General features: G+C 70.9%; 410 protein-coding genes, 1 tRNA gene, 4 pseudogenes and 2 riboswitches (2 of these 417 cut by a window edge). Of the genes and pseudogenes, 189 read left to right on the top strand and 226 right to left on the bottom strand.

What is annotated here, in order from left to right; translation table 11 throughout:
- The 3 genes in view from dapD to OG758_RS35155 are tightly spaced (at most 54 nt apart) and all read right to left on the bottom strand, a layout consistent with a single transcriptional unit that may run on beyond the window.
- Window positions 1-899, bottom strand: partial view of a 2,3,4,5-tetrahydropyridine-2,6-dicarboxylate N-succinyltransferase gene (gene dapD / locus OG758_RS35165; protein WP_326713595.1) — the 5' portion only. Its footprint begins 103 nt before the window's first position; 899 of the gene's 1,002 nt are visible here — the first part of the coding sequence; it begins with the start codon at window positions 897-899; its stop codon lies off the left edge, out of view.
- A gap of 54 nt (window positions 900-953) precedes the next feature.
- A complete protein-coding gene (locus OG758_RS35160; RefSeq protein WP_326713594.1) occupies window positions 954-1,559 on the bottom strand; it encodes a TetR/AcrR family transcriptional regulator in 606 nt (201 codons plus the stop codon).
- Complete coding sequence (locus tag OG758_RS35155) at window positions 1,559-1,879, bottom strand: DMT family transporter (protein ID WP_116502752.1); 321 nt, start codon at window positions 1,877-1,879, stop codon at window positions 1,559-1,561. Before OG758_RS35155 ends, OG758_RS35160 begins: the two co-directional genes overlap by 1 nt.
- A 112-nt stretch (window positions 1,880-1,991) precedes the next feature.
- Here OG758_RS35155 and OG758_RS35150 point away from each other — a divergent pair, with 112 nt between their 5' ends.
- A complete protein-coding gene (locus OG758_RS35150) occupies window positions 1,992-3,071 on the top strand; it encodes a DUF7847 domain-containing protein (RefSeq protein ID WP_326713593.1) in 1,080 nt (359 codons plus the stop codon).
- A gap of 76 nt (window positions 3,072-3,147) precedes the next feature.
- On the opposite strand, the gene OG758_RS35145 is transcribed toward OG758_RS35150, so the two are convergent.
- From OG758_RS35145 to OG758_RS35105, 9 genes are all read right to left on the bottom strand, one after another.
- Window positions 3,148-4,542 (bottom strand): hypothetical protein, encoded by a 1,395-nt coding sequence (locus tag OG758_RS35145; RefSeq protein WP_326713592.1) that lies wholly within the window; start codon window positions 4,540-4,542, stop codon window positions 3,148-3,150.
- A gap of 159 nt (window positions 4,543-4,701) precedes the next feature.
- Complete coding sequence (locus OG758_RS35140; RefSeq protein ID WP_100592412.1) at window positions 4,702-5,034, bottom strand: metal-sulfur cluster assembly factor; 333 nt, start codon at window positions 5,032-5,034, stop codon at window positions 4,702-4,704.
- The gene (sufU, locus tag OG758_RS35135; RefSeq protein ID WP_100592411.1) at window positions 5,031-5,492 is read right to left on the bottom strand and encodes a Fe-S cluster assembly sulfur transfer protein SufU; all 462 of its coding nucleotides are present in this window, start codon (window positions 5,490-5,492) and stop codon (window positions 5,031-5,033) included. The genes OG758_RS35140 and sufU overlap by 4 nt, the downstream gene beginning before the upstream one ends.
- A 16-nt stretch (window positions 5,493-5,508) precedes the next feature.
- Window positions 5,509-6,765, bottom strand: coding sequence for a cysteine desulfurase (locus OG758_RS35130; RefSeq protein WP_100592410.1), 1,257 nt, complete (start codon window positions 6,763-6,765; stop codon window positions 5,509-5,511).
- Window positions 6,762-7,526: a Fe-S cluster assembly ATPase SufC gene (gene sufC, locus OG758_RS35125; RefSeq protein ID WP_100592409.1), complete on the bottom strand. Its 765-nt coding sequence runs from the start codon at window positions 7,524-7,526 to the stop codon at window positions 6,762-6,764. Before sufC ends, OG758_RS35130 begins: the two co-directional genes overlap by 4 nt.
- A 7-nt stretch (window positions 7,527-7,533) precedes the next feature.
- A complete protein-coding gene (locus tag OG758_RS35120) occupies window positions 7,534-7,866 on the bottom strand; it encodes a non-heme iron oxygenase ferredoxin subunit (protein ID WP_326713591.1) in 333 nt (110 codons plus the stop codon).
- A complete protein-coding gene (gene sufD / locus OG758_RS35115; RefSeq protein ID WP_326713590.1) occupies window positions 7,866-9,047 on the bottom strand; it encodes a Fe-S cluster assembly protein SufD in 1,182 nt (393 codons plus the stop codon). The genes OG758_RS35120 and sufD overlap by 1 nt, the downstream gene beginning before the upstream one ends.
- A gap of 60 nt (window positions 9,048-9,107) precedes the next feature.
- Entirely contained in the window at window positions 9,108-10,532 is a 1,425-nt protein-coding gene (sufB, locus tag OG758_RS35110) for a Fe-S cluster assembly protein SufB (RefSeq protein WP_266565605.1), read from the bottom strand.
- Complete coding sequence (locus OG758_RS35105) at window positions 10,529-11,290, bottom strand: helix-turn-helix transcriptional regulator (protein ID WP_326713589.1); 762 nt, start codon at window positions 11,288-11,290, stop codon at window positions 10,529-10,531. The genes sufB and OG758_RS35105 overlap by 4 nt, the downstream gene beginning before the upstream one ends.
- 160 nt (window positions 11,291-11,450) lie before the next feature.
- Here OG758_RS35105 and OG758_RS35100 point away from each other — a divergent pair.
- From OG758_RS35100 to OG758_RS35085, 4 genes and pseudogenes are all read left to right on the top strand, one after another.
- Window positions 11,451-11,681 (top strand): annotated as a pseudogene (locus tag OG758_RS35100) (AAC(3) family N-acetyltransferase); the annotation flags it as partial.
- Between the two features lie 190 nt (window positions 11,682-11,871).
- Window positions 11,872-12,795, top strand: coding sequence for an ABC transporter ATP-binding protein (locus tag OG758_RS35095; protein WP_326713588.1), 924 nt, complete (start codon window positions 11,872-11,874; stop codon window positions 12,793-12,795).
- Window positions 12,796-12,821: 26 nt separating this feature from the next.
- The gene (locus OG758_RS35090) at window positions 12,822-13,589 is read left to right on the top strand and encodes an ABC transporter permease (protein ID WP_326713587.1); all 768 of its coding nucleotides are present in this window, start codon (window positions 12,822-12,824) and stop codon (window positions 13,587-13,589) included.
- An 84-nt stretch (window positions 13,590-13,673) separates the two neighbouring features.
- A complete protein-coding gene (locus OG758_RS35085) occupies window positions 13,674-14,678 on the top strand; it encodes a COX15/CtaA family protein (RefSeq protein ID WP_326713586.1) in 1,005 nt (334 codons plus the stop codon).
- A 22-nt stretch (window positions 14,679-14,700) separates the two neighbouring features.
- Here the strand turns inward: OG758_RS35085 and OG758_RS35080 are convergent, their stop codons facing one another.
- The 3 genes from OG758_RS35080 to OG758_RS35070 all read right to left on the bottom strand — a co-directional run bounded on the left by OG758_RS35080 (window position 14,701) and on the right by OG758_RS35070 (window position 17,323).
- On the bottom strand, window positions 14,701-15,831 hold the full coding sequence (locus OG758_RS35080; protein ID WP_326713585.1) for an amidohydrolase family protein: 1,131 nt from the start codon (window positions 15,829-15,831) through the stop codon (window positions 14,701-14,703).
- 95 nt (window positions 15,832-15,926) lie between these two features.
- The gene (locus OG758_RS35075; protein WP_266565591.1) at window positions 15,927-16,274 is read right to left on the bottom strand and encodes a hypothetical protein; all 348 of its coding nucleotides are present in this window, start codon (window positions 16,272-16,274) and stop codon (window positions 15,927-15,929) included.
- A gap of 95 nt (window positions 16,275-16,369) precedes the next feature.
- Entirely contained in the window at window positions 16,370-17,323 is a 954-nt protein-coding gene (locus tag OG758_RS35070) for a heme o synthase (protein WP_326713584.1), read from the bottom strand.
- Window positions 17,324-17,635: 312 nt separating this feature from the next.
- Here OG758_RS35070 and tkt point away from each other — a divergent pair, with 312 nt between their 5' ends.
- Genes tkt through pgl form a run of 5 tightly spaced genes read left to right on the top strand, consistent with a single transcriptional unit; the run spans window position 17,636 to window position 24,259 of the window.
- Window positions 17,636-19,723 carry a transketolase gene (gene tkt, locus OG758_RS35065; protein WP_326713583.1) on the top strand — a complete coding sequence of 696 codons (2,088 nt, stop codon included), beginning with the start codon at window positions 17,636-17,638 and terminating at the stop codon, window positions 19,721-19,723.
- Window positions 19,724-19,757: 34 nt separating this feature from the next.
- Window positions 19,758-20,876 carry a transaldolase gene (tal, locus tag OG758_RS35060; protein ID WP_326713582.1) on the top strand — a complete coding sequence of 373 codons (1,119 nt, stop codon included), beginning with the start codon at window positions 19,758-19,760 and terminating at the stop codon, window positions 20,874-20,876.
- A 4-nt stretch (window positions 20,877-20,880) separates the two neighbouring features.
- Window positions 20,881-22,413 (top strand): glucose-6-phosphate dehydrogenase, encoded by a 1,533-nt coding sequence (gene zwf, locus OG758_RS35055; RefSeq protein ID WP_326713581.1) that lies wholly within the window; start codon window positions 20,881-20,883, stop codon window positions 22,411-22,413.
- A complete protein-coding gene (gene opcA, locus OG758_RS35050) occupies window positions 22,410-23,480 on the top strand; it encodes a glucose-6-phosphate dehydrogenase assembly protein OpcA (RefSeq protein ID WP_326713580.1) in 1,071 nt (356 codons plus the stop codon). Before zwf ends, opcA begins: the two co-directional genes overlap by 4 nt.
- A complete protein-coding gene (gene pgl, locus OG758_RS35045) occupies window positions 23,480-24,259 on the top strand; it encodes a 6-phosphogluconolactonase (protein WP_326713579.1) in 780 nt (259 codons plus the stop codon). Before opcA ends, pgl begins: the two co-directional genes overlap by 1 nt.
- A 64-nt stretch (window positions 24,260-24,323) precedes the next feature.
- Here the strand turns inward: pgl and OG758_RS49145 are convergent, their stop codons facing one another.
- The 12 genes from OG758_RS49145 to uvrC form a co-directional block, all read right to left on the bottom strand.
- Window positions 24,324-24,803: a DUF2087 domain-containing protein gene (locus OG758_RS49145; RefSeq protein ID WP_442810371.1), complete on the bottom strand. Its 480-nt coding sequence runs from the start codon at window positions 24,801-24,803 to the stop codon at window positions 24,324-24,326.
- Between the two features lie 87 nt (window positions 24,804-24,890).
- Window positions 24,891-26,543: a glucose-6-phosphate isomerase gene (gene pgi, locus OG758_RS35035; protein WP_326713578.1), complete on the bottom strand. Its 1,653-nt coding sequence runs from the start codon at window positions 26,541-26,543 to the stop codon at window positions 24,891-24,893.
- 156 nt (window positions 26,544-26,699) lie between these two features.
- Window positions 26,700-27,035 (bottom strand): RNA polymerase-binding protein RbpA, encoded by a 336-nt coding sequence (locus tag OG758_RS35030; protein WP_003976875.1) that lies wholly within the window; start codon window positions 27,033-27,035, stop codon window positions 26,700-26,702.
- A gap of 204 nt (window positions 27,036-27,239) precedes the next feature.
- The gene (gene secG / locus OG758_RS35025; RefSeq protein WP_100592391.1) at window positions 27,240-27,470 is read right to left on the bottom strand and encodes a preprotein translocase subunit SecG; all 231 of its coding nucleotides are present in this window, start codon (window positions 27,468-27,470) and stop codon (window positions 27,240-27,242) included.
- Window positions 27,471-27,691: 221 nt separating this feature from the next.
- A complete protein-coding gene (gene tpiA / locus OG758_RS35020) occupies window positions 27,692-28,468 on the bottom strand; it encodes a triose-phosphate isomerase (RefSeq protein WP_326713577.1) in 777 nt (258 codons plus the stop codon).
- 5 nt (window positions 28,469-28,473) lie between these two features.
- Window positions 28,474-29,685, bottom strand: a complete 1,212-nt coding sequence (locus OG758_RS35015; protein WP_326713576.1) for a phosphoglycerate kinase — start codon at window positions 29,683-29,685, stop codon at window positions 28,474-28,476.
- Between the two features lie 107 nt (window positions 29,686-29,792).
- On the bottom strand, window positions 29,793-30,803 hold the full coding sequence (gap, locus tag OG758_RS35010) for a type I glyceraldehyde-3-phosphate dehydrogenase (protein WP_266565571.1): 1,011 nt from the start codon (window positions 30,801-30,803) through the stop codon (window positions 29,793-29,795).
- 236 nt (window positions 30,804-31,039) lie between these two features.
- Window positions 31,040-34,000 (bottom strand): M14 family metallopeptidase, encoded by a 2,961-nt coding sequence (locus OG758_RS35005; RefSeq protein WP_326713575.1) that lies wholly within the window; start codon window positions 33,998-34,000, stop codon window positions 31,040-31,042.
- 243 nt (window positions 34,001-34,243) lie between these two features.
- Window positions 34,244-35,233 (bottom strand): DNA-binding protein WhiA, encoded by a 990-nt coding sequence (gene whiA / locus OG758_RS35000; protein ID WP_116502730.1) that lies wholly within the window; start codon window positions 35,231-35,233, stop codon window positions 34,244-34,246.
- Window positions 35,224-36,261, bottom strand: a complete 1,038-nt coding sequence (locus OG758_RS34995) for a gluconeogenesis factor YvcK family protein (protein WP_266565566.1) — start codon at window positions 36,259-36,261, stop codon at window positions 35,224-35,226. Before OG758_RS34995 ends, whiA begins: the two co-directional genes overlap by 10 nt.
- The gene (gene rapZ, locus OG758_RS34990) at window positions 36,258-37,253 is read right to left on the bottom strand and encodes an RNase adapter RapZ (protein WP_326713574.1); all 996 of its coding nucleotides are present in this window, start codon (window positions 37,251-37,253) and stop codon (window positions 36,258-36,260) included. Before rapZ ends, OG758_RS34995 begins: the two co-directional genes overlap by 4 nt.
- Window positions 37,250-39,289, bottom strand: a complete 2,040-nt coding sequence (gene uvrC / locus OG758_RS34985; protein WP_326713573.1) for an excinuclease ABC subunit UvrC — start codon at window positions 39,287-39,289, stop codon at window positions 37,250-37,252. Before uvrC ends, rapZ begins: the two co-directional genes overlap by 4 nt.
- Before the next feature lie 198 nt (window positions 39,290-39,487).
- Here uvrC and OG758_RS34980 point away from each other — a divergent pair, with 198 nt between their 5' ends.
- Window positions 39,488-40,438, top strand: coding sequence for a hypothetical protein (locus OG758_RS34980; RefSeq protein ID WP_326713572.1), 951 nt, complete (start codon window positions 39,488-39,490; stop codon window positions 40,436-40,438).
- A 35-nt stretch (window positions 40,439-40,473) separates the two neighbouring features.
- On the opposite strand, the gene OG758_RS34975 is transcribed toward OG758_RS34980, so the two are convergent.
- Entirely contained in the window at window positions 40,474-40,899 is a 426-nt protein-coding gene (locus tag OG758_RS34975; protein ID WP_326713571.1) for a Rieske (2Fe-2S) protein, read from the bottom strand.
- Between the two features lie 309 nt (window positions 40,900-41,208).
- On the opposite strand from OG758_RS34975, the gene OG758_RS34970 reads away from it, so the two are divergent.
- Together OG758_RS34970 and OG758_RS34965 are read left to right on the top strand one after the other, a co-directional pair.
- Window positions 41,209-41,490, top strand: coding sequence for a hypothetical protein (locus OG758_RS34970; protein WP_326713570.1), 282 nt, complete (start codon window positions 41,209-41,211; stop codon window positions 41,488-41,490).
- Between the two features lie 84 nt (window positions 41,491-41,574).
- Window positions 41,575-42,501: a carbohydrate kinase family protein gene (locus tag OG758_RS34965; RefSeq protein ID WP_326713569.1), complete on the top strand. Its 927-nt coding sequence runs from the start codon at window positions 41,575-41,577 to the stop codon at window positions 42,499-42,501.
- Window positions 42,502-42,989: 488 nt separating this feature from the next.
- On the opposite strand, the gene uvrA is transcribed toward OG758_RS34965, so the two are convergent.
- Window positions 42,990-46,055, bottom strand: coding sequence for an excinuclease ABC subunit UvrA (gene uvrA, locus OG758_RS34960; protein ID WP_326713568.1), 3,066 nt, complete (start codon window positions 46,053-46,055; stop codon window positions 42,990-42,992).
- Between the two features lie 221 nt (window positions 46,056-46,276).
- Here uvrA and OG758_RS34955 point away from each other — a divergent pair, with 221 nt between their 5' ends.
- Window positions 46,277-46,966, top strand: coding sequence for a maleylpyruvate isomerase family mycothiol-dependent enzyme (locus OG758_RS34955; RefSeq protein WP_326713567.1), 690 nt, complete (start codon window positions 46,277-46,279; stop codon window positions 46,964-46,966).
- Between the two features lie 9 nt (window positions 46,967-46,975).
- The gene (locus OG758_RS34950; RefSeq protein ID WP_326713566.1) at window positions 46,976-47,632 is read left to right on the top strand and encodes an MBL fold metallo-hydrolase; all 657 of its coding nucleotides are present in this window, start codon (window positions 46,976-46,978) and stop codon (window positions 47,630-47,632) included.
- Window positions 47,633-47,689: 57 nt separating this feature from the next.
- On the opposite strand, the gene aroQ is transcribed toward OG758_RS34950, so the two are convergent.
- The 7 genes from aroQ to OG758_RS34915 all read right to left on the bottom strand — a co-directional run bounded on the left by aroQ (window position 47,690) and on the right by OG758_RS34915 (window position 56,625).
- Complete coding sequence (gene aroQ, locus OG758_RS34945) at window positions 47,690-48,163, bottom strand: type II 3-dehydroquinate dehydratase (RefSeq protein WP_326713565.1); 474 nt, start codon at window positions 48,161-48,163, stop codon at window positions 47,690-47,692.
- 85 nt (window positions 48,164-48,248) lie between these two features.
- Entirely contained in the window at window positions 48,249-49,349 is a 1,101-nt protein-coding gene (locus tag OG758_RS34940) for a calcium:proton antiporter (RefSeq protein ID WP_326713564.1), read from the bottom strand.
- Window positions 49,350-49,544: 195 nt separating this feature from the next.
- The gene (locus tag OG758_RS34935) at window positions 49,545-50,561 is read right to left on the bottom strand and encodes a TerC family protein (protein WP_326713563.1); all 1,017 of its coding nucleotides are present in this window, start codon (window positions 50,559-50,561) and stop codon (window positions 49,545-49,547) included.
- Window positions 50,562-50,804: 243 nt separating this feature from the next.
- Window positions 50,805-52,799: a TerD family protein gene (locus tag OG758_RS34930; RefSeq protein WP_326713562.1), complete on the bottom strand. Its 1,995-nt coding sequence runs from the start codon at window positions 52,797-52,799 to the stop codon at window positions 50,805-50,807.
- A 48-nt stretch (window positions 52,800-52,847) separates the two neighbouring features.
- Entirely contained in the window at window positions 52,848-53,450 is a 603-nt protein-coding gene (locus OG758_RS34925) for a TerD family protein (RefSeq protein WP_227294093.1), read from the bottom strand.
- Window positions 53,451-53,630: 180 nt separating this feature from the next.
- Window positions 53,631-55,778, bottom strand: a complete 2,148-nt coding sequence (gene uvrB / locus OG758_RS34920) for an excinuclease ABC subunit UvrB (RefSeq protein WP_326713561.1) — start codon at window positions 55,776-55,778, stop codon at window positions 53,631-53,633.
- Between the two features lie 40 nt (window positions 55,779-55,818).
- Window positions 55,819-56,625 (bottom strand): MHYT domain-containing protein, encoded by an 807-nt coding sequence (locus tag OG758_RS34915; protein WP_326713560.1) that lies wholly within the window; start codon window positions 56,623-56,625, stop codon window positions 55,819-55,821.
- Between the two features lie 285 nt (window positions 56,626-56,910).
- On the opposite strand from OG758_RS34915, the gene OG758_RS34910 reads away from it, so the two are divergent.
- The 3 genes from OG758_RS34910 to OG758_RS34900 all read left to right on the top strand — a co-directional run bounded on the left by OG758_RS34910 (window position 56,911) and on the right by OG758_RS34900 (window position 59,903).
- Window positions 56,911-57,786, top strand: coding sequence for a glycerophosphodiester phosphodiesterase (locus OG758_RS34910; RefSeq protein WP_382060461.1), 876 nt, complete (start codon window positions 56,911-56,913; stop codon window positions 57,784-57,786).
- Window positions 57,787-57,862: 76 nt separating this feature from the next.
- A complete protein-coding gene (locus tag OG758_RS34905) occupies window positions 57,863-58,462 on the top strand; it encodes a methylated-DNA--[protein]-cysteine S-methyltransferase (protein ID WP_326713559.1) in 600 nt (199 codons plus the stop codon).
- A gap of 220 nt (window positions 58,463-58,682) precedes the next feature.
- Window positions 58,683-59,903: an MFS transporter gene (locus OG758_RS34900; RefSeq protein WP_326716138.1), complete on the top strand. Its 1,221-nt coding sequence runs from the start codon at window positions 58,683-58,685 to the stop codon at window positions 59,901-59,903.
- Between the two features lie 48 nt (window positions 59,904-59,951).
- Here the strand turns inward: OG758_RS34900 and OG758_RS34895 are convergent, their stop codons facing one another.
- Complete coding sequence (locus tag OG758_RS34895; RefSeq protein WP_266565533.1) at window positions 59,952-60,317, bottom strand: cupin domain-containing protein; 366 nt, start codon at window positions 60,315-60,317, stop codon at window positions 59,952-59,954.
- Window positions 60,318-60,467: 150 nt separating this feature from the next.
- Here OG758_RS34895 and OG758_RS34890 point away from each other — a divergent pair, with 150 nt between their 5' ends.
- The gene (locus OG758_RS34890; protein WP_266565531.1) at window positions 60,468-60,767 is read left to right on the top strand and encodes a GlsB/YeaQ/YmgE family stress response membrane protein; all 300 of its coding nucleotides are present in this window, start codon (window positions 60,468-60,470) and stop codon (window positions 60,765-60,767) included.
- Between the two features lie 45 nt (window positions 60,768-60,812).
- Here OG758_RS34890 and OG758_RS34885 read toward each other — a convergent pair whose 3' ends face one another.
- Entirely contained in the window at window positions 60,813-61,247 is a 435-nt protein-coding gene (locus tag OG758_RS34885) for a VOC family protein (protein ID WP_326716137.1), read from the bottom strand.
- A gap of 141 nt (window positions 61,248-61,388) precedes the next feature.
- On the opposite strand from OG758_RS34885, the gene OG758_RS34880 reads away from it, so the two are divergent.
- Window positions 61,389-62,294: a pseudouridine-5'-phosphate glycosidase gene (locus tag OG758_RS34880; protein ID WP_326713558.1), complete on the top strand. Its 906-nt coding sequence runs from the start codon at window positions 61,389-61,391 to the stop codon at window positions 62,292-62,294.
- Window positions 62,291-63,286 carry a carbohydrate kinase family protein gene (locus OG758_RS34875; RefSeq protein ID WP_326713557.1) on the top strand — a complete coding sequence of 332 codons (996 nt, stop codon included), beginning with the start codon at window positions 62,291-62,293 and terminating at the stop codon, window positions 63,284-63,286. The genes OG758_RS34880 and OG758_RS34875 overlap by 4 nt, the downstream gene beginning before the upstream one ends.
- Here OG758_RS34875 and OG758_RS34870 read toward each other — a convergent pair.
- Window positions 63,283-64,080 carry a methyltransferase domain-containing protein gene (locus tag OG758_RS34870; RefSeq protein WP_326713556.1) on the bottom strand — a complete coding sequence of 266 codons (798 nt, stop codon included), beginning with the start codon at window positions 64,078-64,080 and terminating at the stop codon, window positions 63,283-63,285. The two genes, OG758_RS34875 and OG758_RS34870, sit on opposite strands and share 4 nt — an antisense overlap.
- 165 nt (window positions 64,081-64,245) lie before the next feature.
- Between OG758_RS34870 and OG758_RS34865 the strand changes: the two genes are divergently transcribed.
- On the top strand, window positions 64,246-65,391 hold the full coding sequence (locus OG758_RS34865; RefSeq protein WP_326713555.1) for a magnesium and cobalt transport protein CorA: 1,146 nt from the start codon (window positions 64,246-64,248) through the stop codon (window positions 65,389-65,391).
- Window positions 65,392-65,576: 185 nt separating this feature from the next.
- Here the strand turns inward: OG758_RS34865 and OG758_RS34860 are convergent, their stop codons facing one another.
- Both OG758_RS34860 and OG758_RS34855 read right to left on the bottom strand, forming a co-directional pair.
- Entirely contained in the window at window positions 65,577-65,996 is a 420-nt protein-coding gene (locus tag OG758_RS34860) for a CBS domain-containing protein (RefSeq protein WP_326713554.1), read from the bottom strand.
- 129 nt (window positions 65,997-66,125) lie between these two features.
- Entirely contained in the window at window positions 66,126-66,776 is a 651-nt protein-coding gene (locus OG758_RS34855; RefSeq protein ID WP_326713553.1) for a uridine kinase, read from the bottom strand.
- 83 nt (window positions 66,777-66,859) lie between these two features.
- On the opposite strand from OG758_RS34855, the gene OG758_RS34850 reads away from it, so the two are divergent.
- From OG758_RS34850 to OG758_RS34840, 3 genes are all read left to right on the top strand, one after another.
- On the top strand, window positions 66,860-67,582 hold the full coding sequence (locus OG758_RS34850; protein ID WP_326713552.1) for a DUF2293 domain-containing protein: 723 nt from the start codon (window positions 66,860-66,862) through the stop codon (window positions 67,580-67,582).
- Window positions 67,583-67,679: 97 nt separating this feature from the next.
- Complete coding sequence (locus tag OG758_RS34845) at window positions 67,680-68,159, top strand: anthrone oxygenase family protein (protein WP_326713551.1); 480 nt, start codon at window positions 67,680-67,682, stop codon at window positions 68,157-68,159.
- Between the two features lie 93 nt (window positions 68,160-68,252).
- Window positions 68,253-69,743 carry a glutamate synthase subunit beta gene (locus tag OG758_RS34840; RefSeq protein ID WP_326713550.1) on the top strand — a complete coding sequence of 497 codons (1,491 nt, stop codon included), beginning with the start codon at window positions 68,253-68,255 and terminating at the stop codon, window positions 69,741-69,743.
- A gap of 21 nt (window positions 69,744-69,764) precedes the next feature.
- Here OG758_RS34840 and OG758_RS34835 read toward each other — a convergent pair whose 3' ends face one another.
- A complete protein-coding gene (locus tag OG758_RS34835; protein WP_382060465.1) occupies window positions 69,765-70,271 on the bottom strand; it encodes a carboxymuconolactone decarboxylase family protein in 507 nt (168 codons plus the stop codon).
- Window positions 70,272-70,312: 41 nt separating this feature from the next.
- Between OG758_RS34835 and pdxR the strand changes: the two genes are divergently transcribed.
- On the top strand, window positions 70,313-71,734 hold the full coding sequence (gene pdxR / locus OG758_RS34830; RefSeq protein ID WP_326713548.1) for a MocR-like pyridoxine biosynthesis transcription factor PdxR: 1,422 nt from the start codon (window positions 70,313-70,315) through the stop codon (window positions 71,732-71,734).
- Between the two features lie 64 nt (window positions 71,735-71,798).
- Here the strand turns inward: pdxR and OG758_RS34825 are convergent, their stop codons facing one another.
- Both OG758_RS34825 and OG758_RS34820 read right to left on the bottom strand, forming a co-directional pair.
- The gene (locus tag OG758_RS34825) at window positions 71,799-72,071 is read right to left on the bottom strand and encodes a DUF397 domain-containing protein (protein WP_227294109.1); all 273 of its coding nucleotides are present in this window, start codon (window positions 72,069-72,071) and stop codon (window positions 71,799-71,801) included.
- Entirely contained in the window at window positions 72,072-72,941 is an 870-nt protein-coding gene (locus tag OG758_RS34820) for a helix-turn-helix domain-containing protein (protein WP_326713547.1), read from the bottom strand. It lies immediately after the preceding gene.
- A 249-nt stretch (window positions 72,942-73,190) separates the two neighbouring features.
- Between OG758_RS34820 and OG758_RS34815 the strand changes: the two genes are divergently transcribed.
- The gene (locus OG758_RS34815) at window positions 73,191-73,931 is read left to right on the top strand and encodes an ATP-binding protein (RefSeq protein ID WP_442810370.1); all 741 of its coding nucleotides are present in this window, start codon (window positions 73,191-73,193) and stop codon (window positions 73,929-73,931) included.
- Complete coding sequence (locus tag OG758_RS34810; protein WP_326713545.1) at window positions 73,919-74,371, top strand: hypothetical protein; 453 nt, start codon at window positions 73,919-73,921, stop codon at window positions 74,369-74,371. The genes OG758_RS34815 and OG758_RS34810 overlap by 13 nt, the downstream gene beginning before the upstream one ends.
- A gap of 18 nt (window positions 74,372-74,389) precedes the next feature.
- Here OG758_RS34810 and OG758_RS34805 read toward each other — a convergent pair whose 3' ends face one another.
- Together OG758_RS34805 and OG758_RS34800 are read right to left on the bottom strand one after the other, a co-directional pair.
- On the bottom strand, window positions 74,390-74,569 hold the full coding sequence (locus OG758_RS34805; RefSeq protein WP_326713544.1) for a hypothetical protein: 180 nt from the start codon (window positions 74,567-74,569) through the stop codon (window positions 74,390-74,392).
- A gap of 193 nt (window positions 74,570-74,762) precedes the next feature.
- Entirely contained in the window at window positions 74,763-75,446 is a 684-nt protein-coding gene (locus OG758_RS34800) for a DUF899 domain-containing protein (RefSeq protein ID WP_326713543.1), read from the bottom strand.
- A 212-nt stretch (window positions 75,447-75,658) separates the two neighbouring features.
- On the opposite strand from OG758_RS34800, the gene OG758_RS34795 reads away from it, so the two are divergent.
- Window positions 75,659-76,492 carry a S1 family peptidase gene (locus tag OG758_RS34795; RefSeq protein WP_326713542.1) on the top strand — a complete coding sequence of 278 codons (834 nt, stop codon included), beginning with the start codon at window positions 75,659-75,661 and terminating at the stop codon, window positions 76,490-76,492.
- A gap of 9 nt (window positions 76,493-76,501) precedes the next feature.
- On the opposite strand, the gene OG758_RS34790 is transcribed toward OG758_RS34795, so the two are convergent.
- Window positions 76,502-78,367, bottom strand: a complete 1,866-nt coding sequence (locus OG758_RS34790; protein ID WP_326713541.1) for an FUSC family protein — start codon at window positions 78,365-78,367, stop codon at window positions 76,502-76,504.
- Between the two features lie 205 nt (window positions 78,368-78,572).
- On the opposite strand from OG758_RS34790, the gene OG758_RS34785 reads away from it, so the two are divergent.
- Complete coding sequence (locus tag OG758_RS34785; protein WP_326713540.1) at window positions 78,573-79,202, top strand: 2'-5' RNA ligase family protein; 630 nt, start codon at window positions 78,573-78,575, stop codon at window positions 79,200-79,202.
- On the opposite strand, the gene OG758_RS34780 is transcribed toward OG758_RS34785, so the two are convergent.
- Window positions 79,157-79,939 (bottom strand): nucleotidyltransferase family protein, encoded by a 783-nt coding sequence (locus tag OG758_RS34780; RefSeq protein WP_326713539.1) that lies wholly within the window; start codon window positions 79,937-79,939, stop codon window positions 79,157-79,159. The genes OG758_RS34785 and OG758_RS34780 overlap by 46 nt on opposite strands.
- Before the next feature lie 251 nt (window positions 79,940-80,190).
- Between OG758_RS34780 and OG758_RS34775 the strand changes: the two genes are divergently transcribed.
- A complete protein-coding gene (locus OG758_RS34775) occupies window positions 80,191-80,550 on the top strand; it encodes a (2Fe-2S) ferredoxin domain-containing protein (protein WP_326713538.1) in 360 nt (119 codons plus the stop codon).
- Here OG758_RS34775 and OG758_RS34770 read toward each other — a convergent pair.
- Entirely contained in the window at window positions 80,504-80,761 is a 258-nt protein-coding gene (locus tag OG758_RS34770; RefSeq protein WP_326713537.1) for a hypothetical protein, read from the bottom strand. The genes OG758_RS34775 and OG758_RS34770 overlap by 47 nt on opposite strands.
- Window positions 80,762-80,894: 133 nt before the next feature.
- Between OG758_RS34770 and OG758_RS34765 the strand changes: the two genes are divergently transcribed.
- Window positions 80,895-81,461 carry an RNA-binding S4 domain-containing protein gene (locus OG758_RS34765; protein ID WP_326713536.1) on the top strand — a complete coding sequence of 189 codons (567 nt, stop codon included), beginning with the start codon at window positions 80,895-80,897 and terminating at the stop codon, window positions 81,459-81,461.
- A gap of 38 nt (window positions 81,462-81,499) precedes the next feature.
- Here OG758_RS34765 and OG758_RS34760 read toward each other — a convergent pair whose 3' ends face one another.
- The 3 genes from OG758_RS34760 to OG758_RS34750 all read right to left on the bottom strand — a co-directional run bounded on the left by OG758_RS34760 (window position 81,500) and on the right by OG758_RS34750 (window position 83,677).
- On the bottom strand, window positions 81,500-81,952 hold the full coding sequence (locus OG758_RS34760; protein WP_326713535.1) for a DoxX family protein: 453 nt from the start codon (window positions 81,950-81,952) through the stop codon (window positions 81,500-81,502).
- A gap of 97 nt (window positions 81,953-82,049) precedes the next feature.
- Window positions 82,050-82,727: a class I SAM-dependent methyltransferase gene (locus OG758_RS34755; protein WP_326713534.1), complete on the bottom strand. Its 678-nt coding sequence runs from the start codon at window positions 82,725-82,727 to the stop codon at window positions 82,050-82,052.
- 8 nt (window positions 82,728-82,735) lie between these two features.
- Complete coding sequence (locus OG758_RS34750) at window positions 82,736-83,677, bottom strand: acyltransferase domain-containing protein (RefSeq protein WP_326716136.1); 942 nt, start codon at window positions 83,675-83,677, stop codon at window positions 82,736-82,738.
- A gap of 248 nt (window positions 83,678-83,925) precedes the next feature.
- Here OG758_RS34750 and OG758_RS34745 point away from each other — a divergent pair, with 248 nt between their 5' ends.
- Window positions 83,926-84,213: a DUF6343 family protein gene (locus OG758_RS34745; RefSeq protein WP_326713533.1), complete on the top strand. Its 288-nt coding sequence runs from the start codon at window positions 83,926-83,928 to the stop codon at window positions 84,211-84,213.
- A 45-nt stretch (window positions 84,214-84,258) separates the two neighbouring features.
- Here OG758_RS34745 and OG758_RS34740 read toward each other — a convergent pair whose 3' ends face one another.
- The 4 genes from OG758_RS34740 to OG758_RS34725 all read right to left on the bottom strand — a co-directional run bounded on the left by OG758_RS34740 (window position 84,259) and on the right by OG758_RS34725 (window position 86,709).
- Window positions 84,259-84,627 (bottom strand): tetratricopeptide repeat protein, encoded by a 369-nt coding sequence (locus OG758_RS34740; protein WP_326713532.1) that lies wholly within the window; start codon window positions 84,625-84,627, stop codon window positions 84,259-84,261.
- Window positions 84,628-84,729: 102 nt separating this feature from the next.
- Complete coding sequence (locus OG758_RS34735) at window positions 84,730-85,113, bottom strand: DUF3592 domain-containing protein (RefSeq protein WP_326713531.1); 384 nt, start codon at window positions 85,111-85,113, stop codon at window positions 84,730-84,732.
- A gap of 13 nt (window positions 85,114-85,126) precedes the next feature.
- Window positions 85,127-85,729, bottom strand: coding sequence for a dephospho-CoA kinase (gene coaE / locus OG758_RS34730; RefSeq protein ID WP_326713530.1), 603 nt, complete (start codon window positions 85,727-85,729; stop codon window positions 85,127-85,129).
- 41 nt (window positions 85,730-85,770) lie between these two features.
- Window positions 85,771-86,709: a PAC2 family protein gene (locus OG758_RS34725; RefSeq protein ID WP_326713529.1), complete on the bottom strand. Its 939-nt coding sequence runs from the start codon at window positions 86,707-86,709 to the stop codon at window positions 85,771-85,773.
- A 186-nt stretch (window positions 86,710-86,895) separates the two neighbouring features.
- Between OG758_RS34725 and OG758_RS34720 the strand changes: the two are divergent.
- Window positions 86,896-87,258: pseudogene (locus OG758_RS34720) on the top strand (right-handed parallel beta-helix repeat-containing protein); the annotation flags it as partial.
- Window positions 87,259-87,350: 92 nt separating this feature from the next.
- Here OG758_RS34720 and rpsA read toward each other — a convergent pair.
- A complete protein-coding gene (gene rpsA, locus OG758_RS34715) occupies window positions 87,351-88,856 on the bottom strand; it encodes a 30S ribosomal protein S1 (RefSeq protein ID WP_326713528.1) in 1,506 nt (501 codons plus the stop codon).
- 143 nt (window positions 88,857-88,999) lie between these two features.
- Here rpsA and OG758_RS34710 point away from each other — a divergent pair, with 143 nt between their 5' ends.
- Together OG758_RS34710 and hrpB are read left to right on the top strand one after the other, a co-directional pair.
- Window positions 89,000-90,022 carry a class I SAM-dependent methyltransferase gene (locus tag OG758_RS34710; protein ID WP_382060474.1) on the top strand — a complete coding sequence of 341 codons (1,023 nt, stop codon included), beginning with the start codon at window positions 89,000-89,002 and terminating at the stop codon, window positions 90,020-90,022.
- Between the two features lie 67 nt (window positions 90,023-90,089).
- Window positions 90,090-92,612: an ATP-dependent helicase HrpB gene (gene hrpB, locus OG758_RS34705; protein WP_326713526.1), complete on the top strand. Its 2,523-nt coding sequence runs from the start codon at window positions 90,090-90,092 to the stop codon at window positions 92,610-92,612.
- Here the strand turns inward: hrpB and OG758_RS34700 are convergent.
- From OG758_RS34700 to OG758_RS34690, 3 genes are all read right to left on the bottom strand, one after another.
- Complete coding sequence (locus tag OG758_RS34700; protein WP_326713525.1) at window positions 92,602-93,603, bottom strand: DUF3068 domain-containing protein; 1,002 nt, start codon at window positions 93,601-93,603, stop codon at window positions 92,602-92,604. The two genes, hrpB and OG758_RS34700, sit on opposite strands and share 11 nt — an antisense overlap.
- Before the next feature lie 21 nt (window positions 93,604-93,624).
- Entirely contained in the window at window positions 93,625-93,759 is a 135-nt protein-coding gene (locus OG758_RS34695) for an SPW_0924 family protein (protein WP_107489191.1), read from the bottom strand.
- Window positions 93,760-93,930: 171 nt separating this feature from the next.
- A complete protein-coding gene (locus OG758_RS34690; protein ID WP_326713524.1) occupies window positions 93,931-95,640 on the bottom strand; it encodes a lytic transglycosylase domain-containing protein in 1,710 nt (569 codons plus the stop codon).
- A 215-nt stretch (window positions 95,641-95,855) separates the two neighbouring features.
- Here OG758_RS34690 and OG758_RS34685 point away from each other — a divergent pair, with 215 nt between their 5' ends.
- Window positions 95,856-96,731, top strand: a complete 876-nt coding sequence (locus OG758_RS34685) for a DUF4184 family protein (RefSeq protein WP_326713523.1) — start codon at window positions 95,856-95,858, stop codon at window positions 96,729-96,731.
- A 104-nt stretch (window positions 96,732-96,835) separates the two neighbouring features.
- Here OG758_RS34685 and polA read toward each other — a convergent pair whose 3' ends face one another.
- Entirely contained in the window at window positions 96,836-99,562 is a 2,727-nt protein-coding gene (polA, locus tag OG758_RS34680) for a DNA polymerase I (protein ID WP_326713522.1), read from the bottom strand.
- A gap of 123 nt (window positions 99,563-99,685) precedes the next feature.
- On the opposite strand from polA, the gene OG758_RS34675 reads away from it, so the two are divergent.
- The 8 genes from OG758_RS34675 to OG758_RS34640 all read left to right on the top strand — a co-directional run bounded on the left by OG758_RS34675 (window position 99,686) and on the right by OG758_RS34640 (window position 109,733).
- Complete coding sequence (locus OG758_RS34675; protein ID WP_326713521.1) at window positions 99,686-101,992, top strand: FdhF/YdeP family oxidoreductase; 2,307 nt, start codon at window positions 99,686-99,688, stop codon at window positions 101,990-101,992.
- Between the two features lie 79 nt (window positions 101,993-102,071).
- Window positions 102,072-102,533, top strand: coding sequence for a PaaI family thioesterase (locus OG758_RS34670; protein WP_266669429.1), 462 nt, complete (start codon window positions 102,072-102,074; stop codon window positions 102,531-102,533).
- A 547-nt stretch (window positions 102,534-103,080) separates the two neighbouring features.
- Complete coding sequence (locus tag OG758_RS34665; protein WP_326713520.1) at window positions 103,081-103,638, top strand: hypothetical protein; 558 nt, start codon at window positions 103,081-103,083, stop codon at window positions 103,636-103,638.
- 422 nt (window positions 103,639-104,060) lie between these two features.
- Window positions 104,061-105,257: a branched-chain amino acid ABC transporter substrate-binding protein gene (locus tag OG758_RS34660; RefSeq protein WP_326713519.1), complete on the top strand. Its 1,197-nt coding sequence runs from the start codon at window positions 104,061-104,063 to the stop codon at window positions 105,255-105,257.
- Between the two features lie 192 nt (window positions 105,258-105,449).
- Window positions 105,450-106,382, top strand: a complete 933-nt coding sequence (locus tag OG758_RS34655; RefSeq protein WP_326713518.1) for a branched-chain amino acid ABC transporter permease — start codon at window positions 105,450-105,452, stop codon at window positions 106,380-106,382.
- 5 nt (window positions 106,383-106,387) lie between these two features.
- Window positions 106,388-108,160 (top strand): branched-chain amino acid ABC transporter permease, encoded by a 1,773-nt coding sequence (locus OG758_RS34650; protein WP_326716135.1) that lies wholly within the window; start codon window positions 106,388-106,390, stop codon window positions 108,158-108,160.
- A gap of 5 nt (window positions 108,161-108,165) precedes the next feature.
- The gene (locus OG758_RS34645; protein WP_326713517.1) at window positions 108,166-109,020 is read left to right on the top strand and encodes an ABC transporter ATP-binding protein; all 855 of its coding nucleotides are present in this window, start codon (window positions 108,166-108,168) and stop codon (window positions 109,018-109,020) included.
- Complete coding sequence (locus OG758_RS34640) at window positions 109,017-109,733, top strand: ABC transporter ATP-binding protein (RefSeq protein ID WP_326713516.1); 717 nt, start codon at window positions 109,017-109,019, stop codon at window positions 109,731-109,733. Before OG758_RS34645 ends, OG758_RS34640 begins: the two co-directional genes overlap by 4 nt.
- A gap of 80 nt (window positions 109,734-109,813) precedes the next feature.
- On the opposite strand, the gene OG758_RS34635 is transcribed toward OG758_RS34640, so the two are convergent.
- Window positions 109,814-110,470: an ANTAR domain-containing response regulator gene (locus OG758_RS34635; RefSeq protein ID WP_326713515.1), complete on the bottom strand. Its 657-nt coding sequence runs from the start codon at window positions 110,468-110,470 to the stop codon at window positions 109,814-109,816.
- A gap of 101 nt (window positions 110,471-110,571) precedes the next feature.
- Between OG758_RS34635 and OG758_RS34630 the strand changes: the two genes are divergently transcribed.
- A tRNA-Leu gene (locus OG758_RS34630) sits at window positions 110,572-110,644 on the top strand.
- A gap of 106 nt (window positions 110,645-110,750) precedes the next feature.
- A pseudogene (locus OG758_RS34625) lies at window positions 110,751-111,530 on the top strand (helix-turn-helix domain-containing protein).
- Window positions 111,531-111,538: 8 nt separating this feature from the next.
- On the opposite strand, the gene pyk reads toward OG758_RS34625, so the two are convergent.
- Both pyk and OG758_RS34615 read right to left on the bottom strand, forming a co-directional pair.
- Window positions 111,539-112,975, bottom strand: coding sequence for a pyruvate kinase (gene pyk / locus OG758_RS34620; RefSeq protein ID WP_326713514.1), 1,437 nt, complete (start codon window positions 112,973-112,975; stop codon window positions 111,539-111,541).
- A 152-nt stretch (window positions 112,976-113,127) separates the two neighbouring features.
- The gene (locus tag OG758_RS34615) at window positions 113,128-113,847 is read right to left on the bottom strand and encodes an SIMPL domain-containing protein (protein ID WP_326713513.1); all 720 of its coding nucleotides are present in this window, start codon (window positions 113,845-113,847) and stop codon (window positions 113,128-113,130) included.
- 132 nt (window positions 113,848-113,979) lie between these two features.
- On the opposite strand from OG758_RS34615, the gene OG758_RS34610 reads away from it, so the two are divergent.
- Complete coding sequence (locus tag OG758_RS34610; protein ID WP_326713512.1) at window positions 113,980-115,779, top strand: bifunctional metallophosphatase/5'-nucleotidase; 1,800 nt, start codon at window positions 113,980-113,982, stop codon at window positions 115,777-115,779.
- Window positions 115,780-115,796: 17 nt separating this feature from the next.
- On the opposite strand, the gene OG758_RS34605 is transcribed toward OG758_RS34610, so the two are convergent.
- From OG758_RS34605 to OG758_RS34585, 5 genes are all read right to left on the bottom strand, one after another.
- Window positions 115,797-117,233 carry a lysine N(6)-hydroxylase/L-ornithine N(5)-oxygenase family protein gene (locus OG758_RS34605; protein ID WP_326713511.1) on the bottom strand — a complete coding sequence of 479 codons (1,437 nt, stop codon included), beginning with the start codon at window positions 117,231-117,233 and terminating at the stop codon, window positions 115,797-115,799.
- On the bottom strand, window positions 117,230-118,642 hold the full coding sequence (locus tag OG758_RS34600; protein WP_326713510.1) for a pyridoxal phosphate-dependent decarboxylase family protein: 1,413 nt from the start codon (window positions 118,640-118,642) through the stop codon (window positions 117,230-117,232). The genes OG758_RS34605 and OG758_RS34600 overlap by 4 nt, the downstream gene beginning before the upstream one ends.
- Window positions 118,643-118,817: 175 nt before the next feature.
- Window positions 118,818-121,322 carry an aminopeptidase N gene (gene pepN / locus OG758_RS34595; RefSeq protein ID WP_326713509.1) on the bottom strand — a complete coding sequence of 835 codons (2,505 nt, stop codon included), beginning with the start codon at window positions 121,320-121,322 and terminating at the stop codon, window positions 118,818-118,820.
- A gap of 78 nt (window positions 121,323-121,400) precedes the next feature.
- On the bottom strand, window positions 121,401-121,745 hold the full coding sequence (locus OG758_RS34590) for a chorismate mutase (RefSeq protein ID WP_266565431.1): 345 nt from the start codon (window positions 121,743-121,745) through the stop codon (window positions 121,401-121,403).
- Between the two features lie 11 nt (window positions 121,746-121,756).
- The gene (locus tag OG758_RS34585; protein ID WP_326713508.1) at window positions 121,757-122,668 is read right to left on the bottom strand and encodes a helix-turn-helix domain-containing protein; all 912 of its coding nucleotides are present in this window, start codon (window positions 122,666-122,668) and stop codon (window positions 121,757-121,759) included.
- Between the two features lie 202 nt (window positions 122,669-122,870).
- Between OG758_RS34585 and OG758_RS34580 the strand changes: the two genes are divergently transcribed.
- The 3 genes from OG758_RS34580 to OG758_RS34570 all read left to right on the top strand — a co-directional run bounded on the left by OG758_RS34580 (window position 122,871) and on the right by OG758_RS34570 (window position 127,323).
- On the top strand, window positions 122,871-124,616 hold the full coding sequence (locus OG758_RS34580) for a glycoside hydrolase family 35 protein (RefSeq protein WP_326716134.1): 1,746 nt from the start codon (window positions 122,871-122,873) through the stop codon (window positions 124,614-124,616).
- 286 nt (window positions 124,617-124,902) lie between these two features.
- On the top strand, window positions 124,903-125,796 hold the full coding sequence (locus OG758_RS34575; RefSeq protein WP_326713507.1) for a hypothetical protein: 894 nt from the start codon (window positions 124,903-124,905) through the stop codon (window positions 125,794-125,796).
- Window positions 125,797-125,844: 48 nt separating this feature from the next.
- Window positions 125,845-127,323: an ankyrin repeat domain-containing protein gene (locus tag OG758_RS34570; protein ID WP_326713506.1), complete on the top strand. Its 1,479-nt coding sequence runs from the start codon at window positions 125,845-125,847 to the stop codon at window positions 127,321-127,323.
- On the opposite strand, the gene OG758_RS34565 is transcribed toward OG758_RS34570, so the two are convergent.
- From OG758_RS34565 to hsaA, 5 genes are read right to left on the bottom strand one after another with little or no spacing between them, the layout of a single operon-like run.
- Window positions 127,283-128,950 (bottom strand): FAD-dependent oxidoreductase, encoded by a 1,668-nt coding sequence (locus OG758_RS34565; RefSeq protein WP_326713505.1) that lies wholly within the window; start codon window positions 128,948-128,950, stop codon window positions 127,283-127,285. The two genes, OG758_RS34570 and OG758_RS34565, sit on opposite strands and share 41 nt — an antisense overlap.
- Entirely contained in the window at window positions 128,947-129,435 is a 489-nt protein-coding gene (locus tag OG758_RS34560) for a flavin reductase family protein (protein WP_326713504.1), read from the bottom strand. The genes OG758_RS34565 and OG758_RS34560 overlap by 4 nt, the downstream gene beginning before the upstream one ends.
- Window positions 129,423-130,319 carry a VOC family protein gene (locus OG758_RS34555; RefSeq protein WP_326713503.1) on the bottom strand — a complete coding sequence of 299 codons (897 nt, stop codon included), beginning with the start codon at window positions 130,317-130,319 and terminating at the stop codon, window positions 129,423-129,425. Before OG758_RS34555 ends, OG758_RS34560 begins: the two co-directional genes overlap by 13 nt.
- Window positions 130,320-130,374: 55 nt before the next feature.
- On the bottom strand, window positions 130,375-131,256 hold the full coding sequence (gene hsaD, locus OG758_RS34550) for a 4,5:9,10-diseco-3-hydroxy-5,9,17-trioxoandrosta-1(10),2-diene-4-oate hydrolase (protein ID WP_326713502.1): 882 nt from the start codon (window positions 131,254-131,256) through the stop codon (window positions 130,375-130,377).
- Window positions 131,253-132,437, bottom strand: coding sequence for a 3-hydroxy-9,10-secoandrosta-1,3,5(10)-triene-9,17-dione monooxygenase oxygenase subunit (gene hsaA / locus OG758_RS34545; RefSeq protein ID WP_326713501.1), 1,185 nt, complete (start codon window positions 132,435-132,437; stop codon window positions 131,253-131,255). The genes hsaD and hsaA overlap by 4 nt, the downstream gene beginning before the upstream one ends.
- 214 nt (window positions 132,438-132,651) lie before the next feature.
- Here hsaA and OG758_RS34540 point away from each other — a divergent pair, with 214 nt between their 5' ends.
- Together OG758_RS34540 and OG758_RS34535 are read left to right on the top strand one after the other, a co-directional pair.
- Window positions 132,652-133,359, top strand: a complete 708-nt coding sequence (locus OG758_RS34540; protein ID WP_326713500.1) for an HAD family hydrolase — start codon at window positions 132,652-132,654, stop codon at window positions 133,357-133,359.
- A gap of 201 nt (window positions 133,360-133,560) precedes the next feature.
- Window positions 133,561-134,430 carry an IclR family transcriptional regulator gene (locus tag OG758_RS34535; protein WP_326713499.1) on the top strand — a complete coding sequence of 290 codons (870 nt, stop codon included), beginning with the start codon at window positions 133,561-133,563 and terminating at the stop codon, window positions 134,428-134,430.
- 81 nt (window positions 134,431-134,511) lie between these two features.
- Here OG758_RS34535 and OG758_RS34530 read toward each other — a convergent pair whose 3' ends face one another.
- From OG758_RS34530 to OG758_RS34495, 8 genes are all read right to left on the bottom strand, one after another.
- On the bottom strand, window positions 134,512-135,516 hold the full coding sequence (locus OG758_RS34530; protein WP_326713498.1) for a ferredoxin--NADP reductase: 1,005 nt from the start codon (window positions 135,514-135,516) through the stop codon (window positions 134,512-134,514).
- Window positions 135,509-135,736, bottom strand: coding sequence for a hypothetical protein (locus tag OG758_RS34525; protein ID WP_326713497.1), 228 nt, complete (start codon window positions 135,734-135,736; stop codon window positions 135,509-135,511). The genes OG758_RS34530 and OG758_RS34525 overlap by 8 nt, the downstream gene beginning before the upstream one ends.
- Window positions 135,736-136,869, bottom strand: coding sequence for a Rieske 2Fe-2S domain-containing protein (locus OG758_RS34520; protein ID WP_326713496.1), 1,134 nt, complete (start codon window positions 136,867-136,869; stop codon window positions 135,736-135,738). Before OG758_RS34520 ends, OG758_RS34525 begins: the two co-directional genes overlap by 1 nt.
- Before the next feature lie 17 nt (window positions 136,870-136,886).
- Complete coding sequence (gene dmpG / locus OG758_RS34515; RefSeq protein WP_326713495.1) at window positions 136,887-137,912, bottom strand: 4-hydroxy-2-oxovalerate aldolase; 1,026 nt, start codon at window positions 137,910-137,912, stop codon at window positions 136,887-136,889.
- Window positions 137,909-138,808, bottom strand: a complete 900-nt coding sequence (locus tag OG758_RS34510; RefSeq protein WP_326713494.1) for an acetaldehyde dehydrogenase (acetylating) — start codon at window positions 138,806-138,808, stop codon at window positions 137,909-137,911. Before OG758_RS34510 ends, dmpG begins: the two co-directional genes overlap by 4 nt.
- Before the next feature lie 34 nt (window positions 138,809-138,842).
- Complete coding sequence (locus OG758_RS34505) at window positions 138,843-139,625, bottom strand: 2-keto-4-pentenoate hydratase (protein ID WP_326713493.1); 783 nt, start codon at window positions 139,623-139,625, stop codon at window positions 138,843-138,845.
- Between the two features lie 192 nt (window positions 139,626-139,817).
- Entirely contained in the window at window positions 139,818-140,771 is a 954-nt protein-coding gene (locus OG758_RS34500) for an SDR family oxidoreductase (RefSeq protein WP_326713492.1), read from the bottom strand.
- Between the two features lies 1 nt (window position 140,772).
- The gene (locus OG758_RS34495) at window positions 140,773-141,528 is read right to left on the bottom strand and encodes an SDR family oxidoreductase (RefSeq protein WP_326713491.1); all 756 of its coding nucleotides are present in this window, start codon (window positions 141,526-141,528) and stop codon (window positions 140,773-140,775) included.
- 88 nt (window positions 141,529-141,616) lie between these two features.
- Here OG758_RS34495 and OG758_RS34490 point away from each other — a divergent pair, with 88 nt between their 5' ends.
- From OG758_RS34490 to OG758_RS34470, 5 genes and pseudogenes are all read left to right on the top strand, one after another.
- Window positions 141,617-142,420, top strand: a complete 804-nt coding sequence (locus OG758_RS34490; RefSeq protein WP_326713490.1) for an enoyl-CoA hydratase family protein — start codon at window positions 141,617-141,619, stop codon at window positions 142,418-142,420.
- A pseudogene (locus tag OG758_RS34485) lies at window positions 142,417-143,262 on the top strand (CoA transferase subunit A); the annotation flags it as partial. The gene OG758_RS34490 and the pseudogene OG758_RS34485, both read left to right, overlap by 4 nt.
- 87 nt (window positions 143,263-143,349) lie before the next feature.
- A complete protein-coding gene (locus tag OG758_RS34480) occupies window positions 143,350-144,090 on the top strand; it encodes a CoA-transferase subunit beta (protein WP_326716133.1) in 741 nt (246 codons plus the stop codon).
- Window positions 144,087-145,151, top strand: coding sequence for an NAD(P)H-dependent flavin oxidoreductase (locus OG758_RS34475; RefSeq protein WP_326713489.1), 1,065 nt, complete (start codon window positions 144,087-144,089; stop codon window positions 145,149-145,151). The genes OG758_RS34480 and OG758_RS34475 overlap by 4 nt, the downstream gene beginning before the upstream one ends.
- Window positions 145,152-145,178: 27 nt before the next feature.
- Complete coding sequence (locus OG758_RS34470) at window positions 145,179-146,090, top strand: tyrosine-protein phosphatase (RefSeq protein WP_326713488.1); 912 nt, start codon at window positions 145,179-145,181, stop codon at window positions 146,088-146,090.
- 76 nt (window positions 146,091-146,166) lie between these two features.
- On the opposite strand, the gene OG758_RS34465 is transcribed toward OG758_RS34470, so the two are convergent.
- The 6 genes from OG758_RS34465 to OG758_RS34440 form a co-directional block, all read right to left on the bottom strand.
- A complete protein-coding gene (locus tag OG758_RS34465; protein WP_326713487.1) occupies window positions 146,167-147,867 on the bottom strand; it encodes a DEAD/DEAH box helicase in 1,701 nt (566 codons plus the stop codon).
- 154 nt (window positions 147,868-148,021) lie between these two features.
- On the bottom strand, window positions 148,022-148,225 hold the full coding sequence (locus tag OG758_RS34460; protein ID WP_042152846.1) for a cold-shock protein: 204 nt from the start codon (window positions 148,223-148,225) through the stop codon (window positions 148,022-148,024).
- Between the two features lie 199 nt (window positions 148,226-148,424).
- Entirely contained in the window at window positions 148,425-149,582 is a 1,158-nt protein-coding gene (locus tag OG758_RS34455) for an acetyl-CoA C-acetyltransferase (RefSeq protein ID WP_326713486.1), read from the bottom strand.
- Between the two features lie 13 nt (window positions 149,583-149,595).
- The gene (locus OG758_RS34450) at window positions 149,596-150,216 is read right to left on the bottom strand and encodes a TetR/AcrR family transcriptional regulator (RefSeq protein WP_116502637.1); all 621 of its coding nucleotides are present in this window, start codon (window positions 150,214-150,216) and stop codon (window positions 149,596-149,598) included.
- A gap of 36 nt (window positions 150,217-150,252) precedes the next feature.
- Complete coding sequence (locus OG758_RS34445; protein WP_326713485.1) at window positions 150,253-151,038, bottom strand: SDR family oxidoreductase; 786 nt, start codon at window positions 151,036-151,038, stop codon at window positions 150,253-150,255.
- Window positions 151,035-152,177 (bottom strand): acyl-CoA dehydrogenase family protein, encoded by a 1,143-nt coding sequence (locus OG758_RS34440; protein ID WP_326713484.1) that lies wholly within the window; start codon window positions 152,175-152,177, stop codon window positions 151,035-151,037. Before OG758_RS34440 ends, OG758_RS34445 begins: the two co-directional genes overlap by 4 nt.
- 47 nt (window positions 152,178-152,224) lie before the next feature.
- On the opposite strand from OG758_RS34440, the gene OG758_RS34435 reads away from it, so the two are divergent.
- The 3 genes from OG758_RS34435 to OG758_RS34425 are packed head-to-tail and all read left to right on the top strand — an operon-like array spanning window position 152,225 to window position 155,222.
- Window positions 152,225-153,118, top strand: a complete 894-nt coding sequence (locus OG758_RS34435; protein ID WP_326713483.1) for an enoyl-CoA hydratase — start codon at window positions 152,225-152,227, stop codon at window positions 153,116-153,118.
- Window positions 153,118-154,260, top strand: a complete 1,143-nt coding sequence (locus OG758_RS34430; protein ID WP_326713482.1) for an acyl-CoA dehydrogenase family protein — start codon at window positions 153,118-153,120, stop codon at window positions 154,258-154,260. Before OG758_RS34435 ends, OG758_RS34430 begins: the two co-directional genes overlap by 1 nt.
- Window positions 154,260-155,222, top strand: coding sequence for an acyl-CoA dehydrogenase family protein (locus OG758_RS34425; protein ID WP_326713481.1), 963 nt, complete (start codon window positions 154,260-154,262; stop codon window positions 155,220-155,222). Before OG758_RS34430 ends, OG758_RS34425 begins: the two co-directional genes overlap by 1 nt.
- Window positions 155,223-155,919: 697 nt before the next feature.
- Here OG758_RS34425 and OG758_RS34420 read toward each other — a convergent pair.
- The 3 genes from OG758_RS34420 to OG758_RS34410 are packed head-to-tail and all read right to left on the bottom strand — an operon-like array spanning window position 155,920 to window position 159,147.
- On the bottom strand, window positions 155,920-156,486 hold the full coding sequence (locus OG758_RS34420) for a HutD/Ves family protein (RefSeq protein ID WP_326713480.1): 567 nt from the start codon (window positions 156,484-156,486) through the stop codon (window positions 155,920-155,922).
- A gap of 43 nt (window positions 156,487-156,529) precedes the next feature.
- Window positions 156,530-157,567: an acyl-CoA dehydrogenase family protein gene (locus OG758_RS34415; RefSeq protein ID WP_326713479.1), complete on the bottom strand. Its 1,038-nt coding sequence runs from the start codon at window positions 157,565-157,567 to the stop codon at window positions 156,530-156,532.
- A complete protein-coding gene (locus OG758_RS34410; protein WP_326713478.1) occupies window positions 157,564-159,147 on the bottom strand; it encodes a FadD3 family acyl-CoA ligase in 1,584 nt (527 codons plus the stop codon). Before OG758_RS34410 ends, OG758_RS34415 begins: the two co-directional genes overlap by 4 nt.
- 109 nt (window positions 159,148-159,256) lie before the next feature.
- Between OG758_RS34410 and OG758_RS34405 the strand changes: the two genes are divergently transcribed.
- The gene (locus OG758_RS34405; RefSeq protein ID WP_326713477.1) at window positions 159,257-159,808 is read left to right on the top strand and encodes a flavin reductase family protein; all 552 of its coding nucleotides are present in this window, start codon (window positions 159,257-159,259) and stop codon (window positions 159,806-159,808) included.
- On the opposite strand, the gene OG758_RS34400 is transcribed toward OG758_RS34405, so the two are convergent.
- Window positions 159,733-160,338 (bottom strand): helix-turn-helix transcriptional regulator, encoded by a 606-nt coding sequence (locus tag OG758_RS34400; RefSeq protein ID WP_266565347.1) that lies wholly within the window; start codon window positions 160,336-160,338, stop codon window positions 159,733-159,735. The genes OG758_RS34405 and OG758_RS34400 overlap by 76 nt on opposite strands.
- An 88-nt stretch (window positions 160,339-160,426) precedes the next feature.
- Between OG758_RS34400 and OG758_RS34395 the strand changes: the two genes are divergently transcribed.
- The 5 genes from OG758_RS34395 (at window position 160,427) to OG758_RS34375 (ending at window position 165,174) form a co-directional block, all read left to right on the top strand.
- Window positions 160,427-161,560 (top strand): LLM class flavin-dependent oxidoreductase, encoded by a 1,134-nt coding sequence (locus tag OG758_RS34395; RefSeq protein WP_326713476.1) that lies wholly within the window; start codon window positions 160,427-160,429, stop codon window positions 161,558-161,560.
- Window positions 161,557-162,285 carry a glucose 1-dehydrogenase gene (locus OG758_RS34390; protein ID WP_326713475.1) on the top strand — a complete coding sequence of 243 codons (729 nt, stop codon included), beginning with the start codon at window positions 161,557-161,559 and terminating at the stop codon, window positions 162,283-162,285. Before OG758_RS34395 ends, OG758_RS34390 begins: the two co-directional genes overlap by 4 nt.
- Entirely contained in the window at window positions 162,282-163,232 is a 951-nt protein-coding gene (locus OG758_RS34385; protein ID WP_326713474.1) for an alpha/beta hydrolase, read from the top strand. Before OG758_RS34390 ends, OG758_RS34385 begins: the two co-directional genes overlap by 4 nt.
- Window positions 163,233-163,305: 73 nt before the next feature.
- Window positions 163,306-164,220 carry a rhomboid family intramembrane serine protease gene (locus OG758_RS34380; protein ID WP_326713473.1) on the top strand — a complete coding sequence of 305 codons (915 nt, stop codon included), beginning with the start codon at window positions 163,306-163,308 and terminating at the stop codon, window positions 164,218-164,220.
- Window positions 164,221-164,268: 48 nt separating this feature from the next.
- Window positions 164,269-165,174, top strand: a complete 906-nt coding sequence (locus OG758_RS34375) for a chitosanase (protein ID WP_326713472.1) — start codon at window positions 164,269-164,271, stop codon at window positions 165,172-165,174.
- Window positions 165,175-165,723: 549 nt separating this feature from the next.
- Here OG758_RS34375 and OG758_RS34370 read toward each other — a convergent pair.
- The 3 genes from OG758_RS34370 to OG758_RS34360 form a co-directional block, all read right to left on the bottom strand.
- Window positions 165,724-167,184, bottom strand: a complete 1,461-nt coding sequence (locus OG758_RS34370; protein WP_326713471.1) for a glutamate synthase subunit beta — start codon at window positions 167,182-167,184, stop codon at window positions 165,724-165,726.
- A complete protein-coding gene (gltB, locus tag OG758_RS34365) occupies window positions 167,177-171,778 on the bottom strand; it encodes a glutamate synthase large subunit (protein ID WP_326713470.1) in 4,602 nt (1,533 codons plus the stop codon). The genes OG758_RS34370 and gltB overlap by 8 nt, the downstream gene beginning before the upstream one ends.
- Before the next feature lie 347 nt (window positions 171,779-172,125).
- Window positions 172,126-172,857, bottom strand: a complete 732-nt coding sequence (locus OG758_RS34360) for a VIT1/CCC1 transporter family protein (protein WP_326713469.1) — start codon at window positions 172,855-172,857, stop codon at window positions 172,126-172,128.
- 273 nt (window positions 172,858-173,130) lie between these two features.
- On the opposite strand from OG758_RS34360, the gene OG758_RS34355 reads away from it, so the two are divergent.
- The 7 genes from OG758_RS34355 to OG758_RS34325 all read left to right on the top strand — a co-directional run bounded on the left by OG758_RS34355 (window position 173,131) and on the right by OG758_RS34325 (window position 181,739).
- Window positions 173,131-174,171: a LacI family DNA-binding transcriptional regulator gene (locus tag OG758_RS34355; RefSeq protein WP_326713468.1), complete on the top strand. Its 1,041-nt coding sequence runs from the start codon at window positions 173,131-173,133 to the stop codon at window positions 174,169-174,171.
- A gap of 34 nt (window positions 174,172-174,205) precedes the next feature.
- Window positions 174,206-175,315, top strand: a complete 1,110-nt coding sequence (locus tag OG758_RS34350) for an ADP-ribosylglycohydrolase family protein (protein ID WP_326713467.1) — start codon at window positions 174,206-174,208, stop codon at window positions 175,313-175,315.
- A gap of 401 nt (window positions 175,316-175,716) precedes the next feature.
- Window positions 175,717-176,916 (top strand): ADP-ribosylglycohydrolase family protein, encoded by a 1,200-nt coding sequence (locus OG758_RS34345; protein ID WP_326713466.1) that lies wholly within the window; start codon window positions 175,717-175,719, stop codon window positions 176,914-176,916.
- Window positions 176,916-178,139 carry an ADP-ribosylglycohydrolase family protein gene (locus OG758_RS34340; RefSeq protein ID WP_326713465.1) on the top strand — a complete coding sequence of 408 codons (1,224 nt, stop codon included), beginning with the start codon at window positions 176,916-176,918 and terminating at the stop codon, window positions 178,137-178,139. The genes OG758_RS34345 and OG758_RS34340 overlap by 1 nt, the downstream gene beginning before the upstream one ends.
- Entirely contained in the window at window positions 178,139-179,641 is a 1,503-nt protein-coding gene (locus OG758_RS34335) for an ADP-ribosylglycohydrolase family protein (protein WP_326713464.1), read from the top strand. Before OG758_RS34340 ends, OG758_RS34335 begins: the two co-directional genes overlap by 1 nt.
- The gene (locus OG758_RS34330) at window positions 179,638-180,906 is read left to right on the top strand and encodes a CaiB/BaiF CoA transferase family protein (RefSeq protein WP_326713463.1); all 1,269 of its coding nucleotides are present in this window, start codon (window positions 179,638-179,640) and stop codon (window positions 180,904-180,906) included. Before OG758_RS34335 ends, OG758_RS34330 begins: the two co-directional genes overlap by 4 nt.
- Window positions 180,903-181,739, top strand: coding sequence for an HpcH/HpaI aldolase/citrate lyase family protein (locus tag OG758_RS34325; protein WP_326713462.1), 837 nt, complete (start codon window positions 180,903-180,905; stop codon window positions 181,737-181,739). Before OG758_RS34330 ends, OG758_RS34325 begins: the two co-directional genes overlap by 4 nt.
- Before the next feature lie 74 nt (window positions 181,740-181,813).
- Here the strand turns inward: OG758_RS34325 and lgt are convergent, their stop codons facing one another.
- The 11 genes from lgt to hisI all read right to left on the bottom strand — a co-directional run bounded on the left by lgt (window position 181,814) and on the right by hisI (window position 190,651).
- Window positions 181,814-182,818 carry a prolipoprotein diacylglyceryl transferase gene (lgt, locus tag OG758_RS34320; protein ID WP_326713461.1) on the bottom strand — a complete coding sequence of 335 codons (1,005 nt, stop codon included), beginning with the start codon at window positions 182,816-182,818 and terminating at the stop codon, window positions 181,814-181,816.
- A 90-nt stretch (window positions 182,819-182,908) separates the two neighbouring features.
- Window positions 182,909-183,688 (bottom strand): DsbA family protein, encoded by a 780-nt coding sequence (locus OG758_RS34315; RefSeq protein ID WP_326713460.1) that lies wholly within the window; start codon window positions 183,686-183,688, stop codon window positions 182,909-182,911.
- A gap of 93 nt (window positions 183,689-183,781) precedes the next feature.
- Window positions 183,782-184,597: a tryptophan synthase subunit alpha gene (gene trpA, locus OG758_RS34310; protein WP_227294199.1), complete on the bottom strand. Its 816-nt coding sequence runs from the start codon at window positions 184,595-184,597 to the stop codon at window positions 183,782-183,784.
- Complete coding sequence (trpB, locus tag OG758_RS34305; RefSeq protein WP_266565310.1) at window positions 184,594-185,880, bottom strand: tryptophan synthase subunit beta; 1,287 nt, start codon at window positions 185,878-185,880, stop codon at window positions 184,594-184,596. The genes trpA and trpB overlap by 4 nt, the downstream gene beginning before the upstream one ends.
- A 105-nt stretch (window positions 185,881-185,985) precedes the next feature.
- Complete coding sequence (gene trpM, locus OG758_RS49140) at window positions 185,986-186,132, bottom strand: tryptophan biosynthesis modulator TrpM (protein WP_368080809.1); 147 nt, start codon at window positions 186,130-186,132, stop codon at window positions 185,986-185,988.
- 8 nt (window positions 186,133-186,140) lie between these two features.
- Entirely contained in the window at window positions 186,141-186,950 is an 810-nt protein-coding gene (gene trpC, locus OG758_RS34300) for an indole-3-glycerol phosphate synthase TrpC (RefSeq protein ID WP_266565308.1), read from the bottom strand.
- Between the two features lie 145 nt (window positions 186,951-187,095).
- Complete coding sequence (locus tag OG758_RS34295; protein WP_326713459.1) at window positions 187,096-187,542, bottom strand: DUF2752 domain-containing protein; 447 nt, start codon at window positions 187,540-187,542, stop codon at window positions 187,096-187,098.
- Between the two features lie 114 nt (window positions 187,543-187,656).
- A complete protein-coding gene (locus OG758_RS34290) occupies window positions 187,657-187,899 on the bottom strand; it encodes an HGxxPAAW family protein (RefSeq protein ID WP_326713458.1) in 243 nt (80 codons plus the stop codon).
- 141 nt (window positions 187,900-188,040) lie between these two features.
- Window positions 188,041-188,697, bottom strand: a complete 657-nt coding sequence (locus OG758_RS34285; RefSeq protein WP_116502609.1) for a TIGR02234 family membrane protein — start codon at window positions 188,695-188,697, stop codon at window positions 188,041-188,043.
- 22 nt (window positions 188,698-188,719) lie between these two features.
- The gene (locus OG758_RS34280) at window positions 188,720-190,201 is read right to left on the bottom strand and encodes an anthranilate synthase component I (protein WP_326713457.1); all 1,482 of its coding nucleotides are present in this window, start codon (window positions 190,199-190,201) and stop codon (window positions 188,720-188,722) included.
- Between the two features lie 75 nt (window positions 190,202-190,276).
- Window positions 190,277-190,651 (bottom strand): phosphoribosyl-AMP cyclohydrolase, encoded by a 375-nt coding sequence (gene hisI / locus OG758_RS34275; protein WP_100592257.1) that lies wholly within the window; start codon window positions 190,649-190,651, stop codon window positions 190,277-190,279.
- Window positions 190,652-190,734: 83 nt separating this feature from the next.
- On the opposite strand from hisI, the gene OG758_RS34270 reads away from it, so the two are divergent.
- Window positions 190,735-191,370, top strand: coding sequence for a TIGR03085 family metal-binding protein (locus OG758_RS34270; RefSeq protein WP_326713456.1), 636 nt, complete (start codon window positions 190,735-190,737; stop codon window positions 191,368-191,370).
- A gap of 7 nt (window positions 191,371-191,377) precedes the next feature.
- On the opposite strand, the gene OG758_RS34265 is transcribed toward OG758_RS34270, so the two are convergent.
- From OG758_RS34265 to hisD, 10 genes are all read right to left on the bottom strand, one after another.
- On the bottom strand, window positions 191,378-192,625 hold the full coding sequence (locus tag OG758_RS34265) for an MFS transporter (protein WP_326713455.1): 1,248 nt from the start codon (window positions 192,623-192,625) through the stop codon (window positions 191,378-191,380).
- A 14-nt stretch (window positions 192,626-192,639) separates the two neighbouring features.
- Window positions 192,640-193,227 (bottom strand): ArsR/SmtB family transcription factor, encoded by a 588-nt coding sequence (locus tag OG758_RS34260; RefSeq protein WP_326713454.1) that lies wholly within the window; start codon window positions 193,225-193,227, stop codon window positions 192,640-192,642.
- A gap of 125 nt (window positions 193,228-193,352) precedes the next feature.
- On the bottom strand, window positions 193,353-194,108 hold the full coding sequence (gene hisF, locus OG758_RS34255; protein ID WP_100592253.1) for an imidazole glycerol phosphate synthase subunit HisF: 756 nt from the start codon (window positions 194,106-194,108) through the stop codon (window positions 193,353-193,355).
- On the bottom strand, window positions 194,105-194,506 hold the full coding sequence (locus OG758_RS34250) for a RidA family protein (protein ID WP_326713453.1): 402 nt from the start codon (window positions 194,504-194,506) through the stop codon (window positions 194,105-194,107). The genes hisF and OG758_RS34250 overlap by 4 nt, the downstream gene beginning before the upstream one ends.
- The gene (gene priA, locus OG758_RS34245; RefSeq protein WP_326713452.1) at window positions 194,503-195,231 is read right to left on the bottom strand and encodes a bifunctional 1-(5-phosphoribosyl)-5-((5-phosphoribosylamino)methylideneamino)imidazole-4-carboxamide isomerase/phosphoribosylanthranilate isomerase PriA; all 729 of its coding nucleotides are present in this window, start codon (window positions 195,229-195,231) and stop codon (window positions 194,503-194,505) included. Before priA ends, OG758_RS34250 begins: the two co-directional genes overlap by 4 nt.
- Window positions 195,231-195,893, bottom strand: a complete 663-nt coding sequence (gene hisH, locus OG758_RS34240; protein ID WP_326713451.1) for an imidazole glycerol phosphate synthase subunit HisH — start codon at window positions 195,891-195,893, stop codon at window positions 195,231-195,233. Before hisH ends, priA begins: the two co-directional genes overlap by 1 nt.
- A 20-nt stretch (window positions 195,894-195,913) precedes the next feature.
- Complete coding sequence (locus OG758_RS34235; protein WP_326713450.1) at window positions 195,914-196,078, bottom strand: hypothetical protein; 165 nt, start codon at window positions 196,076-196,078, stop codon at window positions 195,914-195,916.
- A 4-nt stretch (window positions 196,079-196,082) separates the two neighbouring features.
- Entirely contained in the window at window positions 196,083-196,676 is a 594-nt protein-coding gene (gene hisB / locus OG758_RS34230; RefSeq protein WP_100592249.1) for an imidazoleglycerol-phosphate dehydratase HisB, read from the bottom strand.
- The gene (locus OG758_RS34225; protein WP_326713449.1) at window positions 196,673-197,806 is read right to left on the bottom strand and encodes a histidinol-phosphate transaminase; all 1,134 of its coding nucleotides are present in this window, start codon (window positions 197,804-197,806) and stop codon (window positions 196,673-196,675) included. The genes hisB and OG758_RS34225 overlap by 4 nt, the downstream gene beginning before the upstream one ends.
- Window positions 197,785-199,104, bottom strand: coding sequence for a histidinol dehydrogenase (hisD, locus tag OG758_RS34220; RefSeq protein WP_326713448.1), 1,320 nt, complete (start codon window positions 199,102-199,104; stop codon window positions 197,785-197,787). Before hisD ends, OG758_RS34225 begins: the two co-directional genes overlap by 22 nt.
- A gap of 235 nt (window positions 199,105-199,339) precedes the next feature.
- Here hisD and OG758_RS34215 point away from each other — a divergent pair, with 235 nt between their 5' ends.
- From OG758_RS34215 to ybaK, 4 genes are all read left to right on the top strand, one after another.
- A complete protein-coding gene (locus tag OG758_RS34215; RefSeq protein ID WP_326713447.1) occupies window positions 199,340-200,914 on the top strand; it encodes an oxidoreductase in 1,575 nt (524 codons plus the stop codon).
- A gap of 142 nt (window positions 200,915-201,056) precedes the next feature.
- Window positions 201,057-202,052, top strand: a complete 996-nt coding sequence (locus OG758_RS34210; protein WP_326716132.1) for a hypothetical protein — start codon at window positions 201,057-201,059, stop codon at window positions 202,050-202,052.
- A gap of 11 nt (window positions 202,053-202,063) precedes the next feature.
- Window positions 202,064-202,846 (top strand): LON peptidase substrate-binding domain-containing protein, encoded by a 783-nt coding sequence (locus tag OG758_RS34205; protein ID WP_326713446.1) that lies wholly within the window; start codon window positions 202,064-202,066, stop codon window positions 202,844-202,846.
- 36 nt (window positions 202,847-202,882) lie between these two features.
- Entirely contained in the window at window positions 202,883-203,383 is a 501-nt protein-coding gene (gene ybaK, locus OG758_RS34200) for a Cys-tRNA(Pro) deacylase (protein WP_326716131.1), read from the top strand.
- Window positions 203,384-203,529: 146 nt separating this feature from the next.
- Here the strand turns inward: ybaK and OG758_RS34195 are convergent, their stop codons facing one another.
- The 4 genes from OG758_RS34195 to OG758_RS34180 all read right to left on the bottom strand — a co-directional run bounded on the left by OG758_RS34195 (window position 203,530) and on the right by OG758_RS34180 (window position 207,860).
- Window positions 203,530-204,180, bottom strand: a complete 651-nt coding sequence (locus OG758_RS34195; protein WP_442810369.1) for an AAA family ATPase — start codon at window positions 204,178-204,180, stop codon at window positions 203,530-203,532.
- Window positions 204,181-204,214: 34 nt separating this feature from the next.
- The gene (locus OG758_RS34190) at window positions 204,215-205,048 is read right to left on the bottom strand and encodes an ABC transporter permease (RefSeq protein ID WP_326713444.1); all 834 of its coding nucleotides are present in this window, start codon (window positions 205,046-205,048) and stop codon (window positions 204,215-204,217) included.
- Between the two features lie 51 nt (window positions 205,049-205,099).
- Entirely contained in the window at window positions 205,100-206,122 is a 1,023-nt protein-coding gene (locus OG758_RS34185) for an ABC transporter ATP-binding protein (protein WP_206301911.1), read from the bottom strand.
- Between the two features lie 415 nt (window positions 206,123-206,537).
- On the bottom strand, window positions 206,538-207,860 hold the full coding sequence (locus tag OG758_RS34180) for an NYN domain-containing protein (RefSeq protein ID WP_326713443.1): 1,323 nt from the start codon (window positions 207,858-207,860) through the stop codon (window positions 206,538-206,540).
- A gap of 307 nt (window positions 207,861-208,167) precedes the next feature.
- Between OG758_RS34180 and OG758_RS34175 the strand changes: the two genes are divergently transcribed.
- On the top strand, window positions 208,168-208,347 hold the full coding sequence (locus OG758_RS34175) for a hypothetical protein (protein ID WP_326713442.1): 180 nt from the start codon (window positions 208,168-208,170) through the stop codon (window positions 208,345-208,347).
- A gap of 115 nt (window positions 208,348-208,462) precedes the next feature.
- Here OG758_RS34175 and dnaE read toward each other — a convergent pair whose 3' ends face one another.
- On the bottom strand, window positions 208,463-212,002 hold the full coding sequence (dnaE, locus tag OG758_RS34170; protein WP_326713441.1) for a DNA polymerase III subunit alpha: 3,540 nt from the start codon (window positions 212,000-212,002) through the stop codon (window positions 208,463-208,465).
- A 225-nt stretch (window positions 212,003-212,227) separates the two neighbouring features.
- On the opposite strand from dnaE, the gene OG758_RS34165 reads away from it, so the two are divergent.
- The 5 genes from OG758_RS34165 (at window position 212,228) to OG758_RS34145 (ending at window position 218,318) form a co-directional block, all read left to right on the top strand.
- Window positions 212,228-213,553, top strand: coding sequence for a DUF2252 domain-containing protein (locus OG758_RS34165; RefSeq protein ID WP_326713440.1), 1,326 nt, complete (start codon window positions 212,228-212,230; stop codon window positions 213,551-213,553).
- A gap of 64 nt (window positions 213,554-213,617) precedes the next feature.
- Window positions 213,618-214,325 (top strand): hypothetical protein, encoded by a 708-nt coding sequence (locus OG758_RS34160; protein WP_326713439.1) that lies wholly within the window; start codon window positions 213,618-213,620, stop codon window positions 214,323-214,325.
- A gap of 61 nt (window positions 214,326-214,386) precedes the next feature.
- Window positions 214,387-215,196, top strand: a complete 810-nt coding sequence (locus OG758_RS34155; protein ID WP_326713438.1) for a thioredoxin domain-containing protein — start codon at window positions 214,387-214,389, stop codon at window positions 215,194-215,196.
- 108 nt (window positions 215,197-215,304) lie between these two features.
- Window positions 215,305-217,002 carry an alkaline phosphatase D family protein gene (locus tag OG758_RS34150; protein WP_442810368.1) on the top strand — a complete coding sequence of 566 codons (1,698 nt, stop codon included), beginning with the start codon at window positions 215,305-215,307 and terminating at the stop codon, window positions 217,000-217,002.
- Between the two features lie 317 nt (window positions 217,003-217,319).
- A complete protein-coding gene (locus OG758_RS34145) occupies window positions 217,320-218,318 on the top strand; it encodes a zinc metalloprotease (protein ID WP_326713437.1) in 999 nt (332 codons plus the stop codon).
- 16 nt (window positions 218,319-218,334) lie between these two features.
- Here the strand turns inward: OG758_RS34145 and OG758_RS34140 are convergent, their stop codons facing one another.
- The 6 genes from OG758_RS34140 to OG758_RS34115 all read right to left on the bottom strand — a co-directional run bounded on the left by OG758_RS34140 (window position 218,335) and on the right by OG758_RS34115 (window position 223,988).
- Window positions 218,335-218,904 carry a dienelactone hydrolase family protein gene (locus OG758_RS34140; protein WP_326713436.1) on the bottom strand — a complete coding sequence of 190 codons (570 nt, stop codon included), beginning with the start codon at window positions 218,902-218,904 and terminating at the stop codon, window positions 218,335-218,337.
- Between the two features lie 52 nt (window positions 218,905-218,956).
- Window positions 218,957-220,543, bottom strand: a complete 1,587-nt coding sequence (locus OG758_RS34135) for a Na+/H+ antiporter (protein ID WP_326713435.1) — start codon at window positions 220,541-220,543, stop codon at window positions 218,957-218,959.
- Window positions 220,544-220,816: 273 nt separating this feature from the next.
- Window positions 220,817-221,320: a GNAT family N-acetyltransferase gene (locus tag OG758_RS34130; protein ID WP_326713434.1), complete on the bottom strand. Its 504-nt coding sequence runs from the start codon at window positions 221,318-221,320 to the stop codon at window positions 220,817-220,819.
- Window positions 221,317-222,258: an RluA family pseudouridine synthase gene (locus tag OG758_RS34125; protein WP_326713433.1), complete on the bottom strand. Its 942-nt coding sequence runs from the start codon at window positions 222,256-222,258 to the stop codon at window positions 221,317-221,319. The genes OG758_RS34130 and OG758_RS34125 overlap by 4 nt, the downstream gene beginning before the upstream one ends.
- A 62-nt stretch (window positions 222,259-222,320) precedes the next feature.
- Window positions 222,321-222,902: a signal peptidase II gene (gene lspA, locus OG758_RS34120; RefSeq protein ID WP_326713432.1), complete on the bottom strand. Its 582-nt coding sequence runs from the start codon at window positions 222,900-222,902 to the stop codon at window positions 222,321-222,323.
- Between the two features lie 102 nt (window positions 222,903-223,004).
- Window positions 223,005-223,988: a TraR/DksA family transcriptional regulator gene (locus tag OG758_RS34115; RefSeq protein ID WP_326713431.1), complete on the bottom strand. Its 984-nt coding sequence runs from the start codon at window positions 223,986-223,988 to the stop codon at window positions 223,005-223,007.
- Window positions 223,989-224,332: 344 nt separating this feature from the next.
- Here OG758_RS34115 and OG758_RS34110 point away from each other — a divergent pair, with 344 nt between their 5' ends.
- Both OG758_RS34110 and ileS read left to right on the top strand, forming a co-directional pair.
- Window positions 224,333-224,524 (top strand): DUF1059 domain-containing protein, encoded by a 192-nt coding sequence (locus OG758_RS34110; protein WP_326713430.1) that lies wholly within the window; start codon window positions 224,333-224,335, stop codon window positions 224,522-224,524.
- Window positions 224,525-224,906: 382 nt separating this feature from the next.
- Window positions 224,907-228,035, top strand: coding sequence for an isoleucine--tRNA ligase (gene ileS, locus OG758_RS34105; RefSeq protein ID WP_326713429.1), 3,129 nt, complete (start codon window positions 224,907-224,909; stop codon window positions 228,033-228,035).
- Between the two features lie 267 nt (window positions 228,036-228,302).
- Here the strand turns inward: ileS and OG758_RS34100 are convergent, their stop codons facing one another.
- The 16 genes from OG758_RS34100 to rsmH form a co-directional block, all read right to left on the bottom strand.
- Window positions 228,303-229,493, bottom strand: a complete 1,191-nt coding sequence (locus OG758_RS34100; protein ID WP_326713428.1) for a DivIVA domain-containing protein — start codon at window positions 229,491-229,493, stop codon at window positions 228,303-228,305.
- Window positions 229,494-229,539: 46 nt separating this feature from the next.
- A complete protein-coding gene (locus OG758_RS34095) occupies window positions 229,540-229,824 on the bottom strand; it encodes a YggT family protein (RefSeq protein ID WP_326713427.1) in 285 nt (94 codons plus the stop codon).
- Window positions 229,825-229,899: 75 nt separating this feature from the next.
- Entirely contained in the window at window positions 229,900-230,538 is a 639-nt protein-coding gene (locus OG758_RS34090; protein WP_116502586.1) for a cell division protein SepF, read from the bottom strand.
- Between the two features lie 127 nt (window positions 230,539-230,665).
- Window positions 230,666-231,385, bottom strand: coding sequence for a YggS family pyridoxal phosphate-dependent enzyme (locus OG758_RS34085; RefSeq protein ID WP_326713426.1), 720 nt, complete (start codon window positions 231,383-231,385; stop codon window positions 230,666-230,668).
- A gap of 6 nt (window positions 231,386-231,391) precedes the next feature.
- Window positions 231,392-232,123 (bottom strand): peptidoglycan editing factor PgeF, encoded by a 732-nt coding sequence (pgeF, locus tag OG758_RS34080; RefSeq protein ID WP_326713425.1) that lies wholly within the window; start codon window positions 232,121-232,123, stop codon window positions 231,392-231,394.
- 36 nt (window positions 232,124-232,159) lie between these two features.
- On the bottom strand, window positions 232,160-233,371 hold the full coding sequence (gene ftsZ, locus OG758_RS34075; protein ID WP_326713424.1) for a cell division protein FtsZ: 1,212 nt from the start codon (window positions 233,369-233,371) through the stop codon (window positions 232,160-232,162).
- Window positions 233,372-233,656: 285 nt separating this feature from the next.
- A complete protein-coding gene (locus tag OG758_RS34070) occupies window positions 233,657-234,499 on the bottom strand; it encodes a cell division protein FtsQ/DivIB (RefSeq protein ID WP_326713423.1) in 843 nt (280 codons plus the stop codon).
- Window positions 234,500-234,634: 135 nt separating this feature from the next.
- Window positions 234,635-235,729: an undecaprenyldiphospho-muramoylpentapeptide beta-N-acetylglucosaminyltransferase gene (gene murG, locus OG758_RS34065; RefSeq protein WP_266565226.1), complete on the bottom strand. Its 1,095-nt coding sequence runs from the start codon at window positions 235,727-235,729 to the stop codon at window positions 234,635-234,637.
- 6 nt (window positions 235,730-235,735) lie between these two features.
- On the bottom strand, window positions 235,736-237,049 hold the full coding sequence (gene ftsW, locus OG758_RS34060) for a putative lipid II flippase FtsW (RefSeq protein WP_326713422.1): 1,314 nt from the start codon (window positions 237,047-237,049) through the stop codon (window positions 235,736-235,738).
- 87 nt (window positions 237,050-237,136) lie between these two features.
- Window positions 237,137-238,585, bottom strand: coding sequence for a UDP-N-acetylmuramoyl-L-alanine--D-glutamate ligase (gene murD / locus OG758_RS34055; RefSeq protein WP_326713421.1), 1,449 nt, complete (start codon window positions 238,583-238,585; stop codon window positions 237,137-237,139).
- Window positions 238,567-239,640 carry a phospho-N-acetylmuramoyl-pentapeptide-transferase gene (gene mraY, locus OG758_RS34050; RefSeq protein WP_266565220.1) on the bottom strand — a complete coding sequence of 358 codons (1,074 nt, stop codon included), beginning with the start codon at window positions 239,638-239,640 and terminating at the stop codon, window positions 238,567-238,569. The genes murD and mraY overlap by 19 nt, the downstream gene beginning before the upstream one ends.
- Window positions 239,637-241,049 (bottom strand): UDP-N-acetylmuramoyl-tripeptide--D-alanyl-D-alanine ligase, encoded by a 1,413-nt coding sequence (locus OG758_RS34045; protein ID WP_326713420.1) that lies wholly within the window; start codon window positions 241,047-241,049, stop codon window positions 239,637-239,639. The genes mraY and OG758_RS34045 overlap by 4 nt, the downstream gene beginning before the upstream one ends.
- 4 nt (window positions 241,050-241,053) lie before the next feature.
- Entirely contained in the window at window positions 241,054-242,718 is a 1,665-nt protein-coding gene (locus OG758_RS34040; protein WP_326713419.1) for a UDP-N-acetylmuramoyl-L-alanyl-D-glutamate--2,6-diaminopimelate ligase, read from the bottom strand.
- Between the two features lie 31 nt (window positions 242,719-242,749).
- Window positions 242,750-244,729: a peptidoglycan D,D-transpeptidase FtsI family protein gene (locus OG758_RS34035; protein ID WP_326713418.1), complete on the bottom strand. Its 1,980-nt coding sequence runs from the start codon at window positions 244,727-244,729 to the stop codon at window positions 242,750-242,752.
- A gap of 4 nt (window positions 244,730-244,733) precedes the next feature.
- A complete protein-coding gene (locus tag OG758_RS34030; protein WP_326713417.1) occupies window positions 244,734-245,258 on the bottom strand; it encodes a hypothetical protein in 525 nt (174 codons plus the stop codon).
- A 25-nt stretch (window positions 245,259-245,283) separates the two neighbouring features.
- Window positions 245,284-246,243 (bottom strand): 16S rRNA (cytosine(1402)-N(4))-methyltransferase RsmH, encoded by a 960-nt coding sequence (rsmH, locus tag OG758_RS34025; RefSeq protein WP_326713416.1) that lies wholly within the window; start codon window positions 246,241-246,243, stop codon window positions 245,284-245,286.
- A 254-nt stretch (window positions 246,244-246,497) separates the two neighbouring features.
- Here rsmH and OG758_RS34020 point away from each other — a divergent pair, with 254 nt between their 5' ends.
- The 4 genes from OG758_RS34020 (at window position 246,498) to OG758_RS34005 (ending at window position 252,148) form a co-directional block, all read left to right on the top strand.
- Window positions 246,498-247,109 (top strand): beta-class carbonic anhydrase, encoded by a 612-nt coding sequence (locus OG758_RS34020; RefSeq protein ID WP_266565209.1) that lies wholly within the window; start codon window positions 246,498-246,500, stop codon window positions 247,107-247,109.
- A 218-nt stretch (window positions 247,110-247,327) separates the two neighbouring features.
- Window positions 247,328-248,347, top strand: coding sequence for an AAA family ATPase (locus OG758_RS34015; protein WP_116502571.1), 1,020 nt, complete (start codon window positions 247,328-247,330; stop codon window positions 248,345-248,347).
- Window positions 248,347-249,696: a DUF58 domain-containing protein gene (locus OG758_RS34010; RefSeq protein ID WP_326713415.1), complete on the top strand. Its 1,350-nt coding sequence runs from the start codon at window positions 248,347-248,349 to the stop codon at window positions 249,694-249,696. Before OG758_RS34015 ends, OG758_RS34010 begins: the two co-directional genes overlap by 1 nt.
- Window positions 249,697-249,730: 34 nt before the next feature.
- On the top strand, window positions 249,731-252,148 hold the full coding sequence (locus tag OG758_RS34005) for a transglutaminase TgpA family protein (RefSeq protein ID WP_326713414.1): 2,418 nt from the start codon (window positions 249,731-249,733) through the stop codon (window positions 252,146-252,148).
- A 201-nt stretch (window positions 252,149-252,349) separates the two neighbouring features.
- On the opposite strand, the gene OG758_RS34000 is transcribed toward OG758_RS34005, so the two are convergent.
- The 3 genes from OG758_RS34000 to OG758_RS33990 form a co-directional block, all read right to left on the bottom strand.
- Window positions 252,350-252,769, bottom strand: coding sequence for a DUF3040 domain-containing protein (locus OG758_RS34000; RefSeq protein ID WP_266565201.1), 420 nt, complete (start codon window positions 252,767-252,769; stop codon window positions 252,350-252,352).
- A gap of 274 nt (window positions 252,770-253,043) precedes the next feature.
- Window positions 253,044-253,814: a class I SAM-dependent methyltransferase gene (locus OG758_RS33995; RefSeq protein ID WP_326713413.1), complete on the bottom strand. Its 771-nt coding sequence runs from the start codon at window positions 253,812-253,814 to the stop codon at window positions 253,044-253,046.
- Between the two features lie 128 nt (window positions 253,815-253,942).
- On the bottom strand, window positions 253,943-254,497 hold the full coding sequence (locus OG758_RS33990) for an SAV_6107 family HEPN domain-containing protein (protein WP_326713412.1): 555 nt from the start codon (window positions 254,495-254,497) through the stop codon (window positions 253,943-253,945).
- Between the two features lie 159 nt (window positions 254,498-254,656).
- On the opposite strand from OG758_RS33990, the gene OG758_RS33985 reads away from it, so the two are divergent.
- The 5 genes from OG758_RS33985 to OG758_RS33965 all read left to right on the top strand — a co-directional run bounded on the left by OG758_RS33985 (window position 254,657) and on the right by OG758_RS33965 (window position 260,754).
- Window positions 254,657-255,493, top strand: coding sequence for an ATP-binding cassette domain-containing protein (locus OG758_RS33985; protein WP_326713411.1), 837 nt, complete (start codon window positions 254,657-254,659; stop codon window positions 255,491-255,493).
- Window positions 255,465-257,549 (top strand): YhgE/Pip domain-containing protein, encoded by a 2,085-nt coding sequence (locus OG758_RS33980; RefSeq protein WP_326713410.1) that lies wholly within the window; start codon window positions 255,465-255,467, stop codon window positions 257,547-257,549. The genes OG758_RS33985 and OG758_RS33980 overlap by 29 nt, the downstream gene beginning before the upstream one ends.
- 35 nt (window positions 257,550-257,584) lie before the next feature.
- Window positions 257,585-258,193, top strand: coding sequence for a TetR/AcrR family transcriptional regulator (locus OG758_RS33975; RefSeq protein ID WP_100592205.1), 609 nt, complete (start codon window positions 257,585-257,587; stop codon window positions 258,191-258,193).
- A 386-nt stretch (window positions 258,194-258,579) separates the two neighbouring features.
- Window positions 258,580-259,194: a DUF4126 domain-containing protein gene (locus OG758_RS33970; RefSeq protein ID WP_326713409.1), complete on the top strand. Its 615-nt coding sequence runs from the start codon at window positions 258,580-258,582 to the stop codon at window positions 259,192-259,194.
- Between the two features lie 60 nt (window positions 259,195-259,254).
- A complete protein-coding gene (locus tag OG758_RS33965) occupies window positions 259,255-260,754 on the top strand; it encodes a phytoene desaturase family protein (protein WP_326713408.1) in 1,500 nt (499 codons plus the stop codon).
- 19 nt (window positions 260,755-260,773) lie between these two features.
- Here OG758_RS33965 and OG758_RS33960 read toward each other — a convergent pair whose 3' ends face one another.
- The 6 genes from OG758_RS33960 to OG758_RS33935 all read right to left on the bottom strand — a co-directional run bounded on the left by OG758_RS33960 (window position 260,774) and on the right by OG758_RS33935 (window position 265,535).
- Window positions 260,774-261,619 (bottom strand): hypothetical protein, encoded by an 846-nt coding sequence (locus OG758_RS33960; protein ID WP_326713407.1) that lies wholly within the window; start codon window positions 261,617-261,619, stop codon window positions 260,774-260,776.
- A gap of 47 nt (window positions 261,620-261,666) precedes the next feature.
- Window positions 261,667-262,587, bottom strand: coding sequence for a methylenetetrahydrofolate reductase [NAD(P)H] (gene metF, locus OG758_RS33955; RefSeq protein WP_266565183.1), 921 nt, complete (start codon window positions 262,585-262,587; stop codon window positions 261,667-261,669).
- Window positions 262,588-262,673: 86 nt separating this feature from the next.
- Entirely contained in the window at window positions 262,674-263,321 is a 648-nt protein-coding gene (gene thiE, locus OG758_RS33950) for a thiamine phosphate synthase (RefSeq protein WP_326716129.1), read from the bottom strand.
- Between the two features lie 78 nt (window positions 263,322-263,399).
- A complete protein-coding gene (locus tag OG758_RS33945; protein ID WP_116502558.1) occupies window positions 263,400-263,765 on the bottom strand; it encodes an Rv2175c family DNA-binding protein in 366 nt (121 codons plus the stop codon).
- Window positions 263,766-263,838: 73 nt separating this feature from the next.
- Window positions 263,839-265,074, bottom strand: coding sequence for an NAD(P)/FAD-dependent oxidoreductase (locus tag OG758_RS33940; RefSeq protein ID WP_442810367.1), 1,236 nt, complete (start codon window positions 265,072-265,074; stop codon window positions 263,839-263,841).
- Between the two features lie 116 nt (window positions 265,075-265,190).
- Window positions 265,191-265,535 (bottom strand): hypothetical protein, encoded by a 345-nt coding sequence (locus OG758_RS33935; RefSeq protein ID WP_266565179.1) that lies wholly within the window; start codon window positions 265,533-265,535, stop codon window positions 265,191-265,193.
- Between the two features lie 52 nt (window positions 265,536-265,587).
- Window positions 265,588-265,701, top strand: a riboswitch (TPP riboswitch).
- On the opposite strand from OG758_RS33935, the gene thiO reads away from it, so the two are divergent.
- From thiO to OG758_RS33905, 6 genes are all read left to right on the top strand, one after another.
- Entirely contained in the window at window positions 265,699-266,883 is a 1,185-nt protein-coding gene (gene thiO / locus OG758_RS33930; protein WP_326713406.1) for a glycine oxidase ThiO, read from the top strand. (Overlaps the previous riboswitch by 3 nt.)
- Entirely contained in the window at window positions 266,880-267,095 is a 216-nt protein-coding gene (gene thiS, locus OG758_RS33925; protein ID WP_326713405.1) for a sulfur carrier protein ThiS, read from the top strand. Before thiO ends, thiS begins: the two co-directional genes overlap by 4 nt.
- A 4-nt stretch (window positions 267,096-267,099) precedes the next feature.
- On the top strand, window positions 267,100-267,894 hold the full coding sequence (locus tag OG758_RS33920) for a thiazole synthase (RefSeq protein WP_116502554.1): 795 nt from the start codon (window positions 267,100-267,102) through the stop codon (window positions 267,892-267,894).
- 94 nt (window positions 267,895-267,988) lie between these two features.
- Window positions 267,989-269,935 carry a Stk1 family PASTA domain-containing Ser/Thr kinase gene (gene pknB, locus OG758_RS33915; protein ID WP_326713404.1) on the top strand — a complete coding sequence of 649 codons (1,947 nt, stop codon included), beginning with the start codon at window positions 267,989-267,991 and terminating at the stop codon, window positions 269,933-269,935.
- 34 nt (window positions 269,936-269,969) lie between these two features.
- Window positions 269,970-270,845 carry a deoxyribonuclease IV gene (locus OG758_RS33910; RefSeq protein WP_326713403.1) on the top strand — a complete coding sequence of 292 codons (876 nt, stop codon included), beginning with the start codon at window positions 269,970-269,972 and terminating at the stop codon, window positions 270,843-270,845.
- Window positions 270,846-270,934: 89 nt separating this feature from the next.
- A complete protein-coding gene (locus OG758_RS33905) occupies window positions 270,935-271,501 on the top strand; it encodes a DUF4396 domain-containing protein (RefSeq protein ID WP_326713402.1) in 567 nt (188 codons plus the stop codon).
- Window positions 271,502-271,532: 31 nt separating this feature from the next.
- On the opposite strand, the gene OG758_RS33900 is transcribed toward OG758_RS33905, so the two are convergent.
- Window positions 271,533-272,165, bottom strand: a complete 633-nt coding sequence (locus OG758_RS33900) for a sulfite oxidase-like oxidoreductase (protein WP_227294259.1) — start codon at window positions 272,163-272,165, stop codon at window positions 271,533-271,535.
- Window positions 272,166-272,330: 165 nt separating this feature from the next.
- Between OG758_RS33900 and bfr the strand changes: the two genes are divergently transcribed.
- The gene (gene bfr / locus OG758_RS33895; protein ID WP_116502549.1) at window positions 272,331-272,810 is read left to right on the top strand and encodes a bacterioferritin; all 480 of its coding nucleotides are present in this window, start codon (window positions 272,331-272,333) and stop codon (window positions 272,808-272,810) included.
- A gap of 25 nt (window positions 272,811-272,835) precedes the next feature.
- Here the strand turns inward: bfr and OG758_RS33890 are convergent, their stop codons facing one another.
- Both OG758_RS33890 and OG758_RS33885 read right to left on the bottom strand, forming a co-directional pair.
- Complete coding sequence (locus OG758_RS33890) at window positions 272,836-273,090, bottom strand: (2Fe-2S)-binding protein (RefSeq protein ID WP_326713401.1); 255 nt, start codon at window positions 273,088-273,090, stop codon at window positions 272,836-272,838.
- 143 nt (window positions 273,091-273,233) lie between these two features.
- Window positions 273,234-274,586: a class II 3-deoxy-7-phosphoheptulonate synthase gene (locus tag OG758_RS33885; RefSeq protein WP_266565162.1), complete on the bottom strand. Its 1,353-nt coding sequence runs from the start codon at window positions 274,584-274,586 to the stop codon at window positions 273,234-273,236.
- Between the two features lie 70 nt (window positions 274,587-274,656).
- Here OG758_RS33885 and OG758_RS49135 point away from each other — a divergent pair, with 70 nt between their 5' ends.
- Together OG758_RS49135 and OG758_RS33880 are read left to right on the top strand one after the other, a co-directional pair.
- A complete protein-coding gene (locus OG758_RS49135) occupies window positions 274,657-274,743 on the top strand; it encodes a trp operon leader peptide (RefSeq protein WP_366123194.1) in 87 nt (28 codons plus the stop codon).
- Window positions 274,744-274,848: 105 nt separating this feature from the next.
- Entirely contained in the window at window positions 274,849-276,762 is a 1,914-nt protein-coding gene (locus OG758_RS33880) for an anthranilate synthase family protein (RefSeq protein WP_326713400.1), read from the top strand.
- On the opposite strand, the gene OG758_RS33875 is transcribed toward OG758_RS33880, so the two are convergent.
- From OG758_RS33875 to OG758_RS33855, 5 genes are all read right to left on the bottom strand, one after another.
- A complete protein-coding gene (locus tag OG758_RS33875; RefSeq protein ID WP_326713399.1) occupies window positions 276,708-277,712 on the bottom strand; it encodes a 2-hydroxyacid dehydrogenase in 1,005 nt (334 codons plus the stop codon). The two genes, OG758_RS33880 and OG758_RS33875, sit on opposite strands and share 55 nt — an antisense overlap.
- Before the next feature lie 133 nt (window positions 277,713-277,845).
- Window positions 277,846-278,874, bottom strand: a complete 1,029-nt coding sequence (locus OG758_RS33870) for a 6-phosphofructokinase (RefSeq protein ID WP_326713398.1) — start codon at window positions 278,872-278,874, stop codon at window positions 277,846-277,848.
- 150 nt (window positions 278,875-279,024) lie between these two features.
- Window positions 279,025-279,720, bottom strand: a complete 696-nt coding sequence (locus OG758_RS33865; protein WP_326713397.1) for a response regulator transcription factor — start codon at window positions 279,718-279,720, stop codon at window positions 279,025-279,027.
- Window positions 279,717-280,946 carry a MacS family sensor histidine kinase gene (macS, locus tag OG758_RS33860; protein ID WP_326713396.1) on the bottom strand — a complete coding sequence of 410 codons (1,230 nt, stop codon included), beginning with the start codon at window positions 280,944-280,946 and terminating at the stop codon, window positions 279,717-279,719. Before macS ends, OG758_RS33865 begins: the two co-directional genes overlap by 4 nt.
- Window positions 280,947-281,003: 57 nt before the next feature.
- Window positions 281,004-281,783, bottom strand: coding sequence for a lysophospholipid acyltransferase family protein (locus OG758_RS33855; RefSeq protein ID WP_326716127.1), 780 nt, complete (start codon window positions 281,781-281,783; stop codon window positions 281,004-281,006).
- A gap of 166 nt (window positions 281,784-281,949) precedes the next feature.
- Between OG758_RS33855 and OG758_RS33850 the strand changes: the two genes are divergently transcribed.
- Window positions 281,950-282,729: an alpha/beta hydrolase gene (locus OG758_RS33850; RefSeq protein ID WP_326713395.1), complete on the top strand. Its 780-nt coding sequence runs from the start codon at window positions 281,950-281,952 to the stop codon at window positions 282,727-282,729.
- Window positions 282,722-283,417 (top strand): hypothetical protein, encoded by a 696-nt coding sequence (locus tag OG758_RS33845; RefSeq protein WP_382060576.1) that lies wholly within the window; start codon window positions 282,722-282,724, stop codon window positions 283,415-283,417. Before OG758_RS33850 ends, OG758_RS33845 begins: the two co-directional genes overlap by 8 nt.
- Window positions 283,418-283,423: 6 nt before the next feature.
- On the opposite strand, the gene OG758_RS33840 is transcribed toward OG758_RS33845, so the two are convergent.
- From OG758_RS33840 to OG758_RS33815, 6 genes are all read right to left on the bottom strand, one after another.
- Window positions 283,424-284,182, bottom strand: a complete 759-nt coding sequence (locus OG758_RS33840) for an endonuclease/exonuclease/phosphatase family protein (RefSeq protein WP_326713394.1) — start codon at window positions 284,180-284,182, stop codon at window positions 283,424-283,426.
- Between the two features lie 75 nt (window positions 284,183-284,257).
- The gene (locus tag OG758_RS33835) at window positions 284,258-285,211 is read right to left on the bottom strand and encodes an ROK family glucokinase (RefSeq protein WP_326713393.1); all 954 of its coding nucleotides are present in this window, start codon (window positions 285,209-285,211) and stop codon (window positions 284,258-284,260) included.
- Between the two features lie 53 nt (window positions 285,212-285,264).
- Window positions 285,265-285,750, bottom strand: coding sequence for a DUF5304 domain-containing protein (locus tag OG758_RS33830; RefSeq protein WP_326713392.1), 486 nt, complete (start codon window positions 285,748-285,750; stop codon window positions 285,265-285,267).
- 89 nt (window positions 285,751-285,839) lie between these two features.
- Window positions 285,840-287,006: an ArsA family ATPase gene (locus OG758_RS33825; RefSeq protein WP_326713391.1), complete on the bottom strand. Its 1,167-nt coding sequence runs from the start codon at window positions 287,004-287,006 to the stop codon at window positions 285,840-285,842.
- A gap of 85 nt (window positions 287,007-287,091) precedes the next feature.
- On the bottom strand, window positions 287,092-287,526 hold the full coding sequence (locus OG758_RS33820; RefSeq protein WP_266565140.1) for an SRPBCC family protein: 435 nt from the start codon (window positions 287,524-287,526) through the stop codon (window positions 287,092-287,094).
- Window positions 287,527-287,606: 80 nt separating this feature from the next.
- Entirely contained in the window at window positions 287,607-288,368 is a 762-nt protein-coding gene (locus tag OG758_RS33815) for a metallophosphoesterase family protein (protein ID WP_227294271.1), read from the bottom strand.
- Window positions 288,369-288,677: 309 nt separating this feature from the next.
- Here OG758_RS33815 and OG758_RS33810 point away from each other — a divergent pair, with 309 nt between their 5' ends.
- Window positions 288,678-290,474 (top strand): AMP-dependent synthetase/ligase, encoded by a 1,797-nt coding sequence (locus tag OG758_RS33810; protein WP_326713390.1) that lies wholly within the window; start codon window positions 288,678-288,680, stop codon window positions 290,472-290,474.
- Window positions 290,475-290,562: 88 nt separating this feature from the next.
- Here OG758_RS33810 and OG758_RS33805 read toward each other — a convergent pair whose 3' ends face one another.
- Window positions 290,563-291,705: a glycosyltransferase family 4 protein gene (locus tag OG758_RS33805; RefSeq protein WP_326713389.1), complete on the bottom strand. Its 1,143-nt coding sequence runs from the start codon at window positions 291,703-291,705 to the stop codon at window positions 290,563-290,565.
- A 78-nt stretch (window positions 291,706-291,783) separates the two neighbouring features.
- Between OG758_RS33805 and OG758_RS33800 the strand changes: the two genes are divergently transcribed.
- Window positions 291,784-293,022 carry a glycosyltransferase 87 family protein gene (locus OG758_RS33800; RefSeq protein WP_326713388.1) on the top strand — a complete coding sequence of 413 codons (1,239 nt, stop codon included), beginning with the start codon at window positions 291,784-291,786 and terminating at the stop codon, window positions 293,020-293,022.
- A 13-nt stretch (window positions 293,023-293,035) separates the two neighbouring features.
- On the opposite strand, the gene OG758_RS33795 is transcribed toward OG758_RS33800, so the two are convergent.
- The 5 genes from OG758_RS33795 to OG758_RS33775 all read right to left on the bottom strand — a co-directional run bounded on the left by OG758_RS33795 (window position 293,036) and on the right by OG758_RS33775 (window position 298,542).
- Window positions 293,036-294,244, bottom strand: a complete 1,209-nt coding sequence (locus OG758_RS33795) for a hypothetical protein (RefSeq protein ID WP_326713387.1) — start codon at window positions 294,242-294,244, stop codon at window positions 293,036-293,038.
- A gap of 51 nt (window positions 294,245-294,295) precedes the next feature.
- Window positions 294,296-295,345: a C40 family peptidase gene (locus tag OG758_RS33790; RefSeq protein WP_326713386.1), complete on the bottom strand. Its 1,050-nt coding sequence runs from the start codon at window positions 295,343-295,345 to the stop codon at window positions 294,296-294,298.
- Window positions 295,346-295,561: 216 nt separating this feature from the next.
- Entirely contained in the window at window positions 295,562-296,593 is a 1,032-nt protein-coding gene (locus OG758_RS33785) for a C40 family peptidase (protein ID WP_326713385.1), read from the bottom strand.
- Between the two features lie 316 nt (window positions 296,594-296,909).
- Window positions 296,910-298,259, bottom strand: coding sequence for an NYN domain-containing protein (locus OG758_RS33780; protein WP_326713384.1), 1,350 nt, complete (start codon window positions 298,257-298,259; stop codon window positions 296,910-296,912).
- Window positions 298,260-298,302: 43 nt separating this feature from the next.
- Window positions 298,303-298,542 (bottom strand): hypothetical protein, encoded by a 240-nt coding sequence (locus tag OG758_RS33775; RefSeq protein WP_100592168.1) that lies wholly within the window; start codon window positions 298,540-298,542, stop codon window positions 298,303-298,305.
- 156 nt (window positions 298,543-298,698) lie between these two features.
- On the opposite strand from OG758_RS33775, the gene OG758_RS33770 reads away from it, so the two are divergent.
- Both OG758_RS33770 and OG758_RS33765 read left to right on the top strand, forming a co-directional pair.
- Complete coding sequence (locus OG758_RS33770) at window positions 298,699-299,448, top strand: rhomboid family intramembrane serine protease (RefSeq protein WP_326713383.1); 750 nt, start codon at window positions 298,699-298,701, stop codon at window positions 299,446-299,448.
- A gap of 45 nt (window positions 299,449-299,493) precedes the next feature.
- Window positions 299,494-299,775, top strand: a complete 282-nt coding sequence (locus OG758_RS33765) for an Lrp/AsnC family transcriptional regulator (RefSeq protein ID WP_100592167.1) — start codon at window positions 299,494-299,496, stop codon at window positions 299,773-299,775.
- Between the two features lie 69 nt (window positions 299,776-299,844).
- On the opposite strand, the gene OG758_RS33760 is transcribed toward OG758_RS33765, so the two are convergent.
- The 6 genes from OG758_RS33760 to ctaE form a co-directional block, all read right to left on the bottom strand.
- Window positions 299,845-301,206, bottom strand: a complete 1,362-nt coding sequence (locus OG758_RS33760) for an aminotransferase class V-fold PLP-dependent enzyme (RefSeq protein ID WP_326713382.1) — start codon at window positions 301,204-301,206, stop codon at window positions 299,845-299,847.
- Window positions 301,207-301,371: 165 nt separating this feature from the next.
- Window positions 301,372-301,488, bottom strand: a riboswitch (SAM riboswitch).
- 113 nt (window positions 301,489-301,601) lie between these two features.
- The gene (gene trpD, locus OG758_RS33755; protein ID WP_326713381.1) at window positions 301,602-302,666 is read right to left on the bottom strand and encodes an anthranilate phosphoribosyltransferase; all 1,065 of its coding nucleotides are present in this window, start codon (window positions 302,664-302,666) and stop codon (window positions 301,602-301,604) included.
- 162 nt (window positions 302,667-302,828) lie between these two features.
- A complete protein-coding gene (gene qcrB, locus OG758_RS33750; protein ID WP_326713380.1) occupies window positions 302,829-304,466 on the bottom strand; it encodes a cytochrome bc1 complex cytochrome b subunit in 1,638 nt (545 codons plus the stop codon).
- A complete protein-coding gene (qcrA, locus tag OG758_RS33745; RefSeq protein WP_326713379.1) occupies window positions 304,463-305,521 on the bottom strand; it encodes a cytochrome bc1 complex Rieske iron-sulfur subunit in 1,059 nt (352 codons plus the stop codon). The genes qcrB and qcrA overlap by 4 nt, the downstream gene beginning before the upstream one ends.
- Entirely contained in the window at window positions 305,518-306,327 is an 810-nt protein-coding gene (gene qcrC / locus OG758_RS33740; RefSeq protein ID WP_326713378.1) for a cytochrome bc1 complex diheme cytochrome c subunit, read from the bottom strand. Before qcrC ends, qcrA begins: the two co-directional genes overlap by 4 nt.
- Before the next feature lie 74 nt (window positions 306,328-306,401).
- Window positions 306,402-307,022 (bottom strand): aa3-type cytochrome oxidase subunit III, encoded by a 621-nt coding sequence (ctaE, locus tag OG758_RS33735; RefSeq protein ID WP_326713377.1) that lies wholly within the window; start codon window positions 307,020-307,022, stop codon window positions 306,402-306,404.
- Between the two features lie 187 nt (window positions 307,023-307,209).
- On the opposite strand from ctaE, the gene OG758_RS33730 reads away from it, so the two are divergent.
- Window positions 307,210-307,611, top strand: a complete 402-nt coding sequence (locus OG758_RS33730) for a hypothetical protein (RefSeq protein ID WP_266565108.1) — start codon at window positions 307,210-307,212, stop codon at window positions 307,609-307,611.
- Window positions 307,612-307,691: 80 nt separating this feature from the next.
- Here the strand turns inward: OG758_RS33730 and OG758_RS33725 are convergent, their stop codons facing one another.
- The 4 genes from OG758_RS33725 to ctaC all read right to left on the bottom strand — a co-directional run bounded on the left by OG758_RS33725 (window position 307,692) and on the right by ctaC (window position 312,172).
- Window positions 307,692-308,951, bottom strand: a complete 1,260-nt coding sequence (locus OG758_RS33725) for a L,D-transpeptidase (protein WP_326713376.1) — start codon at window positions 308,949-308,951, stop codon at window positions 307,692-307,694.
- A gap of 133 nt (window positions 308,952-309,084) precedes the next feature.
- A complete protein-coding gene (locus tag OG758_RS33720) occupies window positions 309,085-309,483 on the bottom strand; it encodes a cytochrome c oxidase subunit 4 (RefSeq protein WP_326713375.1) in 399 nt (132 codons plus the stop codon).
- Complete coding sequence (gene ctaD / locus OG758_RS33715) at window positions 309,480-311,216, bottom strand: aa3-type cytochrome oxidase subunit I (protein ID WP_116502518.1); 1,737 nt, start codon at window positions 311,214-311,216, stop codon at window positions 309,480-309,482. Before ctaD ends, OG758_RS33720 begins: the two co-directional genes overlap by 4 nt.
- On the bottom strand, window positions 311,213-312,172 hold the full coding sequence (ctaC, locus tag OG758_RS33710) for an aa3-type cytochrome oxidase subunit II (protein ID WP_227294288.1): 960 nt from the start codon (window positions 312,170-312,172) through the stop codon (window positions 311,213-311,215). The genes ctaD and ctaC overlap by 4 nt, the downstream gene beginning before the upstream one ends.
- A 338-nt stretch (window positions 312,173-312,510) precedes the next feature.
- On the opposite strand from ctaC, the gene OG758_RS33705 reads away from it, so the two are divergent.
- The gene (locus tag OG758_RS33705; RefSeq protein WP_326713374.1) at window positions 312,511-313,899 is read left to right on the top strand and encodes a cysteine desulfurase/sulfurtransferase TusA family protein; all 1,389 of its coding nucleotides are present in this window, start codon (window positions 312,511-312,513) and stop codon (window positions 313,897-313,899) included.
- Window positions 313,900-313,904: 5 nt separating this feature from the next.
- On the opposite strand, the gene OG758_RS33700 is transcribed toward OG758_RS33705, so the two are convergent.
- A complete protein-coding gene (locus OG758_RS33700) occupies window positions 313,905-314,879 on the bottom strand; it encodes a carbohydrate kinase family protein (RefSeq protein ID WP_326713373.1) in 975 nt (324 codons plus the stop codon).
- Window positions 314,880-315,012: 133 nt separating this feature from the next.
- Here OG758_RS33700 and OG758_RS33695 point away from each other — a divergent pair, with 133 nt between their 5' ends.
- Both OG758_RS33695 and OG758_RS33690 read left to right on the top strand, forming a co-directional pair.
- On the top strand, window positions 315,013-315,225 hold the full coding sequence (locus tag OG758_RS33695; RefSeq protein WP_326713372.1) for a hypothetical protein: 213 nt from the start codon (window positions 315,013-315,015) through the stop codon (window positions 315,223-315,225).
- A 129-nt stretch (window positions 315,226-315,354) separates the two neighbouring features.
- The gene (locus tag OG758_RS33690; protein WP_326713371.1) at window positions 315,355-316,836 is read left to right on the top strand and encodes a hypothetical protein; all 1,482 of its coding nucleotides are present in this window, start codon (window positions 315,355-315,357) and stop codon (window positions 316,834-316,836) included.
- Between the two features lie 86 nt (window positions 316,837-316,922).
- On the opposite strand, the gene OG758_RS33685 is transcribed toward OG758_RS33690, so the two are convergent.
- A complete protein-coding gene (locus OG758_RS33685) occupies window positions 316,923-317,279 on the bottom strand; it encodes an iron-sulfur cluster assembly accessory protein (protein WP_100592151.1) in 357 nt (118 codons plus the stop codon).
- 279 nt (window positions 317,280-317,558) lie between these two features.
- Between OG758_RS33685 and nadA the strand changes: the two genes are divergently transcribed.
- Complete coding sequence (gene nadA, locus OG758_RS33680; RefSeq protein ID WP_326713370.1) at window positions 317,559-318,749, top strand: quinolinate synthase NadA; 1,191 nt, start codon at window positions 317,559-317,561, stop codon at window positions 318,747-318,749.
- A 92-nt stretch (window positions 318,750-318,841) separates the two neighbouring features.
- Here nadA and OG758_RS33675 read toward each other — a convergent pair whose 3' ends face one another.
- The 5 genes from OG758_RS33675 to OG758_RS33655 all read right to left on the bottom strand — a co-directional run bounded on the left by OG758_RS33675 (window position 318,842) and on the right by OG758_RS33655 (window position 325,298).
- Window positions 318,842-321,997 (bottom strand): efflux RND transporter permease subunit, encoded by a 3,156-nt coding sequence (locus tag OG758_RS33675; protein ID WP_326713369.1) that lies wholly within the window; start codon window positions 321,995-321,997, stop codon window positions 318,842-318,844.
- A gap of 187 nt (window positions 321,998-322,184) precedes the next feature.
- The gene (locus OG758_RS33670; RefSeq protein WP_266669756.1) at window positions 322,185-322,883 is read right to left on the bottom strand and encodes a response regulator; all 699 of its coding nucleotides are present in this window, start codon (window positions 322,881-322,883) and stop codon (window positions 322,185-322,187) included.
- Complete coding sequence (locus OG758_RS33665) at window positions 322,880-324,112, bottom strand: sensor histidine kinase (protein WP_442810366.1); 1,233 nt, start codon at window positions 324,110-324,112, stop codon at window positions 322,880-322,882. The genes OG758_RS33670 and OG758_RS33665 overlap by 4 nt, the downstream gene beginning before the upstream one ends.
- 88 nt (window positions 324,113-324,200) lie before the next feature.
- Window positions 324,201-324,479: a PspA-associated protein PspAA gene (gene pspAA, locus OG758_RS33660; protein WP_326713368.1), complete on the bottom strand. Its 279-nt coding sequence runs from the start codon at window positions 324,477-324,479 to the stop codon at window positions 324,201-324,203.
- 21 nt (window positions 324,480-324,500) lie between these two features.
- On the bottom strand, window positions 324,501-325,298 hold the full coding sequence (locus OG758_RS33655; protein ID WP_326713367.1) for a PspA/IM30 family protein: 798 nt from the start codon (window positions 325,296-325,298) through the stop codon (window positions 324,501-324,503).
- Between the two features lie 272 nt (window positions 325,299-325,570).
- On the opposite strand from OG758_RS33655, the gene OG758_RS33650 reads away from it, so the two are divergent.
- The 3 genes from OG758_RS33650 to OG758_RS33640 all read left to right on the top strand — a co-directional run bounded on the left by OG758_RS33650 (window position 325,571) and on the right by OG758_RS33640 (window position 328,206).
- Window positions 325,571-326,197, top strand: coding sequence for a DUF3043 domain-containing protein (locus tag OG758_RS33650; RefSeq protein ID WP_326713366.1), 627 nt, complete (start codon window positions 325,571-325,573; stop codon window positions 326,195-326,197).
- 83 nt (window positions 326,198-326,280) lie between these two features.
- Window positions 326,281-326,988: a class I SAM-dependent methyltransferase gene (locus OG758_RS33645; RefSeq protein ID WP_326713365.1), complete on the top strand. Its 708-nt coding sequence runs from the start codon at window positions 326,281-326,283 to the stop codon at window positions 326,986-326,988.
- Window positions 326,989-327,183: 195 nt separating this feature from the next.
- Window positions 327,184-328,206: a S1C family serine protease gene (locus OG758_RS33640; protein ID WP_326716124.1), complete on the top strand. Its 1,023-nt coding sequence runs from the start codon at window positions 327,184-327,186 to the stop codon at window positions 328,204-328,206.
- Between the two features lie 90 nt (window positions 328,207-328,296).
- On the opposite strand, the gene OG758_RS33635 is transcribed toward OG758_RS33640, so the two are convergent.
- The gene (locus OG758_RS33635; protein WP_100592141.1) at window positions 328,297-328,515 is read right to left on the bottom strand and encodes a hypothetical protein; all 219 of its coding nucleotides are present in this window, start codon (window positions 328,513-328,515) and stop codon (window positions 328,297-328,299) included.
- A 100-nt stretch (window positions 328,516-328,615) separates the two neighbouring features.
- Between OG758_RS33635 and OG758_RS33630 the strand changes: the two genes are divergently transcribed.
- Window positions 328,616-329,815 (top strand): bifunctional adenosylcobinamide kinase/adenosylcobinamide-phosphate guanylyltransferase, encoded by a 1,200-nt coding sequence (locus OG758_RS33630; protein WP_326713364.1) that lies wholly within the window; start codon window positions 328,616-328,618, stop codon window positions 329,813-329,815.
- 15 nt (window positions 329,816-329,830) lie between these two features.
- Here OG758_RS33630 and OG758_RS33625 read toward each other — a convergent pair whose 3' ends face one another.
- Complete coding sequence (locus OG758_RS33625) at window positions 329,831-330,940, bottom strand: class I SAM-dependent methyltransferase (protein WP_326713363.1); 1,110 nt, start codon at window positions 330,938-330,940, stop codon at window positions 329,831-329,833.
- Between the two features lie 183 nt (window positions 330,941-331,123).
- Between OG758_RS33625 and cobT the strand changes: the two genes are divergently transcribed.
- From cobT to OG758_RS33610, 3 genes are all read left to right on the top strand, one after another.
- Window positions 331,124-332,227, top strand: coding sequence for a nicotinate-nucleotide--dimethylbenzimidazole phosphoribosyltransferase (gene cobT / locus OG758_RS33620; RefSeq protein WP_326713362.1), 1,104 nt, complete (start codon window positions 331,124-331,126; stop codon window positions 332,225-332,227).
- Between the two features lie 122 nt (window positions 332,228-332,349).
- Window positions 332,350-334,125 carry a phosphatidylglycerol lysyltransferase domain-containing protein gene (locus OG758_RS33615; RefSeq protein ID WP_326713361.1) on the top strand — a complete coding sequence of 592 codons (1,776 nt, stop codon included), beginning with the start codon at window positions 332,350-332,352 and terminating at the stop codon, window positions 334,123-334,125.
- A complete protein-coding gene (locus tag OG758_RS33610) occupies window positions 334,122-334,823 on the top strand; it encodes a hypothetical protein (protein ID WP_326713360.1) in 702 nt (233 codons plus the stop codon). Before OG758_RS33615 ends, OG758_RS33610 begins: the two co-directional genes overlap by 4 nt.
- Here OG758_RS33610 and OG758_RS33605 read toward each other — a convergent pair.
- Window positions 334,772-335,527: a hypothetical protein gene (locus tag OG758_RS33605; RefSeq protein WP_326713359.1), complete on the bottom strand. Its 756-nt coding sequence runs from the start codon at window positions 335,525-335,527 to the stop codon at window positions 334,772-334,774. The genes OG758_RS33610 and OG758_RS33605 overlap by 52 nt on opposite strands.
- 67 nt (window positions 335,528-335,594) lie before the next feature.
- On the opposite strand from OG758_RS33605, the gene OG758_RS33600 reads away from it, so the two are divergent.
- The 9 genes from OG758_RS33600 (at window position 335,595) to OG758_RS33560 (ending at window position 347,810) form a co-directional block, all read left to right on the top strand.
- Window positions 335,595-336,377 (top strand): adenosylcobinamide-GDP ribazoletransferase, encoded by a 783-nt coding sequence (locus tag OG758_RS33600; protein ID WP_326713358.1) that lies wholly within the window; start codon window positions 335,595-335,597, stop codon window positions 336,375-336,377.
- Between the two features lie 126 nt (window positions 336,378-336,503).
- The gene (locus OG758_RS33595) at window positions 336,504-338,036 is read left to right on the top strand and encodes a leucyl aminopeptidase (RefSeq protein ID WP_326713357.1); all 1,533 of its coding nucleotides are present in this window, start codon (window positions 336,504-336,506) and stop codon (window positions 338,034-338,036) included.
- Window positions 338,037-338,319: 283 nt separating this feature from the next.
- A complete protein-coding gene (gene lpdA / locus OG758_RS33590; protein ID WP_266565057.1) occupies window positions 338,320-339,708 on the top strand; it encodes a dihydrolipoyl dehydrogenase in 1,389 nt (462 codons plus the stop codon).
- 132 nt (window positions 339,709-339,840) lie between these two features.
- A complete protein-coding gene (sucB, locus tag OG758_RS33585; RefSeq protein WP_326713356.1) occupies window positions 339,841-341,595 on the top strand; it encodes a 2-oxoglutarate dehydrogenase, E2 component, dihydrolipoamide succinyltransferase in 1,755 nt (584 codons plus the stop codon).
- 115 nt (window positions 341,596-341,710) lie between these two features.
- The gene (locus OG758_RS33580; protein ID WP_100592131.1) at window positions 341,711-342,334 is read left to right on the top strand and encodes a GntR family transcriptional regulator; all 624 of its coding nucleotides are present in this window, start codon (window positions 341,711-341,713) and stop codon (window positions 342,332-342,334) included.
- 283 nt (window positions 342,335-342,617) lie between these two features.
- Window positions 342,618-345,317 carry a pyruvate dehydrogenase (acetyl-transferring), homodimeric type gene (gene aceE / locus OG758_RS33575; RefSeq protein WP_326713355.1) on the top strand — a complete coding sequence of 900 codons (2,700 nt, stop codon included), beginning with the start codon at window positions 342,618-342,620 and terminating at the stop codon, window positions 345,315-345,317.
- 100 nt (window positions 345,318-345,417) lie between these two features.
- A complete protein-coding gene (locus OG758_RS33570) occupies window positions 345,418-346,191 on the top strand; it encodes a VOC family protein (protein WP_326713354.1) in 774 nt (257 codons plus the stop codon).
- Between the two features lie 19 nt (window positions 346,192-346,210).
- Window positions 346,211-347,188, top strand: a complete 978-nt coding sequence (locus OG758_RS33565) for a helix-turn-helix transcriptional regulator (protein ID WP_326713353.1) — start codon at window positions 346,211-346,213, stop codon at window positions 347,186-347,188.
- 103 nt (window positions 347,189-347,291) lie between these two features.
- Window positions 347,292-347,810 carry a DUF4240 domain-containing protein gene (locus OG758_RS33560; protein WP_326716123.1) on the top strand — a complete coding sequence of 173 codons (519 nt, stop codon included), beginning with the start codon at window positions 347,292-347,294 and terminating at the stop codon, window positions 347,808-347,810.
- 12 nt (window positions 347,811-347,822) lie between these two features.
- On the opposite strand, the gene OG758_RS33555 is transcribed toward OG758_RS33560, so the two are convergent.
- Window positions 347,823-348,746, bottom strand: coding sequence for a TIGR01777 family oxidoreductase (locus tag OG758_RS33555; RefSeq protein WP_326713352.1), 924 nt, complete (start codon window positions 348,744-348,746; stop codon window positions 347,823-347,825).
- Between the two features lie 63 nt (window positions 348,747-348,809).
- Here OG758_RS33555 and OG758_RS33550 point away from each other — a divergent pair, with 63 nt between their 5' ends.
- The gene (locus OG758_RS33550) at window positions 348,810-349,298 is read left to right on the top strand and encodes a GNAT family N-acetyltransferase (protein WP_326713351.1); all 489 of its coding nucleotides are present in this window, start codon (window positions 348,810-348,812) and stop codon (window positions 349,296-349,298) included.
- A gap of 88 nt (window positions 349,299-349,386) precedes the next feature.
- Entirely contained in the window at window positions 349,387-350,493 is a 1,107-nt protein-coding gene (locus tag OG758_RS33545) for a PP2C family protein-serine/threonine phosphatase (RefSeq protein ID WP_326713350.1), read from the top strand.
- Between the two features lie 3 nt (window positions 350,494-350,496).
- Here the strand turns inward: OG758_RS33545 and OG758_RS33540 are convergent, their stop codons facing one another.
- A complete protein-coding gene (locus OG758_RS33540; protein WP_266565035.1) occupies window positions 350,497-351,168 on the bottom strand; it encodes a TetR/AcrR family transcriptional regulator in 672 nt (223 codons plus the stop codon).
- Window positions 351,169-351,305: 137 nt separating this feature from the next.
- Between OG758_RS33540 and OG758_RS33535 the strand changes: the two genes are divergently transcribed.
- From OG758_RS33535 to OG758_RS33520, 4 genes are all read left to right on the top strand, one after another.
- Window positions 351,306-352,109 (top strand): SDR family NAD(P)-dependent oxidoreductase, encoded by an 804-nt coding sequence (locus tag OG758_RS33535; protein ID WP_326713349.1) that lies wholly within the window; start codon window positions 351,306-351,308, stop codon window positions 352,107-352,109.
- A gap of 103 nt (window positions 352,110-352,212) precedes the next feature.
- Window positions 352,213-353,022: a peptidoglycan recognition protein family protein gene (locus tag OG758_RS33530; protein WP_326713348.1), complete on the top strand. Its 810-nt coding sequence runs from the start codon at window positions 352,213-352,215 to the stop codon at window positions 353,020-353,022.
- Between the two features lie 242 nt (window positions 353,023-353,264).
- A complete protein-coding gene (locus tag OG758_RS33525; protein WP_326713347.1) occupies window positions 353,265-354,611 on the top strand; it encodes an NAD(P)/FAD-dependent oxidoreductase in 1,347 nt (448 codons plus the stop codon).
- A 232-nt stretch (window positions 354,612-354,843) separates the two neighbouring features.
- Complete coding sequence (locus OG758_RS33520; RefSeq protein WP_326713346.1) at window positions 354,844-357,015, top strand: family 20 glycosylhydrolase; 2,172 nt, start codon at window positions 354,844-354,846, stop codon at window positions 357,013-357,015.
- Window positions 357,016-357,042: 27 nt separating this feature from the next.
- Here the strand turns inward: OG758_RS33520 and OG758_RS33515 are convergent, their stop codons facing one another.
- Window positions 357,043-358,524 (bottom strand): regulator, encoded by a 1,482-nt coding sequence (locus OG758_RS33515; protein WP_326713345.1) that lies wholly within the window; start codon window positions 358,522-358,524, stop codon window positions 357,043-357,045.
- 210 nt (window positions 358,525-358,734) lie between these two features.
- On the opposite strand from OG758_RS33515, the gene lipB reads away from it, so the two are divergent.
- The 4 genes from lipB to OG758_RS33495 all read left to right on the top strand — a co-directional run bounded on the left by lipB (window position 358,735) and on the right by OG758_RS33495 (window position 361,833).
- Complete coding sequence (gene lipB / locus OG758_RS33510; RefSeq protein ID WP_326713344.1) at window positions 358,735-359,565, top strand: lipoyl(octanoyl) transferase LipB; 831 nt, start codon at window positions 358,735-358,737, stop codon at window positions 359,563-359,565.
- A 106-nt stretch (window positions 359,566-359,671) separates the two neighbouring features.
- Complete coding sequence (locus OG758_RS33505; RefSeq protein ID WP_116502481.1) at window positions 359,672-360,637, top strand: lipoyl synthase; 966 nt, start codon at window positions 359,672-359,674, stop codon at window positions 360,635-360,637.
- A 257-nt stretch (window positions 360,638-360,894) separates the two neighbouring features.
- Entirely contained in the window at window positions 360,895-361,098 is a 204-nt protein-coding gene (locus OG758_RS33500) for an SCO2195 family GlnR-regulated protein (RefSeq protein WP_326713343.1), read from the top strand.
- Between the two features lie 30 nt (window positions 361,099-361,128).
- Window positions 361,129-361,833: a DUF4191 domain-containing protein gene (locus OG758_RS33495; RefSeq protein WP_326713342.1), complete on the top strand. Its 705-nt coding sequence runs from the start codon at window positions 361,129-361,131 to the stop codon at window positions 361,831-361,833.
- Between the two features lie 100 nt (window positions 361,834-361,933).
- Here OG758_RS33495 and OG758_RS33490 read toward each other — a convergent pair whose 3' ends face one another.
- Complete coding sequence (locus OG758_RS33490) at window positions 361,934-362,404, bottom strand: RDD family protein (protein ID WP_326713341.1); 471 nt, start codon at window positions 362,402-362,404, stop codon at window positions 361,934-361,936.
- A gap of 188 nt (window positions 362,405-362,592) precedes the next feature.
- Between OG758_RS33490 and glnA the strand changes: the two genes are divergently transcribed.
- Together glnA and OG758_RS33480 are read left to right on the top strand one after the other, a co-directional pair.
- On the top strand, window positions 362,593-364,002 hold the full coding sequence (glnA, locus tag OG758_RS33485; protein ID WP_326713340.1) for a type I glutamate--ammonia ligase: 1,410 nt from the start codon (window positions 362,593-362,595) through the stop codon (window positions 364,000-364,002).
- 145 nt (window positions 364,003-364,147) lie between these two features.
- On the top strand, window positions 364,148-364,672 hold the full coding sequence (locus tag OG758_RS33480; RefSeq protein WP_326713339.1) for a DUF1269 domain-containing protein: 525 nt from the start codon (window positions 364,148-364,150) through the stop codon (window positions 364,670-364,672).
- 61 nt (window positions 364,673-364,733) lie between these two features.
- On the opposite strand, the gene OG758_RS33475 is transcribed toward OG758_RS33480, so the two are convergent.
- Both OG758_RS33475 and OG758_RS33470 read right to left on the bottom strand, forming a co-directional pair.
- Entirely contained in the window at window positions 364,734-366,074 is a 1,341-nt protein-coding gene (locus OG758_RS33475) for a DUF2252 domain-containing protein (RefSeq protein ID WP_326713338.1), read from the bottom strand.
- A gap of 37 nt (window positions 366,075-366,111) precedes the next feature.
- Window positions 366,112-366,597 (bottom strand): hypothetical protein, encoded by a 486-nt coding sequence (locus OG758_RS33470; protein WP_326713337.1) that lies wholly within the window; start codon window positions 366,595-366,597, stop codon window positions 366,112-366,114.
- Window positions 366,598-366,743: 146 nt separating this feature from the next.
- Here OG758_RS33470 and OG758_RS33465 point away from each other — a divergent pair, with 146 nt between their 5' ends.
- On the top strand, window positions 366,744-367,940 hold the full coding sequence (locus OG758_RS33465; RefSeq protein ID WP_326713336.1) for a winged helix DNA-binding domain-containing protein: 1,197 nt from the start codon (window positions 366,744-366,746) through the stop codon (window positions 367,938-367,940).
- Window positions 367,941-367,999: 59 nt separating this feature from the next.
- Here the strand turns inward: OG758_RS33465 and OG758_RS33460 are convergent, their stop codons facing one another.
- A complete protein-coding gene (locus OG758_RS33460) occupies window positions 368,000-368,278 on the bottom strand; it encodes a hypothetical protein (protein WP_376001435.1) in 279 nt (92 codons plus the stop codon).
- 133 nt (window positions 368,279-368,411) lie between these two features.
- On the opposite strand from OG758_RS33460, the gene OG758_RS33455 reads away from it, so the two are divergent.
- The 9 genes from OG758_RS33455 to OG758_RS33420 all read left to right on the top strand — a co-directional run bounded on the left by OG758_RS33455 (window position 368,412) and on the right by OG758_RS33420 (window position 376,635).
- The gene (locus tag OG758_RS33455; RefSeq protein WP_326713335.1) at window positions 368,412-368,774 is read left to right on the top strand and encodes an arsenate reductase family protein; all 363 of its coding nucleotides are present in this window, start codon (window positions 368,412-368,414) and stop codon (window positions 368,772-368,774) included.
- Between the two features lie 144 nt (window positions 368,775-368,918).
- Window positions 368,919-369,632: a hypothetical protein gene (locus OG758_RS33450; RefSeq protein WP_326713334.1), complete on the top strand. Its 714-nt coding sequence runs from the start codon at window positions 368,919-368,921 to the stop codon at window positions 369,630-369,632.
- Between the two features lie 226 nt (window positions 369,633-369,858).
- Window positions 369,859-370,890 (top strand): glutamine synthetase, encoded by a 1,032-nt coding sequence (gene glnII / locus OG758_RS33445; protein WP_326713333.1) that lies wholly within the window; start codon window positions 369,859-369,861, stop codon window positions 370,888-370,890.
- A gap of 55 nt (window positions 370,891-370,945) precedes the next feature.
- Entirely contained in the window at window positions 370,946-371,170 is a 225-nt protein-coding gene (locus OG758_RS49130; RefSeq protein WP_372563506.1) for a hypothetical protein, read from the top strand.
- A gap of 107 nt (window positions 371,171-371,277) precedes the next feature.
- Window positions 371,278-371,880 (top strand): winged helix-turn-helix domain-containing protein, encoded by a 603-nt coding sequence (locus tag OG758_RS33440; RefSeq protein ID WP_326713332.1) that lies wholly within the window; start codon window positions 371,278-371,280, stop codon window positions 371,878-371,880.
- Between the two features lie 123 nt (window positions 371,881-372,003).
- A complete protein-coding gene (locus OG758_RS33435) occupies window positions 372,004-373,002 on the top strand; it encodes an NAD-dependent epimerase/dehydratase family protein (RefSeq protein ID WP_326713331.1) in 999 nt (332 codons plus the stop codon).
- 142 nt (window positions 373,003-373,144) lie between these two features.
- Window positions 373,145-374,434, top strand: a complete 1,290-nt coding sequence (locus tag OG758_RS33430) for a sensor histidine kinase (RefSeq protein ID WP_326716121.1) — start codon at window positions 373,145-373,147, stop codon at window positions 374,432-374,434.
- The gene (locus OG758_RS33425; protein ID WP_326713330.1) at window positions 374,419-375,069 is read left to right on the top strand and encodes a response regulator transcription factor; all 651 of its coding nucleotides are present in this window, start codon (window positions 374,419-374,421) and stop codon (window positions 375,067-375,069) included. The genes OG758_RS33430 and OG758_RS33425 overlap by 16 nt, the downstream gene beginning before the upstream one ends.
- Window positions 375,070-375,135: 66 nt before the next feature.
- Window positions 375,136-376,635: a DUF1996 domain-containing protein gene (locus OG758_RS33420; RefSeq protein ID WP_326713329.1), complete on the top strand. Its 1,500-nt coding sequence runs from the start codon at window positions 375,136-375,138 to the stop codon at window positions 376,633-376,635.
- A gap of 30 nt (window positions 376,636-376,665) precedes the next feature.
- Here OG758_RS33420 and OG758_RS33415 read toward each other — a convergent pair whose 3' ends face one another.
- Window positions 376,666-377,127, bottom strand: a complete 462-nt coding sequence (locus OG758_RS33415) for a hypothetical protein (protein ID WP_326713328.1) — start codon at window positions 377,125-377,127, stop codon at window positions 376,666-376,668.
- 114 nt (window positions 377,128-377,241) lie between these two features.
- Between OG758_RS33415 and OG758_RS33410 the strand changes: the two genes are divergently transcribed.
- The 8 genes from OG758_RS33410 (at window position 377,242) to OG758_RS33375 (ending at window position 387,163) form a co-directional block, all read left to right on the top strand.
- The gene (locus tag OG758_RS33410) at window positions 377,242-380,343 is read left to right on the top strand and encodes an alpha-N-acetylglucosaminidase (protein ID WP_326713327.1); all 3,102 of its coding nucleotides are present in this window, start codon (window positions 377,242-377,244) and stop codon (window positions 380,341-380,343) included.
- 76 nt (window positions 380,344-380,419) lie between these two features.
- Window positions 380,420-381,220, top strand: a complete 801-nt coding sequence (locus OG758_RS33405) for a tyrosine-protein phosphatase (RefSeq protein ID WP_326713326.1) — start codon at window positions 380,420-380,422, stop codon at window positions 381,218-381,220.
- Between the two features lie 77 nt (window positions 381,221-381,297).
- Window positions 381,298-381,810, top strand: a complete 513-nt coding sequence (locus OG758_RS33400) for a tetratricopeptide repeat protein (protein ID WP_326713325.1) — start codon at window positions 381,298-381,300, stop codon at window positions 381,808-381,810.
- A 37-nt stretch (window positions 381,811-381,847) separates the two neighbouring features.
- Complete coding sequence (locus OG758_RS33395) at window positions 381,848-383,779, top strand: hypothetical protein (protein WP_326713324.1); 1,932 nt, start codon at window positions 381,848-381,850, stop codon at window positions 383,777-383,779.
- A 97-nt stretch (window positions 383,780-383,876) separates the two neighbouring features.
- Window positions 383,877-384,794, top strand: coding sequence for a metal-dependent hydrolase (locus tag OG758_RS33390; protein WP_326713323.1), 918 nt, complete (start codon window positions 383,877-383,879; stop codon window positions 384,792-384,794).
- A gap of 2 nt (window positions 384,795-384,796) precedes the next feature.
- Window positions 384,797-385,873: a PDR/VanB family oxidoreductase gene (locus tag OG758_RS33385; RefSeq protein ID WP_326713322.1), complete on the top strand. Its 1,077-nt coding sequence runs from the start codon at window positions 384,797-384,799 to the stop codon at window positions 385,871-385,873.
- A 56-nt stretch (window positions 385,874-385,929) separates the two neighbouring features.
- Window positions 385,930-386,640: a TetR/AcrR family transcriptional regulator gene (locus OG758_RS33380; protein ID WP_326713321.1), complete on the top strand. Its 711-nt coding sequence runs from the start codon at window positions 385,930-385,932 to the stop codon at window positions 386,638-386,640.
- Window positions 386,641-386,644: 4 nt separating this feature from the next.
- Window positions 386,645-387,163, top strand: a complete 519-nt coding sequence (locus OG758_RS33375) for a GNAT family N-acetyltransferase (protein ID WP_326713320.1) — start codon at window positions 386,645-386,647, stop codon at window positions 387,161-387,163.
- Between the two features lie 64 nt (window positions 387,164-387,227).
- Here the strand turns inward: OG758_RS33375 and pulA are convergent, their stop codons facing one another.
- The 6 genes from pulA to OG758_RS33345 form a co-directional block, all read right to left on the bottom strand.
- Entirely contained in the window at window positions 387,228-392,552 is a 5,325-nt protein-coding gene (pulA, locus tag OG758_RS33370; protein ID WP_326713319.1) for a pullulanase-type alpha-1,6-glucosidase, read from the bottom strand.
- Window positions 392,553-392,685: 133 nt separating this feature from the next.
- The gene (locus tag OG758_RS33365; protein WP_326713318.1) at window positions 392,686-394,068 is read right to left on the bottom strand and encodes an alpha-amylase; all 1,383 of its coding nucleotides are present in this window, start codon (window positions 394,066-394,068) and stop codon (window positions 392,686-392,688) included.
- 110 nt (window positions 394,069-394,178) lie between these two features.
- A complete protein-coding gene (locus tag OG758_RS33360) occupies window positions 394,179-395,882 on the bottom strand; it encodes a glycoside hydrolase family 13 protein (protein ID WP_326713317.1) in 1,704 nt (567 codons plus the stop codon).
- 59 nt (window positions 395,883-395,941) lie between these two features.
- Window positions 395,942-396,853, bottom strand: a complete 912-nt coding sequence (locus OG758_RS33355) for a sugar ABC transporter permease (protein WP_326713316.1) — start codon at window positions 396,851-396,853, stop codon at window positions 395,942-395,944.
- Between the two features lie 19 nt (window positions 396,854-396,872).
- Window positions 396,873-397,871: a carbohydrate ABC transporter permease gene (locus tag OG758_RS33350; protein WP_326713315.1), complete on the bottom strand. Its 999-nt coding sequence runs from the start codon at window positions 397,869-397,871 to the stop codon at window positions 396,873-396,875.
- A 105-nt stretch (window positions 397,872-397,976) separates the two neighbouring features.
- Window positions 397,977-399,251, bottom strand: coding sequence for an extracellular solute-binding protein (locus OG758_RS33345; protein WP_326713314.1), 1,275 nt, complete (start codon window positions 399,249-399,251; stop codon window positions 397,977-397,979).
- Window positions 399,252-399,686: 435 nt separating this feature from the next.
- On the opposite strand from OG758_RS33345, the gene OG758_RS33340 reads away from it, so the two are divergent.
- Both OG758_RS33340 and OG758_RS33335 read left to right on the top strand, forming a co-directional pair.
- Complete coding sequence (locus OG758_RS33340) at window positions 399,687-400,724, top strand: LacI family DNA-binding transcriptional regulator (RefSeq protein ID WP_326713313.1); 1,038 nt, start codon at window positions 399,687-399,689, stop codon at window positions 400,722-400,724.
- Between the two features lie 93 nt (window positions 400,725-400,817).
- Window positions 400,818-401,681 carry a phosphatase PAP2 family protein gene (locus tag OG758_RS33335; protein WP_326713312.1) on the top strand — a complete coding sequence of 288 codons (864 nt, stop codon included), beginning with the start codon at window positions 400,818-400,820 and terminating at the stop codon, window positions 401,679-401,681.
- On the opposite strand, the gene OG758_RS33330 is transcribed toward OG758_RS33335, so the two are convergent.
- Both OG758_RS33330 and OG758_RS33325 read right to left on the bottom strand, forming a co-directional pair.
- Window positions 401,662-403,239 (bottom strand): amidohydrolase, encoded by a 1,578-nt coding sequence (locus tag OG758_RS33330; RefSeq protein ID WP_326713311.1) that lies wholly within the window; start codon window positions 403,237-403,239, stop codon window positions 401,662-401,664. The genes OG758_RS33335 and OG758_RS33330 overlap by 20 nt on opposite strands.
- A gap of 54 nt (window positions 403,240-403,293) precedes the next feature.
- Window positions 403,294-404,763, bottom strand: a complete 1,470-nt coding sequence (locus OG758_RS33325; protein ID WP_326713310.1) for an APC family permease — start codon at window positions 404,761-404,763, stop codon at window positions 403,294-403,296.
- Between the two features lie 147 nt (window positions 404,764-404,910).
- Between OG758_RS33325 and OG758_RS33320 the strand changes: the two genes are divergently transcribed.
- Window positions 404,911-405,519 carry a TetR/AcrR family transcriptional regulator gene (locus OG758_RS33320; protein ID WP_326713309.1) on the top strand — a complete coding sequence of 203 codons (609 nt, stop codon included), beginning with the start codon at window positions 404,911-404,913 and terminating at the stop codon, window positions 405,517-405,519.
- A gap of 10 nt (window positions 405,520-405,529) precedes the next feature.
- Here the strand turns inward: OG758_RS33320 and OG758_RS33315 are convergent, their stop codons facing one another.
- The gene (locus OG758_RS33315) at window positions 405,530-408,523 is read right to left on the bottom strand and encodes a bifunctional [glutamine synthetase] adenylyltransferase/[glutamine synthetase]-adenylyl-L-tyrosine phosphorylase (RefSeq protein WP_326713308.1); all 2,994 of its coding nucleotides are present in this window, start codon (window positions 408,521-408,523) and stop codon (window positions 405,530-405,532) included.
- A 199-nt stretch (window positions 408,524-408,722) separates the two neighbouring features.
- Between OG758_RS33315 and OG758_RS33310 the strand changes: the two genes are divergently transcribed.
- The 5 genes from OG758_RS33310 to OG758_RS33290 all read left to right on the top strand — a co-directional run bounded on the left by OG758_RS33310 (window position 408,723) and on the right by OG758_RS33290 (window position 413,000).
- A complete protein-coding gene (locus tag OG758_RS33310; protein ID WP_326713307.1) occupies window positions 408,723-409,154 on the top strand; it encodes a VOC family protein in 432 nt (143 codons plus the stop codon).
- A gap of 100 nt (window positions 409,155-409,254) precedes the next feature.
- A complete protein-coding gene (locus OG758_RS33305) occupies window positions 409,255-410,142 on the top strand; it encodes an alkaline phosphatase family protein (protein WP_326713306.1) in 888 nt (295 codons plus the stop codon).
- A gap of 1 nt (window position 410,143) precedes the next feature.
- Window positions 410,144-411,472: an MFS transporter gene (locus tag OG758_RS33300; protein WP_326713305.1), complete on the top strand. Its 1,329-nt coding sequence runs from the start codon at window positions 410,144-410,146 to the stop codon at window positions 411,470-411,472.
- Entirely contained in the window at window positions 411,469-412,500 is a 1,032-nt protein-coding gene (locus tag OG758_RS33295) for a TolB family protein (protein WP_326713304.1), read from the top strand. The genes OG758_RS33300 and OG758_RS33295 overlap by 4 nt, the downstream gene beginning before the upstream one ends.
- A gap of 65 nt (window positions 412,501-412,565) precedes the next feature.
- A complete protein-coding gene (locus OG758_RS33290; RefSeq protein WP_326716120.1) occupies window positions 412,566-413,000 on the top strand; it encodes a VOC family protein in 435 nt (144 codons plus the stop codon).
- A 6-nt stretch (window positions 413,001-413,006) separates the two neighbouring features.
- Here OG758_RS33290 and OG758_RS33285 read toward each other — a convergent pair whose 3' ends face one another.
- From OG758_RS33285 to OG758_RS33265, 5 genes are all read right to left on the bottom strand, one after another.
- Complete coding sequence (locus OG758_RS33285; protein ID WP_100592578.1) at window positions 413,007-413,198, bottom strand: hypothetical protein; 192 nt, start codon at window positions 413,196-413,198, stop codon at window positions 413,007-413,009.
- Between the two features lie 65 nt (window positions 413,199-413,263).
- The gene (locus OG758_RS33280) at window positions 413,264-413,512 is read right to left on the bottom strand and encodes a hypothetical protein (RefSeq protein ID WP_116502412.1); all 249 of its coding nucleotides are present in this window, start codon (window positions 413,510-413,512) and stop codon (window positions 413,264-413,266) included.
- Window positions 413,513-413,645: 133 nt separating this feature from the next.
- Window positions 413,646-415,145 carry a glycosyltransferase family 39 protein gene (locus OG758_RS33275; protein WP_326713303.1) on the bottom strand — a complete coding sequence of 500 codons (1,500 nt, stop codon included), beginning with the start codon at window positions 415,143-415,145 and terminating at the stop codon, window positions 413,646-413,648.
- A 470-nt stretch (window positions 415,146-415,615) separates the two neighbouring features.
- Window positions 415,616-416,626 (bottom strand): YncE family protein, encoded by a 1,011-nt coding sequence (locus tag OG758_RS33270; RefSeq protein WP_326713302.1) that lies wholly within the window; start codon window positions 416,624-416,626, stop codon window positions 415,616-415,618.
- A 627-nt stretch (window positions 416,627-417,253) separates the two neighbouring features.
- Window positions 417,254-418,615, bottom strand: a complete 1,362-nt coding sequence (locus OG758_RS33265; RefSeq protein WP_116503685.1) for a glutamine synthetase family protein — start codon at window positions 418,613-418,615, stop codon at window positions 417,254-417,256.
- 320 nt (window positions 418,616-418,935) lie between these two features.
- Here OG758_RS33265 and OG758_RS33260 point away from each other — a divergent pair, with 320 nt between their 5' ends.
- The 3 genes from OG758_RS33260 (at window position 418,936) to OG758_RS33250 (ending at window position 422,376) form a co-directional block, all read left to right on the top strand.
- Window positions 418,936-419,601, top strand: a complete 666-nt coding sequence (locus tag OG758_RS33260; RefSeq protein ID WP_326713301.1) for a DUF3105 domain-containing protein — start codon at window positions 418,936-418,938, stop codon at window positions 419,599-419,601.
- The gene (locus OG758_RS33255; protein ID WP_266564932.1) at window positions 419,598-420,215 is read left to right on the top strand and encodes a DUF305 domain-containing protein; all 618 of its coding nucleotides are present in this window, start codon (window positions 419,598-419,600) and stop codon (window positions 420,213-420,215) included. The genes OG758_RS33260 and OG758_RS33255 overlap by 4 nt, the downstream gene beginning before the upstream one ends.
- Before the next feature lie 214 nt (window positions 420,216-420,429).
- On the top strand, window positions 420,430-422,376 hold the full coding sequence (locus tag OG758_RS33250) for a S53 family peptidase (protein ID WP_326713300.1): 1,947 nt from the start codon (window positions 420,430-420,432) through the stop codon (window positions 422,374-422,376).
- Window positions 422,377-422,447: 71 nt separating this feature from the next.
- Here the strand turns inward: OG758_RS33250 and OG758_RS33245 are convergent, their stop codons facing one another.
- Window positions 422,448-424,445: a carbohydrate binding domain-containing protein gene (locus OG758_RS33245; protein ID WP_326713299.1), complete on the bottom strand. Its 1,998-nt coding sequence runs from the start codon at window positions 424,443-424,445 to the stop codon at window positions 422,448-422,450.
- 154 nt (window positions 424,446-424,599) lie between these two features.
- Window positions 424,600-425,574, bottom strand: coding sequence for a hydroxyacid dehydrogenase (locus tag OG758_RS33240; protein WP_326716119.1), 975 nt, complete (start codon window positions 425,572-425,574; stop codon window positions 424,600-424,602).
- A 345-nt stretch (window positions 425,575-425,919) separates the two neighbouring features.
- Between OG758_RS33240 and OG758_RS33235 the strand changes: the two genes are divergently transcribed.
- From OG758_RS33235 to OG758_RS33215, 5 genes are all read left to right on the top strand, one after another.
- Window positions 425,920-426,774: an ABC transporter permease gene (locus tag OG758_RS33235; protein ID WP_326716118.1), complete on the top strand. Its 855-nt coding sequence runs from the start codon at window positions 425,920-425,922 to the stop codon at window positions 426,772-426,774.
- Window positions 426,771-427,679, top strand: a complete 909-nt coding sequence (locus OG758_RS33230) for a carbohydrate ABC transporter permease (protein ID WP_326713298.1) — start codon at window positions 426,771-426,773, stop codon at window positions 427,677-427,679. Before OG758_RS33235 ends, OG758_RS33230 begins: the two co-directional genes overlap by 4 nt.
- A 50-nt stretch (window positions 427,680-427,729) precedes the next feature.
- Window positions 427,730-429,367: a sugar ABC transporter substrate-binding protein gene (locus OG758_RS33225; RefSeq protein ID WP_326713297.1), complete on the top strand. Its 1,638-nt coding sequence runs from the start codon at window positions 427,730-427,732 to the stop codon at window positions 429,365-429,367.
- Between the two features lie 73 nt (window positions 429,368-429,440).
- Complete coding sequence (locus OG758_RS33220) at window positions 429,441-430,487, top strand: LacI family DNA-binding transcriptional regulator (protein WP_326713296.1); 1,047 nt, start codon at window positions 429,441-429,443, stop codon at window positions 430,485-430,487.
- A gap of 358 nt (window positions 430,488-430,845) precedes the next feature.
- On the top strand, window positions 430,846-432,603 hold the full coding sequence (locus OG758_RS33215; protein WP_326713295.1) for an NAD+ synthase: 1,758 nt from the start codon (window positions 430,846-430,848) through the stop codon (window positions 432,601-432,603).
- Window positions 432,604-432,700: 97 nt separating this feature from the next.
- On the opposite strand, the gene OG758_RS33210 is transcribed toward OG758_RS33215, so the two are convergent.
- The 4 genes from OG758_RS33210 to OG758_RS33195 all read right to left on the bottom strand — a co-directional run bounded on the left by OG758_RS33210 (window position 432,701) and on the right by OG758_RS33195 (window position 437,592).
- Window positions 432,701-433,957: an MFS transporter gene (locus OG758_RS33210; protein ID WP_326713294.1), complete on the bottom strand. Its 1,257-nt coding sequence runs from the start codon at window positions 433,955-433,957 to the stop codon at window positions 432,701-432,703.
- A gap of 150 nt (window positions 433,958-434,107) precedes the next feature.
- Window positions 434,108-435,136 carry an endonuclease/exonuclease/phosphatase family protein gene (locus OG758_RS33205; RefSeq protein WP_326713293.1) on the bottom strand — a complete coding sequence of 343 codons (1,029 nt, stop codon included), beginning with the start codon at window positions 435,134-435,136 and terminating at the stop codon, window positions 434,108-434,110.
- Between the two features lie 176 nt (window positions 435,137-435,312).
- On the bottom strand, window positions 435,313-435,915 hold the full coding sequence (locus OG758_RS33200) for a TetR/AcrR family transcriptional regulator (protein WP_323136354.1): 603 nt from the start codon (window positions 435,913-435,915) through the stop codon (window positions 435,313-435,315).
- Window positions 435,916-435,999: 84 nt separating this feature from the next.
- Complete coding sequence (locus tag OG758_RS33195) at window positions 436,000-437,592, bottom strand: MFS transporter (protein ID WP_326713292.1); 1,593 nt, start codon at window positions 437,590-437,592, stop codon at window positions 436,000-436,002.
- Between the two features lie 206 nt (window positions 437,593-437,798).
- On the opposite strand from OG758_RS33195, the gene panB reads away from it, so the two are divergent.
- From panB to OG758_RS33180, 3 genes are all read left to right on the top strand, one after another.
- Window positions 437,799-438,665, top strand: a complete 867-nt coding sequence (gene panB, locus OG758_RS33190; protein ID WP_266564919.1) for a 3-methyl-2-oxobutanoate hydroxymethyltransferase — start codon at window positions 437,799-437,801, stop codon at window positions 438,663-438,665.
- A gap of 180 nt (window positions 438,666-438,845) precedes the next feature.
- Window positions 438,846-439,886, top strand: a complete 1,041-nt coding sequence (locus tag OG758_RS33185; protein WP_326713291.1) for an ATP-binding cassette domain-containing protein — start codon at window positions 438,846-438,848, stop codon at window positions 439,884-439,886.
- On the top strand, window positions 439,883-440,707 hold the full coding sequence (locus tag OG758_RS33180; protein ID WP_326713290.1) for an ABC transporter permease: 825 nt from the start codon (window positions 439,883-439,885) through the stop codon (window positions 440,705-440,707). Before OG758_RS33185 ends, OG758_RS33180 begins: the two co-directional genes overlap by 4 nt.
- Before the next feature lie 20 nt (window positions 440,708-440,727).
- Here the strand turns inward: OG758_RS33180 and OG758_RS33175 are convergent, their stop codons facing one another.
- Window positions 440,728-444,084 carry an AfsR/SARP family transcriptional regulator gene (locus OG758_RS33175; protein ID WP_326713289.1) on the bottom strand — a complete coding sequence of 1,119 codons (3,357 nt, stop codon included), beginning with the start codon at window positions 444,082-444,084 and terminating at the stop codon, window positions 440,728-440,730.
- A 248-nt stretch (window positions 444,085-444,332) separates the two neighbouring features.
- Between OG758_RS33175 and OG758_RS33170 the strand changes: the two genes are divergently transcribed.
- Window positions 444,333-445,133, top strand: a complete 801-nt coding sequence (locus OG758_RS33170) for a site-2 protease family protein (protein ID WP_326713288.1) — start codon at window positions 444,333-444,335, stop codon at window positions 445,131-445,133.
- Here the strand turns inward: OG758_RS33170 and OG758_RS33165 are convergent.
- The 3 genes from OG758_RS33165 to OG758_RS33155 form a co-directional block, all read right to left on the bottom strand.
- Window positions 445,123-445,320, bottom strand: a complete 198-nt coding sequence (locus OG758_RS33165; protein WP_326713287.1) for a hypothetical protein — start codon at window positions 445,318-445,320, stop codon at window positions 445,123-445,125. The two genes, OG758_RS33170 and OG758_RS33165, sit on opposite strands and share 11 nt — an antisense overlap.
- A 110-nt stretch (window positions 445,321-445,430) precedes the next feature.
- Window positions 445,431-446,135, bottom strand: a complete 705-nt coding sequence (npdG, locus tag OG758_RS33160) for an NADPH-dependent F420 reductase (protein ID WP_326713286.1) — start codon at window positions 446,133-446,135, stop codon at window positions 445,431-445,433.
- A gap of 9 nt (window positions 446,136-446,144) precedes the next feature.
- Window positions 446,145-447,227 (bottom strand): sialidase family protein, encoded by a 1,083-nt coding sequence (locus OG758_RS33155; RefSeq protein ID WP_326716117.1) that lies wholly within the window; start codon window positions 447,225-447,227, stop codon window positions 446,145-446,147.
- A gap of 82 nt (window positions 447,228-447,309) precedes the next feature.
- Between OG758_RS33155 and OG758_RS33150 the strand changes: the two genes are divergently transcribed.
- On the top strand, window positions 447,310-447,912 hold the full coding sequence (locus OG758_RS33150) for a hypothetical protein (RefSeq protein ID WP_326713285.1): 603 nt from the start codon (window positions 447,310-447,312) through the stop codon (window positions 447,910-447,912).
- Between the two features lie 772 nt (window positions 447,913-448,684).
- Here OG758_RS33150 and OG758_RS33145 read toward each other — a convergent pair.
- The gene (locus OG758_RS33145) at window positions 448,685-448,918 is read right to left on the bottom strand and encodes a hypothetical protein (RefSeq protein WP_326713284.1); all 234 of its coding nucleotides are present in this window, start codon (window positions 448,916-448,918) and stop codon (window positions 448,685-448,687) included.
- Window positions 448,919-448,976: 58 nt separating this feature from the next.
- Here OG758_RS33145 and map point away from each other — a divergent pair, with 58 nt between their 5' ends.
- Complete coding sequence (gene map / locus OG758_RS33140) at window positions 448,977-449,834, top strand: type I methionyl aminopeptidase (protein ID WP_326713283.1); 858 nt, start codon at window positions 448,977-448,979, stop codon at window positions 449,832-449,834.
- A gap of 145 nt (window positions 449,835-449,979) precedes the next feature.
- A complete protein-coding gene (locus OG758_RS33135; RefSeq protein ID WP_326713282.1) occupies window positions 449,980-450,630 on the top strand; it encodes a biliverdin-producing heme oxygenase in 651 nt (216 codons plus the stop codon).
- On the opposite strand, the gene OG758_RS33130 is transcribed toward OG758_RS33135, so the two are convergent.
- On the bottom strand, window positions 450,631-451,272 hold the full coding sequence (locus OG758_RS33130) for a PhzF family phenazine biosynthesis protein (RefSeq protein ID WP_326713281.1): 642 nt from the start codon (window positions 451,270-451,272) through the stop codon (window positions 450,631-450,633).
- A gap of 205 nt (window positions 451,273-451,477) precedes the next feature.
- On the opposite strand from OG758_RS33130, the gene efeO reads away from it, so the two are divergent.
- The 4 genes from efeO to OG758_RS33110 form a co-directional block, all read left to right on the top strand.
- The gene (efeO, locus tag OG758_RS33125; RefSeq protein ID WP_326713280.1) at window positions 451,478-452,632 is read left to right on the top strand and encodes an iron uptake system protein EfeO; all 1,155 of its coding nucleotides are present in this window, start codon (window positions 451,478-451,480) and stop codon (window positions 452,630-452,632) included.
- A gap of 29 nt (window positions 452,633-452,661) precedes the next feature.
- The gene (gene efeB / locus OG758_RS33120; protein ID WP_326713279.1) at window positions 452,662-453,945 is read left to right on the top strand and encodes an iron uptake transporter deferrochelatase/peroxidase subunit; all 1,284 of its coding nucleotides are present in this window, start codon (window positions 452,662-452,664) and stop codon (window positions 453,943-453,945) included.
- Window positions 453,946-453,952: 7 nt separating this feature from the next.
- Entirely contained in the window at window positions 453,953-454,810 is an 858-nt protein-coding gene (efeU, locus tag OG758_RS33115) for an iron uptake transporter permease EfeU (protein WP_326713278.1), read from the top strand.
- Window positions 454,811-454,879: 69 nt separating this feature from the next.
- Window positions 454,880-455,283 carry the beginning of a hypothetical protein gene (locus OG758_RS33110; protein WP_326713277.1) on the top strand. Its footprint extends 583 nt past the window's final position, so 404 of the gene's 987 nt are visible here — the first part of the coding sequence; its start codon is at window positions 454,880-454,882; its stop codon lies off the right edge, out of view.

Below are 455,283 nucleotides of genomic sequence, written 5' to 3'. Positions count from 1 at the left end.
GAAGCGCCGGACAGGTCACGGGCCTTGACGATCTCGCCGTCGGGCATCGTGACGCGCGTACCGGCGGTGACGTAGAGACCGGCCTCGACGACGCACTCGTCGCCCAGGGCGATGCCGACGCCCGCCTCCGCGCCGACGAGGCAGCGCTCGCCGATCGTGATGCGGACGTTGCCGCCGCCGGAGAGCGTGCCCATGGTGGAGGCGCCGCCGCCGATGTCGGAGCCGTTGCCGACGACGACACCGGCGGAGATGCGGCCCTCGACCATCGACGTGCCGAGCGTGCCGGCGTTGAAGTTGACGAAGCCCTCGTGCATGACGGTGGTGCCCTCGGCGAGGTGCGCGCCGAGGCGGACGCGGTCGGCGTCGGCGATGCGGACGCCCTTCGGCGCGACGTAGTCCGTCATGCGGGGGAACTTGTCGATGGACGTCACGGCGAGGTGCAGGCCCTCGGCGCGGGCGTTGAGGCGGACCTTCTCGACGTCGTCGACGGCGACCGGGCCGAGCGAGGTCCAGGCGACGTTGGCGAGGAGGCCGAAGACGCCGTCCAGGTTCTGCCCGTGCGGCTTGACCAGCCGGTGGGACAGCAGGTGGAGGCGCAGGTAGGCGTCGTGCGCGTCGAGCGGCTTGTCGTCGAGCGAGGCGATGACCGTGCGCACGGCGACGGTCTCCACACCGCGGCGGGCGTCGGAGCCGATGGCATTCGCGGCGCCCTCGCCGAGCAGTTCGGCGGCGCGCTCGGCGGAGAGCCGCTCGGTGCCGGCCGGCCCGGGCTCGTCCTGGAGGGACGGGGCGGGGAACCAGGTGTCGAGGACGGTGCCGTCGGCGGTGAGCGTGGCGAGGCCTGCGGCGACGGCGCCGGTGGTGCGCTGAGCGGTGGTGCTGGCGGGAGAGTCAGACATGGGTGAAACCTAACCGGAGGTGCGCCGCGGGGGCGAACCGGTACGGCCGGTGTCTCAGGTGCCGGGCGCGCCGCCTTCGCCCGGCCGGTCGGCCGCGGCACCCTCCGCCCGGCCACCCGCGGCTCCGTCGATGACCCGCGCGAGCACGTCGCGCGCGTACTCCTCCTCGTAGACGGCGTCCGTGAGCAGCACCTGGAGGCAGATTCCGTCCATCAGGGCGACCAGCGCGCGGGCCGTGACCGGGTCCGTGTGACGCGCGAGTTCTTCGGCGACGTCCTCGCCCCACTCGGCGGCGACCGGCCGCAGCGCGGGCCTGCGCAGGGCGGCGAGATACAGCTCGTACTCGAGCTCGACGCCGGTGCGCTCACCGGCGAGCCACTCGCCGAGGACCGCGGCGAGCACGGCCGCGAGCCGGGCGCGCGGCGCCTCGAAGACGGCGCTGCCGGCCAGGGCTTTCGCGAACCCCTCATTGGCCTGGCGCAGCGTGGCGACCAGCAGTTCGTCGAGGGTCTTGAAGTGGTACGTCGTCGAGCCGAGCGGCACATCGGCCGCGGCGGCGACGCTGCGGTGGCTGAGCCCGCCGATGCCCTTCTCGCCCACCACGCGGATCGCGGCGTCGATGATGCGCTGCCGCCGTTCGGGGTCGTAGCGCCGCGCCATCAGTGGGCGCCGCCCAGGTTGAGCAGCACCACGCCGCCGATGACCAGGGCGATGCCCGCGAGCCGGGCCGCGGTCATCGCCTCGCCGAGGAAGAGCATGCCTATCCCGGCGATGACGGCCGTGCCGACGCCGGCCCAGATCGCGTACGCGGTCCCGACCTGCACGGTCTTCAGTGTCTGGGCGAGCAGCGCGAACGCGATCAGATAGCCGGAGACGGTGATCAGGGAGGGCCAGAGCCTGCTGAATCCCTCGCTGTATTTCATGGCGGTGGTGGCGGCCACTTCCGCCGCGATGGCGCCGGAGAGCAGTACGTATCCCATGTGTACGAGGGTACGCAACGTTGTGTACGCGCGTACATAGTGCGGTCGGGCTATCGTGTCGCGATCACTGTGGGGGGCCACAGGGACGAACTACTCCCGGGAGTGCGGCGAGATGACGGACATGTGGGGACAGGGGCCGGGTCAGGGACCCGGATACGGACCGGGCGGCTACGGCTGGGGCGGTGCGTGGACCCCGCCGCCGCCCCCGCCGCAGCCGGGCGTCATCCCGCTCGCCCCGCTCGGCGCCGACCGGATACTCGGCGGCGCCTTCACCACGATGCGCCGCTACGCGAAGCCGCTGTTCGGCACCGTCCTCATCGTCTACGTGGTGCTCGCCGCGCTCATGGCGGGCGCGCTGGCACTCGCCTACGCGGCCGTCTCCGACGACGTGCGGGCGCTCCTGGACCGGCACACCGAGTTCGAGTGGAGCCACGCGCGGCCGGTGTTCACCGCGTTCGGCGTGGTGTGGGCCGTCGGCATGCTGACACTCACGGTCGGCACGGCGTTCATCCAGTCCGCGTGCACCGTGGTGCTGCGCGAGGCGGTGCTGGGCCGTCCCGCGCGCTTCGGGGCGGTGTGGCGGCGCGCCTGGTCCCGCACCCCTTCGGTGCTCGGCGTGGGCCTCCTGATGGGCCTGATCGCGCTGATCCCGGCGGGCCTGGCCGTGGCGCTCTTCGTGTCGATCTTCATCATGCTCATCACACAGTCGGTCGCGCCGGTCGGCATGCTGTTCCTGCTCCTGGCGGTGACCGCGCCGCTCGTGGTCTGGGTCTACACCCTGTTCCTGTTCGGTCCGGCGGCCGCCACGCTCGAGGAGGCGGGACCGATCCAGGCGCTGCGCCGCTCGGCGCGCCTGGTGCGGGGCGCCTGGTGGCGCACGTTCGGCATCTCGCTGCTGGCCGGCGCGATCATGATGGTGGTGTCGCTCGCGGTGCGGGTGCCGCTCCAGGTCGCGATGCCCGACGCGACTCCGCAGGCGTACCAGCCGGGTCAGAGCGCGTCCGACGTGTTCGAGGCGATGCTGCCGAAGCTGGGCTTCGTCATGGCCCTGTCCATGATTTGCAACCTGCTTGTACAGCTGGTGAGTTCGGTGTTCCTGCCACTGGTCACCGCGCTGCTCTACATCGACCAGCGCATCCGCAGGGAGGGTCTCGCCCACACGCTGGAGCTCGCGTCCCGGTCGGACGCCTAGCCTCGGGCGGCTGAGGACCCTTGTCCTCGGGGTAGGGCGAGCACGGCCCACGTGCCGTCCTCGCCCTGCCCACGGACTAGTTGGTGACGCCGAACCAGGCGGCCCTGGACTTCTTCCACTCCGGGTGCGTGAGGTCCTTGGCCTCGGTGCCGTCGCCGTAGAGGTCGGCGGAGCCGTTGTCGGTCAGGAGCTGCGCGCGGGCGCCGGACTGGCTCAGGTCGGGCACGCTCACCACGGCCTCCCAGCCGCCGGGGTCGCTGGTCGGCAGGTCCATCCGCTTGACCGGAGCGTGTCCGGCCACGCCGTCCCACTGGTACAGGGCGTACGGGTCGGAGTTGTCGTCGGCGGCCCAGCTGCCGGCCACGATCAGGTACTGGTTCGCGGCGTTCTTGCGGATGTCGCGCACGGAGAGCCCGCCCAGGTCCAGCTCGATGGGCGTCCCGAACACGGGCTTCGTGCCGCTCGCCACGACCTTGTCGAAGTTGGTGACGGGCACGATGAGCGCCCGGCCCCCGTCCTTCGGCGGCACGAGCGGCGCGCGGAACCCGATGTACGCGGTACTGGTCGACCCGGGCGCGAATTCGAGGCCCTCGACGTTGAACCCGTCGACCTGCTTGGGCACCTGCCCGTCCTCGGTGCCGGCGGCGAACCCGTAGCGGTCCCCGTTCGCCTCGTCCCAGGCGACCAGGTCGTCCCGCAGCTTCTTGTACGCCTTGCCGTACGACAGCTGCGTCGAGGCCCCGCTGCCGCTCACGGTGGTCGTGAAGACCGTGTTCCGGGGCGACTTGTACTCGCCGTCCTTGTTGTTGCCGAGGGAGCCGATCCAGTAGACGGTGTCGCCGACGCGCGTGGCGCCCTCGATGTCGACCTCCTTGGACACCCCGAGCTGCCCGCTGAAGTCCCAGGTCTTCACGGGCGCGCCGGAGACCGAACCGTTGTACAGGCGCAGGACGTTGGACTCGTCGTCGGCGACCAGGACGTAGCCGCCGCCCGCGTCGACGGCTGCGGACGCGTCACTGGAACCGGTGAGATAGCGGGTGTCGGGGCCCTGTTGCACGGCGGCCGAGGCGGCGTAGTGGAGCGTCTTGGTGGCGGTCTTGCCGTCCACGCCGGTCACCTTGAGGGTGAGGTCGGTGTAGCCCCGGCCCTGCGCGGCGACGGACACCTGCCGGGTGGCCCCCGACCCGGTGACGGTGACGTTCCCCGTCCCGGCGACGGACGACTTGGTGCTCGCGGACGCGGCCACGGTCAGCGCCGACGCGTCGGCACCGCTCTGGCCGACGGTCACGGTCACGACCGGGTCGCCCGTGGCGCCGACCGCCCCTGAGACGTACTCGGCGGAGAGCGCGATCGTCGGAGTCCCGTAACTCGCGGCGCCCGCCGGACTGTTGAGGCCCGCGAGGGCCAGCGTGAGCACTCCGCCCGTGACGGCGACGGCTCTGCGGCGGAACGGGGAAAGGGAGTGCTGCATGAGGGCCTCTCATCGGGGCGGGTGTCGAGGAGAACCTTCGGCCACCCGGGCCAACTACGGGCGTACGCCCCGCGTCCTGGGGGCGAACAGCACACAGCACGGCCCCCCGTGCCGGGAGCACAGGGGGCCGTACAGGTATGGCAGACCGGGGAGGACCGATCAGACGTTGAAGCCGAGCGCGCGCAGCTGCTCGCGGCCCTCGTCGGTGATCTTGTCCGGGCCCCACGGCGGCATCCAGACCCAGTTGATCCGGAGCTCGTTCACGATGCCGTCGGTGGCCGACTTCGCCTGGTCCTCGATGACGTCGGTCAGCGGGCAGGCCGCGGACGTCAGCGTCATGTCGATCGTGGCGATGTTCGCGTCGTCGATGTGGATGCCGTAAATCAGGCCGAGGTTGACGACGTCGATGCCCAGCTCCGGGTCGACGACGTCGTAGAGGGCCTCGCGGACCTCTTCCTCGGACGCCGGCTTGGTGGTCACAGTCTCGCTCATGCCGTCTTCCTCTCCGCGCCGTCCAGCGCCTGGGCCGTCGCGTCCTTCCACGCCATCCAGCTCAGGAGGGCGCACTTCACACGGGCCGGGTACTTGGAGACACCGGCGAACGCGACCGCGTCCTCCAGCACCTCCTCCATCGCGTCGTCGGGCTCGATCCTGCCCCGCGACTGCATCAGCTCCAGGAAGGTCTCCTGGATCTTCTGTGCCTCGGCCAGGTCCTTGCCGACGAGCAGCTCGTTCAGAACAGAGGCCGAAGCCTGGCTGATCGAGCAGCCCTGGCCCTCGTACGAGACGTCACTGATCGTCGAGCCGTCGTACTTCACGCGCAGCGTGATCTCGTCGCCGCACGTCGGATTGACGTGGTGCACCTCGGCGTCGCCATCGCGCAGACCGCGCCCGTGCGGGTGCTTGTAGTGGTCCAGGATGACGTCCTGGTACATCGAATCCAGCTTCACGTTCCCAGCCAGCCCCTCAGCCGAAGAAGTTCCGTACGTGCTCCAGGCCGTCGATCAGCGCGTCGATCTCGCCGGGCGTGGAGTACAGATAGAACGACGCTCGCGTGGTCGCAGGAATTCCGTAGCGCAGGCAGACGGGGCGGGCGCAGTGGTGACCCACACGGACCGCGATGCCTTCCTCGTCCAGGACCTGGCCCACGTCGTGCGGGTGGATGTCACCGAGCGTGAACGAGATCGCGGCGCCGCGGTCCTCGGCCGTGGTGGGACCGATGATCCGCAGGTCCGGGACCTCGAGCAGCCGCTTCACCGCGTACTCGGTGATCGCGTGCTCATGCTGGGCGATCTTGTCCATGCCGATCGAGGTCAGATAGTCCACGGCCGCGCCGAGGCCGACGGCCTGGGCGATCGGGGGCGTACCCGCCTCGAACTTGTGCGGCGCCGGCGCGTACGTCGACGAGTGCATGGAGACGGTCTCGATCATCTCGCCACCGCCCAGGAAGGGCGGCAGGTCCTCGAGGAGCTCCTGGCGTCCCCACAGGACGCCGATGCCCGTCGGGCCGCACATCTTGTGGCCGGTGAAGGCCACGAAGTCGGCCTGCAGCGCCTGCACGTCGAGCACCATGTGCGGCGCGGCCTGGGACGCGTCGATGAGGACGAGGGCGCCGACCTCCTGGGCGCGGCGCACTATGGCCTCGACCGGGTTGAGGGTGCCCAGGATGTTCGAGACGAGGACGAACGAGACGATCTTCGTCTTCTCGGTGATGATCTCGTCGATGTTGGAGAGGTCGAGGCGGCCGTCGTCGGTCAGCCCGAACCACCGCAGCTTCGCGCCGGTGCGCTGCGAGAGCAGCTGCCACGGCACGATGTTGGAGTGGTGCTCCATCTCCGTGATGACGATCTCGGTCTCGTGGTCCACGCGGTAGGGCTCGTCGGCCCAGCCCAGCATGTTCGCCACGAGGTTGAGCGACTCGGAGGCGTTCTTGGTGAAGATGACCTCGTCGCGGCTCGGCGCGTTGATGAAGGCCGCGACCTTGTCACGCGCACCTTCGTACAGCGCCGTGGCCTCCTCGGCGAGCACGTGCACGCCCCGGTGGACGTTGGCGTTGTGCTGTTCGTAGTACTCACTGAGCGTGTCGATGACCTGGCGCGGCGTCTGCGAGGTCGCCGCGTTGTCCAGGTACACGAGCTTCTTGCCGTCGTGAAGTACCCGGTCGAGGATCGGGAAGTCCTTGCGGATCGCCTCGGTGTCGAGGAGGCCCGGCAGCTGTGTCACGCGGATGCGCCGCCCTTCGTGTATGCCTCGTAGCCCTCGGCCTCGAGCTTGTCGGCGAGCTCGGGGCCGCCGGACTCGACGATCCTGCCCTGCGAGAAGACGTGGACGAAGTCCGGCTTGATGTAGCGCAGGATGCGCGTGTAGTGCGTGATCAGCAGGGTGCCGACCTCGCCGGTCTCGCGGACGCGGTTGACGCCCTCGGAGACCTGGCGCAGCGCGTCGACGTCGAGGCCGGAGTCGGTCTCGTCGAGGATCGCGATCTTCGGCTTGAGGAGCTCCATCTGGAGGATCTCGTGGCGCTTCTTCTCACCGCCGGAGAAGCCCTCGTTCACGTTGCGCTCGGCGAAGGCAGGGTCCATCTGGAGCTGCTCCATCGCGGTCTTGACCTCCTTGACCCACGTGCGCAGCTTGGGGGCCTCGCCGCGGATCGCGGTGGCCGAGGTGCGCAGGAAGTTGGAGACCGAGACGCCGGGGACCTCGACCGGGTACTGCATGGCGAGGAACATGCCGGCGCGGGCGCGCTCGTCGACGGACATCTCGAGGACGTCCTCGCCGTCGAGGGTGACGGTGCCCTGGGTGATCGTGTACTTGGGGTGACCCGCGATGGAGTAGGCGAGGGTCGACTTGCCGGAGCCGTTCGGGCCCATGATGGCGTGCGTCTCGCCCTGCTTCACGGTCAGGTCGACGCCCTTGAGGATCTCCTTGGTGGAGTTGTCGGCCTCGACGGTGACGTGCAGGTCCTTGATTTCAAGCGTTGCCATGGGTGCCTCAGGACTCCTGGAAGAGGGAGACGAGCACGTCGTCCCCTTCGATCTTTACGGGGTAAACGGGGACGGGGCGCGTCGCGGGAAGGCCGGACGGCTTGCCGGTGCGGAGGTCGAACGCGGAGCCGTGCAGCCAGCACTCGATCTGGCAGTCCTCCACCTCGCCCTCGGAGAGCGACACGTTCGCGTGCGAGCAGATGTCGTTGATCGCGAACACCTCGCCCTCGGTGTAGACGACCGAGACCGGCGTGCCGTCGAGTTCCACCCGCTTCGGGGTGTCCTCCTCCAGCTCGCTCAATCCGCAGGCCCGAGTGAACCGGGCACGGTCGAAGGCCATCAGACGGAAGCCTCCAGCTCGGCCTCGATCTTGGCGAGCAGGCGCTCCTGGACGTCCGGCAGACCGATCTGCTGGACGAGCTCGGCGAAGAAGCCCCGGACGACGAGACGACGGGCGTCGTCGGCCGGGATACCGCGCGAACGCAGGTAGAAGAGCTGCTCGTCGTCGAAGCGGCCGGTCGCCGAGGCGTGACCGGCGCCGACGATCTCGCCGGTCTCGATCTCCAGGTTCGGGACCGAGTCCACGCGGGCGCCGTCGGTCAGAACCAGGTTGCGGTTCATCTCGTACGTGTCGGTGCCCTCGGCGGTGGCCTCGATGAGGACGTCACCGATCCAGACCGCGTGGGCGTCCTGGCCCTGGAGCGCGCCCTTGTAGACGACGTTCGACTTGCAGTGCGCGGCGTCGTGGTCGACGAGGAGGCGGTGCTCCTGGTGCTGGCCCCGGTCGGTGAAGTACAGGCCGAGGAGCTCGGCCTCGCCGCCGGTGCCCGCGTAGTTGACGCGCGGGTGCAGGCGGACGAGGTCACCGCCGAAGGTGACGACGACGGACTTGAAAGAGGCGTCGCGGCCGACGAGCGCGTTGTGCTGCGCGACGTGGACGGCCTTCTCGTCCCAGTCCTGGACGGAGACGACGGTCAGCTTGGCGCCGTCGCCCAGGATGTAGTCGACGTTGGCTGCGAGCACCGCGTCACCGGTGTGGTCGATGACCACGACGGCCTCGGCGAACGCGCCGAGCTCGATGACCTGGTGCGCGAAGGCGGTGCCGCCCTCGCCGTGCACGGCGATGCGGATGGGCTCGGTGAGCACCGTCTCCTTGGGGACGGACACGACCGAGGCCTTCTCGAAGGACGAGAACGCCTGGGCGGCGACCCGGTCCACCGGCTTGCCGGCCTTGCCGACGCGGGCGTCGTCGCGCCCGACGGTCTCCTGGGTGACGCCCGCGGGGGCGGTCACCTCGACGCGCAGGCCGCCCTGGGCGACCGCCGTCCCGTCGTGCAGGCCGCGCAGCCGCTCGAGCGGCGTGAACCGCCACTCCTCCTCACGGCCGTGCGGGACGGGGAAGTCCGCGACGTCGAAGGACGGGGGCGCGCTCATGCGCGTGGCGACGGTCGACTCTGCGGCCACCGCGATCGAGCCGGCGGTCGTGGACCCCGCCGCCGGGATGTTCTGAGCCTCAGCCATGGCTGTCGTAGTGCTCTCTTTCTCAGTTCAAGACGTGTGCTGACGGACGGGCTTGCGGCGTTAGCCGACGGCGCCTTCCATCTGCAGCTCGATCAGCCGGTTGAGCTCGAGGGCGTACTCCATCGGCAGCTCCTTCGCGATCGGCTCGACGAAGCCGCGCACGATCATCGCCATCGCCTCGAACTCCGTCATACCGCGGCTCATCAGGTAGAAGAGCTGGTCGTCGGAGACCTTGGAGACCGTCGCCTCGTGGCCCATGGACACGTCGTCCTCGCGGACGTCGACGTACGGGTACGTGTCGGAGCGGGAGATCGTGTCGACGAGCAGCGCGTCGCACAGCACGTTCGACTTGGAGCCGGCGGCACCCTCACCGATCTCGACCAGACCGCGGTACGAGGTACGGCCGCCGCCACGGGCCACCGACTTCGACACGATGTTGGAGGAGGTGTTGGGCGCCATGTGGACCATCTTGGACCCGGCGTCCTGGTGCTGCCCCTCGCCCGCGAAGGCGATGGACAGGGTCTCGCCCTTGGCGTGCTCGCCCATCAGGTAGACGGCCGGGTACTTCATGGTGACCTTGGAGCCGATGTTGCCGTCGATCCACTCCATGGTCGCGCCCTCGTACGCCACGGCGCGCTTGGTGACCAGGTTGTAGACGTTGTTCGACCAGTTCTGGATGGTCGTGTAACGGCAGCGGGCGCCCTTCTTCACGATGATCTCGACCACCGCGGAGTGCAGGGAGTCCGACTGGTAGATCGGCGCCGTACAGCCCTCGACGTAGTGGACGTAGGCGTCCTCGTCGACGATGATCAGCGTCCGCTCGAACTGGCCCATGTTCTCCGTGTTGATACGGAAGTAGGCCTGGAGCGGGATCTCGACGTGCACGCCCTTGGGGACGTAGATGAAGGATCCGCCGGACCACACGGCCGTGTTCAGCGACGCGAACTTGTTGTCGCCGACCGGGATGACCGTGCCGAAGTACTCCTTGAAGAGCTCCGGGTGCTCCTTCAGGGCCGTGTCGGTGTCCAGGAAGATGACACCCTGCTCCTCCAGGTCCTCACGGATCTGGTGGTAGACGACCTCGGACTCGTACTGGGCCGCGACACCGGCGACGAGGCGCTGCTTCTCCGCCTCGGGGATGCCGAGCTTGTCGTACGTGTTCTTGATGTCCTCGGGCAGGTCCTCCCAGGACTGGGCCTGCTTCTCGGTGGACCGCACGAAGTACTTGATGTTGTCGAAGTCGATGCCCGACAGGTCCGAGCCCCAGTTCGGCATGGGCTTCTTGCCGAAGAGGCGCAGGCCCTTGAGGCGCAGCTTGGTCATCCACTCCGGCTCGGACTTCTTGGCCGAGATGTCGCGGACGACGTCCTCGTTGATGCCGCGCTTGGCAGAGGCACCGGCGGCGTCGGAGTCGGCCCAGCCGTATTCGTACTTGCCCAGACCCTCGAGCTCGGGGTGGGCAGTCTCCTCGATGGGGAGCGTCATGCGGGGTTCCTCCCGGCGGTGCTTGCAGATGCGTTTGTGTCGTTTTTTGGGGCGGTGGTCTTGGGTGCGATCTTCGGAATGAAGGTCGTACACACCCCGTCGCCGTGAGCGATGGTGGCCAGCCGCTGCACATGTGTGCCGAGGAGCTGGGAGAAGATCTCGGTCTCCGCCTCGCACAGCTGCGGGAACTGCTCGGCGACGTGTGCGACCGGGCAGTGGTGCTGACACAGCTGCTCGCCGACCGGTGCGCTTCGCGCCGTAGCAGCGTACCCGTCGGCGCTCAGGGCCTTGGCGAGGGCTTCCGTACGCTCCTCGGGGTCGGCGGACTCGACGGCCGTCCGGTACGCCCCGGCCTGCTCGGCGATCCTGGCGCGGGCGAAGGCGATGACGGCTTCCTCCCCGCCCTCGCGCTGCGCGATCCAGCGCAGGGCGTCGGCGGCCAGCTTGTCGTACGACTGGTCGAAGGCGTCCCGGCCGCAGTCCGTCAGGGCGAACACCTTGGCGGGACGGCCGCGCGTACGGGCTCCGTAGATCTTCTGTTCACGTGCTTCGACGACCTCGTCGGCGGCCAGCGCGTCCAGGTGGCGGCGAACGGCGGCCTGGGTGAGACCGAGGCGTCCGGCCAGATCGGCGACGGTGGACGGGCCGTGGTCCAGGATGGAGCGGGCGACCCGGTTGCGCGTCGAGCGCTCACCGGTCGCGATCTCCTCCTGCGGGGCTCCCAAGGGAGCCTCCCGAGCCTCGCCAACGTATTTCACAACGCCATTGTTGCGTAATTCCTCAAGGCCTGACAAGCGGGGTCCGGAACGATCTCCGGTGCGCTGCATCACTTAGGCATACCTAAGATGACCTGCGGAAACGATCTCTGATCGATCAATCCGGGGGCTCCGCCGCGCTCCTGCGGGGGGACTGCGAGTCATGCCCGCACCCCCTCCCACCGGCCCACTTGTCACACGAAGCACCCTCATCGCCGACCTGCGCGCACCCGGCGTCCGGCCCGGCGGGACCCTCCTCCCGCACTCCTCCCTCAGCGCGCTCGGCGGGGTCTGCGGAGGCGCCGTTTTCGTGGTGCAGGGACTGCTCCACACGCTCCGTCCGGACGGGAAACTCACCGTCCCCACGCACACCGGCGGCAATTCCGACCCCGCCCAGACACTCGGCGCGGCGCTCGAACGCGACGGCGGGGTCGTACTAGGCCGGGTGGGCGCGGCCGACGCCCTGCTCTTCCCGGTGGCCGACGCGGTCGCGTACGCCCAGGGGTGGCCGGCGAGGCACCGGTCCTGAACACCATGGGCCCCGCCCGCCGGGGACGCGCGGCGCGTCCCTAGACTTGGCGCTCATGCGAAGCGAGCCCGTCGTCCGGATCCAGAGTCTGGTCAAGCGGTACGGAACCAAGACCGCGGTCGACGGCCTCGATCTGGAGGCCTCGGCCGGCATCACCGCCGTCCTCGGCCCCAACGGCGCCGGAAAGACCACCACGATCGAGACATGCGAGGGCTACCGCCGGCCCGACGCGGGAACGGTCCGGGTCCTCGGCCTCGACCCCGTCGCCCAGTCCGGCGAGCTGCGCCCCCGCCTCGGCGTGATGCTGCAGTCCGGCGGCGTCTACTCCGGCGCCCGCGCGGACGAGATGCTGCGCCATGTGGCGAAGCTCCACGCGCGCCCCCTGGACGTGGACGCCCTCATCGAGCGCCTCGGCCTCGGCAGCTGCGGCCGCACCACCTACCGCAGGCTCTCCGGCGGTCAGCAGCAGCGCCTCGCGCTCGCCATGGCCGTCGTCGGCCGCCCCGAGCTCGTCTTCCTGGACGAGCCGACCGCCGGCCTCGACCCGCAGGCACGCCGCGCGACCTGGGACCTCGTACGGGATCTGCGGTCCGACGGCGTCTCCGTCATCCTCACCACGCACCACATGGACGAGGCGGAGGAACTCTCCGACGACGTCGCGATCATCGACGCGGGCCGGGTCATCGCGCAGGGCTCCCCGGAACAGCTGTGCCGCGGCGGCGCGGAGAACACGCTCCGCTTCATCGGCCGCCCCGGCCTCGACGTGGCCTCCCTCCTCAAGGCCCTGCCCGCCGACTCCGCCGCGGCCGAGCTCACCCCGGGCTCGTACCGGGTGAGCGGCAAGATCGACCCGCAGCTCCTGGCGACGGTCACCTCCTGGTGCGCCCAGCACGGTGTGATGCCGGACCGGATCTCCGTCGAGCGCCACACCCTCGAAGACGTATTCCTGGAACTGACCGGACGGGAGCTGCGCGGATGAGCACGGCCCAGCAAGGAACCACGCGGATGAGCGCCGGCACGTACGCACCGAGCCCGGGGGCCGCCCCGCTCTCCCGCATGATCGCGGCGCAGGCGGCACTCGAGACGAAGATGCTGCTGCGCAACGGTGAGCAGCTGCTGCTGACCGTCATCATCCCCACCCTGCTGCTCGTCCTGTTCAGCGCGGTCGACATCGTCGACACGGGCGACGGGAAGGCCGTGGACTTCCTGGCCCCGGGCATCCTCGCGCTCGCCGTGATGTCGACCGCGTTCACCGGCCAGGCCATCGCGACGGGCTTCGAGCGCCGTTACGGCGTGCTCAAGCTGCTCGCGTCCTCGCCGCTGCCGCGCTGGGCCCTGATGACCGCGAAGACGCTGTCCGTGCTGGTCACCGAGGTCCTCCAGGTGGTCCTCGTGACGGTGATCGCCTTCGCGCTCGGCTGGTCCCCGCACGGCAACCCGCTCGCGGTACTGCTCCTGCTCGTCCTCGGCACGGCCGCGTTCTCCGGGCTCGGTCTGCTGATGGCGGGCACGCTGAAGGCGGAGGCGACACTGGCCGCCGCGAACCTGGTGTTCCTGCTCCTGCTCGTCGGCGGCGGCGTCATCGTGCCGCTCGACAAGTTCCCGGACGCGGCCCAGTCCGTCCTCGGCCTGCTGCCCATCTCGGCGCTCTCCGACGGGCTGCGGGACGTCCTCCAGCACGGCGCGTCCATGCCGTGGGGCGACCTCGGGATCCTCGCCGTCTGGGCGGTCGTCGGCCTGGGCGCCGCGGGGCGCTTCTTCCGCTGGGAGTAGGCGCCCGCGCGGCGCGGCGTGCGCGGCGTCACAATCGTCCCGGATCGGCCCCCTCGTGAAGGCATGCACAAGCGGCGTCCTACGATGGGCTCCGTGCCAAACGTGACCCCGGCCGACGCCGCCCAAGCCGTGCGCAACCCGCTCGCCTTCATCGCCGAACGCTGGACCCCCGCTCAGCGGACGGTCCGGCGCGCCGCGCTCTCCGCCGTCGTCATGACGGTGGTCATCGTGGTCACCGGCGGCGCGGTGCGCCTGACCGGCTCGGGCCTCGGCTGCCCGACGTGGCCCAAGTGCACCGACCAGTCCCTCACCGCGACGAGCGAGATGGGCTTCCACGGAGCCATCGAGTTCGGCAACCGCATGCTGACGTACGTCCTGTGCGCCGCGGTCGGCTGGGCGATCATCGCCGCCCGTTCGCAGAAGCCGTGGCGGCGCGGCCTGACCCGGCTCGGCTGGACCCAGTTCTGGCTCGTCATGGGCAACGCCGTCCTCGGCGGCATCGTCGTCCTCGTCGGCCTCAACCCATACACGGTCTCGGCCCACTTCCTGCTGTCCACCGCGCTGATCGCGGTCGCCACGGTGATGTGGCAGCGCACCCGTGAGGGTGACGCCGAGCCGCGTCCTCTCGTCGGCACGGCGGTACGGCAGCTCGTCTGGATCCTGACGGCGGCCACGGTGGCGCTGATCATGGTCGGCACGGTGGTGACGGGCTCGGGCCCGCACGCCGGCGACTCCAGCGACGTGTCGCGCATGCCGCTCGACTGGGAGACCATCAGCAAGGCGCACGCGGTCCTGGCCTGGATCGTGGTGACGCTGACGTTCGCCCTGTGGTTCGTCCTCAAGGCGGTCGACGCCCCCAAGGGCCCCCTGCACCGCACCCGCGACCTGTTCCTCGTGCTGCTCGCGCAGGGCGTCATCGGCTACGTCCAGTACTTCACCGACCTGCCCGAGGTCCTCGTCGGCCTGCACATGCTGGGCTCTGCCCTGGTGTGGATCGCGGTCCTGCGGGTCCTGCTGTCGCTGCGGGAGCGCCCGCTGGGCACGGCGGAGGTCCCGGCCCAGGCGGACCCGGCCCTCTCCAGCGTCTGAACCGAACAGCCCGTGGCCCGGGTCAGCCGCCCCGCGCGGCGCCCGTGCCGCTGAGGCCGTAGACCCGGTCGGCCGTCACCGAGCCGATCATCCCGGCGACCCGCTGCGCGTCCGCAAGGGACCACGCGCCGTCCGCGACCCAGCCGCCGAGCACCCGCCCGAGCGCCTCGCGGAACAGCCGCGCCCCCACCACATGCAGCTCCGGCAGGCCGTGCGCGCCGCTGGAGAACAGCAGCTTGCCGAACGGGGCGAGTTCGAGGATCTCCGCGAGTACGGCCGCCGCGCGCGCCCCGGTACGGGCGAGCGCCGGGCCGAGGTCCGCGTACACGTGCGGGAAGATCCCGGCGAGGTGCGCCGCGTGCCGGTGGTACGGGTAGCCGTGCAGCAGGATCAGGTCCGTGCCGAGTCCCGCCGTGGCGCGGGCGAAGTCGGTGAGCAGGACCGGGTCGGTGCGGTCGAGGCGCAGGCCGGGTTCGCCGAGGCCCGCGTGGAGTTGCAGCGGCCGGCCCGAGGCCACCGCGATCCACAGGAGGTGGCGCAGGAGCACGGGGTCGGTGAGGGGTCCGCCGACGCGGCGGGCGGCGAGCCAGCGCCCCGCGGCTCCGCGTACTTCGCCCGGTCCCGGCGGCTGTGGCGCGAGCGCGAGGCCGTGCCGTACGCCCGCGACCGAGGTGAACGCGACGGCGTTCGCGGCGGCGCCGTGCACGGACTCGGCGAGGTTGGCGAGGAACGACTCGACGGTGCCCGAGGTGTCGGCGACCTGCTCGGCGAGGAGCTCGAGGCGGACGATCTCGTGCGCGTCCGCGTCGCCGGCCGAGGCCATCTCGCGCGGCCCGGTGAGGTCGCCCGGCAGTCCCGTGTCGACCAGGTACGTGGTGATGCCGCTGCCCCGCAGCAGTCTGCGGCCCGACTCCAAGACGCCCAGTTCGCGGCGGCGCGCGAGGTAGCGGGCGGGCGGGCAGTGCGGTTCGAGGCCGAGAAGCGGCGGACACCAGCGACGTACGGCGAAGCCGGTCTGGGTGTCGAAGAAGGTGGTGCCGGGGGCGGGCGGGCGATCGCCCCGGCCGAGATGGGCCTCGAACGTGCCGAGGCCGAGTTCCGTGCGGAGTACCCCGTGGCAGTACTGGTCCACGAGGGATGGCGTATCGATCATCCGGGCTCCCGTAGATGGACCGTGCTTCTACGGTCCTAACGGGTGAAACCTGCGTCAGGTGTTGGTCTCGTACACCTGACGCATTGGACGGCCGGCTACTTGTTGCTCGGGCCGCCGACCTGGATGCCCGCCATGCGGGTCCACTCGTACGGTCCGGTCTTCACCTTGGCGGCCATTTCGCCGTCGAAGTCCTCGCGGACGGTGATGCCGGCCTTCTCGACGGCCTTGCGGGCGATGGCATCGGAAGGTGCCACGAGGTTGCCCCAGCCGCCGTCCTCGCCGACGAGCGCGATGCGCGTGCCGCGCTCCCCGAGGTACGCGAGCTGCCCCTCGGCGCCGCCGTGCTGCTTGGCGAACGTCCCGATCTCCCGGGCGAGCCGGGCGGCCCTGCGCTCGTCCTTCGCCGCCTGCTTCGGGTCGTCAACCGCTTGAGTGTCTGCCATGAACAGGATGCTACTGAGAGGTAGATCAACTGGCGACGGGCGGGGGGCGTGGCCTTGGCCACTCCCCCCGCCCGTCGGAAAGGTTCCTGGGTGGGTCAGCGCAGGAAGGGGTCCACCGCGACCGCCACGAAGAGGATCGAGACGTAGGTGATCGACCAGTGGAACAGGCGCATCTCCTTGAGCTTCGCGCCCGCCACCTCGGCCTTGGCGCGGTTCTGCAGCCCGTGCGCCTCCCACAGCCAGAACCCGCCGGCGAGGAGGGCGACCGCTGTGTAGAACCAGCCGGTGTAGCCGAGCGGCGTCAGGAGCAGGGAGACGGCGACCATCACCCAGCTGTAGATGACGATCTGCTTCGCGACCACCTTGTTGGAGGCGATGACGGGCAGCATCGGCACGCCGACGCGCGCGTAGTCGTCCTTGACCTTCATGGACAGCGGCCAGTAGTGCGGCGGCGTCCAGAAGAACATGACGAGGAAGAGGATGACCGGGGCCCACGACATCGAGTTCGTGACCGCGGACCAGCCGATGAGGACCGGCAGGCAGCCGGCGATGCCGCCCCAGACGATGTTCTGCGAGGTGCGGCGCTTCAGGATCATCGTGTAGACGACCACATAGAAGAGGAGCGCGCCGAGCGAGAGCCAGGCGGACAGCCAGTTGACGGTCAGCCCGAACAGCAGCGTGGAGATGACCGCGAGGGCGATGCCGAAGGCCAGACACTCCCGGGGGCTGACCATTCCCGTGACCAGTGGACGCTGCGACGTGCGCTCCATGAGCGCGTCGATGTCACGGTCGATGTACATGTTCAGCGCGTTGGCGCCGCCCGCGGAGAGGTAGCCGCCGAGGCAGGTGAGGAACACCAGTTTCAGGTCGGGCACACCCTGCTGCGCGAGGAACATGACCGGAACCGTGGTGATCAGCAGCAGTTCGATGATCCGTGGCTTGGTCAGCGCCACGAATGCCTTGACTCGGGCCCCGAACGGCCGTTGGCTCGGGCTGATGCTCGTCCCGAGTTGCCCCGCTGGACGGGATTCGACGGCCGTCACGCACACCCCTGACAGAGACTCCCAGCAAGCCCCCGGATGTGAAGTCCCGGTAAAGGCTCGCGCGTACCACGCCACTGTAGACGTTGCCTATACCTGGCTCTTCGTGGGGGTCGGTTCGTGTTTCGGAGCACCCCAGATGAGCGGTCGCGCATTCACTTGTCGGGCGGCGCGGATGCCCGTCAGGAGGCGGATTCCGGCACGGCCCCGCAGTCTGGATTGAGTCGAAAAAATGCGCGTACTCGCAGGGGTAGGCTCGACAACAGCCGGTGAGCCCATCATCACCGGCATTCGACATGTGGAGAGGAGCCCTGACCCAGGGTGAGCACCAAGCCGACCACCACAGACCTCCAGTGGACCGAGTTGGACCAGCGGGCCGTTGACACCGCTCGTGTCCTGGCCGCGGACGCCGTACAGAAGGTCGGTAACGGCCATCCGGGTACGGCGATGAGCCTGGCACCGGCCGCGTACACCCTCTTTCAGAAGGTGATGCGGCACGACCCGGCGGACGCCGACTGGGTCGGGCGCGACCGGTTCGTGCTGTCCGCGGGACACTCGTCCCTGACCCTTTACATCCAGCTGTACCTGGCCGGTTTCGGTCTGCAGCTCGATGACCTGAAGGCGTTCCGCACCTGGGGCAGCAAGACCCCGGGTCACCCGGAGTACGGGCACACGACGGGCGTCGAGACGACGACCGGGCCGCTCGGCCAGGGTGTCGCCAACGCCGTGGGCATGGCGATGGCCGCCCGCTTCGAGCGCGGACTGTTCGACCCGGAGGCGGCCGCCGGCACCTCCCCGTTCGACCACCACATCTTCGCGATCGCCGGCGACGGCTGCCTCCAGGAGGGCATCTCCTCGGAGGCGTCCTCGATGGCCGGTCACCAGAAGCTCGGCAATCTCGTCCTGCTGTGGGACGACAACCACATCTCGATCGAGGGTGACACGGAGACCGCGGTCTCCGAGGACACCATGAAGCGGTACGAGGCCTACGGCTGGCACGTGCAGCGCGTGGAGCCGAAGGAGAACGGCGACCTCGACCCCGAGGCCCTGTTCGCCGCGATCGAGGCCGCGAAGGCCGAGACGGGGCGTCCGTCCTTCATCGCGATGCGCTCGATCATCGCCTGGCCCGCGCCGAACGCGCAGAACACCGAGGCCGCGCACGGCTCGGCGCTCGGCGACGACGAGGTCGCGGCCACCAAGCGTGTGCTCGGCTTCGACCCGGAGAAGTCGTTCGAGGTCGCCGACGAGGTCATCGCGCACACGCGTGAGGCCCTGGACCGCGGTCGCGAGGCGAAGGCCGAGTGGGAGAAGTCGTTCGCCGCCTGGCGCACGGCCAACCCGCAGCGCGCCGCCGAGTACGACCGCATCGAGGCGACCGACCTGCCCGAGGGCTGGGAGTCGCACCTGCCGACCTTCGAGACCGGCAAGGGTGTCGCCACCCGCGCCGCGTCCGGCAAGGTCCTCCAGGCGCTCGGCCCGGTCATCCCCGAGCTGTGGGGCGGCTCCGCCGACCTCGCGGGCTCGAACAACACGACGATCGACAAGACGTCGTCGTTCCTGCCGGCGGACAACCCGCTGCCGGAGGCCGACCCGTACGGCCGCACGATCCACTTCGGCATCCGCGAGCACTCGATGGCCGCCGAGATGAACGGCATCGCGCTGCACGGCAACACCCGTATCTACGGCGGCACCTTCCTGGTGTTCTCCGACTACATGCGCAACTCGGTCCGTCTGTCGGCCCTGATGCACCTGCCGGTCACGTACGTGTGGACGCACGACTCGATCGGCCTGGGCGAGGACGGTCCGACGCACCAGCCGGTCGAGCACCTGGCGGCGCTGCGCGCGATCCCCGGTCTGAACGTCGTCCGCCCCGCGGACGCCAACGAGACCGTGATCGCCTGGCGCGAGATCCTCAAGCGGTACACGAAGGTGTTCGGCAAGGGCGCTCCGCACGGCCTCGTGCTGACCCGTCAGGGCGTGCCGACGTACGAGGCGAACGAGGACGCGGCCAAGGGTGGTTACGTCCTGCTCGACGCCGAGGGCGGCGGGCCGCAGGTGATCCTCATCGGTACCGGTTCCGAGGTGCAGCTCGCCGTCGAGGCGCGTGAGCAGCTTCAGGCCGCGGGGATCCCGACGCGGGTCGTGTCCATGCCGTCGGTGGAGTGGTTCGACGAGCAGGACCAGGAGTACAAGGACTCGGTCCTGCCGCCGTCGGTCAAGGCGCGCGTCGCGGTCGAGGCCGGTATCGGCCTGACGTGGCACCGCTTCGTCGGTGACGCCGGACGGATTGTTTCGCTTGAGCACTTCGGTGCTTCCGCCGACGGCAAGGTCCTCTTCCGGGAGTTCGGCTTCACTGGCGACGCCGTGGCCGCGGCCGCCCGGGAATCCCTCGCCGCAACCCAGCGCTGACGCTCATATACGACACGTAGGAGATGCATTTTCCATGACAGACGCACTGAAGCGCCTCTCCGAAGAGGGCGTCGCGATCTGGCTGGACGACCTGTCGCGCAAGCGGATCACCTCCGGCAACCTTGCCGAGCTGATCGACCAGCAGCACATCGTGGGCGTCACGACCAACCCGTCGATCTTCCAGAAGGCGATCTCGCACGGTGACGGTTACGAGCAGCAGCTCGCCGACCTCGCCACCCGCAAGGTCACCGTCGACGAGGCCATCCGCATGATCACGACGGCGGACGTCCGTGACGCCGCCGACATCCTGCGTCCGGTGTTCGACGCGACCGACGGCCAGGACGGCCGCGTGTCGATCGAGGTCGACCCGCGCCTGGCCCACAACACGGCGGCCACCGTCGCCGAGGCCAAGCAGCTGGCCTGGCTGGTGGACCGCCCCAACACGCTCATCAAGATCCCGGCGACGAAGGCGGGCCTGCCCGCGATCACCGAGGTCATCGGCAGGGGCATCAGCGTGAACGTGACGCTGATCTTCTCGCTGGAGCGCTACCGCGAGGTCATGGACGCGTACCTGGCGGGTCTGGAGAAGGCGAAGGCCGCGGGCCTGGACCTCTCCAAGATCTACTCGGTGGCGTCCTTCTTCGTGTCCCGTGTGGACTCGGAGATCGACAAGCGCCTGGACGCCCTCGGTACCGACGAGGCCAAGGCGCTCAAGGGCAAGGCCGCGCTGGCCAACGCCCGTCTCGCCTACGAGGCGTACGAGGAGGTCTTCTCCTCCGACCGCTGGGCCGCGCTCGACAAGGCGCAGGCCAACAAGCAGCGCCCCCTGTGGGCGTCGACCGGCGTGAAGGACCCGGCGTACAAGGACACCCTGTACGTCGTGGACCTGGTCGCGCCCGGCACCGTCAACACCATGCCGGAGGCCACGCTCGACGCGACCGCCGACCACGGTGAGATCACCGGCAACACGATCGCCGGGACGTACGACCAGTCCCGCACGGAGATCGCGGCTGTCGAGAAGCTCGGCATCTCGTACGACGACGTCGTGCAGGTGCTCGAGGACGAGGGCGTCGACAAGTTCGAGGCGTCCTGGAACGACCTGCTCAAGTCGACCGAGGCGGAGCTCCAGCGCCTCGCCCCTTCGGAGGGCTGAGATCTTGACCCCAGTTCATGGAGCGAACCCGCTCCGTGACGCCGCAGACCGACGGCTCCCGCGTATCGCGGGGCCGTCGGGCCTGGTCATCTTCGGTGTCACGGGCGATTTGTCCCGTAAAAAGCTGATGCCCGCCGTTTATGACCTCGCCAACCGGGGTCTGCTTCCACCGGGCTTCTCACTGATCGGCTTCGCCCGACGCGAATGGGAGGACGAGGACTTCGCGCAGGAGGTGCACGACGCGGTCAAGGAACACGCGCGTACGCCGTTCCGCGAGGAGGTCTGGCAGCAGCTCGTCCAGGGCATGCGCTTCGTCCAGGGCAACTTCGACGACGACGACGCCTTCGAGCGCCTGAAGTCGACGATGCAGGAGCTCGACAAGGCACAGGGGACGGGCGGCAACTTCGCCTTCTATCTCTCCGTGCCCCCCAAGTTCTTCCCGCAGGTCGTGCAGCAGCTGAAGAAGCACGGCCTCGCCGACGCGCCCGAGGGTTCGTGGCGCCGCGCGGTCATCGAGAAGCCGTTCGGCCACGACCTCGAGTCGGCCAAGGAACTGAACGCGATCGTGCACGAGGTGTTCGCCCCGGACCAGGTGTTCCGGATCGACCACTACCTCGGCAAGGAGACCGTCCAGAACATCCTGGCCCTGCGCTTCGCCAACACCCTCTTCGAGCCGATCTGGAACCGGTCGTACGTCGACCACGTGCAGATCACGATGGCCGAGGACATCGGCATCGGCGGCCGCGCCGGCTACTACGACGGCATCGGCGCCGCCCGCGACGTCATCCAGAACCACCTCCTCCAGCTCATGGCCCTCACCGCCATGGAGGAACCCGCCTCCTTCGACGCGGACGCGCTCGTCGCCGAGAAGGCCAAGGTGCTCGGCGCGGTCCGGCTGCCCAAGGAGCTCGGCGACCACACAGTCCGCGGCCAGTACGCGGCCGGGTGGCAGGGCGGCGAGAAGGCCGTCGGCTACCTCCAGGAAGACGGCATCGACCCCAAGTCGAAGACCGACACCTACGCGGCGATCAAGCTGGGGGTCGACAACCGCCGCTGGGCGGGCGTCCCCTTCTATCTGCGCACCGGCAAGCGCCTCGGCCGCCGCGTCACCGAGATCGCCGTCGTCTTCCAGCGCGCGCCCCACTCCCCCTTCGACCACACGGCGACGGAGGAGCTCGGCCAGAACGCGATCGTCATCCGCGTCCAGCCGGACGAGGGCATCACGGTCCGCTTCGGCTCCAAGGTGCCCGGCACCTCCATGGAGATCCGGGACGTGTCGATGGACTTCGCGTACGGCGAGTCGTTCACGGAGTCGAGCCCGGAGGCGTACGAGCGGCTGATCCTGGACGTCCTGCTCGGCGACTCGAACCTCTTCCCGCGCACGGAGGAGGTCGAGCTGTCCTGGAACATCCTCGACCCGATCGAGAAGTACTGGGACAAGCACGGCAAGCCGGCCCAGTACCCGTCCGGCACGTGGGGGCCCGCCGAGGCGGACGAGATGCTCGCACGAGACGGACGGAGCTGGCGCCGGCCATGAAGATCGACCTCACGGACACCACGTCCAGCAAGATCAACAAGGCGCTCGTGCAGGGCCGCCGCTCCATCGGCACCCCCGCCGTCGGCATGGTGCTCACCCTCGTCATCGTGACCGACGAGGAGAACGCCTACGACGCGCTGAAGGCCGCCAACGAGGCGTCCCGCGAGCACCCTTCGCGGACCCTCGTGGTCATCAAGCGCGTCTCCCGTTCGCCGCGCGACCGCACGACGTCGAGGCTCGACGCCGAGGTGCGGGTCGGCGTGGAGGCGGGGACCGGTGAGACGGTCGTCCTGCGGCTGTACGGCGAGGTCATCAACCACGCCCAGTCGGTCGTCCTGCCGCTGCTCCTGCCGGACGCCCCGGTCGTGGCCTGGTGGCCGGTGAACGCGCCACTCGACCCGGCCAAGGACCCGCTGGGCGCGCTCGCCCAGCGCCGCGTGACGGACACGTACGCGGCGGAGCAGCCCAACGACGAGCTGGAGGCCCGCGCCGGCGCCTACACGCCCGGTGACACGGACCTGTCGTGGACCCGGATCACGCCGTGGCGCTCCATGCTCGCCGCCGCTCTCGACCAGGTGACCTGCAAGGTCAACTCGGTTGAGGTGGAGGGCGAGGAGTTCAACCCGAGCTGCGAGCTGCTCGCCATGTGGCTCGCGGGCCGGCTCGACGTGCCGGTCAAGCGGTCGGTGTCGTCGGGCCCCGGCCTGACGGCCGTGCGTATGCAGACGGACTGCGGGGCCATCGTGCTCGACCGCCCGGACGGTTCGCTGGCCACACTGTCGATCCAGGGCCAGCCGGACCGCGCGGTGGCCCTCAAGCGCCGCGAGACGTCCGAGCTGATCGCGGAGGAGCTGCGCCGTCTCGACCCGGACGACACGTACGCGGCCGCGCTGAAGTTCGGCGTGGACCGGCTCGGCGACCGGGCGACGGCGACGGGCGGGCAGGATCCCGCGGCCGACACGGCCGCACCGGCCACCGCTCCCGCTCCCGCGAAGAAGGCGGCGGCCAAGAAGGCGCCCGCCAAGTCCGCCGCCAAGAAGTCCGCTTCGAAGGCGGCCGCCAAGTGATGAGCACGGCACCCCAGTTGGTGGTGCACCGCGACAAGGAGCTGATGGCGCAGGCCGCCGCGGCCCGGCTCATCACGAAGATCGTGGACGCCCAGGCCGCCCGCGGCTACGCATCCATCGTCCTGACGGGCGGGCGCAACGGCAACGGACTCCTGGCCGCCCTCTCGGCCGCTCCCGCCCGGGACGCGGTCGACTGGACGCGCCTCGACCTGTGGTGGGGCGACGAGCGGTTCCTGCCGGACGGCGACCCCGAGCGGAACTACACGCAGGCGCGCAAGGCGCTCCTCGACTCCGTGCCGCTGAACCCGGACCGGGTGCACCCGATGCCGGCTTCGGACGGCCCGTACGAGGTGGACGCCGCCGCGCAGGTGTACGCCGCCGAACTGGCCGCCGCGGCGGGGCCGGAGGACCACGGTCCGGTCCCGACGTTCGACGTCCTGATGCTGGGGGTCGGCCCGGACACGCATGTCGCGTCACTCTTCCCCGAGCTGCCGGCGGTCCGGGAGACCGAGCGCACCGTCGTCGGTGTGCACGGTGCGCCCAAGCCGCCGCCCACCCGCATCTCGCTCACGCTCCCGGCGATCCGGGCCGCGCGCGAGGTGTGGCTGCTCGCGGCGGGCGAGGACAAGGCGGAGGCCGCGGCGATCGCGCTGTCCGGCGCGGGTGAGATCCAGGCGCCGGCCGCGGGCGCGTACGGCCGCTCGCGCACGCTGTGGCTGCTCGACTCGGCGGCGGCCTCGCAGCTTCCGCCCGAGCTGTATCCGCCGCACGTCGCCTGAGGATTGCCGCGCGAGACGACACGAACGCAGGGGCCCCGCACCGTAGTTGGTTGGTGCGGGGCCCCTACGCGTGCGCCCTGCGATAGCTGCTGCCGTCGCGCTCCCGTACGAGCAGCCCGTCGTTCACGCAGTACCTGCGCAGCGCCGAGGTGTCCTCGTGGACGGTGCGGAACGCGTCGTTGACCTCACCCTCGGTGTAGGTGCGCTCGGTGTCGAAAAGCGTGTCCGTGAGGTGGACGAGGAGTTCGTGGCGCACGGTGGCGCGGACCGGGATCGAGGTGAGGCGGCCGCGGGCGAAGAACCCCGTGAGGCGGCGCGGCACGGCGGGATGGATCTCCGCCGGGCGCTCGCGGCGGAACACGGAGGGGTCCGCCCGCAGCGTTCCGTCCGGCCGTCGCTCGACGAGCCCGATGGAGACGAGTCGTCCCAGGTGCTTGCGGACGGCCGGGGAGTCCTCGTCGCGCGGCTCCAGCTCGTCCAGCACGATCCGCGCGTAGAGCTTCAGTCGTTCGGGGTCGGCGAGCGCGGACATGAGCTGGTCCATGGGGTCCTCCCGGCAGGTGACGCGACCGGAGCAGTGTCACCCGCCGGAGGCGGCGGCGCACCCCAATTAGATGCGCCGCTCAGGCACTCAACGGCCCCGCAGCTCGCGGTACTTGGCCACCAGCGCCTTGGTGGACGGGTCGAGGCCCGGCACGTCGGCGCCCTCGGTGAGGGCGGGCTCGACGCGCTTGGCGAGGACCTTGCCGAGTTCGACGCCCCACTGATCGAAGGAGTCGATGTTCCAGACGGCGCCCTGGACGAACACCTTGTGCTCGTAGAGGGCGATGAGCTGGCCGAGGACGAACGGCGTGAGCCGCTTCGCGAGGATCGTCGTCGTCGGGTGGTTTCCCTGGAACGTCTTGTGCGGCACGAGTTCCTCGGGCACGCCCTCGGCGCGGACCTCGGCCGGGGTCTTGCCGAAGGCGAGGGCCTGCGTCTGCGCGAAGAAGTTGGCCATCAACAGGTCGTGCTGTGCGACGAGTCCCGGCAGCAGGTCCGCCACGGGCTCGGCGAACCCGATGAAGTCCGCCGGGATCAACTTCGTTCCCTGGTGGATCAGTTGGTAGTAGGCGTGCTGCCCGTTGGTGCCGGGGGTGCCCCAGACCACGGGCCCCGTCTGCCAGTCGACCTCCGTGCCGTCCCGCGTGACGGACTTGCCGTTCGACTCCATGTCGAGCTGTTGGAGGTACGCCGTGAACTTGGACAGGTAGTGCGAGTACGGGAGCACCGCGTGCGACTGCGCGTCGTGGAAGTTGCCGTACCAGATGCCCAACAGGCCCATCAGAAGAGGGACGTTGGACTCGGCGGGGGCGGTGCGGAAGTGCTCGTCGACGAGGTGGAACCCGTCGAGCATCTCGCGGAACGCGTCCGGGCCGATCGCGATCATCAGCGAGAGACCGATGGCCGAGTCGTACGAGTAGCGCCCGCCGACCCAGTCCCAGAACTCGAACATGTTGGCCGTGTCGATGCCGAAGTCGGACACCTTCTCGGCATTCGTCGACAGGGCCACGAAGTGCTTGGCCACGGCATCCTGGCCGGCCCTCAGTCCGGTGAGGAGCCAATTGCGCGCGGAGGTCGCGTTGGTGATCGTCTCGATCGTCGTGAACGTCTTCGAGGCGATGACGAACAGCGTCTCGGCCGGGTCGAGATCACGCACGGCCTCGTGCAGGTCCGCACCGTCCACGTTCGACACGAAACGGACCGTCAGGTCCCGGTCGGTGAAGGAACGAAGCACCTCGTACGCCATCGCGGGACCGAGATCGGAGCCGCCGATACCGATGTTCACGACGTTCTTGATCCGCTTGCCGGTGTGGCCCGTCCACTCCCCCGAACGGACCCTGCCCGCGAAGACGGCCATCTTGTCCAGCACGGCATGCACCTGCGGGACGACATCGACACCGTCGACCTCGACCACCGCACCACGCGGGGCCCGCAGCGCCGTGTGCAGCACGGCCCGGTCCTCCGTCGCGTTGATCTTCTCGCCACGGAACATGGCGTCCCGCAGCCCGAACACATCGGTCGCGGCGGCGAGCTCGCGCAGCAGGCGCAGCGTCTCGTCCGTGATCAGGTGCTTGGAGTAGTCGACGTGCAGGTCGCCGACCTGGAGCGCGTAGTCGGAGCCGCGCGCCGGATCGGCGGCGAACAGCTCACGCAGCTGCACGTCTCCGAGTTCTTCCCGGTGCTTGGCGAGCGCCGTCCACTCGGGCATCTGATTGAGCCTGGTACGGCTTTCTGCGTTCATCTCGGACTTCAGCCTTCTCTCGTACCTGAGTACGTACCTTGCCCCGCTGCTTGACCAACCTAATTGATCAGGGCCCGGTATACGGCATCTGTCCGGACCGCTACGGCCGAACGAGTCCGGCCGGACACTTGGGTGTGTCCGGCCGGTGCTCAAGTCCTAGATCTCGCCCCGCAGTTTGGCGAGCGCCTCCGCGAGGATCGCCTCGCCGTCCGCGTCACTGCGCCGCTCGCGCACATACGCGAGGTGCGTCTTGTAGGGCTCGGTGCGCGGCGGGTCCGGCGGGTTGTCCCGGTCCTGCCCGGCAGGGAAGCCGCAGCGCGGACAGTCCCAAGTCTCCGGCACCTGCGCGTCGGAGGCGAAGCTCGGCTGCGTCTCGTGCCCGTTGGAGCACCAGAAGGAGATGCGCAGACGCGGCGCGGACTCGCCGCGCTCGGCCTCGCCCATCGGCCCCGCCCCGACCCGACTTCCTCGGATCGCGTTGCCACTTGCCACGGTCGTAACTCCCTGCGTGATGGTGCCGCGGAGCTTGTCGGCGTCTCACTCCGCCGCGGGCGCCTCAGTCTACGTAAGGCCCAACGCGCGTCCAGTGATTGGAGTTACATCCCCGCCCCTAGACGCAAGCCCCATGATAGGCCGCGCCGGAGGGCGCGTACCGAACATGGGGCCTTATGTGCGCGATGTGCAGGTGCGACGACGTCAGTTGTTGACCTTCATGAGCAGGCCGAGCACGACAATGCACGCGAACCACAGCAGACCGAGCACGATGGTGATGCGGTCCAGGTTGCGCTCGGCGACCGACGAGCCGCCGACGGACGACTGCATGCCGCCACCGAACATGTCGGAGAGACCGCCACCCTTTCCCTTGTGCATCAGCACAAGGAGCATCAGCAGCAGGCTGAAGACGATCAGGGCGATCGAGAACCCCATAACCACGGCTGGTCCCTACTTCCTGGCAATTCTCTCGGACTGAACTGATACGTACTGCGATGTATCCGTACTGCGACTTATACGTGCTGCGGGGGCCCGGTGGAAAGCCACCCGGCCCCCGCAAGGGTACGACGTAACGCCGCTACCGCATACTCACGGCCTGTTCGTTCGCCTCCGGGGCGCTCCGTGCCGGTGTCGAGAGGCCGACGCGCCCCCGCGGCTCACTGGTCGCGGAACCGGATGATCTTGACGAACTCCTCGGCGTCGAGCGCCGCGCCGCCGACGAGGGCGCCGTCGACGTCGGGCTTCGACATGATCTCCGCGACGTTCCCGGACTTCACCGAGCCGCCGTACTGGATGCGGACCTTGTCGGCCAGCTCCTGGGAGTACAGCTCGGCGAGCTTGCCGCGGATCGCCCCGCAGACCTCCTGGGCGTCGTCGGCGCCGCAGACCTTGCCGGTGCCGATCGCCCAGACCGGCTCGTACGCGATCACGACGGTCTCGGCCTGCTCGGCCGGGATGTCCTTGAGACCGCCCTCGACCTGCGACAGCGTGTGCGCGACGTGGTTGCCCGCCTCGCGGACGTGGAGCTCCTCGCCGACGCACAGGATCGGGGTCAGGCCGTGCTTGAAAGCGGCCTTCACCTTGGCGTTGCAGACCTCGTCGGTCTCGTCGTGGTACTGCCGGCGCTCGGAGTGGCCGACCGCCACGTACGTGCACTTGAGCTTGGCGAGCATCGGGCCCGAGATCTCACCGGTGTAGGCACCGGAGTCATGGGCCGAGATGTCCTGGGCGCCGTACTTGATCTTGAGCTTGTCGCCGTCGACCAGGGTCTGTACGGAGCGCAGGTCGGTGAAGGGCGGCAGGACCGCGACCTCGACGGCGTCGTAGTCCTTGTCGGCCAGCGCGAAGGCGAGCTTCTGGACGTGGGCGATGGCCTCGAGGTGGTTGAGGTTCATCTTCCAGTTGCCCGCCATCAGCGGCGTGCGGGTGGTCATTGAGGTCAGTCCTCCAGTGCGGCAAGGCCGGGGAGCGTCTTGCCCTCAAGGTATTCGAGGGAGGCGCCGCCGCCGGTCGAGATGTGGCCGAATGCATTCTCGTCGAAGCCAAGGAGCCGGACGGCCGCGGCGGAGTCGCCACCGCCGACGACCGTGAAGGCCGGGGAGTCGAGGAGCGCCTGGGCGACCGACTTGGTGCCCTCGGCGTAGTCGGGGTGCTCGAAGACGCCCATCGGGCCGTTCCAGAAGACGGTCCCGGCGTCGGCGAGCTTCGATGCGTACAGCTTGCGGGTCTCCGGACCGATGTCGAGACCCTCCTGGTCGGCCGGGATGGCGTCCGCGGCGACGGTGGTGGGGTTGGCCGGGGCCTTGGTCTTGAGATCGGGGAAGTCCGGCGAGACCAGGACGTCCACGGGGAGCACCAGCTCGACGCCGTTGTCCTCGGCGCGCTTGATGTACTCCTTGACGGCCGGGATCTGGTCCTCCTGGAGGAGGGAGATGCCGACCTCGTGGCCCTGGGCCTTGAGGAAGGTGTAGGCCATGCCGCCGCCGATGAGCAGGCGGTCGGCCTTGCCGAGCAGCTGGTCGATGACGGCGAGCTTGTCGGAGACCTTGGCCCCGCCGAGCGCGACCACGTAGGGGCGCTTGACCTCGTCGGTGAGCTTCTTCAGGACGCCGACCTCGGTGGCGATGAGGTAGCCGGCGTAGTGCGGCAGGCGGGCCGGCAGGTCGTACACGGAGGCGTGCTTGCGGTGCACCGCGCCGAAGCCGTCGCCCACGTAGACATCGGCCAGCGCGGCCAGCCGGTCGGCGAACTCGCCGCGCTCGGTGTCGTCCTTCGACGTCTCACCGGCGTTGAAGCGGAGGTTCTCGATGACGGCGACCTGGCCGGGCTCCAGACCGTCCACCGCGTCGTGGGCGGCGGGGCCGACGGTGTCCTGGGCGAACGCGACCGGCTTGCCGAGGAGCTCGGCGAGGCGCTCGGCGGCCGGCAGCAGCGAGAACGCCGGGTCCGGTGCTCCCTTGGGGCGGCCCAGGTGGGAGGCGACGATCACCTTGGCGCCTCCGTCGGCCAGGGCCTTGACGGTGGGCAGGACGGCGCGGATGCGGCCGTCGTCGGTGATCTTGCCGTCGGCGAGAGGCACGTTGAGGTCGGCGCGGACGAAGACCCGCTTGCCCTCGACCCCTTCGGCGAGAAGTTCGTCGATCGTCTTCATGGCTGGACTCCTGGACTTCTTGGGTGGGCTGACGCACAACAGGGCCCGGACGGCGCGGCGTTGCGCGGTCCGGACCCTGTGCTCACATCGAGATGCCGGCTCTGGATTTAGAGCTGGCCGCCGACGAAGACCGTGAGGTCGACGAGACGGTTGGAGTAGCCCCACTCGTTGTCGTACCAGCCGAGGATCTTCACCGAGTTACCTTCCTGAACCATGGTCAGGGAGGAGTCGAACGTGCAGGACGCCGGGTCGCCGACGATGTCGGAGGAGACGATCGGGTCCTCGGTGTAGGACAGGTAGCCCTTGAGGTCGCCGTCCTCGGAGGCCTTCTTGAACGCGGCGTTGACCTCGTCCTTGGTGGTCTCGCGCGCCAGGGTGACGACCAGGTCGGTGGCGGAGCCGGTCGGGACCGGGACGCGCATCGCGATGCCGTCGAGCTTGCCCTTGAGCTGCGGGAGGACCAGGGCGGTCGCCTTGGCGGCACCGGTGGTGGTCGGAATGATGTTCTCGGCGGCGGCACGGGCGCGGCGCAGGTCCGAGTGCGGGAAGTCCAGGATGCGCTGGTCGTTCGTGTACGCGTGGACCGTGGTCATCAGGCCCTTGACGATGCCGAAGTTCTCGTCGAGAACCTTGGCCATCGGCGCCACACAGTTCGTGGTGCAGGACGCGTTCGAGATGACGTGGTCCGTCGCCGGGTTGTACTGGTCCTGGTTGACGCCCATCACGATGGTGATGTCCTCGTCCTTGGCCGGAGCCGAGATGAGGACCTTCTTGGCGCCGCCGGCGATGTGCTTCTCGGCGTCGGCCTTCTTCGTGAAGATGCCGGTCGACTCGATGACGATGTCGACGCCCAGCTCGCCCCACGGGATGTCGGCGGGGTTGCGCTCGGAAAGGACCTTGATGGTGTGGCCGTCGACGGTGATCGTGTCGGCGGTGTGCGTCACCTCGGCCTTGAGGCGGCCGAGGATGGTGTCGTACTTCAGAAGGTGTGCGGTGGTCGCGGTGTCACCGAGGTCGTTGACAGCCACGATCTCGATGTCTGCACCCTGCTCAAGCAGCGCGCGGAAGTAGTTACGCCCGATGCGGCCAAAGCCGTTGATGCCTACGCGGATCGTCACGAACCGATCTCCTCGTTGGTACGCCGGTTTTAGACGCCGGCGAGTTGTATGGGATGTCCCCGACCGCCTCCGACCCTACCTCTCCGAAGCCCTCCGAGTGACATTGAGTGGACCCTTGTGCGGCCCGGCGGCCCGTACCGCCCAGTAGGGGTACGGACCGCCGGGATTCCCGCTCATCTGGCGCTTTTCGCGAAAAGTGAGCGGGGTATTTTGTCCGGTTTTCGGCTTGGTGGTTTTCAGCTCTTCAGGGAGGCCAGTGCCTTCCCCACGAGCACGCTCCGCTCGGCCGCCGTGGCGACGTGTTCGAGACCGAATCCGAGGAGCACGGTGTCCTTGGTGCTGACGGCTCCGTAGGTCTTGAACAGTTCACCCGCACGGGCCCAGTTCTTGGTGACGACGGGGCTGCCCGGGGGCGGGCCCGCGACCGTCCAGGCGCCGAACGACGACTCGAAGCCCTCGGTCTCCTTCGCGGCGCCGCCGATGACGACGGACGCGTTGTCGGCGAGGACGCCGTGGCCGCCGCTGCCGGGGTCGGTGATGTAGCTGAGCGAGACCTCGACCGTCTTGCCCGCGTAGGCGCTCAGGTCGAAGGTGACCGGCTTCCAGCCGTCCGAGGCGCCCGTGAAGCTGTTCCAGGAGCCGGAGGTGCCGGTGGCCGTGCAGCCCGCACTGCCGGGCGTCAGATAGCGCTTGAGCGCCGGGTGCTCCTTGATCAGGAATCCGGCCTCGCACTCGGCGGGGACGGCGTTCGTGGTGGCGCCGCCGGCCTCGGGCAGCGTCGTCCAGTCCTCGGCGCCCGCCGTGTGCGCCTCCAGCACCGCGTGGTCGTAGCCGGGTTCGGTGTCCCACAGGAGCTGGAACTTCAGGGACGGCTTGTCGGCGGCGGAGACCCCGGTGAGATCGATGGTGCGGGTCAGGCGCTGCCAGCCGTCGTCCGTGTGCACGGCGGCGGCCATGGAGCTGCCCTCGAACGGGCTGTACGGGTTGGGGGTGCCCGCGTACGCACCGGCGCCCGCGCTCGTGAACTGCGGGTAGTCGGCCTTGGACAGCACGTCGGAGGTGGCCTGGTAGGTCGCGGCGATGTTCAGCGGGTTGCCGGGAGCGTCGCCGAGGCCCGCGGCCGCGCCGGTGAGCACGCCGGATCCGGCGAACTTCGTGGCGCCGGGTGTCGACGTACGTGAGTACGCGCCCAAGTAGTACTGACTGAAGTCGTTCGTGGTCGTGTCGCCGATGGCGACGGAGCCGCCCGCCTGCTCACCGGCCTCGATCAGCTTGCCGCCCTCGTTGAGGTAGTCGCGCAGGGCGAGTTGGGTGGTGAGGCCGGGACGGTCGGCGCCCGTGTAGTGGACGACGGTCCTGAAGTGGTCGAGCACCGCGAGTGCGTCCGGGGCGCCCTGGGTGGCGACGTTCCACACGAGCGGGGTGCGGCCGTTCGCCTTCAGCGCGTCCACGTAGGCCTTGGTCTGCTGGCCTGTGGCGTCGTTCTCGGCGACGACGAGGGTGTCGGCCCCGGGCCGCTCGGCCACGGTGTACGTGAAGTGCTCGCTGGAGGTGCGCTTCCCGGACTTGCCGCGTCCGGTGAACCAGACCTCGACCTTGTCGCCCGGGTCCGCGCCCTCGATCCTCGCGCGGTACGCGTCGAAGTGGAGGTTGTCGTCGCCGCCGTAGGTCTCGCCGCCCTTCCAGGCGTGCAGGTCCTCGTCGTGCGTACGGCCGCCGTCCACACGGTAGTTGAGCTCCTTGTCGCGCACCGACTTGCGGACGGTCACCGAGACCTCCTGGTCGGCGCCGCGCGCGTACGAGGTGCTGAAGGCGGCCGGGGTGAAGTCGGGGGCGTCGAGGCCGACCGAGGAGGACGGCCGATCCGGGTGCGCCGCGGTCTCGGCCACGGAGAGCGCGAACGGGATGTTCTTGGCGAACTCCTGCTGGATCAGCTTCTCGTCGTCCGGGAAGGTGAAGACCGACTCGCAGTCCTCGGGGCGCCACTGGTCGTCCGGGTCCACGGCCGACGCGGTCTGGCACTCGCTCATCTCCGGGGTGAACATCCCGGTGCCGTTGACGTTGCCCGCGTGCCCGTCCGCCTCGCCGTTGGTGGTGTACAGCTCGGAGGAGACCTGCGGGTGGTAGCCGGGGATCGCGGAGTTCTCGGGGGTCCCGGCGAGCGCCTTGTAGAGCACGTCGTCCGGCGTCGGCGTGGCCACCTGCCAGCCCACTCCGTAGAGCAGCAGCTCGGCCGCGGAGTGGTAGTTGATGGCGTACCGGAAGCCGATGCGCTTCTCGAAGGCGTCGAGGGCCTTCGTCTCGGGTTCGGAGCCGGGGCTCGCGCCGCGGTAGGTCTCGCTGGCGGGGCTCGGGGACGAACCCTCGTCGTCGTAGCCCCACTTGTAGGCGAAGTTGCGGTTGAGGTCGACGCCGTCGCCCGTGGTGATCGCGCCGTCGCCGTTCACGTCCCGCATGTTCTTGCGCCACTGGCGGTCGCCGTCGGGGTTGAACGTCCAGTCGTACCCGTCGGGGTTCGCCGACAGGACGAACCACATCTCCGTGGAGTCGACGATCTTCTTGATGCGCTTGTCCTTGGAGTAGTTGTCCAAGTAGTAGTGCATCAGGCGGCGGGTCATCTCGGGGGTGATCCACTCGCGGGCGTGCTGGTTGGACATGTAGAGCACGGACGGCTTCGAGCCGTCCCTGGTCGTACGGGCGCCCTTGGTGAGCTTGACCGCCAGGATGTCCTTGCCCTGGAGCGTCTTGCCGATGGAGACGACCTTGGTGAGGCCGGGGTGGGCCTGGCCCGTCCGGACGATCTCCTCCTGGAGATTGCCCTTGCCGCTGTAGGGGCGGAACACACCGTCGCCCGCGGCCGCCACACGGGCTCGCGCCTTGGCGGAGAGCGTGTGCTCGGTGAGTTCGACGCCCTTCTTCTCCAGCTGCTTCGCCTGCTTGTCGGTGAGGTAGACCTCGACCTCGGCCTTCCCCTTCTCGGGGGCCTGTTCCCCGAGTTCGTGCCCGTCCTGCCCGGCCGCGAGGAGCAGGGGTACCTGCTCCTTCGTGACCTCGGCGCGGAACACCTTGACCGGATCGGCGTCCGTCCGGTGTGCACCGCCGCTCTGCGCCTGGGCGACGGGCGTCAGTCCCGCGCCTCCCAGTCCGCCCAGAATGAGTGCCGTGGTGGCGAGGATCGATCTCGCTCTTCGTCTCATGAGCCCCCCTTGCAGTTGTGTACCGCAGAAGCAGGTGAGTACCGCAGAAGCTGTGGTGTCCCGCAGAAGTCGCGGTGTACCGCAGAAGCGAACAGACGCCAGACTCATGACAGTTCATGGTCAAGTCAAGGGTGCGTCAAAGAGGTCTCGTCAGACCCCGCGTGGTCCCCATGCGCAGCGAAAACGCCGGTGCCCGTGCCCCGGCGGGGCACCGGCACCGGCGTGAGTCATTCCGCTCCGGGGTCAGCCGGCGAGATTGTCGGCCATCTCCTCGGTGATGTTCGACTCCGTGCCCGGGATGCCCATGTCCTGGGCCCGCTTGTCGGCCATCGCGAGCAGCCGGCGGATGCGGCCCGCGACGGCGTCCTTCGTCAGCGGCGGGTCGGCGAGCGCGCCCAGCTCCTCCAGGGAGGCCTGCTTGTGCTCCATGCGCAGCCGCCCGGCGGCCGCGAGGTGCTCCGGCACCTCGTCGGCGAGGATCTCCAGGGCGCGCTGCACGCGGGCCCCGGCGGCGACGGCGGCGCGCGCCGAGCGGCGCAGGTTCGCGTCGTCGAAGTTGGCCAGGCGGTTGGCGGTGGCGCGGACCTCGCGCCGCATCCGCCGCTCCTCCCAGGCGAGCACCGACTCGTGCGCCCCCATGCGGGTGAGCAGGGCGCCGATGGCGTCCCCGTCCCGTACGACGACCCGGTCCACCCCGCGTACCTCACGGGCCTTGCCCGCGATCTGGAGCCGGCGTGCGGCGCCGACCAGGGCGAGCGCGGCCTCCGGGCCGGGGCAGGTCACCTCCAGGGAGGAGGAGCGGCCGGGCTCGGTGAGCGAGCCGTGCGCCAGGAACGCACCGCGCCAGGCCGCCTCGGCGTCGCAGGTGGCCCCCGAGACCACCTGCGGCGGGAGACCCCGGATCGGGCGGCCGCGGCCGTCGACAAGACCGGTCTGGCGGGCCAGCTGGTCACCGCCGGCCACGACCCGTACGACGAAGCGCGAGCCCCGGCGCAACCCGCCGGGCGCCATCACGATCAGTTCCGAGCTGTGCCCGAAGATCTCGAGGATGTCCCGCTTCAGCCGTCGTGCCGCCATCGCGGTGTCCAGCTCCGCCTCGATCACGATGCGGCCGCTCACCAGGTGGAGCCCGCCCGCGAAGCGCAGGATGGCCGAGACCTCTGCCTTTCTGCAGCAGGTCCGGGTGACGGGAAGCCGGGAGATCTCGTCCTTCACCGCTGCCGTCATCGCCATGGGCCGATCCTTCCATGCATCCGAAAAATACGGTCGTACGCGGCGGCCAACAGCTCCGGATCGTGCCTCGGAGTCCCGTCGGGCCTGGCCACAGGCGCCAGCTCGACCGCAGCGCCGAAGCCCTCCTTGGCGGCGTCGGTCAGGGACTCGCGATCAGGCACGGCGGCCTCGTCGGCCAGCACCACGTCCAGGGCGAGTTTAGGGGCGTGTCGTCCCAAAACCTCCAAATGACGCTGCGGTGAGAACCCCTCGGTTTCTCCGGGCTGCGGCGCGAGGTTCAGCGAGAGGACCCTGCGGGCCTTCGTCACCGTCAGCGCGTCGAGCAGCTCGGGGACCAGCAGATGCGGGATGACGGAGGAGAACCAGGAGCCGGGGCCGAGCACCACCCAGTCGGCGTCGAGCACCGCGGCGACCGCCTCGGGGACGGCCGGCGGGTCGTGCGGCACGAGGTGCACGGACTGCACCTCGCCCGGCGTGAGGGCCACCGTGGCCTGGCCGCGCACCGTGTCGACGTCGTCGGGGCGGGCCGGGTCATGCCCCTTGACCAGGGCCTGGAGCTCCAGCGGGACCGCGGACATGGGCAGGACGCGCCCCTGCGCGCCGAGCAGCTTGCCGACCAGGTCGAGGGCCTGCACATGGTCCCCGAGCTGCTCCCACAGGGCGACGATCAGCAGATTGCCGACGGCGTGCTCGTGAAGGTCGCCCTGGGACTGGAAGCGGTGCTGGATGACGCGGGCCCAGGTCTGGCCCCAGTCGTCGTCGCCGCACAGGGCCGCGAGGGCCTTGCGCAGGTCGCCGGGCGGCAGGACGCCCAGCTCGTCACGGAGCCGGCCGCTGGAGCCGCCGTCGTCGGCGACGGTCACCACGGCGGTGAGATCGCCGGTGATGCGCCGCAGGGCCGCCAGGGACGCGGACAGGCCCATGCCGCCGCCGAGGGCGACGACCTTGGGCTGGGCGCCGCGCCGGCGGCCCGTGGGAGGAGTGACCCGGCGGAGCCTGCTGCCGAGCCGGAGTGTGCGACCGGTCATTCGCGGCCCATGTCCCGGTGGACGACCACGGTCTCCACGCCCTCCGCCGCGATGCGCGCGGCGAGCTTCTCCGACATGGCCACCGAGCGGTGCTTGCCGCCGGTGCAGCCGACCGCGATCGTCACGTACCGCTTGCCCTCGCGGCGGTACCCGGCCGCGATGAGCTGGAGCAGCTCGGTGTAGCGGTCGAGGAACTCCTTGGCTCCGGGCTGACCGAAGACGTAGCTCGCCACCTCTTCGTTCAGGCCGGTGAAGGGGCGCAGCTCGGGGACCCAGTGCGGGTTCGGCAGGAAGCGCATGTCGACGACCAGGTCGGCGTCGACGGGCAGGCCGTACTTGAAGCCGAACGACATGACCGTGGCCCGCAGCTCGGGCTCCTCGTCACCGGCGAACTGGGCGTCCATCTTGGCCCGCAGTTCGTGCACGTTCAGGCTGGAGGTGTCGATGACCAGGTCGGCGTCGCCGCGCAGCTCGCGCAGGAGCTCGCGCTCGGCCGCGATGCCGTCGACGATGCGGCCGTCACCCTGGAGGGGGTGCGGGCGGCGCACCGACTCGAAGCGGCGCACCAGGGCCTCGTCGGAGGACTCCAGGAACACGATGCGCCGGGTGACCTGGCGGGACTCCAGGTCGGCGAGGGACTGGTGGAGGTCGTCGAAGAACCGGCGGCCGCGTACGTCGACGACGACGGCGATCCGGGCGACGTTCCCCTGGGAGCGGGCGCCGAGCTCCACCATCGTGGGGATCAGCGCGGGCGGCAGGTTGTCGACGACGAACCAGCCGAGGTCCTCCAGACACTTGGCGGCCGTGGAACGCCCGGCGCCGGACATCCCGGAGATGATCACCAGTTCGGGGATGGCCGCGTCGGACGCCCCGGCGGTCTCGCTCGTCGTACCCGTACTCACCTGTGCTCCGTCTGTCTCCGCAACCTGGCCTGCCCGGTCATCGGGGGCCGGCTGTGGTGCTGCCTGTTCGCCCTGCTCGTTCTCGTTCATGGCTCCTGCCCCCGTCGTCCTTCCGAGGTGGCCGCGGCCGTGGCCGCGGGGTCCTCGTCTTCAATGATCTCTCCTGTGGCCGTGTTCACGGCCGGTGCGGCGGGTTCCGCGCGTGCGAAGGCCGCCACGATCGTCTCTGCCGTCTTGAGACCTATGCCGGGAACCTCGCAGATCTGATCGATTGTGGCCGATCGCAGGCGCTTCACCGAACCGAAGTGCTTGATCAGGGCCTGCTTGCGCGTGTCCCCGAGGCCGGGCACCTCGTCGAGCGGCCCGGCCTTGAAGCGCTTGGCCCGCTTGGTGCGCTGGTACGTGATCGCGAAGCGGTGCGCCTCGTCACGTACGCGCTGCAGAAGGTAGAGCCCTTCGCTGGTGCGCGGCAGGATCACCGGGTCGTCCTCGTCGGGCACCCAGACCTCTTCGAGGCGCTTGGCCAGGCCGCACACCACGATGTCGTCGATGCCCAGCTCGTCGAGCGCCCGCTTGGCCGCAGCCACCTGCGGCTGCCCGCCGTCGACCACGACCAGCTGGGGCGGGTACGCGAACCGCTTGGGGCGGCCGTCGTCCTCGGTGAGACGGGACTCGATCGGGCCGTCCTCGTCCGCCGGCTCGGCATCGGACCACTCCCCCGACTTCTCCTGCGCCGCCAGGTAGCGCTTGAAGCGGCGCGTGATCACCTCGTGCATGGAGCGGACGTCGTCCTGCCCCTCGAAGCCCTTGATCTGGAAGCGCCGGTACTCGCTCTTCCTGGCCAGGCCGTCCTCGAAGACGACCATGGAGGCCACGACGTCGTCGCCCTGGAGGTGGGAGATGTCGTAGCACTCGATGCGCAGCGGGGCACTGTCCAGCTCGAGAGCCGCGGCGATCTCCTCGAGGGCGCGCGAGCGCGTGGTGAGGTCGGAGGCGCGCCTGGTCTTGTGGAGCGCGAGCGCCTGCTGCGCGTTCCTGTGGACCGTCTCCATGAGCGCCTTCTTGTCGCCGCGCTGCGGGATCCTCAGCGACACGTTCGACCCGCGGCGCGTGGTGAGCCATTCCTGTACGGGTTCCAGAGGGTCGGGCAGCGCGGGCACGAGGACCTCCTTGGGCACGGCGTCCCCGCGCTCCTCGCCGTACAGCTGCTGGAGCGCATGCTCGACGAGGTCACCGCTGGTGACCGCCTCGACCTTGTCCGTGACCCAGCCGCGCTGGCCGCGCACGCGCCCGCCCCGCACATGGAAGATCTGCACGGCGGCCTCCAGCTCGTCCTCGGCGAGGGCGATCAGGTCGGCGTCCGTGGCGTCGGCAAGGACGACGGCGCTCTTCTCCATCGCCTTGCGCAGGGCCTCTATGTCGTCACGCAGGCGCGCGGCGCGCTCGTACTCCATCTCCTCGGCGGCGTCCGTCATGTCCTTCTCGAGACGGCGGATGTACGTGCCGGTACGGCCGGTCATGAAGTCGCAGAAGTCCTCGGCCAGTTCGTGATGCTCCTCGGGCGAGACGCGGCCTACGCACGGGGCCGAACACTTGCCGATGTAGCCGAGGAGGCAGGGGCGGCCGGTGCGGGCGGCGTTCTTGAAGACGCCGGCGGAGCAGGTGCGGACCGGGAAGACGCGCAGCAGCAGGTCGACGGTGTCGCGGATGGCCCAGGCGTGCCCATAGGGACCGAAGTAGCGCACGCCCTTCTTCTTCTGGCCGCGCATGACCTGCACGCGCGGGAACTCCTCGTTCATCGTCACCGCGAGGTACGGATAGCTCTTGTCGTCGCGGTACTTGACGTTGAACCGGGGGTCGTACTCCTTGATCCAGGAGTACTCCAGCTGGAGTGCCTCGACCTCCGTGGACACCACGGTCCACTCCACGGACGCGGCCGTGGTGACCATCGTGCGGGTGCGGGGATGCAGGTGCGCCAGGTCCTGGAAGTAGTTGGCCAGGCGCTGGCGCAGGCTTTTCGCCTTCCCGACGTAGATCACCCGGCGGTGCTCGTCGCGGAATCTGTACACCCCTGGGGAGTCCGGGATCTGTCCCGGCTGGGGGCGGTAGCTGGAGGGGTCGGCCATGTCAGACACCCTACTTGCGGCCACCGACAGTGAGGTTGCCCACGCGTTTCCCGGAGCGCTCCCGCCGCCCGCCTGACCAGACGGTTGCGCATCGAGTCTTGTCCGGTGCAGATCAACACGCTTCAATGCCGGATGAATTGGGGCCGCACACGCCCCGGCCGGACGGACGTTGTGAGGATGCACGGGGGAGGGCCCTGGATGTCGTACGGCACACAGCACGCGGACACCGGCGCGCCCGCACTGGAGACGGCCCTGCGGGCGGGGCCCTTCCATGTCGCCCTGCGGGCCGCGATCACCGCGCGCGGGCTGCCGCTGCACCGCGTGCAGCACCATCTGACCCGCCACGGTGTCACGGTCGGCGTCACCAGTCTGAGCTACTGGCAGCAGGGGGCCAGGCGCCCGCAGCGCACCGAGTCCCTACGTGCCGTGCGCGCGCTGGAGGAGATCCTGGACCTGCCCGACGAGTCCCTGATCCGGCTCCTCGCCAAGGACGAGGAACACGCGGCCCGCCAACGCCCCTCGACCCGCTCCTACCGCTCGCTCGTCGAGGCCTCGGGCGTCCTCGAACAGTTCCTCGCCGAGCTCGGTTCGTCCCCGGACGGCGGCCTGCACACGGTCGGCCATCACGAGCGGGTGCGGATCGGGGCGCGACGCGAACTCCTCGGCCTCGACTCCCAGCACATCGTGCGCGCCCACCAGGACGGCGTGGACCGCTACGTGGCCGTCCACCACGGAGACCCTGGATGCAGCACGGATCACGTCTCGGTGCGCGCCCTGGAGAACTGCCGCACGGGGCGGGTGCGGCGGCACCGGGGAACGGGCGTCGTCGTGGCGGAGCTCCTCTTCGACACGCGGCTGCGGGCGGGCGACACGTTCCTCTTCCGCTACGGCTTCGAGGACGGCACGGCGGGCACCTCGTCGGAGTACCTGCGCGGCTTCGGCTTCGCGGGCGGGCAGTACGCGCTCCAGGTCAGGTTCACCGAGGGCGTCCTGCCCGTGCGCTGTCACCGCTTCACCCAGCACTCGGCGGCGGCTCCGCGCGGCGGCCGCCAGGACCTGCCGCTCAGCGCGAGCCACCGCGCGGTCCACGTGGTGGAGCCACAGGTGCGGGCCGGGATCCTGGGGATCGGCTGGGACTGGGAGGGCTGATCGACGGGGTGGGGCCGATCGGGGTCCAGGTCCGGTCAGGCCGCCGGGCCCGCGACGATCTTGCCGTTCTTCACCTCGACCGGCACCTTCGCCAGCGGCCGGGTCGCCGGGTCGTGCAGCACCTTTCCGTTCGTGGCGTCGAACTTGCTGCCGTGGCAGGAGCACGTGAGCTCCGTGCCCTCCAGCATGCTGATGGGGCACCCCGCGTGCGTGCAGATGGTGCTGAACGCGGTGTAGTCGTCGGCCGACGGACGGCTGACCACCACGTTCTCGTCCTGGTACAGCTTGACGCCGCCCACGGGCACCTCGTCGGCCTTGCCGAGGTCGACCGGTGCCTTCGGCGCCGACTCCGCGCGGCCCCCCGACCCGCCCGGCGAGCAGGCGGCGATCCCGAGCCCCGCGGTCCCGGCGAGGGCGGCACCCCGCAGCACGGTTCGGCGGGCGGGCGACGTGCCGGGCATGGGGACTCCAGGGGTCGGTCGGGGCGGGGCGCGATGGGCCACTGCACGCCAAGGCGCACATCGGTGACAGATCCGACGATACCGGTGAGGTGGATGGCGCCTCGTGGGACCCCGGCGCCGGCCACACCCGTACGCTTCTGGGCCGCCCTTCTCCCGCACCATGGCCCTCCTGTTTCCGCGCATCCTGGCCGCCCTTCTTCTTCACGATCCCGGCCGTCCTTGTTCCGCGGGCCATCCTGGACGTCCCCGCTTCTGCGGCATCCTGCACGGACGTCAGACGTCATCCGCCGCCCCGGGAGAGAACATCGCGTGAACCGTCCCACCGCCCGCGACGTGGCCGAACTGGCCGGCGTCTCACGTGCCGCCGTTTCCTTCGTCTTCAGCGGCCGGACACAGGGCTCCCCGTTGGCCGGCATCGGCTACGACAGCGTCGGCTTCGCGCCCACCTATCTGCTCATGGCGGCGACGGTCGCCGCGTTCACCGCCGTCTCCGTGGCCACGCTGCGTCCCGACGCGAAGGGTCTGCCCGAGTCGGTCCCGGACGTGCCCGCTTCCGGCCGGGGCACTGTGCCCGAGCCCGCGAGCCTCTAGCCTGTGCCTCGCCCCTGCACCTCCGATCCATCGCACGGCCGCACTCCCGCACCGCTCCACAGTTCAGCCCGAAAGGAACCACCCGTGATAGTCGTCGCCGGAGAGGCCCTGATCGACCTCGTGCCGCAGGGCGGGGCCGCCGATGACGGCGGCGACCTGCCCGTGCTCGCGCCCCGGCTCGGCGGCGGCCCCTTCAACACCGCGGTGGCCGTCGGCCGGCTCGGGTCCCCCGTGGCCTTCTGCTCACGGGTCTCCCGCGACGCGTTCGGCGAGGCGCTGCTCGGCGGGCTCACGCGGGCAGGCGTGGACGTGTCGTACGTCCAGCGGGGCGACGAACCGACGACGCTTGCCCTCGCGTCGATCGCCGCGGACGGCTCGGCCGGTTACTCGTTCTACGTCGAGGGCACGGCCGACCGGCTCTTCTCGGTGCCCGACCGGCTTCCGCCGGGCACGCGAGCGGTGTCGTTCGGCACGTGCTCGCTGGTCCTGGAGCCGGGTGCGAGCGCGTACGAGGAGCTGATGCGGTCGGCCTCGGGCCAGGGCGTGTTCACCGCGCTCGACCCGAACATCCGGGCCGGCCTCATCCCCGACCCGGACGCGTACCGGGCGCGTTTCAAGAGCTGGCTCCCCTCGACCGGCCTGCTCAAGCTGTCCGAGGAGGACGCGCAGTGGCTGGGCGGCACCCCGCAGGAGTGGCTTGCCTCGGGTCCCGTGGCCGTCGTGATCACGCGGGGAGGCGACGGCCTGACGGTCTTCACGCGGGGCGGCGCGCGATACGACGTACCGGGTGAGCGCGTCGACCTCGTCGACACGATCGGCGCGGGCGACACCGTGAACGCGGCGCTGCTGCACGGTCTGGCCACGTGGGACGCGCTGTCCGTGGAGGCGGTGGCGGGCCTCGCCGAGGACGCGTGGCACCGGCTGCTGCGGTTCGCCGCACGCGCCGCCGCGGTCACCTGCTCGCGGGCCGGCGCCGAGCCCCCGTACGCGTCCGAACTCCCGCCGCTGTAACGGCCGTTCACCTGCCCCGGTCAGCCGTGCCCGCTCCGCCGATCACCCGTTGACCACGAGGCGCTGACCGTCGGCCTCGGGCATGGCCGGCGTCTCGTACGCCAGGCGGAGTGTGCCGGCCTCGGGGTGCGCGACGACGTCCACGCCGGGGCAGGGAGGGGACGGCGGCGAGCCGGTCGGCGACGGGCGCCCCCGCGGTGACGGTCAGTTCGTCGACGAGCGCGGCGACGCGCGGGTCGTGGATCGATGCCCCGTGCCGAGGCGGGAGACCTGCTCGTGGGCCACGCGGTCCCGTTCGGGGTACGCGGTGCGGGCGCGCGTACCGCTCGTAGCCGTCGGCGTACGCGATGACGTCGCCGATCCAGTTGACCAGGACCGCCGGGTGGGTTCGAGGCGGTCGAGGAGGGCTCGCGATGAACGCCCGGCGCCCCACGGGGAGTTCCCGTGGGGCGCCGGGCGTTTTTCGTGCGGTCGCGGACCGTCCGCGCTCAGTCCTGGCGGGCCCGCGTGGACTTGGTCGCGGTCTTCTTCGCGGCCGGCTTCTTCGCCGCGGCCTTCGTGGCCGACCTCCCGGCCGCCGTGGTGCTGGCCGTGGCAACCTTCTTCGCCGGGGCCTTAGCCGTCGCCGAGACGGTCTTCTTCGCGGCTGTGGCCTTCTTCACCGCCACCGTCTTCTTCGTACGCGCCGCGGGCACCGTCGCGTCGCTGAACCGGTCGGCGCCGAGGATGTCGCGCAGGAACTTGCCGGTGTGGCTGGACGGTTCGCCCGCGACCTCTTCGGGGGTGCCCTCGGCGACGACGAGGCCACCGCCGTTACCGCCCTCGGGGCCCATGTCGACGACCCAGTCGGCGGTCTTGATGACGTCGAGGTTGTGCTCGATGACGATCACCGAGTTCCCCTTGTCGACAAGGCCCGACAGGACGGTGATGAGCTTGCTGATGTCCTCGAAGTGCAAACCGGTGGTCGGCTCGTCGAGGACGTAGACGGTGCGTCCCGTGGACCGCTTCTGCAGCTCGCTCGCCAGCTTCACGCGCTGGGCCTCGCCTCCGGAGAGGGTCGGCGCGGACTGGCCGAGCCGGACGTAACCGAGACCGACGTCGTTCAGCGTGCGCAGGTGGCGGGCGATGCCCGGGACCGCCTCGAAGAAGCCGAGTGCCTCCTCGATGGGCATGTCCAGGACCTCGGCGATGGACTTGCCCTTGTAGTGGACGTCCAGCGTCTCGCGGTTGTAGCGCGCTCCGTGGCAGACCTCGCACGGGACGTAGACGTCCGGCAGGAAGTTCATCTCGATCTTGATCGTGCCGTCGCCGGAGCAGTTCTCGCAGCGGCCGCCCTTGACGTTGAAGGAGAAACGTCCCGGCAGGTAGCCCCGGACCTTCGCCTCGGTGGTCTCGGCGAACAGCTTGCGGACGTGGTCGAAGACTCCGGTGTACGTCGCCGGGTTCGAGCGCGGCGTGCGGCCGATCGGCGACTGGTCGACGTGCACGACCTTGTCGACGAGGTCGTCGCCCTCCACGCGCGTGTGCCGACCGGGAACGTTCCGCGCCCCGTTCAGCTCGCGGGCGAGGTGCGTGTACAGGATGTCGTTGACCAGGGTCGACTTGCCGGAACCGGAGACACCGGTGACGGCGGTCAGGACGCCGAGGGGGAACGACACGTCGATGTCGCGCAGGTTGTTCTCACGGGCGCCGTGCACGGTCAGCCTGCGCGTCGGGTCCACGGGGCGCCGGATGTCCGGCAGCGGGATGGACCTCTTGCCCGACAGGTACTGGCCGGTCATCGACTCGGCGTTGGCGAGCAGCTCCTTCAAGGGGCCGCTGTGGACGACCTTGCCGCCGTGCTCACCCGCGCCGGGGCCGATGTCGACGACCCAGTCGGCGACCTTGATGGTGTCCTCGTCGTGCTCGACGACGATGAGCGTGTTGCCCATGTCGCGCAGCCGTACGAGGGTCTCGATCAGGCGGTGGTTGTCGCGCTGGTGCAGGCCGATCGAGGGCTCGTCCAGGACGTAGAGCACGCCGACGAGGCCGGAGCCGATCTGCGTGGCGAGGCGGATGCGCTGGGCCTCGCCACCGGAGAGGGTGCCGGCCGCGCGGTTGAGCGAGAGGTAGTCGAGGCCGACGTCGACGAGGAACCGCAGCCGCTCGTTGACCTCCTTGAGGACTCGCTCGGCGATCTTCTTGTCGCGCGCGTTGAGCTTCAGCTCGCCCAGGAAGTCCGCGCAGTCACTGATGGACATCGCGGAGACCTCGGCGATCGACTTCTCCATCACCGTGACGGCGAGGACGATCGGCTTGAGGCGCGTGCCCTCACAGGTGGGGCAGGGCACCTCGCGCATGTAGCCCTCGAAGCGCTCGCGGCTGGAGTCGCTCTCGGCCTCGCTGTGGCGCCGCTTGACGAACGGGACGGCGCCTTCGAAGGGGGTCGTGTAGACCCGCTCGCGGCCGTACCGGTTGCGGTAGCGGACCTCGATCTGCGTCTTGTGGCCGTGCAGGAGGGCCTTCTTGGCGCGCTGCGGCAGGCCCGCGAAGGGGATGTCGGTCCGGAATCCCAACGCGTCCGCGAGGGCGCCGATGAGGCGTCCGAAGTAGTCCTTGGTGTGCCCGTGCGACCAGGGGTGGATGGCGCCCTCGTCGAGGGACTTGTCCTCGTCCGGGATGATCAGCTCGGGGTCGACCTCCATGCGTGTGCCGATGCCGGTGCAGTCCGGGCAGGCGCCGAAGGGCGAGTTGAAGGAGAAGGAGCGGGGCTCCAGCTCTTCGAAGGACAGGTCGTCGTACGGGCAGTACAGGTGCTCCGAGTACATGCGCTCGCGCTCGGGGTCGTCCTCGGGGAGGTCGACGAAGTCGAGCACGACCATGCCGCCGGAGAGGCCGAGCGCGGTCTCCACGGAGTCGGTCAGGCGGCGCTTGGCGGATTCCTTCACCGTGAGGCGGTCGACGACCACCTCGATGGTGTGCTTCTCCTGCTTCTTCAGGGTGGGTGGTTCCGACAGCTGGATCGTCTGCCCGTCGACCCGGGCGCGGCTGTACCCCTTGGTCTGAAGGTCGGCGAAGAGGTCGACGAACTCGCCCTTGCGCTCGCGCACGAGCGGCGAGAGCACCTGGAAGCGGCTGCCCTCGGGCAGGTCGAGGACCTTGTCGACGATGGCCTGCGGCGACTGGCGCGAGATGGGACGGCCGCACTCGGGACAGTGCGGCTTGCCGATGCGCGCGAAGAGCAGGCGCAGGTAGTCGTAGACCTCGGTGATGGTGCCGACCGTGGAGCGCGGGTTGCGCGAGGTCGACTTCTGGTCGATCGAGACGGCCGGGGAGAGGCCCTCGATGAAGTCGACGTCCGGCTTGTCCATCTGGCCGAGGAACTGACGTGCGTACGAGGAGAGCGACTCGACGTACCGCCGCTGCCCCTCGGCGAAGATCGTGTCGAAGGCGAGCGACGACTTGCCGGACCCCGACAGACCCGTGAAGACGATGAGCGAGTCGCGCGGAAGGTCGAGCGAGACGTTACGGAGATTGTGCTCGCGCGCGCCACGGACGATGAGACGGTCGGCCACGCCGGTCCGCACCTTTCTTGAGAGAAGCAACAGGGGCGGGGCCCCTGTCTTTCGAGACTAGGGGGGCCACCGTCAGCGATGGACTGTTTTCCATGGTTGGTAACAAACCCGGACCACCAAGAATGCCCGATGCCGCTCAGGAGCTTATAGCACGTACATTCGATTCCGGGTCTCGGTCGGCCGCCTTCACCCGATCGAGTGGCGGCGCTATCGTCTGCGTCATGAGCGATCATGTGCGCGACCTGGCCTCTGTACGTGAAGCGACCGACCGGCTCCTCACCGCTGTCGGCACGCTGGACAACGCGGCTGTGGCCGAGTCGTCACGGCTTCCCGGCTGGACCAGGGGCCACATCCTCGCCCACCTCGCCCGTAACGCGGACGCACTCGCGAACGTGCTCGCGGGCCGGCCCATGTACCCGAGCGCCGGGGCGCGCGACGCGGACATCGAGCGGGACGCGCCGCGCGACCTGCGCGAGCAGCTCGAGGACCTGCGGACCAGCGCCGCCGGATTCGAGGCCCGGGCCGAGGTCCCGGCCGACTGGGCGCGCACGGTCGAGCTGCGCAACGGCGTCAAGGACTCCGCCTCCCGGATCCCCTTCCGGCGCTGGGGCGAGGTCGACCTGCACCACGTCGACCTCGGGATCGGGTACGACCTGGAGGATCTGCCGGCGGAGTTCGTCGAGCGGGAGATCGACTTCCTCGCCGAGCGCTTCGCGGGGCACCCGGACATGCCGTCGACCGGCCTCAAGTCGGACGGCGGCCGGGTGTGGACGACGGGCGGCGGCGCCGGGACGGGTCCGGTCGGTGTCGCGGGCCCCGCCCCGGAGCTGCTCGGCTGGCTCTCCGGGCGGCGCGACGGTTCCGGGCTCACCGTCGAAGGCGGACGGCTGCCTGTCGTACCCCCGCTATAGGCTGAGTCCATGACGTACAGCGGAGCGGTGAAGGTCGGCGGCCCGGCGGATGTGCACGAGCTGCAGAACCTGATGATCTCCAAGGTCGCGGTCGGCGCGATGAACAACAACGCGTATCTGCTGCGCTGCCGTGCCACCGGCGAGCAGCTCCTCATCGACGCGGCCGCCGACGCGGAGACGCTGCTGACCCTGATCGGGGACGACGGCATCGCGTCCGTCGTCACGACGCATCAGCACGGGGACCATTGGCAGGCGCTCGCCCGGATCGTGGAGGTCACGGGCCCGCGTACGTACGCGGGCCGTTACGACGCGGAGGGCATCCCCGTCCCCACGGACGTGCTCGTCGAGGACGGGGACACGATCACCGTGGGTCGGGTCTCGCTGACCGCCCGGCACCTGGTCGGCCACACGCCCGGCTCGATCGCCCTCATCTACGACGACCCGCACGGCCACCCCCATGTCTTCACCGGGGACTGCCTGTTCCCGGGCGGCGTGGGGAACACGTGGAAGGACCCGAAGGCCTTCGGGAGTCTCATCGACGACGTCGAGTCGAAGATCTTCGGCCGGCTCCCCGACGAGACGTGGGTCTACCCCGGGCACGGGAACGACACGACGCTCGGCGCCGAGCGGCCGCATCTGCCGGAGTGGCGCGAGCGCGGCTGGTGAGTCAACGCCCGGCCGCGCCGGGCGTGTTCACTCCGCGGCCATGAGGGTCCGGCGGTACTAGACCGTGGCCACGCCGGGCTCGGCCAGGGCCGCCACCCGCTCCACCGCGAACGCGTATCCCTGGACCCCGCATCCGGCGATCACGCCGTCGGCCCTGAGGGACACGTAGGAGTGGTGCCTGAACTCCTCGCGCTGGTGGATGTTGGAGATGTGGACCTCGACTACGGGCAGGCCGTCACAGGCTTTGAGGGCGTCCAGGATCGCCACCGACGTATGCGAGTAGGCGGCCGGGTTGATCACGATGCCCACGTGGTTCTGGCGTGCCTCGTGGATCCAGTCCACCAGCTCACCCTCGTGGTTGGACTGCCGGAAGTCGACGCTCCCGCCGTGCACGGCCGCGGCCTTGGCGCACAGGGCCTCGACATCCGCGAGGGTGTCGGACCCGTAGATCTCCGGCTGCCGGCGGCCGAGGAGGTTCAGGTTCGGACCGTTCAGGACCATGATCGGGGCGTTGGCGAGGGTGCGGGGCACAGGGGACCTCCGTGCGTCGGGCGGCTGCTCCCCCTCGGTCTATCACGAGGCGTCACGGCGCTGCCCGGCCGTATCACCGTGATCGTCATGGCGTGACGGCCAGCTCCACGTACGCGGCGAACACCACGAGGTGGACTCCGCCCTGGAGCGGGGTGGCGCGGCCGGGGACGACGGTCAGCGTGCTCACCAGCATCGTCAGGACCAGCAGCACCATCTGCGTGGCACCGAGCCCGAGGACGAGGGGCCCCGACAGCCAGAACGACGCGATGGCGACGGCCGGGATGGTCAGTCCGATGCTGGCCATCGCGGAGCCGAGCGCGAGGTTGAGGCTCGTCTGGACGCGGTCACGGCGGGCCGCGCGCAGGGCCGCGATCGTCTCGGGCAGCAGGACGAGCAGCGCGATGATCACGCCGACGACGGAATGCGGCATCCCGGCTGCTTCGACGCCCGACTCGATCGTCGGGGACACGCCTTTGGCGAGGCCGACGACGGCGACGAGGGCGAGTCCGAGGAAACCGAGGCTGATCAGGGCGGTGCGGGTGGTGGGCGCGTCCGCGTGGTCGTCGCCGTCGATGACGTTGCCCTGCTTGGTGATCGGCAGGAAGTAGTCGCGGTGCCGCACTGTCTGGGTCGCCACGAAGATCCCGTACAGGACGAGCGCGGCGGAGGCCGCGAAGATCAGCTGCGACGTGGAGAACTCCGGGCCCGGCTTGCTCGTGGTGAACGTCGGCAGGACCAGGCAGAGCGTGGCCAGGGTGGCGACCGTGGCGAGCGCGCCGCCGGTGCCCTCGGACTGGAAGACGGCTACGCGGTGCCGGAACGCGGCGGCGAGCAGACTCAGTCCGACGATGCCGTTGCAGGTGATCATGACGGCGGCGAAGACGGTGTCGCGGGCGAGCGTGGCGCCCTTCTCACCGCCGTCGACCATGAGGGTGACGATCAGCGCCACTTCGATGACGGTGACGGCGACGGCGAGTACGAGAGAGCCGAAGGGTTCGCCGACGCGGTGGGCCACCACCTCGGCGTGGTGGACAGCCGCGAGCACGGACGCGGCGAGCACGACGGAGACGACGGCCACGACGGCGCCCGGCAGCGAGCGGCCCCAGGTGAACACCAGCAGGACGACCGCAAGGACGGGGACGACGGCCGTCCATTGCGTGACCAGTCTCCGAAGCCCAGCGATCATGCCTCGATGGTGCACCGACGGTGCGGGGGCCGCGACTTCGGGACGGGCACGTGTGCGTAGGGCCGAACGGGAGCGCGTGTGCGTGGAGCCGAACGGGAGAAGGAGCGCGCGGCCGGCGGCCGTGCGCTCCTTCTCTGTGCCGGGCTCAGAGCCGGGTCTTATGCCGGGCTCTCGCCGGGCTCTGTGCCGGACGGGTCAGGCCTTGATGCTGTCCTTGCGCGCGCCGTCGGTCGCGTCACCGTCCTGGTCGCCGTCGTCCCCGCCGTCGAGGGCCTGCTTCTGCGCCTGCTTCTTGGAGGCGATGAGGCTGGCGATGGTGGTGATCGCCAGGACACCGCAGATGACGGCCAGGGAGACCGGGATGGAGATCTCCGGCACGTGCACCCCGGACTCGTGCAGCGCGTGCAGGACGAGCTTCACACCGATGAAGCCGAGGATCACCGACAGGCCGTAGCTGAGGTAGACCAGCTTCCTGAGGAGTCCGCCGATGAGGAAGTACAGCTGGCGCAGACCCATCAGCGCGAACGCGTTGGCCGTGAAGACGATGTACGGGTCCTGGGTCAGGCCGAAGATCGCCGGGATCGAGTCCATCGCGAACAGCACGTCGGTCGTGCCGATCGCGAGCATGACGACCATGAGCGGCGTCAGGATCCGCTTGCCGTTGACCCGGATGAACAGCTTCGTGCCGTGATACCGGTCGGCGACGCCGAACTTCTTCTCGATGGACTTGAGGAGGCGGTTCTCCTCGAACTCGTCTTCCTCGTCGTCCGACATCGCTTCCTGGATGAGCTTCCAGGCGGTGTAGATGAGGAACGCGCCGAAGATGTAGAAGACCCACGAGAAGTTGGCGATGACGGCGGCACCGGCCGCGATGAAAATGGCGCGCAGCACCAGGGCGATCAGCACACCGAACAGCAGGACGCGCTGCTGGAGCTGGGACGGCACCGAGAACTTCGCCATGATCAGGATGAAGACGAAGAGGTTGTCGACGCTCAGCGACTTCTCGGTGATGAAGCCGGCGAAGAACTCACCCGAAGCCTGTGAGTTCCCCCAGATCAGCAGACCGACCCCGAAGAGGGCGGCCAGCACGATCCAGACGACCGTCCAGATTCCGGCTTCCTTGATCGATACGTCGTGGGGCTTGCGCCCGATGAAGAAGTCGACCGCGATCAGGGCGACCAGACCAAGAATGGTCAGCACCCAAAGGGTCATCGATACGTCCACTGCGCCTCCGGCGTCGTACGGCTACTGATCAGCGTCGTCGCTGCCGGAGGTCTCTTCCACCCGGGCGGCCTCAGCTCGCCTCGGGCCGGCGCCCCGGGACCGGTGTCGGTCCGTATTGACGGGAACGCCGCGTTCGGGAGTACTCCCCTCCGCTCGTCGGAGCCTACGGGAAACACCCATGAAACGTAAAGGGTTCGGTAAAGATAAGTTCAAAAGCAGTGCTCGGGGGAGTCAGATGCCCTGCTCTCGTCGCGCTCTGGCGACCTCTTCGAGGACCTGCTCCAGGATCCGGCTGCCGGGCGGGACATTCGGCGGCTCGTACGTCCACGCATGCCCCACCCACGGGTCGGCGAGGTGGTCGTCGGGCACCGGAGTGAGCCTGAGCAGCGCCCGCCAGAGCGGGTCGAGGACCGGTCCGTACTCGGCGGCGTCCTCGCGGTCGGCGACCATCAGGAGGTGGACGCCGACGGCCGGGCCCTCGTCGGCGAGGTAGCGCAGCCGGGTCACCGCGCGGTCGTCGAAGCCGTGCGGGAAGTCGTTGACGATCAGCAGCTGCTCGGCGGTATCCAGGTCGGGCGGCAGCGCGTCGGCCGCTCCACCGCGGACCGCCATCTGTACGAGGTCCACGCGCTGGGTGAGCCGGGCGAGCACCTCGGAGACGCCGGACATCCCGGCGGCCGGCGGCGCGACGAGTACTCCGGCCCGCACGAGCGGGGCGAGCGTCCCCGCGGCCGATCCGGCCGGGTCGATCACATGCACGGCGAACTCGCCCGCCGGGTAGACCGCGAGGAGCCGCGCGGCGAGCTCGACGGCACTCCGCATGGCGCGGCGGCGCAACTCGTCGGACTCGGTGAGCGCGTCCGCCCCGGAGCGGCCGCTGTCGATCCACATGCCGCGCTCCAGGGGCAGCCGCACGAGCATCGGGATGCGCAGGCCCACGCTGCGGGACTCGGGCAGCTGGAGGTCGCCCAGGCGCAGGGCCATCGGGATCTCCATGGGGCTGCGGTACGCGTGCCAGACCGGGTTGTCCCAGCCCGCGTAGGCCGGGGGCAGGGCGGGCTCGACGACGGCGGACTCCGCGGCCAGCTGGGCGAGGTCACGGTCGAGGGCCTCCCTCGCCCGGTCGACGAGCTGTCCGTGCTTGGCCCGGGCGGCCTCGCGCGCGGCGTCCCCCTGGCCGCCGATCCGGCTGCGCGGGTCGGACAGGGCCTTGTCGAGCTCCTGCTCCATACGGGAGTCCGCGAAGTCGACGGCGCTGCGGTACGCGGCGACGCAGCGGGCCAGGTCCTCGAACATGCCCCACACCTGGTTGTAGAGCCGCTCGTCCATGGACCAGCCGGTCGCGTCACCGGCGACAGGGACGGCCGGCTGCCCCGGCTCTCCGGGGGGCGCGGTGGGCGCGGGGGCGGGCGGTGCGGGGGCCTGCCTGCCGGGGTGCGTGTAGTTGACGGGGCCGGTCTGTCCTGAGGGACGGGCCGGCTGGGGCTCGTGCGCCGGCCGGGGGTCCGGGGACGGCTGAGGTTCGGCGGGTGGCGGGGGCTGGGTGGAGCGGGGCGGACCGGCGGACGGGTGCGTGCCCGGCGATGAGGCATGGGAGGCCGCGCCCGTCGCGTCCGCCATGGTGCTCGCCCCGGAGGCCGCCGTCCGGGACGGAGGCGGCGCCACCGTACGCGCGAGCCCTCGCGCCACCGCTTCGCCGATCTCGCCCGCGAGGGCCCTCGCGTCGGGAAGCCCCTGGTCGGTCAGGAGTGCGCCGAGTCCGCCCGCGTACCCCTGACCCACCGCGCGGACCTTCCACGCGCCCTGGCGGCGGTACAGCTCCAGGGCTACGACGGCGGACTCGGCGTCGAGGTCGGTGATGGTGTAGCTGGCGACCGCGGAGCCGTCGAGCCCGGTGACGGCGACGAAGGGGGCCGCGACGGCGCCGAAGCGGTCGGGGTCGCCGGGCCCGGTGGGCAGCGCGAGCAGCACGCTGACGCGGTGGGCGGCCTCGGGCACGGCGTCCAGATCGACGGCGAGACGGTGGTCGGCCGCCGCCTGCCGGGGGACCTCGAGCCCCGGCAGCGCCGGGGCGCCGGGGTGTGCGACCCAGTCGCGGCCGTGCACCCTGCCCTCGTCGTCGCTGAGCGTCGCGCCCGCCACGACCGGCGCCCCCGCCGACACGCGGATCTCCAGACGGGTCTGGGTGAGGGGGTGGTTCTGCCCCCGGACCAGCTCGGCCGTCATCGCCTTCTCCCCCTCGTCCCGTCCCTCTGTTCCTGTGTTCCCGCTACCTCACAGGCCCGGCAGGATCGCCGGCATGAGGTCCTGGAACGTGCGGCCGTTGGCCGGCGAGCCCAGTGCGGTCATCTGCCAGCCGGCGCCCGCGCGGTGCACCTTCGCCATGATCTGGGCGGTGTACTGGCCGCCGCCGTCGAGCGTGTAGCGGGCCAGCTCCTGGCCGTTGGTCTCGTCGACCAGGCGGCAGAACGCGTTCTGCACCTCCTGGAAGGTCTGGCCGGTGAAGGAGTTCACCGTGAAGACGATCTGGTCGATGTGGACCGGGACGCGCTGGAGGTCGACGAGGATCGCCTCGTCGTCGCCGCCCTGGCCGGCGCCGCCGACCAGGTTGTCACCGGTGTGGCGCACGGAGCCGTCGTCGCTGACGAGGTGGCGGAAGAAGACGACGTCCACCGGCTGCTTGTCCGCGAACAGGACCGCCGAGGCGTCGAGGTCGATCTCCCGCGTGCGGGACCCGAAGAGGCCGCGGCGGGGGGCGGCCTGCCAGCCGAGCCCCATCCGGACGGCCGTCAGGGTGCCCCCGTCCTGCTTCTGCAGGCTGATCGCCTGGCCCTTGCTCAGGTTGACACCAGGACCCTTGGAAAAGTTGGCCGTCACGCGTCCGTCCCCTCTCGAACTGTGCTCTCAACCGCCCGTCCGGGCGGTTGAGGGAAAACCCTACGCAGGGCCACTGACAACGCCGCACACAGGAAAGGACTTTGTGTCGGTGTTGCAACACACCGTGCGGCATGCCGAATCCGTCCGGCATGCCGTGGGGCGTGCGGTGCGCGGGGGGCGTCAGGCCAGCCCGGCCTCCTTCATCTGGCGCAGCTCCTTCTTCATCTCCGACACCTCGTCACGCAGCCGCGCGGCGATCTCGAACTGGAGATCCGCGGCGGCCGCCCGCATACGGTCGGTCAACTCCTCGATCTGCTCGGCGAGTTCGGCTGCGGGACGGTCGGTGGGGACCGTCTGTGCCGCCTTGCCCTTCGTGGCCTTGCCGCCGGTCTTCTTGGCGCCCGCCTTGGCGAGCGCGGGCACGGGCGCCTTGGCACCCTTGCCGTCCTTCGCGCCCTTGCGGTACCCGGAGCCGAGGAGTTCCTCGGTGTCGACGTCCTCGCGCGCGATGGACGCGACGATGTCGTTGATCTTCTTGCGGAGCGGCTGAGGGTCGATCCCCTTTTCCCTGTTGTACGCGATCTGCTTCTCCCGGCGCCGATTGGTCTCGTCAATGGCCTTCTCCATCGCCGGGGTGATCTTGTCCGCGTACATATGGACCTGGCCCGACACGTTGCGCGCGGCGCGGCCGATGGTCTGGATCAGGGAGGTGCCGGAGCGCAGGAAGCCCTCCTTGTCGGCGTCGAGGATCGCCACCAGGGAGACCTCGGGCAGGTCGAGGCCCTCACGGAGCAGGTTGATGCCGACGAGGACGTCGTACTCACCCGCGCGCAGTTCGCGCAGCAGCTCGACGCGACGCAGCGTGTCGACGTCGCTGTGCAGGTAGCGCACCTGGATGCCGAGCTCCAGGAAGTACTCGGTGAGGTCCTCGGCCATCTTCTTGGTGAGCGTGGTGACGAGGACACGCTCGTCCTTCTCGGTGCGCTTGCGGATCTCGTGCACCAGGTCGTCGATCTGGCCCTCGGTGGGCTTGACCACGACCTCGGGGTCGATGAGGCCCGTGGGGCGGATGATCTGTTCCACGAAGCCGTCGCCCCGCGCGAGCTCGTACTTGCCCGGGGTGGCCGACAGGTACACGGTCTGGCCGATGCGCTCCTGGAACTCCTCCCACTTGAGGGGGCGGTTGTCCAGGGCGGACGGGAGCCGGAAGCCGTGGTCGACGAGGGTGCGCTTACGGGAGGCGTCGCCCTCGTACATGGCGCCGATCTGCGGCACGGTGACATGCGACTCGTCGATGACGAGGAGGAAGTCGTCCGGGAAGTAGTCGAGCAGCGTGTTCGGCGGGGAGCCGGGCGACCGGCCGTCGAAGTGCATCGAGTAGTTCTCCACGCCGGAGCAGGAGCCGATCTGACGGAGCATCTCGAGGTCGTACGTGGTGCGCATGCGCAGCCGCTGGGCCTCGAGCATCTTGCCCTGCTTCTCCAGCTCCGCGAGGCGCTCCCCGAGCTCCTTCTCGATGTCGTTCGCCGCGCGCTCCAGGCGCTCGGGGCCCGCAACGTAGTGCGTGGCCGGGAAGACGTACAGCGACTCGTCGTCGCTGATGACCTCGCCGGTGAGGGGGTGGAGGGTGGAGAGGGACTCGATCTCGTCGCCGAACATCTCGATGCGGACGGCGAGCTCCTCGTAGACCGGGAAGATCTCGATGGTGTCGCCGCGGACGCGGAACGTGCCGCGGCTGAAGGCCACGTCGTTGCGCGTGTACTGGATGTCGACGAAGCGGCGCAGCAGATCGTCCCGGTCGATCTCGTCGCCGACCTTGAGCGACACCATGCGGTCGACGTACTCCTGCGGCGTGCCCAGGCCGTAGATGCACGACACGGAGGCGACCACGACGACGTCCCGCCGGGTGATCAGCGAGTTCGTCGCGGAGTGGCGCAGGCGCTCCACCTCCTCGTTGATCGAGGAGTCCTTCTCGATGTAGGTGTCCGACTGCGGGACGTACGCCTCGGGCTGGTAGTAGTCGTAGTACGAGACGAAGTACTCGACCGCGTTGTTCGGCAGCAGCTCGCGGAACTCGTTGGCCAGCTGGGCGGCCAGCGTCTTGTTCGGCGCCATCACGAGGGTGGGGCGCTGAAGCTTCTCGATCATCCACGCGGTGGTGGCGGACTTACCTGTTCCGGTCGCACCGAGGAGGACGACATCCTTCTCACCTGCGGTGATGCGCCGCTCCAGGTCGGCGATGGCTGCCGGCTGGTCGCCGCTTGGCTGGTAGGGACTGACGACCTCGAAAGGCGCCACCGTGCGTTCGATCTTGGATACGGGCCGCATGGAATCCACCGTACGACCCCGCACTGACAACGGGGCCGGATCAGCCCGCCCGTCGCAGCGGGCGCACGGTCCGGCCCGCCCTGCTCGCGGCCTCGACGACGTCCCGCCGGTCGGGCCTGCCCGTCATCATCATCGGGTCGAACACCACCACGACGCCGGCCAGGAGCAGGAAGCACAGGGGGCCGATCATCAGGGGCGCGAGGAGTTCGGCGGGGGTGTCACCGGCAGGGGTGCCGCCGCTTCCGTGCGCGTGGACGCTGAGGGCGGCCATTCCGGTGTAGTGCATGCCGGTCACCGCGAGACCCATGACAAGGCTCGCGCCGACGCTCCAGATGAACCCCCTGACCTGGACCGCGGCCCAGAGCGCGGTGGTGGCGGCGGCCATGGCGATCACTACGGAGACGCCGACGGTGAAGGTGTTGTACTGAAGCGTCCCGTGTAGGCGCATACCGGCCATGCCGAGGTAGTGCATCGACGCGACGCCCAGACCGGTGACCGTGCCGCCGGTGAACAGGGCCGTTCCCGTCGCACCCCGGTAGCCGACGATGAAGATCCCGACTCCGACCATGACGATGGCGACGCCCAGGCTCGCGAACGTCGTCAGTTTGTCGTAGTGGATCGGGGTGCCCTGCACGCGGAAGCCCATCATCGCGATGAAGTGCATCGTCCAGATCCCGGACCCGATCGCCGCCGAGCCGAGCGCGAGCCAGCCGGGCCGCCAGGACTGGGTGACGAGCAGTGACCTTGTGGTGCAGCGCAGACCCAGCGCCCCGCCGAGGCAGGCCATGAAGAACGCCACCAGCGGCGTGACCAGTCCATAGCTGAATCCGTCGACCGTGCCCTGCATCCGCCGCAGCCCTTCCGCCCTGATGTTCCTGATGTTTCTGATGTTCCTGATGCGTTCCGTTTGCACCCCTGGCAGCGGCTGCCGGAGCGACCGCGATTGGACCAGAGATTAAGGCTCCCGCAGGAACGTCTGACCGATTTTCCGGCAAAGCCTCACGACACCCGCCCGCGGGGTGCACGTCCTCCCACCACTCCGTTCAGTGTGTGGCCATCCTTCACGTGTCTTCCGTTGGCAACCGACTGTCACCGTCGTCTCAGCCTTGACCCCTCGACGCGAGGAGTACACGTGTCCGCACGCGCAGCCACCGCGATCGCCACCCTGGTGGGATTCGTCGGCGTCCTGGTCCTCCCAACCGCCTCCGATGCGGCCCCGCGGAACAACGCGCCCGTGGTCGTCGCACACCGCGGCGCCTCCGGGTACGCACCCGAGAACACCCTGCAAGCCATCGACAACGCAGACAAGCTCGGCTTCGACTGGGTCGAGAACGATGTGCAGCGCACCAAGGACGGCCGGCTCGTCGTCATCCACGACACGAATCTGGCACGCACCACGAACGTGGAGCAGGTGTTCCCCGGCCGCGCTCCGTACAACGTCCGCGACTTCACCGCCGCGGAGATCGCCAAGCTCGACGCCGGCCGCTGGAAGGGCGCCAAGTTCAAGGGTTCCCGTGTCCCGACCCTCACCCAGTACCTGGACCGGGTCGACCACAACCACCAGAAGCTCCTCATGGAGGTCAAGAACCCGGAACTCTACCCGGGCATCGAGACGGACATCCTGCGCGTGCTCGGCAAGGAGGGCTGGCTCAACCGCGATCACATCAGGAACCGCCTGGTGATCCAGAGCTTCAGCGCCAACAGCGTACGGACCGTGCACGCGCTCCGCCCCGACATCACGACGGGCTTCCTCGGTACTCCCGCCGTGAGCGACCTGCCCCGGTACGCCCGGTTCGCCGACCGGATCCACCCCAGCTACGGCACGATCTCGCAGCGGTACGTCGCCTCGGCGCACGCCTTCAAGGGCCCGCACGGCAAGCGCCTCCAGCTCTTCACCTGGACCGTGAACGACGCGGCGACCGCGCGGCGCATGGCCGGTCTCGGCGTGGACGGCATCATCAGCAACTTCCCGGATGTCGTGCGCAAGGCGGTGGGCGGCGGCCAGTAGCCGACGGCGGGCCGGGGGAGGCGAGGCCGGCGGACGGCGCGGGCCGTTGTCAGTGGCTCCCCGTACGGTGGTCGGCATGAACGCCACTGGGCAGAAATCCGCTGGGGACAGCGCCGCCGGGAGCAGGGCCGGGGACGGGGCCGGGCTCACGGTCGTCTGGGCCGTCGTCGACACGGACATCGGCCCGCTGCTCCTCGCCGCGACGGACGCCGGCCTGGTGAATGTCGTCTTCCACGCCTCCCCCGCCGTGCGGGATCGGGCGGTCGAGCGGCTCGGTTCCCGCCTCGGGACCGATCCGGTGGAGGCCCCGGACTCGCCGCTCCTGGCCGAGCCCATACGTCAGCTGAAGGCCTACTTCGCCGGTGAGCGGCGCGACTTCGAGCTGCCGCTCGACTGGTCGCTGATCTCCGGGTTCAACCGGCAGGTCCTTCGCGAGCTGGCGTCCGGCGTCCCGTTCGGCACGGTCGTCGGTTACGGCGATCTGGCGGGCCGCGTCGGGCAGCCGCGGGCGGCGCAGGCGGTGGGCGTGGCCATGGGGGCCAATCCGCTGCCGGTCGTGGTGCCGTGCCACCGCGTCGTGGAGAGCGACGGCGGCATCGGCGGATTCGGCGGCGGCCTGGAGACGAAGCGGCAGCTGCTCGCGCTGGAAGGGGTCCTTCCGCAGCCGCTGTTCTGAGACACGGGAGCCGCTGTTCCCGAGCCGCTGTTCCGAGGCACAGGAGCGGCTGTTCCGAAGCGCGGGAACCACCGTTTTGAGCCCCAGGCGCCGGGCCGGCACCGGGCCGCGCGGGGATGCCCGGTGTTCGCGGGTGGGTGTCGGCTGGCACACTGCGCCGGTGCTCATACCCGATTCCACCGCACGCCGCCGGCCTTCCGTCCCCGTGACGCCCGAGGACATGGCCGGGCTGCGCCGCCGTGTCACCGCCGTGCTCGTCGCGAGCCAGATACTCGGCGGCCTCGGTGTCGCCACCGGCATCGCGCTCGCCGCCGTGCTCGCCAAGCAGGTCAGCGGGGACGAGGCGCTGTCCGGGCTCGCACCGACCGCGACGGTCGCCGGGACCGCCCTGCTGTCCGTTCCGCTCGCCGCCCTGATGACGGCGCGGGGGCGGCGGCCCGGGCTCGTCCTCGCGTATCTGATCGGCGCGTTGGGAGCCGGGGTCGTCGTGCTGGCCGCCGCGGTGGGGAGCTTCCCGCTGCTGCTCGTCGGCATGGCCGGGTTCGGCGCCGCCTCGTCGGCCAATCTCCAAGCGCGGTTCGCGGCCGCCGATCTGGCCGAGCCGCAGCGCCGGGCGCGGGCGATCTCGAACGTCGTGTGGGCCACCACGATCGGCGCGGTGCTCGGGCCCAACATCGCGGCGCCCGCGGGCCGCAGCGTCGCCGGGCTCGGCATCCCCGCGGCGGCGGGGCCCTTCCTATGGGCGGCCGGGGTCTTCCTCGTCTCGGCCGTCATGGTGCAGGTCCTGCTGCGTCCCGACCCGCTCCTGACCGCCCGCGCCCTGGCTCCCGAGGAGGAGAAGTCGGCCGGAGCGCGGTCGATCAGGGCCGGGTTCGCCGCAGTCGCCGCGTCGCCGCGGGCCCGGCTCGCCCTCGTGACCGTCGCCGTCTCGCACACCGCGATGGTGTCGATCATGTCGATGACGCCGGTCGACCTCGGTCGTCACGGCGCGAGCATCGACCTCATCGGCCTGGTCATCAGCGGACACATCGCGGGCATGTACGCGTTCTCGCCGGTGATGGGACGGCTGTCGGACCGACTCGGGCGGCTCTCCGTGATCGGCCTCGCCGTGGGTCTGCTCGCCTGTGCGGCGCTGCTCGCGGGCACGGCGGGCGGCAACCACGGGCAGACCGCCGCGGGCCTGTTCGTCCTGGGGCTCGGCTGGTCCGCAGGCCTCGTCTCCGGTTCGGCCCTGCTGACCGACTCGGTGCCGCAGGCCGCGCGGGCCGCCGCACAGGGCCTGTCCGACCTGACCATGAACACGGCGGCCGGCGTCGGCGGCGCGGCAGCGGGCCTGGTCGTCGCGACGGCGAGCTACGCCTGGCTCAACCTGGCCGCGGCCTGCCTCCTGCTGCCGCTCGCCGCGCTCACCCTCTTCAGCAGGCGGCCGGCGATCAGATGACCAGGGCGGCGTGCCCCCGGCCGGTGACCGCGGCCGACAGGACGCCGGTCAGGGCAGCGTGATGTGGTACGCCTTCCGCAGGGTCTCGTGCACGGTCCACGTCGTACGGTCGCCCTCGCGCAGGACCGCCGCGTCGCCGGGGCCCACCTCCAGAGTCTGCCCGCCCTCGACCTCGACCGTGGCGCGGCCGGAGACGACCACGAACAGCTCGTTCGCCTCGGTGTCCGTGACCACGCCCGGCGTGATCTGCCAGATGCCCCGCAGCTGCTTGCCGTCGGCGGACTCCCAGAGCACCTTGCCCGTGACGACGGGGTCGCCCGAGACGATCTGCTCCGGATCGAGGGGCTCCGGTTCGAGTGCAACGTCCGGGATGTGTACGGCAAAAGAAGCAGTGGTCTGATCGTTCGTGGTCATGAACGGTCACTCTAGGCAGCGCGGACCCCTCTGTTCACTGGACGACCCGTACGTCGGTCGCGGCCCGGACTGGACGGCTCGTCAAGGGGAAGGGACCTGGAGACAACGTCCCGGGCGCCGCGTGCCCGGGTTCTAGGGAGTCGTGGAGACATGGAGATTTCCGGCGTCATCAGCGCGATCGTGATCGGCATCGTCATCGGCGTCCTGGGCCGGCTCGCCCTGCCGGGCCGTCAGCGCATCGGCATCCTGGCGACGGTCGTCGTCGGCATCGTGGCCGCGCTGCTCGGCTCGGCCATCGCCGCGGGCATCGGTGTCGCGGACACCAAGGGGATCGACTGGGTGGAGTGGCTGATCCAGATCGGTCTGGCCGCCCTGGGTGTGGCACTGCTCGACCGTGGCCGGACGGGCGGCCGGTCGCGGCGCCGCTCATGGGGCCGCGCACACCGCTGAACACCAACCGCCGTACAAGCAGGGCCCCATACCAGGCATCGGGCTTCAGCCCTCTTCGTAATAGCGCGCTTCGAAGACGTTTCCGTCGGGGTCGCGGAAGTAGAAGCTGCGGACGGCCGGGCCGCGGGCGCCGTACGAATGGCGGCCGTGGTCCGAGACCGGCACCTCGCGCTCCTCGAGACGGGCACGCAGGCTGTCGTAGCCGCGTTCGGTGAGGGCGATGCACACATGGTTGACCGGATGACCGGCGCTCTTGCCGCCGCCCGGCACCATGTTCATACGGGGCGCCATCGTCAGCGGCGCGAGGTCGAGGATGGTCTCCTCGTTGACCCGCACCGAGGGGAACGAAACCGCGCCCTCCTTGAACTCGGCGACCCTGAGAGGTTCGAGGCCGACCGCCTGCTCGTAGAAGTGCGCCGCGGCCACCGGGTCGCTGACCCAGAGGACGACATGGTCGAGGCGTGCCGTGTTGTCCGTCATGCGCTCAGAGTTGTCCGTCATGCGCTCAGGCTGCTCGGCCTGCCGTCCCGCCGCAAGTGTTCACCGTCATGCCGCGGGGGTTTGGGCGTGCGCGCCGCTCGCCATGGATGAGGGGAGACCCGACAGGCAGGAGGCAGGCGCGTGGTGCTGGTGTCCGATGAGGTGCGGGAAGCGGTGGCCGCGGGCCGGCCGGTCGTTGCCCTGGAGTCGACGATCATCGCGCACGGGCTGCCGCGCCCGCGCAATCTGCGGGTGGCGCTCGAACTCGAAGAGCTGGTGCGCGCCGAGGGCGCGGTGCCCGCGACGATCGCCGTTCTGGACGGACGGCCCCATGTCGGCCTGGACAAGGGCCAGGTGGAGCGGGTCGCGACGGAGAACGGCATCCGCAAGCTGAGCCACCGTGATCTGCCGCTCGCCGTGGCGACGGGGGCGAGCGGAGCCACGACCGTGTCGGCGACAGCGCTGCTCGCGGCACGCGCAGGGGTACGGGTGTTCGCGACGGGTGGGCTCGGCGGCGTGCACCGGCGGTGGACCGAGACGCAGGACGAGTCGGCAGACCTCGGGCTGCTCGCGCGGACGCGGATCACCGTGGTGTGCGCGGGCGTCAAGTCGATCCTGGACGTACCGGCGACCCTTCAGCGGCTGGAGACCCTGGGTGTGTCGGTGGCCGGGTACGGGACCGGCCGCTTCCCGGGCTTCTACCTCTCCGACTCGGGCCATCCGGTCGACTGGACGCTGGGCGATCCGGCCGAGGTGGCCGGGGTGATGCGGGCTCAGGACGCGCTGGGCGGGCCCGAGGCCGCGCTGATCGTGGCGAATCCGGTGCCCGAGGCGGAGCAGCTCGATCCCGCGCTCCACGCGGGCGTGCTCGACGATGCGCTGCGGGCGTGCGACGCGGAGGCCATCACGGGGCAGGCGGTCACGCCGTTCCTCCTTGACTACCTGGTTCGGCACACGGACGGCGCCTCGCTGGAGGCCAACCTCGCGGCGGTACGCGGCAACGTACGGCTCGCGGCGCGCATCGCGGCGGCCTGGACGCGGCCGTGAGCGGAACCCTCCTGGTCGTCGGGGACGTCATCACGGACATCGTGGCCCGGCACGACGCCCCGCTCGCGGCGGGCACGGACACGGCGGCGGAGATCCGTACGCTGCCGGGTGGCGCGGGGGCGAACGTGGCGTGCTGGGCGGCCTACTCGAGCTGTTCTGACGTGGCCCTGCTCGGGCGGGTCGGCGCCGACTCGGTGGCCTGGCACGAGGAGGCGCTCACGCGCGCGGGGGTGCGTCCCCTGCTCGCCGTCGACCCCGAGGCGGCGACCGGCACGGTGATCTCACTGGTCGACACGGGCGCCGGCGCCGAGCGGACGTTCCTCACGGACAGCGGGGCCTCGCTGCGCCTCTCCCCCGCCGACTGGTCCGCGGACCTGCTGGACGGGGTCGCGTGGCTGCATCTGTCCGGGTATCTGTTCTTCTCCGCCGAGGGGCGCGCTCTGGTCGCGGCGGCGCTGCGCTCGGCATGCGCGCGTGGGGTGCCGGTGAGTGTCGATCCCGCGTCGGCCGGCTTCCTCACAGAGCTGGGACCCGACCGGTTCCTGGCGCTCGCGGAGGGCGTGGAGATCCTGCTGCCCAGCCGGGACGAGGCGGAGCTGCTGAGCGGCGCCGGGGGCGCGGAGGACGCGGCGGCGAAGCTCAGCGGACGGTTCCCGCTGGTCGTCGTCACGTCGGGGGTCGCGGGAGCGGTGGTGGCGCAGGGCGGGGCGGTACGCGCGCGCGTGCCGTCGGTGTCGGCGGTGGCGCGGGACTCCACCGGGGCGGGCGACGCATTCACCGGCGCGTTCCTCGCCGCACGGCTGCGGGGCGCGGGGCCACCGGAGGCGGCGACGGAGGGGTGCCGCGCGGGGGCGCTGGCGGTGGCGCGGGTGGGCGGCCGACCTCCGCCGCGCCGAGAGCGACCCGGCCCCGCAACCCCCGCGGGAGAAGACCCGGACCCGTCCTCTGAGAGCGACCGGGCCCATGACCCCCGCCAAGGGCAGAAGTCTTAGGCCCGCTTCCGTCCCCACGCCGAGATCAGCGGTGCCGTCGCCAGGTCCATCGTGCCGGTCGCGACGTCGGCCAGGTGGTGGTCGATCTCCTCGTCCGTGGCGTGCCCCGCGCGGACCAGGGATTCGCGAATCTGCTGGAACGTGGCCGTCTCCAGGGCCCCGCACGCCTCGGACGCCAGCGGGAAGTACGCGTCGGCCTCCACCTGCTGCAGGCCGGCCTCCCGCAGCAGCCTCGGCAGCCTGCGGCCGTACGACAGGTCGGCGCCGCGCTCCGCGAGCAGCTCGCGGAAGCCGCGGCGCAGCCGGTTCGCCAGCTCCTCGGCGGGGCCGTGCTCGTCGGGGCAGGCCAGCGGCTGGAGTGCGGGGTCGGCGTCCTCGACGAGCAGCCGTCCGCCGGGCCGCAGCGCGCGCAGCATGGACTCCAACGCCCGCTCCCTGTCGGGCACATGGACCAGGACGAGCCGGGCGTGAACCAGGTCGAATCCCTCGGTGGGCGGCTCGTCGGCGGCCACGTCGTGACGGCGGACCTCGACGGGGGAACGGGCGGCGGACGTCTGCCACGTGGTGTCGATGTCGGTCGCGAGAACCTTCCCGGTGGGGCCGACCTTCTTGGCGAGCCAGGAGACCACGGAGGTGCCGCCCGCGCCGACCTCCCAGCAGCGCCAGCCGGGGCCGATGCCGAGCCGTTCGATGTGCCGGAACGTCGTGGGGTCGAAGAGGGTCGAGAAGGCGTCGAAGCGCCGGCCCGCCTCTTGCTGCCGGTTGTCCAGGAGATAGCCCTCGTCTCGCGTCATGCCGCGATCATCCCAGTTGTCCGGCCCGGTCCCGGGAAGCGGTTCCGCGCGTTCCGAAGGGGAGCGTTCCGTTCCCCCAGGGGCCGTGGGCGTTGTCGCCGTGAGCTGGCAGACTGGCCCGCCGAGTCACCGAAACACGACGTCAAGCCGCGCGAGGAGCCCCACATGTCGATGGCAGGCAACCTGCGGAAGGTCGGAGATCTCCGGAAGGTGTCCGACCTGCGCAAGGTCGGAGGCCTGAGAAGAGTGGCGCGCCTGGCGCGGCGGCACCCCCGCGTCGACCTCAGCCACCCCTCCCGCTCGCCGCTGGGTTCGGCGGTCGTCAAGTGCGTGACGTACCGGGACGGGGTCCGCGAGCAGGCCGGGCGCGATCTGGTGGACGCGGTCGACCGGGTCCGCAAGTCCGACGACGGCTTCGTCTGGCTGGGGCTGCACGAGCCGACGGAGATGGAGTTCGCGGACATCGCCGAGCTGTTCGACCTGCACCCGCTGGCCGTCGAGGACGCGGTGCACGCGCACCAGCGGCCGAAGGTCGAGCGGTACGGCCAGACGCTGTTCGCCGTGTTCAAGACCGTCTGTTACGTGGAGCACGCGGAGCTGACCGCGACCAGCGAGGTCGTCGACACCGGCGAGATCATGGTGTTCGTCGGCCGGGACTTCGTGATCACCGTGCGGCACGGGAGGCACGGCTCGCTCGGACCGGTGCGCGAGAGCCTGGAGGCGGACCCGGGGCAGCTCGCCAAGGGCCCGGCCGCCGTGCTGCACGCGATCGCCGACCACGTGGTGGACGACTATCTCACCGTGATCGACGCCGTCCAGTCGGACATCGACCAGGTCGAGGCGGATGTGTTCACCGAGGACGGGGCGCGCGCCGACCCGGGCCGGATCTACCAGCTCAAGCGTGAGCTGCTCGAGCTGAAGCGGGCCGTGGTGCCGCTCGCCCGGCCGATAGAGGAGCTCGCGGGCCGCCCCTTCCAGGTGGTGGCGCCGGAGATACAGGCGTACTTCCGGGACGTCTCCGACCATCTGCTGAGGGCCGCCGAACAGATAGCGGCCTTCGACGAGCTGCTGAACTCGATCCTTCAGGCCCATCTCGCGCAGGTGACGGTCTCTCAGAACGAGGACATGCGCAAGATCACGGCCTGGGCCGCGGTCGTGGCCGTGCCGACGATGGGCTGCGGCGTGTACGGAATGAACTTCGACCACATGCCGGAGTTGCACTGGCAGTTCGGGTACCCGCTGTTCCTGGGCGTGATCGCGAGCATCTGTTTCGTCCTGCACCGCGCCTTCCGGCGCAACGGGTGGCTCTGAGCCCGCAGGACGGACGGCGGGCCGTTCCACGTGGCGGCAGGCCGTACCTACGTAGTGGCAGACCGTATTACGTGATAGCAGGCCGTACCTATGTGGTGGCAGACCGTACTACGTGGTGCCGGGCCGTACTGCGTGGTGGCGGGCCGCTCCTAGGGAAGCGGCCCGCCGGATCGTGCCCTCCAGGGTCAGCTCCTGGCGTAGACGCTCTCGACCCAGGCCGACATCTGGTCGTCGGACAGGTGCGCCGCGAGGTCGGCCTCGCTGATCATGCCGACGAGGCGCTTGTCCTCTATGACGGGGAGCCGGCGGATCTGGTGGCCCTTCATCTCCTGGAGGACCTCGTCGACGTCGGCGCCCGAGTCGATCCAGCGGGGCGTCCCCTGCGCGAGGTCACCCGCGGTGATCTTGGAGGGGTCGTGGCCCATCGCCACGCAGCCGACCACGATGTCGCGGTCCGTGAGAATCCCGCAGAGGCGTTCGTTCTCGTCGCTGATGGGCAGCGCGCCCACGTTCAGCTGCCGCATGAGCTGCGCCGCGCGGTCCAGGGTCTCGTGAGCGGGGATCCACTGCGCACCGCGGTGCATGATGTCTCCGGCGGTGGTCATGGGGTACCTCCCGGTGCCGGTGGCCGGCGCAGCACGGTCGCGCCGCAGGTCCCGGCGCCCTTCATTCTTCCCGCCCCGCCTTGGGCCCGCACCTGGGAGCGGACCCGCACCGACATGTGAGCGCGCCCGTCACGCGGGCAGCCCGCCCCAGGCCGGATGCCGGGGGTCGTCGGCCCGAACGACCACGTCCGCCGTGCCGGCCGGGTCCGTCTCGCTCTCGTAGCGCTCGAAGGCCGGCAGCGTCCACTGCTCGTCCTCGGGCGTACGCCTTCGCAGCGCGCCCGGCGACAGCTTCAGGTGCACGGTCAGGTCGAAGGGGAACCAGTGCCCCATGAGCAGCGGGCCGTGCAGCAACAGGACGCCGCCGGGCGGCAGTTCGACATAGGTGCTGCGTGTCGCGCGGTCGGCCGCCGGGTCCCACAGGTCCGGCAGGACGCGTCCCGTGCCGCCGGGTTCGAGCGGCCCGAAGACCTCGCGCCACAGCGCGGCCGTGTCGAACCAGCCGCTGTAGTACGCCTCCACGTCCTCGCGCCCGTACTCGAAGCGCAACGAGGCGGGCCGCAGGAATCCGCCCGTGTCCACGGCGAGCGAGGGGCGTCCGCGCACCCGCAGCGCCTCCCCGACCAGTGCGGCGAGGTCACCGGGCCGGGCGGCCGGCGGGCCGTCGACGGCGACACGGGGCCACGGACTCCCGTCGCCCGGCTTCAGTTCGAGCAGCCGCTCGGCGAGGGCGTCGCCGAGCCGTTCCCAGGTGATCGCTTCGAGTCGCACGCGCCTCATGATGCCTCGTAACCCGGACAGGATCCGAGGGGACCCGTACCCCTGCGACGCGTTCTCGCCCGCACGCGGGGAATGAACCGCGTATGACCGCCAAGGCCCGGCCCGACCGGGCTGCTCACCGCCGGACTCCCCCGCCGCACACCGGGCTCGGCGGGCCGGTCGTCGTGCAGCCGCTCAAGCGCCGGCAGTGCGCGGAGTGCCGCCGGGAACCGCTGGACCTGCTGACCCTGGAGGACGGGGCGCCGCGGTGCCTCGACTGCGCCGACCTCGGGCATCTCGTGTATCTGCCGCGCGGCGACTGGGCGCTCACCCGCCGTGCCGGGGAAGGCAGTTCGCTGTCGGCGGTGGTCGTGCGCTTCCATCGGCGGCGCGGCCGTTACGAACGCCAGGGCGTCCTCGTGGAGGAGGAGGCGCTGGCCCGCGCCGAGGAGCGGTGCCTTGCGGACGCGGACGCGCGGGCCAGGCGCCGGGCACGGGACGCGGCGCGCAGGGCGGCGCAGGACGCGACGTTCACGGCCGCGTTCGCGCGGGAGATCCTGCGGCTCTTCCCCGGCTGCCCGCCGGACCGGGCGGAGGCGATCGCGGCCCACGCGTCACTGCGCGGCAGCGGCCGGGTGGGGCGCAGCGCGGCGGGCCGCGCCCTGTCGCAGGCCGCGGTGACGGCGGCGGTGCGGGCGGCGGTGCGGCACACGGAGACCGCGTACGACGCGTTGCTGATGAGCGGAGTCCGGCGGGGCGAGGCCAGGCGGAGAATCGAGGTACCGGTGGAGGCCGTTCTGGCTGCGTGGCGCGCGCGGGAATCGTGAGAAGGGTGTACGCCGCACGGTGGCGGCCGTCCCCTCCGTGCGGCAGGATCTCGACCGGACCGCGACGCCAACGGCATCGCCGGCAGGGGGAGTTGTGATGATCGAGGGACCGTACTTCGTGCTCACCGTCCTGGGCGCGCTCGCCTGCGGGGTGACGGCGGGCGTCTTCATCGCGTTCTCGACCTTCGTGATGAGGGGGCTCGCGGCGCTGCCGCCCGCGCAGGGCATCGCGGCGATGCAGGCGATCAACGTGGCCGCGGTCGGTCCGGCGTTCATGGTGGTGTTCCTGGGAGCCGCCGCGCTGTGCGTGGTGCTCGCCGTCGTGACCTTCGTGCTCTGGCCGGAGCAGGGCACCGTGGAGCTGCTGCTCGGCAGCGCGCTCCAGCTCGTCGGCGCGTTCGGCGTGACCGTCGCCGCGAACATCCCGCGCAACGACGCGCTCGCCAAGCTCGACCCCGAGGCGCCGGACAGCGCGGGACCGTGGCGTACGTACGTGTCCGAGTGGCTGATGTGGAACCACGTCAGGGGTGGTGCGTCACTGGCCGCATCGGTCTCGTTCATCCTCGCCCTGACCTGAGCCTTCGCGTCCTGCCGCACCCCTGCCGGCGCCCCTGCGCACCGGGGGAAACGGACGTATTGTGGCGAGAAGGACACGGCAAGGGAGACGGCCATGGCCGACCCCAAGGGCTTCCTCACCACCCCCCGGCAGGACTGGCCACGCCGCCCTGTCCAGGAGCGGGTCCATGACTGGGCCGAGGTGTACGTCCCCGGGGCGCTCCTTCCGATCATCGAGGCGCAGGCCGACCGCTGCATGGACTGCGGTGTCCCCTTCTGTCACGAGGCGTGTCCGCTCGGGAACCTGATCCCGGAGTGGAACGAACTCGTGTCGCGGGACGACTGGCGGGCGGCGAGCGACCGGCTGCACGCCACGAACAACTTTCCCGAGTTCACCGGGCGCCTGTGCCCCGCCCCGTGCGAGGCGGGCTGTGTCCTGGCGATCAACCAGCCGGCCGTGACCATCAAGAACGTGGAGGTCGCCATCGCCGACCGCGCCTGGCAGGACGGTCTCGCCCCGCCCAAGCCGCCCGACCGGCTGTCCGGCGCCACGGTCGCCGTGGTCGGCTCGGGCCCGGCGGGGCTCGCGGCCGCCCAGCAGCTCACCCGCGCGGGGCACACGGTCGCGGTCTTCGAGCGGGACGACCGGCCGGGCGGCCTGATGCGCTACGGCATCCCCGCTTTCAAGATGGAGAAGCGCCATCTGGACCGCAGGCTGGCGCAGTTGAGGGACGAGGGGGTGCGTTTTCGTACGTCGACGGAGGTCGGTCGCGACATCGGCGCGGCCGAGCTGCGGTCGCGCTACGACGCGGTGGTCCTCGCGGTCGGCGCCACGGCCTGGCGCGAACTGGACGTTCCGGGGCGGGAGTTGGCCGGGATCGTGCAGGCGATGGAGTATCTGCCGCTGGCCAACCGCGTGTGCGAGGGCGACATCGAAGCCTCCCCCCTGTCGGCCGCGGGCAAGCACGTCGTGATCGTCGGCGGCGGCGACACCGGCGCCGACTGCCTGGGCACGGCGGTGCGCGAGGGCGCCGCGTCCGTCACGCAGCTGGACATCTACGGGCAGCCGTGCGCCGAGCGCGACGAGCTGGCCGAGCCCTGGCCGACGTATCCGAAGATCTACCGGCTGTCCGCCGCCCACGAGGAGGCCGGCGAGCTGCGGACCGCGCCCGCTGCGGACGCCGACGCGCGCCTGTTCGCGGCATCCACGCTGCGTTTCGAGGGGGACGAGTGGGGCCGGGTGAGGGCGCTGCATCTCGTCGAGGTCGACGAGGCGCGGCGACCCCGGGAGGGCACGTCCCGGGAGCTGCCCGCCGATCTGGTGCTGCTCGCGCTCGGCTTCTCGGGGCCCGAGCGCGGCGCCGGCGGCCCGGTCGGTCAGCTCGGTCTGGCCGTGGAGGACCGCGGCACGCTCGCCCGCGACGCGCGGTTCACGACCTCGGTGCCCGGCGTGTTCGCGGCCGGGGACGCGGCCCGCGGCCAGTCGCTCATCGTGTGGGCGATCGCCGAGGGCCGCTCGGCCGCGGCCGCGGTCGACCACTGGCTGACCGGCTCGACGCGGCTGCCCGCGCCGATCGGGCCGTACGACCGTCCGATGATGGCCTGAGCGCCGGCCGGCGCTCGTCGTTCACTTGCGCTCGTCGGTGCCCGCGACCTTGCCGGTCGACAGGGCGATCCGGTTCCAGGTGTTGATCGTGAGGATCAGGGACAGGACGTGCGCCAGCTCCTGCTCGTCGAACTGGGCCGCGGCCTCCGCGTAGACGTCGTCGGATACGCCGCCGTCGGCGACGAGCGTGACGGCCTCGGTGAGTGCGAGTGCCGCGCACTCCCGAGCGCTGAAGAAGTGCCGGGCCTCGCGCCACACGGCCACCATGTGCAGCCGGTCCTCGCTCTCGCCGGCCTTGCGCGCGTCGTTGGTGTGCATGTGGAGGCAGTACGCGCAGCGGTTGAGGTGCGAGGCGCGGATCTGGATCAGCTCGACCAGGGCCGGGTCGAGGCCCTCGCGGGCGGCGGCGTCGAAGCCGATCAGGGAGCGGAAGACCTTCGGCGCGGCCTTCGCGAAGTCGATGCGGCCGGCCGAGTGGGCGTGGGAGCGGGTGTTCGTCGTGGTGATCGTGTTCGTCGTCATGACCATGAATCTACGGGCCGGATAGACCTCTTGTAGGGTGCATTCTCATGGCAGATTCTTGGGTCAATTCCGCTGAGCGCATCGGCGCCGACCTGCATCTGGACCTGTCCGGTGCGGGCAGTCGCAGGGCCGCGCTCATGGGGGCGCTGCGTGACGCCGTGCGCTCGGGGCGGCTCGCTCCGGGCACCCGGCTGCCGCCCTACCGTTCGCTCGCCGCCGACCTGGGCATCGCCCGCAACACGGTCGCCGACGCGTACGCGGAGCTCGTCGCCGAGGGCTGGCTGACCGCGCGCCAGGGCTCGGGAACGCGCGTCGCCGAGCGGGCGGGGCCGCCCGCTCCCGGCCGCATCCCGAAGAAGGGACCGGCCCGCACGCACGGGCCACGCCACGACCTCCGCCAGGGCACACCCGACGCGTCGTCCTTCCCGCGCGCGGAGTGGGCGGCCGCGTACCGGCGTGCGCTGCGGGCCGCGCCGAACGAGGCGTTCGGGCCGGGCGATCCGCAGGGCCGCGTCGAGCTGCGTGAGGCGCTCACGGAGTATCTGGCCCGCGCGCGCGGGGTACGGACGGAGCCGGACCGCATCGTGATCTGCTCCGGCTTCGCGCACGCCCTGCGGCTTCTGTTCGACGGCCGGGTGCTGCGCGGACCGCTCGCCGTGGAGTCGTACGGACTCGGCTTCCACCGCGCGATCCTGACGGCCGCCGGCGTACGGACGTTGCCCCTGACGCTCGACGAACACGGCGCGCGCGTCGGGGAGTTGACGGCCGCAGCGAGCCGCGCCAGGGTCGCGCTGCTCACACCCGCGCACCAGTTCCCCACGGGCGGCCCACTGCACGCCGAGCGGCGTACGGCGGCCGTCGACTGGGCACGCGCGCGTGGCGGGCTGATCGTGGAGGACGACTACGACGGCGAGTTCCGCTACGACCGCAGGCCCGTCGGCGCGGTACAGGGCCTCGACCCCGAACGGGTGGCCTATGTCGGCTCGGTCAGCAAGAGCCTGTCGCCGGCGCTGCGGCTCGGCTGGATGGTGCTCCCGCAGGGGCTGGTGGGAGATGCCGTCGCGGCGAAGGGCGAGCGGGAGGCGTGGGCGAGCGTGCCGGACCAGCTGGCGCTCGCGGACTTCCTGCTCTCGGGGGCCTACGACCGGCATGTGCGGCGGATGCGGCAGCGCTACCGGGGGCGGCGGGACCGCCTGGTGGAGGCGCTCGCCGAGCGGGCGCCCGGGGTGGCGGTCACCGGGATCGCGGCGGGGCTGCACGCGGTGCTGCGGCTGCCTCCGGAGACCGAGCGCTCCGTGGTCAAGGCCGCCGCGTGGGGCGGTGTCGCCCTCGACGGCCTCGCCGAGTTCCGCCACCCGGAGGCGACGATGCCGCACGCGGACGGCCTGGTGGTGGGCTACTCGACGCCGTCGGACCACGCCTACGGCGCCGCGCTGGACGCCCTGTGCGGGGTGCTGCCACCGGACTGAGACCCCGGCAGCGGCTGGCGGGTCCGTCGGAAGGGCAGGTCCACGGCTCGCGCGCCCCGTCCGCTCACGAGAGCAGGAAGTCCGCCGCCCCGGCCTTCGCGCCCTCGATGAACGCGGTGATCTCGCCCGGGGTGTAGATCAGGGCGGGGCCGTCCGGGTCGGCCGACTGGCGCATCGCGACCCGGCCGTCGGCCAGCTTCATCGCTTCCACGCAGTTGCCCCCGTTGCCGCCGCTCCAGGGCTTGTGCCAGCCCTCGGTGCCGAGGTCGCGGGCGGGCATCCCGTTGTAGATGACCTTCCCGTCGACACCTCGTATGCGGGCCTTGATCCGATCCATTCACAGCTCCTTGCGGAGATCCCGGAGGATGTCCTTTGTGCGATGTGCCGTCGCGGCATGCGCCGCCATGCGGTCCATGACCTCGAGGTGGGTGGCCACCTCGGGGCGCGCGTCGAGGTAGACCGCGCCGGTCAGGTACTCGCTGTAGACCATGTCCGGCAGTTCTGACATGGCAAATCGGAACAACACGAAGGGGCCGTACGTGCCGGGGTGCGGGCCGGCGGCGAACTCGGCGATCTGCAGTGTCACGTTGGCCAGCTCCGTGGCCTCCAGGAGCCGGTCGATCTGACCGCGCATCACGTCGGGGCCGCCGACCGGGCGCCGCAGCGCGGTCTCGTCCATGACCATCCACAGGCGCGGGGCGTCCTCGCGGGTGATCAGCTCCTGGCGCTGCATCCGGAGCGCGACATGCCGCTCGACGACGTCGGGGTCCTCGGCGAGGGCGCGGCCGACGGCTCCGGAGCGCAGCACTCCACGCGCGTAGTCCTCGGTCTGCAGGAGCCCGGGAACGAAGTGGGGCTCGTACGACCGGATGAGGCTGGCGGCGCCCTCCAGGCTCACGTACATCGAGAACCAGCCGGGCAGGATGTCGTGGAACCGCTGCCACCAGCCGGGCTTGTTGGCCTCTTCGGCGAGCATGACGAAGGCGTCCGCCTCTTCGTCGGTGACGCCGTAGGACTTCAGGAGGAGCTGGAGGTACGGGATCTTCAGGCCGACCTCGGCCATCTCCATGCGGCGGACCGTGGCGGGGGCGACGCGCAGGACCTTCGCGGCCTCCTCGCGCTTGAGCCCGGCGCGTTCGCGCAGGTCCTGGAGGCGCCGGCCGAGGACGACCTGGCCAACGGTCGGAGCGGACCGCGGTTCGCTCACGCCCCCTACCTCCCAGTCGTCCCTGTGATCCTGTTGCGGTCGCGCGTGTGGTCGCGCTCCCAGAGGGAAGCCGGACCGCCCCGACGCCCGGTCAATCCGGGCAACTTCCCTGAAATCATTGGCATTTTCGCCATGCCGGGCGCCGTACGGCACACCGCCGTCAGCAGTGTGCCATGGCTCGACGCGCGAGCACACTGCACTCTGCACTTTTCAGAGTGGCTCTTGCCAAGTGTTCACGACGGGGAGATAGTGGCAAGCGTGATTCCGTCCGTGCCGTTAGGAACAGAAGTCGGCGAAGCTACGCTCGGTGACCAACCCGATGCGCGCTCCGGTGCCGCGTCCGTGCGTCGCAGCAGCTTCGAACTGGCTCCCCACCCGGGTTCTGCCGCCCAGGCCCGGAAGCTGACGCGCGCCCACCTCAGCGGCTGGGCAGTGTGCGATGACACCTGCGACGCGGCCGCCCTGGTGATCTCCGAACTGGTCACGAACGCGATCGTCCACACCGCGAGCAGCCGCATAGTGTGCGAGCTCCACGACGGTGACGACCGGGTCCGGATAGCTGTGCGTGACGAGGGCTGGGCCCCGGGCGAGCCGCATCCCGCCCGCCGTGTCGCGCCGGAGGAGGAGCACGGGCGTGGCCTGCTGCTCGTGGCGGCGGTGAGCACCGCGTGGGGCGCGCAGGAGACCGGCCCCGGACTTCTCGTGTGGGCCGAGCTCGCACGCGACGCGGACAGCGCGGAGGACGCGGACGCCACCCAAGGACACTCCTCCGTAGCGGGACCCCATGGGATTCCCAGGCCGCACCACAGCGGTGAACCGCACACCGGCGGAGCACCTCACTCCCCCGACATAGGACCGGGCACCGAATCGGGCCCCGCCTTCGACACACAGCAGTTCGAGTCAGAGTTCGAGACGGGGTGCGGCACCGGCTTCGGCCCGGCCGCCGGCCCCGGTACGGGGACGGGGGCGGGAGCCGGATGGGTGTGGTGACGACGCGCACGATGGATCTCGACTCGCTGGTCCGGTTCTCCCGGCAGCGGCAGATCCTGCGGACCGTCCCGCTCAGACTCACCGTCCCCGACGGCATGACCGCCCCGCTCGGCTGCGACGCCGTCGCGGTCCCCGAGGCCTGCGGGCGCGCCATGGTCGCGCGGCTGCCGCGCATGGGGTGCGTGTACGCCGACGGTGACCGCTGGTGGTGGATCGTCCCCTCGGACTCGGACGTCGCCCTGGAGTGGCCGGCCCCGGCCAGATACACGACCGGCGCGCTGGTGCCGGACGCGCGGCGCGCGCCCGGACTCATCCACCGGCCCGACGGCAGCGTCCCGTACACCCCGCCGATCCCGCTCTATCTCGCGCTGTGCCGGGTCACCGGCACGACGCCCGCCTGGTCCCGCTCGATCGGCGCGGGCGCGGCCGACGCCGCCTGAACCGCACGCTCCACCGGATCAGCCCGCGACAGCCTCCACGCGCGGCACGATCACCAGGAAGGCGTCCGTCGCGAGATCCATGACGACCTCCGCGGGCTGACCCTCCTGACGCCGGTCGCGCGCGAACTCCTCGGCCGGCCATGATCCGCGCGGTCCCCCCGCGGGAAAGCGTTCAAGTACCACTCGTCCGTCGATCATCGTGCACCCCTGCCCCCGTCGTCGTACGTGCGCTGTCGCGCGTTCTTACGGAGAAGAACGCCCGTGAGGCGCCCGAGGGCTCGCAACGTGACGACAATGACACCGAGTTGAGACGCGCGGCGCCGCTGCGGCGGACCGGAGGACCGCCTCGGCAGTCCGGCTTGCCGCCGCGTCAGTCCGGATAGTCGTCACGTCAGTCCGGATAGTCGTCGTGACAGCGGAAGCCCGCGCCGCCCGCCGGGGCCCCGAGCGCCGACGCCCGCCCCGCCGGCTCCTCCCACTCCTCCTGCCGGCCGAGCGCGGTCAGGTCGAGCAGGCTCGTGACGGAGCCGATGCCGTCGAGGCCCCGGCCCGTCGTGGAGTACGTGTGGTAGACGCGGTCGCCGTCACGCAGGAAACAGCTGAGGCCGGGCAGGTCGTGGGGCTCCTCGTCCGCCACGAAGCCGAAGTCCTGGTTGAAGTCGCTCGTGGCCGACGAGTACCAGGGCACCGTCCAGCCCATGCGGGCCTTGAACGGCAGGAGTTTGGTGAACGGGGCGCGCGACACGGCCGCGAACTCCGTGCCCCTGGCGCGCAGATGGGAGAGGTGTCCGATCTGGTCGAGGAACGCGGAGCAGTTGGGGCAGCCCGCGTCCTGGTCCGGGCCGAACATGAAGTGGTAGACGATGAGCTGGGAGCGGCCCTCGAACAGGTCGAGGAGCTCCGCCTTGCCGTCGGGTCCCTCGAACACGTACAGCTTCTCGATCTCCACCATGGGCAGTTCGCGGCGCTGCGCGTTGAGCGCGTCGCGGGCGCGGGTCGCCGCCTTTTCCCTGGCGAGCAGTTCTTGGCGCGCGCCGAGCCACTCATCGCGGGTGACGACGTCCGGCAGCCCCATGGGTCCTCCTCGGGTCGGTACTCCTCAGGTGATTGACCGGAGGTCTTCGCGGAACTCATCGCTCGGCGGCGGAAAACTTTCGCAGTTCTTCCGGGGGATCCGTTGTGTTCGCTGAGCATGCACTGTTGTCCGCTGACGCCGACACCACCACAATGCACATGTCAAAACCGGTAGTTGTCGGTTTCAGCAATCAACGGGAGAGGACCCCCCACATGAACAAGCCTCTCGTCGGTGCGGTGTTCGGCCTGCTCCTCATAGGAGCAACAGCCGCGCCCGCCACGGCAGTCGGAGCCCAGCACCAGGCCAAGGCCAAGGCGGTCGGCTTCGCCGGGACGGTGGCGCTCAGCAACTGCTCCGGGTCGGTCGTTCGCGTGCCGGACTCACAGCCCACGGACCCGGCCCTGGTCATGTCCAACGGGCACTGCCTCGAGAGCGGTTTCCCCGGCCCGGGCGAGGTCGTCGTCGACCAGCCGTCGTCCCGCACCTTCAGCCTGCTCAACTCCGCGGGCAGCAAGGTCGCGACGCTGCGCGCGAACAAGATCGCGTACGGCACGATGACGGACACGGACGTCTCGCTCTACCAACTCACCAGCACCTACGAGCAGATCGAGAGCTCGTACGGCATCAAGGCCCTCGAACTGTCGGCCTCGCACCCCACGGCGGGCACGGCCATCACGGTCGTCTCCGGCTACTGGAAGAAGACCTACAGCTGCAACATCGACGGCTTCGCGTACCGCCTCAAGGAGGGCGAGTGGACCTGGAAGGACTCGGTCCGCTACACCTCGACGTGCAACACGATCGGCGGCACCTCGGGTTCCCCCGTCGTCGACCAGGCGTCCGGCAAGGTCGTCGCGGTCAACAACACGGGCAACGAGGACGGCGCCCGCTGCACGGACAACAACCCGTGCGAGGTCGACGAGAACGGCACCGTCACGGTCCGCAAGGGCATCAACTACGCGCAGGAGACGTACGGGATCGTGCCGTGCGTCGGGATCGGCAACAAGATCGACCTGAGCGCGGCGGGCTGTGAGCTGCCGAAGCCGTAACTCCTCCGCCTAGGCGATGAGTTCCGCGAGCAGCGCGTCGATCCGTTCGGCGTGCTGCTCCGGGACACGGCCCGTGTCGTCGAGGTGCACGGCGCAGGACGTGGTCGTGTCGACGAGGGCTTCGAGGGTGACGGCTACGTCCTCCGTACCGGCCGTGTGCCGGGCGAGCGGGGGAAGTTCGGCGGCGGCGAGGTCGATCGCGGTGCGCGCCTCGGCGAGCGCGCGGTACGCCTCGCGGCGCAGCGTCCACCGTCCGGCGCGGTCGTCGGACCCGCTGAGCACATGGAGAACGTAGGCCTGCGCGGCCTCGTCGGCGGTGGTCAGGCGCATACGGACGGCACCGCCGCCACGGCCCGGCACAGGCAGCGGCAGGTGGCCCACGCAGAGCACGATCGCGCACGCGAGCAGCGTTTCCCCGATCCGGGCCGGGGCCATCTGCGGTTCTCCGCCCACCATCACGAGGGACAGCACGAAGACGGTCACGACGGCAGTCTGGGCGGCGAAGTGCCGTGTGCCCACGGGAATCAGCGCGCCGCCGAGCACCACGAGCGCGACGGGCCCCGCGGGGCCGGGCAGCAGCGCAGCGAGCCCCGCGAAGAGCGCCGCTCCGAACACCGTCCCGAACGCCCGGCACAGCACGCGCGAGGCGAGCGGCCCGAGGTCCGGCTTGACGAGGAAGACGGCGGTCGCGGGCAGCCAGTACCAGTGGGCGTTGTGGAGGAGCTGGGCGACGGCGGCCCCGGCCCCGAAGCAGAGCGCCACCCGGATCCCGTACTCGCGCCCGGCGGGGCCGACGACTCTGCGCAGGGCGGTGACGGGGGTGCGGGGGCGGGTGTGCAGCGGCTGGAGCCCGGCTTCACGCGGCTGGTCGTCGAGGCCGGTGGCACTCACGGTGACAGGGAGCGGGGCGATACGGGTCCGGCCACGTACGGGTCCGTCGAAGGCCACGGCCGCGTGCAGCAGTGCCTCGTCCAGCGCGCGCAGGGCCGCGTCGGAGCGGGCGGGTGCGGGCAGCGGGCCGCACGGCTGCGCGGTGCGGACGGCGTCGGCGAGGCGCCACAGGCCCTCCGACGCGCGGGCCGGGAGAGGGCTTCCCGCCCAGGCGAGGGCGGTGGCCGCCTCGCCGAGCGGCAGGGCGGCGGCGTACTGCGCATGGAGGCGGCGCTCTTCACGGGAGCCCGCGAACCGGCGCAGACGCGGTCCGGACAGGGCGTCCTGCGCGTGATCGAGCGCGGCGGTCAGGGCAGCGCGTTGTGCGGTGGCCCGGGGTGAGCCCGCCGCGTCGACGAGCCCGGCGACGGCCGCGTACACCTGGGCGACGGCGGCGCGTTCGCCGTCGAAACGGTACGCACCCGCCGCACTCGGCGACGGCAGCACGCTCCGCAGCACGAGGAGCCAGCCCGCGCCCGCGAGGAACAGCAGGGCCCGCTGCCAGCCGGCCTCCGGCAGCGGCATGCCCGCACCGATCGCGACGGCGACGAGGAGTTGCGTTCCGCAGGCGGACGCGATCGGCCCGACGGCACTGAGGGCGCCGCCCGCGAACCCGAGCAGCGCGAACACGCCGACCAGCGCGGCGGAACCGGCATGCGCGCCGACCCACGTACCGAGGGCGAGTCCGGCCGCACCGACCAGGGCAGGGACCCCGATCCGGGGCACCGCGGCGCGACGGCTGCCGGGCCGGTCGTTGATTCCCGCGAACATGGCGCCGAGCGCGGCGAGCACCCCGGCGGAGGGACGGCCCGCGAGCAGGGCCGCGACGAGGAGTGGCCCTGCGGCGAGTGCGCCGCGCACGACGGCGCTCCACGGGACGGGGCCGCGCTGGGCGCGCAACGCGTGGCCGAGCCAGGGCGGAAGGGGGCGGAGGGTGGTGCGCACGGTGCTCCTGTCGGCGGGTCCGGGGCGGGGGTGTGCCGCGGGACGACGTCGGCCTGGGCTGATGCGTCAACGGTAGGTGGCGTATTTGGAGGGAAAGGTACGAGCGCGTTTCCACGATGTGACGATGTGCGGGACTTCGTGCGGGACTCCTCGGAACGGGCCCGCCGCGGGTCACCCGGGCGGCGCCATGGCAGGATTGCGCGCCGTGAGCAGCGAGGACGGCTGGCCGGACGTGCCCGGCGACACGGCCCTGACGATTCGGGTCCCGGAGGCGGACGCCTTCGTGCGGGCGCCGTTCCCGGCCCACGTCACGGTGCTGTACCCCTTTCTCCCCGCCGCGCGGATCACGCCGGAGGTCCACGCCGAGCTGTCGGCACTGTTCGCGGACCGGGACCCGTTCGACCTGACGTTCGCGGAGTTCCGCCGCTACCCGGGTGTCCTCTATCTCCCGCCCGCACCCGAGGACCCCGTCCACGCCCTCACGAAGTCGCTACGGGAACGCTGGCCGGAGGCGGTCCCCTACCGGGGCGTGTTCGGGCCGGAGGGTCTGGACCCCCACCTCACGCTCGCGAACGACGAGGGACCCGAGACGTACGAGGCGGCGTACGACGCGCTGGAGCGGGAACTGCGCCCCATGCTGCCGGTGACTGCGCGCGTCGGGTCGGTGCGCCTGATCGTGACGGACGGGCGGGTATGGGAGGACAGGGCGGTGTACGAGCTGGGGCGCTCACCCGCGCAGCCCGCACCCCTGATTCCGCCCGCCCGGCCTGCACGGCCGGCTTCGCCCGCTCAGCTCCTGCGCGCGGAGTCGACGGCGCTCTCCAGGAGGAGCTGAGTCCGGTCGACCACGTCGGCCAGGTCGGCCGACGACCCCGCCAGTACGCTGTGGATGCCCAGCAGGCCCGCGCGCTCCAGGAGCCGCTTCTCGTTGGTGACCCAGGCGCCGCGAGCGGCGAGTACGGCGTGGGCGGCCGACATCGCGGCCACGGCGACCGCTCCGTGCACCTCGGCCCTGCCGCCCTGGGGCGCGTTGTTGGCCTTGGCGTACTGGAGCGTGCCCAGGGCGCGTCCCCACCACATCTCGGGGGCCGTCTTGCGCAGGGCCTCGGGATAGCGGTCGGGGCGGGGCACCGTACCGCGCAGCACTTGGTTGACGGCGAGCTCGGCGACGACGAGGTAGGTCGGGATCCCGGCCAGATGGAACATCAGGGGCTCCCAGCGGACGCGCCCCCGTTCAGCCTCGGTCAACTCCCCTTCCACCACGTCGAGATCACGGTAGTGGACGTCGACGCGCCGTCCGTCGACGGTCAGCCAGGCCCCGCCGTTGAAGACCCCGCCACCCCACCCACCGATCTCGGAGACCTCCCCCTCCCACCCGACGCCCCGCAGGTCGTCCGGCTGGAAATCGCCCCGGTAGTAGATCGCGAAGTCCCAGTCGCTGTCGGGTCGTTGAGTGCCCTGGGCCCGAGATCCGCCGAGCGCTACGGCCCGCACACCTGGTAGCGCGGCGAGCCGGTCGGCGACGTGGTCGGGGAAGACGCGGTCGGTCATGATTTCGTGCGCGGCGGGCATGGAGCCACGCTATCGACGGTGCGCGAGGACAGGCGACTCCATTACGGGGCGCCCGGGGCCCGTACTTGGGGGCGGACGCGTACATGACGGAGAATCGCTCCGTACGTAACGCGTCTGTGCCCGCCCGGACAAGGAGTTCTGTGCCCGCCCTACCCGCCCGACCCACCCGTTCCGTGATCAGTGCCGCCCTCCCCCGAGCTCTCGACTCCGCTCGAGCAGCGAGGTACCCCCATCGCCCCTGCACTCTCGTGGTGTGCAGGGGCTGCTGCTGCGGCAGCACGGCGAAGTACCCCGGCTATGACCACGCGTGGCAGTTGGAGCGGCTGCGGGCCGCGGCCGCCGCGTCCGGCGGGGCGGTCTCGGTGCGGGTGACGGACTGTCTGGGCCCGTGCGACCAGGCGAACGTCATGGTGGTGCAGCCGTCGGGCGAAGGCCGGCGACGGGGCGGACGCCCCGTATGGGTGGGCTGGTCGATGGGCGACGACGCGACGGACGAGATCCTGCGCTGGGCCGAGGCGGGCGGCCCCGGGATCGCCGCGGCCCCGGCCGCCCTGGAGCTCCAGTTCATCGAGACCCCCGGCGAACGGACCCGCCGCCGCACGCGCCGCTGACAGCCGAAGGCCCGAAAGAACGCGCATCCGTCACGTCCACGCCGCCCACGAACCCGCAGATCAGCCCGACCAGCAGGTCGTGCGCCTCCCGCACGGGTTCGGCCGGGAAGCCGGGGAAGGCGATGGACGGGATGGCGGCGAGCCGCTCCAGATCGGCGCGGAGTCCGTCCATCAGGCCGTCGACTTCGGCTTGCAGGTCCCTGACGCCCAAGCGTCCGTACCCCTCGCTGTCCGGTGACTGCCCTTGAAATGTATGTGGCATTTTGTCCGGCTTATTCGCCGGGGTGGCGGGTGGCGTCCGGGCGCCTCGCCGGATCAGGGCAATCCGGGACTAAGGTCGAGGCATGGCTTCGGATACTGCTTCGGACACCGCCTCGGATCCCGGTTCGGGTACTGGTTCGGCTTCCGGTTCGGGTACTGGTTCGGCTTCCGGTTCGGATACGGCTTCGAACGCGGCGGCTGCGGCGCGGGCGGCCGGTCCCGGCGCCGGTGAGAGCGTGCGGATCGACAGCTGGATCTGGTCCGTGCGGCTGGCCAAGACGCGCTCGGCGGGCGCGACGGCGTGCCGGGGCGGGCATGTGAAGGTCAACGGTGAGCGAGTGAAGGCCGCCTACAACGTGCGCGTGGGCGACGAGGTGCGGGTACGGCAGGCAGGCGGGCACGAGCGGGTCGTGATCGTGAAGCGCTTGATCCGCAAGCGCGTGGGCGCCCCTGTGGCCGTCGAGTGTTACGTGGACAACAGCCCGCCGCCCCCGCCTCGTGCCGCCGTCGCCCCCGTGGCCGTCCGCGACCGCGGCGCGGGCCGCCCGACGAAGCGCGACCGCAGGGACATGGACCGGCTGCGCGCGACATTCGGCGCGGGCCCCGTACCCCCGGCGCAGGATCACGCGGACGGACGCGAAAAAGACTGACCCCGTACGTCGACGGGGTCAGCCTCCGGCCGCGCGGGTCACGCCCGGCGCTTGACGAGGCGGACCAGATCCGCGTTGCTCCTGCGCCGTGTCCACGCGAGAAGCGCCAACGGGACGATCAGGATGAGCGGCGTCGCCGCGTTCTCCCCGTCGAAGTAGGACATCTGCACGACGAACGCTCCGGCCATCAGCGCGCTCAGCGCGATCGGGGCGACCCCGGAGAGCACCGGCACCAACAGGGCGATCCCTCCGGCCAGTTCGAGAACGCCGATGATGTACATCGCCGCACTCCCCCACCCGATCGTGTCGAACGCCTCGACGGCCGAGGGGTGCGCGATCAGCTTGGGCAGGGCGCTCGCGACGCCGTAGAACAGCGCGAGCAGCACCGTGAGCGTGCGCAGCGCGATGCGGGCGGCGCGGGCCCTGCCGGCGGCCGGGGTGACGGAGGCGGCGGAAGCGGCGGTCGTGACGGGGGCCGTGGTCTCGGACATGCGGTGCTCCTCGGTGAGTCGGCGCCGGGCCTTGCTGTCCGGCTGTCACAGAGGTAGACGGCGGCACCCCAGGCAACTCATCGGTCGCCCGGCACCTTTATGCAGGCACCGCCCGCACCCACACCTGGTCGTCCGTGAGGTACCGGTCGACCTTCAGCCCGGCCTGGGCGAGCGCCTCTTCGAACTGCTCCCGTGTCAGGGGCCGCGCCAGGAACGTGTGCGTCCAGGCCGCGTCGGGGAACTCGTACTCCGCACGCACCGAGTTCACCCCGTCCCCGACGGGCTCCGCGGACACGATGCGGACCGTGAAGCCGCTCGGGTCCACGCGCTCGCGCGGCAGGTTCGTGTGGTAGTCCGGGCCCTCGCGCTGGATCAGTACGCAGCCCCCGTCCGCGACATGGCGACGGCACGTGTCGAGCATCCCCCGCCGCACCGCCACGTCCCCGGTGTGCACGAGGAACGACGCGAGCAGCACCACGTCGAACGTCCCGCCCGCGTCCAGCGCCTCGACCGGCGAGCAGATCGTCCGCGCGCCGCGCACGCGCTCCAGCATCTCGGCGGACTCGTCCACGGCTGTGACCGTGAAGCCGCGCTCGATGAGGGGGTGCGTCATCCGGCCGACGCCACTGCCCAGTTCGAGGATGCTCGCTCCCGCGGGCACGGCCGTGGCGATGATGTCGGGTTCTTCCCTTACGGGCAGGCGCGCGTACAGATCGACCGCGCAGCCGTCCGGCGTGATGGCGCCGGGTCCCGTCCCTCCGTATCCCTCACGCATCTCAAGGCTCATGCCCCTTCAACGAGCCGTCCCTGGGCGGCAGTTCCCGACCACGGCAACAGGAACCAGCCATGCCCTCCGTACCAGTGCCCGCCGCGCCGCAGATGGTCGCCGACGGCCCGCTCGACGCTCGTGCGGCGCGGCAGGTCCTCGACGGGGAGGGCGGGGTCACCGAAGACGAACCCGACGGGGACTCCGTCGTCCGGCTCGGTGTCCCACGCAGTGCGGAACCGCTCCTGGAAGCGCACCAGGTTGGAGTCCTTCGGCAGATGTTCCTTCAGCTGGGGGTCGAGGAGCCAGGAGTGACACACGGCGATCTCGTAGCGCTCCTCGGGATAGTGCCGTGCGAAGAACTCCCCTGCCAGGGCCAGGGACCGGTCACACGCCCGCGGGGACAGCGGACCCCGGAAATCCGGGATATGGAGGCTGACGCAAGGGTCGCCCGTCGTCAACGGCAGACCGGCCGCGGCGACACCGTCGCCCGAGCGCCCGCCGAGCAGGGCCCGCTGGTACTGGAGCCGGCCGAGTTGGTAGAGCTCCCCATGGAAGTGCAGGCCGAGCCAGGCGACCGCGTGGATGCCGCAACTGCCGTACCGCCTGCGGTGGACGGCCATGTGTCGTCCGAGGTCGGCGAGGGTGCGCCGCGAGACGTCGTCGGGCACGCCGAGACCGCGGTGGTACGCGCGCGTGGCGGGCAGCGCGGCGACGTAGACGTACACGGAGAAGCAGCGTTCGAGGAGGTCGCCGCCGTCGGGCGGGGACGGGAAGTGGGGACTTCCGCCGACGGTGCCCATGTCCCGGGTGACGGCGCCCACGGCCCGCTCCAGGAGATCGCGCACTCCGGGATCGTCGGCCACCCGGGGGCGCAGCGCGACGAGTTCGTTGATGTCCTCGTGGGCGACCCCGAGGTCGAGGAGGACCTCGGGCAGGTCCTCCGCGTCGGGGATCACCGCCTCCGCCCGCCCCCGTCCGTCGAGCGCCTCCGCCCACCCTGCGAGCCGCTCGCCGCTCTTCCGCCCGTCCAGCACGCGTCCTCCCCTCCGCCGGCCGAACGCCGGCGGCCGCACTCCACCGACCGGAAACCACCTCACCATTTCAGGGAACGGTGCGCCGCGCGAGAGGCCTGACGCACCCGACACCTCCGCCCGTGAAGAGGCACCCTTGAGGGGGTACCTCTTCACGGGCGGAGGTGGTGACGATGCGCACGGGCAGTGAACCGGCGACCGCGCGCAGTGCCCTGCGCGCCCGCCTGTGGCTCAGCATCTGGGGTCTGGCCTGGTCGATCTTCGGCACGGTCGCGTTCATCCTCACGGACCGCCCGTGGTGGGCGCTCGCCTGCGGGGTGCTGTGGCTGATCGTGACCGTCGACCTGTTCGTGATCACCCGCCACATCCGGCAGGGCCCGCACTACCAGCCGGGCCCCGACGTACCGCCCTATGATCCCCCGCACGTACCGCCCTACCATCCCCCACACGACAAGCCCTAGACCGCCCTGGAACACCCCAGGGGCCTCACCCTACGGAGCGTCGCCTTACGGAGCGTCGTCGAAAGCGGCCGCGGCCACGTAGTCCGGCTGCGGATCGAGCGCCGCGGCGAGCCGGAAGTGGCGCCTCGCCTGGTCCGGCCGCGCCGCACGCTGATAGGTGCGGGCGAGCGCGAAGTGCGCGAACGCGTTGTCCGGCTCACGCTCCAGGACGATGGTGAACTCGAGCTCGGCCGCGCGCAGTTGGGCCGCGGCGAAGAACGCGCGGGCGCGCAGCAGCCGCGCCGCCGTGTTCTCGGGGTGGGCAGCGATGACCGGATCGAGCAGTTTCACCGCACCTCGCGGGTCACGCGCCGCGAGCAGGTGCTCAGCGGCGCGGAAGTCGATGACGTGCGTCTCCGGGTTGGAGTGGGGCACAGCGGTCTCCCTCCTTCGTCATCCACGTCAACGGCGTGGACTGTCAGCCCTATTCCTCCCCCGTAACACCCTGACGTACGTACGTCCGACCGAGCCGAACGCTCAGCGCCCGGTCACCGCGAGTACCCCGCCGAGCACGGCCAGCGCCACGCCCGCGGCCACGAACACCCAGTCGAGGACGGGCCGCTCGCCGCCGATGAGCACGGTCTCGCGCGGGTCGTCGACGTCGTACGCGATACCGACCAGGCCGCCCGGGCGCAGCGGCAGCCGCCGGGTGGGCGGCGCGGGGGACGGCACCTCGACGACGCGGCCGTCGTGCGTCTCGAACTGCAGCAGGGGCCGCTCGGAACCCGCCTGCGGAGGTTTCACGAGTGCCTGGGTGACGCGTCCGGCCTCGCTGATCCGCCGGGTCCGCCGCAGCCCGTACGCCCCGGCGAGGATCGCCACCAGGCCGCCGAGAAAGGTGAACGCCGCCAGTACGACCACGCCCGTCCCCCTTCTAAGCCGCGGCCGCCCGCTGCGCGAGGTCCGCCCAGACGGCGCCGACCCGCCGGTGCAGCTCGTCGAGCGGTACGTCGTTGTCGATCACGATGTCGGCGATCTCCAGGCGCTTGTCGCGGGTGGCCTGGGCGGCCATGCGGGCGCGGGCGTCCTCCTCGCTCATGCCGCGCAGGCGGACGAGGCGGTCGAGCTGGGTCTCGGGGCTCGCGTCGACGACGACCACGACGTCGTACAGCGGCGCCAGAGCGTTCTCGGCGAGCAGCGGTACGTCGTGCACGACGACGGAGTCACCTGTGGCGGCGGCTTCGAGTTCGGCGGAGCGGGCGCCGACGAGCGGGTGCACGATCGCGTTGAGGACGGCGAGGCGGTCCGCGTCGGCGAAGACGATCGCGCCGAGCGCCGGCCGGTCCAGCGAGCCGTCCGGCGCGAGCACATCGCTCCCGAACGCCTCGACGACCGCGGCGAGTCCGGGAGTTCCGGGCTCCACGACCTCCCGCGCGATGCGGTCCGCGTCGATCAGTACGGCCCCGTGCTCCACGAGCAGCCGGGACACCTCACTCTTGCCGGCGCCGATTCCGCCGGTCAGACCCACCTTCAGCATGCGGGCAGCTTAGGCGAGGGCCCCATCGCTGACCACAGCCCCTATGCGTCGCCCTCGCGTTCGGCCAGGAACTTCTCGAACTCGAGACCGATCTCGTCGGCTGACGGGATGTCGGTCGGTTCGGCCAGCATGTTCCCGCGGCTCTCGGCACCCGACGCCGCGTCGTACTGGTGCTCAAGTCCCTGGACGAGCGAGACGAGTTCCTCGTCGCCCTCCTGGATCTGCCGGTCGATCTCCGTCTGCGTGCGGTGCGCCTCCGTGCGCAGCCCGTGCGCCACCGAGGGCAGCACCAGGCCGGTCGCCGCCGTGATGGCTTCGAGGACGGTCAACGCGGCGTCCGGGTACGGCGAGCGCGCGATGTAGTGCGGGACGTGCGCGGCGACACCGAGTACGTCCTGTCCGGCCTCCATCAGGCGGTACTCCACGAGGGACTCCGCGCTGCCGGGGACCTGCGCCTCGTCAAAGGGGCTGCGGTGGCCGGGGACGAGATCGGTCCGGTTGCCGTGCGGCGTGAGGCCGACGGGCCTCGTGTGCGGGACGCCCATCGGAATTCCGTGGAAGTTGACCGCGAGGCGCACGCCCAGCCGCTCGACGATCTCCTTCACGGCGGCCGCGAATCGCTCCCACTCGACGTCGGGCTCGGGGCCCGAGAGCAGCAGGAAGGGCGCACCCGTGGCGTCCTGGACGAGCCGCACCTCAAGGGCGGGCACGTCGTAGTCCGTCCAGCGGTCGCGCCGGAAGGTGAGCAGCGGGCGGCGGGCCCGGTAGTCGACGAGCCGGTCGTGGTCGAACCGCGCCACGACCTGGTGGGGCAGCGAGTCGAGGACCCGGTCCACGATCTGGTCGCCGGTCTCACCCGCGTCGATGTATCCGTCGAAGTGGTAGAGCATGACCAGTCCGGCCGACTCCTGGGCGAGCGCCATGTCCACCACGGCCAGGCCCTTCGGCTCCCATGCGTACAAACCCTGCGGATCAAGCACTGTGACCGCTCCTCCTCGTGTTCCTCACCCAGAACGCCTGTTGGGGCGCGGGCATTCCCTCTCCGCGCCCCTCCCGGGCGGCTTCTGACGACCGAGGGCGCCCCCTGGTACAGACCTTGACGCAGTCATGCCATTTTTCCGCGTTCGCATGTGCACCCAGAGTTCACGTACAAGAACCACCTTTGCGGCGAGAACGTCGGCATCAAGGAGGGCGCGACGGGCACGCGGATCGTCGGCAACACGTTCGACGGCAGCGGCCTGACCGGGGCCAACTTCGACGGCTCCTGGGTCGACGTGAAGGGCAATGACGTCCTGGTCGAGAACAACGAGGGCAGCGCCACCACGAACAACGGCTACGAGAGCCACACCCAGCAGTCCGGCTGGGGCTGCGGCACGGTCTTCCGCTCCAACACGTCGGATCCGCGTGGCGCGACCGGCGACAAGCAACTGGCGATCAACGTGACGAACGCCGGCGGAAGCTGCGGGACGACGGTGTACGCGAGCAACACGGTGACAGGCGGCAAGGGCCTGACGAACGTACCGGTCACCGAGCAGGAAACGTCGGCGGACACAGAGAAGCGGGCCCGCACCCCAAGGGTGCGAGCCCGCTCAACTACTTACCGAACCCCGGAGGGTTCAGATCAGCTCTGACCACCGGCCAGCTTCTCACGGAGCGCGGCGAGCGCCTCGTCCGAAGCAAGCGCGCCGGAGTTGTCGTCCGACTCCGAGGAGTACGAACCGCCGCCGCCACCGGACGCAGCCGGGGCGCCGGCCGGAGCGGCAGCACCCTCGGCCTCGGCCTGGGCGTCGGCCTCGCGGGACTTGATGACCTGAGCCTGGTGCTGCTCGAAGCGCTGCTGCGCCTCGGCGTACTGGTTCTCCCACACCTCGCGCTGGCTCTCGAAGCCCTCGAGCCAGTCGTTGGTCTCGGGGTCGAAGCCCTCGGGGTAGATGTAGTTGCCCTGGTCGTCGTAAGACGCGGCCATGCCGTACAGGGTCGGGTCGAACTCGACCGTCGACGGGTCGGCACCGAAGGCCTCGTTGGCCTGCTTCAGCGAGAGGCTGATGCGGCGACGCTCGAGGTCGATGTCGATGACCTTGACGAAGATCTCGTCGTTGACCTGGACGACCTGCTCCGGGATCTCCACGTGGCGCTCGGCCAGCTCGGAGATGTGGACCAGACCCTCGATGCCCTCGTCCACGCGGACGAACGCACCGAACGGAACCAGCTTCGTGACCTTGCCGGGGACGACCTGGCCGATCTGGTGCGTACGGGCGAACTGCTGCCACGGGTCTTCCTGCGTCGCCTTCAGCGACAGGGAGACACGCTCGCGGTCCATGTCGACGTCGAGAACCTCGACGGTGACTTCCTGGCCGACCTCGACAACCTCGGACGGGTGGTCGATGTGCTTCCAGGACAGCTCGGAGACGTGCACGAGACCGTCGACGCCACCCAGGTCCACGAAGGCACCGAAGTTGACGATCGAGGAAACGACGCCGGAGCGGACCTGACCCTTCTGGAGGGTCGTGAGGAACGTCTGGCGGACCTCGGACTGGGTCTGCTCGAGCCAGGCACGGCGGGACAGGACCACGTTGTTGCGGTTCTTGTCCAGCTCGATGATCTTGGCCTCGAGCTCCTTGCCCACGTAGGGCTGGAGGTCGCGGACGCGGCGCATCTCGACGAGGGAGGCCGGCAGGAAGCCACGGAGGCCGATGTCGAGGATGAGTCCACCCTTGACGACCTCGATGACGGTACCGGTGACGATGCCGTCTTCTTCCTTGATCTTCTCGATCGTGCCCCAGGCGCGCTCGTACTGCGCACGCTTCTTGGACAGGATGAGACGGCCTTCCTTGTCCTCCTTCTGGAGAACCAGGGCCTCGATCTCGTCGCCGACCTTGACGACCTCGTTCGGGTCGACATCGTGCTTGATCGAGAGCTCGCGGCTCGGGATCACGCCTTCGGTCTTGTAACCGATGTCGAGGAGAACCTCGTCCCGGTCTACCTTGACGATGACGCCATCGACGATGTCACCGTCGTTGAAGTACTTGATCGTCTCGTCGATCGCGGCGAGGAATGCTTCCTCGTCACCGATGTCGTTGACCGCAACCTGCGGAGTGGTGGCGGTGGTCTCGGTGCTGCTCGTCATGTGGGTAAGGGCTCCGGTACGGACATTGAAGTCGTAGGTACTGCTACGCCGGGAGCCCGTGATCGCACTGCAGAAGGCCGGACAGTTCAGGAAGCGCCACTCCCGAAGGGAGCGCCTCGATAACCGAGGGGACATACATACAGATGCGAGCGCAGCCTGCTATGTCTGAGGAGCGCAGGCTCGCAGCGCAACTTGTAGCATACGGGGGCAGCCGGACAGGGTCAATGCGCGAACACGCACACCCGGGGCGAACTTCGCATACCCGGCACAAAACCTGTCGCACGAGGCCACATGGGCCGCCAGGCACTCTGCCGCGACGGGTTGAACGGAAGAGTACGACTAGGGAGCCCATCATCCAAGAGCCTGAACCGTTCGAGCCCGAAGCCACCCGGCGCGACGCCGACGTCACGGAGAGTTCCCGTGCCAATCGTGGCTGGTGGGACCGGAACGCGGACGACTACCAGGTCGAGCACGGCACCTTCCTCGGGGACGACCGTTTCGTATGGGGGCCCGAGGGCCTCGACGAGGTGGAGGCCGAGTTGCTCGGCCCGCCGGAGGACCTGAAGGACAAGGTGATTCTGGAGATCGGCTCGGGCGCGGCGCAGTGCTCGCGCTGGCTCGCCGCGCAGGGCGCGCACCCCGTCGCCCTCGACCTCTCCCACCGGCAGCTCCAGCACGCCCTGCGTATCGACGGCGGCGCGGTGCCGCTGGTGGAGGCGGACGCGGGCGCGCTGCCCTTCGCGGACGGCTCCTTCGACCTCGCCTGCTCGGCGTACGGCGCGCTCCCCTTCGTCGCCGATCCCGTGCGGGTGCTCCGGGACGTGCACCGGGTGCTGCGGCCCGGCGGCCGGTTCGTGTTCTCGGTGACGCATCCGATCCGCTGGGCGTTCCCGGACGAGCCGGGTCCGGAGGGCCTGTCCGTAGCGGCCTCCTACTTCGACCGCACCCCTTACGTGGAGCAGGACGACGAGGGACGCGCCGTATATGTGGAGCACCACAGGACGGTCGGTGACCGGGTGCGTGACATCGTGGCCGGCGGTTTCCGCCTGGTGGACCTCGTCGAGCCGCAGTGGCCCGCGTGGAACACGCAGGAGTGGGGCGGCTGGTCCCCGCTGCGCGGAAACCTGATCCCGGGCACGGCGATCTTCGTCTGCGAGCGAAGCTAGACGGGACTCCCCCGGCCGAAGTCCCCCACCCTCCGGTCGGGGGTGCACCCGGGGAGAGACTGAGCATGTGATCCGTAACGACGCTCTGGACCTGCCTGTACGCAGTGCGCTGCCCGGCCTGCGCGATGCCCTCGACGGGCCCGCGGCGCCGGGCAGCGCCGTTCTCGTGGCGCCACCGGGGACCGGCAAGACGACCTTGGTGCCGCTGGTGCTCGCCGGGCTCGTCGGTGACGGGCCCGCGCGGCGGGTCGTCGTCGCCGAGCCGCGGCGGATCGCGGCGCGGGCCGCGGCACGGCGGATGGCGTGGCTGCTGGGCGAGAAGGCCGGCGAGAGCGTCGGCTACACGGTGCGCGGGGAGCGGGTGATGGGGCGCCACGCGCGCGTGGAGGTCGTCACGACGGGTGTGCTCCTGCAACGGCTCCAGCGAGACCAGGAGCTGGCCGGTGTGGATGTCGTGATGCTCGACGAGGTCCATGAGCGGCATCTGGACGCGGACACCGTAGCGGCGTTTCTGTGCGACGTGCGCGACGCGCTGCGGCCCGAGCTTCGGCTGGTGGCGGCGTCGGCGACGACGGACGCGCAGGGATGGGCGCGGCTCCTCGGCGGGGCGCCCGTGGTCGAGGCCGAGGGAATCTCGTATCCCGTGGAGACGGCGTGGGCGCCGCCCGCGCGTCCGGTGCGGCCTCCGCACGGGATGCGGGTGGACCCGGCGTTGCTCACGCACGTGGCGTCGGTGGTGCGGCGCGCGCTGCGAGAACAGGGCGGGGATGTGCTGTGTTTCCTGCCGGGGGTCGGTGAGATCGCGCGCGTGGCCGGGCAGTTGGGCGGACTGGGTGACGTGGACGTGCTTCAGGTCCACGGGCGGGCGCCTGCCGCGGTGCAGGACGCGGTGCTCTCGGCGGGCGCGCGGCGGCGGGTGGTGCTCGCTACGTCCGTCGCCGAATCGTCGCTGACGGTGCCGGGTGTGCGGGTCGTCGTGGATTCGGGCCTCGCGCGGGAGCCTCGGGTGGACCACGCGCGCGGGCTGAGCGCCCTGACGACCGTACGGGCCTCGCAGGCGGCGGGGCGGCAGCGGGCGGGGCGTGCCGGGCGTGAGGCTCCCGGGGTGGTGTACCGGTGCTGGACGGAGGCGGAGGACGTGCGGCTGGCGCGGTTCCCGGCGCCGGAGATCAAGGTGGCGGACCTGACGGCGTTCGCGTTGCAGGCGGCGTGCTGGGGCGATCCGGACGCCTCGGGCCTCGCGCTCCTGGACGCTCCGCCGGCCGGGGCGATGGCGGCGGCCCGGTCCGTCCTGACGGCGATCGGGGCGGTCGAGCCGGACTCGGGCCGGGCCACGGAGCGCGGCGCCCGCCTCGCGGGACTCGGCCTGCATCCGCGCCTGGCCCGCGCCCTCCTGGACGCGACCCCTGTGGTGGGTGCGCGCCGCGCGGCCGAGGTGGTCGCCCTCCTGAGCGAGGAGCCGCCCCGCGACTACGGCGACGACCTGGCCGCCGCGTGGCGCACCGCGCGCCGGGGCGCCGACGCGTACGCCGCGCGCTGGAAGACGGAGGTGCGGCGGCTCACGGGGGCGGCCGCCGGGCAGACCCCGGCGCGCGAGGACGCTCCCGGAGGCCTGTCCGAGGACCGGGTCGCCGGAATCGTCGCCGCGCTCGCCTTTCCGGAGCGGGTGGGGCGTGGGGGCGACGGCGAGTATCTGATGGTGTCCGGGACGCGGGCCGCGCTCGCGGACGGGTCACGGCTGCGGGGCGCGCCGTGGATCGCCGTCGCGGTCGCCGACCGGCCCGTGGGCGCCGGGCACGCGCGCGTGCGGCTCGCCGCGGTCGTGGACGAGGAGGTCGCGCTGCGGGCCGCCGCTCCGCTGCGCACCGAGGGGGACGAAGTGGCGTGGGCCGACGGGGCGTTGGTGGCGCGGCACGTCGAGCGCCTCGGCGCGGTGGAGCTCGCCGTGCGCCCCTTGAAGGAGGCCGCCCCCGCTCTCGTACGGGAGGCGCTGAAGGAGGGGCTGCGGCGGGAGGGGTTCGGGCTGCTGCGGTGGTCACGGGAGGCCGGGGAGCTGCGGGAGCGGCTCGCGTTCCTGCACCGCACGCTGGGCGCGCCCTGGCCCGACGTGTCGGACGACGCGCTGCACGCGCGCGTGGACGAGTGGCTGGAGCCGGAGCTCGGCAAGGCGCGGCGCCGGTCCGATCTGGGCCGGATCGACGCGGGGCAGGCGCTGCGGCGGCTGCTTCCGTGGGCGAGCGGTGACGCGGCCCGCCTCGACAAGCTCGCCCCGGAGCGGCTGGAGGTGCCGAGCGGGTCCAGGATCCGGATCGACTACGCGAACCCCGAACAGCCCGTGCTGGCCGTGAAGTTGCAGGAGATGTTCGGGCTGCACGAGTCGCCGCGTGTGGCCGGTGTGCCGGTCCTGGTGCATCTGTTGTCACCCGCGGGGCGGCCCGCGGCCGTGACCGCGGATCTCGCCTCCTTCTGGCGCGAGGGCTACCGGGCGGTGCGCGCCGAGCTGCGCGGCCGGTACCCGAAGCATCCGTGGCCCGAGGATCCGGCGGGCGCGATCCCGACGCGGCACACGAGCGCGCGGCTCAGGCGCTGACGGGTTCCGGCTCGTACTCCGGGGCGGCCTCGGGCTCGCCCGGACGGCGGCTGCGGGCCTCGAGCCACAGGGAGAGCGCGAGCAGGAGCAGGCCGAGGATCAGGAAGCCCCACGGCAGGGTCGAGGTGAGCAGGACGACCAGGACGCGGTTGGCCTTGACGAGGTCGACCGTCGACCTGATGTAGTCCTCGCGCATCTTCACGTGCCCGGCGAAGACCGTCACCTTGTCTCGGCCGCCCAGGAGCGTGCCGCCGCGGAGTTCGTTGTGCTGGATCTCCTCGCCGTAGACGGGAGCTCCGGTGACCGGTTCGACCCAGAACTTGCGGACCGTGGTGTACCAGCGGGTGGTGCCGGTCTTGGCGACGGACTCCGGTGTGATGCCCTTGACCGGCATCGTCTTGGGGAGGGGGACCTTCATCCACGGGATGGTCTGTTCGAAGTAGTAGACCTTCAGACCGCGGAACGTCTGGGTTCCCTTGTAGTGGATGGGCCGGGTGACGCGGGCCTGGGCGTCGTAGTACTCGTAGTCCCGCTTCTCGGTGAGGAAGGGCCACTTGAACTCGATGCCGTCGCGCCTGACCTTGTCGCCGTCGACGGTCTCGGCGTACTTGCCCGTGGGGTGGACGGGTGCCTGGCTGTGGGCGTCGAAGACGTAGCGCTCGGGGACCTGGGAGACCATCTTGCCGTCGGGTCCGACGATGTAGGAGAGGGAGTCCCAGACGACGACGTCGCGGCCCGCGCTCTTCTCGACCTGCTCGGAGGCCTCCACGTTGCCCTTGAGCGTCTGGACGACGGTGACCTTGGGGACCTTCTTCGACTGCATCGAGCCGTAGTCGAGGAGGGTCGGGTTCTTGGCCTCCAGGACGGCGTTCTGGTACTGGCCGGCCGGGATCTTCGCGAGGCGCGGGAACGCGTACCAGCGCATCAGCGGGGACATCGCCGTGCAGAACACGGCGAGGGCGAGCAGGATCAGGCTGGCCTTGCGGCGCATCGCGGCGGCCTCCTCGGCGGGTCAGGGGTGCTTGGGGACGGTGGTCAGCAGCGGTTTGGGCGAGGTCTCGCCGGGCGGTGAGCCGATCGCCGAGATCGTGATGACGAGGGCGAGCGCCACGGCTAGACCGGTCGCGGCGGCGATCAGGGCACGCATGCAGCCTCCCGGCGGATCACCGATCTGGAATCTGATAGGGCGTCAGGGCTGGGGCACCGTAGCAACGCGGGGCCGAGATGAGAACACGTTGCACAACAGCGCCGCCCCCTCGGCCGGTGAACGGCGAGGGGGCGGCGCGGGCGTGCTGATACGGCTTGCGCCGTACGGGAGTTACGTCGCCGAGGGCGAGGCGGACGGGGTTGCCGTGGCGCCGGCCGCGGTGACCTTCAGTTCGATGGTGAGGGTCGCGCCGCCGGTGGTGTCGATGCGGAGCAGGAACGTGCCCGTGGCGTCGTCCGCGTAGATCCTCGGCAGCTGGAGGCGGCCGTCGCCGTCGGTCTTGAGGCCCTTGAGGGTGCGGATCGCCTTGCCGTCCGCGTCCTTGAAGTAGGGGCCCTTGTCGTTCTCGGTCGCGTCGTCCTTGGACTTGATCAGCGTGGCCGTGGTGGCGACCCCGTCGGCGGCGTCACCCTTGTACGTGGCCCTGACCTGGACCGGGTCGGCGAACTGGCCGCCGGCCTCGCAGGTCAGTTCCGTGTCGCCGGTCCTGGTGAGGGCGTCGGCCTGGCGCGCGGAGACGGTCGCCGTGTAGTCGAGGCCGGGCAGCTTCCGGTCGACGACAGTGGCGCGGACGGTGAACTCGCCGGTGTCCTCGCCCGCCCGCAGCGGCGGTGCGGTGGCCTTGCCGGTGCTGTCGGTGACGACGGTGACGCTCTTGAACCCGCCGCTGAAGGCCAGGTCCGTGTCGCCGACGACGGTGAGCTTCACCTTGACCGTACCGACGCCCTTGCCCGCGGCGTTCTCCGTGCGGACGGCGACCGGTTCGGCGAAGGCGTCACCGGCGGTCGCGTTGAGCGTGCCCGTACCGGCGTCCTCGATGTGCGCGACCGTCTCGGCGGGCGTGGGCGGTGTGGGGCTCGTGGAGCCTCCGCCGCCCGGCTTCGACGGGTCTGTGCCCGGGGAGCCGCCGGGCTTGGACGGCTTGGGCGGCTTGGAGGCGCCCGGGGACGGGCTGGTCGTGCCCGGGCTGCTCGGCGAGGGGCTGGGACTGCCGTCGCTGCGGCCGCCGGGCTGGACACCGGTGCCGTCCGGGACCTCGTGGGTGCCCTTGCGGTAGTACTCGAGCCACGTCAGGACCGTGTTGAGGTACTCCTGCGAGTGGTTGTAGCTCAGGATCGCCGCGTGCAGGCCGCCGCTCTGGGACAGGTCGCGGTCGCCGCGGCACAGGTAGTGGCCGGCGGCGAGGGCGGCGTCGTAGATGTTGTTGGGGTCCTTCTTGCCGTCGCCGTTGCCGTCGCGGCCGGACCACTCCCAGGTCGACGGGATGAACTGCATGGGGCCGACGGCCCGGTCGTGCGTCGTGTCGCCGTCGTAGGCGCCGTTGTCCGTGTCGGTGATCCTCGCGAAGCCGTTGCCGTTGAGGACCGGGCCGAGGATCGGCTTGAGCGTCGTGCCGTTCGCGTCGACGTTGCCGCCGCGGGCCTGGCCCGACTCGACCTTGCCGATCGCGGCGAGGAGCTGCCAGGGGAGGTTGCAGCCCGGCTTGGTCGCGGCGAGCTCCGCCTCGGCCTTCTTGTACGCGTCGAGGACGGTGGCGGGGATACCGGCCTCGTGCGCGCCGGCACCCGTCCCGCTCGGGCTGCCGGGACCCGTACTGGGCGGCGCGGTGGGGCTGTTGAGGGGCGGCAGATCGGTGTAGTACGGGGAGTTGCCGGTCGCCGAGTCACCGGGCGAGGGCGTCGCGTCGGCGGTGGACTGTCTGCCGTTATGCGTGTCGGTGAGGCCGGGCGCCTGGGACGCGGAGAGTGCCGCCACGGCGGCAGCCGCCACAGCGGTCGTCATCGCGGACCTGCGCAACCGCTTTCCGAATAGCGCCGCCATACCGTGAGCCCCTCCGATTGCCGACCGTTTACGGGTCAGTCCGCGCTCCCCGGCGTGGAGTGACCCAGGCGACACTACGACAACTTCCGGCGCCCAGGCACCCGTTCGTGCCCGATTTTTGCCGGTTGGCCATGTACGCGTTACCGCGGTCGCCACGGGCCATACTGAGCGGCACCGCGTACGCACCGCATCAGGAACCCTCCGAGGGGGACCACTTGCCGTTCACGATCAGCCATGCCGCGGCCGTGCTGCCGGCCGTCCGCCGCGACGGCACCGGGCGCGGCGCGCTCGTGCCCTCGCTGCTGGTGGCGGGCTCGTTCGCGCCCGACGTGACGTACTTCGCGGCGAGTGCGGTGCCGGGGGCGATGGAGTTCGGGGACTTCACCCACTCGTTCCCGGGTGTCTTCACGATCGACGTGGCCGTCGCCGCGGTACTGGTCGGCCTGTGGCGCCTGCTGCGGGAACCGGTGATCGCGCTGCTGCCGGGACGGGTGCGGGGGCGGGTCCTCGTGGTGGCGCGGGGTGCGGGCACCGGGCGTCCGGCCGGCGCCTTCGCGTGGGAGCGGCGGCCGATGGCCGCGGTGTGGTGGTGGTACGTGTCCGCCGTCCTGGGCGCGACGACGCACGTGGTGTGGGACGCGTTCACGCATCTCGACCGGTGGGGCATGCGCGTCTTCCCGGTCCTCGGCGAGAAGATCGCCGGCTCCCCTGTCTACTGGTACGCGCAGTACGGGGGTTCGGCGGTCGCGCTCGTCGTGATCGCGCTCTTCGTGGTGTCGGCGGTGCGCCGTGTCCCGTCGGCGGCCGCCGACGACGCCCGCGCCGCGCTGCCTCGTCTCTCCGCGAGTGAGCGGTGGGTGGCGGCTCTAGTGATCGGCGGGTGCGTGGCGGTGGCCGCAGGGGTGCGGACGGTGCGCTGGTGGACGTACTGGGGCGCTGTCGCCAAGCCGTGGGAGATCATCCCGACCCTGTGCTTCGGCGGGGGCGCGGGCCTCGTACTCGGTCTGGTCGTGTACGCGCTTCTCGTGCGGGGGCGTCGAGGTCCGGCCCGTCGCGGGGTGGCGCCGGCGCCGGTGAAACAACAACGGTGACACGACAACGGTGCACGCGGTAAGGGGCGGAGCCCATTGGCTCCGCCCCTTACCTGCAACTACGGCTTACCTGAACAACGGCCCGAACTACGGCCCGCCGCAGGCTAGTGCGCCGCGGACTCCCAGTCCGGACCCACGCCCACCGACACGTCCAGCGGGGCCCGCAGTTGCACGGCCCCTGCCATCTCGCGTCGGACCAGCTCCTCCGCCGCCGCGGCCTCGCCCGGGGCGATCTCCAGGACGATTTCGTCGTGGACCTGGAGCAGCAGCCGGGACTTGAGCTTCGCGTCCTTGAGCGCCTTGTCCACGTTCAGCATGGCGATCTTGACGATGTCGGCGGCCGTGCCCTGGATGGGCGCGTTGAGCGCCATGCGCTCGGCCATCTCACGGCGCTGGCGGTTGTCGCTGTTGAGGTCCGGCAGATACCGGCGGCGGCCGAGCATCGTCTCGGTGTAGCCCGTGGCGCGGGCCTCGTCGACGACGCGGCGCAGATAGTCGCGCACGCCGCCGAACCGCTCGAAGTACGTGTCCATGAGGACCCGCGCCTCGCCCGGCTCGATGTTCAGCTGCCCGGACAGGCCGAACGCGGACAGGCCGTAGGCCAGCCCGTACGACATCGCCTTGATCTTGCGGCGCATCTCCGCGTCGACGGCGGGCCGCTCGACGCCGAAGACCTGCGCGCCGACCGTGGTGTGCAGGTCCTCGCCGGAGGTGAACGCCTCGAGAAGGCCCTCGTCCTCGGAGAGGTGCGCCATGACGCGCAGCTCGATCTGGCTGTAGTCCGCGGTCATGAGCGACTCGAAGCCCTCGCCGACGACGAAGCCGCGGCGGATGGCGCGGCCCTCGTCGGTGCGGACCGGGATGTTCTGCAGGTTCGGGTCGGTCGAGGAGAGCCGGCCCGTCGCGGCGACCGTCTGGTTGAACGTCGTGTGGATGCGGCCGTCCGCGGCGATCGTCTTGATGAGGCCCTCGACGGTGACGCGCAGCTTGGCCTGCTCGCGGTGGCGCAGCATGATCACGGGGAGTTCGTGGTCGGTCTGCGTGGCGAGCCAGGCGAGCGCGTCCGCGTCCGTCGTGTACCCGGTCTTCGTCTTCTTCGTCTTGGGCAGGTCGAGCTCGCCGAAGAAGACTTCCTGGAGCTGCTTGGGCGAGCCGAGGTTGAACTCGTGGCCCACGGAGGCGTGCGCCTCCTTCACGGCCTGCTGGACGGCGCCCGCGAACATCTGCTCCATGGCCTCCAGGTGGGCGCGGTCGGCGGCGATGCCGTGCCGCTCCATGCGCGCGAGGAGCGTGGACGTGGGCAGCTCGACGTCCTTGAGGAGATCGGCCGCGCCGACTTCCCGGAGCTTCCCACCGAAGGCCTCGCCGAGGTCGAGGATCGCGCGGGCGTGCACCATGAGCGCGTCGGCCTCGGCCTGGTCGTCGTCCTCCGTACCGAAGGCGAGCTGTCCGTCGGCCGCCGCCGGGGCGAGCTCACGGCCCAGGTACTCCAGGGTCAGCGCGTCGAGCGCGAAGGAGCGGCGGCCGGGCTTGACCAGGTACGCGGCGAGCGCCGTGTCCATGGTGACGCCGTCCACGGTCCAGCCGTGCTCGGCCAAGACCCGCATGACGTTCTTCGCGTTGTGCAGGACCTTGGGCTTCCCGGGGTCGGCGAGCCATGCCGCGAACGCGTTCTCGTCGGCCTCGTCGAGCTGGGTGGGATCGAACCAGGCGGCGGCTCCCCCGGCGCCGGCGAGCGCCACCTCGGTGACGGATCCCGCACCGAGCGCCCAGGTGTCGACCGTGGCGAGGCCCAGGGCGGCGTCGCCGTGCTCGGCGAGCCACGGGGCCACCTCGCCCGCGCCGAGCACCGAGCCGTCGACGTCGACGCCGGGCTCGGCGGGCGTCTGCTCGGCCTCCTCGGCGCCCGGGTCGACGGCGAGGAGCCGCTCGCGCAGCGACGGGTTACGGATCTCCAGGGTGTCCAGGACCATCGCGACGGCCGTGCGGTCGTACGCGGCGCGCTCCAGGTCTTCGACCGTCTTGGGGAGCTCGACGTCGCGCACCATCTCGGTGAGCCGGCGGTTCAGCTTGACGGCTTCGATGTGGTCACGGAAATTCTGCCCGGCCTTGCCCTTGACCTCTTCGGCGCGCTCCACGAGCTCGGCGAACGAACCGAACTGGTTGATCCACTTCGCGGCGGTCTTCTCGCCGACGCCGGGGATGCCCGGCAGATTGTCCGACGGGTCGCCGCGCAGGGCCGCGAAGTCGGGGTACTGGGCCGGCGTGAGCCCGTACTTCTCCTCGACCTTCTTCGGCGTGAACCGCGTCAGCTCGGAGACGCCCTTCGTCGGGTAGAGCACCGTGACGTGGTCGCTGACGAGCTGGAAGGAGTCCCGGTCGCCGGTGACGACCAGGACGTCGAACCCGGCGGCCTCGGCCTGGGTGGCGAGCGTGGCGATGATGTCGTCCGCCTCGAACCCGTCGACCGCGAAGCGCGGGGTGTGCATCGCGTCGAGGAGCTCACCGATCAGCTCGACCTGCCCCTTGAACTCGTCCGGGGTCTTCGAACGATTCGCCTTGTACTCCGTGAACTCCTCCGAGCGCCACGTCTTGCGCGAGACGTCGAACGCCACCGCGAAGTGCGTGGGCGCCTCGTCGCGCAGCGTGTTCGCCAGCATCGAGGCGAAGCCGTAGATCGCGTTCGTCGGCTGTCCGGTCGCGGTCGTGAAGTTCTCCGCGGGCAGCGCGAAGAACGCGCGGTACGCCAGCGAATGCCCGTCCATGAGCATCAGCCGCGGCCGGCTGCCTGAGGTCTTCTTCTCGGTCTTCTTCGCTGCTGTCTCTGCCACGCCCCCGATCCTGCCACGCCCCACTGACAGTCCGGTCCGTCGCGGGCCTCCGGCGAGGGCTGTCAGGCGTGCGTGCGAGGATCGGCGACGTACCTCACACGTGTGCTCGAAGGGGAACAGACGATGGCAACGAAGCCGCCCACGGGAGATCCGGTCCAGGACGCGCCGCAGGTGGACGCGCCGCTGCGCGCCGCCGCCGGACTGCCCGCCGTCGCCCATTCCCTCAAGATCGCCCAGCAGCAGATGGGCGTGCGCCGCACCGCGCTCACCCTTCTCCGCGTCAATCAGAAAGACGGCTTCGACTGCCCGGGCTGCGCCTGGCCCGAGCCCGACCACCGGCACAAGGCGGAGTTCTGCGAGAACGGCGCGAAGGCGGTCGCCGAGGAGGCCACCCTGCGCCGGGTCACGCCCGACTTCTTCGCCGCGCACCCGGTCGCCGACCTCGCGACCCGCTCCGGGTACTGGCTGGGCCAGCAGGGACGCCTCACGCACCCCATGTATCTGGCGGACGGCGCCGAGCGCTACGAGCCGGTGTCCTGGGAGCGCGCCTTCGACATCATCGCCGAGGAGCTGACCGCCCTGGCCTCCCCCGACGAGGCCGTGTTCTACACCTCGGGCCGCACGAGCAACGAGGCGGCGTTCCTCTACCAGCTGTTCGCCCGCGAGTTCGGCACGAACAACCTGCCCGACTGTTCGAACATGTGCCATGAGTCGTCCGGTTCCGCGCTCACGGAGACCATCGGAATCGGCAAGGGCAGCGTCTCCCTGGAGGACCTCTACAAGTCCGACCTGATCATCGTGGCCGGGCAGAACCCGGGCACGAACCACCCGCGCATGCTCTCGGCCCTGGAGAAGGCGAAGGCGAACGGCGCGAGGATCATCACGATCAACCCGCTGCCCGAGGCCGGACTCGAACGCTTCAAGAATCCGCAGACCCCGCAGGGCATGTTCAAGGGCGCCACCCTGACCGACCTGTTCCTCCAGATCCGCCTCGGCGGGGACCAGGCCCTCTTCCGCCTCCTGAACAAGCTGATCCTGGAGACGGAGGGCGCCGTCGACGACGCCTTCATAGAGGAGCACACGCACGGCTACGAGGAGTTCACCGAGGCCGCCCGCGCCGCCGACTGGCACGCGACGCTGACGGCGACGGGCCTGGAGCGCGCCGAGATCGAGGAAGCCCTCGCCCTGGTGCTCGCCTCCGAGCGCACCGTCGTGTGCTGGGCGATGGGTCTCACCCAGCACAAGCACTCGGTGCCCACGATCCGTGAGGTCGTCAACTTCCTGCTCCTGCGCGGGAACATCGGCCGCCCCGGCGCGGGCGTGTGCCCGGTGCGCGGCCACTCCAACGTGCAGGGCGACCGCACCATGGGAGTCTTCGAACGCCCCGCGCCCGCCTTCCTGGACGCCCTGGAGAAGGAGTTCGGCTTCACACCGCCCCGCGAGCACGGCTTCGACGTCGTACGGGCCATCGAGGCACTGCGCGACGGCGAGGCGAAGGTGTTCTTCGCGATGGGCGGCAACTTCGTGGCGGCCTCCCCCGACACCCACGTCACCGAGGCCGCGATGCGCCGCGCCGCCCTGACGGTGCACGTGTCGACGAAGCTCAACCGCTCCCACGCGGTCACCGGCGCGCGCGCCCTGATCCTGCCGACTCTCGGCCGCACCGAGCGGGACCTCCAGGTCGGCCCGAACGGGAAGAGCACAGAGCAGTTCGTGACGGTCGAGGACTCCATGAGCATGGTCCACGCCTCACGCGGTCGCCTCGCGCCCGCGAGCAAGCACCTCCTGTCGGAGCCGGCGATCGTGGCCCGCCTCGCGCGCCGCGTCCTGGGCGAGGCCTCACGCACGCCCTGGGAGGAGTTCGAGCAGGACTACTCGACGGTCCGCGACCGCATCGCGACAGTCATCCCGGGTTTCGAGGACTTCAACGCGCGCGTGACTGATTCTGCTGGTCGCCCTGGCGGCTTCACCCTGCCGCACGGCCCGCGCGACGAGCGGCGCTTCCCCACCACCACCGGCAAGGCGAACTTCACGGCCGCGCCCGTCGAGTACCCGAAGCTCCCCGAGGGCCGGCTGCTGCTGCAGACCCTGCGCTCGCACGACCAGTACAACACCACGATCTACGGCCTCGACGACCGCTACCGCGGCATCAGGAACGGCCGCCGGGTCGTCCTCGTGAGCCCTCACGACGCCCAGGACCTGGGCCTCGCGGACGGCTCCTACGTCGACCTGGTCAGCGAGTGGACGGACGGTGTGGAGCGCCGCGCCCCCGGCTTCCGCGTCGTCCACTACCCGACGGCCCGGGGCTGCGCGGCCGCGTACTACCCGGAGACCAACGTCCTGATCCCGCTGGACGCCACCGCTGACACCAGCAACACCCCCACCAGCAAGTCCGTCGTCGTCCGCCTGGAACAATCGGCGACCGACTGAGCGTTTGCTCAGGCAGCCGACCAGGTCGAACAGCACCCACGGCACGAAAACCGACAGACGACGAACGGAGCCGGGCACCATGGGCGAGCACAGCAGCGTGAAGTTCCCGCAAGAGATCATCGACGAGTACGCGGCGCTCGGCGTCGACCTGCCCGCCCTGTTCTCCGCAGGGGACCTCGGAACCCGCATGGGCGTCCAGATCAAGGAAGCGTCCCCCGAGCGCGTCGTCGGCACCATGCCCGTCGAGGGCAACACCCAGCCCTACGGCCTCCTGCACGGCGGCGCCTCCGCGGTCCTCGCCGAGACCCTCGGCTCCGTCGGCTCGATGCTTCACGGCGGCAGCTCCAAGATCGCCGTCGGCGTCGACCTGAACTGCACGCACCACCGCGGCGCCCGCTCCGGCCTCGTCACCGGCGTCGCCACCCCCGTACACCGCGGCCGCTCCACGGCCACGTACGAGATCGTGATCACCGACGAGCAGGACCGGCGGGTCTGCTCGGCCCGCCTGACCTGCCTCCTCAAGGACATGCCCAAGAGCTGAGGCCCCTCTCGTCCGCCGCAGGGCTCGCCCGTCACCGGGCCGGCCCACGACAGGCCGATCCGCTACAGGGCTCGTCCGTGACATGATTGGTCCGGTCCTGACCGGGCCGGTCCGTCACAGGGCGCCACAACGGTCACGAGGCTTCACGCCGCTGTTCCCGGCGCGGACGGGCCACCGCCGCCGCGCCGGGCAGCGCAGGCGTCACCCACGGGACGAAAGCGGAGCAGCTCGGCACACGGCCGCCGCCGACGCGAGTTCGGCCCAGGCCCGACAAGCCTCACCACCCCACCGGACGCCACAGCGCGGACGTTCACCAAGACACGGCCCCCAATCAACTGCCCGATGAAGAACAACAGTTGATCCTCTCGCCGCCCACACTGGCGGACCCTCACCCTCCGCACTGGCGTGGAGCATGACCGGCATCGGCCCCGTCGAACGCGGTCCCCTTCGGCGACGGCGCCCCGCACACCCCCACCCACACCCCCGCCCACGCCCACGCCGACATCCCATGGGGCAGCTCCCCCAACTCTCTACACCCTTAGGAGCGTTGGGCCGCGCTTCCGTCACGCCTGCGCCGCACCCTCAAGCCCTACGTGTCGCCGCGGCCGTCGCGGGCGCCTACGCGTACACCGCCCTCACCACCACCCCGGCGAGGCCCGCCCCCACCCTCCGGCCCTCTCAGGCCACCTTCCGGCACTACGAGGGAAGCGGCCTGCCGGTCCCGCAGCACCCGCACACCGCCACCTTCCGCTTCACCATCTCCGTACGCGACCTCCACTCTGTGACCACCCGTCAAGTTCGAGCCGGACTACCGGGATTGAGTGCGCACGTCATCCCCGCGCTGCCACTGACAGTGAAGGGCGGCATCCCGAAACCCCCCACTGTGCGCATCTCCGTACACAAGTGCGCCGCCCTGCCGCCCGGCTTCACCCTGCCGCCCCTCGACCTCGGCCTCCGGAACCGTCAGGCACAGCAGCAGCGCAGCCACCGCTTCCGCGGCGCCCACCCCCGCACCCCCGCCGCCTGCCCGCACGACGCCTGCGGACCACGCAGAGGGCACTCCGGACCGCCCCGCGGACCTCGAACCGATCTCACACGGAAGTAACACTCGGTTACCTCTGCCGCAACAGAGCAATGCGGAGCGCGAGCCACCGCCCCCCGAAGGGCCCGGCATCCGCCTCCCCGGCGGCACACTCCCGCCCGTAAGGACCAAGATCACCCCAAGTTCCTTAGCGGAACAGCATGTTCTTCACATGTGAACATCTGCAGCCCACACCCAAAAGTCCCAATCGCCCCCACTGCACCCGCCGACGAGCACCGCGTCATAACAAGAGCGTCACATCCTTCCCTCCTCAGCTCCCCACCCCACCCACCTGCGCTTATAGTCACGGCCAGTCACCGCGCCGCCGGGCGCGTCTGCTGCACGGCCCTGTACCACCCCAGTACGGCCCGGCGAGACACACGGCCCCAACCACGGGAGCCGCGCCAGGGAGAGGATTGATCGTGCGACACCGTTCCTTGCTCATCATGACCAGCGTGCTCACCACCGGAGCACTCACGCTCACCGCCTGCGGATCGCGCGACGACAACAAGGGCAGCGACAGCAGCAAGAAGGCCACCGTCATCATCGGCGTCGACGCCCCACTGACCGGCCAGAACTCGGCCACCGGTCTCGGCATCCAGGGCGGCGTGCAGATCGCCGTGAACGACGCCAACAAGAACAACACCGTTCCCGGTGTGACCTTCAAGGTCCAGGCGCTCGACGACAAGGCGATCCCGGCCCAGGGCCAGTCCAACGCCACCCAGCTCGTCCAGAACGACAAGGTCCTCGGCGTCGTCGGCCCGCTGAACTCCGGTGTCGCCACCCAGATGCAGCAGGTCTTCGCCACCGCCAACCTGGTCGAGGTCTCCCCGTCCAACACGGCCCCCGAGCTCACCCAGGGCAAGAACTGGCAGACCTCCAAGTCCCGCCCGTTCAAGACCTACTTCCGCACCGCCACCACCGACGCCCTGCAGGGCGGCTTCGCGGCCGACTACGCCTACAACACGCTGAAGAAGCGCAAGGTGTTCGTGGTCGACGACAAGCAGACCTACGGCGCCGGCCTCGCCAAGCTCTTCAAGGCCGGCTTCACCAAGGCCGGCGGCAAGGTCACGGGCCAGGACCACGTCAACACCGGCGACACGGACTTCTCCGCCCTCGTCACCAAGATCAAGAACTCCAAGGCCGACCTCGTCTACTACGGCGGCCAGTACGACGAGTCCGAGAAGCTCACCAAGCAGCTCAAGGACGGCGGAGCCAAGGTCCCGCTGTTCGGCGGTGACGGCATGTTCAGCGACACCTACATCCAGACCGCCGGCAAGACCTCCGAAGGCGACCTCGCCACCTCGGTCGGCCAGCCCGTCGACTCCCTGCCCTCCGCCGCCGACTTCATCAAGAAGTACAAGGCCTCGGGCCTCAAGGGCGACTACGGCACGTACGGCGGCTACTCCTACGACGCCGCCACCGCCATCATCAAGGCGATCGGCAACGTCGTGAAGGACGGCAAGGTCCCCTCCGACGCCCGCTCCAAGATCGTCGGCGAGGTCCAGAAGACCAAGTTCGACGGCATCGCCGGACCCGTCTCCTTCGACGAGTACGGCGACACCACCAACAAGCAGCTCACCGTCTACCAGGTCGTCGACGGCAAGTGGAAGGCCGTCAAGAGCGGCACGTTCAACGGCTGATCCGAACCACCCCGGGCCACCAGGCGGTTCGGTCACCGAGGGCCGCGGCCCGACCGAACCGCCGACCCGGTCGAAACCACCGGGACAGGCCCTCAGCACCACCTCAGGGCCGCGCGGCCATGACCACCCGTCACCGCGCGGCCCGCTTCATACGCCCTGCTCAACCTCTCCCCACCACATGGAGGCCATGCGGTGAACACCCTGCCGCAGCAGCTGGCCAACGGGCTGTTCCTCGGCTCGATGTACGGGCTGATCGCCATCGGCTACACGATGGTGTACGGCATCGTCCAGCTCATCAACTTCGCCCATGGCGAGATCTTCATGACCGGCGGCTTCGGCGCACTCACGGTCTACCTCTACGTTCTGCCCAACGGCACATCCATGTGGATAGCCCTCCCCGCGATGCTGATAGGCGGCGGAATCGTCTCCGTCCTCATCGCAGTCGGGGCCGAACGCTTCGCCTACCGACCACTGCGCGGAGCACCACGCCTCGCCCCGCTCATCACCGCCATCGGTCTGTCGCTCGCCCTCCAGCAGGTCGTCTTCAACTGGTACCCGAACGCCAAGAACGACCTCAAGTTCCCCCAACTGCCCTTCGGACCCGTCCACATCGGCTCCGTCAGCATCCAGAGCGGCAGCGTCTTCGTCATCATCGCCGCCCCCCTCTGCATGGCGGCCCTCGCCCTGTTCGTCAGCCTCTCCCGCACCGGCCGCGCCATGCAGGCCACCGCGCAGGACCCTGACACCGCGCAGCTCATGGGCATCGACACCAACCGCATCATCGTCATCGCCTTCGCCATCGGCGGCTTCTTCGCCGCCGTCGCGGCCGTCTCCTACGGACTGCGCTACGGCACCGTCAAGTACGACATGGGCTTCCAGATGGGCCTCAAGGCCTTCACCGCGGCCGTCCTCGGCGGCATCGGCAACATCTACGGCGCCATGATCGGCGGCCTCGTCCTCGGCCTCGCCGAGACCATGGCCACCAGCTACATCGACGGCATCCCCGGCATGCAGCAGCTCGGTGGCGGCGGCTGGTCCGCAGTCTGGGCCTTCGTACTCCTCATCCTCGTACTGCTGTTCAGGCCACAAGGCCTCATCGGCGAACGCGTCGCGGACAGGGCGTGAGCACCATGGCAACCACCGACACCACCACCCCCCCGCGCGGCCTCGTCGCGCTCCCCGCGACCGCCGCACGCGCCCTCCTCGCCATCGGCGCCGTCGCCACCATCGCCAGCACCTTCATGTCCTGGACCTACACGTCCGACTTCCCCGGGGACCTCACCTACTACGGCTCCCCGGCCGGACTCCAGATCCTCGACCTCGTCGCCGGCGTCCTGACGCTGCTGTTCGCGCTCACCCTCTTCGGTGTCCGCGGCCTCGGCTGGCTCAACCCGGCGACGGCCATCCAGCCCGTCCTCCTCGCAGCCGCGTCCGCGTTCGCCGTCAGCTGGTTCAGCGCCCTCGCCATCGCCATCGACCTCAAGGGCCTCGTCGCCCTCGACCCCGGCGCCTACATCGCCGCCGTCGGCTCCGCCATCGCCCTGGTCGGCGCCCTCGCGCTCCCCAAGCCCGGTGACACCTTCAAGGACTACGTCACCAAGCCCGACAACATCCCCCCGGCCGCGAAACTCCCCGCCTGGGGCCAACGCCTCGTCATCACCGCCGCCACCGCCCTCGCACTGATCGTCTTCGCCTACGGCGTCGGAGTCGACCCCGACGCCAGCGAAACGTTCCTGGGCTACATCCTCCTGGTCGTCCTCGGCACCTGGTCCCTGTTCACCGCAGGACTCTTCGACCGCTTCGCCCAGCTCAACGCCGGCCACAAGGGATTCGCCACCTCCATGGCCTTCCTCGCGGCAGCGCTCTTCCCCTTCGTCGAGAACAACGAGCACAACTCCAACCTCGGCGTGAACATCCTCGTCGTCGCCACCGTCGCCCTCGGCCTCAACATCGTCGTCGGCCTCACCGGACTCCTCGACCTCGGATACGTCGCCTTCCTCGGCGTCGGCGCCTACGCGGCCGCCCTCGTCTCCGGCTCCGAGTTCTCCCGCTTCGCCGGCGTCCAGTTCCCCTTCTGGGCCGCCATGCTCACCGGCATGCTCGCGTCACTGGTCTTCGGCGTCCTCATCGGCGCCCCCACCCTGCGCCTGCGCGGCGACTACCTCGCCATCGTGACCCTGGGCTTCGGAGAGATCTTCCGCATCACCGTCAACAACCTCGACGGCACCTCCGGCCCCAACCTCACCAACGGCCCCAACGGCATCTCCATGATCCCGGACCTCAACATCTTCGGGTTCGACTTCGGAAGCAACCACGACATCGGCGGATTCTCCCTCGGCCGCTTCGCGAACTACTTCCTGCTGATGCTGCTCATCACCGCGATCGTCGTCCTCGTCTTCACCCGCGCCGCGGACTCCCGCATCGGCCGCTCCTGGATCGCCATCCGCGAGGACGAGACCGCCGCCACCGCCATGGGCATCAACGGCTTCCGCGTCAAGCTCATCGCCTTCGCACTCGGCGCCTCCCTCGCCGGCCTCGCCGGCACCGTCAGCGCCCACGTCGGCTACAGCGTCAACCCGGCCCCGTACCAGTTCGCCGGCTCCGTGCCCCCGAACTCCGCGTTCCTCCTCGCCGCCGTAGTCCTCGGCGGCATGGGCACCGTCAACGGACCCATCCTCGGCGCCACCCTGCTCTACATGCTCCCCGAGAAGCTCAGCTTCCTGAAGGAGTACCAACTCCTCGCCTTCGGCGTCGCACTCGTCCTCCTCATGCGGTTCCGCCCCGAAGGCATCATCGCCAACCGCCGCCGCCAACTCGAGTTCCACGAGAGCGACGACACCGTCCACATCCCCGAACAAGGCCTGCCCGACTCCACCGTCGGCGTCACCAAGGCAGGGGCGTAACCACCATGACCACCACCACAGCCCTCAGCCCCGTCCTCGAAGCCACCGGCGTCACCATGCGCTTCGGCGGCCTCACCGCCGTACGCAACGTCGACCTCACCGTCAACGCCGGAGAGATCGTCGGCCTCATCGGCCCCAACGGCGCGGGCAAGACCACCTTCTTCAACTGCCTCACCGGCCTCTACGTCCCCACCGAGGGCAAAGTCGCCTACAAAGGCACCGTGCTGCCCCCCAAGCCACACCTCGTCACCAACGCCGGCATCGCCCGCACCTTCCAGAACATCCGGCTCTTCGCCAACATGACCGTCCTGGAAAACGTCCTCGTCGGCCGCCACACCCGCACCAAGGAAGGCCTCTGGTCCGCCATCCTCCGCGGCCCCGGCTTCCGCAAGGCAGAAGCAGCCTCCCGCGAACGCGCCATGGAACTGCTGGAGTTCATCGGCCTCGCCCACAAGGCCGACCACCTCTCCCGCAACCTCCCCTACGGCGAACAGCGCAAGCTCGAAATCGCCCGCGCCATGGCCAGCGAGCCCGGCCTGCTCCTCCTCGACGAGCCCACCGCCGGCATGAACCCGCAGGAGACCCGCGCCACCGAAGACCTCGTCTTCGCCATCCGCGACCGCGGCATCGCCGTCCTCGTCATCGAGCACGACATGCGCTTCATCTTCAACCTCAGCGACCGCGTCGCCTGCCTCGTCCAGGGCGAAAAGCTCGTCGAAGGCACCTCCGAAGTCGTCCAGGGCGACGAACGCGTCATCGCCGCCTACCTCGGCGAACCCTTCGAAGGCGCCCCCGAAGACACCGCCGCAGCCGCAGTCGAAGCCGCGGAAGCACACGCCACGGAAGGAGACGACCAGTGAGCGCACTCCTCGAAGTAGAAGACCTCAAGGTCGCCTACGGCAAGATCGAAGCCGTCAAGGGAATCTCCTTCAGCGTCCAACAAGGCGAAGTAGTCACCCTCATCGGCACCAACGGCGCCGGCAAAACCACCACCCTGCGCACCCTGTCCGGGCTCCTCAAGCCCCTCAGCGGCAAAATCACCTTCGACGGGAAACCCCTCACCGGCGTCCCCGCACACAAGATCGTCGCCATGGGCCTCGCCCACTCCCCCGAAGGCCGACGCATCTTCCCCCGGCTCTCCATCGCAGAAAACCTCCAGCTCGGAGCGTTCCTCCGCTCCGACAAGGCAGGTATCGAGAAGGACATCCAGCGCGCCTACGACCTCTTCCCCATCCTCGGCGAACGCCGAAAGCAAGCCGCGGGAACCCTCTCCGGCGGCGAACAGCAAATGCTCGCCATGGGCCGCGCCCTCATGTCCCAGCCCAAACTGCTCATGCTCGACGAACCCTCCATGGGCCTCTCCCCGATCATGATGCAGAAGATCATGGCCACGATCGTGGAACTCAAGTCCCAGGGCACGACCATCCTCCTGGTCGAGCAGAACGCCCAGGCCGCACTCTCCCTCGCGGACCACGGCCACGTCATGGAGGTCGGCTCAGTCGTCCTCTCCGGCACGGGCCAGGACCTCCTCCACGACGAATCCGTCCGCAAGGCCTACCTCGGCGAGGACTGAGCCCGTACGCAGTCATGGCTGAGGCCCGTACCCCACTCGGGGCACGGGCCTCAGCCACATCTCGTTCGTGTACGGAGAACTCAGCCCTTCGCGGCCTTCTTCTCCTCGGCGTCCTGAATAACCGCCTCAGCGACCTGCTGCATCGAAAGACGACGATCCATCGACGTCTTCTGAATCCACCGGAACGCCGCCGGCTCCGACAGGCCGTACTCCGTCTGCAACACCGACTTCGCCCGGTCCACCAGCTTCCGCGTCTCCAGCCGCAGAGTAAGGTCCGCGACCTCGTTCTCCAGCGTCTTCAGCTCCTGGAACCGCGACACCGCCATCTCGATCGCAGGAACGACATCACTCTTGCTGAACGGCTTCACCAGATACGCCATCGCACCCGCGTCCCGCGCCCGCTCCACCAGATCGCGCTGCGAGAACGCCGTCAGCATCAGCACCGGAGCGATCGACTCCTCCGCGATCTTCTCCGCCGCCGAGATGCCGTCCATCTTCGGCATCTTCACATCCAGGATCACCAGATCCGGCTTGTGCTCACGAGCCAGCTCGACCGCCTGCTCGCCGTCACCGGCCTCACCGACGACGGAGTAGCCCTCTTCCTCGAGCATCTCTTTGAGGTCGAGGCGGATCAGAGCCTCGTCCTCGGCGATGACGACACGGGTCGTCAGCGGCGGGACGTGCGACTTGTCGTCGTCGGGCGCGTCTACGGGCTGGGGCGACTCGGGGGCGGTCACGTTAGCTCCTAGTTCAGGGCACGGGTACTGCTCCCAAGAGCGTACCTAGCTGCGGTAAGGTGGTGGCACAGCGGGTGACCGCTGACCTTCGTTTCGAAGGGGCCCCGGTAGCCCAGCGGTAGAGGCCATGGATTCAAAACCCATACAGCGTCGGTTCGAATCCGACTCGGGGCACTTTTCCTTGGATTACAAGGTTGCCAAATAAAGCGGATGTACACGTTCTCGTGAACATCCGCTTTTTGCTGCGTGTCGGCACACTGGTTCATCGCACGGTGTCCACATGGATCAGCACAGTCCTTCGATTCGCGCACAGGCGGTCGCACTGATGCGTCAAGGCATTCCCAATCGCACTGTTGCAGAACAGCTCAACATTCCGCGAGGAACAGTCGGCTAGTGGCGCAGCGAAGACCGCAAAGCGCGCGGTGTGGTCTATGTTCAGCCGACAGACTGCCCGGTGTGCATCTCACGTGCCTTCGACGAGGCCGCCTACGCATACCTGCTCGGCCTCTACCTCGGTGACGGCCACATCATTTCGAAGCCCAAGCAGCATCACTTGTCGATCTTCTGCAATGCGCTACAGGTGGGCCTGATCGCAGCGGCGGAAGCTGCCATGCGCAGCGTCATGCCGCTGCCAAGCGTCAGCCGTCGCGAGAAGGCTGGCTGTACCGAGGTCAAGTCCTACACCAGACACTGGATCTGTATGTTCCCCCAACACGGCCCCGGCAAGAAGCACGACCGGAGGATCGCCCTCGAGCCCTGGCAGCAGAAGATCGTCGATGCCCATCCGTGGGAGTTCGTCCGGGGTCTGGTCCACTCCGACGGTTGTCGGATCACGAATTGGACGACGCGTCTCGTCGGCGGTGAGCGCAAGCGCTACGAGTACCCCCGGTACTTCTTCACCAACGTCTCCGACGACATCAGGCAGCTCTTCACGGACACGCTCGACAGACTCGGCATCCAGTGGACGCACTGCACCCGCCACGGAAACCCTTACAACATCTCGGTCGCCCGCAAAGCATGCGTAACCCTCATGGACATCCACGTAGGCCCCAAATACTGACCTCGCGCCTACTTGGGCGAGTCGTCCTCGCCGATGTGGTGGACGCGGACCAGGTTGGTGGAGCCGGAGACTCCGGGCGGGGAGCCGGCCGTGATGACGACGATGTCGCCCTTGCGGCAGCGGCCGTACTGGAGGAGGAGTTCGTCGACCTGGTCGACCATCGCGTCGGTGGAGTCGACGTGGGGGCCGAGGAAGGTCTCCACGCCCCAGGTGAGATTGAGCTGGGAGCGGGTGGACGGGGTCGGGGTGAAGGCCAGGAGCGGGATGGGTGAGCGGTAGCGGGAGAGGCGGCGGACCGTGTCGCCGGACTGGGTGAAGGCCACCAGGAACTTCGCGCCGAGGAAGTCGCCCATTTCGGCTGCGGCGCGGGCGACGGCTCCGCCTTGGGTGCGGGGTTTGTTGCGTTCGGTGAGGGGCGGGAGCCCCATGGCGAGGATGTCTTCCTCGGCCGCTTCGATGATGCGGCCCATGGTGCGGACCGTTTCGACGGGGTATTTGCCGACGCTGGTCTCGCCGGAGAGCATGACGGCGTCGGTGCCGTCGATGACGGCGTTGGCGACGTCGCTGGCCTCGGCGCGGGTGGGGCGCGAGTTGTCGATCATCGAGTCGAGCATCTGGGTCGCGACGATGACCGGCTTGGCGTTGCGTTTGGCGAGCTTGATGGCGCGCTTTTGGACGATGGGGACTTGTTCGAGCGGCATTTCGACGCCGAGGTCGCCGCGGGCGACCATGATTCCGTCGAAGGCGGCGACGATGTCGTCGATGTTGTCGACGGCCTGGGGCTTTTCGACTTTGGCGATGACGGGGAGGCGGCGGTCTTCCTCTTCCATGATGCGGTGGACGTCTTCGATGTCGCGTCCGCTGCGGACGAAGGAGAGGGCGATGACGTCGGCGCCGGTGCGCAGGGCCCAGCGGAGGTCTTCCTGGTCCTTGTCGCTGAGTGCGGGGACGGAGACGGCTACGCCGGGGAGGTTGAGGCCTTTGTGGTCGGAGACCATGCCGCCTTCGATGACGGTGGTGTGGACGCGGGGGCCGTCGACGCCGGTGACTTCGAGGGTGACTTTTCCGTCGTCGACGAGGATGCGTTCGCCGGTGGTGACGTCGGTGGCGAGGCCGTCGTAGGTGGTTCCGCAGGTGTGGCGGTCGCCTTGGATGTCGGGTTCGACGGTGATGGTGAATTCGTCGCCGCGTTCAAGGAGTACGGGGCCTTCGCTGAAGCGTCCGAGTCTGATCTTCGGGCCTTGAAGGTCGGCGAGGATTCCGACGCTGCGGCCGGTTTCGTCGGAGGCCTTTCGGACGTGGTGGTAGCGCTCCTCGTGTTCGGCGTAGGTGCCGTGGCTGAGGTTGAAGCGGGCTACGTCCATTCCGGCTTCGACGAGTGCCTTGATCTGCTCGTACGAGTCGGTGGCTGGGCCCAGGGTGCAGACGATCTTTGCTCGGCGCATGGTTCGAGCCTAGGGCTTACCGGTGGGTAGGGAATTGGTTGTGCGTGACTACCCAACCACCTTTGGATGAAGGGCTATTGACAAGTGTTGAATTGTGCATGGAGGTGCTCCGATGAGCATGCATTTCGGTGCCGTCGTTCGGGGCGGGGCTTTTACAGCTCGGGCGGGTGCATGGTGAATCGGGCGTTGACGTTGGCGTAGACGGTTTGGCGCTGGGGTTCGAGGTCGAGGGGTGCGGGGGTGTCGTCGGGGGCGCCGGAGTAGGCGGCCATGCGCATGTGGGGGGCGCCGGGGACGGGTCCGTAGCGGTCGGGGTCCTCGGCTCCGGTGTCGGCGAGTTCGATGAGGGCGGCGAGGCGGGTGCCGAGGGCTTCGGCGTATTCGCGGGCTCGTTGGACTGCTTCGCGGACTGCTTGTTGGCGGGCGGTGCGGTGGACGGGTGAGTCGGGGCGCAGGGACCACCAGGGGCCGTCGATGCGGGTGAGGTCCTGGTCGGCGAGGCGGGTGGTGAGTTCGCCGAGTGCGGTGAAGTCGGTGAGTTCGGCGGTGATGAGGACGCGGCCGTGGTAGGCGCGGATGCGTTCGGTGCGGCCGTGGCGGGTGAGTTCGGGGGTGATGGAGAAGGCGCCGGTCTCGAGTTTTTCGATGGCTTCTCCGTAGCTTTTGATGAGGTCGAGGGTGGCGGTGTTGCGGCGGGTGAGGTCGGTGAGGGCTTCGCGGCGGTCGGTGCCGCGGGCGCTGACGGTGATGCCGATGCGGGCGAGGTCGGGGTCGGTTTCGATGCGGGCTTCGCCGCGGACGGCGATGCGGGGGGCTTGGGGGGTGCCGTAGGGGGTGGGTTGTCCGTCGGGGGTCGTTTCGCCGGGGGTCATGGGGTCACTTTGGCAGCAGCGCATCGGACAGTCATCGGATTGAAACCTCGTGGGTCTGTTGCGTGTTGGGTTGAGGGGACAGAATCTACGCGCGTTGCAACTGTCGATGAGTGGTGCCGGAGGGGATCTGAGATGCCGTTGAATCGCCGGAAGTTTCTGGGCAAGTCCGCTGCTACGGGGGCGGCCGTGGCGTTGACCGGCGCGGTGTCGGCGCCGGCCGCGCAGGCGCGTGGGGGGCGGCCGAAGGGGCACAAGCGGTACTCGTTCACCGTGATGGGGACGACGGACCTGCATGGTCATGTCTTCAACTGGGACTACTACAAGGACGCCGATTACACGGACACGGCGGGCAACGCGCAGGGGCTGTCGCGGATCTCGACGCTGGTGAAGCAGGTGCGCGAGGAGAAGGGCCGTGGCAACACGCTCCTGATCGACGCGGGTGACACGATCCAGGGCACGCCGCTGACGTACTACTACGCGCGCGTGGAGCCGATCACCGCGGCGGACGGTCCGGTGCATCCGATGGCGCAGGCGATGAACGCGATCGGTTATGACGCGGCGGCGCTCGGCAATCACGAGTTCAACTACGGCATCGACACGCTGCGCAAGTTCGAGTCGCAGTTGAAGTTCCCGCTGCTCGGTGCGAACGCCGTGGACGCGAAGACGGAGAAGCCGGCGTTCAGGCCGTACGTCATCAAGAAGTTGCGTACGCCGCACGGCAAGGACGTGAAGGTGGCGATCCTGGGGCTGACGAATCCGGGGATCGCGATCTGGGACAAGGCGTATGTGCAGGGCGTGTTGAAGTTCCCCGGCATCGAGGAGCAGGCCGCGCTGTGGGTGCCGAAGCTGCGCTCGATGGGTGCGGACGTGGTGATCGTGTCGGCGCACACGGGCGCTTCGGGCACGTCGTCGTGGGGCGATCAGCTGCCGTACGTGGAGAACGCGGCGGCGAATGTGGCGAGGACCGTGCCGGGGATCGACGCGATTCTCGTCGGGCACGCGCATGTGGAGATCGAGCAGCAGCTGGTGACGAACGAGGAGACCGGGAAGTCGGTCGTTCTGTCGGAGCCGCTGTGTTACGCGGAGCGGTTGGCGCTCTTCGACTTCGAGTTGGAGTGGGAGAGGGGCTGCTGGACGGTGGCGTCGGTGTCGTCGAAGCTGCTGAACTCGAATGCGGTGGCGGACGACCCGAAGATCACGAAGTTGCTCGAGGACGAACACGCGCTGGTCGTGAAGTATGTGAACCAGGTCGTGGGTCAGGCGACGACGACGCTGACGACGGTGGACGCGCGGTACAAGGACGCGCCGATCATCGATCTGATCAACAAGGTGCAGGCAGATGTGGTGACGGAGGCCCTGAAGTCGACGGAGTACGCGTCGCTGCCGGTCCTTTCGCAGGCTTCGCCGTTCTCGCGTACGTCGTCGATTCCGGCGGGCGAGGTGACGATCCGGGATCTGTCGGGTCTGTACGTGTACGACAACACGCTGGTCGCGAAGCTGATGACGGGTGCGCAGGTGCGGGCGTACCTGGAGTTCTCGGCGGAGTATTTCGTGCAGACGGCGGCGGGCGCGGTCGTGGACGTGGACAAGCTGACGAACGCGAACAACCGTCCGGACTACAACTACGACTATGTGTCGGGGCTTTCGTACGACATCGACATCGCGCAGGCGGCGGGTTCGCGGATCAAGAACCTGACGTATCAGGGTGCGGCGCTGGACGACGCGCAGAAGTTCGTGTTCGCGGTGAACAACTACCGGGCGAACGGTGGTGGGGCGTTCCCGCATGTGGCGTCGGCGCAGGAGCTGTGGTCGGAGTCGACGGAGATCCGTACGCGGATCGCCGAGTGGGTGACCGCGAAGGGCACCCTGGACCCGGCGGAGTTCGCTTCGGTGGACTGGCGGCTGACGCGGGACGGTACGCCTGTGTTCTAGGGCCTCTCGTTCGGACCCTAGTTCTTGAGCTCGATGAGATGAGATGTGCCGCGTTCTCCGGACTGGGTCCGGGGGGCGCGGTTTTCGTTTTGGGTGAGGCCGAAGGTGGTGAAGGCGGTGCGCTGCGGGAGGGGGTAGGGGTCTTTGCCCGTGAGGGTGTTGAGGATGGTGGCGCTGCGCCAGGCGGCGAGGCCGAGGTCGGGGGCGCCGACTCCGTGACTGTGGCGTTCGGCGTTCTGTACGTAGATGTTGCTGCCGGTGTCGGTGACGGTGGGGTCGAGGACGAGGCGGAACTGTTCGTCGATGCGGGGGCGTTCGGCGTTGTCGCGGCGGAGGTGGGGGGCCAGGCCGGTGAGGATCTGGTCGAGGGGGCGTTCGCGGTAGCCGGTGGCGAGGACGACGGCGTCGGTGGTGAGGCGGGAGCGGGTGTTCTGCCGGCGGTGTTCGAGGTGGAGTTCGACTTTGGCGGTGGCGACGCGGCCGGCGGTGCGGACGAAGACGCCGGGGGTGAGGGTGGCGTCGGGCCAGCCGCCGTGGAGGGTGCGCTGGTAGAGCTCGTCGTGGATGGCGGCGATGGTTTCGGCGTCGATGCCTTTGTGGAGCTGCCATTGGGCGGGGACGAGTCCGTCGCGTACGTCTTCGGGGAGGTGGTGGAAGTAGCGGGTGTAGTCGGGGGTGAAGTGTTCGAGGCCGAGCTTGGAGTACTCCATGGGGGCGAAGGCTTCGCTGCGGGCGAGCCAGTGGAGTTTTTCGCGGCCCTGGGGGCGGTTCTTGAGGAGGTCGAGGAAGATTTCGGCGCCGGACTGGCCTGATCCGATGACGGTGATGTGGTCGGCGGCGAGGAGTTCGGTGCGGTGGGTGAGGTAGTCGGCGGAGTGGATGACGGGGACGGTGGGGGCTTCGGCGAGGGGGCGCAGCGGTTCGGGGATGTAGGGGGCGGTGCCGACGCCGAGTACGACGTTCCTGGTGTAGGTGCGGCCGAGTGCTTCGGCTTCGCCTTCGGTGTCGAGTTGGGTGAAGTCGACTTCGAAGAGGCGGCGTTCGGGGTTCCAGCGGACGGCGTCGACCTGGTGGCCGAAGTGGAGTCCGGGGAGGTTTTCGCTGACCCAGCGGCAGTAGGCGTCGTATTCGGCGCGCTGGATGTGGAAGCGCTCGGCGAAGTAGAAGGGGAAGAGGCGTTCGCGGCTTTTGAGGTAGTTGAGGAAGGTCCAGTGGCTTGCGGGGTCGGCGAGGGTGACGAGGTCGGCCAGGAAGGGGACTTGGAGGGTGGCGCCGTCGATGAGGAGGCCGGGGTGCCAGTGGAAGGCGGGGCGTTGTTCGTAGAAGGCGGTGTCGAGTTCGGTGAGGGGGTGCGCGAGGGCGGCGAGGGAGAGGTTGAAGGGGCCGATGCCGATGCCGACGAGGTCGCGGGGCGCTTCGGGGTGCGGGGGCCTGGGGGTGGGGGCGGTGGTCATCGGGTTGTGTTTCCTTCCACCAGTTTCAGCAGCTGGGCCAGGTCGCCCGGCTGGGTGTGCGGGTTGAGCAGGGTGGCTTTGAGCCAGAGCCTGCCGTCCATGCGGGCGCGGCCGAGTACGGCGCGGCCTTGGGTGAGGAGGGTGCGGCGGATGTGGGCGATGCGCTCGTCGGGTGCGCCGCGGGGGCGGAAGAGGACGGTGCTGAGGGTGGGGGTGTCGTAGAGGTCGAAGCCGGGGTGGGCGTGAAGGGTGGCTGCGAACTCCTGGGCCTGGTCGCAGACTTGGTCGACGAGGGCGCCGAGTCCGGTGCGGCCGAGGGCTTTGAGGGTGACGGCGATTTTGAGGATGTCGGGGCGTCGGGTGGTGCGCAGGGAGCGGCCGAGGAGGTCGGGCAGACCGGCTTCGGTGTCGTCGTCGGCGTTGAGGTAGTCGGCGTGGTGGGTGAGGGGGGTGAGGTCGGCGGGGTTGCGTACGGCCAGGAGGCCGGCGGCGACGGGTTGCCAGCCGAGTTTGTGGAGGTCGAGGGTGACGGTGGCGGCGCGGTCGAGGCCGGTGAGCTGGGTGCGGCGGGTGGGGCTGAAGAGGAGCCCGGCGCCGTAGGAGGCGTCGATGTGGAGGCGGGCGCCGTGGTGTTCGCAGATGTCGGCGATCTCCGGGAGGGGGTCGATGAGGCCCGCGTCGGTGGTTCCGGCGGTGGCGGCGACGAGTTTGGGTCCGGGCAGGTCGGTGAGGGCTTCGTCGAGCGCTGCGGGGTCGAGGGTCCCGGTGGGGGCGGGCACGGTGACAGGGTCGGGGAGGCCGAGGAGCCAGGCGGCGCGGGGCAGGGAGTGGTGGGCGCCTGCGCCGGTGATGAGCTGGAGGGGGCCCTCTGAGGCGTGGCTTTCGCGGGCGAGGAGGAGGGCGAGCTGGTTGGCTTCGGTGCCGCCGGTGGTGACCAGTGCCTGCGGGTGGCCGGGCCGACCTGACTGACCGGGGTGGCCTGTGTCGCCGTAGACCTCGTGGGCGAGTGCGTCGGTGACGAGGGTTTCGAGGGCGGACGCGGCGGGGGCCTGGTCCCAGGAGTCCATGGACGGGTTGAGGGCGGACGCGGCAAGGTCGGCGGCGGCCGCGAGGGCGAGGGGTGGGCAGTGGAGGTGGGCGGCGCACAAGGGGTCGGCGGGGTCGGCGGCGCCTTCGGCGAGGGCCTGTACGAGGGTGCGCAGCGCGGCGTCGGGGCCGGTGCCGTGGTGGGGCAGGGGGTCGCCAATGACGTCGCGCAGGCGGGTGGTGACGGTGTGGGGGCCGCCGGCGGGGAGGGGGCCGCCGCGGGCGATGGCTCCGTCGTGGAGTGCGTCGAGGACGGTGTCGAGCAACGGCCGCAGGGCTTCGGGGCCTTGGGGGCCTCCGGCGAGGGGCGGCGGGTTGCTCATGGCGGTGTCCTTCGGGTGTGCGGGTGGGGCCTCCAGCCTGTCTGCGGTGGCGGTGGCGTGCCCGGTGATCACAACGATCGGAACCCGAAAGTGGTACTGCCGTACGGGGATTGGGTGGGGGCGGGTGGTTGGTGGTACGGGGCCCGGTGCGGTCGGACCCCGTACCTTCGGGCCCCTAGGACGCGGCGGTGGCCGTCCTGATCTTCAAGGCGCGGGCGAGGTCGTCGAGTTGGTCGGCGAGTCGGCGGCGCAGGGCGGGGATGGGGTCGTCGTCCTCGATGCAGCTTTCGCCGAGGGTGAGGGTGTGGGTGTCGATGGCGTGGGCGGGGAAGGCGTGGCGTCCTGCGGCGTCGGCGATGGCGGGGCCGCGGCGGTGGGCGACGGCCACGGCGTCGGGGAAGTAGCGGGCGACGTAGGGGCGCAGGAGGTCGTTCTGTTCGGGCTGCCAGAAGCCCTGGGCGGTGGCGTTGAAGAGGTAGTTGGAGAGTTCGTCGGTGGTGAACATCGCGTCCCAGGCGGCGCGTTTGGCCTCGGGGTCGGGCAGGGCGGCGCGGCAGAGGGCGGCGCCCTGCCGGCCGGTGGCGCTGGGGTCCTGGGTGAGTTCGGCCTCGATGACCGCGTCGTCGACGGCGCCGAGTACGCAGAGGCGGCCGAGGATGCGCCAGCGCAGTTCGGGGTCGAGTTCGGGGCCGCCGGGGACGCTGCCGCTGTCGTACCAGTCACGGATGGTGTCGGCGTGGGCGGCGCTGTCGATGAGGGTGCGCACGGCGGTGAGGCGCAGGCCCGGGTTGCTGCCGTCCTCGGTGCGGCGGATGAGGTCGGTGCAGAGGTCGGTGAGCAGGGCGAGGGCGTCGGGGCGTTCGGTGGGGGTGGTGTAGCGGTCGGCGATCTGGGTGCGGGCGAAGGCGAGGACGCCCTGGACGTTGGCGAGTTCGCGTTCGCCGGGGAGGTGGGCGCGGGCGGCTTCGAGGTAGGTGAGGGGTTCGAGTTCGCCGTCGCGGACCATGTCGCGCAGGCAGTTCCACAGGACGGCGCGGGTGAGGGGGTCGGGGACGCGCGAGAGGGCGCGCAGGGCGGTTTCCTCCGAGTGGGGGTCGAGGCGGATCTTGGCGTAGGTGAGGTCCTGGTCGTTGGGGACGACGAGGGCGGGGCGGGGGCCGGGGAGGCTGTGTTCGCCGTCGGCGGGGGCGGCCGGGATGTCGAGGTCGGTCAGTTCGCGGCGGACGAGGGTGGCGCCGTCGATGAGGTCGCGGTCGTAGACGCCGACGGTGACGCGGTGGGGGCGGCTGCCGTCGCGGGTGAGGGTGAGTGCCGTCTGTCCGGGGTGTTCGGTGACGGTGGCGGTGAGGGTGTCGACGCCAGTGGTGCGCAGCCAGGTGTCGGCCCAGGCGTGGACGTCGCGGTCGGTGTGGTGGGCGAGGGAGGCGATGAAGTCGGCGAGGGTGGCGTTGGCGAACTTGTGGCGCCGGAAGTGGGTGTTGATGCCGGCGAGGAAGTCCTTCTCGCCGAGCCAGGCGACGAGTTGGCGCAGTGCGGAGGCGCCCTTGGCGTAGGAGATGCCGTCGAAGTTGAGCAGGGCGGACGCGGTGTCGGGGACGGCGTCGGGGGCGACGGGGTGGGTGGAGGGGCGCTGGTCGGCGTCGTATCCCCAGGCCTTGCGGGCCACGCCGAAGTCGACCCAGGTGCCGGTGAAGCGGGTTGCTTCGGTGAGGGTCTGGTAGCCCATGTACTCGGCGAAGGACTCGTTGAGCCAGATGTCGTCCCACCATTGGAGGGTGACGAGGTCGCCGAACCACATGTGGGCCATTTCGTGGGCGATGACCATGGCGCGGGTCTGGCGTTCGGTGTCGGTGACGGCGGAGCGGTGGATGAACTCGTCGCGGAAGGTGACGAGTCCGGGGTTCTCCATGGCGCCGGCGTTGAATTCGGGGACGAACGCCTGGTCGTAGGAGTCGAAGGGGTAGGGCTCCTCGAACTTCTCGTGGTAGCGGTCGTAGCAGGCGCGGGTGATGTCGAGGATCTCTTCGGCGTCTGCGTCGAGGTAGGGGGCCAGGGAGCGGCGGCAGTGGATGCCGAAGGGCAGTCCGCGGTGTTCGGTGCGCACGGAGTGCCAGGGGCCCGCGGCGACGGCGACGAGGTAGGTGGAGAGGAGGGGGGTGGTGGCCGCCCGCCATTTTCCGTCGCCGAGGTGTTCGGTGACGCCGTTGGCGAGGACGGTCCAGCCGTCGGGGGCGGTGACGGTGAGGTCGAAGACGGCCTTGAGGTCGGGCTGGTCGAAGGCGGCGAAGACGCGCTGGACGTCATCCATGAAGACCTGCGTGTACGTGTACGTCTCGCCGTCGGTGGGGTCGGTGAAGCGGTGCATGCCTTCGCCGGTGTGCGAGTAGGCCATGGCGGCCTCGACGCGCAGTTCGTGGGGGCCGGGGGTGAGGCCGGTGAGGGGGAGCCGGTTGTCGTCGAGTGCGGCGGGGTCCAGGGGGTGTCCGTCGAGGGTGACGGATCGCAGGTCGGCGGGCCTGACCTCGACGAAGGTGTCTCCGCCCGTGCGGGTGGTGAAGCCGATGACGGTGGTGGAGTCGAAGGTGTCGGCTCCGCGGGTGAGATCGAGGTCGATCGTGTACCGCTGGACGTCGATGAGCTGGGCTCGGGTCTGCGCTTCGTCGCGCGTCAGTACGGACATGGGGACATGCTGCCTGATGGGCGCGGGACGGGACAGAGGCCGCCCGCCGCGCCGGGTGGTGGGGCTGTGGGCCCGGTATCAGGTGGTGGCTGTCCTCGTGACGCCGGCCTCGTCGGCGATCTGTTCGTGGTGGCGGATCACTTCGCTGATGATGAAGTTGAGGAGCTTCTCGGCGAAGGCGGGGTCGAGTTTGGCGCTCTCGGCGAGCTGGCGCAGGCGGGTGATCTGGTTGGCTTCGCGGGCGGGGTCGGCCGGGGGCAGGGCGTGTTCGGCCTTGAGGTGGCCGACCTGCTGGGTGCATTTGAAGCGTTCGGCGAGCATGTGGACGACGGCGGCGTCGATGTTGTCGATGCTGTCGCGCAGGCGGGCGAGTTCGGCGCGGACGGCGGGGTCCACGGCGTCGCGGGCGTTGCTGTTGGTCATGGGAGGAAACCCTACGTGGCGCGGGGGCGCTCGGCCGTGGTGCCCGGGGAGCGCAGCATCGGGGGGTCGTCGGGGTCGGGGACGGTGTTCGACCAGCCGCCGGGCACGGTGCGGCCCTGTTGTTCGCGGAAGCGGACGGGTGCGGTGCCGACGCGGCGGGTGAACAGGCGGGAGAAGTAGGCGGGGTCGTCGTAGCCGACGCGGCGGGCGACGGCGGCGACGGGGAGTTCGGTGGCGGCGAGGAGTTCCTTGGCGCGGCCGAGGCGGATGCCGAGGAGGTAGTCCTTGGGACTGCAGCCCGCGCCGCGGCGGACGGCGGTGCGCAGTTCGGCGGGGGTCATGCCGTGGCGGGCGGCGTGTTCGGCGACGGACAGGGGCTGGAAGGCGTCGCGGGCGAGGGACTGGAGGACGGGGTCGCCGTCGGGGGCCATGTCGGCGCGGGCGCGGCGCAGGGCGACGAGGAGTTCGTGGACGGCGGCGGCGGTCTCGACCTCGAGGAGGGGGTTGCCGCGGCGGGCGGCGCGGGCGATGCGGCCGACGGCGGTGCGGGCGTGGGCGGCGTCGGAGAGGGGGACGACGGGGCGCTCGGGTTCTATGTAGCCGAGTTCGGTGTAGGTGGTGGTGGTGGGGCCGGTGAAGTCGACGAAGCATTCGTCCCAGCCGGTGTCGGGGTCGGGTCCGTAGTGGTGGGGGATGCCGGGGGTGACCCAGATGAGGGCGGGTGCGGTGACGGTGGTGCGGCGGCCGTCGGGGGCCTGGTACCAGCCGCGTCCGGCGGTGATGACGACGGCGACGTGGTGGTCGAGGGTGCGGGGGCCGACGGTGGGCAGGGCGCCGTACTGGAGGCCGACGCCGAGGCAGACGAGGCCGAGGCGGTGGTGGGCCGGGCTGGGGGTGAAATACCGCATCCAGGTGTGGTACATCCGCTTGTGTCCCTTCCTGGGCGGGGTTGGTGCCGGTGGTGCGCGCGTTGCGTCCAAACAGGGCTGATCTTTGTCCATGGACCCTGCCGCCCGCCAGAGGTGATCGTGGCGGGCAGTAAGAGCCTGTCCTTGCACTGCGTGCCAGACGCCCCGCGCCCGCCCGGAGTGCAGGGACAGGCTCTCGGTGAACGAGAGGGACATGATGGCCGGGTTCAGAGTGGGCGAGGACGACTTCGAGGTCGACGGGCGGCCGGTGCGGCTCCTGTCGGGGGCGCTGCACTACTTCCGGGTGCACGAGGAGCAGTGGGGGCATCGTCTCGCGATGCTGCGGGCGATGGGCCTGAACTGTGTGGAGACGTACGTCCCGTGGAATCTGCACGAGCCGCGCCCCGGCGAGCTGCGTGACGTGGGGGCTCTGGGCCGGTTCCTGGACGCGGTGCGCGAGGCGGGGCTGTGGGCGATCGTGCGTCCGGGGCCCTATATCTGCGCCGAGTGGGAGAACGGCGGGCTGCCGCACTGGCTGACGGGTCCGCTGGGCTCGCGGGTGCGGACCAGGGACGGGGAGTTCCTGGCGGCGGTGGACCGCTGGTTCGCGGCGCTGCTCCCCCAGGTCGTGGAGCGGCAGTACGACCGGGGCGGTCCGGTGATCATGGTGCAGGTGGAGAACGAGTACGGCTCGTACGGCTCGGACCAGGTGTATCTGGCCCATCTCGCGGACGGGCTGCGCGGGCTCGGGGTGACTGCGGCGCTGTTCACGTCGGACGGTCCGGACGACCACATGCTGACGGGCGGCTCGGTGCCGGGTGTCCTCGCGACGGCGAATTTCGGGTCGAACGCGCGGAAGGGTTTCGAGACGCTGCGCCGGCACCGGCCCAAGGGTCCGCTGATGTGCATGGAGTTCTGGTGCGGCTGGTTCGACCACTGGGGTGCGGACCATGTCGTGCGGGACGCCGAGGACGCGGCGGCGGCATTGCGGGAGATCCTGGAGTGCGGGGCGTCGGTCAATCTGTACATGGCGCACGGCGGGACGAGTTTCGGGGGCTGGGCGGGGGCGAACCGGGCGGGGCAGTTGCACGAGGGGCGGCTCCTGCCCGATGTGACGTCGTACGACTACGACGCGCCGGTCGACGAGCACGGGCGGCCGACGGAGAAGTTCTGGCGCTTCCGTGAGGTGTTCGCCGAGTACGCGGACGGGCCGCTGCCGGACGTCCCCGTACAGCCGGCGGCGCTGGCCGGCGCGGTCACGGCGGAGCTGACGTCGTACGTGCCGCTGGACGCGGTCCTGGACGGGCTCGGTTCGGCGGAGGGCGAGTACGCGGTGCCGCCGACCTTCGAGGAGCTCGATGTGGACCGGGGTCTGGTCCGCTACGGCGTGGACGTGCCGGGGCCGCGCAGGGCGTATCCGCTGCGGGCGGCGGGGCTGCGGGACCGTGCCGTGGTGTACGTGGACGGGGTGCGGGCCGGGGTGCTCACGGAGGACGAACCGGTCCTTGCGGAGCCTGTCGCGGGGCCCGCCCGTGTCGAGCTGTGGGTGGAGTCCCTCGGCCGCGTCAACTACGGGCCGCGCACGGGTGAGTCGAAGGGCGTCACGGGCGGGGTGCTGCACGAGCGGCAGTATCTGCACGGGGTGCGGGCGCGGGCGCTGCGCCTGGACGCGTTCGACGACGCGGACGCGGTGCGGGGCCTTGCGCCGGTGGCCGGATCCGCGGGGGCCGCGGGCCTGTACCGCGGCGCGTTCGAGGTGAGCGGCGCGGGGGACGCGGAGCTCGAACTGCCGGGCTGGACGCGGGGGTTCGTGTGGGTGAACGGCTTCAACCTGGGCCGTTACTGGTCGGTGGGGCCACAGCACTCGCTGTACGTTCCGGGTCCCGTGCTGCGTGAGGGCCGTAACGAGGTGTGGGTGCTGGAGACGGAGGCGGCGGGTGAGCCGCGTGTGACGTTGTCGTAGGCGCCCGCCGGGCAGACGTACAGGGCCGGTTCCGGATCACGGAACCGGCCCCTCTTTACACGCGACGGGGTGCGGGCCGCTCTCCGTGGGAGCCGGCGGGCACAGTCCTCGCTGCGCTCATGGTGGGGCGCAGTGATCACGATGCTGCGGGCGGGGCCGGTGGGCCCATGGACAAAGGGGGGAGAGGTCTTGGACTAATCGCGCCCGGTGGGCCTGTCGGATCCCGCCGTACAGTGGAGTTCCGGTGTCCGGGCGGTGGTGCCCGGCGGCCCCAGGGGGTGCGGGCGTGGCGAACGGCGGACCGGTGGAGCACGGCTTTCCGCATCTGGAGACGGTGCGGGCGGCGGTGACCGCGCTGTACAAGAGGCTCTCGTACGACACAGTGCACGCGTTCGAGACGAGCGTCGCCCCGGTCGACGTGGCGTTCTGCGATCAGGACGATCTGTATCTGGGGGCGCAGCGGGTGGCGCGTGAGCTGGTGCGGCACTACCGGCTGCCGGAGGCGCGGATGATCGTCAGTTTCCGCGAGATGACGCATGCGGCGAGTGTCGAGCTGGCGGCGGGTCCGGAGTACTTCATCGAGCTGAACGACCGGTTCCGTACGCACCGGCGGGACATCGGGGCCGCTCTCGCCCACGAGGTCATGCACGTCTATCTGCACCGGCTCGGTCTCGCGTTCCCGGGGACGCGGGACAACGAGATCCTCACGGACACGGCCACCACCTATCTGGGGGCGGGCTGGCTGCTGCTCGACGCGTACCGGGAGGACGCGGCGTCGTCGCAGAAGCTCGGCTATCTCACGCCGGAGGAGTTCGGCTACGTGCTGGCCAAGCGGTCGCTCGCGTTCGGTGAGGCGCCGGAGACGTGGTTCACCAGTGCGCAGGCCTACACCGCGTACACGAAGGGGCTGGCGCGGGCGCGGGCCGACGAGCAGCGGCCGCCGCTGACGGCGGCCGGGTGGGCGGGGCGGCGTCGGTACGCGAAGGACCGGCGTGAGGCGCGGGAGAGCGGGGTGGGCGCGGTGGCGCCGGGCGGTGCGTACGCGTTCTCGACGGAGGGGTCCGCGCTGCGGGTGACGTTTCCGTGTCCGACGTGCCATCAGCGGATCAGGGTGCCGGTGCGGGGCCGGGTGCGGGCGCGGTGCGCACTGTGTCACACCGTGATGGACTGCGACACATAGCCTCAAAACGCTTTGCTTTCACCCCGGGTGAGAGGCGATGGTCGACCTATGGACGAAGAGCAGAAGGCAGGCGCGAGTGGCCTGTTCGACGCGGTGTACGGCGGTGACGAGGATGCGGTGGTGCGGGCCCTGCGCGCGGGCGCCGCGGCGGACGAGCCGGACGACGAGGGCCGGACGGCGCTCTATCTGGCGTCGGTGAGCGACGAGCCGGGCATCGTACGGCTGCTGTTGTCGGCCGGGGCGGACCCCGACCGGCTGAGCAGTGGCACGGATCTGCCGTTGTGCGGGGCGGCGTGCGGCGGGCACACGGAGGTCGTGCGGGCGCTGCTCGCGGCGGACGCGCGGGTCGATCTGCGCGAGGAGTTCGGGTTCACGGCGATGGCGTGGGCCCTCCAGCGCGGGCACGAGCGGGTGGTGCGGGCGCTGCTCGACGGCGGCGCGGATCCGCAGCTGCCGGGTCCCGGTGGCGGTCTTCCGCTGGTCGCGGCGGCCCGGCGCGGGTCCACGGGGTGTGTGCGTGCGCTGCTCGAACACGGCGCACAGGGGCGGACCGAGGCGCTTGCGGAGGCGCTGGCCTGGTGCGGGGTGGATGTGGCGGCGGCGCTGCGTACGGGACTTGGGCAGCCCGGGAGCGAGGCGGTGACGCAGCGGTTCGTGGAGGACGGCGGGGTGACCGTGGTCGTGGAGCTGCTCGACGAGGAGGGGCGGCCGCGGTCGGGCAACGACATGCAGACGGGGCATGCGGCGATCGCCACGCTCCTGGAGGGGGACCTTGGTGTCGTCACACCGGCCGCCGAGCTGGCGGAGCGTGCGCTGCGCCGCGGTGACCCGGACGACGACGACTGGACCGAGGCGGTGGCCGTGCTCCGGGCGCGTGGCGACGAGGAGACGTTCCTCGCTGCGGCCGCGTGGTGTGCGAGCGGTGAGGCGCCGCGGCGGGCCTTCGGGGCGGATGTGCTGGGGCAGTTGGGGCCGCGGGGCCGGTACACGGCCAGGTCGCTCCCGGTGCTGCGTGCCCTGGCCCGCACGGTCCGCGACACCGCCGGTCCGCGTTCGGCCGTCGTCGCGCTCGGCCATCTCGGGGATCCGGTGGCGCTGCCGGAGATCCTGCTGCACGCGCGGCATCCGGAGCCGCGGGTGCGCCGCGCGGTGGCGCTCGCCCTGACGGGTCTGGTGCCGGCCGGTCACGGCGAGGGCGTCGCGGCGCTGGTCGCGCTGACCCGCGACGCGGACGGCGATGTGCGCAACTGGGCCGCGGCGGCGCTCGCCGCGGCCCCTGCGGACACGGCTCAGGTGCGCGACGCGCTGGCCGCGCTCCTCGAAGACCCGGTCCCGGACGCCGCGGCGGAGGCGGCCCGCGGCCTGGCACTGCGCCACGATCCGCGGGCCGTCGAGGCGCTCGCGCGGATCCTCGCCTGCCAGGCGCCCGGCGGGTACGCGCACGACACGGCGCGGGACGCGGTCCGCCATGTCCCCGACGCGCGGGTCAGGGCCCGTCTGGAGTGGACGGTCCCGCGATGTCGTTGACGGCTGCCCAGCTGAACGCCATGGCGGGCCCGATCGTGGCGCCGGGCCCTGGGTACGTCTCCCCCATGACGGCCGCCGAGCAGTTCCCGGAGGCGTAGAGCCCGGCGACGGATGTGCCGTCCTCGCGCAGGACGCGGGCGTCCGCGTCCGTGACAAGGCCGCCCTTGGTGCCGATGTCGCCGGGGTGGACGGGGACGGCGTAGAAGGGGCCCTTGTCGAGGGGGGCGAGGTTGGGGTTCTGGAGGGTCGGGTCGCCGTAGTAGCGGTCGTAGACGCTGTCGCCGCGTGCGAAGTCCTCGTCCTTTCCGGTGGCGGCGAAGCCGTTGAACCTCCTTATGGTGGACGGGAGTTGGGGTGCCCTGATGATCCGGGCCAGCTCCTCCACGGTGGCGGCCTCCTTCAGGAAGCCGCTTTCGCGCCACCGCTTCGGGAAGGCCTGGCCGGGGAAGAGGCCCGCGAAGATGTAGCGGGCCTTGGAGCGGGCGTCGAGGATCAGCCAGGACGGGACGGTCGTCGCGTCGGGGCGGTCGGCGGCGTACATGCGGTCCACGAACTCGTGGTACGGCGCCGCCTCGTTGGCGTACCTCTCCCCCGCCTCGTTCACGATCACCATGCCGGGGATGCCCCGGTCGGCGACGAGGAAGAACGGCTTCTCGCCCGGCGGGCACAGGGAGGGAGCGCCCCACACCTTGTCGAGGAGGTCGGTGGCGGCGCCGAGTTCCTCGCCCAGGCGCAGGGCGTCGCCGACCTGCCCCTCGGAGGAGTGGGTCCACGCGGTGGACGTCGGCTGCGGCAGGTACTTGTCGCGCAGGGCCTGGTCGTGGGAGAAGCCGCCGGAGGCGAGGACGACGCCGCCGCGGGCCCGTACGACGTGTTCGGTCCCGTCGCGCAGGACGCGGACGCCGGTGACGCGGCCGCCCTCCACGACGAGGCCCGTGAGCGGCGCCGACAGCCACAGGTCGCCGCCGAGCCGCTCCAGGGAGAGCCGCATCCTGGCGATGAGCGCCTCACCGAGCGAGAGCAGCTTGCGCCCGCGCAGCGCCGCGCCCACGGCCCGCGCCCCCACCCGCAGCGACCTGCGCCGGCCGGCCCAGGTGCGGGCGACCATGTTGAGGAAGCGGAAGTCGTACGACGTCATGGTCAGCCCGTACGTGGGCAGCCCCGCCCGGCGCAGGTCCCGGGCGAGCGGGCCGAGTTCCTTGAGGTCGACGACGCACGGCTCGGCCGAGCGGCCCTGCGCCATGCCGCCGAGCGCCTCCGGGAAGTAGTCGGAGTAGCCGGGCGTGTACATGAAGCGGACGGCGGTGCGGTCGTGGAACTCGCGCACCATGCGCGGCCCGTGCCGCAGATAGGCGTCCTTGCGGTCGCCCGGCACGCGGTCGCCGACGGTAGCGTCGAGGTAGGCGCGGGCCTTCTCGTACGTGTCGCCGAGGCCGGCCGCGTCGAGGTGGAAGTTGCCCGGTACCCAGATCGCGCCGCCGGACAGGGCGGTGGAGCCGCCGTAGTGGTCGGTCTTCTCGACGATCAGGGCGGTCAGGCCGCGCAGGCGGGCGGTGATCGCGGCGGCGAAGCCGGCGGCGCCGGACCCGACGACCACCACGTCGTAGCCGATCTCGGCGTCACTCATGCGAACTCCCCGGTGGCGTAGGCGCTGCGGAAGTAGAGAAGGGGTCTGCCGCCGTCGCGTGCGGTCAGGCCGAGGACGCGGGCGGTGACGATCCAGTGGTCACCGGCCTCGTGGACGGCGTACAGCTCGCAGTCGACGGTGGCGAGGGCGCCGGCCACGCGGACCGCGCCGCCCGGGGCCGGCTCCCACTGCACGTCGCGGAACTTGTCGGGGCCGCTGCGGCCGACGGCGGCGCACACGGCTCGCTGGTCGTCGGCGAGGATCGAGACGCCGAACCGGCCCGCGCGCCGCACCTTGGGCCAGCTCGTCGACGACTTGGCGACGCACAGCAGCACGAGCGGCGGTTCGAGGGAGAGCGAGGCGAAGGACTGGCAGGCGAGGCCCACCGGTTCGCCCGTGTCCTCGTCGAGGGCGGCGACGACCGTGACGCCGGACGCGAAGTGGCCGAGGACGTCGCGGAACGCCTCCGGGCTCAGCCGTTCCACCGGTGGCCCCAGAAGCTGTCGGAGGTGATCGCCTTCGTCACCCAGGTCTCTTTGTCGACGATGAGACCGTCCCAGCCGTACTCGACCTGGAAGCCACCCGGGGCCTGTGCGTAGAACGACACCATGTGGTCGTTGGAGTGCCGGCCGAGGGTGGAGGCGATCGGGATGCCCGCCGCGTTCATGCGGTCCAGGCAGAAGCCGACGTCGTCGAGGCGCTCCAGCTCGACCATGAAGTGCACGATGCCGGGAGGCAGTTCACCGGGGTACAGGCCGAGGCTGTGGTGGCGGGCGTTGGGGCTGAGGAAGTTCATCCAGTAGAAGTCCTGGCCCGGCTTCCCCGTGGGCACGGCGACGGGCGGCAGCTTCATGCGGTCGCGGAGCTGGAAGCCGAGGAGGTTCTCGTAGAAGTCGAGGGTGGCTTCCATGTCGGGGGCCGGCATGACGACGTGGCCGAGGCCGAGGTGGTCGCCGGTGACGAAGCGGTTGCCGTAGGGCGCGGCGAGCGGCGTGTGGTCCTGGGCCTGGCCCCAGTAGATCTCCAGGGGGTTGCCGGCCGGGTCCTCGCAGTGGATGAGGCCCTGTACGCGGCGGTCGGCGAGGGTGGCGTCGTCGGCGTGCTTGACGGCTACTCCGGCCGCTTCGAGTTCGGCGGCGGCCTCGGCGAGCGCTCGCGCGTTCGCGACCTCGAAGCCGGCGGACAGAAGGCGGTCGTGTTCGCCCGCCACGAAGGACAGGCGGCGGATCCGGTCGTCGATCCGGGCGTGCAGGACGGTGTCCGTCGAGTCGGCGCCCTCGGTCATCCCGAGGATGTCGATGACGTAGGTGCGCCACTCGGCGAGCTTCGCGGTCTCGATGCGGAGGAAGCCCAGAGAGCGGATGTCCATGGCTGCGGGCCTTTCGGTGGCTGATGGCTGATGGCTGATGACCAGTGGCTGGTGACTAGTGACCGAAGAAGTCGATGGCGAGGCGGTTGAACTCGTCGAACCGCTCGGTCTGCGCCCAGTGGCCGCAGTGCGGGAAGACGTGCAGGCGCGCGTCCGGAATGGTCTTGAGGGCGACCAGGGCGCCGTCGAGCGGGTTGACGCGGTCCTCGCGGCCCCAGGTGAGGAGCGTGGGAGCGGTGATGCGGTGGGCCTCGCGCCACAGCATCGTGTCGGCGGGCCACTTGGCGAAGGACGCGGTCATGCGGTCGTTGCCGAGCTTGGCCTCGGGGTCGACGGCCTGCGCGTAACGCTCCTCGACGAACGCGTCGGTGACGATCGAGGCGTCGTACGCGAGGGTGGTCAGGAAGTCGCGCATCATGGCGCGGGTCGGCTCGCCCGAGCCGTTGAACGCGAAGAGCTTCTTGATGCCTTCGGTCGGGTCGGGCGCGAACAGGTTGACGGAGATGCCGCCCGGACCCATCAGGAGGAGCTTGCCGACCTTGTCCGGGTGGTCGAGGGCCATCCGGGTCGCCGTCCCGCCACCCAGGGAGTTGCCGACGAAGTGCGCCCGAGGGATGGCCAGTTCGTCCATGAGGGCGGCGACGGCGTCTGCGGCGTAGGAGAAGAAGTCCTTGGTGAGCTCGGGCTTGTCGGAAGCGCCGTAGCAGGGCTGGTCGATCAGGAGGGTACGGAAGTGCCTCGCGAACACGGGCAGGTTGCGGCCGAAGTTGGACCAGCCGGAGGCGCCGGGGCCACCGCCGTGCAGCATGATCACGACAGGGGCGTCCGGGGCGCCGGGGCCCGCCTCGTGGTAGTGGAGGGTCAGGCCGGCGGCTTTGACGGTCCGCGAAGTCCCCTCGTGCGTAAGGGAGTTCACCGTATCGGTAGAGGTGCTCACAGCATCGTGTCCTGGATGTCGAGGCCGAGGGCGCTCTGGCCGGAGAGGAGGAGGGCGCGCTCGGGGTCGTTGGCGGCGTGGCCGCGGCCGGTGTGGACGTCGCGCCAGGCGCGCTGCACCGGGTTGGGGCCGGTGCGCATGGCGCCGCCGCCCGCGTTCTCCATGAGCAGGTCGACGGCGGCGACGGCGCGCTCGGTGGCGAGGACCTGGTCGCGGCGGGCGCGGGCGCGCAGCGGCATGGGGAGTTCCTCGCCGCGCTCCGCGCAGGCGTACAACTCGGCGATGTTGCGCTGGAGCTGAAGGCCCGCGGCGTCGATGTCGGAGGCGGCCCGGGCGATGCGGACCTGTGCGAAGGGGTCCTCCGCGACCTGCTCGCCGTAGGACACGCGGAAGCGCTTGCGGGTGGCCTCGATGTACGCGTCGAGTGCGCCCTCGGCGATGCCGACGACGGGGGTGGAGATGGTGGTGGTGAAGACGGCGGCGTACGGGAGGCGGTAGAGCGGCTCCGGGTTGACCGCGTGGCCCGGCACGTTCAGGGCCGTGACGGGGCCGAAGCTGAGGGCGCGGTGCTCGGGCACGAACACGTCGTCGCACACGACGTTGTTGGAGCCGGTGCCGCGCAGGCCGACGGTGTCCCACACGTCGTCGATGCGGTACTCCGCGCGCGGCACGAGGAACGTCCGCATGTCGACGGGCCGGGCGTCCGCGTCCATGACGAGGCCGCCGAGCAGCGCCCAGTCCGCGTGGTCGCAGCCGGAGGAGAAGCTCCAGGAGCCGCTGATGCGGAAGCCGCCGTCGACGGGTGTGACCTTGCCGGTCGGGGCGTACGAGGAGCAGATCCGGGTCGACGGGTCGGCGCCCCACACCTCTTCCTGGGCACGCGGGTCGTAGAGCGCGACGTGCCAGGGGTGGACGCCGACGACGGACGCGACCCAGCCGGTGGAGCCGCAGGCTCGGGCGATCTCGCGGACGGCGGCGTAGAAGACGGCCGGGTCGGCGGCGAATCCGCCGTAGGCCCGGGGCTGGAGGAGCCGGAAGAAGCCGGTCTGCTCCAGGTCCTTGATCGACGTGTCGGGCACCTTGCGCAGCGCCTCCGCCTCGGCGGCGCGTTCGCGCAGCGCCGGCGCGAGGGCGCGGACCGCTTCGAGTACGGCGGCTGCGGTGGCCGGGGATTCGCTCATGCGGGGGCCCTCTCCTGGGTGCGGGTTCGAGTGGCTGGACCGTACGCCCGCCTCCCGCGGGCCGAGAACGGGTGGTTCCCGCTGAGCGGGAACCTCGGCGGGTTCCCTGGCTGTCGCGCGTGAGCTGCGTGGAGGGCGTGCGCCGTTCACCGGCCTGTCATGCGGGGCGACCGTAATGAGAGGGTCGGCCTGTCCCTTCGGCTTCTGGAGCACTGTGAACACCCCTCGCGCCCACGCCGGCGCGCCCACCCGCGCGCTGCCCGTCGAACCCTCCGCCCTCCAGGCGGTGCTCTTCGACATGGACGGCACGCTCGTCGACACCGAGGACATGTGGCTCGAGGTCGTCGAGGCCGTGTCCGAGCGGCACGGCCGCCCCCTGGACGAGGAGGGCCGCGCCGCGGCGCTCGGACGCTCGGTCGGGGACACGGCGGACCTGCTGCACGAGTCCCTGGGTGCGCCCCGCGCGGACCTCGCGGACGAACTGGGCCGGGGCTTCACCGCCCGGATCGCCGAGGGCGCGCCGCCACGGCCGGGCGCCCTCGGGCTGCTCGCCGCACTGCGCGCGGCCGGGGTCCCGACAGCCCTGGTGTCGGCGTCGCCGCGCGCGGTGGTGCGCCGGATCGCCGGGTCCCTCGACGGGCACGTCTTCGACGCGGTGTACGGGGCCGAGGACACGCCGCGCACCAAGCCGGCGCCGGACCCGTATCTCGCGGCGGCCGCGGCGCTCGGCGTGGAGCCCGAGCGGTGCGTCGCGGTGGAGGACACCCCGACGGGAGTGGCGTCGGCGGAGGCGGCGGGGTGCGCGGTCCTCGTGGTCCCGTCGGTGCGGCCGATCGCTGCGGCCCCGGGCCGCACGGTCGTCGCCGATCTCACGGGCGCGGATGTGGGGCTGCTGCGGTCCCTCGTGGCGGGGGCGGCGTGACGACCACAGGCGTGCGGCAGCGGGCGGCGTGACGACGACAGGCGTGCCGAAGCGATCGACGTGACGGCGGAAGGTATGCCGAACCGAAATACATAGCTCCCGGCTCTTCCCCTGGGTCGAGGGCGCATGGCAAGGTCGGCGCGAGGTCGTCAACGCGCCCGCAATGTCGCGGATGCGCCCTGTTGTCCTGGGGGTTCAGCCATGCCCGAGCAGACCGGGATCGTCGGGGGCGCCGCGCCCTCGCTCCTGGAGAAGGCCGCGAAGGTGCTCGGCGCCTTCGACGGCGCACAGCCGCGCCTCTCCCTCACGGAGGTGATCCGGCGCTCCGGGATCCCCCGGTCCTCCGCCCACCGCATCCTCGACCAGCTGGTACGGCTCGGCTGGCTCGACCGGGAGGGCCGGGACTACCGGATGGGCATGGGGATGCTCGAACTGGGCGCGCTCGCCGCCCACCACAACCGGCTGCGCCGGACGGCGCTCCCCCGGCTGCACGCGCTGCACGAGTCGACCGGGCACCTGGTGCACCTGTACGTCCTCGACGGCGCCGAAGTGGTCTGCCTCGAACGGATCGGCGGTCTGCACGACACGTCGGTGCCCTCCCGCGTCGGGGGCCGCATGCCCGCGTACTGCACGGCCGCCGGCAAGGCGGTCCTCGCGTTCAGCGACCCGGCCACCGTCGAGGGCGTCCTCGCGCACGGGCTGCGCCCCCGCACGCCACGCACCCTCACGCATCCGACCGCTCTGCGCTCCGCGCTCGCCGCGGCCCGCGACCGGGGTGTCGCCTTCGACCACGAGGAGAGCCACCGCGACGTCGTCTGCGTCGCGGCCCCGCTGCGCGGCGCGGGCCGGGCCGTCGCCGCGATCTCCCTGTCCGGCAAGGGTCTGACGGCCCAGCGCGACCTGGAACGCCTCGCGCCCGCCGTGCTCGCCTGCGCCCGCACGGTCTGGCGCGACCTGTACGGGCCCGGCCGCGCGACCCGCTCGGCGCCGCCGCCGAGCTGCGCGCCGGGCGTCTCCGAGCAGGCGATGGACAACATGATGGGGTGGCTGCGGACGAGTGAGTGGATGTAGCGGGCGGGGCTGCTCCCGAGGACCCCGGCCCGCCTCATCCGCACGGGCCGGGCGCCTCAGAACAGTCCCGGCCCGCGGGCCTCAGGAGTACGTGACCCCCACCGCGTCCGACACCGGCAGCGCCTGGCAGGCGAGGACGTACCCCTCGTCGAGGTCCCGCCGGTCGAGGATCTCGTTGCGCGCCATCGTGACCTCCCCCTTGGTGACCCGGCAGCAGCACGCGCTGCACGCTCCCTCACGGCACGAGAAGGGGGCGTCGACGCCGGCGGCGAGCAGGGCGTCGAGCATCGGCGTCCCGGCCGGCCACGCCACTTCCCGCTCCTGGCCGTCGAGTTCCACGTGAAGCCGGTGGTCGTCGGCGTCCGGCTCGGCCCCGTCCCGGCGCCCGGCCCGGTCCTCCCGCTCGGCGAACACGTCGTCGCCGAGCGAGAAGTACCGTTCTCTGCGCACGGACCGGCCGCCCACCGCCCGTAGCGCCTGCTCGGCCGCGTCCATCAGAGGCGCGGGCCCGCACAGATAGGCGTCGCGCCCCGCGTACGGGGCGAGGGGTGCGCGCAGGGCGGCGGCCGTGGGCAGGCCCTGGAGGGTTTCCAGCCAGTGCACGACGGTGAGCCGGCCCGCGAACTCGACTCCCAGGAGCCGGAGTTCCTCGCGGAAGATGACCGACTGCTCGTCGCGGTTCGCATACAGGAGGGCGACCCGGCCGCGGCCCGCGGCGAGCGCCGACTTGGCGATGGAGACGACGGGTGTGATGCCGCTGCCGCCCGCCACGAGCAGCACGTCCCCGTCGAGGTCAGGTGGCGTGAACGTCCCCGCGGGCGGCAGGACCTCCAGCTCGTCGCCAGGTGCGACGCTCTCGCAGATCCAGCCCGACCCGACTCCCCCGGCGACTCTCTTCACGGTGACCTTCATGGGCTCACCGGTGTGCGGGGAGCTGGCCAGCGAGTAGCAGCGGGCCCCGCCACCGGGCAGCCGTACGGTCATGAACTGACCGGGCTCGTACGGGAGTTGTGCGCCCAGGACGAGGGAGACCGCGTCGGCCGTCTCCCGTATCACCTCGGCGACCCGGACCCTCACGCTAGGCATCCGCGACCGCCAGGAGCCCGCTCGCGACCGCCACGTCGATGCTCGCCCGCAGCGGCGCGCAGCCCCGTACCCGCGCGCTCAGTTCACCGGCCGCGACGCGCTCCGCGATGATCGGGCAGACCGCGGCCGCCTCCTCGGTCCACTGAATCTGTGTGTGGGCGGCGCTGAACTTCTCGCACAGGACCTGGTTTCCGCAGACCCCGCACTGCACGGGCCGCATCAGTCGGCCTCCCGCCGGGCGAGGTTCTCCTCGACCTCCGCGCGCCAGGCGGCGGTCGCACGCTCGGTGTCGATCTCGAACTCGAAACGCCGCACCATCTCGTCCTTGACGTCGCCGGCGTCCACATAGAACTGCTCGTACCAGCGGCGCAGTTGGTAGACGGGGCCGTCCTCCTCGGTGAGGAGCGGGTTGTCGATGCGGGTCTTGTTCCGCCAGATCTCAACGTCCTGCTCGAAGCCGACCGCGAGGCCCTCGGAGGTGAGCCGGGCGGCGTCGGCCGCCTGCTCGTCACTCATGCCGGGCAGCTTCCTGACGATCGCGCCGTACATGAGCATGAAGCTGTTCTCGTCGATCGGGTAATGGCAGTTGATGAGGACGGACTCCATCTCGACACCGTCCCCGACATCGCTCCACAGCTTGTCGATCATGTACGAGGGGCCGAAGTACGAGGCGTCGGAGCGCAGGCCGCCGCCGGTGGACAGCGTGCCGAGCTCGACGTCACCGCGCGGTGTGGACTCCATGTACTGGGTGGCGACATGGCCGTCGAAGATGTTCTTGAAGTAGTTCGGGAACGCGTAGTGGACGTAGAAGAAGTGCGCCATGTCGACGACGTTGTCCACGATCTCGCGGCAGTTGGAGTTCTCGACGCGCAGCGCGCTCCAGGACCAGTCGGACCACTCGGGGCTGCCGACGCCCTCGATCTGCGGGATGGTGACACCGGGCGGGGGCTCGTTGCCCTCGGGGTCGTGCCACACGTAGAGCTGCCCGTTGCGTTCGAGGGTGGTCCAGGCGCGGGTCCTTGCGCGCGGCGGGACGCGGCGCGCGTACGGGATGCCGGCGCAGCGCCCGTCGCCCGCCCAGCGCCAGTCGTGGAACGGGCAGGCGACGGCGTCGCCCTTGACGGTGCCGTGGGCGAGATTGCCGCCCATGTGGGGGCAGTACGCGTTCAGGACGTGCAGGTCGTTGTCGTCCTCCCCCCGGAAGACGACGAGCTTCGTGCCGAACGCCTCGACCTCGTGCGGGGCGCCGTCGCGGAAGGCCGCGGCCAGGCCCAGGCAGTGCCAGCCGCGGGCGTAGCGGGCCGGCGGCGCGGCGGCCTCGATGACTCGGACCTCTTGCTGCTGTGCGGTCATGTCGCGTGTCCTGCCCTTCAGTCGCGTGCCGCGAGTTCGACGGCTATGTCGATGAGCTGGTCCTCCTGACCGCCGACGAGGCGGCGTTCCCCGGCGCGCAGCAGGATCTCGGCACCGGAGACGCCGTAGCGCTCCGCCTGCCGGTAGGCGTGCTTGAGGAAGCTGGAGTAGACGCCGGCGTGCCCCATCAGGAGGGACATCCGGTCGAGCAGGCACTCGTCGTCCATGACGGGCCGCACGACGTCCTCGGCCGCGTCGATGATCTTCAGTACGTCGATGCCGGTGCGCAGGCCCATCTTGTGGCAGACCGCGGCGAACGCCTCGACGGGCGTGTTGCCCGCGCCCGCGCCGAGCCGCCGCGTCGAACCGTCGATCTGCAGCGCTCCGGCGCGCACGGCGGCCACGGAATTGCCGACGCCCAGGCCGAGGTTCTCGTGGCCGTGGAAGCCGACCTGCGCGTCGTCGCCCAGTTCGGCGACGAGCGCGGACACCCGGTCGGTGACGTCGTCCATCACCAGGGCGCCGGCCGAGTCGACGACGTACACGCACTGGCAGCCGGCGTCGGCCATGATCCTGGCCTGGGCGGCGAGCAGCTCCGGCGTCGTGGAGTGCGCCATCATCAGGAATCCGACGGTCTCCAGGCCCATCTCCCGTGCCAGGCCGAAGTGCTGGACGGAGATGTCGGCCTCCGTGCAGTGCGTCGCGATGCGGCACACGCTCGCGCCGTTCGCGTGCGCGGCCCTGATGTCGTCCTTCACGCCGAGGCCCGGCAGCATCAGGAACGCGATGAGCGCCTGCCGCGCCGTGTCGACGGCGGCCTTGATGAGCTCCTGCTCGGGAGTCTTCGAGAACCCGTAGTTGAAGGACGAGCCGCCCAGGCCGTCGCCGTGCGTGACCTCGATGACGGGGACGCCCGCGCCGTCGAGGGCGCCGACGATGCGGCGTACGTCGTCGGCGGTGAACTGGTGCCCCTTCGCGTGCGAACCGTCGCGCAGCGAGGAGTCGGTGACGCGGATGTCCAGCGTCTCGGAGTACGGCTTCACTTGCGGATCCCCTTCGCGAGCTCCTCGCCGACCTTCGTCGCGGCGGCGGTCATGATGTCGAGGTTTCCTGCGTACGGCGGCAGGAAGTCGCCCGCGCCCTCCACCTCCAGGAAGATCGCGACGCGCGCCATCCCGCCGTTCAGGGGTGTCGGGTCGTCGAACTGCGGTTCCGTGCGCAGCCGGTAGCCGGGTACGTATGTCGCGACGCTCTCGGCGATCTCCTTCACGGAGAGGGTGATCGCGTCCCGGTCGGCGTCCTCGGGGATGGCGCAGAAGACGGTGTCGCGCATGATGACGGGTGGCTCGGCCGGGTTGAGGATGATGATCGCCTTGCCGCGCGCGGCGCCGCCGATCTCCTCGATGCCGCGGGACGTCGTCCGGGTGAACTCGTCGATGTTCGCGCGGGTGCCGGGCCCCGCGGACACCGAGGCGACGGAGGCGACGATCTCCGCGTACGCGACGGGCACGACGCGTGAGACCGCGTACACCATGGGGATGGTGGCCTGGCCGCCGCAGGTGATCATGTTGATGTTGGGCGCGTCGAGATGCGCGGTGAGGTTCGCGGGCGGGACCACGGCGGGGCCGACGGCGGCCGGGGTCAGGTCGATGGCCCTGATGCCGAGTTCGGCGTAGCGCGGGGCGTTGGCGCGGTGGACGTAGGCGCTCGTCGCCTCGAAGACGAGGTCGGGCAGCTCGTCCTGGGCGAGCAGGGGCTCGACGCCCTCGTGGCTCGCCTCGACCCCCAGCTTCCGCGCCCGCGCGAGGCCCGCGCTGTCGGGGTCCACGCCGATCATCCAGCGCGGTTCGATGTACGGGGAGCGGTGGAGCTTGTGGAGGAGGTCGGTGCCGATGTTCCCGGAGCCGACGATGGCGGCGGTGGCTTTCTTCGCGGTCATACGTACCTCAGCAGAGTCAGCGGACCCGTCGGGGTCATCGGAACGAGAGCGATACGGTGCCGAGTCCGGTGAACTCGGCGGTGTAGGTGCGGCCCGCCTCGACGTCGACGGCGCGGGTGCAGGAGCCGGGCAGGATGACGTGCCCCTTGCGCAGGGGCACGCCGAAGCGGGCGACGGTGCGGGCCAGCCAGGCGACGGAGACCGCGGGATCGCCGAGGACTGCGTCACCGCGGCCCTGCGCGATCTCCTCGCCGTCGCGGGTGAGCCGGGCCTCGACGGCCTTCAGGTCGAGGTCGCGCGGGTCACGGCCCGCGCCGATGACGTAACCGGCGGACGAGGCGTTGTCGGCGATCGTGTCGGCGATGGTGATGCGCCAGTCGGCGATCCGGCTGTCGATCAACTCCATTGCGGGCACGACGCGTTCGGTCGCGGCGAGGACGTCGGCCGGGGTGCAGCCCTCACCCGGCAGGTCGTCGCCGAGTACGAATCCGATCTCGACCTCGACGCGGGGCGCGCAGTAGCGGACGGTGTCCACGGGCTGGTCCTCGCGCAACTCCATGTCGTCGAGGAGATGACCGTAGTCGGGCTCGTCGACGCCCATCATGCGCTGCATCACCGGCGACGAGAGGCCCACCTTGTGCCCGGTGACCTGGGCACCCAGGGCGGTCCTGTGCCGGATGTTGATCAGCTGGATCTCGTACGCGTCCTCGGTGCCGATGCCCTCGAACGCGCCGGCCAGGGGCGCCACGGGACTGCGGCCGAGCTCGGCGCGACGCAAGCGCGCGGCGGCCTCCTGCCGACTCCGGACGTCAAGCATCTCGGCTCCTTGGGGTGACGGTCTGACCCGCGGTGCGGTGCACCGCGGTGGGCCAGACGGTAGGTCGGAGCCGGGACGTGGAGGGAGTCCGGATTCCCGCTCAGCGGGAAGGTGACGGGGGTGACGGGGCCGAGCGGGAAGGTGACCGGGCGGTCCGTAGGGGCAGCCGGGTTCACGCCCCTACGGGGGCCGTCACCCGCTCCCGTACACCGCCCCCGGCACCTCCGCCCTGCCGAGGAGTTCCCTCGCCGCCTCTCCCGCCTCGGCCGGGGTCCAGCGCGCCGCCTTGTCGGCGGTGGGGCCCGGGCGCCAGCCCTCCATGACCGTGATGCGGCCGGCCTCCGCCTCGAAGACGCGGCCGGTCACGCCGTCGCTCGCGGCGGAGCCGAGCCACACCACCACCGGCGACACGTTCTCCGGGGCCATCGCGTCGAAGCCGTCCTCGGGGGCGGCCATGGTGTCGGCGAACGTGCGCTCCGTCATGCGGGTGCGGGCCGCCGGCGCGACCGCGTTCACCTGCACCCCGTACCGCCCCATCTCCGCCGCGGCGACCAGGGTCAGGCCCACGATGCCGGCCTTCGCCGCGCTGTAGTTGCCCTGACCCACCGAGCCGAGCAGACCCGCCCCCGACGACGTGTTCACTACCCGGGCCGAGGGTGTCCTGCCTGCCTTCGCCTCCGCGCGCCAGTGCGCCGCCGCGTGCTTCAAGGGCAGGAAGTGGCCCTTGAGATGCACGCGCATGACCGCGTCCCAGTCGTCCTCGTCGAGGTTGACCAGCATCCGGTCGCGCAGGAAGCCCGCGTTGTTGACCAGCGTGTCCAGGCGTCCGAACGTGTCGAGGGCCGTGGCGACGAGGGACGCGGCGCCGTCCGTGGTCGCGATGTCCCCCCCGTGGGCGACCGCCTCGCCGCCGAGGGCCCGTATCTCCTCCACCACTTGGGCCGCCGGACTCTCCGGCGCCGGGGCCCCGTCCAGGCCCACGCCCAGGTCGTTGACCACGACCCGCGCACCCTCGGCGGCGAACGCCAGCGCGTGCGCGCGCCCCAGTCCGCGCCCGGCCCCCGTCACGATGACGACGCGCCCCGCGCACAGCCCAGAACCCGTACCGGTATCCGCAGCCACAACCGCTCCCTTGTCGTTCGTCATGTCACGCCTCCTTGTTGACAGTTGCCGCGTCCAGGAACACCGGACGCTCCCCGCCTCCGTGCACCAGGAGGCTCGCCCCCGTGATGTACGACGCGGCGTCCGAGGCGAGGAACACCGCCGCGTCCCCGATCTCCGACGGCTCTGCGAGGCGTCCGATCGGCACCGTGCGCCCCACCGCCGCCACGCCTTCCTCGTCCCCGTAGTGCAGATGGGACAGCTCGGTGCGCACCATCCCGAGGACCAGCGTGTTCACCCGTATCTCGGGCGCCCACTCCACCGCCATCGAGCGCGCCAGGTTCTCCAGACCCGCCTTGGCCGCCCCGTACGCCGCCGTGCCCGGCGAGGGTCTCGCGCCGCTCACGCTCCCGATCATCACGACGGAGCCTCGCGTGCGCCGCAGTTGCTCGCGCGCGGCCAGCGACGCGGTCATCGGCGCCGTGAGATTGAGCTCGACCACGCGCGCGTGCCGCTCCGCGTCGGACTCCCCGAGCAGCCGGTACGGCGTACCTCCCGCGTTGTTCACCAGCACGTCCACCCGGTCGAGGCCCGCGAAGAAGCGCCGTACGGCCGGACCGTCCCGCAGGTCGACGGGTATGAACTCACAGCCGGGCAACGGCTCTTCGGGCGGCCTGCGCGCGCACACCACCACGTCCGCCCCCGCCCGCACGAACGCCGCCGCGATCCCGGCCCCCACACCCCGGGTGCCCCCGGTGACGACCGCGACCTTCCCCCTCAGGGGCCTTGAGCTCAGATCCATGCCATCCACCCCAGGTCCATTCCGCTCGTCCCCATCGCCTGCTACCTTCCTACCAAACAAACGTTAGGTGGAAAGGTAGCTGAACGCCATGGGTGTCTCCACCTCCTCACCCGAAAAGGGGATCGCCGTCGTCACGGTGGACTTCCCTCCGGTCAACGCGCTGCCGGTGCGGGGCTGGTACGACCTGGCCGACGCCCTGCGCGCGGCGGGCCGCGACCCGGACGTGCGCTGTGTCGTCCTCGCCTCCGAGGGCCGGGGGTTCAACGCGGGCGTCGACATCAAGGAGATGCAGCGCGACACGGCGTCCGGCGGCCACGGCGCCCTCATCGGCGCGAACCGCGGCTGCTACGAGGCCTTCGCGGCCGTGTACGAGTGCGAGGTGCCGGTCGTCGCCGCGGTCAACGGCTTCTGCCTGGGCGGCGGCATCGGCCTCGTGGGAAACGCGGACGCGATCGTCGCCTCGGACGACGCCACGTTCGGCCTCCCCGAGCTCGACCGCGGAGCGCTCGGCGCCGCGACCCATCTCGCCAGACTCGTTCCGCAGCACCTGATGCGCGCCCTCTACTACACCTCGCGCACGGCGACGGCGCGGGAGCTGCACGCGCACGGTTCCGTCTGGAAGGTCGTGCCACGCGCCGAACTCCGGGCCGCTGCACTGGACCTGGCCCGCGAGATCGCCCGCAAGGACGGCTCGCTCATCCGCCTCGCCAAGGCCGCGATCAACGGCATCGACCCCGTCGACGTACGCCGGAGCTACCGCTTCGAGCAGGGCTTCACCTTCGAGGCGAACCTCAGCGGCGTCGCGGACCGCGTCCGCGACACGTTCGGCACGGACACAGACACAGGCACGGACACGGACGCGGACACGGCAACCAAGGGGGAAGCCAAATGACGGACAAGACCATGACGCCCGAGGACGTCGTCGCCCGCCTCCGCAGCGGCATGACCATCGGCATCGGCGGCTGGGGCTCGCGCCGCAAGCCCATGGCCCTCGTACGGGCCCTGCTGCGCAGCGATGTCACGGACCTGACCGTCGTCGCGTACGGCGGCCCGGACGTCGGCCTGCTCGCCGCCGCCGGGAAGATCCGCAAGCTGGTCACCGCCTTCGTGACCCTCGACTCGATCCCGCTCGAACCGCACTTCCGCGAGGCCCGCCAGCGCGGCGCGTTCGAGCTGACGGAGGTCGACGAGGCGATGTTCATGTGGGGCCTGCACGCCGCGGCGAACCGGCTCCCCTTCATCCCGGTGCGGGCCGGCATCGGCTCGGACGTCATGCGCGTCAACCCCGGTCTCAGGACGGTCGGTTCGCCGTACGAGGACGGGGAGACCCTGGTCGCGATGCCGGCGCTGCGGATGGACGCGGCGCTCGTCCACATGAACCGCGCGGACCGGCACGGCAACGGCCAGTACCTGGGCCCCGACCCGTACTTCGACGACCTGTTCTGCGAGGCGGCCGACGCGGCGTACATGTCCTGCGAGGAGCTGGTGGAGGGATTCGGCGACGTCGGGGACGCCGTTCCGCAGACCCTCCTCGTCAAGCGGCACGCGGTCACCGGCGTGGTCGAGACGCCGAACGGCGCGCACTTCACGTCGTGCGCCCCCGACTACGGCCGGGACGAGGCCTTCCAGAAGCTGTACGCGACCACGCCCTGGCCCGAGTTCGCCGAGCGCTTCCTGCCCGCGCGCGGCGACGAGAAGAGCTACCAGGAAGCCGTCCGCAGCTGGCACGCGGAGCGGGAGGAGCACGCGGGGCCGGCCACAAGCGCGGCCACGCACACACCTGCACCCGCACCGGCGACGGCAACCACGTCAGGAACGAGCATCACCCCCACCCGCGCCGAATACTGCGTGATCGCCTGCGCCGACGCCTGGCGCGACAGCGGCGAGATCCTGGCCAGTCCGATGGGACTGATCCCGTCCGTCGGCGCCCGCCTCGCCAAGCGCACGTTCTCCCCCGATCTGCTCCTCACCGACGGCGAGGCGATGACCGTGGGTCTCGGCGGGGAGCCGGAGGGCTGGCTTCCGTACCGTCAGCACCTCACCATGGTCACCGGCGGCAGGCGTCACGTGATGATGGGCGCGAGCCAGATCGACCGGCACGGCAACCAGAACATCTCGTGCATCGGCGACTGGGACCGCCCCGACCGCCAGCTCCTCGGCGTACGCGGGGCGCCCGTGAACACCCTCAACAATCCGGTGAGTTACTGGGTCCCGAAGCACTCCGCGCGCGTGTTCGTCGAGAAGGTCGACATGATCAGCGGGGTCGGGTACGACAGCGCCGCCGCGGCGGGACCGTCGGCGACGCGCTACCACCGCATCCCGCGCGTCGTGTCGAACCTCGGCGTCTTCGACTTCGAGACGCCGGACCGCTCGATGCGGCTCGCGTCCGTGCACCCCGGGGTCACCATCGACGAGGTGATCGCGGCGACGGGCTTCCCGCTGGCCCTGCCGGACGGGGGCGAGGTGCCGCAGACACGCGAGCCCACTCCTGAGGAGCTGCGGCTGATCCGCGAGGTCATCGACCCGAAGGGCCTGCGCGACCGCGAGGTCAGGCCCGTATGAGCGACGCGACCCTCGAGACGGCGTTCACCAAGCTGGTCGGTGTCCGCCACCCGCTCGTGCAGACCGGCATGGGCTGGGTCGCGGGCCCCCGCCTCGTGTCGGCGTCGGCGAACGCCGGGGCGCTCGGCATCCTCGCCTCCGCCACCATGACCCTCGACCAGCTCAGGTCGGCGGTGCGCGAGGTGAAGTCCCGTACGGACGAACCCTTCGGGGTCAATCTGCGCGCGGACGCCGGTGACGCGCGGGACCGGGTGCGGGTGATCATCGACGAGGGGGTGCGGGTCGCCTCGTTCGCGCTCGCGCCGTCCCGTGACCTGATCGCCGAGCTGAAGGACGCGGGCGTCGTCGTCATCCCGTCCATCGGTGCCCGGCGGCACGCGGAGAAGGTCGCCGCGTGGGGCGCGGACGCCGTCATCGTGCAGGGCGGCGAGGGCGGCGGGCACACGGGGGACGTCGCGACGACGGTGCTGCTGCCGCAGGTCGTGGACGCCGTGGACATCCCCGTGATCGGCGCGGGCGGGTTCCACGACGGGCGCGGCCTGGTCGCCGCCCTCGCGTACGGGGCGGCCGGCGTCGCCATGGGCACCCGTTTCCTGCTCACCTCCGACTCGACCGTCCCGGACGCGGTGAAGGCGAGATATCTGGCGGCCACGGTCAAGGACGTCACGGTGACGACCGCCGTGGACGGTCTGCCGCACCGCATGCTGCGGACGGATCTCGTCGACTCGCTGGAGCGGGCGGGGCGTACACGCTCGCTCGTGCAGGCCGTGCGGCGGGCCGCCGGGTTCAGGAAGCTGTCGGGCCTGAGCTGGCCGCAGATGGTCCGCGACGGACTGGCGATGAAACACGGCAAGGAACTGTCGTGGAGCCAGGTCCTGCTCGCCGCGAACACCCCCATGCTCCTCAAGGCGTCCATGGTCGAGGGCCGCACCGACCTCGGCGTCATGGCATCGGGCCAGGTCGCGGGGGTGATCGAGGACCTCCCGAGCTGCGAGGAGCTCGTCGCCCGCGTGATGTCGGAGGCCCGGCACGTGCTCGGCACCCTGCCTACCCCAGGGTGATCCCGCTTCCCGCAAGGGAGTTCAGCGATGCCACGCACCGTTTCGAGACGCGCCCTCGTCGGCGCCGCGCTCACCACCCTGACGGCCGCGGCCGTCGCGCCCGGTGCCGCCGCGGCCGGACGGCGTCCGCACCAGAACCCGCCGATCCGGCACATCCCGCTCCAGGGCGCGGTCAACGTCCGCGACGTGGGCGGCTACCGGACTCTCGGCGGCGGTCGCGTCCGCCACGGACTCGTCTACCGCTCCGACGCCCTGGCCAAGCTCACCGACACCGACGTCACCACGCTCGCGGGCCTCGGTCTGTGCCGCGTGGTCGACTACCGGGTGCCGGTGGAGATCCAGTACGACGGCGCGGACTGCCTCCCCGCCGGGCTCACCGCGGAGTCGCGGCCCGTCTCCGACAACGGCCTGTATGCGCAGATGATGGCCGCGATCGGTTCCAAGGACCCGGCGCGGCAGGAGGAGATGCTCGGCGGCGGCCGGGCGGCCGCGTTCATGCGGAGTGTGTATCCGCGGTTCGTGTCGGACGCGGACAACCGCGCGCGGTTCGCGGCCACCCTGCGCGACGCCGCGTACGGCACCGGGGGCCGGGGCGCGCTCCTGTACCACTGCACATCCGGGAAGGACCGCACGGGCTGGACGACGTACGTGCTCCTGCTGCTGCTCGGCGTCCCCGAACGGACCGCCGTGGACGACTACTTGGCGTCGAACGCGTTCCGTGCCGCGTACGACGCGAAGGTGCGCGACGGGCTGAAGCAGTCCGGCATGATGCTCGACCCGGACCTGCTGATCCCGCTCCAGGAGGTCCGCACGGAGTATCTGTCGGCGGCCGTCGACCAGGCGCGGGCGGACTACGGCAGCCTGGGCCGGTACGTCTCGCGGGGGCTCGGCCTCGACGGGCACACGGTCACGGCCCTGCGTCACCGGCTCCTCGACTGACGCGAACGCGAAGCGGGGCGGTGGGGCGAGGCTGTTCACCTCGTCCCACCGCCCCGCCGTTCAGCTGGAGTACCGGTTACGCGGCCGCGCCGCGCCCGGCGTCACGCGGACCGCGTCGCGCCCGGCCGCCGCGCCCGCCGGCGCTCTGACCTGCGCCACCCTGCCCGGGACCGCCCTGGCCACGGCCACCCTGGCCCCGGCCACCGGCGCCCTGGGGTCGGCCGCCCTGGACGGCCTGGCCGCGCCCTCCGCCCTGACCGCCGCCGTCGCCGCGCCCGGCCTGCGCGCGCCCGCCCTGGGTACGCCCTGCCTGGCCGGCGCCCTGGCCGCGTCCGCTGCCGCCACGGCTGCGCCGCGGCTTGCGGGCACCGGAGGCCGCCGGAGCGGTCGGCTCCGGGACCTCGATGACAGCGGGGACGCCGGAGGGCTCGCGCGCGCCGGTGATGCGGACGAGCTCTTCGTCGGTGGACTTGACCTGGGTGGTCTGCGGGCGGATGCCCGCGTCCCGCATGAGGCGCGTGACGTCGCGCTTCTGCTCGGGCAGGACCAGCGTGACGACGCTGCCGGACTCACCGGCGCGGGCGGTGCGGCCACCGCGGTGCAGGTAGTCCTTGTGCTCGGTCGGCGGGTCGACGTTCACGACGAGGCCGAGGTCGTCGACGTGTATGCCGCGGGCGGCGACGTTCGTGGCGACGAGGGCCGTGACCCGGCCGTCCTTGAACTGCTCCAGGGTGCGGTTGCGCTGCGGCTGCGAGCGTCCGCCGTGCAGCGGCGCCGCGAGGACACCGCTGGCGAGGAGCCGCTTGGCGAGCCGGTCGGCGGACCGCTTGGTGTCGACGAAGAGGATCACGCGGCCTTCGCGGGCGGCGATGCGCGCGGTGACGGCCTTCTTGTCGGTCTCGTCGAGCACGTGGAGGACGTGGTGCTCCATCGTGGTGACGGCGCCCGCCGACGGGTCCACGGAGTGGACGACCGGGTCGGTGAGGAACTGCCGGACGAGCCGGTCGACGTTCCGGTCGAGCGTCGCCGAGAACAGCATGGTCTGGCCGCCCGGGGCGACCTGCTTGAGGAGCGCCGTGACCTGCGGCATGAAGCCCATGTCGGCCATCTGGTCGGCCTCGTCGAGGACGGTGATCCGCACCTCGGACAGGTCGCAGTCGCCGCGCTCGATGAGGTCCTTGAGGCGGCCGGGCGTCGCCACGACGACGTCCGCGCCGCGGCGCAGGGAGGACGCCTGACGGGAGATCGACATGCCGCCGACGACGGTGGTCAGGCGGAGCCTGACGGCGCCCGCGTACGGCGTGAGGGCGTCGGTGACCTGCTGGGCGAGCTCGCGGGTCGGTACGAGGACGAGGGCCAGCGGCATGCGCGGCTCCGCCTTGAGGCCGGCGGTGCGGGCGAGCATCGGCAGGCCGAACGCGAGGGTCTTGCCGGAGCCGGTGCGGCCGCGGCCGAGGAGGTCGCGTCCCGCGAGGGAGTTGGGGAGAGTGGCGCCCTGAATGGGGAACGGCTCGGTGACGCCCTGCTCGGTGAGCGTCTTCAGAAGGCCGGCCGGCATGTCGAGCTCGGCGAACGTCGCGGCCGCGGGGAGCGCGGGCGTCGTGTTCTCCGGCATCGTGAATTCCTGCGGCGGCGTGGGCCTGCGCTCGGGAACGCGGCCCTTTCCGCCGGACCTTCCGCCCCGGGAATTCCTTCCGGCGTTTCCGGCGCCCGCGCTCACTGAAGCGGATGCGGACCGGTTGCGGGTCGGGCGGGGCGGACGTGCGGGGTTAGCCATGCGGGCATGCCTTCCTGGGCCTGGGCGGCCGGGAGCCGGTGGCCATCGACGCGTCTGCGGGCCGCCGGCCTGGGGACAGCACGGGCCGGGGCCCGCACCTTCGCGGTGCGGACCCCGGCCGTGGGGTGCGTGATCCTTGGGATCAAGCGGTGTTTCAGGCGGGGAGGATGTTCTCCGCCTGGGGGCCCTTCTGGCCCTGCGTGACGTCGAACGTCACCTTCTGGCCCTCCTGGAGCTCACGGAAGCCCTGGGTGGCGATGTTCGAGTAGTGGGCGAAGACGTCGGCGCCGCCGCCGTCCTGCTCAATGAAGCCGAAGCCCTTTTCCGAGTTGAACCACTTCACGGTTCCGGTGGCCATAACAATCTCCTTTACTGGGGCGGTACGGAAATCCGAGTCCTTCGAATCTCCAGTCGCACCATTGAGCCCCATCCGGAGTTGGCCCGGAGGACCGGCCGGAAAACAATAATGCGCCTGAGGAACATTCCCGTCAGGCGCACATAAAGTCTATGGGTACCAAAACTGCAACGTCGTCGACCTTAGCACGACCCTCACGGGACTAGAGACGCTCGATGATCGTGACGTTCGCCTGGCCACCTCCCTCGCACATCGTCTGCAGTCCGTAGCGTCCGCCCGTGCGCTCCAGCTCGTGCAGCAGCGTCGTCATCAGTTTCACGCCCGTCGCGCCGAGGGGGTGCCCGAGGGCGATCGCTCCCCCGTTCACGTTCACCCTCTCCGGGTCCGTGCCCGTCTCCTTGAGCCAGGCGAGGACCACGGGGGCGAAGGCCTCGTTGATCTCGACGAGGTCGATGTCGTCCATGGACAGGCCGGTCTTCTTCAGCGCGTACGCCGTCGCGGGGATCGGCGCGGAGAGCATGCGGATGGGGTCCTCGCCGCGTACGGAGAGGTGGTGGACGCGGGCGCGCGGGGTGAGGCCGTGCTCGCGTACGGCGCGCTCCGAGGCGAGGAGCATCGCGGCGGCTCCGTCGGAGACCTGCGAGGAGCAGGCCGCGGTGATCGTGCCGCCCTCGACGACGGGCTTGAGGCCCGCCATCTTCTCCAGGGTGGTGTCGCGGCGGGGGCCCTCGTCCACGGTGACGTCTCCGTAGGCGGTGGTCTCGCGGGCGAAGCGGCCCTCGTCGATGGCCCGGATCGCCCGCTCGTGGGAGCGCAGGGCCCACTCCTCCTGGTCACGGCGGGTGATGCCCCACTTGCGGGCGATGAGCTCGGCGCCGTGGAACTGGTTCACCGGCTGGTCGCCGTAGCGGGCGCGCCAGCCCTCACTGCCCGCGTACGGGCCGTCCGTCAGGCCGAGGGGCTCGGCGGCCTGACGGGAGGCGTAGGCGATGGGGATCTGCGTCATGTTCTGGGTGCCGCCGGCGACGACGAGGTCCTGGGTGCCGGACAGGACGCCCTGCGCCGCGAAGTGCACGGCCTGCTGTGACGAACCGCACTGGCGGTCGATGGTCACGCCGGGGACCTCCTCCGGGAGGCCGGCGGCGAGCCAGGCCGTCCGCGCGATGTCACCGGCCTGCGGGCCCACCGTGTCGAGGCAGCCGAAGACGACGTCCTCGACGGCGGCGGGGTCGATCCCGGAGCGGGCGACGAGCTCCTTGAGGACGTGCGCCCCGAGGTCGGCGGGGTGGGCGGCGGCGAGGCCTCCCTTGCGCCGTCCGACGGGGGTGCGGACCGCTTCGACTATGTAGGCCTCGGCCATGACGGGTTTCCCTTCAGGGTTGGGTGACGCGTACGGCGATGCCGTCCAGGACCATCGAGAGGTACTGGCGGGCGATCTCCTCGGGGCTGTGCTGTCCGCCGGGGCGGTACCAGGACGCGGCGACCCAGACGGTGTCGCGGACGAACCGGTAGGTGAGCCGGATGTCGAGGTCGGCGCGGAACACCTCGGCGGCGACGCCGCGCTCCAGGGTGGAGAGCCACGCCTTCTCGAACTTGCGCTGGGAGGCCGCGAGGAACTCGAAGCGCTCCTGGACGGCGAGGTGCTTGGACTCCTTCTGGTAGATGGCGACGGCGGCGCGGTGCCGGTCGATCTCGCGGAAGGACTCGGTGACGAGGGCCTCCAGGGTTTCCCTGGGGCCGAGCCGGGAGTCGAGGACGGAGTCGTATCCGTGCCACAGCTCGTCGAGGAAGGTCCGCAGGATCTCTTCGAGCATCGACTCCTTGGAGTCGAAGTGGTAGTAGAGGCTGCCCGCGAGCATGCCCGCGTGGTCGGCGATCTTGCGGACGGTGGTGGCGTTGTACCCCTGGGCGGCGAAGACCTCGGCCGCGGTGTCGAGGAGTTCGCGGCGGCGCTCGGGCGAGGCGGTCACCTGGGGCTTCTTCTTGGTAGGCACGGGTCCATTGTCGTCCTCGCCGGCGCGGCGGCGGCGCTACGCATGCCGGCTGCTGACGGAGACGACCTCGCCCGTCATGTACGAGGAGTAGCCGGACGCCAGGAACACGATCACGTTGGCGATCTCCCAGGGCTCGGCGTACCGGCCGAAGGCCTCCTTCTCGGTGAGTTCGGCGAGGAGTTCGGCGGAGGTGACCTTCACGAGGTGGGGGTGCATGGCGAGGCTGGGCGAGACCGCGTTGACCCGGACTCCGTACGCGGCGGCCTCGATCGCGGCGCACCGGGTGAGGGCCATGACGCCCGCCTTGGCGGCGGCGTAGTGGGCCTGTCCGGCCTGGGCGCGCCAGCCGACGACGGACGCGTTGTTCACGACGACGCCGTGGCGGCCGGTGTCACGGAAGGCGCGCAGGGCGGCCCTGGTGCACCGGAACGTGCCGTTCAGGGTGACATCGAGGACGCGGGACCACTGGTCGTCCGTCATGTCGACGAGGTCCGAAGTGCCGCCGAGACCGGCGTTGTTGACCACGATGTCGAGGCCGCCGTGCGCCTCGGCGGCCAGCGCGAACAGGGCCGCGACCTGTTCCTCGTCGGTGACGTCGCAGGGCAGTGAGGCGACGTTCGCCGCGCCGAACTCGTCGGCGAGCGCCTGTTCGCTCTCCTTGAGCCTGCGGGCGTGCGCGTCACTGATGAGGACGCGGGCACCCTCTTCGAGGAACTTGCGTGCCGTCGCGCCGCCGATCCCGGCTCCGGCGGCCGCGGTGATGACGGCCGTGCGGCCCTTCAGCAGGCCGTGACCGGGCACGTACTCGGGCTTCGCGCTCATACCCGCGCCTCCTTGGGCAGGCCGAGCAGGCGCTCGGCGACGATGTTCTTCTGGATCTCATCGGATCCGGCGTAGATGGTGTCGGCGCGGGAGAAGAGGAACAGCCGCTGCCAGTCGTCGAGTTCGTAGGGTTCACCGGCGGCGATCGTGGACGCGGCGCCGCACACGTCCATGGCGAGCTCACCGAGACCGCGGTGCCAGGCAGCCCAGTGGAGCTTGCCGACGGAGGGGTCGACGCCGCGCCGGGCGGAGGCCGCCATGGCCTCCAGGTCGATCCAGGCCTGGACGAGGCGGTCGCGGATCAGGGGGTCGGAGATCGCGCCGTTCTTCCTGGCCAGCTCCGCGAGTGCGTCCCATTCACGGCGGAATCCGACCTGCTGGCCGAGGGTGGAGACGCCACGCTCGAAGCCGAGGGTGGCCATCGCGATCCGCCAGCCGTCGCCGGGCTCGCCGACGACGTGGGACGCGTCGGTGCGGGCGCCGTCGAAGAACACCTCGTTGAACTCGCTGGTGCCGGTGAGCTGCACGATGGGCCGCACCTCGACGCCCGACCGGTCCAGGGGCACGAGGAGATAGGACAGGCCCGCGTGCCGCCGCGAGCCGGGTTCGGTGCGGGCGACGACGAAGCACCACTGCGCATCATGGGCGAGCGAGGTCCAGATCTTCTGACCGTCGACGACCCACTGCGAACCGTCGGGCGACAGGGCGCCTCTCGTGCGGACGTTCGCCAGGTCGGAGCCCGCGTCCGGCTCGCTGTAGCCCTGGCACCACAGCTCCTCGACGGCGACGATCGGCGGCAGGAAGCGCTGCTTCTGCTCCTCCGTACCGAAGGCGATGAGCGTCGGTCCGAGGAGCTGCTCCCCGATGTGGTTGACCCGGGCGGGCGCGTCCGCGAGCGCGTACTCCTCGTGGAACGCGATCTGCTCGTCGAGACTCGCGCCGCGACCGCCGTGCTCGACGGGCCAGCCGACGCAGGTCCACCCGTGCGCCGCCATGTGCCGCTCCCAGGCGAGCCGTCCTTCGAACGCCTCGTGCTCACGGCCCGGCCCGCCACGGCCCCTCAACTCGGCGAACTCCCCTACGAGATGGTCCGCGAGCCAGGCCCGGATCTCGGCGCGAAACTCCTCGACGCTGCTCATGGACGTACGTTAACCTACCAAACACTTGTTAGGGAAGGAAGTTTCCGATGCCCGCAGCCCACGACAGCCCCGAGCGCGTCGCGCAGGACGGCCCCGAGCCCGCCCCGACCGAGCCCGTCCTGTACGAGCGCCGCGGCCCGGTCGCGTACGTGACGATGAACCGTCCGCGGTACCGCAACGCGCAGAACTCGGCGATGACCTACGCCCTGGACGCCGCCTTCTACCGCGCGGCCGACGACCCCGACGTCAAGGTCGTCGTCCTGGCCGGCGCGGGTGACCACTTCTCCGCGGGGCACGACATCGGCACCCCGGAGCGGGACGCGCATCTGCCCTTCGAGCGGCGGGCCGGGCTCTGGTGGGACCACTCGGACAAGCAGGGCGCCGAGTCGCGGTTCGCACGCGAGTCGGAGGTGTATCTCGGCATGTGCCGGCGCTGGCGCGAGCTGCCGAAGCCGGTGATCGCCTCGGTCCACGGGGCGTGCGTCGCGGGCGGACTGATGCTCGCGTGGGTCTGCGACCTGATCGTGGCCGCCGACGACGCGTTCTTCGCGGATCCCGTCGTGCGCATGGGGATCCCCGGCGTCGAGTACTTCGCGCACCCCTGGGTGATGCCGCCGCGCGTCGCCAAGGAGTTCCTGTTCACCGGCGACCGGATGAGCGCCCGCCGGGCCTACGAGGTGGGGATGGTCAACCGCGTCGTACCGCGCGGCGAACTGGCCGCGACGACGGACGAGCTGGCGCTGCGCGTCGCCGAGATGCCGCGGCTCGGGCTCGCCCTCACCAAGCGGGCGGTGAACCAGGCGGAGGACCTTCAGGGCCTGCACGCGGGCATGGACTCCGTGTTCGGCCTGCACCATCTCGCCCACGCGCACAACGCGGAGACGGCGAAGGACTCCCTCGGCGGCATGGACGTACGCGCGATGAAGGAGGCGAACGCCTGATGGACCTCGACTTCACGCCCGCCGAGGACGCGTTCCGCGCCGAGGCACGCGAGTGGCTTGCCGCACATGTCCCGGGTGAGCCGCTGCCGTCCCTGGAGACCGAGGAGGGGTTCGCCGCGCACCGCACCTGGGAGGCCGAGCTCCACGCCGGCCGCTGGTCGGTGGTGTCCTGGCCCGAGGAGTACGGGGGACGGGGCGCCGACATCTTCACGTGGCTGCTCTTCGAGGAGGAGTACTACGCCACGGGCGCCCCGGGCCGTGTTTCGCAGAACGGCATCAACCTGCTCGCGCCGACCCTCTTCGACCACGGCACCCCCGAGCAGCGGGCCCGGGTGCTGCCGTCCATGGCGAGCGGCGAGACGATCTGGGCCCAGGCCTGGTCCGAGCCCGAGGCCGGTTCCGACCTGGCGTCCCTCAAGTCCAAGGCCGTGCGCACCGAGGGGGGCTGGCTGCTCTCCGGGCAGAAGACCTGGTCGTCGCGGGCCGCGTTCGCCGACCGGGCCTTCGGGATCTTCCGTACGGACCTGGACGCGCCCAAGCCCCATCAGGGCCTGACCTACCTGATGTTCGACCTGCGCGCGCCCGGGGTGACCGTGCGGCCCATCGGGCGGCTCGACGGCAAGCCCGCGTTCGCCGAGCTGTTCCTCGACCGTGTCTTCGTGCCCGACGCGGACGTCATCGGTGAGCCTGGCAACGGATGGCGGATCGCGATGTCCACCACGGGGAACGAGCGGGGGCTCACGCTGCGCTCCCCCGGGCGCTTCCTCGCTTCCGCCGACCGGCTCGTGCGGCTGTGGCGCGAGTGCGGGGAGGACGCGGGCACTCGCGATCGCGTCGCCGATGCGGTGATCGGGGCGCGTGCGTACCAGTTGTTCACGTACGCCAACGCGTCGCGGTTCGCGGCCGGCCAGACGATCGGCGCCGAGTCCAGTCTGAACAAGGTGTTCTGGTCGGAGTACGACATCGCTCTGCATGAGACCGCGCTCGATCTCCTCGGCGCGGGCGGGGAGTTGGCCGACGACGGAGGGTGGGGCGAGGGGTACGTCTTCTCGCTTGCCGGGCCCATTTATGCGGGGACCAACGAGATCCAGCGCGACATCATCGCCGAGCGGCTGCTCGGCCTGCCGAAGGGACGGCGCTGATGAGGTTCCTCCTCGACGCGGAGCAGGCCGAGTTCGGGCGCACGCTCGATCGGCTTCTGGGCGCCGCGGATACGCCCACTGTGATCCGGGCCTGGTCGTCCGGCGACCATGGGCCCGGGCGGGCTTTGTGGGAGCGGCTCGGCGGGACGGGGGTCTTCGCGCTCGGCGTTCCGGAGACGTTCGACGGGGCCGGGTTCCTACCGGTCGAACTGGCCCTCTCCTATGTGGAGTTGGGGCGGCACGGGGTGCCTGGGCCTGTGGTGGAGACTGCTGCCGTTGCGCGACTGTTGGGTTGTCTGCCTGAGGTCGCCAAGGAATGGCTCCCCCAGATCGCCTCCGGGGACGCGGTCGTTTCCTTGGGTGTGGACTCCTCGTACGTCCTTGACGCGGATTCCGCCGACGCCGTCTTCGTCGTCAGCGGTGACGAGCTACGGCTCGTCTCCGGCGGCCACGGGCCCCTGCTGCCGTCCGCCGATCCTGCGCGCCGGCTCTACGCGCCTGCGGACGGCGGGACGCTGCTCGCGCGCGGGCCGGACGTGCGGGACGCGGCGGCGCGGGCCGTGGACCTGGCCTCGCTCCTCACCGCCGCGCAGTCGCTCGGCGTGGGGCTCTCCCTGCTGCACCGGACCGTCGAATACGTCACACAGCGCACCCAGTTCGGCGTCCCCATCGGCTCATTCCAGGCCGTGAAGCACCGGCTCGCGGACGCGCTCACGGGGCTGGAGTTCGCGCGGCCGCTGGTGTTCGGGGCGGCGCTCTCGCTTGCGCCCGGGGACATCGCGGCGGCGAAGGTCGCTACGGGCGAGGCGTCTTACGCGGCGGCGCGGGCTGCGCTCCAGCTCCATGGGGCGATCGGGTACACGCAGGAACTGGACCTGTCGCTGTGGCTGCGCAAGGCTCGACCGCTGCGGGACGCTTGGGGGACGCCTGCGGCTTGCCGGGCTCGGGTGCTGGGGGGCTGACGCGCTCCGGTGCCGGGTTCGGCCGTGGTTCGGTGCGCCTCGCGGCCTCGGTCGTGGGGCGTCTCGCCGTTTGGGGCTGCTGCGTCTCGGCGTTCGGGAGTGCGGCACCGTTCTTGGTGCGTCTCGCCGTTTGGCGGTTCGGCGCCACTCTTGGTGCGTCTCGCCGCTGAGGGGTGCGGGGACGCGGCGGGATGTACGTGCTCGCCGTTCTATGGGTTCTGGGCACCAGAGGGTTGCGTCCCGAGCGCTCCCTGGGGTGGCTCCGCGCGCACATCCCGCCACGTCCCCTCCCGTCGGGGGCGGCTCCCGGCCGGTGGGGGTCTGGGATTTTCCTGTCGCGGTGGCCGTCCCGTACGCCGGGTGTGACCAAGTGGCCCCGCGCGCGCATCCCGCCACGTCCCCTCCCGTCCGGGGCGGCTCCCGGCCGGTCGGGGTCTGGGATTTTCCTGTCCCGGTGGCCGTCCCGTACGCCGGGTGTGACCAAGTGGCCCCGCGCGCGCATCCCGCCACGTCCCCTCCCGTCCGGGGCGGCTCCCGGCCGGTCGGGGTCTGGGATTTTCCTGTCCCGGTGGCCGTCCCGTACGCCGGGTGTGACCAAGTGGCCCCGCGCGCGCATCCCGCCACGTCCCCTCCCGTCCGGGGCGGCTCCCGGCCGGTCGGGGTCTGGGGTTCATGTCGCGGCTTCTCGTATGCCGGGTCAGGGGAACGTGACTACGGCGGTGCGCCCTCTGGCGTGCAGGGCTGCCGTACCGGTGGGGGAGTCCATCAGCGCTGCGTCGTACTGGTCGAGCGTCACGTCGGCGATGTCGGCGCCCTGTTCGTCGAGGGCTACCACCAGGGCCTTGCCGGTAATGGTGAGGCGGCCTCGGACCACTGCCACCGACGGGGGCGCGCCCGCTCCCCTGCGCCACATGACGTTGAAGTTCACCACCGGGCCGTCGATGAGGTGGCAGTCGGTCGGGACGTCTCCGCGGAAGTCCTGTGGCACGTAGCGCTCGTCCACGGTTCTGTGTTCGCCGCCGAGCGTCAGTTCCATCCCGGCGCCCTCGACCATCGTCAGGGTCCGGTCGACTTCGGGGAACGCCGAGAACGGGCCGTCGCCCTCGACGTCCGCGAGGCTCACCCGCCACACGAAGTCGTCCGTCCCCGCGTCCGGTGGCGACGCCGCGATGTTGCGGGTGACCCCGCCGCCGTTCTTCCAGGGCGCAGCCGTCCGTTCCGCCGCGGGCAGCAGCCGTACGCCGTTGTCAGTGATCCCGGGCATTGGGCGGCTCCGATGGTGCTGTCGTGTGGCGGGCGTGCCGAGGCTACGCCACTGGGGTCAGGTCCAGCCTGTCGGCGAGCCGTCGGCGGTGTGCCGACGGGGCGCCGAAAAGATGGCCGCCCGAGTGAGCCCGCTTCAGGTGGCGGTGGGCCTCGTGTTCCCAGGTGATGCCTATACCTCCGTGCAGCTGGATCATCTCGCCGGCCACGTGCTCGTATGCCTGGGAACAGGCGGCTTTTGCCGCTGCCGCCAGGTGGGGTGCGGCGTTGGAGTGCGCGGCCGCCAGTGCCAGTGAGCGTGCCGCCTCCAGTTGGACGTGCAGGTCGGCTATCCGGTGTTTGACCGCCTGGAACGAGCCGATGGGCCGCCCGAACTGCACTCGGTCCTTGGCGTACTGGATGGTGTCCGCGAGTGCCCGGGTCGCGGCGCCGGTCTGTTCGGCCGCCAGCGCTGTGCAGGCGAGGTCCCGTACTCGGGACAGGACACGTTCGCCGTCGGCTGCGAGGATCTTGGCCGGGGACCCGTCGAAGGTGACTCGGGCCTGGGGGCGGGTCTGGTCCATGGTGGGCACGGGCGTGAACTCGGCTTCGGGGAAATCGACTTGGAACAGTCCGAGCCCGCCTTCGCCTCGGGCCAGGACCAGCAGGGTGTCCGGGCGTCCCGGGCCCGTCAGGACGTGCTGCTTCACTCCGGTCAGCCGGCCCGCCCGGACCCGGGCGTTCATCGCCTCCGGCTCCCAGCTTCCGTCCTCCGCCCAGGCCAGCGCTCCCACCGCGGTGCCGTCGGCGAGCTCGGGGAGCAGCTCCGCGCAGGCCCGCGCGTTGCCGGACGCGAGCAGCGCCTGTGTGGTCAGGACGGTGGAGGCCAGGTACGGGACCGGGCTGAGTGCCCGGCCCAGCTCCTCCATGACCACGTACGTCTCCACCGTGCCGCCGCCGTACCCCCCGTACTCCTCCGGCACCCCGAGGCCCGCCGCGCCGACCGCCTCGGTGAGCGGGCCCCACGCGGCCGCACCCTCGTGCCGGGTCAGCACCGCCCGTACGGCCGAGCGCAGTTCGTCCTGTTCCCTGGTGAAATTCATCCCCGGTCTCCTCTTGCCTTGCTGCGCAGCGCGCCTTTCAGGAGCTTGCCGCCCGCGTTGCGCGGCAGCTCGCGGACGGTCACGAAGCGGCGCGGCACCTTGAAGTTGGCCAGGCGCTCGCGCGTCCATGCGGTGAGCTGCTGTGCGTCCACGGGTCCGGATACGACGATGAACGCGACACCTACCTCGCCCAGCCGTTCGTCCGGGGCGCCGACCACGGCCGCGTCGACTATCAGTTCGTGGCCCAGGAGGGTGTTCTCGACCTCGGCCGGGTATGCGTTGAACCCGCCCACGACGTACATGTCCTTGAGCCGGTCCGTGATGGTGAGGAAGCCGCGGTCGTCGAGCGTGCCGATGTCGCCCGTGCGGAGCCAACCGTCCTGGCGGAGTGCCTCACGGGTTGCTGTTTCGTCGTCCAGGTAGCCGCGCATCACGTGGTAGCCGCGCACCTGTACCTCGCCCGGTTCACCGGCGGGCAGTTCGCCACCCAGCGGTGAGGCGATCCGGATCTCGGTGCCGGGCAGCGCGCGGCCCACCGTGTGCGCGACCGTCCACGCGTCGGCGTCGGTGGGGCAGACGGAGACGACGCCGCCCGACTCGGTGAGTCCGTACGCCGTGAACACGTCGGGGGCGCCGAGTTCCGTGCGGATCAGTTCGACCAGTTCGGTCGGGACGGCGGCGGCGCCGGTTCCGGCGAGCCGCAGCGCTGCGAGGTCCGCTTCGCTCCGGTGGGGGTGGTGGATCAGGCCGTGGAACACCGTCGGCGGGCCCATCAGGCAGGAGACGCGTTCGGCGGCGATGCGCTCCAGGACGCGGTCGGCGTCGTAGACCTCCTCGGGCAGCATCGTGACGCCGCGCAGCAGGCAGGCGATGATGCCCGCCTTGTAGCCGAAGGTGTGGAAGAACGGGTTCAGCAGGAGGTAGCGGTCGCCGGTTCTCAGGGTGACCTGGTGCGACCACTCCTCGTAGAGGCGGACCGTCTGTCCGTGGGTCGTCATCACACCCTTGGGGCGGCCCGTGGTGCCGGAGGTGTAGAGGATGTCGCTGAGGTCGTCGGGGCCCACGGCGGCGGCGCGGGCCAGGCGTTCGGTGTCGGTGACTCCTTCGCCCGCCTTCAGGTACGTCTCCCATGCGAGAGCGTCGTCGTGTGCGTCGCCGCGGAGGACGACCACGGAGCGCAGGGCGCCGAGGTCCTCGCCGCTCGCGCGGAGTGTGTGGACGTAGTCGGTGCCGAGGAAGCCGCGTTCCGTGAAGAGGAGTTCGGCGCCGCTGCGGCGGATGATGTCGGCGGCCTCGGCCGCCTTGTAGCGCGTGTTGACCGGGACGAGGACCGCCCCGGCGCCGACCGCGCCCAGTGCGGCGAGGATCCACTGACGGCTGTTGGCGGCCCAGATCGCGACGCGGGTGCCGGGGCGTATGCCGTGCGCGACGGCGGCGCGCGAGGCCGCGGCGATCTCGTCGCGCAGCCGGCTGAAGCTCCAGCGGACCTCGCCGTCGGCGAGCGCCTCCCGGTCGCCGAACGCGGCGGCGGCGTATTCGGGGAGCTGGGCGAGCGTACGCGGTGGGGTGGTGCTGGTCACGAACCCTCCCTGTGATCAGGGGTACTTGACGTGCGAGCGTGGCCGGTATCCAATCACAGGTGTTTCGGTTAGGCATATACCTAGTAGGCACATTCCTTGGAGGCCTCGCATGCCGATCCCCACCCACCCGGCCACCTCGGCCGAGGACCTGAAGTCCGCCCTCGCCGGTTTCTGTACGGGCGTCGCGGTCATCACCGCACTCGACGGAGACGGCCGGCCCGCAGGCATGGCCGTGCAGTCGTTCTCGTCGGTCTCGCTCGACCCGCCCCTGGTCTGCTTCTGCCCGGCGCACACCTCGACGACCTGGCCGCGGATCAGGGCGGCGGGCCGGTTCGCCGTCAACGTCCTCGCCGAGGACCAGAGCGAGCTGTGCCGGCGCTTCGCGGTGACGGGCGGCGACAAGTTCGCCGGCACGCCCTCGCGGCCGGGCGGCAACGGCGCGCCTCTGCTCGACGGGGCGCTCGCCACGATCGAGTGCGAACTCGCCGACGTGCTCGACGGCGGCGACCACGCCATCGCGCTCGGCCGGGTCACCTCACTGACCACGCACCGCGAGGCGGGGCCGCTGCTCTACTTCCGGCGCGCCTACGGGCGCTTGCCGCGCTCCAGCTCCTCGATGTCCGCGAGCATGGCGTCGGCGAGGTCGCGCTCGGACGCGTAGTACCGCTCGGCCCACTTGAGCGTGAGCGTGGGGTACGTCCAGGCCTCGTTGGCCTTCGCGCCCTCCACGTCCTCCTCCGCGCGCACCCGCATCGTCTCGGCGAACTCCCGGTGGCGCGCGAGCACTTCACGCATCTGCTCGCCTTCGAGCAGGTGCCCGAGCCAGAGCCGCAGCATGGGCCCGTGCTTGAGGACGGGCGGGTCGACGGGCGCCTCGCGCGCCCAGGTCCGCACGGCCTCCATGCCCTCGTCGGTGATCCGGTAGACCCGCTTGTCGCGGGTGCCGGTCTCCTGCGCGACCATCCGCGAGGTCGCGTAACCGGCCTTCTCCAGGCGCTTGAGCTCGCTGTAGATCTGGCTGAACGACGGGCTCCAGTAGAAGAAGCGCAGGGACCAGTCGGACCACTTCTTCAGGTCGTAGCCGGACAGCTCCTCACCGAAGGAGAGCAGTCCGAGCACCGCCCAGCTGGTCGCCGGGAGTGCGGGGCGCTCCGCGCCGGCCGCGTCGTCTACCGCCTTCTTCTTCACCACGCACGCAGTCTACGTAGCCCCTTCCCTCGCGATGCGTATGCCTGCTAGAAGTATTCCTATTAGAAACACATCACTCGGGAGGATCCCCGTGAAGTTCTCCATGATCTTCGAGGCTCAGCTCGCCGACCCGACGCCAGAGAACGAGCGCCAGGTCCTCAAGGACTGCGTCGAACAGGCCGTGTTCGCCGAGGAGATGGGCTTCGACCGCATCTGGGCGGTCGAGCACCACTCCCTCACCCAGTACGCGCACATGAGCGCGTCCGAGATCTTCCTGACCTGGGTCGCGGCCAGGACGTCCCGGATCCGCATCGGGCACGGCGTCGTCACGATGCCCTTCGGCTACCAGCACCCCGTCCGCGTCGCCGAGCGGGCCGCCATGCTCGACTCGCTGACCGGCGGCCGCGTCGACATCGGCGCGGGTCGCGGCGCGACGAAGCAGGAGATGCGGATGTACGGGGTCCGCCCCGAGGACACGTATCCGCAGATGGAGGAGGCCCTGCGGATCTTCTCCTCGGCCTGGCGCGAGGAGCAGTTCGAGTGGCACGGCTCGATCGACATCGGGCCCGGCGCGATCCTGCCCCGCCCGGTGCAGAACCCGCACCCGCCGCTCTTCATGGCCTGCTCCAAGCACGACACGCTCAAGCTCGCGGCCGAACTCGGCATCGGGGCCCTGGTGATGGGCTTCGCCGGCGCCGACGACGTCCGCACGATGCGGAAGGTCTACGACGAGGCCATCGCGACCCGCACCGGCGAACGCTTCGTGTCCACCGAGGTCAACGACCACCTCTCGGCGCTCTGCCCGACGATCGTCCTCGACGACGCCGACCTCGCCCTGCGCCTCGGCACGCGCGGCCAGCGCTTCTTCGCCGAGTCGATCGCGCACTGGTACGGGAACGCGCCCGCGCCCACTTCCTACGCGGAGTCCGAGGACACGGCCGACCACGTGGCCGCGATGGCCAGGGACCGCGAGGAACTCGTCGCCAAGCTGCACGAGGCGAACATCCCGGCACGCCCGGTCGACACCGGCACCTACAACGCCGAACACGCCTACGGCTCCGCGGACACCGCGATCTCGTACGTCGAGCAGCTGCGCGAGATCGGCGTGGACGAGGTGATGTGCCTGATCCAGATGGGCACGGTCCCGCAGGAGGCGTGCATGGAGACCATCCGCCAGTGGGGCGAGAAGGTCATCCCGCGCTTCCGGGCGCTGGAGGCGAAGTGACGGTCTCACTGGACGGCAAGGTCGTTGTCATCACGGGCGCGGGGCGCGGGCAGGGCGCGGCGGAGGCCGCTCTCGCCGCGGCGGCCGGCGCGCGGGTCGTGGTCACGGACGTGCGGGAGGAGGAGGGCACCGAGGTCGCCAAGTCGCTCGGCGAGCAAGGGCTGTTCGTGCGGCACGACGTGTCGGACCCGGACAGCTGGGGCGAGGTCGTCGATGCCACGCTCGGCGCCTTCGGACGCATCGACGCGCTGGTCAACAACGCGGCACTGTGGCGCACCGCCCCGGTCGAACGGGAGAACCTGGAGAACTTCGAGCAGCTGATCCGGGTCAATCTCCTCGGCCCGTTCCTCGGCATCCAGGCCGTGGTGCCCGCGATGAGGGAGGCGGGTGGCGGATCGGTCGTCAACGTCTCGTCGACGGCGGGTCTCATAGGCATCCCCGGCCACGCCGCGTACGGCTCCACGAAGTTCGGCCTTCGCGGCCTGACCCGGTCCTCGGCGCTCGACCTGGCGGGGTACGGGATCCGCGTCAACTCGGTGCACCCGGGCGCCATCGACACGCCGATGATTTCCGGGGTGTCCGGCAAGGACTGGTCGCATCTGCCGCTGGGCCGGATGGGCCGCCCCGAGGAGGTCGGTGAGCTGGTCCTGTTCCTGGCGTCGGACGCCTCCTCGTACATCACCGGCACGGAGTTCACGGTGGACGGGGGGTCGACGGCGGGATGACGGCGCACGACCCCCTCACCCCGCAGGCGCGCACCCTGTGCGACGCCATGTCGGCCACGTTCCCCGACCCGGCCGACGGCCCCCTCGAAGCGGACGCCCTGCGGGCCGCCGCGCGGGCGGGGCTCGGGAAGCCGGCCGTGCCGATGCGGTCGGTGACCGAGCGCCGGGTGTCCGCGCCGGATCTCGACGCCCCCGTCCCCGTACGGATCTACGAACCCGGGTCCGACGGCCCGCGCCCGCTCGTGGTGTTCCTGCACGGCGGCGGGTGGGTGCTCTGCGATCTCGACACGCACGACGGGCTCTGCCGCCGACTCGCCGCGCTGTCCGGTGCGTCGGTGGTCTCCGTCGACTACCGGCGGGCCCCCGAACACCCCTTCCCGGCCGCCTCCCACGACGCGTACGCCGTGGCGCGGTGGGCCGCCGCGCACGCGCGGGAACTGGGGTGCGACCCGGACCGGCTGTTCGTCGCCGGGGACTCCAGCGGCGGGAACCTGGCCGCCGCCGTCGCGCAGCGGGCCCAGGGCGATCCAGAGGGGCCGGCGATCGCGGGCCAGTTGCTGCTGTACCCGGTGCTCGACCACCGGCTCGGCGGCGAGTCCCCGGTGGCGTTCGAACGGGGGTTCTTCCACACGACGGCTCATATGCGCTGGTACTGGGAGCAGTACCTCGGCGCCGGCGGCGATCCCGTCGCCGCCTCGCCCGGGCTCGCACCCGACCTCGACGGGCTGCCACCCGCCCTCGTGCTCCTCGCGGACTGCGACCCGCTGCGCGACGAGGGTCTCGCCTACGCGCGGCGGCTCACGCGGGCCGGGGTGCCTGCGGAGGTGGCGCTGTATCCGGGGGTGTTCCACGGGTTCCTGGGCGCGGCCGGGTTCCTGCCCGAGGCGGACCTGGCGCTCGCCCGGGCCGCCGCCTGGCTGACCCACACCCCGGGCACCGGCGCCTGACGGCGTTCGCTATTTTGTTCGCCGCCGTCCCCACCGGCTCTGTCCCCCTCCCCGAACCTCAGAGGAGCCGGCCGTGGAAGCCGAGTCCCAGCCCGCCACGACCCCCGCGGTCACCACCTGCTACCGCCATCCCAAGGTGGAGACCTACGTCGGCTGCACCCGCTGTGAGCGGCCCATCTGCCCCGACTGCATGCGGTCGGCGGCCGTCGGCCACCACTGCCCCGACTGCGTGAAGGAGGGCGTCCGCTCGGTCCGCCAGGCCCGCACGGTCTTCGGCGGACGGGTCTCGGCCGTCCCGCTCGTCACGTACGTCCTGATGGGCCTGAACATCGTGACCTACCTCGCCGAGATGGTGCGCCCGGCCGTCGTGGACCGGTTCGGGATGCTGGGCGCGGGGCTCGTCGGCCCTGACGGCGGGCATTACGTGTACCAGGACGGGTTCCCGGCCGACTTCCACGCGGAGGGGGTGGTGGCGGGCGAGTGGTACCGGATGATCACCGGCGCGTTCCTCCACATGCCGGCCACCGAGGGCGTCTTCGGGATCCTGCACATCCTGTTCAACATGTACTCGCTGTGGAACCTCGGCCGCGTCGTCGAGACGCAGCTAGGCCGCGTCCGCTACCTCGCCGTCTATCTCCTGTCCGCGTTCGGCGGCTCCGTGCTCGTCTACCTGATCGCCCCTGGCACCCTCACGGTCGGCGCGTCGGGTGCGATCTTCGGGCTCGGCGCCGCGTACTACGTGATGGCGCGGCGCCTGGGCGCGGACATGAGCGGCGTCAACCGGTTCATGGCGTACTTCCTGCTGTGGATGCTGATCTCGGCCGGATTCGCCTCCTGGCAGGGCCACTTGGGCGGCCTGCTCACGGGCGGCGCGGCGACCCTCGCCCTCGCGTACGCGCCCCGCGCCCGCCGCACCCTGGTACAGGGCTCTGCGTGCGCGGGGTTGTTCGTACTCCTTATGGCGCTGACGTTCCTCAAGCAGCCGTAGAACGGGCGAACACCGGAGCCGGTGCCTCCGCCACGTAATCTGAGCCGCATGAAACGCGCAGGCTGCATACTCCTGGCCGTGGCTCCGGTCGCCACGGTCGCGGTGTTCCTCTTCACCCCCGGGCACGACGACGGCAAGGGCGGCTCGCACGGCTCGTCCACGTCGCGCCGGTCCACCGAGGACGCCGCGGCTGCCAAGGCCGCAGCGGAGAAGCAGGCCGACGACGATGCCATCGCCGACCTGCCGCCCGGCCTCGCCGCTCCCGCGAAGAAGGACCTCGCCCAGCAGATCGTGGCCAGCGCGGAGAACTCCACGCTCGACTGGCGCGGCCAGTACGGCTACATCGAGGACATCAAGGACGGGCAGGGCTACACGGCCGGGATCATCGGCTTCTGCACCGGCACGCACGACCTGCTCACCCTCGTCGAGCGGTACACGAAGGCCCACCCGGACAACGGCCTCGCCCGCTATCTGCCCGCCCTGCGCAAGGTCGACGGCACGGACTCCCACGAGGGCCTCGACCCCGGCTTCACCGCCGCGTGGAAGAAGGAGGCGTCCGACCCCGCCTTCCGCGCCGCCCAGAACTCCGAGCGCGACCGCGTCTACTTCGACCCGGCCGTCCGGCTCGCCAAGCTCGACGGCCTGGGCGCGCTCGGCCAGTTCATCTACTACGACGCGATGGTCCTGCACGGCCCCGGCACCGGCCCGAGCGGCTTCTACGGCCTGCGCGAGAAGGCCATGCGGGAGGCGGACACCCCGGCGCAGGGCGGCAAGGAGAAGGCGTACCTCGACATCTTCCTCGACGTGCGCCGCGCCGCGATGAAGGCGAAGAAGCCGGACCGGGACACGACCCGCATCGACACGGCCCAGCGCCAGTTCCTCTACGACGGCAACCTGACCCTGAAGACACCGCTGGTGTGGAAGGTGTACGGGGAGACGTACCGGGTGCCGTAACCGCGCCGAAGGGGTGGGCCCACGGCGCCCAGCGCATATGGCGCCCACTCAAGTCCTGGTTCCACATGCCCCTCACGGGCACCACCTGCGCAGGTGTCACTCCCACCAACTACCCTCGAACGTGCGTATGGGTTAGGCACGCACTGGCGACCGCACCACGGGGGAAGGCAGACGGGGATGGGTCACACGATTCCGGGCTGGCTGGACGAGGTCCTGGATCTCATCGGCATCAACTTCCCGAACGTGGACGAGGACGACTACCGCGAAATGGCCGACGCCATGCGGGAGTTCGCGTAGAAGTTCGAGGGCCACGGCGGCGACGCGCACAAGGCGTTCAGCCGTCTCCTGACCATCGCCGTGTGCCCCCGCGACCCCCACCATCCGCTCCGGCTCGTCACTCAGTGAGTGACCGGCGCGGCCGGGGGTGGACGCACCGCGACGCCCGCCCAGGCGTCCGGTCGGGGACAGGTCGGGCGAGCGTCGCGCTCAGTTCCGTACGCCGTTGTACGGGACGTCTTTTGAGGGGCCGTCAGGCCGCCGTCGCGTCGGTCAGACGGTCAGGGAGCGGTCCGTCGGGCGGATCGGCGCCGGCAGTTCGCTGGCTCCGGTCAGGAAGCGGTCGACCCCGCGGGCGGCCGAGCGGCCCTCCGCGATGGCCCACACGATGAGTGACTGGCCGCGGCCCGCGTCACCGGCGACGAAGACGCCGGGGACATTGGTCTGGAACTCGTCGTCGCGCGCCACGTTGCCGCGCGCGTCGAGGTCCAGGGCGAACTGGGAGACGAGGCCGTTGTCCTGGTCCGTGCCCGTGAAGCCCATCGCGAGCGTGACCAGCTGGGCGGGGATCCTGCGCTCCGTGCCCGGCTTCTGCGTCAGCTTGCCGTCGATGAACTCCACCTCGACGAGGTGCAGGTACTGGACGTTGCCGTCCTCGTCGCCCTCGAAGTGGGTGGTCGAGACGGAGTAGACCCGCTCGCCGCCCTCCTCGTGCGCGGACGTCACCTTGTAGAGCATGGGGAACGTCGGCCAGGGCTGGCCGGCGTTCCGGTCCTCGCCCGGACGCGGCATGATCTCCAGCTGCGTGACCGAGGCCGCGCCCTGGCGGTGGGCGGTGCCCACGCAGTCCGCGCCGGTGTCGCCGCCGCCGATGACGACGACGTGCTTGCCCTCGGCGGAGACGGGCGTGGTGACGTAGTCGCCCTCCTGGACCTTGTTGGCCAGGGGCAGGTACTCCATCGCCTGGTAGACGCCCTTGAGTTCACGCCCCGGGACCGGCAGGTCGCGGGCGGTCGTGGCACCGGCGGCGATGACCACGGCGTCGTAGCGCTTGCGCAGCTTCGCGGCGTCTATGTCGCGGCCGATCTCCACGCCCGTACGGAACTTGGTGCCCTCCGCGCGCATCTGCTCGATGCGGCGGTTGATGTGGCGCTTCTCCATCTTGAACTCGGGGATGCCGTAGCGGAGCAGGCCGCCGATGCGGTCGGCGCGCTCGTAGACGGCGACCGTGTGACCGGCCCGCGTCAGCTGCTGGGCGGCGGCGAGGCCCGCCGGGCCCGAGCCGATGACGGCGACGGTCTTGCCGGAGAGGCGCTCCGGGGCCTGGGGCGCGACGTCGCCGCGGTCCCACGCCTGGTCGATGATCGAGACCTCGACGTTCTTGATGGTGACGGCCGGCTGGTTGATGCCGAGCACGCACGCCGACTCACAGGGCGCCGGGCACAGGCGGCCGGTGAACTCCGGGAAGTTGTTGGTGGCGTGCAGCCGCTCCTGCGCCGCCGACCAGTCCTCGCGGTACGCGTAGTCGTTCCACTCGGGGATCAGGTTCCCGAGCGGGCAGCCGTTGTGGCAGAACGGGATGCCGCAGTCCATGCAGCGGCCGGCCTGCTTGCTGATGATGGGGAGCAGGGAGCCGGGAACGTAGACCTCGTTCCAGTCCCGCACGCGCTCGCCGACCGGACGGGTCTTGGCGACCTCGCGGCCATGGTTGAGAAAGCCCTTGGGATCAGCCATTGGTCGCCGCCTCCATCATCTTCTCGGTGGTCTCGGACTCGGAGAGTCCGGCTCGCTCGGCGGCGTCCTTGGCGGCGAGCACTGCCTTGTACGTGCTGGGGATGATCTTGCTGAAGCGGTCCACCGCCACCGTCCACTCCGCGAGGAGCTTCTCGGCGACCGTCGAGCCGGTCTCCTCGGCGTGGCGGCGCACGACGTCGTGCAGCCACTGCTTGTCGGTGTCGTCCAGGGCCTCGACTGCCGTCTGGGACGAGGCATTCACGTTGTCGAGGTCCAGGTCGACGACGTACGCGATGCCGCCGGACATGCCGGCCGCGAAGTTGCGTCCGGTCTCGCCGAGGACGACCGCGCGGCCACCGGTCATGTACTCGCAGCCGTGGTCGCCCACGCCCTCCGAGACGACCGTCGCGCCCGAGTTGCGGACGCAGAAGCGCTCGCCGGTGCGGCCGCGCAGGAACAGCTCGCCGCCCGTGGCGCCGTACGCGATCGTGTTGCCCGCGATCGTCGAGTACTCGGCGAGGTGGTCGGCGCCGCGGTCCGGGCGGACCACGATGCGGCCGCCGGACAGGCCCTTGCCGACGTAGTCGTTGGCGTCGCCCTCCAGGCGCAGGGTCACACCGCGCGGCACGAAAGCGCCGAACGACTGGCCCGCGGAGCCGGTGAAGGTGATGTCGATGGTGTCGTCGGGCAGGCCCGCGCCACCGAACTTCTTCGTCACCTCGTGGCCGAGCATGGTGCCGACCGTGCGGTTGATGTTGCGGATCGCGACCTGGGCGCGGACCGGCTGGGCGTCGGCCTGCGCGTTCGCGGCGAGCGCGTCGGCGGCCAGCTTGATCAGCTCGTTGTCCAGGGCCTTCTCCAGGCCGTGGTCCTGAGTGATCACCTGGTGGCGCACGGCGCCCTCGGGCAGCTCGGGGACGTAGAAGAGGGGCTCGAGGTCGAGGCCCTGGGCCTTCCAGTGGTCCACGGCCCGCTCGGTGTCGAGGAGTTCGGCGTGGCCGACGGCCTCCTCGATGGTGCGGAAACCGAGCTCGGCGAGGATCTCGCGGACCTCTTCGGCGATGAACTCGAAGAAGTTCACGACGAATTCGGCCTTGCCGGAGAACCGCTCGCGCAGGACGGGGTTCTGCGTGGCGATGCCGACCGGGCAGGTGTCCAGGTGGCAGACGCGCATCATGACGCAGCCGGAGACGACGAGCGGCGCGGTCGCGAAACCGAACTCCTCGGCGCCGAGCAGCGCGGCGATGACGACGTCGCGGCCGGTCTTGAGCTGGCCGTCGGTCTGGACGACGATGCGGTCGCGCAGGCCGTTGAGCAGCAGGGTCTGCTGGGTCTCGGCGAGACCGAGCTCCCAGGGACCGCCGGCGTGCTTGAGGGAGGTGAGCGGCGAGGCGCCCGTACCGCCGTCGTGGCCGGAGATGAGCACCACGTCGGCGTGCGCCTTGGAGACACCCGCGGCGACCGTGCCGACGCCGACCTCGGAGACCAGCTTCACGTGAATCCGCGCCTGCGGGTTCGCGTTCTTCAGGTCGTGGATCAGCTGCGCCAGGTCCTCGATGGAGTAGATGTCGTGGTGCGGCGGCGGCGAGATGAGCCCGACGCCCGGCGTCGAGTGACGCGTCTTGGCGACCCACGGGTAGACCTTGTGGCCGGGCAGCTGGCCGCCCTCGCCGGGCTTGGCGCCCTGCGCCATCTTGATCTGGATGTCGTCCGCGTTGACCAGGTACTCGCTCGTGACACCGAAGCGGCCGGAGGCGACCTGCTTGATGCTGGAGCGGCGCGCCGGGTCGTACAGCCGGTCCGCGTCCTCGCCGCCCTCACCGGTGTTGGACTTGGCGCCCAGCTGGTTCATGGCGATGGCGAGGGTCTCGTGCGCCTCCTTGGAGATGGAGCCGTACGACATGGCGCCCGTGGAGAACCGCTTGACGATCTCACTGACCGGCTCGACCTCGTCGATGGAGATCGCTTCGCGGCCGCTCCTGAAGCCGAAGAGGCCGCGCAGCGTCATCAGACGCTCCGACTGCTCGTTCACGCGGCCCGTGTACTTCTTGAAGATGTCGTAGCGGCGGCCCCGCGTCGCGTGCTGGAGGCGGAAGACCGTCTCCGGGTCGAACAGGTGCGGCTCGCCCTCGCGGCGCCACTGGTACTCGCCGCCGATGTCGAGGGCGCGGTGCGCGGGCGCGATGCCGCTCGCCGGGTACGCCTTCGCGTGGCGGGCGGCGACCTCCTTGGCGATGACGTCGAGACCGGCGCCGCCGATCTTCGTCGCCGTGCCGTTGAAGTACTTCTCGACGAAGGCCTCGTCGAGGCCGACGGCCTCGAAGACCTGGGCGCCGCGGTAGGAGGCGACGGTCGAGATGCCCATCTTGGACATGACCTTGAGGACGCCCTTGCCGAGCGCGTAGATCAGGTTGCGGATGGCCTGCTCGGCCCCACCCTCGTCGGCCTGCAGGAACGTGCCGGCGCGGACCAGGTCCTCGACGGACTCCATCGCCAGGTACGGGTTGACGGCCGCGGCGCCGAAGCCGATGAGGAGGGCCACGTGGTGGACCTCGCGCACGTCGCCCGCCTCGACGAGCAGGCCCACCTCGGTGCGCTGCTTCGTGCGGATGAGGTGGTGGTGGACGGCCGCGGTGAGCAGCAGCGACGGGATCGGCGCGTGCTCGGCGTCGGAGTGCCGGTCGGAGAGCACGATCAGGCGGGCGCCGGCCTCTATGGCGGCGTCGGCCTCGGCGCAGATCTCCTCGATGCGGGCGGCGAGCGCGTCGCCGCCGCCGGAGACCCGGTACAGGCCGGACAGGGTCGCGGCCTTCATGCCGGGCATGTCGCCGTCGGCGTTGATGTGGATGAGCTTGGCCAGCTCGTCGTTGTCGATCACCGGGAAGGGCAGGGTGACCGAACGGCAGGAGGCCGCGCTCGGCTCGAGCAGGTTGCCCTGCGGGCCGAGGGTGGAGCGCAGCGAGGTGACGAGCTCCTCGCGGATGGCGTCCAGCGGCGGGTTCGTGACCTGCGCGAACAGCTGGGTGAAGTAGTCGAAGATCAGCCGCGGGCGGGCGGAGAGCGCCGCGATCGGCGAGTCCGTGCCCATGGAGCCGAGCGGCTCGCCGCCGGTCTTGGCCATCGGCGTGAGGATGACGCGCAGCTCTTCCTCGGTGTAGCCGAAGGTCTGCTGGCGGCGGGTGACCGAGGCGTGGGTGTGGACGATGTGCTCGCGCTCGGGGAGGTCCTCGAGCTCGATCTCGCCGGCCTCGAGCCATTCGGCGTACGGCTTGTCGGCGGCCAGGCCGGCCTTGATCTCGTCGTCCTCGATGATGCGGTGCTCGACGGTGTCGACGAGGAACATCTTGCCGGGCTGGAGGCGGCCCTTGCGGACGACCTTCGCGGGGTCGATGTCGAGGACGCCGACCTCGGAGCCGAGGACGACGAGGCCCTCGTCGGTGACCCAGTAACGGCCGGGGCGCAGACCGTTGCGGTCGAGAACGGCGCCCACCTGCGTACCGTCGGTGAAGGTCACGCACGCCGGGCCGTCCCAGGGCTCCATCATCGCGGAGTGGAACTGGTAGAAGGCGCGGCGGTCGGCCGCCATGGAGGCGTGGTTCTCCCAGGCCTCCGGGATCATCATCAGGACGCTGTGCGGCAGGGAGCGGCCGCCGAGGTGCAGCAGTTCGAGCACCTCGTCGAAGGACGCGGAGTCCGAGGCGTCGGGCGTACAGACGGGGAAGATCCGCGACAGGTCCTCGGCGCCGAACAGGTCGGAGGCGAGCTGCGACTCGCGCGCCTTCATCCAGTTCCGGTTGCCCTTGACCGTGTTGATCTCGCCGTTGTGCGCGACGAAGCGGTACGGGTGCGCGAGCGGCCAGCTCGGGAAGGTGTTCGTGGAGAACCGCGAGTGGACGAGCGCGATCGCAGATGCGAATCGGCGGTCCGACAGGTCGGGGAAGAAGGGCTCGAGCTGGCCGGTGGTCAGCATGCCCTTGTAGACGATGGTGCGGGCGGAGAGCGACGGGAAGTACACGCCGGCCTCGCGCTCGGCGCGCTTGCGCAGGACGAAGGCCTTGCGGTCGAGCGCGATGTCCTTCGCAGTGCCGTCGGCGTCCGAGACGAAGATCTGGCGGAAGGCCGGCATCGTCGAGCGGGCGGTGGCGCCGAGGAGCTGCGGAGCGACCGGCACCTCGCGCCAGCCGAGGACGGTGAGGCCCTCCGCGGCGGCGATCGTCTCGATCTGTGAGACGGCGGCGGCGTTGTCGGCCTCGTCGACGGGCAGGAAGGCAATGCCGACCGCGTACGCGCCGGCGTCGGGCAGATCGAAGGAGACCGCGGCACGCAGGAAGGCGTCCGGGACCTGGGACAGGATGCCCGCTCCGTCACCCGAGTCGGGCTCGGAACCGGTGGCACCTCGGTGCTCCAGGTTGCGCAGAACCGTGAGCGCCTGTTCGACCAGCGCGTGGCTCGCCTCGCCGGTGAGGGTGGCCACGAAGCCGACGCCACAGGCGTCGTGCTCGTTGCGGGGGTCGTACATGCCCTGGGCGGCAGGGCGAGCATCCATGAACGGCTGGTTCATGGAGTGCTGGGACGGCTGGCGCGGCGTGCGCATCGGCTCTCCCGTCGTCGATTTTCGTGGCATATGACATCTGCCGAGGGACGACGTTGGCCCTCTGCTGGGGGTGCAAATTTCGTACAAGTTACATGATGGATCGGTTCTCGGGAACCGGACACTACGTTCCAGCATGCGGACACCGCGGTGGCGGTGGCGGTGCCGCTCCCGGTGACGGAACGGCGGCGTAATGGGGGACCTTCACGGGCAGATCGATGTCCGCGGGTCCATGAGCGAGGCGGGCGTCTTTGCCCGCAGCGCTTACGGCTCATGCCCCGCCGTAAAGCAATCGAAACCGCCGAGTAACGGCTACTTATACAGAGATCCGTATAGCCATCACTGGGGCGTCATCCTACGGCTGTACCGAACAGGTTGCCCAGGAGATACGTCACACCCGCCGCGGCACCACCGAGAGCCAGCTGGCGTACCCCGCTGAACCACCAGGACCGCGCCGTCACCTTGGCCACGATCGCCCCACAGGCGAAGAGACCGACGAGGGCGAGCAGGACCGCGGGCCACAGGGCGCTCGCACCGAGCAGATAGGGCAGCAGCGGAAGCAGGGCGCCGAGCGCGAAGGACCCGAAGGAGGAGACGGCGGCGACGGTCGGCGACGGCAGGTCGCCGGGGTCGATACCCAGCTCCTCGCGCGCGTGGATCTCGAGGGCCTGCTCGGGGTCCTTCGACAGCTGGCGCGCGACTTCCCGGGCGAGGTCGGGCTCCACGCCACGCGACATGTAGAGGTCGGCGAGCTCCCGCTCCTCGTCCGCCGGGTGCTTCCTCAACTCCCGTCGCTCGACGTCAAGTTCGGCCTCGACCAGCTCGCGCTGGGAGGCGACGGAGGTGTACTCGCCGGCGGCCATGGAGAAGGCGCCGGCGGCAAGGCCGGAGAGCCCGGTGATGATGATCGTCTGCTGCGACACGGCGCCGCCCGCGACACCGGTCATCAGGGCCAGGTTCGAGACGAGTCCGTCCATCGCGCCGAACACCGCGGGGCGCAGCCAGCCACCGTTGACATCGCGGTGCGTGTGGTTGTCGCGGTGCGCGTCATGCAGCGTCGCCTCGGTCTCGATGATGGCCATTTCGCCCAGTGCTCCTCTCGTACGGAGCCCATGCCGCGCAGCGTTCCCGCGGGCCCGGACTCCCCCCTCAACAGAGTCGAAAGTACGCACGGATTCGGCCCCCCGCCAGCAAGGAAGGCCGTACTTACCAGGGCTTTCGACCGCTTTGCCCACCCACTCGAACGGCCCTCACCGTCACCCGAGAGATGGATCACATGATCTGAGCGTTGACGGACGGGGGAAACATCGCCGCAACACCTGTAAACGTTTCCAACTGCGGTGAGGAGCGATCCCATGTCTCCGGTGCCGGGCGGCGGCCAGCCGACGATCGTGTCGATCGCGCGGCAGGCCGGGGTCTCCATCGCCTCGGTCTCCCGTGTCCTCAACGGCCTGGGCGCGCGGCGGGAGACCGTCGAGCGGGTGGAGCGCGCCGCGTCGGAACTCGGCTACGTACCCAACGCCGTGGCCCGCTCCCTCAAGGACGGCAGGACCCGGCAGCTCACCTTCGCGCTGCCCGACATCGGCAACCCGGCCTACGTGGCGATGGTCCGCGCCGTCCAGGGCGTCACCAAAACGGCGGGCTACCGCCTGCTCCTGCACTCCACGGACGCGGTCGTCGACGACGAACTCGCCGTCCTGCGCAGCCTCGGCGACCGCACCAGCGACGGCCTGATCATCTGCCCCATCCGCATCACCGACGACCACATCGACGCGCTGACCTGCGCGGCGGGCCCCGTCGTGGTCATGGGATCCCTGCCGTCCGGGGTGCCCGTGGACAGTGTCCGCGCCGACTCGGTGACGGGCGCGGCCCTCGCCGTACGCCATCTGCACGACACCGGCTGCCGCCGCATCGGGTTCATCAACGGCCCCTCCGACACGGTCCCCGGCCGCAACCGCGAGGAGGGCTACCGCGCGGCTCTCGCCGAGTGCGGACTCGCGTACGACGACGCGCTGGTCGTCGAGACCGGCTTCGGCATCGAGGCGGGCGCCCGGGCCGCCGGAGAACTGCTCGGCCGGCGCCCCGACGCCGTGTTCTGCGCCAACGACCAGCTGGCGCTCGGCGCGGCCCGCGCACTGCACGCGCGGGGCCTGCGCATACCGCAGGACGTGGCGGTCGCGGGGATGGACGACAGCGTGCTCGCCCGATCCGTGTGGCCCCCGCTGACCAGCGTCGACCTGGGCTCGACAGAACGCGGGCGGCGCGCGGCCGAACTCCTGGTGGAACGCCTGGACGGAACGGCCCCGATCCCCCGCGGCACCACGGCCACGGCCCCACCGCGCCTGGTGGTCCGCGCATCCACAGCACTGCCGACCGAGAACACGAGGTCCACATGAGTGCCCACCGCACCTCGCAGAGCCCGAACACGCCATGAGCGTCAGCCTCGACCCCGACCCGTCGCCGGGCTCGGAAGGTCCCCGAAGGCTCGGCACGGTCCCGCACCGCCAGCCGCCGGCCGCGATCTCCCTGCGGGACCGTGCCCGGGGAGCCCTGCTCGGCCTCGCGGTGGGCGACGCGCTCGGCGCGCCCGCCGAGAACATGAAGCCGTCGCAGATCCGCGAACGATGGGGCCGTATCGAAGGGTTCGTCTCGCCGGACCCGGCGGGCACGGACGACACCGAGTACGCGATCTTCTCGGGCCTGCTGCTCGCGGACCACGGTTCGGCGCTCACCGTGGGACATGTCGAGGCGGCCTGGCACACATGGATCGCCGACCGCGACGAGGGCCCGTTCCGGGGCGCGGGCTTCAGCGAGAGAGGAACCCTGGAAAACCTGCGCCGGGGCCTTGCGGCGCCCATCTCGGCGCAGCACCGACATGCGTGGAGCGACGGACTCGCCATGCGGGCGGCCCCGTTCGGGGTGTACGCGGCGGGCCGCCCGGCGGAGGCGGCACGTCTCGTGGCGGTGGACGGCTCGGTGTCGCACGACGGGGAGGGCATCCTCGGGGGCCGGGCGGTGGCGGCCGGGGTCGCGGCGGCGATGGTGAGCCACAACCCGGACACGGTGGTCCAGGCAGCGCTGTCCGCGATCCCCGAGGACTCCTGGACGGCACGCTCGCTGCACCGCGCGGTGGCGGCGGCCCGCAGCGCCCGCCGCGATCCCGACGGCACCCAGCTCTCCATGGAACGAGAGGTACGCCGGGCCGTGGTGATCGGCGGCTACCCCTGGCCGGATCTGGCCCCCGAGGCGGTGGGCCTTGCCTTCGGCGCGTTCGCCGCGGCCCGGGGCGATTTCAGGGAGTCGGTCCTGATGGCGGTGAACATGGGCCGCGACGCGGACACGACGGCCGCGGTGGCGGGTGCCCTGGCCGGCGCACTACGCGGCGAACGGACGATCCCCGCCGACTGGGCGACGACGATCGGCCCGGTCCGAGGCAGCTGCCTCCCGTCAATGACGGGACGTCACATCCTGGACATCGCCAACACCTTGACCCCCAAACCACCGCTCACGCCCGCCCCCTCAGCGGGGGCCACACCGTGACTCCCACCCCCCAACACGCCCACCCCCAATACCTCCCCCGCAGCCCACACAGAGCGGCCAACCCACCACCCCGCACCCACCCACCCACGTACACGGCCCGACGGACCCCGGCCCGACGGACCCCGGCCCCAAACCAGCCGCACCCGCGACCGAACGGAAGGGGCCGGGCCGGTATGCCCACCCGGAGCCGACACGCTGCCGCACCCGCGACCGAACCGAAGGGGCCGGGCCGGTATGTCCGCCCGGAGCCGGCACACACAACTGACGCGCACGAAATGCAACGCCGAACCATCCAAGCGAGGACGGACATACCGGCCCGGCCCCGCACCCACAACGGTCGCGAGCCACAAGCCGAAAACAGGCCCGCACCCGCCAGCCCGCCCCGGAGAGGCCCGCACAACATGACGCCCCCCACGGTCACACCCGAAACGAAACCCCGCGCCACAGCACCCCCCACCACCCCCCGCCGGATCGAGGGCCTCCTGCTCGGCATCGCCGCAGGCGACGCCGCGGGCTGGCCCTCAGGCCGACACCGCGCGGCCCGCCTCCCCGACTGGACCCGCCGCCTGACCCGAGAACTGGACACGTTCGCGGAGCAGAACGCGACGACGACGCTCCCCGTGCCGATCGCGCTCAACCAGCCCCCGGAACCCCTGCGCCTGGGCCCGTCGGACGACGCGGAATGGGCGGCGTTCACGGCGGCCTCGGTCCTGAACGCCACCAAGGCGAGAGCCCAGAGCACGGACCTCCCCCTGGACAGTCAGGTACGCAAGGCACTCACGCTCGCCTGGAACACCCTCGCCGCCGAGGTGGCCGAGGCAACGGCCCGCGCGGACGAGATCGAGTCGGCGCGCATGCCGATGCGGGCACGCATCTCCGTAAGAGCGGGCCTGGGCAACCTGGCGGCGGGCCTGAGCCCCCCGGCCACAGGACACGACAACCCGCACTACTTCGACGACGCGGCCTGCGTACGCGCGGCCGTACTGGCCGTGGTCCACCCGGGCGACCCCGAACCCGCCGCGGAGCTGGCGGAGTTCGACGCCCGGTACACCCAGGACGGCGACGGAGTGCACGGCGCCAGAGCCATGGCGGCGGCCGTGGCGACAGCACTGGGCGGCGCCCCGGTGGACGCCTGCGTGGACGCCGCGCTGGCCCAGCTCCCCGAGGGAACCGAGATCCGCCGCAACGCGCTGCACGCGGTGGACCTGGCGCGAAGGGCGGCCGAGGCCCGCCCCGGCCTGCCGGGAAACGCGTTCGCGCTGGTCCCGGTTCTGGAGCACGAGATCGTCGACCACGTCTACAGCTACGGCATCGCAGCGGCGGAAACGGTCCCGGTGGCCCTGGCCGTGGCGACCGCGGCCGGCGGCGACGTGACGGAGGCGGTACCCACGGCGGCGTGCCTCTCGCGGGTGGCGGACTCGGCCCCGGCACTGGCGGGCGCGCTGACCGGAGCGATCGGCGGAGCCGACACGCTCCCGGCGAGCTGGCGGGACGCCTGCCGCAGGCTCGCGGGCTGCGCACTGCCGCGCCTGGCAGGAACGGACCTCGTGGACATCGCAGCAGACCTGACCAGGGCAGCAACCACACCGAAAGGCGCCTGATGACCACCCCCACAACGGCCAACCCCGCACCCACCCCGAAGCGAACCCCACCCCCGAACTCGACCCCCGCCCCCCGTTCCCTGGAGGACCGCACCACCGGAGCCCTCCTGGGCGCCGCGGTGGGCGACGCGCTGGGCGGACCGGTGGAGGGCTGGACTCCGGAGGCGATCGCGGTGCGCCACGGCGGCCGGGTCCGCGGCATCGTGGAGCCGTTCCACAAGGACGACTGGCGTACGGCGCGCCCCATCGCCCCGTACCACAAGGGCGACGGTCACGTCACCGACGACACCTTGATGACGCACGCGCTGATCAGGGTCTACGAGAACGTACGGGACCACCTGGACGCGTACGCGGTCGCAGACCACCTCGTCCCCGACCTGATCACCAACACCCGCTGGATCCCGGAGCTGGAGGCGGAGGCACTCCCCCTCCAGCGGATCTTCCTGGCCGAGAAGTGGATCGTGGCGCGCATCCACTACGGCCATGTGGACCCGCGCGAGGCGGGCGTGGGCAACATCGTCAACTGCGGCGCGGCGATGTACATGGCTCCGGTCGGAGCGGTGAACGCGGGCAACCCCGGCAGGGCGTACGAGGAGGCGCTGGACGTCGCGGGCGCGCACCAGTCGTCGTACGGCAGGGAGGCGGCCGGCGTCTTCGCGGCCGCGGTCGCCGCGGCGTTCAGGCCGGATGCGACGCCGGAGTCGGTGGTCGAGGAGGCGCTGGCTCTCGCGAAGGACGGCACGAGGTCGGCGATCGAGGCGGTATGCGAAGTGGCGCGTGACCACACGGACTTCGAGGACGCGCTGGGACCGCTGCGGGAGGCGGTCACGCCGTTCGACACGGTCGGTCCGGAGTACCGCAAGCCGTCGCTCGGGGCGCGCCGCCCGTCCCGGCTGCACGCGATCGAGGAGCTGCCGATCGCGCTCGGGATGCTCCTGGTCGGCCAAGGCGACTTCCGGCAGACGGTCCTCGGTTCCGTCAACTACGGCCGCGACTGCGACTCGATCGCGACGATGAGCGGCGCGATCGTAGGTGCGCTGTACGGGGAGTCGGCGGTGCCGCAGGAGTGGAGCGGGGAGGTGGCCCGCGCGAGCAGACTCGACCTGCACACACCGGCGGCCTCACTGGCCCGGGTCGCGCGCGAGGTCTTCGCCAAGGACCTGACCCGCCGCCGGTCCCACGAGGCGGCGTTCGCGGAACTCACCGCGACCGCGGGGTCGTGATGCTGCGCCTCACCTGGGTCCAGCCCGAGGACCTGCTCGGCCACGAGCTGCGCCAGGCGGCGCAGGACGGCCGGGACGCGAGCGGGGTGGAGCGCCGCTGGCGCGAGGCGGGCGGCCTCCCGCCCCCCGAGCGCGCGGGAGCGTCACCGCCACCCCAGGACCCGAGGCTACGAGCACTGGCCAACACGCTCCTGGACGAACTGGCCTCAACACAGAGCCCCCTGAGGGCACTTGAACCGACCTCCCTCCCGGAAATCAAGCGGCTCACCCCCCGACCAGCCCGTCCGGCGCGTGAGGACAGGGAACGCGGGGGCCTGGGGGCGGCGCCCGCAGAGACCACCGGGACGAAGAGCCTGCACGCATCGTGGCTGGGCAGAGCGGTCGGCTGCCTCCTGGGCAAACCCGTGGAGAAACTCCCCCTGCACGGCATCCGGGCCATCGCGAAGTCCACGTCCAACTGGCCCCTGAGCACCTGGTTCACGCACCGGAACCTCCCGCAGGACGTGGCGGAGCGCTACCCCTGGAACCGCCGCTCCCGCTCCACCTCCCTCGCCGAGAACATCGACGGCATGCCGGAGGACGACGACCTCAACTACCCGCTCCTCGGCCTGCTCCTGCTCCGGCGCCACGGCGCCGCTTTCACCACGGCGGACGTGGCCCAGCTGTGGCTCGACGAGTTGCCGGCGGGCCGCACGTTCACCGCGGAGCGCATCGCATACCGCAATCTCCTGGACGGCATCGAGCCCCCGCACACGGCCGTGCATCACAACCCGTTCCGGGAGTGGATCGGCGCCCAGATCCGGGCGGACGTCTTCGGCTGGACGAACCCCGGCGACCCTGCCCGGGCGGCCGAACTGGCCCACGCGGACGCGACGTTGACGCACACGGCGAACGGCGTCTACGGAGAGATGTTCGTAGCGGCGGCCATCGCCCACGCAGCACCAACCGCCACCACGGCAACCCACGCAGCAGCACCAACCGCCACCACGCCCCACACCGCGACACCACCCCGCGCCACCCCCACCGTCCACGCCGCCCCCACTCCACCCACCATCCACACCACCCTCAACGCCGGCCTCTCCGTGATCCCACCCGGCTCGCGCTACGCCCAGGCCATCCGCTTCGGCATCGAGACGGCCCGCGCCGAACCCACCGGCACCCCGGCCGGCTTCGCGTGCGTGGTCGACACGCTCCACGCCCGCTACGCCCACGACCACCACTGGGTGCACGTCCTGCCCAACGCGGCGCTCCTCGCCGCCGCGCTCACCCACGCCGACGGTGACTTCACGGGGTCCATCTGCCGTGCGGTGTCGGGTGGCTGGGACACCGACTCGAACGGCGCGACGGCCGGTTCGATCGCCGGCCTCCTCGCCGGCTCCCCCGACGCGATCGACGACCGCTGGACCACCCCGCTCAAGAACCGTCTGGCGACCTCGGTCGCCGACTTCGACGGGATCGGCTTCGACGAACTGGCCAGGCTCACTCAGGAGGCCCGCACATGAATTCCGATCACGACCAGCACACCGCCACCCCCACGCCCGACACACCCACACCCACACCGAACGCCCCCACCTCCCAACACCCCGCCCCCCTGCAGGGCCTGCGCGTCCTCGACCTGGCCACCCTCTTCGCCGGCCCGCTCGCCGCGACCATGCTGGGCGACTTCGGCGCCGACGTGATCAAGGTCGAGCATCCCCGTAAACCGGACCCGTCCCGAGGCCACGGCCCGTCGAAGGACGGCGTCGGCCTGTGGTGGAAGCTCCTCGGCCGCAACAAGCGGAACATCACGCTCGATCTCTCCACACCGGGCGGGCGCGAGATCCTCCTCAAGCTGGTCGCGGACGCGGACGTACTGATCGAGAACTTCCGTCCCGGCACCCTGGAGAAGTGGAACCTCGGCTGGGAGGAGCTGAACGCCGCCAACCCGCGCCTGGTACTCACCCGCGTCACCGCCTTCGGCCAGTTCGGGCCGTACTCGCGGCGCCCCGGATTCGGCACGCTCGCCGAGGCGATGAGCGGCTTCGCGGCGCTCACGGGCGAGCCCGATGGCCCCCCGACACTCCCGCCCTTCGGCCTCGCGGACTCGATCGCCGCCCTCTCCACGTCGTACGCGGTGATGGCCGCGCTCCAGGGCCGCGAGCGGACGGGGCGGGGCCAGGTCGTCGACATGGCGATCATCGAGCCGATGCTGACGGTCCTGGGCCCGCAGCCCATCTGGTACGACCAGCTCGGCTACGTACAGCCGCGCACCGGGAACCGGTCCACGAACAACGCCCCGCGCAACACCTACCGCACGAGCGACGACAAGTGGGTGGCGGTCTCCACGTCCGCCCAGTCGATCGCCGAGCGCGTGATGCGCCTGGTCGGCCGCCCCGAGCTGATCGACGAGCCGTGGTTCGAGACGGGGTCGGGCCGCGCGGGCCACGCCGACGAACTCGACGCCGCGGTCGGCTCCTGGATCGCGCGGCACTCGCGGGACGACGTCCTCGCGGCCTTCGAGAAGGCGGAGGCCGCCATCGCCCCCGTGTTCGACATCCGCGACGTGATGGAGGACGAGCAGTACCAGGCGCTCGGCTCGATCACCGAGGTGCCCGACCCCGAGCTGGGCACGGTCAGGATGCAGAACGTGCTGTTCCGCCTCTCCGAGACCCCCGGCGCGATCAAGTGGGCCGGCCGCCCCCACGGCGCCGACACGGACGAGATCCTCACGGGCCTCGGTCTTTCCCCCTCGGAGATCACCACCCTCCGCGAAGCGGGCGCGCTGTGACCGCCCAGTCCTACGAGACGTTCCTGACCTGGCTCTATGCCCCGGGCGACCGGCCGGAGGTCGTGGTGAAGGCACTCGACTCGGGCGCCGACGTGGTCCTGATCGACCTGGAGGACGCGGTCGCACCCGACCGCAAGACGTACGCCCTCGACGCGACCGCCGAGCTGCTCGCCGAGAAGCACCCGGTGCCGGTGCATGTGAGGGTCAACGCGCTGGACCCGCCGCGCGCCGAGTCCGAGGTCAGACGGCTCACCCCGCTCCCGGGCCTCGGCGCCCTGCGCCTCCCCAAGGTCCACGGCCCCGCCGACCTGGACCGTGTCTCGGACTGGTCGGTCGAGGTGCCGCCCCTGTACGCCCTCCTGGAGTCGGCGCTCGGCGTCGAGCACGCGTACGAGATCGCGCGGCATCCCGGCGTACGGGGCATCGCGCTGGGCGAGGCGGATCTGCGGGCGGAGCTCGGCGTGACGAACGGCGAGGGTCTGGCGTGGCCACGCGGGCGGGCGATCGTCGCCGCGCGCGCCGCGGCGCTGCCCCCGCCGCCACAGTCCGTCTACCCGGACGTCCGCGACACGGTGGGCCTGGCCCGCTCCTGTTCGCACGGCCGGGCACTCGGCTTCTTCGGCCGCATGGCGATCCACCCCCGCCAGCTCCCCGTCATCGAGGCCGCGTTCCTGCCGACGGCGGCGGAGGTCGACGCGGCGACGGAGGTCGTCGGCGCCGCCGCCACGGAGGCGGGGGCCCTGGCACTGCCCGACGGCCGCTTCGTCGACGCGGCGATCGTGTCGGACGCGCGCCGGGTCCTTGCGCTGGCGTCACGCCGTCGCGGGGGCTGACCGGGACAGCGCGACGGGGGCGCCGGATCGAATCGATCCGGCGCCCCCGTCGACGTATGGGTGGTGAGGCTCAGCTAGCTCTTTCCGGCCTTCGTGGCCCCTGCCTCACCGTTGGCCTCGTCCTTACCGGCGGCCTCGTCCTCGGCCGCCTCGGTGGACTCGGCATCGTCACGTGCTGCCTCGTCCTCCGCCTTGACCTCAGCCTCGTCCCGGGGAACGGCGTCGTCTCCCTCGGCCTTGGCCGTGTCCGTGTCCTCGTCACCGGCGCCCGGCTCCACGATCGCTTCGCGGCCGGGGCGGATCTTCGCCGAGATCACGATGTAGATCACCGCGAGCAGGAAGACGCCCATCGCGGTCCAGTCGTTGAGCCGCAGGCCGAGGATGTGGTGGGCGTCGTCGACGCGCATGTACTCGATCCAGAAGCGGCCCACGCAGTACGCGGCGACGTAGAGCGCGAAGGCCCGCCCGTGGCCGAGCCTGAAACGGCGGTCCGCCCAGATCACGAGCAGCGCGACGCCGATGCACCACAGGGACTCGTACAGGAAGGTCGGGTGGTACGTGCCCGGCACGCGCCCGTCCGCCGACGACGTGATCTTCAGGGCCCACGGCAGGTCGGTGGGTTTGCCGTACAGCTCCTGGTTGAACCAGTTGCCCCAGCGGCCGATGGCCTGGGCGATGGCGATGGCCGGCGCGATGGCGTCGGCGTAGGCGGGGAGCGGGATGCCGCGCCTGCGGCATCCGATCCACGCGCCCACCGCGCCGAGCGCGATGGCGCCCCAGATCCCGAGGCCGCCCTCCCAGATCTTGAAGGCGTCCACCCAGTCACGGCCCTCGCTGAAGTACAGCTCGTAGTCCGTGATCACGTGGTAGAGCCGGCCGCCGACGAGGCCGAACGGCACGGCCCAGACCGCGATGTCGGCAACGGTGCCGGATCGCCCGCCGCGGGCGATCCAGCGCTTGTTGCCGAGCCAGACGGCCACGAAGACGCCGATGATGATGCAGAACGCGTAGGCCCGCAGCGGAATGGGTCCGAGATGGACCACTCCGTGAGCCGGGCTGGGGATGAAGGCAAGAGTCATGGCAATGTCGACGCTACCGTGCCGGGCCGTGGCGGCGGCAACCAGCCCGGCTACGGGTCCATAACGAGACCCTCGCGTCTGCGTCCGCTCCTACGACTTGTCGGCCGCCTGCACCATCTGCTTCAGCTTCGCGGGGGTCAGCGGATTGGCCTGGTCACCGAACACGTTCTTCCCGTTCAGGAGCACCGTCGGCGTGCCCTGGAAGCCGCCGTCCTGGAACGCCTGGTTCGACTTCTTGACCCAGCTGTCGTGGCTGCCGCCGTCGACACACTTCCTGAAGTCCGGCGTCACGAGGCCGCCGACCTTGCCGGCCAGCTCGATCAGCTTGCCGTTGTCGGCGAAGGCGTCGTCGGTCTCCGGGGGCTGGTTCTCGTAGAGGACGTCGTGGAACGGGGTGAACTTCCCGGCGTTCTGGGCACACGCCGCCGCGTTCGCCGCGCGCAGGGAGCCGCTGCCGCCCATGTTCTTGTCGATGAGCGTGGCCAGGTGGTACTCGACCTTGAGCTGTCCGGAGTCGGTCAGCTCGTGGATCGTCGTGCGGTAGGCGTCCTCGAAGGCCTTGCACGCGGGGCAGCGGAAGTCCTCCCACACCGTGAGTGTCGACTTCGCACTGTCCTTGCCGACCGGGATCGCGAGGCTGTCCTTGCCGACCGCACCCTGCGGGGCGACGACGGCGCCCGAGGCGTCACTCTTGTCGTCACCGGAATTCGCCGCGATCACACCGATCACGGCGGCCAGCGCGAGGACGCCCACGACGGCGCCCCCCACGATCACGCCCCTGCGGCGCCTGTCCTTGGCTCTCTGCTTCTCGCGCTCCTCCGCCAGCCGGTCACGGGCGGTGCGCTTTCCCTCACGGTTCTTCTCGCTCACACCCGCCAAACGAACCGGGGAGGCACGAGCGTGCCTCCCCGGTCCCAGGTCCACCCATACGGGTTACAACGCGATGGGTGACGACGTCATGGGTCACGCCTTGACGCGCACCCCGTCCGCGAGGTCCGCCGCGAGAGCCCGCACGGCGGCGAGGCCGGCGGCCTCGTCGTCCGCGTCGAGCATCAGCTTCACGAACGCCGAGCCGACGATGACCCCGTCGGCGAACCCGGCGACCTCGGCCGCCTGCTTCGCGTTCGAGACGCCGAGGCCGACGCAGACCGGCAGGTCGGTGGTGGCCTTGGTGCGGCGCACGAGGTCCTGGGCCTGATTGCCGACGGACTCGCGGGTGCCGGTGACGCCCATCAGGGAGGCGGCGTACACGAAGCCGGAGCCCGCGGCGGTGATCGTCGCGAGGCGCTCGTCCTTGCTGCTCGGGGCGACGACGAAGACGGTCCCGAGGCCGTGCTTGTCCGCGTGCTCCCTCCAGGTCGCCGACTCCTGGACGGGCAGGTCGGGCAGGATGCAGCCCGCGCCGCCCGCCTCCGCGAGCTCGGCGGTGAACCGCTCGATGCCGTAGCGGTCGATGGGGTTCCAGTACGTCATGACGAGGACCGGCTTGCCGGTCGCCGCGTGGGCCTCACGGACCGTGCGCATGACGTCGGCGATCCGGACGCCGCCGCGCAGCGCGATGTCGTCCGCGGTCTGGATGACGGGGCCGTCGAGGACGGGGTCGCTGTGCGGCAGCCCGACCTCCACGACGTCGGCGCCGCCGTCGAAGACGGCCTTGATCGCCTCGATGCCGCCGTCCACGGTCGGGAACCCGGCCGGGAGGTAGGCGATGAGGGCGGAGCGGCCCTCGGCACGCGCGGCGGCGAGGGTGTCGTTCAACAGCTGGATGTTGCCGCTCACTTGGCGTCTCCCTGGATCTCCGCGCCGGTCCCGGCCGCGTCCGCCGCGACGGCGGCGTCGGTGTCGTACAGGCCGAAGTAGCGGGCGGCCGTGTCCATGTCCTTGTCGCCGCGCCCGGACAGGTTGACGATCATCAGCCCGTCCTTGCCGAGCTCCTTGCCGACCTCGATGGCTCCGGCGAGGGCGTGGGCGCTCTCGATGGCCGGGATGATGCCCTCGGTGCGCGACAGCAGGCGCAGGGCCTGCATGGCGGCGTCGTCGGTGACCGCACGGTACTCGCCGCGGCCGCTGTCCTTGAGGAAGGCGTGCTCGGGGCCGATGCCCGGGTAGTCGAGGCCCGCCGAGATCGAGTACGGCTCGGTGATCTGGCCCTCGTCGTCCTGGAGGACGTACGACCGTGAGCCGTGCAGGATGCCGGGCTCGCCCGCGGTCAGCGTCGCGGCGTGCTCGCCGGTCTCGAGGCCGTGGCCGGCCGGCTCACAGCCGATGAGGCGCACGCCGGCGTCGGGGATGAAGGCGTGGAAGAGGCCGATGGCGTTCGAGCCGCCGCCGACGCAGGCCACGGCCGCGTCGGGCAGGCGTCCGGCGCGCTCCAGGATCTGGCGGCGGGCCTCGACGCCGATGACGCGGTGGAAGTCGCGGACCATCGCCGGGAAGGGGTGGGGTCCCGCGACGGTCCCGAAGAGGTAGTGCGTGCGGTCGACGTTGGCGACCCAGTCGCGGAACGCCTCGTTGATGGCGTCCTTGAGGGTGCGGCTGCCGGACTTCACGGCGACGACCTCGGCGCCGAGCATCCGCATGCGCGCCACGTTGAGCGCCTGGCGCTCGGTGTCGATCTCGCCCATGTAGATGGTGCACTCGAGGCCGAAGAGGGCGCAGGCGGTGGCGGTGGCCACGCCGTGCTGGCCGGCGCCGGTCTCGGCGATGACGCGGGTCTTGCCCATGCGCTTGGTGAGGAGCGCCTGGCCGAGCACATTGTTGATCTTGTGCGAGCCGGTGTGGTTGAGGTCCTCGCGCTTGAGGAACATCCGGACGCCACCGGCGTGCTCGGCGAACCGGGGCACCTCGGTGAGGGAGCTGGGCCGTCCCGTGTAGTTGACGAGCAGGTCGTCGAGCTCGGCGGCGAAGGCCGGGTCGTTCTTGGCCTTGTCGTACTCGACGGCGACCTCGTCGACGGCGGCGACGAGCGCCTCCGGGATGAACTTGCCGCCGAAGGCGCCGAAGTACCCCTCGCTGGTGGGGACCTGACCCTCGGGGTCGGGAATGAAGAAGTTACTGGGCATGCGAAACCTCATGGTGTGAGCGGTGTGGACACGACGCGCCGTGGGGGCAGGGTTACATGCCGGCAGCGGGCCGCATGTGGCCGCCCGCGCCGTTCCCCGCGCCCCTTATGGGGCGCAGCACCATCGCATCCCGTTGACCTGACCCGGCTCGTCACCGATGACGTAACGCACCCGGCGCCCGTGCACACGCCGCGCCGGCGCCCGGCAGCCGCGGGGGCGGCAGCCGGGTGCGAGGCGGGCGGCGATGGCCATCGGGGAGGTCAGCTCCTGCCGTGGCGCAGGGCGGGGTGGGCGCCCGCGGCGACCAGGTCGGAGACCGCGGTGCGCGGGTCGCGGCCGGTCACCAGGGACTCGCCCACGAGGACGGCGTCGGCACCCGCGTTGGCGTACGCGATGAGGTCGTGCGGGCCTCGCACACCCGACTCGGCGATCTTGACGATGTGGTCGGGGATCTCCGGGGCGACCTGCTGGAACGTGTCGCGGTCGACCTTGAGCGTCTTGAGGTTGCGCGCGTTCACGCCGATGATGCGGGCGCCCGCGTCCACGGCGCGCTCGACCTCGTCCTCGTCGTGCACCTCGACGATCGGCGTGAGCCCGATGGACTCCGCGCGCTCGATGAGTGACTCGAGGGCGGGCTGGTCCAGGGCGGCCACGATCAGCAGCGCGAGGTCGGCGCCGTACGCCCTGGCCTCCCACAGCTGGTACGAGGTGACGATGAAGTCCTTGCGCAGGATCGGGATGTCGACCTTGGCGCGCACGGCCTCCAGGTCGGCGAGCGAACCGCCGAACCGGCGCTGCTCGGTCAGTACGGAGATGACGGCGGCGCCGCCCGCCTCGTAGTCGGCGGCGAGGGCGGCCGGGTCGGCGATCGCGGCGAGCGCGCCCTTGGACGGGCTGGAACGCTTGACCTCGCAGATCACCTTGACGCCGTCGCCACGCAGGGCGGCCACCCCGTCCTTGGCGGCGCGTGCCTTGGCCGCGCGCTCCTTGAGCTCGTCGAGGCTGACGTGCGCCTGCCGCTCCGCGAGGTCGGCACGGACTCCGTCGATGATCTCGTCGAGCACACTCACGCGAGCGGCCCCCTTCCTGACGGTGGAGCGGTGGAAGCTGATTGCCCGAAGAGCAATCCACTGGTCACAGCGATGATATCCGGAGGAGGGCGAAGGCTCCGCATCCGGTTGACGCCGGTCCCACTACCTGGACAAATACTGTTGATCAAGGATGGAGCCAGCCACCTGCAGGCAGGTTCCGGACAACCGCGAAGACAAGGACCACGGCGCCCACGGCCCACAGGTGGGGGCGTCCGAGATCGATCCGTACGGGCAGTCCCCGTGCCACCCGTACGGCCCATACGACCCACAGGACGGCGAAGAGGGCGTAACCCGCCACGGCGAGCGCGTTGTCCCCCAGAGCGGCCGTGAGGTCGCCGTGGACGAGCGCGTGGGCGCTGCGCAGACCGCCGCAGCCGGGGCAGTAGATCCCCGTGTAGTGGAGCAGCGGGCAGGCGGGGTAGTGGCCCGGCTCGTTCGGGTCGACGGACCCGACGTACGCGAAGCCCACACCGACCGCGGCGAGGACACCGGCGGGGACGGCCAGCCGCCGCAGCGAACCGGCGGCGCCGCTGGTCAGGGTGGCCGCGGAAGTGTCCGTTTCGGCGTTCACCCGTGAATTGTGCAACGGGCCCGCCGGGTCCGCCCGTCGGCGCGCAGCGCGCGGAAAGCGTGAGAGGCGGCCCGGCACCTGGTGCCGGGCCGCCTCTCACGACGTGGGTGAGGCTCAGGCCTCCGCGGCGACGACCTCGGGCGAGACGGCCGGCAGCGACTGCGGCTTCGGCTTGCCGAGACCCGCGGCGCTCATGGCGCCGCCGACGACCGCGGCGATGGCGAGCAGGGCCATGCCCGCCCAGAAGCCGACGGGGTCGCCCATCACCATGAAGGCGCCCGCGACGCAGAAACCGATGAAGGCGATGATGACACCGGTCCAGGCGGCCGGGGTGTGTCCGTGGCTGCTGTCCGCCATGGTTGCTCCTCGTTGCTCAATGCGTGGCTGATGCGTGGCCCCGTGCCCCGCGCGTGGCACCGCGCTGGGGTGGTGAGCCGGACGCTCTTCCTCATTGTCCCGCACTCGCGGGCATGGGCGGCACTCGGGGTCCGGGCCCCGCTATGCCTCGTGTGTGGGGTCCTCGCCCCGGTCGAGGGCCTTCCACAGCTCCTCGGGGCGCTCCGGGTCGACGGGCCGGGCCGCCTTGCGGGGCCGCGGGGTGCCGTCACGCTCGTAGCGGCCGCCCATCGACGGCCAGGAGCGGCCGTAGCGCAGGGCGAGCAGGCCGGCCAGGAGGATGAGGGCGCCGCCCGCGGCACCGACGTACGGCCATACGGTGTGGCCGAGGGAGCCGATGGTGGCGGCGGTGTTGCCGGAGACCTCGGCGGCCTTCTCGTCGAGGGCCGCGCTGTCGCCGGCGCCGAGGACGGCGGCGACGACGGCGCCCGCGCCGCTGAGCGCGAGGAGCCCGGCGACGAGCGTGCGCCCGGCGCGGCGGACCGCGAAGACGGCGACGAGGGCCGCGAGCCCCACTATGGCGAGGGCCGCGGGCACTCCGGTGACGTCACTGCCCTTGGCGGCGAGCGGAAAGCTGCCGCCGGGCACGGTCGCGGACCCGGAGGCCCACTCCTGCCGCGAGGAGAGCAGGGCCACCGCCGCGCCGACGGCGCCGAACAGGAGCGCGGCGGCGAGGCTGCGGCGGCCGTTGCGCGCGGCGGCCGTCTCCGGGGAGGCGGTCCCGGCTTCGGTTCGGGGGGATGGCACTGCGGAAGTCACCTCACCACTATCCCCCACGTCGTCAGGCGTCGTGCATCCGGTTGGCCGTGTGCACGGCGCGCAGCACCGCCGCCGCCTTGTTGCGGCACTCGGTGTCTTCGGCGACGGGATCGGAGTCGGCGACGATACCCGCTCCGGCCTGCACATATGCGGTGTTGTCGCGCAGGAGCGCGGTGCGGATGGCGATGGCCGTGTCGGAGTCCCCGGCGAAGTCGAGATATCCGACACATCCGCCGTACAGACCGCGCCGGGAGGGTTCGAGCTCGTCGATGATCTGCATCGCGCGCGGCTTGGGCGCGCCCGAGAGGGTGCCCGCGGGGAAGCAGGCGGTGAGGACGTCGAAGGCGGTGGTGCCCGGGGCGACCCGGCCGGTGACGGTCGACACGATGTGCATGACGTGCGAGTAGCGCTCGACGGACATGAAGTCGACGACCTCGACGGAGCCCGGTTCGCAGACGCGGCCGAGGTCGTTGCGGCCGAGGTCGACGAGCATCAGGTGCTCGGCGCGCTCCTTGGGGTCGGCGAGGAGCTCGTCGGCGAGCGCCTGGTCCTCCTGGGGGGTGTCGCCGCGATGCCTGGTCCCGGCGATGGGGTGCACCATGGCGCGCCCGTCCTCGACCTTGACGAGGGCCTCCGGCGACGAGCCGACCACGTCGAACCCGTCGAAGCGGAACAGGTACATGTACGGCGACGGGTTGGTGGCGCGCAGGACCCGGTAGACGTCGAGCGCGCTGGCCGTGCACGGCGTCTCGAAGCGCTGCGAGGGCACGACCTGGAAGGCCTCGCCCGCCCGGATGCGCTCCTTGATGTCCTCGACGGCCTCCTGGTAGTCCGTGCCGCCCCACAGAGCGGTGAACTCCGGCAGCTCGGAGGGCGGGAGCGCGGCGGGGGCCTGGACGACGGGCCGGGAGAGGTCGGCCTCCATCGCGTCGAGGCGGGCCACGGCGTCCGCGTAGGCCTCGTCGACGCCGGTGTCGAGGTCGTTGTGGTTGATCGCGTTGGCGATCAGCAGGACCGAGCCGTCCCAGTGGTCGAGGACGGCGAGGTCACTGGTGAGCAGCATCGTCAGCTCGGGGAGCTTCAGGTCGTCGCGCTCCCCGGGGCCGATCTTCTCCAGGCGGCGCACGATGTCGTAGCCGAGGTAGCCGACCATGCCGCCGGTGAACGGGGGCAGGCCCTCGTAGCGGGGGGTGTGGAGGGTCTCGACGGTGGCGCGCAACGCGGCGAGCGGGTCGCCGTGGGTGGGGACGCCCACGGGCGGGGTGCCGAGCCAGTGCGCCTCGCCGTCGCGGGTGGTGAGGGTGCCGGCCGAGCGGACGCCGACGAAGGAGTAGCGGGACCACGAGCGGCCGTTCTCCGCGGATTCCAGGAGGAACGTGCCGGGGCGTTCACCGGCCAGCTTGCGGTACAGACCGACGGGGGTGTCGCCGTCCGCGAGGAGCTTGCGGCTGACGGGGATCACTCGGCGGTCGGTCGCGAGCTTGCGGAAGGTCTCGAGATCCATAGGAAGAGCTTAGGGCGTGTCCGGACAGGTCCGGTGCGCCGCCCGGTCCGTGGAACGGGCGACGCGGCGGTGGTCTCAGGCGCCGGTGCCGGTCACCGTCAGCTCGCCCGCGTCGAAGCAGGTGCGGTCGCCGGTGTGGCAGGCCGCGCCGACCTGGTCGACCTTCACCAGGAGGGTGTCCGCGTCGCAGTCGAGGGCGACCGATTTCACGTGCTGGAAGTGACCGGAGGTGTCGCCCTTGACCCAGTACTCCTGGCGGCTGCGGGACCAGTACGTGCAGCGGCCCGTCGTCAGCGTGCGGTGCAGCGCCTCGTCGTCCATCCAGCCGAGCATGAGCACCTCGCCGGTGTCGTACTGCTGGGCGATCGCGGGGACCAGGCCGTCGGCGCTGCGCTTGAGGCGGGCGGCGACGGCGGGGTCGAGGCTGCTGGGCGGGGGCGTGCTGGTCATGGGGACCATTGTGCCGCGCCCCGCGTGCCCTTTCTGGCGGGCGTCCACTGGGCGGACCGGTCGGGCGGTCGTAGGCTGGCCGTATGTCGACCCATGCGAAGCGTGAACGACTCCTCCTCGCCGACCTGTTGGAGGCGGCGGGCCCCGACGCCCCGACCCTGTGCGAGGGCTGGAACGCCCGTGATCTCGCGGCCCATGTGGTGGTGCGCGAGCGCCGCGCGGACGCCGCGGGCGGGATCCTGATCAAGCAGCTGGCGCAGCGTCTGGAGCGCGTGCAGGCCGAATTCGCCGAGAAGCCCTACGGCGAGCTGATCCAGCTGATCAGGACGGGTCCGCCGCGCTTCTCGCCGTTCTCCCTCAAGCAGATCGACGAGGCGTCGAACGCGGTCGAGTTCTACGTCCACACGGAGGACGTTCGCCGCGCGCAGCCGGACTGGACGCCGCGCGAGCTCGATGCGGTCTTCGCGGACGTGCTGTGGTCGCGCCTCGAGCGGATGGCCCGCGTGGTCGGCCGCAAGTCGCCGGTCGGCCTGGTCCTGCGCCGCCCGGACGGCCGGACGGTGGTGGCGCACAAGGGCGCGCCGGTGGTGACGGTGACCGGTGAGCCCGCCGAGCTGCTGATGTTCGCGTTCGGCCGGCAGGACGCGGCGCGGGTGGAGACGGAAGGCGAGAAGGACGCGATCGGGAAGCTGCACGAGGCGAAGCAGCTCGGGATCTGATGCGGGTTCAGGCCGGGAGTTCGGCGCGGCGCAGCGGCGTGCGGCACAGGCCGTAGACGCCGGCGAGGGCGCAGATCGCGGCGCTGGCCACGAAGACGGGTCCGGTGCCCCACACACCGACGGCCGCGCCGGTCAGCGGCATGGTGAGCGGGACGAGGCCGAGGCTGGACAGGCTCGTGACGGCGGTGACCCGGCCGATGTAGGCCGGGTCCGCGTGGGTCTGCGTGAGCGCTCCGCACAGGGCGCCGCTGAGACCGGCGAGCAGCCCGATGACCAGCGCGACGGCGACCGCGGCGGCGAGGTGCGGTACGAAGGCGAGCGCGCCGATGGCGACGGAGCCGCCTCCCATGGCCGCGGCGAGAACGAGACCCGCGCGCGGCACCCGGCCGCGGACGGCGAGGAGCAGCGAGGCCGCGCCCGCGCCGACGCCGAACCCGGCGAGCACCGAGCCCATCCCTGAGGCGCCCCAGCCGCGCTGGTCGGCGAGGAGGGTCAGGCCGACGTTCAGGGGGCCGACGAAGCCGAGGTCGCTGAGGGCGATGACGACGACCAGCGGGGCGAGGACGCTGTGGCGGCGGATGTAGCGCAGGCCGTCCGCGAGTGCGTTCCTCGCCGGGGCGCCGCTCTTGCCGTTGTCGTCGGGCAGGTCCCGGATGCGCAGGGACATCAGGAGCGGCAGCGAGATCGCGAACAGCAGTCCGGCCGCGCCGAACGCCGCCGCGGGGCCGCCGAGTGCGACGCCGAGACCGCCCAGGGGCGCACCCACGACGTTGGCGAGGCGGACCGCGAGTCCGCGCATGCCCTGGACCCGGGCGAGCTGGTCGCGTCCGGTGACGCGGGCGGGCAGCGCGCCGACGGCCGGCAGGAAGAGGGCGTCGACGATGCCGAAGACCAGGCCGAGGAAGGTGAGCGGCCACAGGCCCGGTCGGGTCGCGAGGAAGAGCCCGGCGACGCCGAGGACCGCGGCGCTGCGCACGGCGTCGCCGGCTATGACGATGCGGCGCGGCCCGAGCCGGTCGGCGATCACTCCCCCGCCGAGCATCAGCAGGGCCCGGGGTGCCGCGCTCACCGCCATGACGAGCCCGGCCTGCGAGGGGCTGCCCGACTGGACGGCCGCCCAGGACAGGGCGACGTAGTAGATGTTGTCGCCGATCATCGAGGCGCCGTAGGCGCCGAGCCAGCGCAGCACGTTGCCGTCGCGGTGGGCGGGCTTCTCGGGGGCGGGGGTGCCGGTGCGGGGCGCGGTCACGGTCATGGGAGGTGGTCCTCTCAGGCGCGGAACGGGAAGCCGTACATGTGCAGCGCGACGCTCTCGCGCCCTTCGGTGTCACCCGCGGCCTGTGCGGCGCGGCCCTGCTCGTCGTACTTCCTGATGACGGCGAGCAACTCGCCTGTCAGCTCGGTCAGTTCGGCCGCCGTCAGAGGCATCAGGGCTTCGGAGTCCGAGGACGCGGCGCGCCACTCGGGGGCCCAGGTGGAGCGCTCGTCGAGGTAGCGGCGGTAGAGCTCGCTGCGCTGTTCGTAGAAGAGCCGGGTGGCCGCCTGGTGCGCCGCGGCCTTCTCGGGGGCGTCGCCGAAGTCCGCCTCGTGGATGCTGACGCCGTCGGACGCGGGCTGCCACCAGCGCTCGCGGCCGTCCCGCTGCGTCCCGGGCGCCTCTTCGATGAGCCCGGCGTCCGCGAGCTTGCGCAGGTGGTAGCTGACCAGCGAGACAGCCCCGTCGACCTGCTCGGCCAGCTGCGACGCGGTCGCGGTGCGGGCGACGACCAGGGCGCGGTACAGCTGCGAGCGCAGCGGGTGGGCGAGCGCCTTGAGGGTGCCGAGGTCCGTGATGCGGCGGGTCTGTTCGTCGGTCATGGCATGACCCTAGATACGAAAGAAATATTGCGCAACATAAATTGCGCAACTGATCCTGCGCATCGGGCAGAGAAAAGGCCCCGGCCACCCTGAGGGCGACCGGGGCCGAGCGTGCGCTCCCGGCGTCAGCGGACGGGGTGACCCGCCTCGCGCAGCGTCTCCTTGACCTCGCCGATCCGCAGATCGCCGAAGTGGAAGACGGACGCGGCGAGCACCGCGTCGGCACCCGCCGCGATCGCGGGCGGGAAGTGCTCCAGGCGTCCCGCGCCGCCGGACGCGATCACCGGCACCGTGACGTGCTTGCGGACGGCCGCGATCATCTCGATGTCGTAGCCGTCCTTCGTGCCGTCGGCGTCCATCGAGTTGAGCAGGATCTCGCCCGCGCCGAGCTCGGCGGCCTCGTGCGCCCACTCGACGGCGTCGATCCCGGCGGACTTGCGGCCACCGTGCGTCGTCACCTCGAACGTGCCGGACGGCGTGCGGCGCGCGTCGACCGACAGGACGAGCACCTGGCGGCCGAACCGCTCGGCGATCTCGCGGATCAGCTCGGGGCGGGCGATGGCGGCCGTGTTCACGCCCACCTTGTCCGCGCCGGCCCGCAGCAGCTTGTCCACGTCGTCCGCCGTGCGGACGCCGCCGCCGACGGTGAGCGGGATGAAGACCTGTTCGGCGGTGCGGCGCACCACGTCGTAGGTCGTCTCGCGGTTGCCGGAGGACGCCGTGATGTCGAGGAACGTCAGCTCGTCGGCGCCCTCGGCGTCGTACACCTTCGCCATCTCGACGGGGTCGCCCGCGTCGCGCAGGTTCTGGAAGTTGACGCCCTTGACGACCCGGCCGTTGTCCACGTCCAGGCAGGGGATGACCCGTACGGCCAGCGTCATGACGGTGTGTCTCCTCGGTACGCCTCCACCTCGACCTCGACGACCAGGCTCGGGTCGATGAAGCCGGAGACGATGATCATGGATGCGGCGGGGCGGACGGCGTCGAACAGCTCCTTGTGGGCCCGGCCCACGTCGTCCACATCCCGCGCATGGGTGATGTACATACGGGTGCGCACCACATGCTCGCTCCCGAGCCCCAGGGTCTTGAGAGCGTCGAACGCGGCCTGGAACGCGTTGAGCGTCTGCTCGTACGGCGTTCCCGCGTCGATGACGCCGTTGACGACGGACGTACAACCGGACACCAGGACAAGGCCGTTGGGCAGTTCGACCGCGCGCGAGTAGCCCACGGCCTCCTCCCACGGCCCGTCCGAGCCGATCCTGCGTACGTCGTCGCTCATGACGCCACCGCGGCGAGGGCCTCTTCCAGTGTGAAGGCCTTCGCGTACAGCGCCTTGCCGACGATCGAGCCCTCGACGCCCAGCGGGACGAGCTCGGAGATGGCGCGCAGGTCGTCGAGCGACGAGACGCCGCCGGAGGCGACGACGGGCCGGTCGGTCACGGCGCACACGTTGCGCAGGAGCTCCAGGTTCGGGCCCTGCAGCGTGCCGTCCTTGGCGATGTCGGTGACGACGTAGCGGGCGCAGCCCTCGGAGTCGAGGCGCGCGAGCGTCTCGTAGAGGTCGCCGCCGTCGCGGGTCCAGCCGCGGCCGCGCAGCGTGGTGCCGCGCACGTCGAGGCCCACCGCGATCTGGTCGCCGTGCTCGGCGATGACCTTGGCGACCCACTCGGGGGTCTCCAGGGCGGCGGTGCCGAGGTTGACGCGGGTACAGCCGGTGGCGAGCGCGGCGGCGAGCGTGTCGTCGTCGCGGATGCCGCCGGACAGCTCCACCTTGATGTCCATGGCCCGCGCGACCTCGGCGATCAGGGCGCGGTTGTCGCCCGTGCCGAACGCGGCGTCCAGGTCCACGAGGTGCAGCCACTCGGCGCCGGAGCGCTGCCACGCAAGGGCGGCCTCGAGCGGGGAACCGTAGGAGGTCTCGGTGCCGGACTCGCCGTGCACGAGACGTACGGCCTGGCCGTCGCGGACGTCGACGGCGGGGAGGAGTTCGAGCGTGCGGGACATCAGAGGGTTCCGATCCAATTCGTGAGGAGCTGGGCGCCGGCGTCGCCGGACTTCTCGGGGTGGAACTGCGTCGCCCACAGTGCGCCGTTCTCGACGGCGGCGATGAACGGCTCGCCGTGCGTGGACCAGGTGACCTTCGGCGGGCGCATGTGGACGTTGCCGACCTCGAAGTCCCACTGCTGCACGGCGTAGGAGTGCACGAAGTAGAAGCGGGCGTCGCTGTCGAGACCGGCGAAGAGCTCGGAGTCCTGCGGCGGGCGGACCGTGTTCCAGCCCATGTGCGGGACGATCTCGGCCTTGAGGGGCTCCACCGTGCCCGGCCACTCGTCGAGGCCCTCGGCCTCGACGCCGTGCTCGATGCCGCGCGCGAAGAGGATCTGCATGCCGACGCAGATGCCCATCACGGGGCGGCCGCCGGCCAGGCGGCGGTCGATGATCCAGTCGCCTCGCGCTTCCTTGAGGCCCTTCATGCAGGCGGCGAAGGCGCCGACGCCGGGGACGAGGAGACCGTCGGCGTTGAGTGCGGTGTCGAAGTCGCGGGTGATCTCGACGTCCGCGCCCGCGCGGGCCAGGGCACGCTCGGCGGACCGGACGTTGCCGAACCCGTAGTCGAAGACGACGACCTTCTTGCCGGCTGTGCCGGCGGGCTTGGCTGAAGTCATGGCTGGCTGCTCCCTGCCCCTCAGTTCCAGTAGTCGAGCCGCAGGACACCGGCGACCAGACACATGGCCGCGGCGACGGAGAGCAGCGCGATCAGGCTCTTGGGCAAGCCCTGCTTGACGAAGGAGATCACGCCGCCGATCAGGAAGAGACCGACGAGGATGAGAATGGTGTTGAGGCCGTTCATGGCTTTACAGGGCGCCCTTCGTGGACGGAAGGATGCCCGCGGCACGCGGGTCGCGCTCGGACGCGTACCGCAGCGCGCGGGCCAGCGCCTTGAACTGGCACTCCACGATGTGGTGCGCGTTGCGCCCGTACGGGACGTGGACGTGCAGCGCGATCTGGGCCTGTGCGACGAACGACTCCAGGATGTGCCGGGTCATCGTCGTGTCGTAGGAGCCGATCATGGGGGCCATGTTCTCGGGCTCGGTGTGCACCAGGTAGGGGCGGCCGGAGAGGTCGACCGTGACCTGGGCGAGCGACTCGTCCAGCGGGACGGTGCAGTTGCCGAAGCGGTAGATGCCGACCTTGTCGCCGAGCGCCTGCTTGAAGGCGGCGCCGAGCGCGAGGGCGGTGTCCTCGATGGTGTGGTGCGTGTCGATGTGCAGGTCGCCCTCGGTCTTGACCGTGAGGTCGAAGAGGCCGTGGCGGCCGAGCTGGTCGAGCATGTGGTCGTAGAAGCCCACGCCCGTGGAGACTTCGACCTTGCCGGTGCCGTCGAGGTCGATCTCGACGAGGACCGAGGTCTCCTTGGTGGTGCGCTCCACCCTGCCTACGCGACTCATGCGTTCCGCTCCTTCTTGATTGCGCGTACCGCATCGAGGAACGCGTCGTTCTCGTCCGGGGTGCCCGTGGAGACCCGCAGCCACCCGGGTACGTTGTTGTCCCGGACCAGGACGCCCCGGTCGAGGATCTTCTGCCACACCGCGTGCGCGGCGCCTTCGCCTTCGAAGCGGCCGAACTGCACGAAGTTGGCGTCCGAGTCGGTCACTTCGTAGCCGGCCGCCCGCAACTCGGTCACCAGGCGGTCGCGTTCGTCCTTCAGCTGCTCGACGTAACCGAGGAGCGTGTCGGTGTGCTCCAGGGCGGCGAGGGCCGTGGCCTGGGTGACGGCCGACAGGTGGTACGGCAGGCGCACCAGCTGGACCGCGTCGACGACGGCGGGGGCGGCGGCCATGTAGCCGAGGCGCAGGCCCGCCGCGCCGAACGCCTTCGACATCGTGCGCGAGATGACGAGGTTCGGCCGGCCTTCGAGCAGCGGGAGAAGGGACTTCCCGTGGCTGAACTCGATGTAGGCCTCGTCGACGACGACCATGGACGGCTTGGCGGCCTGCGCGGCCTCGTACAGGGCGAGGACCGTCTCGGGCGGGACCGCGCTGCCCGTGGGGTTGTTGGGCGTCGTGATGAAGACGACGTCCGGGCGGTTCTCGGCGATGGCCTTCACGGACGCTTCCACGTCGATGGTGAAGTCCGCGCTGCGCGGTCCGGAGATCCAGCCGGTGCCGGTGCCGCGCGCGATGAGGGCGTGCATCGAGTACGAGGGCTCGAAGCCGATGGCGCTGCGGCCGGGGCCGCCGAAGGTCTGCAGGAGCTGCTGGATGACCTCGTTCGAGCCGTTGGCGGCCCAGACGTTCTCGATGCCGACGTGGTGGCCGCCGGTGCGCGTGAGATAGCCGGCGAGCTCGGTGCGCAGCTGGACCGCGTCCCGGTCGGGGTAGCGGTTGAGGTCGCGGGCGGCCTCGCGTACGCGCTCCGCGATCCGCTCGACGAGCGGATCGGGCAGCGGGTAGGGGTTCTCGTTCGTGTTCAGGCGTACGGGTACGTCGAGCTGGGGGGCACCGTACGGGGACTTGCCGCGCAGCTCGTCCCGCACGGGCAGATCGTCGATACCGGTCACTGGCCGGGAACCTTCCATTCGAACCTTGCCTTGATCGCCGCGCCGTGCGCGGGCAGGTCCTCCGCCTCGGCGAGCGTGACCACGTGGTGGGCGACATCGGCGAGGGCGTCGCGCGTGTAGTCGACGATGTGGATGCCGCGCAGGAAGGACTGGACGGACAGACCGGACGAGTGGCAGGCGCAGCCGCCGGTGGGCAGCACGTGGTTGGAGCCCGCGGCGTAGTCGCCGAGGGAGACCGGCGCCCAGGGGCCGACGAAGATCGCGCCGGCGTTCTTCACGCGCTGGGCGACCGCGGCGGCGTCGGCGGTCTGGATCTCCAGGTGCTCGGCGCCGTACGCGTCGACGACGCGCAGGCCCTCGTCGACCCCGTCGACCAGGACGATCGCGGACTGCCTGCCGCGAAGGGCGGGGACGATCCGGTCGTCGATGTGCTTGGTGGCCGCGACCTGCGGCTCCAGCTCCTTCTCGACGGCGTCCGCGAGCTCCGCCGAGTCGGTGACGAGGACGGCGGCGGCGAGCGGGTCGTGCTCGGCCTGGCTGATCAGGTCGGACGCGACGTGCGCCGGGTCGGCGGTGGCGTCCGCGAGGACCGCGATCTCGGTCGGGCCCGCCTCGGCGTCGATGCCGATGAGGCCGGTGAAGTAGCGCTTGGCCGCGGCGACCCAGATGTTTCCGGGGCCCGTGACCATGTTCGCCGGGGCGCAGGACTCGGTGCCGTACGCGAACATCGCGACGGCCGTGGCGCCGCCCGCGGCGTACACCTCGTCGACGCCGAGCAGCGCGCACGCGGCCAGGATCGTCGGGTGCGGAAGGCCACCGAACTCGGCCTGGGCCGGCGAGGCGAGGGCGATCGACTCGACCCCGGCCTCCTGCGCGGGCACCACGTTCATGATCACGGAGGACGGGTAGACCGAGCGGCCGCCCGGCGCGTACAGGCCGACGCGCTCGACGGGCACCCACTTCTCGGTGACCGAGCCGCCGGGGACGACCTGCGTGGTGTGGGTGGTGCGGCGCTGCTCGCGGTGGACGATGCGGGCCCGGCGGATCGACTCCTCCAGGGCCGCGCGGACGGCGGGGTCCAGCTGCTCCAGGGCGTCCTGGAGGGCCTTGGCGGGAACCCGTACGGATTCCAGCTTCACCCCGTCGAACTGCTCCGCGTAGTCGATCAGTGCCGCGTCGCCACGATGATGCACGGCCTCGCAGATCGGGCGCACCTTTTCGAGGGCGGCCTGAACGTCGAAGTCGGCTCGGGGCAGCAGGTCGCGCAGTGCGGGGCCCTCGGGGAGGGCGTCGCCGCGCAGATCGATTCGGGCCATCGGCAGAAATTGCAGCACGTGCTCAATTCTCGCAGACGCCACATCAGCGCCCGACGTCCGTATCAATGGCTGATACGGATCTTCGTGCAAGACCGGACGAAGACCTTCACCAGTAGCGTTCAGGCCGTCACTCAGCGGGCATGAACAGTTGTACTAAACCCACGAGTAGCGGAGCCGAACCGGGACGTGCGGGGCTCCGTGAGGATCCGGGGGCTTACGGGGAGGAAGACAAGTCGTGGTCGACGGTACGGGCATCGGTGACCCGCCGGACGGTCTCACGGGTACCGAGATCGGCATGTGGCAGGCCTTCCGCAACGGCAGTGTCTACGACCTGAGCTCGGGCGATCCGGACGTGGACGACCCGCACGGCGGACAGGCCTGGGGGCCCGGCCGCAGTGTGCGGGCGCGGATCGTGGCCTGGCTGCTGCTCGACGGGCCGCCCGCGCTGTCCGGGCGTGTCGCGTCACTCAAGCTCAAGGGCGTACAGATCACCGACGCGCTCGACGTCTCGGGCGGCGGCGTCGTGCCGTACGTCGAGCTGACGCGGTGCCGCTTCGAGAAGGAGATCCTGGTTCCCGAGGCCCGGTTCACCACCCTGCGCCTGGTCGACTGCTCGATCCCGCGCCTGGAGGCCGCCCGCGTCCACACGGAGGGCGATCTGCATCTGCCGCGCTGCCGCTTCCACAGCGGTGTACGCCTCACCGACGCGCACATCGGCACGGACCTGCTGCTCAACCAGGCCGTCGTGTACCGCGACCGGCGCGGCAAGTCGATCATGGCGGACGGCATGTCCGTCGGACAGGACCTCCAGGCCGAGATGCTGGAGACGCACGGGGAGCTCAGCCTGCGCGGTGCCCAGATCGGCGTCTCGCTCAGCCTGCGCGGCAGCCGGCTCTCCAACGCGTACGGGAGCCGCGCGCTCAACGCGCCGCAGCTCACGGTCGAGCGCTCCCTCTACCTGACCCCCGCCGGCGTCGGCAATCCGCTCCAGACCAGCGGCACGACACCGGCCCGCGGCACCCGTGTGCAGCGCTTCGAGTGCCAGGGCGGGGTGCGGCTCGACGACGGCCGGTTCGGCGACGCCGTCGACCTCGACCAGGCGCGCTTCCACCTGGAGAACGACCAGGAGGTGTCGCTGCGCCGCATCCAGACGCCCGAGCTGCGCTTCCTGTGCGAGCGGCCGCAGCGCGGGCGGATCGTCCTGTCCGGCGCGAAGGTCGTCAACCTGATCGACAGGGCGGCGAGCTGGCCGGGCCCCGGCGGTCTGCGCGTGGGCGGCTTCACGTACGAGAACCTCATCCCCTCCGGCCCGTTCCCGCTGTCGCGGCGCCTCGAGTGGCTGTCGGCCGCGACGCCGGAGTACAGCCCGGAGCCGTACGAGAAGCTCGCGACCGTGCTGCGCAACAGCGGCGAGGACGCCGACGCGCGGGAGGTGCTGCTCGCCAAGCAGCGCCGCCGCCGCGAGACGCTGCCGCCGGCCGCGAAGATCTGGGGGTACATCCAGGACTGGACGGTCGCCTACGGGTACCGGCCCGGGCGGGCCGCGGTGTGGATGGCCGTGCTGTGGGCGGCGAGCACGCTGGCCTTCTCCCACGCGTCACATCCGGCCATCAAACCGGGTGAGGCACCGCACTGGAGTCCGGCCCTGTTCTCGCTCGATCTCATCCTGCCGGTCATCGACCTGGGGCAGGACGGCTACTGGCAGCTCCAGGGCGGCTGGCAGTGGGCCGCGACCGTGCTGATCCTGCTCGGCTGGATCCTCGCCACGACGGTCGCCGCGGGTGCCACCCGGCTGCTCCGCAGAAACTGACCGGGCACCCTCGCATTTTTTGCCGGACCACGGGCAACCATGGGCTCATTTCAGCCGTCATCCCAGCGCAACCATCAACCGAGCGACGGGGAGCGGGGTCCACACCTTGGCACTGCTGCGCGCCCTCATCCGCACCGCGCGGATGGTCCGCCACACCTCGGGTCTCGCGGCCGGGCTGCCCGCCGACGACGACGTCCTCCTGGACGTCCCCGACGAACGCCTCGCGCCCGCGCTCGTCGCCGCGGGCCGGGGCGAGTACGAGGCGGCCGCCAAGCTGCTCGCCGCCACCCGCGAGGCCGGCGAGTGGGAGAACCGGGACCGCTACGTCACCCGGCTCGCCGCCTTCGCCAGATCCCGCGGCGAATGGTTCGACGACTGGCGCTTCGCGGCGCCCCACGACCCGGACGCCCTCCTCGTCAAGGCCGAGCTCGAGGTCGCGCGCGGCTGGGAGTCCCCGGCCCGCGCCGAGCTGCTGCGCGAGGTGACGCCGCTGATCACCGCCGCCGCCGAGGGCGACCCCGGTGACCCGGTGCCCTGGCGGGTCGCCCTCGACCACGCGCGCGGCACGAACGCCTCGCACACCGTCTTCGAGAGGCTCTGGGCCGAGGCCATAAGGCGCTCCCCGCACCACTACGGCTGCCATGTGTCGGCGCTCCAGTACCTGTCGGCCGCCTGGTACGGCTCGCATCGCGAGTGCTTCGACTTCGCCGAGCGCGCGGCCCAGGACGCCCTGCCGGGGTCCCTGGTGCAGGCGCTGCCGGTGCGGGCCGCGTTCGCGTACCTGACGAGCGAGGAGGGGCCGGGACCGGCCGCGAAGGTGCCCCGCGAGCGCCTGGACGAGGCCGCCGACCTGGCGATCGCCCTGTCTCACGAGTACGCCGCCGACGACCCCTGGCCCGCCGAGGTCCGCAACCTCCTCACGTACGTCCTGGTCCGCCTGGAACGCTGGTCCGACGCCCTGGAACAACTGCGTCTGACCGGCCCGTACGCGTCGTCGTTCCCCTGGGACCGGATCTCGGACGACCCGCTCGGGCAGTTCCTGGAACTGCGTGACGGCGTACGGATCGAGGTGGCCGCGGCCCGGCCGCTCGGCGATCGCGGGACCGGTCGCGGATCCCTCGCCTCCGGCTCCCATTAGGCTTGACCGTCGTGACCACCGTCCGGCTTCCGCTCTTTCCGCTCAACTCGGTGCTGTTCCCGGGACTCGTGCTCCCGCTGAACGTGTTCGAGGAGCGCTATCGCGCCATGATGCGCGACCTGCTGAAGACCTCCTCCGGGGGTTCCGAGGCCTCCGGCGACCCCGCCGACTCCGACGAGCCGCGCCGGTTCGCCGTCGTGGCGATCCGCGACGGCCACGAGGTCGCGCCCAGCGCCCCCGGCATGCCGGACCAGGCGGCGAAGACCGCCGCCGAGGCGGGCCCCGCGGCCGGCTTCGGCGACGACCCGATCAAGGCCCTGCACGGCGTGGGCTGCATCGCTGACGCCGCGACGATCCGGGAGCGCGCCGACGGCAGCTTCGAGGTGCTCGCCACCGGCACGACCCGCGTGAAGATCCACTCGGTCGACGCGTCGGGCGCCTATCTGACCGCCGAGGTCGAGGAGCTGCCCGAGGAGTCCGGCGACGAGGCGGGCGCCCTCGCCGAAGGGGTACTGCGCGCCTTCCGCTCCTACCAGAAGCGGCTCGCGGGCGCCCGTGAACGCTCCCTGGCGACGGGCGCCGACCTGCCGGACGACCCGTCCGTCGTGTCGTACCTGGTGGCCGCGGCCGCCGTCCTCGACGTGCCGACCAAGCAGCGCCTCCTCCAGGCCCCGGACACGGCGTCGCGCCTGCGCGACGAGCTGAAACTCCTTCGCGCCGAGACGGCGATCATCCGTAATCTGCCGTCCTTGCCGGCCGGCGACCTGACCCGGCAGGCGACCAGCCTCAACTGACGCGGCCGGTCCCGACTGACGTAAGGCATGAGGACGTTGGCGAAGAAGTCCAAGAAGCAGCAATCCGGGGGGACGCCCGCGACCGTGGCGCTCAGCGCCGCGGGTACGCCCTTCACGACGCACGCGTACGAGCACGACCCCGCCCATCCCTCGTACGGGGACGAGGCGGCGGAGGCGATGGGCGTCTCCCCCGACCGGGTGTTCAAGACGCTCGTCGCCGACGTGGACGGCGAGCTGACCGTCGCCGTCGTGCCGGTGGCGGGCCAGCTCGACCTGAAGGCCCTGGCGACGGCCGTCGGCGGCAAGCGGGCCGCGATGGCCGATCCGGCGGCGGCGGAGCGCACCACGGGCTATGTACGGGGCGGCATCTCCCCGCTGGGCCAGCGCAAGAAGCTGCGTACGGTCCTGGACGACTCGGCGCGGGCGCACGACACGATCTGCGTCTCGGCGGGCCGCCGCGGCCTGGAGGTGGAGCTGGCCCCCACGGACCTGGCGACGCTCACGTCAGCGGTGCTGGCCCCCATCGGCCGCACCTGACCCCGACCGGAATCGCCGCCACCTCTCGACGCACGACATGTCCTCGGCTAAGTACCGAGGACATGTCGAAGAGGACGCGCAAGCGGAAGTGGCGGATCAGGAAGCACAAGGCCAATCACGGGCGCAGGCCCGCCTGAGCGCCGCCCTCAGGGCGCCGGAGGGGCGTCCTGCGGGTAGTGGGTATCGAAGTACGGGTCGGGATCGCGGGGCCCGAACAGGCCGGTCAGGCCGAGGTGGACGATCATCGCGGCGAGCGGCCAGGCGAGGAGCGCGCCCTTCGCCTTGAGTTCGAGCGGCGCGTCGAACGTGACGCCCTTGCCGACCTCCTTGGCGTGGGCCGCCACGTCCTGCGTGGGGCCGAGCCAGATCCCGAACCGCCAGGCGAGGAGCCCGCCGAGAAGTCCGCCGACGGCCAGGGCGACGACGAGCGGTACGCCGCCGCGCTTGCGCCACAGGAACACGGCGACGGCGCTGACGACGCCGAACGCGAGGCCCAGCAGCGTGAACGTTCCGTCGACGCCGACGGCCTGCTCACCCTCGGTGTCCTTGAGGTAGACGGCCTGGGCGTCCGCGATGAGCGGCACCTGCGGCGCGAGCCACATCCACAGCGCGCCCAGAAGCAGCCCGCACACGGCCAGCGCGACCGTGACGACGGTGGCCTCCCGCAACTCGGTCCTCATCCCTGGCCCGTCCTCCTGGTGCTCGTGAGCGTGAGACGGCACAGCACCCGCGGGCCCGGAGGCCTGCCAGGGGTCGTGCTGGGGTTGCTGGGGTCGCGGCGTCAGCGGTGCGGTCACACTGCCATCGTGCCAGGCCTCTGCGACACGCGCGTCACCGGACGGCTGCCCGGCGGTACGCCCAGGTGGCGAGGGCCAGCGAGGCGACGCCGACACCCGCGCAGACCCCCAGATCGAGGAGCACGACGCCCCAGTCCGGATGCGCCCCGAAGGTGCGGGCGAAGGCTTCGACGCCGTACGTCGACGGCAGTAGATCGCGCGCGTACTGGATGATGTCCGGCATGCGGTCGGCCGGCAGGACGCCGAGCAGGAGTGCCGCGGACATGCCCAACTGGCCGAGAAGTGTGGCCAGTTCGGGCCGCGGGGCGAGCAGCCCGAGCGCGGCGCCGAGCCCGGAGAGCGCGGCACCGGCGAGCGGGATGACGGCGGCGAGTACCCACAGGTGCGCGAGCGGAAGCTGGAACATCACACAGCCGACGACGGCGGTGACCACGGTCCCGGGCACGGTGAAGGAGGCGTACGCGCCGGCGGCGCCCAGCACCACGGCGGCGGGCGGCACAGGCAGCGTCGCGTAGTGATCGAGCCCGCCGGCGGCCCGCAGCTGTCCGAAATACTGCGCGAGCAGATTAAGAGCGACAAAAGCGACAACCAGAACACTCGCCCCGGCGACAACAGCCTGCGCCTCCCGGCCGCCGTCCACCACGCCCCGCATCAGAATCATGATGCCGACGGACTGGAAGGTGGCGACGAAGAGCAGAGGGATCCTGGCGACGCGCGCCCGCGAGAGCTGCGCGCGGTACACGGCAGCGAGCGACGGCAGCAGCCGGGCCCTCGGGGCGAGCTCGCCGACGGCGTCACCCTCGGCGCTCAGCCCGCTCGCGCCCGCCCGGGCGCCGCCCTGAAGGACTTCAGCGGGTACGACACTCACGGTGCGCGACTCCTGTCGTGACTGTTCCGTCGGGTACGGGGGCCGCCGCGTTCACGACTTCACCAACCCCTTGGCCTCGCCGCCGAGCGCCAGGTACACATCTTCCAGGCTCGGCGTGGTCAGGGAGAAATCGTCCAGTGCGGCGAACGCGGGGCCGCCCGTGACGGCGGCGACGGCGGCCCGCGCCTCGTCCGGGCCGAGCCGCAGCGACCAGCGGCGCCCCGACTCGACGGCGGAGGCGCGCAGCGCGGCGACGGCGGGCACGTCCAGGGGCGCCCGCTCCCGCCACACGAGCTCGACGCGCACCTCGCCGGCGACCTTCTCCTTCAGGCCGGCCGGGGTGTCGCAGGCGATCACGCGCCCGCGGTCGAGCACGGCGACGCGATCGAGCACGGTCTCGGCCTCGATGACGTTATGGGTGACCAGCACAACGGTGGCGCCGCTCTCGGCCCGCCGCCGGTCGACAGCGGCCCAGACGGCACGACGGGCGACAGGATCCATCCCCGTGGTCGGCTCATCAAGCACCAACAACGGCCGCTCCCCCACGAGAGCAGCAGCGAAGCAGGCAAGCCGCCGCTGCCCACCGGAAAGCTTCTTCAGGGGCCGCGACGCAATCGCCCCGAGCCCCAGTTCCTCCACCACGGCGTCCCGCTCGGCCCGGGCCGTACGCAGATCGAGTCCCCGCAGCCGCCCGGTGGTCTCGGCGGCGAGCGACACGGTCAACTCGTCCAGAGCGCTCGACTCCTGCCCCAGATACGCCAGAATCCGCGAGGCCCGCTCCGGATAGCGCACGATGTCGTGCCCAAGAATCCCGACGCTCCCGCTGTCGGGCCGCATCAGCCCGGTCAGCTGCCGTACGAGGGTGGACTTGCCGGCGCCGTTGGGCCCGAGCAGCCCGAAGATCTCCCCGCGCCGGATCTCGAGGGACACCCCGTCGGTGGCCCGGATCGCAGCGCTCCCGGGCGCTCCGCGACGCCCGCGGGTGGCGGGATACGTCCGCACGAGATCCCGCACGACGCACACCACATCCCCCCGTCGCCCTCTGGGGGCCGCCTGTGCCGTGCGCGTACTCACGAAGGACGAGAGTACGGGGTCGAACCCTCCGGACGACGCCCGGGTAGGGACATGCCACCGAAAACGGGCCGCGCCCCACCCACGCACACGAGCCGAGGCCCCCACCCCCGAACCAGCCGCACCCGAAACCGAACCGAAGGGGCCGAGCCGGTATGCCCACCCGCAGCCGACACGCCGCCGCACCCGCGACCGAACCGAAGGGGCCGGGCCGGTATGTCCGCCCGGAGCCGGCACACACAACTGACGCGCATGAAATGCAACGCCGAACCATCCAAGCGAGGACGGACATACCGGCCCGGCCCCGCACCCACAACGGTCGCGAGCCACAACCAAAAACCAGCCCGCACTCGCCAAGGGGCACCCGGCAAGACCACCACCCCGAGCAAGACCACCACCCGGAGCGAGACCGCCCCCCCTACTCCGCGGTCACCCGCTCCGCAGCGCTACGCACATCGACCTCGCGCCAGAACCCGGCCCGAATCGCATACCGATCGTGCTCGTCGATCTGATCGTCCTTGTGGGCGAGCAGCCCGAACCGCGCGGCATACCGCAGCAGCTCCCCGTCGATACGATGCGGCACCCGCGGATACATGGTGGACAGCTTCTGCAGCTGAACCTGGTCCCCCAGCCGCTCCATCCACCGCCGGGCGAACACCTGCCCCACCTCGAAGGGGTCACCCCCGACGGTGGTGATGTCCTCCTCGCGGTCGGCCCACCGCTGCTCCGCGGTGGTCAGCTGGGCCAGCGTCGGCAGGGACGCCGCGTCCGCCGACTCCCCCACGACCCCGGGCCGCTCCACCCACCCCTTGTCGGACGACCACCGCAGGGTGGCGTTGGCGGGGTGCTGCCCGGGATGAACCTGAGGATGCACCCCAAGCCCAGGAGCGGCGCCGGGCCCGCGCAGGGCGGCAAGGTCCTTGGGCGTGGGGACCCCCCTCCCCGCGCCACCCCGCTCGTCCTCGGTCCCCCCACCGTCACCCTCGCGCGCGGCCACCCCATGATCGACACCGTTACCGACCGGGGCACCCCCCTGCACGGGGCCGCCGGGGGCGCCACCGCCCCCCGGCACATCGGAGAGATCCGCGGAGTGCCCCGCCGCGGAGGCGAGCGCCGACTCAGGGAGCGGCGCGGACAGAATCGCCGCGATCTCCGGCCGCGGGGCGGGCTGCGGCGCACAGATCCCGCCGACTTCCTTGGCCCGCACTGCCTTGGTGATCCAGGCCCGGTCGAGCACGCGCCGCTCATCCGCCTCGGCGACGAGGTCCTCGGACTGGTTGTAGTCGCCGTCGGCGGCCTGCACGGCCCACAGGTGCACGGCGACTCCGTGCTCCTTCGCGGCCATCATGCCGGGGAGCAGATCGCCGTCGCCGGTGACGAGCACGATGTCGGAGCAGGCGCGGTTACGGGCGAGTTCGGTCAGCTCGGCGTGCATCGCCGCGTCGACCCCCTTCTGCGCCCAGCGCCCGTCGCTACGGGTGAGCGCACCGAGCCGCACGGTCACACGGGGCATCACGCGGAGCCGGCGGTGCTCGGGCTGGGGCACCCTGTCCGGCGCCCCGTCGAACCAGTAGATCCGCAGAAGTGGCCGCTCGGTGTCGGATTCGGCGCGCTCACGCAGCCCTTGGACGAGGGCGACATGATCGACGGTGATCCGGGACCGGGACGGCTCCCCCGCGAGGAGACTCGCGGCGGCCCCGAGCAGGTAACCGGCGTCCACCAGGACGATGCAACGGTCCACGCGATCCACCCTCTTTCGCTGAATTACCGGCGTCCGGAGGTCCCACGGTGTCGACGATCGCGGGTTCGCCTCGGGTTTCCTTCGAGTCTGCCCGACCACACGGGGGTTAACGGCCCGAACTCGATCTTCGGCGTGGCGGATCGGACGAATTCCCGAAGCGGCCCGCTCACAGAACTCCCGTCGCGCTCCGAACAACACTCTGACAGCGCTTATTACGCACGGTAATTCTCTGAAATGCGTGCCTCGTCAGCATATGTGAATCTGAATCCGGCCCTGGCCCCTAGACCCCCCGCAGGAGGCAGTCACCATGGCCAAGAACAAGAACCGCAAGCAGGGCGACCAGCGCAGCCGCGCCTCCGCCTCCGAGCAGGCTTCCGAGCAGGCCAAGTCGTCCGGTATGGAAGCGCAGTCGGAGATGCAGTCGCAGGCTCAGGGCACGCCCGCGGATGTTGCCCGTAAGCACCAGCGCCGCTTCGGCCACAACTGACGCCTTCCGTAAGGCAAGTGGCCCTTTGGTCACACAGTGAGGGGCGCTCCCGGAGGAATCCGGGAGCGCCCCTCACTCACGTAATGACCAGAGCCTCAGGGCCTCTCGGCCCGCGTCAGCCCGCCAGGCAGGACGGCCCGAGCAGCACCTTCAGATCGCCGAAGAGCGCGGGGTCGGGCTGCACGCGGTGCCGGTCGAGCCGCAGCACCGTTGTCTTACGGGCGCCTTGGAGCTTGATCCGCACCTCGCTGTTGCCCTTGTGGTGGCTGAGGATCTCACCGAGCCTGCTGACCATCGGCGGGGTCACCTTCACCGTGGGGATGGTGATCGTCACGGGCGCGTTGGTCCCGGCGTTCGAGAGGTCGGGGACCATGAGTTCCATCGCGACGAGGCGCGGCACGTCCTCGCGCTTGTCGAGGCGGCCCTTGACGAACACGACGGCGTCCTCGACGAGTTGGGTCGACACCAGCTGATACGTCGCCGGGAAGAACATGCACTCGATGGAGCCGGCCAGATCCTCGACGGTCGCGATGGCCCAGGCGTTGCCCTGCTTGGTCATCTTGCGCTGGAGGCCCGAGATGATGCCACCGATGGTGACGATCGAGCCGTCCGAGTAGTCGCCGCCGGTGAGCTGCCCGATGCCGGCGTCGGCCTTGTCGGACAGCACGTGTTCGAGGCCGAACAGCGGGTGGTCGGAGACGTAGAGACCGAGCATCTCGCGCTCCTGGGCGAGGAGATAGGTCTTCTCCCACTCGTCCTCGGAGAATTCGACGTCGAGCCCGAAGCCCGGCTCGCTGCTGTCCTCCTCGCCCATGCCGCCGAAGAGGTCGAACTGGCCCTCGGCCTCCTTGCGCTTGACCTGGACGACGTTGTCGATCATCGGCTCGTACTGTGCGGTGAGGCCCTTGCGGGTGTGCCCCATCGTGTCGAACGCGCCTGCCTTGATCAGCGATTCCGTGGTGCGCTTGTTGCAGGCGGCGGCCTCGACCTTGTCGAGGTAGTCGGGGAAGGAGGCGTACTTCCCCTTCGCCTTGCGGCTGCGGATGATCGACTCGACCACGTTCGTACCGACGTTACGGACGGCGGAGAGGCCGAAGAGAATCACGTCGTCGCCCTGGGCGGCGAAGTTGTGTTCCGACTCGTTCACATTCGGCGGGAGGACCTTGATGCCCATGCGCCGGCATTCGTTCAGATAGACCGCGGACTTGTCCTTGTCGTCCTTCACCGACGTGAGCAGCGCGGCCATGTACTCGGCCGGATAGTTCGCCTTGAGGTAGGCGGTCCAGTAGGTGACGAGGCCGTACGCGGAGGAGTGCGCCTTGTTGAACGCGTATCCGGCGAAGGGCACCAGGACGTCCCACAGGGCCTGGATCGCCGCGTCGGAGAAGCCCTTCTTCTTGGCTCCTCCCTGGAAGAGGACGAAGTTCTTCTCCAGTTCCTCGGGCTTCTTCTTGCCCATCACGCGGCGCAGGATGTCGGCCTCGCCGAGCGAGTAGCCGGCGATGATCTGGGCGGCCTTCTGCACCTGCTCCTGGTACACGATGAGGCCGTAGGTGAGACCCAGGGTCTCCTTCAGCGGCTCTTCGAGCTCAGGATGGATCGGGGTGATCTCCTGGCGCCCGTTCTTGCGCTCCGCGTAGTTCGTGTGCGAGTTCATTCCCATCGGGCCCGGCCGGTACAGGGCCGAGACGGCGGAAATGTCCTCGAAGTTGTCGGGCTGCATCTGGCGCAGCAGCGAACGCATCGGGCCGCCGTCGAACTGGAACACGCCGAGCGTGTCGCCGCGGCAGAGCATCTCGTACGTCTTGGGGTCGTCCAGCGGCAGGGAGAGCATCTCCAGGTCGACGCCCTTGTTGGCCTTCACCATCTTGACGGCGTCGTCCATGATCGTGAGGTTGCGCAGGCCGAGGAAGTCCATCTTCAGCAGGCCGAGCGACTCGCACTGCGGGTAGTCCCACTGCGTGATGGTCACGCCGTCCGAGTGCCGGACCCAGATGGGGGCGTGGTCGACGATGGGCTCGCTGGACATGATGACGCCGGCGGCGTGCACGCCCATCTGCCGGACCAGGCCCTCGACGCCCTTGGCGGTGTCGATGACCTTCTTGACGTCCGGCTCGTTCTCGTACATCCCCCGGATCTCGCCCGCCTCGCTGTAGCGCGGGTGGGCGGGGTCGGTGATGCCCGACAGGTCGATGCCCTTGCCGAGGACGTCGGCGGGCATCGCCTTGGTGAGGCGGTCGCCCATCGCGTACGGGTAGCCGAGGACGCGCGCGGAGTCCTTGATCGCGTTCTTGGCCTTGATCTTTCCGTAGGTGCCGATCATGGCGACCTTGTCGGCGCCGTACTTCTCGGTCACGTACCTGATCACTTCGACGCGCCTGCGCTCGTCGAAGTCGATGTCGACATCGGGCATGGAGACGCGCTCGGGGTTCAGGAACCGCTCGAAGATCAGGCCGTGCGTGATCGGGTCGAGGTCGGTGATGCCCATGGCGTACGCGACGATCGAACCGGCCGCGGAGCCTCGGCCGGGGCCGACCGCGATGCCGTTGTTCTTCGCCCACATGATGAAGTCGGCGACGACCAGGAAGTACCCCGGGAACCCCATCTGGATGATGATGTCCATCTCGTACTCGGCCTGCTTCTGCCGGTCCTCGGGGACGCCGCCCGGGTAGCGGCGCCCCATGCCGACCCGGACCTCCTCCTGGAACCAGGTGACCTCGGTGAAGCCCTCCGGGATGTCGAACTTCGGCATGAGGTCGCGCTTCTCGAACATGCCCGTGGTGTCGATCTGCTCGGCGACCAGGAGCGTGTTGGCGCAGCCCTCCTGCCAGGCGTCCGAGGAGTCGACGGCGTACATCTCGTCGGTCGTCTTGAGGTAGTAGCCCGTGCCGTCGAAGCGGAAGCGGTCCGGGTCCGAGAGGTTCTTGCCGGTCTGGATGCACAGCAGGGCGTCGTGCGCGGTCGCCTCGTGCGCGTACGTGTAGTGCGAGTCGTTCGTCACCAGGGGCGGGATGCCGAGCTTCTTGCCGACCCGCAGCAGGTCGTCGCGTACCCGGCGCTCGATGTCGATGCCGTGGTCCATCAGCTCCAGGAAGTACCGGTCCTTGCCGAAGATGTCCTGGTACTCCGCTGCCGCCTTGACCGCCTCGTCGAACTGGCCGAGGCGCAGGCGCGTCTGGAGCTCACCGGAAGGGCAGCCGGTCGAGGCGATGAGCCCTTCCGACCACTGGGAGATCGTCTCCTTGTCCATGCGCGGCCACTTCTGCAGCCAGCCCTCGGCGTACGCGTCCGAGGACAGCTTGAAGAGGTTGTGCAGGCCCGTGCTGTTCGACGCCCAGATCGTCTTGTGGGTGTAACCACCCGAACCGGACACGTCGTCCCGCTTCTGGTGCGGCTGGCCCCACTGGACCTTGCGCTTGTTGCGCCGGGACTCGGGGGCGACGTACGCCTCGATCCCGATGATCGGGACGACCCCGGACTTCTTCGCCGTGTGGAAGAAGTCGTACGCCCCGTGGAGGTTGCCGTGGTCGGACATGGCGATGTGCGTCATGCCCATTTCATTGCAGGCGTTGAACATGTCCTTGAGCCGCGCGGCACCGTCCAGCAGCGAGTACTGGGTGTGGACGTGCAGGTGCGTGAACGGCGGCTTTGACACGACTTCGGCCTCCAACGGAAAACGGAAAGATACGGACCGGCGACAGGCTGCGGGCAGTCGGGCGGACAGCTTGAAAGTCTACGGGTGGCCACTGACAACCGTCGGGCACTCGGGGGTACGGTCGGGCGTTGGACAGAGCAGGACAGCTGTCCCCCATGGCACGATCCACGGTCACCATCCGCCGTCACCCCCGACGGCACAGCCCGCACCAGGAGGCACCCCGCGATGTCGGTCCCGCAGCCCACCGCTGAGCAGCGCGGCGAGCAGATCCTCACCGTCTTCGACACCGCGTTCGGCGAGCTCCTGGCCGCCGACCCGGCGGCGTTCCGGGTCAAGTTCCGGAAGATGGCCTCGTCCGCGTTCGCGTTCTACCGCGGCACGGCGTGCCTGTTCTACGCGGACCTGGAGCGCGAGCGGCACGGCGGCCCGTACCTGGACGACCGCACGGGCCGGGTGTGGATCCACGGCGATCTGCACGCGGAGAACTTCGGCACGTACATGGACTCCACCGGCCGCCTGATCTTCAATGTGAACGACTTCGACGAGGCGTACGTCGGCCCCTTCACCTGGGACCTCAAGCGCTTCGCCGCCTCCGTGGCGCTGATCGGCTACTCCAAGGCGCTCGGTGACGAGCAGATCACCGAGCTGGTGCGCACGTACGCGGGCGCGTACCGCGAGCGGATCCACGCGCTCGCGACGGGCGCCAAGAGCGACGAGGTGCCGCCCTTCACCCTGGACACCGCCGAGGGCCCGCTCCTGGACGCGCTGCGCGACGCCCGCTCCCTGACCCGCTTCGGACTGCTCGACTCGATGACGGAGATCCGTGACTTCGAGCGCCGCTTCGCGCCCGGCGGCGGCTCCATCGAGCTCGACGCGGCCACGCGCTACAAGGTCCTCGCGGCCTTCGACGGATACCTGGAGACGCTCCCCGAGTCGTCCCTGACCCGTCCGGACTCGTACCGCGTGAAGGACGTCGTGGGGAGGCGCGGCATCGGCATCGGCTCCGCGGGCCTGCCCTCGTACAACATCCTTCTGGAGGGCAACAGCGACGCCCTGGAGAACGATGTCGTGATCTACCTCAAGCAGGCGCAGACCCCGGCCGTGTCGCGGCACATCACGGACGCGGCGATCCGGGACTACTTCGAGCACGAGGGCCACCGCACGGTCATCTCGCAGCGCGCTCTCCAGGCGCACGCGGACCCGTGGCTCGGGTGGACCGAGCTGGACGGCTCGGGGCAGCTGGTCGCCGAGGTCTCGCCGTACGCGGTGGACCTCGACTGGTCGGACATCGACGACCTGGAGGAGATCGCCGCCGTCGTCGCCGACCTCGGCCGGGCCACGGCGACGATGCACGCGGCGGCCGACGACCTGTCCGGGCAGTCCCTGGTGCCGTTCTCCACGGAGCGGGCCATCGACGCGGTGATCGCGGCGGACGAGGACGGCTTCGCGGGTCTGCTGGTCGACTTCGCGCACGGCTACGGGGCACGCGCGCGTGCGGACCACCAGATCTTCGTGGACCTCTTCCGCAACGGCCGGATCCCGGGCCTGTAGGCCACAGGAGCCGACAACGCTCCGTAACGCACAGCGACCCTTTAGGGGTCCCTTACAGGAACGCATGGCACACTCCTCCGCGATGGACGACATATCCGGGACCCAGCTCAGAGCCGTGCGCGCGGCGCTCTTCACGGCGCTCGTCGTGACGCTCTCCGCCGCGTCGCACGTTCTGCTGTCCCGGGTCCCTCTGCCGGTGGTGACGGTGGCGGCCACGGCCTTCGCCGTCTTCGTCCTCGCGTACGCGCTGGCGGGGCGTGAGCGGAGCTTCGGCCGGATCGCGGCCCTGCTCGTGCCGCTGGAGCTGGCCGCCGACACGGTGTTCACCACGGGACAGCACGTCTGTTACGGCGCGGCGGGCGGGCCCGTCACCGGGCCGCTGCGCGCGGTCGGCCTCGACGTCCTGTGCGGCGGCAGCGTCGGCACGCCGCTGGCCCGCATGACCGGTGGCAACTCCGACAAGGCGGCCGCGCTCCTCGCGCACACCGATCCGGCCGCCGCCTGGCTGCTCCTCGGCGCGCATGTCGCCGTCGGCCTCCTCGCCGCCGCCTGGCTGCGCCGCGGCGAGCAGGCGCTGGCCCAGATGCTGCGCGCGGTCGCCGGGTTCACCTTCCGGCCGCTGCTGATCGCCTTCGCCGCGGTGCGGGCCCACCTGGAGCCCGTACGCCGCCTGCCGCGGCGCCCCTCGCGCCGGGTGCGGGCCACGCGTACGCAGCTGTGGGCGCACTCCGTGGGACGGCGCGGACCGCCGTGCGTGGCTCTGGCCGCCTGAGGCCACGAGCCCAGCACAGCAGTCCCCCGAAGACTTCGCAGAACCCACACGGAGAACGATCATGAGCCAGAGGAACAGCCAGGCCGCGAAGACTGCCGCCCGAGAGCGGCTGCGCGTCGAGCGCGAGCGGCAGGCCAAGAAGGACAAGGCGAAGCGGCAGGTGAAGGTCGCCGGTGCCATCGTCGCCGTCCTGGCGATCGCCGGCGGCATCGGCTTCGCCGTGATGCAGGCCAACAAGCCCAGCTACTGGGAGGCCGCGAAGGACGACAAGCTGGTCGCGCCCGCGAACACGTCGGGCAAGAACGGGACCACGGTCGTCATCGGCAAGGACACCGCGAAGAAGACCCTCGCGATGTACGAGGACCCGCGCTGCCCGATCTGCGCCACCTTCGAGCAGACCGTCGGCTCGAACGTCGACAAGGACGTCGCGGCCGGCAAGTACAAGATCCAGTACATCGGCGCGACGTTCATCGACAACAGCGACAACGGCGAGGGCTCCAAGAACGCCCTCAGCGCCCTGGGTGCCGCGCTGAACGTCAGCCCGGAGGCGTTCCTCGAGTACAAGACCGCCCTGTACTCGAAGGCGAACCACCCCGAGGAGACGGACGACAAGTTCAAGAAGGACGCCTACCTGATCAAGGTGGCGAACACCGTCGACGCCCTCAAGAACAACAAGGCGTTCCAGAAGGACGTCCAGGACGGCACCTACGACAAGTGGGCGCTGACCATGTCGAAGAAGTTCGACGACAGCGACGTCAAGGGCACGCCGACCCTCAAGATGGACGGCAAGACCCTCACCGGGCCCGACGGGAACGCCCCGATGAACGTGGCCGACTACACGACCGCGATCGACAAGGCCCTCAAGGCCTGACGGCCCTGCCGGCTGATCGCTCTGCCGGCTGACGCGCCGTCGAAGTGTGGGCGAACTCTTCGGAGTTCGCCCACACTCTGCTTTTACTGGTCAGTAATGTGATCGCTCGTGACCAGTCGACTCAACATAGACAGACCTCTCGGCACCGCAGCCGGGACACCCGATTCCCTTGCCCCGCGCCGCCGTTCGGTCGTGAAGGCCGCCGCCGCCACGGCCGGCGCCGCAGCCCTCGCCCCGCTCGCCACCGCGCACGCCGCGCACGCGGCCGACGGGCCCGCCTTCCTGCACGGCGTCGCGTCGGGCGACCCGCTGCCCGACGGCGTCCTCCTGTGGACGCGCGTGACGCCCACTCCCGATGCCGTGCCCGGCTCCGGAAAGGGCCCCGACACGGACGTCCGCTGGGAGGTCGCCCAGGACAAGGACTTCCGCCAGGTCGTCGCCCACGGCACCACCACGGCCCGGGCGTCCGCCGACCACACCGTCAAGGCCGACGTAAGGGGCCTGCTCCCTGCGAGCGTCTATTACTTCCGCTTCTCCGTAGAAGGCACGCAGAGCGCCGTCTCCCCCGTGGGCCGCACGCGCACGGCGCCCGCGCTCGACGCGCAGGCCACCGGCGTCCGTTTCGGAGTGGTCTCGTGCTCCAACTGGGAGGCCGGCTACTTCTCGGCGTACCGCCATCTCGCCGCCCGCACGGACCTGGACGCGGTGCTCCATCTCGGCGACTACATCTACGAGTACAAGACCGGCGAGTACCCCGAGGCCAAGTACGTCGTACGGCAGCACGAGCCGCGGCACGAGATCCTCACGCTCGCCGACTACCGCGTGCGCCACGGCCTGCACAAGACCGACGCCGACGTGACGGCCGTGCACGCCGCGCACCCGCTGATCGCCATCTGGGACGACCACGAGTTCGCCAACGACGCCTGGTCGGGCGGCGCCGAGAACCACACGCCTGCCACCGAGGGCGACTGGGCGGCGCGTCAGCAGGCCGCCAAGCAGGCCTACTTCGAGTGGATGCCGGTGCGCCCGTCCACCGCGGGCACGGTCTACCGCCGCCTGCGCTTCGGCAGGCTGGCCGATCTGCACCTGCTCGACCTGCGCTCGTTCCGCTCGCAGCAGTCGACCATCGGCAACGGCGATGTGGACTCACCCGAGCGCTCCATCACCGGCCGCGCCCAGCTCGACTGGCTGAAGGCGGGCCTCGCCGCGTCCGACGCCTCGTGGAAGCTCGTCGGCACCTCGGTGATGATCTCGCCGGTCGCCTTCGGCTCGCTGCCGGCCCATCTGCTGGAGCCGCTCGCCGAGTTGCTCGGCCTGCCGACCGGCGGCCTCGCGATCAACGTCGACCAGTGGGACGGCTACACGCACGACCGCAAGGAGCTGATCGGGCACCTGCGGGACAAGTCGATCCGCAACACGGTCTTCCTCACCGGCGACATCCACATGGCCTGGGCGAACGACGTGCCGGTGACGGCCGGAACGTATCCGCTCTCCCCGTCCGCGGCCACGGAGTTCGTCGTCACGTCGGTGACCTCCGACAACCTCGACGACATCCTGCACGTGGCTCCGAACACCATCTCGACGGTGGCGGAGGGTGCCATCAAGGCGGCCAACCGCCATGTGAAGTGGCTGGACATGGACGCACACGGCTACGGCGTCCTCGACGTCACCGCCGAGCGCTCGCAGATGGACTACTACGTCGTCTCCGACCGCAGGGATCCGGCCGCGACGACCTCCTGGGCCCGCTCCTACCGCACGCTCAGCGGCACGCAGAAGGTCGAGCGGGTGAACGCGCCGGTGCTCTGACCCGGACATCGGGCGACTGGCGAGGGGCCAATTCCGGCCACTCGTCGGCGCGTTAAGAACAGATCACAGCACTACGGCGGGTGGTGCTGTCCGCGGATCGAATGCGGACACACCGCCCGTCGCGGTAACCGCTCCCGTTACGTACGGATCTCAAACTCCGGACGCCGCACGAAAATTTCTTCCCGTTGCCCCGAATTGCCGGAGGAAGAGCGGTAGTTGATTGGGCCAGAACATCGCTCTTCAAGGGATGACATGGCCACGTAATCTCCCCGCGGCGGCGAGGAAGTTCCTCCCCCACCCGTCCGCGAGGAGTCCGCATGACCACGCTTGCCCGAATATCTCCGCTGATGCGCCGTCGGCTGATCGGCACCGCGCTGGTGGCCGGAACCCTGGCCATCGCCCCGCTGTCCGCCCCGTCGGGCAGCGCCGCGACCGCCAAGGCGTCGGCCTCCGCGCAGAAGTGCGCCGACAGCGGCAACGCCGTGGCACGCGAGAAGAAGCCCACCGGCGCCGACCACGCGCAGGAGCCGAACGAGGTCAGCGCGGCCAAGGCCAAGTCCATGGACGCGGACATGCAGCGCAGACTCGACCGGATGCGCGCCGACGGCACACTCTCCAGAGGCCTCGCCGCCGCGTCGACCACGATCCCGGTCTACGTCCACGTCATCCACGACGGCGCGACCGGCAACCTCACGTCGACCGACATCGCCAAGCAGATCGACGTCCTCAACGCGGCCTACAGCGGCCAGGGCACCGGCAACAACGACTCGGGCTTCACCTTCACGCTGGCCGGCACCGACTACACGGACAACGCCGCCTGGTACAACGGCATCACGCCGGGCTCCGCCGCCGAGAAGTCCATGAAGTCCACGCTCCGCAAGGGCGGCGCGGGCGCCCTCAACTTCTACACGGCCAACCTCGGCCAGGACCTGCTCGGCTGGGCGACGTTCCCGTCCTCGTACAAGTCGAATCCGTCCGACGACGGCGTGGTCGTCCTGGACACCTCGCTGCCGGGCGGCTCGGCCACCAACTACAACCAGGGCGACACGGGCACCCACGAGATCGGCCACTGGATGGGGCTGTACCACACGTTCCAGGGCGGCTGTAACGGCAACGGTGACTACGTCTCCGACACCCCGGCCGAGAAGAGCGCCGCGTTCGAGTGCCCGACCGGGCGCGACACCTGCACCAACAAGACGGGTGTCGACCCGATCCACAACTTCATGGACTACACGTACGACTCCTGCATGTACCAGTTCACCGCGGGCCAGGTGCAGCGGATGAAGGACAGCTGGACGGCGTACCGCGCGGGCTAGCGGACCGCGATACGGCCTAGAGCGAATCGAGGAAGCCGAGCGCCACCCGCCACGTGGCCTCGGCCGCCTCCGCGTCGTAGTCCGGCAGTTCGGGGTCGGTGTAGAGGTGGCCGGCGCCCGGGTAGCGGTAGACCTCCACGTCGGCGCCTGTCCGGCCCATCTGGAGGTACCAGGCGCTCAGCCAGTCGTCGGTCTCGAACGGGTCGGGCTCGGCGACGTGCAGCTGGACGGGCAGTTCGTCCACGGAGGCGTTCTCGGCGATGTCCGAGGTGCCGTGCAGGAGCAGCAGGCCGCGTGCCTTTTCGTCGCCGAGGGCCAGCGTCTGCGCGATCGAGGCGCCGAGGGAGAAGCCGGCGTAGACGAGCCCGCGCTCGGAGTAAGGGGCGGCGGCGAGGATGGCGCGCTTGAGCAGCTCGTCCTTGCCGATCTCCTCGTTGAAGGCCATGCCGTCCTCGACGGTGTCGAAGGTGCGGCCCTCGAAGAGGTCCGGGGTCCACACCTCGTGTCCGGCGGCCCGCAGCCGGTCGGCCGCGTCACGGACGGCGGGACGCAGGCCGTACGTCGAGTGGAAAAGCATGATGTTCATGTGGCCCATGGTGCCATCCGGGGGCGCTCGTGACCGTCAGCGGCCGCGCTCCTCAGCGCAGGCTGCGCACGTCGAGGTGGCTCAGTACGCGGTCCACGATCTCGGGGTCGGCGCCCGGCTCGCTGCGCGCCGCGAGCACCTCGTGGCGGGCGGCGGAGAGCATCTCGTTCTGGATGCGGCGCACGCGCTTGATCCTTGCGACGCGCTTGGCATGCGCCTCCTTGCGTTCCTCGCTGCCCAGTTCGGGATCGATGCGCAGTCCGATGTCGTAGGCCCTGCGCGCCATCTGGTCGGAGAGGTCGTCGGGCAGTTCCTCGACCTCCTCGATCTCCTTCAGCCGCCGCTTGGCGGCCCTGGCCGCGCGCAGCGCGAGCTGCTGCTCGAACTCCTTCTCGGCCTCGGCGTCCGCCTTGACCCCCAGCTTCTTCACCAGCCAGGGCAGGCTCAGCCCCTGGAGCACGAGGGTGCCCATGATGACGCCGAACGCGATGAAGACGATCTCGTCGCGGTCGGGGAACGGTGAGTTGTCGTCCATGGTGAACGGGATGGCGAGGGCCAGGGCGACGGAGGCGACCCCGCGCATTCCCGCCCACCACATGATCACCGTCTCGCGCCAGGAGATCGGGATGTCCTCGTCGAGGTCCCGCCGCACATGCAGACGCCGCGTCAGCCAGGTCGCCGGAAGCAGCCACAGCAGGCGTACGAAAACGACGACCGCCACGACGGTGCCGGCCCAGCCGAGCATCTCGCCCCAGCGGCCGGCCGCGGTCCTGATCGCGTTGTGCAGTTCGAGGCCGATGAGACCGAAGGCGACGCCGGTGACGAGTGTGTCGACGATGTCCCAGAAAGCGCGGCCGGTCAGCCGGGTCATGACGTCGTCCGCGTCGAAGGCGTACTCGGCGAGGAACAGCGCCGTCACGAGTACGGCGAGCACGCCGGAGCCGTGCAGTTCCTCGGCCAGCACGTACGAGGCGTACGGCATCAGGAGCGTCAGGCCGATCTGGAGCGTGGAGTCGTCGAGGAAGTCCATCAGCTTGTTGGCGGTCCAGCCGATCACGAGCCCGACGACGAGCGCGACGACGGCGGACAGGAGGAGCGAGACGACGGCCTCCGGCCAGGAGAAGCTGCCGCTCACCACCGCGGCGATGGCCACGTGGTAGAGCACGATCGCGGTCACGTCGTTGAACAGGCCCTCGCCCTCCAGGGTCGACACCAGGCGGCGGGGCAGGCCGAGTTGGCCGGCCACGGCGGTCGCGGCGACGGGGTCGGGCGGCGCGACGAGGGCGCCGAGCACGACGGCCGCGGCGATCGGGAGGCCCGGCACGATGGCGCTGGCGACGAACGCGACGGCAGCCGTGGTGACGAAGACCAGGGCCACGGCGAGCAGGAAGATCGGTCTCTTGTTCGCCGCGAACTGACGCCATGAGGTGCGCTTCACGGCCGCGTAGAGCAGGGGCGGCAGCAGGATCGGGAGGATCAGGCCGGGCGGGACCTCGACGTTCGGCACGACCGGGAGGAGCGCCAGACTGATGCCGAGCAGTGTCATCAGGACGGGGGCGGGCAGCCCGAGCCGGTCTCCGAGTGGCACGCTCAGCACGGCCCCGAGCAAGAGCACGAACAGCAGGGCCAACTGATCCACGGTGCGCACCCCGGCGAGTAGCGGCGGTCAAGCCATCGGACGATCAAGTCCCCAGCGTGCCACGCACATCGCTCTGTGGTGATTTGTGGCGCGGGTCGGCGCCGTGGAGACGCTGGTCCGCCCCGCTCGCGAGTCGGCCAGTCGAGACCGGCCGCGCTCCGCGCCCGGCCCTGGGGAGTCGACGCGATGGGGGTCCCCTGCTCGAGCGAAGCCGAGAGCTTGGGGGAGTACACACCAGACCCCGCGAGCCCAGCATGAGCCGAACGAAAGGCCCTAGACCTGCGGCTGACCCAGCGCCTTCCGCATCGCCCGGTGCGGAATCCCCGCGTCGGGGAACTCCGGCCCGTACACGGCATAGCCGAGGCGGTCGTAGAACCCCAGCGCATGAGTCTGCGCGTGCAGGTCCACGGCGACGAGCCCACGCTCCGCCGCGGCGTCCTCGATGGCCCGCACGAGAGCCGCGCCCACGCCGAGCCCGCGCGCGGCCTTCGCCACCGCGAGCCGCCCGAGCGCACCGACCCCGGCGTCCCCGCCGTTCTTCGCCACGGCGGCGGCGCCGGTCAGCAACCGCCCGGTGCCGAGCGGCTCACCGTCGGCGCGCAGCGCCAGCACGTGCACCGTGCCGGCCTCGCCGTCGTGCTCGTCGTACTCGAGCTCCTGAGGAACCCGCTGCTCGACGACGAAGACCTCCTGGCGCACCGCGAAGCAGGCCTTGCGGTCGGCCTCGCTGTCGGCGACCCGCACCACGTACGAGGAGGAGGGCTGCGGCACGGTCACGAGCTCTCCGCCCGGACGCGGTCGAGGGCCGTCTGCAGGTCCTCGGGGTACTCGCTGGAGAACTCCACCCACTCGCCGTCGGCCGGGTGCTCGAAGCCGAGCCGCACGGCGTGCAGCCACTGGCGGGTGAGGCCGAGCCGCTTGGCGAGCGTCGGGTCGGCGCCGTACGTCAGGTCACCGACGCAGGGGTGCCGGTGGGCCGACATGTGCACGCGGATCTGGTGCGTACGCCCCGTCTCCAGCTTGATGTCGAGGAGGCTGGCGGAGCGGAACGCCTCGATGAGGTCGTAGTGCGTGACGGAGGGCTTGCCCTCGGCGGTCACGGCCCACTTGTAGTCGTGGTTCGGGTGGCGCCCGATGGGGGCGTCGATCGTGCCGCTCATCGGGTCCGGGTGCCCCTGGACCAGCGAGTGGTAGCGCTTGTCGACGACGCGCTCCTTGAACTGCCGCTTCAGCGTCGTGTACGCGCGCTCCGACTTGGCGACGACCATGAGGCCGGAGGTGCCGACGTCGAGCCGGTGGACGATGCCCTGGCGCTCGGCGGCGCCGGACGTGGAGATCCGGTACCCGGCTGCGGCGAGGCCGCCGATCACGGTCGTCCCGGTCCAGCCGGGGCTGGGGTGCGCGGCGACGCCCACCGGCTTCATGATCACGACAATGTCGTCGTCGTCATGGACGATCTCCATGCCCTCGACGGGCTCGGCGACGATCTGCACCGGGGCGGGCGCCTGCGGCATCTCCACCTCGAGCCAGGCCCCGCCGTGCACGCGCTCGGACTTGCCGACCACAGAGCCGTCGACCGCGACCTTCCCCGCCGCGGCGAGCTCGGCGGCCTTGGTGCGGGAGAAGCCGAACATGCGGGAGATGGCGGCGTCTACGCGCTCGCCCTCCAGGCCGTCGGGCACGGGCAGGGTTCGGATCTCGGGAAACGTGCTCACCCATTGAGTATGCAGGAGCCCGCCGACACTCCGGACCGCGCGAGGGGAAAGCCCCTGGCCCCTCAGTCCTTGTGGACGGTTCCGTCCGGATCGAGCCCCCGGAACGAGAGGAGCACGATCAGGATGCCGCCGCACACGATCGCCGAGTCGGCGAGGTTGAACACGGCGAAGTCCTTCGGCGCGATGAAGTCGACCACGGCCCCTTCGAAGACGCCGGGCGAACGGAAGATCCGGTCGGTGAGATTGCCGAGCGCCCCGCCGAGCAGCAGCCCCAGGGCGATCGCCCAGGGCAGGCTGTAGAGCTTGCGGGCGAGCCGGGCGATCACGACGATCACGGCAGCGGCGATCACGGTGAAGATGATCGTGAACGCCTGACCGATGCCGAACGCGGCGCCCGCGTTCCTGATCGCCTCGAGCCGCAGCCAGTCACCGAGGAGCTCGATCGGCTCGTGGTGCTCCAGCCTCGCGACCACGATCATCTTGCTGACCAGGTCGAGGGCGTACGCGAGGGCGGCCACCGCGAACAGCACGGCGATCTTCCGCTTGCCCTTGGGCCGCTCCTGGGCCTCCCCGCCGTTGTCCGGCCCGTCTGCCCCCGCATCCGGGGTGTCCGGAGTACCGATGACGCGCTCCGCCTCTGCCACGTGAGTCCCTCAACCTAGGTACCTGACTGAGGACGAGAGTACGGCACACACGTACGCCCTCAGCAGCCCAGGAGCGACTCCATGACGCCGCGCGCAGCGGGGTCAGGAACGGCGCTCCTGCTTCTGCTTGCACTCGACGCACAGGGTCGCCCGCGGGAAGGCCTGCATCCGCGCCTTGCCGATGGGGTTCCCGCAGTTCTCGCAGATCCCGTACGTCCCCGCGTCGAGCCGCTCCAGGGCGCGCTCGGTCTGCTGGAGCATCTCCCTGGCGTTCGCGGCCAGCGACAGCTCGTGCTCCCGCGTGATGTTCTTCGTGCCGGTGTCCGCCTCGTCGTCGCCGGCGCCGTCCCCGGAGTCCCGCATGAGCCCGACGAGGGCCTTCTCCGACGACTCGATCTCGCTGTTCAGGCGCAGCGCCTCGCTCTGGAGCTCCGCCCGCGCCTCCTCGACCTCCGCCGGGGTCCAGGGGTCCTCGCCCGGCCGTACCGCGAGCTCGCCCGGCTTCACGGCCGCGATCCTCGCCTTCGGCACCGCGCGGGGCTTCTTCGCCGTGGCCGTGCCAGGGGTCTTCTTCGCAACCACAGTCGTGGCTCCCGTCGTCTCCGCGGCCGACGCCGCGCCATCGGCCGCGGACGCGACCGCCTTCTTCTCCGCGGTCTTGTGGCCGGTGGCCTTCTTGACCGCGCTCTTCCTGGCGCCCGTTCTCCCGGCCGCGCCCTTCTCGGCGGCGACACTCTCCGCTTCCGCGGAGGCCTGCGTGGACGTCGTACTCGTGGCGGCCTTCGCAGCCTTCCTCGACTTGGCGGTCTTGGTGTTGTTGGTGGCCTTGATGCTCTTGGTGGCCTTGGGTACGGGCTCGGCGGCCGTCTTCGCGGCCTTCGCCGTCTTCCTGGCGGCCGCGGTCCTCGTACCCGCACTCTTCGTAGTGGCCTTCGTGGCCGCCGTGCTCTTCTTGGCGGCCGGCTCCGTCGCGGTGCTCTTCTTCCCGGCGGCCGGCTTCTTCGCGGCCGGAGCCGCCTCGGCCGCCGCCGTCGCGGGCACCGCCTCCTCGGCCGCGGCCTTCACTCCGGCGGATGCCTCACGCACCCCCGCCGGACTCTTTTTCGCCACCATGGCCGCGGCCCCTTCACATTTTGTGATCTTGCTCGCGAATCGTGCTGGGACGATAAATCGACTTCTGACCCGCGGCAACGGGGCACACCGCCCGATGCACCCGCCCCGCACGTCCCGCGCGGCAGACTTGCAAGCGTTGTGCCCAGCTCCCCGCCGGGTAATCCGCCGAGGCCCCGGCCCGAGGATCCGCCGCGCCCCATGTCGCCATTCGGGTCAGCCCACGCGGCCGTGACCAGCCCGGCGAAAGCCCCTGACGAGCCCACCTCGCAGGACTCCGGAGGAATAAACTGAGGCAGAAGCGGAGAAGGTGCATCATCATGCGCAAAGTAGTCGACTGTCGTGACATGCCGAGCGAGACGAACTGCACGCTCGCCATCACGGGCGAGGAGGACGAGGTGGTCCGCGCCGCGGCCGAGCACGCCGTGTCCGTCCACGGTCACACCGACACCCCCGAGCTGCGGAACATGATCCGCGGCGGACTCAAGGACGAAACCCCTCAGCACGTCTGACACCTGCGGCCCCCGGTCCTCCGTCGCCCGCCCGGAAACCGGTCGGCCGCGCGCGCCCGGGCCCCGTACACTGGGCGGAGCGAGAAGCGTGGATGGGGCCGAGTAGCGGCGTACGCAGCCATGAGCGACCCGGGGACGGTGGAAGCCCGGGGGCGAGCGCGACGCGAAGATCACCCCGGAGCCGCCGGAAGAAAGCCCCGCTCGCGGGGCGAGTAGAACCGGCATCGCGACCCCAATGAGGGGGCTCACCGGAGCAGTCAGCGCCCCGGAGGGCCAAGGAGGGTGGTACCGCGGGAGCACGCCGCACACGGCGTACGTCACAGACGAAGCTCTCGTCCCTCCGACGGAGACGGAAGAAACAGTGTCCGCCGGAGGAAGATCGATGACGTACCGCCAGGTGCCCGCCCAGGTCGACCTGCCCGCCCTCGAGCACGCCGTGCTCGACTTCTGGCGCGAGCAGAAGATCTTTGCCAAGAGCTTGGAACAGTCCGAGGGACGCCCCGAGTGGGTGTTCTACGAGGGCCCGCCCACGGCCAACGGCATGCCGGGCGCCCACCACATCGAGGCCCGCGTCTTCAAGGACGTCTTCCCGCGCTTTCGCACCATGCGCGGCTACCACGTGGCCCGCAAGGCCGGCTGGGACTGCCACGGTCTGCCCGTGGAGCTGGCTGTCGAGACGGAGCTCGGCTTCAGCGGCAAGAAGGACATCGAGGCGTTCGGCATCGCCGAGTTCAACGCCATGTGCCGCGAGTCCGTGACCCGGCACACCGACGCCTTCACCGACCTGACGACCCGCATGGGTTACTGGGTCGACCTCGACGACGCGTACCGCACCATGGACCCCGAGTACATCGAGTCCGTCTGGTGGTCGCTCAAGGAGATCTTCAACAAGGGCCTGCTGACCCAGGACCACCGCGTCGCCCCCTGGTGCCCCCGCTGCGGCACCGGGCTCTCGGACCACGAGCTGGCGCAGGGCTACGAGACGGTCGTCGACCCCTCCGTCTACGTCCGTTTCCCACTCACCTCCGGTCCGCTGGCCGGCGAGGCCTCGCTCCTCGTCTGGACGACGACCCCCTGGACGCTCGTCTCGAACACGGCGGTCGCCGCGCACCCCGAGGTCCGTTACGTCGTCGCGACGGACGGCAACGAGAAGGTCGTCGTCGCCGAGCCCCTCGTCGAGAAGGCGCTCGGCGAGGGCTGGGAGAAGACCGGCGAGTCCTTCACCGGCGCCGAAATGGAGCGCTGGAAGTACCAACGTCCGTTCGAGCTCGTGGAGTTCCCGGCCGAGGCCCACTACGTGGTCAACGCCGACTACGTCACGACGGAGGACGGCACCGGTCTCGTCCACCAGTCCCCCGCGTTCGGCGAGGACGACCTCAAGGTCTGCAAGGCGTACGGCCTGCCGGTGGTGAACCCGGTCCGTCCCGACGGCACCTTCGAGGAGGACGTCCCGCTCGTGGGCGGTGTCTTCTTCAAGAAGGCGGACGAAAAGCTCACCGAGGACCTCAAGGACCGCGGCCTGCTCTTCCTGCACGTCCCGTACGAGCACAGCTACCCGCACTGCTGGCGCTGCCACACGGCGCTGCTCTACTACGCGCAGCCGTCCTGGTACATCCGCACCACGGAGATCAAGGACCGCCTCCTCCAGGAGAACGAGAAGACCAACTGGTTCCCTTCGAGCGTGAAGCACGGCCGCTTCGGCGACTGGCTGAACAACAACATCGACTGGGCTCTCTCCCGCAGCCGCTACTGGGGCACCCCGCTCCCGCTGTGGCGCTGTGAGGACGACCACCTCACCTGCGTCGGCTCGCTGGCCGAGCTCGGCGAACTGACCGGCACGGACCTGGCGAACCTCGACCCGCACCGCCCGTTCATCGACGAGGTCACCTTCGCGTGCCCCCAGTGCGAGAAGACGGCCACGCGCGTGCCCGAGGTCATCGACGCCTGGTACGACTCGGGTTCGATGCCGTTCGCGCAGTGGGGCTACCCGTACAAGAACAAGGAGCTCTTCGAGAGCCGGTACCCGGCGCAGTTCATCTCGGAGGCCATCGACCAGACCCGCGGTTGGTTCTACACCCTCATGGCGGTCGGCACGCTCGTCTTCGACAAGTCGTCCTACGAGAACGTCGTGTGCCTCGGCCACATCCTCGCCGAGGACGGCCGCAAGATGTCCAAGCACCTGGGGAACACCCTCCAGCCGATCCCGTTGATGGACCAGCACGGCGCGGACGCGGTGCGCTGGTTCATGGCCGCCGGCGGCTCCCCGTGGTCCGCGCGCCGCGTCGGCCACGGCACGATCCAGGAAGTGGTCCGCAAGACCCTCCTGACGTACTGGAACACGGTCGCCTTCCAGGCCCTGTACGCCCGTACGTCGGACTGGTCGCCCAGCGAGGCCGACCCGGCCCCCGCCGACCGCACCCTGCTCGACCGCTGGCTGCTCTCCGAACTGCACGCGCTCACCGACCAGGTGACGCAGTCCCTGGAGGCGTACGACACCCAGCGCGCCGGCAAGCTGCTCTCCTCGTTCGTCGACGACCTGTCGAACTGGTACGTGCGCCGCTCGCGCCGCCGCTTCTGGCAGGGCGACAAGGCGGCCCTGCGCACTCTGCACGAGGTGATCGAGACGGTCACGCGTCTGATGGCGCCGCTGACCCCGTTCATCACGGAGCGGGTCTGGCAGGACCTGGTGGTTCCCGTCACGCCGGGCGCCCCCGAGTCGGTCCACCTGTCCACCTGGCCGGAGGCGGACCTCTCCGCCGTCGACCCGGACCTGTCGCGGCAGATGGTCCTCGTCCGGCGCCTCGTCGAGCTGGGCCGCGCCACGCGCGCGGAGTCGGGCGTCAAGACGCGTCAGCCACTGTCCCGCGCGCTGGTCGCGGCCGCGGGCTTCGAGACGCTCAACCCGGAACTGCACGCGCAGATCACCGAGGAACTCAACGTCTCCTCGCTGGCGTCGCTCTCCGAGGTCGGCGGCTCCCTGGTCGACACGACCGCCAAGGCGAACTTCCGCGCCCTGGGCAAGCGGTTCGGCAAGGGCGTCCAGGCGGTCGCGAAGGCGGTCGCCGAGGCGGACGCCGCCGCGCTCTCGCTCGGCCTGCGCGAAGGCACGGCGTCGGTCGAGGTGGACGGCGAGACGATCACGCTGGCGCCCGACGAGGTCATCATCACGGAGACTCCGCGCGAGGGCTGGTCCGTCGCCTCGGACTCCGGCGCGACGGTCGCGCTCGACCTGGAGATCACGGAAGAGCTGCGTCAGGCGGGCCTGGCCCGTGACGCGATCCGCCTGATCCAGGAGGCCCGTAAGAACAGCGGACTGGACGTCGCGGACCGGATCGCCCTGCGGTGGACGTCCACGGAGCCCGCGGTCGTCACGGCCCTGTCCGAGCACGCCACGCTGATCGCGGACGAGGTACTCGCCACGGACTTCGCCCAGGGCGAGGCCGACGGCACCTACGGCGAGACGTTCACGGACGAGCCTCTCGCCCTCGCGTTCCGCCTCCGCAAGGCGTAACCCACAACCGAAGGCCCGGTCCCGCCAAAGATCTTGGCGGGACCGGGCCTTCGGCGTTTCGTACTCACGCACAGATGAACGTTTCTGCACCGCCGCCCAAGCAGCATCCGCGCCTGGCCACAGCGGTGTCCGCACCTGGCCCACAGTGGTATCCGCCTCTGACCCACGGCGACTTCTGCACCCCGACCACGGCAAAGGGCCGGGCCCCCGGAAATCCGGGGGCCCGGCCCTTGAACGCTGCCGACGCCTAAGGCGTGGTCACGCCCGTCAGTTGTCGTCCTCGTCGATGAGGAAACCGCGCATCGGCGACGGAGCCTGCTGCATCGGCGCGGGACCCTGGGGCCGCACCGGCGCCATCGGCTGGGTCATCGCGGGCGACATCTGCTGCTGGCCGCCGTAGGACGGACCGGCCTGAGGCTGGTTGCCGCCCATGGTCTGGTTGCCACCGTAGGACGGGGCACCCGCACCGGCCGACGCCATGGAAGGCGCGGGCGACGGCGGCAGCGACGCGGTCGCCGGCGTCCGCGGGGGAGCCAGCGAGTCGTCGGCCTGGGTCTCCAGCTGACGCAGCTGCGACTCGAGGTAGGACTTCAGACGCGTGCGGTACTCGCGCTCGAATCCACGCAGGTCCTCGACCTTGCGCTCCAGCGTGGCGCGGGCGGACTCGAGGGAGCCCATCGCGACGCGGTGCTTCTCCTGCGCGTCCCGCTCCAGGGCGTCGGCCTTGGCACGGGCGTCACGCTCGAGCCCCTCGGCGCGGCTGCGGGCCTCGCCGACGATCTTGTTGGCCTCGGAACGGGCCTCCGCGATCGCCTGGTCGGCCGTCTGCTGCGCAAGGGAGAGGACACGAGCGGCGCTGTCGCCACCAGGGCCCTGACCGGGCTGCGGCATCTGCGGACCGTGACCGCCCATGGGGCCACCCATGGGACCGCCCATCGGGCCGCCCATCTGCTGCTGCATCTGGCCCTGGCCCATCGGACCCTGACCGAGCTGGTTCTGGCCCGGGTGACCCTGGCCCATCGGACCCTGGCCCATCGGACCCTGACCCATCGGGCCGGGACCCTGCGGACCAGGACCCTGCGGACCATGTCCACCGGGGCCTGCGGGCAGCTGCGGCGCACCGCTGGGCAGCTGGGGCGGGCCGCCCATGGGGCCACCCATCTGCTGCTGCGGCTGCACCGGCTGCGGACCCGATATTGCGGCGGGCACCGGCGCACCGGGACCACGCTGGTCCTGCGGTTCCGGAGGCTTGCGCATCCCGCCCTGCTGCTGGTTCTGCGCAGCGGCGCGGGTGGCTGCGGCGAGCTTCGCGCGCAGGTCCTCGTTCTCTCGGAGAAGGCGAGTCAGTTCGCCTTCGACCTCATCGAGGAAGGCATCGACCTCGTCCTCGTCATAGCCTTCTCGGAGGCGGACGGTCGTGAACTGCTTGTTCCGCACGTCCTCGGGGGTCAACGGCATCTCTTCACCTCAACGTAGTCGTCGGCATTCGGCAAGACCGTATCGTTCACAGCCGGCTCACGACGGAGATCAGGATGTAGACGATGATCATCAGTACGAAGAAGGACAGGTCGAGCGCCACGCCCCCGAGACGCAGCGGCGGAATGAACCGCCGCAGAAGCTTGAGCGGTGGATCAGTGACAGTGTAGGTGGCCTCAAGTAGCACCACCATCGCCTTGCCGGGTTGCCACGAGCGGGCGAACTGGAAGACGTAGTCCATGACCAGCCGGAAGATCAGCACGATGAGGAAACACATCAGCGCGATGTAGACAACATCCAAAACCACGCTCATGTCCGCGGTTCCCTCTCCCCTGTGTCTCGTGCCTCGTGGCTAGTTGCTGCACCGGCACTTCACCGGTGCTGCGTCTCAGCTCTGGTTGAAGAACCCGCCCTCTGCGATGCGGGCCTTGTCCTCTGCCGTGACATCGACGTTAGCAGGCGACAACAGGAACACCTTCTGCGTCACCCGCTCAATGCTGCCGTGCAGACCGAAGACGAGACCGGCGGCAAAGTCGACAAGTCGCTTCGCATCGGTGTCGTCCATCTCCGTCAGATTCATGATCACCGGAGTGCCCTCACGGAAGTGTTCCCCGATGGTACGGGCCTCGTTGTACGTCCGGGGGTGCAGCGTCGTGATGCGGTAGGGCTCCCGCTCGGACACAACCTTGGGCATGATCACCGGTGCGTTCTTCTCCAGGCTCTGGCGTTCAGGTGTGATGGATGCCACGGGGGCGATTCGCGCCGGACGTCCGGATTCCGCGGGCAGCGGAACCGGTTCGCGCTGGGCGGGAGGCTGCACCACTCGTACCGATTCGTCCCGTTGGGACTGATGTGGCTGATGAGTGTTGTGCGACTGATGCGACGATTCGTGGCGCCTGCGGTCCCGCTCGGGTTCGGGGTCCAGCTCAGGCTCGAAGTCGTCGTCGGGGTCGAACCCCCGGCCGTCGTACCCATCGTCCTCCACGAGGCCGAGGTAGACCGCCATCTTGCGCATCGCGCCGGCCATTGCTCTGAGTCCTCCGCTCTGTGGTGGATCGGCTGACGTCAACCAAAGTGCCTGCGATCCACGCGATCTCCCCGCCCATCAGCGAGAATGACCATATTTTCTGCTGTGGTCCGACTTCTTGGCGACGTTACCCGAGCCTGGGTCGGACTCCGAGTACCGCCGTACCGACGCGCACATGTGTCGCTCCGGCCGCCACGGCCTGTTCGAGGTCCGCACTCATCCCTGCTGACACCATGTTCGCAGCCGGATGAGCCCGGCGCAGGTCAGTCGACAAATCCATCAGCCGCTCGAACGCCGCCTGTTGGCGGTCCGCGTACGGACCGGTGAGCGGTGCGACCGTCATGAGACCGTCGAGGCGCAAACCGGGAGAGTCCGCCACAATTGCGGCCAACTCCTCAATTCCGCCCGGCCCTACGCCGCCGCGCTCACCCCGCCCGTTCTCCCCGGCGTCGAGCGCGACCTGGATCAGGCAGCCGAGTTCACGCTCCGCGCGCACGGCCGCCGACGACAGTGACGTGACGAGCTTCGACCGGTCGACGGACTGCACGACGTCGGCGTAACCGACCACGGAGCGAACCTTGTTGGTCTGCAGCTGCCCGACAAAGTGCCACCGGAGCGGCAGATCCGCACATTCCGCAGCCTTGGGTGCCGCGTCCTGGTCGCGGTTCTCGGCGACATCGCGCACACCGAGTTCCGACAAGATCCGCACATCGCTCGCGGGGTACGTCTTGGTGACCACGATCAGGGTCACTTCCTCGCGCTCACGGCCTGCGGCGGCGCACGCCGAAGCGATGCGTTCCTCCACCTGTGCCAGATTTGCTGCGAGTTGAGCCTTACGGTCCGTCATGTCCCATCAGTCCAGCCAGACATAGCCAGCGAGCCGACCGGTGGTGCGGTCGCGGCGGTACGAGAAGTGGTCGTGCGACTCCAGGGTGCACACCGGCGACTGCTGCCGGTCACGCACCCCGAGCCGCTCCAACTGGGCATGCACTCCGGCGGTCACATCGACGGCAGGGGTGCCCCAGCTGGTTTCGGCGTACGCCGCGGGTTCCACGGCGGCCACCTCGGCGCGCATCCCGTCCGGGACTTCGTAGCACTTCCCGCAGACGGCCGGGCCGGTGCGGGCCACGATGCGGGCGGCTTCGGCGCCGAGCCCCACCATCGCCTCGACCGCTGCGGGGACGACTCCGGCGACCATGCCGGGGCGTCCGGCGTGAGCGGCGGCGGCGACTCCCGCGACGGGATCGGCGAGCAGGACCGGTGTGCAGTCCGCGGTGAGCACCGCGAGAGCGAGTCCGCGCCGTGCGGTGACGATCGCGTCGACGGACGGGATGTCGGCGGCCGGACCCCAGGGTCCGTCGACCACTGCGACGTCCGGGCCGTGCACCTGGTTCATCCAGACCACGTGCGCCGGGTCGAGGCCGAGCGACTGTGCCGCGCTGCTGCGGTTGGCGTGGACGGCGGCCGGGTCGTCACCGACCGCGCCGCCGAGGTTGAGCTCCTCGTACGGAGCGGCGCTCACCCCGCCCCACCGGTTGGTGAAGGCGAAGTGGGCGCCGCTCACGTGGTCGCGCTGTCCTATCACTTCAGGAGGTCACTTCTGCAGGTGCACTTGTGCCGGTCACTTCAGGAAGTCCGGCACGTCCAGCTCTTCGGCCTGGCTGTCCTGGTAGGGGCGGGCCGGCGGAACCTGCGGCGGGGCGACCGGGGCGGACTGCATCTCGTTCGCCGGGGTCGCCTCGACGGGCTCCGGAACCTTCGGTTCGTCGCGCGGGGTGACGCTGCCGAGGCTGCCGAAGGACGGGCGGGCCTCGGTGGCTCGCGGCGCCGGCTCCTCGCGCTTGGCGGACGCGCCGCCGATCACGTTGTCCCGCTTGGACGGCGGCTGTCCGCCGTCGAAACCGGCCGCGATGACGGTGACCCGCACCTCGTCACCCAGGGCGTCGTCGATGACGGCACCGAAGATGATGTTGGCCTCGGGGTGCGCGGCCTCACTGACCAGCTGCGCCGCCTCGTTGATCTCGAAGAGACCGAGGTCGGAGCCGCCGGAGATGGAGAGCAGCACGCCGCGTGCGCCGTCGATGGAGGCCTCGAGGAGCGGCGAGGAGATCGCCATCTCCGCGGCGGCCACCGCGCGGTCGTCGCCGCGGGCCGAGCCGATGCCCATGAGGGCCGAACCGGCCTCGGACATGACCGACTTGACGTCGGCGAAGTCGAGGTTGATCAGGCCGGGCGTGGTGATCAGGTCGGTGATGCCCTGGACACCGGACAGGAGGACCTGGTCGGCCGACTTGAAGGCGTCGAGGACGGAGACCTGCCGGTCCGAGATGGACAGGAGACGGTCGTTGGGGATGACGATGAGGGTGTCGACCTCTTCGCGGAGCTCGGCGATGCCGTCCTCCGCCTGGTTCGCGCGGCGCCGGCCCTCGAAGGTGAACGGCCGGGTGACCACACCGATCGTCAGGGCGCCCAGCGAGCGTGCGATGTTGGCGACGACAGGTGCGCCGCCAGTGCCGGTGCCACCGCCTTCGCCGGCGGTGACGAAGACCATGTCGGCCCCCTTGAGGACCTCCTCGATCTCCTCGCGGTGATCCTCGGCCGCCTTGCGTCCGACGGCCGGATTGGCTCCGGCGCCGAGTCCGCGGGTGAGTTCACGGCCGACGTCGAGCTTGACGTCCGCGTCGCTCATCAACAGGGCTTGCGCGTCGGTGTTGATGGCGATGAACTCGACGCCCTTGAGACCGACCTCGATCATCCGGTTGATGGCATTGACACCACCGCCGCCGACACCGATGACTTTGATGACTGCGAGGTAGTTCTGCGGTGCTGCCACGTCGAAGGCCTCTCGCCTCGAGTTACGTGTCGCCGCCTCGCATTGGTACGTTGCGACGACTGATGCCGAATTGGGGCGGCCCGGACTACTTGTCTGCCGACCCGAACCCTAACGCTGAAGTTTAGGGTTACCAGTGTGTCTGTTCCCTGGACTCTTCCGAACAGGACACTAAGTCGACAAGTGGCGCACGTTCAACGAACACGCCGAACCTCCCGTTTTTCTTTTCACCCTATGTGATCAGGCGTAGCAGTGCCCAACCAGGGTGCTGGCCTGCGCTGATGTGCGTCAACTCCCCGATGACGCAGGGGCAGTGGGGACACTTACGTCGAAGTGCCGCGCCTTCGGGGCGGCTTTCATGAGGGCGGTGAGGGTGGTCGCCTTGGTGTCGCCCTTCTCACCACTTCCCCATGCGACGGTGCGCCCACCGCTCAGCTCCAGGGACACATCGTCGTACGAACGGACCTTGACCGCACGGGTGTCACGGGCCACGGCCGGGGGCAGATCGCCCGCGACGCGAACCGCCTCACGCACCAGACTGTCGGGGCCGAAGCGCCGAAGGCTTGCGGCGGCGCCCGCCTGATCCGGCGTCAATTCCAGTCGGGGAACGCCACGGGGAGCCTTCTGCACAGTCGCGAAACGGACACCCTTGGCGTCAATTTCGACGAACTTGCCCACGTTGGAACCACCTTCGCGATTTTCGCCGTTTTTACCGTTTGCGCCGTTTTCGACAATCAGGACCGGCTCGCGTTCGGTCACTTTCAATCCGATTCCGTGCGGCCAGGAACGCACGACCTCGACCGAGTCGATCCTGGGCAATTTCCGGCGAAGACGGTCCTCAATGTCGCCCGTGTCGACGGAAATCAGCGGGGCGCCGACCGGAACGGCGGCGGCCGCGCGCACTTGAGCGGGCGTCAGAACTCCGGTCCCCGAGGTCGTGACGCGCTCCACCCTCAGCCACTGAGAGCCGTACAGGATCCAGATGGTGGCGGCGCCGAGCAGGAGCGCGACGCCGGTCACGATCAGGACGCGCGGGCGCGGCAGGCGCGGGCGACCGCCACGCGGAGGCCGGGGCGGGCCGGACTTCGGCTTGTGCCGCTCACCGCGGTCTGCGGTCGTCGGTCCGGCCACGCGCACTCCCTGTCCTGGCTCGGTTCACCTCGGGGGCGTGCCGGTGCCGATGGCCCGAGCGCGCTCAGCCCTTCGGACCTCCGCGCGCTCGACCTCTCGACACCGGAACGCCCCTTCGCCTCACTCGCCGGTGTGTTATTGGCGGTGGCGTGAGGCGATCGCCTCACGCACCATGCCGACGAGCAGCTCGTCGGCGTCCCGGCGGCCGAACTCGGAGGCGGCGCGGGACATCTCGTACAGCCGGTGCGGGTCGCCGAGCACGGGCAGGACGTTGCCCATGATCCACTCAGGCGTCAGCTCCGCGTCGTCGACCAGCAGTCCGCCGCCGGCCTTGACCACCGGCTGGGCGTTGAGCCGCTGTTCACCGTTGCCGATGGGCAGCGGGACGTAGGCGGCGGGGAGCCCGACGGCGGAGAGTTCGGCGACGGTCATCGCGCCCGCGCGGCAGAGCATCATGTCGGCCGCGGCGTACGCGAGGTCCATCCGGTCTACGTACGGTACCGGGATGTACGGGGGCATCCCCGGCATCTGCTGGACGTGCGGCAGTTCGTTCTTGGGGCCGACGACGTGCAGGATCTGGATGCCGGACTGCTGGAGCAGCGGAGCGACCCGCTGGACGACCTCGTTGAGGCGGCGCGCGCCCTGGGAACCGCCGGAGACGAGCAGCGTCGGAAGGTTCGGGTCGAGGCCGAAGGCGGCGCGCGCCTCGGGCCGTACGCGCGCCCGGTCGAGCGTGGCGATGGTGCGGCGCAGCGGGATGCCCACGTAACGGGCGCCGCGCAGCTTGCTGTCGGGCGTGGAGACCGCGACGCCCGCGGCGTAGCGCGAACCGATCTTGTTGGCGAGTCCGGGGCGGGCGTTGGCCTCGTGGACGACGATCGGCACACCGAGGCGCTTGGCCGCGAGGTAGCCGGGCAGGGCGACATAGCCGCCGAAGCCGACGACGCAGTCCGCCTTGGTGCGCTCCAGGATCTGCTCGGCCGCCTTGATGGTGCCGCGCAGCCGGCCCGGGACGGTGATCAGTTCAGGGGTTGGCTTGCGCGGCAGCGGTACGGCGGGGATCAGCGCGAGTTCGTATCCGCGCTCGGGTACGAGCCGCGTCTCGAGCCCCTTCTCCGTACCGAGGGCCGTGATGCCCACGGTCGGGTCCTGCCTGCGCAGGGCGTCCGCGAGGGCGAGCGCGGGCTCGATGTGGCCGGCGGTCCCCCCGCCGGCGAGTACGACATGCACCGAAATTCACCGCTCTCCGGACGTACGCGCCGTGGCGCGCCGTCGCATCGTGTTCCATCTCATCCGAGGCTGCCGCATGGCCAGGGCCGCCCGCGCCGCGGGCTCGTCCCGCGCGAACGCGATCAGGAGTCCTACGGCGAACATGGTCGGCAGCAACGCTGACCCCCCGTACGAGAACAGCGGGAGCGGGACACCGGCGATCGGCAGGAGACCGAGCACCGCACCGAGGTTGACCACGGCCTGGGCCGTGATCCAGGTGGTCACGCCACCCGCGGCGTACCTCACGAAGGGGTCCTCCGTGCGTCCGGCCACGCGGATACCCGCATAGCCTAGAGCCGCGTACAGGGCGAGCACCGACAGCGTCCCCGCAAGGCCCAGTTCCTCACCGGTGACAGCGAAGATGAAGTCGGTGTGCGCTTCGGGGAGTTGGCCCCATTTTTCCACACTCGCCCCGAGTCCGGATCCGAAGAATCCGCCCGAGGCGAGGGCGTAGATGCCGTGCAGTCCCTGCCAGCAGATGTCGTCGGGGCCCGCGTCGGTGGAGCCGAGGCAGGACAGGCGTGCCATGCGGTTGGGGCTGGTCTTGATGAGGAAGGCGCCGATGGCGGCCGCGACGGAGAGCACGCCGACGAACAGGCGGGTGGGCGCCCCGGCCAGCCAGAGCAGTCCGAAGAGGATGGCGGTGAGCAGGATCGCCGTGCCCATGTCGCCGCCGAGCATGATCAGTCCGAGCAGCAGGAAGGCCACCGGGACGAGCGGCACCAGCATGTGTTTCCACTGGGACAGCAGCCGCTTGTCGTGCTTGCGTGCCATGAGGTCGGCGCCCCACAGGACGAGGGCCAGTTTCCCGAACTCGCTGGGCTGGAGCATGAAGGGGCCGCCCAGCGAGATCCAGTTCTGGTTGCCCCCGATGGAGACTCCTATCCCCGGCACCTGCACGAGGACCATCAGGAAGACACTGCCGGCGAGCAGCGGGTAGGCCAGCGCGCGGTGCAGCTTCACCGGCATCCGCATGGCCGCGAACAGGAGGGCCGCGCCGATCGCCGCCGCGAGGAACTGCTTGCGGAAGTAGTACGAACTGGGCAGCCCGTTCTGCAGCGCCGTGATCATCGAGGCCGAGTAGACCATCACCAGGCCGAGCACGGTGATCAGGAGGCTGGAGCCGAGGATGAGGTAGTACGCGGTGAGAGGGCGGTCCCAGGCGCGGCGGGCCTGGGTGTAGAGGCGTCGTACGGGGCTGACGCGGGCCGCCCTGGCCGGTTTCTTCGGGGGACGCGCCGCCGGGGGCCGCCGGGCCGCCCGCGCGCTGCTGCCGGGCATCAGAGCACCCCACCGCTGTACGACGATGACGCTGCCACGATCCCCTCCCGAGGGTGCCCGGCGTCACCGGGCACCCGAAGGCCCCCGTCAGACGCTCGTGGAGCCGAGTTCGCGGACCGCTTCCGCGAACGCGTCGCCACGCTTGTTGTAGTTGGTGAACATGTCCATCGACGCACAGGCCGGGGCCATCAGCACGGTGTCCCCCGGCCGGGCGAGCCGCGCGGCCTCCCGGACCGCCTGCGACATCGCACCAGTGTCGGTCCGGTCGAGGTCGACCACCGGGACTTCAGGGGCGTGTCGCGCGAGGGCTTCCCGGATCAGCGCGCGGTCCTGGCCGAACAGGACGACCCCGCGAAGTCGCTTCGCCGACTTGGTGACGAGCTCGTCGAAGGACGCGCCCTTGGCGAGCCCGCCGGCGATCCACACGATCGACTCGTAGGCGGCCAAGGAGGCTTCCGCGGCATGGGTGTTGGTCGCCTTGGAGTCGTCGACGTACGCGACTGCGTCGACGTCGGCGACGTGCGCGATGCGGTGCGCGTCGGGTGTGAAGGCGCGCAGTCCGTCGCGCACGGCGGCGGGCTCGACGCCGAAGGCGCGCCCGAGGGCGGCGGCCGCGAGGGCGTTGGCGATGTTGTGCGGGGCGGGCGGGTTGACGTCCGCGACCTCGGCGAGCTCCTGGGCGTTCTTGTGCCGGTTGTCGACGAAGGCCCGGTCGACCAGGATGCCGTCCACGACGCCCAGTTGGGAGGGGCCGGGCGCGCCGAGGGTGAAGCCGATCGCGCGGCAGCCCTCCTCGACGTCGGCCTCACGGACCAGGTCCTCGGTCGACGGCTTGTCGGTGGCATCGACGTTGTAGACGCAGGCGACCTGATTGCCTTCGTAGATACGGCCCTTGTCGGCGGCGTACGCCTCCATGGAGCCGTGCCAGTCGAGGTGGTCGGGCGCGAGGTTGAGGACCGCCGCGGAGTGGGCGCGCAGCGAGGGCGCCCAGTGCAGCTGGTACGAGGAGAGCTCGACGGCGAACACGTCGTACGCGTCGTCGCCTTCGAGTACGACGTCGATGATCGGCGTACCGATGTTGCCGACGGCCGCCGTGCGCAGGCCCGCCGCCTCCAGGATCGACGCGAGCATCTGCGTGGTGGTGGTCTTGCCGTTGGTGCCCGTGATGGCGAGCCAGGGGGCGGCGCCGGGGCCGCGCAGGCGCCAGGCGATCTCCACGTCCCCGACGACGTCCACGCCCGCCTCGGCCGCCGCCGCGAAGAGCGGGGACGAGGGCTTCCAGCCCGGTGACGTGACGACGAGTTCGGTGCCGTCGGGGAGCGTCTCGGCATCCCCGAGCTGGGCCGCGACGCCTAGCTGCGCGAGCTCGGCCGCCCTGGCGCGGTGCGTCTCGCTGTCGCCGCCGTCCACGACCGTGACCGACGCGCCGAAGCCGGCCAGGGCGCGGGCGGCGCTGATGCCGCTCACGCCGAGACCGGCGACGGTGACTCGCTTGTTCTGCCAGTCGGACGCAGTGGTCACTTGTCGGCTGCCCATCCCGCGTAGAAGAGGCCGAGGCCGACGATCACGCACATGCCCTGGATGATCCAGAAGCGGACCACCACAAGGACTTCGGACCAGCCCTTGAGTTCGAAGTGGTGTTGCAGTGGCGCCATGCGGAAGACGCGCTTGCCGGTGAGCCGGAAGGAGCCGACCTGGATGACCACGGACATGGTGATCAGGACGAACAGGCCGCCGAGCAGGGCGAGCAGGAACTCCGTGCGGGAGCAGATGGCCAGACCCGCGAGGGCGCCGCCGAGCGCGAGGGAGCCGGTGTCACCCATGAAGATCTTCGCGGGCGAGGTGTTCCACCACAGGAAGCCGAAGCAGGCACCCATCAGGGCCGATGCGACGACCGCCAGGTCGAGTGGGTCTCTGACCTCGAAACAGGCGGCGGGGTTGGTGAGGGTCTGCGCGTTGGCGCAGGACTCCTGGAACTGCCAGACACCGATGAAGGTGTACGCGCCGAAGACCATCACGGAGGCGCCGGTGGCGAGGCCGTCGAGGCCGTCCGTGAGGTTCACGCCGTTCGACATCGCGAGGATCATGAACAGCGCCCAGACCACGAACAGGACCGGGCCGATCGTCCAGCCGAAGTCCTGCACGAAGGAGAGCTTCGTGGAGGCCGGGGTGTTGCCGCGGTTGTCGGCGAACTGGAGCGAGAGCACCGCGAAGGCGATACCGACGGTCAGCTGTCCGGCCATCTTCGCCTTGGCCCGCAGGCCGAGCGAGCGGCGCTTGACGATCTTGATGTAGTCGTCGAGGAAGCCGACCAGGCCCATACCGCCCATCAGGCCGAGCACCAGCAGGCCCGACAGGGTCGGCGCCGCACCGGTGATGACCTTGCTCATGAAGTACGCGATGAACGTCGCCAGGATGAAGGCGATACCACCCATCGTCGGAGTACCGCGCTTGGCGTGGTGCTCGCGCGGGCCGTCGTCACGGATGTACTGGCCATAGCCCTTGCGCGCAAGGAGCTTGATCAGCAGGGGCGTCCCGATCAGGGTCAGGAAGAGCCCGATCACACCCGCGAAGAGGATCTGCTTCATCATCGGGCAGCAACCTCGCCCACGTTGTCGCCGTCGACGGCGAGCAGCGCCTGCGCGACGCTCTCCAGGCCCACCGACCTGGAGGCCTTCACGAGCACGACGTCACCCGGGCGCAGCTCGCTGCGCAACAGGTCGACAGCCGCCTGTGCGTCGGACACGTGCACCGACTCCTCACCCCACGAACCCTCGTTATAGGCGCCCAGTTGCAGCCAGGACGCTTCCCTGCCCCCGACTGCCACGAGCTTGCTGACGTTGAGCCGGACGGCAAGCCGTCCGACCGCGTCGTGCTCGGCCAGCGCCTCGTCCCCGAGCTCGGCCATATGACCGAGCACCGCCCATGTACGGCGCCCTCTGCCCATCGCTACGAGCGCTCGCAGAGCGGCTCGCATGGACTCGGGGTTCGCGTTGTAGGCGTCGTTGACGACCGTCACGCCGTCCGGGCGCTCGGTGACCTCCATACGCCAGCGGGACAGTGTGCCCGCCTCGGAGAGCGCGAGGGCGATCTCCTCCACGGACATGCCAAGGTCATGGGCGACGGCGGCCGCGGCGAGCGCGTTCGACACGTGGTGCTCACCGTACAGGCGCAAGGTCACGTCGCTGCACCCGGAGGGTGTGCGAAGGCTGAAGGAAGGCTGTCCGTTCTCCGTGAGCCGGACATTCTCGGCGCGCACGTCGGCGTCGGCGGCCTCTCCGAAGAGCAGCACCCTCGCCTTCGTGCGGGAGGCCATGGCGCGGACGAGGGGGTCGTCGGCGTTGAGGATCGCGGTGCCGTCGGCCGGCAGGCTCTCGACCAGCTCGCCCTTGGCCTCGGCGATCTGCTCGCGGCCGCCGAACTCGCCGATGTGCGCGGTGCCGACGTTGAGGACGACGCCGATCCTCGGCGGGGTCAGGCCGGTGAGGTACCGGATGTGGCCCTTGCCGCGCGCGCCCATCTCCAGGACGAGGTAGCGGGTGTCGTCGGTGGCGCTCAGCGCGGTCAGCGGCAGGCCGATCTCGTTGTTGAACGAGCCCGGTGTGAAGACCGTGGGCGCCTTGCGGCGCAGGACCTGGGCGATCAGGTCCTTGGTACTGGTCTTGCCGGCGGAGCCGGTGAGCGCGACGAGGGTGGCGCCGAGCCGTTCGACGACGGTGCGCGCCAGCGCGCCGAGGGCGGCCTGCACATCGTCGACAACGATGGCGGGCACCCCGACCGGGCGCGAGGCGAGTACGGCGGCGGCTCCGGCGTCCACCACGGCGGCCGCGTAGTCGTGGCCGTCGACGCGCTCGCCGGCGAAGGCGGCGAACAGGCTGCCGTCCGTGACCTTCCGGGAGTCGATGACGACCGGTCCGGTCACCCGGACCGACGGATCCGGTATGTCGTACGTCTGCCCGCCGACGGCTGTAGCGATCTCGGCGAGGGAGAGGGCGATCACAACTTCATCCCTGGGTTTGCTGGATAGCTTCGCGAAGCACCAGGCGGTCGTCGAAGGGACGCACCACCCCGGCGATGTCCTGGCCCTGCTCGTGGCCCTTGCCCGCGACGAGGACGGTGTCGCCCGGCTGCGCGCGGGCGACCACGGCGGCGATGGCCGCCGCCCTGTCCTCGAAGACCTGGACCTCGGCGCGCTCGTGAGCAGGCACCTCGGCGGCGCCCGCGAGCATCGTGGCGAGGATCGCGAGGGGGTCCTCGGAGCGGGGGTTGTCCGATGTCAGTACGGCGGTGTCGGCGAGCCGGGCGGCGGCGGCGCCCATCGGCATCCGCTTGGTGGTGTCACGGTCGCCGCCGCAGCCGAGCACGATGTGGAGCTTGTTCTCGGTCACCTTGCGCAGCGCGCGCAGCACGGACTCGACGGCGTCGGTCTTGTGCGCGTAGTCGACGACGGCGAGGTAGGGCTGGCCCGCGTCGACGCGCTCCAGGCGGCCGGGGACGCCCGGCACGGCGGCGACGCCGTCCGCGGCCTGCTGCGGGTCGATGCCCGCGACGGCGAGCGCGACGATCGCGGCGAGCGCGTTGGCCACGTTGAACGGCCCGGCCAGCGGGGACTTGGCGGTGATCCGCTCGCCCTTGGGGCCGACGGCCACGAAGGTGGAGTCGAACGGGCCGACCTCGACGTCCTCGGCGCGCCAGTCGGCGTCCGGGTGGCCCTCCGCGGAGAAGGTCACGACGGGCACTTCGGACTCGTCGATGAGCCGACGGCCGTACTCGTCGTCGTAGTTCACGACGCCCTGTTTGCTGCGTGCGCGTGTGAACAGCTGCGCCTTGGCCCGGAAGTAGTCCTCCATGTCGGAGTGGAACTCCATGTGCTCCGGGCTGAGGTTGTTGAAGACCGCCACGTCGAAGACGCAGCCGTCGACCCGGCCGAGCACGAGGGCGTGGCTGGAGACCTCCATCGCGACCGCGTCCACACCGCGCTCGCGCATCACCGCGAACAGCGCCTGGAGGTCGGTGGCTTCGGGGGTGGTGCGCTCCGACTTGATGCGCTCGTCGCCGATGCGCATCTCGACGGTGCCGATGAGTCCGGTGCTGTGCATCGTGCGCAGCCCGCCCTCGATGAGGTAGGCCGTCGTGGTCTTGCCGGACGTGCCCGTGATGCCGATCTGGAGCAGATCGCGGCCGGGGTGGCCGTAGATCGTGGCCGCCAGCTCTCCCATCCGGCCGCGCGGGTTCTCCACGACGAGGGCCGGCAGACCGGCCGCCGCGACGCGTTCGGCGCCCGACGGGTCGGTGAGGGCGGCGACGGCGCCGAGGCTCGCGGCCTGGGCGGCGAAGTCGGCGCCGTGGAAGCGGGCGCCGGGCAGGGCCGCGTAGATGTCACCGGGGCGCACGGCGCGCGAGTCGTGCGTGATGCCGGTGCTCCCCGTCGACGCCGAGGGCTCTTCGGGCGCGAGGACGCCCAGCTGATCTGCGAGATCGGCAAGTCGTGTCGCGGTGACCTGCACCGGTCGCGGCGGTCCCGGATATGTCACGGGAACGTCCTTCTGGGTGTTCTGGGACTGATCAGCGTGTGGCACGGCGGTGAGCGTACCGGGCTCACCCCCCATGGAGCGAAGCGAGGGGCGTGGCGCGGGCTGGTTCCCGGGGTCCGGGGTGATCGTTGTCACGGGCTGTACCTGGTCACTCTCGGGGCTCGGATCAGGGCTGGTAGCTGACGGGCAGCCGGGCGGGCTCGGCGCCGGTGGGCGGCACCTGGAGCGTCTTGAGGGCGAACTCCATGACCTGCTTGAAGATGGGGCCGCAGATCTGGCCGCCGAAGTAGCTGCCCTTGGTGGCGTTCTGGATCGCGCAGTAGACGGTGACGCGGGGCTTGTCGGCGGGGGCGAAACCGGCGAACGACGACGTGTACCCCTTATACCTGCCGGTGGCCGGATCGACTCGGTTGGCGGTGCCGGTCTTGCCGGCGACGCGGTAGCCGGGGATGCGCGCCTTGGCGCCGGTGCCCTCCTCGTCGTCCACGACGGACTCGAGCATCTGCGCGACCGTCTTGGCCGTCTTCGCGCTGACGACCCGGTTCTGCTGGGGCTTTGGGGCCGGGGTGAACCTGCCGTCGGGTCCCTTGGTGCCGCGTACGAGGGTGGGCTCCACGCGTACGCCGCCGTTGGCGATGGTCGAGTAGACGGAGGCGGCCTGCATCGCGTTGATGGAGAAACCCTGGCCGAAAGGGATCGTGTACTGCTGCGAGGTCGACCACTTGTCGGCGGGGGCCAGGATGCCCGGGGTCTCGCCCGGGAAGTCGAGCCCGGTGGGGCGGCCGATGCCGAACTTGCGCAGGTACGACGAGAGCACCTGGTTGGCCTGGGGCTGGGTCTTGCCGAGCTGGCCCGCCGCCAGGATGGTGCCGATGTTGCTGGACTTGGCGAGCACGCCGTTCAGCGTGAGATGCCAGGTGGGGTGGTCGATGTCGTCCTGGAAGAGCCGGTCGCCGCGGTGCAGCCGGTTGGGCACCGTGACATGCGTGTCGGGGGTGGCCGCGTTCTCCTCCAGGACGGCGGCCATCGACATGACCTTCGCGGTGGAGCCGGGCTCGTACGCGTCCTGGAGCGCGGCGTTGCCCATGGCGGTGGAGTTGGCCTGCGAGAGGTCGTTGGGGTCGAAGCCGGGCGCGTTGGCCATCGCCAGGACCTCGCCGGTCCTGGTGTCCTGCACCATCACGTAGCCGCGGTCCGCCCCGGACTTCTTCACCTGGTCGGTGATGGCCTTCTGCGCGGCCCACTGGATGTCGCGGTCGATGGTGAGCTCGATCTCCGAACCGGGCACGGCGGGCTGCTCGTTGCTGCCGGCCGTGGGCACCTGACGGCCGCCGGACTGGGCGTACTTGATCTCGCCGGGCTTGCCCGCCAGATCCTTGTTCAGCTGCTGCTCGATACCGCCGCCGCCCTTGCCGTCGGCGTTGACCCAGCCCAGTATCCCGGCGGCCAGATCGCCGTTCGGGTACACGCGCTTGCTGCTGGGGTCGGCGAAGACTCCGGCGATGACGCTCGCCGACTTCTCCCGGTCCGCCTTCTCGGAGAGCGCGCTCTTGAGGTCCTTGATCTGCTTCCAGACCTGGGGGGTCTGGCGGCGGGCCAGCAGGACGTAGCGCGTCCTGGGGGTCCGCAGCTTCTTCGCGACCACGTCGGCGTCCACGCCGAGGATCGGGGCGAGGAGCGCCGCGGCCTGCTCGGGCGCGTCCCGCGGCACCACCGGGGCCGTGGAGTTCTTGGCGGCCGTGGTGTCCGCCGCCCGGAACATCGTGGGGTCGGCCGTGATGTCGTACGCGTCCACGCTGGTGGCGAGCGCGACCCCGCTGCGGTCCGTGATCCCGCCGCGCTCGGCCGCGAGGACGTGCTCGACGTACCGGTGCTGTTCGGCCTTGGCCGCGTACGCGCTGGCGTCGACGGCCTGCACCTGGAGCAGGCGTACGACGAAGGCGATGAGAACGAGGGTGAGGCCGAGGCTGACCATGCGCAGCCGGGGGCGCGGGCTGCCGAGTCGCAGGGCGGCGGGCGCCTTGACGGGGGCGGGACGCGGGCGCCTGGCGCCGGGGTTCGGGCGCCGGGAGGCGGCGGGGCGGCCGTTCCTCGCGGGCCTCGCGGGGGCTGGGACCCGGCGTCGCGGGGGCTCCCTGTCGGTCATTCCGTCACCTGCCGGAGGTCGAGGGCGCGGGTTTCACCTGCGAGGACGTGGGATTCGGGGTGGCCTTGGGGGTCGCGGACGGGGTCGGCGAGGGGCTCGGAGTCGGGCCCGCGATCTGGGGCGGGGGCGGCGCGGGCCGCCACAGTGTGGAGGGGGCGGCGGCCGCGCCGGGGACGCCGCGCACCGTGCCGTCGGGGTTGAGGAAGGCCGGGTCGCCGCCGGGGACCATGCCGAGCTCGCGGGCGCGGCGCTGCAGGGCGTCGGGGGCCGCGTAGGCGTCGACGTCGCGCTGGAGCGCCTGCTCGTCGTCGGTGAGGTCGGTCGTCTGCTTCTTGAGGTCGTTCAGCCTGAACGACCCTTCGTTGAGAGCCGAGTTCAGCATCAGGAGCGTGATCAGCCCGCCGCCGAGCAGCAGCACGACGAGGAGCACGAACGGTGTGCGGGCCGCCCGGCCGGCGCCCGCGGATCCCGAGGGCAGCAGCCGCGCGAGCCGCGCGGCCCTCCCCCGCAGTTCGCGCCTGGGACTCATCGACCCCTCCTCGCGCGCCCGGAACTCACCCGGCGACCTCCTCGCGGATGCGCTGCGCACCCCGCAGCCGCGCCGGGGCCGCCCGGCGGTTCTCGGCGACCTCTTCCTCGGTGGGGAGTTCGGCGCCGCGCGTGAGCAGCTTGAGCCGTGGCTGGTAGCGCTCGGGGACGACCGGGAGTCCGGGCGGCGCGGTCGTCGCGGCGCCGGCCGCGAACACCTGCTTCACGAGCCGGTCCTCGAGCGAGTGGTACGACAGGACGGCGATACGCCCCCCGACGGCAAGCGTCTGCACGGCGGCCGGAATGGCCCGCTCCAGGACGCTGAGCTCGCCGTTCACCTCGATGCGCAGGGCTTGGAAGGTGCGCTTGGCGGGGTTGCCGCCGGTGCGCTTGGCGGCCTGCGGCAGCGCGTCACGGATCAGCTCCACGAGCCGGGCACTGTTGCTGAACGGCTCCTTCTCGCGCTCACGCACGACCGCCGAGACGATCCGCTTGGCCTGCTTCTCCTCGCCGTACGCGCGCAGGATCCGCACCAGTTCGCCCGGGGGGTATGTGTTGAGGACCTCGGCGGCGCTCATTCCGGTCGTCTGGTCCATACGCATGTCGAGCGGCGCGTCCTGCGCGTAGGCGAAGCCACGGTCGGCCTCGTCGAGCTGCATGGAGGAGACGCCCAGGTCGAAGAGGACGCCCTGCACGCGCGGGATGCCGAGCCGGTCGAGGACCTCGGGAAGCTCGTCGTAGACGGCGTGCACGAGGGTGGCGCGGTCCCCGAACGGGGCGAGGCGCTCACCGGAGAGGCGCAGGGCCTCCTTGTCGCGGTCGAGACCGACGAGGCGGCAGGAGGGGAACGTGGAGAGAAGGGCTTCGCTGTGTCCGCCGAGGCCGAGCGTGCAGTCGACGACCACCGCACCCGGCTCGGCGAGGGCCGGGGCCAACAGGTCCAGGCAGCGCTGGAGCATCACCGGGACATGTCGGGTCTGGCTCAAGGGGCCCTCTCAGTTCCGGCGCGGCGCCCACGCACCGCCGGGGTGCCCGTCGCGCACGTGGTGAAGAGTCCGGTGAAGTGCCGGGATCTTCGGTGTTTCCTGGGGTTTCCGCGTCACTTTAGTCCACGGTGTCGCCCGGTCAATCAACCGGCCTGCGCGTCGCGCGCCGCCTCTTCGCGATGCCACCGATCAGGAGAAATCACCCGTACGGGCGAGCCGAAGCGCCCCTGTGGGTTACCTCACAACAAGCCCCGATGGCGTTCTTTGTCCGCTCTCACAGCGGGCTTGTCCCAGGAGTGACCATTACCGTCATAGCTATGACGACTTCCGCATCCCTCCCTGCTGAGTCCGAAAGCGCCATACCTGCCGACGGCACCGTGACCGACCGCCTCGTCGAGGCGAACCAGCGCTACGCCGAGGCCTTCACCGACCCAGGTATGGACGCCCGTCCCGTTCTGCAGGTGGCTGTGGTGGCCTGCATGGACGCGCGGCTCGACCTGCACGCCGCCCTGGGCCTCGAGCTGGGCGACTGCCACACCATCCGCAACGCCGGCGGCGTCGTCACCGACGACGTCATCCGCTCGCTGACCATCAGCCAGCGGGCGCTCGGCACCCGCAGCGTGGTGCTGATCCACCACTCGGGCTGCGGCCTGGAAGGCCTCTCCGAGGACTTCCGGCACGACCTGGAGATGGAGGTCGGCCAGCGCCCGACCTGGGCCGTCGAGGGGTTCCGCGATGTCGACCAGGACGTGCGCCAGTCCATCCAGAAGGTGCGCACCTCGCCCTTCCTGCTGCACACCGACGACGTACGCGGCTTTGTCTTCGACGTGAAGTCGGGCCGGCTGCGGGAGATCCGGCCCAACTGAGCCACGGACTCGACCACGCTCTCAAAAGGTCGTAAGCCCCGACATATCGCTGCCAGTTATCCACAGTCGAGTGACACGAACCGGTAACGGCAACAAGAATGCGGTGAGGCACCTCGCGCGAGAAGACGGAACTGCTCGCGCGTGGTGTCCGTGTTTCGGGGTGGGCCGGGCCGCAGCATCGAGCGTCGGCCCGGAAAGTACGGGCCGAGGAGGGCCGGGTGACGACCTATGACGATCGAGCGAGCCTCACTGATCTGACCACCACTGTGGAGCGAGTCCGCAGGTCGGTGGAGGGTGTGATCGAGGGCAAGCCGGAGGTCGTACGGCTTTCGCTGACGGTGCTCCTGGCCGAGGGGCACCTGCTCATCGAGGATGTACCGGGCGTAGGCAAGACCATGCTGGCGAAGGCGCTCGCCAAGTCCATCGACTGCTCGGTGCGTCGCATCCAGTTCACGCCCGACCTGCTGCCGTCGGACATCACCGGTGTCTCCATCTGGGACCAGCAGCGCCGGGACTTCGAGTTCAAGCCGGGCGCGATCTTCGCGCAGATCGTGATCGGCGACGAGATCAACCGCGCGTCCCCGAAGACGCAGTCGGCGCTCCTGGAGTCCATGGAGGAACGCCAGGTCACCATCGACGGGCAGACGTACGAGCTGCCCAGCCCCTTCATGGTGGTGGCCACGCAGAACCCGGTCGAGATGGAGGGCACGTACCCGCTGCCAGAGGCGCAGCGCGACCGCTTCATGGCCCGGGTGTCGATCGGCTACCCGAGCCCGGAGGCCGAGCTGCAGATGCTCGACATCCACGGCGGGGCCTCCCCTCTGGACGACCTCCAGCCGGTGGCGCACGCGCACGACATCGTGAAGCTCGTCGACGCCGTCCGCTCGGTCCACGTGGCCGACTCGGTGCGGCGGTACGCGGTCGACCTGGTCGCCGCCACGCGCAGCCACCCCGACCTGAGACTCGGCGCCTCGCCGCGCGCGACGCTGCATCTGCTGCGGGCGGCGAAGGCATCCGCGGCGCTGAGCGGGCGTGAGTACGCGCTGCCCGACGACGTGCAGGCGCTCGCCGTGCAGGTCCTCGCGCACCGCCTGCTGCCCACGGCGCAGGCCCAGTTGAACCGGCGTACGTCCGAGCAGGTGGTCCTGGAGATCCTCCAGCACACGTCGGTCCCGGCCGCCTCCGGCCACGGGTCCCCGATGTACGGCCAGCAGCCGCCCGGCGCCCGGAGGCTGTGATGGCCGAGGGGGGAGGCTTCGGGGGTGACGACGACAAGGGCGGCCTTCGGGTCGCGCTCTCGGGGCTGACCACCCGTGGACGTTCGTTCCTGGCCGCCGGGGTGGCGGCGGCGATCTGCGCGTACGCCCTGGGACAGAGCGATCTGCTCCGGGTCGGGCTGCTGCTCGCCGTGCTGCCGCTGGTCTGCGCGTTCGTGCTCTACCGCACGCGCTACCGGGTCGCGGGCAGCCGGCGGCTGTCCCCCGCGCGCGTGCCCGCGGGCAGCGAGGCCCGCGTCCATCTCCGCATGGACAACGTCTCGCGGCTGCCCACGGGCCTGCTGATGCTCCAGGACCGGGTGCCGTACGTGCTCGGGCCGCGCCCCCGCTTCGTCCTGGACCGGGTGGAGGCGGGCGGCCGCCGCGAGGTGTCGTACCGCGTGCGCTCGGACCTGCGGGGCCGCTATCCGCTCGGCCCGCTCCAGCTGCGCCTGACGGACCCGTTCGGCCTGTGCGAGCTGTCCCGGTCCTTCTCCACGTACGACACCCTCACGGTCGTCCCGCGCGTGGAGCCACTGCCCGCGGTGCGGCTGACCGGCGAGGCCAAGGGGTACGGCGACGGGCGGAACCGCTCGCTGGCCCTGGCCGGCGAGGACGACGTGATCCCGCGCGGGTACCGCTACGGGGACGACCTGCGCCGTGTGCACTGGCGCTCCACCGCGCGCTACGGCGAGCTGATGGTGCGCCGCGAGGAGCAGCCGCAGCGGGCCCGCTGCACGGTGCTCCTCGACACCCGGCGCCTCGCCTTCCAGGGCGCGGGCCCCGACTCGGCCTTCGAGTGGGCGGTGTCGGGCACGGCGTCGACGCTGTTCCACATGCTCGAACGGGGCTTCTCCGTACGTCTGTTGACCGATACGGGCAATTCGGTGCCGGGCGAGGGGTCCGACGGGTTCGCCGGCGCCAGCCAGGAGTCGGCGGACGCGGCCGGACTGATGATGGACACGCTCGCCGTCGTCGACCACTCGGACGGCTCGGGGCTCGCGCGCGCGTACGACGTGCTGCGCGGGGGGAACGAGGGGCTGCTGGTGGCCTTCTTCGGCGATCTCGACGAGGAGCAGACCGCGGTCGCCGCCAGCATGCGGCAGCGCAGCGGCGGCGCCGTCGCCTTCGTGCTCGACAGCGAGACCTGGACGCGCGGCGCCCCGTCGGAGCGCTGCGAGGAGCGGCTGCGGATGCTGCGCGAGGCGGGCTGGTCGGCCCTCGCGGTCCCGCCCGGCACCTCCCTGACCGACCTGTGGCGCGACGCCGACCGGCACCGGGCGTCCACCGGCGCGGAGAACGGACCGGCGGTGACGGGGTGGGGTTCTTGATCATGTGTGATGTCACCGGGGGAAAGGCGCGGTCATGAGCGGAGGCGCTCGGCTGACGCTGTGTGCGACGGCGGCCACTTTCATGGCGGCGTGTGCCCTGCTGCCGCTGGTCGATCTGGCGACCTGGATCTTCCAGGCCGCGTTCCTGCTGGTCGTCCAGGCCGGGGTGGGGGCGCTGACCCGGCGCGTGCCTCTCGCGCGGCCGCTCACGGTGGCCGTGCAAGCGCTCGTGACGCTGATGCTGCTCACCCTGCTGTTCGCGAACACGCAGGCGATCGGCGGGGTGCTGCCGGGCCCGGAGGCGTTCCGTCACTTCGGGGAGCTGCTCCAGGCGGGCGGCGACGACGTGGGTCGGTTCGCGATCCCCGCGCCGCTGTCCGACGGGATCCGGCTGATGCTGGTGGGTGGCGTCCTGGTGATCGGCCTCGCGGTGGACGCGCTCGCGGTGACGTTCCGCAGCGCGGCGCCCGCCGGGCTGCCGCTGCTCGCCCTGTACTCGGTCGCCGCGGGCCTCTCCCACGGCTCCGCCGACTGGCTGTGGTTCCTGCTCGCCGCCGGCGGCTATCTGATGCTGCTCCTCGCCGAGGGACGGGACCGGCTCTCGCAGTGGGGGCGCGTCTTCGGCGGTACGGCCCGCTCACCGGGCCGCGCGGGCGGCGCGGCCGAGAGCACGGCCGATGCCGTGGCCCCGATCCGCACGGGCCGCCGCATCGGCGCGCTCGCGCTCGGCATCGCCCTGGTGGTGCCGCTCGCCCTGCCCGCGCTCGAGGGCGGCCTGCTCGGCCCGACGGGTACGGGCGCGGGCGTGGGCTCCGGGGGCGGCGGCACCATCTCCGCCGTGAACCCCCTGGTCTCCCTCCAGAACAGCCTGAACCAGCCCGAGGACCGGGAGGTGATGTCGTACCGCACGAACTCGAAGGACACCCAGGACCTCTATCTGCGGATCGTCTCCCTCGACGAGTTCGACGGGACGACCTGGCGGCCCGCCAAGCGCAGCATCAGCGACGTGCCCTCGACGTTCCCGAGCCCCCGCGGCCTCGGCGCGGACGTCCGCAGGACGGAGATCCGCACGAACATCGCGGCGGCCGGCTGGTACGCCCAGGACTGGCTGCCGCTCCCCTACCCGGCGACGAAGGTCGACATCTCGGGGCGCTGGCGGTACGAGCCGGTGGGCCGGACCCTCGTCGGCGACCACAACCAGACCACGCGCGGCAAGAAGTACGGCGTCGAGAGCCTGATCGTCCAGCCGACGGCGGAGCAGCTGGCGAACGCTCCCGAGGCGCCGAGCGAGCTGCGGCGGGAGTTCACCAAGGTGCCGTCGTCACTGCCGGCGATCGTCGAGAAGACGGCGCTGCGGGTCACCGAGGGCGCGGCGAACAACTACCAGCGGGCCGTGAAACTCCAGGACTACTTCGCCGTGAGCGGTGGCTTCACGTACAACACGGAGGTCCAGGCCGGCAGCGGCTCCTCGGCCATCGCCCGTTTCCTGAAGGACAAGGAGGGCTTCTGCGTCCACTTCTCCTTCTCGATGGCCGCGATGGCCAGGACGCTGGGGATCCCGGCGCGGGTGGCGGTGGGCTTCACGCCGGGCTCTCCGCAGGCGGACGGCCGGATGTCGGTCGGCCTGCGGGACGCGCACGCGTGGCCGGAGCTGTACTTCGAGGGCGTGGGCTGGACGCGCTTCGAGCCGACGCCGAACCGCGGCACGGCTCCCGATTACACCCGTGACGACACCCCGGCGGGCAACCCGAGCAACCCGGCGGCGCCCAGCGAGGCCGCCTCGTCCCAGCCGTCCGCCGGTCAGCCTTCCGCGTCGGACAACTGCCCGGCGGCCGAGCGAAAGCTGGAAGGCTGCTCGAACACGGCGCCCGCGGTGATCGGCGCGTCCGGCGGCGACGGCCCGCCCTTCGGCACGATCGCCCTCGTCGCGCTGGGCGTGGTGCTGGTGGTGCTCGTGCCGCTGCTGCCGATGCTGTGGCGGCGGCGGGTACGGGCCGTGCGGCTCGGCTCGTCCGGCCGCACGGACGGGGACGCGGCGGCCCGCACCCTCGCGGCGTGGCTGGAAGTGACCGATACGGCGTGGGACCACGGCATCGCACCGGACGATTCACAGACGCCGCGGAAGGCGGCGGCGCGGATCGTCCGCGTCGGAGAGCTCGATCAGGTGGCTGCGGACTCCGTGCATCGGGTGGCGGCCGCGGTGGAGCAGGTGCTCTACGCGCCGAGGCCGCAGCCGACTGCGGGTCTCGGGGACGACGTGCGCCGCCTTGAGCAGGGCCTGCACGCCAAGGCGAGCCGCTCGGCCCGGCTGCGGGCGACGCTCGCACCGCGCTCGGCCGTTCGAGTGGCGTGGAGCCTTTCGCAGCGCTGGGCGGAGCTCGGCTCCCGCTGGACGACCCGGAAGTCGACGCTTCTGCGGCGGGCGCGGCGGCCTTCCGGCCAGGAGGGCTGACAGGCGGGGGTGCGGGGCGGCGCCCCTCGCGCGCAAGCGGCCACGCCGACGCGCGGACAAGCCGGCCCGCGGATTTGCCGGCACGCCCATGCGCCGGCCCGCGGATACGCCTGAGGGGTGACCACCCGTGAGTGGTCACCCCTCAGCTACATCTGTTCCCTGAAGGACTCTGATCCCGTGAGGACCTCGTCCGGCAGGGGCTCAGCGGCCGCCCTGGCCGCCCTGTTCGTCTCGGCGCCGCTGCCAGCGCTTCTCGATCCGGTCCATCATCGACCGGTGCTTCTTGCCCTGTCGGCGTGCGGCCGGCGGCGCTCCTGGCGCTGCTCCGGCAGCCGGCTGTTCACCGGGCTTGGGCGCTTTGCGCCATGCGGTCATGGCAAGGACCGCGCAGCCCAGCATGACGAGGAACCCCACCACGCTGATCCAGATCTGCTTTGCGACCATTCCGGCCATGAGGAGCGCGATACCCACCAGGAATCCGGCGACTGCCTGGTAGACCCGACGTCGGGTGTACGTACGCAGCCCGCTTCCCTCAAGCGCTGTCGCGAACTTGGGATCTTCGGCGTACAGCGCTCGCTCCATCTGCTCGAGCATTCGCTGCTCGTGCTCCGAGAGCGGCACGGAGTCCTCCTCATCGTGCAGTCGCCGGGGCGACCGGGGGTCCCCTTCAGGATAGGCAGGGAATCGCCCCCGTGAAACCCGCCCCTCTACGCCAACTTCGCCAACCAGGACCACCACGCGGCTCCGGCTCACTGAGGCGTTAATGCCCCGGCGGCCGTCCCGTCATGCCGGACCGTCTCCCTCGATCATACGGCGCCCGGCGTGGAAGCGGGGGGCCTGTGGCGTACTCCATCCGCCGCTGCGCCCCTGATCAGCGGCGCGTCACCGGGGGCACTCACACCTCCGGGGTCCCCTGCTTCTCGCCGAGGACGTGCAGCTGCGTGGCGACGGAGTGGAAGGCGGGCAGCTCGGCGGCTGCGGCCTCCAGCTTGAGGAGCTCCTGGAGGGCGCTCGGTTCGGTGTCCACGAGGACGCCCGGCACGAGGTCGGCGAAGATCCGTACGCCGTGCACCGCGCCGACCTCGACGCCCGCGGATCCGACGAGCTGGGTGAGCTGCTCGGCGCTGAAGCGGCGCGGCACGGGGTCGCCGTCGCCCCAGCGGCCCGCCGGGTCGCCGAGGGCCTGCCTGGCCTCCTTGAAGTGCCCGGCGAGCGCGCGTGCGAGCACGGCGCCGCCGAGTCCCGCGGCGAGCAGGCTGAGGACGCCGGAGGAGCGCAGGGCGCCCACCGCGTTGCGTACGCCCTCGGCGGGGTCGTCGACGTACTCCAGGACGCCGTGGCACAGGACCGCGTCGTATCCGTCGCGCTCGACCACGTCGAAGAGACCGGAGACGTCGCCCTGCACCCCGCGCACGCGGTCGGCCACGCCGGCCTCGGCCGCGCGGCGCTCGAGCGCGAAGAGCGCGTTCGGGCTGGGGTCGACGACGGTGACGCGGTGGCCGAGGCCTGCCACGGGCACCGCGAAGTTACCGCTGCCGCCTCCGGTGTCGAGCACGTCGAGCGACTCGCGCCCCGTGGCCTTGACGCGACGGTCGAGGGCGTCCTTGAGAACGTCCCAGACCACGGCGGTACGGAGAGAAGCGCGGGGGCGCATCGGGTCCGACACGACAGGTGACTCCTCGGCGCGGCTCCGGCTCATGGGCTGCGGAGCGATGGGGGTTCCTCCCCCACCGGCACGGCGATGGGTGGAGGGTTCGGGCGCCTCCACCCTATTGCCTCGTGAGAGCTGTCCGGTCACCCCACGTCGGGCACCTCCCGGCCTGCCGCCGGGGCCTCGTCCTGCGCCCTGGGCCGGGGCAGTGAGGGCTGGAGCAGCAGCATCCTCTCGACGAGACGCAGGAACATCGCGACGTCGCGGAGCAGGTCGTCCGCGTCGCGGGTGCCGGCCGCCCCCTGGATGCCCGCTTCGGCGCGCGCCCTGCGGGTGGCGCCGGAGGCGAACAGGGCGCTCCACTCGGTCAGTTCGGGTGCGATCTCGGGGAGCACTTCCCAGGCGCTCCGTATCCGGGCACGGCGTCGTGGCGTGGTTTCGGGGCGGCCGCGGGCGGCGAGTACGGCGGCCGCGGTGCGCAGGGCGGCGAGGTGGGCCGTGGCGTACCGCTCGTTGGGTGTCTCGAGGAGGGCCGCTTCGTCGAGTCCCGTGCGCGCCTGGGCGAGCAGGTCGAGTGCGGCGGGAGGGGCTGTCGCCCGGCGGAGTACGGGGTGGACGTCGGCGGCGGGTCCGGTCAGCGAGGGTGCAGGGCCAGTGGCGCGGGGCCGGCGTGCGGCTGCTGCTGAATGTCCAGCCATGACGAACCTCCTGTCGTCTGTGTGACGGCTCAGTGGCCGTATGTGCCCATCGTGGAGTACGCCACTGACAATCGGCCCTGACCTGCGCCTTTGCTTCGAGCGACAGTTCGGGCTAGCTTTTGCACTGACCAGTCAGTTCAACAAATGGGGGGCCTGACCATGGACGGTCCGAACGCGGTCGCCGTAAGCGCCGAGGGGTTCGGGCTCAAGGGCCCGCGCGGCTGGGCGTTCCGCGGGGTGGACATCGACGCGGAGCCCGGGGCGCTCGTCGCCGTCGAGGGGCCGTCCGGGTCGGGCCGCACCTGCCTGCTGCTCGCCCTCACCGGACGCATGCGACCCACCGAGGGCACCGCGTCCGCCGGCCCCTTCCGGCTGCCGAAGCAGTTGTCCGCCGTCCGCCGTATCAGCGCTCTCGCCCATGTGCCCGGGGTCACCGACCTCGATCCCGCGCTGACGGTCGAGGAGCATCTGCGCGAACGGGCGCTGCTCCAGCGGCGGTTCGACGGTTCCCTGCGGGCGCTACTGCGGCCCCGGGCCGAGCGGGCGGCCGCATCGCGGCTGCGGATCGACACCGCGCTGGCCGCCGCGGGCCTCGACCGGGAGTCCCTGCCGAAGGGCACTCGTACCGCCGTGCGCGACCTGGAGCGGATCGAGGCACTCCGGCTGTCCGTGGCCCTCGCGCTGATCGGGCGGCCGCGGCTGCTCGGCATCGACGACACCGACCTGAAGCTCTCGGACTCCGAACGGGCCGAGGTCTGGGACCTGTTGAGGTCCGTCGCCGCGTCCGGCACGACGGTCGTGGCGGTGTGCAGCGAGGCGCCGAAGGACGCGGTCGTCGTATCGACGGCCCCCGCCGAGAAGGCCGCGAACACCGAGAACGGCGAGAACACGGCGAACGCCGAACACACTGCGAAGGCCGGGAAGGCCGCGCAGGACGAGACCGACAAGAACAAGAAGGAGACGGCGGATGCGCTCGCCGAAGCTGGCCGCGCTTGAGCTCAGGCGCTTCGGCAGGGGGAAGCTGCCGCGCGCCGCGCTCGCCGCGCTCCTGTTGCTGCCCCTGCTGTACGGCGCCCTGTACCTGTGGTCTTTCTGGGACCCGTACGGGCGTCTCGACAAGATTCCCGTCGCGCTCGTCAACGACGACAAGGGGGCGCGGGCCGCGGGTCAGAAGATCGTGGCGGGCGACGACATCACCGAGGGGCTGCACGACAGCAAGACCTTCGAGTGGCACGAGGTGAGTGCGGCGCAGGCCCGCAAGGGCGTCGAGGACGGGACGTACTACCTGTCGCTGACGATGCCCGCGGACTTCAGCGAGCGCATCGCGTCCAGTTCCGGGGACACCCCGGAGACCGGCGCCCTTCAGGTGCGGACGAACGACGCCAACAACTACATCGTCGGGCAGATCTCGCGGACGGTGTTCTCCGAGGTGCGTTCGGCGGCGTCCACCAACGCGTCGCGCTCCTTCCTCGACCGGATCTTCATCTCCTTCTCCGACATCCACGACGCGACGAAGAAGGCCGCGAAGGGGGCCGACCAGCTCAAGGGCGGTATCGGCAAGGCGAAGAAGGGGTCCAAGGACCTGGCGGACGGTCTCGAGGACGCCAAGAAGGGCAGCGGTGACCTGGCCGGCGGGATCAAGAAGCTGAACAAGGGCGCGGGGGATCTGGAGTCCGGCTCGAAGCAGGTCTCCGACGGCACCCAGCTCCTCGCCGACAAGGTCAACGGCGTCGCCGGGCAGGTGCGGCCGTTCCTGAAGGACAACAAGAAGGCGATCGGCGACACCGCCCGGCTCGTCGCCGACTCCGCGAAGGGCATCCGGCACAACCTCGACGTCCTGGTGAAGACGGCGCCGACGGCCGCCAAGGGCGCGCACGCGGGATCCGACGTCCTGGACGGGGTCTACAAGACGCGCTGCGAGACGCTGCCGCTGCCCGACCCGGCCTGCCCCGACCTCAAGAAGGCCAAGGTGGCCGCGGCCGACGTGGCGAAGGTCGCCGACGACCTGAACGTCCTGATCGAGGACGACCACGGCGACCTGGACACCCTCGACCGCCATCTCGCCACGCTCCAGCGGCAGTCCGAGGCGCTGGCCAAGCACGCCCCGACGCTCGACCAGGACGTGGCCACCGCCGTCTCGAAGATCAACGCGCTCAACAAGGGAGCGGGGCAGGTCGCCGAGGGCGCCAAGCAGCTGCACACCGGGCTCGGCACGGCGAAGACGGGCTCGGCGGACCTCGACACGGGCGTCGGCAAGCTGAAGACGGGCGCGAGCGATCTCAACGGCGGCATGTTCCAGCTGGCCGACGGCTCCGGAGAGCTGGCCGGCGGGCTGCACGACGGGGTGAAGCAGATCCCCGACTACGACAAGAAGGACCGCGACCGGCGCACCGGTGTCATGTCCGACCCGGTCCAGCTCGCCTCTCAGTCCCTGCACAAGGCGCCCAACTACGGCACCGGATTCGCCCCGTACTTCATCCCGCTGTCCCTGTGGGTCGGCGCGATGGTGGCCTACATGCTGATCCAGCCGCTCAACCGGCGCGCACTCGCCGCGGGCGCCTCCGCCTGGCGGATCGCGCTGGCCGGCTGGCTGCCCGTGGCCGTGCTCGGGGTGCTCCAGGTGGCCGCCCTGATGTCGGTGCTGCACTGGGCGCTGGGGCTCCAGATGGTCAGGGCGGCCGGAACGGTCGGATTCCTGTTCCTCGTCACGGCGTGCTTCGCCGCGATCGTGCAGTGGCTGAACGCCCGCTTCGGAGCGGCGGGGCGGATCCTCGTACTCGCCTTCCTGATGCTCCAGTTGACGTCGGCGGGCGGCACGTATCCCGTGCAGACGAGCCCCGGATTCTTCAACGCGATCCACCCCTTCCTGCCGATGACCTACGTCGTCGAGGCGCTGCGGAGACTGATCTCCGGCGGTGGCCTCGGACCCGTGTGGCAGGCGTGTGCCGTGCTCGCCGCGTTCACGGCCGGCGCGCTGGCCCTGACCGCCCTCAGCGCCCGCAGCAAGCAGGTGTGGACACTCGACCGGCTGCACCCCGAACTGAGCCTGTGAGCGCGCCCACACCGCCGCCTGTGAGAATCAGGGGCATGGAAAGCAGCACACGGCGCCAGGCCACCCGGCAGAAGCTGTACGAGGCCGCGGTCACGCTCATCGCGGAGCAGGGGTTCTCGGCCACCACGGTCGACGAGATCGCCGAGCGCGCCGGGGTCGCGAAAGGCACGGTCTACTACAACTTCGCCAGCAAGTCGGTCCTCTTCGAGGAGCTGCTCCGGCACGGGGTCGGGCTTCTCACCGCCTCCCTGCGGGAGGCGTCGGAGAAGACGGCCGCGAGCGGCGGCAGCAAGATCGACGCCCTCGACGCGATGATCCGGGCCGGCCTCGTCTTCATCGACCGCTATCCGGCCTTCACCCAGCTGTACGTGGCCGAGCTGTGGCGCACGAACCGCGCCTGGCAGTCCACGCTCGCGGTGGTCCGGCAGGAGGCCGTCGCCGTCGTGGAGGACGTGCTGCGGGACGCGGTCGAGGGCGGTGAGCTGAGCGAGGAGATCGACATCCCCCTGACGGCGGCCGCGCTGGTCGGCATGGTCCTCGTGGCCGCCCTCGACTGGCAGGCCTTCCAGCCGGAGCGCTCCCTGGACGACGTCCACGCGGCGCTGTCACGGCTGCTCCAGGGGCGCGTGACCGGCGGCCGCTGACCGTCCCCGGACGCAATGCCGCTGACCGTCCCCGGAGGCAAAGCGGAGACAACAGAGCGCCGGTCCGGCGTGGCCCGAACTCTCAGGCCTCACCGGACCGGCGCGTCCCCCGTGTCCCCGTGCTCCCCCGCGGGCCCGCCGGTCGTGCGGGCCCCCGTGCCTCGCCCCCGCCGTGGCGGGAGGAGCGGCCAAGGGGGCGAAGCGCTGTTCCGCCGCCCCGTGTCGGCGGTACCGGCGCCGCGCCCCCTTCCGTGTCTCCTACTCTCCCGTCTGCGCAGGTCGGACCCCATCCGCGCAGCTACTCATCTCACGCACTAGGTACGGATACTCAGGCGTGGGCGCTCAGGCCCAGGACGCGGACTTCGCGACTGGTTACGATCTCGTCCGTGTCCGTACTCCCCCTGGTCTTCACCAGCGGCTGGGCGAGCGGGATCAACGCGTACGCGGTGGTTCTCCTCCTCGGCATCTTCGGCGCGACCGGGCTGAGCGACGAAGTCCCCGAGTCGCTCCAGCGCACCGACGTGCTCATCGCCGCCGGGGTGCTGTTCCTGTGCGAGGCCGTCGCCGACAAGATCCCCTACGTGGACTCGCTCTGGGACACCGCACACACGGTGATCCGGCCGGTGTCGGGCGCCGTCGTCGGCGCTCTGCTCGCGGGCCAGAGCGGGTCGCTGTCCGACCTGGCCGCGGGCGCGGTCGGCGGGTCGACGGCGCTGGCCAGCCACGCCGTGAAGGCCGGGACCCGGATGGCGATCAACACCTCGCCCGAGCCGTTCAGCAACATCGCGGTGAGCTCGGCCGAGGACCTCGGGGTCGCCGGAATCATCACGTTCGCCATATTCCATCCTGAAGCGGCCGCGATCATCGCCGCCGTCCTGCTCTTCCTCGGGCTGCTCATGCTGTACTTCCTGATCTCGCGGATCCGGCGCTTCCTGCGGCGCCGGGCGCAGCGGCGCGAGGAGAGACGCATCGCCCACCGGACCGGGGCGCCGCCGGGCTGATCCGGCCCCGCGGCCGGGCTGTCGGCGGGGGTGTCGGTGGGGGCGGATAAAGTCGCCGTCATGGCACGGATTGCGGTGATCGGCGCCGGGATGGGCGCGATGGCGGCCGCTGCCCGGCTGGCCGTGGCAGGCCACCGGGTGGCGGTGTACGAGCGCGCGTCGACATACGGCGGGGCGCTCGGCGGCTTCGCCCGGGACGGCTTCTCGTTCGACACGGGCCCGGGGCTGCTCCAACTGCCCGCGGTCTACCGGGACTTGTTCATCAAGACGGGCAAGCAACCGCTGGAGGACGCGGTCGGGCTGACCCAGGTGGAGCCCGCCGTGCGGCATGTCTTCGAGGACGGCACGGCGGTGGACCTGCCGAACGCGCGCCGCGCGGGCATCGCCGACGCCCTGGACGCGGCGCTCGGCGAGGGCTCGGGCGCGCACTGGTCGGCGTTCATGAACCGGGCGCGTGAGGCCTGGGACCGCACCCGGCGCCCGCTCCTCGAAGAGCCCCTGTGGCCGAACTGGCGGATCCTCGCGGACCGCGAGCCGTACCCCGCGGTGGTCCGCCGCAGGATGCTGCGCAAGGACCTGTCGGCGACGACGCTCTGCGAGGTCGCCGCTCTCGAGCTGGGCGGGGACCCGCGGCTCGTCGCGGTCCTGGAGCAGTACGCGCTCGCGTCCGGCCTCGATCCGCGTACGGCCCCGGCGAGCGCGGCCGTGCTGCCGTACATGGAACAGACCTTCGGCACCTGGGCGGTGCGCGGCGGGATGCGGGAGCTGGCTCGGGTCGTGTACGAGCGCTGCCTTCAGCGGAAGGTCGCGTTCGAGTTCGACGCGCCGGTGGCGCGGATCGTGGAGAAGGACGGCCGGGCGGCGGGCGTGGAGCTGGCCGAAGGCCGGGTCGTGGAGGCCGACTTCGTGGTCGCCGGCGTGGCGCCCGGCGTCCTCGACGAGCTGCTGCCGGGGCGGGCGCTCAGGGCCGAGGACTCGGTGGCGCCGCAGTCGGCGCTGCCGAGCAGGCTGACGGTGTTCCTGGCGCTGCGCGGCGCGCGTCCCGGCGACGCCCCGCACCGGACGGTCGTGCACGCCGCGGACCGGGAAGCCGAGCTGGCCTCACTGTTCGACGGAGGCACGGCGGTGGCGGAGCGGCCCACGGTCACGGTGCTTCGTCCCGACGACGCCTCGGTGGTGCCGGACGCGGACCATGAGGCGGTGACCCTGGTGGTCACGGTGGCGCGCGGCGCGCGCGTGACGGACGCGGACGTGGAGCGGGTCATGGACGCAGCCGGGCAGGCGGTCCCAGGGCTGGGCGACCGTCTGCTGTGGCACGAGGTCCGCACCCCGTCGGATGTCGCCGACGCGACGGGCGCGGACGGCGGTTCGGTGCCCGCACCGGCCCTGGCCGCGGCCTCCGGCCGGCTCCTGCACCCATCGAACAGCACGCTCGTTCCGGGCCTGTTCGCCGTCGGCGGCTGGTCACACCCCGGCGGCGGGCTGCCGCACGCGGGGATGTCCGGCGCGCTGGCGGCCGGGCTGATCGTGGAGGGCCCGGACTTCCGCGGCTCGCAGTGACGGACGGCGCCCGCCGGGTTCAGTAGCGGTACTGCTGCTGGTCGTTGTAGCCGGAGCCGCCGTCGTAACCGCCCTGGCCGTTCTGCTCGTACGGATAGGGCTGCTCCGGGGGCAGTTCGCCGCCGTACTGCTGGTGCTGGTCGTCGCCGGTGCGCTGCTGGGGCACCCAGACCCCGCCGGGCGGCGTCTCCATGCCGTAGCCGCCCGCCGCGTACGGGTCGCCGTACTGCTGTCCCGTGCCGTACGCGTCGTCGTACTGGGGCTGCGCCGGGTAGGTCTGCGTCCCGATGTACGGGTCGGAGTAGGCGGCGTACTGCTGCTGGCCGTTGTCGTAGCCGTACTGCTGCTGGTCGTAGCCCGCGTACGCGTCGTAGGCGTAGCCCTGCGCGGCGGAGTCCGTCTGTGCGGCTGCCGGGGTGTAGACGCCGTACTGGCCGGTGTCGTCGGGCATCGGCTGCGGCGCGTAGACCGACGTCACCTCGGCCGCGGACTCGGGTTCCGGGGCGCCGGAGGTGTCCGGGACGTCGGACTCGTACTCCAGATCGGAGACCTCGAGGGTCGGGTCCTGGTGGACGGGCTCCTTGATCTTGCGCCGCTTGCTCGCGCCGGGGTTCCCGCCGAGCGCCCAGCCCGTGGAGAATCCCCTGCGGAACGACAGCGTCACGTACGTCTGGCCGACGGCGAACGTGATGGCGCCGATCCCGATGACGATCACCGACGGGATCAGCACACCGAGGACGACGCCCACGAACCCGACGAAGGCGAGCAGCCGGTAGCGCAGCCGCGCCTTGTACTGGAGCAGTACCTCACCGAGCAGCCACAACGCGACGATTCCGAACGCGATGTAGAGGACCGTCCAGCCCATGTACGCCCCTCTCGTACGGCCGCCGCCCCTGGTGGAATACGGCCGGGTCAGGCCCGCTGGTCGTGCAGGCCCAGATTCTCGTAGATCTCCAGTGTCGCCGTGGAGTTGTTGAGCGTGATGAAGTGCAGACCCGGAACGCCCTCGTCCAGCAGCTTCGCGCAGAACTCCGTCGCGAACTCGATGCCAATGGAGCGTACAGCCGCCGGATCGTCTTTGGCTGTGAGGATGCGCTCTTTCAGGGCGGGCGGGAACGTGGCGTTGCTGAGCTGCGGCAGCCGCTCCAGCATGCGCACGCTCGTGACCGGCATGATCTCCGGGATGACGGGGGTGTCGCAACCCGCCGCCGCGACCCGGTCGCGCAACCGCAGATACTCCTCCGGGTAGAAGAACATCTGGGTGATCGCGTAGTCCGCGCCCGCCCGGCACTTGTCCACGAAGTGGCGCACGTCGGAGTCCCAGTCCTCGGAGCGCGGGTGCATCGCGGGGAAGGCCGCGACGCCGACGCAGAAGTCGCCCGACTCCTTGATGAGCCGGACCAGTTCGGCGGCGTAGGTCAGACCCTCGGGGTGTGCGACCCAGTCGGCCATGGGGTCGCCGGGCGGGTCTCCGCGCACGGCGAGGATGTTCCTGATGCCGGCGTCCGCGTACTGGCCGATGATGTTGCGCAGCTCGGCCACGGAGTGGTCGACGGCCGTGAGGTGGGCGACCGGGGTCAGGGTCGTGTCGCCGACGATCTGCTCCGTCTCGCGGACCGTGCCGGCGCGGGTGGAACCGCCGGCCCCATACGTCACGGAGACGAAGTCGGGCGCGACGGCCTCGACCCGGCGCAGCGCGTTCCAGAGGTTCCGCTCACCCTTCGGGGTCTTCGGCGCCGAGAACTCGAACGAGAAGGTCGTCTTGCCGGTCGCGAGCATGTCGCGCACGGTGCGTGCGCGATCAGTCCTGGTGGAAGCGGTGCCAAGGGCCATATGGGCAGGTTAGCCACGAGAGCGCCCTGTCCCTAATCCCCGTCCACCCTGCGGACACACGTCTTGACGGAGCGCGTCCGGGGAGGTCAGGCCGTACGCAGCCGCTTCGCAAAGTCGGCCGCCACCGCGCCCGGGTCGTCCGCCTCGGTGATGGCACGGACGACGACGACGCGGCGGGCGCCCGCTTCGAGCACCTCGTCCAGGTTCCCCGCGTCGATGCCGCCGATCGCGAACCAGGGGCGGTCCGTGCCGAGCGAGGCGGTGTAACGCACCAGGTCGAGGCCGGGTGCGTACCGGCCGGGCTTGGTGGGGGTCGGCCAGCAGGGGCCGGTGCAGAAGTAGTCCACGCCGTCCTGGACGGCGGCCGCGGCGGCCTCCGTGTCGGCGTGCGTGGAGCGGCCGATCAGGACGTCCTCACCGAGGACGGCGCGGGCGGCGGCGACCGGCAGGTCGCCCTGGCCCAGGTGCAGGACGTCGGCGCCGGCGGCGTGGGCGACGTCCGCACGGTCGTTGACCGCGAACAGCTTGCCGTGGCGGGCGGCGGCGTCGGCGAGGACGGCCAGGTGCTCCAGCTCCTCGCCCGCCTCCATGCCCTTGTCGCGCAGCTGCACGATGTCCACGCCGTTCGCCAGGACGGCGTCGAGGAACTCGGGGAGGTCGCCCTGGCGCTTGCGGGCGTCCGTGCACAGGTACAGCCGGGCGTCGGCGAGCTGGGCGCGCTGCGTGGCGGCCATGGCCATGGGTGAGTCCCCCCGTGGTCGGTGGCGCGCGGGCCGCGGTGAGCGCGGCCCGCACGCCGGACGGTTGTCAGGTCAGACGGCGAGCGCCTGGGCGCGGCGCTTCACCTCCGTGCCGCGATTCTCGCTCAGCGCCTGCGCGGGGGTGCCCGGCAGGGTCGGGTCGGGGGTGAAGAGCCACTCGAGCATCTCTTCGTCGTTGAAGCCGTCGTCCCTGAGCAGGGTCAGCGTCCCGGTGAGGCCCTTGACGACCTTGTCGCCGTCGATGAAGGCGGCGGGCACGTGCAGCGCCCTGTTCTCACCACGGCGTACGGCGATCACCTGGCCTTCCTTCACCAGCTGCCGCACACGCGTCACCTCCACGCCGAACTGCTCGGCGATGTCGGGGAGGGTGAGCCACTCGGGGACGAGAGCATCGATCTTTGCGTCAATCTCGGTCACAGGACAAGCGTGCCATCCCGGACTGACAGTGGGAAACGCGGCCGCGCAAAAGGCCCTCACCCGCACGGGGCGTTCACACGACGGCGGCCTTCAGGGGACGGGCCGGGTCGCTGATGACCTGCGGGTCCAGCGGGACGCCCGACTCGATGAGCTTGCGCCCCTGCGCCAGGTCACGCGGGCGGCCCACGGCGAGGACGCCGACGAGACGGCTCTCGCGCAGCCAGCACACGCTCCAGGACGCGCCCTGCGGGTCACCGCGCCACACGGTGCTGTCGGCGGCCGCGTGGTGTCCGGCGTACTGCACGAAGCGGCCGAACTGCTCCGACCAGAAGTACGGCACGGGGTCGTACGTCGCCGGGCTCTCGCCGATGATGTTGGCGGCGACCGTACGGGGGCCCTGGAGCGCGTTGTCCCAGTGGTGGACCATCAGGCGCTCGCCGTACCGGCCCGAAGGGAAGGACGAGCAGTCACCGACTGCGTACACATCGGGTTCTGAGGTGCGCAGGCGGTCGTCCGCCACGACCTCGCGGTGGGCGCCGAGCGTGATGCCGGAGCCGGTGAGCCAGCCCGTGGCGGGGCGGGCCCCGATGCCGACGACCACGGCTCCGGCGGGCACCCGGGTGCCGTCGTCGAGGAGGACGGCACCGGGTTCGACGTGCTCCACGCGCGCGTGGGTGCGCAGTTTTGCCCCGGCGTCCGCGTACCAGGCGGACATGGGGGCGGCGACCTCCTCGGGCAGCGCCCCGGCGAGCGGTCGCTCGGCCGCCTCGACGACGGTGACCGCGCATCCGGCCTCGCGGGCCGCGGTGGCGAACTCGGCGCCGATCCAGCCAGCGCCGACGACGACGATGTCGCGCTGCGCGGCGAGGACGGGGCGCAGGCGTTCGGCGTCGTCGAGCGTGCGCAGCAGATGGACACCCGGGATGTCCTCCGTGCCGGGCAGCCTGATGGGTTCGGCGCCGGTCGCGAGGACGAGGACGTCGTAGGGGGCGGGTCCGGTGGCGGTGTCGAGGGTGTGCTCGGCGGGGCGTACGCCGGTGACCTCGCGGCCCAGTTCGAGCGTGATGTCGAGTGATTCGAAGTCGACGTCGAAGGCGGACCCCTCGGCCTTGCCGAGCAGGACGGCCTTGGACAGCGGGGGCCGGTCGTACGGCTGGTGGGGTTCGGCGCCGATCAGCGTGACGGCGCCGGTGAAGCCCTGTTCGCGCAGGGCCACGGCGGTCTGGACCCCCGCCATCCCGGCGCCGACGATGACGACGTGCCGCCCTGCCTGGGGCACCGGTGCCTGGTTCTCGGTCTGCTCGCTCACCGGATCACCATATGCACCTGACGTTCAGTCAGTCAGCGGGCAGCGTCACTCCGGTCCCGTGACGTCTTCCACACCGGCCGCGGGTTTGACCGCCGGGACCGCCCGCGCCCGCGCCGTCAGGCGCCGGGGACCTCTTCGACGACGCTCGTCCCGCTGCCCGCCTGCGACTCCCACTCCCACGTCTCGTCCAGCCGCACCCGCCCGTCGGGAAGGTCCACGACGAGCGAGACACAGTGCCCGGAAGAGGTCGTCGCGTCCGTCTTCAGCTGTACGTACCTGAAGTCGATCCGGTCGCCCTCACGGGTGCCCACGAGGTGGCCGCGCACCACGTCCCCGCCCGCGTACTCGGCCCAGATCCGGCCGTCCTCCTCGTGGTACGTGAACCGCGTCCGCGTACCCACCTGACCTGGAGCCTGGTCGGCGACCGGGGCGAGGACGAGTCCGTCGAGCGAGCGGGCCATGCGGGCGGGCTCCCTTACTGAGGGTCGCGGGGACGGTTTAGGGTGGCCACCGTAAAGCACTCGCGGGAGCCCGGGCGTACCGGGCTGAGAGGGAGGCTGGGACGGCCTCCGACCGTACGAACCTGATCCGGGTCATGCCGGCGAAGGGAGGGGCTGGACGCCCATGTCGCGTACTATAGAAGGCTCCGACGTCCTGGTCGTGGGCGGCGGGATCATCGGTCTCGTCACCGCGTGGCGGGCCGCGCAGCACGGGCTGCGCACCGCGGTCGTGGACCCCGAACCGGGCGGCGGGGCCGCTCAGGTGGCGGCCGGGATGCTCGCCGCTGTCACCGAACTGCACTACGGAGAGACCGAACAGACCCTCCTCGGCCTCAACGTGGAGTCCGCGCGCCGCTATCCGGCGTTCGCGGCCGAGCTCTCCGAGGCCACCGGGCTCGACCTCGGCTACCGCGCGTGCGGCACCCTCGCCGTCGCGCTCGACTCGGACGACCGCGCGCACCTTCGGGAACTGCACGCCCTCCAGCACAAGTCGGGCCTGGACTCGGAGTGGCTGTCGGGCCGTGAGTGCCGGCGCCTCGAACCGATGCTGGCCCCGTCCGTGCGGGGCGGCCTGCGCGTCGACGGTGACCACCAGATCGACCCGAGACGCCTCGCGAAGGCCCTTGTCGCGGCCTGCGAGCTGGCCGGGGTGCGGTTCCACCGGCAGTGGGCCGAGCGGCTGACAGTCGTCCGCGAGGGCGCGCGCGGCGTGGTCCTCGCCGATGGCACCGGGCTCGACGCGGACCAGGTCGTCCTCGCCGGCGGCAGCCTCAGCGGCAGGCTCGCCGGGGTCCCGGACGACGTGCTGCCGCCGGTGCGCCCGGTGAAGGGGCAGGTGCTGCGCCTGACCGTGCCGAAGGTGTACGCGCCGTTCCTGAGTCGCACCGTGCGCGCCGTCGTGCGCGGCGGCAACCTCTACTTGGTGCCCCGGGTCAACGGCGAGCTCGTCGTCGGGGCCACCAGTGAGGAGCTCGGCTGGGACACGACGGTCACCGCGGGCGGCGTCTACGAGCTGCTGCGCGACGCCCACGAGCTGGTGCCCGGCATCACGGAGCTGCCGCTCACGGAGACCCGCGCGGGCCTGCGCCCCTGCTCCCCCGACAACGCCCCGATCCTCGGCCCGACCGCACTGCCGGGCCTGCTGCTCGCCACCGGCCATCACCGCAACGGCGTGCTGCTCACGCCGGTCACCGGCGACTCCATGGCCCACGTGCTCGCCACCGGCGAACTCCCCGAAGTGGCCCGCCCCTTCACCCCGCGGCGCTTCGGCGCCGTCCCCGCACCCGTCTCTGTGGAGCAGTCCGTATGACCGTGTCCGTCACCCACGTATCCGTGAACGGCGAGGGCCGCCAGGTCGCCTCGGGCACCACGCTCGACGTCCTCGTCTCTGCACTGACCAGAGCGCCGTCCGGTGTCGCCGCCGCACTCAACGAAACCGTCGTTCCGCGCACCCAGTGGGCCGTCACCGCACTCACGGACGGGGACCGCGTCGAGGTCCTCACCGCGGTCCAGGGAGGCTGAACCCATGGCTGACGACTCCTTGGTCATCGGCGGTACGTCCTTCTCGTCCCGGCTGATCATGGGCACGGGCGGGGCGCCCAGCCTCGACGTCCTGGAACGCTCCCTCGTCGCGTCCGGCACGGAGCTGACGACCGTCGCGATGCGGCGCGTGGACGCGAGCGTGCAGGGCTCCGTGCTCTCCGTCCTGGAGAAGCTGGGGATCCAGGTGCTGCCGAACACGGCGGGCTGTTTCACCGCCGGTGAGGCCGTCCTGACCGCCCGCCTCGCGCGCGAGGCGCTCGGCACGGACCTGGTCAAGCTGGAGGTCATCGCGGACGAGCGCACCCTGCTGCCCGACCCGATCGAGCTCCTGGACGCGGCGGAGATCCTCGTCGACGACGGCTTCACCGTGCTGCCGTACACGAACGACGACCCGGTGCTCGCGCGGAAGCTGGAGGACGTGGGCTGTGCCGCGGTCATGCCGCTCGGCTCCCCCATCGGCTCCGGGCTCGGCATCCGCAACCCGCACAACTTCCAGCTGATCACCGAGCACGCGCGCGTGCCGGTCATCCTGGACGCGGGCGCCGGGACGGCGTCCGACGCGGCGCTGGCGATGGAGCTGGGGTGCGCCGGTGTGATGCTCGCCTCAGCGGTCACCCGCGCACAGGAGCCGACCCTGATGGCGGAGGGCATGCGGCACGCGGTCGAGGCGGGGCGGCTGGCGTTCCGGGCGGGCCGTATCCCCCGCAGGCACTTCGCCGAGGCCTCGTCGCCGGTGTCCGGGATGGCCAGGCTCGACCCGGAGCGGCCCGCGTTCTGAGGGCCGTACAGCACGGTTACAGCTCTGCTGCAGTACGGCCGCCTGCGGACGACTGCGGAGCCGGGTGTCGGCGGCTGCTCGTAGACTCGCCTGCGTGGACACGACCCTTCAGGACCCTCTCGTCGGGCAGGTGCTCGACGGCCGGTACCGCGTCGACGCACGCATCGCGGTCGGCGGGATGGCCACGGTCTACAGGGCCGTGGACACCCGCCTCGACCGCGTGCTCGCGCTCAAGGTGATGCACCCGGCCCTCGCCGCCGACGTCTCGTTCGTCGAGCGCTTCATCCGCGAGGCCAAGTCGGTCGCCCGGCTCTCCCACCCGAATGTGGTCGGGGTCTTCGACCAGGGCGCGGACGGCCAGTACGTATATCTGGCGATGGAGTACGTCGCGGGCTGCACCCTGCGGGACGTCCTGAGGGACCGCGGGGCACTGCGGCCGCGTGCCGCGCTCGACATCCTGGAGCCGGTCCTCGCCGCGCTCGGCGCCGCGCACCGCGCGGGGTTCGTGCACCGCGACATGAAGCCGGAGAACGTCCTCATAGGGGACGACGGCCGCGTGAAGGTGGCGGACTTCGGCCTCGTACGGGCCGTGGACACCATCACGAACACGACGGGCGCCGTCCTCGGAACCGTCTCCTACCTCGCCCCCGAGCAGATCGAGTCGGGCACCGCGGACCCCCGCGTCGACGTGTACGCGTGCGGGGTGGTGCTCTACGAGATGCTCACGGGCTCCAAGCCGCACTCGGGCGACTCCCCCGCCCAGGTCCTCTACCAGCACCTGAACGAGGACGTGCCGCCTCCGTCGGCGTCCGTTCCCGGCCTGCCCCCGGAGCTGGACGAGCTCGTCGCCTCGGCGACCGCGCGCACGCCCGACCTCAGGCCGTACGACGCGGTGGCGCTGCTCGCCCAGGCCAGGGCGGCCAGGGCCGCTCTCACGGACGCGCAGCTCGACACGGTGCCGCCGGCCGCACGCCCCGAGGACCTCGGGGACCGTGACATCTCCGACGACCGTACGAGCGTGATCCCGCGGGCGCTGCGGACCAGGGACGTACAGCTCCCGCTGCCCGCCGACGACCAGGACCCGCAGGCGGAGCTCAACCGCACGAGCCGCTTCGAGACGCCGCCCCCGCCGCCCGCCCCTTCCCGGAGGCGTCGTCCGCGGCGCGGTGCGCTCGCGGCCGTCGCGGCCGTGCTGCTCGCCCTCGGCCTCGGCGCGGGCGTCTGGTACATCAACTCGGGCCAGTTCACGAAGGTCCCGCCGCTGCTCGCCAAGACGCAGACGCAGGCCAAGGAGCGTCTGGACCAGGCCGGTCTCGACCTCGGGCACGTCAAGCGCTCGTACAGCGACACCGTGAAGCGCGGCACCGTGATCGCCAGCGACCCCGAGGTGGGCGCCCGCATCCGGGACAACGGCGCGGTGGATCTGACGGTGTCCCTGGGCCCGGAGACCGTGAAGGTCCCCGACCTCCAGGGCACGCCCCTCGGGAAGGCCGAGCGCCGGCTGAAGGACGCGGGCCTGGAGTCCGGCATGGTCACCAAGGAGTTCGACGAGAACGTTCCCAAGGGGGCGGTGATCGCCACGGACCCGGAGTCCGGCACCACACGCAAGACCGGCTCGGCCATCGCGCTCGTGGTCAGCAGGGGCGGCCCGGTGGACGTCCCGGACGTGACGGGCGAATCCGAGGAGGACGCCATCGCCGACCTGCAGGACGTGGGCCTGAAGGCCGAGATCGACACGGTGCGGGCGTACTCGGACGAGGACAAGGGCAGCGTCGCCCGGCAGTCCCCCGTGGAGGGCAAGCGGCTCGGCGAGGGGGACACGGTCACCCTGACGATCTCCAAGGGCCCGGTCATGGTCGAGGTCCCCGACGTCGTGGGCATGAGCGTCGACGACGCCCACCAGAAGCTCGAGGCCCTCGGCTTCGCTGTCGAGAACGACCGCGGTCTGCTCGGAATTTTCGGCGACACCGTGAAGAAGCAGTCCGTCAAGGGCGGCGACAAGGCCCCGAAGGGGTCGACGGTCACCATCCAGATCCGCTGACGGGACGGCCACGCGCGCGTGCCACCCTTGACGAGTGAGCAGCACCGACACCGCATCCCGTAACCCGGTCGGCGGCCATGTCCCCGTCGCCGGCGGCCTGGCCTCCGTAGGGCTTTCGTACGCGCGCGAGCTCGGCGCCGAGACCGTCCAGGTCTTCGTCGCCAACCCGCGCGGCTGGGCGACGCCGCCCGGCAATCCGAAACAGGACGAGGCGTTCCGCGCGGCCTGCGCCGCCGAGGACATCCCGGCGTACGTCCACGCGCCCTACCTGATCAACTTCGGCTCGCACACCGAGGCGACCGTGGAGAAGTCCGTGGAGTCGCTGCGGCACTCGCTGCGCCGGGCCCGGGAGATAGGCGCGCTCGGCGTCGTCGTGCACACGGGTTCGGCGACCGGCGGCCGTGGGCGTGAGGTGGCGCTCGCGCAGGTACGTGAGCGGATGCTGCCGCTCCTCGACGAGCTGACCCATGACGACGACCCGTACCTCCTCCTGGAGTCGACGGCGGGCCAGGGCTCTTCGCTGTGCTCGCGGACCTGGGACTTCGGGCCGTACTTCGACGCGCTGGACGCGCATCCGAAGCTGGGTGTCTGCCTGGACACGTGCCACATCTTCGCGGCGGGCCACGACCTGACGGGCCTCGCCGGCATGAACCAGACCCTGGACCTGCTGGTGGACACCGTGGGCGAGGGCCGCCTCAAGCTGATCCACGCCAACGACTCCAAGGACGTCGCCGGGGCGCACAAGGACCGCCACGAGAACATCGGCTCCGGCCACATCGGCGCCGAGCCGTTCCGCGCGCTGATGGCCCACCCGGCGACCGAGAACGTGCCGCTGATCATCGAGACGCCCGGCGGCAAGGTGGGCCACGCGACGGACGTGGCCCGTCTGAAGGAGCTGCGGAAGGGCTAGGAGGGCTGGGAGATCACTTGAGGAATACCCCCAGGGGGTATACGGTTCCTGTCGGCGACAGGAACCGCTCTCTGACGTTGGGGGAACTCATGCAGCACGAGACGCACGCCGAACACGCGCACCACGACCAGCACACCCAGCACACCCAGCACACAGATCACGAACAGCACGAACAGCACGAGCACTCCGGGCACACCCACGCCGGGCACGGCCTCGGCAAGGTCAGCTGGTCCATGGCCGCGCAGGCGACGCTCCACTGCCTCACGGGATGCGCCATCGGCGAGGTCCTCGGCATGGTGATCGGCACGGCGTTCGGCTGGGGCAACATGCCGACGATGATCCTGGCGATCGCGCTCGCGTTCTTCTTCGGCTACTCGCTCACGCTGCGCAGTGTCCTGAAGGCCGGCGTCGGCTTCAGGACCGCGCTCCGGGTCGCGCTCGCCGCGGACACCCTGTCCATCGCCGTCATGGAGCTGATCGACAACGGCGTGATCGCGCTGTGGCCGAGCGCGATGGACGCCCATCTGTCGGACGGCCTGTTCTGGGCCGCGCTCGCGGTCTCACTGGCCATCGCCTTCGTGGTGACCACGCCGGTCAACAAGTGGATGATCGGCCGCGGCAAGGGCCACGCGGTGGTCCACCAGTACCACCACTGACGGCCTGCACTCGGCACAGGAGAGCCAGGACTCAGAGCTCGGGGCCGTCCCCGGGCTCTTCCTGGTACGAGTAGCGCTGCTCCCGCCAGGGGTCGCCGACGTTGTGATAGCCGCGCTCCTCCCAGAAGCCGCGGCGGTCGGCCGTCATGTACTCGATGCCGCGGACCCACTTCGGGCCCTTCCAGGCGTACAGATGGGGCACGACGAGGCGGAGCGGGAAGCCGTGTTCCGCGGTGAGGAGTTCACCGTCCTTGTGGGTGGCGAAGATCGTGCGGTCGGCGGCGAAGTCCTCGAGGCGGAGATTCGCGCTGAAGCCGTACTCGGCCCAGACCATCACATGGGTGACGGCGGGCGCGGGCGGCGCCAGCTCGAGAATCGTCGCGGCGGGCACGCCGCCCCACTCCGCGCCGAGCATGCTGAACTTCGTGACGCAGTGCAGATCGGCCACGACCGTGCCGTACGGCAGGGCGGAGAACTCCTCGTGGGTCCAGCAGCGCTTGTCCCCGTCGGCGGTGGCGCCGAAGACCCTGAACTCCCAGCGTTCGGGGCGGAACTTGGGAACCGGGCCGTAGTGGGTGACCGGCCAGCCACGCTGGAGACGCTGTCCCGGTGGAAGCTCCGACTGCACTGCTCCCCCAGACTCGCGACCCACCGGCTGACCCATGCCTCCATCCTGACAGACCCCAGGCAGTGGCCGTGACCAGCGAGAGCCCGGCCACCTCCGAAAAGGGCAACTCCTACTAAGCGTGCACTTACTGGACGGTTTTCGGTGCCGATGCGAGGATGCGCGAAAATCTGCCGAGTCCACCACGTGGAAGGAGCCTCTGCGATGCAGGGCGACCCCGAGGTCATCGAATTCCTCAACGAGCAGCTCACGGGCGAGCTGACGGCCATCAACCAGTACTGGCTCCACTACCGGATCCAGGACAACAACGGTTGGACCAAGCTCGCGAAGTACACCCGCGCAGAGTCCATCGACGAGATGAAGCACGCGGACCGGCTGACCGAACGGATTCTCTTCCTCGACGCCCTGCCGAACTACCAGCGGCTCTTCCACGTACGGGTCGGACAGACCGTCACGGAGATGTTCCAGGCCGACCGTCAGGTCGAGGTCGAGGCGATCGACCGCCTCAAGCGCGGTATCGACGTCATGCGGGCCAAGGGCGATGTGACGTCGGCGCGGATCTTCGAGGACATCCTGGAGGACGAGGAGCACCACATCGACTACCTCGACACCCAGCTGGAGCTGATCGAGAGTCTCGGAGAGGCGCTGTACCTGGCCCAGCAGATCGAGCAGCCGGACAGCTAGCCGCCGCACGTACCCAGGCGGAGCCTCAGGCGGCGTCCGAAAGGTCCACGAGGGCTCTCGGGTCGGACGTAAGGACGGGCCTTCCCTGCTCGACCAGCTCGCGGCGCGAGCAGCTCCCACGGCCGAGCAGCGCCTGAATGCGCCGTACGCACGAGCCGCAGTCGGTGCCGGCCTTGCAGGCCGACGCTATCTGGCGGGGGGTGCACGCACCGCCGTCCGCGTGCTTCTTGACCTGGTCCTCGGTCACACCGAAGCAGTTGCAGACGTACACGCGGTTCACCTCCCAGCGATCAGGACCGGTTCCTTGCTCCCGCCCCAATGAACGGTGAGGCTAACCTAACCTTACCCGCCGGGCGGGGAGCACAAAAGTGCCGTGGGGCGCGGATCGATGTGATCCGCGCCCCACGGCGATGTACTGCAGGATCACTGGTCGCGGTACATCTCCGCCACCAGGAACGCCAGGTCGAGAGACTGGCTGCGGTTCAGGCGGGGGTCGCAGGCCGTCTCGTAGCGCTGGTGCAGATCGTCGACGAAGATCTCGTCGCCGCCGCCCACGCACTCGGTGACGTCGTCACCGGTGAGCTCGACGTGGATGCCGCCCGGGTGGGTGCCGAGGCCCTTGTGGACCTCGAAGAAGCCCTTGACCTCGTCGAGCACGTCGTCGAAGCGGCGGGTCTTGTGGCCCGAGGCCGCCTCGTAGGTGTTGCCGTGCATCGGGTCGGTGATCCATGCGACGGTCGCGCCGGAGGCGGTGACCTTCTCGACCAGCTCCGGGAGCTTGTCGCGGACCTTGTCGGCGCCCATGCGGACGATGAAGGTCAGGCGGCCGGGCTCGCGGTCGGGGTCGAGGCGCTCGATGTACTGCAGCGCGTCCTCGGCCGTCGTCGTCGGGCCGAGCTTGATGCCGATCGGGTTGCGGATCTTCGAGGCGAACTCGATGTGCGCGCCGTCGAGCTGACGGGTGCGCTCACCGATCCACACCATGTGGCCCGACACGTCGTACAGGTTGCCCGTACGCGAGTCCACGCGGGTCAGCGCCGACTCGTAGTCGAGGAGCAGCGCCTCGTGGGAGGCGTAGAACTCGACCGTCTGGAACTCGGCCGGGTCGGTGCCGCAGGCACGCATGAAGTTCAGCGCGTTGTCGATCTCGCGGGCGAGCTGCTCGTAGCGCTGGCCGGACGGGGACGACTTCACGAAGTCCTGGTTCCAGGCGTGCACCTGGCGCAGGTCGGCGTAGCCGCCGGTGGTGAAGGCGCGCACCAGGTTGAGCGTGGAGGCGGACGCGTTGTACATCCGCTTCAGGCGCTCGGGGTCCGGGATGCGGGCCTTCTCGTTGAAAGCGAAGCCGTTGACCGAGTCGCCGCGGTACGTCGGCAGGGTCACGCCGTCGCGGGTCTCGGTGCCCTTGGAGCGCGGCTTGGAGTACTGCCCCGCGATACGGCCCACCTTCACGACGGGCACGGAGGCCGCGTACGTGAGGACGGCGCCCATCTGGAGCAGCGTCTTGAGCTTGTTGCGGATGTGGTCGGCCGACACGGCGTCGAAGGCCTCGGCGCAGTCGCCGCCCTGGAGGAGGAACGCCTCTCCCTTGGCGACGGCAGCCAGTCGGGCGCGCAGCTGGTCGCACTCGCCCGCGAAGACGAGTGGCGGATACGACTCGAGCTCCGCGATCACATCGCGCAGAGCCTCGGCATCGGGGTACTCGGGCTGCTGCGCCGCGGGCAGGTCTCGCCAGGTGTTGCCAGCGCTTGCGCTGGTCTTAGCGTTCACGGTCACATCCTCAACATTACGGGGTCGGGTGAGCGGTTCAGCCGACCGCTCACCCTTTGAGACGCGTCGTCCACAGATGAGCTGCCCATCGGGTAGGGTGCCGCTCATGTTCGCGCACACGACCCGTAACTGGTGGTGGACCGCTCACCCAGCGGCCCACTGACTGCGCGTACAGCGAAGCGAAGGCCGCCCGAGGGCGGCCTTCAGTGTTTTCCGGGACCTGGCCGTTCCTCTCCGCAACCGGAGTCCGGAAGAGGAATCACACGCCATGGATCTGTCCGAGCTGCTGCACGACGACCGTCCCTTCGCCCTGTTGCGCCGCCGCGCACCCGGCCACGACCACGACATCGTGGAACTCCTGGTCGGCCCCGTGAACACCTACGAGCGACTCGCCGACATCCCGGAGGGCCTCGCCCTCGTGCCGTTCCGGCAGATCAGGGAGCGCGGCTTCGACGTCCGCGACGACGGCACCCCGCTCGCGGTGCTGACCCCCGACCAGACGTACGAGCTGCCGCTGGCCGACGTCCTTGCGCAGCTGCCGGCCCATGACGTCCGCGTGTCGGACGGGGGCTTCGACGTGGACGACGCCGCGTACGCGGACATCGTGGAGCGGGTCCTGCGCGAGGAGATCGGACAGGGCGAGGGCGCGAACTTCGTGATCCGGCGGACGTACGAAGGCGCGATCCGCGGGTTCGGTCGGGCGGACGCGCTCGCGCTGTTCCGGCGGCTGCTCGCCGGGGAGCGGGGCGCGTACTGGACGTTCGTCGTGCACACCGGCGAGAGGACACTGGTCGGGGCGAGCCCTGAGGTGCATGTGCGGATGTCCGGCGGCACGGTCGTCATGAACCCGATCAGCGGCACGTACCGCTACCCGGCCGAGGGCCCGACGCCCGAGCACCTGCTGGATTTCCTCGCCGACGGCAAGGAGATCGAGGAGCTGTCGATGGTCGTCGACGAGGAGCTCAAGATGATGTGCACCGTCGGCGACATGGGCGGGGTCGTGATCGGCCCGCGCCTGAAGGAGATGGCCCATCTCGCGCACACGGAGTACGAGTTGCGGGGCCGGTCCTCGCTGGATGTGCGCGAGGTGCTGAAAGAGACCATGTTCGCGGCGACTGTCACGGGCTCGCCGGTGCAGAACGCCTGCCGGGTGATCGAGCGGCACGAAGTGGGTGGGCGCGGCTATTACGCGGGCGCGCTCGCTCTGGTCGGGCGGGACGCGGGCGGGGCGCAGACCCTGGACTCCCCGATCCTGATCCGTACGGCCGACATCGACGCGGGCGGGAAGCTGCGGGTGCCGGTCGGGGCGACCCTGGTGCGCGGCTCCGACCCGGCGAGCGAGGTCCAGGAGACGCACGCGAAGGCTGCCGGGGTGCTGGCCGCGCTGGGGGTGCGGCCCGGGCGGCCGCGCGGCGAGGGCGTGCGGCCCGCGCTCGCCGACGATCCGCGGGTGCAGGCGGCGCTCGACGGGCGGCGGGCGGCGCTGGCGCCGTTCTGGCTGCGGATGCAGGACAAGGCGGCGGCCCTGGAGGGGCACGCGCTCGTGGTGGACGCCGAGGACACGTTCACGGCGATGCTGGCGCATCTGCTGCGGTCGTCGGGCCTCACGGTCTCCGTGCGGCGTTACGACGAGCCGGGGCTGCGGGACGCCGTGCTCGCCCACGAGGGCCCCGTCGTCCTGGGCCCGGGGCCTGGCAACCCCTCCGACGAGACGGACCCCAAGATGCGTTTCCTGCGCGCGCTGACCGCCGAGGTGCTGCGTGATCACCGGCACGGCGTGCTCGGCGTGTGCCTCGGCCATGAGCTGATCGCGGCCGAGCTGGGGCTTGAGATCGTCCGCAAGGAGGTGCCGTACCAGGGCGCGCAGACGGACGTCGATCTGTTCGGGCGGGCCGAGACCGTCGGCTTCTACAACAGCTTCGTGGCGCGCTGCGACGACGACGCGGCGAGGGAGCTGGCCGCGCACGGCGTCGAGGTGAGCCGGGACGCGGCGAGCGGCGAGGTGCACGCGCTGCGCGGGCCGGGTCGTGCCGGAGGCGCGCCGAAAAATGCAGTGGCGGGGGTGCAGTTCCACCCGGAGTCGGTGCTGTCGCTGCGCGGGGCGGACGTCGTGCGGGAGCTGCTGGGTCAGGTCTTGGGCGCGGAGGGCACGAGGACGTTCTCGGAGCGCCGGCCCGCCTGATAGTCGAGGACGTTGGCCACCGTGGTCTCGATGATCTGGCTCACCGCGTCCACGGTGTAGTACGCCTGGTGGGACGTGACCAGGACGTTCGGGAAGGTGACGAGGCGGGCCAGGGTGTCGTCCTCGACGACGTCGAGCGACTTGTCGAGGAAGAAGAGCCCGGCCTCGGCCTCGTACACGTCGAGGCCGACGCCCGTGAAGCGGCCCTCGCGCAGCTCGGAGACGAGCGCCTTGGTGTCGATGAGGCCGCCGCGGCTGGAGTTCACCAGGATCGCGTCGTCCTTCATGGTGCGCAGGGCGGCGCTGCCGACGATGTGCTCGGTGGCGGGGAGCAGGGGTACGTGCAGGCTGATCAGGTCGGCCTCGGTGAAGAGGCGCTCCTTGTCGACGTATTTCATGCCGAGTTCGACGCAGGCCGGGTTCTCGACGATGTCCCAGCCGAGGAGCTTCATGCCGAAGCCGTGGGCGATCCGGGTGAACGCCTCGCCGATCTTGCCGGTGCCGAGGACGCCTACGGTGCGGCCGCGCAGGTCGCGGCCCATCAGCCCGTCGAGCCTGAAGTCGAAGTCGCGGGTGCGGTTGGAGGCGCGGACGATGCGGCGGTTGACGGCCGTCGCGAGGGTCCAGGCGAACTCGGCCACGGCGTACGGCGAGTAGTACGAGACGCGGGCGACGGTCAGGCCGAGCCGCTCGGCGACCTCGAGGTCGATGTTGTTGAAGCCCGTGGAGCGCTGGGCGATCAGGTGCGTGCCGCCGGCGGCGAGGGTCTGCAGGACGCGGTTGTTCAGGGTGGCGTTGACGCTGGTGGAGATGATCTCGTAGCCGGCCGCGATGGGGGCCGTGTCCTCGTTGAGGAAGACGTCCAGGCAGCGGACCTCGTGATGGCCCGCGAACGCCTTCTCCATGAGGGGCTTCTCGTCGGACTGCACGCCGAATGCGAGGATCTCCACGACTGCTCCCATTTTTCCGTATCGCGTCGTGTGTGCCGGTTATGGCGAATATACGGGCCGGGCAACCCCGTGACACCCGGGGGTGGGAGGACCTCGCCTCGCCCCACCCCCGACGTCGCCCCGGCCTCGCGCCTCAGCCGAAGAAGACCCCGACCTCCTCGTACAGCGCGGGATCGACCGTCTTCAGCCGGGCGGTCGCCTCGGCGATCGGCACCCGGACGATGTCCGTGCCGCGCAGCGCGACCATCTTCCCGAAGTCACGGTCGCGCACGGCCTCGATGGCGTGCAGCCCGAAGCGGGTGGCGAGCCAGCGGTCGAAGGCACTGGGGGTGCCGCCGCGCTGGATGTGGCCGAGGACCGTGGTCCTGGCCTCCTTGCCGGTGCGCCGCTCGACCTCCTTGGCCAGCCATTCGCCGACTCCGGAGAGCCGGACGTGCCCGAAGGAGTCGAGCGTCCCGTCCTTGAGGACCATCTGCCCGTCCTTGGGCATGGCGCCCTCGGCGATGACGACGATCGGGGCGTACGAGGCCTTGAAACGGGAGGTGACCCAGGCGCAGACCTGGTCGACGTCGAAGCGCTGCTCGGGGATGAGGATGACGTTGGCCCCGCCCGCGAGGCCCGAGTGGAGCGCGATCCAGCCCGCGTGGCGGCCCATGACCTCGCAGACGAGGACCCGCATATGGGACTCGGCGGTGGTGTGCAGCCGGTCGATGGCCTCGGTCGCGATGCCGACGGCGGTGTCGAAGCCGAAGGTGTAGTCGGTGGCGGACAGGTCGTTGTCGATGGTCTTCGGCACGCCGACGACGGGCACGCCGTACTCGTCGGTGAGCCGGGCGGCGACGCCGAGGGTGTCCTCGCCGCCGATCGCGACGAGCGCCCCGACCTCCTCCTTGGCGAGGGTCTCCTTGATGCGGCGGATGCCGTTCTCGACCTTGAGGGGGTTGGTGCGCGAGGAGCCGAGGATGGTGCCGCCACGGGGCAGGATGCCGCGCACGGCCGGGATGTCGAGCTGTACGGTGTCGCCTTCGAGCGGCCCGCGCCAGCCGTCCCGGAAGCCGACGAAGTCATAGCCGTACTCCTGCACGCCCTTGCGGACGATGCCCCGGATGACGGCGTTGAGCCCGGGGCAGTCGCCGCCTCCGGTCAGTACTCCGACCCGCATGGAAATGTCCCTTCGCCACAGCACTGTGAGCTGACACGGGTCACGCTAATAGTGATCCATGTCACTTCGGCAGCACGCGAAGGGTGAATTCCGTTGAAGAGTGTGGGAGTTGACCTTTGTGTGGTGATCGTTCAGGCGGCGCGGGGCCGGTCACGCGTCGTCGAGGCCGCGCTCGATGGCGTACCGGACGAGCTCCACGCGGTTGTGCAGCTGGAGCTTGCCCAGGGTGTTCTGCACGTGGTTCTGCACGGTGCGGTGCGAGATGACGAGCCGCTCGGCGATCTGCTTGTAGCTCAGGCCCTTGGCGACCAGGCGCAGGACCTCGGTCTCGCGCTCGGTGAGCTGCGGAGCCTTGGGCTCGCCGGCGCCCGCGGCGGGCGCGGGTTCGGAGGCCAGGCGCCGGTACTCGCCGAGGACGAGGCCCGCGAGCCCCGGGGTGAAGACGGGGTCGCCGGCCGCCGTACGGCGCACCGCGTCGGTCAGGTCCTCGGTCGACGCCGACTTGAGCAGGTAACCGGTGGCGCCGGACTTCACCGCCTCCAGGACGTCGGCGTGCTCCCCGCTCGCCGACAGGACCAGGACGCGCAGGGCGGGGTCGGCGCCGACGAGCTCCTTGCAGACCTGCACACCGGGCTTCTTCGGCAGGTTCAGGTCGAGTACGAGGACGTCGGGCGCGGCGGCGCCGGCCCGGCGCACCGCCTGCTCGCCGTCGCCCGCGGTGGCCACCACGTCGAAACCCGCCTCGGCGAGGTCCCTCGCGACGGCGTCGCGCCACATCGGGTGGTCGTCGACCACCATGACCCTGATCGCGCCTGCGGCGGCGCCCTCCCGCTGCTGCTCGGTCATCTTCCCGATCCCGCCTTCCCCCGTGAAATCTTCGGAACTCTCAGTTCGACCTCGGTGCCCTGTCCCGGCACCGAGATCAGCTCGGCCGTGCCGCCGATGTCCCGCAGCCGGCCGCGGATGGACTGGGAGACACCGAGCCGCCCCTCCCCCTCGGCCTGCGCGAGACGTCCTTCCGGGATGCCGGGTCCGTCGTCCCGCACCGTCACGATCACGGCGTCGGGCTCGTCCTCGACGAGGATCCAGGACCGGGCGTCCGCCCCCGCGTGCCTGCGCACATTGTCCAGGGCCGCGCTGACAGCCGCCGCCAGCTCCTTCGCCGCGACCGGCGGCAGGAACACCGGGGCGCCCGGCTCGGCGAAGCTCACCCGCGCCCCGGCGTGCGGCGCGAGCAGCGACCTCAGATCGCAGGGCGTCGACGTGCCGGGGAGGTCGTCCGGTTCTTCCACGGCGCGCACGAGCGCGCCCTGCGAGGCGTCCTCGGAGGCACGCGAGGCGGGCACGAGACCGCCGGCGACCAGGGTGCGCAGGGCGACCTCCTGCTCGCCGGCCATCCTGCCGAGCTCGGCGGCCTCGCCGCCCAGCGCGGTGCCGCGGCGCTGCACCATGGCGAGGACCTGCAGCACGCCGTCGTGGATGTCGCGGGCGAGCCGCTCCCGCTCACGGGTGGCCGCCTCGATCTCCAGGGCCCGGGCGAGGGTGCGCTCGGAGGCGCGGGCCACCTCGACGACGTAGCCGATGGCGATCGACGCGATGCACACGAGCAGGACGTTGTGGAGGGTGTCGCGGCTGAAGGCGCCGCGCTGCACCACGTTCGCGACGCCGACGAGCAGCGAGGCGAACGCGGCCCACCGCCAGCCGCCCTTGACCGCGTACGCGAGGACCGCGCCGGCCGTCCAGATCGACGGCAGGGTCGGGCCGCCGGCCACGATCCGGCTGTGCTCGACGGCGACCGGCGTGAGCAGGATGCCGGCGAGCGCGACGATCAGGTCGGCGGTGAGGAAGCGCTTGGTGCAGCTCGCGGCGTTCGCGACACGCGGCAGCGTGGCCAGGGTCCACACGACCAGGACCACGAAATAGCCGATCGCCACCCAGGGGCGGTCGAACCTGTCCTGTGCGGTGACGAACAGGCCGATCGCGTACAGCATCGTCAGCAGCCGGTACGCCGTCAGCGCGCGCCACAGCGGCTGCTCGACGGACATCCTCGTCACGCGTTCGCGCCTGGCCACGCACCCACCCCCCGAACTGCGGCTCCCGGAACGTCCGCTCCCCGAACGACGACGCGGCTAGGAGGCCGGCCGTTCCACGCCGCCGCCCTTGTTCTCCTTGGCTTCCTTCTCGGCCATGGCCTCCCTCTCCGCCTTGGCTTCCTTCTCCGCCTTGGCCTCGGCCTTCGCCGCGTCCGCGATCTGCCGCTTGGCGGCGGTCGCGTACATGTCGACGTACTCCTGGCCGGAGAGCTTCATGATTTCGTACATGACCTCGTCGGTCAGGGCCCGCAGCACGAACCGGTCGTGCTCCATGCCCTGGTAGCGGCCGAAGTCGAGGGGCTTGCCGATGCGGATGCCGGGGCGCATCAGCTTGGGCATGACCTTGCCGGGGGGCTGGATCTTCTCGGTGTCGATCATCGCGACCGGGAGGACGGGCGCGCCGGTGGCGAGCGCCACGCGCGCGAGGCCGCCGGGCTTGCCGCGGTACAGGCGGCCGTCGGGCGAGCGCGTGCCCTCCGGGTAGATGCCGAAGAGCTCGCCGCGCTCCAGGACCTCTATGCCGCTCTTGATGGCGGCCTCGCCCGCGCCGCGCGAACCGGAGCGGTCCACGGGGAGCTGTCCGACGCCCTTGAAGAACGCGGCCGTGAGCTTGCCCTTCAACCCGGGCGTCGTGAAGTACTCGGCCTTCGCGATGAAGGTGACCTTGCGGTCGAGCACCGCCGGCAGGAAGAAGGAGTCCGAGAAGGACAGGTGATTGCTGGCCAGGATGGCGGGACCCTCGGCGGGAATGTTCTCGAGGCCCTCCACCCAGGGCCTGAAGCCGAGCTTCAGCGGCCCTCCGATGGCCACCTTCATTGCGCCGTAGATCAACCCACTGCCTTCCTTCGTCTGTGGATCAGACCTTAACCCGCGCCGCAGCTCCGAGGCCCGACGACCCTGGTCGGTGTCAGCACGGTCGCGTACGGTGAAGTACGCCCCGCAGTCCTGGGCGATCCCCTCTCTCATGAACAGGAGACCGAAGGTGCCGGTCATTCCTGGAGCCGAGCCGTACCGCCACGAGGGCGGAGAGGTCGGCGTCCTCCTCTGTCACGGTTTCACCGGTTCCCCGCAGTCGCTGCGCCCCTGGGCGGAGTACCTCGCCGAGCGCGGGCTCACGGTCTCGCTCCCCCTGCTGCCCGGTCACGGCACGCGCTGGGAGGACATGCAGGTCACCGGCTGGCAGGACTGGTACGCGGAGGTGGACCGCGCCCTGCGCGAGCTGCTGGACCGGTGCTCCCAGGTCTTCGTCTTCGGCCTGTCGATGGGCGCCGCCCTCGCGCTGCGGCTCGCGGCGAAGCACGGGGACGAGGTGGCGGGCCTGGTCCTGGTGAACCCGGGGAACAAGGTGCACGGCCTCGCCGCGCGCGCCCTCCCGGTGGCCCGGCATCTCGTGCCCTCGACGAAGGGGATCGCCAGCGACATCGCGAAGGAGGGCTCGTCGGAGATCGGGTACGACCGGGTGCCGCTGCACGCCGCGCACTCCCTGCGGAACTTCTTCCGCATCGTCGACCGTGAACTGCCGCAGGTGACACAGCCGTTGGTGGTCCTGCACAGCACCCAGGACCATGTGGTGCCGCCCGTCGACTCGGCCCGCGTCCTCAGCAGGATCTCGTCCACGGACGTCGAGGAGATCCTGCTGGAACAGAGCTACCACGTCGCGACGTTGGACCATGACGCGGGCCGGATCTTCGACGAGAGCTATGCGTTCATCGGCCGGCTCGCCCCCAGTATCGGTAAGGAAGGGACGGCCACCGGTGGCTGAGCAGGACCGACGTGAGCCCTCCGGCGACGAGAGCCGCGAGCCGGAGGACGCGTCCGCCGAGCCGGCGGCGTCGGGCACGGCGCTGCCCGGTCCGGCGCAGCTCGGCAAGGACCAGCAGCCCGGCGCAGACGCAGCCGCCGGGGACGGCGGCGAGCCCGTGGACGAGGACGCCGCCTGGGCCGCCATCGTCGCCGGGTACGGCCAGGAGCCGGCGGACCCGCCGGGCGCCAGGCCGTTCAGGTCGATCGAGGACCTGGCCCTGCCCGACCTGGATACGGACGGCTCCGAGACGAACGGTTCGGGGACGAACAGCTCGGAACCGGGCGCCGGCAAGACCGACAAGCCCGCGGCGCCGCTCGGCTCCTCGATCTCCTTCGCACCCGGCGTCGGCGGCCCCCGCGACTACTCGCCGTCCGATCCGTCGGACAGCGACGCCGACGACGAGGACCACTTCGTGCCCCCGGAGCCCCCGCCGCTGCCCGAAGCAGACGTCACCGCCAAGTTCGCCTGGCTCGCCGTGATCGGCGGCCCGGTCCTGATGCTGCTGGCCGTGCTGCTCGGCTGGCAGATGACGTGGTGGCTCACGACCGTCTGCGTCGGTGGCTTCCTCGGCGGCTTCGGCACGCTCGTGATGCGCATGCAGGGCGACGATGACGACGACGATCCGGGGCGCGGCGCGGTCGTCTGACCCGCGTCAGTCCAGGGCGGCGGGAACCCTGAGGGCGGCCAGGACCGGCAGATGGTCCGTGGCCGCCCTCAGGTCGTCCTCGCTCACCCCCGGCATGCCCACCGGGACCCCGCAGCCGAGGACCTCGACGCCCGGTGTCGCGAGGATCGCGTCGATGCGCTGATGCGGGTCGGCCGGTGTCGAGGTGTACTCGCCGAGCCACGGCTTCGTGGCCCAGGCGTCCTGGAGAGCCTCGGCGAGGCGCCGGAACGTGCGGCCGCCGGGGCGTTCGTTGAGGTCACCGCCCGCGACGGCGTGCTCGACGCCGAGCGAGGCGAGCCGGTCGAGGAGCATCCCGCCCTGCGCGTACCGCTCGTCCTTCTGCAGGCTCAGATGGCAGCTCAGTACGCCGATCCTGGCGCCTCCGAAGCGGACGACGGCGGTCGCGAAGCCGCGCCGGTGCAGTCCGGGGGTGAGGGGGAGCAGGACGTCCTCGGTGCGTTCGACGGTGGCGCGCAGGGAGCAGAGCAGCGCCGGGCCGGCCGCGCTCGCGCCGCCCGAGAGGATCACCAGGTCCGAGGCGGCCGCGAGCCGGGCGAGCTTCTTGCGCCAGCGGAAGAAGCGGGGCGCCTCCTGGATCAGGACCAGGTCGGGGGCACAGGCCGCGATGACGCGGGCGAGCGCGGAGGTGTCGTCACGCATCGAGCGGATGTTGTAGCTGAGCACCCGGACGACGGCCGAACCGTCGGGTTCGGTGCGGGAGTTGGGGAGTGATCCGGTGACCATGACGATCAAGATACGACGAACGCCCGCCGTTTCTCCGGGGAAACGACGGGCGTTCGGTGGCTGAAGCAGCCGGTGTCACATGACCGGGTCGGGCTCCCGCGCCAGGTCCGCCGCCCCGACCATGCCCGCCTTGTTGCCGAGCTGGGCCGCGATGACGTCCGCCACGGGGCGCCAGTTGCCGCCGACCAGCCAGCGCTTGTAGGACTTGCGGATCGGGTCGAGGACGAGCTCGCCCTCGTCCGAGAGTCCGCCGCCGACGATGAACGCGGACGGGTCGAACAGCGAGGCCAGGTCGGCGAGGCCCGCGCCGGCCCAGCGGGCCAGCTCGCGGTACGAGTCGACAGCCACGGCGTCACCCTGGCGGGCGGCCATGGAGATGTGCTTGCCCTCGATGCCGTCCGGGGTGCCGTCGCCCAGGGAGAGCAGGAACTCCGCGTTCTCCGGGGTCGCGTTGGCGCGCTGCTTGGCGTAACGGACGAGCGCGCGGCCGGAGGCGTACTGCTCCCAGCAGCCCTGGCTGCCGCAGCCGCACAGCAGGCCGTCCGGGACCATCCGGATGTGGCCGAACTCGGCGGCCACGCCGAAGTGGCCGCGGCGCAGCTTGTTGCCGATGATGATGCCGCCGCCGAGGCCGGTGCCGAGCGTGATGCAGATGACGTTCCGGTGGCCCTTGCCCGCGCCGAACTTGTATTCGCCCCAGGCGGCCGCGTTCGCGTCGTTCTCGACGACGACCGGCAGGCCGACCCGCTTCTCGACCTCTTCCTTCAGCGGTTCCTGGCGCCAGTCGATATTGGGCGCGAAGTAGACCGTGGAGCGCTGGCGGTTGACGTATCCGGCGGCGCCGATGCCCACGCCGACGATCTCGTGTCCTGCCCGTGCGCCCTCGACGGCCGAGGCGATCGCGTCAACGATGGCCTCGGACGTGCTGGGAGTCGGCACCTTGAACGTCGAGAGGATGTTGCCTTCCTCGTCGACCACGCCGGCCGCGATCTTTGTGCCGCCGATGTCGACGCCGATGGTGAGTCCCATGAATCCCTCAGTTCGGTCGAGCCCCGCTACGGCCCACCGTACCCGAGCGGCTCTCAGTCGAGGTCGATGTGTTCACCTTTTGAAGGCCCCTCGGGGCCCTCGTCACGGGGGTCCGTGCCGTCCGCGGCGGCCTGTCCGGCCTGGGCGCCCGACGAGCGCTGGGTCCAGCGCTGCTCCTGGCGCTCGACGGCGGAGCGGTAGGCGGCGAGCAGCTCGTTGCCCGCGGCCGCGAGGTGGTCGAAGACCTCGGGGTTGCGCTCGACGACCGGCTCGACGGCCGCCTTCGCCTGCTTGACGACCTGGCTGACGACCTGCTGCGCGGTGCCCTGCGCGACCGCGCCGAGAAGGGGCGTCTGGAGCCCCGACAGCTTCTCGGCGACGGCGTCGACGAGCTTGCGCAGCTCCTCGGCGGCCGAGCCGGGCGGGGGCCCGTGCTCGGCCCGGCGGCGGGCCTTCTCCTCCGCGAGGTCCTCGGCGCACGCCTTCTCCCAGGCGTCGGCGTCGGCCTCGGGTGCGGGCTGCTCGGTGGCGTCGCTCATGGCGGCTGACTCCTGCGAGAACGTATATGGGTGGGTGCGTACCAGGAGGGGTGCGTAGCTTCGACGTTACCCGAACGGCGGTAGTCCGTTCACCGTCCCCGCGGCCACAGGCCGGGGTCGGGGGTGAACCTGATGCGCAGGACGCCGTCGCGCAGGCCGGCGCCGGCGACGGTGCAGCGGCGCAGCGCCGACGGCAGGGAGACGATGCGGCGGAGCGGTCCGGCGGTGACGACGAGTTCGTCGCCGCGCCGCACCAGTCCGAGGTCCTCGCGGACGGTGCCGGGCAGCGGCAGGTGCCACACGAGGACGCCCTCGTCGGCGATGCGGTCCTCGACGGGCCAGGCGGTCGCGGCCGGCGCGGTCGGGACCGGCGGTGCGCCGAGCGCGGCCAGGTCGTCGGCGCCGCGCGGGTCACGGCCCAGGTGGGGCAGCTCATGCACGTCGTACGTGCCCTGCCAGACGGCGACGACCTTGCGCTGGCGGGCGGCGGCGTCGGTGAGCCAGGGGTCGGTGGAGCCGTCGGGGAGCACACGTGAGGCGAGCAGCCCGTCGGCGCGCAGGCCGTGCAGGGCGAGGGCGGTGGTCGTGGTGAGCAGGGCGTCGGCCGCGGCGGGCGTGGGTTCGGCGACGAGGCGCACGGTCGTGTGCGGGTCCTCGATGACGGCCTGGGCGGCGGCGAGTTCGGCGTCCCAGCGGTCCGCCGTCTCGTACAGCCACTCCGCGGGCATGGGAACGCCGGCGAGGCGGCCGAGGAGGGGGCGCAGGGCGCGGGCGGCCTGGCGTTCCGGGGGGAGGAGGCGGCGCAGGTAGCGGCGCAGCTGTTCCGGCAGGGCGAGCAGGGCGAGGGCCTGCGGCGCCGGGGGAAGGTCGACGACGACGAGGTCGTGGGGACCGTGGGCGCTGTCGCGCAGGGCGCGGAGCAGGGCGAGCTCGTGGCTGCCGGGCAGCGGGGTGAGTTCCTCGGCGTCGAGGCGGGTGGCGCCCAGGAGGTCGAGGGCGGACGCGGCCTTTTCCTGGAGGCCGGTGAGGTCCTCGCGGAAGCGGTCCGCCGGGGCGAGACGTATCGCGGTGAGACCGGGTTCGACGGACGTCGGCGCCGCGCCCGTAGGGGTGGCGAGGGCGGCGCCGAGGGTGTCCGTGGGGTCCGCCGAGAGCACGAGGGTGCGGGCTCCGCGGCGGGCGGCGGTGAGGGCCGTGGCCGCGGCGGCGGTGGTCCGGCCGGAGCCGCCGGGGCCGGTTACCAGAACGGTGCGCATGGGGTGTGAGGCTACCTGGGGCGCAGGTGACCCCCGGCAGGCCGCCGGACGGAGACAGCGGGCCGCCCGACGGGGCCGCCGGAGGCTACTTCGTCTCCACGCGCTTCTTCAGGCCGGCGAGGGCGCGGTCGATGATGACCTTCTCGGCCTTGCGCTTGATCATGCCGAGCATGGGGATCTTGACGTCGACCGTGAGGCGGTAGGTGACCTCGGTGCCCGTGCCGGACGACTTGAGGAGGTACGTGCCGTCGAGGGAGCGCAGCATCTGGGACTTGACCAGGGTCCAGGAGACCTCGTTGTCCCCGGTCCAGGTGTAGGCCAGAGTCTGGTCGTCCTTGATCGCTCCGGCGTCCATGACGAGTCGCACCTGCTCGGCGCGGCCCGCGCCGTCCGTGGCGAGGACCTCGGCCTCCTTCACCTCTCCCGTCCAGTCGGGGTAGCGGGCGAAGTCGGCGATCACCCCCATGACATCGGCCGGTGCCGCCTCGATCGTGATGCTCGAGCTGGTGTGTTCCGCCATCGCGGTGGCTCCTCCAGATGCGGTCCGCTGAGGGGTGGTGTGTATCGCGTGAAGGCTACCGCGCACCGGCGGCGGCGCTGTCACCACTCCAGGGCCCAGGGCCTGCCCGAACCCGCGAAGTGGCCGACATTGACGCACTCCGTCGCCCCGATCCGCATGCGCCGGGCGAGCGGCTGGTGGACGTGGCCGAACAGGGAGTACCGGGGACGGGTACGCCGGATCGCCTCCAGGAGGGCGCGGCTGCCGCGCTCGAAGCGGCGCGCGACGGTGTCGTAGACGAGTTCGGGGACGTCCGGCGGGATGTGGGTGCACAGCACGTCGACCTCCCCGACGGCCTCGATCTTGGCGGCGTACTCCTCGTCGCTGATCTCGTACGGGGTGCGCATGGCGCTGCGCAGTCCGCCGCCGACGAAGCCGAAGACGAGGCCGCCGATCTCGACGCGCTCGCCGTCGAGGACGGTGGTGCCGGGTCCGGCGTACTCGGACCACAGGTGCGGGATGTCGACGTTGCCGTAGGTGGCGTACGTCGGTGTGGGGAACGCCGCGAAGAGCTCGGCGTACTGCTTGCGCACCGCCGTCTCGATGGCCGTCCCGCGATCGATCCCGGCCCACAGCCCGGCGCCGAACGTACGTGCCTCCTCGAAGCGGCGGGCGGTACGCAGCTCGACGATGCGGTGCGCGTTCTCCACACCGAACAGGTCCGGGAAGATGCCACGCGAATGATCGGCGTAGTCGAGGAAGAGCACCAGGTCACCGAGGCAGACGAGGGCGTCCGCCCCGTCCCCCGCCCGGGCGAGGTCTGTGGAGTTTCCGTGCACATCGCTGACCACATGTACGCGCATGCGATCACCCTAGAACTGTGTGGGAATCGTGGGTAGAGGGGGCCGGACCTGCGGTTACTTCCTATTCGCCGATTCGGTGGACTAGGGTCGGCGGAGCAGTTACACGGCGTGTGACGCAGCGAACATCTGGCCTGGACCCCCTACCGGAACAGCAGTACCGGTGGGTAACGTCCGGGCAGTCCAGTAGTGCTCAGCATTTCAACCACTGGGGCTACCACTGCTTCAGCAGCTGAGCACCTGCCCGATCTTGGACCGCATCGTCGACTCACACAATGCCGTGGCGCCGGTGCCCTATGAGGAGCAGCAGTCTTGCGCGAGTTCAGCCTTCCGGCCCTGTACGAGGTCCCCGCGGACGGCAATCTGACCGACATCGTCCGCAGAAACGCCGCGCAGCACCCCGACGTCGCCGTCATCGCCCGCAAGGTGAACGGCACCTGGCAGGACGTCACGGCCACCACCTTCCTCGCGGAGGTGCGGTCCGCCGCCAAGGGCCTGATCGCCTCCGGCGTGCAGCCGGGCGACCGGGTCGGCCTGATGTCCCGTACCCGTTACGAGTGGACGCTCCTCGACTTCGCGATCTGGAGCGCCGGCGCGATCACCGTCCCCGTGTACGAGACCAGCTCCGCCGAGCAGATCCAGTGGATCCTCGGCGACTCCGGCGCCGTGGCCTGCGTGGTCGAGAGCGCCGCGCACGAGGCCACCGTCGAGTCCGTGCGCGACGGGCTCCCCGGCCTCACCCACGTCTGGCAGATCGACGCCGGCGGTGTCCAGGAGCTGGACCGTGCGGGTGCCGACGTCTCCGACGTGACCGTCGACGAGCGCAGCGCGGTCGCGAAGGCCGACGACCCGGCGACGATCGTCTACACCTCGGGCACCACGGGCCGCCCCAAGGGCTGTGTCCTCACGCACCGCAGCTTCTTCGCCGAGTGCGGGAACGTGGTCGAGCGCCTCAAGCCCCTCTTCCGTACGGGCGAGTGCTCGGTGCTGCTCTTCCTGCCCGTCGCGCACGTCTTCGGCCGCCTGGTCGAGGTCGCCTCGCTGATGGCCCCGATCAAGCTGGGCCACGCCCCCGACATCAAGCACCTCACCGATGAACTGGCCGCGTTCCGGCCGACGTTGATCCTGGGTGTGCCGCGCGTCTTCGAGAAGGTCTACAACTCGGCGCGCGCCAAGGCGCAGGCCGACGGCAAGGGCAAGATCTTCGACAAGGCGGCCGACACGGCCATCGAGTACAGCCGCGCCCTGGACACCCCCAAGGGCCCGTCCATCGGTCTGAAGCTGAAGTACAAGACGTTCGACAAGCTCGTCTACTCCAAGCTGCGCGCCGTCCTCGGCGGCCGCGGCGAGTACGCGATCTCCGGCGGCGCCCCGCTCGGCGAGCGCCTCGGCCACTTCTTCCGCGGCATCGGCTTCACGGTCCTCGAGGGCTACGGCCTGACCGAGTCCTGCGCCGCCACCGCCTTCAACCCGTGGGACCGGCAGAAGATCGGCACGGTCGGCCAGCCGCTGCCGGGTTCCGTCGTCCGGATCGCCGACGACGGCGAGGTCCTGCTGCACGGCGAGCACCTGTTCTCGGGCTACTGGAACAACGAGGCCGCGACCGGGGAGGCGCTGGCCGACGGCTGGTTCCACACCGGCGACATCGGCACGCTCGACGAGGACGGCTACCTCCGGATCACCGGCCGCAAGAAGGAGATCATCGTGACGGCGGGCGGCAAGAACGTCGCCCCGGCCGTCATCGAGGACCGCATCCGTGCGCACGCCCTGGTCGCCGAGTGCATGGTCGTCGGCGACGGGCGCCCCTTCGTCGGCGCACTCGTCACGGTCGACGACGAGTTCCTCGGCCGCTGGGCCGCCGAACACGGCAAGCCGGCCGGCTCGACCGCGGTGTCCCTCCGGGACGACGCGGATCTCCTCGCGGCGATCCAGACGGCCGTGGACGACGGCAACGCGGCGGTCTCCAAGGCGGAGTCGGTGCGCAAGTTCCGCATCCTGCCGACCCAGTTCACGGAGGAGTCGGGTCACCTGACGCCGTCCCTGAAGCTGAAGCGGAACGTGGTGGCGAAGGACTACGCCGACGAGATCGAAGCGATCTACCGGGGCTGAGGCCCCTGCGGGGGCTCCGCCTCCGCGTCCCTTGTCCTCGAACGCCGGACGGGCTGGATGGATCATCCAGCCCGTCCGGCGTTCGGCGTTACAACAGCCCACGCAGCCGCTCAGCCAGCAGATCCCACCGCCAGCGCTCCTCGACCCACTCGCGCCCCCGCTCCCCCATGCGACGCCGCAACTCCCCGTCGCCGAGGAGCGTGATGATGCGGTCCGCGGAGTCCTCCGCGTCGCCGCCCCTCACGACCCAGCCCGTCTCCCCGTCGAGCACCGCGTCCGGCGCGCCGCCGGAGTCGCCCGCGACGACCGGCAGGCCCGTCGCCGACGCCTCCAGGTAGACGATGCCGAGACCCTCGACGTCGAGGCCCCCGCGTCGGGTCCGGCACGGCATGGCGAACACGTCGCCCGCCCCGTAGTGCGCGGGCAGCTCCGACCACGGCACGGCCCCCGTGAAGCGCACCGAGTCGGTGACGCCCGTCTCCGCGGCGAGCCCTCGCAGCTCCTTCTCGTACGGACCGCCGCCCACGACGAGCAGCACCGCGTCGGGGACGGCCGCCAGGATCCGCGGCATCGCGAGGATCAGGGTGTCCTGACCCTTGCGCGGCACGAGCCGCGAGACGCACACGACGACGGGCCGGTCGGTCAGTCCGAGCCGCTCGCGCACCAGGTCGCCGCCGGAGCCGGGGTGGAACGTCTTCTCGTCCACACCCGGCGGCAGCTGCACCATCCGGCCCGCCGCGGCGGGCGTCAGCGCGGCGGCGATCCGCGACCGCGTGTACTCGCCGAGATACGTGATCGTGTCCGTCGACTCGCCGATGCGGCGCAGCAGTTGGCGCGACGCGGGCAGTTGCGCCCAGCCGGCCTCGTGCCCGTGCGTGGTGGCCACCAGGCGCCGGGCGCCGGCCTTGCGCAGCGCCGGAGCCATCAGGCCGAGCGGGGCGGCCGCGCCGAACCACACCGACGAACAGCCGTGCTCCTTGAGCAGGCCCACCGCGCGCCGGGTGACGCGGGGCGTCGGCAGCAGCATCGTCGTACGGTCGCGCACGACGGTGAAGGGCTGTTCGGCGTCGAAGGCGGCGGTCGCCTCGACGCCCTCCCGGGTGCGCTTCCAGGTGGAGGCGTAGACGACGACCTGCTCGGGGTCCAGGCGGAGCGCCATGTTGTGCAGGAATGCCTGGATGCCACCGGGCCGGGGCGGGAAGTCGTTGGTCACGATCAGGGTCTTGTGCATCGCCGCCGACAGTACCTAACGCACCGGTGGGCCGTGCTTCACGGCCCCTGCACAGTTCTGCCCGGCATCATGGCCCGAATGATGCCGAGAATCCCGGTCCCCGCGGTGCTGGTGTGGGCCGCGACCAGGGCGCTGCTCCTCCTGTGCGTCCTGAAGGTGATCACGGTCCCGGGTCCCGACGTGACGAGCGACGTCTCCGTCATCTACCGCAACTGGTACGGGGTCCTGCGCACGGGCACGTTCCCGCTGGACGACGTCACCTGGCAGTACCCGCCGGCCGCCGCGGGCGCGATCCTCTCCCCCACCCTCCTGCCCTTCCTGTCCTACGCCACCGCGTTCTTCGTGCTCGCCCTCCTCGCCGACGCGCTCACCTTCGGACTCCTCGTGTACGCGGGCGGGCGGCCCGGCAGGTCGTGGCGCGGGGCGTGGGTGTGGGTCGCGGGCGTGCCGCTGCTCGGTCCGACCGCGTACGCCCGTTACGACGTCATGGTCACGGCGGTCGCGGTGGCCGCGCTGCTGGCCGGGGCCCGGCATCCACGCGTCATGGGGGCGCTCACGGGGCTCGGCGCGCTGCTGAAGGTGTGGCCCCTGCTCCTGCTGCTCGGGACCCGCCGCGGCCGCGTCACGCGGGTTTCCTGGGGCAGCGCGGCCCTCACGTCCGGCGCCCTGGTCGTCGCCTTCGCGGCGGCGATGCCCGGCGCGCTCGATTTCCTCACCTCCCAGCGCGACCGCGGCACGGAGGTCGAGTCGCTCGGCGCGCTGGTGTTCCACGTGGCGCGGCAGTTCGGCTGGCCGGGCTCCGTCGGGCTGAACTACGGCTCGATGGAGTTCCTCGGCCCCTACGTGAACGTCGTGAGCGTGGTCGCGCAGGTGCTGACGATGCTCGCGTTCGCCTGGCTCCTGATGTGGCGGCTGAGGGCGCGGGCCTGGGCGCCGGGAACGCTCGCGGACGCGGCGTTCGTCGCGGTGCTGCTGTTCACGACGACGAGCCGGGTGATCAGCCCCCAGTACATGCTGTGGCTGACCGGTCTGGCCGCGGTGTCGACCATGTTCTCCGCGAGCCGGATGACCCCGCCGGCCTGCCTGGTCGTGGCGGCGTCCCTCGTGACGTTCCTGGAGTTCCCGCTCGGCTTCGGACACGTCGTGTACGGCGACGGACTCGGCCTCGCCCTGATCCTCGTACGCAACGGCCTGCTGGTCGCCGCCTCCCTCACCGCCGCCCGGCGCCTGTGGCGGCAGACGGTCACGGAGCCGCGGACGCGCGAACAGGCGCCGCCTCCCCGGGCGGCCCGCGACGAGACCCTGCTCACGTCATGACCCCGCCGGCCGGTCAGCCGAGCCGGGCCCGCAGATAATCCCGCCAGTCCGCCGTGAAGTTCTCCTCCGTCGTCCCGAGCACGCTCGTCATCGCCTCCTCGACCGCCCCGGTCCGCCGCTTGTGCTTCCCCACGGCGCGGTAGAAGTCGTTCAGCTTCGCCTCACCCCAGCGGTCTGCGATCATCCGGCAGGCCAGCCACCCGCCCTCGTACGCCTGCGCGAGCCGCCCAGCGTCGCCGGAGAACCCGAAGTCCGGGTCGGTGGGGAGCGCGGCCGGCAGCCGGCCGAGCCGCACCGCGCGCTCAAGCTCCGGCGCGGCCTGCCCCGCGGAGCGGCCGGTACCGCGGTAGCCGACCCAGTCCGCGTACCCCTCGGACAGCCACAGCGGAGTCGCGCCCGACGTCGCCGCGCGGGTGGCGACGTGGGTCGTCTCGTGCGTGAGGACGACCTGCTTGCCGAAGGAGCCGAGCACGCCGTACGCGTCCGGGTTCACGATGATGCGGTCGGCCGGCGTCCGCCCCGGCGCCCCAGCCTCGCCGGTCGTCACCGCGGCGATCCCCCGGTACCCGGCGGCGGGGGCCCCGAGCAGCGCCCCCATGCCGTCGAGGGACTTCGGGACGAGGACCACGACCCGCTGGGCCCAGCCGGTCCCCCAGGCGTCGCTCACGGCGGGCACGGCCTCGTCGGCGAGGTCCGCGTAGTCGCTCAGCGCGCCGTGGGACCTGCCGACGCCGAGAACGAGACTGTGCGCGCCCCGCTCGACGACGACCCTGCCCTGTTCCCAGAGCTGCTCGCCGGTGTTCGGGGCGGGCCGGTCGGAGGTCACGTACCAGCGGCCCTCGCGCAGTTCGAGCCCGAGGGAGCGCCCGGAGACGACGGGGGCGCTGTCGTAGCCCTTGATCCGGTAGCGCAGTTCCGCGCCGGCCGTGGCGTGGCTGCCGGAGCGCTCCAGGCGCGTGAGCCGGTACGTCCAGGAGGTCAGCGGGACGTCGGTGAGGTTCGTCGGGAGCGCGGCGTCCGCGCTCCCGGTGGCCCGGTACGCGGCCGGATCCCGGGCGAGGACGGCGTCGGCCCTGCGGTCGAGCGTGTGCTGCACATCGCCCCGCGCGGTGTCCTGCGGCGCTCCTCCGCCGCAGCCGACGAGCCCGGCGAGCAGGGCGGCCACGGACAGCACGGCGACGCACGCCCCCGCTCCACCCGCACCACGCCCACGACCAGCCATCCTCCCGATCGTACGGCGCCTGCCGCGCCGGGCCCCGCCTGCGTCGACCGCTCAGACCCGTGTCACGGACGACACGGGCATCATGCCCACCGGGTCGTAGCGCACGGGCGCGCCGGGATAGGGGGCGTGGATGACCTGGCCGTTGCCCACGTACATCCCGATGTGGCTGGCGTCCGAGCGGTAGGCGACGAGATCGCCGGGCCGCGCCTCGGACAGCGGCACCTGTCGCCCCGCGTACCGCTGGGCCTGAGAGGTGCGCGGCAGACCCACGCCCGCCTGCGCGTACGACCACTGCATGAGGCCCGAACAGTCGAATCCGGAGGGCCCGTTGGCACCCCACACGTACGGCTTGCCGACCGCGGACATGGCGGCGGCGACCGCCGCGGCGGCCCGGCCGGACGACGGCACGCCCGCGCCCGACAGGTCGGGAATTCCGTCGCGCAGGCCACCGCGCGAGGCGCGCTCGTAGGCCTCACGCTGCGAGGCGGGCAGGGAGTTGAGCAGAAGGCGGGCCTTCGCGAGCTTGTCCTCGACGGTCCGCTTGTGCCGGGCGACGGCCTTGCGGGAGCGCTCCAGGTCGACGAGTTTGAGGGTGGCCTCGGCGCGTTGCTGGGACAGATCGCGCTGCGCCCGCTGCAGTTCGGTGAGTTCGCCGGCCTGGCGGGCGGTGATGCGGTTGAGGACGGACGCCTTGTCGAGATAGCCGTCGGGGTCCGACGACAGGAGCAGGGCGAGAGCGGGGTCGATGCCGCCCGAGCGGTACTGGGCGCCGGCGAGCGAACCGAGTGCGCCGCGCATGGTGTTGATGCGCTCCTGCCCGCGGGCGACGCTGCCTTGAAGGTCCGCCAGTTCGTCGCGGAGCTTGTGGGCGCGCTCGTCGGCCTTGTTGAACGCCTCGGTGGCCTGCTCGGCCTGCTCGAAGAGGCGGTCGACCTCGGCCCGGGTGCCGGACGGGCGGTCCTGTGGCGCGGCGCCCGCGGGGGCGGCGGTGAGCCCGGCGGCGGTGGCCGCCACGGCGGACACGGCCGACAGGAGGCTGACAGTGGAGCCGCGCGCACTCCGGTCGAGGCCGGACTGTGCGGGACGGCGATGGGACCCCACGAGTAGCCGCTCCCCTTCCGCTGACGAACGACCCCCGGCCGGAGAACCCGGTCGGGGGAATGCGGGGCGACAGTAGCCGCGAGGGGCGGACGCGGCCAACGACCGCTGGGGGCGGAAAACGCGACGCCCCGCCTATGACGCAGGTCATGGGCGGGGCGTGGGGTCAGCGGGTGATGCCGGAATTCGCCCGAACGGGCGCGTTATCGGGCGCCGCTGTCAGCCTCCGATACGGACGCCGAACATGAAGGAACCGACGGTGCTCATCGACTCGTAGCGGACGACGGCGCCGGGGTGCGGGGCGTGCAGCACCTGGCCGTTGCCGGCGTACAGGCCCACGTGCGCGAGGTTGTTGAAGAAGACCAGGTCGCCGGGCTTGAGCTGGCTCATGCCGATCTTCGTGCCGTCGTTCTGCTGCGTGTACGTGGTCCGGGTTATGCCCACACCGGCCTGTCCGTAGGCAAACTGGGTGAGCCCTGAGCAGTCGTAGGAGTTGGGGCCGGTGCCGCCGGAGACGTACGGCTTGCCGATCTGGGTGGCGGCGGCGTTCAGGGCGGCGGCGCCCCACTGGGAGGCCGGGACCTCGTTGCCCAGGTCGACGCGGGCGCTGGCCGAGCGACTCGCGCGGGCGTCGTCCTCGGCCATCTTCCGCCGCTCGGCGGCGGTGAGGGTGTTGAGGAGCTTCTGCGCGGCGCTGAGCTTGCTCTGGACCTGCCGCTTCTTCTTGCCGAGTTCCGTGCGGGTGTCGGCGAGGTCCTTGAGCTTGTCGGCGGCCTCCTGGCGCTCCTGCGCCAGCGAACGCTGCTTCTCCTGGATCTTCTTCAGGGCCTCGACCTGCTGACCGCTGAGCTGGTCGAGCGTGGAGGCCTTGTCCAGGAAGTCGTCCGGGTCGGCGGAGAGGAAGAGCTGGACGGAGGGGTCGATGCCGCCGGAGCGGTACTGGGCGCTGGCCATCGAACCGAGGCCGGAACGCAGCGTGTTGAGGTCCTCCTGGCCGCGGGCGACCTTGTCCTGGAGGTCGCCGATCTCCTTCTCGAGCTTCTTCTGCTTCTCCTTGGCCCCGTTGTACTTGTCGGTGGCCAGGCCCGCGTCTTCGTAGAGCTTGTCGACCTTGGCCTTGACCTCGCTCTTGGTCGGCTTCGGCGCGGCCTGCGCGCCCTGCGACGTGAGGGCCACGGCTGCGGCGGCGGTTGCGGTGAGCACGGTCACACGGGTGCGGCTCGGCTGCTTGGGTCGACGGTGGGACGCCACGAAGGCGAGCTCCTTCTTCCTCCAGCCGCCTACCGACACGCCGGTGGGCGGTGACCCTCTGCCGTCACTCCCGATGAGCGATCACCCGAGCGGAGGTTCGAGGCCAGACCTTAGTGACCTTCCTGTGATCAGTTCAAATCCTGACGGGAAAAAAGTCGGTCACCGAGCGCATTCTTTGCACGCAACTCACGTGCGGTAATGCTCGTTTGACACTACGTTGCGTAAACGATCCGCCAATTCGGGCATCAGGCCCAGAGGTTACGTATGAGACCTACGTTGCCTATGCGGCGAAGGGCCGGAACCTGCGCGGCGGTCGTCAGGCGTGCGAGAGACGCTTCAGAAGCATCACGGAGGCGACGGGGCGGGCGCCCGACTTGGCCACCCCGTCGGCCACCTCGCGGTCCGTGGAGACGACCACCACGGGCCGCCCGGAGGGCTCGGCGCGCACCAGCTGGCGGATCAGTTCGTCAGCGGTCACACCCGCCTTCGAGAAGAGCACACGCACCCCGCGCGGCGGCGCGAGCAGTACGGGCGCGGCGAGTTCGGCCCCGTCGAAGACACAGGTGACCTCGGCGCCGGTCTGCGCGGCGAGCTGGGAGAGCGAGCCGAGCAGCCTCAGCCGCTGCTTCTCCAGCGGCATCGTCGGATAGCCGGTCTTGGTGACGTTGTAGCCGTCGACCACGAGATGGGCCTGCGGCAGGGCGAGCAGCTGGTCCAGGATGGCGGGGTCGTGCTCGGACAGGGCGCGGGCCGCGATGTCCTTGGGCGACATCCGCCCGGGTTCGACGGCGTCCACGGTCTCGGCGGGGCGCACTGACACCGGCGGCAGCGCCAGCTCGCGGCGCAGCCCCTGGGCGGACTCCAGGACGGTGTCGAGCAGCAGCCGTACGCGCATGTCCTCGACGCTGCGGCCCTCGCGCGCCGCCTTGCGGGAGGCCTCGAGCGCCGCCTCCGTCTCACCCAGCCGGGCCTTGAGCCGCCGCGTCTCGCTGTCGGCGGCGGACAGCTGCGCATGCGTCTCCGCCCGTACGGCCTCGGTCTCGCCGTGGACCTTGCGCAGGGCCGCCTCGCCACGCTTGACGTCACTGAGCGCGCTGCGCAGCTTGCGGTGGAGGGACTCGGCCTCCTTCTTCGCCGACTCCAGCTCCGTGCGCAGCCGTTCGGTCTCGGACCTGGTCTGCTCACGGGCGGCCTCGACCTCCGCGCGCAGCCGCTCCAGCTCGGCCTTCGTCTCCTCGTCGGCGCGTTCGGCGTCGGCTCGCACGGCCTCCTCGCCGGCGGCCGCGACGAGCTTCACCCAGCCCGTGGGCCGCAGCACATAGGCCGCGGCGGCCACGTCGAAGGGGTCGGCGGCGGGCAGCGGCGCCCCGGAGTCCAGGGCAGCGGCGAGCTCCGGCTGGGCCTCTCTGAGACGTTCGCCGATGCGCTGGCGGAAGAGCGTGTCGCCCTCCACGGCGGCGGCCATCGCATTGCCGGCGAACTTGGCGCGCCGGGTCGGGGTGAAGCGCGCATACTGCCGCAACTGGGGCGGCAGTTCGGCGACCGTCAGCCCGCCGAAGCCGTCCGAGACGATCTGCACGACCCGGCGCCGCACACCCTCGGGCAACGGCCGGTCGAGCACCTCAGCGGTGCCGTCCCCGGCCTCCCCGCCTTCGCTCTCCACCATCCGTCACCCCAATGTCCGTAATTTCTGGGGGTTCCGCTCCCTCTCAGGAGCCGGCACCCGGCCTGTCCACGAGTTCGACCTGATCCACCGCGTTGCACCAGCGGCAGCGGACCGACTCGATGGTCTCACTGACCACCTCGCGCTCCTCCACCTTCGGGTCACCGGCGAGGTCGAGGTGCACGTATTCGACGACCTTCGACGAGCGGGTCACGTCGAAGCGCGTGAGGTTGCCGCAGAGAGTGCAGCGCCAACGGGTCTCGGCGGTCGGCAGGGGAACCGTCATCGGGGCTGTCGCCTTCTTTCGGGGTCGTACGTTTTCCGTGGTGCGTGGTGCCCGTAACCCTACGGCCTGACGGGGACCCCCCGCGCGGGCGTCCACAGTGGGGAATCCCGGCAGGCCGTCTGGGCAGGTGTGCACCGTTACGTCATGATCTGGCACATGATCGACAATTGGGGTACGGCGGCGGGCAGGACGGTCAGGTCGGCTGTCAGGAACCAGCCGGCGCCGGTGACGTACGGGCTGATCGTGCTGTGCTGCGTGGCCTTCCTGCTGTCCCCGGCGTCCGGGTTCAACCCCGTCTACGGCACCGGCGACCGGCTGCTCGCCGCGCAGAGCGACTACTTCGCCCGCTGGGGCGTGATCCCCTCCCAGCTGCTCACCGGCTCCCCACGCGCCGCGCTCACCACCGTCACGGCCCTCTTCGTCCACGGCAGCTGGCTGCACCTGCTCGGCAACATGCTCTTCCTGTACGTCTTCGGCGCGATGGTCGAAGAACGTATGGGCCACCTCCAGTTCGCGCTCTTCTACCTGCTCTCCGGCTGCGTGGCGCTGCTCGGCTACGCGATCGCGCACGCGGGCTCCGAGCAGACCCTGGTGGGCGCCTCAGGGGCGATCTCCGCGGTGCTCGGGGCGTTCCTGTACCTCTTCCCCGGGGCGCGCGTGACGAGCCTGTTCCCGTTCCTGTTCTTCCTGCCGCTGCGGTTTCCCGCGTGGGTGGTGCTGCCGTTCTGGGTGGCGCTCCAGTGGGCCGCGGCGGGGCAGGGCAGCCAGGGGCCCGGGGTCGCGTACCTGGCACACCTGGTCGGGTTCTCCGTCGGATTCCTCTACGCATGGGTGCGCTACCGGGGGAAAGGAGGGGTGCGCGCAGCGCTTCTGCGCAGGGACGGGGGCGGGAGACGGGAGGGCTAGAGTGAAAGCAGCCCCAGCCACGGCCACCGAGGGAGACAGCCAGCCGTGATCACCGCGATCGTGCTCATCAAGACCAGCGTGGACCGGATCCCCGAGATCGCCGAGTCGATCGCCGCCCTCGACAGCGTCAGCGAGGTCTTCTCCGTGACCGGTACGTACGACCTGATCGCCATGGTGCGCGTCGCGCGCCACGACGACCTGGCGGACGTCATCCCCGGGAAGATCAGCAAGATCCCGGGCGTGGAGGCGACGGACACGCACGTCGCGTTCCGCACGTACTCGCAGCACGACCTGGAGGCGGCGTTCGCGATCGGGCTCGACTCCTGATCCCGTCCGTCTGACGACCGAAGGCCGCCCCGAGGGGCGGCCTTCGTCATGTCCGGTGCGGTACGCGGATCACACCGCGGGGACGCAACGCCCGTCCTCCGTGCGGTAGTTCCAGCGCGCACCGTCGCGGACCAGCTCGGTGACGGCGCGGACGAAGCGCTCGACGTGCTCGTCCGGGGTGCCGGCGCCGAAGCTGACGCGGATCGCGTTGAGGGACTTCTCGCCGGGCGCGGCCTCGGGCGCCCCGCACTCCCCCTGCGACTGCGGGTCGCTGCCCAGCAGGGTGCGCACGAGCGGGTGGGCACAGAAGAGGCCGTCGCGCACCCCGATGCCGTACTCGGCGGAGAGCGCGGCCGCGAAGTGCGAGCTGTTCCAGCCGTCGACGACGAAGGAGATGACGCCGACGCGCGGGGCGTCGTCGCCGAACAGCGAGAGCACCTTCACCTCGGGCACGGCGGCGAGCCCGTCACGGACCCTGCCGATCAGGTACTGCTCACGGGCGACGAGCGAGTCGAAGCCCGCCTCGGTGAGGGCCTTGCAGGCGGAGGCGATGGAGTAGACGCCGATGACGTTCGGCGAACCGGCCTCGTGGCGGGCCGCGCTGTCGTGCCACTCGACGTCCACACCGCCGTCGGCGCGCCGCGCGACCTTGCGGGAGGCGCCGCCGCCGGCGAGGTACGGCTCGGAGGCCTGGAGCCAGTCGGCCCGGCCGGCGAGGACGCCGGAGCCGAAGGGCGCGTACAGCTTGTGCCCGGAGAAGGCGACCCAGTCGACGTCGAGGTCCTGGATGTCGACGGGGTGGTGCGGGGCGAGCTGCGCGGCGTCGAGGACGATACGGGCGCCGTGGGCGTGGGCCGCGGCGGCGAGCTCACGGACGGGCCACAGTTCGCCGGTGACGTTCGAGGCGCCCGTGACGCACACCAGGGCGGGCCCGTACGGGTCGCGGCCGGCGAGGGCGCTCTCCAGGGTCTGGACGGCCTCGCCGGGCGTGCGCGGCGCGTTCAGGTACGTCACGCGGGCGTCGCGCCACGGCAGGAGCGAGGCGTGGTGCTCGGTCTCGAAGACGAAGACCTCGCAGTCGGCGGGGAGCACGGCGGCGAGCAGGTTGAGCGAGTCGGTGGTCGAGCGGGTGAAGATCACCTGGTCGTCCGCGCGGCAGCCGAGGAACTCGGCGACGGTCACGCGGGAGTTCTCGAAGAGGTCGGTCGACAGCTGCGACAGGTACCCGGCGCCGCGGTGCACGCTGCCGTAGTACGGCGCGTAGGCCGCCACGTCGTCCCAGACCCGCTGGAGCGCCGGGGCGCTGGCCGCGTAGTCGAGGGCCGCGTAGGTGACCTCGCCCCCGGTGACGAGCGGAACGGTGACATCCCGTCCGAGAACCGGCAGAGGGGTACAAAGCGACTGGTCGGCGGCAGCGGTGGAGACAGACATGGCGAACTCCCGTGAGAGACAAGCGAATTGACCACGCCGGAGCCGATGGCTCGACGGCGCAGCCGAAAAGGAAAAGGGTGTGCGGAGGTGGGGCGGAGATGCCCTATCGCATTCGCTTGCTCACGAGACTGCTCCCTTGAGGACCAGGACCCCAGGGTGTGCAGGGGTCCGCGCTTGCAGAGCACCTTGCTGTGCACTGCCTGGTCTTCACCCGGGGCACCCCGCCACGGACGGAGGGTTGCCGGACAGCGAGCCGGGGCCTAATCGCTGTCACTCATGACCTGCCGAGAAGTATGCCAGCTGATCGCTTCATCGCAACAGAGTGTCCGCATCCCGGACGGAGCGTGGTGGGGAGGCACCGGCCCGCACCTCCCCACCATCCATGCCCTACGCGCTCACGCGTTGCTGGCCGCCACCCAGCGCTCCAGCGTCCGCTTCGCCGAGCCCGAGTCGATCGACTCGGCGGCGCGGACCATGCCGGCCCGGATCTGGTCGGTCAGAGGGCCGTCACCGGGCGTGAGAGCGACGAGCGCCGCCGCCGAGTTGAGGAGGACCGCGTCCCGTACCGGGCCCCTCTCGCCGTCCAGGAGGCGGCGGGCGACCTCCGCGTTGTACGACGCGTCGGCGCCGCGCAGCGCGGACACCGGCACCAGCTCGAGGCCGACGTCCCTCGGGTCGAAGGCCTCCTCGCGCACGGCGCCGTCCCGGACCACCCAGATCCGCGACGTCGCCGCCGTCGTCAGCTCGTCCAGACCGTCGTCGCCGCGGAAGACGAGCGACGAGTGACCGCGCTCGGCGAAGACACCGGCCACGATGGGCGCCATCCGCGCGTCGGCGACCCCGACGGCCTGCGCCCGCACCTTGGCCGGGTTGGTCAGCGGACCGAGGAAGTTGAACGTCGTGCGGATGCCCAGCTGGCCGCGCGCCGCCGCCACGTGCCGCAGTGCCGGGTGGAACTTCACGGCGAAGCAGAACGTGATCCCCGCCTCCTCCGCGACCTCGACCACCCTCTTCGGGGTCAGCTCCAGGTTCACGCCGAGCTTCTCCAGGACGTCCGAGGCGCCGGACGCCGACGAGGCGGCGCGGTTGCCGTGCTTGACGACCTTGGCGCCCGCGCCCGCGATGACGATGGCCGACATCGTGGAGATGTTCACCGTCTTGGCGCCGTCGCCGCCCGTGCCGACGATGTCGACCGTGTCGCCCGGGACCTCGATCACGTTCGCGTGCTCGTACATGGCCCGTACGAGGCCGGAGATCTCCTCGACGGTCTCACCCTTGGCGCGCATGGCCACCGCGAAGCCTGCGATCTGCGCGTCCGTGGCCTCGCCCCGCATGATGCGGTCCATGGCCCAGGCGGTGTCGTCGGCGCTCTGGTCGCGCCCTTCGAGGAGGCCGTTCAGGATCTGGGGCCAGGAACGGCCCGCCGCGGTATTGCCTCCTGCGGGGGTCACAGCATTCATCTGCCGCTCCTGGTTTTTCGTGTGTATGGGAACAAGGCCACCCTATCCAGCCCGGAGAGCGGCAAAGAGCCCCGTCCAGTGCCTGGACGGGGCTCTCACCGTGGCGACCATGGGGTCCCCCGCTCGAACGAAGCCGAGAGTGAGGGAGGTCAGTTCAGGTGATCAGTGGTGGCCGTGGCCGCTGGTGATCTCCTTGTACTCCTCGACAGTCGGCTTGGGGATCTGGCTCTCCTCGCCGTACATCCCCTCGGAGAGCTTGGCCCGCAGCTTCTCCGTACCGGACACCTTGCGCTCCACACCGTTCTCGTCGACCGTCGGGCCGATCTCGAGCGGCGCGTACTGCTCGTGCGCGGTGAGGGTGTGCAGGGCGTCGGACCCGAGCGGCTCGTGGACCTCGATGAACTCACCGTGCGGCAGGCGCTTGATGAGGCCGGACTCGCGTCCATGCAGCACCTTGTCCTTGTCGCGGCGCTGGAGGCCGAGGCAGATCCGCTTGGTGGCGACGAAGACCAGCACGGGCACGATGAAGAACCCGATGCGCACGAACCAGGTGATCGCGTTGATCGACAGGTGGAAGTGCGTGGCCCAGAGGTCGTTACCGCCACCGACGAGCAGGACGAAGTACCAGCTGATCCAGGCGGCACCGAACGCGGTCCGGGTCGGGACGTTGCGCGGGCGGTCCAGGATGTGGTGCTCACGCTTGTCGCCGGTGACCCAGGACTCGATGAACGGGTAGACCGCGATGGCCACCAGGACCAGCGGGAAGATGATCAGCGGGATGAACACACCCAGGACGAGCGTGTGACCCCAGAGGTTGATCTCCCAGCCCGGCATGAAGCGGATCAGGCCCTCGGAGAAGCCCATGTACCAGTCGGGCTGCGCGCCGGTGGAGACCTGGTCGATCCGGTACGGGCCGATGGCCCAGATCGGGTTGATCGACGCGATCGCGGCGATGACCGCGATGACACCGAAGACCAGGAAGAAGAAGCCGCCCGCCTTGGCCATGTAGACCGGCAGCAGCGGCATGCCGACGACGTTCTTGTTCGTCTTTCCGGGGCCCGCGAACTGCGTGTGCTTGTGGTAGAAGACCAGGATCAGGTGGCCGACCACCAGGCCGAGCATGATGCCCGGCAGCAGCAGGATGTGGACCGAGTAGAACCGCGCGACGAAGTCGCCGCCCGGGAACTCGCCGCCGAAGAGGAAGAACGACAGGTACGTGCCGACGATCGGCACGGACAGGACCGCGCCCTCCATGAAGCGGACACCGGTGCCGGAGAGCAGGTCGTCCGGGAGCGAGTAACCGGTGAAGCCGGTGAACATGCCGAGGACGAACAGCAGGAAGCCGAACAGCCAGTTGATCTCACGCGGCTTGCGGAACGCGCCCGTGAAGAACACGCGCATCATGTGCACGAACATGCCGGCGAGGAAGATCAGCGCCGCCCAGTGGTGGATCTGCCGGATCAGCAGACCACCGCGCACCTCGAAGGAGATGTGCATGGTCGAGTTGAACGCCTCCGACATCAGCTGCCCCTGGAGCGGGACATAGCTGCCGTGGTACGTCACCTCGTTCATCGACGGGTGGAAGAACAGCGTCAGGTACACACCCGTGAGGATGATGATGATGAAGCTGTAGAGGCAGATCTCACCGAGCATGAAGGACCAGTGGTCCGGGAAGATCTTGCGCATGTTGGCCTTGGCCAGGGAGTAGATCCCGAGCCGGCCGTCCGCCCAGTCGGCCACCCGCTCACCGGCGGGCGCCTTCTCGCGCGAGGACGCGTCGTTGGTCGTCGTAGTGCTCATCCGCGCTCCCAGAAGGCAGGACCGACGGGCTCTGCGAAGTCGCCGAGCGCCTGCAGGTAACCCTCGTCGCTCACGCCGATACGCAGCTGCGGAAGCGCGTGGCCGGCGGGACCGAAGATGACGCGGGCGCCGTCGGAGAGGTCGAAGGTGGACTGGTGACAGGGGCAGAGCACGTGGTGCGTCTGCTGCTCGTACAGGGAGATCGGGCAGCCCACGTGGGTGCAGACCTTCGAGTACGCGACGACACCCTCGTGGCCCCACGCGAGCTCTTGCTTGTCCTTGATGTCTTCAGGCTGGATCCGGACCAGCAGCAGGGCGGCCTTGCCCATGACCTGCTGGAAGTCCTCGTCCGTCTCCTCCAGGCCCTCGGGCTTGGCGAAGGTGAGCGAGCCGACCACGATGTCCGAAGGACGCATCGGCTGGTTCGTGCTCACGTTGACGAGGAGCTTGCCCTTCTTCCACGCGGTGTGCCGGAGCTTGTCCTCCGGCAGCGGACCGAGGTCACGAAGGAGGACGATGCCGGAGAGCGGGACCATCGCGACCGCGCCGAAGAGCGTGTTGCGGATCAGCTTGCGCCGGCCGAACTGCGACTCCTTGGCGCCCTGCTTGAAGTCCGCCAGGACCTTCGCCTTGACCGCGGGCTCGGCCGAGATCTCGTGGCGGTCGTCGGCGACCTCCACGTCGGACATCAGGGTGCGGGCCCAGTGGACCGCGCCCGCGCCGATGCAGAACAGGGCCACGCCGAGCGTCATACCGAGCGCGAAGTTCAGCGCGCTGATGTGCCCGATCGGCCAGATGTAGACGCTCTTGTCGGCCTTGATCGTCACGTACGAGGCGATGAAGGCGACCGTGGCGAGCATCGAGAGCACGAACAGGAAGGCGACCACGCGCTCGGAGCGCTTGGCGGCCCGCTCGTCGATGTCCTGGACCCGGTGCTCGTGGGGCGGCAGCCCCGGATCGGCGAAGGGGTCGTCCTTCACCGCGACCGAGCCGTGTGGCTGGTCGGCGTCCTGCGCGCTGGGCAGGTTCTCTTCTGGAATCTCTTGGCTACTCATGACTTCTTGGCCTTTGCGGTCCGAGCGGCGACCCAGACGGCGACGGCGATCAGTGCGCCGAGACCGAAGATCCAGGCGAACAGGCCTTCACTGACGGGGCCGAGCCCGCCCAGGTTCAGACCGCCGGGGCTCTCGGTCTCGTCGCCGTTGACCGCGTTGATGTACGCGATGATGTCCTTCTTGTTCTTCTCCGGCATCGTGGTGTCGGGGAAGGACGGCATGTTCTGCGGGCCCGTCTGCATGGCCTCGTAGATGTGCTTCGGGCTCACGCCCTCCAGGCTCGGCGCGAACTTGCCGTGTGTCAGCGCGCCGCCCTCACCGGTGAAGTTGTGGCACTGCGCGCAGTTGGTACGGAACAGCTCGCCACCGTTGGCGATGTCCGCACCCTCCGGGCTGACCTGGTTCTTCGTCGGGACGGTCGGACCGGCACCGAGCGAGGCGACGTACGCCGCGAGCTGGTCGATCTCGGCCTGCGAGTAAATGACCTTCTTCTTCGGGATCTGCGCGCCGGGCTGCTGCGCAGGCATGCGCCCGGTGCCGACCTGGAAGTCGACGGCCGCGGCGCCCACGCCCGTCAGCGGCGGACCGTCAGAGCTGCCCTGACCGCCGGTGCCGTGGCAGCTGGCGCAGCCGACGGCGTAGAGCTTCTTGCCCTCGTCGATGGCGAGGGACTGGGCGGTTTCGTCGGCCTGCGCCTTGCTCGCGGGTGCGAACGCGGCGTACAGCCCCCCGGTGGCCGCCAGCGCGAGGAGTAGGACGACGACCGCCGCCAGCGGATGGCGTCGTCGTGCGGAGAGCTTTTTCACGGATTACCCCGGTGTCAGGATCTTCTGCGTCGGTGCTTGCTGGACGAGTCGGTACGTCGTGATCGACGTAGCGACTACTTGATCAAGTAGATCGTGGCGAAAAGGCCGATCCAGACGACATCGACGAAGTGCCAGTAATAGGACACGACGATGGCTGCGGTCGCCTGCTCATGGGTGAACTTCCTGGCCGCGTATGTACGGCCGAGGACGAACAGGAAGGCGATGAGGCCGCCTGTCACGTGCAGTCCATGGAAGCCAGTCGTCAGGTAGAACACCGAGCCGTACGGGTCGGAGGACAGCGAGAGTCCGTCCTTCTTGACCAGTTCGGTGTACTCGAAGATCTGACCGCCGATGAAGATCGCACCCATGATGAAGGTGACGATGAACCATGTCCTGAGCTTCTTCACATCCCCGCGCTCGGCGGCGAACACGCCGAGCTGACAGGTCAGTGAGGAGAGCACCAGGATCGTGGTGTTCGTCGCTGAGAACGGAACGTTCAGCGACTCGGCCATTTGCTTCCAGTGATCTGGCCCCGTCACCGATCGCAGGGTGAAGTACATCGCGAAGAGGGCCGCGAAGAACATCAGCTCGGAACTCAGCCAGATGATGGTTCCGACGCTGGTGAGGTTCGGCCGATTGACCGACGGGTGCGCGTGCCCGGTTTCTACTGTCGTTGCTGTCGCCACGACCGACATTATGTCGGTCGCTTATCTCGCGCTCACTCCGGGGGGTGCCGTTCGGAGTGTCTGTGGGGTGTGTCCAGCCCGTATGGCCCATCAGGGCGGTGTCCGAACCGGTGTTGACGGGGTGTCGGGAGGAGTAGGCTCCGCGCAACGCTTCCCCACCTTGATGAGTCAAAGACGCCGAAGTCTCGGAGGAACGATGCAGTCGACCGCGACGGTCCTGGTCTACAGCGACAACGCAAGCACCCGCGAACAGGTCCGCCTCGCGACCGGGCGCAGGCCCGCCGCCGACGCCCCCGAGATCGAGTTCGTCGAGTGCGCCACGCTCCCGGCGGTCCTCAAGGAACTGGACCGCGGCGGCATCGACGTCTGCGTCCTGGACGGCGAGGCCGTTCCAGCGGGCGGCATGGGCGTCTGCCGGCAGATCAAGGACGAGATCTTCCACTGCCCGCCGGTGCTGCTCCTGATGGGCCGCCCGCAGGACGCCTGGCTGGCCACCTGGAGCCGCGCCGAGGCCGCTGTGACGCTGCCGGTCGACCCGGTGGAGTTCGCAGGCGCACTGGCCGCTCTGCTGCGCTCGCGGAGCGCCGTGGAGGCGTAGGGCGCTTCGGTACGCCGACAGGGCGACCCGCAGCGCTGCCGCGGGTCGCCCCTTCCGTGTGTGGTCCGGAGTCAGAAGTCTCACACCTCGGGGCTCAGCCGGGCCGCCTGGACGCCACCCTGGCCGCCGTCCGTCGCGACCGCCTGTATGGCGCTGCCCTTCTCCCAGTTCTTCCAGCTGAGGTTCCAGTCGCCGAAGCCGTTGCCGAACGGGTCCATCTGCGCGCCGTTGCTGTTGACGACCTTCACGATGTCGCCGATGCGGAAGGTGTTGAAGAACCACTCGGCGTTGCTGGTGCTCATGCCGGTGCAGCCGTGGCTGACGTTGGCAAATCCCTGCGAGCCCGCGGACCAGGGGGCGGCGTGCACGTATTCGCCGCTCCAGGTCACCCGGGTCGCGAAGTACACGTCCATGTCGTACGAGTCCGACGAGCCCTCGGCAATGCCGATGCTGGTGCTGCGCATCCGTACGAAGCGTTCCTTGCCGAGCACGACCTTGACGCCGTTGCGGGTCTCGAAGCCGGGCTTGCCGGTGGTGACGGGGATCGTGTTGATCACTCGGCCGTTGCGGTAGACCGTCATCTGGTGCGAGGCGGCGTCGGTCACGGCCTCTATTCGGTCGCCGATGGTGAGGCGAAGGGCCTTGGATGTGCCGCCCCAGAGGCGGTCGCCGACCTTGATGCCGTTGAGGGTGCTGTGCGCCTCCAAGGTGGCGCCTGCGGGCCAGTACTCCTCGGGGCGGTAGTGCAGCGTCTTGTCGTCCACCCACGTCCAGGAGCCCGCCACGGCGGGCTCCGAGTCGACCTTCAGGCCCCTCTCCACGACGGCCCGTGCGGCCTTGTCCTTGACGGGGGCGCTGAGTACGGCGGTGACGGGCTGTCCGACGCCGTACTTTCCGGCATCGGGGCCGAAGGTGACCTTCAGGGACTTGTTCTTGCCCGGGTGGCCCGTGTCGAAGGTGAGGACCTTGCGGCCCGGCGCGCCGTCTTCGTCCTCGGTGCTCACGTTCACCGTGTAGTGCGCGTCAGCGGCGAGCGGGGCGGTGCTGTGCCACCTGCTGCCGTCGGCGGACAGTTCACCCGCGACATAGCGGCCTATGGAATCGGTGGCAGTGACATCGGTGATGCGTGCTTCATCGCCCTCCGAGGTGATCTCTATCGGCTTGTTCGGGTCGGCCTTCTTGCTCCCGGACTCCCCGGCGAAGCTGATCTCGCTCGCCGCGTCGTACGGCTTGGCGGAGAGCGGGTGACTGGAGCTGCCGCAGGCCGTGACGCTCGCACCGAGTGCGGTCACCAGCAGAGTGCAGCCCATTACCGTGCGAATTCTCGGTGAGTGGTTCATGACCAACACGGTATGAACCCTGGCTGTTCGTGGCGCGTCGATTGGGCCGTCCGAGGCACGGCCGGTGCGGGGCACGGGAAAGGGCCCGGACACTCCGTCAGGAATGTCCGGGCCCTTCGGCGTCGGCCGGACCCTACTGAGTCCGGTTCTCGCCGCGGTAGTACTCGAAGACCCAGCCCCACAGGCCGATCAGGATGATCGGGGCCGAGAAGTACATCAGCCACCAGCCGAAGATGACGCCCATGAAACCGAGCGCACCACCGATGGCCAGGGCGAGCGGCTGCCAGCTGTGCGGGCTGAAGAAGCCCACCTCACCGGCGTCGTCCGCGACATCGGCCTCCTTGTTGTCCTGCGCACCTGTGTCGAGCCGCCGGGCCGTGAAGGCCAGGTAGTAGCCGACCATGATGCACAGGCCGAAGGCCAGGAAGAGCGCCGTGGTTCCGGCGGGCTCCTTCGACCACACGCCGTAGACGATCGCCATGGCGAGCACGAAGACGCTCAGCCAGATGAACATCTTGCCTTGGACCTTCACTTGCCGGCCTCCTTGCCACCGGAGAGAGCGTTGCCCCCGTGGCCGCCGTTCTGGAGCTGGTCCATCGCGGCGATCTCCGGGTGGTGCAGGTCGAACGCCGGCGATTCACTGCGAATGCGCGGCAGGGTGAGGAAGTTGTGCCGCGGCGGCGGGCAGGACGTCGCCCATTCGAGTGAACGGCCGTAGCCCCACGGGTCGTCGACCTCGACCTTCTTGCCGTACTTGGCGGTCTTCCACACGTTGTAGAAGAACGGCAGGATCGACAGACCGAGCAGGAACGAGGAGATCGTCGAGATCGTGTTCAGCGCGGTGAATCCGTCGGCCGCGAGGTAGTCCGCGTAACGACGCGGCATGCCCTCGACGCCCAGCCAGTGCTGCACCAGGAACGTGCCGTGGAAGCCGATGAACAGCGTCCAGAACGTGATCTTGCCGAGCCGCTCGTCGAGCATCTTGCCCGTGAACTTCGGCCACCAGAAGTGGAATCCGGCGAACATCGCGAAGACCACGGTGCCGAAGACGACGTAGTGGAAGTGCGCGACGACGAAGTACGAGTCCGAGACGTGGAAGTCCAGCGGCGGGGCCGCCAGGATGACGCCGGTCAGACCACCGAAGACGAAGGTGATCAGGAAGCCGATCGTCCAGAGCATCGGTGTCTCGAAGGACAGTGAGCCCTTCCACATCGTGCCGATCCAGTTGAAGAACTTCACGCCTGTTGGTACGGCGATGAGGAACGTCATGAAGGAGAAGAACGGCAACAGCACGCCACCGGTGACGTACATGTGGTGCGCCCACACGGTCACGGAGAGACCCGCGATCGCGATGGTCGCGCCGATCAGGCCCGAGTAGCCGAACATCGGCTTTCTCGAGAACACCGGGATCACTTCGGAAATGATTCCGAAGAATGGCAACGCGATGATGTACACCTCTGGATGGCCGAAGAACCAGAAGAGGTGTTGCCATAGCAAGGCGCCGCCATTACTGGCGTCGAACACATGGGCACCGAACTTGCGGTCCGCCTCCAGGGCGAACAGCGCGGCGGCCAGGACCGGGAAGGCCAGCAGGACCAGCACACCGGTCAGCAGCACGTTCCACACGAAGATCGGCATACGGAACATCGTCATGCCGGGCGCGCGCATGCAGATGATCGTGGTGATGAAGTTGACCGAGCCGAGGATCGTGCCGAAGCCGGAGAAGGCCAGACCCATGATCCACATGTCGGCGCCGATGCCCGGCGAGCGGACGGCGTCCGAGAGCGGGCTGTAGGCGAACCAGCCGAAGTCGGCCGCACCCTGCGGGGTGAGGAAGCCGCCGACCGCGATGAGCGAGCCGAAGAGGTACAGCCAGTACGCGAACATGTTCAGCCGCGGGAACGCCACGTCGGGCGCGCCGATCTGCAGCGGCATGATCCAGTTCGCGAATCCGGCGAACAGCGGCGTCGCGAACATCAGCAGCATGATCGTGCCGTGCATCGTGAACGCCTGGTTGAACTGCTCGTTCGACATGATCTGGTTGCCGGGACGAGCGAGTTCGGCGCGCATGAAGAGCGCCATGAGTCCGCCGATGCAGAAGAACGCGAACGACGTGACCAGGTAGAGCGTGCCGATCGTCTTGTGGTCAGTGGTGGTCAGCCACTTGACGACGACATTCCCCGGCTGCTTGCGCCTGACCGGCAGCTCGTTCTCGTACGAGTCGTCAGCTGCGGCGGCACCCTGGGGTTCGTTGAGGATGCTCACAGGTTGTTCGTCTCCCGGTTCTTCTCGTGGCTCGTCTGCGCGATGCCGGACGGGATGTAACCGGTCTGCCCCTTCTTCGCGAGGTCCTTGAGGTGCTGCTGGTAGCGCTCAGGAGAGACGACCTTCACGTTGAACAGCATGCGCGAGTGGTCGACGCCGCAGAGCTCGGCGCACTTGCCCAGGAAGGTGCCCTCCCGGTTGGGAGTCACCTCGAAGGCGTTGGTGTGGCCCGGAATGACGTCCTGCTTCATCAGGAACGGCACCACCCAGAAGTCGTGGATGACGTCGCGCGAGGTGAGGACGAACCGGACCTTCTCGCCCTTGGGGAGCCAGAGGGTGGGGCCGGGGTTCTTCGTCTGCGGGTTCCTCGATGCCGGCGTACCGGCCTCGTAGACGCCGCCGGCGTTCGCCGGGAAGTCCTCGATGAAGCGGTCCGGAATACCGGCCAGTTCCTTCGAGGTCTTCGCGTCACCCGTGGAGCCGGGCACGTTCTCGACGTAGTTGAAGCCCCAGCTCCACTGATAGCCGACCACGTTGATGGTGTGGGCCGGCTTGTCCGCGAGGCTGAGGAGCTTCGACTCGTCTCGTGCCGTGAAGTAGAAGAGGACCGAGACGATGATGAGCGGTACAACCGTGTACAGCGCCTCTAGCGGCATGTTGTACCGCGTCTGCGTTGGTACCTCGATCTTGGTGCGGCTGCGCCGGTGGAAGATGATGCTCCACAGGATCAGGCCCCAGACAAGGACACCCGTGGCGAGCGCTGCCGCCCACGAGCCCTGCCAGAGGGAGAGGATCCTGGGACCTTCTTCCGTAACCGGGGTCGGCATACCAAGACGAGGGAAGTCCTTGTATGTGCAACCAGTAGCGGTTACCAGGATCAGGCCCGCAGTCAGCACCTGCGGCAGCTTCCGCCGCATCGGGCGCCGCGACGAGCGGTCGGAGCCGTTGGGACTCACGTAGCGCCTTCCCGAGAGTCTCGCCCGCGCTGGTTGGCTACGGCCGTCTCGCTGGTCGCTCGCCGCCCTGGCACACGGGCAGGGGTTTGGATGTTTATGCGGACCAAACCCTACTGGACGCTATTTGAGGTCGCGCGGGGAGGGTGCCTAACGCGCCGCGGGTCACTCAGAAGGGGTGGAACTTGCTGTTCCGGGGGGATCTGACGGGGGATCGGGGGGATGTCCGGTGGGCGCGGGGCGGGCGGTCCGACGGGTGCGCGCTCCGGGCGGCGGGGGGCGCGCCGCTCTCCGCGCCCCTGGCCCGACGCCGCGCTCACCCGGGGCTTTACCGTTGCAGTGTGTCCTACTTCGACGCTGCATCCTCCGCTCCCCTGCACCCCGTGGCCCGGCAGGCGCTGCTCGCCTCGCTGGACGAGGGGTGGGCCGACCCCGCCCGGCTCTACCGCGAGGGGAGGCGGGCCCGGCTGCTGCTGGACGCGGCCCGTGAGGCCGCCGCGGACGCCGTGGGCTGCCGCCCGGATGAGCTTGTTTTCACCCCTTCGGGGACGCGCGCCGTGCATGCGGGAATCTCCGGCGCGCTCGCGGGGCGTCGACGTGTCGGCCGGCATCTGGTGGTTTCCGCGGTCGAGCACTCCTCGGTACTCCATTCGGCTGCCGCGCTGGAGACGGACGGCGGTTCGGTGACCGAGGTGGGCGTGGACCGGGCCGGTTCCGTCTCCCCCGGCGCGTACGCCGACGCGCTCAGGGAGGACACGGCGCTCGCCTGTCTCCAGTCCGCCAACCACGAGGTGGGGACGGTGCAGCCGGTGGCCGAGGTCGCCGCGGCGTGCCGGGCCGCCGGGGTGCCGCTGCTCGTGGACGCGGCGCAGTCGCTCGCGTGGGGGCCGGTCGAGGGCGACTGGTCGCTGCTCGCGGGCAGCGCGCACAAGTGGGGCGGCCCGGCGGGAGTAGGACTGCTCGCCGTGCGCAAGGGGGTGCGGTTCGCGGCCCAAGGCCCGGCCGACGAGCGGGAGTCGGGGCGGGCGGCCGGGTTCGAGAACATTCCGGCCGTCGTGGCGGCGGCGGCCTCACTGCGGGCGGTGCGGGCCGAGGCCGCCGAGGAGGACGCGCGGCTGCGGGAGTTGACGGAGCGGATCCGGGCCCGGGTGCCGGGGCTCGTGCCCGATGTCGAGGTGGTGGGCGACCCGGTGCGGCGGCTGCCGCACGTGGTGACCTTCTCCTGTCTCTATGTCGACGGAGAGACTCTGCTGCACGAGCTGGACCGGGCCGGTTTTTCTGTTTCGTCCGGATCGTCGTGCACGAGCAGCACGCTGACGCCGAGCCATGTGCTCAAGGCGATGGGGGTGCTGAGCGAGGGGAACGTACGGGTGTCGCTGCCGCTCGGGACGACCGGGGACGACGTCGAGCGGTTCCTCGGGGTGCTGCCGGGGACGGTGGCGTCGGTACGGGAGCGGCTGGGGGCGACGGCCGTGACCGCGCCCGCCCCCGCGCCGGCGAGTGCGCCCTCGCTCGTGGTCGACGCGCTCGGCAAACGGTGCCCGATCCCCGTCATCGAGCTGGCGAAGGTGATCGGGGACGTGCCGGTGGGCGGGACCGTGACCGTGCTCGCCGATGACGAGGCGGCGCGGCTCGACATCCCGGCGTGGTGCGAGATGCGGAGCCAGGAGTACGTCGGGGAGGAGCCGGCGGAGCGCGGTGCCGCCTACGTGGTCCGCCGGCTCTCCTGACGGGACTACTTCAGGTACTCCCTGACCTCGGCCGCGGCCTCGTGGCCGTACGCCTTGGTGAAGCGGTCCATGAAGTGGCCGCGGCGCAGCTGGTACTCCTGCGTGCCGAGGGTCTCGATGACCAGCGTGGCGAGCATGCAGCCGACCTGGGCGGCGCGCTCATGGCCGACGCCCCAGGCCAGGCCGGACAGGAAGCCCGCGCGGAACGCGTCGCCGACGCCGGTCGGGTCGACCTTGGCCTCCTCCTCGGCGCAGCCGACCTCGATCGGGTCCTCGCCGACGCTCTCGATGCGGACGCCGCGCGAGCCGAGCGTCGTGACGCGGTGGCCGACCTTGCCGAGGATCTCCTCGTCGGTCCAGCCGGTCTTGCTCTCGATGAGGCCCTTCTCGTACTCGTTCGAGAAGAGGTACGTCGCGCCGTCCAGGAGCGTGCGGATCTCGTCGCCGTTCATCCGGGCGATCTGCTGCGAGAAGTCCGCGGCGAACGGGATGGAGCGCGAGCGGCACTCCTCTGTGTGGCGGAGCATGCCCTCCGGGTCGTCCGCGCCGATCAGCACGAGGTCGAGGCCGCCGACGCGCTCGGCGACGGCCTGCAGCTCGATGAGGCGGGCCTCGCTCATGGCGCCCGTGTAGAAGGAGCCGATCTGGTTGTGGTCGGCGTCCGTGGTGCAGACGAAACGGGCCGTGTGCAGGACCTCGGAGATGCGGACGGAGTCGGTGTCCACGCCGTGCCGGTCGAGCCAGGCGCGGTACTCGTCGAAGTCGGAGCCCGCGGCGCCGACCAGGATCGGGTCCGTGCCGAGCTGCCCCATGCCGAACGCGATGTTCGCGCCGACACCGCCCCGGCGGACGTCGAGGTTGTCGACGAGGAAGGAGAGGGAGACCGTGTGCAGCTGATCCGCGACGAGCTGGTCGGCGAAGCGGCCGGGGAAGGTCATGAGGTGGTCGGTGGCGATGGAGCCGGTGACTGCGATACGCACGGCGTGGTCACGTCTTCCTGAGCGGAGGGGGTTGACGCTTTACGCTACCGGGTCGCGTCCGTCCGACTGAAGTGGCAAAACTACCCGATAGTAGGTCTTTCTTCGCGGGGCCGGACCTGCATAGCGTTCCTCTATGACGAACCTCAAGGTCCGCACCGCGTCCGCACCGCTCGACCTCGAAGGCGGCCTCGCCTCCCTGCGCGGCGACTGCGCCCGAATGGCCCCGCACTGGACGGCCCCCGCCAAGGACAAGCAGACTCCCGTCGCCCCCTCCCTCCCCCACGGCGTCGTCGTGCCCTCCAAGTCCGCGCGGCTCATCGATTCGATGTCCGAGTACGGGGACTAGGGGGACTGGAGAGGCGCCCGCGCGGGCCCTGGGGAGCGAGGAGGGAACCGCACGCTCCCCCGCTGCGTCCCATCGCTGTCCCCCGTACAGGGGATACGGCGTACGACGCGGCAGCTAAGGAGCGATGCGGTGAGCACCGAGCAGACGCAGGATCGACACCGGGGGCGGTCCCCGCTGGCCGTCGCCTCGGTCGCGGCAGCGGTACTCCTCGTCGGTGGCGGTGGCGCGTATTTCGCGGCGGCCTCGGCCGACGGCGACGGCCGCGGCGGGACTCCGGCGGCCGGCGACGGCTCCACTCCCCCGCCGCTGCCCCTGGACGGCTACCAGGAGGGCGGCACGGGCTCCACCTCGGGAATCGCGCCGGGCGAGCCCGACCCGAACGGCACCCGCTACCGGGCCGACGGCAAGCTCCCCACCGGCCCCGGCGACGCGCCCGTCTACCGGAGCGAGGGCAAGGTGACCGCGGCCGATGTCACCGCGCTCGCCAGGACGCTCGACGCGCAGGGCGCCCCGCGCCTGGAAAACGGCGCCTGGAAGGTGGGCCCGGCGAAGGACGGCTCGGGCCCCTCACTCCAGGTGACCGAGCGGGCCCCCGGCGCCTGGACGTACGCGCGCTACGCACCGTCCGCGGGCCACAAGTGCGCGAGCCCCACCCAGTGCACCGAGGCGCCGGGGAACGGCAGCACCAAGGACGCCGTGAGCGAGGACGCCGCGAAGAAGGCGGCGGCTCCGGTGCTCAAGGCGCTCGGCCAGGACGACGCGAAGCTCGACGCGCGCCAACTGATGGGCGCGGTAAGGGTGGTGAACGCGGAGCCCCGCGTGGGTGACCTGCCCACGTACGGCTGGACCACGGGCGTCCAGGTCGGCTCGGACGGTCAAGTGGTCGGCGGCAGCGGCCAGTTGAAGAAGCCGGTCAAGGGGGACACGTACCCCGTGATCAGCGCGCAGAAGACGCTCGATCTGCTCAACTCCGAGGCTGTCGGGGCCGGTCGCGTCGGTATCGGCGGCTGCGCGAGCCCGGTGCCGGTGACGGAGCGGGACGAGGCACCGTGCAAGGCGCCGACGAAGCTGCCCGCGGCGGAGCCGGTCCATGTCACCGGGGCCACGTTCGGGCTCGCGGCGCAGTTCACGCAGGGGCGGCAGATCCTCGTACCGTCGTGGCTGTTCCAGGTGAGGCCGCAGGGCGGGCAGGCGGCGTTCACGGTGACGCATCCCGCGGTGGACCCGAAGTTCCTGACGTCGCCGCACACGCCGGGGCCGGACGACAAGCCGAGCCCGCGGCCGAGCGTCGAGCCCGGTGCCCCGGGGACCGACACCCGCGACGTGCGCCCCGACGGCTACACGGTGGAGGGGCGGACCCTGACGGCGCACTTCACGGGCGGCGTGTGCAGCACCTACACGGCCACCGCGACGCAGAAGGACGGCACGGTCGCCCTGAAGGTCACGGAGACGCGGAAGGAGGGCACGGTCTGCATCGCGATGGCGAAGTTCTACACGCTGCCGGTGACGCTGGACGAGCCGCTCGACGGCCGGAAGGTCGTGGACTCCCAGGACAGGGCGGTGCCGCACGCGGACGGCAAGCGGGGGTACGCGCCGGCGCCGCAGAGCTGACCCCGTGACGAAAACCCCGTGAAACACGAAGCGGCGGTTCCCCTTCGACCGGGGAACCGCCGCTTCGTGTACGTACGGGCTCAGACTCAGCTGAACGAGTCGCCGCAGGCGCAGGAGCCCGTGGCGTTCGGGTTGTCGATCGTGAAGCCCTGCTTCTCGATGGTGTCGACGAAGTCGACGGAGGCGCCGCCCAGGTACGGGGCGCTCATGCGGTCGGTGACGACCTTGACGCCACCGAAGTCCTTCACGACGTCCCCGTCGAGGGAGCGCTCGTCGAAGAAGAGCTGGTAACGCAGGCCGGAGCAGCCTCCGGGCTGTACCGCGACACGCAGCGCCAGGTCGTCGCGCCCTTCCTGGTCAAGGAGGGCCTTGACCTTGGCCGCGGCGGCGTCGGACAGGAGGATGCCGTCGCTCACGGTGGTGGTCTCGTCCGATACGGACATCTGCTTCTCTCCAGGGTTGTACGGAGACTGCTTGCCGACGTTCCAACCGGCGGGGCCGCGGTTTCATTCCGGCCCTGGCGCTCGTGTTTCGCCTCTCGGCGAGTTCGGCTTCCTTGCCCTTTCATGCTCGCACACCCTGCGCGCGGGGGGCACGGGCCGGTCCACGCGGATTGCGTCACATCGACACGATGGCCATCGTCATTCTGACGTGAAGCAGTTATGATAGATAGCGTCATTTCGACGAGAAGCCTCGCCGCACGAATGTCATAACAAGAAAGGGTGCGTGACGTGACCACGGCCCAGACCCCCGTTGACCTGGACGTTCAGCCGACTCCGCTGGCTCTCCTGCTGCTCGGCCGCGAGGCCGACCCGCGGAGCGAGCGCGGTGTGGAGTGCCCTGGAGACCTGCCCTCCCCGTCCGACCCGGACCTGGTGGAGCGCGCCCGCGCGGCCAAGGAGAAGCTCGGGGACAAGGTCTTCGTTCTCGGCCACCACTACCAGCGCGACGAGGTCATCCAGTTCGCGGACGTCACCGGCGACTCCTTCAAGCTCGCCCGCGACGCGGCCGCCCGGCCGGAGGCCGAGTACATCGTCTTCTGCGGTGTGCACTTCATGGCCGAGTCCGCCGACATCCTCACCGGCGACGACCAGAAGGTGGTCCTGCCCGACCTGGCCGCCGGGTGCTCCATGGCCGACATGGCCACCGCCGAGCAGGTCGCCGAGTGCTGGGACGTGCTGACCGAGGCCGGCATCGCCGAGCAGGTCGTGCCCGTCTCGTACATGAACTCCTCCGCGGACATCAAGGCGTTCACCGGCAAGCACGGCGGCACGATCTGTACCTCGTCGAACGCGAAGAGGGCCCTCGACTGGGCCTTCGAGCAGGGCGAGAAGGTGCTCTTCCTGCCGGACCAGCACCTCGGGCGCAACACCGCCGTGCGGGACATGGGGATGTCCCTGGAGGACTGCGTCCTGTACAACCCGCACAAGCCGAACGGCGGCCTGACCGCCGAGGAGCTGCGGAACGCGAAGATGATCCTTTGGCGCGGGCACTGCTCGGTGCACGGGCGCTTCTCGATCGACTCGGTCGACGACGTCCGCGAGCGGATCCCCGGCGTACGGGTCCTGGTGCACCCCGAGTGCAAGCACGAGGTCGTCGCCGCGGCGGACGAGGTCGGCTCGACGGAGTACATCATCAAGGCCCTCGACGCGGCCCCGGCCGGGTCGAAGTGGGCGATCGGCACCGAGCTCAACCTGGTGCGGCGCCTCGCCAACGCGCACCCCGACAAGGAGATCGTCTTCCTCGACAAGACGGTCTGCTTCTGCTCGACGATGAACCGCATCGACCTGCCGCACCTGGTGTGGACCCTGGAGTCCCTGGCCGAGGGCAACCTGGTCAACCGGATCGAGGTCGACCGCGAGACCGAGCAGTTCGCGAAGCAGGCGCTGGAGCGGATGCTGGCGCTGCCGTAGGCGCGAAAGCCGCGGAAAGCCCGGAGCCCGGGTCCCACACGAAGGTGGGACCCGGGCTCCGGGCTTTCCGCCGAACGGGTCAGCCGAACGGGTCAGACGCCCGCCGGCTCCGGCTCGCCGGACTCGGACTCCGAGGCCTCCGCGGCCTCCGGCTCGGCCGTCACCCCGGCCTTCTTCGCCCGCTTCGCCTCGCGCTTCTTGCGGCGCCGCTCCTTACGGAGCTCCAGCATCGCGTAGAGCGTCGGGACGAGGAGGAGCGTCAGGAGCGTCGACGTGATCAGACCGCCGATCACCACCACCGCGAGCGGCTGGGCGATGAAACCGCCCTCACCCGTGACGCCGAGCGCCATCGGGAGCAGGGCGAAGATCGTCGCCAGGGCCGTCATGAGGATCGGGCGCAGACGGTGGCGGCCGCCCTCGATGACCGCCTCGATCGTGCCGTAGCCCTCCTTGCGGTACTGGTTGATCAGGTCGATCAGGACGATCGCGTTGGTGACCACGATGCCGATGAGCATCAGCATGCCGATCATCGCCGGTACACCCATCGGGGTGCCGGTGGCGATGAGCAGGCCGATCGCACCGGTCGCCGCGAACGGGATCGAGACCAGCAGGATCAGCGGCTGCGCCAGCGAGCGGAACGTGGCGACCAGGAGCATGAACACGATCGCGATCGCGGCCAGCATCGCGAGGCCGAGGTTCTTGAACGCGTCGTCCTGGTCGGACGTGACGCCGCCGATCGTGGCCTTCGCGCCCGCGGGCAGCTTCAGCGCGTTGATCTTCGTCTGGAGGTCGGCGCTGACCGCGCCGGTGTTGTCACCGGTCGGCCTGGCCGTGATCGTCGCGGCGCGGGCGCCGTCGATCCGGGTCATGGAGACCGGCCCGTCGACCAGCTTCACCGTGGCGATGTCGCCGAGCTTCAGACCGCGGGGGCCCATCGGGAGCTTCTTGAGCTCGTCCATGGTCGTGGCGGGCTTCGCCGACTTCACGACGACGTCGCGCTCGGTGTCGTCGAGGATCGCCTTGCCGCTGGTCGTACCGCGCACGGCCTGGCCGACGGCCGCGCCGAGCGTGGTGTCGTTGAACCCGGCGGCCGCGGCCCTGGAGTTGGCCTTGACCGAGATGCGCGGGACCGACTGCGACAGGTCGCTGGTGACGTCCGTGACGCCGTCGAGCCCGGCGACCTCGTCGCGGACCTCGTCGGCCGCCTTGCGCAGGACCTGGCCGTCGGCCGCCTTCACCACGACGCTCAGGTCCTGGCTGCCGAAGCCGTCACCGGCCGCGATGGTGGTCCGGCCGATCCCGGAGATCTCACCGAGACCCTTCTCGATGCGGTCCCGGGTCTTCTCGTACGACGCCTTGTCCTTCAGCGTCACCTGGTACGAGGCCTGGTTGGTGTCGGTGCCGCCGCCGAAGGCCGCCATGAAGCCGGACGAGCCGATGGTGACCTGGTAGTCCTTGACCGAGTCGACGCCCTCGAGCAGCTTCTCGACCTTCTTCGCCTCGGCGTCGGTCGCCGCCAGGCTGGTGCCCGGCTTCAGCTCCTGCTTGATGGACAGGACTTCCTGCTCGCCCTGGTCGAAGAAGTTCGTCTTCAGCATGGGGGCCATGCCGAACGTGCCGACCAGCACCACGACCGCGATGAGGACGCTGGTGAGGCGGCGACGGGTCGCGAAGCGCAGGACGGGGACGTAGATCCGCTGGAGCCAGGACCGCGCCTCCTTCTCCTCCGCCTTGCGGCGCGCCTCCTCCGGGTCGACGCCCTTGATCGCCTTGGGCGGGCGCAGGAACCAGTACGACAGGACCGGGACGACGGTGAGCGAGACGATCAGCGAGGCCAGCAGGGCCGCCGTGACCGTCAGCGAGAACGAGCCGAACAGCTCGCCGACCATGCCGCCCACCAGGCCGATGGGCAGGAAGACGGCGACGGTGGTCAGGGTGGACGACGTGACGGCGCCCGCGACCTCGCGGACCGCCTTGAGGATCGCCTCCTGGCGCTCCTCGCCGTAGCCGAGGTGCCGCTTGATGTTCTCCAGGACGACGATGGAGTCGTCCACGACGCGGCCGATCGCGATGGTCAGCGCGCCGAGCGTGAGCATGTTGAGCGAGAGGTCGCGGGTCCACAGGACGATCAGGGCCAGGACGACCGAGAGCGGGATCGAGACCGCGGTGACCAGGGTCGAGCGGATCGACGCCAGGAACACCAGGATGACGAGGACGGCGAAGAGGAGACCGAGCGCGCCTTCCGTCGTCAGGCCGTCGATGGACTTGGAGACCGCGGGGCCCTGGTCGCTGACGACCGTGAGCTTCGCGCCGGTGCCGAGGTCCTTGCGCAGGCCGGGGAGCTTGTCCTTGACCGCGTCGGAGATGGCGACCGCGCTGCCGTCGTGGTCCATCGTGACCATGACCGCGAGGCTGGGCCTGCCGTCGGTGCGGGTGATCGAGTCGGCCTTCGCGGGCCGCTGCGCGACCTCGGCGACGTCACCGAGGCGTACGGGCTTCCTGACGCCCTCGCCGGTGACCATCAGGTCCTCGATCTGCTTCAGGGAGGTGAAGCCGCCGCCGACCTGGACGGTGCGGTTGCTGCCGCCCTCGTCGAAGGAGCCGGCGGGCAGGGTCGCGCCGCCCGCCTGGAGGGACTGGCCGAGCGCGGTCTGGCTGATCCCGGCCGCGGCGAGCTTCTTGTCGTCGGGGGTGACGGTGACCTGGAGGTCGCGCACACCGTCGACGGTGACCTGGCCGACGCCGTCGATGTCCTTGAGGGACGGGACGACGGTCTTGTCGAGCTGGTCGGCGAGCGCCTGCTGGTCCTTGTCGGACGTGACGGCGAGGACGACGGTCGGTATGTCGTCCGTGGAGCCCGCGATGACCTGCGGGTCGACGTCGTCGGGGAGCTGGGCGCGGGCCCGGTTCACGGCCTGCTGGACGTCGGCGACGAGCTGCTTGGAGCCGTTGCCGTAGTCGAACTGGGCCATGATCACGGCGTTGCCCTCGCTCGCCGTGGAGGTGATGCCGGTGATGCCGTCGACCGCGTCGATGGTCGACTCGAGCGGCTCGATGACCTGCTTCTCGACCACGTCGGGAGACGCGCCCTGGTACGGGGCCAGGACGGACACCATGGGCAGTTCGATGGAGGGCAGCAGCTGCTGCTTGAGCTGGGGGATCGCGATGGCGCCGAAGACGATCGCGATGATCGACATCAGCCCGATCAGGGCCCGTTGAGCGAGGCTGAATCTCGACAGCCAGGACATGGTGTGGGTCTCTCTCTGTGGCAAGCGCGGCAGGAGGAGGCCCCGGGCGTCCGGGGACACGTGGGTGCGTCCGAAGACACGTGCGGGGCCCCCTACACCCTCAGTCATGCGCGAGGGCGGATCCGTCGCTCCCAGGTCCCGTTCTTATGCGCCGCATACTGCGCCCGTAGTACGCGGAGACCCCGGCTCACTCCACCCTTGGACGGACCAGGCCCGATTCGTACGCGATTACTACGAGTTGGGCACGGTCCCGCGCGCCGAGCTTGGCCATGGCGCGGTTCACATGGGTCTTGACCGTGAGCGGGCTGACCTGGAGGCGCTCCGCGATCTCGTCGTTCGAGTGGCCGCCGGCGACCTGGACGAGCACTTCGCGCTCGCGGGTGGTCAGCGCGGCGAGACGTTCGCCGTGGGCGCCGCCGGGGCGCGCGCCGTCCTCCCAGTCGCCGTACCCCTCGCCCTGGGCGAGGAACTTGGCGATCAGGCCCTTGGTCGCGACCGGCGACAGGAGAGCCTCGCCCGCGGCGGCGATCCGCACGGCACCGAGGAGCTCCTCGGGTTCGGCGCCCTTGCCGAGGAAGCCGGAGGCGCCCGCGCGCAGCGACTGGACGACGTACTCGTCGACCTCGAACGTCGTGAGCATCACGACGCGTACGTGTGCCAGTTCGGGGTCGGCGCTGATCAGGCGGGTCGCGGCGAGTCCGTCGGTGCCGGGCATCCGGATGTCCATCAGGACGACGTCGGCCTTCTCCGACTTGGCGAGGCTGACCGCCTCCGCGCCGTTCGAGGCCTCGCCCACGACGAGCATGTCGGGTTCGGAGTCCACGAGGACGCGAAAAGCGCTGCGCAGCAGGGCCTGGTCGTCGGCGAGCAGTACCCGGATGGTCATCCAGCGTCCCCCGTGTCCGTGGCGAGGCCCGCCGTGGCGTGGGCCTGGACGGGCAGGATCGCATGGACGCGGAACCCGCCCCCGTAGCGCGGTCCCGCCGAGCAGCTGCCGCCGATCGCGGCGACGCGCTCGCGCATGCCGAGGAGGCCGTGGCCGCCGCTGTCGGGCGAGGGCTGCTCGGTGCCGGGCCCGTTGTCGAGGATCGTGACCTCGATGTTCGGGCCTACGCGCAAGACGCTGACCTCGGCCTTGGCCTCGGCGCCCGCATGCTTCTGCACATTGGTCAGTGCCTCCTGGATGATGCGGTAGGCGGCCAGGTCGACGGCGGCCTGCAGCCCGGTGGCCCGGTCGGCGCAGGCGACCTCGACGGGCAGACCGGCGTTGCGGAACGTGCCGACGAGGTCTTCGAGGCGGTCGAGCCCCGGTGCCGGTTCGGTGGGCGCCTCGGGGTCGCCGGACTGCCTCAGCAGGCCCACGGTGGCGCGGAGTTCGTTGAGCGCGGAGCGGCTCGCCTCGCGCACGTGCGACAGGGCCTCCTTGGCCTGGTCGGGGCGCTTGTCCATGACGTGCGAGGCGACGCCCGCCTGGACGTTGACCAGGGCGATGTGGTGCGCGACGACGTCGTGAAGGTCACGGGCGATGCGCAGACGCTCCTCGGCGACCCGGCGCCGGGCCTCCTCCTCGCGGGTGCGCTCGGCCCGCTCGGCCCGCTCGCGGATCGCGTCGACGAACGCGCGCCGGCTGCGCACGGCGTCCCCGGCCGCGGCGGCCATGCCGGTCCAGGCGAAGACGCCGAGGTTCTCCTGCGAGTACCAGGGCAGGGGGCCGGCCAGCATGGCGGCGCCGGAGAGGACGGCCATGGTGGCGAGACCGACGCGCCACGTGGTGGGGCGGTCGGTGGTGGCGGCGACGGTGTAGAGCGCCACGACGGCGCTCATCGCGACGGGCGCACGGGGGTCGCCGGTGACGAGTTCGGCCAGGGTGACGGCGGAGGTGGCCGCGAGGACCGCCATGGGGGCGCGGCGGCGCAGGACGAGGGCGGCCGCGCCGAGCACCATGAGGACGACGCTGAGGACCTGGGGGCTGCGGGTGCCCCAGGTGGGGGTGCCGTCGCGGCCACCGTTCGGATCGGCGAAGGAGGCGGCGATCATGCAGAGCAGCACCGCCGCCGCGAGGGCCGCGTCCATGGCCCGGGGGTGAGTCCTGGCCCAGCGTACGAAGGGGGTCACCGGCGTCACGGTATCGCCCCCTCGTCCGTGCGCGGCAGGCCCGTCCATCAGCGGTACGCGCGACGGGCCACGTACCGCGGGCAGCGGCTCAGCCAGGGATCAGACCGTCGTCGCTGAGCATCTTCCGGACCTCTTCCAGGGTCGCGTCCGGGGACGGAAGAATAAGTTCCGAAGGTTCGAGTGACGCGTCGGGCAGCGGGGTGCCGACGGAGCGGACCGTTTCGAGCAGGGCGTTGAGCGTGCGGCGGAAACCGGGGCCGTCCCCGTTCTCCATCTCGGCCAGGAGCTCGTTGTCGAGCTTGTTGAGCTCGGTGAAGTGGCTGTCGGCCAGCTCCACCTGCCCCTCCCCCATGATCCGTACGATCATGACGCCCTCCTCGGCGTGGGACTACTGCTTGTCGAAGCGCGGTGTGTCCTGCGGCGTCTGCGTCGGGGACTGCTGGCCCTGACCGCCCTCGATGGCCTGCTGCTGCGAGGAGGAGCCGCCCGACAGTTCGGCCTTCATCCGCTGGAGTTCCAGCTCTACATCCGTACCACCGGAGAGACGGTCCAGCTCGCTCTGGATGTCGTCCTTGGCGAGGCCGGACTGGTCGTCGAGGGCGCCGGAGGCGAGCAGCTCGTCGATCGCGCCGGCCCTGGCCTGGAGCTGCGCCGTCTTGTCCTCGGCACGCTGGATGGCCATGCCCACGTCGCCCATCTCCTCGGAGATGCCGGAGAAGGCCTCTCCGATCCGGGTCTGTGCCTGGGCCGCGGTGTACGTCGCCTTGATCGTCTCCTTCTTCGTACGGAAGGCGTCGACCTTGGCCTGGAGGCGCTGCGCCGCGAGGGTGAGCTTCTCCTCCTCGCCCTGGAGGGTCTGGTGCTGCGTCTCCAGGTCGGTGACCTGCTGCTGGAGGGCCGCCCGGCGCGAGAGCGCCTCGCGGGCCAGGTCCTCGCGGCCGAGCGCGAGCGCCTTGCGGCCCTGGTCCTCCAGCTTGGACGACTGGGACTGGAGCTGGTTGAGCTGCAGCTCCAGGCGCTTGCGCGAGGTCGCCACGTCGGCGACGCCGCGGCGCACCTTCTGGAGCAGCTCCAGCTGCTTCTGGTACGAGTAATCGAGGGTCTCGCGCGGGTCCTCGGCCCGGTCAAGGGCCTTGTTCGCCTTCGCGCGGAAGATCATCCCCATACGCTTCATGACACCGCTCATGGGCTTCGCGCGCCCCCTTCTGACAGATCCAGCAGACGTCCAGCACCAGCACTGCGACAGAACCCACAGTACGGGTCCTGCCTCTATTACCGCACTGTTCAGGTGCGGATGCGCTCATCCCCAAGGACGACTGCGTCCGGTCCCGCTCCGGCGCAGGGAGTAGGTGTCCCCCTGGGGTGGCCGGATCTACGAGCACGCGGTGCAGCTGCCGGGAACGCTCAGCAACACTGACGCAGGGTGTTGCCGGATCGTTCCCCACTCGCCTCTGGTCCATGCGCCCGCACCACGTACCCTTGGGCTTTGTGTTCCGTAGCCGATCCAAGGACGAGAAGGCCCCGGCCGCCAAGGCACCGGTGACCAACTCCACGCAGCCCCGTGACCCGCAGGCCCCCAAGGGCCGCCCCACGCCCAAGCGCAGCCAGGCCCAGACCCAGCGCCGCAGCGTGGCCAATACGCCGACGACCCGCAAGGAGGCGTCGAAGCGGCAGCGCGACGAGCGCCGCACCGCGATGGAGAGGCAGCGCCAGGCGCTCGCCAGCGGTGACGAGCGTTATCTTCCCGCCCGCGACAAGGGTCCGGTGCGAAAGTTCGCGCGCGACTTCGTCGACTCGCGTTTCTGCATCGCCGAGTTCTTCCTGCCCCTGGCGGTGATCATCCTCGTGATGACCATGGTCCGGATCTCGAGTCTCCAGAACGTCGCGCTGCTGCTCTGGCTCATCGTGATCGTGCTGATCGTGCTCGACTCGGTCGTGACGGCGTTCCGCCTGAAGAAGCGCCTGGCCGAGAAGTTCCCGAACGAGCCGAAGAAGGGCGCCGTCGCGTACGCCCTGATGCGCACGCTCCAGATGCGCCGGCTCCGTCTGCCCAAGCCCCAGGTCAAGCGCGGGGAGCGGCCCTGAGCACGGAGGCCTTCTCCGGCGGCGCCGCGGCGTCCTGGCTCGGCAAGCTGAGCGGTCTGCGCAATTCCGTACGCCAGGAGCTCGTGGCCCGGCAGCTCGACGAGCAGCTGGCCGCGCGCTACCCCGTCGGGCAGCGGCTGCGGATCCTCGACGTCGGCATGGGCCAGGGCACACAGGCCCTGCGCCTCGCGCGTGCCGGACATCAGGTGACCGGGGTCGAGCAGGATCCCGGGATGGTCGCCGCAGCGCGGGCCGCGCTCGCCGAGGAGCCCGAGGGCATCCGCGGCCGGGTGCGCCTCGTGGAGGGTGACGGCCGTGAGACCGGGGTGCACTTCCTGCCCGGCAGCTTCGACGTGGTCCTGTGCCACGGGGTCCTGATGTACGTCGAGGACCCCGACGCGCTGCTCGCGGGTCTGGCGCGGATGCTGGCCCCCGGCGGCCTGCTCTCGCTCCTCGTGCGCAACGGTGACGCGCTCGCCGTGCGGCCCGGCCTCGCCGGGGACTGGCAGGCGGCGCTCGGCTCCTTCGACACGCTCTCGTACCGCAACCGGCTCGGGCTCGACGTGCGGGCCGACCGGCTCGACGCACTGACCGCGACGCTGGCCGGGATCGGGGCTCCGCTGCACGCCTGGTACGGCGTGCGGGTCTTCACGGACACGGCGGGGGACGACGTGCCCGTGCCGCCGCCCGGCGAGTTCCACACGCTGCTCGCGGCGGAGGAGCGGGCGGGCCGCACGGAGCCGTACCGCCGGGTGGCGGCGCTGCTGCACCTGTGCGGCGTGCGGGGCTGAGGGCCCCGGCGCACCCCCTGTTCGGCGGTCCATCACAGGCAGGAACAACCGGACGACGGCGACAATTCGGGCATGGATGTTTTCCGTGCCCGTCCCCGCTCTCTCACTGGCTCCCGTACGCGTACCCGTGCCACTCGTAGCGGGCGTGCCCGCGTTCCGCGGCTCGCGCTGCCGCTGACCGCCGTCGTCTGCTCGATGGCCCTGGCAGGCGGCTGCTCCGGCTCCGACTCCTCCGGCCCGTCCGGCCCGTCGACGAAGCCGTCCGGCACCACGGAGCAGGCCGCGGCCGTCTCCGGCAACGCTCTGCAGGCCGACTACCAGAAGGTGATCAGGGACGTCCTGCCGTCGGTCGTCCAGATCCAGGGCTCGTCCGAGCAAGGCTCCGGGATCGTCTACGACGACAAGGGGCACATCGTCACCAACGCGCACGTGGTCGGCAACGAGAAGACGTTCAAGGTGACCACGTCCAACAGCGAGATCGAGCTGACCGCGACGCTCGTCTACGCCTACCCCGACCAGGACCTCGCCGTCATCAAGCTGGACAAGGTGCCCGAGGGGCTCAAGCCTGCGAAGTTCGCGAACTCGTCCAAGGTCGAGGTCGGCCAGATCACCCTGGCGATGGGCTCGCCGCTCGGCCTGTCCTCCAGCGTCACGCAGGGCATCGTCTCGGCGACCGGGCGGACCGTCAGCGAGAACCCCGCGGGCGGCGGGACCGGCGCCACGATCGGGAACATGGTGCAGACGTCCGCGGCGATCAACCCGGGCAACAGCGGCGGCGCCCTCGTCAATCTCGACGGGCAGGTCGTCGGCATCCCGACGCTCGCCGCTACAGACCCCAACATGGGCGGCGGTGCGGCGCCCGGCATCGGGTTCGCGATCCCCTCGTCCATGGTCACGACGGTCGCCGGCCAGGTCGTCAAGACGGGCAAGGTCACGGACTCGGGGCGGGCCGCGCTCGGCATCACGGGCCGTACGGTGCTCGGCAGCTCCTACCAGCCGGACGGGGTCGCCGTCGTGGACGTCAACGACGGCGGGGCCGCGCAGAAGGCCGGGATCCAGTCCGGGGACATCATCACCCGGATCAACGGCACAGACGTCAGCACGATGGTGGCGCTCGCGGAGCAACTCGCCTCCCTCAAGCCCGGCGACAAGGTCTCGGTCGCGTACACGAGAAACGGGGCCGAGAACACGGTCGAGGTCACGCTCGGCGAGATCTAGGACGGACGTATCGGGAGACAGCGGACGACAGAAGGGCGGCGACCCGTGCGGGTCGCCGCTCTTCCTGGCGTTCCGTCCGGACCTGCAGACCTACGCCGGAGCGTCCTCCGCGTGCAGTCCCATCGGACCGTAGATCACCGCGTCGTCCTCGAAGAGGGTGACCTGGTCGGCGCCGCCTTCGGCGAGGGCCTTCCAGTACTCGCCGATCCACGACTCCGCGTCGCCCTGAGTCGTGAACTCCTCGGGCTGCACCGCCGGCTGGACCTCCGTCCCGTCCGACTTCTCGAACCTCCACGTCCACGCCGCCATGTCAGCCTCCAGAGAGTCAAGGGACCAGCTCACGGTCTGAGTACTGCCCGGAAGCCTATCCGGGCGAGCGCCGCTCGCGGTGGCGCGGGAGGATCTTCCCGTGGAACTCACTCTGCTCGGCACCGGCGCACCCACCGGACTGCCCCGCCCCGACTGCCCCTGCGCGGCCTGCGCCACCGCCCTCGGGCCGGGTGCCCGCGCCGCGACCGCGCTCCTGATCGACGGCACGCTGCTGCTCGACCTGACGCCGGGGGCGGCGTTCGCCGCCGCCCGTTCGGGGCACAGTCTCAGCGGCGTACGGCAGGTGCTGCTCTCGCATCCGCACTACGGGCCGCCCGTCGAGGTGCCGGCGGGGCTCGTGTCGCCCGTCCGGGTGCCGGACGGGAGCGAGCTGGCGCTGCTGACCGGGCACCGGGTGCGGGCCCTGCCGACGGACTCGCCGGGGACGGCCTACGAGGTGACCGGGCCGGACGGCGAGCGGCTCCTGTATCTGCCGCCGGGCGCTGCGCCCGCGGGCTTCGAGGAGGCCGAACGGCCGTACGAGATGGTGCTCGCCGACATCGTGGACCGCCCGGACGCGGCGGCCAAACTGCGGGCCGTGGGGGCGATCGGGGCGACGACCGATGTGCTCGCGGTCCACATCGACCACGACGTTCCGCCGGGTCCGGAGCTGACGCGCCGTCTGGCGGCGGCGGGCGCGCGGGCCGTGCCGGACGGGACGACGCTGGTGGTGGGGGCGTACGAGAACGTGCCGGACGTGCCGCGCAGGACGCTGGTCCTGGGCGGGGCGAGGTCCGGGAAGTCGGTCGAGGCCGAGCGGCGCCTCGAGGCGTTCCCGGGCGTGCTGTACGTGGCGACGGGTGGCACGCGGGGCGGGGACACCGAGTGGTCGCAGCGGGTGGCGCTGCACCGCGAGCGGCGTCCGGGCTCCTGGAACACGACGGAGACCTGCGACCTCGTGCCGCTCCTCGCGCAGGACGGTCCCCCGCTGCTCATCGACTGCCTCTCCCTGTGGCTGACGTACGCCATGGACGAAGTGCAGGCCTGGGACGACGCGGAGTGGGCGGGCGGCGGGGAGCGGGCGCTGCGCGAGAAGGTCGCGGCGCTGACGGAGGCCGTGCGCAGCACCCCGCGCACGGTCGTCGCCGTGTCGAACGAGGTGGGCTCCGGGATCGTCCCGGCCACCGCGTCGGGCCGCCGCTACCGGGACGAACTGGGGCGCCTGAACACGGCGTTCGCCGCCGAGTGCGAACAGGTACTGCTCGTGGTGGCCGGGCAGGCGCTCGTGCTGCGCGGCTGACGCGGGCGCGTTCGGTCAGGCTTCGGTCAGCCGCGGGTCCCTGCCGGGCCCGCCGGTGTTCCTGCGGGCCACGACCCGGTAGGCGTTGGAGAAGCGGGTGCGGCCCGCGAGCGGGGCGAGCAGCTGGTCCGCCGCGTAGGCCGCGGCGACGAGGGGCACGACGGCGTACGTGAGGGCCGTGCGCAGCCCGCGCTGGAGCGGGGTGGGGGCCTTGCTGCGCCAGGGAGCGTCGGCGCTCGGCAGCCAGTGGCCGAGGAACAGGGCGAGGCCGGCGGTGAGGTCGAGCGGGACGTGCGCCTCGCGGCGGTCGGTCGCGACGACGGTGTAGCCGAGGCGCTCCAGCTCGCGGCTGAGGTTGTCCATCGGGATGAGGTGCAGGTGCTGGGGCTGGAAGTACGACACCCACCACTTGCCGAGCAGCTTCGCGTAGCGGCTCTCGGGGTCGGGGACCTCGACGAGGAGGTGGCCGCCGGGGCGCAGGACCGTGCGGGCGGCCTTGAGTTCCTCGCGCGGGTCCGTGGCGTGCTCCAGGTAGTGGAACATGCTCAGCGCGTCGTAGCGTCCCGCGAGCGCGGGGGCGAGTTCGGTGAGGGTGCCGCGGTGGGCCTCCTCGACGCGGCCGGCCCTGCGGCCCTCCTCGACGGCGGCCGAGGCGTCGAGCCCGTCGAAGGCGGTGTACGGGTGGACCTCCTTGGCGGCCGCCGGGAAGTGCCCCTGCCCGGTGGCGACATCCAGCCAGCTCTCCGGCTCGATGAGGGCCAGCAGGGTGCGGGCGGCGGCGCGGTGGCGCCGGGCGGAGCGCCGCGCGGAGTGCTGGGCGTTCAGGAGCCGGGCGGAGTGGCCGGCGTTGAGCCCGTCGTAGAAGTCCCGGTAGTAGAAGGCCAGTCCCTCGGGGGTCAGGCGCGGGTTCTGGAAGGAGTGCGAACAGGCGCGGCACTGGTCGACGACGAAGCTGCCGGGCTTGTGCTGGAGGAGGTCGGTGGTCCGCAGCCGGGTGCGCAGGCGGCCGGAGCCGCACCAGGGGCAGTCGGTCCTGCGCGGCTCGTGGAACCGGTCGGTGCCCTGGGCGAGTTCGGTGAGATAGGCGGGCCGCCGCTCGGCGACGGCCTCGGTCGTGGGGGTCATCACGAACTCCTGTGGGACGGTCCGAAGGGCGCCACACCGCCCTGGGGCGATACGACAATCCGGGGCATCCAGGAACGTAAAGGATCACGGAGAGACCCGCAATGACGCTGCGGATCCGATGCATCGCATGGCGTAACACCACGTCATGCGCCACGTCGGGGAACGGCCGGTACTGTTCGGCGAATGAGCTCGCTGAATCTCGACGACTTCACCGATCTGATCGAGCGCCCCGACGGCGGGACGCGCCGCGACGCCGAGGAACGCCGTGCCCGCTTCGCGGTGCCGCCCGGCGCGCTCGGCCGCCTCGACGAGCTGGGCGAGTGGCTGTCGGCCGCCCAGGCCACCGTGCCGGTCAAACCGCTGGAGCGGCCGCGCGTGGTGCTGTTCGCGGGTGACCACGGGGTCGCGGAACTCGGGGTGTCGGCGCGGCCCGCGGGAAGTGCCGCGGCGCTGGTGCGCCAGGCCGTCGAGGGCGGGAGCGCGTCGGCGATCCTCGCGCGGCGCCTGGGTGTTCCGGTACGGGTCGTCGACATGTCACTGGACTGCGAGCCCGACGAGCTGCCCGCCGAGGTCGTACGGCACCGGGTGCGCAGGTCGTCCGGGCGCATCGACATCGAGGACGCGCTGACGCCCGAGGAGGCGGAGGCCGCGTTCCGCGCGGGCATGGCCGTCGCCGACGAGGAGGCGGACTCCGGCACGGATCTGGTGGTCCTCGGGGATCTCAGCGTGGGCGGGACCACTGCGGCCGCGACGCTGATCGCTGCGCTGTGCGGGACGGACGCGTCCGTGGTGACCGGGCGCGGCGGCTCGCCGATCGACGACCTGGCGTGGATGCGCAAGTGCGCGGCCGTGCGGGACGCCCTGCGGCGGGCCAGGCCCGTGCTCGGCGACCAGCTGGCGCTGCTCGGCACGGTGGGCGGCGCGGACCTCGCCGCCGCGACCGGGTTCCTGCTGCAGAGCGCGGTGCGGCGTACGCCGGTGATCCTGGACGGCGTCGTGTCGGCGGCGTGCGCGCTCGTCGGGCAGCGGATCGCGTTCCGGGCGCCGGACTGGTGGCTGGCGGGCCAGTCGAGCGGGGAGCCCGCGCAGGCGAAGGCGCTGGACCGGATGGCGATGGAGCCGCTGCTCGACCAGGGCGTGACGGTGGGCGAGGGAGCCGGGGCGCTGCTCGCGCTGCCGCTGGTACAGGCCGCCGCGGCGCTGGCGGCGGAGCTGCCGGAGGCCCCGCAGGCCGCCGAGGAGCCGGAGTCGGCCGAGGAGCCGGAGACCGCCGACGCGACCGAATAGGGCACTGGGCACGCCTTTTTGACGGCGGGTCGCGGCGGGTTCGGTCCCGCCGCGACCCGCCGTTTCGCGCCCCGGCGATGTTCGCCCCGTATCACCTCAAATGACCCATATGCTCCCTGCCTATGGCAGATGAACACACGAGCGCTCCACCCGCGCGCCCCGCCCACGCCTGCACCCCCACCACGAAACGGGCGGCCGCCTTCCTCGTCTGGTACCTGCGCGTCGTCACGTTCATCAACTTCCTGAGCGCGGTCTGGGTCTCCCTCGGCCAGGACCTGCAACGGCACAACACCGACAACTACTTCACCCCGTACCTGCTGACGGCCGGCTTCGCGTCCGGGGTCTTCACCTGGTTCCTGGCGATCACGATGCGCCGCCGCAAGCGTGCCGCGTGGATCCTCAACCTCGTGCTCAGCGGGCTCTTCCTGCTCCTGTTCATCGTCGTGATGTTCTTCCCCGAGGTGCGCCGCTACGCACAGAACTGGATCTCGCTCGTCCTGACCGCCGCGTTCGTCGTCGCGCTGCTGCTCGGGCGGCGGGAGTTCTACGCGAAGGGGGACCGCTCGAACGCGAAGCTCGCGGCCGCGGTCGGGATCGGCGGACTCCTCGTGACGTCCCTGTTCGCGACGTTCCTCGTGACCGTCACCAACCAGGCGCACAACGGGCACCACTCGACGTTCCTCGAGCGCTGGCGCTACGGCACCCTGCGCCTCATCTCGGTCGCCACCGACGAGTCCCGCTATCCCGGCATCACGTCGCCGAACTGGGTCAACGTCGCCATCAACATCCTGAGCACCCTCCTCCTGCTCGCTGTCGCGTACGCCGCGTTCCGCTCCCGCAAGGCCGTCGACCCCATCACCCCCGACGACGAGGCCAAGCTGCGCGCACTGCTCGACAAGGAGGGCGACCGGGACTCGCTCGGCTACTTCGCGCTGCGCCGCGAGAAGAGCGTCGTGTGGTCGCCGACGGGCAAGGCGGCCGTCGCGTACCGCGTCGTCGGCGGGGTCTCGCTCGCGTCGGGCGATCCGATCGGCGACCCCGAGGCCTGGCCCGGCGCGATCGCCCCCTGGCTCATGGAGGCGCGCGAACACGGCTGGATCCCGGCCGTGATGGGCGCGAGCGAGGAGGCGGGCACCATCTACGCCCGGCACGGCCTCGACGCCCTCGAACTCGGCGACGAAGCCATCGTCGAGATCACTGAGTTCACCCTGGAGGGCCGCGCCATGCGCACCGTCCGCCAGGCCTACAACCGGGTCAAGCGCGCGGGTCACGAGGTGCGGATCCGGCGCCACGAGGACATCCCCGCCGACGAGATGACGTACTTGCTCCAGCGCGCCGACGACTGGCGCGACGGGGCGACCGAGCGCGGCTTCTCGATGGCGCTCGGGCGGCTCGGCGACCCTGCGGACGGACGTTGCGTGATGCTCGAATGCACTGATGGGAAAGGCGAGTTGAAGGCCGTGCTCTCGTTCGTCCCGTGGGGACCGGAGGGGCTCTCGCTCGACCTGATGCGGCGCGACAGGGACTCCGAGAACGGGCTGATGGAGTTCATGGTGATCGAACTGCTCCAGCGGGCCGGAGCGATGGGGATCACCCAGGTGTCGCTGAACTTCGCGATGTTCCGGTCCGTCTTCGAACGTGGCTCGCGGCTCGGCGCGGGCCCGGTGCTGCGTCTGTGGCGCTCGCTGCTCAGCTTCTTCTCACGGTGGTGGCAGATCGAATCCCTCTACCGGGCCAACGCGAAGTACCGGCCCATCTGGGAACCCCGCTTCCTGCTCTTCGAGAAGAGCGCCGACCTGCCGCGGATCGGCCTCGCCTCCGCACGCGCCGAGGGCTTCCTGGAGGCGCCGGGCCTGCCGAACTGGATGCACCGCAGACATCTGGAGCCGCACCCGTGACATCCCCGGCCGCCCTGGCCCGCGCCGAGTGGGGGCCGCTGTGGTCGACGGTGCACAGGGGAGTCGTCGTCAAGAGGTGGCGGGCGGCGCCGATGACGCTCGGCGCTGTCTGCCTCACGGCCCTGCTCCAGTACGTGCAGAACCAGTCCTGGGGCTATCGGTTCGTGCAGGACGTCGGCTCCGTCCGGGCCGGGGACCCGTTGTTGCTGTCCCTGCTGCGCACCCCGCTGTCCCTCTTCGTGCCGGCGCTCGACCTCCCCGTGTGGGGCGCGCTCGCACAGGTCCTGATCGTGTTCGGCATCGCGGAGATCTGCCTCGGCTGGAGGGGCACGCTCGCCGTCGGATACGTCGCCACCCTCGCCGGCACCCTCTACGCCCGCCTCGGCATCGCCCTCGGCCCCGACGGTCCGCTCGGCCTGCCCGCGTCGGACGCGCGCATCGTCGACAACGGCCCCTCGGCGGCGGTCGTCGGCCTCGCCGTGTACGTGTGCTGGCGCCATCGCGCCTGGTGGACGGCGGGCGTGGTGGCCGCCCTCATGGTGATCGAGGCGGGCATGAAGCCCAACCTCGCGGGCAAGGAGCACCTGGCGGCGATGGCCGCGGTCTCCCTGGTCGTCGTGACGCGGTGGGCCTTCGGCACCGCACGTCACCGGGACGCCGAGCGCTCCGGGTCGGGTGTGCCGCCGATCAGGTCCTGAAAACCCCGGCTCAGCTTCGACCAGCGCCGGTCGTGCCGGTAGGCGCGCAGCCGCGATCTGGCCCTGGCCTTGGGGCGCCGCCGGTACCAGCGCTTGGCCCACACCGATCCGGGCCGCGCGAGCCTGATGGCCCCGAACAGCGCGACGAACGGCACGAGTACGCCGACGATCGCGAGCCGGGGCTTCCCCTTGAACATGGCCAGCACGACGAACAGGAGGTTGATCAGGACCGTGAGGATCGCGGTACCGCGCCCCTGCTCCTCCCGGCCCGTCACATCGTTCACGCCGAGCGGCGAGAAGCCGCTGAGGACGAGCAGCCCGAGCGCCGCCGCGAGGACCACCACCTCCACGCTCTGCCGGCCCTGTTCGGTCCAGTACACGTCGGCGAGGTGCAGGATCAGCGCGAACTCGTCGAGGACCAGGCCCGCGCCGGTCCCGAAGATCACCGCGCAGATCGAGGCCCCGACGCCGTGCCGCCCGCTGCCGACCGCGCCGAACCCGCCGATGACGGTGAGGATCACGCCCGGCACCACGTGGTGGATGTGCATGCCGCCCGGCGTGACGTTGCGGAACGGCCCGCGCCCGGCCCGGATGAGGCGCGTGATCGTACGGGTCGCCGCGAAGGTCAGCAGGAACGCGGCGAGGGCGAGCAGCAGCGGCAGCTTCCCCGGCTCGACGATGTTCCGGTACCACCAGTCACCCATGCGGCCATCCTGCCGCCGGGGCACAGGCGCCGCCCGCTGTGCTGGGCCCCCCGGGTAGCCTGCCGGGATGCCCGCAACCCCGGCCGACGGCCTCCGCTTCGCCTTCGGCACCCTCACCGTGCTCCCGGTCAAGGTCACCCGATGGGACCGCGATGCGGCCCGCGCCGGAATGCTCTGCGCCCCCGTCGCCGGGCTCGTCGTGGGCCTGGCCGCCGCCGCCCTCGGCGGGATCCTGACGCTGCTCGGCGCCGGACCGCTGCTCGCGGCCGTGGCGAGCGTGAGCGTCCCGGCCGCGCTGACCCGGGGACTGCACCTGGACGGGCTCGCCGACACCGCCGACGGCCTCGGCAGCGGCAAGCCGGCCGAGGACGCGCTGCGCATCATGAAGCAGTCGGACATCGGCCCGTTCGGCGTCATCACACTCGTGCTCGCGCTCCTCGCCCAGGTCGCCGCGCTCACCGAGCTGTACGCGGATTCGTGGGCCCGCGGCGCGCTCGCCGCCGTCGTCTCGGCACTCACCGCCCGGCTCGCGCTCACCCTGGCCTCGCGCGCCGGTGTCCCGCCGGCCCGGCCCGAGGGCCTGGGCGCGGCCGTCGCCGCAACGGTGCCGGTGCGCGGGGCGCTGCTCGCCGCCGCCGTGACCGTGTGCGCCGCCGGTGCCGCGGGCGCCGTCACCGGCTCGGCATACGGCGCCGTGCGTGGCGCGGCCGCCGCCGTACTGGCCTGCTGCGCGGCCGAACTCCTGCTGCGCCACTGCGTGCGCCGCTTCGGCGGAGTGACCGGTGATGTCTTCGGCGGCGTCGCCGAGACCGCCGCCACCGCGGCCCTCGTCGTCCTCACCTCCGGCTGACACGGCCGCGGACGCATACCGCGAAGCGCACCCTCGCGCGCACGGGCGTAGGCTCCCCAAGGGGCCATACACCCCACGGCCCGTCAGAATTCGTTCAGACACCATGAAAGTAGGGACCTCACCACCGTGACTGCTCTGACTCTCAGCACCGCCGCCGCGTCCGGCCTGCGTGCCGACGCGATCGTCGTCGGTGTGGCGAAGGGTGCTGCATCCAAGTCCGGAGGGCTCGTCGTCGCCCCCGGCGCGGAGGCCGTGGACAAGGCCTACGACGGCAAGCTCGCCGCCGTCCTGGAGACCCTCGGCGCCTCCGGCAGTGAGGGTGAGGTGACGAAGCTCCCCGCCCCCTCCGGCTTCAAGGCCCCGGTCGTCCTGGCCGTCGGCCTCGGTCCGGTGCCGGAGAAGGACGAGACGTACGACGCGGAGGCCCTGCGCCGCGCCGCCGGTGCGGCCGCCCGCACGCTGGCCGGTGCGAAGAAGGCCGCGTTCGCCCTGCCCGTCGAGGACTCGGGTGACGCGGGCGCGATCGCGGAGGGCGCCCTGCTCGGCGCGTACTCCTTCGACGCCTACAAGGAGTCGGCCCAGGACGGCAAGAACGGCAAGGCGCCGCTCGCCGAGATCGCCCTGCTCGGTGCCAAGCCCCGCGACAAGGCGTTCAAGGCCGCCGTGGAGCGCGCCCTCGCCGTGACCGAGGAGCTCAACCGCGCCCGCGACCTCGTCAACACCCCGCCGAACGACCTGACCCCGGAGGCCTTCGCCGCCGTCGCCTCGGCCGCGGCCAAGGAGCACGGCATCAAGGTGCAGGTCCTCGACGAGAAGGCGCTCGTCAAGGGCGGCTTCGGCGGCATCCTCGGCGTCGGCGCCGGCTCGGAGGCCCCGCCGCGTCTGGTGAAGCTCTCCTACACGTCGTCCAAGGCGGACAAGCACCTCGCCTTCGTCGGCAAGGGCATCACGTACGACTCGGGCGGCATCTCCCTCAAGCCGGCCGGGCACAACGAGACGATGAAGTGCGACATGGCCGGCGCCGCCGCTGTGTTCGCCGCCGTCGTCGCCGCCGCGCGTCTGGGCCTCAAGGTGAACGTCACCGGCTGGCTGGCGCTCGCCGAGAACATGCCGTCGGGCTCGGCCACCCGCCCGGGTGACGTCCTTCGCATGTACTCCGGCAAGACCGTCGAGGTCCTGAACACGGACGCCGAGGGCCGCCTGGTCCTGGCCGACGCCATCGCCAAGGCCTCCGAGGAGACCCCCGACGCGATCGTCGACGTCGCCACGCTGACCGGCGCGATGATGCTGGCGCTCGGCAACCGCACGTTCGGCATCATGGCGAACGACGACGCTTTCCGTACGTCGATCCACGAGGTCGCCGAGGAGGTCGGCGAGCCGTCCTGGCCCATGCCGCTCCCCTCCGACCTGCGCAAGGGCATGGACTCCGCCACCGCCGACATCGCCAACATGGGCGAGCGCATGGGCGGCGGCCTGGTGGCCGGCCTCTTCCTCCAGGAGTTCGTCGGCGAGGGCATCACGTGGGCCCACCTCGACATCGCGGGCCCGGCCTTCAACGAGGGCGGCGCGTCCGGCTACACGCCCAAGGGCGGCACCGGTTCCGCGGTCCGTACGCTGGTGCGCCTCGCGGAGCGCACGGCCGACGGTGACCTCGGCTGACGCGTAAGGCACGGCTCGACAGCCCCCGGGTGCGACGGCACCCGGGGGCTGTTCGCTTTCGACGAAATCCGCGGCCTCCCGGACCCCCTCACCCGGGTTTCAGGTGTAACGGCCGTCTCACCCCCGGGCCCGGCGTCCCGTCCGCCTCCGACAAGTGCGAAGATGGGTCCTCGGCAGGACAGGGCCCCCACCACAGGGCCGAAGCATAAAAAAGCGGCCGGACACCAGCCGCCGCCCGGTCACTGCAGACCGGCGTACGGCGCACATGCATGGAGGACGTGACGTGGCGAACGACGCCAGCACCGTTTTCGACCTAGTGATCCTCGGCGGTGGCAGTGGCGGTTACGCCGCGGCCCTGCGCGGAGCGCAGCTGGGCCTGGACGTCGCCCTGATCGAGAAGAACAAGCTCGGCGGCACCTGCCTGCACAACGGTTGCATCCCGACGAAGGCCCTGCTGCACGCCGGTGAGATCGCCGACCAGGCGCGCGAGGCGGACCAGTTCGGTGTCAAGGCCTCCTTCGAGGGCATCGACATCGCGGGCGTCCACAAGTACAAGGACGACGTGATCTCCGGCCTGTACAAGGGCCTGCAGGGTCTCGTCGCCTCCCGCAAGGTGACGTACATCGAGGGCGAGGGCCGCCTGTCGTCCCCGACCTCCGTGGACGTGAACGGCCAGCGTGTCCAGGGCCGCCACGTGCTCCTCGCGACCGGCTCCGTGCCGAAGTCGCTGCCGGGCCTGGAGATCGACGGCAACCGCATCATCTCCTCGGACCACGCGCTGACGCTGAACCGCGTCCCGCAGTCCGCGATCATCCTCGGCGGCGGCGTCATCGGCGTCGAGTTCGCCTCCGCGTGGAAGTCCTTCGGCACCGACGTCACCGTCGTCGAGGGCCTCAAGCACCTCGTGCCCGTCGAGGACGAGAACAGCTCCAAGCTCCTGGAGCGCGCGTTCCGCAAGCGCGGCATCAAGTTCAACCTCGGCACCTTCTTCGAGAAGGCCGAGTACACGCAGGACGGCGTCCGCGTGACCCTCGCCGACGGCAAGACCTTCGAGGCCGAGGTCCTCCTGGTCGCCATCGGCCGCGGCCCGGTCTCGGCCGGTCTCGGTTACGAGGAGCAGGGCGTCGCGATGGACCGCGGTTACGTCCTGGTCGACGAGTACATGCAGACCAACGTGCCGACCGTCTCCGCCGTCGGTGACCTCGTCCCGACGCTCCAGCTCGCGCACGTCGGCTTCGCCGAGGGCATCCTGGTGGCTGAGCGTCTGGCCGGTCTCAAGACCGTCCCGATCGACTACGACGGCGTGCCGAAGGTGACGTACTGCCACCCCGAGGTCGCCTCCGTCGGTATCACCGAGGCCAAGGCCAAGGAGATCTACGGTGCGGACAAGGTCGTCGCTCTGAAGTACAACCTCGCGGGCAACGGCAAGTCCAAGATCCTCAAGACCGCGGGCGAGATCAAGCTCGTCCAGGTCAAGGACGGCGCCGTGGTCGGCGTCCACATGGTCGGCGACCGTATGGGCGAGCAGGTCGGCGAAGCCCAGCTGATCTACAACTGGGAAGCGCTGCCCGCCGAGGTCGCCCAGCTCATCCACGCCCACCCGACGCAGAACGAGGCACTCGGAGAGGCCCACCTGGCCCTCGCGGGCAAGCCGCTGCACTCGCACGACTAGGTCAGGCCGCAGGCTGGACCCAGTCGTCCCTGTCGTCCTCTGGGCGCGACGACCGACCACAGACTTCCGCACTCCCCCAAGCTCTCAACATCGCTCGAGCAGGGGAGACCCCACTAAGGAGCAACAGAAACCATGTCGGTTTCCGTATCCCTTCCGGCGCTCGGTGAGAGTGTCACCGAGGGCACCGTCACCCGCTGGCTGAAGGCCGAGGGCGAGCGCGTCGAGGTCGACGAGCCGCTGCTCGAGGTCTCGACCGACAAGGTCGACACCGAGATCCCCTCGCCCGCCGCCGGCATTCTGGCCTCCATCAAGGTCGCCGAGGACGAGACCGTCGAGGTCGGCGCCGAGCTCGCCGTCATCGACGACGGCACGGGCGCGCCCGCCGCCGCCCCGGCTCCCGCCGCTGCCGAGGCCCCGGCCGCCGCTCCGGCCCCCGTCGCCGAGGCCCCCGCGGCCCCGGCCGCCGCCCCGGCCGCTCCGGCCGCCCCCGCCGGTGCCGCTTCCGGCACCGACGTCGTGCTGCCCGCTCTCGGCGAGTCCGTCACCGAGGGCACCGTCACCCGCTGGCTGAAGGAGGTCGGCGAGGAGGTCGCGGAGGACGAGCCCCTGCTCGAGGTCTCCACGGACAAGGTCGACACCGAGATCCCCTCCCCCGTCGCCGGCGTTCTCCTGGAGATCTCCGTCGCCGAGGACGAGACCGCCGAGGTCGGCGCCAAGCTGGCCGTCATCGGTGCTCCCGGTGCCGCTCCGGCCGCCGCCGCGCCCGCCGCCCCGGCCGCTCCGGCCGCCGCCCCCGCCCCGGCTCCGGCTGCCCCCGCGGCTCCGGCTGCTCCGGCTCCGGCCCCGGCCGCCGCTCCGGCCCCGGTCGCCCCCGCGGCTCCGGCCGCCCCGGCCCCGGCCGCCGCTCCCGCTCCGGTCGCCCCCGCCGCCCCGGCCCCTGCCGCGGTCTCCGGTGACGACGGCGCGTACGTGACCCCGCTGGTCCGCAAGCTCGCGTCGGAGAACGGCGTGGACCTGGGCACTGTCAAGGGCACCGGCGTCGGTGGTCGTATCCGCAAGCAGGACGTCATCGCGGCCGCCGAGGCCGCGAAGGCTGCTCCGGCCCCCGCCGCCGCCGCTGCTGCTCCGGCCGCCGCGAAGGCCCCGGCCCTGGAGGTCTCCCCCCTCCGCGGCCAGACGGTCAAGATGACCCGCATGCGCAAGGTCATCGGCGACAACATGATGAAGGCGCTGCACTCGCAGGCCCAGCTGACCTCGGTCGTCGAGGTCGACATCACCAAGCTGATGAAGCTGCGCGCCAAGGCGAAGGACGCGTTCGCGGCCCGTGAGGGCGTCAAGCTCTCCCCGATGCCGTTCTTCGTCAAGGCTGCCGCCCAGGCGCTGAAGGCCCACCCGGTCGTCAACGCCCGGATCAACGACGACGAAGGCACCATCACGTACTTCGACTCGGAGAACATCGGCATCGCCGTTGACGCCGAGAAGGGTCTGATGACGCCGGTCATCAAGGGCGCGGGCGACCTGAACATCGCCGGGATCTCGAAGAAGACCGCCGAGCTGGCCGGCAAGGCCCGCGGTGGCGGCCTCACGCCGGACGACATGTCCGGCGCGACCTTCACGATCTCCAACACGGGCTCGCGCGGTGCGCTCTTCGACACCGTCATCGTGCCGCCGAACCAGGCCGCGATCCTGGGCATCGGCGCCACGGTGAAGCGTCCGGTCGTCATCAACCACCCGGACCTCGGCGAGACCATCGCCGTCCGGGACATGACGTACCTGTCGCTCTCCTACGACCACCGCCTGGTGGACGGCGCGGACGCCGCCCGCTACCTGACCACGGTCAAGGCGATCCTGGAGGCCGGCGAGTTCGAGGTCGAGCTCGGCCTGTAACTCTCGTCTCATCAGCGCGTACGCCCCCGTCCGGAGGTCTTCCGGACGGGGGCGCCGCCGTATTGTCTAGAGGTCACCGCACCTTGGGGTCTCTGCCCCCTCTGGAGGAGCCATCATGACCGCGCCCGTCGTCCACTCGCTGCGCGAACAGATCCGCGAGCACATCGTCGAGGGGATCGTCAGCGGGCGCTGGAAGCCGGGCGAGCGCATCGTGGAGCGCCGCATCGCGACGGAGCTGGAGGTGAGCCAGACGCCCGTGCGGGAGGCCCTGCGGGAGCTGGAGAGCCTGCGTCTGATCGAGTCCGCCCCCAACAAGGGCGTCCGGGTGCGGAATCTGACGGCCGCCGACCTGGAGGAAAGCTACCCGGTCAGGGCCGGTCTGGAGGCCATCGCGGCGGAGCTGGCGGCCGGGAAGCTGGCCGAGGACTGCTCGGCCCTCGAACCCCATGTGGCGGCCCTCTACCGCGCCGACCAGGAGGCCGACGGGACGGGCCAGGTGCGGCACACGGTCGCCTTCCACCGCGAGCTGGTGCGTGCCGCGGGGAACTCCGTGCTCCTGCACACCTGGGAGGGCCTCGGCATCGAGGTGTTCACGGCCCTGTCCATCCGGTGGCTGGGCACCGTCCAGCAGTCGTACGCGGAGGAGCACGAGGCGCTCGTGGCCGCGTTCCGGCGCCGGGATCCCGCGATCGCGGAGCTGGTGAAGGCGCACGTGCTCGGCTGCGCCCCGCGCGCCTGAGCCACACCCCGCTCAGACGTTGTCGCGTCCCGCTCCCACCTGCGCATATCCGACGTTCCGCCTTCGAAATCAAGGCACCCGGTGCCCCGTTCATTGGCACCGGATGCCCACTTTCTCCGTCTGAGGAAGTTTTCTCCTTCAACCCTTTGATCGATCATCGATCAGGGAGTTAGAGTCGCCGACGGGTCTCCACCAGAGACCCACGCCCTGTCCTGCCAAAGACCTAGGGCACCCCCACCCTTTCCGCTAAGGGAACCCCCCTCCGACTCAGGAAGGCGGCGCAATGACCGACCCCTCCGCAATCCAGCCGAGCGAGCTCGACCAGCTCCCGGACCGCGACCCCGAGGAGACCGCCGAATGGCAGGCCTCCCTGGACGCCGTTACCAAGGCGGCCGGGCCGCACCGTGCCGCGTACCTGATGCGCCGCACGCTGGAGCGCGCCGAGGGCTCAGGCCTGGCGCTGCCGAAGCTCCTCGAGACCGACTACGTCAACACCATCCCGACCGCCGCAGAGCCGGCGATCGAGGGTGACGAGGCGCTGGAACTGAAGATCGCCGCGTGGAACCGCTGGAACGCGGCCGCGATGGTGACCCGTGGCTCCAAGTACGGCGTCGGCGGCCACATCGCCACGTTCGCCTCGGCGGCCTGGCTCTACGAGACCGGCTTCAACCACTTCTTCAAGGGGAAGGAGGGCGACGGCTCCGGTGACCAGCTGTACATCCAGGGCCACGCCTCCCCCGGCATCTACGCCCGCGCCTTCCTCGACGGCCGCCTGAGCGAGCAGCAGCTCGACCGCTTCCGCCAGGAGTCCGGCGGCGACGGCCTGCCGTCGTATCCGCACCCGCGGCGCCTGCCCTGGCTGTGGGAGTTCCCGACCGTCTCCATGGGCCTCGGCCCGCTGTCGGCGATCTACCAGGCGCGGTTCAACCGCTACCTCACCAACCGCAGGATCAAGGACGTCTCCGCCTCGCACGTGTGGGCGTTCCTCGGTGACGGCGAGATGGACGAGCCCGAGGCCACCGCGGCCCTGGCGCTCGCCTCGCGTGAGGGTCTGGACAACCTGACCTTCGTCATCAACTGCAACCTGCAGCGCCTCGACGGCCCGGTCCGCGCCAACTTCCGCGTGGTCCAGGAGCTGGAGGCGCAGTTCCGCGGCGCCGGCTGGAACGTCATCAAGACGCTCTGGGGCTCCGCCTGGGACGAGCTGTTCCAGCTCGACACGACCGGCGCGCTCGTGCGCCGGCTGCGCGAGGTGCCGGACGCCCAGTTCCAGACGTACGCGACCCGCGACGCCGCGTACATCCGCGAGCACTTCTTCGGCTCCGAGCCCGCGCTCGTCGAGCTGGGCCGGCTGCTCACGGACGACAAGATCGCCGAGTGCTTCAAGGTCTCGCGCGGCGGCCACGAGCCCCGCAAGGTGTACGCGGCCTACCGTGCGGCCCTGTCGCACGAGGGCGCGCCGACCGTGATCCTGGTCCAGACGGTCAAGGGCTTCACGCTGGGCAAGGGCTTCGAGTCCAAGAACGCCAACCACCAGATGAAGAAGCTGACGGTGGACGAGTTCAAGGACATGCGTGACCTCCTTGAACTGCCCATCTCCGACAGCCAGTTCGTCGACGGCCAGGTCCCCTACGGCCACCCGGGCGCCGACTCCCCCGAGGTCCGCTACCTCCAGGAGCGCCGCGCGGCCCTCGGCGGCCCCGCCCCGGCCCGCCGCACGCACGCGATCGCCCCGCTGCCGGCCCCGGCCGACAAGGCGTTCGCGTCCTTCGACAAGGGCTCCGGGTCGCAGTCGGTCGCGACGACCATGGCGTTCGTACGCCTGGTCAAGGACCTCGTACGCGACAAGGAGACCGGCAAGCGCTGGGTGCCGATCGTCCCGGACGAGGCGCGCACCTTCGGCATGGAGTCGCTGTTCCCCTCGCTCGGCATCTACTCCCCCAAGGGACAGACGTACGAGCCGGTCGACCGCGACCAGCTGATGTACTACAAGGAAGCCACGGACGGCCAGATCCTCAACGAGGGCATCACCGAGGCCGGCTCCATGGCGGACTTCATCGCCGCGTCCTCCGCGTACGCCACGCACGGCGAGGCGATGATCCCCTTCTACATCTTCTACTCGATGTTCGGCTGGCAGCGCACGGCCGACCAGATGTGGCAGCTCGGCGACCAGCTGGGCCGTGGCTTCCTGGTCGGTGCCACCGCGGGCCGTACGACGCTGACGGGTGAGGGTCTGCAGCACGCGGACGGTCACTCGCCGGTCATCGCGGCGACCAACCCGGCCGCGCTGTCCTACGACCCGGCGTTCGCCTACGAGATCGGCGCGATCGTCAAGGACGGTCTGCGCCGCATGTACGGCGAGGCGGCCCCGGGCGAGGACCAGAACGTCTTCTACTACCTCACGGTCTACAACGAGCCGATGCCGCAGCCGGCCAAGCCCGCGGGCGTGGACGAGGGCATCCTCAAGGGCCTGTACCGCTTCAACACCGCCGAGTCGGCCGGGGTGAACGTCGCGGCCGCCAACGCCCCCCGCATCCAGCTGCTCGGCTCGGGCACGGCGATCCACTGGACCCTCGAGGCGCAGAAGCTGCTCGCCGAGGAGTGGGGTGTCGCCGCCGACGTGTGGTCCGCGACCTCCTGGACCGAGCTGCGCCGCGACGCCCTGGAGGCGGACGAGGCGATCCTGCGCGGCGAGGAGCGCACTCCCTACATCCGTAAGGCGCTCGACGGCGCCCAGGGCCCGGTCCTCGCGGTCTCCGACTACATGCGCCAGGTCCCCGACCAGATCGCGCAGTGGGTCGAGCAGGACTACACCTCGCTCGGCGCGGACGGCTTCGGTCTCTCCGACACCCGTGAGGCGGCCCGCCGCCACTTCGGCATCGACGCGCAGTCGATCGTCGTCGCGGCCCTGGCCCAGCTCGCCCGCCGCGGCGAGATCAAGGCCTCGGCCGTGAAGGAGGCGCGCGAGCGCTACGGCCTGTAGTCGCTTGTCGTGCGTGCCCCGTCCCGATTGCCGGGGCGGGGCACGCGTGCGTGAATGAGGAGGAGTCCAGGGGGGCGCCGTTCAGGGGAGATACACGTCCATGAAGATCTCCAAAACCCCGTCAGCGCCCTGCTGGGCGGACCTCTCCACGCCCGACACCGACGCGGCCCGGCTCTTCTACGAGGGGCTCCTCGGCTGGCGCAGCGAAGTGGTGTCCGACCCGCAGTCGGAGGCCTACGGCCTCTTCAGGTCCGGTGACGAGCTGGTCGCGGGCATCGGCCCGACCAGGAGCCCGAAGGAACCGTCGGCATGGCTGCCGTACTACCAGTCGGCCGGGGTCGACGCGGTCATCGCGCGCGTGAAGGGCAACGGCGGCACGGTGGTCAAGGGCCCGGAGACCATCTCTGAGGACGGCGTCTTCGCGGTCTGCCAGGACCCGTCGGGGGCCGCGTTCGGCCTGTGGCAGCCGATCACGAACACGGGCTTCGGCGTCGTGAACGCGCCGGGTAGTTTCTGCTGGTTCGAGCTCCTGACCCGCGATCCGGACGGATCCAAGGACTTCTACCAGTCCGTACTGGGCTGGGGCGCGAAGCGGCATCCCTACGGGGGCGGCGGCACCTACACCGAGTGGAGCGTCGACACCGAGCCCTTCGGCGGCATGCTCGACACGGCGTCGGGCTCGTTCCCCGAGAGTCTGCCGGCGCACTGGATGGTGTACGTCGCCGTCAAGGACACCGACGCGACGGCGGCCCGCTGCAAGCAGCTCGGCGGGCAGATCCTGGTGCACCCGACGACGATCGAGCCGGGCCGGTTCGCGGTGCTCGCCGATCCGCAGGGCGCCTCGTTCGCGGTCATCACGTACACCCCGCGCTGAGGGCCCGCATCATGGGCGTATGCGTGCTGCCCGCCTGATCAAGATGGTGTTGTTGCTCCAGTCCCGGCCGTCGATGACGGCGGGTGAGCTGGCGCGCGAACTGGAGGTCTCGGAGCGGACGGTGACCCGGGACGCGCAGGCGCTGTCCGAGGCGGGCGTGCCCGTGTACGCGGACCGGGGCAGGGCGGGTGGGTACCGGCTGATCGGCGGCTACCGGACGCGGCTGACCGGTCTGGCGCGCGGCGAGGCGGAGGCCCTGTTCCTGTCCGGGGTGCCGGGCGCGCTGCGCGAGATGGGCCTTGAGGACGCGGCGTCGGCCGCGCGGCTGAAGGTGTCGGCGGCGCTGCTGCCCTCGCTGCGGGACGCCTCGCGCACGGCGGCGCAGCGGTTCCATCTGGACGCGCCCGGCTGGTTCAAGGAGCCGCGGACGCCCGAGCTGCTGCCGGCGGTGGCGGACGCGGTGTGGGACGACAGGATGGTGCGCGCCCGCTACCGCCGTGACGAGGCCGGGGCCGAGGTCGAACGGGAGCTGGAGCCGTACGGGCTCGTCCTGAAGGCGGGTGTCTGGTATCTGTGCGCCCGCGTCGCGGGCGGCGGGGCCCACCGGGTGTACCGGATCGACCGGTTCACCGGCGTCGAGGCGGGCGAGGAACGCTTCGTACGGGACGAGGAGTTCGACCTGCCGGGGTTCTGGGAGGAGCGGGCCGAGCAGTTCGCGCGGTCCATCCTGCGCGCGGAGGTCGTCCTGCGGCTGTCCCCCGTGGGGCTGCGTCAGCTTCCGTACGCGACCGAGCCCGTGTCCGTGCGCGCGGCGCGGGAGTCGGCCGGCGAGCCCGACGAGGAGGGGTGGGTGACGGTGACTCTGCCGGTCGAGTCGGAGGACGTCGCGTACGGCCAGCTGTTCGCGCTCGGGCCCGAGGCGGAGGTCCTCGCTCCCGCTGGACTGCGCGCGCGTTTCGCCGACGCGGCGCGGCGGACGGCGGACCGCTACCGGTGAGCTGCCGGGCGCCGTGCCCTCGGCATGTGCGCGCATAACGAACTGGCGCAGCCCCGGCACTCGGCGTGCGTCCCCGACCCCCAAGGCAGATGCTTGTCCCGTGATGGACGAGACGGAGTTCTGGGAGATCGTGGACAGCACCCGCGAGGCCGCCGAGGGCGACCCCGAGGACCATGCCGAGCTGCTCGTCGGCCGGCTGCTCCAGGCCGACCCCGACGCGGTGCTCGACTTCGCCCGTCACTTCGAGTCCCGCTACCACCGCGCCTACCGCTGGGATCTGTGGGGCGCCGCGTGGGTACTGCTCGGCGGGGCGAGCGACGACGCGTTCGACTACTTCCGCTGCTGGCTGATCGGCCAGGGCCGGGAGGTCTTCGAGGGCGCACTGCACGAGCCGGACGCGCTCGCCGATCTGCTGGGCGAATTCGACGAGGAGATCGACGGTGACGGCGAGGAGCTCGGCTACGCGGCGGATGAGGCGTACGAGGAGCTGACCGGCGCGGTGGCGCCCGATCTCGGCATCCCGGCCGCGCCCGCGGAGCCGGAGGGCACACCGGTCGACTTCGAGAACGCGGCGGAGCTCGAACGGCTGTACCCGAAGCTCTCCGAGCGTTTCGGGTCGTAGGCACCCGGGGGTTCACCGCCTGGCTGCCCGGATCGTCTCCTCGATGCCGGGGAACGCGAACGTGAAGCCCGATTCCAGGAGCCGGGTCGGCACGGCCCGCGTGCTGCCGAGGACGTCGCCCGCCATCTCGCCGAGGACCAGGCGCAGAGCGGGGGCGGGCGCCGTGAACAGAGTGGGACGGTGCAGGACACGCCCCATCGCGGCGGTCAGCTCGCCGTTCGTGACGGGGTGCGGGGCGGTGAGGTTCACGGGGCCCGCCAGCTCGTCCGTGGCGAGGATGTGGCGCAGGGCCGCGATCTCGTCGTGCAGCGCGATGTACGACCAGTACTGGCGGCCGTCGCCCATGCGTCCGCCGAGCCCGGCCAGGAACAGCGGGAAGAGCCGCGCCCAGGCCCCGCCGCCGCGGGACACGACGAGCCCGGACCGCGCGAACACGGTGCGGATTCCGGCCTCCTGGGCGGGCGCCGCGGCCTCCTCCCACTCCACGCACAGCTGTGGCAGGAACCCGTCCCCGGGCGGCGCGCTCTCGTCGACGGCGCGCGTGCCGGTGTCGCCGTAGTAGCCGACGGCGCTGCCGTTGACGAAGACGCGGGGAGGCTGTTCGAGCGTGGCGACGGCCTCGGCGAGCGTCGCGGTGCCGAGGACCCGGCTGTCGCGGAGCGTCTTCTTGTACGCGTCGGTCCAGCGGTGGTCGCCCACGCCCGCGGCGGCGAAGTTGAGGACCGCGTCGCACCCGGAGAGCCCGGCCGCGTCGACGGACCCCCGCTCCGGGTCCCAGCGGACCTCGTCCGGGGCCGCCGGCTCCCTGCGGACCAGGCGGACGACGTCGTGCCCGTCGGCGCGCAGGGACCGGGTCAGGGCGGAACCGATGAGGCCGGAGGCGCCGGCGACGGCGAACCGGGAGCGTCGTACGGGTGCGGAATCGCTCTGGGTCATGGGTCCATCCTGCCGCGTAAAACGCCCGGCGGCCGGTCGTGGGCCGGTCGTACAGTGGCGCCCATGTCGCAGCCGCACATACGTCTCGCCCGCCCCGACGACGAGGACGGGCTCGCCCTGCTCGACCGTGCCGTCTGGTCGACGCTGCACGCCGTCCAGCCGCAGCCGCAGCCGCCTTACGACCCGTTCTTCTCGGAGCGGTTCGGGCCGCGGGACCATCTGGTCGCGGAGCTCGACGGGCGGCTCGCCGGTTACGTACGCATCGCCTATCCCACGTCGCTCGCCGCCAACACCCATGTCCGGCAGATCCAGGGCCTCGCGGTCGCCGCCGAGGCGCGGGGCGCCGGGGTCGGCCGGGCGCTGGTCCGCGCGGCGGTGGAGCACGCCCGCAAGGCCGGCGCGCGCCGCATGACGCTGCGGGTGCTCGGGCACAACGGTCCCGCGCGGGCGCTGTACGAATCCGAGGGGTTCGTGGTCGAGGGCGTCCTGCCGGAGGAGTTCCTGCTCGACGGGACGTATGTGGACGACGTCCTCATGGGCCAGGCCCTGTGAGGGCTCAGCGGTTCTGACGGACCCGCCCGGGGTGCGGTGACGGCCCTCCCGTAGGAGCGTGGAAGGGTCCAGGGGAAGGAGCCCGCCGATGACCGGGGCGTTGTCGCGTCGCCGGGACGGCGAGGAGCGGGCCTGGCTGCGCGGGGCACCGCCGCCGCGCTGGGTGCGATGGCTGCCGATCGCGCTGCTCGTCGCCCTGTGCACGGCCCAGCTGGTCACCGAGGAGAAGCTGGACCTCGGCTTCCTGCTGGGGGCGATCCCGCCGCTGGCCGCCCTCACCTACGGGCCCGCCGCCACGGCGCTGCTCGGCGGCATCGTGATCGTCCTGCTGAACGTGCCCTTCATGAACCTCGGGCGCCCCGGCAACAGCGACGTGCTCACCGTCTCCTTCGTGGCGCTGCTCAGCGTGCTGATCGGCTGGGTCCGCAGTCGACGCGACGACCAGCTCGTCACCGTGCGCACGGTCGCGGAGGCGGCCCAGTTCGCCGTGCTTCCGCCGCTGCGCGAGCGGGTCGGCACGGTGCGCTGCGCCGGCCTGTACCGGGCTGCGGAGCGCGGGGCGCTGGTCGGCGGTGACCTGTTCGACGTGCGCAGGAGTCCGGCCGGGGTGCGGGCCGTGATCGGCGACGTGCAGGGCCACGGGCTGTCCGCGGTGGGCACGGTGGCGGGGCTGCTCGGCGCGTTCCGTGAGGCGGTGCTCGACCAGGAGGACCTGGAGGGGGTCGCGGCGCGCCTCGACCGCAGGCTCGTGGTCGACTCGGCCGAGGAGGAGCACGCCGAGCTGTTCGCGACCGCGCTGCTGCTCGAGTTCCCCGACGACTCCCCGGTGGTACGGGCCATTTCGTGCGGCCATCCGCGGCCGCTGCTCCTGCGGGGGCAGGAGGTCATCGAACTGCCCGTGCCGTCCGGGGCGCCTCTCGGGCTCGGGATCGCGGGCCTCTCCCCGCCCGAGCAGCTCACGGTGCGGCTGCGGCCGGGTGACCGCCTGCTCGGTCTGACGGACGGGCTGATCGAGGCGCGCGACGCGTCCGGCGCCTTCTATCCGCTGGCGGAGCGTCTCATCCGGTTCGGCGCGGACGATCCGGCGGAGCTGACGGACGCGCTGTGGCGGGACGTGGTGCGGTTCGCGGGGACGGTACGGGACGATCTGACGCTGCTCGTGTTCGCGCCGGAGATCGACCCGTCGGACGACTGACGGTCATGGGCGGCCGGCGCCCTGACCTCCCCCCAACAGGCTGATCCCGCCCGTCAGTTCGCGCAGGCAGCGGAGCGCGAGGACCGCCGGTGAGCCGGTCGCGCCCGTCGCGGGTACGTCGGTGGCGGCCCAGGCCTCCAGGGCGATCCGGATGGCGTCGGTGGCCGCGGCGGCGGCGAGCCGTACGTCGAGGGGGTCCGCCCGCTCGCCCGCCAGCCGCGCGAGGACCGGCACGAGGCGCTCCTCCGACTCCTGGTTGACCCGGTACCAGACGGCCCGCAGCGCGGCGTCGTCCTGGGCCGCGCGCAGCAGTCCCCTGGTCGTCTCCAGTTGTTCGGGGCCGTGGTCGCCGGGGGCGGAGAGCGTGGCGGTGACGGCCGTCTCCAGGGTGAGCCGCAGGTCGGCGCCGGGCTCGGCGTCCGCGAGGAGGGCGCGCCAGGCGTCGCCGCCCGCGGCGAGGAGCGGGCCGACCGCGTCCTGCTTGCCCCGGAAGTAGCGGTAGAAGGTGCGCAGCGCGACGCCCGCGCGGTGGGCGATGTCCTCGGCTGTCGTGCCGTCGGGGCCGTGCTCGGCGAAGAGTTCGGCGGCGGCGCGGGCGATGTCCAGCTGGGTGGCGGCCTTGCGCCGCTCGGTCAGGGAGGGCTGCGGACTGCGCTGATCGTTCGTGGGGCTCACCGGGGAAGCCTATGCGTCCGGGAACAAGCCTGCACGTTCTGACGTTATGGCAAAACGTGCCACTCAGGCGTACGGTGGACAGCGAATCCGGCGATCCCGGTGACGCGGATCGTGAAGAGAATGAAGTGGAGCAGCACATGAGCCCGAACCTGAACCGCTACGAAGGCCGTCGCGTACTCGTCACCGGCGGTGGCTCCGGCATCGGCCAGGCCACCGTGCTGCGGGTCCTCGCCGAGGGCGCCCGCGCGGTCGCCGCCGACGTCAGCGAGGCGGGCCTGAAGGACACCGTCGAGAAGGCGACCGCCGCGGGCACCGCGGACCGGCTGACCACGGTCGTCGTGAACGTCGCGGACGAGGCCTCCGTGCGCGCGGGCGTCGCCACCGCCGTCGAGGCGCTCGGCGGCCTGGACGTGCTGGTCAACGCGGCCGGCATCCTGCGCTCCTCGCACACCCACGAGACGTCCCTCGCCGACTTCAACCAGGTGCTGCAGATCAACCTGGCCGGCACGTTCCTGATGATCCGCGAGTCGATACCCGCACTCCTCGCGGGTGACGGCTCCGCCGTCATCAACTTCAGCTCGACGTCGGCGACGTTCGCCCACCCGTACATGGCGGCGTACGCGGCGAGCAAGGGCGGCATCCAGTCCATGACGCACGCCCTGGCGAGCGAGTACAGCAAGCAGGGCATCCGGTTCACGGCCGTGCAGCCCGGATCCATCTCCTCCGGCATGACCGACGGCTCCGGCGCCAGCCGGCAGAGCAGCGGCCCCGGCCTGCCCGAGGACGCCGACATGAGCCTGTTCATGAAGCTGGCGCCGGCCATCGGCCAGGGCTTCGCCGGGCCGGAGAGCGTGGCGTCCGTCGTCGCGATGCTTGGCTCGGACGACGGCAGGTTCATCACCGGCACCGAGGTCAGGATCGACGGCGGTACGCACTTCTGACCTGCGGCGGAGGCGGGTTCCGAGCTGCGACGGGGCCCGCGGATTCACTCGTACGGCGCGGCATGCGGGGCGGGCCCCCGGCGCGCGACGGAGAGTGGCACGTATGCGCGTCTTCCGTATGGCGTTGTGCAGCGCACCGGGGGCCGCGGCCTTCGGCCTCCTGCTGATGTGTGCCGCGACCGTGGGACCCGGCCACAGCGGTTCGGCAGCGAAGTCGGGCCAGGCGTCGGGCCTCGCCGACCAAGCCGCGCCCGTGCTGCCACCGGCCGCCGTACCGGCGCGCCGGCCGGTCAACGGTCCGCACACCGCCGCGCTGCCCCGGATCGTGCCGCGGGCCAAGTGGCTGGCCGACGCCGCGTACCGCAGGCCGCCCGCCCGGTACGCCGACCGCGTCACGGCGGTCTTCATCCACCACACGGACTCGCCGAACGGCTACGACTGCGCCGACACGCCCCGCATCATCCGCTACCTGTACGCGGACCAGGCGGGCGGCCGGAACTGGGACGACATCGGCTACAACTTCCTCGTCGACAAGTGCGGCACGATCTACGAGGGCCGGGCGGGCGGCGCCGACAAGGCGGTCGTGGGGGCGCACGCCCAGGGCTTCAACAAGGGCACGGCGGGCATCGCCGCCATCGGCACCTTCGGCGAGGGCACACCGGTGCCCCCTTCCATGGCGGAGTCCATCGCGGCGCTCGCCGCCTGGAAGCTGGGCCTCGCGAACGTCGACCCACGCTCCCGCGTCCACCTCACCTCGACGAACAGCCTCAGCCGCTTCCCCAAGGGCAGGACGGCGGAGTTCAACGCCATCGCCGCGCACCGGGACGCGTACGAGACGTACTGCCCGGGTCAGGCCCTGATGGCCGCGCTCCCGGAGATCAGGCAGCGGGCGGCGGTGCTCCAGGGGCGCTAGGAACCCAGGCGTCGGCGGCCCCGGGCGCCCCCCGTGCGACCGTGCCCGGGCTACGCGCGACTCCCTGTACCGGGGCCCGGACCTACCCTCGACGAACTCGGGTACAGCCCGGGTGTTCCGGAGCCGTACGCGGGTTCCCTGGGGGGTAGGACGCCTTCGGGGCCCGCCTTCGTGCGCCGGCCTGACGGCCCGGGGTACGAGCGACGGTTCTCACCAGCCGCACAACCGCCAGGGAGGCGCACGTGCCTGAGCCCGCACAGCACGCGGACGTCGTCATCGTGGGAGCCGGGGTCGCGGGACTCCTTGCCGCCCACCGCCTGACCAGGGCGGGCGTCCCCACCCTGGTCCTGGAGGCCGGCCCCTGCGTGGGCGGCCGCATGTCCACCGAGAAGGTCGACGGGTTCCGCCTGGACCGGATCGGCCGGCTCCTGTGCACCTCGTACCCCGAACTGCGCCGCAGCCCGGGCCTGGACGCCCTCGTCCTGCGCTCCTTCTCGCCCGGTGTGCTGGTGCACAGCGACGGCCGCCGCCATCGTGCCGGGGAACTCCCGGCCCCACGGCGCGCAAAGGGCGCACTCACAACGGCGCGCGCCCTCGCGAGCGCCCCCAGGGTGCCCCGCCCCCGCACCGCCAGGAGCCCGCGCCCCGCCGCTCCGCTCGGCAGCCCCCTCGACCAGGCCCGGCTCGCCAGGGCCCTGGCCCGCCTTGCCGCGACGCCCGTCCCCCGGCTCCTCGCGCGCCCCGAACTCCCCGCCTCCGACGCGCTGATCGGCCGCGGGCTGCCCGCCCGCACCCTCGACGGCTTTGTGCGCCCCCTCCTGTCGGCGCTCCTGTGCGACCCGGACCTGACCTCGTCGAGCCGGTGCGCGGATCTCGCCCTGCACGCCTACGCGCGCGGCCGCCTTTGCGTCCCCGAGGGCGGCGCCGACGCGCTGCCCGAGCTGCTCGCCGCCGGGCTCCCGCCGGGCACGGTCCGCACCGGCGTGCGCGTCAGCGCCATCTCTGCGAACTCGGTGGCGACCGAGGAACACGGTGAACTCCGGTGCCGTTCCACGCTGTTGGCGACCGGGGCGCGCGCCGCGGCCGGGCTGCTCCCGGGACTACGGGTGCCGGCCTTCCACCCCGTCACGGTCGTCCACCACGCGGTCCCCGAGCCACCGCTCGCCGACCCGGCGCTGCTCCTCGACGCCGACCGGCTGGGCCCCGTCGCGTACACCGCGGTGATCAGCCAGGTCGACCCGACCCGCGCCCCGGCCGGCCGCGCGCTCGTCTCCTCGACGGTCCTCGGCCCGCCGCCGCCCGAGCGCGAGCTGCGGGCCCAACTGGCCGCCCTCTACGGCACGTCGACCTCCGACTGGGAGACCCTCGCGGTCCACCACGACCCGGAGGCGGTGCCCGCGATGCCGGCCCCGCACGACCTGCACCGCCCGGTGCGGCTCCTCGACGGGCTCTATGTGTGCGGCGACCACCGCGGCACGAGCACGGTGCAGGGCGCCCTCCACTCGGGCCGCCGGGCGGCGCACGCGATCCTCACGGACCTGGGTGTCCAACTGGCCTCGACGGCAGGCAGGTTGCCGGCGGCTGCCTGACCGATACCCTCATCACACATCCGACCTCTATGGGGTCCCCCTTACGCGCCCGTCTCCGTGGCACATTCCGGAGGCGGGCGCTCTCATTCCCTCACACGCGCTCTTGCCTCCACTGCAACTCCCCTCTACGGTCCCCACGTCCGCACCCTCGTCCCTGGAGGCCGCAGTGCGAAGAACGGCGTCAGCCCTGCTGTTCGTCCTAGCCCTTGTCACCGGATTCATCGGAGCTGTAGTGCCGTCGTCCGCATCTCAGCCCAAGGAGCAGACCCCCGAACTGCCCGCCGGGCAGCCCCTCGTGGTCCCCCGCCCCACGGACTGGAGCTCACTCGGCGGCACGGTCGCCCTCACGCCCCGCACGCGCGTCCTGATCGACCCGCGCGCCCGCGCCGAGACCTCCGAGCCGTCCGGCCGCGCCGAGTTCCCCGGCCCGGCCCGTCAGAGCGTGCAGCAGCTCGCCGCCCAGCTGCGCACGGAGCTCGGGCAGGTCTCCGGCGTCGAGCCGCGCGTCGCGAGCGACGTGGCCCATGCCGGGCCCGGCGACATCGTCCTCGGCCTCGCCGACGACCGTGAACTCGGCGCGGAAGGCTACCGGTTCGACAGTTCGGACGGCGCCGTCCGCATCCGGGCCGCCTCCACACACGGCCTCTTCTACGGCACCCGCACGCTCCTCCAGCTCCTGCGCTCCACGGACGACGAGCACCGCACGCTCCCCCGGGCCCGCGCCACCGACGTCCCCACGCAGGCGATCCGCATGGTCCACCTCGACGCGGGCCGCAAGTACTGGAAGATCCCGTACCTGGAGAACCTGATCCGCAGGATGGGCGACCAGAAGCTGAACACGCTCATGCTGCACCTCTCCGAGTCGGAGGGCTTCCGCCTGTACAGCCCGAAGTTCCCGGGCCTCGCGGACCCCGCCCACAGCTACGGCCGCGCCGACATCGAGCACCTCAAGTCCTTCGCGGCCCGCCACCACGTACAGCTGATGCCGGGCCTGGAGATGCCCGGCCACGCGACGGCGATCAGCGACGCGTTCGGCATCGGCTTCGGCTCCGGTACGAACCCCTGCACGGCCGCGCACACGCACTCGCACCTCACGCCCGACTGGATCATCGACATGACCAGCGAGAAGGCGGTGGCGAAGACGAAGCAGATCGTCGACGAGTTCGCCGGCTGGTTCGACGCGCCACTGTTCTCGATCGGCGGCGAGGAGGTGCCGGGCCAGCTTGCCGACTGCCCTCGGGTGCAGGACTACTTGGCCGCCTCGCCCGACGTGTCGACGCTCGGCGACCTCCTGAACCGGTACATCAACACGCTGGACGATGTGATCGCCTCGCACGGCAAGCGCACCGCCGTCTACAACGGCTCGGAGCACCTGGCCGCGCCCCAGCAGGCCGTCCACGGCCCGGTCGTCTTCCTCACCTGGGAGGGCACAGGCGCCGAGCCCGCCGTGCCGGGCCACGACGAGATCGCCATCGGCCCGTTCTACGACACCCCGAACAACTACCACCACCTGTACCCGAACGAGCCCTGGATGTACGACAGCTGGACCGTCAGCACGGCGCCCGACATGCTCGGCTCCGGCCTGACCAACTGGGCCGACTACAACTTCTGGGCCGACGACGCGTACTTCGAGCAGTCGATGGCCGGCGCCCGGGCGATCCTCGCGGACCGCGCCTGGAACGGCACGGCGACCCCGGACACCCTGGCCGACTTCCGGGCCCGCGCGGCCCGTATCGGCGACCCGCCCGGCATCACCGCGACGCCGGTGAAGCCCCGGGTGAACGACGGCCGGCCGAGCCATCACTGGACCTTCGACACGGCCGCGTACCCGAAGGGCTGGACGTACGCGGGCAGCCCCGGCAACACGATCTTCGCCGAGGACACGGCGGGTGACCTGCCGGGCACGTCATACATCATCAACAACCCGGCGCCTGTGGACGACGGCGTGCACGGGCAGGCGTGGCGCTTCGACTCGGACCGGGACGGTGTCGGCTTCGGCGGCCTGGACGTGGCCGAGCCGTGGACGGTTTCGGTGCAGGTCCGCCCCACGGCCCGCACCGCGGACCAGGTGCTGCTCAGCTCGAGGGCGGGCGCGCTCAAGCTCATGCAGTACGGCACGGGCAAGGTCGGCTTCACCCGGTACGGCTCGGCCGACCTCAGCTTCGACTACACGCTGCCGCTCGACCGCTGGACCCGGCTGACATGGGTGGCGACACCAGGCCACACCACGCTCTACGCCGACGGGGAGCGGGTCGGCACGGTCGACGCGTCGATCCCCCTGCCCCTGCGCTCGATCGGCACGGAGAAGGTGAGCCTGCGCGGCGACCTCGACGAACTCACCACCTGGGACGAGCCGCTGACGGCCGACCGGGTCGCCGGGCTGTCCGGGCAGGACACCCAGTAGTCCGCGCCGTACCCCGCCCCCGTCCCGTCAGTGGCTGAGGGCGGCGATGCGGTCCCGGTATCCGCGTACCGGGGCCGCGTCGCGGTAGGGCTCCAGACGCCGCTCGAACTCCCGCACGTACTCGTGCGCCCGCACGGAGCGCATTTCGGAGGCGGCCAGCGCGGCCTCGGCGCCGAGGGCGCACGCCTGGTCCAGCTCCCCGAGCCCGAGCCGTGCGGAGGCGAGCACCACCCGGCAGAACAGCCGGCTGCGCGCGAAGCCGGGCGCCCGCAGCTGGAGGGAGCGCTCCGCGTGCTGGGCGGACGCGCGGTACTGCTGGAGATCCCGGTGGCAGTGCCCGAACTCGTCGGCCAGCTGCGCCTCGTCGAAGAACCGCGCCCAGTGCGGCACGTCGTCCCCGGTCCGCACCGCCTCCAGGGTCCGCTCGGCCCGCACCAGCGATGCCGTGCACGCGCGCACCTCGCCGAGCACGCCGTGCCCGCGCGCCTCGGCCGCGTGCAGGAGCGCCTGGACGGCGGGCGGCGCAGAGGACCCCACGCCCTGCTGGGCGACCCGCGCCAGCTGGACGGCCTCGCGCCCGTGACCGAGATAGACGGCCTGGCGGCTCATCGTGACCAGGACATACGCCCCGTACGTCCGGTCCCCCGCCGCCTGCGAGAGCCGCAGCGCCTGCACGAAGTACCGCTGCGCGAGCCCGTGCGCGGCGATGTCGTACGAGGTCCAGCCCGCGAGCCGGGTCAGATCGGCGGTGGCCGCGAAGAGCCGCCGGCCGGTCTGCTCCCCGTAGGTGCCCCGCAGCATCGGTTCGGCCTCGTGCTCCAGGTAGCGCACGAGCGCCTGGCGGGCGTGGCCGCCGCCGTACGCCTGGTCGAGGGAGCGGAAGAGTTCGCCGACGGAGCGCAGGGCGGCGATGTCGCCCGCCGTGACCCGCTGGCCGGGCCCGCGCTCGGCTTGGACGCGCTGCCGGGGCAAGGGGGGCGGCCCCTGTTCGGGCCCGGACGGAAGTTTGGCCGAAGCGCGTCCCTGGGCGGGGATCCGTAGGCCGCCGTGGTCCCCGTGGGCGACCCGGTCGTCGGCCCGCCCGATCAGCCAGTCCCGGCTGGGCACGACGAGCCCCGCCGGGGTGAACGCGATCTTGCGGAGCTCCGCATGGCTGCCCGAGTCCTTGCGCCACAGGCCGCTGACGATGTCGACGGCCTCCTCGGGCGAGGCGGCGAACTCCAGACCCGCGTAGACCGGGGAGCAGGCGTCGAGCCCCAGGTCCTGGGCGGAGAGCCGGCGGCCCAGGCGCCGGGTGAACACCTCGGCGATCAGTGCGGGTGTGGTGCCGCGGGGCTGCTGGCCGCGCAGCCAGCGCGTCACGGATGTCTTGTCGTAGCGCAGGTCGAGACCGTGCTCCAGGCCGAGCTGGTCGACTCGGCGGGCCAGTCCGGCGTTGGAGAACCCTGCCTCCGCGATGAGCGCGGTGAGCTGGCGGTTGGGCGTGCGCTGCGGAGGTCGTTCCGTCATCAGCTGTGCGGTCTCCTGCCTTCCGGGCCCTTGCTGCAGCCCACATGGAACGGCGCGAATTTAGCGGCCATCACAGGCCCCATCGCGACCTTCGGCATCCCTTCATCCGATCGTGTGACGATTGCCCGGAGAACTGACGAGAAAAGGCGGCCCGTACAGTGGCTGGGGGCGCGATATGTGCACGCTGAAGGTTCTAGGGAGGCACTGACCGTGAATGAGTTGCGGTTCGTCCGCTTGGGTTTCGGAGCGGACTCGGTCGACTACCAGGAGGCCTGGGACGAGCAGCGCCGTGTGCACGCCGCCCGCTTCGCGGACGAGGTCCCCGACACCTGCCTGCTTCTCGAACACCCGCCGGTCTACACCGCGGGCCGCCGTACCGCGCCGGAGGAGCGCCCGCTTGACGGCACTCCCGTCGTGGACGTGGACCGGGGCGGCAAGATCACCTGGCACGGCCCGGGCCAGCTCGTCGGCTACCCGATCCAGAAGCTGCCGCGCCCCGTCGACGTGGTCGCGCACCTGCGCCGCCTGGAGGACGCGATGATCGCGGTCTGCGCCGAGTTCGGCGTGGAGACCTCCCGCGTCGAGGGCCGGGCGGGCGTGTGGGTGCTCGGAGACGCCAAGGACGCGACCGAGGAGCGCCCGAAGCTCGGCGGCCTGGACCTGGACTTCGACCCCCGGGTGAACGACTCCGAGTTCGACCCCCGTCTCAACGGCCCGGAGTACGCGCCCTCGAACGCCGGCCAGCGCCGCGAGGACCGCAAGATCTGCGCCATGGGCATCCGCGTCGCCAAGGGCGTCACGATGCACGGCTTCGCGCTGAACGTGAATCCGGACACCTCGAACTTCGACAAGATCATCCCGTGCGGCATCCGCGACGCGGGCGTCACCTCGCTCTCGTACGAGCTGGGCCGCGAGGTCACGATCGACGAGGTGCTGCCGGTCGTGGAGCGCCACCTGCGCGACGTCCTGGAGAACGCGGCGCTCGCCCCGCGTGTCGTCGAGAAGGCGCCCGAGAGGGAGCCCGACAAGGCGACCGCCTGAGCGGGAATGCACCCCGAAGGCCAGAGGTTGGCCACACGTAAGGCCCATCAAGACCACGGGCGTACCCTGAGGTACGCCGAAGAATCAAAGCTGTAGGGAGCCGGTCGTGTCCGCAGTCGCACCCGACGGACGCAAGATGCTGCGCCTGGAGGTCCGCAACAGCCAGACCCCCATCGAGCGCAAGCCCGAGTGGATCAAGACCCGGGCGAAAATGGGTCCCGAGTACACGAAGATGCAGAGCCTCGTGAAGAGCGAGGGCCTGCACACGGTCTGCCAGGAGGCGGGCTGTCCGAACATCTACGAGTGCTGGGAAGACCGCGAGGCCACCTTCCTCATCGGCGGCGACCAGTGCACGCGGCGCTGTGACTTCTGCCAGATCGACACGGGCAAGCCCGAGGCTCTGGACCGTGACGAGCCCCGCCGCGTCGGCGAGTCCGTCGTCACGATGGACCTGAACTACGCCACGATCACCGGCGTCGCGCGCGACGACCTGGAGGACGGCGGCGCCTGGCTGTACGCGGAGACCGTGCGCCAGATCCACGCGATGACGGCGGAGCGCGCCGAGGGCTACACCAAGGTCGAGCTGCTCATCCCCGACTTCAACGCCGACCCGGACCAGCTGGCCGAGGTCTTCTCGTCCCGCCCCGAGGTTCTCGGGCACAACGTCGAGACGGTGCCGCGCATCTTCAAGCGGATCCGCCCCGGCTTCCGGTACGAGCGCTCCCTCGAGGTCATCACGAAGGCCCGCGAGGCCGGCCTGGTCACCAAGTCCAACCTGATCCTGGGCATGGGCGAGGAGCGCGCCGAGGTCAGCGAGGCGCTGCGCCAGCTGCACGAGGCGGGCACCGAACTCATCACCATCACCCAGTACCTGCGCCCGACGCCGCGCCACCACCCCGTCGAGCGCTGGGTGAAGCCGGCCGAGTTCGTGGAGCTGAAGGAGGAGGCCGAGCAGATCGGCTTCTCCGGCGTCATGTCGGGCCCCCTGGTCCGCTCCTCGTACCGCGCCGGACGCCTGTACCAGATGGCGGTCGAGAAGCGCGGCTCGTACGTGGCCTCGCAGGCGGTCTGATCCCGCCCCATCCGCACGGCCCGCCAGCCGTGTGAAATCACGCACAAGCAGCTACCGGCCAGTAATGGCCGAGAGGACGCGGCCCTGACAGTCCCCGCAGATGGGGGGCACCGTCAGGGCCGCGTCATCGTTCGGCCCTCCCCCATCAAGGCTTCATGGGCGTTTGACCCTTCGGTCATGCCCTGGTAACACCAAACAGTGACGCTGTACTCACGCCACGTACTCACTGTCAGAGCCGCTCCCGAGGGGACCTCCCAATGCAGGCCGCGCCCGTACGCGCCACCGCCATCCCGACCTTCACCGACGCTCTGCGCGCGGTCGAGTCGCTGCTCATGAGCAGCGGTCAGCGCACCGCACGCCGCAACGCCTGGACCTCCGTGCTCGAGGACCGCCGCCGCGCCAAGGACCGGGTGGAGGCACAGCGGGTGCTCGAGAAGGCTGTGGCCGCCCGCACGTCGTAGGCACTTGCCCGGACACGTAGACTTCAAGGCATGGCGAGGAAGGAAACCGCAGCGGACGCTGCGAACCCCGGGCGACTCAAGCAGATCGCTCTGACCTTTAAGATGACCCGCAAGGCCGATCCGATGATCGCCCTTGTACTCGCGGGTGTGGGAATCGTCACCTTTGGTGTGTTCCTCGCGATCGGTTTCTTGATCGGTCACCCGGTATATCTCGGAATTCTCGGCTTCCTGCTCGCCTTCCTCGCGATGGCGATCGTCTTCGGACGCCGTGCCGAGCGAGCAGCCTTCGGGCAGATGGAGGGCCAGCCCGGCGCGGCTGCCGCGGTACTCGACAACATCGGCCGTGGCTGGACCACGACCCCGGCCGTGGCGATGAACCGCAGCCAGGACGTCGTCCACCGGGCGGTCGGCAAGGCCGGCATCGTCCTGGTAGCCGAGGGCAACCCGAACCGCGTGAAGACGCTGCTGGCGGCCGAGAAGCGGAAGATGGCCCGCATCGTCTCCGACGTGCCGGTCAACGACATCCTCGTCGGCAACGGCGAGGGCCAGGTGCCGCTCAAGAAGCTCCGCACGACCATGCTCAAGCTCCCCCGTATTCTCACGGGCCCGCAGGTCACGACGACCAACGACCGCCTGCGGGCGATGGGCGACCTGATGAGCAACATGCCGCTCCCCAAGGGCCCGATGCCCAAGGGCATGCGGATGCCGCGCGGTGGCGGCCCCAAGGCCCGCTGACCCTTCTACTACGACGATGAGGCCCCGGAACCGATCGGTTCCGGGGCCTCATCGTCGTAGTAGGTCGTAGGAGAGCGTCCAGGCGGGCCGGCGTCAGATGTCAGGCGCGGACCTGGACCGCGCGGGCCAGGCGGTCGTGCAGGCCGCGGCCGTCACGGTCCCAGATCAGCGCGGGGACGGCGACGCACAGGAGCACCGTGCGGACCAGGACGCGGCCGACGCCGAGGCGGCCGGAGCCGTCCTGCGCGACGACGCGCAGACCCATGATCCGCTTGCCCGGCGTGAAGCCGACGGTGCCGACGGTGAGCAGGCCGAGGACGAAGAAGATCCCGAGGGCCCAGTTCCCCGTCGCCTGGTCGTAGCCGTGCGTGAGGAGCCCGTATGCGATCAGCATGCACAGGGCCCAGTCGATGAAGAGGGCGGCGATACGCCTGCCGGGTCGGGCGATGGAGCCCGGCCCCTCCTCGGGCAGCCCCAGCTGCTCACCGCGGTACCCGAACTCGACACCCGCGTCCTCTGCGGCCGCGCGCGGCCCGGAGAGCCACGATCCGATTGCTTGCCTGTTGTCCACCCGTCCAAGGTACTGCGCTCGGCCACCCGGCCCGCTCCGGCCCCCGGCTCGGTTAACTTCGGCGAAACAAATGGGTCATGCTTGAGAAATCCCCCGTACCTATGGTCGGGTCCCAGCGTGTGCCACCGCACTGGCCGCACCACCGAGCTGCAACCCCGCCCCTCCCGGGTGGGAGTAGGAGGAGTTGGATGTTCCAGAACGCCGATGACGCCAAGAAGTTCATCGCGGACGAGGACGTCAAGTTCGTCGACGTCCGGTTCTGCGACCTGCCGGGTGTGATGCAGCACTTCACGGTGCCGGCCGCGGCGTTCGACCCCACCGAGGAGCTGGCCTTCGACGGATCCTCGATCCGTGGCTTCCAGGCCATCCACGAGTCCGACATGGCGCTCCGCGCCGACCTGACCACCGCGCGCATCGACCCCTTCCGCCGCGACAAGACGGTCAACATCAACTTCTTCATCCACGACCCGATCACGGGCGAGCAGTACTCCCGTGACCCGCGCAACGTCGCGAAGAAGGCCGAGGCGTACCTGGCCTCGACGGGCATCGCCGACACCGCGTACTTCGGCCCCGAGGCCGAGTTCTACGTCTTCGACTCGGTCCGCTTCGAGACCTCCGCGAACCGCTCGGTCTACGAGATCGACTCCGAGGCCGGCGCCTGGAACACCGGTTCTGAAGAGAACAACCGCGGCTACAAGGTCCGCTACAAGGGCGGTTACTTCCCGACCCCGCCGGTCGACCACTTCGCCGACCTGCGCGCGGAGATCTCCCTCGAGCTGGACAAGAACGGTCTCCAGGTCGAGCGCCAGCACCACGAGGTCGGCACGGCCGGCCAGGCGGAGATCAACTACAAGTTCAACACGCTGCTCGCCGCGGCCGACGACCTGATGCTCTTCAAGTACATCGTGAAGAACGTCGCCTGGCGCAACAACAAGACCGCGACCTTCATGCCGAAGCCGATCTTCGGTGACAACGGCTCGGGCATGCACGTCCACCAGTCCCTGTGGGCCAACGGCGACCCGCTGTTCTACGACGAGCAGGGCTACGCCGGCCTCTCGGACATGGCGCGCTACTACATCGGCGGCATCCTGAAGCACGCCCCGTCGCTGCTCGCCTTCACGAACCCGACGGTGAACTCGTACCACCGCCTGGTCCCGGGCTTCGAGGCGCCGGTCAACATGGTCTACTCGCAGCGCAACCGCTCCGCCGCGATGCGCATCCCGATCACGGGCTCGAACCCGAAGGCCAAGCGCGTCGAGTTCCGCGCGCCGGACCCGTCCTCGAACCCGTACCTCGCCTTCTCGGCCCTCCTGATGGCCGGCCTCGACGGCGTGAAGAACAAGATCGAGCCGGCCGAGCCGATCGACAAGGACCTGTACGAGCTGGCTCCCGAGGAGCACGCGAACGTCCAGCAGGTCCCGACCTCGCTCCCCGCGGTCCTCGACGCCCTCGAGGCGGACCACGAGTACCTTCTGGCCGGCGGTGTCTTCACCCCCGACCTGATCGAGACGTGGATCGACTACAAGCGCACGAACGAGATCGCCCCGATCCAGCTCCGCCCGCACCCGCACGAGTTCGAGCTGTACTTCGACATCTAGGAAGCACGGCCGGGTTCCCCGGGCGCGTTTCTGAGCGGTGTGGCCCCCGTCGCCTCCTCCCGGAGGGGCGGGGGCTTCGTTCTGCGTGTTGCCGTAAACGCTCATAAACTCGGGCGAAGTTGCACAGACTTCCGAGGAGTGCCGTATGAGCAATCTGTTCGTCGTCGCCTACAACGACCTCGCCACGGCCAATCAGGTCCGCGAGAAAATGCTCGATCTGGCCAAGCAGCACCTCGTCGAGCTCGAGGACATCGTGGTCGTCGAGCGGCGCGAGGACGGGAAGATCAAGCTGCACCAGGCCGTGAACTACACGGCGACGGGTGCGGCCGGCGGGGCGCTGTGGGGCGGTGTCATCGGGCTGCTCTTCCTGGTGCCGCTGCTCGGTGCGGCCGTCGGTGCCGCGGCCGGGGCCGCCGGTGGTGCCGCGACCGACACGGGCATCAACGACGACTTCATGAAGGACCTGAGCCAGAACCTGCAGCCCGGCGCCGCCGCGCTGTTCGTCCTGGTGAAGCAGGCCTCCCCGGACAAGGTCATCCCCGAGATCGCGACGTACGGCGGTCATCTCGTCCAGACCTCGCTGAGCAACGAGGAGGAGGAGCAGCTGCGGGCGGCCCTGGAAGCGGCCCGGGGTGGCGCAGCAGCGCAGGAGGCCCCGAAGGAGGCCTGAGTATCCGTACGGTCCTGTGGGATACGGCCGTTCCCGTCCGGGGGCGGCCGTACCGGCGTTCTCAGACGCCCGGTGCCACCGTGATCAGGCCCTCCGACGCCGCCCTGCGCAGGGCCGTGTGGTCGGTGGCGTTCTGGTCGGTGTAGCGCAGCGCGAAGTCGGCCACGGCGCGGTCGAAGGTGTCGGCGCGGCCCAGGTAACCGGAGATGGCTATGCGGTCCCCGGAGCGGGCGTGGGCGCGGGCCAGGGTGTTGCCGCACAGTTCGGCGTAGAAGCGCAGCTCGTCCGGGCCCAGGCCGGCGACGTCGGCGGAGCCCTTCATGTCGCGCAGCTGACGCCAGTAGAAGGCGCGGCCCTGGGGGCCGGTCATCCAGCCGAGGAAGATGTCACCGGTGGCCTGGAGCAGGCGCTGGCCTGCGACGACGCGGTGGCCCGGGTGGACATAGGGGCCGTGCGGCAGGTGTTCCTCTATGACGGACCGGGTGGCCTCCTTGATCTGGAGGAACAGGGGGTCGTCGGCGTCGCGCCCTTCGAGCAGCACGATGAAGCAGCGGGTGCCGACGCTGCCGACGCCGACGACCTTGCGGGCGGCATCGACGAAGTGGTAGCGGTCGAGGAGGCGGCGGCGTTCCTCGGCGAGGGTGGAGCGGTAGTCGCCGAACAGTTTGCGCACCGTGGCCGCGTCGGGGGTGCTCGCCGGTTCGAGGAGCGGCGGGTCGTTGATGATGCGGCGGCGCCCGTCGACGACCTCGGTGAGTTTGCCGAGCGCGTGGAGGCTGGTGCGGCGGGTGGCGTGGGCGAGGGTCGCCTGGACGCGACGGCGGTCGCGACCGGCGCGGATGACGGGCAGCAGCTCGTGCGCGTCGACGTGCTCGTACCAGACGGCGAGTTCGCCCATCCCGGCGAGCCGGCGCATCGTCGTGCGGTACGCGGCCGTGGCGGCGCGGGCCGACCTGAGGGCCTGGGTGTCGCTGTGCCCGTTGTCGCGGGCTGCGACGGCCACGCTCGCGGCCAGCCGTTTCACGTCCCATTCGAAGGGGCCCGGGCTGGTCTCGTCGAAGTCGGTGACGTCGAAGAGCAGGGACCGTTCCGGGGACGCGAACAGGCCGAAGTTCAGCAGGTGGGCGTCGCCGCAGAGTTGGACCGTGAGGCCGGTGGCGCGCTGGGTGGCCAGGTCGCCGGCCATGATGGCGGCGGCGCCGCGCAGGAACGCGAACGGGGAGGCCGCCATCCGTCCGTACCGGATGGGCAGCAGTTCCGCGACGCGGTCGGCCGCCTGCCGTTCCAGTACGACGACGGGGTCGACGCGGTCGGCGGCGGGGATCCACGCACCGTGCGAGGCGCGTGAGGCGCGCTTGCGGGCCGCCCTGCCCAGGGCGACCCTGGCCTCGGGGGTGGTCATGCCGCACCGTCCGCGTGGCCTGCGGAGCCGGTCACGGCTAGTGCCGCAGCGCTCGGCCGACGTCCGCTCTCACGTCGCCGGTGAGGTTGCGGTTGCTGCGGGCCGTCGCCTTCTCGGACTTGCCCTTGTCCACGTCGTCGACCGTGACCACGACCGTGTCGAGAAGATTGCCGCTGCTGTCACGGAAGTTGACCTGTACCGCGTACGAGGCCTGGGACCCGGAGCTGTTGGTGGCGGTGACGGGGACCGTCAGCCGGTCGCCGTCCTTCGTCACGTCGCCCAGCGCGATGTCGCCCTTGGCGTTCACGCCGCCCTTGATACGGTCCAGCTCTTCCTTGGCCTTCGCCGTGGCCGACGCGACGACGTCACCGCCCCGGGACGCCGCGGACGACGCCGCGGACGCGGCCTTGGACACCGCGCCGGAGGGGCTGGTGTCGTTGTCCGAGCACCCGGCCGCCACGAGCAACACCGGCGCCACGAGCAGAGCGGCTGCCGCTCCCCGTATGCCACGTCCCGACATCATGCCTCCCTCTGCCAGTTCCGCTCACCCGTCGTCTCAGTCAAGGCGGCCGGGGCCCGGGCGGCATGCCGGGTACGGCAAACAGGTGAATGCGCCCGGGCCCAGGGCAGGATGGGGGCACGGTCGGCGAACAGTCCTGGGAGGACCTCGTGAGTGGTAGGCGGCGGCACATCGGGGCGCCGGAGCGGCGGGCCAGGCTCGCGGCCGGGCAGCGGCTCGCGCCGTCCGCGCGGGCGGGGTCCGCCGAGGAGGTCGCCGGGTCGCTCGTGGCGCTGCACGGCACGGACCCGGCCACCGTGTACCTGGCGGTGGGCGCCCGCCTCAGGGACCCGTCGAAGACGGTCGCCGATGTCGAGCGCGCCCTGTATACGGACCGCTCCCTGGTACGCATGCACGGCATGCGGCACACGGTGTTCGTGTTCCCCGCCGCGCTCACGGCCGTGGTGCACGCGTCGACCGGTGTGGCGGTCGCCGCGCGGGAGCGCGCCTCCTTCGTCAAGCATCTGGAGGCGGGCAGCGAGCGCGACGCGGCGTGGCTCGCGGACGTCGAGGCGGGCACCCTGGCGGCGATCGGGGCGCGCGGCGAGGCCACCGCGGCCGAACTCGCCCAGGACGAGCCCCGTTTGCGTACGCAGCTGCTGTACGCGCCGGGCAAGAAGTACGAGGCGTGGCAGTCGATCTCGACGCGGCTGCTGCGCGTGCTCGGCATGGAGGGGCGCGTGGTGCGTGGGCGGCCCCGCGGGTCGTGGACGTCCAGCCAGTTCAGGTGGGCGCTCACGCCCGCGCATCCCGAGCTCCCCGCGGCCGAGGCGCAGTCGGAACTCCTCCGGCACTGGCTCGGCTCGTGCGGTCCGGCCACGGAAGCCGACCTCAAGTGGTGGACGGGGTGGAAGGTCACCGACGTACGCAGGGCGCTCGTGGCCGTCGGGGCGGTCGAGGTGGAGCTGGACGAGGGGGCCGGGTTCGTGCTCCCCGACGCCGTCGAGCCGGTCACCACGGACGCCGGGCCGTGGGCGGCCCTGCTCCCGGGGCTCGACCCGAGCGCGATGGGCTGGCAGCAGCGCGACTGGTATCTGCCGCCGGAGCTGCGGGCGCCGCTCTTCGACGGGGCGGGCAACATCGGGCCCACCGTGTGGTGGGACGGGCGGATCGCCGGCGGATGGGCCCAGGGCAAGGACGGCGTCATCCGGTGGCGACTGCTCGCGGATGTGGGCCGGGAGGCCGCGGCCGCCGTCGAGGCGGAGGCCGCGCGGCTCCAGGAGTGGGTGGGCGAGGCGCGGGTCACTCCCCGCTTCCGTACGCCTCTGGAGAAGGAGCTGGCGGGACCGGCGCCGACGAAGAAGTGAGAACTGCCGTGCGCCGTCCGCCCGTTGAAAGCCGGACGGGCGGACGGCGCACCTGTCCGTCAGCGGCTGTAGCGCATCAACGCGCGCACCATGTGGCAGGTGATGTCCGACGGCGGGTGGATGCCGACGCGCTCCGCCGTGCTCCGTATCGTCCGGTTGTGGGCCTGGTTCGGAAGGTAGACGCCCGAGTCGAGCAGGGCGATCGCGAGGCGCATGGCCTTGAGGCGGCGGTTGTGCGTGATGTACCAGTCACGCGGCCGTCCCGCGGGCAGGGCCTTCTTTTCGAGTGGTTTGCCGGGCAGGTCGATCAGCATCGGTGCGGCAGCGGGCACAGACATCCTCCTGTCGCGGGAGGGAGACCTTCCGAGGCCCTCCGCGGCCCCGGACGCTCCCTCGAACACTGCTTCTATTCTACTGCCGGGCACTGACAATAGCCGCTGGCCACAAGGCCTTTCCCGTACCTTTGACCCCATGGAAATCTGGATCAACCCCGCCTGTTCGAAGTGCCGCAGCGCGCTCTCCCTGCTCGACGCGGAAGGCGCCGACTACACGGTGCGGCGCTATCTGGAGGACGTGCCGTCCGAGGACGACATCCGCGCCGTTCTGAAGCGGCTCGGGCTCGAGCCGTGGGACATCACGCGGACGCAGGAGGCCGACGCGAAGGAGCTCGGCCTGAAGGACTGGGCGCGGGACGCGGGTTCGCGCGACCGGTGGATCGCGGCGCTCTCCGCGCACCCGAAGCTCATCCAGCGGCCGATCATCACGGCGGAGGACGGTACGGCCGTGGTGGCACGCAGCGAGGACGCGGTCCGGGACGCCCTCGGACGCCACTGAGCCGCGACGGGCTCGCCCCGTGGGTCCAACTCTCGTGTGACGTACGTTACTTGAGCTCCCCTTGGGTCAGTTGAGTTCCGCCCTCCGGTTACCCGTACGTAACGGTGCGCGCACCGACGTTCGTAACGACGACAGGAGGCGGACATGTCCCGCAGGAGAAGGATGGGCCCCCGGAAGAAGGCCGCGCTCGCGGTGAGCGCGGCCCTCGTCGCCGGAGGCGCGGCGTTCGCGCTCGCCAGTACGGGCAATGCGGCGCCGGTCGCGCAGAACGCCCAGGTCTGCCAGGGACTGGAGACCGCGATCGCCAACAACCAGAAGTTCATCGACGGGCAGCGGGCCGCCCCGGACGCGCAGTCCGAGGCCCGCATCGCCAACCGGGAAGCGGTCATCGCCGAGATCCGGCGCAAGGAGGCGGCGTCCGGCTGCGAGGCCGGGGACGGAGCCGGGGCGCAGGCCGGATCCGGTGCTGATGACGCGGCGGGAGCCGGAGCACAGGCCGGGGACGGAGCCGATGACGCGGCCGGCGGCATGGAGACCGTGACGGCCGCACCACAGGACACGGTCACCGCCGAGCCCGACCCCACCGACACCGCCGGAGGGGACGCCGCCGGTGAGCAGGTCTGTGCCGGTTCGACCGTGACGCTGTCCGGTGAGGGGGGCGCGCCCGCCGCGTCCAGCGGGCAGTTCCCGGCCGGGACGAAGCTCAAGGTCACCAACCTGGACAACGGCAAGTCCACGTCCGTCGAGGTCACCTCCGCCTCCGGGAGCTGCGTCCTGCTGAACGACTCGGCGTTCGAGCAGGTCCGCGAACCGGGCAAATTCCTCATCCGCAACGCACGTATCGAGAAGGTGGGCTGACCCCACAGGCCTGCGGCCCCGGCCCGCGCGCGTGCCCCCATGACGCGCGCGGGCCGGGGCCGTCCGGCGAAACGTGACTCCGGCCACAAAGGGGCCCGGGTAACACGGGGTTCACATACGGGCAACGGACGGGAAATCGCCTGTTGACAGTCTGCGGAGCAGCACACCGAGGCGCCGCACCCGCACATGACTGCGCCGTACAGACCCACCCGAAGGATGTGGCCCCGTGACGTTCAAGGCTGAGTACATCTGGATCGACGGCACCCAGCCGACGGCCAAGCTCCGTTCGAAGACGAAGATAATCGCGGGTTCCGCGCCGGCGCTCGAAGAGCTGCCGATCTGGGGCTTCGACGGTTCGAGCACCAGCCAGGCCAAGGGTCACGCCTCCGACCGCGTACTGCGCCCCGTCGCCTCCTACCCGGACCCGATCCGCGGCGGCGACGACATCCTCGTCCTGTGCGAGGTCCTGAACATCGACATGACGCCGCACGAGTCCAACACGCGCGCCGCGCTCGCCGAGGTCGCGGAGCAGTTCGCCGCGCAGGAGTCGATCTTCGGCATCGAGCAGGAGTACACGTTCTTCGAGGGCGAGCGCCCGCTCGGCTTCCCCGTGGGCGGCTTCCCGGCCGCGCAGGGCGGCTACTACTGCGGCGTCGGCGCGGACGAGATCTTCGGCCGTGACGTCGTCGAGGCGCACCTGGACAACTGCCTCAAGGCGGGTCTCGGGATCTCCGGCATCAACGCCGAGGTCATGCCCGGCCAGTGGGAGTTCCAGGTCGGCCCGCTCGCCCCGCTCGAGGTCTCCGACCAGCTGTGGGTGGCCCGCTGGCTGCTGTACCGCACCGCAGAGGACTTCAACATCTCCGCGACCCTCGACCCGAAGCCGGTCAAGGGCGACTGGAACGGCGCGGGCGCGCACACCAACTTCTCCACGAAGGCGATGCGCGAGGGCTACGACGCGATCATCACCGCGTGCGAGTCGCTCGGCGAGGGCTCGAAGCCGATGGACCACGTCAAGAACTACGGCGCGGGCATCGACGACCGCCTGACGGGTCTGCACGAGACCGCCCCGTGGAACGAGTACAGCTACGGCGTCTCCGACCGCGGCGCCTCGGTCCGCATCCCGTGGCAGGTCGAGAAGGACGGCAAGGGCTACATCGAGGACCGCCGCCCGAACGCGAACGTCGACCCGTATGTCGTGACGCGCCTGATCGTCGACACCTGCTGCAGCGCTCTGGAGAAGGCCGGCCAGGTCTGATCCCCGGCTCCTGTTTCCCGAAGGGCGCCCACCGGTCCGGTGGGCGCCCTTCGCGCTGCCCGTCCGGAGAGCCGCGCGGAACGTCAAGTTCACGCCAAGGTGCCGTCCGACCGGTGAGAGGGGGGTCCTGCCCCGCGAACCCGTCTGCTTCAATGGGGGCATGGCCAGCTTCCAGAACACCGCGACGGGTCGCCACGACCTCGAGCCCTTCTGGCCTTCCCGTCAGCACCACGACTTCGACCGGGTGTGTTGCCGCGCGGAGAACGCGCAGGCCCTCTAAAGCCGACTCACCCCGGCGTTCGGCCCGCGCGCACGACGTAGGTCCTTCTGTGACCTCGCAGTTCTCGACGATCTCGATGACTCCTCGCGCGAAAGAGTTGACCACTCATGGCGAACACCCCTTCCTTCTCCACCGCTTCCTCCATGACCGCCGCCCCCTCCCCCGCCGTCTCCGGCCGCCACCGGCTGCGCGCCGTCGACCGGGACGAGGTGGTCGACGTCGCGGACTTCCTGCCGCCGGGCGCGACCTGGCTGCCCGCTCCCCCGCACACCCTGCCCACGCTCCCCGGCCGGCCGCCGATGATCGGCTACCTGGTGCTCGTACCCGCGGACCAGCAGCCTCTGCTCCCGGTGCCCGACGAGCCCGGTCCCCGGCCCGAAGCCGCGTCGCAGAACAGCGGCGCCGGCGTCGGCGCCGACACTCTCGTCGGCATCGACGGCGTGCAGCGCACCGCGTCGGTCGACGGGCGCCAACTCGACCTGACGTACCTGGAGTTCGAGCTGCTCGCGCACCTCGTCGCGCATCCGCACCGGGTGCACACCCGCGACCAGCTCGTGACCACTGTGTGGGGCTACGGGCACGTGGGCGACGGACGGACGGTCGACGTCCATGTCGCGCGGCTGCGGCGCAAGCTCGGGGCCGAGCACCGTCAGGTGATCCAGACGGTGCGGCGGGTGGGGTACAAGTACGCCCCGCCGGCGACGCGGTGACCGGCGGGCGGTGCCCGGCGGGCGGGGTGCCGCCCTTTCGGCCTCCGGTCTCCCCGGCCGATTCGTTCTCCCACGAGCAGAAACCGATTCCCTGACGCACCGCGAGCGGGCAGAGTCACCGGCATGAGACTTCTGGTGCTCGGCGGTTCGGAATTCGTGGGGCGCGCCGTGGTGGAGGCCGCGGTCGCCCGGTCCTGGGACGTGACGGTGTTCCATCGCGGGCGGCACGCGGCGCCCGAAGGGGTGCGGTCCCTGCACGGGGACCGCACCGCGGACGGCGGGCTCGCCGCGCTCGCGCAGAGCGAGGGCGAGTGGGACGTCGTCGTCGACACCTGGGCCGCGGCGCCCCGTGTGGTCCGCGACTCCGCCCGGCTGCTCGCGGGGCGTGCGGGCCGCTACGTGTACGTGTCCAGCTCGTCCGTCTACGAGTGGGCGCCCCCGCCCGGCTACACCGAGGACGCCCCGGTAGTCGCCGGCGCCTCGCCCGACGCGGAGCAGACGGACTACGCGCGGGACAAGCGGGGCGGTGAACTCGCGGCGGTCGACGCGTTCGGCACGGACCGCTCCCTGCTGGTGCGGTGCGGTCTGATCCTCGGCCCGTACGAGAACATCGGCCGGCTCCCGTGGTGGCTGGCCCGGATGGCGCGGGGCGGCCCCGTACTCGCCCCCGGCCCCCGCGAACTGCCGCTCCAGTACATCGACGTGCGCGACCTCGCCACCTGGGTCCTCGACGCGGCGCAGGCCGGACTGAGCGGCCCGTACACCCTGATCAGCCCCTCCGGGCACACCACCATGGGAGGACTGCTCGACGCCTGCGCCCGGGTCACCGGGGGTGACGCCGACCTGCGCTGGACCGCTCCCGAGGTGATCACCGCGGCCGGGATCGAGCCGTGGATGCAGCTGCCGGTGTGGGTGCCTCCGGGCGGTGACATGCATGCCGCGCTGCACAGCGGTGACGTGGCGAAGGCGGTCGCGGCGGGGCTGCGGTGCCGGCCCGTCGAGGAGACCGTCGCCGACACCTGGGCCTGGCTGGAGTCCATCGGCGGGACGGCACCCCAGCGCCCGGACCGCCCGGTGCTCGGCCTCGACCCGGCGACGGAGGCCAAGGTACTGGGGACCTGAGGCCGGGGGCTGGGCCTGGGGGCTGGCGGTTCTCGGGGGTGGTGCCAGATACACCCTCGGACGGATGCTCGGCCCCATGCCCCGTACGGCCCCGGCCGGGGAGACTGGGGGCGTACGGGTCGGGCGGTGGACGGAGAGCGGGATGGACGCGTCGGGCAAGGGCGGCGGGCGGGCGCGCCGCGCACTGGTCGCCGGGGCGCGCGGCCTCGCGCTCGCCGTGGCGGGGTTCGCCGGGTCGCTCACCCTGTTCGTCCTGTCCGTCCTTTCGATCGTGTTCATCGTCCTGGGTGTCGGGGTGCTCACCACTCCGGCCGTGCTCTCCCTGGTCAGGTCCTGGGCGAACTGGCGGCGCGTCGTCGCCGCCGAGTGGTACGGGATCCGCATCCCGGCGGCGTACCGGCCCTCCCCCGCCGACGTGCGGACCGGGGTCGTGGGCCTGGCGGAGCGGTGCCGGCTGATGCTCGGGGACCCGGCGACCTGGCGCGACCTGCGGTGGCTCCTGGCCGACATGACGGCCGGTTTCGTGACCGCGCTCCTGCCGGCCGCGCTCATCGTCTATCCACTGGAGGGGTACGCCCTCGCCGCCGGTCTGTGGCGCGTCTTCACGGACGGCACGCACGTCGGCTGGTGGTACGGGTTCGTGCCCATCAGCGGTCAGGGCTCCGCGTTCCAGGCCGCCGGCCTCGCCAACGCGCTTCTCGTGGCCGGCTACTTCCTGGCCCCGGCCCTGCTGCGGGTCCACTTCCTCCTGACCCGCGCGGTCCTCACGCCCGAGTCGGGTGAACTGGCCGCCCGTGTCCAGGTGTTGACGCAGACGCGACGCGACGCGGTCGACACCTCGGCCGCGGAGCTGCGCCGCATCGAGCGCGACCTGCACGACGGCGCGCAGGCCCGCCTCGTCGCCATGGGCATGGACCTCGGCACGATCGAGGCGCTGGTCGAGAAGAACCCGCAGAAGGCCAAGGAGCTGCTCGCGCAGGCCCGGAGGTCCTCGGCCGAAGCCCTCACCGAGCTGCGTGACCTGGTCCGCGGCATCCATCCACCGGTCCTCGCCGAGCGCGGCCTCGGTGACGCGGTGAAGGCCCTCGCCCTGCGGCTGCCGGTCGCCACCGACGTCGACGTGGACCTGCCGGGCCGCGCCGATGCGCCCGTCGAGTCGGCGGCGTACTTCGCCGTCAGCGAGGTCCTCACGAACGCCGTCAAGCACTCGGGGGCCGACCGCGTCTGGGTCGACGTGCACCACACCGGCGCGGCGGGCATGCTGCGGATCGCCGTCACCGACAACGGGAAGGGCGGCGCGAGTATCGGGGCGGGGTCGGGACTGAGCGGGATCGAGCGCCGGCTCGGTACATTCGACGGCATCCTCGCCGTCAGCTCCCCCGCGGGCGGTCCGACCATGGTGACCATGGAGATTCCTTGCGCGTTGTCCTAGCCGAAGATCTCTTCCTGCTCCGCGACGGCCTGGTGCGGATGCTGGAGGCGTACGACTTCGAGGTCGTCGCGGCCGTCGAGAGCGGGCCCGAACTGACGAAGGCACTCGCCGAGTCGGAGCCCGACGTCGCCGTCGTCGACGTACGGCTGCCGCCCTCGCACACGGACGAGGGGCTGCAGTGCGCGCTCGCCGCGCGGCGGGCGCGGCCCGGGCTGCCGGTCCTCGTCCTGTCGCAGCACGTGGAGCAGCTGTACGCACGCGAGTTGCTCGCCGACGGGAACGGCGGGATCGGCTATCTGCTGAAGGACCGGGTTTTCGACGCGGACCAGTTCATCGACGCGGTGCGCCGGGTCGCCGCGGGCGGGACCGCGATGGACCCCCAGGTGATCCAGCAGCTCCTTTCACGGCGGGCCGCGGAGGCGCCGCTCGGCGGTCTGACACCGCGCGAGATGGAGGTTCTGGAACTCATGGCGCAGGGCCGGTCGAATGCGGCCATCGCGGGCCAACTCGTCGTCACGGAACGGGCGATCGCGAAACACACCTCCAATATCTTCCTGAAGCTGGGACTTCCGGTGTCGGACGACGACAACCGGCGCGTTCTCGCCGTCATCGCCTATCTGGATCAGGGCCGTTGAGAATCCGCCGGGAAATCACCGGCGCTCTCTTTGAACAAGGGCCCCTCGTGTTGCGTACGTAGCCCCATGGGACGCACATCACGAAAACGGCGCTCGTCACTCGCGACGCGCATGACGGTCGCGTCGGCCGCACTGCTCCTGGGTGGAGGAGGGCTGGTCGCGGTGAACGTCTACGCGTCCGCCCACGAGGAGAACCCGGCGCAGCGCGGCGACGGAGCGCAGCAGCAACAGCAGCAGGTCGCCACGATCGACTGCCCCGACGTGGGCAACGGGCTGTCCGACGTGCCGGACGCCGCGCGGTCGGAGGTCGACGGCGAACTGGCCACGATGGACAGCCAGATCACCGAGTCGTACCAGCGCCTCGCGGCCTCGCGGGACGCGGCGGCACGGGACCCCGACTTCGTGCAGAACAGCATTCTGCAGCCGTTGAAGGAGCGGCGTTCGACCCTCATCGACCGGATCGATCTGGAGATCAGCCGGGCGGGCGGTACGTCGCCCGAGGGCATGAAGGACCTCGCGGCCTGCACGGCCAGGTCGGCCGGCACCGACGGCAGCCCCCCGGCGGGCTCGGCCGCGCCGTCCGCCCCCGCGGACGGCGGTCAGCAGGACGGCGGTCGGCAAGGGGACGGCGGTCAGCAGGGCGACGGCCAGCAGGGTGACGGCGGTCAGCAGAACGGCAACGGCCCCGACGCCTCCGACTTCGTCGACATCAATTCCGTCCAGCCCAACGTCAAGACGCCGCGCAACCAGCGCGCCGCCTCCCGCGGCACGTTCACCACGAAATGCGGGCGCAACGAGAACGGCAAGTTCAATCCCGACAACGTCATCGTGGCGCCCGGCGTGAGCAATGGCGCGCACCACATGCACGACTACGTGGGAAATCAGGCGAACGACGCTTTCGCCAGTGACGACGATCTTGCGAATGGCGACACGAGCTGCCGCAATCAGGGCGACAAGTCGACCTATTACTGGCCTGTTCTGCGCCTCCAGAACGGAAAGGACGAGAACGACGCGCAGGCCGACGGCGGCGGCAAGGACCAGAATGTCGGCGAGATCCAGACCCCTGCCTCGGTCACGCTGAAGTTCGTCGGAAGTCCGGCCGGCAAGGTCGTCGCCATGCCGCGGTTCCTGCGCATCATCACAGGTGATGCCAAGGCCTTCACCAACGGCGACGCGAACGCGAACGCGTCCTGGAGCTGCACCGGCTTCGAGGACCGCCAGCTGAAGGACAAGTACCCGATCTGTCCCGAAGGCAGCAAGGTCGTGCGGTCGTTCAAGTTCCAGAGCTGCTGGGACGGGCGCAACACCGACAGCGCCAACCACCGGACGCACGTCGCCTTCGCCGACCCGGCCAGCGGGGCCTGCCCGCAGGGCTTCCAGGCGATCCCGCAGCTGCAGCAGCGCATCGTGTACGACGTCCCGCCCGGCCCCGGCTTCGCCGTCGACTCGTTCCCCGAGCAGCTGCACAAGCCCGTGACCGACCACGGCGACTTCATCAACGTCTTCGACGACGGCCTGATGAAGCGCGTCGCGAGCTGCATCAACCGGGGTCAGCGCTGTACCTGACGCCCTGACCCCCCGTCGACTGCTGCGCGGTCAGCTCGCGCGGTGACCGTAGTGCCCGGAGTGCCCGTCCTCCTCGAGACCCCCGCCACCGCTACTCCCCGAGTGGTGCGAGGAGGACTTCTCCACGGTCCCGCCGAGCCGACCGCGCAGCGTTGTGACCGCCTTGTCGCCGCCGACCGCGATCCAGCGGCGGCCGATCAGATACGTGCCGCCGTAGTCGTCGGCCTGGTCGAGCCACTCGGCCTGGCCGCGGTCGGTGGCGAAGGTCGCGAGGATGTAGCGGTCGGCGCCGTCGCCGCAGGTGGCCTGGCGCAGCTCGTCGGCGTCCGTCTGGATGTCGGGCCTGCATTTCGCCCTGGCCGCGAGCTGTTCCAGGCTGCCGGTCGCGGTCTTCGGCACGGTGTCCCCGTGCGATCCGCAGCCGGTCAGGACCGCCAGCGAGACCATCGCTCCCGTCACCCATATGCGCCGCATGCGTCGCGTCATTCCCATCGTTTCCTTCCGTCCCGTGCGGCGACACGAACTCGCCAGCTCCGTACACACCGTTGAGCGAGGGGGATCACAGGGTTACCGTGCGCCGCATCATCCGACGCAGGGGGCACACCTATGACCGCACCGTCGCGACGTTCCGTCCTCGGCACCGCCGGCGCCATCGGCCTGGGAGCCGCCGCGGGGTTCCCCGTCACGGCTCACGCCGCCGAGGGCCCCGCCTTCGATACGGCTCCCGCACGCTCCGCACTCAACAGACTGCTCCCCGGACACGCGGACCAGTTCAGCCTCGGACTCCTCTCTCCGCAGGGCGGCGACCGGTTCCGGGTCACGGGCACCCGCGGAAAGATCGCGGTGTCCGGTACGACACCGGCCGTGCTGCTCACGGGAGTTCACTGGTATCTCAAGTACGTCTGCGGAGCGCACATCGCGTGGAACGGCAGCCAGCTCGACCTGCCGAAGACGCTGCCGGCGCCGCCGCGCCCGCTGGAGAGATCCACCGCGCTCCCCCACCGGTTCGCGCTCAACGACACGAACGACGGCTACACCGCGCCGTACGCCGACTGGCCGTACTGGGAGCGGATGATCGACGTCCTCGCGCTGCACGGCTGCAACGAGGTCCTCGTCATCGCGGGCACGGAGGCCGTGTACGAGCGCGTCCTGAAGGACTTCGGGTACAGCGACGCGGAATCGCGCGCCTGGCTGCCGGCGCCCACGCACCAGCCGTGGTGGCTCCTGCAGAACCTGTCGGGGTACGGCGGACCGCTCTCGCCCGAACTCATCGCGAAGCGCGTGGAGCTGGGCCGGAAGATCACCGGCAGGCTGCGCGAGCTCGGCATGTCGCCCGTGTTCCCCGGCTACTACGGGCATGTCCCCCACGGCTTCGTGGCACGCAACGGCGGCGACGCGCACGTCGTGCCGCAGGGCACCTGGCACGGCTTCGACCGGCCCGACTGGCTCGACCCGCGCACCCGGTCCTTCGCCGACGTGGCCGCCTCGTTCTACGGGCATCAGCGGGACCTGTTCGGTGCGGCCGGGCACTTCAAGATGGACCTGCTGCACGAGGGCGGCACCGCCGGTGACGTGCCCGTGCCGGACGCGGCGCGCGGCGTGGAGAAGGCGCTCCAGAAGGCGCACCCTGGAGCCACGTGGGTGATTCTCGGCTGGGAGGCCAACCCGCTGCCCGCGCTGATCGACGCGATCGACAAGAAGCGCATGCTGATCGTCGACGGCGTCTCCGACCGCTTCACGACCGTCACCGACCGCGAGAAGGACTGGGGCGGCACGCCGTACGCGTTCGGCACGATCCCGAACTTCGGCGGGCGGACCACCATCGGCGCCCGCGCCCACATCTGGAACGAGAAGTTCTTCGCGTGGCGCGACAAGGCGGGCAGCGCGCTCACCGGCACGGCCTTCATGCCGGAGGGCACCGACCGCGACCCGGCGGCCTTCGAACTGTTCTCCGAACTCGCTTGGACCGGGAGCAAGATGGACCGGGCGGCCTGGTTCTCCGGGTACGCCGACTTCCGCTACGGCGGCCGGGACGCGGACGCGCGGGCCGCCTGGCGCGCCCTGCACGACACCGCGTACCAGCACAACGCGGTGGAGCGCAGCGACGCGCACGACTCGCTGTTCTGCGCCCGGCCCGACCTGGCCGCGAACCGGGCCGCCGAGTACGCGCCCCGCGCCCTCACCTACGATCCGGGGCGCTTCGACGCGGCCCTGAGCGGACTGCTCGGCGTGGCCGGCGGGCGGCGGAGCTCCGCCGCGTACAAGTACGACCTGGTGGACGTGGCGCGGCAGGCGCTCGCGCACCGCTCACGGCAGCTCCTGCCGCAGCTGCGGGCCGCCTACGCGCGAAAGGACCAGGCCGCGTTCCGGGCCCTGGCGACGCTGTGGCTGAAGCTGATGCGGCTGTCCGACGACGTGACCGGGACGCATCCGGCGTTCCTGCTCGGGCCGTGGATCGACGACGCGCGGCGGCTCGCGACGAGCGACGGCGAGCGCGCCGAGTTCGAGCGCACGGCGAAGGTGCTCATCACGGTGTGGGGCGACCGCGCCACCTCCGATCCGGGGAGCCTGCACGAGTACGCCAACCGTGAGTGGCACGGCCTGATGTCCGACTTCTACGTGCCCCGCTGGCAGAAGTGGCTGGACGCCCTGGAGGACGCGCTGGCCACCGGGTCGGCGCCCGCGGCCGTCGACTGGTTCGCGTTCGAGGAGCAGTGGACCCTGGAGCGCAAGGACTATCCGCTGCGGCCCATCGGGGACGCGTACAAGACGGCCGCGCGCGTGCGTGACGTGCTCGCGCGGGCGCCCTACCAGGGCTCGCTGACCGTCACCGCCCAGCCGGCCGCTTTCCCGCCCGGCGGCCACGCGCGGGTGGAGGCCGCCTTCCGCAACGTCAACGGGCTGCGGGCGACCGGCCGCGTGGACTTCACCCTGTCGGGCATCGACGCCGCGCCCGAGGGCCCCACGTCCCTGCCGAGCGTCGCGCCCGCGGGCACGAGCAGGGTCCGCTGGCAGGCGAGCGCCCCCGGCACGCCCCTGGACCGGCCGCTGCGTCCCCTGCCGTACGAGCTCTCCGTGCGGTACGGGCCGCAGGGCGAGGACCGGGTGACGTCGGTCCACGCGGGCACGCTCTTCGAGGCCGGGCCGCTCGGCGGCGCCTGGCGGACCGTCACCGACAATGCCGCCGTCTTCGGGCGGCTGGGCGACCGGTACGCGATCGACGGGGCCGGCGCCGACCTGTGGAAGGGGACCACGGAGTTCGGCTCGGCGTACCTCGAGGGCGGCTTCGCCGACGGGTCGTGGGCACAGGTGAAGGTGACCTCGCAGGCCGCCACGGGCGCGTGGGCGCGGGCGGGCCTCATCGTCCGCAACTCCCTGGCGACGCCGGGCTCCCCGGGTTTCCTGAACCTGTCCGTGACGCCGTCGAACGGGGTCGTGCTGTCGTACGACACGAACGGGGACGGCACGCTCGACACGTACCGGCGCATCACCGGGATCAAGGCGCCGGTGACGCTGAGGCTGACGCGGTCCGGCGGCTCGTGCACAGGTGAGTGCTCGACGGACGACGGGGCGACCTGGCGGACCGTGGCGAGCGTGGCGGTGCCGGGGGCGGCGGCGGCACAGGACGTGGGGCTCTTCATGACCGCGACGAACGGGGGCGGCGGGGCGCGCGGCACCGTGGAGTTCGACGGCTGGCGGCTCGGGTAGGGCTTGGCGCTGGGTCAGAATGGGCGGGACAAAAGCCGTGTATCCGGTCACGGCTGCGACCTCTGGAGTCCCGCCCATGCCCGCGATCCCCTCCACCACCGTCGCCAACCTCCGTGACCTCGGCGGGATCCCGCTGTCCGGCGGGCGCACCGTACGCCCGGGCCTCGCCCTGCGCGCCGGGCAGCTCGACCGGCTCGACCCGGCCGCCGATCCGGAGTTCGCCGCGCTCGGCATCCGCACGATCGTGGACTTCCGCACGAACGCCGAGCGCGCCTCCTACCCGGACCACGTCCCCGACGGCGTCCATGTCCTGGTCGCGGACGCGCTCGCCGACAAGATCGCCCAGACGGGGGCCGCGCCCGCCGTCGCGCAGCTCAAGCAGGTCCTGGCCGACCCGGCACTCGCCGACGAGAAGCTCGGCGGCGGGCGCGCCGAGGCGCTCTTCGCCGACACCTACCGCGCCCTCGTCGCGACGAAGTCCGCTCGGGCCGCCTACCGCACGCTCCTGACCGAACTGGCCGACCCCGACACGGGCCCGCTGCTCTTCCACTGCACCGCGGGCAAGGACCGCACCGGCTGGGCCGCGACGGTCGTCCTGACGCTCCTCGGCGCGGACGGGGCGGCCCTGGAGGCGGAGTACCTGTCGGTCAACTCGGCGGTACGGGAGGCCTTCGCGCCGCTCGTCGAGGGGTTCACCGCACAGGGCGGCGACCCGGAGATCGCACTCGCGCTGATCGGCGTACGGGCGTCGTACCTGCATGCCGCGCAGGACGAGGTGGTGGTGCGGTACGGGGACTTCGAGAGGTACGTGCGCGAGGGCCTCGAGGTGCCGGACGAGGCGGTGGAGCGGATCCGGCAGCGGCTGACGGCCGGGTGACGCGGGGCGCGGGTGGCTCGGGGTGGTCCCGGAGAAACCCCTGTGCCGCGTGGGCGCATCCGTGCCATGGTGACCCGATGAACAGCGAAGACTGGGAAGCGCGCCTGGCCGCGGCGTGGGCGGGCATCGACGGCTACGACGAGTCCACCGCGGGCGACTTCCGCGCCGTCATCGACGACCTCGTCGCCGAGCTGCCGGACGGCAGCCCGATCGGCCCGTTCGAGCGCGGCAGCGCCTTCGACTCGACCGGCCACTCGGACCGGGCCGTGCCGCTGTACCAGGAGGCCCTGAAGCTCGGCCTGTCCGGCTACCGGGGCCGCCGCGCGAAGATCCAGCTCTCCAGCTCCCTGCGCAACATCGGCCGGCCGGAGGAAGGCGTGGCGCTTCTCACGCCCGAACTCGACGCGCCCTCCGACGAGTTGGACGACGCCGTGCGCGCCACGCTGGCGTTGTGCCTGTCCAGCCTGGGCCGGGACCGCGAGGGCCTGTCGCTCGCGCTCGGCGCGCTGGCGCCCCATCTGCCCCGATACCAGAGGTCGATGGCGAATTACGCCCGCCTGCTGGTCGAACCGGAGCCGGAGCCGGGGTGACACCGTGAAGTGACCATCCGACGATTCGCTCGTTCAGATGAACGTGCAGTCGAAGGTGCAGTCACAGGATGTCGTCCCCCGTCCCGGTCCGGTCGTCGACGTGGAGCAGGCCGAGGCCGCTCTCGTCGAGCACTACCCGCGGCTCGTCCGGCTCGCCTATCTGGTGCTCCCGCCCAGTCTCGGCCGCAACCGCCGGGTGCTCACGGCACACTCCCTGACCCAGCGTGCCCTGCCGCGCGCGCGGACCTCGGCCGACGCCGCGGCCGTCCCGGCGCCCCGCACCGCCGAGGGGCGCAACGGCGATCCGGGTTACGGCTTCGTACGGCTCAGGGTCCTGCGCACCGCGCTCGACGCGGGCCGCCCGCTGCGGCGCATGGCCTGGCCGCGGCGCTCACAGCTGCCCCCACTGCTCCCTCAGGTGTGGGGCCTGCGACTCTTCCCGCGCTCGGGCGGTGCCGACGAACTGGCCCTGGACCAGGCGCTGTCCGCGCTCAGCGGCCCCGGCCGCGCCGCCTTCGTCCTGCGCGGTCTCGAACGGCTCGACGACAGGGCCGTACGGAACATGCTGGAAGCGGCCGGCGCCGAGGACCCGGACGCGGCGCTCGCCGAGGCGGACGGCGTGGCCGTGCCCGCGGGCAAGGACGCGCTCGCCCTGCTGGAGTCGACCGAGTTCGACCCGTGCTCGCTCCAGGCCAGGCCGCCGGACCTCATGCGGCGCAGACAGCATGTGAAGGCCGTGATCGCGGCCGCCGCGGCGACGCTGGTGTGCGGGGCGCTGCTCGGCCTGCCGGGCGGCGGCTGGGCCCCGGACGGGGCCGCGGCGCCCGCGTACGCGCAGAACCCGGCGGGGCTGGCCGCCCTGGATCCCGGCAGGTTGACGAAGGTCCCGGCCACGGCGTGGCAGACATCGGCCCGCACGGACTTCTCCGTCTGGCCCGCGCGCGGCTCCCTGACCGGCGACCGGCCGCTGCTGCGGCGCGCCCTCGCGGTGTGGGCCCGGCCCGGGGGCTCCGTCCAGGTCTCCGCGACACCGGGCACCCAGGCCGGCGCCCCACCCGGACCCCCTCAGCTGCTGTACGCGGGCGAGGTCGACCAGGCGCGGATCGTGCTCTTCTACGACGGGCTGCGCATCGTGCGGTACGCGGAGCCGAAGGACGGCACGAGCGGCGCCGCGCTCGACTTCGCGCGGGCGGACGGCGCCACGGGCCCGGAGGCGGGCGCCCTGGTCGTGGACCGGGCCGACGGCAACGTGCGCTATCTGACGGCGCCCTGGGTGCGCGGCGCCGCCGTGCGGAATCTGCTGAAACCGTCGGCGGCACCGATGCCGCTCGACCGCGCCCCCGACGGCGTGACGGCCCCGTTCGCCAGCCCGGCGCTCGCCCGCGACTGCACGTCCTGGAACGCTCTCGCGCTGCGGGACGACGCGGGCACGCGGCTCTCGACCGACCTCGGCGAGCTCGTGCCCGCGCATCTCACCGCGGGACGCCCCGGCGCGCCGCGCGAGGCGGTCGCGGCCGACTGGCAGCACTCGGCATGCTCCCTCACCTCCGTACGCTCGCACGGCGTGCGCACCGTCAACTCCTGGGCGTACGCCCGCCAGCAGCTCCCCGAGGGCAGCGGCGCGGCGGACTGGGCCTGCGCGCGGGCCGACACCTGGCGGGGCGGCGGGGCGCGGACGCTGGCCCTGTTCACGGCACCCGGCGGGACGACGGCGGCGGTCGCCGCGAAGTCGGAGGGGACCCCGGCCTGCGGCAGCCGGGACCCGCTGGTCCTCGCGGGCGTGCTGTGGAAGTCGCGGGGCGGCACCTGGTACGTGGTGGCCGCCGCGAGCAGGCAGGTCACGTCGATCGCGTCGTCGGGCGGCGCCCGCGCCACGGACAACGTCCTGGCCGCGCGCTCCCGGCAGGGAGCCAGGACGAAGCTGACCGGCCGCACGGCGACGGGCCGCGAGGTGGACGCCCTGCGCTGAACGCGCGGCGCCCCGGGTCACCCCTTGCTGACACGTCCGTAAAGAAAAGGGTGCACGAGGGCTGTACCCGCCCCCTACCCGTCAGTACATTGACGCCATGTCTAATACGCAGAGCCGGGCACCGCGGCCCGTCGCTGACGAGCGCGTCGCGCTCAAGGCACGCAGGGTCTCCTTCTCCTGGGACAGGACACCGCTGCACTGGATACCGGACGACCCGTTCACCACGCACACGATCAACGTGCTGCATCTCCTGCTGCCCGCCGGAGAGCGGTGGTTCGTGCACGTCTACAAGCAGGTCCTGCCGTACATCCGCGACGACCGGCTCCGCGAGGACGTGATCGGGTTCATCGGCCAGGAGGCCATGCACTCGCAGGCCCACGACGAGGTGCTGCCGCACCTCAAGGAGCAGGGGCTCGACCCGACCCCGTACACCGCTCAGGTCGACTGGTTCTTCGAGAAGCTGCTCGGTGACCGGACGCTGCCGCCGGGGCGGGCGCGCGAGTGGTGGCTGATGGAGCGGGTCGCGCTCATCGCCGCGATCGAGCACTACACGGCGTTCCTCGGCGACTGGGTGCTCAACGCGGACGAGCTGGACCGCAAGGGCGCGGACCCCACGATGCTGGACCTGCTGCGCTGGCACGGAGCGGAGGAGGTCGAGCACCGCTCGGTCGCCTTCGAGCTGTTCGAGCACGTCGACGGCGGATACCGGCGCCGGGTGCGGACCTGGGCGCTCGCGTTCTCGGCGCTGATGTTCCTGTGGCAGCGCGGGGCGCGCTTCTTCATGGAGAACGACCCCACGGTGCTCGACGGCAAGGCGTCGTTCAAGGAGTTCTACCAGGGCGGGAAGCGGGGCGTCCTGCCCTCCACGGGCGCCATGGTGAAGTCCATCCCGCGCTACCTCAGCCGCTCCTACCACCCCTCCCAGGAGGGCAGCACCGCGCAGGCGGTCGCCTATCTGGCCAGCTCCCCCGCCGCGAAGGCGGCGGAAGCCCGGACCCCGAACGGAGCCGTCTGACCATGCCCCGCCTCCGCACCCCCCGGCTGCGTACCGTCCTGCTCGTCACCGGCTCCGCGCTGCTCGCGCGCCGCGCCCTGCGCCGCCGCATCCAGGCGTCTCCGCTGTGGCCGATGCCCGCCCTCGAGGAGCCCGTCTCGGGGCGCCCGCGCGCGCGTGCCCTGCGGCTCCTCGTCACCCGGCACGAGTCCGTCGCCGACGGTGTCGTCCAACTGCGCCTGGAGGGTCAGGGCCTGCCCGCCTGGGAGCCGGGCGCGCATCTCGACCTCGTCCTGCCGTCGGGGCTGATCCGGCAGTACTCGCTGTGCGGCGACCCCGAGGACACCTCTTCGTACACCGTCGCGACGCGGCTCATCGCGGACGGCAGGGGCGGTTCGCGCGAGGTGCACGAGCAGCTCCAGGAGGGGTCGGAGATCGAGGTGCGCGGGCCGCGCAACCGCTTCCCCCTCGCCGCCGGCGCCCCCTCGTACGTGTTCGTCGCGGGCGGCATCGGCATCACGCCGATCCTGCCGATGCTGCGGGCCCTCGAAGCCCGGGGCGCCGACTGGCGGCTGCTGTACGCGGGCCGAACGCGCGCGTCGATGCCGTTCCTGGAGGAAGCGGAGAAGCTCGGCGGCGAACGGGGCAGGGTGAGCGTCGTCGCCGAGGACGAGGACGGGCGCCCCGATCTGGCCGGTCTGCTCGCGGATTCGGCGCCGGACACCGCGGTCTACTGCTGCGGGCCCGAGGGCCTGATGGAGGCGGTGGCCGCGGCGCTTCCCGGCCACTGCGAGCTGCATCTGGAACGGTTCGCGCCGCACACGTCGGTCGACGGGAACGGGCCGTTCGAGGTCGAACTGCGCCGCAGCGGCCGTACCGTCCCCGTACCCGCGGGCACTTCGGTGCTCGCGGCGGTGCGCGCCGAGGTGCCGAACGTGTCGTACTCCTGTGAGCAGGGGTTCTGCGGGACGTGCCAACAGCGGGTCCTGGAGGGCGAGATCGACCACAGGGACGAGCTGCTCACGGATTCGGAGCGTGACGACTCGATGCTGATCTGTGTATCCAGGGCGCGCGGTGAGCGCCTCGTGCTCGACCTGTGACCGGCTCGTGCGGACGTGCTCCGCACGAGGTCGGAATCGCTCGGTAGGGTGTTCGTATGACAACCGGGGTGCGCCGCAGGATGGGAGTCGAGGAGCGGCGGCAGCAGTTGATCGGGGTCGCACTCGAACTGTTCAGCCACCGCTCCCCCGACGACGTCTCCATCGACGAGATAGCCGCGGCCGCGGGCATTTCCCGGCCGCTGGTCTATCACTACTTCCCGGGCAAACTCAGCCTGTACGAGGCGGCGTTGAGGCGCGCGGCGGACGATCTCGCGCAGCGCTTCGAGGAGCCGCAGGACGGTCCGCTCGGGGCCCGGCTCATCCGGGTCATGGGACGGTTCTTCGACTTCGTGGACGAGCACGGACCCGGCTTCTCGGCACTGATGCGGGGCGGGCCCGCCGTCGGCTCGTCGACGACGAACGCGCTCATCGACTCGGTCCGGCAGGCCGCGTACGTCCAGATCCTCATGCACCTCGGCGTCACCGACCCGCCGCCCCGCCTCGAACTGGTGGTGCGGTCGTGGATCTCGCTCGCCGAGTCCACGGCCCTGATCTGGCTGGACGGGCGGCGCATCCCGCGCCGCGAGCTGGAGGCGCAGCTAGTGCACGACTTCGCGGCGCTCGCCGCGGTGAGCGCCGCGTACGACGAGGAGATGGCGGGTCTGCTGCGCCACATCCTGGCCGACGAGCCGGCCGACGGGACGTTCGGCGACCTCATCGGGCGCCTTGTCGCACTCGCGCCCGCTCCCGCCCCCTCGGGATCATGACTCCATGACGCCACGACTCTCGTTCCGCGGGGCATCCGACGGACCCGACGACCTCACCGCGCTCGTCGCCCTGTACGACGGGGCGGCGCGCTGGATGGTGGAGCAGGGCATCGACCAGTGGCGGCCCGGCGAGAAGACCGAGGACCACTTCCGCCTCCGGATCAAGGAGGGCGAGGTGTGGTTCGCCGACGACGCGCAGGGCGCCGGGGTCGGCGCGTACGAGCTGTGGTGGGACGACGAGCCCGCGTGGGGTGTCCGGCCGCCCGAGGCCGGCTATGTGCACCGCCTCATGGTGCGGCGCGGCGCCCCGGCCGGTACGGGCCGCGCCCTGCTCGCGCACGCCGAGGAGCGGGTCGCCGCCGCGGGCCGCGCCCTGTGCCGCCTGGACTGTGTGTCGACGAACCCCCGGCTGCGGGCCTACTACGAGCGCGCGGGCTACGCGGTCGTGGGTGAGCAGCCGTTCAAGTCGGGCGCGGGCGGCAGCACGTACGCGGTGACGCTCATGGAGAAGCGGGTCGGCTGACGTGAACGCCCGGCACGGCAGGGTCGGTCCCCCTGCCGTGCCGGGCGTCCGGCTTTCCTTCCGGTCAGCGCGTGAACACCGCCACCGTGCGCGCCGGGACCTTGAACGTTCCCGAACCGGCGTCGTACGAGGCGGACTTCACCACGGGATCGGCGCCCGCCGCCTGCACCGGGTGCAGCCGGTACGACGTGCCCGCAGCCGCGTCGACGCGCTGTTCCTGTGTCTTCGGTGTGGCGTTGAAGACGACGACGAGGTCACCGAGTCGCATGGTGATCACCCCGGGCGTCTCCTCCTTGCCGGAGAGCGGGAAGGACAGTTTCTCCTGCACCTGCCCGGCCGTCGCGAGGCCGAACGTCGGCTCCGTGGTGCGGATCTTCAGCAGGTCCCGGTACGCGGCGGACGTCCCTTCGATGTCCGCGCACTTCGCGGCGGGCACCGAGGTCAGCAGGGGCGTGGCGTAGGGCCACTTGTCCTTGTTGTCGGCGGCCGGAGGGAGTCCGCGCCCGAAGCCGTTGCCGTCGCGGCAGTCCCAGTGGATGGCGTTGAACCAGTCGCCGCTGTCGAAGGAGTTGCGGTCCAGGGACTTGGAGCGCAGCAGGTCGGTGCCGGCCTGGGAGAGCGCGGGGCCCTGCGAGAGCGCGGCCGTCGCGAGGGCGAGGACCTGCATGCGCGAGCGGTCCGCGGGGGCGGTGGAGGCGGGCAGTTTGTAGGTGAGCGCGTCGTAGAGCGACTCGTTGTCGTGGGCGTCGGCGTAGGCGAGGGCGTCGCCCGGCGCGTCGGCGTATCCGGCGGGTGCGCCGTTGTAGTCGACGTCCGCGCCCTTGACCGTGCGGCCGTCGCTGCCGGTGAAGGTGTAGGCGGCGAGGTTCCCCGTCAGGCCGACCTTGATCAGGTCCTGGTAGTGCAGGAGGCGGGCCTTCTGCTCGGCCTCGGTGCCGTTCGCCTTCGAGGAGTTGGGGTCGGTGTAGAGGCCGGAGGCGAAGCCCTGGACGCCGGGGTCGGCGTCGAAGGGGCTGCCACCGCGCACGGCGTCGCGGGCCCGGTCGGAGAAGGTGGCGATGCCGGTGCCCGCCATGTTCTTCTGCGTGGCCTGCACGAAGCGGGCGTCGTCGGCGACCTCGCCGAAGTTCCAGCCCTCCCCGTAGAGGATGATCTTCTTCCCGTCTACGCCGTCCTTCTCGACGGTGAGCGCGTCGAGGGCCTTCCTGACGGCGAGGATGTTGGCCTTGGGGTGGTGTCCCATCAAGTCGAAGCGGAAGCCGTCGACCTTGTACTCCTTGGCCCAGGTGACGATCGAGTCGACGACGAGCTTGCCCATCATCGCGTTCTCGGGCGCGGTGTTCGCGCAGCACGTGGAGGTGGCGACGGAGCCGTCGGCCAGGAGACGCTGGTAGTAGCCGGGCACGATGCGGTCGAGCACGGACGTCTTGGCCTGGCCGCTCGCGGCGGTGTGGTTGTAGACGACGTCCATGACGACGCGCAGGCCGTCCGCGTTCAGGGACCCGACCATCTTGCGGAACTCGACGGTGCGTGCGGTGCCGTCCGGGTCACTGGCGTAGGAGCCTTCGGGGACGGTGTAGTGGTACGGGTCGTAGCCCCAGTTGTAGGCGTCCTTGGCCGCGCTCTTGGCAACGCACTCCTGCTGCTGCTCCGAGGCCGCCCCGTACGAGGTCAGGTCACAGTCCGGGGTGGCCTGTCCGGACTTCTTCTCGGGGATCGTGGCGATGTCGAACGCGGGCAGGAGGTGCACGTACGACGTGCCGGCCTTCGCGAGCTCGCGCAGGTGCCGGCTGCCCTTGCTGTCCTTGTCGGTGAACGCGAGGTAGGTGCCGGGGTGCTTGGCGGTGCGGTCCTCGACGGAGAAGTCGCGGATGTGGAGTTCCTGGATCTGCGCGTCGCGCAGCGGCACGGCCTTCGGCTTCTTCAGCGCCGACCAGCCTGACGGGGCGAGGTTCCTCGCGTCGAGGTCGACGACGAGGCTGCGCTCCGAGTCGGCGGTGAGGGCGGTGGAGTACGGGTCGGTGACCTTGTTCGTGACGACCTTCTGGACGCTGGGCGCCCACACCTTCACGGCGTAGCGGTACTGCTTGCCCTGCCAGGAGCGCGGGCCCTTCACGGACCAGACGCCGGTCGCGCCGTCGCGGCGCATGGCGACGGTGTGCCCGTCGAGGTCGAGGGCGACGGACTGGGCGGTGGGCGCCCAGACGGACAGGGTGACCCCGCCCTTGGTGAAGACGGGTCCGAGTGACGCCTTGCCGGCCTTCTGCGCGTACAGGTCGTCGAGAACTCCCGCCGTCTGTACGCCCGTCGCGGTGACGAGCGCGCCGTTGGCGATGCGGCGGGTGAGGATCAGCTGGCTCTTCAGGGCGTCGCCGACCCGGTCACGGTCGCGGGGGTCGACGGTGTAGGCGTCGTACTTCTTCAGCTGCGGGAAGCGGGCGAGCTGGGCGTCGGTGAGCCCGCCGGCGGCCTTGTTCAGGCGCAGCCACTGCCCCTCGCTGCTGAGCGCTCCGTCCTTCACGGTGATGCCGCCGTCCTGGGCGTAGACGAGCTGGGCGGACAGGGCCGCGGTACCGTCCGACGGCAGGGCGACCGTGTCGCGGTCGATCCACTGCGCCTCGGACTTCGCGAGGTCGAGGTCGGGCGCTCCGCCGGTCTGCGGCAGGACGGGGCGGGGCTGTCCGGCGAGGAGCCAGACCTCGTTGCCGTTGGCGGCGATGTCGAGGGACTGGTCGGTGGGCAGGTCCTTCTCGTCGCCCTTGTGGAGGATGTAGCTCAGTGATGTCGCGCCGTCGGCGAGCGGCACCTCGAAGGTGACGCCGTACGCGTCCTTCTTGACAGGCTCCAGGGGCTTGGACCAGTCGGTGGGGTTCTTGGCGCCGGTCCAGGTGTGCAGCCCCCAGCCGTCGTAGTCGCCGTCGGCGCGCTGGTAGTGCAGGACGGCCTTGGTCTTGTCCTGCGGCGGGTAGGTGCCGTCGGGGGCGGTCGTGGCCTGGCCGTCCTTGCCCTGCTCGACCCAGACCTCGCCGGTCGCGCCGAGGTCGACGGTGCGCTGCGGGCCGTCGGCGGTGCCGTTCTTCTCGACGGTGTACGTGAGGCTGCCGGAGCCGGCGTCCTTGTCGAGCTTCACCCAGGCGAAGGCGCCGTACGCGTCACGGCCGGTGAAGTCCCCTGTTCCGGACGGCGACTTGAGCTGCCAGCCGTCATAGTCGCCGTCGGTCCGCTTGTAGTGCACGACGGCGTAGGCGCGGTCGACGGCGCTGGGCTTCGCGGGCGCGGGCGCCTGCCCCGCCGTCGTCGCGGCGAGGTCGCTGGCGGTGCGTCCGACACGGTCGACCACAACTGCCTTGTACCGCAGAGGTGTTCCGGCGGCCACCGTGTCGGGGATGTGCTGGGTGATCCGGTACGGCGCGTGGTCGACGGAGCCGAGGGTGTGCCAGGCGCCGTTGCCGGTCTGGGCGGCGAAGACGACGCGGCCCAGCTGTCCGCCGTCGGTGTCGGCCTGGAGGGTCACGGTGCCGGTGGCCCCGGCGGCGGGGGCGTGGAGGGCGACCGAGGGCTTGGCGGCGGGGGCGGGCAGCGGCTTGGCGGCCTTGTAGACGACGGCGGACCCGGCCGGCACGGTGACGGTGACGTCCTTGTCGGAGCCGCTGGTCACGGGCTTGTCGGTGCCGTAGAGGCCGTCGAAGCGAGTGCCGGCCGAGCCGGTCGCGAAGGTGGCGTCCTTGGCCTCGGCGGCGTTGTTGAGCGCCACGACGTACTCGGTGCCGGTCTTCGCGTCCGTGCGCGAGAACGCGTACACGGAGCCCTTGGCGTAGCGCTCGGTCTGGACGCCGTCGGCCAGGGCCGGGTTGTCCTTGCGGAGCTTTCCGAGAGCGGCGATCTCCTTGTAGAGCGGCGCGCTCGTGTCGTAGGAGTCCTCGGCGTGGGTGCGGTTGGTGCCCAGTTCGTCGTCGTCGAGGTAGTCGTCGACCTTGGACGCGAACATGGTCTGCCGCGCGTCCTTGTCGCCGCCGGAGCCGGTGAAGCCCTGCTCGTCGCCGTAGTAGACGACGGGGTTGCCGCGCGACAGGAACATCACGGCGTTGGCGAGCTTGTCGCGCCGCACGAGTTCGGCGTCGGACGCCTTCGCGTCGTCGGCCTTGAGGAAGGACCCGATGCGGCCCATGTCGTGGTTGCCGAGAAACGTGACCTGCTCGTACGCGTTCGCCTTGCCGGAGGCGTACTTGTAGTCGTCGGCGAAGACCTCGGCGAGCCGGTCGGCGGAGGCGCCCTGGGAGGCGTAGGCGCGGGCCGCGTCCTGGAAGGGGAAGTCGAGGGTCGCGTCGAGGCGGCCGCGGGTGACGTACGGGGACGTGACGTCGGTGTCGGCGGAGTACACCTCGCCGAACATGAAGAAGTCGGGCCTGCCGTGCTTCTTCGCGTACGCGTCGAGGGCGGTGGCCCACTGGGTCCAGAAGTCCAGGTCGACGTGTTTGACGGTGTCGATGCGGAACCCGTCGATGTCGAAGTCCCGCACCCAGCGTTCGTAGATCTTCTCCATGCCGGAGACGACCTCGGGCCGTTCGGTCCACAGGTCGTCGAGCCCGCCGAAGTCGCCGTACTCGGCGCTCTCCCCGGCGAAGGTGGAGTCACCCCGGTTGTGGTACATCGCGGGGTCGTTGAGCCAGGCGGGCACCTTCTGCCCGGTGTTCTTCGGGGTGTACGGGAACGAGTCGGCGTCGACCTTGCGCACGCCGTCCCGGTCGTCGAAGGGGCGGCCCTGGGTGTCGAGGTAGGGGTAGGCGCCCTTGGGGCGGTAGCCGTACTCCTTCTCGGCGTAGTCGACGGTGTCGGCGGTGTGGTTGGTGATGACGTCGAAGAAGACCTTCATGCCCTTGGCGTGGGCGCGGGCGATCAGCTTCGTGAGGTCCGCGTTGGTGCCGAAGTGCGGGTCGACCTGTGTGAAGTCGGTGATCCAGTAGCCGTGGTACCCGGCGGAGGCGTCCTTGCCCTCGCCCTGGACGGGCCGGTTCTTGAAGATCGGGGCGAGCCAGATGGAGGTGGTGCCGAGGCCCTTGATGTAGTCGAGCCGCTCGGTCAGGCCCTTGAGGTCGCCGCCCTGGTAGAAGCCCTTGTCGGTGGGGTCGTAGCCGGTGGCCGAGCGTGAACCGGTCAGCCCGCCACGGTCGTTGGAGGTGTCGCCGTTCGCGAAGCGGTCCGGCATGACGAAGTAGAACTGCTCGCGGGTGAGGTCGTGCCGCGCGGGCGCGGCGGCGAGCCGGGCGTCGGACGGGGGCGCGGGCGGCTTCTGGGCGGCCGCCGCCAGGGGCAGGGCCGGGGCCAGGGCCGCGCACAGGGCGACGGCGAGGACGGCCGCTGTTCTTCGCGGCAGGGTGGGGCGTATCACGGGAACTCCTCGACGGGAGGGCGGCGGGAGGGACTCAGGGGTGCGCGGACAGGGCCGCCCGGCGCGAGCGGGGAGGACGCGCCGGGCAGCCGGAACGGGGGTTACCGGGAAAGGGGCGGGGTCGGGATCCGGGTCAGCAGCCGGACTTGCCGGCGTACAGCGCGAGGGCCGTGTTCGACCCGAGCGTCGCCGTGAACTGGCCCGAACTGTTCACGCTCACCGCCTTGTTGCTCTGCACATCGCAGTACGTGCCCGCGGCGAGCGACGTCTGGTAGGTGCGGGTGAGCGCGGAGGGCTCGTGGTTGATCGCGACGTAGCCCTTGGCGCCGCGGCCGAAGGCGATCGCGTCGGCGCCGTCGTCCCACCAGTCGGTGACGGACTGGCCGCGGGTGGCGTTGCGGAAGGCGACCATGGACTGGATCTCGGGCCAGGCGTGCTGGCACTTCCAGCCGTCCTGCCAGCAGGCGTTCACCGTGCCGCCGTTGGGCGGTCCGGCGTCCTTGTCGGTCCATTCGTAGCCGGAGTTGATGTCCGGCGATCCGTAGGGCCAGGCCAGCATGAAGACGTTCGCCAGGGTGTAGTCGGCGCCGTCCTTGTAGTTGAGGGTGTCGCCGCCGCGCTCGGTGTCGTGGTTGTCGACGAAGACGGCGGACTGCCCGGAGGCCATGTAGCCCCAGCCCTCGCCGTAGTTCTTGAGGTAGGCGAGGTTCTCGTTCTGGAAGACGCGCTTGAGGTCGCGGGCGTAGCGGAACTCCTGGACGTCGCCGGTGCCGAGGTACTCGCTGGGCGAGACCGCCTCACCGGCGCCGTAGATCGCCTCCTGCTTCCAGTAGGCGTTCGGATTGCTGAGCCGCGACTTGATGTTGGCGAGGTCGGCGGCCGCGATGTGCTTGGCGGCGTCGATCCGGAACCCGTCGACGCCGAGCGAGAGGAGGTCGTTCATGTACGTGGCGATGCGGCCGCGCACGTACTCCTCGCCGGTGTCGAGGTCGGCGAGGCCGACGAGCTCGCATTCCTGGACGTTGAAGCGGTCCTGGTAGTTGCTGATCTGCGCGGTGCAGTTGTCCATGTCGGCGGCCGAGTAGGTGCCGGGGTAGTCGTACTTGGAGTACGCGGAGCCGCCGGTACCGGTGCCCGATCCGGCCGCCATGTGGTTGATCACGGTGTCGGCGACGACCTTGACGCCGGCCGCGTGACAGGTGTCGACCATGTTCTTGAAGGCCGTACGGTCCCCGAGCCGGCCCGCGATCTTGTAGCTCACGGGCTGGTACGAGGTCCACCACTGGGAGCCCTGGATGTGCTCCTGGGGCGGCGAGACCTGGACGTATCCGTAGCCCGCGGGGCCGAGCCGGGCGGTGCACTCCTTCGCCACCGAGTCGAACCGCCACTCGAAGAGAACGGCGGTGACGTCCTTGGTGCCGGGCGGGGCCGCCTGGGCGGTCCCGGCGGATCCGGCGGCCCCTATGAGGGTGCCGGCCGCGAGGGCGAGCGCGGCCGCCCGCGATCTGATAGCCATGTTTCCTCCTGCACGTCGCTGTGCCGATGAGGTGTCCCTGCCAATCGCAGGGGGCTGTGGGGGGATGCCCTCCCCAGCCGCGCGGGGGCCGGGGAGGGCGGTTCAGAACGTCAGACGGTCCACCACACGGTCGTGTCGGCGGGAACGACCGCGTGACCGTCACCGTGCTCGATGTCGTCGGCGGCCGAGCTGGTCAGCAGGACCCGGCCCGACACGGCCACGCGCACCGCGGCGCCCGTCGTGTTCGCGACGCACACGAACGCCTCGCCGTCGCCGCGCGGCTCCCGCCGGAACGCGAGCACGCCCTCGGGCGCCGCCAGCCACTCGACGGAGTCGCCCGCGCCGAGCGAGGGGTGCGCGCGCCGCACGGCCAGCGCCGAGCGGTACATCTCCAGGGTCGAGCCGGGCACCCCGGTCTGCGCCTCCACGCTCAGCGCGCCCCAGCCCACGGGCTGCGGCAGCCACGAACCGCCCGCCCCGAAGCCGTACGAGGGCCCGTCGACGGTCCACGGGATCGGCACCCGGCATCCGTCGCGGAAGCCGTCCTGCCCGGCCGCGCGGAAGAACGACGGGTCCTGGCGCACCTCGTCGGGCAGGTCGACGACGTCGGGCAGGCCGAGCTCCTCGCCCTGGTAGACGTACGCGGAGCCGGGCAGCGCGAGCATGAGCAGGGTCGCGGCACGGGCGCGGCGCAGGCCGAGCGCCGGCTCCGCGGCGACGCGCTGCTGGGTCCCGAGGCCGGGCGGGTTGGCGTAGCGCGTGGTGTGCCGGGTGACGTCGTGGTTGGACAGGACCCAGGTGGCGGGGGCACCGACGGGACGCATCGAGTCGAGCGAGCGGTCGATGATGTCGCGCAGCTCCGTCGCGTCCCAATAGGAGGACAGATACTGGAAGTTGAAGGCCTGGTGCAGCTCGTCGGGGCGCACGTAGTGCGCGGTGCGCTCGACGGTCGGGGTCCACGCCTCTGCGACGAAGATCCGCTCACCGGCGTACTCGTCGAGGATCAGGCGCCATGCGCGGTAGATGTCGTGCACGCCGTCCTGGTCGAAGAACGGCATGACGTCGTTGCCGAGCAGCTTCAGCTGCTCGTGCGCGCCCAGGTCCGGCAGGCCCTCGGCCTTGACGAGGCCGTGCGCGACGTCGATGCGGAAGCCGTCGACGCCCATGTCGAGCCAGAACCGCAGGATGGAGCGGAACTCGTCACCGACGGCGGGGTGTTCCCAGTTGAGGTCGGGCTGCTCGGGCGCGAAGAGGTGGAGGTACCACTCACCGTCGGCGACGCGCGTCCAGGCGGGGCCGCCGAAGATGGACTCCCAGTCGTTGGGCGGCAGTTCGCCGTTCGCGCCCTTGCCCGCCCGGAAGTGGTAGCGCTCGCGCAGCGGCGATCCGGGTCCTTCGGCGAGGGCCCGCTTGAACCACTCGTGCTGGTCGGACGAGTGGTTGGGCACGAGGTCGACGATGACGCGCAGGTCGAGTCCGTGCGCGTCGCGGATCACGGCGTCCGCGTCGAGGAGGGAGCCGAACATCGGGTCCACGGCACGGTAGTCGGCGACGTCGTAGCCGGCGTCCGCCTGCGGGGACGCGTAGAACGGGCTGAGCCACACGGCGTCCACGCCGAGGTCTCTGAGGTGCGGGAGCCGGGCGCGGATGCCTTCGAGGTCCCCCATGCCGTCGGCGTTGCTGTCGGCGAAGCTGCGCGGATAGACCTGGTAGATCACCGCGTCGCGCCACCAGCCGGTGGACGCCTGCGCGGGAACGGAGGTCGAGGCGGAGGCCGCGCCGGCCTGCGCCGTGTCGGCAGTGTGCTGACTCATGGTGTCCTTGCTGCGTCAGGGGTTTGCGTGCGTGCGGGAGGCGGGCGGAGCGGCCGGGCTCAGCCCTTGGTGCCGCCCGCCGTGAGGCCGGTGACCAGGTTCCTCTGGACAAGGTAGAAGAACGCGGACACCGGAATGGCGATCAACACCGCAGTCGCCGCCATGTAGTTCCACTGCGCGTCGTGCTCGCTGACGAAGCTGCGCAGGCCCACGGCGAAGGTGTACTTCTCGTCGTCGAGCATGAACGTGGAGGCGAAGGCGACCTCGCCGAACGCGGTGATGAAGCTGTAGAACGCGGCCACCGCGAGGCCCGGCTTGGCCAGCGGGACGATGAGGCGGGCGAACGTACCGAAGGGCGAGAGCCCGTCGATGCGGCCGGCCTCGTCGATCTCGTACGGGATGGTGTCGAAGTAGCCCTTGAGGAGCCACGCGCAGTACGGCACCGCGGTCGAGCAGTACACGAGGATGAGCCCGCCGTACGTGTCGATCAGGCCGAGGTCGCCGAGGATCTCGTACATCGGCACGATCAGGACGGCGATCGGGAACGCCTGCGTGAGCAGCAGGATCCACATCAGCTTGCGGTGGCCGGGGAAGCGCATGCGCGAGACGGCGTAGCCGGTGGTGGCGGCGAACAGGACGCCGACGACCGTCGTGCCCAGGGACACGATCAGCGTGGACTCGAGCCACTTGAAGAAGTTGGTGTGCTCCAGGACGAACGAGTAGTTCGAGAGGGTCGCCTTGTCGAGGATGCGCCCGGGGTGGAGGTAGTCGTCCTTGTCCGGGCCGAGCGACAGATAGACCAGCCAGGCGATCGGGAACAGGGCTGTCAGGCTCGCGACGCTCAGCACGCCGTGCGACAGGAACGTCGCGAGGCGGCTGCGTTCGCCGCGGCGGCGCGCCCGGCGCGGGCGGACGGCTTCGGTGACCGGCTGCGCGCCGGCCGCCGGGGTGTCGACGGTCGTGGTGCTCATGGAGGCGGCTCCTGCGGCGTCAGGCGAGCTGCTCATTGCGGTTCAGCCAGCGGTAGTAGAAGGAGGTGAAGACGGCGAGGAGCGACAGGAGCAGCACGCCGTACGCGGCGGACTGGGCGTAGTCGCGCGGCTGCTGGCCGAAGCCCAGGTAGTAGGCCCAGGTGACGAGGATCTGGGCATCGGGCGCGGTGTTGCCGAACAGCAGGAAGATGACGTTGAACTGGTTGAACGTCCAGATGACGCCGAGCAGTACGACGGTGGAGCTGACCGACCTGAGGCCGGGCAGCGTGACGTTCCAGAAGCGCTGCCAGGGGCTCGCGCCGTCCATCTCCGCGGCCTCGTAGAGCACCGGGTCGATCGACTGGAGGCCGCCGAGCAGCGACACCATCATGAACGGCACCCCGCACCAGGTGTTGACCAGGACGGCGGCCGAGCGCTGGAAGAAGGTGTCCTCCAGCCACTGCGGCTGCGGCAGGTGCAGCGAGCCGAGCACGGAGTTGATGATCCCGGAGTCGGACAGCATGATCCGCCACGAGAACACCGTGACGAACGTCGGTACGGCCCACGGCAGGATGAGCAGCAGCCGGTAGAAGGTGCGCCCGCGCATCTTCTGGTTGAGGAGCATCGCGAGGCCGAGCCCGATGACGTAGTGCAGGGCGACGCAGAGCGCCGTCCACACGATCGTCCAGATGAAGTGCGACCAGAAGCGGTCGTAGGAGGTCGGGCCCCACAGGATGTCGGCGTAGTTGCCGAACCCGATGAACTGGTACGTGGCGTCGATGTGGTTGACGCCGATCGTGCGCGCCGAGTTGAGGCTGTCGGCGTCGGTGAGCGTCAGGTAGAAGCCCCGTACCAGGGGATAGATCACGAGGACCCCGAGCACGACGACGACCGGCGCGATCATCGCGTACGCGTACCAGTGCTTCTGGTACGAGCGCCGCAGGCGCCCGAACGGGCCGGGGCGCGGCGCGCGGCCGCCGCGCGTCTTGGCGGCCGTGCTGTCGACGGCGACTGTCATGGTTCGGCACCTTCTGGGAATCGGCTGCTCAGTGCGTGCGGCGCGGCGCCGCCGGTTCCGCCCGCCCCCTCGCGGGCGGAACCGGCGGCAGCCGTCAAAGTGGGGTCACTTGCTGAAGTCGGGGACCAGCTTCGCGAACGAGGTCCGCGCGTTGCCGATGCCCTTGTCCAGGGACTCCTTGCCGGTGGCGACCTTGGGCCACTCGGTGTCGAGCGGGGCCCACAGCGAGCTGTACTCGGGCAGTTCGGGGCGCGGCTGGGCGACGGTGAGGGCCTTCTGGAAGCCGGCGATGCCCGGGTCGGTGACGACCTTCGTGGTGTACGCGTCCTCGCGCGTGGGCAGGGTCACGTTCTTGAGGGCGATCTGCTCCTGCGTGGCCGCGGAGGTCATCCACTTCACGAACTTGAGCGAGGCCTCCTGGTGGGCCTTGTCCGAGCCGGCGTAGACCGAGAGGTTGTGGCCGCCGGTCGGGGCGCCCGCCTTGCCGGTGGAGCCGGCCGGGACGGTCGCGATGCCCAGGTTCTCCTTGTCCTTGAACGCGGAGCCCTTGTAGAAGTTGGTGATCTCCCACGGGCCCTGGATGATCGCGGCGACCTTGCCGTTCACGAACGCGTCCTGGATGTGGGCGTACGCGTCGGCGGTGGCGTCGGCCTTGTGCAGGCCCTTGCCGTCGAAGAGGCCCTGCCAGGCCGTGAGGCCCTTCTTGGCCTCGGGCGAACCGATGGTGATCTTCTTCGCCGAGGCGTCGACGGTGTCGCTGCCCTCGCCGTACAGGAACGGCATGGAGTAGTAGCCCTGCGTGGAGCCCCAGTAGCCGTCGACGCCCGTCTTCGACTTGATCTTGGCGGCGTCGGCCTTCAGGTCGGCCCAGTCGGCGGGCGGCAGGTCGATGCCGGCCTTCTTGAAGAGGTCCTTGTTGTAGACGAGGGCCAGGGTGTCGGTGACCAGCGGCGTGCCGTAGGTCTTGCCCTCGAACTGGGCCTGCTTGATCAGGCTCGGCTGGAACTTGTCCTTCTCGGCGAGGGCCTCGGTGCCGTCGAGCGGCAGGAGGTAGCTCTTCTTCGCGAAGGCCGGCGTCCAGCCGACCTCGGCGCGCAGCACGTCGGGGGCGCCCTTGGAGCCCGCGGCGGTGTCGAACTTGTTCTGTGCCTGGTCGAAGGGGACGTTGACGTACTTGACCTTGATGCCCGAGTTCGCCTTCTCGAACTGCTTGACCAGGGCCTTGTACGTCGGTGCCTCGTTGGTGGCGTTCGACGTGTCCCACCACGTGATGGTGACGGGCCCCGAGGCCTTGTCGCTGCCACTGTCGCTGCCGCCGCAGGCCGTCGCCGCGAGGGCGAGGGACGCCACCAGCGCGGTGGCCGCTATGCCACGCCGCATGAGATCTCCTAGAGGGTGAAAGCCCGAAGTGGTGGGAGACGGTCCCGTCCGTACCCCTTGCCGACTCGCCGACCGCACCGTTGCCGCCGCCGGGCGACGTGAACGTAACAGCGTTGCAAGCGCGGCGAAAGACCTTGCAGAAAAATATTGCAAGAAGATCCAGCCGGTTATCGGTCCGTGACCTGCGCTCCGGGGCGTGCGGGCGCGTTGACCGGTCTGACAGGCCACGGATGCCTTGTGCAAGAATCTGCAAGCTCTTGCTACACCGGGCCGGCGCGGGGATCATCGGAACCCCATGGGCCCCACGCGAGCCACATGCAAGTCAGACGAGGGAGCGCCATGACGCAGCAGTCCGCAGCGGGCCGTTCAACTGCCCGCACGCGGCGACCGGTTGACGGTGGGCAGTCCGACGCGCGACCGGTACAGTCCCATCCCGTGACCGCGCGACTGGCCGACATCGCAGCGCAGGCGGGGGTCAGCGAGGCGACGGTCAGCCGGGTGCTCAACGGCAAGCCGGGGGTGGCCGCTGCCACCCGCCAGTCCGTGCTTGCCGCGCTCGACGTCCTCGGCTACGAGCGGCCCGTGCGGCTGCGCCAGCGCTCCGCCGGACTGGTCGGCCTGATCACGCCGGAGCTGGAGAACCCCATATTCCCGGCGCTCGCCCAGGTCATCGGCCAGGCCCTGACCCGTCAGGGCTACACCCCGGTCCTCGCCACGCAGACCCCCGGCGGCTCCACCGAGGACGAGCTCACGGAGATGCTCGTCGATCGGGGCGTCTCCGGCATCATCTTCGTCTCCGGGCTGCACGCCGACACCTCGGCGGACATGCAGCGCTACGAGCAGCTGCGCGCGCAGGGCGTGCCGTTCGTGCTGGTCGACGGCTTCTCGCCGAAGGTGCAGGCACCTTTCATCTCGCCGGACGACCGGGCCGCGATGCAGCTCGCCGTCACCCACCTCGTCTCGCTGGGCCACACGCGGATCGGGCTCGCCCTGGGCCCGAAGCGGTTCGTGCCGGTCCAGCGGAAGATCGAGGGCTTCGTACGCACGATGCAGGACCTCCTGCCCCTGTCCCCGCAGGAGATCGAGCGCGATCTGGTGCAGCACTCGCTGTACACGCTGGAGGGCGGCCAGGCCGCGGCCACGGCGCTCATCGACCGGGACTGCACGGCGATCGTGTGTGCCAGCGACATGATGGCCCTCGGTGCCATAAGGGCGGCGCGGCAGCGGGGCCTCGACGTCCCGTCCGACGTCTCGGTGGTCGGCTTCGACGACTCCCCGCTGATCGCCTTCACGGACCCGCCCCTGACCACGGTGCGCAAGCCGGTCCCGGCGATGGGCCAGGCGGCCGTCCGCACGCTCCTCGAGGAGATCGGCGGGACGCCCGCGCCGCACAGCGAATTCGTCTTCATGCCCGAACTGGTGGTCCGCGGTTCAACCGCTTCGGCCCCAGGGGACCGTCTGCCGCGCCCCTAGGTAAGCAGTCCTCCGCAGGACGTAGAGCGTGCGTGGATGACCCACCCGGGGGATGATCGAGCGAGGGGTCGGTATCTGGCAGACTCTGTCTCTATGGGTGAATCGACCGTGACGACACTGGAAGGCCAACAGGGGCCCACCACATCACCCATGGCGGATGACCGCCGCGATGGGCGGGGACCCCTCGGCCGTATACGCGCACCGCGTCGCCCCAGGCTCTGGTTCGAGATCCTGCTGATCGCGGTGAGCTACTGGACGTACTCCCTGATCCGCAACGCCGTTCCGGAGCAGCGGTCGCAGGCTCTGAGGAACGCCGACTGGATCTGGCGCATGGAGCACCATCTCTCCATCGCCGTGGAGCAGAGCGTCAACCACGCCGTGAATTCGGTGACATGGCTCATCGTCGGCATGAACTACTACTACGCGACACTGCACTTCATCGTCACGCTCGGGGTGCTCGTCTGGCTGTTCCGCTGCCATCCGGGCCGTTACGCGGCGGCCCGGACGGCGCTCTTCGCGACGACGGCGGTCGCCCTGGTCGGCTACTACCTGTACCCGCTCGCCCCGCCCCGCCTGATGAGCGGCGGGCACTTCATCGACACCGTCAGGGTCCACCACACCTGGGGCTCGATGGCGTCCGGCGACCTGAAACACATGTCGAACCAGTACGCGGCGATGCCGTCCATGCACATCGGCTGGTCCCTGTGGTGCGGCCTGACGATCTTCGCCCTGGCCTCGACGCCGTGGGTGCGGGTCCTCGGACTCCTGTACCCGGCACTGACCCTGGTCGTCATCGTCTCGACGGCGAACCACTTCTGGCTGGACGCGGTGGGCGGCATGGTGTGCCTCGCGTTCGGCTTCACGGTGGCGCGGCTCTGGTACGGGGCGCTGCCCTACACCATGCCGCGCCTCGTGCCGGCGCCCGCCACGTCCGGGGTCAGGCCCCCCGGTACGTGACGTGACCGCCGACCGCCGTCAGGCGGACCGGCGCCTCGGCCACCTCGTCGGCCGGGGCCTCGACCGGGTCGATGCCGAACGCCGTGAGGTCGGCCCGCAGACCGGGGGCGATACGCCCGCCGTCCTCACCGGCGGCCAGCGCCGCGTGTGATGTGCAGCCCTCCAGCGCCATGAGCCCCGTGAGCCCCTGCGCGGGTCCGGCGGCGCCCTCGGGGACCCGGGCCATGGACAGGACCCGGCGCACGTCGTAGTGCGCGATCGGCCAGTCCGAGCCCAGCGCGAGCACGGCGCCCGCGTCCCGCAGGTCCCTGATGCGCCAGGCGCGCGAGGCCCGGTCCGTGCCCAGGCGCTTCGACCACTCGTCGCCGTGGTCGCCGCGGGTGTACGCGGTGTGCGGCGGCTGCATCGACGCGGCGACGCCCAGCGCGGCGAACCGCGGGATCGTGTCGTCGGGGACCGTCTCGATGTGCTCGATCCGGTGCACGCCCCGGCCGCTCTCGCCCAGGGACTCGACGGTGTCCAGGACGTGCCGGACGGCCGCGTCCCCGATCGCGTGGGTCGCGGTGCCGACGCCCGCCGCGTGCAGGTACCGCACCGCGTCCGCGTACGCCTGCGGGTCCGGCCAGAACGCGTCGGTGCCCTGGCCGTGGCAGTCCGCGTGCTCCAGCCACGCGGTGCCGCCCTCGACGGTGCCGTCCATGAAGAACTTGACCCCGCCGACCCGCCAGTGCCGCCCGGCCTCGCGCTGGACGGCGATCAGCTCGTCCAGGCCGGCCTTGTCGACGCCCGGCATGCACCAGGGCGCGAGCCGCAGTCGCAGCGGCAGCACGGCCTCCTCCTCGACCGAGGCGAGCAGCTGCGGGACGTCACCGTGGCCGAGGTCCATGACGTGGGCCCCGGTCAGGCCCGTGGCGGCCATGTCGGACAGCAGCGCGAGCAGTCCGGCGCGGCGCTCGGCGAACGAGGGCCGCGGCATGACGGCGAGCATCAGGTCCATCGCGGCGTGCTCGACGAGGTGCCCGGTCGGGCGGCCGTCCGCGTCGCACACGATCTCGGCGCGCTGGACGAACTCGCGCGGCCCGGTGATCCCGGCCGCCGCGAGCGCGGCCCCGCCGGCCAGCGCGGAGTGCCCGTCGTAGAGGCGGACGAAGGCGGGCGCGCCGTCGAGGACGTCCTCGATCAGGGCGCGGTCGACGGCGCGGCCGCCGAACGCGTTGTGGTCGAGCCCCCAGGCGACGATCCAGCCGTCGACGCGGGGCGCCGAGCGCAGGGCCGCCCGCAGCTCGTCCAGGCTGCGCACGCCGGACAGATCCGTTCCGGTCGCCATCTCCAGGCCCCACACCGGGTGGCTGTGCGAGTCCACCAGGCCGGGCACGAGGGTCGCGCCCGTGAGGTCGACGCGTTCGGTGCTGGGTCCGTTCCAGTCGCGTACGACGTCCTCGGTGGCTCCCACGGCGGCGATCAGACCGTCGCGGACGGCCACGGCGGTCGCCTCGGGGAGCGCGGGGTCGAGGGTGCGGACGCGGGCGCCGGTGAGGAGGAGGTCGGCTGCGGGCATGGGGGTGAACTCCGTTCGGGTGGGGCTGTGTTCCGTGGGGGCAGGCTCTGCGGCCTACGCGTCGGCGGACGGTTCCGCCGCGAAGCGCTCGTACACGTCGGGCTTGGTGCGGCGCAGGCGCCGGGCGAGGGCGATGCCGAGGACGAAGACGGCGGGGGCCACGGCCATGAGGATCATGTTGACCAGGGAGGACGCACCCGTGAAGAGGTCGAGGTGGGTGCAGACCAGCACGATGGCGATGCTGAGGAGCACCGTCGCCGCGATCGGCGCGACGACCGTGCGCAGCACGCCCTCCTCGTGGGTGATGCGGCGGAAGTAGAACGGCACGGCGATCGCGGCGAGCAGCTGGAGCGCCATCAGGCCGATCATGCCGGGGGTGTTCACCCACAGGAGCAGCTGCGCGTACGGGTCGGCGCCCGCGGCCCAGAAGGCGAGGACGACGGCCGCGCCGAGCACGGTCTGCGCGACGCCCGCGAGGTACGGGGAGCGGTGCTTGGCATGGACCGTGCCGAACACCTTCGGCAGGACGCCCTCCTCGGCGAGCGCGAGCCCGTAGCGGTTGATCGCGTTGTGGAAGGCGAGGAGCGAGGCGAGGACGCTGGTCACGATCAGGATGTGCATCAGGTCGGCCGCCCAGCCGCCCACGAAGGTGGTGATGGCGGAGAAGAACAGGCCGGCCGGGTCGCTGCCCGCCGCCTGGACGACGTGGGCGTCGCCGAAGGCCTGGATGCCGGTCCAGACGATGAACGCGTAGAACAGGCCGAGGAAGGCGACCGCGATGTAGGTCGCGCGGCGCACCGTACGGCCGGGGTCGCGGGCCTCGCGGCGGTAGATCACGGTCGACTCGAAGCCGGTGAACGCGGCGAAGGCGAAGGCCAGTACGGCGGCGGTGCCGGGGACGAGCACGTTGCCCGGCGCGAAGGACGCGGCGGACAGGCCGTGCGCGCCACCCTTGAGGAGCACGCCGCCCGCGAGCAGGACGAGGATGCCGGTCTCGGCGCAGAGCAGGACGCCGAGGAGTTTGGCCCCGAAGTCGATGGACCGGAAGCCGCCGTACCAGATGAGCACGAGCCCCGCGAGGGACACGGGCAGCCAGGGGATGTCGATGCCGAAGAGGGCGTGCAGGGTGTCCTGCGTGGCGGTGCCGAGCAGGCCGTAGACGCCGATCTCCATGCCGTTGTAGCCGACCATGGCCAGCAGCGCGGCGCCGATGCCGACGGAGCGGCCGAGGCCGCGCGTGATGTACGCGTAGAAGGCGCCGGCGCTGCGGACGTGGCGGCTCATCGTGGTGAAGCCGACGGCGAAGACGGCGAGCGTCAGACCGGCGAGGAGGTAGCCGACGGGGGCGCCGATGCCGCCGAGCGCGATGGCGAACGGGGCGACGCCCGCCATGACGGTGAGCGGGGCGGCGGCGGAGACGACGAAGAAGGCGATGTCGGCGGTGCCGAGGGTGCCGGCGCGCAGGGTGGGCTCCGCGGCGGTCGCGGTCGCGCTGTCCTGCGTCTGCGGTGAGGTGACGGGCATGGGGAGGGAAGCCCTTCTGGCGGCGGGGGACGGGGGTCCCGGAGGCGTCGTCCCGGTGGCCGGGAAACGAAACCTAAAGGCTTTCGGTTTCGGCAATGTAGCCTCCCTTTGGGCATTCGGGAAGACCTCAGATTCGGAGCACGCACGATGGGACGGCCGAGCAAGCCACTGCTGGACAGGGAGCGGATCACCACGACCGCGCTCGAACTCGTCGATGAGAAAGGCGACTTCAGCGTTCCGCGGATCGCCGCCAAGCTCGGGGTCCAGACGGGATCCGTGTATCACCATGTGGACGGCCGGGACGGGATCGTGGAGCTGCTGCGCGAGCGGGTCGCCGCCGCGATCGACCCCGCGACGCTCGCCCGCGACGAGCGGCCGTGGGCCGAGGCCCTCGCGGACTGGGCCCGCTCCTACCGGGCCGCCTTCGCCGCCCACCCCAAGGCGATCCCGCTGCTCACGACGTCACCCGTGCGGGCCCAGCGCGTCCTCGACCAGTACGAGCTCGCGGCCGGGCTCCTGCTGGACGCCGGGTTCGCCCTGCCGGACGTGATGCCGGTGATCATCGGCCTGGAGAACGTCGTACTCGGCTCCGCCCTGGACATGGCGGCGCCGGAGGCGATGTGGGAACTGGCCGACGAGACGGCGACGCCACGGCTGGCGGCGGCCCTGGCCGCGATGGGCGCGGGCCGCGCCGACGCGGCGTTCGAACTGGCGCTGACCGGGTTCCTCACCCACGTGTCCGCGCTGCGGAGGTGACCCGCGGGGGCTACGCCCCGTAGAAGCGCTCCTCCATCACCGCGCGCGCCCGGCGCGTCATGCGGCGGTAGTCCTCCAGCATGTCGCCGACGTGGCCGGGGTCGTAGCCCAAGTACCGTCCCACGGCCGCGAGCTCACGCCCGTCGGACGGGAACGTGTCGCCCGGGCGGCCGCGCACCAGCATGACCGCGCCGCGCACGCGGGACGCGAGGACCCACGCCTCGTCGAGGATCGCCGCCTCCTCTCCCGGGATCAGCTCCGCCGCGCACGCCGCGGCGAGCGCCTCACGGGTGCGGGTCGTGCGCAGCCCCGGCTCCGCCCACCCGTGCTGGAGCTGGAGGAGCTGGACCGTCCACTCGACGTCGGAGAGCCCGCCGCGGCCCAGCTTCGTGTGCAGCGTCGGGTCCGCGCCGCGCGGCAGCCGCTCGGACTCCATACGCGCCTTGAGCCGCCGGATCTCGCGCACGGCGTCCTCGCCGAGCCCCTCGGCCGGGAACCGCAGCGGGTCGATGAGGTCGATGAAGCGCCGCCCCAGGTCCAGGTCGCCCGCGACCGGTTCGGCCCGCAGGAGCGCCTGCGACTCCCACACCAGGGACCACCGCCGGTAGTACGCGTCGTAGGACTTGAGGGTGCGCACGACCGGCCCCGACTTGCCTTCGGGCCGCAGGTCCGCGTCGATGAGGAGCGGCGGATCCCCGCTCGGCAGGGCGAGCAGCCGCCGCATCTCGGACACGACGCGGTTCGCGGCCTTCGCCGCCTCCTGGTCGTCGCCGCCCTCGCGCGGCTCGTGCACGAACAGCACGTCGGCGTCCGACCCGTAGCCGAGCTCGTGTCCGCCGAACCGCCCCATGGCGATGACGGCGAACCGGGTGGGCAGCTCGTCCCCCCATCCCTCGCGCACGACGGCCCGCAGCGTCCCGGCGAGGGTCGCGGCCGTGATGTCGGAGACCGCGCCGCCGACCCGGTCCACCAAGGCGCCCTGGTCGGCCTCGGCGGGCGTGTCCTCGGTGCCGTACGAGGCGATGATGTCGGCGGCCGACGTACGGAACAGCTCACGCCGCCGCACACCGCGGGCCGCGGCGACGGCCTGCTCGGCGCCGTCCGCGCGCCCGACCGCGGCGAGCACCTCCTGCTCCAGCTGGGCGTGCCCGCGCGGTTCGAGGCCCCGCTGGTCGCCGAGCAGCGCGACGGCCTCCGGCGCCCGCATCAGCAGATCGGGCGCGAGCCGGCCGGCCGAGAGCACGCGTGCGAGGTTCTCCGCGGCCGCGCCCTCGTCCCGCAGCAGGCGCAGGTACCAGGGCGTCTTGCCCAGCGCGTCGGACACCTTGCGGAAGTTGAGCAGCCCGGCGTCCGGGTCGGCGGAGTCGGCGAACCAGCCGAGGAGCACCGGGAGCAGCGTCCGCTGGATCGCCGCCTTGCGGGTCACGCCGGACGCCAGCGCCTCCAGGTGCCTCAGCGCGGCGCTGGGGTCGTGGTAGCCGAGGGCGACGAGCCGTTCGCGGGCCGCCTCGGTGCTCAACCTGGTCTCGCCGGAGGCGAGTTGGGCCACGGCGTCGAGCAGCGGCCGGTAGAAGAGCTTCTCGTGCAGGCGCCGCACGACCGAGGTGTGACGGCGCCAGGCCCGGTGGAGTTCGGTGATCGGCTCGGTCCGCATACCCATGGAGCGCCCGGTGCGCCGCAGGTCCGCGTCGCCCTCGGGGACGAGGTGCGTACGCCTCAGCCTGTAGAGCTGGATGCGGTGTTCCAGGGTGCGCAGGAAGCGGTAGGCGTCGTCGAGCTGGACGGCGTCGACCCGCCCCACGTACCCGCCGTCGGCGAGGGCGGCCAGCGCGTCCAGGGTGGTGCCGCTGCGCAGCGAGAGGTCGGCCCTGCCGTGCACCAACTGCAGGAGCTGTACGGCGAATTCGACGTCCCGGAGCCCGCCGGGACCCAGCTTCAGCTCCCGGTCGACCTCACCGGCGGGGATGTTCTCGACGACGCGCTTGCGCATCTTCTGCACGTCGGGCACGAAGTTCTCGCGCTCGGCGGCCTGCCAGACGAGGGGCGAGAGCGTCCTGACGTACGCGTCGCCGAGGACGAGGTCACCGGCGACGGGCCGCGCCTTGAGCAGCGCCTGGAACTCCCAGGTCTTGGCCCACCGCTGGTAGTAGGCGAGATGCGAGGAGAGCGTCCGCACGAGGGGGCCGTTGCGCCCCTCGGGGCGCAGATTGGCGTCGACGGGCCAGATCGTGCCTTCGACGGTCGTGTCGGAGCAGATCCGCATCATGTGCGAGGCGAGCCGGGTCGCGGCCTGGATCGCCTTGCCCTCGTCGGCGCCCTCGACGGCCTCGCCGACGAAGATGACGTCCACGTCGGAGACGTAGTTGAGCTCGTGGCCGCCGCACTTGCCCATCGCGATGACCGCGAGCTTGCACAGCGCGGCGTCCCCCGGCGCGTCCGCCTGCGCCATGGCGAGGGCCGCGCGCAGGGTGGCCGTGGCCAGGTCGGCGAGTTCGGCGGCGGTCTGGGTGATGTCGGTCGTCCCGCACACGTCACGGGCGGCGATCGACAGGAGGCAGCGCCGGTAGGCGACCCGCAGGGAGTTCGGGTCGACGGCGTCCGCGAGGCCCCGCTCGAACTCCTCCACACCGGGGTGCAGGTCGGACGGCTCGTAGGTGACGAGGGCCTGCCAGTCCAGCGGGTGCCGGGCCAGATGGTCGGCGAGCGCCTCGGAGGCGCCGAGGACGGCGAGGAGCCGGTCGCGCAAGGGCTTGGCCGTGATGAGCGTGTCGAGGAGCTCCCGGCGCTCGGGGTCACCGGCCTGCGCCTCGACGAGCCGGACGAGCCCGAGGAGGGCCAGATCGGGGTCGGCGGTGGCGCCGAGGGCGTCGAGGAGCAGCGGGTCGGAGCGCACGGCGGAGAGGCCCGGCACGTCGAGGAGCCGCTCGGCGGCGGAGGGATCCGTGAAACCGTGCCGCAGCAGCCGCGTGAACGTACTGCTCCTGCGCCCTTGCGGCACCGACATCGCACGGCCTCCTGTTCGATCACGCACTGGTCCAGAGCCTAAGGCTTCGCCGGTGAGTTCCGCCCGCGTGCGGGGTCTGCCCTTTGACGGGAGCATCGGGAGACACGGTACGGCCGGACGGGCGCCGGCGCTTCGCGCAGCCGGCACACACTCACGTCTGAGAACGCAGTCGGAAACCGCAGCCGGAAAGGGAGCACCCATGGACTGGACCCTCGAAGTGGTCGTCGTGCCCGTCTCGGACGTCGACCGGGCGATGGACTTCTACGCGAACGGGCTCGGCTTCAAGGTCGACGTGGACCAGGTCGTCACGGAGGGCGTCCGGATCGTGCAGCTGACGCCGCCGGGGTCGCGCTGCTCGATCGCCCTGGAGCAGGGCCTGCCGGTCGCGCCGGGGCAGCAGGCGATGCGGCCGGGGTCGCTGACCGGCATCCAGATGTGCGTGACGGACATCGACGCGGCACGGGCCGAGCTGCTGGAGCGGGGCGTCGATGTGAGCCCGGTGCAGCACGTGGGGGCCAAGGGCTGGGAGGACGGGCCCGGCGACGTCTGGAACTCGTTCATGTTCTTCGCCGACCCGGACGGCAACGGCTGGACGGTGCAGCAGGCGCCGGCCCCGCTCCCGGAGCGCTGAGGTTCACCCGCCCTTCACATGTGCGTGGGACAGGAGCATCTTGGCGTGTGCATGCTCTAGCCGCACCGCCGCCGTCTCTCTCCCCCACCGGAGGTCTCACGTGCTTGGCAGATCACTGTTCCGACGCGGCCTCACCGCGGCGCTCGCGTCGGCCTTCGCCCTGACCGCCGCCGCGGTCGCGCTCTGGTCCGGTGTGGGCGGCTCGTCCGCGCAGGCCGCGGCGGGCGTCCCCACCCCGGACCACACCGTGGTCGTGGTCTTCGAGAACCACGCCTACAACCAGGTGATCGGCTCCTCCAGCGCCCCGTACATCAACAGTCTCAAGACGAACGGCGCCAATCTCTCGGCCTCGTACGCGCTGACGCACCCGAGCCAGCCGAACTACTTCGCACTGTTCTCGGGCGCCACCCAGGGCATCACGGACGACAGCTGCTACACGCCCGGCTTCTCCTCCCAGCCCAACCTGGCCTCCGAGCTGATCGCCGCCGGCAAGACCTGGGGCAGCTACAACGAGGGCCTGCCGAGCCAGGGTTCGACCACCTGCTCGTCCGGCGACTACGCCCGCAAGCACAACCCGTGGTTCGGGTTCAGCAACGTCCCCACCTCCACGGCGAAGACGTTCGCGCAGTTCCCCTCGGACTACTCGACACTCCCCCAGGTCTCCTTCGTGGTCCCCGACCTGTGCAGCGACATGCACGACTGCTCGGTGTCGACCGGTGACACCTGGCTGAAGAACAACCTCTCCGCCTACGCGACCTGGGCGAAGACGCACAACAGCCTCCTCGTCGTCACCTTCGACGAGGACAACCGCCTGGCCGGCAACAAGATCCCGACGGTCCTCTACGGCCAGCAGGTCACCCCGGGCGCCACCTCGGCGACCACCTACAACCACTACGACGTCCTGCGCACGATCGAGGACATGTACGGCCTCCCGCACGCGGGCAACGCGGCGTCGGGCAAGGACATCACGGGCATCTGGACGTCCTGACATGTACGTAGCGGACAGCCGCGCCACGGCGTCCGCGGAACCCGCCGCCCGGCCACCGGCCGGGCGGCGCGGCGCCGCGATCGCCCCCACGGTCCTGGCCCTCGGCTCGGTCAGCCTGATCACCGACGTCTCGTCCGAGATGGTCACGGCCGTCCTGCCGCTCTACCTCGTCGCGGGACTCGGCCTCTCCCCCCTCGGCTTCGGCCTCCTGGACGGCGTCTACAACGGCTTCTCGGCGCTGGTGCGCCTCGTCGGCGGCCACTTCGCGGACCGCGGAGGCGGCCGCCACAAGACCGTCGCCCTGTTCGGCTACGGGCTGTCGGCGCTCTGCAAGCCCCTGCTCCTGCTGGCCGCCACGCTCCCCACGATCGGCATGGTCCTGGCGGCCGACCGCACCGGGAAGGGCCTGCGCACGGCTCCGCGGGACGCCCTGATCTCCCTGAGCAGCACCCCGGCCACCCGCGGCAGGGCCTTCGGCGTGCACCGGGCGATGGACACGACGGGCGCCCTCCTCGGCCCCCTCGCCGCCTTCCTGATCCTGCGCGCGACGACGGACGGCTACGACGCGGTCTTCACCGTCAGCTTCTGCGTCGCGGCCCTGGGCGTACTGGTCCTCCTGCTCTTCGTCCCCCGCCGGCACGAAGCCGAGCGGGTGAGCGCCGAGGACAGCCGCCCCGCACCCGCGCAGGAGACCACCAAGGTCAGCCGTCCCGCACTCGCGCGCCCCACCTTCCGGTCCGCGCTCGCTCTCCTGCGCCGCCGCGCAGTGCGCCGCACCACCGTCTGCGCCCTGCTCCTCGGCCTCGCCACGGTCAGCGACTCCTTCATCTACCTGCTCCTCCAGCGCCGCCTCGGCGTCCCCGACCAGTGGTTCGCGCTGCTCCCCCTGGGCACGGCGGCCGCGTTCCTGCTCCTGGCGGCGCCCCTGGGCCGGCTCGCGGACCGCCTCGGCAGCTGGAGCGTGTTCCTCGCCGGCCACGCCGCGCTCCTCGCCGCGTACGGCCTGCTGCTCTCGCCGTGGCACGGCTCCGCCCTGCCGTACGCGATCCTGGCGCTGCACGGCTGCTTCTACGCGGCGACGGACGGCGTCCTGATGGCGGCGGCCTCCACCGCCATCCCCCAGGAGCTGCGCTCGTCGGGGCTCGCCGTCGTCCAGACCGGCCAGGCGCTGGCGCGCTTCGTCTGCTCGATCGGCTTCGGCGCCGCCTGGACGGCGTGGGGCGACCGCACGGCTCTGGGCGCGGCCACGGTCGCGCTGGCGGCCGGCGCGGCGGTGGCGTACGCCTTCCGGCCCACAGCCCCCACCCCCGCGGAGGTAGTACCCGCATGACGACACGTAACAGGCTGCTCGTCCTCGTCGCCACGGTCATCGCCCTGGCGGCCGTCGCGACCGCCTCGGTCTGGCACGCGGCGGCGCGCGCCGACCGCAGGAACGAGGCGCACGCGGGCGGCCCGATGGTCACGTCGGGCCGGGTGACCCTGCCGGCCGGAGCCACCGCGGCTCCCCGCCACCTCGTCTTCCGCAACATGGCGTGGGGCCCCCACCGGGACGAGCTCACCACGGTCCCGGCGGGCCGACCGGACGCGCCCCGCACCGCGTCGGGCGTCAAGTGCCTGCGTTTCTACGCCGCTTCGGGCACGGCCGTCTGCCTGCGGGCCGAACGGGGCGCGATGCAGGACACGTACACGGCGCGCGTCCTGGACGCGCGGCTCAGGGAGAAGGCCCACTACGCGCTGCCGGGCATCCCGTCCCGCGCCCGTGTGTCGCCGAGCGGGCGGTACGCGGCGTGGACGGTGTTCGTGGGCGGCGACAGTTACGCGGGCACGAACTTCTCGACGCGGGCGGCGATCGTGGACACCCGCACGGGCCACCTCACGCCGACGCTGGAGGACTTCCGGGTCGTCAAGGACGGCCGGACCTACCGCGCGGCGGACGTCAACTTCTGGGGCATCACGTTCGCGGCGGACGACCGCCACTTCTACGCGACGCTCGCGACGCACGGGAAGACCTACCTCGTACGGGGCGATCTGCGCACCCGCACGCTGACCACCGTCCACCAGAACGTCGAGTGCCCGTCCCTCTCCCCCGACGGCACCCGCATCGCGTACAAGAAGCGCGTGAAGGGCCTTTCCGTGGACGCCCCTTGGCGGCTGTACGTACTCGACCTGCGCACGCTCCATGAGACGCCCCTGGCGGAGACGCGCAGCGTCGACGACCAGGCGGTCTGGAGCGACGCGCACACGCTCACGTACGCGCTGCCGGGCGACTACGGCGCGGACCTCTACACCGTCCCGGCAGACGGCACAGGCGCTCCGCACCGCCTCACGAAGGCCGCGGTGTCACCGGCGTACCTGTGACGGGCCGCGATCCGGAACCACCCATGCAGGTGGCAGACGGGCCCGCGACCCGCGAGGCTGGGGCGATGGACATGACCCTGGAAGTGATTCAGCTGCCCGTCTCGGACCTGGACCGGGCGAAGGACTTCTACACGAACAAGGTCGGATTCGGCGTCGACGTGGACCGCGAGGTGATGCCGGGCGTCCGGATCGTCCAGCTCACCCCGCCCGGCTCCGGCTGTTCGGTGACGCTCGCCGAGGGCGTCCCGAACCCCACGGGCACCCCGCAGCCGGGCACGTACCACGGCCTGCAGCTCGTGGTCGCGGACATCAAGGCGGCCCACGCGGAGCTGACGGCGCGTGGCCTCGACGTGTCGGAGCCCCAGCAGTACGCCCCGGACGACGGCGGCACGTTCATGTACTTCACCGACCCGGACGGCAACGGCTGGGCGATCCAGGAGTACCGCAAGCGCGCCACGCAGCCGCTGCACGAGTTGCTGAGCGAACAGCACCGGAGCTGACCCGGCTCACGGCTCCGGGATAAGCCGCACCACCGTCACGACCAGGATCGACCCGGACACGTAGTACCGGACGATGACGCCGCGCACGGTCGCCTCCCTGCGGTCCGCCCACCGGCCGATGGGGAGGGACCCGTGCCCGTACGGGTCGACGCCGAGGGTGCGTTCCAGCTCCGCCCTGAACGGCACGGGTCCCGCCATCTTCGCGAGGGTGTCGTCGGCGGGCGGCGCGTACGAGATGCGGTGGCGACGGCGATGACGGTGGCTCACGCGGCTCCGGCCCTCTCCGCTTCCTCGCGGGCGAGCCGGTCCATGATGGCGTCGGCGGCCGGGTCGGGCACGGCCTCCAGCATCCAGTGCCGCATCACGGCGTGGATCTCGTGCACCCCGGCCGCGTTGATCTCCCGGTCGAACTCGTCGCGCCGGTGCTCCGGCAGGGCGTCGCGGATGGCGGGGATGCTGTTGGGCACCTCGACCTCGACCCCGTCGACGAGGGTCTTGAGCGGTTCGGCCATGATGCGCTCCCTTCTCGCTCCCCGACCACCGTAGCGACCGGCAGAACGCCAAAGGGGCGGGACGCGCCTCGCGCCCCGCCCCTCCAAGTGCCTTACCGCACCGGCAGTTTCTTCCGCAGTTCGGAGCGTGCGGCTAGCTGGTGCGGACCAGCAGGGACACCGTGAGGCCGGTGGGGCGCGCTTCTGCGGACACCTTGTAGCCGGCCTGCAGCGCCGCCGCCTGGGTGGCGGGCAGCCCTTGCAGCGGATCCGGCACGTTCCCCTCCACCACCACCCAGATCCGCTTCTCGCCCCGCAGGCACCGGGCCGGCTCGGGGCACTCGGTCGCCGCCAGGTCGTTGCGCCGGACCGGTGACTCGGAGAGGAAGACGTCGCGCAGCTTCAGGTCGCGGGGAAGGTAGTAGCTGACGCCCAGCGAGAGGGCCTCCTCCTGGACCCGGTTGTAGACGATCGCGTCGCCGGGAGCGTAGCCCTGCTGGATGGTTCGCGCGGCCGCGGCGAAGTCGGGGCCGCCCGACCAGTAGTGCGCGAGCGGCTCGCGCATGGATTTCTGGTCCGAGAGCGTGAGCAGGGTGAGGACCGCGAGGACCGCCGCGATCGCCCGCCGGGACCGTGCCCCGATGGCAAGTCCGGCCCCGGCCAGCATCGCGAGCGCCGGCAGGGTGAACAGCATGTAGCGGAAGTAGAAGTACGAGATGTGTCCGTGGGACACCGCCCAGATCAGCAGGACGGGCGCCACGGCCGACACGGTGCAGAAGACGACGGCGTCGCGGCGCGCCTGGCAGGCGACGAGGGCCAGCAGGAGCACCGTCCCCGCGCACAGGCCGGAGTAGAACAGCTGGGACCAGATGTCGATCAGGCCCCACGTCCCCGGCTCGGCGATCCACCAGATCTGCCGCGCGGTCTGCGCCCTGCCCAGCACCACGACCGGGACCAGCCAGACGACGCCGGCCAGGACTGCGCAGCCGAAGCCGAGCCAGGTCCGGCGCTCGCGCCGGGCCCGCATGGCCACCAGGACCAGATGCCCGATCAGGCACGTCAACGCCATCAAGTGGAACAGTCCGACGGCCGTCAGGGCGAGCGCGTAACCCGCCCATCGCCCCGGGCTGCCGGGACGGTCCAGGGCCCTCAGCAGCAGCAGCGCGGACAGGATCACGGCCAGCATCACCAGGGCGTAGGGGCGGGCCTCGTGGGCGAAGCGGCTCACACCCGGGATCAGGGCGAACAGCAGACCGGCGGCCAGTCCCGCGCGGTGGCCGAACAGCCGCCGCCCGACCAGCGCGACACAGCAGGCGGCACCGGTCATGGCCAGCGCCGAGGGCAGGCGCAGGGCGAGGGCCGAGTCACCGAAGACGCTCGTCCAGGCGTGCAGGATCAGGTAGTACGTGCCCAGCACCCCATCCACCCGCTGCACCGTGGCCAGCACCTGGCCGACGCTGCGGCCGGACATGTCCCAGCTCGTCAACTCGTCGCGGCTGAGGAGCGGTTCGCCGATCCGGTACATCGCCAGGACGAGAGTGACCATCGCCGGGCACCACCACAGACGGACCGCCGTCGCCTTCCGGTCGCCGTGCTGTGCTTCGTGGGCCGGATCGTCGTCCGTGCGCGGAGCGGTAGGGGAGAGAGTTGCCATGGCGAAAGCCATAGCGGCGCGGCGGCGCGGGCGTCCGCCGTGACCCGCCCGTTGGGGGCGGCTTTCCCCTGTTCGGCCCTGGGCTGTTACGGAGCCGGGCCCACGGGAAGCCGTCCCTGCCGGTTCTTACGGAGGGGCTCCCGGCATCAGCCAGTGAGTGACCGTGCCCGGGACGGCCAGGAGTTCGTGGCCCGGGTGGCCCCGACGGCCCCGCCCTCGAACCCGACCGCTCCTTCACATGGACCCACAGTGAACCGCTCCCTGTTTCTCCCGTGCCGCCGGCGTAACGCTGCCGTGGCAGCGTCCCGATGGACGGCCGATCACGAAGTCGACGATCCCGCAGGGCCGTGGACAGCATGTACGGCGGCAAAACTGTCATGTAGGTCAACGCCTGCCGCAGTGGAGCTGTCCCTGATCATCAAGGTTCGCTGCGCAGGTGCCCTTCGGCGTCCGGCTCCGACCTTGAAGGGTCAGTGTTTCGCGAGCCGGAACGACTTCCCCAATGCCACCCCGGCGGGGGCGTTGCCGACGGGGATCGGGGAGCCCACGACCGCGTTGGTCCTGGTGTCGATCACCGACACGCTGTCCGAGCCGGAGTTGGCCACGTAGGCGCGACCGCGGAGGGCGTCGGTGGCCACCCAGGCGGGGCCGTAGCGGACGGGGATCGGGGAGCCGACGACCGCGTTGGTCCTGGTTCTGATCAGCGACACGGTGTTCGAGTCGGAGTTGGTCACGTAGGCGCGGCCTCGGAGGCTGTCGACGGCCACCCCGGCGGGGAGTCCGCCGACGGGGATCGGGGAGCCCACGACCGCGTTCGTGTCCGTGTCGATCACCGACACGGACTTGGAGATGCCGTTGGTCACGTAGGCGCGGCCTCGGAGCCTGTCGACGGCCACCCCGGCGGGGCCTTTGCCGACGTGGATCGAGGGCCCGACGACCTTGTTGGTCTTGGTGTCGATCACCGACACGGACTTGGAGATGCCGTTGGTCACGTAGGCGCGGCCTCGGAGCCTGTCGACGGCCACCCCGGCGGGGCCTTTGCCGACATGGATCGGGGAACCCACGACGGTTTTGGTCCTGGTGTCGATCACCGACACGGTGCCTGAGCCGGAGTTGGCCACGTAGGCGCGACCGCGGACGCTGTCGACGGCCACCCCGGCGGGGCCTTTGCCGACATGGATCGGGGAACCCACGACGGTTTTGGTCCTGGTGTCGATCACCGACACGGTGCCCGAGCCGGAGTTGGTCACGTAGGCGCGACCGCGGACGCTGTCGACGGCCACCCCGGCGGGGCCTTTGCCGACGCGGATCGGGGGGCCGACGAACGTGTTGGTCCTGGTGTCGATCACCGACACGGTGCCCGAGCCGCCGTTGACGACGTAGAGGCGATCACTGCGCCGGTCTTTGTGCGGCGCTGCAAAGGCGTGAGGAGCCGTGGCGGACAGGAGGGCGACGGAGCATGCCGCCAGGATGACGCTCAACCGGTCGAGCCGCCGGCGCCGTGCGCTACGGCGTGGGGATGCGGGGACGTCGCCTGGCGGAAGCTCAGGGAGAGTTCGGGACATTCTTCCTCCAGGCCGGTCGACTCTTGAGGGCCGTCATGATGAGTGCGACGGCTGAGCAGCAAAGAGCGTCCACGACCGTCACAGCACATCCTTCGGTCCGCCACGGTGCTCTGCCAGCCGGACTGCGCTGAACGTGATCGCTTGCCGGGACTTCTCCCATGAGTTCGGGAACCGAGGCCGCGGCCGAAGGCAGCGGGACGATCCCGGCCGAGCCCCTCGAAGCGTGGCAGCGAACAGTGCCGCAGGCTGACCCGCGCGCCCCTCGGCGATGTGGACGTCACGCAGTACGAGCAGGAGTCGTGCGACCTCAGCCACTGCGACACCTCCCGATGGGCGTCCTGGCCGAGCATCGGAGCACGCAGCTGAGGCCCTGGTCCGGTTACCCCTGTGCCGCTCAAGTGATCCGGGAGGCCTGTCCGGTGGTCCGATCCGGCGGCCCACGGCCCACAGACGGCCCGGCCCTCGACGCACGCGACGGGGCCGCCGGTCACAGACCGACGGCCCCAGCGGCTCGACGCGGTGCGAAACCGCTCTGACCTGCGCTTACAGCACCGGCAGGTTCTTCCGCAGTTCGAAGGCGGTGACCTCGGAGCGGTACTCCTCCCACTCCTGCTTCTTGTTGCGCAGGAAGAAGTCGTACACGTGCTCGCCCAGGGTCTCGGCGACGAGTTCGCTGCGCTCCATGAGGGCGATGGCCTCGCCGAGGTTCTGCGGCAGCGGCTCGATGCCCATGGCGCGGCGCTCGGCGTCGGACAGGGCCCACACGTCGTCGTCGGCACCCGGCGGGAGCTCGTAACCCTCCTCGATGCCCTTGAGTCCGGCGGCGAGCAGCACGGCGTACGTCAGGTACGGGTTCGCGCCCGAGTCGATGGAGCGGACCTCGACGCGGGCGGAGCCGGTCTTGCCGGGCTTGTACATCGGGACGCGGATCAGGGCCGAGCGGTTGTTGTGGCCCCAGCAGATGTACGAGGGGGCCTCGCCGCCGGCGCCGGCGGTGCGGCCGCCGCCGCCCCAGATGCGCTTGTAGGAGTTGACCCACTGGTTGGTGACGGCGGAGATCTCGGCGGCGTGCTTGAGCAGGCCGGCGATGAAGGAGCGGCCGACCTTGGACAGCTGGTACTCGGAGCCGGACTCGTAGAACGCGTTGCGGTCGCCCTCGAAGAGGGAGAGGTGCGTGTGCATGCCGGAGCCGGGGTGGTCGGAGAACGGCTTCGGCATGAAGGTCGCCTGCACGCCCTGCTCCAGCGCCACCTGCTTCATGACGAGCCGGAACGTCATGATGTTGTCGGCCGTGGAGAGCGCGTCGGCGTACCGCAGGTCGATCTCCTGCTGGCCGGGGGCGCCCTCGTGGTGGCTGAACTCGACCGAGATGCCCATGGATTCGAGCATGGTGATCGCCTGGCGGCGGAAGTCCATGCCGACGTTCTGCGGGGTGTGGTCGAAGTAGCCGGAGTTGTCGGCCGGGGTGGGGCGTGAGCCGTCGAGCGGCTTGTCCTTGAGGAGGAAGAACTCGATCTCGGGGTGCGTGTAGAAGGTGAAGCCCAGGTCCGAGGTCTTGGCCAGAGCCCGCTTCAGCACGTAGCGCGGGTCCGCGAACGACGGGGAGCCGTCGGGCATCAGGATGTCGCAGAACATCCGCGCGGTGCCGGGCGCCTCGGCGCGCCAGGGCAGCACCTGGAAGGTCGACGGGTCAGGCTTGGCGATCATGTCGGACTCGTACACACGGGCGAAGCCCTCGATCGCGGAGCCGTCGAAGCCGATGCCCTCGTCGAAGGCCTGCTCCAGCTCCGCCGGGGCCACGGCCACCGACTTCAGGAAGCCGAGGACGTCCGTGAACCACAGGCGGACGAACCGGATATCCCGCTCCTCGAGCGTCCGGAGCACGAATTCCTGCTGCTTGTCCATCTTCCGCTTCCACCCATCCTTGCTGGTCAGGCCGCCTGCGTCCGCTCCCTGCGGGACACCGTCGGCAGGCTCCTGAGCATCCCACCACATCACCGTTTCATGCGCGTTGCCGACCTTGATCGACTGGCCGACCCGGGCCCGAACATCGTGCGAACGGCAGATGTATACGACTCCGTGCCCATAGTGCCTGCTGGGGCCCCTCGTCCCATAGTCCCTGCCGCCCGGAGCACCGGCTACACGGCATGGCAACGGCCCCCCGCTCCCCACTACGATCAGCGGACCCGTTCAGCCGTCCCGCCCCTTTCCCAGAAGGACTCACCATGGGTTCCGCCAAGAACACCGGCTCCGCGACGCGCAAGGCCCGGATAGAGGAGATGCGCCGTGCCGACCGCTCCCGCGAGCGCCGCGGCCGTGTCCTGACCATCGTGGTGAGCGGCGTCGTCGTCGTCGCTCTCGCCGGCGTCGGGGCGTGGGCCGTCACGAAGGGGGACGACTCGTCGAAGGACACCGCGGACGCGAAGTCGTCGGCCGGGTCGTTCAAGACGGGCGCGGACGGCGTGAAGACCTGGACCGGGAAGCTGACCCGCAACCACGTCGCGAAGAAGGTGACGTACCCGATGACGCCGCCGGTGGGCGGGGACCACAACCAGGTCTGGATGAACTGCAACGGCGACGTCTACAAGAAGCCGATCGCGAACGAGAACGCGGTGCACGCCCTGGAGCACGGCGCGGTCTGGGTGACGTACACGGACAAGGCCGACCCGGGCGACGTGCAGAAGCTCGCGGCGAAGGTCCGCCAGACGCCGTACTCGCTGATGAGCCCGGACAAGGACCAGAAGGACCCGATCATGCTGAGCGCCTGGGGTCACCAGCGGACCGTGAAGAGCGCCACCGACCCGGACGTGGCCTCGTTCTTCTCGACGTTCGTCCAGGGCAAGCAGACCCCTGAGCCGGGTGCCGCCTGCACCAACGGTCTGTCCCAGTGAGGCGCGCGGCCTGGATCGCGCCGGCCGTGGCGGCGGTGCTCGTCGCGGGCGGGGCGGTCACGTACGCGGTCGCGGACGGGGACGGCGGCGGCTCGTCGGCCGTTCGGGTGCCGGGCGCCGAGTCCGCCGACGCCGGGTTCGCGCGGGACATGGCGGTCCACCACCAGCAGGCCGTCGAGATGTCGTACATCGTGCGCGACCGCACCGATGACGAGGAGGTGCGCCGCCTCGCCTACGACATCGCGCAGACGCAGGCCAACCAGCGGGGCATGCTGCTCGGCTGGCTCGACCTGTGGGGGCTGCCGAAGGTGTCGGCGAAGCCGCCGATGTCCTGGATGGGCATGGGTGACATGCCGCCGGGGCAGGACGGCGCGCTGATGCCGGGCATGGCCACGAACACACAGCTCGACGAGCTCCGCAAGGCGAACGGCAAGCGGGCCGAGGTGCTGTACCTCCAGCTGATGACCGCGCACCACAAGGGCGGCGTCCATATGGCCGAGGGGTGCGTCGAGCGCTGCGGGGTCGGGGTGGAGAAGCGGCTCGCGGCGGGCATGGTCGCCTCGCAGAAGTCGGAAATCGACCTGATGGCAGGGATGTTGAAGGACCGGTCGTAGGCAGGGGGACCCCGGGAGAACCTCAGGGAAACCCCCACCCCGATCACGTACCGCCCCAAATCGCCCTCGGATGGCGTTCCTTGGGCTCTTCTTGGCGCTTCCATTCCCCTTGCATGAACGGTTCGGCGCAACAGTGATCAGTTGCGTGCGCAGCTCGAACGGCGCACGCGCATCACAGTCGCCACACGCGACGAACCACATCGCAGGGGGTTGTATGAGATCCACCCGTGCCGCGGCCCGCGCCGGGCTCAGCCTGGCAGCGACACTGCCACTGCTCGCCGGCGCGCTCGCCATCGCAGCACCCGTCGCCCAGGCCGACCCGAACCCGGGCGCCCGCGACGCACTGACCGGCACCAAGCCGCTGTGGGCAACGGCCAAGGCCGACCAGGGTGCCACGTCGAACAGCTCCACCGTGCACGCCCGCGTCTACCTCGCGGGGCGTGACGCGGCGGGCCTCGCGGCGTACGCGAAGGCCGTGTCCGACCCGCAGTCGGCGTCGTACGGCAAGTACCTCAGCGCCAAGCAGGCCCAGGCCCGCTTCGGCGCGACCAAGGCCCAGATAGCCGAGGTCACGAAGTGGCTCGAGTCCTCGGGCCTCACCGTGACCGACGTCAGCACGCACTACATCTCCGTCTCAGGCGAAGTCGCCGCCGCCGAGAAGGCGTTCGGCGCCCAGCTGCACAACTACGCCAAGGGCAAGCACACCTACCGCGCGCCCACGGCCGCCGCGACGGTGCCCGCGTCCCTGAACGGCGCGGTCCTCACCGTGACCGGCCTGGACAGCGCGCCGCACAAGGCGGACCACGACGAGACGCTGCCGCCGCCGGACGCCGTGTTCCACAACGCCGGCCCCTTCTCGTCGTACTACGGCTCGAAGACGGCGAGCACCGCGCCCTCCGCCTACGGCCAGAAGGCCCCGTACGCGGTGAAGGGCTACACCGGCAAGCAGCTGCGGGCCGCCTACGGCGCCGGCACGAAGACCGGCAAGGGGGTCCGCGTCGCCATCACCGACGCGTACGCCTCGCCGACCATCGCGAAGGACGCGGCCACCTACGCCAAGCGCAACGGTGACGCGGCCTACCGCAGCGGCCAGTTGAAGCAGGTCCTGCCCGCGGACTACACCAAGACCGAGGAGTGCGGGGCGTCCGGCTGGTACGGCGAGGAGACCCTCGACGTCGAGGCCGTGCACGCCGTGGCTCCCGCGGCCGACATCACCTACGTCGGCGCCGCGTCCTGCTACGACGACGCGCTGCTCGACTCGCTCGGCAAGATCGTCGACGGCCACCTCGCCGACATCGTGTCGAACTCGTGGGGCGACATCGAGGCCAACCAGACCCCCGACCTCGCCGCCGCGTACGACCAGATCTTCCAGTACGGCGCGATTGAGGGCATCGGCTTCTACTTCTCGTCCGGCGACAACGGCGACGAGGTGGCGCACACCGGCACGAAGCAGGTCGACGTGCCCGCCAACTCGGCGTGGGTGACGTCCGTCGGCGGTACGTCGCTGGCCGTCGGCAAGGGCGACAAGTACCAGTTCGAGACCGGCTGGGGCACGCTCAAGGCCAGCCTGTCGGCCGACGGCAAGAGCTGGGACGCCTTCCCCGGGGCGTACACCTCGGGTGCGGGCGGCGGCACCAGCAAGACGGTGAAGCAGCCGTTCTACCAGAGCGGTGTCGTCCCGAACTCGTTGGCGCGCGCCAACGGCGGCTCGCAGAAGATGCGTACGGTGCCGGACATCTCCGCGGTGGCCGACCCGAACACCGGCTTCCTCGTCGGCCAGACGCAGACGTTCCCCGACGGCTCGCTCAAGTACGACGAGTACCGCATCGGCGGCACGTCGCTGGCGGCGCCCGTCATCGCGGGTGTGCAGGCGCTGGTCCAGGAGGCCCGCGGCGGGCACGCGCTCGGCTTCGCCAACCCGGCGATCTACGACCGCTCCGGTTCGAAGATCTACCACGACGTGACGGACAAGCCGAACGGCCATGACCTCGCGGTGGTCCGTGTCGACTACGCGAACGGGTTCGACGCGGCCGACGGCCTGCTGACCTCCCTGCGCAGCCTCGGCAAGGACAGCTCGCTCAAGGCCGTCCGCGGCTACGACGACGTGACGGGTGTCGGCTCGCCGGCGCCGGGCTATGTGACATCCTTCGGCCGTCGCTGACCCGAGAAGAGCGGCGCCCGTCCCGGGGGACATCCCCGGGACGGGCGCCGCCCTCAATTCCCCTCCGTTCCCTACTGCTTGACGACCCTCAGGTCGTCGCACCAGCCGCTGCCCTTACCGGTGCGGGTGTAGCAGTAGAGGGTCGCCGAGGTATTGGTGGCGCCCGTGGTGAAGGTGATGCTGCCGGTGCGCCAGCCGAACGCACTGAAGGCCGGAATCCGGGTCTCGGACCCGCCGAAGTTCTTCACTCCCACGGCGAGTTGGGTGTCGTACGCGTCGACGCGCCCCCAGCCGGAGAGCGTGTACGTGGTGTTCGGCGCGACGGTGATCTTCTGCTCCGCCGTGCTCGGGGTCCCCGAGACGCGCAGGCTGGAGCCGCCCCCGTGCGGATTCGCGGTGTCGGCCGCGACGTCCCCCGAGGGCACCCAGGGCGAGACGCCCGTCTCGAAGCCCGGGTTGGCGACCAGGTTGGTCCCGCCCGAACAGGCGGCGTCGTCGAACGCGGAGGCCTGGTGGGCGCCGATGTCGGGACGACAGGCGACGGGCGCGGGAGCGCCGAAGTAGTCCCTGCCGCCGGAGCCGGTGGTGACCTGCCCGGCGCCGCGCGCCGGGGATCCGGCCTTCAACTTGTATCCGGCGGGATCGGCGGAGCCCGGGTCGGCGAGGAGCGGGTCGGCGGTCACCTTGCCGGGGTCGGCGGGCTCGGACGCCGGGTGGTTGCCGTACATGACGTTGTTGCGCCAGGTGTGCTCGGCGGGCTTGCCGCCGTAACCGCCGGTGCCGAGGTTGTAGAAGATGTTGTTGCTCCACAGCGTGGTGGACGCGCCACCGCTGCTCTCCACGACCGACGTGGTGGAACCGGCCCCCATGTAGAAGGTGTTGTCGAGGATCTGGGCGGCCGCGTCGCCGACGGCGTACAGGATGCGCGAGCCGTCGTTGACGGAGAGGTTGTAACGCGCGACCGTGCCCGCCGTGTTGGCGCCGCCTCCGCACGCCCCGCACAGCAGCAGGAAGCCGCCCTCGTTGTCGTGACTGTAGTTGTACTGGAAGAGGGCGCCGCGCGTGCCGAAGTCGGCGTCGAAGGCCATGCCGTCGTTCATGCCCGCCTTACGGCGCACATGGTGGACCTCGTTGTACTGGAAGACGGTTCCGTCACTGTTGATGGTCCACAGGCCCGCGTTGTTGCCGGCCGAGCGCATCCAGATGTCGTACGCCTCGTTGTGCTCGGCCAGCGCGTCCCGGGTCACGCGGACGACCATGCCGTCGCCGCCGATGTCGTGGATCTTGTTGCCGCGGAACACGACACGCGTGCTCGCCGTCCACGCGGGACCACTGGTGCAGCCGTAGATGACGCGGCAGGCCCAGCTGGACTGGGTGGTCAGGCCCTCGCGGTCGACCTTGTAGATCTCGCTGTTCTCGACGAGTACGTCGTCGAAGCGGGTCGGCGTCACAGTGCCGGAGACGCGGAACTGGATGCCGTTGCTGCTCTTGGTGTCGCCGCCGTTGACGTCGTGGACGTAGACGTCGTCGAGGACGTAGTGGGTGCCGGTGCCGTGGTCGGCGAGCTCGACGAGGATGCCGTTGCGCTCGGCATCCGTGGCGCCCTTGTTGGTGACCTCCAGACCGCGGATCTCCCACTGCTCGACGTTGAGCAGGTGGACGGCGGCGTAGACCGTGCCACCGCCCTCGATCACGGGCCGAGCGCCGCCGGAGCCGTAGGGGGCGACCCTGACGGGGGCGGCCGCGGAGCCCGATCCGGCGGGCTTGAGCTGACCGCGGCAGGTGGCTCCGCGCTTGAAGTAGAGCCGGTCGCCGGGCCCGTAGGTGACGGCGTTGGCCGCGGCGAGGCTGTTGTAGGGCGCGGCGAGGCTGCCGTCGCCGTTCGCGGCGGCGGAACAGTCCACGTAGTAGGGGGTGCTCGCGGACTGCGAGGGGTGGGGCGGATGGCCGGGGTGCGCGGATCCGGCGGCCTGGGCGCCCGGCGGGGAGACGAGGGCGGAGGCGGCGAGCGCGAGACCGGCCGCGAGCGTGGTGCAGGCTCTTCGGAGCCCGGATGTAACCGGTGCCATTCTTACTCCTGGGGATAGGAGAGGAGTCCGGCAAGTACCGTGCCCAGCAAGGCGGTTGAGGTCAATGGGTCGGACAGGAAACGGTTACATTCACTAACCGCACCCCCACCCCCGATGTCGCCGCCGCCCCTCGGCTGAGCCGAGCCCCACCCCCTCAGGCGAGCCGGGCGAGATCCGCCCGTCGGAGCCGCCCCAGCAGCTCCTCGCCGCGCGCGAACCGCTCGGCCTCCTCCACCGCGTACAGCCCCAGCCGGCGCACCTCACTGCCCTGCGCGCCCGCCATGTGCGGGGTGACCAGGACGTTGGGAAGGGTGAGCAACGGGTGCCCCGGGGGCAGCGGTTCGGGGTCGGTGACATCGAGAAACGCGTCGAGCCGGCCGGCGGCGCACTCACGGGCCAGCGCCTCGGTGTCGACGAGCGAGCCCCGGGCCGTGTTCACGACGACACCCCCGTCCGGCACGAGCTTCAGCATCTCCTCCCCCAACAATCCACGCGTCTCCGGCAGTTGGGGCGCGTGCACGCTGACGATGGAGCTGCGCCGGCACAGTTCGGGCAGGCCGACGAGTTCGGCGCCGAGGGCGGCGGCGTCGGCCTCGCTGATGTACGGATCGGTGAGCAGGATCCGGTACCCGGCGTCCGAGGCGCGGAGCCCGGCGATGACGCGGCGGCCGATGCGGGAGGCGCCGATGATCCCGACGACGCGGCCGTCGGCACCTTCGCGCGCGGTGAAGCCGGGCCAGCCGCCGGAGTAGCGGGCGGCGACGGGCAGCGCCTTCTTCGCGGCGAAGGTGATCGCGGCGAGCGTGAAGGCGACGACGGGACCCGCGTTGGCGTCGGCGGCGGAGGACACGGTGATGCCGGGCCGGTCCCACAGGTCGTCCGAGACGACGGGCTTGACCGATCCGGCGGCGTGCACGACGGCGCGGAGCCGGGGCGCGTGCGCCAGGACGTCCGAGGTGAGCCGAGGGCAGCCCCAGCCGGTGACCAGCAGCTCGACCCCGGAGAGGACCGCGCGGGCCTCGGGGGTGCCGAGCGGCCCGGTCAGCGGCACGGGCGCGAGGTCGGCGCACCGCCCGAGCCGTTGCCGCAGGTCCGACGGGATGACCCGGTCGAGCACCTCGGCGTCCATGGCCAGTGCCGCGATCGGTCGGTGTGCTGCCACGCGCTACCACCCTCCAGCTGCAGATATCTAGTAACCGGTTACCTCAGGATGTCAGGAGGCTAGGCCCAACGCTGAGAGATGGTCAAGAGATCTCGGAGACAAGGGGGTTGACCCGGCGTAGTAACCGTTTTAGATTCCCGCTCACCTTGTTCCAACAACGGAGGGGTTTCCGTGCCCACGGTGGCGAAGGACAGGCCCGAGACCGAGGCGGTGAAGCCCCCCGGCACCCCGGGCAGCGGGTCAAAGACGCACAAACCCAGTCAGGACAGCTTCTGGAAACGGTTTCGGAGCAGCCGCACCTTCCTGCTGCTCATGGTCCCGGGCCTGGCCTACTTCCTGCTGTTCCACTACGGCGCCTTCATCGGCAACGTCGTGGCGTTCAAGGAGTACGTCCCGTTCGACGGCCTATGGGCCAGCCCCTGGGTGGGCTGGGAGAACTTCACCCGGATGTTCGGCGACGCGGACTTCTGGCACGCCACGTGGAACACCTTCTACATAGCGGTGCTCCAGCTGACGTTCTTCTTCCCCATCCCCCTGGCCATCGCCCTGCTCCTGCACAGCCTGACGTCGGACTTGCTGCGCCGCTTCGTCCAGTCCGTCGTCTACCTGCCGCACTTCCTGTCCTGGGTCATCGTCGTCGCGCTCTTCCAGCAGGTCCTGTCCGACACAGGCTTGTTGAACTCGTTCCTGGGCGACTCGGGGATCCACACGGTCGACATCATCGGCAACCCGGACGCGTACCGTCCGCTGGTGGTCGCCGAGGTGGTCTGGAAGGACGCCGGCTGGGGCACGATCATCTTCCTCGCGGCGCTGATGCAGGTCGACGAGCAGCAGTACGAGGCGGCGGCGATCGACGGCGCGGGCCCCTGGCGCCGCTTCTGGCATGTGACGCTGCCGTCCATCCGCCCGATCATCGTGCTGCTCCTGATCATGCGGCTCGGCGACATCCTGTCGGTCGGCTTCGAACAGATGCTGCTCCAGCGCCAGTCGGTGGGCCCGGAGGTGGGCGAGGTCCTGGACACGTTCGTCTTCTGGCAGGGAATCGTCGGCGGCGACACCGGATACGCGGCAGCGGCGGGCCTGTTCAAGGGCCTGGTGGGCGCGGTGCTCGTCTTCACCGCGAACCGGGTGGCGCACAAGCTGGGTGAGCAGGGGATCTACAAATGACCACAGCCATGAACACCAAGAACCCCACGCGCCCGGCCTGGAAGGAAAACCCGAAACCAGCCACCCAAGCAGCCAAAGCGGTAGCGATAACGGTCGTCCTGGCCCTCGTCCTGATCCCGTTCCTGGTGATCATCTCCACGTCGCTGGCCTCGAACAGGGAAGTAGTGGCCAACGGCGGCTGGGTCCTGTGGCCCACGGACCCGACGCTGCGCGCGTACCGCAACATCCTCAGCGGCGGCATCGTCACCAAGGCCTTGGGCGTCAGCATCGGCGTCACCCTGGCAGGCACCCTGGCCTCCCTGGCCTGCACCTCCTTCCTGGCCTACGCACTCAGCCGCCCAGGAGTCCTGGGCGGCAAACCGATCCTCCTGATCATCCTCTTCACCTTCCTCTTCCCCCCGGGCATGATCCCGGCGTTCCTCCTGGTCAAGGGCCTGGGACTGCAGAACATGTACGCGGCCCTCATCGCCCCGGTCCTGATCAACGTCTTCAACCTGGTGGTCCTGCGAGGCTTCTTCCAGGGAATCCCGGAGGAGCTGTACGAGGCGGCGCGCCTGGACGGTGCGGGCGACTGGACGGTGTTCTGGCGGATCGTGCTCCCGCTCTCCAAGGCGGCCCTCGCGGTGGTCGGCCTGTTCTACGCGGTGAGCTACTGGAACGCCTGGTTCAACGCCTCGATCTACCTGGAGTCCGACCACTGGCCGCTCTCCCAGGTCCTGCGCACCTATGTGATCGGCGGCGCGCAGATCAGCGACACGGGTCTCAGTGAGGCCGGCATGGTCTCGGCCCCGCAGACGACGCAGATGGCGGTCCTGGTGATCGCCACCGTCCCGATCCTCCTCGTCTACCCGTTCCTCCAGAAGTACTTCACCAAGGGCGTGCTCACCGGCGCCGTCAAAAGCTAGCCAGCTGCCCACCTTTCCCGAAGGGGTTCACTCACGTGTCCGGTTCCTCGATGTCGCGTCGCACCCTGCTGCGCTCCATAGCCGTCGGCGGCGCCGCCCTGGCCGCCCCGTCCTTCCTCACCGCCTGTTCCACCGACTCGGGCGGCGGCGCCTCGGTCTCCAACGCGGGCAAGAAGGCGGCCGCGTGGCCGACGTACACCCCCGCCACCGGCGCGAAGCCGGACCTGGCGGCCACCGCGGAGGGCGTCCAGGCGGGCTACACCACATACCCCGCGAAGCTGGTCAAGGCCGTCGCCGAGAAGCCGGGTACGGGCAAGGAGAAGATCAAGGTCCTCTCCATCACGTACGGCACCCCGCCGAAGCCGGCGGCGCAGAACAAGCTGTGGGCGGCGATCAACGAAGCGCTCGGCGTGGACGTCGAGTTCACCGTGGTCCCGGACGCGGACTTCCGCACCAAGATGGCGACGCTGTTCGCGGGCGACGACCTGCCGGACATCATCAACATCGGCGGCGGCTACGTCCTGCCGCGCGAGGCGCAGTTCGTGAAATCCCGCTGCGAGGACCTCACCGAGTACCTGTCGGGCGACGCGGTGAAGGACTACCCGAACCTGGCGGGCATCCCGACGTACGCCTGGCAGGGCATGGGCCGGATCTCGGGCCGGATCTTCGGAGTCCCGGTGGAGCGCCCGAAGCCGCAGGACACGATGTACTTCAACGGCCAGGCGTTCACGAAGGCGGGCTACAAGCCGGGCATGTCGGCGGAGGACTTCGCGGCAATGGCGAAGGAAACAACCACGTCCAAAAAATGGGCCCTTGGCGCCTCGTCAACCGCCTACTTCGGCTACAAAACACACGCCACGTGGCACGGGGCGCCGAACCAGTGGCGCATCAAGGACAACAAAGCGACGTTCTTCGCGAGCACGGACGAGTTCAAGACCACGCTCGAATTCATGTCGAACCTGCGCAAGACCGGCGCGTACTACCCGGAAGCAACATCCGTCTCGCAGGTGGACCTGAAGACGCAGTTCTGGAACGGCACGGTCCTGTCGATGACCGACGGCTTCCTCTCCTACCCGGGCTCGGCACAAGGCATCAAGAATGCCTTCGACCTGGACGCGCTGGTCCCCTACACCCCCGAGGGCACCACACCCGGCTACCAGCAGTCGCAGGGCATCTTCGGCTACACGGTGATCAAGAAGGCGTCGAAGGACCGAGTGAAGATGATGCTCCGGATCCTCGACTACCTGGCCTCACCGTTCGGGACCGAGGAGTACGAGCTGGTGCACTTCGGCCTGGAGGGAACCCACTTCAAGCGGGACAAGGACAACAACCCGATCGCGACACCGCTCGGCCTCGTCGAGTCGAAGGTGAACCTGCCGTTCGTGTACCTGAGCGACGCACCCCAGGTCCTGTACGCGCCGGGCTACGGGGACATCGTCGAACGCCTCCACGCGTGGCAGCAGAAGGTGATCCCGATGATGGTGCCGAACGACCGCTGGGGCCTGCAGTCGGACACGTACAACAAGCAGGGCGCGACACTCGACCAGATCATCAGCGACGGCGTGACGGCCACGGTCACAGGCCGCCGGAAGGTCTCCGACTGGGACGCCGTGTACAAGAAGTGGCTGAACCAGGGCGGACAGCAGGCACTGGAGGAATTCGCCAAGGAGTACGAGGCGGCGCACTGACCGCACGGCATCGTCCATGATGGTCCGGGGCGGCATCGCCCGCCCCGGACGGGCAAGTTGAGGAGACACAACTGTGGGTGAGCGGGTCACCATCCGTGATGTGGCCGCGCGCGCGGGCGTCTCGGTCGCGACTGTTTCGCGGGTCCTGGCGGGCAACTACCCGACATCGGCGGCCTCGCGCGCCAAGGTCCAAAGAGCGGTCAAGGACCTGGACTACGTGGTCAACGCGCACGCCCGAGCCCTCGCCGGCGCCGGACGCAAGACGATCGCGGTCCTGATGTTCGACGTGGTCAGCTCGTTCTACGCGGCCGTGGCGCAGGGCGTGGAGATGGAAGCGGCCCAGCACAACAGACTCACCCTGGTCTGCTCGACGGGCGGCGACCCGGCCCGCGAGCTGGCCCTGGTCCAGATGATGCGCGAACAAGCGGCGGAGGCCGTGGTCCTGGTCGGCGGGGTCATCGAGGACGACGAGTACCGCGAGCGGATGGCGCACTACGCGGAGGCACTCGCGGCGGCGGGCTCGCGCCTGGTCCTGTGCGGCAGACCGGCACCGGCACCCGACGTCCCCGCACTGGTCGTGGAGTACGACAACGGGGCGGGCGCACACGCGATAACCAGCCACCTGCTGGGCGCCGGCCACCGGAAGATCGCGATGATCGGCTACCAGCCGGGCAACACCACGGGCGAGGACCGCGTAACGGGCTACCTCAGAGCCCTGGACGACCACGGGGTCCCCCGCTCGGACGCGATCCTGCACGGCATCGGCTTCGGCCAGCACCACGGCTACGAGGCGATGCGGGACCTGCTCGACAAGTGCAACGGCAAGCCGGACTTCACGGCGGTCTTCGCGGGCGACGACCGCGTGGCGGCAGCGGCGATCCGCGCACTGGCGGAGGCGGGCCTACGGGTCCCCGAGGACATCTCGGTGGTCGGCTACAACGACGACCCAGTAGCAGCAGACATCACCCCCGGCCTCACCACGGTGCACATCCCGGCAGCGGAAATGGGCCGCACGGCCGTAAGACTGGCCCTGACAGGCACGTCTCGCCCGGGCCAGCAACGCCACCTCCTGGGCACACACATAGTGATCAGAGACAGCGTCCGCCCCCACCACCGCTGAGCGCGCCGATCAGCCGCGCACGGACAAGGACCGGAGACAGGGGAGGCAGCCCCACCGAACGACCGGCCGCGTACGAGACGCGGCCGGCACGGAGCGAGTCCCACCGGCCGCGAGACGCCGACGAGACGGGAGGGGACGCGGGGACATGTGCGCGCGGAGCCACCAGCACCACGTACAGGTAATCAGCTAGCTGACGTGCGCCCGTAGAACAGCGAGCACGTACATGCCCCCGCGGCCCCGCACCCGAAAACACAACGGCCGAAGACAGCCGGCGCCCAAAGAACGCACGACCACCCACCACCCGTCCACTCCGTAGATCAAGACGACATCGCGTCAGTCAGACGATTAAACTGACCCCGTGCCTCAACTACGTCTCGCACTGAACCAGATCGACTCGACCGTCGGAGATCTCGCCGGGAACGCCGAGGCGATCGTCCGCTGGACCAAGCACTCCGCCGAACAGGGAGCGCACCTGGTCGCGTTCCCCGAGATGGTCCTGACCGGCTACCCGGTGGAGGACCTCGCCCTGCGCGAGTCCTTCGTCGAGGCATCCCGCCGGGAACTGGCCGCGCTGGCCGAGCGCCTGGCCGACGAGGGCCACGGCGACCTCCCCGTGGTCGTCGGCTACCTGGACCGCTCGGAGAAGGCGCAGCCGAAGTACGGACAGCCCGCCGGCGCCCCCCGGAACGCCGCCGCCGTCCTCCACAACGGTCGCGTGGCCCTGACGTTCGCCAAGCACCACCTCCCGAACTACGGCGTCTTCGACGAGTTCCGCTACTTCGTGCCGGGCGACACGATGCCGGTGATCCGCGTACGCGGAATCGACGTGGCGCTCGCCATCTGCGAGGACCTCTGGCAGGACGGCGGCCGCGTCCCGGCCACGCGCTCCGCCGGCGCCGGCCTCCTGATCTCGATCAACGCGTCGCCGTACGAGCAGAACAAGGACGACACACGCCTGGACCTGGTGCGCAAGCGCGCCCAGGAGGCGGGCTGCACGCTGGCGTACGTCGCCACGATCGGCGGCCAGGACGAGCTCGTCTTCGACGGCGACTCGATCGTGGTGGACGCGGCGGGCGAAGTGGTGGCCAGGGCACCCCAGTTCGCGGAGGGCTGTGTGGTCCTGGACCTGGACCTCCCGGCGGCCGAGCCGGACGCCCCGACGGGGACGGTCGACGACGGCCTGCGCATCGACCACCTGACGATCTCCGAGGACCACGTCCCGGCGTACGAGCCGGAGCTGACCGGCGGCTACGCGGACCGCCTGGACGACGACGAGGAGGTCTACTCGGCACTGGTCGTGGGCCTGCGCGCCTACGCCGCGAAGAACGGTTTCCGCTCGGTGCTGATCGGCCTGTCGGGCGGCATCGACTCGGCGCTGACGGCGGCGATCGCGTGCGACGCGCTGGGCGCGCAGAACGTGTACGGCATCGCGATGCCGTCGAAGTACTCGTCGGACCACTCCAAGGGCGACGCGGCGGAGCTGGCCGACCGTACGGGCCTCAACTTCCGTACGGTCCCGATCGAGCCGATGTTCGACGCGTACATGGGGTCGCTGGGCCTGACGGGCCTCGCGGAGGAGAACCTCCAGTCAAGGCTGCGTGGCACGATGCTGATGGCGGTCTCCAACCAGGAGGGCCACATCGTGCTCGCGCCGGGCAACAAGTCCGAGCTGGCGGTGGGCTATTCGACCCTGTACGGCGACTCGGTGGGCGCGTACGGCCCGATCAAGGACGTGTACAAGACGTCGGTCTTCCGGCTGGCCGAGTGGCGCAACCGGGCGGCGGCGGAGCGCGGCCAGACTCCCCCGATCCCGGAGAATTCGATCACGAAGCCGCCGAGCGCGGAGCTGCGCCCGGACCAGGTGGACACGGACTCGCTGCCGGACTATCCGGTGCTGGACGCGATCCTGGCGATGTACGTGGACCGGGACAAGGGCGCGGACGCGATCGTGGCGGCCGGGTTCGACGCGGACCTGGTGACGAAGACGCTGCGGATGGTGGACACGGCGGAGTACAAGCGGCGCCAGTACCCGCCGGGCACGAAGATCTCGGCGAAGGGCTTCGGCAAGGACCGCCGCCTGCCGATCACGAACAGGTGGCGGGAGTCGGCGCAGTAGTCACCGCGCCCAATCCCCAAGCCCCAGAGGGTGGGCCCCGACCCCCGGAGCCCACCCGTCCCGTCCGTCACGTCACGCCCCATGACGTCCCGTCCCGTCACCGACGACGAGTGGGCTCTCCCGCGTCCGGAGCCGAAACGGCGTCGGGCAGATGCGAGGCCACGAGGAGCCCACGCCGCGTCGTGGCCGAGGCGGCAACGGCCCGGGAGCGACGCAGGTCGACCCCGTAGGCAGCCCCGGCGACCCCGATCCCGAGGACGGCGAGCGCGGCCCCGGCGACCGCGGGGGACGTGAGCCCGAACCCGGCGGCGAGGGCGAGCCCGCCGATCCAGGCGCCGCCGGCGTTGGCGAGGTTGAAGGCGGCCTGGTTGGCGGAGGAGGCGAGGGAGGGCGCGGCGGAGGCCTTCTCCATGACCATGAGCTGGAGCGGCGACCCGGTGATGAAGGCGGCCATACCGAGCAGCACCACAGCGACCGCGGCGCTCCACTCGGCACGCATCAGCACAGGGAACAGCGCCAGCACCACACCGAGCGAGACGAGCCCACCGAACAGAGTCCCGCGCAGGGACCGGTCGGCGAGCCGCCCGCCGAGCAGGTTCCCGGCGGTGGCGCCGACGCCGAACAGGGCGAGCAGCAGCGTGACACCGGCCTCCGCGAACCCGGCCGCGCCGGTGAGCATCGGCGTCACATAGCTGTACGCGGCGAAGAGCGCGCCGAACCCGGCGACGGTGGTGGCGAGGGAGAGCCACACGGGCAGGGAGCCGAGCGCCTTGAGCTCACCGCGCAGCCCGCCGGTCTCGCCGTGGCCGTGGTCGGCGGGAACGAGCAGCAGGAGTGCGGCTATCGCGGCGAGCCCGATGGCGCTGACGGCGAGGAACGTGGCGCGCCAGCCGAGCTGCTGGCCCATGAGCGTGGCGATGGGGACGCCGATGACGTTGGCGACGGTGAGCCCGAGGAACATCAGGGACACGGACCGGGCCTTGCGCTCGGGCGCGACGAGCGAGGTGGCGACGACGGCGCCGACGCCGAAGAAGGCGCCGTGCGGCAGCCCGCTGACGAAGCGCGCGGCCATCAGCAGGTGGTAGTCGGGCGCGGCGGCGGACACGGCATTGCCGGCGACGAAGAGCACCATGAGCGCGACGAGGACGCGTCGGCGGGGCATGCGCGCGGTGAGGGCGGCGAGGAGCGGGGCGCCGATGACGACGCCGAGGGCGTACGCGGAGACGAGGTGGCCGGCGGAGGGGATGGAGATGTGCAGATCGTCGGCGACGTTGGGCAGGAGGCCCATCATCACGAACTCGGTGGTGCCGATGCCGAAGGCGCCCACGGCGAGGGCGAGCAGGGCCAGGGGCATGAAGAAGAGACCTTCCACGGGAAGACGGGCGGGAGACACGGGAATCCGTAAGTTTACGTGCGGAACAAACTCTCCCGCGCCAAGTCTTCCGTGAGGTGAGGCCCCGGTTTCCACCGAGTCAACAACGGGTGTGGAGTGCGAACCCGGAGGTCAGGACCGGGTGAGATCGACCTTCGCCGCGATCGGCAGATGATCGCTGCCGGTCTCGGGCAGGGTCCACGACGTGACCGGCTCCACACCCTTGACCATGATCTGGTCGATACGGGCCATGGGGAACGACGCGGGCCAGCTGAACCCGAAGCCGTTGCCGGCGGCACCCTGCGTGGAGCGCATCTGCGACGTGACGCCGTTCAGCGCGCGGTCGTTCATCGTGCCGTTGAGGTCGCCGAGCAGGATGACCTTGCCGAGCGTCTCGTCGGCGATGGCCTCACCGAGCGCGTCGGCGGAGGTGTCGCGCTGGCTGGCGGTGAACCCGGCGTGCAGCTTGACCCGCACCGACGGCAGGTGCGCGACGAACACGGCGACGTCACCCTGGGGCGTGGCGACCGTGGTGCGCATGGCGCGCGTCCAGCCGAGCTGGATGTCGACGGGCCGCGTCGCGCTCAGTGGGTACTTGCTCCACAGCCCGACGGTGCCGGCGACGGAGTGGTACGGATACGTCTTCGCGAGCGCCTTCTCGTAGACGGGGACGGCGTCGGACGTCAGCTCCTCCAGGGCGACGACCTGCGCCCCGGAGGCGGCGATCGTGTCGGCGGTGCCGGTCGGGTCGGGGTTCTCCGCGTTGACGTTGTGTGTGGCGACGGTGAGGTCGCCGCCGCTCGCGGTCTTGTCGGTGAGGAGCCCGCCGAAGAGGTTGAGCCAGACGACGCCCGGGACCAGTACCGCGATCAGGGCCGTCGCGGACTTCCGCACGACGGCCAGGACGAGCAGGACGGGCACGAACACGCCGAGCCAGGGAAGGAAGGTCTCGGTGAGGGAGCCCAGGTTTCCGAGGGTGTTGGGGATCTGCGCGTGGAAGAGCATCACGAGCGCGACCAGAACGGCCAGCACCGCGAGGACCGCCCCGCGGCGCCAGATCCCCCGGTCACGCCACCCGCCGGTCAGGCGGCGCAGCGGGTCCCTGGAAGGCTGGTGCCCCGAGCCGCCGCCACCCGTTTCCGTCCTGAACCCCTGCGCCATACCGTCGTCGCCTCACTGCCCTGCCGTGCACACCGACCTCGCCCTGAAACCCTAGGGGATGATCGGCGCCCTCCTCGCCGTCCACGACGGCCGTACGGGCACGAGGACGAACGCTTGGGCGCCCGGGGTTCCGGATCACCGGTGCGCACGGGGCCTCTGTGACGAAACGCGCATATTCAGTCCGGTGGCCGCAATCCGGCGAGCGCGCAGTCGACGATCCGCTCCGAGAGGTCGTCGGCGAGCGGCGCGTCGGGCCGGATCATCGTGCGGAGCAGCATCGGCCCGACGATGAAGTCGTTGGCAAGCTCTATGTCGACGTCGGCGCGCAGCTCGCCGTTCTCGACGCCGCGCCGCAGCACGTCGAACATGACGCGGCGGCGCGGCTCGATCACGGTGGCGTGGTACGCGTCCCAGAGCTTCGGCAGGCTCTTCATCTGCGCGAAGACGTTGTGCAGCAGGGCCGAGGAACGGAGGGACACGCCGCGTCTGCGCAGGTGCTCCAGGAGGCTGATCAGGTCGTCGCGCATGGAGATGCCCGGCAGTTCGGGCTCGGGCTCCTCCATGATGCGCAGGACCTCGACGAAGAGCTCCTCCTTGCCGGACCAGCGCCGGTAGATGGTCGCCTTGCCGACTCCGGCGGTGCGGGCGATCCGCTCGATGGACAGCTCCGTGAGCGGGACACCGTCCTCGATCAGCTTGAGGACGCCCTCGACGATGGCCCGCTCGACGGCCTCGCTGCGCGGGCGCCCCCGCACCGCGCGCCCCGCATCCACGTCCACGACCACTCCGCCTCTCCGCCTTCCCGCCGCCCGGTGTAGCGGCGATTGTCTCAGCAGGTCACCGACCTGCCCGGACAGGTGCCGTCAGCGACTCACCCCGACTGTCTCCTCGGTGCTCTCCTCGGCCGCCGCCCGCGGCGGGCGACCCGGCAGGAACAGGACGGTGACGACGGCGCTGACGAGCGCGATCCCGGCCCCGCACAGGGCGGTCACGTGCATGGCGTGCAGGAAGGAGTCGTTGGCAGCGCCGACCAGCGCGTCGCCGCGCGGGCCGAGCCTCGCCGCGATGCCGAGGGTGGCCTCGATGGACTCGCCGGCCGTGTGCCGCAGTCCGGCGGGCAGCAGGCCGAGCTTGTCCTCGATGCCGCTGCGGTACGCGGTGGACAGCACGGAGCCGAGTACGGCGATACCCAGGGCGCCGCCGACCTGCCGGAACGTATTGCTGAGCGCGGACGCGGAGCCCGCCTTCTCGCGCGGCAGGGCCTGCATGATGACGACGCTGGTGGGAGTCATGACGTGCGCCATGCCCGTACCCATGAAGAAGAAGATGACTTCCAGGATCCAGATGGGCGTGTCCGCGTCGAGGATCGTGAACGCGGCGAGCATCGCGGCGAGGATCACCAGGCCGCCGGTCGTCGTGGCGCGCACTCCGAAGCGGTCGACGACGAGCCGGGCGCGCGGCGCGAAGATCAGCTGGGCGGCGGCGAGCGGCAGCATCAGGAGGCCGGTCTGCAGCGGCGAGTAGCCGCGCACGCTCTGGGTGTAGAAGACCGAGAAGAAGGTGACGCCCATCAGCGCGAAGAAGACGAGCGCGATGGCGGCGATGGCCGCGGAGAACACCTTGTTCTTGAAGTACGTGATGTCGATGGACGGGTGGTCGCTGCGCTTCTCGTACAGGACGAAGCCGACGAGGACGACGAGTCCGGCCACGCTGGTCAGGAGGACCGCGGGGTCCGTGAAGTCGGCGAGCTGGCCGCCCTTGATGATGCCGTAGACGAGCAGCACGAGTCCGACGACGGAGAGGGCGACGCCCACCAGGTCGATACGGCCGGGGTTGGGGTCGCGGGAGTCCGGCACGAGGGCCAGCATCAGGACGACCGCGATGATCACGATCGGCACGTTGACCAGGAAGACCGAGCCCCACCAGAAGTGGTCGAGGAGCAGGCCGCCGGTGATGGGGCCGATGGCGATGGCGATGCCGACGCCGCCCGCCCAGATGCCGATGGCCTTGGGCTGCTCGTCACGCTCGAAGACGTTCATGAGGACGGCGAGCGTCGCGGGCATCACGAAGGCCGCGCCGATGCCCATGATCGCCCGGAAGATGATGAGCTGGAGCGGCGAGCCGGACTCGGCGGCGAGGGCGGAGCCGAGGCCGAAGACGACGAGGCCGAAGACCAGCACCTTCTTGCGCCCGAGCCGGTCGCCGAGCAGACCCGCGGTGAAGAGCAGTCCGGCGAAGACCAGCGTGTAGGCGTTGATCGCCCACTCCAGCTCGCCCTGCGTGGCGCCGAGGCCCGTGGGGGCCGGGGTCGAGATCGTCTTGATCGCGACGTTCAGGATGGAGTTGTCGAGCACGACGATCAGCAGGCTGAGCATCAGCACGCCGAGGATCGCCCATCGGCGGCGGTGCACAGCCTCCGGTATGCGCGGCGGTGCGGGAACGGCAGGAGTGGTCATGAGGCTCAGCCTAGGGGAATTTCGATACGAGACCGTCTCGTATTGGAAGCCCTTAAGAAGACTTTACGAACCCGGCGGGCGACCCGCTCGCGGGGTGACCCACCCGGCACCCACCCCTCTAGCCATTCCTCGGCACGCGGTGCCACCATGGAGGGGATCCGGGGACGCCGTGAGGGTGCCTCGAGACAACAGAAGGAGCCGTTGCTATGACGCAGCTCTCGGCTGCCCAGAACACCCCCGACAGCAGCAGCAAGGCGCTGTACGGGGGCAAGAGCAACCGGCGCATCACGGTGCGCGACATCACGCTCGCCAAGGAACGCGGCGAGAAGTGGCCCATGCTCACGGCGTACGACGCGATGACCGCGTCCGTCTTCGACGAGGCCGGCATCCCGGTCATGCTCGTCGGCGACTCCGCCGGCAACTGTCACCTCGGGTACGAGACCACCGTGCCCGTCACCCTCGACGAGATGACGATGCTCTCGGCCGCCGTCGTACGGGGCACCAAGCGCGCCCTCATCGTCGGTGACCTCCCCTTCGGCTCGTACCAGGAGGGCCCAGTACAGGCCCTGCGGTCCGCGACGCGCCTGGTCAAGGAGGCCGGGGTCGGCGCCGTGAAGCTGGAGGGCGGCGAACGCTCGCTGGCCCAGACCGAGCTGCTCGTGCAGTCCGGCATCCCGGTCATGTCCCACCTGGGCCTCACCCCGCAGTCCGTGAACACGATGGGGTACCGCGTCCAGGGCCGCGGCGACGAGGACGCGCACCGGCTGCTGCGTGACGCCAAGGCCGCGCAGGACGCCGGCGCGTTCGCCGTCGTCCTCGAACTGGTCCCGGCCGAGCTGGCCGCCGAGGTCACCCGGTCCCTGCAGATCCCGACCGTCGGCATCGGCGCGGGCGCCGAGTGCGACGCCCAGGTCCTCGTCTGGACCGACATGCTCGGCCTCACCGGCGGCAAGATGCCGCGCTTCGTGAAGCAGTACGCGGATCTGCGTGGCGTCATGGGCGAGGCGGCGAAGGCCTTCGCGCAGGACGTGGTCGGCGGAACGTTCCCCCAGGAGGAGCACTCGGTCCACTGACCCGGACCGCCTGAACCACAGTGGCACCACAGCAGCTCGTCGATCTTCCCCCGTCGGCGGGCTGCTGCCGTTCCGCCGCCCTTCCGTACTGCCCGTCTGTCGCCGTTCTGCAGATGCCGTACAAGGGGCTGTCGGCCGCCTGTCGGTGGATTGTCGGTGGCACCTGGCACCTTGTACGGCATGACGCGAATCGACAAGAACCCCCCACACAGTGACGCCGGCGGCCGCACGGCCTCCGTCACCGTGCGGGGGCTGGTCAAGCACTACGGCGAGACCAAGGCGCTGGACGGCGTGGACCTCGACGTGCACGAAGGCACGGTCATGGGTGTGCTCGGTCCGAACGGCGCGGGCAAGACCACCCTCGTCCGCTGCCTGTCCACCCTCATCACCCCCGACTCGGGCACCGCGTTCGTCGCCGGGTACGACGTGGCGAAGCAGCCCCGGCAGCTGCGCCGCGTGATAGGCCTCACCGGCCAGTACGCCGCGGTCGACGAGAAGCTCTCCGGCCGCGAGAACCTGTACATGATCGGCCGACTCCTCGACCTGTCCCGCAAGGAGTCCCGCTCCCGCGCCGACGCGCTCCTGGAGCGGTTCTCTCTCACCGACGCCGCCACGCGCCCGGCGAAGACGTACTCCGGCGGTATGCGCCGCAGGCTCGACCTCGCCGCGTCGATGATCGGCAGCCCGGCCGTCCTCTACCTGGACGAGCCGACGACCGGCCTCGACCCGCGCACGCGCAACGAGGTGTGGAGCGAGGTCAAGCGCATGGTCGGCGACGGCGTCACCGTGCTCCTCACCACCCAGTACATGGAGGAGGCCGAGCAGCTCGCCAACGAGCTGACGGTCATCGACCGCGGCAAGGTCATCGCGGGCGGCGCCATCGACGACCTCAAGGCGAAGGTCGGCGGCCGCACCCTGCGCATCCGCCCGGCCGACCCGCTGGAGCTGCGCCCGCTGGCCGCCGCCCTCGACGACATGGGCCTCACCGGGCTCGCCACGTCGACGGTGGACGCCGAGGCCGGCGCCGTCCTGGTCCCGATCCTCAGCGACGAGCAGCTCACCGCCGTGGTCGGCGCGGTCACCGCGCGCGGCATCACGATCGGCTCGATCGCCACCGAACTGCCCAGTCTGGACGAGGTGTTCCTGTCCATCACCGGCCAGAAGGCCAGTGCCCCGCAGGACGACACCCGCACCTCCGAGCTCGAAGGGGCCGCCGTATGAGCGCCACCACGCTGACGCCTCCCCTGAATCTCGAGGCCGACTCGCGCATCTCCCTGCGCTCCCACATCCGTCACACCGGCGCGCTGGTCCGCCGCAATCTGCTGTGGATCCGCCAGGACCCCGAGTCGATGTTCGACGCGGTCCTGATGCCGATCGTCTTCACGCTCCTGTTCGTGTACGTCTTCGGCGGCTCCATCGGCCAGGCGCTCGGCGGCGGCCAGGACCAGTACGTGCAGTACGTGGTCCCGGGCATGATGGCGATGATGAGCATGAACATCGCCATGGCGGTGGGCACGGGGTTCAACCAGGACTTCCAGAACGGCATCATGGACCGCTTCCGGACCCTGCCGATCGGCCAGGGCTCGGTCCTCTTCGCCAAGATCGTGGTGGAGCTGATGCGGCTCCTCATCGCGACGACGATCATGATGATCGTCGGCCTCCTGGTGGGCTTCGACATCACGAACTGGCCCGGCCTGTTCGCCGCCGTGGGCCTCACCGCCCTCTTCGGCACGTCCATCATGTGGATCTTCCTGGTCCTCGGCGTCGTGATGAAGAGCGCCCAGGCCGTGCAGGGCATGGGCTTCCTGGTCCTGATGCCGCTGCAGTTCGGTTCGTCGATCTTCGCGCCGACGCAGTCGATGCCGGGCTGGCTCCAGGCCTTCACCGACTACAACCCGCTCTCCTCACTCGCGGACTCCGCGCGCGGTCTGATGGTGGGCGGCCCGGTCACGCACGACGTGTGGGTGACGGTGATCTGGTCCGCGGTCCTCACGCTCGTGATGGCCCCGATCGCGATCCACAAGTTCCGTACGAAGAACTGACGTTCAGCCGGATCGGAAGATCAACCGCGATCGCGTCCCAGCAGGGCGGCGGCCTCGTCGAGAGACAGGTCGCCGCCCTCGGCGTACGCGGCCTCGTACGCATGGTCGCCGATGACCTCACGGATCGCGGACTCGGCGGACGCGCGGGCGTCACGCTCCAGGTAGGACCGCACATGCCGGGACGGAAGCTGTCCGTCGGCGGCGCCCATGAGGCGGGCGGCGTCGCGCGCGTCGGCCGTGTCGCCGCTCAGGTTCAGGGAGCGGGCGGCGGTGACCAGGTGCATGGCGGGCATGTGCGGGGCGATCACCAGAGACAGCGGGTCGGTGGACAGCTCCAGGGCCTCGGTGACGCCGGCGAGGGCCTCCTCCGCAAGGCCGTCCTCCGAGTCGAGCCAGGCGTTCATCCCGACGATGAAGCCCCGGAAGACGACGAAGTTCATCGCCTTGAACTCGTCCTGGAGGAGCCGCAGTTGCTCACGCGCCTCGGCGACGCGGCCGGTGGCGCCGTACCGCCCGGACAGGAACATGCGGGCGGCGGGCCAGGCCTCGTTCGCATGGCGCTTGCCGGGGTCGAGGATGCCGAGCAGCAGCTGCTCGCCGCGTTCGCCCTCACCGTCCTCGATGAGGGCCTGCCCGAGCCGCGCGTTCAGGATCGCCACCTGCGCCTGCGCGCCGAGGCGTTCGGCGCCCTCGATGGCGGCCGTGTAGTCCTCGGCCGCCGCGGCGTACGCGCCGCTGCGCTCATGGGCCTCGCCGCGCGCGGACAGCGCCTCGGCGACGCCCCACCGGTCGCCGAGCCGGGTGAAGAGTTCGAGGGCCTCGTCCGCGTCCCGGACGGCGTCGCCCGCCCAGTCGCTGCGGTTGGCGAGGATGTTGGCCCGCAGCTGGAGTGTGAGGGCGAGCTCCCAGGTGTAGCCGAGTTCACGGCAGGTCCGCACGGTGACGTCGGCGAGGTTCCACAGCGCCTCCATGTCGCCGCTCATCATCACCGCGTAGAACCAGAGGTTGCCCGGCGAGCGGCAGGTCTGCGGGAGGCCCGGACTGTACGCCTGCGCGATGGCGCGCAGCTTCGCGCCCCCCTCCTCCGTCTGCCAGGTCTCCATCTCCATGTCCATGTAGGCGAGGCGGAGCAGATGCACCCCGCGCCGCGCCTCCACGAGGAGTTCGGGACCGAGCGGCGGCGGGACGTCGGTGCAGCGCTCGTGGAGCGGGGGCGCGGGGGCGGCGGGCGGGGCGAACGGGTCGGGGCCGAGCCCGGTGGCCTCCCGCGACCAGTTGCGGGCGTCGAGGCGCAGGTCGCGCATCTGCCAGAACCAGGCCAGTGAGAGCACCAGGGAGAGCGTCTCCTGCTCGTCCCGGGCGGCGACGGCGTGCCGCAGGGCGGTGCGCAGGTTCTCGTATTCGCGTTCCAGGCGGGCGATGGCGGCGCGCTGGCCGTGGCCGCGCAGCTGCGGGTCGGTGGTGCGGGCCAGTTCGCGGTAGTACGTGAGGTGGGCGCGCTCGGCGTCGGCCCGGTCACCGGCCTCGTCCAGGCGGTCGCCGGCGTATTCGGCGACGGTCTCCAGGAGCCGGTAGCGCATGGCGCCGGCCTGGTCGCGGGTGTCGTCCGCGGCGTGCACGTCGTCCGCTTCGTCTTCCCCCTCAGGCTCGTCGCCGTCCCAAGGCGCCGCCACCACGAGGGACTTGTCAACGAGTGAGCCGATCGCGTCGAGGGCGCCGGGGCCGCACACCGCCTCCGCGGCCGCGAGGTCGCAGCCGCCGCTGAAGACCGACAGCCGGCCCAGGACGGTCCGCTCCTCCTCGTCGAGGAGGTCCCAGGACCAGTCGACGACGGCCCGCAGCGTCTGCTGGCGGGGCAGGACGGTGCGGGCGCCCGAGGTGAGCAGGCGGAAGCGGTCGTCGAGGCGGTCGGCGATCTGGCGGGGCGTGAGCATCCGCAGCCGGGCGGCGGCGAGTTCGATGGCGAGGGGCAGTCCGTCGAGGCGCCGGCAGATCTCGGCCGCGGCCCGCTCGTCGTCCCCGACCCGGAACCCGGGCCGCACGGCGGCGCCCCGCTCGCCGAACAGGCGCAGGGCGAACGGTTCCGGCAGTGGCTCCACCGGGTGCAGCAACTCGCCCGGCACGCCGAGGGGTTCGCGGCTCGTCGCGAGGACCGTCACGCCGGGGCACTGGCTGAGCAGCTGCTCGGCGAGGTGGGCGGCGGCCTCGATCACGTGCTCGCAGTTGTCGAGGATCAGCAGCATGCGGCGGTGCGCGCAGTGCTCGGCCAGGCGCACGAGGGGGTCCTCGCCGTGGCGGTCGGACGCGGCCCGCAGTTCCTCGGCACCGGCGCCGCGCAGCACGGTCTCGCGGGCCCCGAGCGCCGTGACGACGGCCTCCGGCACGGCGTCCGGGTCCTCGACGGGGGCGAGCTCGGCCAGCCACACGCCGTCCGGCAGATCCATGCCCTCGGCGGCCTCCTGGGACAGCCGGGTCTTCCCGGCGCCGCCGGGGCCGAGCAGCGTCACGAGCCGCACGCGTCCGAGGTCCTCACGGATCGCCCCGATGTCCCCGGTGCGCCCCACGAACGAGGTGAGCCGGGCGCGGAGGTTGCCGGTGGGGACGGGTGCTCTGACGGGGGCGGACGGGCCGGCGTCTCGCGGGGAGGGGGCGGCGGGGCGCGGCGCGAGGAGGTCGGCGTGCAGTGCGCGCAGTTCCGGGCCGGGGTCGGTTCCCAGCCGCTCCGCGAGCTCGACGCGTACCCCCTCGTAGGCCGCGAGCGCCTCGGCGGTGCGGCCCGCGTCGCGCAGGGCGCGCAGCCGCAGCGCCTGGAGCGGCTCGTCGAGCGGATGCGCGTCGCACAGCGCGGTCAGTTCGGGCAGGGCGGTCTCGGCCCTGCCCAGCGCGAGTGACGCGGCGAGCCGGGTGCGCCGGGCGTCGAGGTGGAGGGCCTCCCAGCGGGCGGCGTCCGCCGAGCGGTCCGGCAGATCGGCCAGCGCGGGGCCGCGCCACAGGGCGAGCGCGTCGTCGAGAACGGCCGCGGCCTTGCCCGGGTCTCCGTCGGCCAGCGCCCGCACCCCGTCCCTCACGAGCCGGTCGAAGCGGAACAGGTCGATGTCCTCGGAGGCGGCGGCCAGCCGGTAGCCGCCGTCGAGCGAGTGCACCGCGTCGGCGCCGATCGCCCTGCGCAGCCGGCCCACGAGCGCCTGGAGCGCGCCGGTCGCGTCCGCGGGCGGTTCGGCGCCCCACACCTCGTCGGCGAGCACCTGCGGCGGGACGGTGCGGCCGGGGCGCAGCGCGAGCACGGTCAGCAGGGCGCGCAGCCGCGCCCCCCCGACGGGGACGGCCGTGCCGTCGTCGCGGAGTGCCTGTGTGGAGCCGAGGATGCGGTAGCGCACCGGCCCATTGTCCCCAAACGGGCCGCCGGACCGCGCCCGGGTTTAGGCGGGAGGGCGATCCGGGGCGTGGAGCACGGGTCTCGGCGGCGGGCAGACACCCGTCAGGGCGGGGCAGTGGGCACGATTTCGCCGGTTTCGCGGAACCCGGGACCTGCCCCGGCACGTTCCCCCCACACCGCACCACCGATACGGTCAGCCCGTCGACCCCGCACCGCACCAGGCCGCACGCACCCCGGGAGCCATCCTCCATGACCACCGCCGCCACCCGTCGCAGCGATCGCAGGATCAGCCCCGTCTTCCTCGGCATCGCCGCCGTCACCGCCGTCACCGGCTGGGCCGTGTGGACGGACTTCGCCGCGCAGCCCGGCATCGCCGTCTTCCTGTTCGTGACGGGCGCCTGGATCGTCTCGCTCTGTCTGCACGAGTACGCCCACGCGCGCACGGCCCTGCACAGCGGCGACATCTCCATCGGCGCGAAGGGTTATCTGACCCTGAACCCGCTCAAGTACACACACGCCCTGCTCAGCATCGTGCTGCCCGTCATCTTCGTGATCATGGGCGGGATCGGTCTGCCCGGCGGTGCCGTCTTCATCGAGCGGGGCCGGATCCGGGGCCGCTGGCGGCACAGCCTCATCTCGGCGGCGGGCCCGCTGACCAACGTCCTGTTCGCCGTCGTGTGCACGGCGCCGTTCTGGCTGGACGCGCTGAACGGGGTGCCGGACACGTTCCGCTACGCGCTCGGCTTCCTCGCCCTGCTCCAGGTGACCGCGGCGATCCTGAACTTCCTGCCGGTCCCCGGCCTGGACGGCTACGGCGTCATCGAGCCCTGGCTGTCCCACAGCTTCCGGCGGCAGGTGGAGCCGTTCGCCCCGTTCGGGCTGCTCGCCGTCTTCGGCATCCTGTGGATCCCGGGGGTGAACGAGGTGTTCTTCGACGCGATCCACGCGATTCTGCGCTCCCTCGGTGTCACCGAGTGGGACACCTACTGGGGGCAGGAGTTCTATCGCTTCTGGCAGGGCACCCCTGAGATCCCCGTCGTCACGCAGTAGGCGCGACCGCCGCCTTCGCCTGCTTCTCCGCCTTGGCCCGGCGCACGTAGTACCAGGTCATGTTCGAGGTGAGGCCCGCGAGCAGCACCCAGACGATGCCGAGCAGGCTGCCCTGCACGAAGGCGACCACGGCGGCGACCACCGAGAGGACGCAGACGACTAGGGCGTACAGAGCGAGGCGGGGCATGGGGGTCGGCTCCTGTCGGGCGGAGAGGTCGTACGCCGACCAGTGTCCCCCATGCCCCTTCCGCGGCTGCACGTCGGCTCCGCGTCCAGCCGTACGGCGGTGGCCTCGCTCTACACGTCGGTGACCCGCAGCCCCGCGTGGGCCTTGTAGCGGCGGTTCACCGAGATCAGGTTCGCGACCAGCGACTCCACCTGGTGCGCGTTGCGCAGCCGGCCCGCGAAGACTCCGCGCATGCCCGGAATGCGGCCCGCCAGCGCCTGGACGATCTCCGTGTCCGCCCGCTCCTCGCCCAGCACCATCACGTCCGTGTCGATCTCGTCGATCGCCTCGTCCTGGAGGAGCACGGCCGACAGGTGGTGGAACGCCGCCGTCACCCTCGAATCCGGCAGCAGCGCCGCGGCCTGCTCCGCCGCGCTCCCCTCCTCCGGCTTCAGGGCGTACGCGCCCTTCTTGTCGAAGCCCAGCGGGTTGACGCAGTCGACCACGAGCTTGCCCGCGAGGTCCTCGCGCAGTGATTCCAGCGTCTTGCCGTGGCCCTCCCACGGCACCGCCACGATCACGATGTCGCTGCGGCGCGCGCACTCCGCGTTCTCCGCGCCCTCGACGCCCAGGCCCAGCTCGTCCGCCGCCGCCTCGGCGCGCTCCGCCGCGCGGGATCCGATGATCACCTTCTGGCCCGCCCGGGCCAGCCGGTACGCGAGGCCGCGGCCCTGGTCGCCCGTGCCGCCCAGCACGCCGACCACCAGGCCCGATACGTCGGGGAGGTCCCAGGGGTCCTTCGCGGGCGCCTTCTGCACACTGTCGGTAGAGGTCATACGGTGACCTTACTCAGACGTACGGGCCAGTAGCGCGGCGACCGGGATCCGCCTGAACGTGATCGTCTCGTACGCGCCGAAGTCTCCCGTCTCGTAGAGGAGTCCGACCGTCGCGGCATCGATCTGCACGAGGTCGCAGTACGCGGCGGGCAGCCCGTCCACCGTGTGGGCCACTCGCCAGGTGACGCCCTCGTCCTCGCTCGCCCGCACGCTCATCAGCGCCCTTGACCCGGGGTCCGCCGGGCCCGCGAACAGCAGCGCCTCCCCCAGCCTCAGCAGGCTCCCCTCCACCACCGGGCCCACGAGGCCCGCCTGCGGCCGGAACGCCCTGACCAGGCTCTCGCCGGCGTCCTCCGATGTCGCGTCCGCCCTCGTGCCCGGCGCCGGCGAGTCGTTGCGGGCGTTGAAGTACAGCCGCCCGTCGGGCAGTTCGGCCGCTGTCGTCTCGTTCACGTTCACATAACCGTCCGGGTGGTCGTCCACGTAGCCGAGCCGCCAGGTCCTGCCCCTGTCGTCGCTCAGCAGGCAGTGGCCTCCGTCGTACTTTCCCTCCGTGCCGGTGTCGCCTCCGGCGGGCGGGAGCGAGTGGTTGGCCGGCACCACCACGCGTCCGCTCCGTGTCTGGATCGCGTGGCCCGGGCCTGTGGCGTACCAGCGCCAGGACCTGTCTTTCGCCTGCGCCGTGATCTCCCTGGGTGCGCACCAGGTCAGCCCCTCGTCGTCGCTGTGCTGCACCCAGATCCGGCGCCCGTCCTCGGGCTCCACCTCGCCTCGTCTGATCGCCGCTTCCGTGGCCTGCGCCGCGTTCCGTACGTGGACGATCAGGACCCGTCCCGTGTCCAGGACCACCGGCGCCGGGTTTCCCGCCAGGTCGTCGCCGTTCGCCGCCACCACCTGGAGCGGGTCCCAGGTGCGGCCGCCGTCCGTGGATCTCTTCAGGACCACGTCGATGTTCCCGTAGTCCTGACTCGACCCCACTCGTCCCTCGCAGAACGCGAGCAGCACGCCGGAGTGTGTCGTGACAGCCGCGGGGATCCGGAAGCTCGCGTATCCCTCGCGCCCCGCGCGGAAGGGAACAGACGTCTCAGTCAGCACCCCCCATCCCTCCCCACCCAGAGGGAATTCCCGGTGAACTCGGCCTGACGAGTGGACTGTTGCGGCAGTATGCGCAGGCATGGATGCCGTACGGGTCGCGCTGCTGCGGGAAGTACTCGCCGGAACCGAGTGGCTGGGCGCCGCGCGCCGCTTCGCGGGTGCGCTGCGGAGCTCCGTCGTGCCGCATGGGGGTGGGCTGCTCCTTGTCGGCACGCCCGAGTACGAGCCGTGGCATCTCGCGGCGCATCTTGTGGACGAGGCCGCTTGGTCCGGCATGCCCGAGCTGTCGCCCACGCTCGTGCGGCACCGGGCCGGTGTCGGGGATCCGGCCCATCTTGCGGTGGGGCTCGGGCGCATCGAGGCGGCCCGGCGGGGCGAGACCCTGCTCGTCGTGGCGCCTGGGGCGCCCGGTGAGGAGTTGCTGGAGCGGGTGCATGACGCTCGGCGGGCCGGGGCCACGGTTCTGGCGATCGACTCGGGTGACCGTGATCTGCACGCCATGGCTCATGAGGCGCTCACGCCCGGGCCTGATCTCGACCTCGACACGGCGCAGCATCTGGTCAGCGCGGCGGCGGGCGAGAATCCCGTCGGGGGGCCGGCCCGGGGGCCCCGGCGGCGCTTCCGCGATCGGTTGTCCCGTCTGGCGGATCATCTGACTTCGCCGCCGCCTGCGGGGTGGTAGGGGCGCTTGAAGGGTGGGTGGTGGGTGCTGGTGCGTTCTTGGGTGCGGGGTGTCGGTGGCCGTTGTGTTGTCGGGTGCGGGGGCGCGGGGGCATGTACGTGCTCGCTGTTCTACGGGTGCACGCCGGCTAGTTGATTGCCCGTACGTGGTGCTGGTGGCTGCGCGCGCACATGCCCCCGCGCCCCCTCCCGTCTCGTCGGCGCCTGACCGTTCGGTGGGGCTGCGCCATCCCTGACGTCCGGCCTAGTCTCGTACGCGGCCGACCGGTCGGTGCAGCTGTGCTGTTCCCTGGCGCCCGGCCTTGTCCCGTACGCGGCCGACCGGTCGGTGGGGCTGCGCCATCCCTGACGTCCGGCCTTGTCCCGTACGCGGCCGACCGGTCGGTGGGGCTGCGCCATCCCTGACGTCCGGCCTTGTCCCGTACGCGGCCGACCGGTCGGTGGGGCTGCGCCATCCCTGACGTCCGGCCTTGCGTCGTACGCGGCCGACCGGTCGGTGGGGCTGCACTGTTCCCTGGCGCCTGGCCTTGTCTCGTACGCGGCCGACCGGTCGGTGGGGCTGCGCCATCCCTGACGTCCGGCCTTGCCTCGTACGCGGCCGACCGGTCGGTGGGGCTGCGCCATCCCTGACGTCCGGCCTTGCCTCGTACGCGGCCGACCGGTCGGTGGGGGTGGTCCTCGGCGCCGGGCCCTGCTCCCGTACGCGGCTCAGCGCCGGTGGGGCGCCCGGTCTGTGTGCGGCTCAGCCGGCTGTGGGGCGCCCCCTCGGCGGCTCAGGATTTGTCGTTCTCGTCCTTGGCCGTGGCGTCGTGCCACTTGGGGTCCGTCTCCCATTCGAGGTTTCGTTCACGCGCCGTGGCCATCGCCTGCTCCGCCTCGGCGCGCGTCGCGTACGGGCCGAAACGGTCCTTGTTGGGGCACTCGGGCCCCTCCTCGACCTTCTGGTGCTCCAGGCAGTAGTACCACTCGCCGGGCTTCCCGACGGTCCGCCTCTTGAACAGGGCCATCTGCGGCTCCTCTCGCCATGACCATGGTCCCCCACGGCCGCTCGATACACTCGCTGGCATGTCTGGCCAGTCGCTGCTCGTACCAGGGGAGCTCTCTCCCACTCGTTCCGTACCCGGAAACATCCGGCGTCCCGAGTACGTGGGCAAGCCCGCGCCGACGCCGTACAAGGGTCCGGAGATCCAGACCCCGGAGACGGTCGAGGCCATGCGCCTCGCCGGCCGGATCGCCGCGCGGGCCATGGAGGAGGCCGCCAGGGCCATCGCGCCCGGTGTGACCACGGACGAGCTCGACCGCATCGCGCACGACTACATGTGCGACCACGGCGCGTACCCCTCGACCCTCGGCTACCGCAGCTTCCCGAAGTCGCTGTGCACCTCCGTCAACGAGGTCATCTGTCACGGGATCCCCGACTCGACCGTCCTCAAGGACGGCGACATCATCAACCTCGATGTCACCGCGTATATGGGCGGCGTCCACGGCGACAACAACGCGACCTATCTGGTCGGTGATGTCGACGAGGAGTCCCGGCTTCTTGTCGAGCGGACCCGTGAGTCCCTCAAGCGCGCCATCAATGCCGTCCGGCCCGGGCGTCAGATCAACATCATCGGCCGCGTCATCGAGTCGTACGCCAAGCGCTTCGGCTATGGAGTCGTGCGGGACTTCACCGGGCATGGGATCAACTCGTCGTTCCACTCCGGCCTGATCATTCCGCACTACGACAGCCCGCACGCCACCACCGTCATCCAGCCCGGGATGACCTTCACCATCGAGCCCATGCTCACGCTCGGCACCCATGAGTACGACCTGTGGGACGACGGGTGGACCGTTGTCACCAAGGACCGCAAGCGGACCGCCCAGTTCGAGCACACACTTGTCGTCACCGAATCCGGTGCGGACATCCTCACTCTGCCCTGACGAGGATTCGTCCACAGGCCCGCCCCTCTCAAGGGGGCGGGCCTTTTGTGTTGCCACTGCGAGCGATCGGGGTAGCGTTTTTACCGACAGGGCGTCGGGAACCTGGTAAGTTAGGCAAGCCTAAGTTTAACGATCTGGAGGCCTCATGGGTACGCCGTTCTCCACCCTGATCCGCACCGCCTCCCACGAGCAGCACACAGAGGCCGAGAGCACCACGTTCATGAGCGACCTTCTCGGCGGAGCCCTCGGCGTCGACGCCTACGCCCGGTACACCGAGCAACTCTGGTTCGTCTACCGGGCCCTGGAGGAGGCGGCGGAGGGGCTGGAGGGGTCCGCCGTCGCCGGTCCGTTCATACAGGCCGAGCTGTTCCGGGTTCCCGCCATCGAGCGGGATCTGGCCCATCTCCGGGGGTCTGGGTGGCGCGACGGCGTTTCCGCGCTGCCGGCCACGCAGGCCTACGCCTCGCGCGTCGCCGAGTGCGCCCGGGACTGGCCCGGGGGCTACGTCGCCCATCACTACACCCGGTACCTGGGGGACCTGTCCGGCGGCCAGATCATTCGCGACAAGGCCGAGAAGAACTGGGGCTTCACCCGCAAGGGTGATGGCGTGCGGTTCTACGTGTTCGAGGGAGTCCCCAACCCTGCCGCCTTCAAGCGGAGTTATCGCGTGCTGCTCGACGGGGTTCGTGCCGACGAGCTCGAGAAACTGCGCATCGTGGCCGAGTGCAAGCGGGCGTTCGCCCTCAACACCGCCGTCTTCAGGGCTCTTGGCGAGGAGTTCAGCAGCGCCGCCTGATCAGGTCAGGCGAACCCTGCCGCCCACTTCGATCAGGCCTTCCGGCTGGGGGGCCGTGAGGATTTGGGAGCCTTTGCCCTGCGTGATGTTCAGGGCTCTGTGCAGGTGTGCCGTGAGCAGGAGTGCGGCCGCCCCCGTCGCCTCGTCCTCGTCGATTCCGTCGTTCCTGCCCGGGAACCCTCGGGCCCTCACCCTTCCTGCCGCCGCGTCCTCCCACGCCCAGGCGTAGACCCACTCCCCCGGCGGGGGGACTTGGAGCTTCTCCACCTCCGCCGCCGAGCCGTACTCGCGCAGCGTCCGGGCTGGCGCCCACTCCGGACGCGCCTCGATCCAGGTGAACTCACCGTCCAGTCGCGTGCCCACCACTCCCGCGGGTGTGACCAGTTCGGGTACGTCCAGGAGCCAGGCCGTACCGACGCAGGGGTGTCCGGCGAAGGGCAGGCGCGTGGTCGGCGTGTAGATGTCGATGACGCCGCGCTCGGGGTCGTCCACGAACACCGTCTCGCTGAAGCCGAGCTTCGCCGCCAGGGCTTGCCGCTCGCCCTCGTCGGGGATGTCGCTTCCCTCCCGTACGACTCCGAGCTCATTGCCGTGGTCGCCATGGGGTCCGCAGAAGACTCGGAGCACGTCGTAGTCCGTCACCGGGACAGTCAATCATTCGGCGGGAGATCGTGGGTTTTTGCCTTCCGTTTGCCGATTCCCGGGTCGTCCATGGGTCGCTTGTGTCCGGGGCGCGACCGGTGCTTTTTGTGAGAGCTGAATCACTGACCCCCCGGGTAGCACTGAGGTAAGCCTCGGTTAAGTTAGGTCTGCCTCACTCACTGAGCCTCACCGCCTTGGAGCCCGCATGCGAGCCGTCCGACTCACTGTTGTCACCGCCGCCGCCACCGCGGCGGCCCTGGCCACCGTCACGGGCTGCACCCAGAAGAGCGACGCCAAGTCCGGTGGCGACCGCGTCGTCGAGGTCACCGCCACGGACGACAAGTGCGATGTCTCCAAGACCGAGTTCCCGGCCGGCCATGTCGAGCTGTCCATAGAGAACAAGGGCTCCAAGGTCACCGAGGTCTACGTCCTGTTCCCGGACGACCGGATCGTCAGCGAGCGCGAGAACATCGGCCCCGGCACCAAGCAGAAGCTCACCGCCGAGGTGAAGGCCGGCTCGTACGAGATCGCCTGCAAGCCCGGTATGAAGGGCGACGGCATCCGGCAGAAGGTGACCGTCACCGGCGGCAAGGCCGTCAAGCGTGACGCTCGTCTGGACAAGGCCGTCGCCGCCTACCGGACGTACGCGCAGGAGCAGGCCGACGAGACGCTGCCCAAGGTCACGACGTTCACGGATGCCGTGCGCAAGGGCGACCTGAAGGCCGCGCAGGCCGCGTACGCCCCGTCCCGTATCGGCTGGGAGCGCACCGAGCCCGTCGCCGAGTCCTTCGGTGACATCGACCCGAAGGTCGACGTCCGCGCGGACGGCCTGGAGGAGGGGCAGGACCCGAAGACGGACTGGACCGGCTGGCACCGCCTGGAGAAGGCGCTGTGGCAGGACAAGAAGATCGGTTCGCGGGAGAAGGAGCTGGCGACGCAGCTCGACAAGGACCTCAAGGACTGGCAGACCCGCGTCGGCAAGGCGGACATCACGCCGACCTCCATGGCCAACGGCGCCAAGGAGCTCCTCGACGAGGTCGCCACCGGCAAGGTCACGGGCGAGGAGGAGCGCTACTCGCACACCGACCTCGTCGACTTCAAGGCCAACGTCGAGGGTGCCGAGAAGGCGTACGACCTGCTCAAGCCCGTCGCCGCGGAGAACGACGCCGCGCTGACGAAGGAGCTCGACAAGCAGTTCGCCGCCCTGGACACGCTGCTCGACAAGTACCGCAAGGACAAGACCTCCTACGAGTTCACCTCCTACGACAAGGTCGGCAAGGCGGACCGCAAGGAGCTCTCGGACGCGGTGAACGCGCTCGCGGAGCCGCTGTCCAAGCTCGCCGCCGTCGTCGTCAAGTAGCCCTCGGGTACTCAGGTAAGGGGTCAGGAATGACGGACACCACCACCGATGTCTCGGTCGGATCGGACAACTCCCGTACGCCGTCGCGTCGTTCGCTGCTCGCGGTGGGCGGTGCCGGGCTCGCGCTCGGTGCCGCCGCCGCGGGGGGCGCCGTCGCCGTGACGCGGACCGGTGACGATCCGCAGCCGGTCGCCGACTCGGGCGGCGCCGTGTCGTTCCACGGCGCGCACCAGGCCGGAATCGCCACCGCCGTGCAGGATCGTCTGCACTTCGCGTCGTTCGACGTGAAGACGGACGACCGCGACGAGTTCGTGCAGCTCCTGAAGGACTGGACGAAGGCCGCGTCCCGCATGACGGAGGGGCACGCGGTCGGCGAGGGAGCGTACGGCGGGCTGCCCGAGGCGCCGCCGGACGACACCGGCGAGGCGCTCGGCCTCAAGCCGTCCCGGCTGACCCTCACCATCGGCTTCGGCCCGTCCCTGTTCGAGAAGTTCGGGCTTGCGGACCGGCGGCCGGAGGCTCTCGTCGACCTGCCCAAGTTCCCCGGCGACAATCTCGACAAGGCCCGCAGTGACGGCGACCTGTGCATCCAGGCCTGCGCGGACGATCCGCAGATCGCCGTGCACGCCATCCGCAATCTCGCCAGGATCGGCTTCGGCAAGGTCGCCATCCGCTGGTCCCAGCTCGGCTTCGGCAAGACCTCGTCGACGACTCCGGACGCGCAGACCCCGCGCAATCTGATGGGCTTCAAGGACGGCACCCGCAACATCGCCGGCACCGAGACGGCCCGTCTGGACCAGCACGTGTGGGTCGGCGCCAAGGACACGGACGCCAACTCGGCCTGGATGAGCGGGGGTTCGTACCTCGTCGCGCGGCGCATCCGGATGAACATCGAGACGTGGGACCGTACGTCGCTCCAGGAGCAGGAGGACGTCTTCGGCCGCGACAAGGGCGAGGGCGCCCCGGTCGGCAAGGCCAAGGAGCGCGACGAGCCGTTCCTGAAGGCGATGAAGCCGGACGCGCACGTGCGGCTCGCGCACCCCGACTCCAACGCGGGGGCGACCATCCTGCGCCGCGGCTACTCCTTCACCGACGGCACGGACGGCCTCGGCCGTCTGGAGGCCGGCCTGTTCTTCCTGGCCTACCAGAAGGACGTGCGCAAGGGGTTCATCCGGGTGCAGCGCAACCTGTCGCGCAGTGACGCGCTCAACGAGTACATCCAGCACGTGGGTTCGGCCGTCTTCGCCGTCCCGCCGGGCGTCCGGGACTCCGGCGACTGGTGGGGCCGGGCGCTGTTCTCCAAGGAGGCATGAGGACACGATGTTCGGCAACTATCTGATCGGTCTGCGCGAGGGACTCGAGGCCAGCCTCGTCGTCTGCATCCTCATCGCGTATCTGGTGAAGACGGACCGGCGTGACGCGCTGCGTCCCATCTGGATCGGCATCGCCATCGCCATCGCCGTGGCACTCGGCTTCGGTTTCGCGCTGACCTTCGGCTCGCAGGAGCTGACGTTCGAGGCGCAGGAGGCGCTCGGCGGTTCGCTGTCGATCGTCGCCGTGGGCCTGGTGACGTGGATGGTCTTCTGGATGCGGCGCACGGCGCGGCATCTGAAGTCGGAGCTGCACGGCAAGCTGGACGCGGCGCTCCAGATGGGTACGGCCGCGCTGGTCGCGACCGCGTTCCTGGCGGTGGGCCGCGAGGGTCTTGAGACCGCCCTGTTCGTATGGGCGTCGGTGCGCGCCTCGAACGACGGCACGCACGGGCCGCTGATCGGTGTCCTGCTGGGTCTGCTGACGGCGGTCGTCCTCGGCTGGCTGTTCTACCGGGGCGCCCTGCGGATCAACCTGGCGAAGTTCTTCACGTGGACCGGCGGCATGCTGGTGATCGTGGCGGCGGGCGTCCTCGCGTACGGCGTGCACGACCTTCAGGAGGCGCAGTTCCTGGGCGGTCTGTCCAGCAAGGCGTTCGACATCAGCGGGACGATTCCGCCGGACAGCTGGTACGGCACGCTCCTCAAGGGCGTGTTCAACTTCCAGCCCGATCCGACGGTCCTCCAAGTCGTCGTCTGGCTGCTGTACTTGATCCCGACGCTCGCGGTGTTCCTCGCGCCCGCCGGTTTCCTGTCCCGGAAGCCGAAGCCCGAGGCGCAGTCCCCTCGCGAGTCCGCCAAAGCCTGATCCGGGCGCTCGCGCCGCTCCCCTCCCCGATAGGGTTCGGGCCCGGGAAGGGGAAGGTGAAGAGAACCGATGAGCAAGCTCCTCCGCAGGCCTCGTGGTCTCAGGAAGCCGGCTACGGCGGTGGCCCTCGCGACCGCCGTGGCACTGACGGCGAGCGGGTGTGTGACGGTGCACGGGGAGCGGGAGGTCCTCCCGGCGGCCACGAAGGCCGAGGCCGCCCGCGCCCTGAAGGATTTCACCACCGCGTACAACAAGGCCGACAAGGCGTACGACGGGTCGCTCGACGAGGACCATGTGACGGGCGCGCTCGGCGCGATCGACGCCGCCAAGCTGAAGGCCGGTCACACCAATCATCCCGACGGCAACACCAACCACTCGGATCTGGAGCTGTCGGACGCCGAGTTCACCATCCCCAAGAAGGCGGGCTGGCCCCGCTGGTTCGTCGCGAACACGAAGGCCAACCGGGGCGGCGA

This window comes from Streptomyces sp. NBC_01474 (genome assembly GCF_035918215.1).
Classification (GTDB): Bacteria; Actinomycetota; Actinomycetes; order Streptomycetales; family Streptomycetaceae; genus Streptomyces; species Streptomyces aureus.
This window is presented reverse-complemented; position numbering and strand designations above follow the sequence as displayed.

Excerpts from the sequence above, each read along its gene's own strand:
- OG758_RS35160 (WP_326713594.1), bottom strand. The coding sequence starts at position 1,559 with ATGGCGCGGCGCTACGACCCCGAACGGCGGCAGCGCATCATCGACGCC.
- OG758_RS35155 (WP_116502752.1), bottom strand. The coding sequence starts at position 1,879 with ATGGGATACGTACTGCTCTCCGGCGCCATCGCGGCGGAAGTGGCCGCC.
- OG758_RS35150 (WP_326713593.1), top strand. The coding sequence starts at position 1,992 with ATGACGGACATGTGGGGACAGGGGCCGGGTCAGGGACCCGGATACGGA.
- OG758_RS35145 (WP_326713592.1), bottom strand. The coding sequence starts at position 4,542 with ATGCAGCACTCCCTTTCCCCGTTCCGCCGCAGAGCCGTCGCCGTCACG.
- OG758_RS35140 (WP_100592412.1), bottom strand. The coding sequence starts at position 5,034 with ATGAGCGAGACTGTGACCACCAAGCCGGCGTCCGAGGAAGAGGTCCGC.
- sufC (WP_100592409.1), bottom strand. The coding sequence starts at position 7,526 with ATGGCAACGCTTGAAATCAAGGACCTGCACGTCACCGTCGAGGCCGAC.
- OG758_RS35120 (WP_326713591.1), bottom strand. The coding sequence starts at position 7,866 with ATGGCCTTCGACCGTGCCCGGTTCACTCGGGCCTGCGGATTGAGCGAG.
- sufD (WP_326713590.1), bottom strand. The coding sequence starts at position 9,047 with ATGGCTGAGGCTCAGAACATCCCGGCGGCGGGGTCCACGACCGCCGGC.
- sufB (WP_266565605.1), bottom strand. The coding sequence starts at position 10,532 with ATGACGCTCCCCATCGAGGAGACTGCCCACCCCGAGCTCGAGGGTCTG.
- OG758_RS35095 (WP_326713588.1), top strand. The coding sequence starts at position 11,872 with ATGCGAAGCGAGCCCGTCGTCCGGATCCAGAGTCTGGTCAAGCGGTAC.
- OG758_RS35090 (WP_326713587.1), top strand. The coding sequence starts at position 12,822 with ATGAGCGCCGGCACGTACGCACCGAGCCCGGGGGCCGCCCCGCTCTCC.
- OG758_RS35085 (WP_326713586.1), top strand. The coding sequence starts at position 13,674 with ATGGGCTCCGTGCCAAACGTGACCCCGGCCGACGCCGCCCAAGCCGTG.
- OG758_RS35080 (WP_326713585.1), bottom strand. The coding sequence starts at position 15,831 with ATGATCGATACGCCATCCCTCGTGGACCAGTACTGCCACGGGGTACTC.
- OG758_RS35075 (WP_266565591.1), bottom strand. The coding sequence starts at position 16,274 with ATGGCAGACACTCAAGCGGTTGACGACCCGAAGCAGGCGGCGAAGGAC.
- tal (WP_326713582.1), top strand. The coding sequence starts at position 19,758 with ATGACAGACGCACTGAAGCGCCTCTCCGAAGAGGGCGTCGCGATCTGG.
- opcA (WP_326713580.1), top strand. The coding sequence starts at position 22,410 with ATGAAGATCGACCTCACGGACACCACGTCCAGCAAGATCAACAAGGCG.
- pgl (WP_326713579.1), top strand. The coding sequence starts at position 23,480 with ATGAGCACGGCACCCCAGTTGGTGGTGCACCGCGACAAGGAGCTGATG.
- OG758_RS49145 (WP_442810371.1), bottom strand. The coding sequence starts at position 24,803 with ATGGACCAGCTCATGTCCGCGCTCGCCGACCCCGAACGACTGAAGCTC.
- pgi (WP_326713578.1), bottom strand. The coding sequence starts at position 26,543 with ATGAACGCAGAAAGCCGTACCAGGCTCAATCAGATGCCCGAGTGGACG.
- secG (WP_100592391.1), bottom strand. The coding sequence starts at position 27,470 with ATGGGGTTCTCGATCGCCCTGATCGTCTTCAGCCTGCTGCTGATGCTC.
- tpiA (WP_326713577.1), bottom strand. The coding sequence starts at position 28,468 with ATGACCACCCGCACGCCGCTGATGGCGGGCAACTGGAAGATGAACCTC.
- OG758_RS35015 (WP_326713576.1), bottom strand. The coding sequence starts at position 29,685 with ATGAAGACGATCGACGAACTTCTCGCCGAAGGGGTCGAGGGCAAGCGG.
- OG758_RS35005 (WP_326713575.1), bottom strand. The coding sequence starts at position 34,000 with ATGAGACGAAGAGCGAGATCGATCCTCGCCACCACGGCACTCATTCTG.
- whiA (WP_116502730.1), bottom strand. The coding sequence starts at position 35,233 with ATGGCGATGACGGCAGCGGTGAAGGACGAGATCTCCCGGCTTCCCGTC.
- OG758_RS34995 (WP_266565566.1), bottom strand. The coding sequence starts at position 36,261 with ATGACCGGTCGCACACTCCGGCTCGGCAGCAGGCTCCGCCGGGTCACT.
- rapZ (WP_326713574.1), bottom strand. The coding sequence starts at position 37,253 with ATGAACGAGAACGAGCAGGGCGAACAGGCAGCACCACAGCCGGCCCCC.
- uvrC (WP_326713573.1), bottom strand. The coding sequence starts at position 39,289 with ATGGCCGACCCCTCCAGCTACCGCCCCCAGCCGGGACAGATCCCGGAC.
- OG758_RS34980 (WP_326713572.1), top strand. The coding sequence starts at position 39,488 with ATGTCGTACGGCACACAGCACGCGGACACCGGCGCGCCCGCACTGGAG.
- OG758_RS34975 (WP_326713571.1), bottom strand. The coding sequence starts at position 40,899 with ATGCCCGGCACGTCGCCCGCCCGCCGAACCGTGCTGCGGGGTGCCGCC.
- OG758_RS34955 (WP_326713567.1), top strand. The coding sequence starts at position 46,277 with ATGAGCGATCATGTGCGCGACCTGGCCTCTGTACGTGAAGCGACCGAC.
- OG758_RS34950 (WP_326713566.1), top strand. The coding sequence starts at position 46,976 with ATGACGTACAGCGGAGCGGTGAAGGTCGGCGGCCCGGCGGATGTGCAC.
- OG758_RS34940 (WP_326713564.1), bottom strand. The coding sequence starts at position 49,349 with ATGATCGCTGGGCTTCGGAGACTGGTCACGCAATGGACGGCCGTCGTC.
- OG758_RS34935 (WP_326713563.1), bottom strand. The coding sequence starts at position 50,561 with ATGACCCTTTGGGTGCTGACCATTCTTGGTCTGGTCGCCCTGATCGCG.
- OG758_RS34930 (WP_326713562.1), bottom strand. The coding sequence starts at position 52,799 with ATGACGGCCGAGCTGGTCCGGGGGCAGAACCACCCCCTCACCCAGACC.
- uvrB (WP_326713561.1), bottom strand. The coding sequence starts at position 55,778 with ATGCGGCCCGTATCCAAGATCGAACGCACGGTGGCGCCTTTCGAGGTC.
- OG758_RS34915 (WP_326713560.1), bottom strand. The coding sequence starts at position 56,625 with ATGCAGGGCACGGTCGACGGATTCAGCTATGGACTGGTCACGCCGCTG.
- OG758_RS34905 (WP_326713559.1), top strand. The coding sequence starts at position 57,863 with ATGAACGCCACTGGGCAGAAATCCGCTGGGGACAGCGCCGCCGGGAGC.
- OG758_RS34900 (WP_326716138.1), top strand. The coding sequence starts at position 58,683 with ATGGCCGGGCTGCGCCGCCGTGTCACCGCCGTGCTCGTCGCGAGCCAG.
- OG758_RS34895 (WP_266565533.1), bottom strand. The coding sequence starts at position 60,317 with ATGACCACGAACGATCAGACCACTGCTTCTTTTGCCGTACACATCCCG.
- OG758_RS34890 (WP_266565531.1), top strand. The coding sequence starts at position 60,468 with ATGGAGATTTCCGGCGTCATCAGCGCGATCGTGATCGGCATCGTCATC.
- OG758_RS34885 (WP_326716137.1), bottom strand. The coding sequence starts at position 61,247 with ATGACGGACAACACGGCACGCCTCGACCATGTCGTCCTCTGGGTCAGC.
- OG758_RS34870 (WP_326713556.1), bottom strand. The coding sequence starts at position 64,080 with ATGACGCGAGACGAGGGCTATCTCCTGGACAACCGGCAGCAAGAGGCG.
- OG758_RS34865 (WP_326713555.1), top strand. The coding sequence starts at position 64,246 with ATGTCGATGGCAGGCAACCTGCGGAAGGTCGGAGATCTCCGGAAGGTG.
- OG758_RS34860 (WP_326713554.1), bottom strand. The coding sequence starts at position 65,996 with ATGACCACCGCCGGAGACATCATGCACCGCGGTGCGCAGTGGATCCCC.
- OG758_RS34855 (WP_326713553.1), bottom strand. The coding sequence starts at position 66,776 with ATGAGGCGCGTGCGACTCGAAGCGATCACCTGGGAACGGCTCGGCGAC.
- OG758_RS34850 (WP_326713552.1), top strand. The coding sequence starts at position 66,860 with ATGACCGCCAAGGCCCGGCCCGACCGGGCTGCTCACCGCCGGACTCCC.
- OG758_RS34845 (WP_326713551.1), top strand. The coding sequence starts at position 67,680 with ATGATCGAGGGACCGTACTTCGTGCTCACCGTCCTGGGCGCGCTCGCC.
- OG758_RS34840 (WP_326713550.1), top strand. The coding sequence starts at position 68,253 with ATGGCCGACCCCAAGGGCTTCCTCACCACCCCCCGGCAGGACTGGCCA.
- OG758_RS34835 (WP_382060465.1), bottom strand. The coding sequence starts at position 70,271 with ATGGTCATGACGACGAACACGATCACCACGACGAACACCCGCTCCCAC.
- pdxR (WP_326713548.1), top strand. The coding sequence starts at position 70,313 with ATGGCAGATTCTTGGGTCAATTCCGCTGAGCGCATCGGCGCCGACCTG.
- OG758_RS34825 (WP_227294109.1), bottom strand. The coding sequence starts at position 72,071 with ATGGATCGGATCAAGGCCCGCATACGAGGTGTCGACGGGAAGGTCATC.
- OG758_RS34810 (WP_326713545.1), top strand. The coding sequence starts at position 73,919 with ATGGGTGTGGTGACGACGCGCACGATGGATCTCGACTCGCTGGTCCGG.
- OG758_RS34805 (WP_326713544.1), bottom strand. The coding sequence starts at position 74,569 with ATGATCGACGGACGAGTGGTACTTGAACGCTTTCCCGCGGGGGGACCG.
- OG758_RS34800 (WP_326713543.1), bottom strand. The coding sequence starts at position 75,446 with ATGGGGCTGCCGGACGTCGTCACCCGCGATGAGTGGCTCGGCGCGCGC.
- OG758_RS34795 (WP_326713542.1), top strand. The coding sequence starts at position 75,659 with ATGAACAAGCCTCTCGTCGGTGCGGTGTTCGGCCTGCTCCTCATAGGA.
- OG758_RS34780 (WP_326713539.1), bottom strand. The coding sequence starts at position 79,939 with ATGCCCGCCGCGCACGAAATCATGACCGACCGCGTCTTCCCCGACCAC.
- OG758_RS34765 (WP_326713536.1), top strand. The coding sequence starts at position 80,895 with ATGGCTTCGGATACTGCTTCGGACACCGCCTCGGATCCCGGTTCGGGT.
- OG758_RS34760 (WP_326713535.1), bottom strand. The coding sequence starts at position 81,952 with ATGTCCGAGACCACGGCCCCCGTCACGACCGCCGCTTCCGCCGCCTCC.
- OG758_RS34755 (WP_326713534.1), bottom strand. The coding sequence starts at position 82,727 with ATGCGTGAGGGATACGGAGGGACGGGACCCGGCGCCATCACGCCGGAC.
- OG758_RS34745 (WP_326713533.1), top strand. The coding sequence starts at position 83,926 with ATGCGCACGGGCAGTGAACCGGCGACCGCGCGCAGTGCCCTGCGCGCC.
- coaE (WP_326713530.1), bottom strand. The coding sequence starts at position 85,729 with ATGCTGAAGGTGGGTCTGACCGGCGGAATCGGCGCCGGCAAGAGTGAG.
- rpsA (WP_326713528.1), bottom strand. The coding sequence starts at position 88,856 with ATGACGAGCAGCACCGAGACCACCGCCACCACTCCGCAGGTTGCGGTC.
- OG758_RS34710 (WP_382060474.1), top strand. The coding sequence starts at position 89,000 with ATGCGAGCGCAGCCTGCTATGTCTGAGGAGCGCAGGCTCGCAGCGCAA.
- OG758_RS34700 (WP_326713525.1), bottom strand. The coding sequence starts at position 93,603 with ATGCGCCGCAAGGCCAGCCTGATCCTGCTCGCCCTCGCCGTGTTCTGC.
- OG758_RS34695 (WP_107489191.1), bottom strand. The coding sequence starts at position 93,759 with ATGCGTGCCCTGATCGCCGCCGCGACCGGTCTAGCCGTGGCGCTCGCC.
- OG758_RS34690 (WP_326713524.1), bottom strand. The coding sequence starts at position 95,640 with ATGGCGGCGCTATTCGGAAAGCGGTTGCGCAGGTCCGCGATGACGACC.
- OG758_RS34675 (WP_326713521.1), top strand. The coding sequence starts at position 99,686 with ATGGCAACGAAGCCGCCCACGGGAGATCCGGTCCAGGACGCGCCGCAG.
- OG758_RS34670 (WP_266669429.1), top strand. The coding sequence starts at position 102,072 with ATGGGCGAGCACAGCAGCGTGAAGTTCCCGCAAGAGATCATCGACGAG.
- OG758_RS34660 (WP_326713519.1), top strand. The coding sequence starts at position 104,061 with ATGACCAGCGTGCTCACCACCGGAGCACTCACGCTCACCGCCTGCGGA.
- OG758_RS34650 (WP_326716135.1), top strand. The coding sequence starts at position 106,388 with ATGGCAACCACCGACACCACCACCCCCCCGCGCGGCCTCGTCGCGCTC.
- OG758_RS34645 (WP_326713517.1), top strand. The coding sequence starts at position 108,166 with ATGACCACCACCACAGCCCTCAGCCCCGTCCTCGAAGCCACCGGCGTC.
- pyk (WP_326713514.1), bottom strand. The coding sequence starts at position 112,975 with ATGCGCCGAGCAAAGATCGTCTGCACCCTGGGCCCAGCCACCGACTCG.
- OG758_RS34615 (WP_326713513.1), bottom strand. The coding sequence starts at position 113,847 with ATGACCCCCGGCGAAACGACCCCCGACGGACAACCCACCCCCTACGGC.
- OG758_RS34610 (WP_326713512.1), top strand. The coding sequence starts at position 113,980 with ATGCCGTTGAATCGCCGGAAGTTTCTGGGCAAGTCCGCTGCTACGGGG.
- OG758_RS34605 (WP_326713511.1), bottom strand. The coding sequence starts at position 117,233 with ATGACCACCGCCCCCACCCCCAGGCCCCCGCACCCCGAAGCGCCCCGC.
- OG758_RS34600 (WP_326713510.1), bottom strand. The coding sequence starts at position 118,642 with ATGAGCAACCCGCCGCCCCTCGCCGGAGGCCCCCAAGGCCCCGAAGCC.
- pepN (WP_326713509.1), bottom strand. The coding sequence starts at position 121,322 with ATGTCCGTACTGACGCGCGACGAAGCGCAGACCCGAGCCCAGCTCATC.
- OG758_RS34590 (WP_266565431.1), bottom strand. The coding sequence starts at position 121,745 with ATGACCAACAGCAACGCCCGCGACGCCGTGGACCCCGCCGTCCGCGCC.
- OG758_RS34585 (WP_326713508.1), bottom strand. The coding sequence starts at position 122,668 with ATGTACCACACCTGGATGCGGTATTTCACCCCCAGCCCGGCCCACCAC.
- OG758_RS34580 (WP_326716134.1), top strand. The coding sequence starts at position 122,871 with ATGGCCGGGTTCAGAGTGGGCGAGGACGACTTCGAGGTCGACGGGCGG.
- OG758_RS34570 (WP_326713506.1), top strand. The coding sequence starts at position 125,845 with ATGGACGAAGAGCAGAAGGCAGGCGCGAGTGGCCTGTTCGACGCGGTG.
- OG758_RS34565 (WP_326713505.1), bottom strand. The coding sequence starts at position 128,950 with ATGAGTGACGCCGAGATCGGCTACGACGTGGTGGTCGTCGGGTCCGGC.
- OG758_RS34555 (WP_326713503.1), bottom strand. The coding sequence starts at position 130,319 with ATGGACATCCGCTCTCTGGGCTTCCTCCGCATCGAGACCGCGAAGCTC.
- hsaA (WP_326713501.1), bottom strand. The coding sequence starts at position 132,437 with ATGAGCGAATCCCCGGCCACCGCAGCCGCCGTACTCGAAGCGGTCCGC.
- OG758_RS34535 (WP_326713499.1), top strand. The coding sequence starts at position 133,561 with ATGCCCGAGCAGACCGGGATCGTCGGGGGCGCCGCGCCCTCGCTCCTG.
- OG758_RS34530 (WP_326713498.1), bottom strand. The coding sequence starts at position 135,516 with ATGCCTAGCGTGAGGGTCCGGGTCGCCGAGGTGATACGGGAGACGGCC.
- OG758_RS34525 (WP_326713497.1), bottom strand. The coding sequence starts at position 135,736 with ATGCGGCCCGTGCAGTGCGGGGTCTGCGGAAACCAGGTCCTGTGCGAG.
- OG758_RS34520 (WP_326713496.1), bottom strand. The coding sequence starts at position 136,869 with ATGACCGCACAGCAGCAAGAGGTCCGAGTCATCGAGGCCGCCGCGCCG.
- OG758_RS34510 (WP_326713494.1), bottom strand. The coding sequence starts at position 138,808 with ATGACCGCGAAGAAAGCCACCGCCGCCATCGTCGGCTCCGGGAACATC.
- OG758_RS34505 (WP_326713493.1), bottom strand. The coding sequence starts at position 139,625 with ATGCTTGACGTCCGGAGTCGGCAGGAGGCCGCCGCGCGCTTGCGTCGC.
- OG758_RS34500 (WP_326713492.1), bottom strand. The coding sequence starts at position 140,771 with ATGACGAACGACAAGGGAGCGGTTGTGGCTGCGGATACCGGTACGGGT.
- OG758_RS34495 (WP_326713491.1), bottom strand. The coding sequence starts at position 141,528 with ATGGATCTGAGCTCAAGGCCCCTGAGGGGGAAGGTCGCGGTCGTCACC.
- OG758_RS34490 (WP_326713490.1), top strand. The coding sequence starts at position 141,617 with ATGGGTGTCTCCACCTCCTCACCCGAAAAGGGGATCGCCGTCGTCACG.
- OG758_RS34475 (WP_326713489.1), top strand. The coding sequence starts at position 144,087 with ATGAGCGACGCGACCCTCGAGACGGCGTTCACCAAGCTGGTCGGTGTC.
- OG758_RS34470 (WP_326713488.1), top strand. The coding sequence starts at position 145,179 with ATGCCACGCACCGTTTCGAGACGCGCCCTCGTCGGCGCCGCGCTCACC.
- OG758_RS34465 (WP_326713487.1), bottom strand. The coding sequence starts at position 147,867 with ATGGCTAACCCCGCACGTCCGCCCCGCCCGACCCGCAACCGGTCCGCA.
- OG758_RS34460 (WP_042152846.1), bottom strand. The coding sequence starts at position 148,225 with ATGGCCACCGGAACCGTGAAGTGGTTCAACTCGGAAAAGGGCTTCGGC.
- OG758_RS34455 (WP_326713486.1), bottom strand. The coding sequence starts at position 149,582 with ATGGCCGAGGCCTACATAGTCGAAGCGGTCCGCACCCCCGTCGGACGG.
- OG758_RS34445 (WP_326713485.1), bottom strand. The coding sequence starts at position 151,038 with ATGAGCGCGAAGCCCGAGTACGTGCCCGGTCACGGCCTGCTGAAGGGC.
- OG758_RS34440 (WP_326713484.1), bottom strand. The coding sequence starts at position 152,177 with ATGAGCAGCGTCGAGGAGTTTCGCGCCGAGATCCGGGCCTGGCTCGCG.
- OG758_RS34435 (WP_326713483.1), top strand. The coding sequence starts at position 152,225 with ATGCCCGCAGCCCACGACAGCCCCGAGCGCGTCGCGCAGGACGGCCCC.
- OG758_RS34430 (WP_326713482.1), top strand. The coding sequence starts at position 153,118 with ATGGACCTCGACTTCACGCCCGCCGAGGACGCGTTCCGCGCCGAGGCA.
- OG758_RS34425 (WP_326713481.1), top strand. The coding sequence starts at position 154,260 with ATGAGGTTCCTCCTCGACGCGGAGCAGGCCGAGTTCGGGCGCACGCTC.
- OG758_RS34420 (WP_326713480.1), bottom strand. The coding sequence starts at position 156,486 with ATGCCCGGGATCACTGACAACGGCGTACGGCTGCTGCCCGCGGCGGAA.
- OG758_RS34415 (WP_326713479.1), bottom strand. The coding sequence starts at position 157,567 with ATGAATTTCACCAGGGAACAGGACGAACTGCGCTCGGCCGTACGGGCG.
- OG758_RS34405 (WP_326713477.1), top strand. The coding sequence starts at position 159,257 with ATGCCGATCCCCACCCACCCGGCCACCTCGGCCGAGGACCTGAAGTCC.
- OG758_RS34385 (WP_326713474.1), top strand. The coding sequence starts at position 162,282 with ATGACGGCGCACGACCCCCTCACCCCGCAGGCGCGCACCCTGTGCGAC.
- OG758_RS34375 (WP_326713472.1), top strand. The coding sequence starts at position 164,269 with ATGAAACGCGCAGGCTGCATACTCCTGGCCGTGGCTCCGGTCGCCACG.
- OG758_RS34370 (WP_326713471.1), bottom strand. The coding sequence starts at position 167,184 with ATGGCTGATCCCAAGGGCTTTCTCAACCATGGCCGCGAGGTCGCCAAG.
- gltB (WP_326713470.1), bottom strand. The coding sequence starts at position 171,778 with ATGCGCACGCCGCGCCAGCCGTCCCAGCACTCCATGAACCAGCCGTTC.
- OG758_RS34360 (WP_326713469.1), bottom strand. The coding sequence starts at position 172,857 with ATGGCCATCATCGAGACCGAGGCGACGCTGCATGACGCGCACCGCGAC.
- OG758_RS34355 (WP_326713468.1), top strand. The coding sequence starts at position 173,131 with ATGTCTCCGGTGCCGGGCGGCGGCCAGCCGACGATCGTGTCGATCGCG.
- OG758_RS34350 (WP_326713467.1), top strand. The coding sequence starts at position 174,206 with ATGAGCGTCAGCCTCGACCCCGACCCGTCGCCGGGCTCGGAAGGTCCC.
- OG758_RS34345 (WP_326713466.1), top strand. The coding sequence starts at position 175,717 with ATGACGCCCCCCACGGTCACACCCGAAACGAAACCCCGCGCCACAGCA.
- OG758_RS34340 (WP_326713465.1), top strand. The coding sequence starts at position 176,916 with ATGACCACCCCCACAACGGCCAACCCCGCACCCACCCCGAAGCGAACC.
- OG758_RS34335 (WP_326713464.1), top strand. The coding sequence starts at position 178,139 with ATGCTGCGCCTCACCTGGGTCCAGCCCGAGGACCTGCTCGGCCACGAG.
- OG758_RS34330 (WP_326713463.1), top strand. The coding sequence starts at position 179,638 with ATGAATTCCGATCACGACCAGCACACCGCCACCCCCACGCCCGACACA.
- lgt (WP_326713461.1), bottom strand. The coding sequence starts at position 182,818 with ATGACTCTTGCCTTCATCCCCAGCCCGGCTCACGGAGTGGTCCATCTC.
- trpB (WP_266565310.1), bottom strand. The coding sequence starts at position 185,880 with ATGCCCAGTAACTTCTTCATTCCCGACCCCGAGGGTCAGGTCCCCACC.
- trpM (WP_368080809.1), bottom strand. The coding sequence starts at position 186,132 with ATGGCCATCGCCGCCCGCCTCGCACCCGGCTGCCGCCCCCGCGGCTGC.
- OG758_RS34290 (WP_326713458.1), bottom strand. The coding sequence starts at position 187,899 with ATGGCGGACAGCAGCCACGGACACACCCCGGCCGCCTGGACCGGTGTC.
- OG758_RS34280 (WP_326713457.1), bottom strand. The coding sequence starts at position 190,201 with ATGGATCTCGAGACCTTCCGCAAGCTCGCGACCGACCGCCGAGTGATC.
- hisI (WP_100592257.1), bottom strand. The coding sequence starts at position 190,651 with ATGACCAGCACGCCCCCGCCCAGCAGCCTCGACCCCGCCGTCGCCGCC.
- OG758_RS34270 (WP_326713456.1), top strand. The coding sequence starts at position 190,735 with ATGTCGACCCATGCGAAGCGTGAACGACTCCTCCTCGCCGACCTGTTG.
- OG758_RS34265 (WP_326713455.1), bottom strand. The coding sequence starts at position 192,625 with ATGACCGTGACCGCGCCCCGCACCGGCACCCCCGCCCCCGAGAAGCCC.
- OG758_RS34260 (WP_326713454.1), bottom strand. The coding sequence starts at position 193,227 with ATGACCGACGAACAGACCCGCCGCATCACGGACCTCGGCACCCTCAAG.
- hisF (WP_100592253.1), bottom strand. The coding sequence starts at position 194,108 with ATGACGCTGGCCGTACGGGTCATCCCCTGCCTGGACGTGGACAACGGC.
- OG758_RS34250 (WP_326713453.1), bottom strand. The coding sequence starts at position 194,506 with ATGAGCGACGACGTACGCAGGATCGGCTCGGACGGGCCGTGGGAGGAG.
- priA (WP_326713452.1), bottom strand. The coding sequence starts at position 195,231 with ATGTCCCGCACGCTCGAACTCCTCCCCGCCGTCGACGTCCGCGACGGC.
- hisH (WP_326713451.1), bottom strand. The coding sequence starts at position 195,893 with ATGACTTCAGCCAAGCCCGCCGGCACAGCCGGCAAGAAGGTCGTCGTC.
- OG758_RS34235 (WP_326713450.1), bottom strand. The coding sequence starts at position 196,078 with ATGAACGGCCTCAACACCATTCTCATCCTCGTCGGTCTCTTCCTGATC.
- hisB (WP_100592249.1), bottom strand. The coding sequence starts at position 196,676 with ATGAGTCGCGTAGGCAGGGTGGAGCGCACCACCAAGGAGACCTCGGTC.
- OG758_RS34225 (WP_326713449.1), bottom strand. The coding sequence starts at position 197,806 with ATGGAAGGTTCCCGGCCAGTGACCGGTATCGACGATCTGCCCGTGCGG.
- hisD (WP_326713448.1), bottom strand. The coding sequence starts at position 199,104 with ATGGCCCGAATCGATCTGCGCGGCGACGCCCTCCCCGAGGGCCCCGCA.
- OG758_RS34210 (WP_326716132.1), top strand. The coding sequence starts at position 201,057 with ATGGTCCGCCACACCTCGGGTCTCGCGGCCGGGCTGCCCGCCGACGAC.
- OG758_RS34175 (WP_326713442.1), top strand. The coding sequence starts at position 208,168 with ATGGCCAAGAACAAGAACCGCAAGCAGGGCGACCAGCGCAGCCGCGCC.
- OG758_RS34165 (WP_326713440.1), top strand. The coding sequence starts at position 212,228 with ATGTCGGTCCCGCAGCCCACCGCTGAGCAGCGCGGCGAGCAGATCCTC.
- OG758_RS34160 (WP_326713439.1), top strand. The coding sequence starts at position 213,618 with ATGGCACACTCCTCCGCGATGGACGACATATCCGGGACCCAGCTCAGA.
- OG758_RS34155 (WP_326713438.1), top strand. The coding sequence starts at position 214,387 with ATGAGCCAGAGGAACAGCCAGGCCGCGAAGACTGCCGCCCGAGAGCGG.
- OG758_RS34145 (WP_326713437.1), top strand. The coding sequence starts at position 217,320 with ATGACCACGCTTGCCCGAATATCTCCGCTGATGCGCCGTCGGCTGATC.
- OG758_RS34140 (WP_326713436.1), bottom strand. The coding sequence starts at position 218,904 with ATGAACATCATGCTTTTCCACTCGACGTACGGCCTGCGTCCCGCCGTC.
- OG758_RS34110 (WP_326713430.1), top strand. The coding sequence starts at position 224,333 with ATGCGCAAAGTAGTCGACTGTCGTGACATGCCGAGCGAGACGAACTGC.
- ileS (WP_326713429.1), top strand. The coding sequence starts at position 224,907 with ATGACGTACCGCCAGGTGCCCGCCCAGGTCGACCTGCCCGCCCTCGAG.
- OG758_RS34100 (WP_326713428.1), bottom strand. The coding sequence starts at position 229,493 with ATGCCGTTGACCCCCGAGGACGTGCGGAACAAGCAGTTCACGACCGTC.
- OG758_RS34095 (WP_326713427.1), bottom strand. The coding sequence starts at position 229,824 with ATGAGCGTGGTTTTGGATGTTGTCTACATCGCGCTGATGTGTTTCCTC.
- OG758_RS34090 (WP_116502586.1), bottom strand. The coding sequence starts at position 230,538 with ATGGCCGGCGCGATGCGCAAGATGGCGGTCTACCTCGGCCTCGTGGAG.
- OG758_RS34085 (WP_326713426.1), bottom strand. The coding sequence starts at position 231,385 with ATGACGGACCGTAAGGCTCAACTCGCAGCAAATCTGGCACAGGTGGAG.
- ftsW (WP_326713422.1), bottom strand. The coding sequence starts at position 237,049 with ATGCCCGGCAGCAGCGCGCGGGCGGCCCGGCGGCCCCCGGCGGCGCGT.
- murD (WP_326713421.1), bottom strand. The coding sequence starts at position 238,585 with ATGGGCAGCCGACAAGTGACCACTGCGTCCGACTGGCAGAACAAGCGA.
- mraY (WP_266565220.1), bottom strand. The coding sequence starts at position 239,640 with ATGATGAAGCAGATCCTCTTCGCGGGTGTGATCGGGCTCTTCCTGACC.
- OG758_RS34035 (WP_326713418.1), bottom strand. The coding sequence starts at position 244,729 with ATGACCGACAGGGAGCCCCCGCGACGCCGGGTCCCAGCCCCCGCGAGG.
- OG758_RS34030 (WP_326713417.1), bottom strand. The coding sequence starts at position 245,258 with ATGAGTCCCAGGCGCGAACTGCGGGGGAGGGCCGCGCGGCTCGCGCGG.
- OG758_RS34020 (WP_266565209.1), top strand. The coding sequence starts at position 246,498 with ATGGCGTTCTTTGTCCGCTCTCACAGCGGGCTTGTCCCAGGAGTGACC.
- OG758_RS34010 (WP_326713415.1), top strand. The coding sequence starts at position 248,347 with ATGGCCGAGGGGGGAGGCTTCGGGGGTGACGACGACAAGGGCGGCCTT.
- OG758_RS34005 (WP_326713414.1), top strand. The coding sequence starts at position 249,731 with ATGAGCGGAGGCGCTCGGCTGACGCTGTGTGCGACGGCGGCCACTTTC.
- OG758_RS33990 (WP_326713412.1), bottom strand. The coding sequence starts at position 254,497 with ATGGCTGGACATTCAGCAGCAGCCGCACGCCGGCCCCGCGCCACTGGC.
- OG758_RS33985 (WP_326713411.1), top strand. The coding sequence starts at position 254,657 with ATGGACGGTCCGAACGCGGTCGCCGTAAGCGCCGAGGGGTTCGGGCTC.
- OG758_RS33980 (WP_326713410.1), top strand. The coding sequence starts at position 255,465 with ATGCGCTCGCCGAAGCTGGCCGCGCTTGAGCTCAGGCGCTTCGGCAGG.
- OG758_RS33975 (WP_100592205.1), top strand. The coding sequence starts at position 257,585 with ATGGAAAGCAGCACACGGCGCCAGGCCACCCGGCAGAAGCTGTACGAG.
- OG758_RS33965 (WP_326713408.1), top strand. The coding sequence starts at position 259,255 with ATGGCACGGATTGCGGTGATCGGCGCCGGGATGGGCGCGATGGCGGCC.
- OG758_RS33960 (WP_326713407.1), bottom strand. The coding sequence starts at position 261,619 with ATGGGCTGGACGGTCCTCTACATCGCGTTCGGAATCGTCGCGTTGTGG.
- metF (WP_266565183.1), bottom strand. The coding sequence starts at position 262,587 with ATGGCCCTTGGCACCGCTTCCACCAGGACTGATCGCGCACGCACCGTG.
- thiE (WP_326716129.1), bottom strand. The coding sequence starts at position 263,321 with ATGGCCGCCACGCAGCGCGCCCAGCTCGCCGACGCCCGGCTGTACCTG.
- OG758_RS33935 (WP_266565179.1), bottom strand. The coding sequence starts at position 265,535 with ATGGCCCGCTCGCTCGACGGACTCGTCCTCGCCCCGGTCGCCGACCAG.
- thiO (WP_326713406.1), top strand. The coding sequence starts at position 265,699 with ATGTCGCGTACTATAGAAGGCTCCGACGTCCTGGTCGTGGGCGGCGGG.
- thiS (WP_326713405.1), top strand. The coding sequence starts at position 266,880 with ATGACCGTGTCCGTCACCCACGTATCCGTGAACGGCGAGGGCCGCCAG.
- OG758_RS33920 (WP_116502554.1), top strand. The coding sequence starts at position 267,100 with ATGGCTGACGACTCCTTGGTCATCGGCGGTACGTCCTTCTCGTCCCGG.
- OG758_RS33905 (WP_326713402.1), top strand. The coding sequence starts at position 270,935 with ATGCAGCACGAGACGCACGCCGAACACGCGCACCACGACCAGCACACC.
- OG758_RS33900 (WP_227294259.1), bottom strand. The coding sequence starts at position 272,165 with ATGGGTCAGCCGGTGGGTCGCGAGTCTGGGGGAGCAGTGCAGTCGGAG.
- bfr (WP_116502549.1), top strand. The coding sequence starts at position 272,331 with ATGCAGGGCGACCCCGAGGTCATCGAATTCCTCAACGAGCAGCTCACG.
- OG758_RS49135 (WP_366123194.1), top strand. The coding sequence starts at position 274,657 with ATGAGCTGCCCATCGGGTAGGGTGCCGCTCATGTTCGCGCACACGACC.
- OG758_RS33880 (WP_326713400.1), top strand. The coding sequence starts at position 274,849 with ATGGATCTGTCCGAGCTGCTGCACGACGACCGTCCCTTCGCCCTGTTG.
- OG758_RS33870 (WP_326713398.1), bottom strand. The coding sequence starts at position 278,874 with ATGCGGGTCGGAGTACTGACCGGAGGCGGCGACTGCCCCGGGCTCAAC.
- OG758_RS33865 (WP_326713397.1), bottom strand. The coding sequence starts at position 279,720 with ATGACCGAGCAGCAGCGGGAGGGCGCCGCCGCAGGCGCGATCAGGGTC.
- OG758_RS33855 (WP_326716127.1), bottom strand. The coding sequence starts at position 281,783 with ATGAAGGTGGCCATCGGAGGGCCGCTGAAGCTCGGCTTCAGGCCCTGG.
- OG758_RS33840 (WP_326713394.1), bottom strand. The coding sequence starts at position 284,182 with ATGGTCACCGGATCACTCCCCAACTCCCGCACCGAACCCGACGGTTCG.
- OG758_RS33835 (WP_326713393.1), bottom strand. The coding sequence starts at position 285,211 with ATGGGACTCACCATCGGCGTCGACATCGGCGGCACAAAGATCGCGGCC.
- OG758_RS33830 (WP_326713392.1), bottom strand. The coding sequence starts at position 285,750 with ATGAGCGACGCCACCGAGCAGCCCGCACCCGAGGCCGACGCCGACGCC.
- OG758_RS33825 (WP_326713391.1), bottom strand. The coding sequence starts at position 287,006 with ATGCGCACCGTTCTGGTAACCGGCCCCGGCGGCTCCGGCCGGACCACC.
- OG758_RS33820 (WP_266565140.1), bottom strand. The coding sequence starts at position 287,526 with ATGGCGGAACACACCAGCTCGAGCATCACGATCGAGGCGGCACCGGCC.
- OG758_RS33815 (WP_227294271.1), bottom strand. The coding sequence starts at position 288,368 with ATGCGCGTACATGTGGTCAGCGATGTGCACGGAAACTCCACAGACCTC.
- OG758_RS33805 (WP_326713389.1), bottom strand. The coding sequence starts at position 291,705 with ATGCACAAGACCCTGATCGTGACCAACGACTTCCCGCCCCGGCCCGGT.
- OG758_RS33800 (WP_326713388.1), top strand. The coding sequence starts at position 291,784 with ATGATGCCGAGAATCCCGGTCCCCGCGGTGCTGGTGTGGGCCGCGACC.
- OG758_RS33795 (WP_326713387.1), bottom strand. The coding sequence starts at position 294,244 with ATGGCTGGTCGTGGGCGTGGTGCGGGTGGAGCGGGGGCGTGCGTCGCC.
- OG758_RS33780 (WP_326713384.1), bottom strand. The coding sequence starts at position 298,259 with ATGGTGGAGAGCGAAGGCGGGGAGGCCGGGGACGGCACCGCTGAGGTG.
- OG758_RS33775 (WP_100592168.1), bottom strand. The coding sequence starts at position 298,542 with ATGACGGTTCCCCTGCCGACCGCCGAGACCCGTTGGCGCTGCACTCTC.
- OG758_RS33770 (WP_326713383.1), top strand. The coding sequence starts at position 298,699 with ATGATCGACAATTGGGGTACGGCGGCGGGCAGGACGGTCAGGTCGGCT.
- OG758_RS33760 (WP_326713382.1), bottom strand. The coding sequence starts at position 301,206 with ATGTCTGTCTCCACCGCTGCCGCCGACCAGTCGCTTTGTACCCCTCTG.
- trpD (WP_326713381.1), bottom strand. The coding sequence starts at position 302,666 with ATGAATGCTGTGACCCCCGCAGGAGGCAATACCGCGGCGGGCCGTTCC.
- qcrB (WP_326713380.1), bottom strand. The coding sequence starts at position 304,466 with ATGAGCACTACGACGACCAACGACGCGTCCTCGCGCGAGAAGGCGCCC.
- qcrA (WP_326713379.1), bottom strand. The coding sequence starts at position 305,521 with ATGAGTAGCCAAGAGATTCCAGAAGAGAACCTGCCCAGCGCGCAGGAC.
- ctaE (WP_326713377.1), bottom strand. The coding sequence starts at position 307,022 with ATGTCGGTCGTGGCGACAGCAACGACAGTAGAAACCGGGCACGCGCAC.
- OG758_RS33730 (WP_266565108.1), top strand. The coding sequence starts at position 307,210 with ATGCAGTCGACCGCGACGGTCCTGGTCTACAGCGACAACGCAAGCACC.
- OG758_RS33725 (WP_326713376.1), bottom strand. The coding sequence starts at position 308,951 with ATGAACCACTCACCGAGAATTCGCACGGTAATGGGCTGCACTCTGCTG.
- OG758_RS33695 (WP_326713372.1), top strand. The coding sequence starts at position 315,013 with ATGACGAACCTCAAGGTCCGCACCGCGTCCGCACCGCTCGACCTCGAA.
- OG758_RS33685 (WP_100592151.1), bottom strand. The coding sequence starts at position 317,279 with ATGTCCGTATCGGACGAGACCACCACCGTGAGCGACGGCATCCTCCTG.
- OG758_RS33675 (WP_326713369.1), bottom strand. The coding sequence starts at position 321,997 with ATGTCCTGGCTGTCGAGATTCAGCCTCGCTCAACGGGCCCTGATCGGG.
- OG758_RS33670 (WP_266669756.1), bottom strand. The coding sequence starts at position 322,883 with ATGACCATCCGGGTACTGCTCGCCGACGACCAGGCCCTGCTGCGCAGC.
- pspAA (WP_326713368.1), bottom strand. The coding sequence starts at position 324,479 with ATGATCGTACGGATCATGGGGGAGGGGCAGGTGGAGCTGGCCGACAGC.
- OG758_RS33655 (WP_326713367.1), bottom strand. The coding sequence starts at position 325,298 with ATGAGCGGTGTCATGAAGCGTATGGGGATGATCTTCCGCGCGAAGGCG.
- OG758_RS33650 (WP_326713366.1), top strand. The coding sequence starts at position 325,571 with ATGCGCCCGCACCACGTACCCTTGGGCTTTGTGTTCCGTAGCCGATCC.
- OG758_RS33640 (WP_326716124.1), top strand. The coding sequence starts at position 327,184 with ATGGCCCTGGCAGGCGGCTGCTCCGGCTCCGACTCCTCCGGCCCGTCC.
- OG758_RS33635 (WP_100592141.1), bottom strand. The coding sequence starts at position 328,515 with ATGGCGGCGTGGACGTGGAGGTTCGAGAAGTCGGACGGGACGGAGGTC.
- OG758_RS33625 (WP_326713363.1), bottom strand. The coding sequence starts at position 330,940 with ATGACCCCCACGACCGAGGCCGTCGCCGAGCGGCGGCCCGCCTATCTC.
- cobT (WP_326713362.1), top strand. The coding sequence starts at position 331,124 with ATGAGCTCGCTGAATCTCGACGACTTCACCGATCTGATCGAGCGCCCC.
- OG758_RS33615 (WP_326713361.1), top strand. The coding sequence starts at position 332,350 with ATGGCAGATGAACACACGAGCGCTCCACCCGCGCGCCCCGCCCACGCC.
- OG758_RS33605 (WP_326713359.1), bottom strand. The coding sequence starts at position 335,527 with ATGGGTGACTGGTGGTACCGGAACATCGTCGAGCCGGGGAAGCTGCCG.
- OG758_RS33600 (WP_326713358.1), top strand. The coding sequence starts at position 335,595 with ATGCCCGCAACCCCGGCCGACGGCCTCCGCTTCGCCTTCGGCACCCTC.
- sucB (WP_326713356.1), top strand. The coding sequence starts at position 339,841 with ATGTCGGTTTCCGTATCCCTTCCGGCGCTCGGTGAGAGTGTCACCGAG.
- OG758_RS33580 (WP_100592131.1), top strand. The coding sequence starts at position 341,711 with ATGACCGCGCCCGTCGTCCACTCGCTGCGCGAACAGATCCGCGAGCAC.
- aceE (WP_326713355.1), top strand. The coding sequence starts at position 342,618 with ATGACCGACCCCTCCGCAATCCAGCCGAGCGAGCTCGACCAGCTCCCG.
- OG758_RS33570 (WP_326713354.1), top strand. The coding sequence starts at position 345,418 with ATGAAGATCTCCAAAACCCCGTCAGCGCCCTGCTGGGCGGACCTCTCC.
- OG758_RS33565 (WP_326713353.1), top strand. The coding sequence starts at position 346,211 with ATGCGTGCTGCCCGCCTGATCAAGATGGTGTTGTTGCTCCAGTCCCGG.
- OG758_RS33560 (WP_326716123.1), top strand. The coding sequence starts at position 347,292 with ATGGACGAGACGGAGTTCTGGGAGATCGTGGACAGCACCCGCGAGGCC.
- OG758_RS33555 (WP_326713352.1), bottom strand. The coding sequence starts at position 348,746 with ATGACCCAGAGCGATTCCGCACCCGTACGACGCTCCCGGTTCGCCGTC.
- OG758_RS33550 (WP_326713351.1), top strand. The coding sequence starts at position 348,810 with ATGTCGCAGCCGCACATACGTCTCGCCCGCCCCGACGACGAGGACGGG.
- OG758_RS33545 (WP_326713350.1), top strand. The coding sequence starts at position 349,387 with ATGACCGGGGCGTTGTCGCGTCGCCGGGACGGCGAGGAGCGGGCCTGG.
- OG758_RS33535 (WP_326713349.1), top strand. The coding sequence starts at position 351,306 with ATGAGCCCGAACCTGAACCGCTACGAAGGCCGTCGCGTACTCGTCACC.
- OG758_RS33530 (WP_326713348.1), top strand. The coding sequence starts at position 352,213 with ATGCGCGTCTTCCGTATGGCGTTGTGCAGCGCACCGGGGGCCGCGGCC.
- OG758_RS33515 (WP_326713345.1), bottom strand. The coding sequence starts at position 358,524 with ATGACGGAACGACCTCCGCAGCGCACGCCCAACCGCCAGCTCACCGCG.
- OG758_RS33500 (WP_326713343.1), top strand. The coding sequence starts at position 360,895 with ATGCAGGCCGCGCCCGTACGCGCCACCGCCATCCCGACCTTCACCGAC.
- OG758_RS33495 (WP_326713342.1), top strand. The coding sequence starts at position 361,129 with ATGGCGAGGAAGGAAACCGCAGCGGACGCTGCGAACCCCGGGCGACTC.
- glnA (WP_326713340.1), top strand. The coding sequence starts at position 362,593 with ATGTTCCAGAACGCCGATGACGCCAAGAAGTTCATCGCGGACGAGGAC.
- OG758_RS33480 (WP_326713339.1), top strand. The coding sequence starts at position 364,148 with ATGAGCAATCTGTTCGTCGTCGCCTACAACGACCTCGCCACGGCCAAT.
- OG758_RS33475 (WP_326713338.1), bottom strand. The coding sequence starts at position 366,074 with ATGACCACCCCCGAGGCCAGGGTCGCCCTGGGCAGGGCGGCCCGCAAG.
- OG758_RS33470 (WP_326713337.1), bottom strand. The coding sequence starts at position 366,597 with ATGATGTCGGGACGTGGCATACGGGGAGCGGCAGCCGCTCTGCTCGTG.
- OG758_RS33460 (WP_376001435.1), bottom strand. The coding sequence starts at position 368,278 with ATGTCTGTGCCCGCTGCCGCACCGATGCTGATCGACCTGCCCGGCAAA.
- OG758_RS33455 (WP_326713335.1), top strand. The coding sequence starts at position 368,412 with ATGGAAATCTGGATCAACCCCGCCTGTTCGAAGTGCCGCAGCGCGCTC.
- OG758_RS33450 (WP_326713334.1), top strand. The coding sequence starts at position 368,919 with ATGTCCCGCAGGAGAAGGATGGGCCCCCGGAAGAAGGCCGCGCTCGCG.
- OG758_RS33440 (WP_326713332.1), top strand. The coding sequence starts at position 371,278 with ATGGCGAACACCCCTTCCTTCTCCACCGCTTCCTCCATGACCGCCGCC.
- OG758_RS33435 (WP_326713331.1), top strand. The coding sequence starts at position 372,004 with ATGAGACTTCTGGTGCTCGGCGGTTCGGAATTCGTGGGGCGCGCCGTG.
- OG758_RS33430 (WP_326716121.1), top strand. The coding sequence starts at position 373,145 with ATGGACGCGTCGGGCAAGGGCGGCGGGCGGGCGCGCCGCGCACTGGTC.
- OG758_RS33420 (WP_326713329.1), top strand. The coding sequence starts at position 375,136 with ATGGGACGCACATCACGAAAACGGCGCTCGTCACTCGCGACGCGCATG.
- OG758_RS33415 (WP_326713328.1), bottom strand. The coding sequence starts at position 377,127 with ATGGGAATGACGCGACGCATGCGGCGCATATGGGTGACGGGAGCGATG.
- OG758_RS33410 (WP_326713327.1), top strand. The coding sequence starts at position 377,242 with ATGACCGCACCGTCGCGACGTTCCGTCCTCGGCACCGCCGGCGCCATC.
- OG758_RS33405 (WP_326713326.1), top strand. The coding sequence starts at position 380,420 with ATGCCCGCGATCCCCTCCACCACCGTCGCCAACCTCCGTGACCTCGGC.
- OG758_RS33400 (WP_326713325.1), top strand. The coding sequence starts at position 381,298 with ATGAACAGCGAAGACTGGGAAGCGCGCCTGGCCGCGGCGTGGGCGGGC.
- OG758_RS33395 (WP_326713324.1), top strand. The coding sequence starts at position 381,848 with ATGAACGTGCAGTCGAAGGTGCAGTCACAGGATGTCGTCCCCCGTCCC.
- OG758_RS33390 (WP_326713323.1), top strand. The coding sequence starts at position 383,877 with ATGTCTAATACGCAGAGCCGGGCACCGCGGCCCGTCGCTGACGAGCGC.
- OG758_RS33385 (WP_326713322.1), top strand. The coding sequence starts at position 384,797 with ATGCCCCGCCTCCGCACCCCCCGGCTGCGTACCGTCCTGCTCGTCACC.
- OG758_RS33380 (WP_326713321.1), top strand. The coding sequence starts at position 385,930 with ATGACAACCGGGGTGCGCCGCAGGATGGGAGTCGAGGAGCGGCGGCAG.
- OG758_RS33375 (WP_326713320.1), top strand. The coding sequence starts at position 386,645 with ATGACGCCACGACTCTCGTTCCGCGGGGCATCCGACGGACCCGACGAC.
- OG758_RS33365 (WP_326713318.1), bottom strand. The coding sequence starts at position 394,068 with ATGGCTATCAGATCGCGGGCGGCCGCGCTCGCCCTCGCGGCCGGCACC.
- OG758_RS33360 (WP_326713317.1), bottom strand. The coding sequence starts at position 395,882 with ATGAGTCAGCACACTGCCGACACGGCGCAGGCCGGCGCGGCCTCCGCC.
- OG758_RS33355 (WP_326713316.1), bottom strand. The coding sequence starts at position 396,853 with ATGAGCACCACGACCGTCGACACCCCGGCGGCCGGCGCGCAGCCGGTC.
- OG758_RS33350 (WP_326713315.1), bottom strand. The coding sequence starts at position 397,871 with ATGACAGTCGCCGTCGACAGCACGGCCGCCAAGACGCGCGGCGGCCGC.
- OG758_RS33345 (WP_326713314.1), bottom strand. The coding sequence starts at position 399,251 with ATGCGGCGTGGCATAGCGGCCACCGCGCTGGTGGCGTCCCTCGCCCTC.
- OG758_RS33335 (WP_326713312.1), top strand. The coding sequence starts at position 400,818 with ATGGGTGAATCGACCGTGACGACACTGGAAGGCCAACAGGGGCCCACC.
- OG758_RS33330 (WP_326713311.1), bottom strand. The coding sequence starts at position 403,239 with ATGCCCGCAGCCGACCTCCTCCTCACCGGCGCCCGCGTCCGCACCCTC.
- OG758_RS33325 (WP_326713310.1), bottom strand. The coding sequence starts at position 404,763 with ATGCCCGTCACCTCACCGCAGACGCAGGACAGCGCGACCGCGACCGCC.
- OG758_RS33320 (WP_326713309.1), top strand. The coding sequence starts at position 404,911 with ATGGGACGGCCGAGCAAGCCACTGCTGGACAGGGAGCGGATCACCACG.
- OG758_RS33315 (WP_326713308.1), bottom strand. The coding sequence starts at position 408,523 with ATGTCGGTGCCGCAAGGGCGCAGGAGCAGTACGTTCACGCGGCTGCTG.
- OG758_RS33310 (WP_326713307.1), top strand. The coding sequence starts at position 408,723 with ATGGACTGGACCCTCGAAGTGGTCGTCGTGCCCGTCTCGGACGTCGAC.
- OG758_RS33300 (WP_326713305.1), top strand. The coding sequence starts at position 410,144 with ATGTACGTAGCGGACAGCCGCGCCACGGCGTCCGCGGAACCCGCCGCC.
- OG758_RS33295 (WP_326713304.1), top strand. The coding sequence starts at position 411,469 with ATGACGACACGTAACAGGCTGCTCGTCCTCGTCGCCACGGTCATCGCC.
- OG758_RS33290 (WP_326716120.1), top strand. The coding sequence starts at position 412,566 with ATGGACATGACCCTGGAAGTGATTCAGCTGCCCGTCTCGGACCTGGAC.
- OG758_RS33285 (WP_100592578.1), bottom strand. The coding sequence starts at position 413,198 with ATGGCGGGACCCGTGCCGTTCAGGGCGGAGCTGGAACGCACCCTCGGC.
- OG758_RS33280 (WP_116502412.1), bottom strand. The coding sequence starts at position 413,512 with ATGGCCGAACCGCTCAAGACCCTCGTCGACGGGGTCGAGGTCGAGGTG.
- OG758_RS33275 (WP_326713303.1), bottom strand. The coding sequence starts at position 415,145 with ATGGCAACTCTCTCCCCTACCGCTCCGCGCACGGACGACGATCCGGCC.
- OG758_RS33265 (WP_116503685.1), bottom strand. The coding sequence starts at position 418,615 with ATGGACAAGCAGCAGGAATTCGTGCTCCGGACGCTCGAGGAGCGGGAT.
- OG758_RS33260 (WP_326713301.1), top strand. The coding sequence starts at position 418,936 with ATGGGTTCCGCCAAGAACACCGGCTCCGCGACGCGCAAGGCCCGGATA.
- OG758_RS33250 (WP_326713300.1), top strand. The coding sequence starts at position 420,430 with ATGAGATCCACCCGTGCCGCGGCCCGCGCCGGGCTCAGCCTGGCAGCG.
- OG758_RS33245 (WP_326713299.1), bottom strand. The coding sequence starts at position 424,445 with ATGGCACCGGTTACATCCGGGCTCCGAAGAGCCTGCACCACGCTCGCG.
- OG758_RS33240 (WP_326716119.1), bottom strand. The coding sequence starts at position 425,574 with ATGGACGCCGAGGTGCTCGACCGGGTCATCCCGTCGGACCTGCGGCAA.
- OG758_RS33235 (WP_326716118.1), top strand. The coding sequence starts at position 425,920 with ATGGTCCCGGGCCTGGCCTACTTCCTGCTGTTCCACTACGGCGCCTTC.
- OG758_RS33230 (WP_326713298.1), top strand. The coding sequence starts at position 426,771 with ATGACCACAGCCATGAACACCAAGAACCCCACGCGCCCGGCCTGGAAG.
- OG758_RS33225 (WP_326713297.1), top strand. The coding sequence starts at position 427,730 with ATGTCGCGTCGCACCCTGCTGCGCTCCATAGCCGTCGGCGGCGCCGCC.
- OG758_RS33210 (WP_326713294.1), bottom strand. The coding sequence starts at position 433,957 with ATGCCCCTGGCCCTGCTCGCCCTCGCCGTGGGCGCCTTCGGCATCGGC.
- OG758_RS33205 (WP_326713293.1), bottom strand. The coding sequence starts at position 435,136 with ATGGCGCAGGGGTTCAGGACGGAAACGGGTGGCGGCGGCTCGGGGCAC.
- OG758_RS33195 (WP_326713292.1), bottom strand. The coding sequence starts at position 437,592 with ATGACCACTCCTGCCGTTCCCGCACCGCCGCGCATACCGGAGGCTGTG.
- panB (WP_266564919.1), top strand. The coding sequence starts at position 437,799 with ATGACGCAGCTCTCGGCTGCCCAGAACACCCCCGACAGCAGCAGCAAG.
- OG758_RS33185 (WP_326713291.1), top strand. The coding sequence starts at position 438,846 with ATGACGCGAATCGACAAGAACCCCCCACACAGTGACGCCGGCGGCCGC.
- OG758_RS33180 (WP_326713290.1), top strand. The coding sequence starts at position 439,883 with ATGAGCGCCACCACGCTGACGCCTCCCCTGAATCTCGAGGCCGACTCG.
- OG758_RS33170 (WP_326713288.1), top strand. The coding sequence starts at position 444,333 with ATGACCACCGCCGCCACCCGTCGCAGCGATCGCAGGATCAGCCCCGTC.
- OG758_RS33165 (WP_326713287.1), bottom strand. The coding sequence starts at position 445,320 with ATGCCCCGCCTCGCTCTGTACGCCCTAGTCGTCTGCGTCCTCTCGGTG.
- npdG (WP_326713286.1), bottom strand. The coding sequence starts at position 446,135 with ATGACCTCTACCGACAGTGTGCAGAAGGCGCCCGCGAAGGACCCCTGG.
- OG758_RS33150 (WP_326713285.1), top strand. The coding sequence starts at position 447,310 with ATGGATGCCGTACGGGTCGCGCTGCTGCGGGAAGTACTCGCCGGAACC.
- OG758_RS33145 (WP_326713284.1), bottom strand. The coding sequence starts at position 448,918 with ATGGCCCTGTTCAAGAGGCGGACCGTCGGGAAGCCCGGCGAGTGGTAC.
- map (WP_326713283.1), top strand. The coding sequence starts at position 448,977 with ATGTCTGGCCAGTCGCTGCTCGTACCAGGGGAGCTCTCTCCCACTCGT.
- OG758_RS33135 (WP_326713282.1), top strand. The coding sequence starts at position 449,980 with ATGGGTACGCCGTTCTCCACCCTGATCCGCACCGCCTCCCACGAGCAG.
- efeO (WP_326713280.1), top strand. The coding sequence starts at position 451,478 with ATGCGAGCCGTCCGACTCACTGTTGTCACCGCCGCCGCCACCGCGGCG.
- efeB (WP_326713279.1), top strand. The coding sequence starts at position 452,662 with ATGACGGACACCACCACCGATGTCTCGGTCGGATCGGACAACTCCCGT.
- efeU (WP_326713278.1), top strand. The coding sequence starts at position 453,953 with ATGTTCGGCAACTATCTGATCGGTCTGCGCGAGGGACTCGAGGCCAGC.